At 68.2% G+C, this 431081-nt stretch carries 416 protein-coding genes, 6 tRNA genes and 2 riboswitches (1 of these 424 only partly in view); of the genes, 235 read left to right on the forward strand and 187 right to left on the reverse strand.

The window, feature by feature from the left end; translation table 11 throughout:
* Positions 1 to 749: the start of a hybrid non-ribosomal peptide synthetase/type I polyketide synthase gene (locus AC3A6R_RS10035; protein WP_487864388.1), read on the reverse strand. It extends 6607 nt beyond the left edge of the window; 749 of the gene's 7356 nt are visible here — the first part of the coding sequence; its start codon is at positions 747 to 749; the stop codon falls past the left edge of the window.
* A gap of 650 nt (positions 750 to 1399) precedes the next feature.
* On the opposite strand from AC3A6R_RS10035, the gene AC3A6R_RS10040 reads away from it, so the two are divergent.
* Both AC3A6R_RS10040 and AC3A6R_RS10045 read left to right on the forward strand, forming a co-directional pair.
* Complete coding sequence (locus AC3A6R_RS10040; protein ID WP_487861538.1) at positions 1400 to 2287, forward strand: class I SAM-dependent methyltransferase; 888 nt, start codon at positions 1400 to 1402, stop codon at positions 2285 to 2287.
* A 51-nt stretch (positions 2288 to 2338) separates the two neighbouring features.
* On the forward strand, positions 2339 to 3106 hold the full coding sequence (locus AC3A6R_RS10045) for a TIGR04325 family methyltransferase (RefSeq protein ID WP_487861537.1): 768 nt from the start codon (positions 2339 to 2341) through the stop codon (positions 3104 to 3106).
* A 27-nt stretch (positions 3107 to 3133) separates the two neighbouring features.
* Here AC3A6R_RS10045 and AC3A6R_RS10050 read toward each other — a convergent pair whose 3' ends face one another.
* Both AC3A6R_RS10050 and AC3A6R_RS10055 read right to left on the reverse strand, forming a co-directional pair.
* A complete protein-coding gene (locus AC3A6R_RS10050; protein ID WP_487861536.1) occupies positions 3134 to 3553 on the reverse strand; it encodes a GFA family protein in 420 nt (139 codons plus the stop codon).
* Between the two features lie 211 nt (positions 3554 to 3764).
* Positions 3765 to 3838: transfer RNA gene (locus AC3A6R_RS10055), tRNA-Gly, on the reverse strand.
* 172 nt (positions 3839 to 4010) lie between these two features.
* Between AC3A6R_RS10055 and AC3A6R_RS10060 the strand changes: the two genes are divergently transcribed.
* Entirely contained in the window at positions 4011 to 4250 is a 240-nt protein-coding gene (locus tag AC3A6R_RS10060) for a hypothetical protein (protein ID WP_487861535.1), read from the forward strand.
* 11 nt (positions 4251 to 4261) lie between these two features.
* On the opposite strand, the gene AC3A6R_RS10065 is transcribed toward AC3A6R_RS10060, so the two are convergent.
* From AC3A6R_RS10065 to AC3A6R_RS10075, 3 genes are all read right to left on the reverse strand, one after another.
* A complete protein-coding gene (locus AC3A6R_RS10065) occupies positions 4262 to 4660 on the reverse strand; it encodes a hypothetical protein (protein ID WP_487861534.1) in 399 nt (132 codons plus the stop codon).
* Positions 4661 to 4763: 103 nt separating this feature from the next.
* On the reverse strand, positions 4764 to 5039 hold the full coding sequence (locus AC3A6R_RS10070; protein ID WP_487861533.1) for a hypothetical protein: 276 nt from the start codon (positions 5037 to 5039) through the stop codon (positions 4764 to 4766).
* 238 nt (positions 5040 to 5277) lie between these two features.
* Positions 5278 to 6171, reverse strand: coding sequence for an arginase family protein (locus tag AC3A6R_RS10075; RefSeq protein ID WP_487861658.1), 894 nt, complete (start codon positions 6169 to 6171; stop codon positions 5278 to 5280).
* A gap of 245 nt (positions 6172 to 6416) precedes the next feature.
* Here AC3A6R_RS10075 and alaS point away from each other — a divergent pair, with 245 nt between their 5' ends.
* The 6 genes from alaS to AC3A6R_RS10105 all read left to right on the forward strand — a co-directional run bounded on the left by alaS (position 6417) and on the right by AC3A6R_RS10105 (position 15810).
* Positions 6417 to 9041 carry an alanine--tRNA ligase gene (gene alaS, locus AC3A6R_RS10080; RefSeq protein WP_487861532.1) on the forward strand — a complete coding sequence of 875 codons (2625 nt, stop codon included), beginning with the start codon at positions 6417 to 6419 and terminating at the stop codon, positions 9039 to 9041.
* A gap of 30 nt (positions 9042 to 9071) precedes the next feature.
* The gene (locus AC3A6R_RS10085) at positions 9072 to 10094 is read left to right on the forward strand and encodes a 2-dehydropantoate 2-reductase (RefSeq protein ID WP_487861531.1); all 1023 of its coding nucleotides are present in this window, start codon (positions 9072 to 9074) and stop codon (positions 10092 to 10094) included.
* Positions 10095 to 10200: 106 nt separating this feature from the next.
* A complete protein-coding gene (locus AC3A6R_RS10090; RefSeq protein WP_487861530.1) occupies positions 10201 to 10800 on the forward strand; it encodes a biliverdin-producing heme oxygenase in 600 nt (199 codons plus the stop codon).
* 103 nt (positions 10801 to 10903) lie between these two features.
* On the forward strand, positions 10904 to 13174 hold the full coding sequence (locus tag AC3A6R_RS10095) for an ATP-binding protein (protein WP_487861529.1): 2271 nt from the start codon (positions 10904 to 10906) through the stop codon (positions 13172 to 13174).
* The gene (locus tag AC3A6R_RS10100; protein ID WP_487861528.1) at positions 13167 to 13625 is read left to right on the forward strand and encodes a response regulator; all 459 of its coding nucleotides are present in this window, start codon (positions 13167 to 13169) and stop codon (positions 13623 to 13625) included. Before AC3A6R_RS10095 ends, AC3A6R_RS10100 begins: the two co-directional genes overlap by 8 nt.
* A complete protein-coding gene (locus AC3A6R_RS10105; RefSeq protein WP_487861527.1) occupies positions 13618 to 15810 on the forward strand; it encodes a response regulator in 2193 nt (730 codons plus the stop codon). The genes AC3A6R_RS10100 and AC3A6R_RS10105 overlap by 8 nt, the downstream gene beginning before the upstream one ends.
* A gap of 3 nt (positions 15811 to 15813) precedes the next feature.
* Here AC3A6R_RS10105 and AC3A6R_RS10110 read toward each other — a convergent pair whose 3' ends face one another.
* From AC3A6R_RS10110 to AC3A6R_RS10120, 3 genes are all read right to left on the reverse strand, one after another.
* On the reverse strand, positions 15814 to 16659 hold the full coding sequence (locus AC3A6R_RS10110; RefSeq protein ID WP_487861526.1) for a substrate-binding domain-containing protein: 846 nt from the start codon (positions 16657 to 16659) through the stop codon (positions 15814 to 15816).
* A 103-nt stretch (positions 16660 to 16762) separates the two neighbouring features.
* Complete coding sequence (locus AC3A6R_RS10115; RefSeq protein WP_487864389.1) at positions 16763 to 17665, reverse strand: response regulator; 903 nt, start codon at positions 17663 to 17665, stop codon at positions 16763 to 16765.
* A complete protein-coding gene (locus AC3A6R_RS10120) occupies positions 17640 to 21032 on the reverse strand; it encodes a hybrid sensor histidine kinase/response regulator (RefSeq protein ID WP_487861524.1) in 3393 nt (1130 codons plus the stop codon). Before AC3A6R_RS10120 ends, AC3A6R_RS10115 begins: the two co-directional genes overlap by 26 nt.
* A 245-nt stretch (positions 21033 to 21277) precedes the next feature.
* Here AC3A6R_RS10120 and urtA point away from each other — a divergent pair, with 245 nt between their 5' ends.
* From urtA to AC3A6R_RS10160, 8 genes are all read left to right on the forward strand, one after another.
* Positions 21278 to 22546: an urea ABC transporter substrate-binding protein gene (urtA, locus tag AC3A6R_RS10125; RefSeq protein WP_487861523.1), complete on the forward strand. Its 1269-nt coding sequence runs from the start codon at positions 21278 to 21280 to the stop codon at positions 22544 to 22546.
* Between the two features lie 144 nt (positions 22547 to 22690).
* Positions 22691 to 23605, forward strand: coding sequence for an urea ABC transporter permease subunit UrtB (gene urtB, locus AC3A6R_RS10130; protein ID WP_487861522.1), 915 nt, complete (start codon positions 22691 to 22693; stop codon positions 23603 to 23605).
* Between the two features lie 28 nt (positions 23606 to 23633).
* Positions 23634 to 24824, forward strand: coding sequence for an urea ABC transporter permease subunit UrtC (gene urtC / locus AC3A6R_RS10135; RefSeq protein WP_487861521.1), 1191 nt, complete (start codon positions 23634 to 23636; stop codon positions 24822 to 24824).
* 18 nt (positions 24825 to 24842) lie between these two features.
* Positions 24843 to 25586 carry an urea ABC transporter ATP-binding protein UrtD gene (urtD, locus tag AC3A6R_RS10140; protein WP_487861520.1) on the forward strand — a complete coding sequence of 248 codons (744 nt, stop codon included), beginning with the start codon at positions 24843 to 24845 and terminating at the stop codon, positions 25584 to 25586.
* A gap of 15 nt (positions 25587 to 25601) precedes the next feature.
* Positions 25602 to 26291, forward strand: a complete 690-nt coding sequence (gene urtE, locus AC3A6R_RS10145) for an urea ABC transporter ATP-binding subunit UrtE (RefSeq protein ID WP_487861657.1) — start codon at positions 25602 to 25604, stop codon at positions 26289 to 26291.
* A 26-nt stretch (positions 26292 to 26317) separates the two neighbouring features.
* A complete protein-coding gene (gene fmdA / locus AC3A6R_RS10150; protein ID WP_487861519.1) occupies positions 26318 to 27550 on the forward strand; it encodes a formamidase in 1233 nt (410 codons plus the stop codon).
* A gap of 13 nt (positions 27551 to 27563) precedes the next feature.
* Positions 27564 to 27908: a zinc ribbon domain-containing protein gene (locus AC3A6R_RS10155; RefSeq protein ID WP_487861518.1), complete on the forward strand. Its 345-nt coding sequence runs from the start codon at positions 27564 to 27566 to the stop codon at positions 27906 to 27908.
* A 137-nt stretch (positions 27909 to 28045) separates the two neighbouring features.
* Positions 28046 to 28396: an alpha/beta hydrolase gene (locus AC3A6R_RS10160; protein WP_487861517.1), complete on the forward strand. Its 351-nt coding sequence runs from the start codon at positions 28046 to 28048 to the stop codon at positions 28394 to 28396.
* Between the two features lie 63 nt (positions 28397 to 28459).
* On the opposite strand, the gene AC3A6R_RS10165 is transcribed toward AC3A6R_RS10160, so the two are convergent.
* The 5 genes from AC3A6R_RS10165 to AC3A6R_RS10185 form a co-directional block, all read right to left on the reverse strand.
* Positions 28460 to 29470, reverse strand: a complete 1011-nt coding sequence (locus tag AC3A6R_RS10165; protein WP_487861516.1) for a Bug family tripartite tricarboxylate transporter substrate binding protein — start codon at positions 29468 to 29470, stop codon at positions 28460 to 28462.
* Between the two features lie 63 nt (positions 29471 to 29533).
* On the reverse strand, positions 29534 to 30400 hold the full coding sequence (locus AC3A6R_RS10170; RefSeq protein WP_487861515.1) for an isocitrate lyase/PEP mutase family protein: 867 nt from the start codon (positions 30398 to 30400) through the stop codon (positions 29534 to 29536).
* Between the two features lie 8 nt (positions 30401 to 30408).
* Entirely contained in the window at positions 30409 to 31395 is a 987-nt protein-coding gene (locus AC3A6R_RS10175) for a tripartite tricarboxylate transporter substrate binding protein (protein ID WP_487861514.1), read from the reverse strand.
* A 28-nt stretch (positions 31396 to 31423) separates the two neighbouring features.
* Positions 31424 to 32335, reverse strand: coding sequence for a hydroxymethylglutaryl-CoA lyase (locus AC3A6R_RS10180; protein ID WP_487861513.1), 912 nt, complete (start codon positions 32333 to 32335; stop codon positions 31424 to 31426).
* Between the two features lie 18 nt (positions 32336 to 32353).
* Positions 32354 to 33550 (reverse strand): CaiB/BaiF CoA transferase family protein, encoded by a 1197-nt coding sequence (locus AC3A6R_RS10185; protein ID WP_487861512.1) that lies wholly within the window; start codon positions 33548 to 33550, stop codon positions 32354 to 32356.
* Between the two features lie 164 nt (positions 33551 to 33714).
* Here AC3A6R_RS10185 and prpR point away from each other — a divergent pair, with 164 nt between their 5' ends.
* A complete protein-coding gene (gene prpR, locus AC3A6R_RS10190; protein WP_487864390.1) occupies positions 33715 to 35655 on the forward strand; it encodes a propionate catabolism operon regulatory protein PrpR in 1941 nt (646 codons plus the stop codon).
* 40 nt (positions 35656 to 35695) lie between these two features.
* On the forward strand, positions 35696 to 36628 hold the full coding sequence (locus tag AC3A6R_RS10195; RefSeq protein WP_487861510.1) for a MurR/RpiR family transcriptional regulator: 933 nt from the start codon (positions 35696 to 35698) through the stop codon (positions 36626 to 36628).
* Here AC3A6R_RS10195 and AC3A6R_RS10200 read toward each other — a convergent pair.
* A complete protein-coding gene (locus tag AC3A6R_RS10200; protein ID WP_487861509.1) occupies positions 36565 to 37449 on the reverse strand; it encodes an HAD-IIA family hydrolase in 885 nt (294 codons plus the stop codon). The two genes, AC3A6R_RS10195 and AC3A6R_RS10200, sit on opposite strands and share 64 nt — an antisense overlap.
* Before the next feature lie 186 nt (positions 37450 to 37635).
* Here AC3A6R_RS10200 and AC3A6R_RS10205 point away from each other — a divergent pair, with 186 nt between their 5' ends.
* The 6 genes from AC3A6R_RS10205 to AC3A6R_RS10230 all read left to right on the forward strand — a co-directional run bounded on the left by AC3A6R_RS10205 (position 37636) and on the right by AC3A6R_RS10230 (position 44736).
* Positions 37636 to 38577, forward strand: a complete 942-nt coding sequence (locus AC3A6R_RS10205) for a phosphate/phosphite/phosphonate ABC transporter substrate-binding protein (protein ID WP_487861508.1) — start codon at positions 37636 to 37638, stop codon at positions 38575 to 38577.
* A gap of 11 nt (positions 38578 to 38588) precedes the next feature.
* Positions 38589 to 39389 (forward strand): phosphonate ABC transporter ATP-binding protein, encoded by an 801-nt coding sequence (phnC, locus tag AC3A6R_RS10210; protein WP_487861507.1) that lies wholly within the window; start codon positions 38589 to 38591, stop codon positions 39387 to 39389.
* Positions 39386 to 40384 (forward strand): phosphonate ABC transporter, permease protein PhnE, encoded by a 999-nt coding sequence (gene phnE / locus AC3A6R_RS10215; protein WP_487864391.1) that lies wholly within the window; start codon positions 39386 to 39388, stop codon positions 40382 to 40384. Before phnC ends, phnE begins: the two co-directional genes overlap by 4 nt.
* Positions 40385 to 40524: 140 nt before the next feature.
* The gene (locus AC3A6R_RS10220; RefSeq protein ID WP_487861505.1) at positions 40525 to 40722 is read left to right on the forward strand and encodes a hypothetical protein; all 198 of its coding nucleotides are present in this window, start codon (positions 40525 to 40527) and stop codon (positions 40720 to 40722) included.
* A 44-nt stretch (positions 40723 to 40766) separates the two neighbouring features.
* Entirely contained in the window at positions 40767 to 43016 is a 2250-nt protein-coding gene (locus tag AC3A6R_RS10225) for a phosphocholine-specific phospholipase C (RefSeq protein WP_487861504.1), read from the forward strand.
* 4 nt (positions 43017 to 43020) lie between these two features.
* On the forward strand, positions 43021 to 44736 hold the full coding sequence (locus AC3A6R_RS10230) for a YadA family autotransporter adhesin (RefSeq protein WP_487861503.1): 1716 nt from the start codon (positions 43021 to 43023) through the stop codon (positions 44734 to 44736).
* Positions 44737 to 44748: 12 nt separating this feature from the next.
* Here AC3A6R_RS10230 and AC3A6R_RS10235 read toward each other — a convergent pair whose 3' ends face one another.
* From AC3A6R_RS10235 to AC3A6R_RS10275, 9 genes are all read right to left on the reverse strand, one after another.
* Positions 44749 to 47010, reverse strand: coding sequence for a glycoside hydrolase family 3 N-terminal domain-containing protein (locus AC3A6R_RS10235; RefSeq protein ID WP_487864392.1), 2262 nt, complete (start codon positions 47008 to 47010; stop codon positions 44749 to 44751).
* A 126-nt stretch (positions 47011 to 47136) separates the two neighbouring features.
* A complete protein-coding gene (locus AC3A6R_RS10240; protein ID WP_487864419.1) occupies positions 47137 to 48093 on the reverse strand; it encodes a D-2-hydroxyacid dehydrogenase in 957 nt (318 codons plus the stop codon).
* Between the two features lie 20 nt (positions 48094 to 48113).
* Positions 48114 to 49121: a Bug family tripartite tricarboxylate transporter substrate binding protein gene (locus AC3A6R_RS10245; RefSeq protein WP_487861501.1), complete on the reverse strand. Its 1008-nt coding sequence runs from the start codon at positions 49119 to 49121 to the stop codon at positions 48114 to 48116.
* 54 nt (positions 49122 to 49175) lie between these two features.
* The gene (locus tag AC3A6R_RS10250) at positions 49176 to 49964 is read right to left on the reverse strand and encodes a class II aldolase/adducin family protein (protein ID WP_487861500.1); all 789 of its coding nucleotides are present in this window, start codon (positions 49962 to 49964) and stop codon (positions 49176 to 49178) included.
* 50 nt (positions 49965 to 50014) lie between these two features.
* Entirely contained in the window at positions 50015 to 51256 is a 1242-nt protein-coding gene (tcuB, locus tag AC3A6R_RS10255) for a tricarballylate utilization 4Fe-4S protein TcuB (RefSeq protein WP_487861499.1), read from the reverse strand.
* A complete protein-coding gene (gene tcuA / locus AC3A6R_RS10260) occupies positions 51240 to 52667 on the reverse strand; it encodes an FAD-dependent tricarballylate dehydrogenase TcuA (protein WP_487864393.1) in 1428 nt (475 codons plus the stop codon). The genes tcuB and tcuA overlap by 17 nt, the downstream gene beginning before the upstream one ends.
* A gap of 76 nt (positions 52668 to 52743) precedes the next feature.
* On the reverse strand, positions 52744 to 53670 hold the full coding sequence (locus AC3A6R_RS10265) for a LysR family transcriptional regulator (protein WP_487861497.1): 927 nt from the start codon (positions 53668 to 53670) through the stop codon (positions 52744 to 52746).
* Between the two features lie 41 nt (positions 53671 to 53711).
* A complete protein-coding gene (locus AC3A6R_RS10270) occupies positions 53712 to 54479 on the reverse strand; it encodes a class II aldolase/adducin family protein (protein WP_487861496.1) in 768 nt (255 codons plus the stop codon).
* 49 nt (positions 54480 to 54528) lie between these two features.
* Positions 54529 to 55119 carry an HD domain-containing protein gene (locus AC3A6R_RS10275; RefSeq protein WP_487864394.1) on the reverse strand — a complete coding sequence of 197 codons (591 nt, stop codon included), beginning with the start codon at positions 55117 to 55119 and terminating at the stop codon, positions 54529 to 54531.
* A 127-nt stretch (positions 55120 to 55246) separates the two neighbouring features.
* Between AC3A6R_RS10275 and AC3A6R_RS10280 the strand changes: the two genes are divergently transcribed.
* Complete coding sequence (locus AC3A6R_RS10280; protein WP_487861494.1) at positions 55247 to 55966, forward strand: Crp/Fnr family transcriptional regulator; 720 nt, start codon at positions 55247 to 55249, stop codon at positions 55964 to 55966.
* Between the two features lie 3 nt (positions 55967 to 55969).
* Here AC3A6R_RS10280 and AC3A6R_RS10285 read toward each other — a convergent pair whose 3' ends face one another.
* The 5 genes from AC3A6R_RS10285 to AC3A6R_RS10305 all read right to left on the reverse strand — a co-directional run bounded on the left by AC3A6R_RS10285 (position 55970) and on the right by AC3A6R_RS10305 (position 61067).
* Positions 55970 to 57130: an ABC transporter substrate-binding protein gene (locus AC3A6R_RS10285; RefSeq protein ID WP_487861493.1), complete on the reverse strand. Its 1161-nt coding sequence runs from the start codon at positions 57128 to 57130 to the stop codon at positions 55970 to 55972.
* 129 nt (positions 57131 to 57259) lie between these two features.
* Positions 57260 to 58027 (reverse strand): tRNA (guanosine(46)-N7)-methyltransferase TrmB, encoded by a 768-nt coding sequence (gene trmB / locus AC3A6R_RS10290; RefSeq protein WP_487861492.1) that lies wholly within the window; start codon positions 58025 to 58027, stop codon positions 57260 to 57262.
* On the reverse strand, positions 58024 to 58944 hold the full coding sequence (gene gluQRS, locus AC3A6R_RS10295; RefSeq protein ID WP_487861491.1) for a tRNA glutamyl-Q(34) synthetase GluQRS: 921 nt from the start codon (positions 58942 to 58944) through the stop codon (positions 58024 to 58026). The genes trmB and gluQRS overlap by 4 nt, the downstream gene beginning before the upstream one ends.
* 10 nt (positions 58945 to 58954) lie before the next feature.
* Positions 58955 to 60040, reverse strand: coding sequence for an NAD(P)/FAD-dependent oxidoreductase (locus AC3A6R_RS10300; RefSeq protein WP_487861490.1), 1086 nt, complete (start codon positions 60038 to 60040; stop codon positions 58955 to 58957).
* 73 nt (positions 60041 to 60113) lie between these two features.
* A complete protein-coding gene (locus tag AC3A6R_RS10305; RefSeq protein ID WP_487861489.1) occupies positions 60114 to 61067 on the reverse strand; it encodes a LysR family transcriptional regulator in 954 nt (317 codons plus the stop codon).
* A gap of 176 nt (positions 61068 to 61243) precedes the next feature.
* On the opposite strand from AC3A6R_RS10305, the gene AC3A6R_RS10310 reads away from it, so the two are divergent.
* From AC3A6R_RS10310 to AC3A6R_RS10325, 4 genes are all read left to right on the forward strand, one after another.
* On the forward strand, positions 61244 to 61945 hold the full coding sequence (locus AC3A6R_RS10310) for a pirin family protein (protein ID WP_487861488.1): 702 nt from the start codon (positions 61244 to 61246) through the stop codon (positions 61943 to 61945).
* Positions 61946 to 62028: 83 nt separating this feature from the next.
* Positions 62029 to 62466 (forward strand): DoxX family protein, encoded by a 438-nt coding sequence (locus tag AC3A6R_RS10315; RefSeq protein WP_487861487.1) that lies wholly within the window; start codon positions 62029 to 62031, stop codon positions 62464 to 62466.
* Positions 62467 to 62512: 46 nt separating this feature from the next.
* Entirely contained in the window at positions 62513 to 63064 is a 552-nt protein-coding gene (locus tag AC3A6R_RS10320) for a flavodoxin family protein (RefSeq protein ID WP_487861486.1), read from the forward strand.
* A 25-nt stretch (positions 63065 to 63089) separates the two neighbouring features.
* Positions 63090 to 64019: a pirin family protein gene (locus AC3A6R_RS10325; RefSeq protein ID WP_487861485.1), complete on the forward strand. Its 930-nt coding sequence runs from the start codon at positions 63090 to 63092 to the stop codon at positions 64017 to 64019.
* Between the two features lie 193 nt (positions 64020 to 64212).
* Here the strand turns inward: AC3A6R_RS10325 and AC3A6R_RS10330 are convergent, their stop codons facing one another.
* On the reverse strand, positions 64213 to 65001 hold the full coding sequence (locus AC3A6R_RS10330; RefSeq protein WP_487861484.1) for a sulfurtransferase: 789 nt from the start codon (positions 64999 to 65001) through the stop codon (positions 64213 to 64215).
* A gap of 91 nt (positions 65002 to 65092) precedes the next feature.
* Between AC3A6R_RS10330 and dnaE the strand changes: the two genes are divergently transcribed.
* Both dnaE and AC3A6R_RS10340 read left to right on the forward strand, forming a co-directional pair.
* Entirely contained in the window at positions 65093 to 68611 is a 3519-nt protein-coding gene (gene dnaE / locus AC3A6R_RS10335) for a DNA polymerase III subunit alpha (protein ID WP_487861483.1), read from the forward strand.
* A 36-nt stretch (positions 68612 to 68647) separates the two neighbouring features.
* Complete coding sequence (locus AC3A6R_RS10340) at positions 68648 to 69016, forward strand: YgiW/YdeI family stress tolerance OB fold protein (protein WP_487861482.1); 369 nt, start codon at positions 68648 to 68650, stop codon at positions 69014 to 69016.
* 33 nt (positions 69017 to 69049) lie between these two features.
* Here the strand turns inward: AC3A6R_RS10340 and tolA are convergent, their stop codons facing one another.
* Genes tolA through ribD form a run of 10 tightly spaced genes read right to left on the reverse strand, consistent with a single transcriptional unit; the run spans position 69050 to position 76880 of the window.
* Positions 69050 to 70054 (reverse strand): cell envelope integrity protein TolA, encoded by a 1005-nt coding sequence (tolA, locus tag AC3A6R_RS10345; RefSeq protein ID WP_487861481.1) that lies wholly within the window; start codon positions 70052 to 70054, stop codon positions 69050 to 69052.
* Between the two features lie 3 nt (positions 70055 to 70057).
* Positions 70058 to 70495, reverse strand: a complete 438-nt coding sequence (locus AC3A6R_RS10350) for an ExbD/TolR family protein (RefSeq protein ID WP_487861480.1) — start codon at positions 70493 to 70495, stop codon at positions 70058 to 70060.
* Between the two features lie 17 nt (positions 70496 to 70512).
* Positions 70513 to 71232: a protein TolQ gene (gene tolQ, locus AC3A6R_RS10355; RefSeq protein ID WP_487861479.1), complete on the reverse strand. Its 720-nt coding sequence runs from the start codon at positions 71230 to 71232 to the stop codon at positions 70513 to 70515.
* Positions 71233 to 71248: 16 nt separating this feature from the next.
* On the reverse strand, positions 71249 to 71686 hold the full coding sequence (gene ybgC, locus AC3A6R_RS10360) for a tol-pal system-associated acyl-CoA thioesterase (protein ID WP_487861478.1): 438 nt from the start codon (positions 71684 to 71686) through the stop codon (positions 71249 to 71251).
* A complete protein-coding gene (locus AC3A6R_RS10365) occupies positions 71683 to 72870 on the reverse strand; it encodes a pyridoxal phosphate-dependent aminotransferase (protein WP_487861477.1) in 1188 nt (395 codons plus the stop codon). The genes ybgC and AC3A6R_RS10365 overlap by 4 nt, the downstream gene beginning before the upstream one ends.
* A complete protein-coding gene (gene nusB, locus AC3A6R_RS10370) occupies positions 72867 to 73412 on the reverse strand; it encodes a transcription antitermination factor NusB (protein ID WP_487861476.1) in 546 nt (181 codons plus the stop codon). The genes AC3A6R_RS10365 and nusB overlap by 4 nt, the downstream gene beginning before the upstream one ends.
* Positions 73409 to 73876 (reverse strand): 6,7-dimethyl-8-ribityllumazine synthase, encoded by a 468-nt coding sequence (gene ribH / locus AC3A6R_RS10375; RefSeq protein ID WP_487861475.1) that lies wholly within the window; start codon positions 73874 to 73876, stop codon positions 73409 to 73411. Before ribH ends, nusB begins: the two co-directional genes overlap by 4 nt.
* A gap of 23 nt (positions 73877 to 73899) precedes the next feature.
* Complete coding sequence (gene ribBA, locus AC3A6R_RS10380) at positions 73900 to 75054, reverse strand: bifunctional 3,4-dihydroxy-2-butanone-4-phosphate synthase/GTP cyclohydrolase II (RefSeq protein ID WP_487861474.1); 1155 nt, start codon at positions 75052 to 75054, stop codon at positions 73900 to 73902.
* On the reverse strand, positions 75051 to 75728 hold the full coding sequence (locus AC3A6R_RS10385) for a riboflavin synthase (protein ID WP_487861473.1): 678 nt from the start codon (positions 75726 to 75728) through the stop codon (positions 75051 to 75053). The genes ribBA and AC3A6R_RS10385 overlap by 4 nt, the downstream gene beginning before the upstream one ends.
* Before the next feature lie 54 nt (positions 75729 to 75782).
* On the reverse strand, positions 75783 to 76880 hold the full coding sequence (gene ribD, locus AC3A6R_RS10390) for a bifunctional diaminohydroxyphosphoribosylaminopyrimidine deaminase/5-amino-6-(5-phosphoribosylamino)uracil reductase RibD (protein WP_487864395.1): 1098 nt from the start codon (positions 76878 to 76880) through the stop codon (positions 75783 to 75785).
* Between the two features lie 217 nt (positions 76881 to 77097).
* On the opposite strand from ribD, the gene AC3A6R_RS10395 reads away from it, so the two are divergent.
* Genes AC3A6R_RS10395 through AC3A6R_RS10420 form a run of 6 tightly spaced genes read left to right on the forward strand, consistent with a single transcriptional unit; the run spans position 77098 to position 83524 of the window.
* Positions 77098 to 77634, forward strand: a complete 537-nt coding sequence (locus AC3A6R_RS10395) for a GspH/FimT family pseudopilin (RefSeq protein ID WP_487864396.1) — start codon at positions 77098 to 77100, stop codon at positions 77632 to 77634.
* Positions 77619 to 78155 (forward strand): type IV pilus modification protein PilV, encoded by a 537-nt coding sequence (gene pilV, locus AC3A6R_RS10400; protein WP_487861470.1) that lies wholly within the window; start codon positions 77619 to 77621, stop codon positions 78153 to 78155. Before AC3A6R_RS10395 ends, pilV begins: the two co-directional genes overlap by 16 nt.
* Complete coding sequence (locus AC3A6R_RS10405; protein ID WP_487861469.1) at positions 78152 to 78955, forward strand: PilW family protein; 804 nt, start codon at positions 78152 to 78154, stop codon at positions 78953 to 78955. The genes pilV and AC3A6R_RS10405 overlap by 4 nt, the downstream gene beginning before the upstream one ends.
* The gene (locus AC3A6R_RS10410; protein ID WP_487861468.1) at positions 78952 to 79668 is read left to right on the forward strand and encodes a pilus assembly PilX family protein; all 717 of its coding nucleotides are present in this window, start codon (positions 78952 to 78954) and stop codon (positions 79666 to 79668) included. Before AC3A6R_RS10405 ends, AC3A6R_RS10410 begins: the two co-directional genes overlap by 4 nt.
* 20 nt (positions 79669 to 79688) lie before the next feature.
* Complete coding sequence (locus AC3A6R_RS10415) at positions 79689 to 83042, forward strand: pilus assembly protein (protein WP_487861467.1); 3354 nt, start codon at positions 79689 to 79691, stop codon at positions 83040 to 83042.
* A gap of 17 nt (positions 83043 to 83059) precedes the next feature.
* Complete coding sequence (locus AC3A6R_RS10420; RefSeq protein ID WP_487864397.1) at positions 83060 to 83524, forward strand: type IV pilin protein; 465 nt, start codon at positions 83060 to 83062, stop codon at positions 83522 to 83524.
* A 48-nt stretch (positions 83525 to 83572) separates the two neighbouring features.
* Here the strand turns inward: AC3A6R_RS10420 and nrdR are convergent, their stop codons facing one another.
* The 3 genes from nrdR to AC3A6R_RS10435 form a co-directional block, all read right to left on the reverse strand.
* A complete protein-coding gene (gene nrdR, locus AC3A6R_RS10425) occupies positions 83573 to 84016 on the reverse strand; it encodes a transcriptional regulator NrdR (RefSeq protein ID WP_106934830.1) in 444 nt (147 codons plus the stop codon).
* Between the two features lie 24 nt (positions 84017 to 84040).
* The gene (glyA, locus tag AC3A6R_RS10430; RefSeq protein WP_487861465.1) at positions 84041 to 85285 is read right to left on the reverse strand and encodes a serine hydroxymethyltransferase; all 1245 of its coding nucleotides are present in this window, start codon (positions 85283 to 85285) and stop codon (positions 84041 to 84043) included.
* Between the two features lie 41 nt (positions 85286 to 85326).
* A riboswitch (ZMP/ZTP riboswitch) is annotated at positions 85327 to 85454 on the reverse strand.
* Between the two features lie 40 nt (positions 85455 to 85494).
* Entirely contained in the window at positions 85495 to 86349 is an 855-nt protein-coding gene (locus AC3A6R_RS10435; RefSeq protein ID WP_487861464.1) for a transglycosylase SLT domain-containing protein, read from the reverse strand.
* Positions 86350 to 86919: 570 nt separating this feature from the next.
* Here AC3A6R_RS10435 and AC3A6R_RS10440 point away from each other — a divergent pair.
* Positions 86920 to 90747, forward strand: a complete 3828-nt coding sequence (locus tag AC3A6R_RS10440; RefSeq protein ID WP_487861463.1) for a DUF748 domain-containing protein — start codon at positions 86920 to 86922, stop codon at positions 90745 to 90747.
* A gap of 197 nt (positions 90748 to 90944) precedes the next feature.
* Entirely contained in the window at positions 90945 to 93827 is a 2883-nt protein-coding gene (locus AC3A6R_RS10445) for a DUF349 domain-containing protein (protein WP_487861462.1), read from the forward strand.
* A gap of 75 nt (positions 93828 to 93902) precedes the next feature.
* Here AC3A6R_RS10445 and AC3A6R_RS10450 read toward each other — a convergent pair whose 3' ends face one another.
* From AC3A6R_RS10450 to AC3A6R_RS10470, 5 genes are all read right to left on the reverse strand, one after another.
* Positions 93903 to 94694 (reverse strand): M90 family metallopeptidase, encoded by a 792-nt coding sequence (locus AC3A6R_RS10450; RefSeq protein WP_487861461.1) that lies wholly within the window; start codon positions 94692 to 94694, stop codon positions 93903 to 93905.
* Positions 94695 to 94697: 3 nt separating this feature from the next.
* Positions 94698 to 95468 carry a UDP-2,3-diacylglucosamine diphosphatase gene (locus AC3A6R_RS10455; RefSeq protein ID WP_487861460.1) on the reverse strand — a complete coding sequence of 257 codons (771 nt, stop codon included), beginning with the start codon at positions 95466 to 95468 and terminating at the stop codon, positions 94698 to 94700.
* A 29-nt stretch (positions 95469 to 95497) separates the two neighbouring features.
* The gene (locus AC3A6R_RS10460) at positions 95498 to 96010 is read right to left on the reverse strand and encodes a peptidylprolyl isomerase (protein WP_487861459.1); all 513 of its coding nucleotides are present in this window, start codon (positions 96008 to 96010) and stop codon (positions 95498 to 95500) included.
* A 32-nt stretch (positions 96011 to 96042) separates the two neighbouring features.
* Positions 96043 to 96657 (reverse strand): peptidylprolyl isomerase, encoded by a 615-nt coding sequence (locus tag AC3A6R_RS10465; RefSeq protein WP_487861458.1) that lies wholly within the window; start codon positions 96655 to 96657, stop codon positions 96043 to 96045.
* Between the two features lie 67 nt (positions 96658 to 96724).
* A complete protein-coding gene (locus AC3A6R_RS10470; RefSeq protein ID WP_487864398.1) occupies positions 96725 to 97318 on the reverse strand; it encodes a tetratricopeptide repeat protein in 594 nt (197 codons plus the stop codon).
* Between the two features lie 194 nt (positions 97319 to 97512).
* Between AC3A6R_RS10470 and cysS the strand changes: the two genes are divergently transcribed.
* The 8 genes from cysS (at position 97513) to pabB (ending at position 106160) form a co-directional block, all read left to right on the forward strand.
* Positions 97513 to 98889, forward strand: coding sequence for a cysteine--tRNA ligase (gene cysS / locus AC3A6R_RS10475; RefSeq protein ID WP_487861456.1), 1377 nt, complete (start codon positions 97513 to 97515; stop codon positions 98887 to 98889).
* Between the two features lie 17 nt (positions 98890 to 98906).
* A complete protein-coding gene (locus tag AC3A6R_RS10480) occupies positions 98907 to 99560 on the forward strand; it encodes a DNA-3-methyladenine glycosylase family protein (RefSeq protein WP_487861455.1) in 654 nt (217 codons plus the stop codon).
* A gap of 16 nt (positions 99561 to 99576) precedes the next feature.
* Positions 99577 to 100557 (forward strand): acetyl-CoA carboxylase carboxyltransferase subunit alpha, encoded by a 981-nt coding sequence (locus tag AC3A6R_RS10485; protein WP_487861454.1) that lies wholly within the window; start codon positions 99577 to 99579, stop codon positions 100555 to 100557.
* Positions 100558 to 100581: 24 nt separating this feature from the next.
* On the forward strand, positions 100582 to 101559 hold the full coding sequence (gene tilS / locus AC3A6R_RS10490; protein WP_487861453.1) for a tRNA lysidine(34) synthetase TilS: 978 nt from the start codon (positions 100582 to 100584) through the stop codon (positions 101557 to 101559).
* Positions 101560 to 101634: 75 nt separating this feature from the next.
* A complete protein-coding gene (locus tag AC3A6R_RS10495; RefSeq protein ID WP_487861452.1) occupies positions 101635 to 102903 on the forward strand; it encodes an aspartate kinase in 1269 nt (422 codons plus the stop codon).
* A 26-nt stretch (positions 102904 to 102929) separates the two neighbouring features.
* Positions 102930 to 103022: transfer RNA gene (locus AC3A6R_RS10500), tRNA-Ser, on the forward strand.
* 661 nt (positions 103023 to 103683) lie between these two features.
* Positions 103684 to 104151 (forward strand): winged helix-turn-helix domain-containing protein, encoded by a 468-nt coding sequence (locus AC3A6R_RS10505; RefSeq protein ID WP_487864399.1) that lies wholly within the window; start codon positions 103684 to 103686, stop codon positions 104149 to 104151.
* A gap of 98 nt (positions 104152 to 104249) precedes the next feature.
* On the forward strand, positions 104250 to 106160 hold the full coding sequence (pabB, locus tag AC3A6R_RS10510) for an aminodeoxychorismate synthase component I (protein WP_487863172.1): 1911 nt from the start codon (positions 104250 to 104252) through the stop codon (positions 106158 to 106160).
* Between the two features lie 24 nt (positions 106161 to 106184).
* On the opposite strand, the gene AC3A6R_RS10515 is transcribed toward pabB, so the two are convergent.
* From AC3A6R_RS10515 to AC3A6R_RS10530, 4 genes are read right to left on the reverse strand one after another with little or no spacing between them, the layout of a single operon-like run.
* Positions 106185 to 106835 (reverse strand): response regulator, encoded by a 651-nt coding sequence (locus AC3A6R_RS10515; RefSeq protein ID WP_487863173.1) that lies wholly within the window; start codon positions 106833 to 106835, stop codon positions 106185 to 106187.
* On the reverse strand, positions 106832 to 108211 hold the full coding sequence (locus tag AC3A6R_RS10520) for a histidine kinase (protein ID WP_487863174.1): 1380 nt from the start codon (positions 108209 to 108211) through the stop codon (positions 106832 to 106834). Before AC3A6R_RS10520 ends, AC3A6R_RS10515 begins: the two co-directional genes overlap by 4 nt.
* Entirely contained in the window at positions 108208 to 109200 is a 993-nt protein-coding gene (locus tag AC3A6R_RS10525; RefSeq protein ID WP_487863175.1) for an alpha/beta fold hydrolase, read from the reverse strand. The genes AC3A6R_RS10520 and AC3A6R_RS10525 overlap by 4 nt, the downstream gene beginning before the upstream one ends.
* 33 nt (positions 109201 to 109233) lie before the next feature.
* On the reverse strand, positions 109234 to 111048 hold the full coding sequence (locus AC3A6R_RS10530) for a cation:proton antiporter (protein WP_487863176.1): 1815 nt from the start codon (positions 111046 to 111048) through the stop codon (positions 109234 to 109236).
* 270 nt (positions 111049 to 111318) lie between these two features.
* On the opposite strand from AC3A6R_RS10530, the gene pqqA reads away from it, so the two are divergent.
* The 6 genes from pqqA to AC3A6R_RS10560 all read left to right on the forward strand — a co-directional run bounded on the left by pqqA (position 111319) and on the right by AC3A6R_RS10560 (position 115630).
* Positions 111319 to 111393: a pyrroloquinoline quinone precursor peptide PqqA gene (gene pqqA, locus AC3A6R_RS10535; protein ID WP_487863189.1), complete on the forward strand. Its 75-nt coding sequence runs from the start codon at positions 111319 to 111321 to the stop codon at positions 111391 to 111393.
* A gap of 189 nt (positions 111394 to 111582) precedes the next feature.
* A complete protein-coding gene (gene pqqB, locus AC3A6R_RS10540; protein WP_487863177.1) occupies positions 111583 to 112506 on the forward strand; it encodes a pyrroloquinoline quinone biosynthesis protein PqqB in 924 nt (307 codons plus the stop codon).
* A gap of 18 nt (positions 112507 to 112524) precedes the next feature.
* Positions 112525 to 113292 carry a pyrroloquinoline-quinone synthase PqqC gene (gene pqqC, locus AC3A6R_RS10545; protein WP_487863178.1) on the forward strand — a complete coding sequence of 256 codons (768 nt, stop codon included), beginning with the start codon at positions 112525 to 112527 and terminating at the stop codon, positions 113290 to 113292.
* Positions 113289 to 113612 carry a pyrroloquinoline quinone biosynthesis peptide chaperone PqqD gene (gene pqqD / locus AC3A6R_RS10550; RefSeq protein WP_487863179.1) on the forward strand — a complete coding sequence of 108 codons (324 nt, stop codon included), beginning with the start codon at positions 113289 to 113291 and terminating at the stop codon, positions 113610 to 113612. Before pqqC ends, pqqD begins: the two co-directional genes overlap by 4 nt.
* The gene (gene pqqE / locus AC3A6R_RS10555; protein ID WP_487863180.1) at positions 113609 to 114760 is read left to right on the forward strand and encodes a pyrroloquinoline quinone biosynthesis protein PqqE; all 1152 of its coding nucleotides are present in this window, start codon (positions 113609 to 113611) and stop codon (positions 114758 to 114760) included. Before pqqD ends, pqqE begins: the two co-directional genes overlap by 4 nt.
* Before the next feature lie 201 nt (positions 114761 to 114961).
* Positions 114962 to 115630, forward strand: a complete 669-nt coding sequence (locus AC3A6R_RS10560) for a hypothetical protein (protein WP_487863181.1) — start codon at positions 114962 to 114964, stop codon at positions 115628 to 115630.
* A gap of 21 nt (positions 115631 to 115651) precedes the next feature.
* Here AC3A6R_RS10560 and AC3A6R_RS10565 read toward each other — a convergent pair whose 3' ends face one another.
* The 4 genes from AC3A6R_RS10565 to AC3A6R_RS10580 form a co-directional block, all read right to left on the reverse strand.
* Complete coding sequence (locus AC3A6R_RS10565; protein WP_487863182.1) at positions 115652 to 116461, reverse strand: PPK2 family polyphosphate kinase; 810 nt, start codon at positions 116459 to 116461, stop codon at positions 115652 to 115654.
* Between the two features lie 80 nt (positions 116462 to 116541).
* Complete coding sequence (locus AC3A6R_RS10570) at positions 116542 to 116976, reverse strand: RNA-binding S4 domain-containing protein (RefSeq protein WP_487863183.1); 435 nt, start codon at positions 116974 to 116976, stop codon at positions 116542 to 116544.
* Between the two features lie 4 nt (positions 116977 to 116980).
* A complete protein-coding gene (locus AC3A6R_RS10575; RefSeq protein ID WP_487863184.1) occupies positions 116981 to 118405 on the reverse strand; it encodes a sensor histidine kinase in 1425 nt (474 codons plus the stop codon).
* Complete coding sequence (locus AC3A6R_RS10580; RefSeq protein WP_487863185.1) at positions 118402 to 119088, reverse strand: response regulator; 687 nt, start codon at positions 119086 to 119088, stop codon at positions 118402 to 118404. The genes AC3A6R_RS10575 and AC3A6R_RS10580 overlap by 4 nt, the downstream gene beginning before the upstream one ends.
* A 130-nt stretch (positions 119089 to 119218) precedes the next feature.
* On the opposite strand from AC3A6R_RS10580, the gene AC3A6R_RS10585 reads away from it, so the two are divergent.
* From AC3A6R_RS10585 to AC3A6R_RS10595, 3 genes are all read left to right on the forward strand, one after another.
* On the forward strand, positions 119219 to 120178 hold the full coding sequence (locus tag AC3A6R_RS10585; protein ID WP_487863186.1) for a Bug family tripartite tricarboxylate transporter substrate binding protein: 960 nt from the start codon (positions 119219 to 119221) through the stop codon (positions 120176 to 120178).
* A gap of 153 nt (positions 120179 to 120331) precedes the next feature.
* Positions 120332 to 120862 carry a tripartite tricarboxylate transporter TctB family protein gene (locus AC3A6R_RS10590; protein ID WP_487863187.1) on the forward strand — a complete coding sequence of 177 codons (531 nt, stop codon included), beginning with the start codon at positions 120332 to 120334 and terminating at the stop codon, positions 120860 to 120862.
* 1 nt (position 120863) lies between these two features.
* Entirely contained in the window at positions 120864 to 122375 is a 1512-nt protein-coding gene (locus AC3A6R_RS10595) for a tripartite tricarboxylate transporter permease (protein ID WP_487863188.1), read from the forward strand.
* A gap of 626 nt (positions 122376 to 123001) precedes the next feature.
* On the opposite strand, the gene AC3A6R_RS10600 is transcribed toward AC3A6R_RS10595, so the two are convergent.
* From AC3A6R_RS10600 to AC3A6R_RS10635, 8 genes are all read right to left on the reverse strand, one after another.
* Positions 123002 to 123829 (reverse strand): M55 family metallopeptidase, encoded by an 828-nt coding sequence (locus tag AC3A6R_RS10600; RefSeq protein ID WP_487862556.1) that lies wholly within the window; start codon positions 123827 to 123829, stop codon positions 123002 to 123004.
* A gap of 10 nt (positions 123830 to 123839) precedes the next feature.
* Positions 123840 to 124928, reverse strand: a complete 1089-nt coding sequence (locus AC3A6R_RS10605) for a DmpA family aminopeptidase (RefSeq protein ID WP_487862557.1) — start codon at positions 124926 to 124928, stop codon at positions 123840 to 123842.
* 11 nt (positions 124929 to 124939) lie between these two features.
* A complete protein-coding gene (gene gsiD / locus AC3A6R_RS10610; RefSeq protein ID WP_487862558.1) occupies positions 124940 to 125869 on the reverse strand; it encodes a glutathione ABC transporter permease GsiD in 930 nt (309 codons plus the stop codon).
* A 10-nt stretch (positions 125870 to 125879) separates the two neighbouring features.
* On the reverse strand, positions 125880 to 126800 hold the full coding sequence (gene gsiC / locus AC3A6R_RS10615; protein WP_487862559.1) for a glutathione ABC transporter permease GsiC: 921 nt from the start codon (positions 126798 to 126800) through the stop codon (positions 125880 to 125882).
* Between the two features lie 65 nt (positions 126801 to 126865).
* Entirely contained in the window at positions 126866 to 128416 is a 1551-nt protein-coding gene (gene gsiB, locus AC3A6R_RS10620; protein ID WP_487862560.1) for a glutathione ABC transporter substrate-binding protein GsiB, read from the reverse strand.
* Between the two features lie 70 nt (positions 128417 to 128486).
* Positions 128487 to 130370 (reverse strand): dipeptide ABC transporter ATP-binding protein, encoded by a 1884-nt coding sequence (locus AC3A6R_RS10625; protein WP_487862561.1) that lies wholly within the window; start codon positions 130368 to 130370, stop codon positions 128487 to 128489.
* A 32-nt stretch (positions 130371 to 130402) separates the two neighbouring features.
* Positions 130403 to 131365: an isoaspartyl peptidase/L-asparaginase family protein gene (locus AC3A6R_RS10630; protein ID WP_487862562.1), complete on the reverse strand. Its 963-nt coding sequence runs from the start codon at positions 131363 to 131365 to the stop codon at positions 130403 to 130405.
* Positions 131362 to 132348, reverse strand: coding sequence for a MurR/RpiR family transcriptional regulator (locus AC3A6R_RS10635; RefSeq protein ID WP_487862563.1), 987 nt, complete (start codon positions 132346 to 132348; stop codon positions 131362 to 131364). Before AC3A6R_RS10635 ends, AC3A6R_RS10630 begins: the two co-directional genes overlap by 4 nt.
* 166 nt (positions 132349 to 132514) lie before the next feature.
* On the opposite strand from AC3A6R_RS10635, the gene AC3A6R_RS10640 reads away from it, so the two are divergent.
* The 3 genes from AC3A6R_RS10640 (at position 132515) to AC3A6R_RS10650 (ending at position 134148) form a co-directional block, all read left to right on the forward strand.
* A complete protein-coding gene (locus AC3A6R_RS10640) occupies positions 132515 to 133333 on the forward strand; it encodes an AraC family transcriptional regulator (RefSeq protein ID WP_487864400.1) in 819 nt (272 codons plus the stop codon).
* A 67-nt stretch (positions 133334 to 133400) separates the two neighbouring features.
* The gene (locus AC3A6R_RS10645) at positions 133401 to 133724 is read left to right on the forward strand and encodes a DUF2834 domain-containing protein (protein WP_487864401.1); all 324 of its coding nucleotides are present in this window, start codon (positions 133401 to 133403) and stop codon (positions 133722 to 133724) included.
* 31 nt (positions 133725 to 133755) lie between these two features.
* The gene (locus AC3A6R_RS10650) at positions 133756 to 134148 is read left to right on the forward strand and encodes a nuclear transport factor 2 family protein (RefSeq protein ID WP_487862566.1); all 393 of its coding nucleotides are present in this window, start codon (positions 133756 to 133758) and stop codon (positions 134146 to 134148) included.
* 21 nt (positions 134149 to 134169) lie between these two features.
* Here the strand turns inward: AC3A6R_RS10650 and AC3A6R_RS10655 are convergent, their stop codons facing one another.
* From AC3A6R_RS10655 to AC3A6R_RS10685, 7 genes are all read right to left on the reverse strand, one after another.
* A complete protein-coding gene (locus AC3A6R_RS10655) occupies positions 134170 to 134541 on the reverse strand; it encodes a VOC family protein (protein WP_487862567.1) in 372 nt (123 codons plus the stop codon).
* A 104-nt stretch (positions 134542 to 134645) separates the two neighbouring features.
* Entirely contained in the window at positions 134646 to 135407 is a 762-nt protein-coding gene (locus AC3A6R_RS10660) for an extensin-like domain-containing protein (RefSeq protein ID WP_487864402.1), read from the reverse strand.
* Positions 135408 to 135423: 16 nt separating this feature from the next.
* Positions 135424 to 136323: a LysR substrate-binding domain-containing protein gene (locus AC3A6R_RS10665; protein ID WP_487862569.1), complete on the reverse strand. Its 900-nt coding sequence runs from the start codon at positions 136321 to 136323 to the stop codon at positions 135424 to 135426.
* 90 nt (positions 136324 to 136413) lie between these two features.
* Positions 136414 to 137916, reverse strand: coding sequence for an alpha/beta hydrolase family protein (locus AC3A6R_RS10670; protein ID WP_487862570.1), 1503 nt, complete (start codon positions 137914 to 137916; stop codon positions 136414 to 136416).
* Between the two features lie 192 nt (positions 137917 to 138108).
* Positions 138109 to 139008 (reverse strand): transglutaminase family protein, encoded by a 900-nt coding sequence (locus AC3A6R_RS10675; RefSeq protein WP_487862571.1) that lies wholly within the window; start codon positions 139006 to 139008, stop codon positions 138109 to 138111.
* Positions 139009 to 139057: 49 nt separating this feature from the next.
* Entirely contained in the window at positions 139058 to 140926 is a 1869-nt protein-coding gene (gene mnmC / locus AC3A6R_RS10680; protein WP_487862572.1) for a bifunctional tRNA (5-methylaminomethyl-2-thiouridine)(34)-methyltransferase MnmC2/FAD-dependent 5-carboxymethylaminomethyl-2-thiouridine(34) oxidoreductase MnmC1, read from the reverse strand.
* 7 nt (positions 140927 to 140933) lie between these two features.
* Positions 140934 to 141209, reverse strand: coding sequence for an oxidative damage protection protein (locus tag AC3A6R_RS10685; RefSeq protein WP_487862573.1), 276 nt, complete (start codon positions 141207 to 141209; stop codon positions 140934 to 140936).
* A 157-nt stretch (positions 141210 to 141366) separates the two neighbouring features.
* On the opposite strand from AC3A6R_RS10685, the gene AC3A6R_RS10690 reads away from it, so the two are divergent.
* Positions 141367 to 142413, forward strand: a complete 1047-nt coding sequence (locus AC3A6R_RS10690; protein ID WP_487862574.1) for a sulfate ABC transporter substrate-binding protein — start codon at positions 141367 to 141369, stop codon at positions 142411 to 142413.
* 60 nt (positions 142414 to 142473) lie between these two features.
* Here AC3A6R_RS10690 and AC3A6R_RS10695 read toward each other — a convergent pair whose 3' ends face one another.
* Both AC3A6R_RS10695 and AC3A6R_RS10700 read right to left on the reverse strand, forming a co-directional pair.
* Entirely contained in the window at positions 142474 to 143181 is a 708-nt protein-coding gene (locus AC3A6R_RS10695; RefSeq protein ID WP_487862575.1) for a hypothetical protein, read from the reverse strand.
* A 10-nt stretch (positions 143182 to 143191) separates the two neighbouring features.
* The gene (locus AC3A6R_RS10700; protein ID WP_487862576.1) at positions 143192 to 144148 is read right to left on the reverse strand and encodes a 5'/3'-nucleotidase SurE; all 957 of its coding nucleotides are present in this window, start codon (positions 144146 to 144148) and stop codon (positions 143192 to 143194) included.
* 200 nt (positions 144149 to 144348) lie between these two features.
* Here AC3A6R_RS10700 and epsC point away from each other — a divergent pair, with 200 nt between their 5' ends.
* Positions 144349 to 145263: a serine O-acetyltransferase EpsC gene (gene epsC, locus AC3A6R_RS10705; RefSeq protein WP_487862577.1), complete on the forward strand. Its 915-nt coding sequence runs from the start codon at positions 144349 to 144351 to the stop codon at positions 145261 to 145263.
* A gap of 6 nt (positions 145264 to 145269) precedes the next feature.
* Here epsC and AC3A6R_RS10710 read toward each other — a convergent pair whose 3' ends face one another.
* On the reverse strand, positions 145270 to 146289 hold the full coding sequence (locus tag AC3A6R_RS10710) for an alpha/beta hydrolase family protein (protein WP_487864403.1): 1020 nt from the start codon (positions 146287 to 146289) through the stop codon (positions 145270 to 145272).
* A gap of 37 nt (positions 146290 to 146326) precedes the next feature.
* Positions 146327 to 147175, reverse strand: coding sequence for an AraC family transcriptional regulator (locus tag AC3A6R_RS10715; RefSeq protein ID WP_487862579.1), 849 nt, complete (start codon positions 147173 to 147175; stop codon positions 146327 to 146329).
* 105 nt (positions 147176 to 147280) lie between these two features.
* Between AC3A6R_RS10715 and AC3A6R_RS10720 the strand changes: the two genes are divergently transcribed.
* A complete protein-coding gene (locus AC3A6R_RS10720) occupies positions 147281 to 148639 on the forward strand; it encodes an NAD(P)/FAD-dependent oxidoreductase (protein ID WP_487862580.1) in 1359 nt (452 codons plus the stop codon).
* On the opposite strand, the gene AC3A6R_RS10725 is transcribed toward AC3A6R_RS10720, so the two are convergent.
* Positions 148626 to 149336, reverse strand: a complete 711-nt coding sequence (locus tag AC3A6R_RS10725; protein WP_487862581.1) for an Asp/Glu/hydantoin racemase — start codon at positions 149334 to 149336, stop codon at positions 148626 to 148628. The genes AC3A6R_RS10720 and AC3A6R_RS10725 overlap by 14 nt on opposite strands.
* Positions 149337 to 149374: 38 nt before the next feature.
* Positions 149375 to 150310, reverse strand: a complete 936-nt coding sequence (gene panE, locus AC3A6R_RS10730; RefSeq protein WP_487862582.1) for a 2-dehydropantoate 2-reductase — start codon at positions 150308 to 150310, stop codon at positions 149375 to 149377.
* Positions 150311 to 150491: 181 nt separating this feature from the next.
* On the opposite strand from panE, the gene AC3A6R_RS10735 reads away from it, so the two are divergent.
* Complete coding sequence (locus tag AC3A6R_RS10735) at positions 150492 to 151049, forward strand: NADPH-dependent FMN reductase (RefSeq protein WP_487862583.1); 558 nt, start codon at positions 150492 to 150494, stop codon at positions 151047 to 151049.
* A gap of 19 nt (positions 151050 to 151068) precedes the next feature.
* Here AC3A6R_RS10735 and AC3A6R_RS10740 read toward each other — a convergent pair whose 3' ends face one another.
* Positions 151069 to 151716, reverse strand: a complete 648-nt coding sequence (locus AC3A6R_RS10740) for an FMN-dependent NADH-azoreductase (protein ID WP_487862584.1) — start codon at positions 151714 to 151716, stop codon at positions 151069 to 151071.
* A 134-nt stretch (positions 151717 to 151850) separates the two neighbouring features.
* Here AC3A6R_RS10740 and AC3A6R_RS10745 point away from each other — a divergent pair, with 134 nt between their 5' ends.
* The 6 genes from AC3A6R_RS10745 (at position 151851) to AC3A6R_RS10770 (ending at position 157384) form a co-directional block, all read left to right on the forward strand.
* The gene (locus AC3A6R_RS10745; protein ID WP_487862585.1) at positions 151851 to 152765 is read left to right on the forward strand and encodes a LysR family transcriptional regulator; all 915 of its coding nucleotides are present in this window, start codon (positions 151851 to 151853) and stop codon (positions 152763 to 152765) included.
* Positions 152766 to 152960: 195 nt separating this feature from the next.
* Complete coding sequence (locus AC3A6R_RS10750) at positions 152961 to 153977, forward strand: sulfate ABC transporter substrate-binding protein (RefSeq protein ID WP_487862586.1); 1017 nt, start codon at positions 152961 to 152963, stop codon at positions 153975 to 153977.
* Positions 153978 to 154865, forward strand: coding sequence for a sulfate ABC transporter permease subunit CysT (gene cysT / locus AC3A6R_RS10755; RefSeq protein ID WP_487862587.1), 888 nt, complete (start codon positions 153978 to 153980; stop codon positions 154863 to 154865).
* Between the two features lies 1 nt (position 154866).
* On the forward strand, positions 154867 to 155769 hold the full coding sequence (gene cysW / locus AC3A6R_RS10760; protein ID WP_487862588.1) for a sulfate ABC transporter permease subunit CysW: 903 nt from the start codon (positions 154867 to 154869) through the stop codon (positions 155767 to 155769).
* A 20-nt stretch (positions 155770 to 155789) separates the two neighbouring features.
* Positions 155790 to 156887, forward strand: coding sequence for a sulfate/molybdate ABC transporter ATP-binding protein (locus tag AC3A6R_RS10765; RefSeq protein WP_487862589.1), 1098 nt, complete (start codon positions 155790 to 155792; stop codon positions 156885 to 156887).
* Entirely contained in the window at positions 156884 to 157384 is a 501-nt protein-coding gene (locus tag AC3A6R_RS10770) for a disulfide bond formation protein B (protein WP_487862590.1), read from the forward strand. Before AC3A6R_RS10765 ends, AC3A6R_RS10770 begins: the two co-directional genes overlap by 4 nt.
* A gap of 3 nt (positions 157385 to 157387) precedes the next feature.
* On the opposite strand, the gene AC3A6R_RS10775 is transcribed toward AC3A6R_RS10770, so the two are convergent.
* The 5 genes from AC3A6R_RS10775 to AC3A6R_RS10795 all read right to left on the reverse strand — a co-directional run bounded on the left by AC3A6R_RS10775 (position 157388) and on the right by AC3A6R_RS10795 (position 160286).
* Positions 157388 to 158080, reverse strand: a complete 693-nt coding sequence (locus AC3A6R_RS10775; RefSeq protein ID WP_487862591.1) for a P-loop NTPase family protein — start codon at positions 158078 to 158080, stop codon at positions 157388 to 157390.
* Between the two features lie 52 nt (positions 158081 to 158132).
* Complete coding sequence (locus AC3A6R_RS10780) at positions 158133 to 158558, reverse strand: universal stress protein (RefSeq protein ID WP_487862592.1); 426 nt, start codon at positions 158556 to 158558, stop codon at positions 158133 to 158135.
* A 61-nt stretch (positions 158559 to 158619) separates the two neighbouring features.
* Positions 158620 to 159441, reverse strand: coding sequence for a sulfite exporter TauE/SafE family protein (locus tag AC3A6R_RS10785; protein WP_487862593.1), 822 nt, complete (start codon positions 159439 to 159441; stop codon positions 158620 to 158622).
* Between the two features lie 285 nt (positions 159442 to 159726).
* Complete coding sequence (locus tag AC3A6R_RS10790; protein WP_487862594.1) at positions 159727 to 160065, reverse strand: cell division protein ZapA; 339 nt, start codon at positions 160063 to 160065, stop codon at positions 159727 to 159729.
* Positions 160062 to 160286: a DUF904 domain-containing protein gene (locus AC3A6R_RS10795; RefSeq protein WP_487862595.1), complete on the reverse strand. Its 225-nt coding sequence runs from the start codon at positions 160284 to 160286 to the stop codon at positions 160062 to 160064. Before AC3A6R_RS10795 ends, AC3A6R_RS10790 begins: the two co-directional genes overlap by 4 nt.
* 37 nt (positions 160287 to 160323) lie before the next feature.
* Positions 160324 to 160576: riboswitch (cobalamin riboswitch) on the forward strand.
* Between the two features lie 100 nt (positions 160577 to 160676).
* Between AC3A6R_RS10795 and AC3A6R_RS10800 the strand changes: the two genes are divergently transcribed.
* From AC3A6R_RS10800 to AC3A6R_RS10845, 10 genes are all read left to right on the forward strand, one after another.
* Positions 160677 to 162623 (forward strand): TonB-dependent receptor domain-containing protein, encoded by a 1947-nt coding sequence (locus AC3A6R_RS10800; protein ID WP_487862596.1) that lies wholly within the window; start codon positions 160677 to 160679, stop codon positions 162621 to 162623.
* A 41-nt stretch (positions 162624 to 162664) separates the two neighbouring features.
* Positions 162665 to 163246, forward strand: a complete 582-nt coding sequence (locus tag AC3A6R_RS10805; RefSeq protein WP_487864404.1) for a bifunctional adenosylcobinamide kinase/adenosylcobinamide-phosphate guanylyltransferase — start codon at positions 162665 to 162667, stop codon at positions 163244 to 163246.
* An 11-nt stretch (positions 163247 to 163257) separates the two neighbouring features.
* Complete coding sequence (locus AC3A6R_RS10810) at positions 163258 to 164139, forward strand: ABC transporter substrate-binding protein (protein WP_487864405.1); 882 nt, start codon at positions 163258 to 163260, stop codon at positions 164137 to 164139.
* Between the two features lie 15 nt (positions 164140 to 164154).
* Positions 164155 to 165165, forward strand: coding sequence for a FecCD family ABC transporter permease (locus AC3A6R_RS10815; protein WP_487862661.1), 1011 nt, complete (start codon positions 164155 to 164157; stop codon positions 165163 to 165165).
* The gene (locus tag AC3A6R_RS10820) at positions 165162 to 165938 is read left to right on the forward strand and encodes an ABC transporter ATP-binding protein (RefSeq protein WP_487862599.1); all 777 of its coding nucleotides are present in this window, start codon (positions 165162 to 165164) and stop codon (positions 165936 to 165938) included. The genes AC3A6R_RS10815 and AC3A6R_RS10820 overlap by 4 nt, the downstream gene beginning before the upstream one ends.
* A gap of 25 nt (positions 165939 to 165963) precedes the next feature.
* Positions 165964 to 166533, forward strand: a complete 570-nt coding sequence (cobO, locus tag AC3A6R_RS10825; RefSeq protein WP_487862600.1) for a cob(I)yrinic acid a,c-diamide adenosyltransferase — start codon at positions 165964 to 165966, stop codon at positions 166531 to 166533.
* 127 nt (positions 166534 to 166660) lie between these two features.
* A complete protein-coding gene (cbiB, locus tag AC3A6R_RS10830) occupies positions 166661 to 167629 on the forward strand; it encodes an adenosylcobinamide-phosphate synthase CbiB (RefSeq protein WP_487862601.1) in 969 nt (322 codons plus the stop codon).
* Between the two features lie 3 nt (positions 167630 to 167632).
* Positions 167633 to 168664 (forward strand): aminotransferase class I/II-fold pyridoxal phosphate-dependent enzyme, encoded by a 1032-nt coding sequence (locus tag AC3A6R_RS10835; RefSeq protein ID WP_487862602.1) that lies wholly within the window; start codon positions 167633 to 167635, stop codon positions 168662 to 168664.
* Between the two features lie 29 nt (positions 168665 to 168693).
* A complete protein-coding gene (locus AC3A6R_RS10840) occupies positions 168694 to 169047 on the forward strand; it encodes a CidA/LrgA family protein (protein ID WP_487862603.1) in 354 nt (117 codons plus the stop codon).
* Positions 169044 to 169778 carry an LrgB family protein gene (locus tag AC3A6R_RS10845; RefSeq protein WP_487862604.1) on the forward strand — a complete coding sequence of 245 codons (735 nt, stop codon included), beginning with the start codon at positions 169044 to 169046 and terminating at the stop codon, positions 169776 to 169778. The genes AC3A6R_RS10840 and AC3A6R_RS10845 overlap by 4 nt, the downstream gene beginning before the upstream one ends.
* A 27-nt stretch (positions 169779 to 169805) precedes the next feature.
* Here the strand turns inward: AC3A6R_RS10845 and AC3A6R_RS10850 are convergent, their stop codons facing one another.
* Positions 169806 to 170720, reverse strand: a complete 915-nt coding sequence (locus AC3A6R_RS10850) for a LysR family transcriptional regulator (protein ID WP_487862605.1) — start codon at positions 170718 to 170720, stop codon at positions 169806 to 169808.
* A gap of 182 nt (positions 170721 to 170902) precedes the next feature.
* Here AC3A6R_RS10850 and AC3A6R_RS10855 point away from each other — a divergent pair, with 182 nt between their 5' ends.
* From AC3A6R_RS10855 to AC3A6R_RS10900, 10 genes are all read left to right on the forward strand, one after another.
* Positions 170903 to 171784 carry an alpha/beta hydrolase gene (locus tag AC3A6R_RS10855; RefSeq protein WP_487862606.1) on the forward strand — a complete coding sequence of 294 codons (882 nt, stop codon included), beginning with the start codon at positions 170903 to 170905 and terminating at the stop codon, positions 171782 to 171784.
* A gap of 151 nt (positions 171785 to 171935) precedes the next feature.
* Complete coding sequence (locus tag AC3A6R_RS10860) at positions 171936 to 173186, forward strand: efflux RND transporter periplasmic adaptor subunit (protein ID WP_487862607.1); 1251 nt, start codon at positions 171936 to 171938, stop codon at positions 173184 to 173186.
* Between the two features lie 40 nt (positions 173187 to 173226).
* Positions 173227 to 176499, forward strand: a complete 3273-nt coding sequence (locus AC3A6R_RS10865; protein WP_487862608.1) for an efflux RND transporter permease subunit — start codon at positions 173227 to 173229, stop codon at positions 176497 to 176499.
* Positions 176500 to 176540: 41 nt separating this feature from the next.
* Positions 176541 to 178028, forward strand: a complete 1488-nt coding sequence (locus AC3A6R_RS10870) for an efflux transporter outer membrane subunit (protein WP_487862609.1) — start codon at positions 176541 to 176543, stop codon at positions 178026 to 178028.
* 91 nt (positions 178029 to 178119) lie between these two features.
* Positions 178120 to 179559, forward strand: a complete 1440-nt coding sequence (locus AC3A6R_RS10875; RefSeq protein ID WP_487862610.1) for a cobyric acid synthase — start codon at positions 178120 to 178122, stop codon at positions 179557 to 179559.
* A gap of 11 nt (positions 179560 to 179570) precedes the next feature.
* The gene (gene cobT, locus AC3A6R_RS10880) at positions 179571 to 180617 is read left to right on the forward strand and encodes a nicotinate-nucleotide--dimethylbenzimidazole phosphoribosyltransferase (protein ID WP_487862611.1); all 1047 of its coding nucleotides are present in this window, start codon (positions 179571 to 179573) and stop codon (positions 180615 to 180617) included.
* A gap of 6 nt (positions 180618 to 180623) precedes the next feature.
* On the forward strand, positions 180624 to 181412 hold the full coding sequence (gene cobS / locus AC3A6R_RS10885) for an adenosylcobinamide-GDP ribazoletransferase (protein WP_487862612.1): 789 nt from the start codon (positions 180624 to 180626) through the stop codon (positions 181410 to 181412).
* Positions 181409 to 181966: a histidine phosphatase family protein gene (locus tag AC3A6R_RS10890; RefSeq protein WP_487862613.1), complete on the forward strand. Its 558-nt coding sequence runs from the start codon at positions 181409 to 181411 to the stop codon at positions 181964 to 181966. The genes cobS and AC3A6R_RS10890 overlap by 4 nt, the downstream gene beginning before the upstream one ends.
* Positions 181967 to 182004: 38 nt before the next feature.
* Positions 182005 to 182898 (forward strand): helix-turn-helix domain-containing protein, encoded by an 894-nt coding sequence (locus tag AC3A6R_RS10895; protein WP_487864406.1) that lies wholly within the window; start codon positions 182005 to 182007, stop codon positions 182896 to 182898.
* A gap of 49 nt (positions 182899 to 182947) precedes the next feature.
* A complete protein-coding gene (locus AC3A6R_RS10900) occupies positions 182948 to 183844 on the forward strand; it encodes an SDR family NAD(P)-dependent oxidoreductase (protein WP_487862615.1) in 897 nt (298 codons plus the stop codon).
* 22 nt (positions 183845 to 183866) lie between these two features.
* On the opposite strand, the gene nth is transcribed toward AC3A6R_RS10900, so the two are convergent.
* The 3 genes from nth to AC3A6R_RS10915 are packed head-to-tail and all read right to left on the reverse strand — an operon-like array spanning position 183867 to position 186119.
* On the reverse strand, positions 183867 to 184505 hold the full coding sequence (gene nth, locus AC3A6R_RS10905; RefSeq protein ID WP_487862616.1) for an endonuclease III: 639 nt from the start codon (positions 184503 to 184505) through the stop codon (positions 183867 to 183869).
* Entirely contained in the window at positions 184502 to 185848 is a 1347-nt protein-coding gene (locus tag AC3A6R_RS10910) for a type II toxin-antitoxin system HipA family toxin (protein ID WP_487862617.1), read from the reverse strand. Before AC3A6R_RS10910 ends, nth begins: the two co-directional genes overlap by 4 nt.
* Before the next feature lie 16 nt (positions 185849 to 185864).
* On the reverse strand, positions 185865 to 186119 hold the full coding sequence (locus AC3A6R_RS10915; RefSeq protein ID WP_487862618.1) for a helix-turn-helix domain-containing protein: 255 nt from the start codon (positions 186117 to 186119) through the stop codon (positions 185865 to 185867).
* A 138-nt stretch (positions 186120 to 186257) separates the two neighbouring features.
* Between AC3A6R_RS10915 and AC3A6R_RS10920 the strand changes: the two genes are divergently transcribed.
* On the forward strand, positions 186258 to 187445 hold the full coding sequence (locus AC3A6R_RS10920; RefSeq protein ID WP_487862619.1) for an aminotransferase-like domain-containing protein: 1188 nt from the start codon (positions 186258 to 186260) through the stop codon (positions 187443 to 187445).
* Positions 187446 to 187460: 15 nt separating this feature from the next.
* On the opposite strand, the gene AC3A6R_RS10925 is transcribed toward AC3A6R_RS10920, so the two are convergent.
* Positions 187461 to 187688 carry a hypothetical protein gene (locus tag AC3A6R_RS10925; protein ID WP_487862620.1) on the reverse strand — a complete coding sequence of 76 codons (228 nt, stop codon included), beginning with the start codon at positions 187686 to 187688 and terminating at the stop codon, positions 187461 to 187463.
* 56 nt (positions 187689 to 187744) lie between these two features.
* On the opposite strand from AC3A6R_RS10925, the gene AC3A6R_RS10930 reads away from it, so the two are divergent.
* Positions 187745 to 188071, forward strand: coding sequence for a DUF6172 family protein (locus tag AC3A6R_RS10930; protein ID WP_487862621.1), 327 nt, complete (start codon positions 187745 to 187747; stop codon positions 188069 to 188071).
* Between the two features lie 7 nt (positions 188072 to 188078).
* Here AC3A6R_RS10930 and AC3A6R_RS10935 read toward each other — a convergent pair whose 3' ends face one another.
* Genes AC3A6R_RS10935 through mfd form a run of 3 tightly spaced genes read right to left on the reverse strand, consistent with a single transcriptional unit; the run spans position 188079 to position 193359 of the window.
* Positions 188079 to 189173 carry an Ldh family oxidoreductase gene (locus tag AC3A6R_RS10935; protein WP_487862622.1) on the reverse strand — a complete coding sequence of 365 codons (1095 nt, stop codon included), beginning with the start codon at positions 189171 to 189173 and terminating at the stop codon, positions 188079 to 188081.
* Entirely contained in the window at positions 189170 to 189880 is a 711-nt protein-coding gene (gene serB / locus AC3A6R_RS10940) for a phosphoserine phosphatase SerB (protein ID WP_487862623.1), read from the reverse strand. Before serB ends, AC3A6R_RS10935 begins: the two co-directional genes overlap by 4 nt.
* On the reverse strand, positions 189877 to 193359 hold the full coding sequence (mfd, locus tag AC3A6R_RS10945; RefSeq protein ID WP_487862624.1) for a transcription-repair coupling factor: 3483 nt from the start codon (positions 193357 to 193359) through the stop codon (positions 189877 to 189879). Before mfd ends, serB begins: the two co-directional genes overlap by 4 nt.
* Positions 193360 to 193429: 70 nt before the next feature.
* Between mfd and ispD the strand changes: the two genes are divergently transcribed.
* Together ispD and ispF are read left to right on the forward strand one after the other, a co-directional pair.
* A complete protein-coding gene (gene ispD, locus AC3A6R_RS10950) occupies positions 193430 to 194194 on the forward strand; it encodes a 2-C-methyl-D-erythritol 4-phosphate cytidylyltransferase (protein WP_487864407.1) in 765 nt (254 codons plus the stop codon).
* Positions 194191 to 194685, forward strand: a complete 495-nt coding sequence (gene ispF / locus AC3A6R_RS10955) for a 2-C-methyl-D-erythritol 2,4-cyclodiphosphate synthase (protein ID WP_487862626.1) — start codon at positions 194191 to 194193, stop codon at positions 194683 to 194685. Before ispD ends, ispF begins: the two co-directional genes overlap by 4 nt.
* 19 nt (positions 194686 to 194704) lie before the next feature.
* On the opposite strand, the gene AC3A6R_RS10960 is transcribed toward ispF, so the two are convergent.
* Positions 194705 to 196084 (reverse strand): sensor histidine kinase, encoded by a 1380-nt coding sequence (locus AC3A6R_RS10960; protein ID WP_487862662.1) that lies wholly within the window; start codon positions 196082 to 196084, stop codon positions 194705 to 194707.
* A 76-nt stretch (positions 196085 to 196160) separates the two neighbouring features.
* Positions 196161 to 196892: an osmolarity response regulator transcription factor OmpR gene (ompR, locus tag AC3A6R_RS10965; RefSeq protein WP_487862627.1), complete on the reverse strand. Its 732-nt coding sequence runs from the start codon at positions 196890 to 196892 to the stop codon at positions 196161 to 196163.
* Between the two features lie 262 nt (positions 196893 to 197154).
* Here ompR and AC3A6R_RS10970 point away from each other — a divergent pair, with 262 nt between their 5' ends.
* Both AC3A6R_RS10970 and AC3A6R_RS10975 read left to right on the forward strand, forming a co-directional pair.
* Positions 197155 to 197430: a hypothetical protein gene (locus AC3A6R_RS10970; protein ID WP_487864408.1), complete on the forward strand. Its 276-nt coding sequence runs from the start codon at positions 197155 to 197157 to the stop codon at positions 197428 to 197430.
* 57 nt (positions 197431 to 197487) lie between these two features.
* On the forward strand, positions 197488 to 198192 hold the full coding sequence (locus AC3A6R_RS10975) for an SIMPL domain-containing protein (RefSeq protein WP_487862629.1): 705 nt from the start codon (positions 197488 to 197490) through the stop codon (positions 198190 to 198192).
* 29 nt (positions 198193 to 198221) lie between these two features.
* Here AC3A6R_RS10975 and AC3A6R_RS10980 read toward each other — a convergent pair whose 3' ends face one another.
* Positions 198222 to 198992 carry a 3-hydroxybutyrate dehydrogenase gene (locus AC3A6R_RS10980; RefSeq protein ID WP_487862630.1) on the reverse strand — a complete coding sequence of 257 codons (771 nt, stop codon included), beginning with the start codon at positions 198990 to 198992 and terminating at the stop codon, positions 198222 to 198224.
* Positions 198993 to 199060: 68 nt separating this feature from the next.
* On the opposite strand from AC3A6R_RS10980, the gene AC3A6R_RS10985 reads away from it, so the two are divergent.
* The 6 genes from AC3A6R_RS10985 (at position 199061) to rimO (ending at position 205010) form a co-directional block, all read left to right on the forward strand.
* Entirely contained in the window at positions 199061 to 200017 is a 957-nt protein-coding gene (locus AC3A6R_RS10985) for an alpha/beta fold hydrolase (RefSeq protein ID WP_487864409.1), read from the forward strand.
* 106 nt (positions 200018 to 200123) lie between these two features.
* Complete coding sequence (locus AC3A6R_RS10990; RefSeq protein WP_487862663.1) at positions 200124 to 202268, forward strand: RelA/SpoT family protein; 2145 nt, start codon at positions 200124 to 200126, stop codon at positions 202266 to 202268.
* 49 nt (positions 202269 to 202317) lie between these two features.
* Positions 202318 to 202394, forward strand: a tRNA-Val gene (locus AC3A6R_RS10995).
* Positions 202395 to 202567: 173 nt separating this feature from the next.
* A complete protein-coding gene (locus AC3A6R_RS11000) occupies positions 202568 to 202930 on the forward strand; it encodes a hypothetical protein (RefSeq protein ID WP_487859327.1) in 363 nt (120 codons plus the stop codon).
* Positions 202931 to 203003: 73 nt separating this feature from the next.
* Entirely contained in the window at positions 203004 to 203564 is a 561-nt protein-coding gene (gene phaR, locus AC3A6R_RS11005; RefSeq protein ID WP_487859326.1) for a polyhydroxyalkanoate synthesis repressor PhaR, read from the forward strand.
* A 39-nt stretch (positions 203565 to 203603) separates the two neighbouring features.
* Positions 203604 to 205010 (forward strand): 30S ribosomal protein S12 methylthiotransferase RimO, encoded by a 1407-nt coding sequence (gene rimO, locus AC3A6R_RS11010; protein WP_487859325.1) that lies wholly within the window; start codon positions 203604 to 203606, stop codon positions 205008 to 205010.
* Between the two features lie 861 nt (positions 205011 to 205871).
* On the opposite strand, the gene AC3A6R_RS11015 is transcribed toward rimO, so the two are convergent.
* Positions 205872 to 205956 (reverse strand) — tRNA-Leu (locus AC3A6R_RS11015).
* 80 nt (positions 205957 to 206036) lie between these two features.
* Here AC3A6R_RS11015 and rnr point away from each other — a divergent pair.
* Positions 206037 to 208310, forward strand: coding sequence for a ribonuclease R (gene rnr / locus AC3A6R_RS11020; protein ID WP_487859359.1), 2274 nt, complete (start codon positions 206037 to 206039; stop codon positions 208308 to 208310).
* A gap of 50 nt (positions 208311 to 208360) precedes the next feature.
* Positions 208361 to 209125 (forward strand): SDR family oxidoreductase, encoded by a 765-nt coding sequence (locus AC3A6R_RS11025; RefSeq protein ID WP_487859324.1) that lies wholly within the window; start codon positions 208361 to 208363, stop codon positions 209123 to 209125.
* Here the strand turns inward: AC3A6R_RS11025 and AC3A6R_RS11030 are convergent.
* From AC3A6R_RS11030 to AC3A6R_RS11040, 3 genes are read right to left on the reverse strand one after another with little or no spacing between them, the layout of a single operon-like run.
* Complete coding sequence (locus tag AC3A6R_RS11030) at positions 209122 to 210585, reverse strand: NAD(P)H-hydrate dehydratase (protein WP_487859323.1); 1464 nt, start codon at positions 210583 to 210585, stop codon at positions 209122 to 209124. The two genes, AC3A6R_RS11025 and AC3A6R_RS11030, sit on opposite strands and share 4 nt — an antisense overlap.
* A 36-nt stretch (positions 210586 to 210621) precedes the next feature.
* Positions 210622 to 211881, reverse strand: coding sequence for a D-amino acid dehydrogenase (locus AC3A6R_RS11035; protein WP_487859322.1), 1260 nt, complete (start codon positions 211879 to 211881; stop codon positions 210622 to 210624).
* Positions 211882 to 211936: 55 nt separating this feature from the next.
* On the reverse strand, positions 211937 to 213262 hold the full coding sequence (locus tag AC3A6R_RS11040; protein WP_487859321.1) for an amidase: 1326 nt from the start codon (positions 213260 to 213262) through the stop codon (positions 211937 to 211939).
* A gap of 212 nt (positions 213263 to 213474) precedes the next feature.
* On the opposite strand from AC3A6R_RS11040, the gene rpsB reads away from it, so the two are divergent.
* The 22 genes from rpsB to AC3A6R_RS11150 all read left to right on the forward strand — a co-directional run bounded on the left by rpsB (position 213475) and on the right by AC3A6R_RS11150 (position 235781).
* Positions 213475 to 214227: a 30S ribosomal protein S2 gene (gene rpsB / locus AC3A6R_RS11045; protein WP_487859320.1), complete on the forward strand. Its 753-nt coding sequence runs from the start codon at positions 213475 to 213477 to the stop codon at positions 214225 to 214227.
* An 80-nt stretch (positions 214228 to 214307) separates the two neighbouring features.
* Positions 214308 to 215231, forward strand: a complete 924-nt coding sequence (gene tsf, locus AC3A6R_RS11050) for a translation elongation factor Ts (RefSeq protein ID WP_487859319.1) — start codon at positions 214308 to 214310, stop codon at positions 215229 to 215231.
* Between the two features lie 101 nt (positions 215232 to 215332).
* Positions 215333 to 216055, forward strand: coding sequence for a UMP kinase (pyrH, locus tag AC3A6R_RS11055; RefSeq protein ID WP_487859318.1), 723 nt, complete (start codon positions 215333 to 215335; stop codon positions 216053 to 216055).
* 13 nt (positions 216056 to 216068) lie between these two features.
* Positions 216069 to 216638: a ribosome recycling factor gene (gene frr / locus AC3A6R_RS11060; RefSeq protein WP_487859317.1), complete on the forward strand. Its 570-nt coding sequence runs from the start codon at positions 216069 to 216071 to the stop codon at positions 216636 to 216638.
* A gap of 8 nt (positions 216639 to 216646) precedes the next feature.
* Positions 216647 to 217390, forward strand: a complete 744-nt coding sequence (gene uppS / locus AC3A6R_RS11065) for a polyprenyl diphosphate synthase (protein ID WP_487859316.1) — start codon at positions 216647 to 216649, stop codon at positions 217388 to 217390.
* Between the two features lie 30 nt (positions 217391 to 217420).
* Positions 217421 to 218266 carry a phosphatidate cytidylyltransferase gene (locus tag AC3A6R_RS11070; RefSeq protein WP_487859315.1) on the forward strand — a complete coding sequence of 282 codons (846 nt, stop codon included), beginning with the start codon at positions 217421 to 217423 and terminating at the stop codon, positions 218264 to 218266.
* Between the two features lie 2 nt (positions 218267 to 218268).
* Positions 218269 to 219450: a 1-deoxy-D-xylulose-5-phosphate reductoisomerase gene (gene ispC / locus AC3A6R_RS11075; RefSeq protein WP_487859314.1), complete on the forward strand. Its 1182-nt coding sequence runs from the start codon at positions 218269 to 218271 to the stop codon at positions 219448 to 219450.
* Positions 219451 to 219480: 30 nt separating this feature from the next.
* Positions 219481 to 220851, forward strand: coding sequence for an RIP metalloprotease RseP (rseP, locus tag AC3A6R_RS11080; RefSeq protein WP_487859313.1), 1371 nt, complete (start codon positions 219481 to 219483; stop codon positions 220849 to 220851).
* 38 nt (positions 220852 to 220889) lie between these two features.
* Positions 220890 to 223325, forward strand: coding sequence for an outer membrane protein assembly factor BamA (gene bamA, locus AC3A6R_RS11085; RefSeq protein WP_487859312.1), 2436 nt, complete (start codon positions 220890 to 220892; stop codon positions 223323 to 223325).
* Positions 223326 to 223871, forward strand: coding sequence for an OmpH/Skp family outer membrane protein (locus tag AC3A6R_RS11090; RefSeq protein ID WP_487859311.1), 546 nt, complete (start codon positions 223326 to 223328; stop codon positions 223869 to 223871). It abuts the gene before it with no gap.
* Positions 223872 to 223884: 13 nt separating this feature from the next.
* Entirely contained in the window at positions 223885 to 224862 is a 978-nt protein-coding gene (gene lpxD, locus AC3A6R_RS11095; protein ID WP_487859310.1) for a UDP-3-O-(3-hydroxymyristoyl)glucosamine N-acyltransferase, read from the forward strand.
* Positions 224863 to 224884: 22 nt separating this feature from the next.
* A complete protein-coding gene (gene fabZ / locus AC3A6R_RS11100; RefSeq protein ID WP_280816786.1) occupies positions 224885 to 225334 on the forward strand; it encodes a 3-hydroxyacyl-ACP dehydratase FabZ in 450 nt (149 codons plus the stop codon).
* A gap of 22 nt (positions 225335 to 225356) precedes the next feature.
* Positions 225357 to 226145 (forward strand): acyl-ACP--UDP-N-acetylglucosamine O-acyltransferase, encoded by a 789-nt coding sequence (gene lpxA / locus AC3A6R_RS11105; protein ID WP_487859309.1) that lies wholly within the window; start codon positions 225357 to 225359, stop codon positions 226143 to 226145.
* A 14-nt stretch (positions 226146 to 226159) separates the two neighbouring features.
* Positions 226160 to 227308 (forward strand): lipid-A-disaccharide synthase, encoded by a 1149-nt coding sequence (lpxB, locus tag AC3A6R_RS11110; protein WP_487859308.1) that lies wholly within the window; start codon positions 226160 to 226162, stop codon positions 227306 to 227308.
* Positions 227280 to 228008 (forward strand): ribonuclease HII, encoded by a 729-nt coding sequence (gene rnhB / locus AC3A6R_RS11115; RefSeq protein ID WP_487859307.1) that lies wholly within the window; start codon positions 227280 to 227282, stop codon positions 228006 to 228008. Before lpxB ends, rnhB begins: the two co-directional genes overlap by 29 nt.
* A gap of 7 nt (positions 228009 to 228015) precedes the next feature.
* Positions 228016 to 228798, forward strand: a complete 783-nt coding sequence (locus tag AC3A6R_RS11120; RefSeq protein ID WP_487859306.1) for a TrmH family RNA methyltransferase — start codon at positions 228016 to 228018, stop codon at positions 228796 to 228798.
* A gap of 142 nt (positions 228799 to 228940) precedes the next feature.
* Positions 228941 to 230128, forward strand: coding sequence for a glutamine-hydrolyzing carbamoyl-phosphate synthase small subunit (gene carA, locus AC3A6R_RS11125; RefSeq protein ID WP_487859305.1), 1188 nt, complete (start codon positions 228941 to 228943; stop codon positions 230126 to 230128).
* 25 nt (positions 230129 to 230153) lie between these two features.
* A complete protein-coding gene (locus AC3A6R_RS11130; RefSeq protein WP_487864410.1) occupies positions 230154 to 230681 on the forward strand; it encodes an ORF6N domain-containing protein in 528 nt (175 codons plus the stop codon).
* A 2-nt stretch (positions 230682 to 230683) separates the two neighbouring features.
* The gene (gene carB, locus AC3A6R_RS11135; protein WP_487859303.1) at positions 230684 to 233935 is read left to right on the forward strand and encodes a carbamoyl-phosphate synthase large subunit; all 3252 of its coding nucleotides are present in this window, start codon (positions 230684 to 230686) and stop codon (positions 233933 to 233935) included.
* Between the two features lie 8 nt (positions 233936 to 233943).
* Positions 233944 to 234813 (forward strand): Kdo hydroxylase KdoO, encoded by an 870-nt coding sequence (kdoO, locus tag AC3A6R_RS11140; protein WP_487864411.1) that lies wholly within the window; start codon positions 233944 to 233946, stop codon positions 234811 to 234813.
* A gap of 63 nt (positions 234814 to 234876) precedes the next feature.
* Complete coding sequence (greA, locus tag AC3A6R_RS11145; protein ID WP_487859301.1) at positions 234877 to 235353, forward strand: transcription elongation factor GreA; 477 nt, start codon at positions 234877 to 234879, stop codon at positions 235351 to 235353.
* 8 nt (positions 235354 to 235361) lie between these two features.
* Positions 235362 to 235781, forward strand: coding sequence for a DUF4149 domain-containing protein (locus tag AC3A6R_RS11150; protein WP_487859300.1), 420 nt, complete (start codon positions 235362 to 235364; stop codon positions 235779 to 235781).
* Between the two features lie 19 nt (positions 235782 to 235800).
* On the opposite strand, the gene AC3A6R_RS11155 is transcribed toward AC3A6R_RS11150, so the two are convergent.
* On the reverse strand, positions 235801 to 236559 hold the full coding sequence (locus AC3A6R_RS11155; RefSeq protein ID WP_487859299.1) for a glycosyltransferase: 759 nt from the start codon (positions 236557 to 236559) through the stop codon (positions 235801 to 235803).
* A 2-nt stretch (positions 236560 to 236561) separates the two neighbouring features.
* Positions 236562 to 237041 (reverse strand): YhbY family RNA-binding protein, encoded by a 480-nt coding sequence (locus tag AC3A6R_RS11160; RefSeq protein ID WP_487859298.1) that lies wholly within the window; start codon positions 237039 to 237041, stop codon positions 236562 to 236564.
* A gap of 87 nt (positions 237042 to 237128) precedes the next feature.
* On the opposite strand from AC3A6R_RS11160, the gene AC3A6R_RS11165 reads away from it, so the two are divergent.
* The 6 genes from AC3A6R_RS11165 to AC3A6R_RS11190 all read left to right on the forward strand — a co-directional run bounded on the left by AC3A6R_RS11165 (position 237129) and on the right by AC3A6R_RS11190 (position 243249).
* The gene (locus AC3A6R_RS11165) at positions 237129 to 237797 is read left to right on the forward strand and encodes an RlmE family RNA methyltransferase (protein WP_487859297.1); all 669 of its coding nucleotides are present in this window, start codon (positions 237129 to 237131) and stop codon (positions 237795 to 237797) included.
* Between the two features lie 189 nt (positions 237798 to 237986).
* Positions 237987 to 239903, forward strand: a complete 1917-nt coding sequence (gene ftsH, locus AC3A6R_RS11170; RefSeq protein WP_487859296.1) for an ATP-dependent zinc metalloprotease FtsH — start codon at positions 237987 to 237989, stop codon at positions 239901 to 239903.
* Between the two features lie 72 nt (positions 239904 to 239975).
* Complete coding sequence (gene folP / locus AC3A6R_RS11175) at positions 239976 to 240848, forward strand: dihydropteroate synthase (RefSeq protein ID WP_487859295.1); 873 nt, start codon at positions 239976 to 239978, stop codon at positions 240846 to 240848.
* A 36-nt stretch (positions 240849 to 240884) separates the two neighbouring features.
* Positions 240885 to 242222, forward strand: coding sequence for a phosphoglucosamine mutase (gene glmM / locus AC3A6R_RS11180; protein WP_487859294.1), 1338 nt, complete (start codon positions 240885 to 240887; stop codon positions 242220 to 242222).
* On the forward strand, positions 242219 to 242773 hold the full coding sequence (locus AC3A6R_RS11185) for an MOSC domain-containing protein (RefSeq protein ID WP_487859293.1): 555 nt from the start codon (positions 242219 to 242221) through the stop codon (positions 242771 to 242773). Before glmM ends, AC3A6R_RS11185 begins: the two co-directional genes overlap by 4 nt.
* Positions 242770 to 243249 carry a GNAT family N-acetyltransferase gene (locus tag AC3A6R_RS11190; RefSeq protein WP_487859292.1) on the forward strand — a complete coding sequence of 160 codons (480 nt, stop codon included), beginning with the start codon at positions 242770 to 242772 and terminating at the stop codon, positions 243247 to 243249. Before AC3A6R_RS11185 ends, AC3A6R_RS11190 begins: the two co-directional genes overlap by 4 nt.
* 88 nt (positions 243250 to 243337) lie before the next feature.
* Here AC3A6R_RS11190 and AC3A6R_RS11195 read toward each other — a convergent pair whose 3' ends face one another.
* The 9 genes from AC3A6R_RS11195 to lexA all read right to left on the reverse strand — a co-directional run bounded on the left by AC3A6R_RS11195 (position 243338) and on the right by lexA (position 252482).
* Positions 243338 to 244609, reverse strand: coding sequence for an acyl-CoA dehydrogenase family protein (locus AC3A6R_RS11195; protein ID WP_487859291.1), 1272 nt, complete (start codon positions 244607 to 244609; stop codon positions 243338 to 243340).
* A gap of 35 nt (positions 244610 to 244644) precedes the next feature.
* Complete coding sequence (locus tag AC3A6R_RS11200) at positions 244645 to 245751, reverse strand: phosphotransferase (RefSeq protein ID WP_487859290.1); 1107 nt, start codon at positions 245749 to 245751, stop codon at positions 244645 to 244647.
* A gap of 1 nt (position 245752) precedes the next feature.
* Positions 245753 to 246472, reverse strand: coding sequence for a Crp/Fnr family transcriptional regulator (locus tag AC3A6R_RS11205; protein ID WP_487859289.1), 720 nt, complete (start codon positions 246470 to 246472; stop codon positions 245753 to 245755).
* Between the two features lie 57 nt (positions 246473 to 246529).
* Positions 246530 to 247309: an oxepin-CoA hydrolase, alternative type gene (locus tag AC3A6R_RS11210; RefSeq protein ID WP_487859288.1), complete on the reverse strand. Its 780-nt coding sequence runs from the start codon at positions 247307 to 247309 to the stop codon at positions 246530 to 246532.
* Positions 247310 to 247357: 48 nt separating this feature from the next.
* A complete protein-coding gene (locus AC3A6R_RS11215) occupies positions 247358 to 248878 on the reverse strand; it encodes a 3-hydroxyacyl-CoA dehydrogenase (RefSeq protein WP_487859287.1) in 1521 nt (506 codons plus the stop codon).
* 130 nt (positions 248879 to 249008) lie between these two features.
* Positions 249009 to 250166, reverse strand: coding sequence for an MFS transporter (locus tag AC3A6R_RS11220; RefSeq protein ID WP_487859286.1), 1158 nt, complete (start codon positions 250164 to 250166; stop codon positions 249009 to 249011).
* Positions 250167 to 250182: 16 nt separating this feature from the next.
* On the reverse strand, positions 250183 to 251190 hold the full coding sequence (locus tag AC3A6R_RS11225; RefSeq protein ID WP_487859285.1) for a D-2-hydroxyacid dehydrogenase family protein: 1008 nt from the start codon (positions 251188 to 251190) through the stop codon (positions 250183 to 250185).
* Positions 251191 to 251282: 92 nt separating this feature from the next.
* Entirely contained in the window at positions 251283 to 251654 is a 372-nt protein-coding gene (locus tag AC3A6R_RS11230) for a hypothetical protein (protein ID WP_487859284.1), read from the reverse strand.
* Between the two features lie 144 nt (positions 251655 to 251798).
* On the reverse strand, positions 251799 to 252482 hold the full coding sequence (lexA, locus tag AC3A6R_RS11235) for a transcriptional repressor LexA (protein WP_487859283.1): 684 nt from the start codon (positions 252480 to 252482) through the stop codon (positions 251799 to 251801).
* Positions 252483 to 252553: 71 nt separating this feature from the next.
* Here lexA and AC3A6R_RS11240 point away from each other — a divergent pair, with 71 nt between their 5' ends.
* Positions 252554 to 253561 carry an asparaginase gene (locus AC3A6R_RS11240; protein WP_487859282.1) on the forward strand — a complete coding sequence of 336 codons (1008 nt, stop codon included), beginning with the start codon at positions 252554 to 252556 and terminating at the stop codon, positions 253559 to 253561.
* 21 nt (positions 253562 to 253582) lie between these two features.
* Here the strand turns inward: AC3A6R_RS11240 and adk are convergent, their stop codons facing one another.
* The 6 genes from adk to AC3A6R_RS11270 all read right to left on the reverse strand — a co-directional run bounded on the left by adk (position 253583) and on the right by AC3A6R_RS11270 (position 257388).
* Positions 253583 to 254239, reverse strand: a complete 657-nt coding sequence (gene adk / locus AC3A6R_RS11245) for an adenylate kinase (protein WP_487859281.1) — start codon at positions 254237 to 254239, stop codon at positions 253583 to 253585.
* A gap of 131 nt (positions 254240 to 254370) precedes the next feature.
* On the reverse strand, positions 254371 to 255138 hold the full coding sequence (gene kdsB, locus AC3A6R_RS11250) for a 3-deoxy-manno-octulosonate cytidylyltransferase (RefSeq protein ID WP_487859280.1): 768 nt from the start codon (positions 255136 to 255138) through the stop codon (positions 254371 to 254373).
* Positions 255135 to 255317 (reverse strand): Trm112 family protein, encoded by a 183-nt coding sequence (locus tag AC3A6R_RS11255; protein ID WP_487859279.1) that lies wholly within the window; start codon positions 255315 to 255317, stop codon positions 255135 to 255137. Before AC3A6R_RS11255 ends, kdsB begins: the two co-directional genes overlap by 4 nt.
* A complete protein-coding gene (lpxK, locus tag AC3A6R_RS11260; RefSeq protein ID WP_487859278.1) occupies positions 255298 to 256314 on the reverse strand; it encodes a tetraacyldisaccharide 4'-kinase in 1017 nt (338 codons plus the stop codon). The genes AC3A6R_RS11255 and lpxK overlap by 20 nt, the downstream gene beginning before the upstream one ends.
* Before the next feature lie 10 nt (positions 256315 to 256324).
* The gene (locus AC3A6R_RS11265) at positions 256325 to 256741 is read right to left on the reverse strand and encodes an ExbD/TolR family protein (RefSeq protein ID WP_487859358.1); all 417 of its coding nucleotides are present in this window, start codon (positions 256739 to 256741) and stop codon (positions 256325 to 256327) included.
* Between the two features lie 14 nt (positions 256742 to 256755).
* Positions 256756 to 257388, reverse strand: coding sequence for a MotA/TolQ/ExbB proton channel family protein (locus AC3A6R_RS11270; protein WP_487859277.1), 633 nt, complete (start codon positions 257386 to 257388; stop codon positions 256756 to 256758).
* 313 nt (positions 257389 to 257701) lie between these two features.
* On the opposite strand from AC3A6R_RS11270, the gene xseA reads away from it, so the two are divergent.
* Positions 257702 to 259012 (forward strand): exodeoxyribonuclease VII large subunit, encoded by a 1311-nt coding sequence (gene xseA / locus AC3A6R_RS11275; RefSeq protein ID WP_487859357.1) that lies wholly within the window; start codon positions 257702 to 257704, stop codon positions 259010 to 259012.
* A gap of 49 nt (positions 259013 to 259061) precedes the next feature.
* A complete protein-coding gene (locus tag AC3A6R_RS11280; RefSeq protein ID WP_487859276.1) occupies positions 259062 to 259643 on the forward strand; it encodes a superoxide dismutase in 582 nt (193 codons plus the stop codon).
* 82 nt (positions 259644 to 259725) lie between these two features.
* Here AC3A6R_RS11280 and AC3A6R_RS11285 read toward each other — a convergent pair whose 3' ends face one another.
* The gene (locus AC3A6R_RS11285; protein ID WP_487859275.1) at positions 259726 to 260187 is read right to left on the reverse strand and encodes a DUF192 domain-containing protein; all 462 of its coding nucleotides are present in this window, start codon (positions 260185 to 260187) and stop codon (positions 259726 to 259728) included.
* A gap of 150 nt (positions 260188 to 260337) precedes the next feature.
* Positions 260338 to 260661: a cell envelope biogenesis protein TolA gene (locus AC3A6R_RS11290; RefSeq protein WP_487859274.1), complete on the reverse strand. Its 324-nt coding sequence runs from the start codon at positions 260659 to 260661 to the stop codon at positions 260338 to 260340.
* A 219-nt stretch (positions 260662 to 260880) separates the two neighbouring features.
* Here AC3A6R_RS11290 and icd point away from each other — a divergent pair, with 219 nt between their 5' ends.
* The 6 genes from icd to AC3A6R_RS11320 all read left to right on the forward strand — a co-directional run bounded on the left by icd (position 260881) and on the right by AC3A6R_RS11320 (position 268909).
* On the forward strand, positions 260881 to 262140 hold the full coding sequence (gene icd / locus AC3A6R_RS11295; protein WP_487859273.1) for an NADP-dependent isocitrate dehydrogenase: 1260 nt from the start codon (positions 260881 to 260883) through the stop codon (positions 262138 to 262140).
* 154 nt (positions 262141 to 262294) lie between these two features.
* Positions 262295 to 262654 (forward strand): ATP-dependent Clp protease adapter ClpS, encoded by a 360-nt coding sequence (clpS, locus tag AC3A6R_RS11300; protein ID WP_487859272.1) that lies wholly within the window; start codon positions 262295 to 262297, stop codon positions 262652 to 262654.
* Positions 262655 to 262721: 67 nt separating this feature from the next.
* Positions 262722 to 265043, forward strand: a complete 2322-nt coding sequence (gene clpA, locus AC3A6R_RS11305; RefSeq protein ID WP_487859271.1) for an ATP-dependent Clp protease ATP-binding subunit ClpA — start codon at positions 262722 to 262724, stop codon at positions 265041 to 265043.
* A 123-nt stretch (positions 265044 to 265166) separates the two neighbouring features.
* The gene (cls, locus tag AC3A6R_RS11310) at positions 265167 to 266612 is read left to right on the forward strand and encodes a cardiolipin synthase (RefSeq protein WP_487859270.1); all 1446 of its coding nucleotides are present in this window, start codon (positions 265167 to 265169) and stop codon (positions 266610 to 266612) included.
* Complete coding sequence (sbcB, locus tag AC3A6R_RS11315; protein WP_487859269.1) at positions 266613 to 268055, forward strand: exodeoxyribonuclease I; 1443 nt, start codon at positions 266613 to 266615, stop codon at positions 268053 to 268055.
* A 14-nt stretch (positions 268056 to 268069) separates the two neighbouring features.
* Positions 268070 to 268909 carry an NAD-dependent protein deacetylase gene (locus AC3A6R_RS11320; protein WP_487859268.1) on the forward strand — a complete coding sequence of 280 codons (840 nt, stop codon included), beginning with the start codon at positions 268070 to 268072 and terminating at the stop codon, positions 268907 to 268909.
* Between the two features lie 52 nt (positions 268910 to 268961).
* Here the strand turns inward: AC3A6R_RS11320 and AC3A6R_RS11325 are convergent, their stop codons facing one another.
* The 12 genes from AC3A6R_RS11325 to AC3A6R_RS11380 all read right to left on the reverse strand — a co-directional run bounded on the left by AC3A6R_RS11325 (position 268962) and on the right by AC3A6R_RS11380 (position 282845).
* On the reverse strand, positions 268962 to 271199 hold the full coding sequence (locus AC3A6R_RS11325; protein ID WP_487859267.1) for an NADP-dependent isocitrate dehydrogenase: 2238 nt from the start codon (positions 271197 to 271199) through the stop codon (positions 268962 to 268964).
* 198 nt (positions 271200 to 271397) lie between these two features.
* Positions 271398 to 272690 carry an amidohydrolase family protein gene (locus AC3A6R_RS11330; protein WP_487859266.1) on the reverse strand — a complete coding sequence of 431 codons (1293 nt, stop codon included), beginning with the start codon at positions 272688 to 272690 and terminating at the stop codon, positions 271398 to 271400.
* Positions 272691 to 272722: 32 nt separating this feature from the next.
* Positions 272723 to 273646: an ABC transporter permease gene (locus AC3A6R_RS11335; RefSeq protein ID WP_487859265.1), complete on the reverse strand. Its 924-nt coding sequence runs from the start codon at positions 273644 to 273646 to the stop codon at positions 272723 to 272725.
* Positions 273643 to 274707, reverse strand: coding sequence for an ABC transporter permease (locus tag AC3A6R_RS11340; RefSeq protein WP_487859356.1), 1065 nt, complete (start codon positions 274705 to 274707; stop codon positions 273643 to 273645). Before AC3A6R_RS11340 ends, AC3A6R_RS11335 begins: the two co-directional genes overlap by 4 nt.
* Positions 274707 to 276302, reverse strand: a complete 1596-nt coding sequence (locus AC3A6R_RS11345; RefSeq protein ID WP_487859264.1) for an ABC transporter ATP-binding protein — start codon at positions 276300 to 276302, stop codon at positions 274707 to 274709. The genes AC3A6R_RS11340 and AC3A6R_RS11345 overlap by 1 nt, the downstream gene beginning before the upstream one ends.
* Positions 276293 to 277249, reverse strand: coding sequence for a 5'-methylthioadenosine/S-adenosylhomocysteine nucleosidase (locus AC3A6R_RS11350; protein WP_487859263.1), 957 nt, complete (start codon positions 277247 to 277249; stop codon positions 276293 to 276295). Before AC3A6R_RS11350 ends, AC3A6R_RS11345 begins: the two co-directional genes overlap by 10 nt.
* Positions 277246 to 278250 carry a BMP family protein gene (locus AC3A6R_RS11355; protein ID WP_487859262.1) on the reverse strand — a complete coding sequence of 335 codons (1005 nt, stop codon included), beginning with the start codon at positions 278248 to 278250 and terminating at the stop codon, positions 277246 to 277248. Before AC3A6R_RS11355 ends, AC3A6R_RS11350 begins: the two co-directional genes overlap by 4 nt.
* A 165-nt stretch (positions 278251 to 278415) precedes the next feature.
* Entirely contained in the window at positions 278416 to 279045 is a 630-nt protein-coding gene (gene upp / locus AC3A6R_RS11360) for a uracil phosphoribosyltransferase (RefSeq protein WP_487859261.1), read from the reverse strand.
* 37 nt (positions 279046 to 279082) lie between these two features.
* Positions 279083 to 280501, reverse strand: coding sequence for a URC4/urg3 family protein (locus AC3A6R_RS11365; protein ID WP_487859260.1), 1419 nt, complete (start codon positions 280499 to 280501; stop codon positions 279083 to 279085).
* Positions 280498 to 281841: a GTP cyclohydrolase II gene (locus AC3A6R_RS11370; RefSeq protein ID WP_487859259.1), complete on the reverse strand. Its 1344-nt coding sequence runs from the start codon at positions 281839 to 281841 to the stop codon at positions 280498 to 280500. Before AC3A6R_RS11370 ends, AC3A6R_RS11365 begins: the two co-directional genes overlap by 4 nt.
* A gap of 100 nt (positions 281842 to 281941) precedes the next feature.
* Positions 281942 to 282409 (reverse strand): DUF6152 family protein, encoded by a 468-nt coding sequence (locus tag AC3A6R_RS11375; protein WP_487859258.1) that lies wholly within the window; start codon positions 282407 to 282409, stop codon positions 281942 to 281944.
* Between the two features lie 16 nt (positions 282410 to 282425).
* Entirely contained in the window at positions 282426 to 282845 is a 420-nt protein-coding gene (locus AC3A6R_RS11380; RefSeq protein ID WP_487859355.1) for a hypothetical protein, read from the reverse strand.
* Positions 282846 to 283024: 179 nt separating this feature from the next.
* On the opposite strand from AC3A6R_RS11380, the gene AC3A6R_RS11385 reads away from it, so the two are divergent.
* Together AC3A6R_RS11385 and AC3A6R_RS11390 are read left to right on the forward strand one after the other, a co-directional pair.
* Entirely contained in the window at positions 283025 to 283606 is a 582-nt protein-coding gene (locus AC3A6R_RS11385) for a sigma-70 family RNA polymerase sigma factor (protein WP_487859257.1), read from the forward strand.
* The gene (locus AC3A6R_RS11390; RefSeq protein ID WP_487859256.1) at positions 283603 to 284244 is read left to right on the forward strand and encodes an NrsF family protein; all 642 of its coding nucleotides are present in this window, start codon (positions 283603 to 283605) and stop codon (positions 284242 to 284244) included. The genes AC3A6R_RS11385 and AC3A6R_RS11390 overlap by 4 nt, the downstream gene beginning before the upstream one ends.
* A gap of 36 nt (positions 284245 to 284280) precedes the next feature.
* On the opposite strand, the gene AC3A6R_RS11395 is transcribed toward AC3A6R_RS11390, so the two are convergent.
* Positions 284281 to 285786 carry a helicase HerA-like domain-containing protein gene (locus tag AC3A6R_RS11395; RefSeq protein WP_487859255.1) on the reverse strand — a complete coding sequence of 502 codons (1506 nt, stop codon included), beginning with the start codon at positions 285784 to 285786 and terminating at the stop codon, positions 284281 to 284283.
* Positions 285787 to 285903: 117 nt separating this feature from the next.
* On the opposite strand from AC3A6R_RS11395, the gene AC3A6R_RS11400 reads away from it, so the two are divergent.
* Genes AC3A6R_RS11400 through fabG form a run of 10 tightly spaced genes read left to right on the forward strand, consistent with a single transcriptional unit; the run spans position 285904 to position 295402 of the window.
* Positions 285904 to 286215, forward strand: coding sequence for a phosphopantetheine-binding protein (locus AC3A6R_RS11400; RefSeq protein ID WP_012747776.1), 312 nt, complete (start codon positions 285904 to 285906; stop codon positions 286213 to 286215).
* 3 nt (positions 286216 to 286218) lie between these two features.
* The gene (locus tag AC3A6R_RS11405) at positions 286219 to 286860 is read left to right on the forward strand and encodes a COG4648 family protein (RefSeq protein WP_487859254.1); all 642 of its coding nucleotides are present in this window, start codon (positions 286219 to 286221) and stop codon (positions 286858 to 286860) included.
* A gap of 15 nt (positions 286861 to 286875) precedes the next feature.
* A complete protein-coding gene (locus AC3A6R_RS11410; protein ID WP_487859253.1) occupies positions 286876 to 288585 on the forward strand; it encodes an ApeI family dehydratase in 1710 nt (569 codons plus the stop codon).
* Positions 288585 to 289583 carry a lysophospholipid acyltransferase family protein gene (locus AC3A6R_RS11415; protein ID WP_487859252.1) on the forward strand — a complete coding sequence of 333 codons (999 nt, stop codon included), beginning with the start codon at positions 288585 to 288587 and terminating at the stop codon, positions 289581 to 289583. The genes AC3A6R_RS11410 and AC3A6R_RS11415 overlap by 1 nt, the downstream gene beginning before the upstream one ends.
* The gene (locus AC3A6R_RS11420) at positions 289555 to 290193 is read left to right on the forward strand and encodes a LolA-related protein (protein ID WP_487859251.1); all 639 of its coding nucleotides are present in this window, start codon (positions 289555 to 289557) and stop codon (positions 290191 to 290193) included. Before AC3A6R_RS11415 ends, AC3A6R_RS11420 begins: the two co-directional genes overlap by 29 nt.
* A complete protein-coding gene (locus AC3A6R_RS11425; RefSeq protein WP_487859250.1) occupies positions 290190 to 292592 on the forward strand; it encodes an MMPL family transporter in 2403 nt (800 codons plus the stop codon). Before AC3A6R_RS11420 ends, AC3A6R_RS11425 begins: the two co-directional genes overlap by 4 nt.
* Positions 292592 to 293431 carry a polysaccharide deacetylase family protein gene (locus tag AC3A6R_RS11430; RefSeq protein ID WP_487859249.1) on the forward strand — a complete coding sequence of 280 codons (840 nt, stop codon included), beginning with the start codon at positions 292592 to 292594 and terminating at the stop codon, positions 293429 to 293431. Before AC3A6R_RS11425 ends, AC3A6R_RS11430 begins: the two co-directional genes overlap by 1 nt.
* Positions 293428 to 294204 carry a class I SAM-dependent methyltransferase gene (locus AC3A6R_RS11435; RefSeq protein WP_487859248.1) on the forward strand — a complete coding sequence of 259 codons (777 nt, stop codon included), beginning with the start codon at positions 293428 to 293430 and terminating at the stop codon, positions 294202 to 294204. Before AC3A6R_RS11430 ends, AC3A6R_RS11435 begins: the two co-directional genes overlap by 4 nt.
* Positions 294201 to 294674 (forward strand): hotdog family protein, encoded by a 474-nt coding sequence (locus AC3A6R_RS11440; protein ID WP_487859247.1) that lies wholly within the window; start codon positions 294201 to 294203, stop codon positions 294672 to 294674. The genes AC3A6R_RS11435 and AC3A6R_RS11440 overlap by 4 nt, the downstream gene beginning before the upstream one ends.
* A complete protein-coding gene (gene fabG / locus AC3A6R_RS11445) occupies positions 294671 to 295402 on the forward strand; it encodes a 3-oxoacyl-ACP reductase FabG (protein ID WP_487859246.1) in 732 nt (243 codons plus the stop codon). The genes AC3A6R_RS11440 and fabG overlap by 4 nt, the downstream gene beginning before the upstream one ends.
* 25 nt (positions 295403 to 295427) lie before the next feature.
* On the opposite strand, the gene AC3A6R_RS11450 is transcribed toward fabG, so the two are convergent.
* The 4 genes from AC3A6R_RS11450 to AC3A6R_RS11465 are packed head-to-tail and all read right to left on the reverse strand — an operon-like array spanning position 295428 to position 298837.
* On the reverse strand, positions 295428 to 296204 hold the full coding sequence (locus AC3A6R_RS11450; protein ID WP_487859245.1) for a glycosyltransferase family 2 protein: 777 nt from the start codon (positions 296202 to 296204) through the stop codon (positions 295428 to 295430).
* Complete coding sequence (locus tag AC3A6R_RS11455) at positions 296171 to 296974, reverse strand: lysophospholipid acyltransferase family protein (RefSeq protein WP_487859244.1); 804 nt, start codon at positions 296972 to 296974, stop codon at positions 296171 to 296173. Before AC3A6R_RS11455 ends, AC3A6R_RS11450 begins: the two co-directional genes overlap by 34 nt.
* 34 nt (positions 296975 to 297008) lie before the next feature.
* Positions 297009 to 298040, reverse strand: a complete 1032-nt coding sequence (locus tag AC3A6R_RS11460) for a chorismate transformation FkbO/Hyg5 family protein (RefSeq protein WP_487859243.1) — start codon at positions 298038 to 298040, stop codon at positions 297009 to 297011.
* A gap of 2 nt (positions 298041 to 298042) precedes the next feature.
* Positions 298043 to 298837 (reverse strand): class I SAM-dependent methyltransferase, encoded by a 795-nt coding sequence (locus AC3A6R_RS11465; RefSeq protein ID WP_487859242.1) that lies wholly within the window; start codon positions 298835 to 298837, stop codon positions 298043 to 298045.
* Between the two features lie 119 nt (positions 298838 to 298956).
* Here AC3A6R_RS11465 and AC3A6R_RS11470 point away from each other — a divergent pair, with 119 nt between their 5' ends.
* The 8 genes from AC3A6R_RS11470 to rng are packed head-to-tail and all read left to right on the forward strand — an operon-like array spanning position 298957 to position 305854.
* Positions 298957 to 299682: a YebC/PmpR family DNA-binding transcriptional regulator gene (locus tag AC3A6R_RS11470; protein WP_487859241.1), complete on the forward strand. Its 726-nt coding sequence runs from the start codon at positions 298957 to 298959 to the stop codon at positions 299680 to 299682.
* Between the two features lie 34 nt (positions 299683 to 299716).
* Positions 299717 to 301015 (forward strand): phosphoribosylamine--glycine ligase, encoded by a 1299-nt coding sequence (gene purD, locus AC3A6R_RS11475; RefSeq protein ID WP_487859240.1) that lies wholly within the window; start codon positions 299717 to 299719, stop codon positions 301013 to 301015.
* On the forward strand, positions 301015 to 301932 hold the full coding sequence (gene hemF, locus AC3A6R_RS11480; protein WP_487859239.1) for an oxygen-dependent coproporphyrinogen oxidase: 918 nt from the start codon (positions 301015 to 301017) through the stop codon (positions 301930 to 301932). Before purD ends, hemF begins: the two co-directional genes overlap by 1 nt.
* Positions 301929 to 302570 (forward strand): nicotinate (nicotinamide) nucleotide adenylyltransferase, encoded by a 642-nt coding sequence (nadD, locus tag AC3A6R_RS11485; RefSeq protein ID WP_487859238.1) that lies wholly within the window; start codon positions 301929 to 301931, stop codon positions 302568 to 302570. Before hemF ends, nadD begins: the two co-directional genes overlap by 4 nt.
* The gene (gene rsfS, locus AC3A6R_RS11490; protein ID WP_487859237.1) at positions 302570 to 303244 is read left to right on the forward strand and encodes a ribosome silencing factor; all 675 of its coding nucleotides are present in this window, start codon (positions 302570 to 302572) and stop codon (positions 303242 to 303244) included. Before nadD ends, rsfS begins: the two co-directional genes overlap by 1 nt.
* The gene (rlmH, locus tag AC3A6R_RS11495; protein ID WP_487859236.1) at positions 303241 to 303708 is read left to right on the forward strand and encodes a 23S rRNA (pseudouridine(1915)-N(3))-methyltransferase RlmH; all 468 of its coding nucleotides are present in this window, start codon (positions 303241 to 303243) and stop codon (positions 303706 to 303708) included. Before rsfS ends, rlmH begins: the two co-directional genes overlap by 4 nt.
* Positions 303709 to 303714: 6 nt before the next feature.
* The gene (locus AC3A6R_RS11500) at positions 303715 to 304320 is read left to right on the forward strand and encodes a Maf family protein (protein ID WP_487859235.1); all 606 of its coding nucleotides are present in this window, start codon (positions 303715 to 303717) and stop codon (positions 304318 to 304320) included.
* Positions 304321 to 304327: 7 nt separating this feature from the next.
* A complete protein-coding gene (gene rng, locus AC3A6R_RS11505) occupies positions 304328 to 305854 on the forward strand; it encodes a ribonuclease G (protein ID WP_487859234.1) in 1527 nt (508 codons plus the stop codon).
* A 45-nt stretch (positions 305855 to 305899) separates the two neighbouring features.
* Here rng and msbA read toward each other — a convergent pair whose 3' ends face one another.
* Positions 305900 to 307693: a lipid A export permease/ATP-binding protein MsbA gene (gene msbA, locus AC3A6R_RS11510; RefSeq protein ID WP_487859233.1), complete on the reverse strand. Its 1794-nt coding sequence runs from the start codon at positions 307691 to 307693 to the stop codon at positions 305900 to 305902.
* A 161-nt stretch (positions 307694 to 307854) separates the two neighbouring features.
* Here msbA and tolB point away from each other — a divergent pair, with 161 nt between their 5' ends.
* From tolB to AC3A6R_RS11535, 5 genes are all read left to right on the forward strand, one after another.
* Positions 307855 to 309171, forward strand: a complete 1317-nt coding sequence (gene tolB, locus AC3A6R_RS11515) for a Tol-Pal system beta propeller repeat protein TolB (protein ID WP_487859232.1) — start codon at positions 307855 to 307857, stop codon at positions 309169 to 309171.
* A gap of 25 nt (positions 309172 to 309196) precedes the next feature.
* Positions 309197 to 309721: a peptidoglycan-associated lipoprotein Pal gene (gene pal, locus AC3A6R_RS11520; protein WP_487859231.1), complete on the forward strand. Its 525-nt coding sequence runs from the start codon at positions 309197 to 309199 to the stop codon at positions 309719 to 309721.
* Positions 309721 to 310470, forward strand: a complete 750-nt coding sequence (gene ybgF / locus AC3A6R_RS11525; protein WP_487859230.1) for a tol-pal system protein YbgF — start codon at positions 309721 to 309723, stop codon at positions 310468 to 310470. The genes pal and ybgF overlap by 1 nt, the downstream gene beginning before the upstream one ends.
* 20 nt (positions 310471 to 310490) lie before the next feature.
* Positions 310491 to 311348 (forward strand): tRNA threonylcarbamoyladenosine dehydratase, encoded by an 858-nt coding sequence (locus AC3A6R_RS11530; protein ID WP_487859229.1) that lies wholly within the window; start codon positions 310491 to 310493, stop codon positions 311346 to 311348.
* An 84-nt stretch (positions 311349 to 311432) separates the two neighbouring features.
* Positions 311433 to 311508: transfer RNA gene (locus AC3A6R_RS11535), tRNA-Lys, on the forward strand.
* A gap of 108 nt (positions 311509 to 311616) precedes the next feature.
* On the opposite strand, the gene AC3A6R_RS11540 is transcribed toward AC3A6R_RS11535, so the two are convergent.
* The gene (locus tag AC3A6R_RS11540; RefSeq protein ID WP_487859228.1) at positions 311617 to 312336 is read right to left on the reverse strand and encodes a helix-turn-helix domain-containing protein; all 720 of its coding nucleotides are present in this window, start codon (positions 312334 to 312336) and stop codon (positions 311617 to 311619) included.
* A gap of 67 nt (positions 312337 to 312403) precedes the next feature.
* Between AC3A6R_RS11540 and AC3A6R_RS11545 the strand changes: the two genes are divergently transcribed.
* Positions 312404 to 312673: a hypothetical protein gene (locus tag AC3A6R_RS11545; RefSeq protein ID WP_487859227.1), complete on the forward strand. Its 270-nt coding sequence runs from the start codon at positions 312404 to 312406 to the stop codon at positions 312671 to 312673.
* On the opposite strand, the gene AC3A6R_RS11550 is transcribed toward AC3A6R_RS11545, so the two are convergent.
* From AC3A6R_RS11550 to argA, 9 genes are all read right to left on the reverse strand, one after another.
* The gene (locus tag AC3A6R_RS11550) at positions 312606 to 313109 is read right to left on the reverse strand and encodes a hypothetical protein (RefSeq protein ID WP_487859226.1); all 504 of its coding nucleotides are present in this window, start codon (positions 313107 to 313109) and stop codon (positions 312606 to 312608) included. The genes AC3A6R_RS11545 and AC3A6R_RS11550 overlap by 68 nt on opposite strands.
* Positions 313110 to 313147: 38 nt before the next feature.
* On the reverse strand, positions 313148 to 315172 hold the full coding sequence (locus AC3A6R_RS11555) for an ABC-F family ATP-binding cassette domain-containing protein (protein ID WP_487859225.1): 2025 nt from the start codon (positions 315170 to 315172) through the stop codon (positions 313148 to 313150).
* A gap of 153 nt (positions 315173 to 315325) precedes the next feature.
* Positions 315326 to 316201: a 50S ribosomal protein L3 N(5)-glutamine methyltransferase gene (prmB, locus tag AC3A6R_RS11560; RefSeq protein WP_487859354.1), complete on the reverse strand. Its 876-nt coding sequence runs from the start codon at positions 316199 to 316201 to the stop codon at positions 315326 to 315328.
* 163 nt (positions 316202 to 316364) lie between these two features.
* Positions 316365 to 317543, reverse strand: a complete 1179-nt coding sequence (dapE, locus tag AC3A6R_RS11565; RefSeq protein ID WP_487859224.1) for a succinyl-diaminopimelate desuccinylase — start codon at positions 317541 to 317543, stop codon at positions 316365 to 316367.
* A gap of 26 nt (positions 317544 to 317569) precedes the next feature.
* Positions 317570 to 318718 (reverse strand): PilT/PilU family type 4a pilus ATPase, encoded by a 1149-nt coding sequence (locus AC3A6R_RS11570; protein WP_487859223.1) that lies wholly within the window; start codon positions 318716 to 318718, stop codon positions 317570 to 317572.
* A gap of 47 nt (positions 318719 to 318765) precedes the next feature.
* Positions 318766 to 319590 carry a 2,3,4,5-tetrahydropyridine-2,6-dicarboxylate N-succinyltransferase gene (dapD, locus tag AC3A6R_RS11575; RefSeq protein ID WP_487859222.1) on the reverse strand — a complete coding sequence of 275 codons (825 nt, stop codon included), beginning with the start codon at positions 319588 to 319590 and terminating at the stop codon, positions 318766 to 318768.
* A 44-nt stretch (positions 319591 to 319634) separates the two neighbouring features.
* Positions 319635 to 320861 carry a succinyldiaminopimelate transaminase gene (gene dapC, locus AC3A6R_RS11580; protein ID WP_487859221.1) on the reverse strand — a complete coding sequence of 409 codons (1227 nt, stop codon included), beginning with the start codon at positions 320859 to 320861 and terminating at the stop codon, positions 319635 to 319637.
* Positions 320862 to 320913: 52 nt separating this feature from the next.
* On the reverse strand, positions 320914 to 321561 hold the full coding sequence (locus tag AC3A6R_RS11585) for a LysE family translocator (protein ID WP_487859220.1): 648 nt from the start codon (positions 321559 to 321561) through the stop codon (positions 320914 to 320916).
* Between the two features lie 25 nt (positions 321562 to 321586).
* Entirely contained in the window at positions 321587 to 322933 is a 1347-nt protein-coding gene (gene argA, locus AC3A6R_RS11590; protein ID WP_487859219.1) for an amino-acid N-acetyltransferase, read from the reverse strand.
* Between the two features lie 55 nt (positions 322934 to 322988).
* Between argA and hrpA the strand changes: the two genes are divergently transcribed.
* Positions 322989 to 326864, forward strand: coding sequence for an ATP-dependent RNA helicase HrpA (gene hrpA, locus AC3A6R_RS11595; RefSeq protein ID WP_487864412.1), 3876 nt, complete (start codon positions 322989 to 322991; stop codon positions 326862 to 326864).
* Positions 326865 to 326945: 81 nt separating this feature from the next.
* Here the strand turns inward: hrpA and AC3A6R_RS11600 are convergent, their stop codons facing one another.
* From AC3A6R_RS11600 to lptF, 6 genes are all read right to left on the reverse strand, one after another.
* Positions 326946 to 327104 carry a DUF3309 family protein gene (locus tag AC3A6R_RS11600; RefSeq protein WP_487859217.1) on the reverse strand — a complete coding sequence of 53 codons (159 nt, stop codon included), beginning with the start codon at positions 327102 to 327104 and terminating at the stop codon, positions 326946 to 326948.
* 123 nt (positions 327105 to 327227) lie between these two features.
* Complete coding sequence (locus AC3A6R_RS11605; protein ID WP_487859216.1) at positions 327228 to 328403, reverse strand: pyridoxal phosphate-dependent aminotransferase; 1176 nt, start codon at positions 328401 to 328403, stop codon at positions 327228 to 327230.
* Positions 328404 to 328543: 140 nt separating this feature from the next.
* Positions 328544 to 329485: a CysB family HTH-type transcriptional regulator gene (locus AC3A6R_RS11610; RefSeq protein ID WP_487859215.1), complete on the reverse strand. Its 942-nt coding sequence runs from the start codon at positions 329483 to 329485 to the stop codon at positions 328544 to 328546.
* Positions 329486 to 329548: 63 nt separating this feature from the next.
* Positions 329549 to 329926 carry a sirohydrochlorin chelatase gene (locus AC3A6R_RS11615; RefSeq protein WP_487859214.1) on the reverse strand — a complete coding sequence of 126 codons (378 nt, stop codon included), beginning with the start codon at positions 329924 to 329926 and terminating at the stop codon, positions 329549 to 329551.
* A 5-nt stretch (positions 329927 to 329931) separates the two neighbouring features.
* Positions 329932 to 331041, reverse strand: a complete 1110-nt coding sequence (gene lptG / locus AC3A6R_RS11620; RefSeq protein ID WP_487859213.1) for an LPS export ABC transporter permease LptG — start codon at positions 331039 to 331041, stop codon at positions 329932 to 329934.
* Positions 331038 to 332168 carry an LPS export ABC transporter permease LptF gene (lptF, locus tag AC3A6R_RS11625; RefSeq protein WP_487859212.1) on the reverse strand — a complete coding sequence of 377 codons (1131 nt, stop codon included), beginning with the start codon at positions 332166 to 332168 and terminating at the stop codon, positions 331038 to 331040. Before lptF ends, lptG begins: the two co-directional genes overlap by 4 nt.
* Before the next feature lie 21 nt (positions 332169 to 332189).
* On the opposite strand from lptF, the gene AC3A6R_RS11630 reads away from it, so the two are divergent.
* The 4 genes from AC3A6R_RS11630 (at position 332190) to AC3A6R_RS11645 (ending at position 335898) form a co-directional block, all read left to right on the forward strand.
* Entirely contained in the window at positions 332190 to 333716 is a 1527-nt protein-coding gene (locus AC3A6R_RS11630; protein ID WP_487859211.1) for a leucyl aminopeptidase, read from the forward strand.
* Complete coding sequence (locus AC3A6R_RS11635; RefSeq protein WP_487859210.1) at positions 333713 to 334156, forward strand: DNA polymerase III subunit chi; 444 nt, start codon at positions 333713 to 333715, stop codon at positions 334154 to 334156. Before AC3A6R_RS11630 ends, AC3A6R_RS11635 begins: the two co-directional genes overlap by 4 nt.
* Positions 334156 to 334545, forward strand: coding sequence for a hypothetical protein (locus tag AC3A6R_RS11640; RefSeq protein ID WP_487859209.1), 390 nt, complete (start codon positions 334156 to 334158; stop codon positions 334543 to 334545). Before AC3A6R_RS11635 ends, AC3A6R_RS11640 begins: the two co-directional genes overlap by 1 nt.
* A gap of 147 nt (positions 334546 to 334692) precedes the next feature.
* Positions 334693 to 335898, forward strand: coding sequence for a branched-chain amino acid ABC transporter substrate-binding protein (locus AC3A6R_RS11645; protein WP_487859208.1), 1206 nt, complete (start codon positions 334693 to 334695; stop codon positions 335896 to 335898).
* 92 nt (positions 335899 to 335990) lie between these two features.
* Here the strand turns inward: AC3A6R_RS11645 and AC3A6R_RS11650 are convergent, their stop codons facing one another.
* From AC3A6R_RS11650 to AC3A6R_RS11670, 5 genes are all read right to left on the reverse strand, one after another.
* Positions 335991 to 336383: a response regulator gene (locus tag AC3A6R_RS11650; protein WP_487859207.1), complete on the reverse strand. Its 393-nt coding sequence runs from the start codon at positions 336381 to 336383 to the stop codon at positions 335991 to 335993.
* A 112-nt stretch (positions 336384 to 336495) separates the two neighbouring features.
* Positions 336496 to 336852, reverse strand: a complete 357-nt coding sequence (locus AC3A6R_RS11655; RefSeq protein WP_487859206.1) for a hypothetical protein — start codon at positions 336850 to 336852, stop codon at positions 336496 to 336498.
* 179 nt (positions 336853 to 337031) lie between these two features.
* Positions 337032 to 337122 (reverse strand) — tRNA-Ser (locus AC3A6R_RS11660).
* Between the two features lie 35 nt (positions 337123 to 337157).
* Positions 337158 to 338087: an SPFH domain-containing protein gene (locus AC3A6R_RS11665; RefSeq protein WP_487859205.1), complete on the reverse strand. Its 930-nt coding sequence runs from the start codon at positions 338085 to 338087 to the stop codon at positions 337158 to 337160.
* Positions 338088 to 338114: 27 nt separating this feature from the next.
* Entirely contained in the window at positions 338115 to 338540 is a 426-nt protein-coding gene (locus AC3A6R_RS11670; RefSeq protein WP_487859204.1) for an NfeD family protein, read from the reverse strand.
* 116 nt (positions 338541 to 338656) lie between these two features.
* Between AC3A6R_RS11670 and AC3A6R_RS11675 the strand changes: the two genes are divergently transcribed.
* Positions 338657 to 340969, forward strand: a complete 2313-nt coding sequence (locus AC3A6R_RS11675) for an Orn/Lys/Arg family decarboxylase (RefSeq protein ID WP_487859203.1) — start codon at positions 338657 to 338659, stop codon at positions 340967 to 340969.
* Positions 340970 to 340996: 27 nt separating this feature from the next.
* Here the strand turns inward: AC3A6R_RS11675 and AC3A6R_RS11680 are convergent, their stop codons facing one another.
* Positions 340997 to 341866: a DNA ligase gene (locus AC3A6R_RS11680; RefSeq protein WP_487859202.1), complete on the reverse strand. Its 870-nt coding sequence runs from the start codon at positions 341864 to 341866 to the stop codon at positions 340997 to 340999.
* Between the two features lie 40 nt (positions 341867 to 341906).
* Positions 341907 to 342689: an enoyl-ACP reductase FabI gene (fabI, locus tag AC3A6R_RS11685; RefSeq protein WP_487859201.1), complete on the reverse strand. Its 783-nt coding sequence runs from the start codon at positions 342687 to 342689 to the stop codon at positions 341907 to 341909.
* 37 nt (positions 342690 to 342726) lie between these two features.
* Between fabI and AC3A6R_RS11690 the strand changes: the two genes are divergently transcribed.
* The 12 genes from AC3A6R_RS11690 to AC3A6R_RS11745 all read left to right on the forward strand — a co-directional run bounded on the left by AC3A6R_RS11690 (position 342727) and on the right by AC3A6R_RS11745 (position 358870).
* Positions 342727 to 344523: an extracellular solute-binding protein gene (locus AC3A6R_RS11690; RefSeq protein WP_487859200.1), complete on the forward strand. Its 1797-nt coding sequence runs from the start codon at positions 342727 to 342729 to the stop codon at positions 344521 to 344523.
* 17 nt (positions 344524 to 344540) lie between these two features.
* Positions 344541 to 345575: a microcin C ABC transporter permease YejB gene (locus tag AC3A6R_RS11695; RefSeq protein ID WP_487859199.1), complete on the forward strand. Its 1035-nt coding sequence runs from the start codon at positions 344541 to 344543 to the stop codon at positions 345573 to 345575.
* A 1-nt stretch (position 345576) separates the two neighbouring features.
* Entirely contained in the window at positions 345577 to 346611 is a 1035-nt protein-coding gene (locus AC3A6R_RS11700) for an ABC transporter permease (protein ID WP_487859198.1), read from the forward strand.
* 5 nt (positions 346612 to 346616) lie between these two features.
* The gene (locus AC3A6R_RS11705; protein WP_487859197.1) at positions 346617 to 348248 is read left to right on the forward strand and encodes an ABC transporter ATP-binding protein; all 1632 of its coding nucleotides are present in this window, start codon (positions 346617 to 346619) and stop codon (positions 348246 to 348248) included.
* Between the two features lie 18 nt (positions 348249 to 348266).
* Positions 348267 to 349466 (forward strand): YbfB/YjiJ family MFS transporter, encoded by a 1200-nt coding sequence (locus tag AC3A6R_RS11710; protein ID WP_487859196.1) that lies wholly within the window; start codon positions 348267 to 348269, stop codon positions 349464 to 349466.
* 171 nt (positions 349467 to 349637) lie between these two features.
* On the forward strand, positions 349638 to 350276 hold the full coding sequence (gene rimP, locus AC3A6R_RS11715; RefSeq protein WP_487859353.1) for a ribosome maturation factor RimP: 639 nt from the start codon (positions 349638 to 349640) through the stop codon (positions 350274 to 350276).
* Positions 350277 to 350294: 18 nt separating this feature from the next.
* Positions 350295 to 351779, forward strand: coding sequence for a transcription termination factor NusA (gene nusA / locus AC3A6R_RS11720; RefSeq protein ID WP_487859195.1), 1485 nt, complete (start codon positions 350295 to 350297; stop codon positions 351777 to 351779).
* A 24-nt stretch (positions 351780 to 351803) separates the two neighbouring features.
* The gene (infB, locus tag AC3A6R_RS11725) at positions 351804 to 354743 is read left to right on the forward strand and encodes a translation initiation factor IF-2 (protein ID WP_487859194.1); all 2940 of its coding nucleotides are present in this window, start codon (positions 351804 to 351806) and stop codon (positions 354741 to 354743) included.
* 21 nt (positions 354744 to 354764) lie between these two features.
* Positions 354765 to 355136, forward strand: a complete 372-nt coding sequence (gene rbfA, locus AC3A6R_RS11730; protein ID WP_198784014.1) for a 30S ribosome-binding factor RbfA — start codon at positions 354765 to 354767, stop codon at positions 355134 to 355136.
* A gap of 2 nt (positions 355137 to 355138) precedes the next feature.
* Positions 355139 to 356095: a tRNA pseudouridine(55) synthase TruB gene (gene truB / locus AC3A6R_RS11735; RefSeq protein WP_487859193.1), complete on the forward strand. Its 957-nt coding sequence runs from the start codon at positions 355139 to 355141 to the stop codon at positions 356093 to 356095.
* The gene (gene typA / locus AC3A6R_RS11740) at positions 356092 to 357930 is read left to right on the forward strand and encodes a translational GTPase TypA (protein WP_487859192.1); all 1839 of its coding nucleotides are present in this window, start codon (positions 356092 to 356094) and stop codon (positions 357928 to 357930) included. Before truB ends, typA begins: the two co-directional genes overlap by 4 nt.
* A gap of 22 nt (positions 357931 to 357952) precedes the next feature.
* Entirely contained in the window at positions 357953 to 358870 is a 918-nt protein-coding gene (locus AC3A6R_RS11745; protein WP_487859191.1) for a DMT family transporter, read from the forward strand.
* Between the two features lie 75 nt (positions 358871 to 358945).
* On the opposite strand, the gene AC3A6R_RS11750 is transcribed toward AC3A6R_RS11745, so the two are convergent.
* The 3 genes from AC3A6R_RS11750 to AC3A6R_RS11760 form a co-directional block, all read right to left on the reverse strand.
* Positions 358946 to 359341, reverse strand: coding sequence for a COG4315 family predicted lipoprotein (locus tag AC3A6R_RS11750; protein WP_487859190.1), 396 nt, complete (start codon positions 359339 to 359341; stop codon positions 358946 to 358948).
* A 111-nt stretch (positions 359342 to 359452) separates the two neighbouring features.
* Complete coding sequence (smpB, locus tag AC3A6R_RS11755) at positions 359453 to 359932, reverse strand: SsrA-binding protein SmpB (RefSeq protein WP_487859189.1); 480 nt, start codon at positions 359930 to 359932, stop codon at positions 359453 to 359455.
* An 82-nt stretch (positions 359933 to 360014) separates the two neighbouring features.
* Complete coding sequence (locus AC3A6R_RS11760) at positions 360015 to 361013, reverse strand: AraC family transcriptional regulator (RefSeq protein WP_487859188.1); 999 nt, start codon at positions 361011 to 361013, stop codon at positions 360015 to 360017.
* A 132-nt stretch (positions 361014 to 361145) separates the two neighbouring features.
* Between AC3A6R_RS11760 and AC3A6R_RS11765 the strand changes: the two genes are divergently transcribed.
* The 6 genes from AC3A6R_RS11765 to AC3A6R_RS11790 all read left to right on the forward strand — a co-directional run bounded on the left by AC3A6R_RS11765 (position 361146) and on the right by AC3A6R_RS11790 (position 365922).
* Positions 361146 to 361934 carry an SDR family oxidoreductase gene (locus AC3A6R_RS11765; RefSeq protein ID WP_487864413.1) on the forward strand — a complete coding sequence of 263 codons (789 nt, stop codon included), beginning with the start codon at positions 361146 to 361148 and terminating at the stop codon, positions 361932 to 361934.
* A 45-nt stretch (positions 361935 to 361979) separates the two neighbouring features.
* Positions 361980 to 363254, forward strand: coding sequence for a styrene monooxygenase/indole monooxygenase family protein (locus AC3A6R_RS11770; RefSeq protein WP_487859186.1), 1275 nt, complete (start codon positions 361980 to 361982; stop codon positions 363252 to 363254).
* Between the two features lie 2 nt (positions 363255 to 363256).
* Positions 363257 to 363799, forward strand: coding sequence for a flavin reductase family protein (locus AC3A6R_RS11775; RefSeq protein ID WP_487859185.1), 543 nt, complete (start codon positions 363257 to 363259; stop codon positions 363797 to 363799).
* A 28-nt stretch (positions 363800 to 363827) separates the two neighbouring features.
* Positions 363828 to 365066 carry a dienelactone hydrolase family protein gene (locus AC3A6R_RS11780; protein WP_487859184.1) on the forward strand — a complete coding sequence of 413 codons (1239 nt, stop codon included), beginning with the start codon at positions 363828 to 363830 and terminating at the stop codon, positions 365064 to 365066.
* A 74-nt stretch (positions 365067 to 365140) separates the two neighbouring features.
* A complete protein-coding gene (locus AC3A6R_RS11785) occupies positions 365141 to 365587 on the forward strand; it encodes a type II toxin-antitoxin system RatA family toxin (protein ID WP_487864414.1) in 447 nt (148 codons plus the stop codon).
* The gene (locus AC3A6R_RS11790; RefSeq protein ID WP_487859182.1) at positions 365587 to 365922 is read left to right on the forward strand and encodes an RnfH family protein; all 336 of its coding nucleotides are present in this window, start codon (positions 365587 to 365589) and stop codon (positions 365920 to 365922) included. Before AC3A6R_RS11785 ends, AC3A6R_RS11790 begins: the two co-directional genes overlap by 1 nt.
* Positions 365923 to 365938: 16 nt before the next feature.
* Here the strand turns inward: AC3A6R_RS11790 and AC3A6R_RS11795 are convergent, their stop codons facing one another.
* The gene (locus AC3A6R_RS11795) at positions 365939 to 366439 is read right to left on the reverse strand and encodes a DUF4124 domain-containing protein (protein WP_487859181.1); all 501 of its coding nucleotides are present in this window, start codon (positions 366437 to 366439) and stop codon (positions 365939 to 365941) included.
* A gap of 178 nt (positions 366440 to 366617) precedes the next feature.
* Between AC3A6R_RS11795 and guaB the strand changes: the two genes are divergently transcribed.
* The 4 genes from guaB (at position 366618) to guaA (ending at position 370491) form a co-directional block, all read left to right on the forward strand.
* A complete protein-coding gene (guaB, locus tag AC3A6R_RS11800; protein ID WP_487859180.1) occupies positions 366618 to 368087 on the forward strand; it encodes an IMP dehydrogenase in 1470 nt (489 codons plus the stop codon).
* Between the two features lie 89 nt (positions 368088 to 368176).
* Positions 368177 to 368443, forward strand: coding sequence for a type II toxin-antitoxin system Phd/YefM family antitoxin (locus tag AC3A6R_RS11805; RefSeq protein WP_487859179.1), 267 nt, complete (start codon positions 368177 to 368179; stop codon positions 368441 to 368443).
* Positions 368440 to 368862: a type II toxin-antitoxin system VapC family toxin gene (locus tag AC3A6R_RS11810; protein WP_487859178.1), complete on the forward strand. Its 423-nt coding sequence runs from the start codon at positions 368440 to 368442 to the stop codon at positions 368860 to 368862. Before AC3A6R_RS11805 ends, AC3A6R_RS11810 begins: the two co-directional genes overlap by 4 nt.
* Before the next feature lie 9 nt (positions 368863 to 368871).
* Positions 368872 to 370491 carry a glutamine-hydrolyzing GMP synthase gene (gene guaA, locus AC3A6R_RS11815; RefSeq protein WP_487859177.1) on the forward strand — a complete coding sequence of 540 codons (1620 nt, stop codon included), beginning with the start codon at positions 368872 to 368874 and terminating at the stop codon, positions 370489 to 370491.
* Positions 370492 to 370539: 48 nt separating this feature from the next.
* Here guaA and AC3A6R_RS11820 read toward each other — a convergent pair whose 3' ends face one another.
* Complete coding sequence (locus tag AC3A6R_RS11820; protein WP_487859176.1) at positions 370540 to 371514, reverse strand: Bug family tripartite tricarboxylate transporter substrate binding protein; 975 nt, start codon at positions 371512 to 371514, stop codon at positions 370540 to 370542.
* 156 nt (positions 371515 to 371670) lie between these two features.
* A complete protein-coding gene (locus AC3A6R_RS11825; RefSeq protein WP_487859175.1) occupies positions 371671 to 372579 on the reverse strand; it encodes a LysR family transcriptional regulator in 909 nt (302 codons plus the stop codon).
* 128 nt (positions 372580 to 372707) lie between these two features.
* Between AC3A6R_RS11825 and AC3A6R_RS11830 the strand changes: the two genes are divergently transcribed.
* The 3 genes from AC3A6R_RS11830 to AC3A6R_RS11840 are packed head-to-tail and all read left to right on the forward strand — an operon-like array spanning position 372708 to position 374915.
* Entirely contained in the window at positions 372708 to 373616 is a 909-nt protein-coding gene (locus tag AC3A6R_RS11830; protein ID WP_487859174.1) for a ferritin family protein, read from the forward strand.
* Positions 373617 to 373623: 7 nt separating this feature from the next.
* A complete protein-coding gene (locus AC3A6R_RS11835; RefSeq protein WP_487859173.1) occupies positions 373624 to 374013 on the forward strand; it encodes a RidA family protein in 390 nt (129 codons plus the stop codon).
* A 5-nt stretch (positions 374014 to 374018) separates the two neighbouring features.
* On the forward strand, positions 374019 to 374915 hold the full coding sequence (locus AC3A6R_RS11840) for an alpha/beta hydrolase (RefSeq protein WP_487859172.1): 897 nt from the start codon (positions 374019 to 374021) through the stop codon (positions 374913 to 374915).
* Here AC3A6R_RS11840 and AC3A6R_RS11845 read toward each other — a convergent pair.
* Entirely contained in the window at positions 374912 to 375553 is a 642-nt protein-coding gene (locus tag AC3A6R_RS11845; protein WP_487859171.1) for a dioxygenase family protein, read from the reverse strand. The two genes, AC3A6R_RS11840 and AC3A6R_RS11845, sit on opposite strands and share 4 nt — an antisense overlap.
* A gap of 6 nt (positions 375554 to 375559) precedes the next feature.
* Positions 375560 to 376192, reverse strand: a complete 633-nt coding sequence (locus AC3A6R_RS11850; protein WP_487859170.1) for a DNA-3-methyladenine glycosylase I — start codon at positions 376190 to 376192, stop codon at positions 375560 to 375562.
* Between the two features lie 99 nt (positions 376193 to 376291).
* Here AC3A6R_RS11850 and thpR point away from each other — a divergent pair, with 99 nt between their 5' ends.
* Positions 376292 to 376900, forward strand: a complete 609-nt coding sequence (thpR, locus tag AC3A6R_RS11855) for an RNA 2',3'-cyclic phosphodiesterase (protein ID WP_487859169.1) — start codon at positions 376292 to 376294, stop codon at positions 376898 to 376900.
* Between the two features lie 12 nt (positions 376901 to 376912).
* Here thpR and AC3A6R_RS11860 read toward each other — a convergent pair whose 3' ends face one another.
* Entirely contained in the window at positions 376913 to 377833 is a 921-nt protein-coding gene (locus AC3A6R_RS11860) for a LysR family transcriptional regulator (protein WP_487859168.1), read from the reverse strand.
* Positions 377834 to 377971: 138 nt separating this feature from the next.
* Between AC3A6R_RS11860 and AC3A6R_RS11865 the strand changes: the two genes are divergently transcribed.
* The 6 genes from AC3A6R_RS11865 to AC3A6R_RS11890 are packed head-to-tail and all read left to right on the forward strand — an operon-like array spanning position 377972 to position 382408.
* Complete coding sequence (locus AC3A6R_RS11865) at positions 377972 to 378961, forward strand: 2Fe-2S iron-sulfur cluster-binding protein (RefSeq protein ID WP_487859167.1); 990 nt, start codon at positions 377972 to 377974, stop codon at positions 378959 to 378961.
* Positions 378962 to 378988: 27 nt separating this feature from the next.
* Positions 378989 to 380248, forward strand: coding sequence for an aromatic ring-hydroxylating dioxygenase subunit alpha (locus AC3A6R_RS11870; RefSeq protein ID WP_487864415.1), 1260 nt, complete (start codon positions 378989 to 378991; stop codon positions 380246 to 380248).
* Entirely contained in the window at positions 380245 to 380730 is a 486-nt protein-coding gene (locus tag AC3A6R_RS11875; RefSeq protein WP_487859165.1) for an aromatic-ring-hydroxylating dioxygenase subunit beta, read from the forward strand. The genes AC3A6R_RS11870 and AC3A6R_RS11875 overlap by 4 nt, the downstream gene beginning before the upstream one ends.
* A gap of 5 nt (positions 380731 to 380735) precedes the next feature.
* Positions 380736 to 381107: a chorismate mutase gene (locus AC3A6R_RS11880; protein ID WP_487859164.1), complete on the forward strand. Its 372-nt coding sequence runs from the start codon at positions 380736 to 380738 to the stop codon at positions 381105 to 381107.
* On the forward strand, positions 381104 to 382072 hold the full coding sequence (locus AC3A6R_RS11885) for a Bug family tripartite tricarboxylate transporter substrate binding protein (RefSeq protein WP_487859163.1): 969 nt from the start codon (positions 381104 to 381106) through the stop codon (positions 382070 to 382072). Before AC3A6R_RS11880 ends, AC3A6R_RS11885 begins: the two co-directional genes overlap by 4 nt.
* 15 nt (positions 382073 to 382087) lie before the next feature.
* Positions 382088 to 382408 (forward strand): non-heme iron oxygenase ferredoxin subunit, encoded by a 321-nt coding sequence (locus AC3A6R_RS11890; RefSeq protein WP_487859162.1) that lies wholly within the window; start codon positions 382088 to 382090, stop codon positions 382406 to 382408.
* Between the two features lie 9 nt (positions 382409 to 382417).
* Here the strand turns inward: AC3A6R_RS11890 and AC3A6R_RS11895 are convergent, their stop codons facing one another.
* The gene (locus tag AC3A6R_RS11895) at positions 382418 to 383488 is read right to left on the reverse strand and encodes a DUF72 domain-containing protein (protein WP_487859161.1); all 1071 of its coding nucleotides are present in this window, start codon (positions 383486 to 383488) and stop codon (positions 382418 to 382420) included.
* Positions 383489 to 383550: 62 nt separating this feature from the next.
* Between AC3A6R_RS11895 and AC3A6R_RS11900 the strand changes: the two genes are divergently transcribed.
* From AC3A6R_RS11900 to AC3A6R_RS11930, 7 genes are all read left to right on the forward strand, one after another.
* Positions 383551 to 385032, forward strand: coding sequence for a sensor histidine kinase (locus AC3A6R_RS11900; protein ID WP_487859160.1), 1482 nt, complete (start codon positions 383551 to 383553; stop codon positions 385030 to 385032).
* The gene (locus tag AC3A6R_RS11905) at positions 385029 to 385670 is read left to right on the forward strand and encodes a response regulator transcription factor (RefSeq protein ID WP_487859159.1); all 642 of its coding nucleotides are present in this window, start codon (positions 385029 to 385031) and stop codon (positions 385668 to 385670) included. Before AC3A6R_RS11900 ends, AC3A6R_RS11905 begins: the two co-directional genes overlap by 4 nt.
* A gap of 151 nt (positions 385671 to 385821) precedes the next feature.
* A complete protein-coding gene (locus tag AC3A6R_RS11910; RefSeq protein WP_487859158.1) occupies positions 385822 to 386322 on the forward strand; it encodes a GlcG/HbpS family heme-binding protein in 501 nt (166 codons plus the stop codon).
* Positions 386322 to 387038 (forward strand): ankyrin repeat domain-containing protein, encoded by a 717-nt coding sequence (locus AC3A6R_RS11915; RefSeq protein WP_487859157.1) that lies wholly within the window; start codon positions 386322 to 386324, stop codon positions 387036 to 387038. The genes AC3A6R_RS11910 and AC3A6R_RS11915 overlap by 1 nt, the downstream gene beginning before the upstream one ends.
* A gap of 61 nt (positions 387039 to 387099) precedes the next feature.
* On the forward strand, positions 387100 to 387756 hold the full coding sequence (locus AC3A6R_RS11920; protein ID WP_487859156.1) for an FMN-binding negative transcriptional regulator: 657 nt from the start codon (positions 387100 to 387102) through the stop codon (positions 387754 to 387756).
* Positions 387756 to 388850 (forward strand): tRNA adenosine(34) deaminase TadA, encoded by a 1095-nt coding sequence (gene tadA, locus AC3A6R_RS11925; RefSeq protein WP_487859155.1) that lies wholly within the window; start codon positions 387756 to 387758, stop codon positions 388848 to 388850. Before AC3A6R_RS11920 ends, tadA begins: the two co-directional genes overlap by 1 nt.
* Positions 388847 to 389797, forward strand: coding sequence for an LD-carboxypeptidase (locus tag AC3A6R_RS11930; protein ID WP_487859154.1), 951 nt, complete (start codon positions 388847 to 388849; stop codon positions 389795 to 389797). Before tadA ends, AC3A6R_RS11930 begins: the two co-directional genes overlap by 4 nt.
* Before the next feature lie 28 nt (positions 389798 to 389825).
* Here the strand turns inward: AC3A6R_RS11930 and AC3A6R_RS11935 are convergent, their stop codons facing one another.
* Positions 389826 to 390077, reverse strand: a complete 252-nt coding sequence (locus AC3A6R_RS11935) for a hypothetical protein (protein WP_487859153.1) — start codon at positions 390075 to 390077, stop codon at positions 389826 to 389828.
* 295 nt (positions 390078 to 390372) lie between these two features.
* On the opposite strand from AC3A6R_RS11935, the gene AC3A6R_RS11940 reads away from it, so the two are divergent.
* Positions 390373 to 391317 carry an adenylate/guanylate cyclase domain-containing protein gene (locus tag AC3A6R_RS11940; protein WP_487859152.1) on the forward strand — a complete coding sequence of 315 codons (945 nt, stop codon included), beginning with the start codon at positions 390373 to 390375 and terminating at the stop codon, positions 391315 to 391317.
* A 15-nt stretch (positions 391318 to 391332) separates the two neighbouring features.
* On the opposite strand, the gene AC3A6R_RS11945 is transcribed toward AC3A6R_RS11940, so the two are convergent.
* The 5 genes from AC3A6R_RS11945 to AC3A6R_RS11965 form a co-directional block, all read right to left on the reverse strand.
* Complete coding sequence (locus AC3A6R_RS11945; protein ID WP_487859151.1) at positions 391333 to 391692, reverse strand: response regulator; 360 nt, start codon at positions 391690 to 391692, stop codon at positions 391333 to 391335.
* Positions 391693 to 391770: 78 nt separating this feature from the next.
* Entirely contained in the window at positions 391771 to 392997 is a 1227-nt protein-coding gene (locus AC3A6R_RS11950) for a hybrid sensor histidine kinase/response regulator (protein WP_487859150.1), read from the reverse strand.
* Entirely contained in the window at positions 392987 to 393592 is a 606-nt protein-coding gene (locus AC3A6R_RS11955) for a chemotaxis protein CheB (protein WP_487859149.1), read from the reverse strand. Before AC3A6R_RS11955 ends, AC3A6R_RS11950 begins: the two co-directional genes overlap by 11 nt.
* Positions 393589 to 394437, reverse strand: coding sequence for a CheR family methyltransferase (locus AC3A6R_RS11960; protein ID WP_487859148.1), 849 nt, complete (start codon positions 394435 to 394437; stop codon positions 393589 to 393591). The genes AC3A6R_RS11955 and AC3A6R_RS11960 overlap by 4 nt, the downstream gene beginning before the upstream one ends.
* Positions 394434 to 397943: a response regulator gene (locus AC3A6R_RS11965; RefSeq protein WP_487859147.1), complete on the reverse strand. Its 3510-nt coding sequence runs from the start codon at positions 397941 to 397943 to the stop codon at positions 394434 to 394436. Before AC3A6R_RS11965 ends, AC3A6R_RS11960 begins: the two co-directional genes overlap by 4 nt.
* A gap of 158 nt (positions 397944 to 398101) precedes the next feature.
* On the opposite strand from AC3A6R_RS11965, the gene AC3A6R_RS11970 reads away from it, so the two are divergent.
* From AC3A6R_RS11970 to AC3A6R_RS11980, 3 genes are all read left to right on the forward strand, one after another.
* Entirely contained in the window at positions 398102 to 400423 is a 2322-nt protein-coding gene (locus AC3A6R_RS11970; protein WP_487859146.1) for a helicase C-terminal domain-containing protein, read from the forward strand.
* Entirely contained in the window at positions 400410 to 401021 is a 612-nt protein-coding gene (locus AC3A6R_RS11975; RefSeq protein ID WP_487859145.1) for an alpha-ketoglutarate-dependent dioxygenase AlkB, read from the forward strand. The genes AC3A6R_RS11970 and AC3A6R_RS11975 overlap by 14 nt, the downstream gene beginning before the upstream one ends.
* A gap of 173 nt (positions 401022 to 401194) precedes the next feature.
* Positions 401195 to 402079 (forward strand): NmrA family NAD(P)-binding protein, encoded by an 885-nt coding sequence (locus AC3A6R_RS11980; protein ID WP_487859144.1) that lies wholly within the window; start codon positions 401195 to 401197, stop codon positions 402077 to 402079.
* Here AC3A6R_RS11980 and AC3A6R_RS11985 read toward each other — a convergent pair.
* The gene (locus tag AC3A6R_RS11985) at positions 402062 to 403120 is read right to left on the reverse strand and encodes an aldo/keto reductase (protein ID WP_487859143.1); all 1059 of its coding nucleotides are present in this window, start codon (positions 403118 to 403120) and stop codon (positions 402062 to 402064) included. The genes AC3A6R_RS11980 and AC3A6R_RS11985 overlap by 18 nt on opposite strands.
* A 220-nt stretch (positions 403121 to 403340) precedes the next feature.
* Between AC3A6R_RS11985 and AC3A6R_RS11990 the strand changes: the two genes are divergently transcribed.
* A complete protein-coding gene (locus AC3A6R_RS11990) occupies positions 403341 to 404336 on the forward strand; it encodes an AraC family transcriptional regulator (RefSeq protein WP_487859142.1) in 996 nt (331 codons plus the stop codon).
* Positions 404337 to 404341: 5 nt separating this feature from the next.
* On the opposite strand, the gene AC3A6R_RS11995 is transcribed toward AC3A6R_RS11990, so the two are convergent.
* Complete coding sequence (locus tag AC3A6R_RS11995) at positions 404342 to 404785, reverse strand: universal stress protein (protein WP_487859141.1); 444 nt, start codon at positions 404783 to 404785, stop codon at positions 404342 to 404344.
* 103 nt (positions 404786 to 404888) lie between these two features.
* On the opposite strand from AC3A6R_RS11995, the gene AC3A6R_RS12000 reads away from it, so the two are divergent.
* From AC3A6R_RS12000 to AC3A6R_RS12050, 11 genes are all read left to right on the forward strand, one after another.
* Complete coding sequence (locus AC3A6R_RS12000) at positions 404889 to 407213, forward strand: heavy metal translocating P-type ATPase (protein WP_487859140.1); 2325 nt, start codon at positions 404889 to 404891, stop codon at positions 407211 to 407213.
* A complete protein-coding gene (gene ccoS / locus AC3A6R_RS12005; RefSeq protein ID WP_487864416.1) occupies positions 407213 to 407350 on the forward strand; it encodes a cbb3-type cytochrome oxidase assembly protein CcoS in 138 nt (45 codons plus the stop codon). Before AC3A6R_RS12000 ends, ccoS begins: the two co-directional genes overlap by 1 nt.
* A 65-nt stretch (positions 407351 to 407415) precedes the next feature.
* Positions 407416 to 408855 (forward strand): cytochrome-c oxidase, cbb3-type subunit I, encoded by a 1440-nt coding sequence (gene ccoN, locus AC3A6R_RS12010; protein ID WP_487859138.1) that lies wholly within the window; start codon positions 407416 to 407418, stop codon positions 408853 to 408855.
* Positions 408856 to 408869: 14 nt separating this feature from the next.
* Positions 408870 to 409502 carry a cytochrome-c oxidase, cbb3-type subunit II gene (gene ccoO / locus AC3A6R_RS12015; RefSeq protein WP_487859137.1) on the forward strand — a complete coding sequence of 211 codons (633 nt, stop codon included), beginning with the start codon at positions 408870 to 408872 and terminating at the stop codon, positions 409500 to 409502.
* A gap of 13 nt (positions 409503 to 409515) precedes the next feature.
* Positions 409516 to 409656 carry a cbb3-type cytochrome oxidase subunit 3 gene (locus AC3A6R_RS12020; RefSeq protein WP_487859136.1) on the forward strand — a complete coding sequence of 47 codons (141 nt, stop codon included), beginning with the start codon at positions 409516 to 409518 and terminating at the stop codon, positions 409654 to 409656.
* A 27-nt stretch (positions 409657 to 409683) separates the two neighbouring features.
* Positions 409684 to 410598, forward strand: coding sequence for a cytochrome-c oxidase, cbb3-type subunit III (ccoP, locus tag AC3A6R_RS12025; RefSeq protein WP_487859135.1), 915 nt, complete (start codon positions 409684 to 409686; stop codon positions 410596 to 410598).
* Positions 410599 to 410615: 17 nt separating this feature from the next.
* Entirely contained in the window at positions 410616 to 412049 is a 1434-nt protein-coding gene (gene ccoG / locus AC3A6R_RS12030) for a cytochrome c oxidase accessory protein CcoG (RefSeq protein ID WP_487859134.1), read from the forward strand.
* 19 nt (positions 412050 to 412068) lie between these two features.
* Positions 412069 to 412374 (forward strand): FixH family protein, encoded by a 306-nt coding sequence (locus tag AC3A6R_RS12035; protein WP_487859133.1) that lies wholly within the window; start codon positions 412069 to 412071, stop codon positions 412372 to 412374.
* The gene (locus tag AC3A6R_RS12040; protein WP_487859132.1) at positions 412371 to 412622 is read left to right on the forward strand and encodes a hypothetical protein; all 252 of its coding nucleotides are present in this window, start codon (positions 412371 to 412373) and stop codon (positions 412620 to 412622) included. The genes AC3A6R_RS12035 and AC3A6R_RS12040 overlap by 4 nt, the downstream gene beginning before the upstream one ends.
* Entirely contained in the window at positions 412619 to 414040 is a 1422-nt protein-coding gene (gene hemN / locus AC3A6R_RS12045) for an oxygen-independent coproporphyrinogen III oxidase (RefSeq protein ID WP_487859131.1), read from the forward strand. Before AC3A6R_RS12040 ends, hemN begins: the two co-directional genes overlap by 4 nt.
* Before the next feature lie 2 nt (positions 414041 to 414042).
* Entirely contained in the window at positions 414043 to 414759 is a 717-nt protein-coding gene (locus AC3A6R_RS12050; RefSeq protein WP_487859130.1) for a sulfite exporter TauE/SafE family protein, read from the forward strand.
* A 14-nt stretch (positions 414760 to 414773) separates the two neighbouring features.
* On the opposite strand, the gene AC3A6R_RS12055 is transcribed toward AC3A6R_RS12050, so the two are convergent.
* Positions 414774 to 415283 carry an ornithine carbamoyltransferase gene (locus AC3A6R_RS12055; RefSeq protein ID WP_487859129.1) on the reverse strand — a complete coding sequence of 170 codons (510 nt, stop codon included), beginning with the start codon at positions 415281 to 415283 and terminating at the stop codon, positions 414774 to 414776.
* A 205-nt stretch (positions 415284 to 415488) separates the two neighbouring features.
* Here AC3A6R_RS12055 and AC3A6R_RS12060 point away from each other — a divergent pair, with 205 nt between their 5' ends.
* Positions 415489 to 416274, forward strand: coding sequence for a Crp/Fnr family transcriptional regulator (locus AC3A6R_RS12060; protein ID WP_487859128.1), 786 nt, complete (start codon positions 415489 to 415491; stop codon positions 416272 to 416274).
* Positions 416275 to 416278: 4 nt separating this feature from the next.
* Here the strand turns inward: AC3A6R_RS12060 and AC3A6R_RS12065 are convergent, their stop codons facing one another.
* From AC3A6R_RS12065 to AC3A6R_RS12110, 10 genes are all read right to left on the reverse strand, one after another.
* Positions 416279 to 418375, reverse strand: coding sequence for a PAS domain S-box protein (locus AC3A6R_RS12065; RefSeq protein ID WP_487859127.1), 2097 nt, complete (start codon positions 418373 to 418375; stop codon positions 416279 to 416281).
* Between the two features lie 4 nt (positions 418376 to 418379).
* Entirely contained in the window at positions 418380 to 419141 is a 762-nt protein-coding gene (locus tag AC3A6R_RS12070) for a winged helix-turn-helix domain-containing protein (protein WP_487859126.1), read from the reverse strand.
* A gap of 120 nt (positions 419142 to 419261) precedes the next feature.
* Positions 419262 to 420644, reverse strand: a complete 1383-nt coding sequence (locus tag AC3A6R_RS12075) for a DUF5666 domain-containing protein (RefSeq protein ID WP_487859125.1) — start codon at positions 420642 to 420644, stop codon at positions 419262 to 419264.
* The gene (locus AC3A6R_RS12080) at positions 420641 to 421489 is read right to left on the reverse strand and encodes a DUF6502 family protein (RefSeq protein WP_487859124.1); all 849 of its coding nucleotides are present in this window, start codon (positions 421487 to 421489) and stop codon (positions 420641 to 420643) included. Before AC3A6R_RS12080 ends, AC3A6R_RS12075 begins: the two co-directional genes overlap by 4 nt.
* Positions 421490 to 421595: 106 nt before the next feature.
* Entirely contained in the window at positions 421596 to 422093 is a 498-nt protein-coding gene (locus tag AC3A6R_RS12085) for a GspH/FimT family pseudopilin (RefSeq protein WP_487859123.1), read from the reverse strand.
* Between the two features lie 15 nt (positions 422094 to 422108).
* Positions 422109 to 425177 carry a pilus assembly protein gene (locus tag AC3A6R_RS12090; protein WP_487859122.1) on the reverse strand — a complete coding sequence of 1023 codons (3069 nt, stop codon included), beginning with the start codon at positions 425175 to 425177 and terminating at the stop codon, positions 422109 to 422111.
* A gap of 37 nt (positions 425178 to 425214) precedes the next feature.
* On the reverse strand, positions 425215 to 425775 hold the full coding sequence (locus tag AC3A6R_RS12095) for a pilus assembly PilX family protein (protein WP_487859121.1): 561 nt from the start codon (positions 425773 to 425775) through the stop codon (positions 425215 to 425217).
* On the reverse strand, positions 425772 to 426911 hold the full coding sequence (locus tag AC3A6R_RS12100) for a PilW family protein (RefSeq protein WP_487859120.1): 1140 nt from the start codon (positions 426909 to 426911) through the stop codon (positions 425772 to 425774). Before AC3A6R_RS12100 ends, AC3A6R_RS12095 begins: the two co-directional genes overlap by 4 nt.
* Positions 426908 to 427501, reverse strand: a complete 594-nt coding sequence (locus AC3A6R_RS12105) for a pilus assembly protein (RefSeq protein ID WP_487859119.1) — start codon at positions 427499 to 427501, stop codon at positions 426908 to 426910. Before AC3A6R_RS12105 ends, AC3A6R_RS12100 begins: the two co-directional genes overlap by 4 nt.
* Complete coding sequence (locus AC3A6R_RS12110; protein WP_487859118.1) at positions 427495 to 427896, reverse strand: type IV pilin protein; 402 nt, start codon at positions 427894 to 427896, stop codon at positions 427495 to 427497. Before AC3A6R_RS12110 ends, AC3A6R_RS12105 begins: the two co-directional genes overlap by 7 nt.
* A gap of 203 nt (positions 427897 to 428099) precedes the next feature.
* Between AC3A6R_RS12110 and AC3A6R_RS12115 the strand changes: the two genes are divergently transcribed.
* The 6 genes from AC3A6R_RS12115 to AC3A6R_RS12140 all read left to right on the forward strand — a co-directional run.
* Positions 428100 to 428375, forward strand: a complete 276-nt coding sequence (locus AC3A6R_RS12115; protein WP_487859117.1) for a hypothetical protein — start codon at positions 428100 to 428102, stop codon at positions 428373 to 428375.
* Complete coding sequence (locus AC3A6R_RS12120; RefSeq protein ID WP_487859116.1) at positions 428372 to 428623, forward strand: hypothetical protein; 252 nt, start codon at positions 428372 to 428374, stop codon at positions 428621 to 428623. The genes AC3A6R_RS12115 and AC3A6R_RS12120 overlap by 4 nt, the downstream gene beginning before the upstream one ends.
* 124 nt (positions 428624 to 428747) lie before the next feature.
* Positions 428748 to 429035 (forward strand): BufA1 family periplasmic bufferin-type metallophore, encoded by a 288-nt coding sequence (locus tag AC3A6R_RS12125; protein ID WP_487859115.1) that lies wholly within the window; start codon positions 428748 to 428750, stop codon positions 429033 to 429035.
* A gap of 15 nt (positions 429036 to 429050) precedes the next feature.
* On the forward strand, positions 429051 to 429899 hold the full coding sequence (bufB, locus tag AC3A6R_RS12130; protein ID WP_487864417.1) for an MNIO family bufferin maturase: 849 nt from the start codon (positions 429051 to 429053) through the stop codon (positions 429897 to 429899).
* The gene (locus AC3A6R_RS12135; protein WP_487864418.1) at positions 429896 to 430675 is read left to right on the forward strand and encodes an HvfC/BufC family peptide modification chaperone; all 780 of its coding nucleotides are present in this window, start codon (positions 429896 to 429898) and stop codon (positions 430673 to 430675) included. Before bufB ends, AC3A6R_RS12135 begins: the two co-directional genes overlap by 4 nt.
* A 35-nt stretch (positions 430676 to 430710) precedes the next feature.
* The coding region (locus AC3A6R_RS12140) for a DoxX family protein (RefSeq protein WP_487864420.1) at positions 430711 to 431081 on the forward strand (371 nt) is incomplete at its 3' end.

The following is a 431081-nucleotide window of genomic DNA, read 5'->3' on the forward strand; positions in this document are numbered from 1 at the left end:
TGCGCCAGCGCCACCGCGTCTGGCGTGGCCGCGGCCTGGCGCGCGAAACGGGTCGCCACGGTGAGGCGCGGATCGAGCGGCGCGGGGGCGGTGTTCCAGGTGCGCAACTGCTGCTCGCGGTCGGCGGGAGGCAGGGTATCGATGTCGCCAAGGGGCGCGTCGGGACGCGCGAGCAATTTGTCGGCGGTGTGTGCGATGGCGGCGAGCAATTGCGTGGCCGATGCCGCGTCGAGCAGGCCTGCGGCCGCATCGAGGCGAAGGCATGGCGGCTCGGCCTCGGCGTCGAGCCAGAGCGAGAGCGGTACCTGGGCACAGGATTGGTCGGGGCGGCCACGAACCCAGAGCGCGGTGGGCGGCGAGGCTGGCGCGCTTGCCACGCCCGGCTCGCGCCGCTGCCGATCGATTGCAGCGAGCCAGCTGCCCGCGGGCTGGGCTGGATCGAACGCCGCCTCGGCGGTGGCGAGGCCTGCGGCCGCTTCCGCGCCCGGGAGCATTTCGTGCAGCACCGGCCGCTCTGCGCCGAGCCAGCGTGCCTGCAGCAGCAGCCAGGCCGCGGCAAGGGGCGTATCGAGCGTGTGTCCGGCGGCTACACGCTGTTGCAATCCCGGATGTGCGCCATCTCCCGCGAGCGCCAATGCGCTTTCGACGCGGTCCTCTGAAAGCTTCCTATTGAGGGGGGAAACGAAGAGGTCACCCAATGAAAGCGGGTGGATTTCGATTTGAGCCCGGGAAGCATTCTGGAGTTTCATGAAGAAGGCCTGGATCGGAAAATGGGTACCAATAACGCGGTCAGGAAAGCGCTATTGATGAGCGGGAAGGGCGGGTAGTACGTTTGGTCATATTTGGGTTGGCGATCCTATGGGTTTTGCCCCGCGGGGTGGGTGCGCATGTTCGCCAAGTTACAGTGTCGAATCGAACGTTACAAAGGAGTACTACCGGATATCGCCTGAACGGGGTAGCCATCGCCAACCTCACGCACTGCGGTACCTGAAAAAAAAGGGGGTCCCAACGGATCGCCTGGGTCCAATGTAGAAATCACAGGCTGTTCCTGCATGGGCGCTGCGCCCCCTTTTGAGGGGAGACAAGCGTCCCGCCGATTGCGCTGGTACCCATGACAAAGAGCCTGCCTCGGCCACGCGGAACTGGCGTACAACGCGCGCGCGTCGGGGTGAGCCGTGGCGTGCTCCGGCGGGCTGCACGGCCTGGCTCCTGTGCGCAGTGGCTCTGGCGCGACACCGGCAAGGACGAGAACTTTGGGTCTAGGGGGTTCTGGGTAGGACGCCGCTGTTTTTAATTTGACGGGCTTGTAACCGGATCAAAAATCACCCGCTAAAACTTCGAAGGCATGTAATTCTTGCGAAATTGTTGCCATTGCCGTCCCTCTTTCGAAGGAATCAAAATGTTTGGCGAAATCCTATTGCCTGATGTGAGACTGAAGCACTTCGGAACGTACTTCGAATGGGGGTCAACCCGACAGAGCGAGGCGATACATGCCAATGCCACGTATTTTGGGAACCTGGAATGGGCCCAGGAGTACCTGGATTTCTGCCACCGCGACGCACATTTCAGGAGCCGATGGCTCGCAGCGGCGGGCGACTGGACCGACAAGGTCGTGATCGATCTCGGCTGTGGGCCGGGCAATATTTTTGCGACGCTGGGTGGAAAACCACGCCTGCTGGTCGGTGTCGACGTGGCGCCCGGCTCATTGGAATTGGCGTCCAAATTGGGCTATACCGCGGTGCTCGCCGATGCCGCGCACACGCCATTTCGCTCGCAAGTGGCCGATATCGTGGCCATCAATGCGTCGCTGCACCACTGCGACGACATGGCCGCCGTGCTGCGCGAAGCCGCGCGGCTCGTCAAGCCGAATGGCGTGCTCGTGACCGATCACGATCCGCAGCTCAGCGCATGGGATTACAAGGGTCTGGCGAAGCTGATGTGGGATGCGCGGCTGTGGGTTTACCGCGCCACGCGGCACGGCTTTCACAAGACCGGCAGCCAGCAGTCGTGGGGGCTGCGCACCGAGGTGCATCACCAGCCCGGCGACGGCGTCACGCACGAGTTCTTCCGCTCCACGCTCGAGCCGCTCGATTTCGACGTGCGCGTCTATGCACACAACCACCAGGTCGGCGCCGAGGCGCTGAGTGGCGTGGTTGGCCCGGCGCAATTGAAGTACCGCATCGGCAATGTGCTGTCGGGACGCCAGCCTTCAGCGGCGACCAGTGCGCTGTCGCTGATGTGCGTGGCCACGCGGCGCGGTGAGGCGCAGGCGCCATCGCCCGGGTGAACCGCAATGAGCCAATGAACGAATAAACAGACCGCCGAAGGAGAAAACAAGATGCTCGCCAACCTGCAGCCGATGACCCCCAGCGCCTACCGGCGCAAGTTCCTGGACAACCAGGACGAGAACCTCTTCATGGGCTCGTTCGATAGCTTTGCCGATGCCGAGGCCGGTGCGCCCGAGTCGAAGCCGGTGGGCTACGACAACGCCGAGGCCGCCTGGGAGGTGTACAGCCACCAGATCTACTTCTGGGACTATCCCGGCCTGTTCTGGCTCTCGCGTTCGGTCGATGCGGGCATGCGGCGCGTGTTTGATCTGGGCGGCCACGTCGGCATCAAGTACTACGCCTTCAAGCGCGTGCTGCCGTACCCCGGCGGCCTGCACTGGACCGTGTGCGACGTGCCAGGCGTGGTGCAGACCGGCCGCGAGCTCGCAGTGCGGCGCGAGGCCACCGCGCAACTGGACTTCACCACCGACTACCGCGAGGCGAGCGGCTGCGACGTGCTGTACGTGTCGGGCAGCCTGCAGTACCTGCCGATCGGCATCGGCGAGATCCTCGGCGCGCTCGAGAGCAAGCCGAAGCGCATCGTGATGAACACCACCGCGGTCCATCCCGAGCGCACGATCTACACGCTCAACAGCATCGGCTTCGCGGTGTGCCCGTACCGCATCCAGCACGACGAGGAACTCTGGGCCGAACTGCGCCAGGCGGGCTACAAGCGCCGCGACGCCTGGCGCAACGAGGGCAAGCCCATCGAGGTGCCTTTCGTCGAGGGTGGCGACAAGCCGTACTACGCGGGCTGTTGCTTCGACCTGGCGGGTTGAAGCCCGCCAGCGCCGTAGCGGGGCGGCTCAGGCAGTCGGCTGCGGCATGCGTTCGATCTTCGGCAGCGCCGGATCGAGAAAATCCCATGCGTGCCCGCGCACCGCGTAGGTGACCACCTGCGGCCGATAGCGCGAGGGATCGTCGAGGCTCGCCGCATGCACGGCGATGTTGCCCGGCATGGCCGCGAAGGTCACATACACGGGCGAGCCGCAGGTCGGGCAGAACGCGCGCGTCTTCACGTTGCCGCTGTCGGCCACCGCATCCCACAGCGTCGCTTCGCCGCTGAGGCTGGCGCTTGCGCGGTCGAACGAGAGGTACGAGTTGTGGCCGCTGCCGCTCATGTGCTGGCAGTCGAGGCACTGGCAGTCGTTCTGAAAGATCGGCTCGCCGGTGATCTCGTAGCGGATCGCGCCGCAGGCGCAGCCGCCGGTGTAGGGGGAGGGCATGGCTTGTTTCCTTTTCAGCTCGTTCATTGCGTCGATGTCCGGCGCGTTGATCGCCGGGCGGTAATGCGCAATCTAGTTGGAGCGAGGCGCAAAGGGGGAGTAACAAGACCGTCGCGAATGGGGCGACGTCAGGCGCGAGTGGATGCGGGCGGTGGAGGATCGAATGGCGCGCGGGCGCTGATCCGGTTCAGTCGCCAGCGGGCGGACTGAATGGAGCGGGTGAAGGGAATCGAACCCTCGTATGAAGCTTGGGAAGCTGCCGTTCTACCATTGAACTACACCCGCAGCAGGCGCGGATTCTAACGTGTCTCCTCGGACATACCGACCGCCCTCGCCGCATTCGGACCCCGCGGCCAAGGCTGCTTCTGTTCGAGAACTCGTGAAAAATTGCGCGGTACGGCCAAGACTGTTAACAAAGCGGCCCCGGCGCAGCGAGCAGATTGCGTATCGTCTGGCGATGCCGTCCGACTACCTGCAAAAAATCCAGCGCGCCGAATTTCCGCTGCGGATCCAGGACCCCGCAGATATCGCTTGCGTCGCCGAGTTGCTTTCTGCAGGCCTCATCGATGGTTCCCTCGAGCATTCGCCCGCCGCTGGCGGCATGCCTCCGAGGCTCGCCGTCGTGCGGCGGATCACGCCCCTGGGCTGGTTCGATCTGATGCGTGCGCCGTGCACACCAAGCGCTGAGCGTTGCTGAGCCGTCGGCCCTCAAACCGGCCCATGCACAGCCCGCCAATGCCGTCCCGCCGGCCCATGCGCCGTCTCCCCATAGGCGTCGCCCATCGTCGCGCACAACTCGGCCACGCCGTGCGCGAAGTCGATGTGCGCCTGGTCGAGCGGCTCGCCGGCGTGGATGATGCCGAGCTCGGCCGCCAGCGCGGTGAAGTCGGCCTCGAAGTTGCGTGCGAGCTGCTCGGGTTCGGGCGTGTTCTCGAAGTGCAGGCGGGCCACCTCGGCCGGCGAGCGGTCGCCCACCACGCGCACGAGCGTCAGGCCCTGGTCGATCAGGAACTCGTGGTCGGCGCGCCCGCCAGCCAGGCGCGTCCATTCGGCGGCGAACATCGACGCCCATTCCAGGCTGGCGTTGCGCGGGATGAAGTCAGGCATGGCAGTTCCCAATATATAGTCCAAAAGTATACGTAAATTGACCGGTGTCCGGTGGGTATTCCAGGGGAGAAAGCGCAGCAGAGAACGGCATGGCGGGTGCGCGTCAGCGAAGGAACACATGCGTCATGAGCTGCCTGATCGGGTACTGGACCACTGTCTGCACGCGGGCTGGAAGTTCGAGCGGGCGCATCAGCATCTTGAGCGTCGCGCCCGCGCTCAGGTGGGTGCGGATGCTGCGGTTCATGCGCCGGCTGAGCCGCTCGATGTAGGCGGCGTCGCCCGCACGCTCGGGCGCCCGCGCGCGCGCCGCATGGCGCACGGCACAGTCGGCGTCCTCGCTCTTGAGCTCGAGGGTGCGGCGGCCGATGGTGCGCAGCACGCGGAGCCGGCCGAGCCCTTCCTGCGCGCGGTAGCGGCGGAAGAAGCGGTCGAAATGCTTGTAGTGGCTGACCTCGTCGCCCGCGATCCGGTTCGCAAGATCGCGCAGCGGGAGAAGTCCAGGTCCTCGACCTGCCAGTGTGCCGCCTCATGACCCGCCATGCACGCTCCTTGATCGACTCGATGTCAGCCGGGAATGGATAGGACGAAGCCGGGCGCGTTTGGTTCCGCCGCTGTGTTCAGGGCGCTGCCGTGCCAAGCGCAGCGGCCAGCACGTCGGCGAGGCCGCGGCCGGCGCTGCCGTCCGCATCGAGGCGCGGGTTGTAGATGGTGATCTCGATGCCGGCGGCCTTGCCGCTCGCCAGGGCAACCCGAAGCGCGGTCTCCAGCTCCTTCCAGGACAACCCGCCCGGCACGCGGAAATCGACGGCCGGCATGATCGCGTCTTCGAGGCAATCGGCGTCGAGATGGATGAAGAAGCCGTCCAGTTCCTCTCGCGTCAGGTGCGCGACCGCTTCGCGTGCAGCAGCCTCGATGCCCATCGCACGCACGGCGGGAAGGTCTATCGCCTTGAGCGCCTCGGGGAGTGGCTGGCTTCCGTACGCTGCCTGGTCCTCGTGATCGCGGTACGCGAAGGCCACGGCGTCTTCGGGACGGACCAGAGGACCGCGGCCTTCGAGGCCGGTCAGTTGCGGCGGGCCGTGGCCGGTGACGAGCGCAAGGTCCATCGAGGCGCCTTCGCCATTCGGTTCCGCCTCGGGCTGGAAGAAGTCGGCGTTGCCGTCGATGAAGAAAAGCCCATATCGGCCGCGCCGCCGAAACGCGAGCATCGAGCCCAGCAGGATCGTGCAATCGCCGCCCAGCACGACCGGGAATTCGCCCGCGTCGAGCACCGCTTTCACCGCGTCGGCGAGCACGGGCGACCATGCCGCGATGGCTGGGGCATTGAGGATGCCGGTCTCTTGGTCGGGCACAGGGTGCTTCGGTGGCACCGCCAGCCGCCCGGCGCGGCGCGCACCGATGCGCCTTGCAAGGTCGTGCCCCAGGAGCCGGTCGGGCAGGCGTTCCACGCCGTTCGTCGCCAGCCCCAGCGTGGAAGGGGCTTCGAGAATCGCAAAGGAAAGGATCGGCATGAGCACCTCCGTTGGCGGCTGCCTTGCGGAACAAGTCACTGCAACCATTCTGTGACCATCCGGCCCAGGGCGAAACGCTTCGACCTGTCGTCCGCGAGGCTGCTCTGCGCGCGCCTGCCGGGGACAGTGGCCAAACCTATAATCGCCGGTCCAGCAAATCAAGCAGCCGGGCCGGTTCGCCGCAGTGGGTTCGACACGGGGTCGCCATCGCCGCGCCGCCCCGACGGAAGACGACGAACCCAAAGATGAGCCAGCCCACAATCACGGTCGCGGACATCCGCAAGACCTTTCTCGATTTCTTCGCCTCCAAGGGCCACACGGTGGTGCCTTCGAGCTCGCTGGTGCCGGGCAACGACCCGACGCTCATGTTCACGAACTCGGGCATGGTTCAGTTCAAGGACGTGTTCCTCGGCGAAGACAAGCGCCCCTACGTGCGCGCGGCCTCGGTCCAGGCCTGCCTGCGCGCCGGCGGCAAGCACAACGACCTCGAGAACGTGGGCTACACCGCGCGCCACCACACCTTCTTCGAGATGCTGGGCAACTGGAGCTTCGGCGACTACTTCAAGCGCGATTCGCTCAAGTGGGCGTTCGAGCTGCTGACGCAGGTCTACAAGCTGCCGGCCGAAAAGCTCTGGGCCACGGTCTACATCGAGGACGACGAGGCCTACGACATCTGGACCAAGGAAATCGGCCTGCCGCCCGAGCGCGTGGTGCGCATCGGCGACAACAAGGGCGGACGCTACATGTCCGACAACTTCTGGATGATGGCCGACACCGGCCCGTGCGGCCCGTGCTCCGAGATCTTCTACGACCACGGCCCCGAGATTCCCGGCGGCCCGCCCGGCAGCCCGGATGAAGACGGCGACCGCTACATCGAGATCTGGAACAACGTGTTCATGCAGTTCGACATGCAGCCCGACGGCTCCGTGAAGAAGCTGCCCGCGCCCTGCGTCGACACCGGCATGGGCCTTGAGCGCCTGGCCGCGATCCTGCAGCACGTGCACAGCAACTACGAGATCGACATCTTCGATGCGCTCATCAAGGCGGCCGCACGCGAGACCGGCGAGCAAGACCTCGCCAACAACTCGCTCAGGGTGATTGCCGACCACATCCGCGCCACATCGTTCCTGGTGGCCGACGGCGTGATCCCGTCGAACGAGGGCCGCGGCTACGTGCAGCGCCGCATCATCCGGCGCGCGATCCGCCACGGCTACAAGCTCGGGCAGAAGAAGCCGTTCTTCCACAAGCTGGTGGCCGACCTGGCCAGGCTCATGGGCGACGCGTACCCCAAGCTCGTGGCCGACGAGAAGCGCATCACCGACACGCTCAAGGCCGAGGAAGAGCGCTTCTTCGAGACGCTTGCCAACGGCATGGAGATCCTCGACGCGGCGCTCGCTGGCGATGCGAAGACGCTGCCGGGCGAGGTGGCCTTCAAGCTGCACGACACCTACGGCTTTCCGCTCGACCTGTCGGCCGACGTGTGCCGCGAGCGCGGCGTGAGCGTGGACGAGGCCGGCTTCAACGCGGCCATGGAAAAGCAGAAGGCCGCAGGCCGCGCCGCAGGCAAGTTCAAGATGGACCGCAACGTCGAATACGGCGGCGCCGGCAACGTCTTCACGGGCTACCAAAGCCTGGAAGAAAACGCCAAGGTCGTGGCGCTGTACTTCGAAGGCGCCCCGGTGCAGGAACTGAAAGAGGGCCAGGCCGGCATCGTGGTGCTCGACACCACGCCGTTCTATTCGGAAAGCGGCGGCCAGGTCGGCGACCAGGGCGTGCTCGTGGCCGAGGGCGTGCAGTTCGGCGTGGACGACACGCAGAAGATCAAGGCCGACGTGTTCGGCCACCACGGCACGCAGACGCAGGGCACGCTCAAGGTCGGCGACGCGGTGCGGGCCGCGGTCGACACCGCGCGCCGCGCCGCCACCATGCGCAACCACTCGGTCACGCACCTGATGCACAAGGCGCTGCGCGAGGTGCTGGGCACGCACGTGCAGCAGAAGGGCTCGCTGGTCGATGCCGACAAGACCCGGTTCGACTTCGCGCACAACGCGGCCGTCACGCACGCGCAGATCCTCGAGATCGAGCAGCGCGTCAACGCCGAGATCCTGGCCAACACCGAGACCCAGGCGCGCGTGATGGACATGGAAGCGGCGCAGAAGACCGGCGCGATGATGCTGTTCGGCGAGAAGTACGGCGAGACCGTGCGCGTGCTCGACATCGGCTCGAGCCGCGAGCTCTGCGGCGGCACGCACGTGGGCCGCACGGGCGACATCGGCCTGTTCAAGATCGTGAGCGAAGGCGGCGTGGCCGCCGGCGTGCGCCGCATCGAGGCGATCACCGGCGCCAACGCGCTCGCCTACACGCAGTCGCTCGAGGCCACGGTGCAGAGCGTGGCCGCCACGCTCAAGTCGCCGCCGGCCGAGCTGCAGGGCCGGCTCGCGCAGGTGCTCGAGCAGGTGAGGGCGCTCGAACGCGAAGTGGGCGCGCTCAAGGGCAAGCTCGCTTCGTCGAAGGGCGACGAGCTCGTGGCGCAGGCGGTCGACGTCAACGGCATCAAGGTGCTGGCCGCCAAGCTCGACGGCGCCGACGCCAAGACGCTGCGCGACACCATGGACAAGCTCAAGGACAAGCTCAAGACCGCCGCGATCGTGCTGGCCGCCGTCGACGGCGACAAGGTGCAGATCGCGGCCGGCGTCACGGCCGACAGCACCGGCAAGGTCAAGGCCGGCGAGCTGGTCAACTTCGTGGCCCAGCAGGTCGGCGGCAAGGGCGGCGGCAAGGCCGACATGGCCATGGCCGGCGGCACGAATGCAGCGGGGCTTGCAGCCGCGCTGCAATCGGTGCAGGCCTGGGTCGCCGAACGCACCTGAGGCCGCAGCAGCAGCAGCAACAAGCACTTCATGCAAGGCGGCCCCGTCCCAGGTGAAGTGCTCGTGATGGGCGCCGGCACGATCGGCTGCTTCATCGGCGGCAGCCTTGCGGCGGCGGGGGTGCCGGTCACCTTCGTCGGCCGTCCGCGCGTGCTCGACCAGCTTGCCGCGCATGGCCTCACGCTGACCGATGTCGATGGCGGCGCGCCGCGGCGGCTGCCGGCCGCATCGCTGCGGTTATGCGGGCAGGTGCCCGTGGGCGCACGGCCGGCGCTGGTGCTGCTGTGCGTGAAAAGCGGCGCCACGGCCGCGGCCGCCGGGGAGCTCGCGTTCTCGCTGCCCGCGGGAACCACCGTGGTCTCGCTGCAGAACGGCATCTCGAACTGCGCCGAGGCATCGCTGGTCGGCCCCTCGCTCAACGTGCGCGCCGGCATGGTGCCCTACAACGTGGCCGAGATCGGCCCCGGCGCGTTCCACCGCGGCACGCCAGGCCGGCTGGCGGCCGAGGACGACGCGACGCTGCGGCCCTGGCTGCCGGTGTTCGAGCGCGCCGGCGTGCCGCTCGATCTGGTGGCCGACCTGCTGCCGGTGCAGTGGGGCAAGCTCATGCTCAACCTCAACAACCCGGTCAATGCACTCTCGGGACTGCCGCTGCGCGAGGAGCTGATGCTGCGCGGCTACCGCCGCTGCTTCGCGTCGCTGATCGACGAGGCGCTCGGCGTGCTCGGCGCCGCGGGCATCGCGCCCGCGCAGGTGGCGGCCGTGCCGGCCGAGCGGCTGCCGATGTTGCTGCGCCTGCCCGACTGGGTGTTCCGCATCGTTGCGGCCCGCATGCTGCGCATCGACGCCAAGGCGCGCTCGAGCATGGCCGACGACCTCGCGCTGGGCCGCCGCACCGAGATCGATGCGCTCAGCGGCGAGGTGGTGCGGCTCGCACTGGCGCAGGGCCTGAGCGCGCCGCGCAATGCGCGCATGGTCGCGCTGCTCGAAGCCTGGCCGCAGCAGCCGAAACGCTGGAGCGCGCGCCAGTTGCAGGACGCACTGGGTTTGTAGGCTCTCCGCGTGTTGGCCAGATTTCCTACTAATGCAGAGGAAGCGTGCCCACTCTGCTCAACATTGATTCGCGTAGGCTCGGCACCACCTCCGTTGCCTTCGCCTCATGACGACCAACCCGCCCGCCCTTGCCGACGTGCTGCGCCCGCTGCGCGACGCCACCCACGAACTGCACGAGACGCTCGACAGCCAGCTGCCGATCGCACGCGAGGAGGCCACGCTCGCCGACTATGCGGCGCATCTGCGCGCGCTGCGTCCCTGGCTGCAGGCGGTGCGCGAGGCGCTCGCAGCGCCCGGCATCGCAGGCCTCGACCGCGTGGCCGCGCGCACCGACCAGCGGCTCGCGGTCCTGGCGCTCGATCTCGACGACATCGGCGGCACGTATGTTACGCACGGCGGGCCCGATGACCGCGCCGCGCTGGCGCAGGAGGCCGCACGCGAACCCGCCTTCGCCTGGGGCCTGGCCTATGTGCTCGAAGGCTCGCAGCTCGGCGGCGCGGCCATGCACAAGCGGCTCGCACCGCGGTTCGCGCCGCATCCGATGCGCTACTTCCAGCCGGTCGATGCAGCCTGCGGCCTGGCGGCGCAATGGAAGGACTTCGTGGCCCAGCTCGGTGCCGCGTTGGTCGATCAGTCCGCGGCCGATGCCGCGCGCCGTGGCGCCGTGGCCGGCTTCCGAAGCCTCATGCCGCGCTTCGGCCTGTAGGAAACGGCCGACGAGCCCGACGAGAACGCCAAGGCATGATCCCAGCGGCTCCCATTTCCCCTCAGACCTCGTGCGGCGCGGCTCGCGCCCATTGACACCCATCGTGCCCCAGCCTCTCGCATCCGCATCCGTTCCTTCCCATGCCTTGCGGCCTCCCGAGGTCGATCTCTCGTCCTGCGAGCTCGAGCCGATCCGGGTGCCCGGTTCGGTCCAGCCGCACGGCCGCATGCTGGTGCTGGCGCCCGGCGACTTGCGCCTGCTCGCCTGGAGCGACAACTGGCCCGAAGGCCAGGCCGAGGCAGCCTGCGACACCGTGCGCGCCCTCGCATTGCCCGCGCTGGAGCCGGGCGCCATGCCGGTGTCGCTCGGCGCGCTGACGCTGGCGGGCGGGCGTTTCGACGTGGCAGTGCACTGCAGCGAGCGCCATGTCTTCGTCGAGTTCGAAGCCGCGCGCCCCGCGGCCGGCAACGATGCGCCGATCTACACGCTCGGCCGCGTGTTCCTGCCGAAGCTGCAAGAGGCCGCGACGCTGGAGCAGCTCACGCAGCTGGCCGCGGCCGAGATGAAGCGGCTGACCAGCTTCGGACGCTGCCTGATCTACCGCTTCGATGCCGAGGGCCACGGCGAGGTGCTGGCCGAGGAGGCCGAGCCGGGCTACGACAGCTATGCCGGCCACCGCTTTCCGGCCACCGACATTCCGCAGCAGGCGCGCGCGCTCTATCTCGTCAACCGCTTCCGGCTGATCGCGGATGCGAACTACACACCGGTGCCGCTGCGCGCCGCCGACCCCACGCTCACCGCGGCCGACCTCGACATGTCGCAGGCGCAGCTGCGCAGCGTGTCGCCGATCCACCTCGAGTACATGCGCAACATGGGCACGCTGGCGTCCATGTCGGTGTCGATCGTGATCGACGGCCGGCTCTGGGGCCTGATCTCGTGCCACGACCACCAGCCGCGCTTTCTCGACACCGGGACGCGGCTGGCATGCGAACACCTGGGCCAGCTGCTATCGCTGCAGATCCAGTCGAAGGAAAGCAACATCGCAGTGGCGGAGCGGCTCGAACTGCGCCAGACCACGCTGCAGATCGTCTCGCACCTGGCCGACAGCGATGCCACGCTGCAGCGGCTGGTCGCCGAGTCGTCGCTCATGCTTCGCCTGGCGCGTGCCACTGGCGCGGCCGTGGTGCTGGACGACGAGGTCTGGAGCGTGGGCGACGTGCCGGCGCGCGCGCAGGTGCTGGCGCTGGCCGATTGGGTCGCGGGGCTCGGCGTGGAGGTCTACGACAACAGCGCGCTGTCGGCGCACTTTGCGCCGGCAGCCGAGTTCCGCGAGTTCGCGGCGGGCGTGCTCGCGATCTCGATCTCGCAGGTGCATCGGCACCTGATCCTGTGGTTCCGGCCCGAGCTGGTGCAGACGGTCCAGTGGGCCGGCGATCCGAAGAAGCCGCAGCAGCGCGCCGGCAGCGGCCGCATCCACCCCCGGCTGAGCTTCTCGAGCTGGATCGAGGAGGTGCGCGGCCGCTCGGCGCCCTGGTCGCCGGCCGAGGTGGGCGCCGCGGTCGAGCTGCGGCAGGCGCTGATCGGCGTGGTGCTGCGCCGGGCCGAGGAGCTGGCCGCCGTGGCCACCGAGCTGGGGCGCGTCAACAAGGAACTCGAGGCCTTCTCATACACCGTGTCGCACGACCTGCGTGCGCCCATGCGGCACATCGCGGGCTATGTCGACCTGGTTGCGCAGACCGAGGGCAAGCAGCTCAGCGAGCGCGCCCACCGCTATCTCGGGCACGTCAAGGACGCGGCCGCGTTCGCGGGGCAGATGGTCGATGCGCTGCTCGACTTCTCGCGCATGGGCCGCGCGGCGCTCAAGCGGCGAACGGTCGACACCGGCTCGCTGGTCGAGGGGCTGGTGCGCGAGCTGGCGCGCCTGGAGCCGGCACGGCGCATCGAATGGAATGTCGACCCCGCGCTGCCCGTGCTGCATGCCGACCCGCTGCTGCTGCAGGTGGCGGTGCGCAACTTGCTCGCCAATGCCGTCAAGTACTCGCGCACGCGCGATCCGCAGCGCATCGCGGTGCGCGCGATCCGCGGCGATCTGGGCAGCGGCCTCGAGGTCGAGGACAACGGCGTGGGCTTCCAGATGAAATACGTCGACAAGCTGTTCGGCGTGTTCCAGCGGCTGCACCAGGCCGAGGATTTCGAGGGCACGGGCATCGGCCTGGCCAATGTGAAGCGAATCGTCGAACGCCACGGGGGCAGGGTCTGGGCCAAGGGAACGTTGAACGAAGGCGCGACCTTCGGCTTCGTCCTGTCCGATGCGGAGCCAGGCAACGACAACGCGGCCGGCACGCCGCCTGACAACGGAGAAGGACATGCTTAAGCCGATCCTGCTCGTCGAGGACGACAAGCGAGACCTGGAACTCACCCTCATCGCGCTCGATCGCAGCCAGCTCGCGAACGACGTGGTGGTGCTGCGCGACGGCGCGCAGGCGCTCGACTACCTGCGCCGCGAAGGCGACCACGCCGAGCGCAGCGAGGGCAACCCGGCGGTGATCCTGCTCGACCTCAAGCTGCCCAAGGTGACCGGGCTCGAAGTGCTGCAGGCGGTGCGCGCCGACGCGGCGCTGCGCAGCATCCCGGTGGTGATGCTCACCTCCTCGCAAGAGGAGACCGACGTGCTGCGCAGCTACGAACTCGGCGTGAATGCCTATGTGGTCAAGCCCGTGGCCTTCGATCAGTTCGTCTCGGCGATCGCCGAACTCGGCATCTTCTGGGCCGTGCTCAACGAGCCGCCGCCCGGCTCGCTGAAGGCCGCGCGCCGACATGAATGAGCGCGAGGTCGCAAGCGGCGAGGGCGGGCCGATCGACGTGCTCATCGTCGAGGATTCGCGCTTCGACGTCGAGCTGCTGACCGAGGCGCTCGCCCAGGCGCTGCCCGCCGCGCGCACGCATGTCGTGCGCGACGAGCAGGGGCTGGCCGCGGCGCTGTCCGAGGGCCGCTACGCGCTCATCCTGTCCGACTACGAACTGCCGGGCTTCTCGGGCGAGGAGGCGCTGGACATCGCGCGCCGCCTGGCGCCCGAGACGCCGGTGATCTTCGTCTCGGGCGTGATCGGCGAGGACAACGCGGTCGAACTGCTGCGCCGCGGCGCGGTCGACTACGTAAGCAAGGGGCGGCTCGCGCGCCTGCCGCTGGTGCTCGACCGCGCACTGAAGGAAGCGGCCGACCGCCGTGCCAAGCGCCTGGCCGAGTTCCGGCTGCAGGTGGCGAACCAGGCCTTCCGCGAGGCCGAGTCGCGAAGGCTCGCGCTCATGGAGCTCGGCGACCGCATCCGCGACATCGACGACCCGGGCGAGATCGCCTACCTCGCATCGGCCATGCTGGGCCAGCGCCTGGGCGTGGACCGTGCCGGCTACGGCCTGGTCGACAAGGCGGCCGAGACGATCCAGATCGACCGCGACTGGACCGCCCCCGGCGTGGCCAGTCTCGCGGGACTGCTGCGCTTTCGCGACTACGGCTCCTACATCGAGGACCTGCTGCGCGGCGTGACGGTGGCCTTCGCCGACGCGCGCACCGACCCGCGCACGTGCGACAACGCCGACGCACTCGACGCGATCACCGCGCGCGCCGTGGTCAATATGCCGCTCACCGAGCGCGGCGGGCTGGTCGGGCTGCTGTACCTCAACCACGGCCAGGTGCGCGAATGGACGCCCGACGAGCTCGACTTCATGCGCGAGACCGGCGACCGCGTGCGTTCGGCCATCGCGCGGCGCGAGGCGCAGATGGAGCTGAAAGCCTTTGCCGAGTCGCTCGAGCGGCAGGTCGAGGAACGTGCAGCCGAGCTCGAGACCGCGCGCGAGCAGCTGCGCCAGAGCCAGAAGCTCGAGGCCGTGGGCCAGCTCACGGGCGGGCTCGCGCACGACTTCAACAACCTGCTCGCAGCCATCAGCGGCAGCCTCGAACTGATGCGCCGGCGCGGGCTCGACGGCCAGCGCGCCGAGATGGAGCGCTACATCGGGGTGGCGCAGGGCGCCGTCAAGCGCGCGGCCGCGCTCACGCACCGGCTGCTCGCGTTTTCGCGGCGCCAGACGCTGGAGCCGAAGCCGCTCAACGCCAACCGGCTGGTGTCCGACATGGAGGAGCTGCTGCGCCGCACGCTCGGCCCGCAGATCGCGCTCGAAGTGGTGGCGGCCGTGGGCCTGTGGAACGTGCATGCCGACCCGAGCCAGCTCGAGAACGCGCTGCTCAACCTGTGCATCAACGCGCGCGACGCCATGCCCGAGGGCGGCAAGCTCGTGATCGAGACGGCCAACCGCTGGGTCGACCTGCGCACGGCGCAGGAGCGCGACATGCCGATGGGGCAGTACGTGTCGCTCACCGTCAGCGACAACGGCGTGGGCATGGCGCCCGAAGTGGTGGCGCGGGCCTTCGACCCTTTCTTCACGACCAAGCCGATCGGCATGGGCACCGGGCTCGGGCTGTCGATGATCTATGGCTTCGCGAAGCAGTCGGGCGGCCAGGTGCGCATCTATTCCGAGGTCGGCAAGGGCACCTCGGTGAGCCTCTACCTGCCGCGCCACGATGCGCAGGAAGAAGCCGCCAGCGAACCGGCCGAGGCCACGCTCGCGCCGCGTGCCGACCAGGGCGACACCGTGCTCGTGGTCGACGACGAGCCCGCGCTGCGGATGATCATCGTCGAGGTGATGCGCGGCCTGGGCTACGCCACGCTCGAGGCCGGCGACGGCGCGGGCGCGCTGCGCATCCTGCAGACGCCGCGCCAGCGCATCGACCTGCTCGTGACCGACGTGGGCCTGCCCGGCGGCATGAACGGGCGGCAGGTGGCCGACGCGGCACGCAGCGCACGGCCCGGCCTCAAGGTGCTGTTCATCACCGGCTATGCCGAGAACGCGGTGCTGAGCCACGGCCACCTCGAACGCGGCATGCACGTGATGACCAAGCCCTTCGAGATGGACGTGCTCGCACGCCGCGTGAAGGCGCTGATCGAGGCGGGTTAGGGCTTATCGCTGCGCGGCGATCGGCTCGAGCCCGGTCTTCGCGATGACGGGCGCCGCCGCGGGCGCCTGCAGGTAGCGGATCAGCTGGCGCGCGGCCTCGGGTTGCGCCGCGGCCGTGGCGATGCCGGCCGAGAACACCGTGACGCGTTGCACTTCCGCGGGCAGCGGCCCGATGTAGTCGATGCCGGCGATCGGCAGCAGCTCGCTCACCTGCTGCAGCCCGAGCACCGCATCGCCGCGCGCCACCACCGTGCCCACGCGCTCGCTGAGGATGCGCTTGCTCTTGGGCTTGACCTCGGCCTCGATGCCGAGCTTCTTGAGCAGCTCGGTCTCGTAGTAGGTGCCGCTCGCGCTTGCCGAATAGGCGATCGACGGCGCGGCCAGCAGCGTGCGCTTGAGCGCCTCGACCGAGCCGATGTCGGGCTTGGGCGCACCCTTGCGCACCGCGAAGCCGATCGACGAGCGCACCAGGTCGACCTGGCTGCCGGGCACCACCTTGCCCGCCGCCACCAGCGCGTCGAGCGCGGGCCGCGCGAGGATCACCACGTCGGCGGGCTCGTTGCGCGCGAGCCGGCTCGGGATCGAATCGCTGGCATTGCCCATGGAGGCGCCGTAGGCCGTCTTCACCGTGCGGCCGCTTGCACGTTCGAAGCCCGGGCGCAGTTCGTTGTAGGCCGCCGTGAAGCCGCCCGAGGTCATCACGTGCAGGTCGGCGCCGGCCGTCGGCGGCGCGCTGCCGAAGCTGCCGCAGCCGGCCAGCACGGCGGCCGCGGCAAACAGGGCGGCGCGGCGGGTGAGGCGATTGATCCCGGTGACGGGGGCCGGGTCGGGGCGGGTGCGAAACGTCATGGCGTATGTCTCCAAGGTGTTGTGCTCGGCCCATCTTAGGAAGCGAGGCTGTCAATCACCCCTCACCGGCCTCGGGGTATTCACCGAGGTTGTTGCCAATCGGTCAGGCGAGGTGTCCGCTTGCAAGCGCCGCGGCGGCCGCGCGGGTTTCCACCCCGAGCTTCTCGAAGATGTGCTCGAGGTGCTTGTTGACCGTTCTCGGGCTGGTGCCGAGGATCTCGCCGATGTCGCGGTTGGTCTTGCCCTTGGCGAGCCACGACAGCACCTCGGTCTCGCGTGGCGTGAGGGCTGCTTCGGCCAGGCGCGTGGCCGGGCCTTCGCGCTGGATGGCGAACAGCAGCATGGTCTCGCCGAGCGCCGCCGCGCCCAGGTTGCGCACCGACAGGCGCATGGCCGTGGCGGTACCGATGGCGATCGAGGCTCCCGGCGCCAACGCGGGCTCGACCGACGCAGGCAGGCGGCCCGGCGCCACCGGGTCTTCGAGCGCATGCAGCCACAGCGCGGCCTGCGGCGAGCGCCAGGCGATGCGCCCGCGCGTGTCGACGAACACCACGCCCATGCCCGCCACGTCGACCGCGTCGCGCGCCATGCGCGTGATGCGGGCGTTGCGCGTGTGTGTGTGCAGGCGCGCCAGCACTTCCTGCGCGCGGATCGGCTTCACCACGTAGTCGACGCCGCCGCACTCGAAGCCTTCGACGACGTGCGCGGTTTCCGACAGCCCCGTCATGAACAGCACCGGAATGTGCGCGAGCGCCGCATTGGCCTTGATGCGCCGGCAGGTCTCGAAACCCGAGAGGCCGGGCATGAGGCCGTCGAGCAAGATCGCGTCGGGAACCACCAGCTCGAGCCGCTGCAGGGCGGACTCGCCGTCGGCGGCCACCAGCACGGTGTAGCCGCTGGCCTCGAGCGTGTCGCACAGCATGCCCAGGCTGCTGGGGGCGTCGTCGACCACCAGCACGACGGGGCGTTCGGACAAGGTGTCAGGAGGAGGCGAGGGTGTCTGCATCTTCTGCCAGTGCGTTGCGGAGCGTGTCGAGTTCAAAGCGCGTGACCATGCCGCGCAGCCAGGTGCAGGTGGCGGCCGCATCGGGCGAGGCCGCGGCCAGCCGATCGAGCGCGGTGTGCAGGCCGCGCACATGGCCCATCTGCACCAGGCGCATCAAATCGGCGCGGTCGTCTTCGCCGAACACGAGCAGGGGCGGGCGTGCCGGCGCCGTGTCGGGGTCGGCCGACGGCGGCATGGCATCGCCCGTCGCCAGCCATTCGAGGCCGAGGTGCCGCTCCAGCGTGGCGATGAGTTCCGACTCGATCACCGGCTTGCCCACGAAAGCCTGGCAGCCCGCGGCGCGCAGCCGGTCGGCCTGGTTCTCGAACATGTTCGCCGAGACGATGATGATCGGCAGCTCGGTGAAGCCCGAGGCTCGCACCGAGCGCGCGGTCTGCCAGCCGTCCATGTCGTCCATCGTCAGGTCGAGCAGGATGGCCGAGGGCAGCTCTTCGCGCAGGCTGTCGAGGCACTCGGTGCCGCTGGCCGCCTCGCGCACCGTGAAGCCCAGCGGCGCGAGCATGCCGGCGAGCATCTGGCGCTGCACCGGCTGGTCGTCCACCACCAGCAGCGTGCGGCGCTCGCCCAGGTAGCCCGACACCGGCAGGCGCGAGCCGGCCTGCGGGCCGGGGTCAGAAACCTCACGCAGGTACACGCGCACGCTGAAGGTGCTGCCCGCCGACGAGGTGGCCGCCAGCTTGAGCTCGCCGCCCATGAGCGAAGTGAGCAGCCCGGTGATCGTCAGGCCCAGCCCGGTACCCGGCTCGCCCCGCCGGCGCCCCGCGGCGCCGCGCTCGAAGGGCAGGAAGATGCGCTGGTGGTCTTGCGGCGCCACGCCGATGCCGGTGTCGACCACGTCGAAGCGCAGCACCTCGCGCCGCGCATCGACATGCAGCGTGACGGTGCCGCTGTCGGTGAAGCGAACGGCGTTGGTCAGCAGGTTGATGAGAATCTGCCTCAACCACTTCACGTCGGCATGCACCCACGGCGGCAGCCGCCCGGAATGCGTGTAGACGAACGCGAGGCCCTTGGCCTCGGCCTGCGGCCGCACCATCTGCACCACCTGGTCGAGAAAGGCCGGCAGCGCGAGCGCCGAGGGCTCCAGTTGCAGCCGCCCTGCCTCGATGCGTGCCAGATCGAGCAGGCCGTCGATGAGGCCCAGCATGTGCTCGCCGCTGCGGTGGATGGTCTGCACCGCCTCGCGCGGCGGCAAGGCCGCCTCGCCGCCCTTGAGCAGGATCTGCGAGTAACCCAGGATGCTGTTGAGCGGCGTGCGCAGCTCGTGCGTCATGCCCGCCACGTAGCGCGTCTTGGCCTGGTTGGCGGCCTCGGCGGCTTCCTTGGCGGTCTGCAGCGCCGCATCGGTGCGGCGGTGCGCTTCGATTTCGAGCGCGAGCAGGTTGTTGTGGCGGTTCGATTCCTCTTGCGCCATCTGCCGGCTCTCGCTGCCCAGCACCACCCACCACGCGGCCACGGCGGCGATCACCGAGAGCAGCGCGAAGACCTTGAGAAAGGCCGTCGCCATCGCCGGATCGACGGTGCCGGCGATGGCCTCCTGTGCGTAGACCACGCCCACCACCGTGGCGAGCAGCGCAACCAGCGAGGTGGCGACCAGCAGGTAGTGCGCGACGCGAAAGTTGAGCCGCGCCGACAGCGCCGGCGGCAGCAGCGCCTGCAGCCAGCCGCTCATCTGCTCGGCCGCGCGCGAGTCGGTCTTGCAGCGATCGTGGCAGCGCGACTCCAAGGTGCAGCACAGCGAGCAGATCGGCGCGCTGTAGGCCGGGCAATGGGCCATGTCTTCCGACTCGAAGCTGTTGTCGCACACCGAGCACTTCACGCTCTGGCCCGGCGTCCAGCGATCGATGTCGGTACGCGCCAGGTAGTAGCGCCCGCGTGTCTTCCAGGCCAGCAGCGGCGACACGGCCATCGCCGTGGCGAGTGCGATGAACGGCGAGAAGGCCCGCGCCCACTGGCCGAGCGCGCCCGAGTAGGCCAGCATCGCCAGCGCCGCAGCCACCAGCATCGCGACGAGGCCGACTGGGTTGATGTCGTACAGGTGCGCGCGCTTGAACTCGATGGTCTTCGGGCTCCAGCCCAGCGGCTTGTTGATGACCAGGTCGGCCACCAGTGCGCCGACCCAGGCGATGGCGATGTTGCTGTAGAAGCCCAGCACGTGCTCCAGCGCGGCGAACACGCCCAGCGCCATCAGCAGGATCGCGATGGCCACGTTGAACACCAGCCACACCACGCGCCCCGGATGGCTGTGCGTGAGGCGCGCGAAGAAGTTCGACCACGCCAGCGAGCCCGCATAGGCATTGGTGAGGTTGATCTTCATCTGCGAGACGACGACGAACAGCACCGTGATGCCCAGCACCCAGGCCGGGTCGCGCAGCACGTACGAAAAGCCCGTGAGGTACATCTGCGTCGGCTCGATCGCATGCTTGGCCGCAATCTCGTGCTGCAGCGCGAGGAACGCCAGGAACGCGCCGCCCATCATCTTCAGCATGCCCGGCACGATCCAGCCCGGCCCGGCGATCAGCACCGCGGCCCACCAGCGCCCGCGGTTGGCGGCGGTCTTCTCGGGCAGAAAGCGCAGGTAGTCGACCTGCTCGCCGATCTGCACCACGAGCGAGAAAGCCACCGTGGCCGCCGCGCCGAACATCAGCGGATCGAAGTCGCTGCTGTCGGAGGTGCGGCCTACGAGCCCGGTGAAGTCGGCATACAGCTCGGGCTTCTTCACCAACACCGCGATGAAGGGGCAGACGAACAGAACGATCCAGATCGGCTGCGTCCACAGCTGCAGTCCCGAGATGAGCGTGATGCCGCGCGCCACCAGCGGAATGATCACGATCGAGGAAACGAGGTACAGCAGCCACAGCGGCCAGTCGAGGTACATCTGCAGCGCCAGCGAGAGGATGGCGGCCTCGAGCGCGAAGAAGATGAAGGTGAAGCTCGCGTAGATCAGCGAGGTGAGCGTGGAGCCCAGGTAGCCGAAGCCCGCGCCGCGTGTGAGCAGGTCCATGTCGACGCCATGGCGTGCGGCGTAGTAGGAGATGGGCAGACCCGTGAGAAAGGTGATGAGCCCCACCACCAGGATCGCCCACAGTGCGTTCGAAAAACCGTAGCTCAACGCGATGGCGCCGCCGATGGCCTCCAGCGCCAGGAACGAGGTGGCGCCGAAGGCCGCATTGGCGACGCGGAACTCCGACCACTTGCGGAAGCTGCGCGGCGTGTAGCGCAGCGCGTAGTCCTCCAGCGTTTCGTTCGCGACCCAGGCGTTGTAGTCGCGGCGGATGCGGAAGATCTTCTGTCCGGAGACGGATGTCATGGCGGGTTCTCGCGGCGGCGGCAACGGTGGCATGCGGCAGGTACAGCAAGAAGCGCTCCCTGCGGTCTCCTGCGTTGTCTGGCTCGGGAGTCTGCGGGTGGGGCGGGGCACCGCCGCTACGTTGAATGACGTATTCGCGCAGAGGCAAGTGATTTCTAAAGTACCAGCCATGGTGCTAGCGGCACCGTCCGATGCACTTCGATGGTGCGCGGCTCTCCCTTCTTTCAACCTGCCTGGAGTTCCTGATGTCGCGTGATTCCGACCCTTCCTCTCTCGATGCCATGGCACTGCGCCGCCGTCGCTTGTTGCAGGGCGCCGCCGCGCTGCCCGTGATGGGCCTGAGCGGCCTGAGCTTCGGCCAGGGGCAGTTCCCCACGGCCAAGGTCAACACCACCAAGCTCGCGGTGACCGACACGGAAGTGACGGTGGGCCAGCTGCATTCGTCCACCGGCACGATGGCGATCTCCGAAACCGGATCGATCCAGGCCGAGCAGCTTGCGATCGACCAGATCAACGCGATGGGCGGCATCCTGGGCCGCAAGATCAAGGTCATCAAGGAAGACGGTGCCTCCGACTGGCCCACCTTCGCCGAGAAGTCGAAGAAGCTGCTGGTCAACGACAAGGTCGCGGCCGTGTTCGGCTGCTGGACCAGCGCCTCGCGCAAGGCGGTGCTGCCGGTGTTCGAGAAGGAGAACGGCCTCTTGTACTACCCGACCTTCTACGAGGGCCTGGAGCAGAGCAAGAACGTGATCTACACGGGCCAGGAAGCCACGCAGCAGATCATCTGGGGCCTGGACTGGGGCGCCAAGGAGAAGAAGGCCAAGACCTTCTTCCTGGTCGGCTCCGACTACATCTGGCCGCGCACCTCGATGAAGATCGCGCGCAAGCACATCGAGAACTTCCAGAAGGGCTCCGTCAAGGGCGAGGAGTACTACCCGCTGGGTCACACCAACTTCAACTCGCTGATCAACAAGATCAAGGTCGCCAAGCCCGACTGCATCTTCGCGGCGGTGGTGGGCGGCTCGAACGTCGCGTTCTACAAGCAGCTCAAGGCCGCGGGCATCACGGGCGACAAGCAGTTCCTGTTGACGCTGGCCGTGACCGAGGACGAAATGACCGGCGTGGGTGGCGAGAACTTCGCGGGCTTCTATTCGTCGATGAAGTACTTTCAGTCGCTCGACAACGAGAACAACAAGAAGTTCGTCGCGGCCTTCAAGGCCAAGTATGGAAAGGACGCGGTGATCGGCGACGTCACCCAGGCGGGCTACCTCGGCCCGTGGCTGTGGAAGGCGGCGGTCGAGAAGGCCGGCAGCTTCGACGTCGACAAGGTGGTCGCGGGTTCGCCGGGCATCGAGCTGAAATCCGCGCCCGAGGGCTACGTGAAGCTCGACGCGAACCACCACCTGTGGAGCAAGGCGCGCATCGGGCAAGGGCTGCCGGACGGCTCGTTCAAGGTGGTTGCCGAGTCGGCCGAGCTGATCAGGCCCGATCCGTTCCCGAAGGGCTACCAGTAAGTCTTTGCCTTTCTCCCTTCCCCTTGGGGGGAGGGCAGGGGTGGGGGCAAGCGGCGCCACCACTGGTCACGCTCTGTCTGCCCCCATCCCAACCTTCCCCCAGAGGGGGAAGGAGCCAATACCTCAACACCGGAACACCGTGCCATGACGCTGTCGGACATGTGGAACATCGGCCTGATGCAGGGCTTCGCGGGGCTGAGCCTCTTCGCGGTGCTGCTGCTCATGGGTCTCGGGCTCGCGATCATCTTCGGCCAGATGGGCGTCATCAACATGGCGCATGGCGAGTTCATGACCATCGGCGCCTATTCGGTCTTTTTGGCCGCGCAGCTGACCGAGCGGCTCTCGCCGGCCTTCATGCCGTACTACTTCCCGATCGCGATCGGGCTGGCCTTCGTGTTCGCCTTCATCGCCGGATGGCTGGTGGAGTGGGCGCTGATCCGGCACCTGTACAAGCGGCCGCTCGACACGCTGCTGGCCACCTGGGGCGTGAGCCTGGGGCTGCAGCAGATCTTCCGCACCTTCATCGGGCCGAAGGAGGTGAGCCCGACGCTGCCCGACTGGCTGATGGGTTCGTGGACGCCGCACGAGGGGCTCGACATTCCGATCAACGGCCTGTTCGTGCTGGCGCTCACCGGGCTGGTCACGGGCGGCGTGCTGCTCGCGCTGCACCGGAGCCGCTGGGGCCTGCGCGTGCGCGCGACGGTGGCCAACCGCACGATGGCCAACGCCACCGGCATCGACACCCGCCGGACCGACCGCCTGACCTTCGCGATCGGCTGCGGCGTGGCCGGCGTGGCCGGCGCGGCCTTCACCACCATCGGCTCGACCGGGCCGACCTCGGGGTCGCTCTACATCGTCGATGCCTTCCTGGTCGTCACCTTCGGCGGTGCCGCCAGCTTGCTGGGCACGGTCGTCTCGGCCTTCGGCATTGCGCAGACGCAGTCGATCTCGGAGTTCTTCATGACCGGCTCGATGGCCAAGGTGCTGACGCTGTCGCTGATCGTGCTCATCCTGATGATGCGGCCGCAAGGGCTCTTCGCCGTCAAGGTCCGTCGCTGATCCCCGCTTCTTCCCGGAGAACCTCTCGATGAATATCCTCAAGGCCTCGGTCCGGCGCTACCAGCTCGGCAGCCTCCTGCTGCTGGTGCTGCTGCTCGCGGTGGTGCTGCCGCTCACGCTCGACATCTTCCGGCTCAACCTCGTGGGCAAGTACCTGACCTACGCCTTCGTCGCGGTTGGCCTGGTGATGGTGTGGGGCTACGGCGGCGTGCTGAGCCTGGGGCAGGGCGTGTTCTTCGGCATCGGCGGCTATGCGATGGCGATGTTCCTCAAGCTCGAAGCCTCCGACCCCGTCACGACCAAGATCCAGTCGACGCCGGGCATTCCCGACTTCATGGACTGGAACCAGATCACCGAGCTGCCTTTGCTGTGGCTGCCATTCAAGAGTCTGCCGCTGAGCCTGGCGCTGGTGGTGCTGGCGCCGATGGCGCTGGCCTGGCTCGTGAGCTTCGCGATGTTCAAGCGGCGCGTGGGCGGCGTGTACTTCGCGATCATCACGCAGGCGGTGGCGCTGATCCTCACCGTGCTCATCATCGGCCAGCAGGGCTACACCGGCGGCGTGAACGGCATGACGGACCTGAAGACGCTGCTGGGGTGGGACACGCGCACCGACAGCGCGAAATACATCCTCTACTACGTCTGCGTCGGGCTGCTGGTGGCGAGCATCGTGCTGTGCCGCTGGATCCAGACCAGCAAGCTTGGCACGCTGCTGCTCGCGATGCGCGACAAGGAAGACCGCGTGCGTTTCTCGGGCTACGACGTGTCGAACTTCAAGGTCTTCACCTTCTGCCTGGCGGCGGGGTTGTCGGGCATCGGCGGCGCGCTGTTCGCGCTGCAGGTAGGCTTCATGTCGCCGAGTTTCGTGGGCATCGTGCCCTCGATCGAGATGGTGATCTTCTGCGCCGTGGGCGGCCGCATGAGCCTGGTGGGCGCGGTATACGGCGCGCTGCTGGTGAATGCCGGCAAGACGCTGTTCTCCGAAAGTTTCCCGGACCTTTGGCTCTTCCTGATGGCGGGGCTCTTCATCGGCGTGACCATGGCGTTCCCGATGGGGCTTGCGGGGCTGTGGGACGAGAAGATCCGGCCGTGGTGGAAGGAGCGCCGCCAGGCGCTGCGCGATGCTGCGGTGAAGCCGCCTGCCGCCGTGCCTGCCGCCACCACGCCGACCGCCACGCCCGACCCGCAGCTGCCCGACGGCGTCGGCAGCCAGCGCGCCTGAACCCCGGAGCACCGCACCATGAGCAATACCGACTTCGCCCTCGCGGTGGAAGACCTGAGCGTGTCCTTCGACGGCTTCAAGGCCATCGACGACCTGACGCTCTACATAGATCGCAACGAGCTGCGCGTGATCATCGGCCCGAACGGCGCCGGCAAGACGACGCTGCTCGACCTGATCTGTGGCAAGACGCGCGCGAGCGCGGGCAGCATCAAGTTCAAGAACACCGAGCTCACCAGGATGGCGGAGCACAAGCGAGTGCGGCTGGGCATCGGGCGCAAGTTCCAGACGCCTTCGATCTACGAGAACCTCAGCGTGTTCCAGAACCTGGAGGTGTCGTTTCCGAAAGGCCGCTCGGTGTTCGGCGCACTGGCTTTCAAGTGCGACGACGAGGTGAAGTCGAAGGTGCAGGCGGTGGCCGAAGACATCGGTCTGGCCGACAAGCTGCGCACCGAGGCGGGCCTCTTGAGCCATGGTCAGAAGCAGTGGCTCGAGATCGGCATGCTGCTGATGCAGGAGCCCGAACTGCTGATGCTCGACGAGCCGATCGCCGGCATGAGCGCGCGGGAGCGCGAGCTCACGGCCGACCTGCTCAAGCGCATCTGCCAGAACCGCGCCGTGATCGTCATCGAGCACGACATGGCCTTCGTGAAGCAGATCGCGCACAAGGTCACCGTCATGCACCAGGGAAAGATCCTCGCCGAAGGGCCGATGGAGAAGGTGCAGGCCGACCCGAAAGTCATCGACGTCTACCTGGGGCACTGAACCATGAGCACCATCATGCTGAAGGTCGAAGACCTGCACGTCGCCTACGGGCAGAGCGAGGCGCTGCACGGCCTCTCGTTCGAAGGCCATGCGAACGAAACCATCGCCATCATGGGCCGCAACGGAATGGGCAAGACCACGTTGTTCAAGAGCCTCATGGGCATCCTGCCGCTGAAGAGCGGGCGCATCGAAGTGGCGGGGCAGGACGTGTCGCGCGACGAGAGCTTCAGGCGCGTGGCCAAGGGCATCGCCTACGTGCCGCAGGGGCGGATGATCTTCCCGACGCTGACGGTCGAAGAGAACATCCAGACCGGTCTGGAGAACTCGAAGACCCGGCGCATCCCCGATGAAATCTACGCGCTGTTCCCCGTGCTGTGGGACATGAAGCGCCGCAAGGGTGGCAACCTTTCCGGCGGCCAGCAGCAGCAGCTTGCCATTGCGCGCGCGCTGGTCACCGATCCCAAGGTGCTGCTGCTCGACGAGCCCACCGAAGGCATCCAGCCTTCGATCATCAAGGACATCGCGAAGGCGCTCAACGAGATCCGCAAGCTGCGCGGCATCACGATCGTCGTCTCCGAGCAGGTGCTGAGCTTTGCCATGGACGTGGCCGACCGCCTGTTCGTCATCGAGGGCGGCCGCCTCGTGCACGAGACCGCGCGCGACAAGACCGACGTCGACCGCATCAAGGCCTATCTCTCCGTTTAACCACCACCAACCAGGAGCCACTGCACATGACGGACACGCTGATCAAGGTCGACCTGACCAAGCCGCCCACCGAAAACGAGATGATCCACAACCGCTGGCATCCCGACATCCCGATGGCATGCTGGGTGAATCCGGGCGATGACTTCATCCTGGAGACCTTCGACTGGACCGGCGGCTTCATCAAGAACAACGACAGCGCCGACGACGTGCGCGACATCGACCTGAGCACGGTGCACTACCTCTCGGGCCCGGTGGGCGTGAAGGGCGCCGAGCCCGGCGACCTGCTGGTGGTCGACCTGCTCGACATCGGCGCCAAGCCCGACAGCCTCTGGGGCTTCAACGGCTTCTTCTCGAAGAAGAACGGCGGCGGCTTCCTGACCGATCACTTTCCCGAAGCGCAGAAATCGATCTGGGATTTCAAGGGCATGTTCACGAGTTCGCGCCACATCCCGGGCGTGAACTTCGCGGGCCTGATCCACCCCGGCCTCATCGGCTGCCTGCCCGACAAGCCCATGCTCGACATGTGGAACGAGCGCGAGAACGCGCTCATCGCCACCGATCCGGACCGCGTGCCCGGCCTTGCGAACCCGCCGTTCGCGGGCACCGCGCACATGGGGAAGATGACCGGTGAAGCGCGCGCCAAGGCCGCGGCCGAAGGCGCGCGCACCGTGCCGCCGCGCGAGCATGGCGGCAACTGCGACATCAAGGACCTCTCGCGGGGCGCGAAGGTGTTCTTTCCCGTCTACGTTGACGGTGCAGGCCTCAGCGTGGGCGACCTTCACTTCAGCCAGGGCGACGGCGAGATAACTTTCTGCGGCGCGATCGAGATGGCGGGCTGGGTGCACATGAAGGTCACGCTCATCAAGGGCGGCATGGCGAAGTACGGCATCAAGAACCCGATCTTCAAGCCGAGCCCGATCACGCCGCAGTACAACGACTACCTGATCTTCGAGGGCATCTCGGTCGACGAGAGCGGCAAGCAGCACTACCTCGACGTGAACGTGGCCTACCGGCAGGCCTGCCTCAACGCCATCGAGTACCTGAAGAAGTTCGGCTACTCGGGCGCACAGGCCTACTCGATCCTCGGCACCGCGCCGGTGCAGGGCCACATCAGCGGCGTGGTCGACGTGCCCAACTCGTGCGCCACGCTCTGGCTGCCCACGGGCATCTTCGACTTCGACATCAACCCGAGCGCCGCCGGGCCAATGAAGGCGATCGACGGCAGCATCCAGATGCCGCTCTCGCACGACCTGCGCTGAGGACGACGCGACCATGCCGACCTACGACTACGCCTGCGCGCAGTGCGGTGGCTTCGAGGCGCTGCGCCCCTCGGCGCTGCGCGACGACCCGGCCTGCTGTCCCGCCTGCGGCGACGCCTCGCCGCGCGTGCTCTCCGCCGCGCCGCGGCTGGCGCTGATGGGGGCCGACGCGCGCCATGCAATGGCCACCAACGAGCGCGCGCGGCACGAGCCGGGCAGCTCGCGCGACTACGCGCGCTTCAAGCACCCGGCGGGCTGCGGCTGCTGTTCCGGGGCCTCCCGGCGCAGCGCGACGGTGGTCGCACCGAACGGCGCCAAGTCGGCGCCGGCCAAGCGGCCCTGGATGATTTCGCACTGAGCTGCTGCTGAAGCAGCAGCGGCCGCAGCGCGCGATTGTTTCGATCCCGTGAACGCCGCGATTCTTTTCGCCGAGGTTTTTTGGAGGCCTTCAGGTTCAAACTTCATTCCATCGACCAACCCATTGAAGGAGATTGAATGAATGCCTCGAAAGTCCTCGCCGCTGCTGCCCTCTCGCTCCTGGCTGCTGCCGGTGCACATGCAGAAACCTATGACGGCGTGCACACCGTGAACTCCACCCTGTCGCGTGCCGAAGTCGCATCGCAGGCCGTGGCCGCGGCGCGTGCCGGCAACGAATACGGTGAAGCCGCCAGCGCCGGTGCGCAGCGCTTCAACTCGACCGCCGACCGTTCGGTGGTCCAGGCCGAAGCCGTCGCCAAAGCGCACGACCCGCTCGCGAGCCTCGACCGCCGCGCGTTCTTCCGCGACGAAGTGCCGCAAGCGTACAAGAAGCCCAGCGTGTCGTTGACGCGCCAGGCCGGCCTGTAAGCCACTCGCGCGGTCGCCCGCGAACAACGCCCTCCAGCCCTCCGGCCGGAGGGCGTTTGTCGTTCAGTCGACCTTGACCTGGGCGTTCTTCACGATCTCGGCGTACTTCTTGAGGTCGGCCTGGATCTCTTGCGTGAACACAGCGGGCGTGTTGCCCGAGGCGGTGATGCCGAGCGACGCGAGCCGCTCCTTCACCTCGGGCGAATGGACCACCGCATGAAGTTCGCGCTGCAGCCGGTCGACGATGGCCTGGGGCGTCTTCTTCGGCGCGAGCACGCCGATCCACGAACTCGATTCGAAGCCCGGCACGCCCGACTCGGCCACCGTGGGCACATCGGGCAGGGAGGCGAGGCGTTCCTTGCTCGACACCGCGATCGCGCGGACCTGCCCGCGCTGCACGAACGGGTAGGCGCCGGCCACAGCCGTGTAGAGCATCGGCAGCGTGCCGCCCACCACGTCGGTCAGCGACTGGCCGCCGCCCTTGTAGGGCACGTGCACGAAGTTCGCGCCGGTGCGCAGCTTCAACAGTTCGCCCGCGAGGTGCGGCGTGCTGCCGGTGCCGGCGCTGCCGTACGAGACGCCGCCCGGATGGGTCTTCGAATAGGCCACGAGCTCGCCGAAGGTCTTGGGCGGCACCGACGGGTGCACGACGATGATCAGCACGGCGTCGCCGATCTTGCTGACCGGCGCGAAGTCGCGCACGGTGTCGAAGGGGATCTTCGAGAACACATGCGGATTGATGACCAGCGTGCCGTCGAAGCCGAGCAGCAGCGTGTAGCCGTCGGGCGCGGCCTCGGCGACCATCTGGGTGCCGATGTTGCCCGACGCGCCGGGGCGGTTGTCGACCACCACGGTCTGGCCCAGGCGCGCACCGAGCTTCTCGGCCACCACGCGCGCACCGGTGTCGGTCACGCCGCCGGGCGTGAAGGGCACGACGAGCCGGATCGGCTTGCTCGGATAGTCCTGTTGCGCGGCGGCGCCCGTGGCCGCGACCGCGGCGGTGAGCGCAACGGCGCAAAGCCGTGCCAGCGATCGGCGGCGGGTGGAGCCCGTGTGGTTCTGCGGGATGGTCATCTGTCTGTCTCCTTGTTTGTTGGTCTGTCCGCTTGCTTCTTTGTCTTCGCGCGATCGGCCGGCTCAGCGCGCCCACCGCCTGTCGAATTCCCACACGTCCTCGAAGCCGATGCGGCGGCAGAACTCGTCGAAGTCGAACAGCGCGGTGTCCGGCGCCTGGCTCGTGCCGTGGGCCTTCAGGTGCTGCAGCGCGCGCGCCATCGCGGCGGCGGCCGCCAGGCTGGTCATCGAAGGGTAGATCGCGAGCGCGAACCCGATCTGGCGCAGCGTTTCGGCGGGCAGCACGGGCGTCTTGCCGCCATCGGCCATGTTGGCGAGCATCGGCGTGTCGAAGGCCTCGCAGGCGCGGCGCATCTCGTCTTCCGACTGCGGCGCCTCGAAGAACAGGATGTCGGCGCCCGCGCGCGCATAGGCCTCGAGCCGGCGCAGCGCTTCGTCCACGCCGAGTTCGGCCCGCGCGTCGGTGCGCGCGACGATGAGGAAGTTCTTCTTGTCCTCACGCGCTTCGACCGCCACGCGGATCTTGTCGACCATCTCCTGCACCGGCACGCAGCGCTTGTTGGGCGTGTGACCGCACTTCTTTGGAAACACCTGGTCCTCGAGCTGGATTGCGGTGACGCCGGCGGCTTCGTAGCCGCGCACCGTGTGGTGCACGTTGAGCAGGCCGCCGTAGCCGGTGTCGGCGTCGGCGATGACCGCCGCGCCGCCGCTGCTGCGCACCAGCGTGGCCATGCGGTCGAGCATCTGCGTGTAGGTGGCGATGCCGGCGTCGGGCAGCCCGAGGTGCGAGGCCGTGAGCCAGAAGCCCGAGCCGTAGACCACGTCGAAGCCGACCTTGGTCGCCATGGTCGCGGCGATCATGTCCTGCAGCCCCGGGGCGACGACGAACTCGCCGCGATCGAGCTTCTCTCGGAGGAGGGGGTTGGCCATGCTGCCGGTCACTCCGCCGTGATGCCGCCGCGCTGCGCGACCGCGGTCCATTTGCGCGTCTCGGCGGCAAGGAAGCTGCGGAACTCGGCGGGCGGCGTCAGCGTCATGTGCGCGCCCTGGTCTTCCATCTGCTTCATCACGGCCGGATCGGCCGCGACCTTCTTCAGGTCGCGGTTGATCTGCGCCACGACCGGATCGGGCAGCCCGGCCGGACCGAAGAGGCCGTACCAGCTCAGCGATTCGACGCCCTCGAGGCCGGCTTCCTTGAAGGTCATCGCGTCGGGAAAGAGCGCCATGCGCTTGTTGTCGGCCACCGCCACCACGCGCAGCGCGCCCGAGCGCACGTGCGGCAAGGCGGTGAGCACGCTCGTCACGCCCATTGGCAGGTGGCCGCCGATGATGTCGACCATGATCGGCGCGCCGCCCTTGTACGGCACGCCCGTGGTCTGCAGCTTGCCGGCCTGGCGGATCAGCTCGCCGGTGAGCCGGGTCTGGCCTTCGGAGTAGCCCACGCCGAGCGGCTCTTTGCGTGCGGCGTCGAGCACGTCGCGCAGCGTCTTGTAGGGCCCGTTGGCACGCACCACAAGCACCGAGGGCGAACTCGCGATGTTGGTGATCGGCGTGAACGCGCGATCGGTGTCGTAGGGCAGGTTCTTCATCAGCACCGGGTTCACGGCATGCGAGCCGACCACCAGCAGCAGCGTGTGGCCGTCGGCGGGCGCCCGTGCGACGGTGGCCGAGCCGATCACGCCGTTGGCGCCGGTGCGGTTGTCGACCATCACCGACTGGCCCCAGAGCGCCGAGAGGCGCTGCGCCATGACCCGGCCGACGATGTCGGTGCCGCCGCCGGCCGAGTAGGGCACCACGAGCGTGACGGCCTTGGTGGGAAACGCGGGCGCCTGGGCCCAGGCGCCGGGGGCCGCGGCCATGGCGGCGAGCGCGGTCAGCGCGGCGCGCCGGGTGGTGCAGAAGGACTTGGATCGTTGGCTTGTCATGTCGTCGTGTGTCTCCGTGGTGTCTTCTTCAGGCATTCGCCTTGTCGCGCTGCCGGCGCAGCCAGGCGATCGAACGGCCACCGAGCGGGCGCTGCAAACGGGCCTCGGCGAAATCGATCGCATCGAGCAGGCCGTCGGGCGCAATGCCGGTGGCGAAGCCGCTGCGTTCGGCCATCAGCACCAGGTCCTCGGTCGCCACGTTGCCAGCCGCGCCGGGCGCGAACGGGCAGCCGCCGATGCCGCCCACGCTCGCATCGAAGCGTCGCACGCCGGCCTCGAGCGCGGCCCAGGCATTGGCCACGGCCATGCCGCGCGTGTCGTGCAGGTGCACCGCGAGGCGGTCGATCGGCAGCGTGTCGGCCAGCGCGGCGAAGCGCGCCTTCACCATGCCCGGCGAGGCCGAGCCGATGGTGTCGGCGATCACGATCTCGCCGGCACCGGCCGCGTGCATGCGCGCAGCCAGGCGCAGCAGTTCGGCGAGCGGCGTCTCGCCCTCGAACGGGCAATCGAAGGCCACCGCCACGTAGGCGCGCGTGCGCAGGCCGAGCGCCTGCGCGGCGGCGAGCGTCTGCTCGCTGATCTCGGTCGCCTGGCCCAGGCCCATGTTGATGTTCTTGCGGTTCATCGTCTCGGTGGCCGAGAGCACGACCGCGATCTCGGTCGCGCCGGCCGCATGCGCACGCTCGAGGCCCTTGAGGTTGGGCACCAGCACGGAGGTGCGCAGTGTCGGCAGCGCGTCGCGCAGCATCGGCAGTAGCGTGCCCGCGTCGGCCATCTGCGGCACGGCCTTGGGCGAGACGAAGCTCGTGGCCTCGACGCTCTGCACGCCGGCCGCGGCAAGCCGGCGCACCAGTTCGAGCTTGTCGGCCGCGGCCAGGTGCACCGGCTGGTTCTGCAGCCCGTCGCGCGGCGCGACGTCGGTGATGTGGATCTGTTCCATCGTGTGTCTCCGGTGCCGTCAGGCGATCGTGCCGGCGCGGCGCAGCGCTTCGAGCTTCTCGGCCGGGTAGCCCGCCAGCGCGCCGAGCACCTGCTGCGTGTGCTCGCCGAGCCGCGGCGGACTGCCGTAGGCCATCGGCGCGGCCGCCGAGAGCTTGATCGGGTTGCCCGGCATGCGCACGCGCTCGCCGTTGGCCAGAAGGACCTCGACCACCATGTCGCGCGCCACCACCTGCGCATCGCCGAGCGCCTGCGCAAAGTTGTTGACCGGCCCGCACGGAATGCGCGCCGCCTGCAGGCGCTCGAGCCAGTGGGCGGTGGGCTGCTTCTTCAGTTCGCCGGCGATCAGCGCGTCGATCTCGGCCTTGGCCGCGAAGCGCACTGGCTGCTGGCGGTAGGCCGGGTCGCGCAGCGCGGGCAGGTCGATGAACTCGACGAAGCGCTCGAAGAACGCATCGCCGATGCACGCGACGATGATGTGGCCGTCGGCGGTCGGGTAGCTGTTGTAGGGCACATGCACGAAGTGGCCGTTGCCGATGCCTGCCGGGACGTGGCCCGACATCAGGTGCATGGTCGCCATGTAGTTGAGCAGCGAGATCTGCGCGTCGAGCATCGAGATGTCGACATGCTGGCCGCGCCCGGTGCGCTCGCGCTCGGCGAGCGCCGCGAGCACGCCCATGGCGCCGAACATGCCGCCGCCAAGGTCGCCGATCGGGATGCCGCTGCGCGTCGGTCCGCTTTCGGGCGTGCCGGTGATCGACATGCCGCCGCCCATCGCCTGCACCACCTGGTCGAACGCGGGGCGCTGCGTCTCGGGGCCGGTCTGGCCGAAACCGGTGACCGAGCAGGTCACGATGCGCGGATTGATGCGCGCGAGCGCGGCATGGTCGATGCCGAGCCGTTCGGTGACGCCGACGCTGAAGTTGTCGAACACCACATCGGCGGTGCGCACCAGGTCGAGGAACACCGCCTTGCCGTCGGCGCTCTTGAGGTCGATGCAGACGCTCTGCTTGTTGCGGTTGAGCGTGAGGTAGTAGGCGCCCATGCCGCCGCGCGCGTAGTCGGGGTCGTGCTCCAGCAGCCGGCGCGTGCCTTCGCCGCTGCCCGGCGGCTCAACCTTGATGGTGCGCGCACCCAGGTCGGCCAGCAGCATGGTGCCGTACGGACCCGAGAGCATGTGCGTCAGGTCGAGCACGGTGATGTGTTCGAGTGCCAAGTCGTGTGTCTCCTGAAAGCAGCAGATGTCGCACGCAACGTGCCAGCACGGTCGGGGGGTGCGTAAGTCATTGATTCAAAACGAAAAGCGCTCGCGAATTGGGTAATTTCCCTGAGTTTCGCGAGACACGAAAGAGACGGTCGTGTGTTGCAATGCGACTGACCATGGAACATGCAACGACCTCCGTTTCCACCGCCCGCCGCGGCCTTCCGCGGCTGTGCTTCATGAGCTACCGGCAGATCCGCGAGTTCGCGCTGCCCGTGGTGGCGGAGTTCGTCGGCCGGGCCGACATCGAGGTGGTCGACGGCACCTTCGGCGATGCGCTCGCCACCGCGCGCGACCGCATCGAGCGCGGGCTCGTCGATGCCTTCGTGAGCGCCGGCTCGAATGCGAGCATCCTGCGCGCGGGGCTCGAGGCGCCGGTCGCGACGATTCAGCTCGGCGGCTTCGACCTGATGCAGGCGCTCATCAAGGCGCGGCGCATCTCGAGCCGCGTCGGCGTGGTGATGTACGGCCAGACCATCCCCGAACTCGACGAGGTGAAGGACCTGCTGAACATCGAGGTCAGCCAGTACGCCTACCAGACCCCCGACGATGCGCGCCAGCGCTTCGAGATGTTGCGGCGCGCCGGCTTCGACGTGATCGTGGGTTCGAGCCTCGTGGTCGAGCTTGCCGAGCAGGCCGGGCTGCACGGCCTGCTGGCCTATTCGCTCGCGAGCATCCGCAACGGCTTTGAGGATGCGCTCGAGCTCGCGCGCGTGGCGCGGCTCGAGGCCGGGCGCTACGAGCAGCTGAACGGCGTGCTGCACAACCTGCAGGAAGCCGTGCTCGCGGTGGATCGCGACAACCGCATCATCGCGGCCAACCCGCCGATGCAGCAGCTGCTCGGGCGCGGTTCGGCGCGGCTCCTGGGCCGCTCGCTCGACGCTGCGCAGCCCGAGCTCTCGTTGCAGGCCACGCTCGAAACCGGCCTCGAGGAGCGCGCGCTGGTGCAGCGCTTCGCGCAGCGCGACTGGGTCGTCAACCGCACGCCGATCCGCGAACATGGCGAGATCGTCGGTGCGGCGCTCACGCTGTACGACGCGCGCGCGATCCAGCAGGCCGACACCAGCCTGCGCATGCAGCACGGCCGGCGCCAGAGCGCGGCGCGCCACCGCTTCGACAGCCTGATCGGGCAGAGCCCTGCGTTCCTGCGCGCGGTGCGGACCGCGCAGCGCTTCGCGGGCAACGACCTCACGGTGCTGATCGCGGGCGAGAGCGGCGCCGGCAAGGAGCTGTTCGCGCAGGCGATCCACAACGGCAGCGCGCGGGCGGGGCGGCCGTTCGTCGCGATCAACTGCGCGGCCTTTCCCGAGGCGTTGCTCGAGAGCGAGCTGTTCGGCTACGAGGAGGGCGCCTTCACGGGCTCGCGCCGCGGCGGCAAGCGCGGGCTGTTCGAGACCGCGCACACGGGCACGCTGTTCCTCGACGAGATCGGCGATATGCCGCTGCACCTGCAGACGCGGCTGCTGCGCGTGCTGCAGGAGCGCGAGATCACGCGCCTGGGCGCCACCGCGCCGATTCCGGTCGACGTGCGCGTGATCGCCGCCACCCACCAGCCGCTGGACCAGATGATCCGCGACCGCAGCTTCCGGCAAGACCTGTACTACCGCATAAACACGCTGCGGCTCGCGCTGCCGGCGCTGCGCGAACGCCCCGAAGACGTGTCGCTGCTGGCCGAAGCGCTGCTCGGCGGCTGCCTGCGGCGCCTAGGCGTGGCCTTCGATGCGCGGCGCGCGCTCGCGCCGCTGCGGGCGCGGCTCGAAGCCCACCCCTGGCCCGGCAACGTGCGCGAGCTGGAGAACCTCTGCGAGCGCCTCGCGGTCTTCCTCTCGCAGTTCGAGCGCCTCGAGGTGGTGCGCTGGGACGAGCTGCCGCAAGAATGCCCCGAGATCTTCGCGGCCGACCCGCTGCCCGCGGCAGCAGCCGGGGCCGCGGACGTCTCGCCACGGGCACGGCTTGCCGAGGTGATGGCCGCGCACGGCGGCCATCGGCGCAATGCCGCACGCGAACTCGGCGTGAGCCGCTCCACGCTGTGGCGCTGGCTGCGCGAAGGCAGCGCGTAGGACGCACCCGCGCCACGAGGCCCAGTTAAGCTCGCGCCCCATGAAGCGCAACAGCAGCAGCCACAGCACGCCCCGATCCTCCGGCACCAAGGCGCCCGCGCCGCCGCCGCCCGCGGTGTCCGATGTGCCCGTCTCGGCGGTGCTCGCGCGCATCGAGACGCTGTGGTCCTCGCTCGGCCCGGTGGGCCAGCGCATCGCCGACTTCATCGTGAAGAACCCCCGCGAGGTCGTCCACATGTCGGTGAGCGAGGTGGCCGAGCGCACCGGCTCGAGCGAAGGCAGCATCGTGGGCCTGTGCAAGAACCTCGGCGCCACGGGCTTCCAGCAGATCAAGATCGCGCTCGCGCAGGAGATCGTGCGGCCGGTGCAGTTCATCCACGAAGACCTCGACCCGCAGGACAAGGCCGATGCGGTGATCCGCAAGATCTTCCAGAGCAACGTGCAGACGCTGCACGACACGGAGGCCACGCTCGACGCCCGGGCGATGGAGCGCGCCGTCAGGCTGATGCGCGAGGCTGAGCGCATCGAGATCTACGGCATCGGCAGTTCGGCCACCATCGCGGAGGATGCGCACTACCGCATGCTGCGCATCGGGCTCAACGCGAAGGTGGTGGTCGATTCGCACGTGCAGGCCATCAGCGCCTCGCTCACCGGACCCAAGGTGGCGGTGCTGACCATCTCGCATTCGGGCAGCACGCACGAGACGGTCACGGCCACGCGGCTCGCGAAGGAGGCGGGCGCCGGCACCGTGTGCATAACCAACTTCGGCAAGTCGCCGATCCAGGCCTTTGCCGACGTACTGCTCTTCACCATGGCGCGCGAGACCAGCTTTCGCACCGAGGCCATGACCAGCCGGCTTGCGCAGCTGGCGATCATCGACGTGCTGATCGCCTGCCTTGCGCTCTCGGACTACGACACCTCGGTGCGCACGCTGCGCCAGACCTTCGACGTGCTCTCGCTCAAGCGGTACTGAGGCGCGCCGGCTTCGGACGCCAGCAAACCCGCCACATTGGCCGCCACCGCCCCGGGCGCATGGCCCACCAGCAGGCAGCGCATGCCGAGCCGTTCGGCGCCCGCGGCATCGGTCAGCGGGTTGTCACCGACGACCACGGTGCGCTGCGGCTCCGCACCGAGGCGGCGCAGGCCTTCCTCGAACAGCAGCGGCGCGGGCTTGCCGATCACGCGCCAGGGCTGCACGCCGCTGGCCGCGACCACGGCCGCGAGCAGCGCGCCGGTCTCGGGCACCACGCGCCCCTGCGGACCGGGGTGCGTGGCATCGGCATTGGTCGCGACCAGCCTCGCGCCGCGCAGCAGTTCGTTGGCGACGGTGGCGAGCCTTGCATGGCTGAAGTGCATGTCGAGCGCGAGCAGTACGAAGTCGGCGTCGGTGCGCACCAGCGTGCAGCCCTCGGCCTGTGCGAAGCGCTGGAGCGCCGGGCTCGCGACCAGCAGCACGCGCGCGCCGGGGTGCTGCTGCACCATCTGCCGCACCGCAAGTTCGCCGGCCAGCACGATGCGCGCGGCCGGCACGCGCAGCCCCAGCCGGCGCAGCCGCTCGGCAAGGCCCTGGGCCGTGTGGGTGGAATTGTTCGAGACGATGGCGTAGCGGTCGTGGAAATGTGCGAGCAGCTCGGCCGCGCCCGCGATCGCTTCGTTCTGCCGCACCAGCGTGCCGTCGAGGTCGACCAGCAGGTGGCGGGCCTGCGCGAGCCAGCCGTCCGGCGGGGCGTTGCTGCCGTGGTCGTTGTCGTTTTCGCTGCTGCGATGCGCTGTCGTCGGGGGTTGGATGCTCATGGATCTCCGGTGATGCCGCCGGGTGGCGCGGCCATGGCGCCGGATTGTATTGAACATTGCTCAGTCAATATGCCAATTTAAAATGAGCTATTTTCATTTGCCTGTCATCTTCGGTTTTTAAGCTCAACGGCATCCAAGCGGGAAAGCCCGCTTTTGCCCACAGATCCGAACCCGAGGAAACCAATCATGAAAAAGCGCCTGGCCTTCGCCGCTGCCGCCGCACTCTCGCTGTCCGCAGCGCTCTTGTCGCTCCCGTCGCACGCACAAACGGTGGCCGACGGCTCGCGCGAGCGTCCGCTTCGCGTGCTGCTGATCCCCGCCGATGGCGGCACGGAGTCGGGCACCAAGGCCGACTATGCGCCGGTGTTCAACGCCATCACGCGCACCACCGGCCTGAACTTCGACCTGAAGGTCGGGCAGTCGTACGGCGCGGTGGTCGAGGGCATGTGCAACCAGCTTGCCGACATCGCCTTCTTCGGCCCCGTGTCGTACGTGCAGGCCCACAAGCGCGGCTGCGCACAGCTGCTGGCCGTGGGCGTGGAGAAGGGCGCCTCGGTGTACTACGCAGGCATGTTCGCCAAGGCCGCCGCGCCGATCGCCTCGGTCCAGGACCTGAAGGGCAAGCGCGTGGCCTTCGGCGACGTCAACTCGGCCTCGAGCTTCACGTTCCAGGTCGCGATGCTGCTGGACGCGGGCATGGACCCGGCGAAGGACCTCGGGGCCATCCGCATGACCGGCAGCCATGCCAGCAGCCTGGCCGCGCTGGTGCAGGACCAGGTCGACGTGGCCTCGCTCTCGTTCGACTCGTACGAGAAGGCCGTGAAGCAGGGCGTGGTCGATCCGAAGACGGTGAAGGTCATCGCCCGCAGCATGCCCATTCCGTACCCGCCGCTGGCGCTCAACTCGAAGCTGCCCGAGCCGCTGAAGGCGAAGCTGAAAGAGGCCTTCCAGACGGTGAACAAGGCGCCCGGCATCACCCCCGACATGATCCGCGGCTATGGCGGCAGCAAGATCGATGGCTACGACACCAAGTTCTCGGAAGACGAGTTCAACGTGGCAGCCGAGAAGCTCGGCCTGCTGACCGACGAGCTCAAGGGCCGCATCCTGGCCAAGGCCGCGCAGCGCTGAGCCCGCACGCCATGCTGAGTTTCGATTCGGTCGCGATGCGCTACGCCGACGGCACGCGCGCCGTCGATGGCGTCTCGCTGCAGGTGCCTGCGGGGCAGTTCTGCGTGGTGCTGGGCGCCTCGGGCGCGGGCAAGTCCACGTTGCTGCGCATGGCCAACGGGCTGGTCAAGCCCACGCAGGGCGCGGTGCGGGTCGAGGGCGTTGCCATCGCCGCCGCTTCGCTGGCCCGCATCCGGCCGCGCATCGGCATGATCCACCAGCAATTCAACCTCGTGCTGCGTTCGACCGTCGCCGAGAACGTGCTGTCGGGCGCGCTGCCCGCACTGCCGACCTGGCGCGCGCTGCTCGGCCTTTTCTCCGAGGCGCAACGTGCCAAGGCCTGCGCGCTGGTCGAATCGGTCGGCCTGCAGGAGCAGCATCTTCTGCGCCGCGTGAGCGAACTGTCGGGCGGCCAGCAACAGCGCGTGGGCATCGCGCGCGCCTTCATGCTGGACCCGCCGCTGGTGCTGGCCGACGAGCCGGTCGCGAGCCTCGACCCGCAGACCAGCCACGACGTGCTGTCGCTGCTGCGGCAGCAGGCGCGCGAGCGCGGCACCACGGTGCTGTGCAGCCTGCACCAGATCGAGCTGGCCTGCGAATTCGCCGACCGCATCGTCGCGCTGCGCCACGGCGCGGTGGTGTTCGACGGCGCGCCCGCGGGATTCGACCCGATGGTGTTCGATGCGGTCTACGGGCGCGAGCCGGCGCCGTTGCGGGCGGCACCCGAAGCTCGACCGCCGCTGCATACCGGTGCGTTGGAGCTCGCGCCATGAGTCGGCCCGCATCGGCCTGGGAACTTCCGCGCCCGTTCGGCGCCCGCAGCCTTGCCGTGCTGCTCATCGTGGTGGTGGCGGGCTTCTTCGCGGGCCAGCGCGTCGAGATGGGCCGCATGCTGTCGCTCTCAGGCGAAGCCGTGCTCGCGGCCGTGGGCTTGCGCGACCAGTCGCAGGTGCTGTCGGGCCTAGGCACCATCGCACGCTCGCTCTTTCCGCCGCAGGTGTCCGAACGCACCGAGGTCTCGCGCATCGAGGGCTTCGATGCGGATCGCCTGCCCTGGTTCTCCCACGTCGAGACCGAGACCTCGCGCCAGCCGAAGCTCAATCCCCAGACGCTGCAGATGGAAGAAGCGGTCGACCGGCGCGAGGTGCTGGTGGAGCCCTTCGGCTACCTCTGGCATGTGGCGGTGAAGATGCTCGAGACCTTCGAGATCGCCATCTGGGCCACGCTGCTGGCCATGGTGCTGAGCGCGCCGCTCGCCTGGTGCAGCGCGAAGAACTACACGCCGAACGCCGTTGTGTACACGCTCGCGCGCAGCGTGGTCGGCATGTTCCGCGCGGTGCCCGAACTGGTGAGCGCGCTGTTCCTGGTGATCGCCTACGGCTTCGGCCCGATCGCCGGCGTGCTGGCGCTTGCGCTGCACTCGGCGGGCTTTCTCGGCAAGTTCTACGCCGAAGACATCGAGACCGCCGACGACAGGCCGCAGGAAGCCCTTCGCGCCATCGGCGCCAACAAGCTCAAGGTGATGCGCTTCGCGGTGCTGCCGCAGGTGATGCCGCAGTTCATCGCCTACACGCTGTACATCCTCGACCGCAATGTGCGCATGGCCACCGTGGTGGGCCTGGTGGGCGCGGGCGGCATCGGCCAGGAGCTCAAGGGCCGCTACGACATGTACAACTACGCGCACGTCGGAACGATCCTGATCGCGATCTTCCTGACGGTGCTCTTGCTCGACAGGGTCGCAGCCAGGCTGCGCAGCCGCTATGCCTGAGCCCTGACGAACGCCCGCCCGGGCCACCCGACTCCCTTTGCTTTTCTCCGCCGCGGCGCAGGCCCTTCAAGGCCTGCGCGGCCCGGCTTCGCCCTGCATTTGCTTTTCACGCCCCTTCGACCACAGAAAAGGACAGCTTCATGACCCCACGTTCCTCCCGGTATGGCCTCGCTGCGGCGGGCTTTCTCCTGTGCCTGAGCCTTGCCGCCTGCGGCGGTGGTGGTGGCGGCGGCGGCGGTGGACTGCCGTTCCTGCCGCCCGGGCAGACGCCACCGCCCACCGACCAGCCGAACCCGCCCGAGACGCCGGCCGCGCCCGTTCTCAAGTGCGCGCCCTGAGCGCCACGCTTGCCTTGCAACTTCCCTGCGTTGAAAGAACACCCATGAACACCTCCAACCGCCGCGATTTCTTCCGCAAGTCGGCAACCGCCATCGGCGCCGCCTCGGCCATGACGATGCTGCCGCCGGCCATCCGCAAGGCGCTCGCGATCGAGGCCGCCGTCGAGACCGGCACCATCAACGACGTCAAGCACATCGTGATCCTGATGCAGGAGAACCGCAGCTTCGACCACTACTTCGGCACGCTGCGCGGTGTGCGCGGCTTCGGCGACCGCTTTCCGATCCCGCTGGCCAACGGCAAGCCGGTGTTCTTCCAGGCCGACCCCGCGGGCGGCCCGGAGATCCAGCCGTTCCGCCGCGACTCGCGCATCGCCAACGCGCTGATCGGCTCGGGCACGCCGCACAACTTTCCCGACCAGCAGGCCGCGTGGAACCAGGGAAAGATGGACACCTGGATCCAGTTCAAGAACCAGGCGACGATGGGCTACTTCGTGCGCGAAGACATTCCGTTCCAGTTCGCGCTGGCCGATGCCTTCACGATCTGCGACGGCTACCACTGCTCGATCCTCACGGGCACCGACCCGAACCGCATCGTGTTCATGTCGGGCTCGAACTTCAACCCCGAGCTGCGCAAGAAGGGCATCAATTGCACCGACACCGACTCCGAACCTGTCAACTCGCGCTGCTGGCCGAAGCCTGCCAACTGGGTCGCGGGCCGTGCGCAGCAGGCCGACGGCTCGGGCCAGATCGATCCGGCCACCGGTGTGCACAACTACAAGTACGTCAACAGCGCGTTCAAGTGGGACACGCTGCCCGACCTGCTGCAGCGCGCGGGCATCAGCTGGCACATCTACCAGAACATGAACAACAACTGGACCGGCGCCATGCACGGCGGCCTGGCCTTCGAAAGCTTCCGCACCGCGCAGCCGGGTTCGCCGATCTATGAGCATGGCCTGACGGGCGGCCCCAATACGGCGGACGGCGCGACCAACTTCCTCGCCCAACTCAAGCAGGACGTGATGAACGACACGCTGCCGCAGGTCTCGTGGGTGCTGCCGACGCAGGCGCTGGCCGAGCATCCGGGCAGCAGCGAAGGCGTGGCGGGTGCCGCCGACTTCATCGCCGACGTGCTGGCCGCGCTCACCTCCAACCCGGCGGTCTGGAGCAAGACGGCGCTGTTCGTGACCTTCGACGAGAACGACGGCTTCTTCGACCACCTGGCCATGCCCGCAGTGCCGTCGTACGACGCCAGCGGCAACCTGATGGGCAAGTCGACCGTGCCGCTCGACGGCGAGTACTTCGACGCCTCGGTGGGCAGCTACCTGAGCGCCGCAGACACCACCAGCGGCAAGATCCGCCCCTGGGGCCTGAGCTCGCGCGTGCCGATGTACGTGATCTCGCCGTGGAGCAAGGGCGGCTGGGTCAATTCGGAGGTGTTCGACCACACTTCGGTCGGCCGCTTCCTGGAGAAGCGCTTCGGCATCACGGTGGACGCGATCAGCCCGTGGCACCGCGCCGTCTGCGGCGACCTGACTTCGTGCTTCGACTTCGTGAGCCCTAACGATCCGGTCATGCCCGCGCTGCCCGACACCAGCAACTTTCCGGCTGTCAACGCGGCGCAGCGACTGTTGCCGACGGCGCCCGTACGGACCGCGCCCGCCACCCCGCAGCCGCTCTACCAGGAGACCGGCACCCGCTTCTCGCGCGCGCTGCCGTACGAGCTGCACACCAGCGCGCGCATCGAGCCGCGCGGCCTGGTGTCGCTGGTGTTCGCCAACACCGGCACGCAGGGCGCGGTGTTCCACGTCTACGACAAGCTGCACCTGGACCGCATTCCGCGCCGCTACACGGTCGAGGCCGGCAAGCAGCTGGCCGACCACTGGAACACCGGCGCCAGCGACAGCGGCAAGTACGACCTCTGGGTCTGCAGCAGCAACGGCTTCGTGCGCAGCTTCTCGGGCGATGCGCTCGCCACCGACACCGCGGCCTTCAAGCCCGAGGTGCAGGTCTGCTACGAGCCCGCGAACGGCCAGGTCTACGTGAAGGTGCACAACACCGGCAAGGCGGGTGGCACCGTGACGGTGACGGCCAACGCCTACCGCACTGACGGCCCCTGGACGCTCGACGTGGCCGCGGGCCAGACCGGCGTGCTGCACTGGAACCTCGACGGCAGCGGCCACTGGTACGACTTCACGGTGACCGCCGAACACTTCGAGCGCCGCTTCGCGGGCCGCGTCGAAACGGGCAAGCCCGGCGTGAGCGATCCCGCCATGGCGATGCACCTGGAGGGGTAAACAGATGACGCACCCCATTCACTTTCATCGCCACGCGCGTGCCGCGGCCGTGTTCGGTCTGGCCGTCGCGCTCGGTGCGGCCTGCAGCATGGCGTCGGCCCAGCCGGTCGCCTGGGATCCGGCCAAGAAGAACCTCGGCATCGGCGAGAACGCCGGCACCACCGGCGTCACCGGCAGCAACAACCAGGCCATCGGCGGCAATGCCGGCAACAATGTCTCGACCCAGTGGAACCTGGGCATCGGCGAGGCCGCCGGCACCAACGTGAGCGGCGGCAACGCCAACACGGCCATCGGCTTCAATGCGGGCCAGAACGTGGTGGGCGGATGGAACCAGTCCATCGGCCGCAGCGCGGGCCAGAACGTGACCGGCAACTACAACAACGCCACGGGCTTCTGGGCCGGCACCAACGTGACCGGGTCGCACAACAGCGCCTACGGCACCAATGCGGGCCGCACCGTCACCGGCAGCAACAACCAGGCCTTCGGCCAGGGCGCGGGCAACAACGTGGGCACCAACTGGAACCTGGCGATTGGCGAGGGCGCGGGCTCCAACGTGTCGGGCAAGAACGCCAACCAGGCGATCGGCTACTACGCGGGCACCAACGTGGTTGGCGGGTGGAACCAGTCGATGGGCCGCAGTGCGGGCCAGAACGTGACCGGCGACTACAACAACGCGACCGGCTTCTGGGCCGGCACCGACGTGACCGGCAGCGGCAACGAGGCCTACGGCAGCAACGCGGGGCGCAACGTGGTCGGCAACGGCAACCAGGCCTACGGCGCCGATGCGGGGCGCGGCGTGAACGGCAGCAACAACATCGCCACGGGCCAGGGTGCGGGCGCCGGCGTGAGCGGCACGGGCAACCAGGCGTCGGGGCAGATGGCCGGTGCGCAGGTTGCGGGCAACTACAACGTCGGCATCGGGCAGGCTGCGGGCGGTGGCGTCGAGGGCCACCGCAACGTAGCGGTCGGCGACGCGGCGGGGCAGGGCGTGGTCGGCAACCACAACATCGCGCAAGGCAGCGGCGCGGGCCAGAGCGTCGTGGGCAGCGGCAACATCGCGATCGGCACCGATGCCGGCGTGTACGTCAACGCGAGCCAGGCGATCTCGCTGGGTACCGCCGCGCGCGCGAGCGCCGACGACGCCATGGCCATCGGCAGCAACGCAACGGCTTCGCACGCCGGCAGCGTGGCACTGGGCGCGGGCAGCGCGACCACCCGCGGCGCGCAGTCGAACTACGTGGCCGCCGGCCTGGCGGCGCCGCAGTCGTCGGCGGGCGAAGTGGCGCTCGGCAACCGCCAGCTCACCGGCGTGGCGCCCGGCAGCGAACCGACCGACGCAACCAACGTGGGGCAGGTGCAGGGCATGGTGCAGGACGGCGTGGCCTCGGCCAACACCTACACCGACACCGTCGCCGCGCAGGGCCTGCCTTTCGGCAAGGCCTACACCGACCTCACGGCCGCATGGCTGCAGAACCGGATCGACGACAACGCGCGGCGTGCCTATGCAGGCATCGCGGGCGTCGCGGCGATGGAAGCTGCGCCGATCGTGCCCGGCAAGATCAGCTACGCGGTGGGGCTCGGCAACTTCCGCAGCGAGAGCGCCATGGGCGGATCGCTGCGCCGCACCTCGCAGGACGGGCGCTACAGCGTCACGCTCGGCGTGGGCGCGACCAGTTCGGGCGTGGTGAGCCGGGTGGCGTTCACCGGCGTCTTCGACTGAGGCGGTGCCGGATCATTTGCCCGCGAGCACGAAGCGCTTGCGGATGCCGCCCGCGGCCGAAGGCGCGACCCACAGGTCGAACTCGCCGGGCTCGACCACCGGCTTCATGTCGCGACCCATGAAGGCCAGGTCGGCGGCCGCGAGCCTGAACTCGACCGCCTTCGACTCACCCGCCGCGAGACGCACCTTGCGGAAGGCCTTGAGCTCGCGCACCGGGCGCGTCACGCTGGCCGCGCGCTTGGCGATGTAGAGCTGCACCACTTCCTCGGTCTCGCGCCGGCCGGTGTTGGTGACCGTGGCCCGCACGTCGAGCGCGCCGCCGGGCGCCAGGCGCTCGCTGCCGAGCGCCACGCCGTCGTAGCGCACCGGCGCATAGCCCATGCCCCAGCCGAAGGGAAAGAGCGCCCGGTTGGTGGTGTCGAGGTAGCGCGTGCGAAAGGCCATCTGCGCATCGTTGTCGGGCGGCGGCCGGCCGGTGCGCTTGTGGGCGTAGTAGAACGGCACCTGCCCGGCGGTCTGCGGAAAGCTCACGGGCAGCCGGCCCGAGGGGTTGAAGTCGCCGAACACCACGTCGGCGATCGCATGGCCGGTCTGCACGCCGAGGAACCACGTCACCAGGATCGCGCGCGCATTGCGTACCGCGCCCCTGAGCGCCATCGCGCGGCCGTTGCTCAGCAGCACGACCACCGGCTTGCCGGCGGCGGCCACGGCCTCGGCCAGGTCCTGCTGCGCCTGCGGCAGGCCGATGTCGGTGCGCGAGCGCGACTCGCCCGACATGCGCTCGCTCTCGCCCACGGCCAGCACCACCACGTCGGCGGCGCGCGCGGCGGCAACCGCGGCTTCGATGCCGCCCGCGAGCGCGGTGTCGACGTTCGAGCCGCGCACCACCGTGAGCGAGGCCGGATCGCCGAGCGCGGCCCGCAGGCCGTCGTCGATGCCCACGGGCGCCGCCTGGCCCGGGAACAGGCTCCAGGCGCCGAGCAGGTCCTGCGTGCCCGAGGCAAAGGGCCCGACCAGCGCGATCTTCTGGCCAGCCTTCTGCAGCGGCAGCAGCTCGCCTTCGTTCTTGAGCAGCACCACCGAGCGGCGCGCACTCTCGCGCGCGAGTGCTAGCGTGGCCGGATCCGACGGGCGCTCGGCGGCGGGCGGGCCTTCGAGCCCGCGGAACGGATGCTCGAACAGGCCGAGCTTCTGCTTGACGCGCAGCACGCGCCGCACCGCATCGTCGAGCCGCGCCATCGGCACCTCGCCCGAGGCGACGAGGCCCGGCAGTTCGCGCATGTACAGGCCGCTCTGCATGCTGACGTCGGTGCCGGCGAGAAAGGCCTGCTTCGCGGCCTCGCGGCCGTTGGCGGCGTAGCCGTGCGCGATCAGTTCCTCGTCGGCCGTGTAGTCCGACACCACGAAGCCCTGGAACTGCCATTCGCGGTGCAGCACGCCGGTGAGAAGGGCGGGGTTGGCAATCGACGGAATGCCCGAGATCTCGTTGAAGGCGCTCATCATCGACAGCGCCCCGGCATCCACCGCGGCCTTGAACGGCGGCAGGTAGACCTCGCGCAGCGTGCGCTCGGAGATGTCGGTGGTGTTGTAGTCGAGCCCGCCCTCGGCCGCGCCATAGGCCGCGAAGTGCTTGGGCGTGGCCAGCAGCGCGTCGCCGCGCGAGAGGTCGGGTCCCTGAAAGCCGCGCACGCGCGCGGCCGCGAACAGGCTGCCAAGGTACGGGTCTTCGCCGATGCCTTCGATGCCGCGGCCCCAGCGCGCATCGCGCGCGATGTCGAGCATCGGTGCAAAGGTCCAGCGGAAGCCGTCGGCGCTGGCCTCGACCGCCGCCGCGCGCGCCGTGCGCTCGGCCAGATCGGGCTCCCAGCTGGCGGTCTCGGCCAGCGGCATCGGGAAGATGGTGCGAAAGCCGTGGATCACGTCGGCGCCGTACAGGAGCGGAATGCCGAGCCGCGACTCGCGTACGGCCGCCTGCTGCAGCCGCAGCTTGCGCGCGAGCCCTTCGTTGTTGAACAGCCCCGTGACGCGGCCCGCGCGCACGTCGTCGATCTCGCGCTGCGCATTGCGCTGGTTCGCGGCCGGGTTGCCCGGGATGTTGGTGTCGGCCGGGCCGTAGAGGCTCAGCTGGCCGACCTTTTCCTCCACCGTCATGCGCGCGATCAGCGCTTCGGTGCGCGCATCGGCCTGGGCCTCGGGCGGCGGCGGCGCGCCCGTGGTGCAAGCGGTGAGAAGAAGGGAGGAGGAGAGGAGGAGGGCGTGGAGGCAGATGCGCATTGCCCCCATTTTTAAACGATTGCAAAGCAGGACCCGAACCGCCGGACGCTACGAAGTGTTTCTCCCTCCCCCTCCGGGGAAGGGTTGGGGTGGGGGCAGGCAGCGTGCGCGAAGTGGCGCTGCGTCTCAATCCACCCGGTTCACCAGCCCCCGTCCCTCGACCCAGCGCCCCAGGTTGTCGAGGAACATCGCCGCCACGCGCGCCTCGTTGCCGTCCGAATGGCCCGCCGTGTGCGGCGTGACGATCACGTTGGGCAGTGCCCACAGCGGCGACGCGGGCGGCAGCGGCTCTTCGGCGAACACGTCCAGGAAGGCGCCGCCCAGCGCGCCGCTCGCGAGTGCCTCGATCAGCGCGGGCTCGTCGACCACCTCGCCGCGCGCCACGTTCACCACGCAGGCGCCGCGCGGCAGCAGCGCGAGCGCCCGTGCATCGACGAGCCCGCGCGTGCGCTCGCTCAGCGGGCAGGCCAGCACCAGCCAGTCGGCACGGGGCAGCACGGCATGCAGTTGCTCGTAGCGCACGCTTTGCTCGGCGAGCGCGCCTGCGGCCACGTCGCTGCCGCGCACCGCTACCACGCGCAGGCCCAACGCGGCGAGCAGCGTGCCCAGGCCGCGGCCGATGGGGCCCCAGCCGACCAGCACCGCGGTCTGGCCCGCCAAGTCGCGCGGCAGCGCGTCGCCGGCCACGAGCGGGGCCCACGCATGCTGGCGCTGCGCTTCCATCAGCTGCGGAAAGCGCCGCGCGAGCATCAGGAGGCCGGCCAGCGCGCTTTGCACCACCACGCCCGCATTGGCGCCCGACGAAGTCGTCACCTCGACACCGCGCGCGCGCAGCTCGCCGTACACCGGCCGGTCGGCGCCGGCGGAATGCGCATGCACCCAGCGCAGCGACAGTGCATTGCGCAGTGCATCGTGGAAGACCTGTGTGTGCGGCTGCAGCCGGTGCTTGGTCGACAAGCCGGTGACGTCACGCGAGACGAAAGCCACGTCGGCGTCCTCGCCCGGGACGACGATCGCGTGCGGCCGCCCGGCGAGCGCGGCCGCGAGCCCGGCGGCGGTCTGCGCCGCACCGCCGGGCGACATCAGGATGCGCAGCGGCGGCGTCACTCGGCCACGGCGCCCGACTCGCGCACGATCGTCTTCCACTTCTCGTACTCGCTGCGCGTGAACTTGCCGAACTGCTCGGGCGATCCGCCGATCGGGTCGGCGCCTTCGCGGATCATCTGCGCCTCGAGCGGCGGCAGCACCTCGTTGACCGACTTGTTGAGCAGCGCAACCACCGCCTGCGGCGTGCCCTTTGGCGCGAAGAAGCCGAACCACGAACCGGCCGAGAAGTCGGGAAAGCCCTTCTCGGCCACCGTGGGCACGTCGGGCAGCGAGCGCGAGCGCTTCGGGCTGCTGACCGCGAGCGCGCGCAGCTTACCGGCCTTGATGTGCGAGATCACCGAGGGGATGGTCGCGAACATGAACTGCACGCGCCCGCCGAGCAGGTCGTTGAGCGCGGTCGCGCCCTTGTAGGGCACGTGCAGCGTCTCGGCGCCCGCGCGCTTGCTGAGCATGAAGCTCGACAGGTGCGACGAGGTGCCGATGCCCGTCGAGCCGTAGTTGAGCTTGCCCGGGTTGGCCTTGGCGTAGGCAAGGAATTCCTCGAGCGTCTTCGCGGGAACGTCGGGATGGACCACGAGCACGTTCGGCACGTCGGCGATCTGCACCACGGGCACGAGGTCGGTGAGCGGGTCGTAGGGCATGTTCTTGTAGAGCGTCTGGTTCACCGCCATCGGGCCGACCGAATTGACGATGAGCGTGTAGCCGTCGGCCGGTGCACGCACCACGAACTCGGTGCCGATGTTGCCGCCCCCGCCGGGTTTGTTGTCGATGACGAAAGGCTGCTTGAGCTTCTCGCTCAGCTTCTGCGCCACGGCGCGCGCGAGGATGTCGGTGGTGCCACCGGCGGTGAAGGCCACGACCACGCGCACGGGCTTGTTCGGGTAGTCGCTTGCCTGCGCGGCGGCAGGGCGTGGGGCGTAAAGGCCGGCGGCCAGCAGCAGCGCGGCCAGGCCGGCAGTGGCTGCGCGGCGGCGGCGCGGGAGGGCGGGGGTGAGTGCGGTCATTGTCTTTGTCTCCGTTGTGTTTTCGTGTGGTTGCGTTTGGGGTGCGTCTTGTGTTCAGTCGCGAAAGCCCGGGTCCATGCGGTCGAGCTTGCGCAGCAGCGCGGGCCATTCCATGAGGCCGTAGGGCCGTCGCGTGCCGGGCTGGTAGTTGTTCCAGGTTTCTTCGAGCACGTGCTGCGGCACCGACCGCAGCGGCGTGTTGCACGACATCGCGCCGATCTGCGCTCGGCAGGCCAGCTCGAGCCGGTGCATCCAGTTGAAGGCTTCGCCGACGCTGCGGCCCACCACGAGCGCGCCGTGGTTGCGGAAGATCACGGCCTCGCGGTCGCCGAGGTCGGCGAGCAGCGACGCCTGCTCCGCCTTGTCGAGCACCACGCCCTGGTAGTCGTGGTAGCCGATCTTCAGGAAGCGCATCGCTGTCTGCGTGAGTGGCAAGAGGCCGCATTCGAGCGAGGACACGGCCATCGAGGCCCAGCTGTGCGTGTGGATCACGCAGGCCACCTCGGGCCGCGCGGCGTGCACTGCGCTGTGGATCACGTAGCCGGCCTTGTTGATGCCGTAGTCGAGCGCGCCGAAGTCGGGCTTGGCGAGGATCTCGCCGTTCGCATCGACCTTGATGAGGCTCGAGGCGGTGATCTCCTCGTACATCATCCCGTACGGATTGATGAGGAAGGCGCCCGGCTCGCCGGGCACGTGCGACGAGATGTGGTTGGCCATCATGTCGGACATGCCGTAGAGATCGACCAGCCGGTAGCAGGCCGCGAGGTCGATGCGGGCCTGCCATTCGGCTTCGGAGCAGCGGCCTTTCATGGAAGGGATCTGGAGCACGCCGGGAGCGTTCATCGTGGGGTTCCTTGCGACGGGTTCATGAAAGAGAGAAAAAAGGAGGGCGGTCAGTCGGCGCCGAGCTGCAGGCGGTTCGGCAGCCGCTTCTCGATCGCGAACTTCAAAAGCGCCGCCGAGCGGAAGATGCCGTGCGCGAACTTGCCGTAGGGCAGCGTGAGGAACAGCGCCATCACCACGCCCAGATGCACCGCGAGCAGCAGCGCCATGAAGCCGGTGTCGCGCCAGGCGAGCAGCGCCAGGCCGGTGAGGCTGGTGAGCAGCAGCAGCGCGATGAAGCCGCGGTCCATCGGCCGCTGCGCCACGTCGCCATGCGCGGCGTCGCGCCGCAGGTTCATCCACAGCAGGCCGACCGGGCCGATCACCAGGCCGATGCCGCCCGCGGTGCCGAGCAGCACCGGCAGGCTCGTGAGCGCATAGGGTGCGGGCAGGCCGAGCAGGTAGTGGTAGAGCGTGGCCACGCTGGTGGAGGCGAAGCACAGCATGAAGCCGTAGAAGGTGAAATGGTGGAAGCGCCGGCGCCAGAGCGTGAAGCGGTCGTCCTCGTTGTTGCAGCCCTCGCCGTGGCCGCCGCCCAGGTACCTGAGGCGCAGCACGTCGTGTGCGGCCTCGGCCCCCGCGGCGGCGCGCACGCCCGCCACCGACGGCGCGTCGCGCACGTCGTTGGCGGGTGACACCTCGCGCCAGAAGCGCCGCGTGCCCATGGCCAGCGCAAACACCACGAACAGGAACACCGCGCCGAACAGGCCCGCCAGCAAGTTGTGCGGAAAGATCGCGTAGAAGTCGCCCGCGAGCGGTTCGTGCAGCAGCGAGCCCGACATGGCCACCGCCAGCACGAGGAACAGCGCCAGCCCGCCCGCGAGCGCCAGCGCCACCGTGAGGCCCGCGCGGCGGTAGAGCGCGCCCATGGCGGGCGGCCAGGCGTAGTCGTGGTAGGTCTGCAGGCGCACCTGCGCCATGGCCTGCGGCACGTTGACCGCAAATTCGTGCGGCGGCGCGTACTGGCAGGCATGCAGGCAGGCGCCGCAGTTGTGGCAGAGGTTGGCGAGGTAGTGCGTGTCGGCCTTGCCGAACTCGAGCCGTCGCGTCATGGCCGGGAACACGGCGCAGAACCCTTCGCAGTAGCGGCAGGCATTGCAGATCTGCAGGATGCGCGCGACCTCGGCCTCGCTCGCGGCCAGCGGCAGGGCGGGGCGGATCGGGATCACGCGCGGCGAGGCGCTGCCGATGCCGTCGGCATCTCCATCGGCATCCGCACGCGCACGCGCGACCAGGTCAGTGAGCTGCTGCAAGGCGGGCCTCCGGATTCTTGTTGGACAGTGCGGCTGCCGCTTTCGCCGCCTGCGTGCCGGCGATGCGGCCGAAGGCCGTGCCGATGCTCATGCCGACGCCGGCCGTGTAGCCCTGGCCGAGCACGTTGCCGGCCATCATCTCGCCGGCCACGAACAGGTTGGGGCTCGGCCGGCCGCCGAAGCGCACCGCCGCGGTCTCGTCGACCTTCAGGCCGAGGTAGGTGAACGTGATGCCGGGCCGCAGCGGGTAGGCATGGAACGGCGCGGTGTCGAGTGGGCGCGCCCAATGCGTCTTGGCGGGCGTGAGGCCTTCGGTGCGGCAGTCGTCGAGCGCGGTGTGGTCGAAGCGGCCGGGGCGGCAGGCGGCGTTGTAGTCCTGCACGGTGCGCACGAAGGCGGTTTCGTCCAGGCCGATCTTGCGCGCCAGTTCGCCGAGCGTGCCGGCCTGCGTGCCTTCGAACACCGGCGGCATGAAGCGGCCCACCGCCTTCTGGTCGATGACCGACCAGGCGATCTGGCCCGGCTGCTGCGCCACCAGGCGGCCCCAGATCGCATAGCGCTTGGGCCAGAAATCCTCGCCTTCGTCGTAGAAGCGCCGCGCCTCGCGGTTGACCACCACGCCGAGCGAGACGCAGTCGATGCGTGTGCAGATGCCGCCGTCGTAGAGCGGTGCGCGCGCATCGATCGCGACCATGTGGCCCTGCGACGGGTCACCGATGCTGTCGACGCCCGCATCGATCATGTGCCTGAGCAGCACGCCCTGGTTGAAGCGGGTGCCGCGGATCAGGAAGTTGTCGGCCGGCCATTCGCCAAGCGCGTTCTGGCCCCAGGCCTCGCGCAGCCATTCGCGGTTCGACTCGAAGCCGCCGGCCGCGAGCACGCAGCTCTTCGCCGCGATGCGTTCGCCGGCCTCGGTGCGCACCGCCACGAAGCGCTCGCCGTCGCGCTCGACCGAGGCCACGGGCGTGTCGTAGCGCACCTGCACGCCGAGCCGTTCGGCGCTGCGGTAGTAGGCGTTGACGAGCGCCTTGCCGCCGCCCATGAAGAAGGCATTGGTGCGCGCGACATGCAGTGCGCCCGACAGCGGCGGCTGGAAATGCACGCCGTGGCGGCGCATCCAGTCGCGGCAGTTCGACGAGGCGCGGATCACCAGCCGCGCGAGGTGCTCGTCGGTCAGGCCGCCGGTCACCTTCAGCAGGTCCTGCCAGTATTCCTCTTCGGGGTAGGCATCGACCAGCACGTCCTGCGGCGCATCGTGCATGCAGCGCAGGTTGCGCGTGTGCTGCGAATTGCCGCCGCGCCACGCCTTCGGCGAGGCTTCGAGCAGCAGCACCGAGGCGCCGGCCTCGCGCGCCATCAGCGCGGCGCAGAGCGCGGCATTGCCACCGCCTACCACCAGTACGTCGATCAATCGTGGGTCTCCTTGGAATGCGTGGACTCTAAGGAGAGCGGCCTTCACCCGAAAGGCCGCATCGGGCAACGGGTGTTCAGTTCTTGTGAAGGGTGGCGCCGGCCCAGTGCCCGGCGCGAACGAGGTCGCGCGCGGTTTCAGCCAGCACCACGCGCGCCGCCAGCGCCGCCGGCGACAGCTCGTCGTCGGACAGGCTCACCAGCAGGTTGTGGCGGCCCACGTGCGCATCGCTGATCTGCGTGCGCTGCAGGTCGCCCTGGTCGTGGCGCGCGGTGGCGGCACCGGGCTGGATGGTCGCGCCGTGGCCGGCGCGCACCGCGTCCATCAGCAGCGCCAGCCCGTCGACTTCGGCAACGATGTTCGGCGCGATGCGCGCACGTGCAAATGCCGCCATCAGCGTGGCGCGCAGGCCGTGGCTGCCGCTCGGCAGGATCAGCGGCAGACCGGCCAGTTGCGACAGCCGCACCTTCGCGCCGGTGGGGCGCTGCGCGAGATCGGACGCGGCGATCACGAAGAGCTTCTCTTCGAGCAGCGGCAGCACGCTCCAGCGCCGCGGCGTTTCGGTCTGGAACAGCACCGCCAGGTCGAGCTGGCGCGCATGCAGCATGGTCGTGAGGTGGCCCGAAAGCGCTTCCACCATGTGCAGCCGCACGTCGGGGTAGCGCTCGCGCATGGCGCGCATCAGCGGCACGCCGAGTACCGAAGCGGTGGTGGGGGCGAGGCCCACGCTCACGTGGCCCGAAAGGCGTGCCTGCTGCGCGGCGCGCACCGCATCGTCGGCATGCCGCAGCGTGAGCTGGGCCTGCTGCAGAAAGGCCAGGCCGGCGTCGGTCGGCACCACGCCGGTCGAGCTGCGCTGCAGCAGGCGGGTGGACAACTCGCTTTCGAGCCGGCTGATCTGCTGGCTCAGCGCGGAGGTGACCACGCCGAGCTCGACCGCGGCCCGGCCCATGCTGCGGAGTTCGCAGACCTTGACGAAATAGCGCAGTTGCCTCAGTTCCATGCGCGCATCATCGCGCAGGCGCGGCTAGCGCCTGAACAGGCCTACTGTTTGTAGCTGTCGTCGGTCCGGTCGAGCTTGCGGATCAGCGAGGGCCAGACGAATTGCCCGCCGATGCCGCCGGTCTGCACCTTCATGGCATGGCCCACGCCTTCGACGATGCGCGGGTTCACCTGCGTGAGCTCGCCGCCGCCGGCCTGCGCCGCGATCTGGATCTGGCAGGTGTTCTCGAAGGTGTACATCGACAGGAACGCGTCGGCGATGGTCTTGCCGCAGGTGAGCAGGCCGTGGTTGCGCAGCACGAGGAAATTGGCGTGGCCGAGGTCGGCCTGCAGGCGCGGCTTCTCGTCGTCGCGGAAGGCCACGCCCTCGTAGTCGTGGTAGGCGAGCGAGGCCAGCACGAAGGTCGATTGCTGGCTGATCGGCAGCACGCCGTTCTTCTGCGCGCTCACGGCGATGCCGGCGCGCGTGTGCGTGTGCAGCACGCACTGGATGTCCTCGCGCGCGGCATGCACCGCGCTGTGGATCACGAAGCCCGCCGGGTTCACGGGGTAGGGCGAATCGATGACCTTGTTGCACTGCTGGTCGACCTTGACCAGGCTCGACGCCGTGATCTCGTCGAACATGAGACCGTAGGGATTGATGAGGAAGTGGTGCTCGGGGCCGGGAACGCGTGCGCTGATGTGCGTGAACACGAGGTCGCTCCAGCCGTGCAGCGCCACGAGGCGGTAGCAGGCGGCGAGGTCGACGCGCAGCTGCCATTCCTCGGGGGAGACTTGCTGCTGGACTTGGGAGGGGGTAGTGGCATTCATGGGGGGTCTTGTTGGAGGTTGTTGAAATCGGGCTGCCGTTCTGCGTGCCTCAAACAGCCGCCGGTTCCTTCAGCGCCGATTTGTAGATGCTCTGCTTCGGCTGCGCCATCAGGCGTCGCAGCATGGGCTCGAACTCGCCGATGGGCAGCGTCTCGGCCTTGGGGTCGAATGCGGGGTTGTCGTAGAGCGCGCAGAACTCGGCCGTGCGTTCGTAGTGCGGATGGTCCTTGAAGCCGTCGCGCATGTCGCGGTCGAGCCCGATGTGGTGGAAGAAGTAGTGGCCCTGGAAGATGCCGTGGTGCTGCACCATCCAGAGGTTGGCTTCGCTCACGAAGGGCTTGAGGATCGCCGCGGCGATGTCGGGATGGTTGAAGCTGCCGAGCGTGTCGCCGATGTCGTGCAGCAGCGCGCAGACCACGTACTCCTCGTCGCGGCCGTCGCGTAAAGCGCGGGTCGCGGTCTGCAGCGAGTGGGTGTAGCGGTCGACCGGAAAGCCGCCGTAGTCGCCTTCGAGGATCTGCAGGTGGCGGACGATGCGCGCGGGCAGGTCGCCCGCGAACTGCCTGAACTCGCCGCCGATCCGTTGCCAGTCTTCGGCGGTGCTGTCCTGCATGCTCGTGAATGTTGCGCGTTCGCCCATGGTGTGGTCTCCATCGTGTCGTGAGGTGGCGGCCACTGTAGACCCGCACTTGACCATCAACTGTCAAGAATTTGACAATGCAAGGCCCTGGTAAACCCCCGCCCCCGAGGCTTTAGTCCGCGCTCACATGCCCGCATCCAAGCCGCGCCTTTCCGCCGCGCACCGCGCCGCGGTGGAGCGCAACCCGTGGTTCATGAGCCTGCCGCGCGGCCAGCGCGAGACGCTGCTCGCGGCAGGGGAACTCATCCACGTGCGACGCGGCGCGATGGTGTTCCGCCAGGGCGATCCGGTCCATGCCGCGGGCGGCGGCTTCTACGGGTTGCTGGCCGGCACGATCAAGATCTCGTCGCTGCGGCGCGACGGCCGTGAGGCGATCCTGGCCGTGCTCGAGCCCGGCAACTGGTTCGGCGAGATCACGCTGATCGACGGCTCGCCGCGCACGCACGATGCCACCGCCCTCGACGCGCTCGACCTGCTGGTGGTGCCGCCGGATGCCTTTGCCGAGCAGACGCGCGACGTGGTGTTCGCCGCCGCGATGGCGGCGCTGCTCGCCGCGCGCGTGCGCATGCTCTACGGCCTGACCGAGGATGCGACGCTGCGCAGCCTGCGCGCGCGCGTGGCGCACCGGCTGCTGGTGCTGGCGCGCGGCGATGCCACGCAGTCGGTGCAGCTGCGGCGCGAACTGAGGCTGTCGCAGGAGGCGCTGGCGATGATGCTCGGCGTGACGCGCCAGACGCTCTCGAAAGAGCTCAATGCGCTGGCCGCGACCGGTGCGATCGTGCTCGGTTACGGGCGGATCGCGCTCGCGTCGCCCGGGGCGCTGCAGGCGTTGGTGAACGCTGGATAGGCCTCAGCGCAGCACGCGCCCGTCGGCCGAGATGCTGATCAGGTCGATGCTGCGCGAGGGGTCGCGCAGGCCCGGGCGCAGATTGATGCGGAAGCCGCCCACGTCGTAGTCGGTCATGGCGGTCATGGTTTTCTGCAGGCTCATGCTCGTGAAGCCGCGGCCCGCGCGGCGCAGCGCCTCGCCCACGACCTTGACCGCGATGAAGCCCTCGAGGCCTTCGTACGAGGGCGCCTGGTCGGAGTTGTCGAGCACGGTGCGGTATTCCTTGACGATCGGAATGGCCGAGGGGCGCGGCGAGGGCACCACCTGCGAGATCACGATGCCGCCCATGTCCTTGCCGAGTTCCGCATAGAGCGGGTCGATGCCGACGATCGAGAAGGCCAGGAAGGTGCTGCTGTAGCCGCTTTTGCGCAGCTTGCGGATCGCGCTGGCCGTGGTGCCCGAAAGCGAGACCAGCACGATGGCCTGCGGCTTCTGTTCGAGCACTGCCTTCAGCGGGCCGTCGAGCGCGTCGCCGCCGCCCGGGGGCACCATCGCCGTCGCGACCAGCGGTTCCATCTTGCGCTCGGCCAGCGCCTGCTGCACGGCGGTCCGGCCGGCATGGCCCATGGCGTTGTCGTCGCCGACCAGCGCGATGCGCGTCTGCCCCACGGTGGCGCATTGGCGCACGATCTTCAGCGCCTCGTCGATCATGCCGGGGCGAACGTGGAACACGTGGGGATGGTCCGCACCGCGCAGCACGTCGGAGGCCGCGAACGGGGCGAACAGCAGGCTGCCGTGTTGCGTGGCGATCTTGGCGGCGGCGGTGCTGCCCGCGGTGCCCACGAAGCCGAACAGCATGTCGGCCTTTTCCTTGGCGAGCAGCGTCTGGGCATTGCGCGCGGCGCGGGTTTCGTCGTAGCCGTCGTCGAGCTGGATCAGCTTGAGCTGCAGGCCGGTTCCGGCGTGGCGCTCGTTGAAATCGTTCACGCCGAGCCGGCTGCCCGCCGCAAACGCGAGGCCGATTTCGCTCGCGTCGCCCGTGAGCGGTACCGACTGGCCCAGCACCACGACGCGGTCGCCTGCGGCGCGGGTCGATTGGCCGAAGGCCGGCAGTGCCGTGCCGCTGCCCAGCAGCAGTGCGCCGCATGCCTTGCCCAACCACTGTCTGCGCGTGTTCTGCATGAATTCCCCCTGATGGTGAGTTGTAAGTAAAAGTGTAGCAATTTGGATGCCTGCCGCGAAGGCGGCGACCGGCGGTGCTTACACCTACAACGAAGGGAATGGCGCGCGCCCGCTGCGCGCGGGGGTGCCTCAGGCGCGCTCGAACACCAGGTCCCAGACGCCGTGGCCGAGCTTGAGCCCGCGGTTCTCGAACTTGGTCAGCGGCCGGTACGACGGCTTGGGTGCGTAGCCGTCGGCGGCGGTGTTGCGCAGCAGCGGCTCGGCGGACAGCACCTCGAGCATCTGCTCGGCGTAGGGCTGCCAGTCGGTCGCGCAGTGGATGTAGCCGCCGGGGCGCAGGTGCTGGGCGAGCTTCTTCACGAACTCGGGCTGGATCAGCCGGCGCTTGTTGTGCCGCTTCTTGTGCCAGGGGTCGGGAAAGAACACATGCACGCCCGCGAGCGAGGCGGGCTGCAGCATGTGGTCGAGCACGTCGACCGCGTCGTGCGCGCAGATGCGGATGTTGGTGAGCGACTGTTCGCCGATGCGCTTGAGCAGTGCGCCCACGCCGGGCTCGTGCACCTCGCAGCACAGGAAATTGGTCTCGGGCAGCACCGTGGCGATGTGCGCCGTGGCCTCGCCCATGCCGAAGCCGATCTCGAGCACGGTCGGTGCGGCGCGGCTGCCGAAAGCGGCCGTCAGGTCGAGCGGCTCGGGCTTGTAGGGCAGCAGGAACAGGGGGCCCAGTTCGGCAAAGGCGCGTGCCTGGCCGTCGGTAGTGCGGCCGGCGCGCTTGACGAAGCTCTTGAGCCGGCGGTGCAGCGGATGCGGCAGATCGCTGGCCGGACTGCCGGCTGGATGGTCGGCCGGATCGTCTGCGGAAGGGGAATCGGGGGGCACGGTGTCGGAAGGGTTCATGTGGCCCGTGGATTGTAGAGATCGCGCCATTCGCCGACCCAGCCGGCCAGCGCCTCGGCGCAGCTGCCGCCCGTTGCCGCGCCCAGGCCGAGCGCGCGCGCGGCGGTGTCGAGCGCGGCAAGGGCGGCTGCGGGCGTGGCGGTGTCGATGGCGCGCGCGCCGTTCTGCTTGGAGAGCTTCTCGCCGTTGGCACCACGCACCAGCGGCGTGTGCAGGTACCCCGGCGTGGGCAGGGCGAGCGCGCGCTGCAGCAGGATCTGGCGCGCGGTGTTGTCGGCCAGGTCTTCGCCGCGCACCACGTCGGTGACGCCCTGGTCGGCATCGTCGACCACCACCGCGAGCTGGTAGGCCCAGGGGCCATCGGCGCGGCGCAGCACGAAGTCGCCGACCTCGCGTGCGACGTCCTGGCGCTGCGTCCCGAGGCGCCGGTCGGTCCAGTGGAGTTCGCCGGTCGCGAGCGATGCCTGCTCGAATTTCTCGGTGGCGAAGCGCCAGGCACGTGCGGGCTTGCCGTGCAGGCCGTTGCGGCAGGTGCCGGGGTACACGCGCTCGCCATGGCGCTCGTGGCGCTGCCCGAGGCGCGCGAGCGCGATGTCGATGTCCTTGCGCGAGCAGCCGCAGGGGTACGCCAGGCCAAGCGAGCGCAGCCTCGCCAGCGCCGCGTCGTACAGCGCGGTGCGCCGTGTCTGCCACACCGGCGGCGCGTCGGGCACGAGGGCGCAGTCGGCCAGCTGCCGCAGGATGTGCTCGCCCATGCCGGGCAGGCAGCGTTCGGTGTCGGCGTCCTCGATGCGGATCAGCCAGCGCGCCTGCGGTCCGCGCGCGCGCACGTCGAGCCAGCTTGCGAGCGCGGCCACCAGCGAACCGGCATGCAACGCACCGGTCGGCGAAGGCGCGAAGCGGCCGGTCGCATGCATCGCGCCCTCGTCAGATCACCGCCAGCGCGAGCGACAGGCCCGACAGGAAAGCGTCTTCGACGCGGTGCCCGATGCACCAGTCGCCCGCCACGCCGATGCGCGCCTTGGCGTCCCAGAGGTGGCTCTTGCCGACCGGCACCTGGGTCTGGGCTTCGGTCCAGCAGCGCGCCTGGGCATGGGTGGGCGCGGCATGGATGCCGGTGATCTCGGAGAAGGCGCGCAGCAGCTTGGCCTGCACGCGCGCGGCATCGTCGCGCAGGTGCTCCTGCGACCAGGTGGCGCTGGCCTGCAGCGTCCAGCGTTCGATGCGCTCGCGGCCGGGCTTGGACGATTCGCGCGCGAGCCATGCCACGCGGTGGTGGGTGCTGCGCGCGGCATTCCACTGCGGCCCGAGGTGCGACATGGTGGGCTGGTTGGCCTGCGGGAAGGCGATCATCAGCGTCCAGCACGGCGCGATGCGCACCGGCTCGATCTTCTGGCTGATGGCGGCCGAGAGCCTGCCGTCGCCGAGCAGCACGCGCGCGCGCTGCGGCGGCACCGCGAGCAGCACGGCATCGAAGCCCGAATACACATGCTGCGAATCGTCGGCGCCCGTGGTGCGCAACTGCCAGCGCTTGGCATCGAGCGCATCGGGCTCGATCTGCGTGACCTGGATGCCGGCGACCAGGCGGTCGCCGAGCGGTGCGGCCCAGTGGCCCACCAGCGCGTCCATGCCGGGCTGCGCGACCCAGTGCGGCTCATGGCCTGGCAGCGCGGCCTCGGCCACGCGGCCGTGCGCGTCGAGCACGCGCACGAGGTTGGCGCTCCAGGGCCGGCAGAGACCCGGCGTGGGTTCGAGTGCGAGCGCAAAGCGCGGATCGCGCACGGTGAAGTACTGCGCGCCGCTGTCGAAGCGGCCGTAGGCGGTGTCCACGCTGGCCATGCGCCCGCCCGGTGCGGCCTCGCGCTCGAACACCGTGACCCGGTGGCCCGCCTGCATCAGCGTGCGCGCGCAGGCAACGCCCGCCATGCCGGCGCCGATGACGGCGTAGTGGCGCGGCGCGGCGGGGGCTCGGCGGCGTTCGGCGGCGGGCTTGGGTTGGGCGCGAGTGGTCATGTGGACTCTTTTCTTTTGCAGGGAAGACGATGGACGTGGACGGACTCTACAACGGTCGAAGCGGCGTGCTTCTTCAGCGGCCACGGTGGCGTTCGAGCAGTGCGCGGCGCGTGGCCTCGTGCTCGAACTGCGCAAGCCACCATTCGAGCGCGCGGCCCGGGCCGCCCGCACTCGGCACGCGCCAGGCGCAGTGCATGGTGGCGAGCGGCGGCTGGCGCTCGGTGCGGCGCTCGACCAGGTGGCCGGCCTCGATGTAGGGCCGCGCCATCGGCTCGGGCAGAAAGCCGCCGCCCAGGCCGTGCAGCTGCGCGGCCAGCTTGGCCTGCAGCGTGGGCACGGTCAGCACGTCCTGACCGCCGACGAGGTTGACCGTCATGCTCGGGCCGGAGCGCACCGAGTCGGCCGCGGCCACCGCGCGGTACTGCCGCAGCACCGCATCGCTGAGCGGCTCGTCGAGCCGGGCCAGCGGATGGTGCGGCGCGACTGCGTAGACGAAGCGCAGTTCGCCGATCGGGCGGCTGCGGATGCCGGTGGCGGTGAAGGCAAGGCTCGCGGCGTCGAGCACGGCGCCGATGGCCAGGTCGGCCTCGCCGCTCGTGAGCGCCTCGATGGTGCCGAGCAGGGTCTCGTCGCGCAGCTTGAGCCGTGTCGGCGGATCGAGCGCGAAGAAGGCGGTTGCCAGGTCGAGCAGCGGATCGCGTGCGATCGCGCCGTCGACCGCGATTGTGAGCATCGGCTCCCAGCCCGTGGCAACGCGCTTCACGCGGTTGGCGACGGCATCGATCTCGCCGAGCAGCCGCGCGGCTTCACGCAGCAGCTCGACCCCGGCCTCAGTGAGCCGGGCCTGGCGCGCACTGCGGTCGAACAGCAGCACATCGAGGGCGTCTTCGATCTGGCGCACGCGGTAGCTCAGCGCGCTGGGCACGAGGTCGAGCGAGCGCGCCGCGGCCGCGAAGCTGCCGGTGCTCGCCACGGTCTGGAGCATGGCGAGCGCATCGGGGGTCAGTACGTCTCTGGCATTCGGCATGGTTTTCGAAGCGTTCGGATCATTCAAAAAATTTGAATGATGCCATCAAAACACAGCGCTTTTCACTTGTGAGTGAAGGCCTAAAGTTCATCTCATCCGCTGCGCATCCGGCGCGGCATGCAAGCAAGACGGCCCGGTGCCCACGACGGCGCGGTCGTCGAAAAAGGAGTTCGACGATGTTGAAGATTCGCAAATCCCAGGAACGCGGTTATGCCGACCATGGCTGGCTGCGCTCGTTCCACAGCTTTTCGTTTGCGGGTTATTACGACCCGGCCTACATGGGCTTCGGCAACCTGCGCGTGATCAACGAGGACCGCGTCGCCGCGGGCGCCGGCTTCGGCACCCATGGTCACAAGGACATGGAGATCATCAGCTACGTGCTGTCGGGCGAGCTGGCGCACAAGGACAGCCTCGGCAACGTGGAAACCATTCCGCCGGGCGACGTGCAGCGCATGAGCGCGGGCCGGGGCGTGATGCACAGCGAGTTCAACCACAAGGCCGACGAGACCACGCACTTCCTGCAGATCTGGATCGAGCCGAACGTGCGCGGCATTGCGCCGGGCTACGAGCAGAAGAAGTTCGCCGACGCCGAGAAGCGCGGCACGCTGCGCCTCGTGGCTTCGCCCGATGGTGCCGAGGGCTCGGTCACGGTGCATGCCGACGCGCGCCTGATGGCCGGCCTGTTCGACGGCGCCGAGACCGCCAGCCTGGCGCTCGACCCGGCGCGCAAGAGCTACGTGCACCTGGTGCGCGGCGAGCTCGAGGTCAACGGCCAGAAGCTCGCGGGCGGTGACGCCGCGATGCTCGAAGGCGAGTCGCAGCTGACGCTCGGCGCAGGCAAGGACGCCGAAGTGCTGGTGTTCGACCTGGCCGCCTGATGTTTCCCCTCGGCCGGGCGCGCGCCGCCCGGCTTTTTCTTTCGCTCGTCTTTTCACCTCAACCATTCCCGAGGAGTTTTCCCATGACCACCGCTTCCCTTCCGCTGAACACCGCCGCCAACCCCAACGCCGCACAGGACACGCTCGCGCTCGTGGGCCGCATCCTCATCGCGCTGCTGTTCGTGCCCGCGGGCTTTGCCAAGCTCACCGGCTTTGCCGGCACCGTGGGCTACATCGCATCGGTGGGCGCGCCGCTGCCGCAGGTGGGCGCGGTGATCGCGATCCTCGTGGAACTGGGCGTGGGCCTGGCGCTGCTCGTGGGCTACAGGACGCGCCTCGCGGCGATCGTGCTCGCGGTGTTCACGCTCGTCGCTACCGTGATGTTCCACAACTACTGGAGCATGCCGGTCGACAAGGCCTTCGTGAACCAGCTGATGTTCTTCAAGAACGTGGCCGTCGTGGGTGGCCTGCTCGCGATCGCCGCCTTCGGTGGCGGCCGCTTCGGCATCGACAGGAAGTAAGCTTCCTCACCGATCCGCAACCATCCAAGATTCAGGAGAAGCATCCATGGCCGACATCGTCGTTGTCTTCCATTCCGGCTACGGCCACACCCAGCGCGTGGCCCAGGCCGTGGCCGATGGCGCCGGCGCGCAACTGCTCGCGATCGACGCCGACGGCAACCTGCCCGAGGGCGGCTGGGAAATGCTGGCTGCGGCCGACGCGATCATCTTCGGCTCGCCCACCTACATGGGCAACGTGAGCTGGCAGTTCAAGAAATTCGCCGATGCGTCGTCGAAGGTCTGGTTCACGCAGGGCTGGAAGGACAAGCTCTTCGCGGGCTTCACCAACAGCGCGACGATGAACGGCGACAAGGTCACCACGATGGCCTACCTGTGGACGCTCGCGATGCAGCACAGCGGCATCTGGGTCAGCATGGGCATCATGCCGACCAACAACAAGGCCGCGACGCGCGACTCGACCAACTACGTCGGCGGTTACGGCGGCCTGCTCACGCAGTCGCCCTCGGACGCGAGCCCGGCCGAGATCCCGAAGGGCGATCTCGACACCGCGCGCGCCTTCGGCGAACGCATTGCCACGGTGGCAAGATCGCGCGCCTGAACCACGCCGACACAAGGAGAACACGATGACCGATGCCGCGCCCGCCACCCGATTGCTTCAACCGCACGACAAGGACCTGGGGGGCGGCTTCAACGTGCGGCGCCTGCTGCCCGCGGCGGTGCGCCGATCCGTAGGCCCCTTCGTGTTCTTCGACCATTTCGGTCCCGCCACCGAACAGCCCGGCAATGCGCACGATGTGCGCCCGCATCCGCACATCGGGCTGGCCACGGTCACTTACCTGTTCGAGGGCGCGATGATGCACCGCGACAGCATCGGCAGCGTGCAGGAGATCCTGCCGGGCGCCATCAACTGGATGACCGCGGGCCGCGGCATCGTGCATTCGGAGCGCAAGCCCGAGCGCCTGCTGGCCGAGCACTACGTCAACCACGGCCTGCAGCTCTGGGCTGCGCTGCCGCAGGCGCATGAAGAGGTCGAAGCGAGCTTCGAGCACACGGCGGCCGATGCGATTCCGGCCGTGGTCGAGCAGGGCGTGGGCGTGCGGGTGCTGGTGGGCGAGGCCTTTGGTGCGCGCTCGCCGGTGCGCACCTTCTCGCAGACGGTGTACCTCGACATCGCGCTGCCCGCGGGTGCAAGCTTCGAGCTGCCGGCGCTCGCACCCGAGCTCGCGGTGTACCCGATCGATGGCGACATCGGCGTCGACGGCAGCGCGGTGCCGGCGCACACCATGGCCGTGCTGGCCGAGGGGCAGGGCGCGCGCCTCACGGCGCCCGTGACGGCGCCGGTGCGGCTGGTGGTCATCGGCGGCGAGCCGCTCGACGGCCCGCGCTATATCACCTGGAATTTCGTCTCGAGCCGGCGCGAGCGCATCCTGCAGGCCGGCGAAGATTGGGCCGCGCAGCGCATGGGCCATGTGGCGGGGGAGACAGAGTTCATTCCGTTGCCGGGCAAGCCGTTTGGGGTGCGGGAGCCGGATGTGGGGACGACGCCGGTCTGATCTTCGCTGGGCGGTTGTTCGGGGCGCGTGCCCAGGCCACCGGGTACTCCCCTCCGCGAATGTCCCCCGCCTTCGGCTCCTCCTTATTTCGCTGCGGGGAGCACCCGGTACCCTGGGCACAGGGCACGCTCGCAGTGCATCGCTGATCAACGACCGCTCTGCGCAACGATCACGCCCCGAACAGCAGCGCGCGCTAAGTCTTGATCCCGAGGTCTGGGTCTTCCGACGCCCGCGCACTGGCCTTGTTGGAACGCGCGCTCAGGTCCGGCGCCAGTGCCTCGCGCCCATCGAACACGAAGCAGTCGCCGCTGTAGTGCGCGCCGCCCACGAGCTCGAAGTACTTGAGGATGCCGCCTTCGAGCTGCAGCACGTTCTCGACGCCTTCCTCGCGCATCAGGATGGCGGCCTTCTCGCAGCGGATGCCGCCGGTGCAGAAACTCACGATGGTCTTGCCGGCGAACTCCGCGCGGTGTTCGCGCAGTGCGGGCGGGAACTCGGTGAACTTTCCGATGCGCCAGTCGATCGCGCCTTCGAAGCTGCCGTGGTCGACCTCGAAGGCATTGCGGGTGTCGAGCAGCGCGATCTCTCGACCCTGGTCGTCGTGGCCCTGGTCGAGCCAGCGCTTGAGCGTGGGCGCATCGACACCGGGCGCGCGGCCGGCCGCGGGCTGGATCGCGGGGTGGTCCATGCGGATGATCTCGCGCTTCAGCTTGACGAGCATGCGGCGAAACGGCTGGGTGGCCGACCAGCTTTCCTTGGTTTCGAGATCCGAGAAGCGCGCATCGGCGCGCAGGTGGGCCACGAAGGCGCGCACCGCGTCGGCGGCGCCCGCCAGAAACAGGTTGATGCCCTCGGGCGCCAGCAGGATCGTGCCCATGAGGCCGAGCGCCCCGGTGCGTTCGCGCAGGTCCTCGCGCAGCGCGGGGGCGTCGTCGATGGCCACGAACTTGTAGGCCGCGATATTCAGAATCTCTTGTTGCACGGGGTCCGATTGTAGGTGTCGCGACCCGCGCGGCCGGCTTCGAGGGTATGCCAACCCACATCGTGGAGGCTGCGCTTTCTACAATGGGCGGATGTTCGTTCACCTGCGCCTGCACACCGAGTTTTCCGTCGTCGACGGGACCATCCGAATCGACGAAGTCGTCAAGGCCGCCGCCGGCGACAGCCAGCCGGCGCTCGCGATCACCGACCTCAACAACCTGTTCGGGGCCATCAAGTTCTACAAGCAGGGGCGCGGCAAGGGCGTCAAGCCGATCATCGGTGCCGAGGTCTTCGTCGAGGGCCTGGGCAAGGAGCCCGGGGCGCTGACCCGCATCGTGCTGCTGGTGCAGAACACCGAAGGCTACCTGCACCTGTGCGAACTGCTGGCGCGCGCCTGGACGCAGAACGTCGGCCGCGGCCAGTCGCAGGCGGCCTGCAAGCTCGAATGGCTGCAGGAACTGCAGGGCGGGCTGATCGCGCTCTCGGGCGCGCAGGCGGGCCCGCTGGGCCAGCCGCTGCTGCAGGGGCAGCACGAACGCGCGGCCGAACTGGCGCTGCAACTCGCGGGCATCTTCCCGCACCGCTTCTACATCGAGCTGCAGCGCGCCGGCCGCCCCGAGGACGAGCCGCACGTGATCGCGGCCGTGAAGCTCGCGGCCCGGCTGCGGCTGCCGGTGGTGGCCACGCACCCGGTGCAGTTCGCCGAGCGCGAGGACTACGAGGCGCACGAGGCGCGCGTGTGCATCTCGGAGGGCGAGATCCTCGGCAATCCGCGCCGCGTGCGCAAGTTCACCCCCGAGCAGTATTTCAAGTCGGCGGCCGAGATGGAGGCGCTCTTCGCCGACGTGCCGAGCGCGCTCGCCAACACGGTCGAGATCGCCAAGCGCTGCAACCTCACGCTGGTGCTCGGCAAGCCGCAGCTGCCCGACTTTCCGACGCCGTTCATCAGCGACGGCGTGCGCATGCCGATCGACGAGTTCTTCCGGCAGGAATCCTTCGTGGGGCTCGAGGAGCGCCTCGCGCACCTCTACCCCGATGCCGCGAAGCGCGAGGCCGAGCGCCCGCGCTACGTGGAACGGCTCGAGTTCGAGATCAACACCATCCTGAAGATGGGTTTCCCGGGCTACTTCCTGATCGTGGGCGACTTCATCAAGTGGGCCAAAAGCAACGGCTGCCCGGTCGGACCGGGCCGGGGCTCGGGCGCCGGTTCGCTGGTGGCCTATGCGCTCAAGATCACCGACCTCGATCCGCTCGAATACAAGCTGCTGTTCGAACGTTTCCTGAACCCGGAGCGCGTGTCGATGCCCGACTTCGACATCGACTTCTGCCAGGGCAACCGCGACCGCGTGATCGACTACGTGAAGGACAAGTACGGCCGCGACGCGGTGAGCCAGATCGCCACCTTCGGCACGATGGCCGCGCGTGCCGCGATCCGCGACGTGGGCCGCGTGATGGACATGAGCTACATGTTCTGCGACGGCATCAGCAAGCTCATTCCCAACAAGCCGGGCAAGCCCGTCACGCTGCAGTACCCGCCCGCCGACCTGTCCGAAGACGACAAGGAGAAGTACGCGATCGCGGCCGAGCCGCAGCTCGCGCAGCGCATCGAGCGCGAGGAAGAGGTCAAGTCGCTGGTCGAGATGGCGCAGAAGCTCGAGGGCATGACGCGCAACATCGGCATGCACGCGGGCGGCGTGCTGATCGCGCCGGGCAAGCTCACCGACTTCTGCCCGCTCTATCAGCAGCCCGGCAGCGACTCGGCCGTGAGCCAGTACGACAAGGACGACGTGGAGGCCATCGGCCTGGTGAAGTTCGACTTTCTGGGCCTCGCGACGCTCACGATCCTCGAGATCGCGAAGGATTTCATCGCGAGCCGCCACAAGGGCCAGGAGAACTTCGCCTACGAGAACATCCGGCTCGACGACCGCGAGACCTACAAGCTCTTCTCCGAAGGCAAGACCGAGGCGGTGTTCCAGTTCGAAAGCCGCGGCATGCAGGGCATGCTGAAGGATGCGCGGCCGACGCGGCTCGAGGACCTGATCGCGCTCAACGCGCTGTACCGCCCCGGCCCGATGGACCTGATCCCGAGCTTCGTGGCGCGCAAGCACGGCCGCGAAGAGGTCGAGTACCCGCACCCGGCCGTGGCCGAGATGCTCTCCGAGACCTACGGGATCATGGTCTACCAGGAGCAGGTGATGCAGACCGCGCAGATCCTGGGCGGCTACTCGCTCGGCGGCGCCGACCTGCTGCGCCGCGCCATGGGCAAAAAGAAGCTCGAGGAAATGGCCGAGCACCGCGAGAAGTTCCGCGCGGGCGCGCTCGCCACGCACGGCATCCCGCAGGACAAGGCCGACGAGATCTTCGACTTGATGGAGAAGTTCGCGGGCTACGGCTTCAACAAGTCGCATGCGGCCGCGTACTCGCTGCTGGCGTACCACACGGGTTGGCTCAAGGTTCATTACACGGCCGAGTTCTTCTGCGCCAACATGACCGTGGAAATGGACAACACCGACAAGCTCAAGGTGCTGTTCGAGGACGCGCAGAAGAACTTTGGCATCAGCTTCGAGCCGCCGGACGTGAACCGCGGCAACTACCGCTTCGAGCCGGTGACCGACAAGGTGATCCGCTACGGGCTCGGCGCTGTCAAGGGCACGGGCCAGCTCGCGGTCGAGGCGCTGGTGCGCGCGCGCGAGGAGGGCGGCCCGTTCAAGAGCCTCTATGACTTCTGCGTGCGCATCGACCGCCAGCGCATCAACAAGCGCACGGTCGAGGCGCTGATCAAGGCCGGCGCCTTCGACGCGATCCAGCAGAACCGCGCGTCGCTCGTCGCCTCGCTCGACCGCGCCTTCGAATTCTCGGCCGCCACCGAGGCGAATGCGGCGCAGGTCGACATCTTCGGCGACTGCGAGCACGGCTCGGCCACCGCCGAGCCCGAGCTCGTCGATGCCACGCCGTGGGGCGTGAAGGAGCGGCTGACCTTCGAGAAGACCGCCGTCGGCTTCTACCTGTCGGGCCACCTGTTCGACGAGGTGGCGCACGAGGTGCGGCGCTTCTGCAAGCGCGAGATCGGCGACCTGATGGACACGCGCGAGCAGCAGGTGATCGCGGGCATCGTGAGCGACCTGCGCGTCATCAACGGCCAGCGCGGCCGGCTCGCGATCTTCAAGCTCGACGACAAGTCCGATTCGATCGAGGCCACCGCCGACGAGGCGCTGATCAATGCCAACCGCAACACGCTGAAGGAGGACGAGCTCGTGATCGTGAGCGGCCGGCTGCAGCCGGGTCGCGGCGGCTTCGAGGCACGCTTCCAGGTGCAGCAGGTCTGGGACCTGGCCGCGGCGCGTTGCCGCTTCGGCAAGTTCCTGCGGGTGGCGGTGAACGGCAAGGCGCCCGACATCGCGCGCCTCGTGAAGGACTTTCCGCCGCGCACCGAGCAGAGCGAGCACGGCGACCTGGTGCAGGGCCTGCCGGTGCGCCTGTCGATGGCGCGCGGCGGCGCACAGGTCGAACTGCAGCTCGGCGAGCGGGCCAAGTTCTTTCCCACCGATGCCGCGCTCGCGAGTTGGACTGCGCAGGCCGAAGCCGGCAAGGCCTCGGTCGTCTACGAATGACACGAATGACATCGTTCAACAAGGAGTAACACCGCCATGACGCTTGCAGCCAAACTGAAGAAAACCACGTTCGCCCTCGGCCTGGCGGTCGCGCTGACGCCGGCCCTGGCCCAATACAGCGGCCCGAGCAGCGTGCAGGCCATGACGGTCAAGCAGTTGCTGGACACCGGCAAGGACGACCAGCATGCGACTCTGCGCGGCTTCATCGTCTCGCACGATGGCGGCGAGCACTACACCTTTGCCGACGACAGCGGCCGCATGAAGGTCGAGATCGACGCCAAGCACTTTCAGCCGGGCGTGAAGATCGACGACAAGGTGCGCGTCGAGATCTCGGGCGAGTTCGACAAGGACATGGTCGGCAACAAGGCCGAGCTCGACGTCAAGCGCCTGAGCGTGGCGCGCTGAGCGGCGCCCGCGCGGGCGCCGGCCCTCAGCGGCTCAGCGCTTGGGCTTGAGCGTGACGATCAGCCGCGACGGCACGGTGCCGTCGACGTCGCGCGGCAGCTTCTCGGTCTTCTGCAGCGCACGCAGCGCGGCTTCGTCCCAGTTCGCCACGCCGCTGCTCTTCACCAGCGAAGGCGTTCCGACGATCGTGCCATCGGGCGCGAGGCGCACGTCGAATTCGGCGCCGGGGTTGCCGTTGATCAGATCGGCCTCGGGGAACACCACGTTGGGCCGGACGGCCGCAGCCACCTTGCCGCCATAGCTGCCCGACGGGCCGGACGAGCGCGCGGCATTGCCCTCGCCGCCGCTGCCCGCCATGGCCTGCATGCGCTTGAGCGTGGCGGCGCGATCGGCGGCTGCCTGCGCGGTGGCCTTGGCCTCGGCTTCCTTCTTCTTGGCGGCCGCAGCGGCTTCGGCTTCCTTCTTCTTGGCCGCAGCAGCCTCGGCTTCCTTCTTCTTCGCTTCGGCCAGCTTCTTTTCCTGCTGCTCCTGCTGCGCTTCCTTCTTGCGCTCGGCCTCGAGCCGCTCGGCGCGCTCGCGCGCTTCCTGCTCTTTCTTTTCCTGCGCGGCCTTGCGCTCGGCTTCGAGCTTTTTCTGCCGCTGCTCGCGCGCCAGTTCTTCCTGGCGCTCGCGCTCCTTCTGCTCCTTGAGCTTCTTCTCGCGTTCGAGCGCGATGTCGGGCTCCTTGGGCGGCGGGGGCGCCGGTTCCGGCGGCCGCACGGCCTGGGGCGGCGGGGGCGGTGGGGGTTCGGGCGCGGGGGCCGGCGCCGGCGCGGGCGGCGGCGGTGTGGGCGCCACGGCACGCGGCGCGGCCTGCTGCACGGTCGAAGACCACAGCTCGGCGTCGACGGCGGCGTCTGCCGTTTCGCGCCGCCAGCTCACGCCCCAGGTCAGCGCGGCGATCAGGAGCGCATGCGCGACGAGCGCCAGCAGCACCGCGCGCGGCGTGCCGCGCTGCGGCGGGGGTGCGAATTCGGGGCGGTCCAGCGCGAGCGACATGCCTTATTTGCCGCCCGTGGTGGTGACCGACAGACCCACGCGCTCGATGCCGCTGCGCTTGAGCTGGTTCATCGCCTTCACGACGGTTTCGTACTTGACGGACTTGTCGGCGCTGATGACCACCGGGCGCTGGTCGTCGCCGCCCTGGGCCGTCTTGGCTGCATCGCCGATCTGGGTCATGGGGATGGACGTGCCGCCGCTGCCGGTGGACGGGTCCTTCTTGATCTGCACTTCGTCGTCGCTCTTGATGACGATCTCGATCGGCTTGTCGGGCTGCTTGTTGGCGCGGTCGACCGAAGGCAGGTTGATCACGCTCGGCGTGATGAGCGGTGCAGTGACCATGAAGATGATCAGCAGCACCAGCATCACGTCGATGAACGGGACCATGTTGATCTCGTTGATCGTCCGGCGGCCTCGGCCTCGGGATGAAACGGCGGGCATGGGTTTGTCTTCTCCGCTCAGCGGTTGGTGGCCGTCGCCGACGTGGCCGTTGCCGCACCCGGGTTGGCCGACAGGTTGCGCTGCAGGATGTTGGAGAACTCCTCGATGTAGGTCTCGAGGGCGATGGCGATCTTGTCGATCTCGCGCGCGAAGCGGTTGTAGCCGACCACCGCGGGAATCGCCGCGAACAGGCCGATGGCGGTCGCCACCAGCGCTTCGGCAATGCCGGGCGCCACGCTGGCGAGCGTGACCTGCGCGAGCGCGGCCAGACCGGTGAAGGCATGCATGATCCCCCAGACCGTGCCGAAGAGGCCGACGTAGGGCGAGACCGAACCGACGGTGGCCAGGAACGACAGGTTCTGTTCGGCCGCGTCGAGCTCGCGCTGGAAGCTCGCGCGCATGGCGCGGCGGGCACCGTCGAGCAGCGTGGGGGCGTCGCTCACGTGGCGTTCACGCAGTTTTTGGTACTCGCGCATGCCCGAGGCGAAGATGCGCTCCATGGGGCCGGAGAACTTGGCGTTCTGCGCGGCCGAGGCGAACAGCTCGTTGAGGCTGGTGCCCGACCAGAACTCGCGCTCGAACTCATCGTTGAGCGCGCGCATGCGGCGCAGCGCGAAGTACTTGCGGATGATCGCGGCCCAGCTGGCGATCGAGACGATCACGAGCAAGAGCACGACCAGTTGGACCACGATGCTCGCTTGGAGCAGGAGATTGACGATGGAGAGATCTTGGTTCATGGCTTGAAAGGTTGAGTCATGGAGCCGCGCGGCGCTCGAGGGTTCCCGCAATTTCGGCCGGGATGCGCGCGGGGCGCAGTGTGGAAGCGTCCACCCAGCCGATGCGGATGGTGCCCTCGCACAGCAGCACGGGGTCGGCCGCGTCGGTCCGCGTTTGCTCTGTTTTTGATAGCACTCGCTGTCCGATTATCAGCGATGCAGTGCCCGATTGTCGAAGTTCGGCTGTCACCAGCAGTTCGTCGTCGAGCCGCGAGGGGCGGTGGTATTTGAGTTGCGTCTCGCTCACCACGAACTGGCCGCCGGTTCGCTCGCGCAGCGCACGCTGTTCGATGCCCAGCGAGCGCAGCCATTCGGTGCGCGCGCGTTCCATGAACTTGAGGTAGTTGGCATAGAACACGATGCCGCCGGCGTCGGTGTCTTCCCAGTAGACGCGAATGGGGAACGCGAAGCTCATCTCGCAATCATGGCCCGCAGGCGCTCAATCGATTCCTGCAGGTGCGCCATCGAACTGGCTGTCGAAAAGCGCACGAAGCGCGAGGTTTCGGCGCTGCCGAAGTCGCGGCCGGGCGTCACGGCGACATGGGCCCGCTTCATGGTTTCGAAGGCGAAATCCCAACTGCCCGAAATGCCGAGCTGTTCGGCGATGCGGGTGCAGTCGGCCCAGGCGTAGAAGGCGCCGTCGGGCACGACCGGCACGTCGAGGCCGAGTGCGTTCAACTGCGGAATGAACCAGTCGCGCCGGGCCTTGAACTCGGCGCGGCGGCGTTCGTATTCGGCGATGCTGGCGTCCTCGAAGCAGGCGAGCGCTGCGTACTGCGACACCGTGCTCGCGCAGATGAAGAGGTTCTGCGCCAGGCGCTCGACCACCGGCACCAGCGCCTCGGGCACCACCAGCCAGCCGAGCCGCCAGCCGGTCATGTTGAAGTACTTGCTGAAGCTGTTGATGCTGATGACGTTGTCGTCGATCGCCAGCGCCGTCTGTCCGAATTGCGCGTCGTACGACAGCCCCAGGTAGATCTCGTCGATCAGCGTGATGCCGCCACGCTGCGAAACCACCTCGTGGATGCGGCGCAGTTCGTCGGGCGCGATGGAGGTGCCGGTGGGGTTGGAAGGCGACGCCAGCAGCACGCCGCGCGTGTTGGCGGTCCAGGCGGCCTCGACCTTGGCGGCCGTGAGCTGGAAGCGCTCGGCCGCCGTGGTCGGCACCAGCACGGCCTTGCCGTCCGCCGCGCTCACGAAATGCCGGTTGCACGGATAGCTCGGGTCGGGCATCAGGATCTCGTCGCCCGCATCGATCAGCGCCAGGCAGGCAAGCTGCAGCGCTGCCGAGGCGCCGGCCGTCACCACGATGCGCCGCGCCGGCACGTCGACGCCGAAGCGCTGCGCATACCAGCCGCTGATGCGCTCGCGCAGTGCGTCGAGGCCGGTGGCCTGGGTGTATTGCGTGGCGCCGGCGCGCACCGCGCGCGCTGCGGCTTCCTGCACCAGCGGCGGCGCGGTGAAGTCGGGCTCGCCGATGTTCAGGAAAATCATCGGCCGCTCGGTGTGTGCCACCTCGCGCGCGAGCACGCCGGCGGCCTTGGCGACCTCCATCACGTAGAAGGGTTCGATGCGCTGGGCGCGCGCCGAAATCCTCACGGCCTGGCCTTGCCCGAGGCGCGATCGGCCTCGACTTCGGCGGCGCGCAACTGCGGCGCCAGGCCGTTGAGCACGGCATTGACGTACTTGTGGCCGTCGGTGCCGCCAAACTCCTTGGCCAGTTCGACGCACTCGTTGAGCACCACGCGCCAGGGCACGTCGAGGCAATGCTGGAATTCGTACACACCGATCCACATCACCGCGTGTTCGACGGGCGATATCTCTTCGAACTTGCGGTCGAGCAGCGGCCGGATCAGCGCATCGAGCTGCTCGGCGTTCTCGATCGAACCGTGCAGCAGCGCGTCGTAGTGCGCGGCGTCGGCCTTGTGGAAGCCCGCGAGGTCGCGCGTGAAGTGGTCGATGTCGGAAGCGTCGTTGCGGCCCACCAGGTGCTGGTAGAGCGCCTGCAGCGCGAATTCGCGCGCGCGGCTGCGGTTCGACTTGGCCGAGGCCTTGCGCACGCCGCTGCTCGTGAGGCCGGTGCGCAGCTGCCGTGCGGGGCGCGGCTTGGCGCCGGTGGTCTTGGGGGTGTCGTCGGTCATTGGAGGGCGGCCAGCAGCTGCGCCATTTCGACCGCCACGCGGGCCGCGTCGCGGCCCTTGTCGGTCTGGCGCGCCACGGCCTGCTCGAGGTTCTCGGTGGTCAGGATCGCGTTGGCGATGGGAAGGCGATGGTCGAGTGCGACGCGGCTCACGCTCGCGCCCGATTCGTTGGCCACCAGTTCGAAGTGGTAGGTCTCGCCGCGGATGATGCAGCCCAGCGCCACCAGCGCGTGGTAGCCGCCGCGTCGAGCCATGGCCTGCAGCGCCACGGGCACTTCGAGGGCGCCGGGCACGTTCACGTGGTGGATGTCGTCCGCGGCCACGCCGAGCGCCTCGAGCTCCGCGAGGCAGGCGGCAGCGAGCGCGTCGGTGATGTCGGCGTTGAAACGCGCCTGCACGATGCCGATGCGCAGTCCTTTTCCGTCGAGCGGCTTCGCATCCGCTCCCTTGTTTGCACCTTGCATGTCGGGTTCGTCTTTTGTTGTCTTCAGTCTTTGGAAAGGTAGCCGGCAATCTCGAGGCCATAGCCCGCCGCCATGCTCGGCATGCGGCGCGGCGTGCCGAGCAGGTTCATTTTGTGCACGCCGCATTCGCGCAGGATCTGCGCGCCGATGCCGTAGCTGCGCAGGTCCATGCGGCCGCGTTCGGGCGCCTGCGCCGGGCGCGCGGTGCCGTCGAACTGCGCGAGCAGCTCGGCGCCGGTCTCGCCGCAGTTCAGGAGCACCGCCACGCCCTTGCCCTCGCCGGCGATGTGCGCGAGGCTGGCGTCGAGGCTCCAGGAGTGCAGCGAACGGTTGATCTCGAGCGCGTCGAGCACCGAGAGCGGCTCGTGCACGCGCACCGACACGGTCTCGTCGGGCGTCCACTGGCCGCGCACCAGCGCCAGGTGCACGCCGCGGCTCGGCTTGTCGGTGAAGGCGTGGGCGGTGAAGCTGCCCCAGGCGGTCTGGATCTCGCGGCAGCCGACCTTTTCGACCAGCGACTCGGTGCGGCTGCGGTGCTCGATCAGCGCGGCAATGGTGCCGATCTTGAGCCCGTGTTCGGCCGCGAAGACCTGCAGGTCGGGCAGCCGGGCCATGGTGCCGTCTTCGTTCATCACCTCGCAGATCACCGAGGCCGGCGAGCAGCCGGCCATGGCCGCGAGGTCGCAGCCGGCTTCGGTATGGCCCGCGCGCATCAGCACGCCGCCGTCGACCGCCTGCAGTGGAAAGATATGCCCGGGCTGCACCAGGTCGCTCGCCACCGCATCGCGGGCCACGGCAGCCTGCACGGTGCGCGCGCGGTCGGCCGCCGAGATGCCGGTGGTCACGCCTTCGGCCGCCTCGATCGACACGGTGAACGCCGTTGAATGCTTGGCGCCGTTGCGCGACACCATGGGCGGCAGCTGCAGTCGCTCGCACATCTCGCGCGACAGCGTGAGGCAGATCAGCCCGCGTGCATGGCGCGCCATGAAGTTGATGGCGTCGGGCGTGATGTGGTCGGCCGCGATGACGATGTCGCCTTCGTTCTCGCGGTCTTCCTCGTCGACGAGGATCACCATGCGGCCCGCGGCGAGCTCGGCGACGATCTCCTCGACCGGGGAGATCGGCGCGGGAGCCCGCGTATTGCGGGGGGCGCCGATCGGCGTGACGGAGGCGTTCATTCGGCGGTGTCCTTGGAATACGTGGGCGTGGACGCTGTGGAGGGCACCGCCAGCACGCCGGCCTGGAGCATGCGCTCCACGTAGCGCGCCACGGTGTCGATTTCGAGGTTGACCTTGGCGCCGGCCTGGAGGCTGCCGAGCGATGTGTTCTCGACGGTGTGCGGGATCAGGTTGATGCTGATCTCGGCGCCGTCGGCCATATCGGCCACGCTGTTGACCGTGAGGCTCACGCCATTGACGGTGATCGAGCCTTTGTAGGCCAGGAACCGTGCCAAGGCGGGCGGCGCGACCACGCGCAGTTCCCAACTCTCGCCGACGGGCGCGAAGCGGCTCACGGTGCCGATGCCGTCCACGTGGCCCGACACGATATGGCCGCCGAGGCGGTCGCTCGCGCGCAGGGCCTTCTCGAGGTTGAGGCGCGCGTCGGGTTCGGTGAGGCCCGCGGTCTTGTCGAGCGATTCGGCAGAGATGTCGATGGTGAACTGCCGCGCGGCCGCATCGAGGCTGGTCACGGTCATGCAGGCCCCGTTGAGGGCGATGCTGTCGCCCAGGCCGACGTCGTCGAGGTAGCCGTCGGGCGCCGCGATGGCGAGTCGTTTGCCGTGGGAGGAGGAGGGGCCGAGGTCGTGGATGGCGGCGATGCGCCCCACGCCGGTGATGATTCCGGTGAACATCCGCGCATTTTCGCAGACATCCTGGGCTTCCCGGGCGGCGGCGCCCATTCGGCGCTAGAAAGTATCCCGTCCCGCGACGCGGGCGACGATCCGCAGGTCGGGCCCGATCCGGTCGAACTGCCTGAAATCGAGCGGCAGCGCGCCCGACAGTTCGGCGAGCGGCCCGCCCGCATGCATGCCCGAGGCGATCTCCATGCCGTCGCCCAGGAGCTTGGGCGCCAGATAGAGGAGCAGCTCGTCGACCAGCCCTTCGCGCAGCAGCGATCCGTTGAGCTTGTGGCCGGCCTCGACGTGCAGTTCGTTGACCTCGCGCCGCGCGAGATCACGCAGCACCGCCGCCAGATCGACCTTGCCCTGCGGATTGGGCAGGCAGGTGACGGTGGCGCCGCGCGCTTCGAGGGCCGCCGCCCTGGTCTCGTCGCGTGCCGCGGCATAGATCCAGACGGCGCGGCCCGGCATGAAGAGGCGCGCGGCGGGCGGCGTCTGCAGATGGCTGTCGATCACCACCAGGTGCGGCTGGCGCGTGGTTGCCACCAGCCGCACGTCGAGCCGGGGGTCGTCCTCGAGCACCGTGCCGACGCCGGTCAGCACCGCGCTGGCGCGCGCCCGCCACGCGTGGCCGTCGGTGCGTGCCGGCTCGGCGGTGATCCATTGACTCACGCCATTGCGCAGGGCGGTCTTGCCGTCGAGCGAGGCCGCGGCCTTGAGCCGCACCCAGGGCGTCTTGCGGACCATGCGGCTGAAGAAGCCGATGTTGAGCTCGCGCGCCTCGTCCGCGCCCGGCCCGATCTCGACCGTCACGCCGGCGGCGCGCAGCCGGTCGAAGCCCTGGCCGGCGACCAGCGGGTTCGGGTCAGCCATCGACGCCACGACCCGACCGATGCCCGCGGCGATCAGCGCATCGCAGCAGGGTCCGGTGCGGCCGTGGTGGGCGCAGGGTTCGAGCGTGACGAAGGCGGTGGCGCCTGCGACCGAATGGCCTTTTGCCGCAGCGTCGCGCAGCGCCATGACTTCGGCGTGCGGGCCGCCGACCTGCTGGGTGTGGCCTTCGCCGATGACGGCGCCGGCGGCGCCGACGAGGACGCAGCCGACGCGGGGATTGGGGTCGGTTTCGGGGCCGGCTTGACAGGCGAGGGCCAGGGCCAGGGCCATGAAATCTTTTTCAGTTCCCATTGTTTTTCTTTTACGGAAGTATTTTGAACAAATTGGTGCAGTGAGTAGAAAAAGACCGTCGATCCATTTGCTTTGACCGCTTGTCGTTCACTAGATGTTCAAAAGAAATTCGACGAACTAGATTCGTGGCCATACAAGGAAATCAGGGAGAAGAGCGTCGCCACGCATGCATTTGCGGGGCGGCGCGAGCTACAAGATGGATCACCGATTCTGCGCGCTCGCCCGGCGGCCCAAGCGGCCCATCGGAACGGGACGGGGACTTACGTTGGTCGAGATGCTGGTCGTCATCGTACTGATGGCGATCCTCGCGGCCCTGGCCCTGCCGGGCTTTCGGGATCTGATTGAAAACTACCGGGTCGAACGCATGGCTTCGGCGTTGGCAGCGAGCATCAGCCATGCCCGTTCAGAGGCCGTGCGCCGCGGGCGGACGGTGAGCATCCGAAAGGGTGTGGCCTGCAGCGACAAGGACTGGAGCTGTGGCTGGGACACGCTCGTCATCGATGGAGCGACGACCGAGATCCTCCAGCAGCAAGGGTCTGACAGCGGTGTCGTGGTCGAACGGACCGCTGCTGGCGGCTTGTCTTTCGACGCCACTGGCCATGTCTCCGCTTCGGCGGGCTTCAGGTTCTTTCCGGTCGGTCGGCCGAGTTCGCCCCATGCGATCGTCGTCTGCGTGGCGAGCGGAGGTCGAGTTCTCCTTGTGAAGGGGGTTGAGAGATGCCCCGGATCCTGAGCCGCGTGCCCGCAAGGCAAGCCGGCTTTTCGCTGATCGAGGCCCTCGTCTCCATTCTCGTGCTCTCTTTCGGGTTACTCGCTCTGGCCGGCTTTCAGTTGCGGGTGCTTTCCGACAGTTCGGGCGCGAGCAATCAGAACATTGCGGCGCAACTGGCAAGTGAAATGGCCGAGCGCATCCGCGCGAATCCTGTGAAAGGCGCTACGGCCGGGAGTCCTTACAAGGTTGACTTTACGCCTGCGCCCGAGAGCGAGCCGAGCCCTTCCTGTGCAGATATCGACAGCGCCTGCAGCCAGGCGGAACTTGCGGCCTGGGACTTGTGGGCCTGGAAGCGCAGGGTGGCCGCCGCGCTGCCAGGCGGCCTCGGCGATGTGCAATCCAAGGACAACGCAGGCGGCCTGCTCTTCGTCCATGTCACCTGGAACGACGCTGCGGCCACCCATCCCATCGCGCCGGATACGAGTTGGGGATGTCCGGGCAAGTCCTGCCAGGAAGTCATCGTTGCGGTGCCCGAACCATGAGCAATATCACTCCCCATTGCACGCGATCAGCCGGCTTCACGCTGGTCGAATTCCTGGTCGCGCTGATCATCGGCATGCTCGTGATGCTTGCCGCCATCGCCAGCTTGTTCGGCACGCGCAGCACCGCTCTGACGGGCAGCGATGTCAGCACATTGAACCAATCGGCCGCGCTCGCCCTCAGGATGCTGGGACAGCAGATTCGGCAAGCCGGCTACATCCCGATCGACCCGACGGGGCCGCTCTACTACTTCAACGTCAATCTGGCGACCAACCTTCGAGGTGACCGCGATTTCTTCGCCCTCAATGGACAGGAGGCATCGAGCGGTTCTGTGAATGACACGCTGGCGGTTGGCTATGCGCCAGCCCCTGACTATTTCAGGGACTGCCTCAATCAGCGGGCGGAGAGCGATGCGAGAGCCGACTACGACCCTGCCAACCCCGCTGACCCATTCAACCCTCGCCTGATCACCAGCGAGTTCTCGGTAGTGAAGGGTACCTTGCGCTGCGCAGGCAGCGGCGGCAACGGCGCCCAGCCGATCATCGACGGCGTGGAGCGCTTCGACGTGATGTATGGCATCGCAGCGGAGGGCGGAGGTGAGCAGGCGGGGCGCTATGTGACGGCTGCCGGCGTGCCCGATTTCGGACGGGTCCGTACGGTACGTGTATGCCTGCAGCTCGTGGGAAGGTCGCGCAACAACCCGGACGGCAGCTACATGGATTGCGACGGAAAAGCGCAGGCCAGCACGGACGGGAGGCTGCGGCGCGTTCACACGGCCGTGTTCGCTCTGAGAAATCAATGAGCTCCCTCATCTGCATCTCTCCACGGCCGATGCGCGCTGCCGGCGTTCGCCGCGCCGGGTTCCGCCAGTGCGGGTTTTCCTTGTTCATCGTCGTGATCATGCTGCTGATTTCGGGGTTGCTGGTCATCGGAGGCGCTCGCATCGCCCAACTGCTCGAATCGATGGCGGGCAACGAGCGCGACCATCAACGAGCGTTCGAGGCGGCCGAGGCGGCGCTGCTCGATGCGGAGCACGACATTCGACAGAAGGTCTTCGACACCGCGACCAAGACCTACGTCCATTGTTCGGCCGTCATGGATGCGCCCTGTCGCACGCCAGAGCGCAACCGCGTCTTTCCCGACCGGGACACCGGCTGGGTGACAGCCTACGTGCTAACCGAGAGCAACAGCTGTACGGACGGCATCTGCTATTTCGCTGCGCCCGAATCCGGCATGGCTGCGAAGGACAGCGAGGCTTATCGCTTCTGGACCAAGAAGAACTACGCAGAAAAGTACGCCAAGTACGGGCAATTCACTGCTGCACCCACCGCTGACAGTCCGGCGCTGTCCAGCGCGCGGTATTGGATCGAGGTGATCGACCGTCCGAACAGCAAATACCCGTTGTACCGGATCACCGCGATGGCCGCGGGCGCCCGCGCCGCAAGCGCGGCCGGCGGCACCGAGGTGATGCTGCAGATCTCCCTGGATCCGGATCCCGTGAAGACCTTGAACTGAGCGCTGTGGAAACAAGCAATATGAATATCAACAGGTTTTCAGGTCGCGTCTTCGGATGCGTGCTGATCCAGGTGCTGGTACAGACACTCGGTCATGCAGCCGCTTTCTCGCTGGCCCAGGAGCCGCGCGATGCCAGCGTCGAGCAACCAGCGCCGAACGTGATCGTGTCAGTCGACAACTCGTACAGCATGCGGTGGTCGTCGCGTGCGTCGGACGGCAGCAGGTACCCTCCGAGCGGCGTACCCACTCGCCTGGCTGCGCTGAAAAAGGCATTGAAGTCCAATTTCTCGGAGAGCAAGATCCCTGATCGTCGCATTCGCCTCGCCTGGCAGGCGATGAATCACACGACGACCGAGAGCTGCGTGGGCTTTGCCCCCGATGAAAAAGCGGCCGCTGACTACCGAGCGAGCAGTTGTGTCGTCGATGGCACCGCAAACGCAAACCTGCTCCGCCCATTCAAGGGTGCCCATCGGAAGAACTTCATGACCTGGGTTGACGCGCTGCACGCCGACGGTGGCACCCCCATGCACGCGATGATGGTGCGTGCTGGCGAATACATGAAGACCACGGGAAGGCTGAGTCCCTATTCCGACGATCCGGGCGTGGAAGGCGCCAGCCAGTCGAGCTGCCGCAAGTCGTTCCACATTTTCATGACCGATGGCGAATACACGCTGTTCGGCTTTCAAAACGACCCCGAGACATTTGGCATACCCGACATCGGCAACGCAGATGGCACCCGGCGCGACTTGCCGGGCGGCATCAGATACGAGCCGCGCGCTCCTTATGCCGATTACGCAGGAGCCAAGATTGAGGCGCACCCCTGGACAAAGGGCGAGGATGGCGTGTGGAGGCCGACCGAAGAGTATCGGCCCACGCTCGCCGACCTGGCGTTCCACTATTGGGCCATCGATCTGCAGCCGCAGGTGCCTGACAACGTGAACAAGCTTGATGAGCCGAAGTACCTGGCCAGCAACTCCGAATATTGGAACCCGCGTAACGACCCTGCCAACTGGCAGCACCTGAGGACGCACACGATCGGCTTTGGCTCTGCGTCGTCGTGGACGGGAAGGCCCGCATTCGACAACAAGGCATCGCAACCCACGTACAGCAAAGATTTCGCGGCCTTGGCCGCGGGCACCCTCGCTTGGCCCAATCCGTTGGACGGGACAAGGCCGAAAAACGACGCGCGGCTGCGTTGGGACGAAGCCGGATTCAGCTTTGGTTTCGACTACGACGCGTTCAATCCCTCCATCGTGCGGATGGACCTCTGGCATGCCGCAATCAATGGTCGGGGTCGCTTTCTGCCGGCTGCCAATGCGGGTGCGCTCAATGACGCATTCGAATCGATCCTCGCCCCGCTCGGCTCTGAACCCAGCAAGTCGCGTACCTCTATCTCGGCCAATGCTTCCAAGATTTCGACCAGCACCACGGCCTATCGAGCAGGGTACGACACGGGAGACTGGTCAGGCATGCTTACGGCCACCAAGTTCGGCGAGAAAGCGCGACTCCATAACGAGACCATCTGGGATGCGCGCGTTTTGCTCGACGAACGCATGGCTGAGACGGGTGCGCACGCCACTCGGGAGGTGCTGAGTTTCTCGAGCACCGAAGCGGGCGGTTCCGGCATTCCATTCCTCTGGGACAGCCTTAGCGGTGCACAGCAGGATGCGCTTGCAGGCGTGGCAAATGCTGCGGCCGACGAGAAGAAGAAAACGCATGGACAAGGGGTGCTCGACTTTCTACGCGGCGACCGCAGCAAGGAGGGACCCGGCGGAGATGACTTCAGAGAGCGCGACCATGTGCTGGGCGATATCGTCGGCTCCAGCCTGTGGTATGCCGGGCAGCCGAGCAGCGGCTTCACTCGCGACGCGTATGCCTCCTTCGCTGCGAAGCCTCGCAAGGCGATGGTCTATGTCGGGGCGAATGACGGCATGATGCACGCCTTCAATGCAGAGGACGGCATCGAGGCATTCGCTTATGTGCCTGCAGGCCTCTACGGCACTGCGGACGCGCCTGTTCTCAAGCGGCTCAGCGAGCAAGCGTATTCGCATCAGTACTACGTCGACGGAAGCCCGTTCGTGGCAGATATCTACATGGGTTCCGACGACAGCAAGCTGAAAGAGAACTTCTGGAAGTCGGTGCTCGTCGGAACCCTCGGGGCGGGAGGCAGGGGCTACTTCGTGCTTGACGTCACCAATCCGGAGAATGTTCTGGAGCGCAATGCGACCGGCGTCGTTCTTGCCGATACAACGGTCCTCGCGGACGACGATTTGGGCTATCAGTTCCAGCAACCCGCGCTCGACTCCTTCTCGCGACGAGCAGTGCAGGTCGCATCATTGAACAATGGCCGCAGAGCTTTGATCCTGGGCAACGGCTACAACAGCAAGAACGAGAAAGCGATTCTCTGGATTCAGTACCTCGACGGAGACAAATCGATCCTCAAGATTCCAGCGCCGGCCAGTCAGGTAGCGGGCGCCGCCAACGGCCTGTCCGCTCCGCGGCCGATGGACCGCAATGGCGATGGCAAGATCGACCTTGTCTATGCAGGTGACCTGCTCGGCAATCTCTGGAAGTTCGATCTCAGCGGGGCCGAGAGCAGCAGCTGGAAAGCGATGGAGTCGAGTGCGACCGCCTCGGGCCCCAAAAAGTTGCCGCTGTTCGCAGCTGGCGTCACGCAACCGATCACAGCCGCACCAATGGTCGTCGACCATCCTATGGGCGGCTACATGGTGGTATTCGGCACGGGTCAACTGTTTGCCGAGGGCGATGAAAGCACGATCAGCGCTCAATATCTCTACGGCATATGGGATCGGGCGGGCGCGGCTTCAGATACTGTGGCGCTGACCGACCTTGTGCAACAGACCATCGACACCGAGACGGTCACGGATCTGAGCACTGAAGCGGGGGAGGCTAGGTTCGGCACCGAGTTCCGCACCGTTTCAAACAACAGCGTGCGCTATCGGGAAGAAAGCGGCAAGCGCGGCTGGTATCTCGAATTGCCAACCAGCAAGGAGCGGATCGTCTATCCGGGCGACGTGCTGAGCAACAGCGTTGGATTGTTCTCCACAACGATCCCAGGCACTGCTGCTGACCGCGTCGATTGCACGCCTGGCACCCCTGACGACGGCTGGACCTTACTGATCGACTTCTTCAGTGGCTCGGCGCCTGACGGCATCGTCTATGCCGATTCTGCTGCGGCTGGCCTCTATCTCGGGTACCGAAACTACTCGGGTCGGGACGATCTCAGCTTCATGCCGCCCGGCGACGGGAAGAACGCGGACGTGATCTGCAACGCAGCAGGAGATTGCACGGACGTGAAGCGGCCAGACGCAGTACGCCGCTTCGGCTGGCGCAGCCTGTTCTCGTCATATTGATGAGCGTGGATCTGCCCATGAACAAGAAGACCAGGCATTGGATCCTTGCGAACTCCTGCTCGCGGGGTTTCACCCTCATCGAACTCATGATCGTCGTGGCGGTGATCGCCATCCTCGCGGCCATCGCCTACCCGAGCTATTCACGCTACGTGCTGCGCGCCAAGCGCGCCGATGCGAAGCAGCAACTGCTGCAGGCGGCGCAATGGACCGAACGCTACATGTCGGCCAATGGCCGATATCCGCCCGTTGACGTGGACCTGCCTGCGGGCTTGGCACAGTCCCCTTCGTCGGGCACTGCGAGCTACAGCATCGGCTATGTCGACGGCAGAACCGCCACCACCTACACGCTGCGGGCCGTTCCGCAGGGCGTCTCGGCCAACGACGAATGCGGCACGCTCACCGTCAACCAACAAGGCGTGAAGCTGGCCAACGACAGCACCGATGCCTCGAGCGATGTGGTGCAGTCGTGCTGGAACCGCTGATGCGGCAACGCGGGCTGGCACCGCCCTCCGCGGGCCAGCCTCAGCCTCTCAGATATCCCGCAGCAGCTGCCTGAACTCGTCCACGTCCTCGAAGCTGCGGTACACCGATGCAAATCGCACGTAGGCGACCTTGTCGAGCTTCTTGAGTTCGCGCATCACGAGTTCGCCGACCTTGGTCGAGTCGATTTCCCGCAGGCCGCTCGCGAGCAGCTTCTGTTCGATGCGCAGGAGAGCGTTGTCGATCTGCTCGATGCTCACCGGCCGCTTGCGCAGCGCGAGCATCATCGAGGCCCGCACCTTGGACGAATCGAAATCGGCGCGGCTGCCGTCTTTCTTGACGACGACCGGAAAGTTGACGTCCGGTCGCTCGTAGGTGGTGAAGCGCTTGTCGCAGGCACTGCATTGGCGGCGCCTGCGGACGAAGTCGGCGTCTTCCGAGACGCGGGTCTCGACGACCTGCGTTTCCAGATGACCGCAAAAAGGGCATTTCATGCGGCCACCGCTTGCCGATGACGTTCAGCGGTAGACAGGGAAGCGGCTCGTTAGCGCGTGCACCTTGGCACGCACCGCGTCGATGTGGGCGGTGTCGCGGGGGTTCTCGAGCACGTCGGCCACCAGGTTCGCGGTGAGGCGGGCCTCCTCGTCCTTGAAGCCGCGCGTGGTCATGGCCGGGGTGCCGATGCGCACGCCGCTCGTCACCATCGGCTTCTCGGGGTCGTTGGGGATCGCGTTCTTGTTGATCGTCATGTGGGCGGCGCCCAGCACGGCTTCGGCTTCCTTGCCGGTGATGCCCTTGGCGCGCAGGTCGACGAGCATCACGTGGCTCTCGGTGCGGCCGCTCACGATGCGCAGGCCGCGCGCGGTGAGCGTTTCGGCCACGATGCGCGCGTTGGTGACCACCTGCTGCTGGTACGCCTTGAACTCCGGCGCCATCGCTTCCTTGAACGCCACCGCCTTGGCGGCGATCACGTGCATGAGCGGGCCGCCCTGCAGGCCGGGGAAGATGGCGCTGTTGATGGCCTTTTCGTGCTGCGCCTTCATCAAAATGATGCCGCCGCGCGGGCCGCGCAGGCTCTTGTGGGTGGTGGAGGTCACCACGTCGGCATGGGGCACCGGGTTGGGGTACACGCCCGCAGCCACGAGGCCTGCATAGTGGGCGATGTCGACCATGAAGATCGCGCCGACGTCCTTGGCCACCTTCGCGAAGCGCTCGAAGTCGATGCGCAGCGAATAGGCCGAGGCACCCGCGATGATGAGCTTGGGCATGTGCTCGTGCGCCTTGCGCTCCATCGCGTCGTAGTCGATTTCTTCCTTGTCGTTCAGGCCGTAGCTCACCACGTTGAACCACTTGCCGCTCATGTTCAGCGGCATGCCGTGGGTGAGGTGGCCGCCTTCGGCCAGGCTCATGCCCATGATGGTGTCGCCGGGCTTCAGGAAGGCGAGCATCACGGCCTCGTTGGCCGAGGCGCCGCAATGCGGCTGCACGTTGGCGGCGTCGGCACCGAAGATCTGCTTGATGCGGTCGATGGCCAGTTGCTCGGCCACGTCGACGTGCTCGCAGCCGCCGTAGTAGCGCTTGCCCGGGTAGCCTTCGGCGTATTTGTTGGTGAGCTGCGAGCCCTGGGCGGCCATGACGGCCGGCGAAGCGTAGTTCTCGCTTGCGATCAGCTCGATGTGGTGTTCTTGGCGCGCGGTCTCGGCCTGGATGGCGGCCCAGATCTCGGGATCGGTCTGTTCGACCAGAATGTTGCGTTGGTACATGGCAGTCCTTTGAAGACGAGGTCCTTGTTCTTCAACCAAACAAGGGCTGCCCAGGCGAACGGCTGAACGCCTGTATCGGATGCCAGGCGGCACGCTTCCCAGTGGTATTCCACGTCAGCGCGGGGCACCGGTGAGGATGCTGCGCCTATCGCCAGTCGCGTACGGCGCCAAGTGTAGCGCACCCGGCGTTTTTGCCGATGCCGAAGGACTCAGGAAACGCCGAAGAGCAGCGCGACCTTCTGGCCGTCCGCTGCCGCAGGATCGGCGGGCTGTTCGGTCTTGGGCGGCGCCGCAACCGGGATGGCCTGCGCCCGCACGACCGGCGGGACGACGATGGTCGGGAGGCCGCGGCCATTGGCCACCTGCAGCAGCCGGTCGCGCTCGGCGAGCACCTTGCTGGCATAGCCGCCGTCGTCGTCGAGGTTGGCGGCACCGACGTAATGGCGCAGGCCGCCTTCGACGGAACCGGCGCGCGCAATGCACTCCTGCAGCACCTTCACGCCCACGCGCATGTTGGTCACGGGGTCGAAGGCGGTGAGCGTGCCGCCCGCGCTCTCGTACTTTTCGCCGTGCACGCGTGTCATGACCTGCATCAGCCCCTGCGCGCCCACATGGCTCTGGGCAAAGGGATTGAAGCTCGATTCGATCGCCATGATGGCGAGGATCAGCGTCGGGTCGAGCTTGGTGCGGCTGCCGAGGTGATAGGCCTCGGCGACCAGCACGCTCAGCGGCTCCGGTGCGACGCGGTACTTCTTGCTGAGCCAGAAGGCTACCGCTGCCTGCTGCTTGGGCAGGTCATCCGGACTCGCCGCCGTGGTGCGCACGATCGCGGAGGCGTCGAGGTCGGTGGCTTCGGGCGGTGGCTTGCGTGACTGCAGCCAGCCCATGAGCTGCTCCTCGCCGGTCTGGCGCAGGTCGGGTCGTGCCGCGAGCGCGAGCACCGCGAACACGATGGCCAGCCCGACCAGTGCGAACCCGTTGTGGGTGATTTCAAAAAAGCCGTCTGCCACGTCGGACAGAAAAGTCCGTAGCCCGCGGGCTGTGGCATCAAACGCCTTGTTCATCGCTCTTCCTTTCTATGCGGCACCTGTTCTCAGCGCCGAGGCGATGGAAGGAGGCGGCGGCGCTTGATTGGTACGAACCAGGCTCCGCGCGAGGAGGGAAGATGTGGGTGGGAGCGCGGCGGCCTGATCAAGCCGGGGGAATTCGGCGGCGGATCCAGGGACCTCCTGCTGGATGGACAGCCAGGAGCAGGCGGGATTCTATCGTGGCTAAATACCCGGTCAAGCATATGAACTTGCATTCTTATGCCATTACAAGTTTAAACAATGCCTTGGGGAAAACCCTGATAAAGAGGCGTTGCATTGCCGGCGCGAGGCGCCTAATCTGGACCTGCCTGATTTGTCAGGCGGCTTTCCGAAGTCGAACGGCCCTGTGCAAGTTGGGCTCGAACGACGGAGGATCCAAGGCGGCAATCTCTTGCTGCCAGCTCGGCAGGAACCATTTGTCTTCCTGTTGCGCGAAAAGATGGCATGGGTCTTATGCCCGCCATCAAGCCCGGTAACAAGACATAACGTCGCGTTGCCGGGCTTTCTTGCTTCTGGTCCAGCGCTTCTTTGCGGCACACTCCCGCGATGGATGCAGCTTCGCTCAAACAAAACAAATGGTTGCGACGCGGGATCGTCGCCTTGCTGGTTGTGCTGGGGCTCTGGGCCGTTGCCTGGCTCGCGGTGCCGCCGATCGCCAAGAGCCAGTTGCAGAAGATCGCGAGCGAGGAGCTGGGGCGCCAGGTCACCGTCGGCAAGATCGACTTCAAGCCCTGGACGCTCGAAGTCACGCTGAACGACCTGCGCATCGCCACGGCGGACGGCAGCCGGCCGCAGGTGGCGATCAAGCGCATCTATGCCGACGCGGAGCTGCAATCGATCATCCGCCTGGCGCCGGTGATTGACGCCGTCACGGTCGAGGCCCCGGCCATCCTGCTCACGCATCTGGCGGATGGCCGGTATGACATCGACGACATCCTCCAGAAGCTCGCCGCCGGCCCGCAGCCGGACCCTGACGCGGAGCCCGCGCGCTTCGCGATCTACAACATCTCGATCACCGACGGTGCGGTGGACTTCGACGACCAGACGGTCAAGCGCAAGCATGAGTTGCGCGATTTCGTTCTCAAGGTGCCGTTCCTGAGCAACCTGGCCTCCCAGCGCGACGTCGACACCGAACCCAAGCTCGCTTTCTCGCTCAACGGCAGCCAGTTCGATTCGGCCGCACTCACCACGCCGTTCGCCGAAAGCCGCAAGACCGACGCGCACGTGCAGTTCAAGGGGCTCGACCTGGTGCCGTACCTGGGCTACATCCCGGCCGGCGTGCCGGTGCAACTGCAGGCGGGCACCCTCGACGCGGACCTGAAGATCGATTTCGCGCGCGCCGAGACGGCCGGACTCAAGATCACGGGCACGGTCGAAGCGCATGGCGCGAAGCTCGGCGATGCGCGGGGGCGCGACCTGCTGGCTTTCGATTCGCTCAAGCTCGCGCTGGCCGATGTGCGTCCGCTCGAATCGGTGTTCCACCTGAGCGAAGTCGCGCTGGCGGGGCCGCAGCTCGCGGTGGCCCGCGACGCACAGGGCCGGCTCAACCTGCTCGCGACCGATCCCGCGGGCGGTGCGCCCGAGAAGGTGGCGGCTGTGCCGGCCCCGGCGGCGAGCGCGCCGGACGGCAAGGCACCCCCGAAGCCGAAGCTCCGGGTCCAGGTCGACAAGGTGGCATTGAGCGGCGGCCGGATCGGCTGGCGCGACGAGACGGTGCAGCCTGCGGCGGCGATCCAGGCCACGGCGCTCGGCATCGAGCTTGCCGGCATCACATGGCCGATGGAAAAGCCGGCCCAGTTCAGCGGCAGCACGGCGGTGGCCGGCGCCACGCTCCGGTTCAAGGGCGATGCGACCGACAAGGCCGCGAATGTCCAGACCGAGGTCGAGGCCTTGCCGCTGTCGCTCGCGGCGCCGTACCTCGCGCAAAGCCTGGAGCCCACGCTCGACGGCAAGCTCAGTGGCCAGATCGACGTGGCATGGGCCGCGCCCGAACTCAAGTTCAAGGCGCGGCGCCTGGCGGCAGATGGCCTGGCGCTCACACAGCAGAAGACCGCGCTCGCGAGCGTCGGCCGCTTCGAGCTGGTCGACGCCGAGGTCGACATGACCCGGCACACGCTGAACATCGCCTCGTTCACGGCCACCAATCCCAAGGTTCGCGTCGAGCGCGACAGCGAAAGCCGCTGGATGTTCGAGCGCTGGCTCAAGGCGCCCGCGGGCGGCGCCGCTGGCGCGCCGGCCAAGGTGGCTGCGCCCAAGCCGGCCGGCAGCGGCCCCGGCGCGGCGCCGGCAGGCGCCAACACCAAGCCCTGGGCGCTGACCATCGGCACCCTGGCGGTCGACAACGGCACGCTCTCCTATGCCGACAAGGCCAGCGCCACGCCAGTTGCGGTCGAGATCACCGCCTTCAAGCTGCAGGCGCAGAAGCTCGCGCCCGAGACGGCCGTCAAGTCGCCGCTCCAGGTGTCGGGGCGCATCGGTTCGGGACGCCGGGCCGATCCGGGCCGCTTCGACTACAAGGGCCACGTCGTGCTCAAGCCGCTGGCCGCCGAAGGCCGGCTCGAAGTGGGTTCGTTCCCGGCGCATGCGTTCAAGGCGTACTACGCCGACGCGCTGAACGTCGATATCCGCCGGGCCTTCCTGAGCTACCGTGGCACTGTGAGCTATTCGAGCGCGCCTGCCGGCATGAGCCTCAAGCTGGCCGGCGACACGGCCCTCGACGATTTCCGCGCCAACAGCACCTCGCTCACACAGTCGCCGGGGTTCGACCGCAACAACAACCAGCTGCTGAGCTGGAAGACCTTGAGCTTGCGCGGCTTGCAGGTGGGCCTGGCGCCCAAGGCCGCACCCACGGTGGATGTGCGCGAGACCACGCTCACCGACTTCTTCGCCCGTGTGATCGTCGATCCGAACGGCCAGCTGAACCTGTTGAGCCTCACCAAGAAGGGCGAGGCCGAGGCGAACGCCGCGACCGCGGCCGCGGCCGAAACCCGTCGCAGCCTGGGCGGCACCACGACCACGACGCGCGGCCCCACGCAGCCCCAGCCGCAGCAGCCGCGTGCGGGCGGCGCGCCGCTGTCGGCCGAAGCCATGGTGGGCGGCAGCCCCACGCCCGCGCCGGCAGCGCCGCCCGCTGCCGTTGCGCAGGCCGAGGCCGACACCGGGCCCAAGCCGGTCATCAACTTCGGCCCGATGAGCCTGGTGAATGGCAAGATCGACTTCACCGACCTGTTCGTCAAGCCCAATTACTCGGCCGACCTGAGCGAGCTGACCGGCCGGCTCAGCGCCTTTTCGTCCGACCCGCCGAAGGGCGAGGGCGGACGCCCCGCGCTCGCCGCCCTCGAACTGCGCGGCAAGGCGCAGCAGACCGCCGCGCTCGAGATCACCGGCAAGCTCAACCCGCTCGCCAAGCCGCTCGAACTCGACATCACCGCCAAGATGCGCGATCTCGACCTGGCGCCGCTGTCACCGTACGCGGTGCGCTACGCCGGCCATGGGATCAATCGAGGCAAGATGAGCATGGACGTCAACTACAAGGTGGCGCCCGACGGGCAGCTCACGGCCAGCAACAAGCTGGTGCTCAATCAGCTGCAGTTCGGCGACGCCGTCGAAGGCGCGCCGAACAGCCTGCCGGTGCGGCTCGCGGTGGCCCTGCTGGCCGACCGCAACGGCGTGATCGACGTCGACTTGCCGCTCAGCGGCTCGCTCAACGATCCGCAGTTCAGCATCGGCCCGCTGATCTTCAAGGCAGTGGTCAACCTCATCGTCAAGGCGGTGACTTCGCCGTTCAGCCTGCTGACCGGCGGGCTCGGCGGCGGCAGCGGCGAATCGAGCACCATTGCCTTCGAGCCCGGCAGCGCGGTGCTCGGCGACAGCGCCAGACAGAGCCTCGACAAGGTCGCCAAGGCGCTGACCGAGCGTCCCACGCTGCAGATGACGGTGGTCGGCACCGCGAGCCTGGAGCGCGAACGCGATGCCTACCAGCGCCAGCGCCTGCGCCAGCTCGCGCAGGCCGAGAAGCGACGCATCGCGGTGCGCGGCGGGCAGGCGGGCACCGAAGTGCCGCCCGTCACCGACGCCGAATACCCCGAACTGCTGGCGGCCGTCTACAAGCGTGCCGACATCACCAAGCCGCGCAACATGGTCGGCCTGACCCGGGACCTGCCGGTCAAGGAGATGGAAGACCTGCTGCTCGCGAGCATCCCGGTCGACGAGGAGTCGATCCGGCAACTCGCCGTGGAGCGCGGCGCCGTCGTGCGCGACTACCTGCTGGCACAGAAGCTTGCGAGCGAGCGGCTGTTCCTGGGCGCCGTCAAGACCAAGGCGAGTGGCGCCGATTGGAAGCCCGGCGCTGAACTCGATCTGGCCATGAGGTAGAAACAGTGCAACGCTGGCCGGCCGAGGGTTTCGGTCGCAGCCAGCCCATATGCGGGCAGCGCGCCACGATTCCAGCGTCTTTTAGCTTCAGTTGCGCCGTGGAATTCAACGCCGCGCCCCCAAGTGGGTGAAAATGTCGCGTGCGCCGGCCTTTGCCGGCGCCTTCGCTTTCTCTCTTCAGACAACGACTCGCGCAAGTGACCTCTACTTCTTCCAAGCCCAACGACCTCCAAGCCCTCGACACGCTCACCGGCGGCGCCTTCACCGCGCCGACTTCCGGCGAGCGCGCTGCGCGCATCCGCGAATGGCTCGCGGGCAATCCCGCGCCCGAGCAGATGCAGGAGGTCTTCAAGGAGCTGAGCGGCCGCGACAAGGGCGCGGCCCGCCTGCTGCGCGAAAAGCTCGACGAGCTCAAGCGCGCCAAGGGCCAGGAGGCCATCGCGGCCGAATGGGCGCAAAAAGCAGAAGCGCTGCTGGCCCAGCCCAAGCTCAACATCGCCGATGCACTGGCCTGGCAGCGCGATGCCGCCAAGGCCGGCGCACCCCTGTCGCGCGAACCGCTCGCCGGGTTCAAGGTGCAACTGGCCGACCGTGTGAAGGGCATCGAAGACCTGCAGCATCGCGCGCAGGTGCATCGCGAGGCCGCAGTGCTGCTCGCCCAGCGCTTCGAGGTGCTGTCGACCAAGGGCTGGCAGGACGCCCAGGCCGCCGAGGAGTCGCTGCGCAACGACGTGGCCCATTGGCAGCAGCAGGCCGGCGAGATCACGGCCGACCCCAACTGGAACAGTCTCGACGCGCGCTTTGCGCCGCAGCTCGAATCGTCGAAGGCCCAGTTGCTCGTGGTGTCCGACGCGTTCCACGCGGCACTGGCGCAGGCGCAGGCCGCGGCCGGAGATGCAGCAGCGCCGCTGCCGCCGGTGCCCGTGTGGGCCGACGAACTTCGCGCCGCCCGCGGCGAGGTGGTGGCGCCGAAGGCGGCGCCTGCCAAGCCCGCGGCACCCAAGGTCGATCCGGCCGTGCGTGCCGCCGCCCAGGAGGCCGTGCAGGCTGCGCTCGTCAAGCTGGAGCAGGAAACGGCCGAAGGCCACGGCAAGGCCAGCGCCGGCGCTGCCGCCGCACTGCGTGCGGTGCTCAAGGAGCACGGCAAGCTGGTCGATGCGCCGCTCGAAGCGCGCGTGCATGCGGCGCTGGTGGCGGCCGGCGAACTCGAAGGCTGGCAGCGCTGGAGCGCCGACAAGGTGCGCGAAGACCTTGTCGCCAAGGCCGAAGGCCTGCTCAAGCGCCCCGAAGGCCAGGCGCTCGGCGGCCGCAAGATGCAGGAAACGCTGCGCTCGCTGCGCGACCAGTGGAAGCAGGCCGACCAAGGCGGCGTACCGAACCATGCGCTCTGGAAGCGCTTCGACGAAGCGTGCAACGAAGCCCACAAGGTGGTCGAAGCCTGGCTCGAAAAGGTGCGCGCCGATGCGGCCGAACATCGTGCCCACCGCGTTGCCCTGATCGAGGAGGTGCGTGCCTGGGCGGCAGCCAATGCCGAACCCACAGACCTGAAGGCGCACAACCGCGCGCTGCATCAGTTCGCCGACCGCTGGCGCGATGGCGGGCATGTCGGCGAGAAGGTCTTCGCCGAACTGCAGCCGCAGTGGAACGAGGCCTTCGGTGCGGCGCGTGCGCCGATCGAGGCGGCGCAGAAGGCCAGCATCGACCGGCGCCAGGCCATGATCGCCGAGGCCACCGAGCTCGGTGCCCAGCCCATGCTGCGCATCGATGCCGTCAAGGCGCTGCAGCAGCGCTGGCAGGCGGAAGCCCAAAGCGTGCCGCTCGACCGCCGCCACGAGCAGAAGCTCTGGGATGCGTTCCGCGCGCCGATCGACGACGCCTTCAACCGCAAGACCGCCGAGCGCGAAAAGGCCTCCGCCGCGATGAGCGAGCACGACCGCCACGTGCTCGAGGCTTCCAAGGCGCTCGACGCCGCCAATGCCGAGGGCGACGCCCAGAAGATCCGCGCGGCCATCGCGCGTCTCGAAGCCGCGCTGCGCGGTGAGGCGCCACCGCCGGCCCCCGCGCCGGCACCGGCTGCGAAGCCCGCGGCCGCAGCGTCCGCCGACGGTCCGTCGGTCGGCGCCACCGAACAGGTCGCGCCCGGCCAGGCCGCGGCCGAATTCGGCGAAAGCGCCGAGCAGGCGCCCGCACCCAGCGATGCCGAGGCCCAGCCGGGCACGCCGGCGGCAGCCGCGCCGACCGCCGGCGGCGATCTTGTTGCACCGGCCGAAGGTGCCGACAGTTCCGCGCGCGCCGACAGCGAAGCGCGCGAAGAAGGTGCCGAGCCCGCCGGTTCCGAAGAAGCCAAGGCGCCACCGAAGCCGGCGCCCAAGCCGGTCGTGGCGATGCGCGGCGACGACCGTCCCGGCAGCCGCAGGAACGAGGCGGCCGCGCCCGCGGGTCGCGGCGCCGGCGGCCGGTTTGGCGACCGTCGCGATGGCGGCCGGCCGGGTCCTGGTGGTCCAGGCCGCCCGGGCGACCGCGGCGCACCGCCGCGCGGCGATGCCCGCGGCGACCGCGGCGCGCCGGGCGGACGCTTCGGCGACCGTCCGCCCCGCTTCGAAGACCGAGGACCGCGGCTCGGCGATGCAGCGTTCCGCGCCCAGCGCGAAGCGCTAGAGCGCGCCGAACTGTCGCTGCGCAAGCTCGCGGCGCAGGCCCACGGCGAAGCGCTGACGCAAGTGCTCGGCGCCTGGGAGCAGCGCGACGCCTCGCGGCTGCCGAACGTCCAGGAACTCGGACGCGCGGTGTCGCCGGCGGTGCGCAGCGGCTGGTCGCAGGCCGTGGGCTCGCCGCCCAAGGCGGCAGCCGACGAAGCGTCTGAAGCGCTGTTGCGCCTCGAGATGGCGGCCGAAGTGCCGACGCCCGCCGAGCAGATCGACGCGCGCCGCGCGCTTCAGCTCAAGCTGCTGACCAAGCGCGGCGATCCCACGCCGGCACAGACCTGGGGCCAGGACGCCGGCAAGGTGCTGGCCGCGCCGCACGATCCGGCGACCGCGCGCCGGCTGCAGAATGCGCTCAAGGCACTGTTGCGGAAGTAGGCCGCGCCGAGCCTGAAGGCTGACGAGAAAAAGCGCCCGCGACGGGCGCTTTTTCTTTTGCGCGATGCAGGGCGATCAGGTGCTGCGGCGGCCGAAAAACGCGTCGAACAGCGCGAGCACCGTTGGAAAGTCGCGGCCGAAATTGGCGCGGTTCACGAAGTAGGCTTCGCACGCCACCGCGAAGAACTCGCTGATCGAGGTGGCCGCATAGTCGTCGAGCCACGGCGGCTCGGCGCCGAAGCGTTCGGCCAGGATGGTCTTCTCGCGAAAATCCTCGTAGGCCGGCTGCAGCACGGCGAGCCAGGCGGCGCGGGCCTCGCGCGCGTTGCGCTTGCCGCCGAAGCCGGGCGGCAGCGGCGGGCAGCCGTCGGCGTCGCCGCCGCGCATGTCGATCTTGTGCGCGAACTCGTGGATCACGACGTTGTAGCCGCCGTCGCGCGTGATGCCGCTGGCCAGCACGTCCTGCCAGCTCAGCATCACCGGCCCGCGGTCCATGGCCTCGCCGGCGACCACCTCGTCGTACTCGTGCACCACCTGCGCTTCGTCGACCACCTTGCGGCGCGCGACCACCTCCGACGGGTGAACCACGATGCCGACGAAATCGGCATACCAGTCGAGCCCCCCCTTGAGGTGAAGTACCGGCAGCACCGCCTGCGCGGCAATTGCGAGTGCCACCTCGTCGGTGATCACGAAACCTTGCGTGCCATGGAATTCCTTGTCGCGCAGGAACTCGGCCGTGAAGGCGCGCAGCCGCTCCTGGTCGGCCGCAGGCAGTTCGCGCAGAAACGCATAGCGCGCGAGCGTGGCCTGCCAAGCGGCATCGGGGATCGGGGGCAGGGCGCGCAGCCGGCGCAGCCACTTGAACATCGGCTAGCGCAGGTCGACGCGTTGTGCGCCCGCGGCCGAAAGGCAAAGCAGCTGCGCGCGCGGGGGATGCGCCGCGACGTCCCAGTCGCTGAGCACCATGCGTCGCAGGCCCTCGCCCAGATCATGATCGGCCGGCTGGTGCGTGTGACCATGCACCAGCGTGCGCGCGCGGGCCTGCTGCAGCCATTCGCGCGCAGCACCCGCGTCCACGTCGGCCCAGAGTGCCGCGGGATCGCGCTTGCGGTCCTCGCTTTGCGCGCGCATCGACCGTGCGAGCGCCCGCCGCTCGGCCAGTGGCCGCGCAAGGAACGCGGCCTGCCATTCGGGCGTGCGCACCTGGGCGCGAAAGCGCAGGTAGTCGGTGTCGTCGAGGCACAGCGCATCGCCATGGCTCAGCAGCCATCGCTCGCCGTGCAGCACCAGCACTGTCGGATCATCGAGCAGCGTGAAGCCGCACTGAGCGGCGAGCGCCGGACCGATGAGGAAGTCGCGATTGCCGTGCATCACATACACCGGCAGCCGCTCGGCCGTGCGGCGCAGCAGCTCGGCGCAATCGGCCTCGAAGCCGGGCAGGGCGGCGCAGTCGTCGCCGACCCACACCTCGAACAGGTCGCCGAGGATGATCAGCGCATCGGCCGGCGTGGTCTCGAGGTAGCCGCGCCAGGCTTCGAAGGTGGCGGGCTCGCCGGCCTGCAGGTGCAGGTCGGAGAGCAGGTCGACAGTGCGCCAGGCGGGCGGGGCGATGAGCTCCTTGAACGCCGGTTTCGCCGCCATGCCCATGCCGTGTGCCCGCTTGTTTTGCGTTATTCCGAAACGAGCACGGCCTTCTCGATCACCACGTCCTCGAGGGGCACGTCGTCGTGGAAGCCCTTGCGGCCCGTCTTCACGGCCTTGATCTTGTCGACCACGTCGGTACCGCCGGTGACCTTGCCGAACACCGCATAACCCCAGCCCTGGGCGGACGGTGCGGTGTGGTTCAGGAAACCGTTGTCGGCGATGTTGATGAAGAACTGGGCGGTGGCCGAGTGCGGCGCGCTCGTGCGGGCCATGGCCACCGTGTAGTTGTCGTTCTTGAGGCCGTTGTTGGCTTCGTTCTCGATCTCGGCGCCCGTGGGCTTTTGCTTCATGCCGGGCTCGAAGCCGCCGCCTTGCACCATGAAGCCGGGAATCACGCGGTGGAACACCGTGTTGTCGTAGTGGCCGTTCTTCACGTAGTTGACGAAGTTCTCGGCCGACTTCGGCGCCTTGGCGCTGTCGAGTTCGAGCGTGATCACGCCATGGTTCTTGATGTGCAGTTCGACTTTGGGATTGGTCATGGGGATTCCTTCTTTCTTCGGATGCTTGGAAATTACTTCGCCAGCAGCGTGGCCGACTTGATGATGATCGGTTCGAGCGGCACGTTCTGCATGCCGCCCTTGTTACCGGTTTGTACGGTGCGGATCTTGTCGACCACGTCGGTGCCGCTCACCACCTTGCCGAACACGGCGTAGCCATGGCCGTCGGGATTGGGAGCATTGAGCGAGTCGTTGTTCTTCACGTTGATGAAGAACTGCGAGGTGGCCGAATTGGGGTTGCCGGTGCGCGCCATCGCGATGGTGTAGCGGTCGTTCTTCAGGCCGTTGGAGGCCTCGAGCGGGATCGACGCGCGTGTTGGCTTTTGTTGCATATCGGGCGTAAAGCCGCCGCCCTGGATCATGAAGCCGTCGATCACGCGATGGAACACGGTGCCGTCGTAATGCTTGTCCTTGACGTACTGCAGGAAGTTCTCGACGGTCTTGGGCGACTTGGCCGGATCGATTTCGAGCACGATGTCGCCGGCCGTGGTGGCGAGCTTCACGCGCGGAGCAGCCTGCTGCGCGTGAGCGGCACCGGCGAAGGCCATCGCTGCGGCGAGCACAAGGGCGCCGCGGCGGCTGAAGCGAACGGACAGGGAAAAGGCTTGGACGTTCAAGGAAGGCTCCATGGACAAAAGATGGGGGCGCGAATCGGGATCAGCGACGCTGTCGCGGTGCAATCGGCACGGCTGCAGGCTACTTGCTCACGCGGCCAACCGGCTTGCGGGCTTCGGGCGGCGCAGCCGGCAGCGCTGCGGCCTCGGCTTCGGCCTTGGGCGTGAAGATCTGGCGGATCAGCGCCAGCTTCGGCGCGACGCTGGTGGTGGTGCTCGCGAACTGCTGCGCGCGGATGTACTCCTGCGCTGCAAGGCGCGCATAGACGTCGCCGAGGTTCTCGTGCGCCGTGGCGTAATTGGGGTTGAGCCTGAGCGCCTGCTCGAGTGCGGCGCGTGCCTGGTCGAACTTGCTCTGCGCGGCATAGAGCGCAGCGAGGTTGTTGTAGGGCTCGGGCAGTTCGGGGAAATCTTGCGTGAGCTGCGTGAACGCGGTGATCGCCTCGTTCTGCTTCTTCTGCTCGGTGAGGATCACGCCGCGCAAGAAGCGCATCTGCGGATCGCGCGGCTTGCCGGCAATGTAGGCGTCGGCCTTGGCCAGCGCCTCGCTCGACTTGCCCTGCCGCAGCAGCTGATTCACTTCGTCGTAGTCGTTGGCGTGCGCGGCAACGCTGCACAGCCCGATGAGCAATGCGAAGGCGATGGCGGTGAGTCTGGAGAACGCGACGTGCTTCATGAAGCCTCGGGGCAGGGTTGGGGAACGCGGGCCTCGAAAACACCCGGCATGCACACGGCAGGCAGCCGTTTATACTGCGATGATTGTAGCCGAGGGGCCATCTCCATCCCCTCGCAGCCACTGCCCCGCCACCCCTGAAATACCCCGTCGTTCGCCCGTGCCGTACGTGCGCGAAGCGACGCTTTTCGAACCTCATGAGTCTGCGCATCTACAACACGCTCTCGCGTGAACTGGAGGAGTTCTCCCCATTGCAACCGGGCCAGGTGCGCATGTACGTGTGCGGCATGACGGTCTATGACCTCTGCCACATCGGACACGCCCGCATGATGATGGCGTTCGACGTGGTGCAGCGCTGGCTGCGCGCGAGCGACTATGCCGTGACCTATGTGCGCAACATCACCGACATCGACGACAAGATCATTGCCCGTGCGGTCCAGCGTGGCATCTCCATCCGCGCGCTGACCGACGAGGTGGTCGCGGCCATGCACGAAGACATCGGCGCGCTTCGCATCGAACCGCCCACCATCGAGCCGCGCGCCACCGAATACGTGCCGCAGATGGTCGGCATCATCGAAACGTTGGAGCAGAAGGGCCTCGCCTACCGTTCCGACAACGGCGACGTGAACTACGCGGTGCGCAAGTTCCCGGGCTACGGCAAGCTCTCGGGCAAGTCGCTCGACGAACTGCACGCGGGCGAACGCGTGGCGGTGCTCGACGGCAAGCAGGATCCGCTCGATTTCGTGTTGTGGAAGTCCGCCAAGCCGAACGAGCCCGACGATGCCAAGTGGGAAAGCCCTTTTGGCATGGGCCGCCCGGGTTGGCACATCGAATGCTCGGCCATGAGCTGCGCCACGCTCGGCGAGACCTTCGACATCCACGGCGGCGGGGCAGACCTGCAGTTTCCGCACCACGAGAACGAAATCGCGCAGAGCGAAGGTGCCAACGGCAAGCCGCTTGCGCGCTTCTGGGTGCACAACGGCTTTGTTCGCGTAGACAACGAGAAGATGTCCAAGAGCCTGGGCAACTTCTTCACGATCCGCGAAGTGCTGCAGAAGTACGACGCGGAAAGCCTGCGCTTCTTCCTCGTGCGCACGCACTACCGCAGCGCGCTCAACTACAGCGATGCGCATCTGGACGATGCGCGCAACTCGCTCAAGCGGCTGTACACCGCCCTCGATCTGGTGGCGCCTGCCACCGTGTCCATCGACTGGGCGCAACCCCATGCAGCGCGCTTCAAGGCGGCGATGGACGAGGATTTCGGCACGCCCGAGGCCATCGCCGTGCTGTTCGAGCTGGCCGGCGAAGTCAACCGCACGAAGTCCGCCGAGTCCGCGGGCCTCCTCAAGGCGCTGGCCGGCACATTGGGGCTGCTGCAAGGCGATCCGAAGGCATTTCTCCAGGCAGGCACCACGCTCGACGAAGCCACCATCCAGTCGCTGATCGACGCACGCGCCGCCGCCAAGGCCGCGAAGAACTTCGCCGAGGCCGACCGCATCCGCAGCGACCTTCTCGCGCAGGGCATCGTGCTCAAGGATTCGCCGACCGGCACCACCTGGGCCGCCGCGCAGTGAACGGGACCACCAACCCCATGCCTGCGTCCAGGAAGTCGGCAGTGGTACAGATCTACACGCCCGACTACTGGGAAGAGGCCTGCAAGCACCTGGCCAAGAAGGACCGGGTGATGAAGCGCCTGATACCGAAGTTCGGCGACGCCTGCCTCGAGTCGCGCGGCGATGCGTTCACCACGCTCGCGCGCAGCATCGTCGGCCAGCAGATCTCGGTGAAGTCCGCGCAGTCGGTCTGGGATCGCTTTGCCGCATTGCCGCGCAAGCTGACCCCGGCCAACGTGCTCAAGGTCAAGGTCGACGACATGCGCGCGGCGGGGCTCTCGGCGCGCAAGATCGAATACCTGGTCGACCTCGCGATCCACTTCGATTCGGGCGCGGTGCACGTCGACGCGTGGAAGGACATGTCGGACGAGCTCATCGTCGACGAGCTCGTGGCGATCCGCGGCATCAGCCGCTGGACCGCCGAGATGTTCCTTATCTTCCACCTGATGCGCCCCAACGTGCTGCCGGTGGACGACCTGGGCCTGCTCAACGGCATCAGCGTGAACTACTTCTCGGGCGATCCCGTGAGCCGCAGCGACGCCCGCGACGTCGCCGTGGCCTGGGCGCCTTTTTGCAGCGTGGCGACTTGGTATATTTGGCGATCGCTGGATCCCGTGCCAGTCGCGTATTGAACAACAGGAGAAGACGTTGGCAAAACGAACCTTCCTCGACTTCGAGCAGCCCATCGCGGAGCTCGAAACCAAGATCGAAGAACTGCGCTATGTACAGACCGAATCCGCGGTCGATATCTCCGAAGAGATCGACCAGCTCGGCAAGAAGAGCCAGCAACTCACCAAGGACATCTACAGCGACCTGACGCCCTGGCAGATCACCAAGATCGCACGGCATCAGGAGCGGCCCTACACGCTCGACTACGTCAACGAGATCTTCACCGACTTCGTCGAACTGCACGGCGACAGGCACTTCTCCGACGACCTGTCGATCGTGGGCGGGCTCGCGCGCTTCAACGGCACGCCCTGCATGGTGCTCGGCCACCAGAAGGGCCGCGACACCAAGGAGCGCACGGCGCGCAACTTCGGCATGAGCAAGCCCGAGGGCTACCGCAAGGCGCTGCGCCTCATGAAGACGGCCGAGAAATTCAAGCTGCCGGTCTTCACCTTCGTCGACACGCCCGGCGCCTACCCCGGCATCGATGCCGAGGAGCGCGGCCAGTCCGAAGCGATCGGTCGCAACATCTACGAGATGGCGCAGCTCGAAGTGCCGATCATCGTCACCATCATCGGCGAAGGCGGCTCGGGCGGTGCGCTCGCCATCTCGGTGGGCGACCAGGTCCTGATGCTGCAGTACTCGGTCTATTCGGTGATCAGCCCCGAAGGCTGCGCATCGATCCTCTGGAAGACCAGCGACAAGGCCCAGGAAGCCGCCGATGCGCTCGGCATCACGGCGCACCGGCTCAAGGCCCTCGGCCTCGTCGACAAGATCGTGAACGAGCCAGTCGGCGGGGCGCACCGCGACCACCGCCAGATGGCCGCCTTCCTGAAGCGCGCGCTCAACGATGCGTTCCGCCAGGTCAGCGACCTGAAGCCCAAGGAACTGCTCGACCGCCGCTACGAGCGCCTGCAAAGCTACGGGCGCTACAACGACACCAAGGCCGACGCCGGCAGGTAAAAGCCCCCGGCCACCCTCCGCCCCATGAACGAAGCCTTCGAACGCGCCATGGCCGCGTTCGAGCCGGCGCACCTGCCGCTGGCGGTGGGCTTCAGCGGCGGCGCCGATTCGACGGCGCTGCTCGCGGCCTGTGCCTCCGCCTGGCCGGGCCAGGTGGTCGCCTTTCACGTGCACCACGGGCTGCAAGCCGCCGCCGATGAATTCGAGCGGCATTGCGCAGCCATTTGCGAACGCCTCGGCGTGCCGCTCGTGGTGCGCCGCGTCGATGCGCGGCATGCGAGCGGCGACAGCCCCGAAGACAGCGCACGCCGTGCCCGCTACGCGGCCTTCGCGGCCATCGCCCGCGAGGTGGCGGCACCGGGCCCGGTCCGCGCGCTGGCGCTTGGCCACCATGCCGACGACCAGGTCGAGACCCTGCTGCTCGCGCTGTCGCGAGGCGCGGGGCTTCCGGGCCTGGCAGCAATGCCTGCACGCGCGCAGCGCCACGGCCTCGAGATCTACCGGCCGCTGCTGTCCGTGCCCGGCACGGACATTCGAGCGTGGCTCCGGGGCGTCAATCTGCCCTGGATCGAGGACCCGACCAATGGCGACGAGCGCTACACGCGCAACCGCATCCGCGCCGTGCTGCTGCCGGCGCTCGAACGGGCCTTTCCGCAGTTCCGCAGCACCTTCGCGCGCAGCATCGGCCACGCAGCGCAGGCGCAACAGCTGCTCGGCGACCTGGCCGCGCAGGACCTGGCCGCGGCGGGAGACCCACCCCGCATCGCGGGCCTGCAGGCACTGCCGCGCGCGCGCCAGGCCAACCTGCTGCGGCACTGGCTGCTGCAGGCGCATGGCGCCACGCCGAGCGCCGCGCAGCTCGAGCAGTTGCTCGACCAGGTTCGCGCATGCACCACGCGCGGCCACCGGATCCATCTCAAGGTGGGCACGGGCTTCATCGAGCGGCGGGACGATCGGCTGCATTGGTACAATTTCCGGCCCTCGCCCGAGGCTTCGCGCTGACGGCTTGCAGGGCGCGCGCCCGCACACCGGCAAGGGTCGGGTGGGGCGGCTTCTTTCTTTTCTCTGAATTCACCCATGGCATTGATCGTTCACAAATACGGCGGTACGTCGATGGGCTCGACCGAGCGCATCAAGAATGTCGCCAAGCGCGTCGCCAAGTGGGCGCGCGCCGGCCACCAGATGATCGTGGTCCCGAGTGCCATGAGCGGCGAAACCAATCGCCTGCTCGGCCTGGCCAAGGAACTGGCCCCGAGCAAGCCGGGCGCGGCCCATGGCCGCGAGCTCGACATGCTCGCCGCCACCGGCGAGCAGGCCTCGTCCGCGCTGCTGGCCATCGCACTGCAGGCCGAGGGCGTCGAGGCCGTGAGCTATGCGGGCTGGCAGGTGTCGGTGCGCACCGACAACTCGTACACCAAGGCCCGCATCGAAAGCATCGACGACGCACGCGTGCGCGCCGACCTCGATGCCGGCAAGGTCGTCGTCATCACCGGCTTCCAGGGCGTGGACGACGCGGGCAACATCACCACGCTGGGCCGCGGCGGCAGCGACACCTCGGCCGTGGCCGTGGCCGCCGCCATGAAGGCACACGAGTGCCTGATCTACACCGACGTGGACGGCGTCTACACCACCGATCCGCGCGTCGAGCCCGATGCGCGCCGCCTCACGACCGTGAGCTTCGAGGAGATGCTCGAGATGGCGAGCCTGGGCTCCAAGGTTCTGCAGATCCGCTCGGTGGAGTTCGCCGGCAAGTACAAGGTCCCGCTGCGCGTGCTTTCGAGCTTCACGCCCTGGGACATCGACATCAATGAAGAAGCCAAGTCAGGCACGCTGATCACTTTCGAGGAAGACGAAAACATGGAACAAGCCGTTGTATCCGGCATCGCTTTCAACCGCGACGAAGCCAAGATCTCGGTGCTCGGCGTGCCCGACAAGCCGGGCATCGCGTACCACATCCTCGGGGCCGTGGCCGATGCCAACATCGAGGTCGACGTGATCATCCAGAACCTGAGCAAGGATGGCCGCACCGACTTCAGCTTCACCGTGCATCGCAACGACTACGCGAAGACCATCGACCTGCTGCAGGCCAAGGTCATGCCCTCGCTGGGTGCCACCGAGATCGTCGGCGACACCAAGATCTGCAAGGTCAGCATCGTGGGCATCGGCATGCGAAGCCACGTCGGCGTGGCCAGCAAGATGTTCCGCGTGCTGAGCGAAGAGGGCATCAACATCCAGATGATCTCGACCAGCGAGATCAAGACCTCGGTCGTGATCGACGAGAAATACATGGAACTTGCAGTCCGCGCGCTGCATAAAGCCTTCGATCTCGATCAACCGGCCGCCTGATGGTGGCATAATCTCGGCTTCTTTCAGGAACTGTGACCGAGTGGCCGAAGGTGCTCCCCTGCTAAGGGAGTATGGGGTGTAGAGCCTCATCGAGGGTTCGAATCCCTCCGGTTCCGCCAGCTAGCAAAAACGCCCCTCACGGGGCGTTTTTCATTTGTTCTTCCGTTCTTCCTGCCTCTGATCCCGCTGCGCCGAGATCGCCGGAGCGCCTCGGAAATTAAATTTCGAACGGTCGATCTATTTTGCCAAATCAACTTGGCAAGCGAATTGAAAATCGCCAATCGCTATTGAGCGGTACTAATTCTCGCTTTCGCACGATTTCGTAACCAGGTGCACGATTTCCACATGCGAGGTGCGCATTTTTTGCGGACTGCGGCGATGTGTTTCTTTAGATTCCCCCTCAAGGGCAAAATCCGTTAACGCTTGAATTCATGACAGGTGGCACGCGGCGGATTTGACCGAACCACGATCGCTCGAAGGAGCGACCGGTCCATTGATCAGTGTGAGGGGGTGGTCGTTTTGCAAATTGCCGTACTAGATCCGTTGCTTCGTTCCAGAGAAATTGCCCGCCGTGCCATTTGCAGGCTGGGGCACACGCCAATAATTTTTACCAGTGTGGAAGAGCTGCAAAAGCAAAGCGCGGTTGCGGCTCAATTCGAAGCCCTGCTATTGGCTTGTCCCAGAGACCCAGCCGTATTCCAGCCGCTCATTGCACAAGCCCGTGAAAGCCTGGGTCGGCATTTCCCGCTGGTTCTCAGTGCCTGCAAGAGCCAGTTCCGGGTGATTTCGGTACTTCATACCGATTCGGCGTCCACGGTGGTTCATGCGCCATCTTCGTTCGAGGACAGCTACCGCACGCTCGAGGCCTACCTGCAGCGCCGCAAGGTGCCGATCGCCGAGCGCGTCATGCAGTGGGGCGACTACCGCTTCGTCCTGCATCAGGACAAGGCGGAGCGGGCCGGCGATGTCATCAAGCTGCGCCCGCTCGAGTTCGACCTGGCCGTGGCCTTCTTCCGCAACATCAACCGCCCACTGTCGCGCGAATGGCTCTTCAGGCATGTATGGGGCCGAAACGACAACGATCATCCGGTCTCGCGATCGCTGGACGTCAGCGTGTCGGGTCTGCGCCGCAAGCTCGGGCTGCATGCCCGCTCCAAGGGCCCTTGCCTGCAGGCGATCTGGGGGCAGGGCTACCAGCTCAGCGAGATGGCCGAGCCCTACGAGGCACAGAGCCGGCACGGCTTCTGAGGCCGAGTGCGCACGCCCGCCCCGGGCTTGCGCGCGAGAGCCGCCAAGGATGAGCTCATCGTCTGCCGGTGAGAATCCAGGGTTCACTGGAGTTGACCGTGGATTCTTCCTTCGCACTGCTCGACGACTGCGGCTCGACGCCGGACCGCCCCACGAGCCGGCTGTACACCCGCTTCGTGCGCGCGCATCGCGCTGTCGACGCGGCCGACCTCGACGCCGCATGGGCGCGCGTGGATGCCGACCTGCGCCAGGGGCTGCATGCGGTGCTGCTGGCTGACTACGAATGGGGCGCCAGGCTGCTGCAGGCGGGCGAGCGGCGGCTTGCGCCCGGCGACAGCGCGGCGCTGCGCGTGCTGATGTTCCGCGACTGCGCGCGGCTTTCGGCCGGCGAGGCCGGCGCCTGGCTCGAACGATGCGAGCCCGACAGCGCCGCCGCCGCGCAGTCCGCGGGCGTGATGGACCTGCAGCCCGGTATCGGTGAAGCGGAATTCACCGCCGCCATCGCGCGCATCCATGCCGCCATTGCCGCCGGCGAAACCTACCAGGTCAACTTCACCTACCGGCTGAACGGCCAGGCCTACGGCTCGCCCGTGGCGCTGTACCGCCGCCTGCGCGAGCGGCAGCCGGTGGCCTACGGCGCGCTGATCGCGCTGCCCGAGGGCGGCGAGATCACGCACGTGCTCTCTTGCTCGCCCGAGCTGTTCCTGCGCCACGCGCGCGGCGTGCTCACCGCGCGCCCGATGAAGGGCACCGCCGCGCGCGCCGATGTCCCCGAGGCCGACAGCGAAACGGCGCGCCGGCTCGCGGCCGACGCCAAGAACCGCGCCGAGAACGTGATGATCGTCGACCTGCTGCGCAACGACATCGGCCGCGTGGCATGCATCGGCTCGGTGAAGGTGCCCACGCTGTTCGCGGTCGAGCCCTATGCCACGGTGTTCCAGATGACCTCCACCGTCGAGGCGCTGCTGCGCCCCGGCGTCGGCATGCCCGAGTTGCTGCGCGCCGCGTTTCCCTGCGGCTCGATCACCGGCGCGCCGAAGCACCGCACCATGGACTGGATCGCCGAGCTCGAAGGCACGCCGCGCGGCCTCTACTGCGGCGCCATCGGCTGGGTCGATGCGTCGGCCGAAGGCGAGGCGGTCGGCGATTTCTGCCTCTCGGTGGCGATCCGCACGCTCACGCTCGGCGCGTCCGAGCGGGGCCTGCGGCCGCTGCGGCTCGGTGTCGGCGCGGGCATCGTGCACGACAGCCGCGCGGCCGACGAGTTCGAGGAATGCCGCCTCAAGGCCCGCTTCCTCACCGCACTCGACCCCGGCTTCGAACTGTTCGAGACCATGCTGGCCACGCCGGGCGAGGGCATCCGCTACCTCGAGCGGCATCTCGCGCGGCTCGCGCGCAGCGCCCAGGCGCTCGGCTTCGCGTTTGACCGGGCGGCCGCGCTGCAGGCGCTGCGCGACGCACTGCCCGCGCTCGCGCCGGGCCAGCCGTCGCGGCTGCGCTTGGCGCTCGCGCACGGCGGGCGCATCGGCATCACGCATTCACCACTGCCGCCGCTGCCGCTGCCGCCCGGCGCGGTGAAGCTCGTGATCGCCGAAGCGCGGCTGCCCGATGCGAACCCGCTGGCCGCGCACAAAACCACCTGGCGCCAGCACTACGATGCCGGCGTGCGCGCCGCCGAGCGTGCCGGTGCCTTCGACAGCCTGTTCTTCACGGCCGACGGCCGGCTCGCCGAAGGCGGGCGCAGCACGCTGTTCGCGCGCATCGACGGACGCTGGTGCACGCCGCCCGTCGCCGACGGCGCCTTGCCGGGCGTGATGCGCGGCGTGCTGATGGACGACTCGATCTGGCTCGCCGAGGAACGCAGCCTCTCGCTCGACGACCTGCGCGCGGCGCAGAAGCTCGTGGTGTGCAACGCGTTGCGCGGCGTGCTGCCGGCGCAGCTGGTTCCGCCCGACGCCGCGCCGGCATCGGATGCCGGTGCGCGCTTTCGGGAACCTTCGGCAGCCTGAAGCCGCCGCGTCTCCCGCTGGCCCCTACACCTGGATCAACCCCCACCGCAGCGCCACCCACGTCAGCTCCGCCTGGTTGGCGGCGCCGAGCTTCTGCTTGATGCGGTAGAGGTGCGAGCCCACGGTGCTCAGCGACAGGTTCAGCGTGCCCGCGATCTGCGCCACCGTCATGCCGCGCGCGAGCTGGATGAAGACCGAGAACTCGCGCTCGCTCAGCAGGTCGGCCGGATTGGCTTCGCCCTCGATCTGCGCGGTGGCGAGTGCCTGCGCGGTGCTGGCGTCGATGTAGCGCTCGCCGCGCGCCACCGCCCGGACCGCGGCGATCAGCGCGTCGGGCGCGCTGCGCTTGGCGAGATAGCCGAGCGCGCCGGCGCGCAGCACGCGGCGCGGATGGATCGTGTCCTCGTGCGCCGACAGGGCCAGCACGCGCGCCTTCGGGTCGTGCGCCAGCAGGCGCCGCACGGCCTCGAGCCCGCCCATGCCGGGCATCGAGAGGTCCATCACGACGAGGTCGGGCTGCACCTGCGGATAGTCCTGGCAGGCCTGCTCGCCGGTATCGGCCTCGGCCGCCACCTCGATCTGCGCGTCGGCCAGCAGCATGCGAAAGCCCATGCGCACCAGCGCATGGTCGTCCACCAGCATCACGCGGATAAGAGGCTCGGTCGTCGATGTCATGGGTTCTCCGGGGCGGCGCCCGCCAGCGGCAGGCGCACCGTCAGTTGGGCGCCGCGCGGCACGGCGGGTTCGAGGCGCAGCTCGCCGCCGAGGCTGTCGATGCGCTCGGCGAGCCAGCGCAGGCCGTAGTGTCCGCCGCTGGTCTCCTGGGCCGCGTCGGCGGCACCGAGGCCGCGGCCGTCGTCGCTGAGCGTGAGCGTCACGGCGCTTTCGGTGCCTGCGAGTGCGAGCACGATCCGGCGTGCCTCGCCGTGCCGCAGTGCGTTGGTGATGCCTTCCTGCGCGGCGCGGTAGAGCACGAGCGCGGTGTCGGTGCCGAGCGGGGTGCGGCCGAGGTCGAGGCCGAGTTGCCATTCGACCTCCACTCCCGCGTGGCTGTTGCGCGTGCGCTCCACCAGGTCTTCGAGGGCGGCCACCAGGCCGAAGCGGTCGAGCACCAGCGGCGTGAGGCGCGGGATCATGCCGTGCATCGCGGTGTAGAGCCGCGCCGATTCGTCGGCGATGAGCCGTGCCGCCTGCTCGGCCTGCGGATCGAGCGACTGCATGCGCTGCGCGATCGACAGCGCCATGCTGCGCATCGCGGTGACCGACTGGCCGAGTTCGTCGTGCAGCTCGCGCGCGATCAGGCGGCGTTCTTCCTCGATCTTCTGGTCGACCCAGCGGCCCAGTTCGCGGCTTTCGAGCAGGCGGCTCTCGGCGCGCACCGCGCGGCGCTCGGTCTCGATGTGCTGCTGCAGCATGCCGACCATGCGGTTGAAGGCGGCGCCGATCGCCGCGGCCTCGGTGCCGGGCAGGGCGCGCAGTGCCACGTCGAAGCGCCCGCTCTCGAGCTGGTTGAGCGCATCGACGATGTCGGCGAACGGACGCGTCGCGCGCCCCACCACCCAGAACACGGCCGCATTGACCACCGCCAGCAGCCCGAGCGCGCTGAGCAGCAGCAGCACCGCATCGTCCCAGGCGTCGAGCACCGCGCGCGAGGCGTTGGAGCGCACCACCAGCTTGCCGTCGGGAAAGGCGATCGACATCTGCTTGGGCGAAGGCGACACCAGCCTGGCGAACCAGCTTGGCGCATCGCGGCCCGCCTTGTACGGCGAGTCAGGCGAGCTGTAGAGCACGCGCGCCTCGGCGTCGAGCAGCGTGATGTCGTTCGAGCGCACCCGGCCCACGCCCTGCAGAAAGGCCAGCATGGCGGGCGTGCCCTGCGCCGCATAGAGCCATGCGGTGCGGTTCAGCAACTGGGCGGCCACGCGGTTGGCGGCCACCACTTCTTCCTGGATCGACTCGCGCATGCTGCGCAGCTGCAGCGCGAGCATGGCCGCGAGCGAAAGCAGCGCCAGCAGGCTGACGATGAGGTTGATCTTCAGGCGCAGCGTCATGACGCACTCGCGTCGCCGAAGCGTCCGTGCCGTGCATAGCCGTCGAGTGCGGCGACCATCGCCTGCACCATGGCCGGGTGCGCGGGATCGTGACCGGCAGCCGCGTCGACCCACTGCAACCGGCTGTGCGCGATGCGTTCGTGCACCGCCCGTGCGTTTTGCGGCGGGCACACGCGGTCGCCCTGCGAGTGCAGCAACAGCGTGGGCACGTGGGGCAGCGCATGCAGGCGTTCGAGCAGCGGCGGCGCATCGTCGAGCCAGCAGCGGTGCAGCAGAAAATGGCTCTGCACGCGATAGCGGTCCACGAGCGCGTCGAGCACGGTGCGTTCGGGCGCCGGGTCGTCGGACGCGGCCTGCTGTTGATCGCCCGCGAGCGCACGCTCCCAGCGCCACCATGCGAGCGCGAGCCGGCGCGCCGTGTCGGCATCGCCATCGGCCGCGAGTCCGCGCGCCAGGAAGCCCAGCATGTCGCCGCGCTGGTCGGGCGGCGCCTCGGCGGCGAAGCGTTCCCATGGGTCGGGCGCGCGGCGCGCCGTGTCCTGGAAGAAGTTGTCGATGTCGCCGGCGCGCGGCAGGAACACCGCGCGCAGCAGCAGCGCGGCCACGGCCTCGGGCTCGGCCAGTGCATGGGCGAGCGCCAGCGTCGCGCCCCACGAGCCGCCCACCACGAGCCAGCGCGGCACGCCGAGCTGCGCGCGCACGCTGCGCAGGTCGTCGAGCAGGTCGGCCGTCCGGTTGTACGCGGTCGTGCCGCGCGGCCGGCTGCGGCCGGCGCCGCGCTGGTCGATGGTGATCACATGGAAGCGCGAGGGATCGAAGAAGCGCCGCAGCACCGGCGAGCTGCCCGAGCCCGGTCCGCCATGCAGCACCACGGCGCAAAGACCTGCCGGATCGCCGCTTTGCTCGACATGCAGCACATGGCCGTGCGACACCGGGAATGCGTGGGTGCGCCAGGGCGGAGTTTCGTTGTACAGGCCGGTGGGAAACACCGGGGCATGGTACGGGAAACGTCGCGTGCGTGGCTATGCGGACGGCGGTGCGGCCGTGTCCTGCCGGCCCGGCGGCGCGAAGCAGACGGCGGTCCAGCCTGCATCGACCTTGAAGGGCTGCTCGCTCGAATAGATCCGGAACGCGCCGGCTGGCGACACGCCGCCCACGAGCCACCAGTCCTTGCCGGGTTTGCCCATGCGCTCGCTGAACGCGGCCCAGCCGTAGGCCTTGGTGAGGTTCGTCGCCTGGATGGTCCAGCCCTCTTGCAGCCGCGCCTCGAGCGCCGCGTAGGTGGCGCCCTCATGAAAGGCGAGGTAGCCGCGCTGCTGCAGCGACAGCGCACCCGCGGCCTGTCCCTGTCCGCGGCCGACTGCGAGCTGGAAGGTGCGGTGGTGGCCCATCCGATGGCCCTGCGCCTTGCACACCAGCGCGTTATACGAGTCGTTCTCGGTGGCGCAAAGGAGGTAGCTCAGGTGCTGCACCTCGAGCGCCTCTTCGGCCTGCTCCGACAGGAATTCGCCATAGAACACCTCGATGCCGCGCATGCGCGCGAGCTTGAGGGCTTCGTAATGGCGGTCGACCACCAGCACCTCGATCTGCAGGCGCTGCAGCGTCTGCGCCAGCGCGCAGGTCCAGGGCGAGGCGCCGACGATCAGCAGGCCCGAGTCGCCGCGCGCGGCCAGCCCGAGGCGGCGCGCGATGCGCCCGAGGCTCAGGCCATGGCAGAGCACCGTCGCCATCACGATCAGAAAGGTGGTCGGCAGCAGCTTCGCGGCGTCGGCATAGCCGGCCTTGACGAGGGCGGGCCCGAAGATGCCTGCGGTGGCCACGGCCACGATGCCGCGCGGCGCGATCCAGGCCAGCAGCAGGCGGTCCTGCCTGCGCATCGGCGCACCCAGCGTCGAGAGGCCGATCGCGAGCGGGCGCACCACGAACAGCACGGCGAGCACGAAGGCCACCATGCGCCAGTCGATCAGTGCGAGCTGCCCCGGCTCGAGCTGGCTCGGGATCACGATGAACAGCACCGACAGCAGCACCACCGTGAGGTTTTCCTTGAAGTGCTGAAGCGACTCGCGCTCGACCAGTTCCATGTTGCCGATCACCAGGCCCATGACGGTCACGGTCAGCAGTCCCGCCTCGTGCTGCACGAGGTTGCTGGCCCAGTAGGCAGCCAGCACCAGCACCATGAGGATGGGCGCCTTCAGGTGCTCGGGCGCGCCGCCACGGCGGTACAGCCAGCCGATGAGCCAGCCGCCCAGTCCGCCCAGTACCAGGGCCACCGCCACCGCGGCACCGAGCGCCAGCAGCGTGGTCGACAGGCCGCCGCCCGACACCGTGAAGTACTGAAAAGCCAGCACCGCCATCAACACGCCGATCGGGTCGTTGACGATGCCCTCCCACTTGAGCAGCGCGGCCGATTCCTTGTTGAGACGCGCCTGGCGCAGCAGCGGCAGGATCACCGTGGGTCCGGTCACGACCAGGATCGCGGCCAGCACGATCGCCACCGGCCAGCTCAGGCCGCCGATGTAGTGCGCGGCCACGCCGCCGAACAGCCACGCCAGCGGCGGCGCAACGACCGTGAGCCGGCCGATGCCATGGCCCACGCGCTTGAACTCGCTGATCTTCAGGTCCATGCCGCCTTCGAACAGGATGATCGCGACGCCCAGGCCGATCAGTTCGCTCAGTTGCTCGCCTTCGATGCTGGGCCGGACCACGCCGGCGATCGGGCCGAGCACGAGGCCGACGGCGATGAGCACGACGATCGCGGGAAGGCGGATCTGGGCGGCCAGCCACTGGCTCGCGAGGCCGGCGCAGAGGATGGTGAGGAGCAGGGAGGCGGTGTGCACGTTCGGGGATTTCGAATTGTTCAAAGACGCTGCCGCGTGCCGCGCAGCAGGCGCGGAGCCTACAGGGGAAACCCTGGGTTTCCGGGCGCTGCGGCCATGCCGGCGGCGCCGGTATGTGCAATGTGCACGCTTTCATGAAAATCATGAACTGCGAATCATGATTTCACGGCTGGGTCCGGCGCGCTCATCGGTTCACTATGGGACGTGGAACCACGCGATTCCCGCAGCCGCCGTCCGGCGCTGCTGCGCCACTTCAGAAGGAGACACCGCATGAAATGGGAAACACCGACGGCCACCGATTTCCGCTTCGGCTTCGAGATCACGATGTACGTCAACGCTAGGTAAGGACGCCCCCCGAAGCGCCTGCGGCGCCTCCCCCCACTGGGGGGCGCACCCGGTGGCCCGGCGGAGCCGGTTCCACGGGTGCACTGGGTTGGGCCGTGGGGGTTTTTGGGGTGTGCCCTTTTTGTCGACCCGCCCTGTTTTTCAGGGTGGGTTGTTCGGGATTCGATTCCTCCTCTTTTCTTTCTACCGATGCGCATCACCGTCCTGGGTTCGGCCGCGGGTGGCGGCTTTCCGCAGTGGAACTGCAACTGCCCCAATTGCGCGGGTGTGCGTGCGGGCACGGTGCGGGCCAAGGCGCGCACGCAGTCGTCGATCTTCGTACGGCCCGATGGGGGCGCGGACGGGGTGCTGTTCAATGCATCGCCCGACATCCTCGAGCAGATCCGCAGCAGTCCGGTGCTGCAGCCGGCGCGTGCGCTGCGCGACACGGCGATCGCGGGCGTGGTGCTGATCGACGGGCAGGTCGACCATGCGACGGGGCTGTTCATGCTGCGCGAGCGCGGCACGCCGCTGCCGCTGTGGTGCACCGATCCGGTGGCCGAGGACCTGGGCCGGGGCAACCCGGTGCTGAACGTGCTGTCGCACTACTGCGGGGTGGAGCGCCATGCGGTGCCGCTCGACGGCAATGCGTTCGAAGTGCCCGGTGTGCCGGGGCTGTCGTTCCGCGCGATCGCGCTCACGGGAAAGGCCGCGCCGTATTCGCCGCACCGCGATCATCCGGTGGCCGGCGACAACATCGGCGTGACCATCCTCGACCGGCAGAGCGGGCGCAGCCTGTTCTATGCGCCGGGCCTGGGCGCGATCACGCCGCCGGTGTTCGATGCGATGTCGAACGCCGATGCGGTGATGGTGGATGGCACCTTCTGGACCGACGACGAGATGGTCCGCCTCGGCGTCAGCGGCAAGCGCGCGCGCGAGATCGGGCACCTGCCGCAGTCGGGCGAGGGCGGAATGATCGAATGGCTCTCGCGCCTGCCGGCCACCACCGCGCGGCGCATGCTGATCCACATCAACAACACCAATCCGATCCTCGACGAGGACTCGGCCGCGCATGCCGCGCTGCGGCGCGCAGGGATCGAAGCCTGCGAAGACGGCATGCAGATCCAGCTCTGAAACCGGAAGCCCACCTCCATGCACGCCGACAGGATCCAGGACCCGTCCCGCCCGACCACCCACCACGGCGCGGAAAGCGCACCCGCCTGGTCGCGCGAGGACTTCGAGGCCCGGCTGCGCGAGCGCGGCCGCAGCTACCACATCCACCATCCGTTCAACGTGATGCTCAACAGCGGGCGCGCTTCGCCCGAGCAGATCCGCGGCTGGGTGGCGAACCGCTTCTATTACCAGATCGCGATCCCGATCAAGGACGCCGCGGTGCTGTCGAACTGCCCCGACCAGGCGGTGCGGCGCGGCTGGGTGCAGCGCATCCTCGACCACGACGGCTTCGAGCTCGGCGGCATCCGCGATGAAGGCGGCATCGAGGCCTGGCTGCGCCTGGCCGAGGCCGTGGGCCTCTCGCGCGACGAGGTGCGCGACCTGCGGCATGTGGTGCCGGCGGTGCGCTTCGCGGTCGATGCGTATGTCAACTTCGCGCGCCGTGCGCCCTGGCAGGAGGCGGTGTGCTCCTCGCTGACCGAACTCTTCGCGCCCGAGATCCACAAGCAGCGCCTCGCGACCTGGCCCGAGCACTACGCGTGGATCGAACCCGAGGGGCTCGGCTACTTTCGCAACCGCGTGAGCCAGGCGCGCCGCGACGTGGAACAGGGCCTCGCGATCACGCTCGACCACTTCGACACGCGTGCGCTGCAGGAGCGCGCGCTCGAGGTGCTGCAGTTCAAGCTCGACATCCTCTGGGCCATGAACGACGCGATGGCGACGCGCTACGGGGTGGGTGCGCAATGAGCGCCGCGCCGGACATCAAGCAGCTCACGCTCGAGAGCCGGCCGCGCGTGGGTCCGGGCTTTCGCTTGCAATGGGAGCCGGCCCAGGACTGCCACGTGCTGCTCTATCCCGAGGGCATGGTCAAGCTCAATGGCAGCGCCGGCGAGATCATGAAGCGCTGCGACGGCGAGCGCAGCCTCGCGGCCATCGTGGCCGAGCTCGAAGGCGCCTTCGGCACCACCGGCCTCGAGCCGCAGGTGCGCGGATTCGTCGAGATGGCGGCGCAGCAGAACTGGCTGCGCTGGGATGCGTGCCGGGATACGTGCCGGGATACGCCATGACCGCGGGCGCAGGCACCTCGCAGCCGGCCCGGCCCGGCCCGCCGCTCTGGCTGCTGGCCGAGCTGACCTACCGCTGTCCGCTGCACTGCGTGTTCTGCTTCAATCCGGTCGACTTCGCCGCGCGCGCGGACGAACTGTCGACCGACGACTGGCTGCGCGTGCTGCGCCAGGGCCGCGAGCTCGGTGCGGTGCAGTGCGGCCTCTCGGGCGGCGAGCCGCTGCTGCGCGACGACCTGGAGCTCATCGTGGCCGAGGCGCACCGCCTGGGCTACTACACCAACCTGCTGACCTCGGGCGTGGGCCTGACGCCGCAGCGGGCCGCGGCGCTGAAGCAGGCGGGGCTCGACCATGTGCAGCTCTCGTTCCAGGATTCGACCCGCGAGATGAACGATTTCCTCTCGCACACCAAGACCTTCGAACTCAAGAACCGGGTCGCGAAGACCATCAAGGACCAGGGCTGGCCGATGGTGCTCAACGTGGTGATCCACCGCATGAACATCGACCACATCGACCGCATCATCGAGATGGCGCACGAGATGGGCGCCGAATACCTCGAGCTCGCCAACACGCAGTACTACTCGTGGGCTTTTCTCAACCGCGACCAGCTGCTGCCCACGCACGAACAGCTGCGCCATGCCGAGCAGGTGACCGACGCCTGGCGCGCACGGCTCGGCGAGCGCATGCGCATCTTCTTCGTCGCCCCCGACTACCACGAGGGCAAGCCCAAGAAATGCGTCAACGGCTGGGGCAGCATGTTCCTCACCGTGGCGCCCGACGGCACGGCGCTGCCGTGCCACACCGCGTCGATGCTGCCGGGCCTCGAGTTCCCGAACGTCAAGGCGCATGGCCTGCGCGAGATCTGGTTCGATTCGGAAGGCTTCAACCGCTACCGCGGCACCGGCTGGATGAAGGAGCCCTGCGCGAGCTGCGACCAGCGCGGGCAGGACCTTGGCGGCTGCCGCTGCCAGGCCTTCCTGCTGGCGCAGGACCCGGCGGCCGCCGACCCGGTGTGCGCCAAGAGTCCCGAGCACCACCGCGTGGCGGAGGCCGTGGAACGCGCGGCGGCGCGCGACCCGGCCGCGCCGGTCGAGCATCCGCTGGTGTTCCGCGACCCGACCAACTCGCGCCGACTGTCACGGCACGTGTGATCGGCGGTTCAGAGAGCGTGTGTGGCGAAGGCGCTCAGCGCGACGCGGCATGCCGCGCCTCGTCGTCCATGGGCTGGTAGCAAGTGTCATCAAATGGAACCTATCTCGCTACCGTCGCGACTTTGCGACAAAACATGGGTAAAGGTAACGAGGTGTATGGTTAAATTGCCCCCAACAATCGCGAAGAGGACGAGGGATTCCATGAAGCTGCTGTTGAGCATGGTGTGCGCCGTGGTCGCGTTGGCAGGGTGCGCCAGCGCGCCGCCGACGCCCACCGAACCCGGCACCGGGTCCGGCCTGTCGTATGTGCCCAAGGTGGCGATGGAAGGCGTCGACGGCGCCCGCTATGACAGCGACGTGGCCGACTGCCGCGGCGCCGCGACGCGGATCGCGGCACGCAGCGAATCGGGCGACGCCATGTGGCTCGCGCTGGGCCTGGGCCTGATCACGGTGCATGGCCAGGGCATCGTGGCCGCGGCCTCGTACACGGGCATCTCGGCCGCGGTGATCGACATGTCGTACCGCCCGAACGCTGCGGTGATCGCCGAGCACCAGCAGACGGCGATCGTGCACTGCATGGCCAAGCGCGGTTACCGCAACCTCGATCCGCACGTGCGCGACTCCTTCTACGGCCATGCCTTCACGCCTGAACTGGTGCTCGCCCCGCGCCGCACGGGCGTCGACACCTACAACGCTGAAGTGGTCGCGAAGGCCGGGCGCTGCAGCGTCCAGCCGCGCGCCGAGCTGACGGCCAAGGGCCCCGGCTACGAGGCCTACAGCGTGCCGTGCTCGAACGGCGCCACCTGGGCGGTGCGCTGCGAATTCGGCAACTGCCGCGTGCTCGGGCAGTCGCCGGTGCGGCGCTCCTGAGCCTGCGGCCCGGCATTCCGCTCACTGGATGACCAGGCCCTGCAGCGCGGGGTCGGCGGGCGGCGTTTCGAGCTTCATCTGCCGCAGTGTCTTCATCAGGAGCCGGGCGATCATCAGGTTGCGGTGCCGCTTGCTGTTGGCGGGCACCACGTACCAGGGCGCATGAGCCGTTGAAGTGGCGCGCAGTGCGCGTTCGTAGGCCTGCTGGTAGGCGTCCCACTTGGTGCGCACGTCGAGGTCGCCCATGCTGAACTTCCATTGCTTGCCGGGCGTGTCGATGCGCGCCTGCAGCCGCTCGCGCTGCTCGTCCTTGCCGATGTGCAGCATGCACTTGACGACCACGGTGCCGGTTTCGACGAGCAGGCGCTCGAAGTCGTTGATCTGGGCATAGCGCCGGCGGGCCTCGGCCTTGTCGATCCAGCCCTCGACCACGGGCACGAGCACGTCTTCGTAGTGGCTGCGGTTCCAGACCGCGATCTCGCCGTTGCGCGGCACCACCGCATGGCAGCGCCAAAGGTAGTCGCGTGCGCGCTCGTCCTCGCTGGGCGCCTTGAAGGCGCAGACGCGCACGCCGAGCGGCGAGGTGCGCGAGAACACCCAGCGCACGGTGCCGTCCTTGCCGCTGGTGTCCATGCCCTGCAGCACCAGCAGCAGCTTGCGGCGGCCTTCGGCATGCAGCAGGTTCTGCATCTCGTCGAGCTCGACGGCCAACGCGTCGATCTCCGCGCGCTGGGCCGCCTCGTCGCCTTCGAGGAACGGCGCGTCGCCGGGGTCTACGCTCGAAAGTCGGAAGTTGCCGTCGTCGACGCGGAATTTCTTCAGGCTGGGCATGGGGCCGGCTCCGTGTGGGAAAAGGAAAGGAGCGTAAGCGATCGGGTGGTCGGCCGGCCGCCGGCCGCGCGGGCACCCGTTCAGCGCCCGCCGTCGTCCGGGTCGATCGAGGCGCTCCAGCGGCTGTCCCACTCGGCATGCCGAGCGGCGCCGTCGAGATCGCGCCGGTCGCGCTTGGTCGGCCGGCCCTGCGCAATGGCCAGCGCCGGTTCGCTGCCCATGCGGCGCTGCTCGCGCATCTGCGCCAGGGCGGCGATGCTTTCCGGGGTTTCTTCGTACAACTGCTGAGCGACCGGGGCCGGCCCGCGCTGGCCGCTCAGCCCGCGCACCACCACGCTGCGCGTGAGCGGCCCCATGCGCAGGGCCACGGTGTCGCCCACCTTGACCTCGCGCGAGGCCTTGGCGACGTCGCCGTTCACCTGCACCCGGTTCTTGCCGATTTCGTCCGCGGCCAGCGAGCGCGTCTTGAAGAAGCGGGCGGCCCAGAGCCATTTGTCGATGCGCAGGCGATCCATAGCGTCAGGAATTGTGGGGGTGCAAAGGCAGGCGCACGACAGCGTCCAGCCCGACCCCTTGTGCGGCATTGTCCTGCGGGCGGCGGTTGTCCAGGTCGATGCGCCCGCCGAGCGCCAGCACGATCTCGCGGCAGATCGCGAGGCCGAGGCCCGAGCCGGTGGCGCTGTCGCCGGTGGAGAAGGGCGCGAACAGCCGCTGGCGCAGTTCGGGTGAAATGCCCGGTCCTTCGTCGCGCACGGCCAGCACCGCCTCGGCGCCCTCCGCACGCACGCTGACCGACAGCGCACCGCCGGGCGGGCTCTGCTTGATGGCGTTGTGCAGCAGGTTGCGCGTGAGCTCCTGCAGCATCCAGCGGTGCGCGCGCACCACGACCGGCCGCGCATCGATCGCCAGCTCGAAGTCGAGCGTCTTGTCCGCGATCAGCGGCGAGAGGTCGAGCGCGATCTGCCGCGCCACCTCGCCGAGCTCGAGCGGCACCGATTCGGGCTGCTGGCGCAACTGCTCGACCTTGGCGAGCGACAGCATCTGGTTGGCGAGCGTGGTGGCGCGCTCGACGGTCTGGCTGATCTCGCCGAGAGCCTGCTCGGGCGGCACGTCGCCGCGGCGCGCGGACTGCACCTGGGCCTTGAGCACCGCGAGCGGCGTGCGAAGCTGGTGGGCGCTGTCGCGCACGAAGCGCTTCTGGTGATCGAGCAGGCGCTGCAGCCGTCCCATCACCTCGGTGGTGGCGTCGATGAGCGGGCGCAGCTCGCGTGGCGCATCGGGCGCGTCGATCGGTGAGAGGTCGTCGGCGGCGCGCTTCTCGATGGCCTCGCCGAGCTGCCGCACGGGCCGCGTGGCGCGCTGCACCACGAGCACCGTCACGAAGGCGATCACGCCCAGCAGCAGCAACTGGCGCCAGAGCATGTCGACGAGCAGCTTGCGCACCAGTGTCTCGCGCAGCTCCAGGGTCTCGGCCACCTGCACCACGGCCATGCCGCGTCCGCGTGCGCTCGCCACGGGCTGCAGCAGCACTGCCACGCGCACCGGCTGGTCGCGAAAGCGCGCGTCGTAGAAGTCGACCAGCGCCGCATAGGCGCCGCGGTCGGGAATGCGGCCGCGCCAGAACGGCAGCTCGGCGAAGCCGGAGACCATCTCTCCGTCGAGCGCCGAGACGCGGTAGAAGAGCCGGCTCTGGTTGTCGGCCTCGAAGGCCTCGAGCGCCGAGTAGGGCACGATCGCGCGCAACCGCGCGCCCTCGTCGTAGCCCTCGACGTCGAGCTGCTCGCCGATGGTCTTGGCCGATGCGAGCAGCGTGCGGTCGTAGGCCGTGGTGGCCGCCGCCAGGCTCTGGCGATACAGGCTCACGCTGTTGATCACGATGAACAGCGCCACCGGCGCGAGGATGCCGAAGAGCAGCCGCGCGCGCAGCGACAGCGCCTTCTTCATGCCGTGGTTTCCGCCCGCAGCAGGTAGCCGAGCCCGCGCAACGTCATCAGCGCGGTGCCGGTGCCCGCGAGCTTCTTGCGCAGCCGATACACCACCACTTCGATCGCCTCGTAGTGCACGTCGGCCTCGCCGGGGAACACGAGTTCGAAGAGCCGCTCCTTGGTGACGGCATGGCCGGGTTTCATCATCAGCGCCTTGAGCAGCGACAGCTCGCGCGGCGTGAGCTCGAGCACGTCGCCGCGGTGGTAGATGGCGCCGCTATCGGGCTCGTAGCGCAGGCCGCCGACCTCCTGCGGATTCAGGGCCGGGTCGGGGTCGGCGTTCTGATGGCGCCGGCGCAGCGCACGGATGCGCGCCTCCAACTCGTCGAGGTCGAAGGGCTTGGGCAGGTAGTCGTCGGCGCCTGCATTCAGGCCGAGGATGCGATCGCCGACGGTGCCGCGCGCGGTGAGCAGCAGCACGGGTGTGCGCAGCCCGCTTGCGCGCGCCTGGGCCAGCACCTGGAGGCCGTCGAGGTTGGGCAGGCTCAGGTCGAGCGCCACCACGTCGGGCTCGAGCGCGCGCCACTGTTCGAGCGCCAGCGCGCCGTCGCCGCAGATGCGCACGTCGATCCGGCTGCGCGCAAGGGCACGTTGCAGCGTGACCTGCATCGAGGGATCGTCTTCGATCAGCAACAGCTTCATGGGGGAGCGGGGCGCGCAGGCGGTTCGGTGTTTTCCCCAGTTTGTTGGACAGCCAACTGACAGCGGGGCGGCGCATGATAGCGGCTCGGACCCGAGCCAGGGTTTCTTTCGTTCCCAGGAGACAACAACGATGCGTCGCGATACCTTTCTGAAGTCATTGGCCGCGCTGGCCGCCGTCGGTGCACTGCCGCTGTCGGCACGCGCCGCCGCCAACGTCAAGATGATGATTCCGGCCAACCCGGGCGGTGGCTGGGACACCACCGGCCGCGCGCTGGGCAAGGCCCTGACCGACGCCAAGCTGGCCGACACCGTCACCTACGACAACAAGGGCGGCGCCGCGGGCGCGCTGGGCCTGGCCCAGTTCGTGAACGGCTCCAAGGGCGATCCGAACGCGCTCATGGTCATGGGCTCGGTGATGCTCGGCGGCATCATCACCGGCAAGCCGCCGGTGAACCTTTCGCAGGCCACGCCCATCGCCCGCATGACCACCGAATACAACGTGTTCGTGCTGCCCGCCAACTCGCCCTTCAAGACCATGAAGGACGTGGTCGACCAGCTCAAGAAGGACCCCGGCAGCGTCAAGTGGGGCGGCGGTTCGCGCGGCTCTACCGAGCACATCGCCGCAGCCATGATCGCGCAGAAGGTCGGCGCCGATCCCTCCAAGATCAACTACGTGGCCTTCCGCGGCGGCGGCGAGGCCACCGCGGCCATCCTGGGCGGCAACGTCACGATCGGCGGCAGCGGCTACAGCGAATTTGCCGAGTACATCGCCGCGGGCAAGATGAAGGCGATCGCCGTCACCTCCGCCGAGCGCCTGCCGGGCATCAACGTGCCCACGCTCAAGGAGCAGGGCATCGACGTGGAAATCGGCAACTGGCGCGGCGTGTACGGCGCGCCCGGCATCAGCGCCGAGCAGCGCAAGGCACTGACCGACATGGTGCTGGCCGTGCTCAAGAGCCCGTCGTGGAACGAGGCACTCAAGAAGAACGACTGGACCCCGGCCGTGATCTCGGGCGAGGCTTTCGCCAAGTTCGTCGACGACGACTTCGCGAGCCTGCGCGCGATCATGACCAAGTCGGGAATGATCTAGCCTCGGCTCGCCCCCCGGCTACGCGCACTTCGTGTCGCTTCTCCCTCCCCCTACCGGGGGCAACACCAGCGGCCCGGCAAAGCCGGTTCCGCGGTGTTTCTGGAAGGGGGCAGGAGGCGACCTGCCCTTTCCTGACTGCGGGAGCAAGAAAAAATGACAACTCGGGATTCCTCGCCGCAGCCCGCGGCCCCCTGGCCGCAAACTGTGGTCGGTATCGGCGTGCTGCTGACCGGCCTGGCGCTGGGTTTCGGCGCCATCGGCATTTCTTCCGAAGCCGGATACGGCGGCGTCGGCCCCAACTTCCTGCCCTGGCTGGTGTCGGTCGCGCTCACGCTCTGCGGTGCGTGGATCCTCTGGGAAGCGCGCACCGGCGGCTTCCGCGAACTCGATGCGCCCTCGGGCGCCGAACATGCCTACTGGCCCGGCTTCGTGTGGGTGTCGGCAGGGCTGCTGCTGAATGCGGCGCTGATCACCACGCTCGGCTTCATCGTGAGCTGCACCTTGTGCTACCTGCTGGCCGTGCAGGGCCTGCGCCGTGCGGGCGGCCAGCCGGCGGCGAACCGGCCGCGCACCTGGGCGGTCGACGTCCTGACCGGCCTTCTGATCTCGGCGCCGGTGTTCTGGACGTTCACCAAGTTCCTGGCGATCAACCTGCCGGGCCTGACGGCCACCGGGTGGCTCTGACATGGAAATCTTCGACGCACTCATGGCGGGCTTCGGCGCCGCAATCACCCCCGCCAACCTCCTCTGGTGCCTCGTGGGCTGCGCCCTGGGCACCGCCGTGGGCGTGCTGCCGGGCATCGGCCCCGCGGTGGCCGTGGCGATGCTGCTGCCGATCACCGGCAAGGTCGACATCACGGCCTCGATGATCTTCTTCTCGGGCATCTACTACGGCGCGATGTACGGCGGCTCGACCACGTCGATCCTGCTCAACACGCCCGGCGAGACCGCGAGCATGGTCACCGCGATGGAAGGCAACAAGATGGCCAAGAGCGGGCGCGCGGGCGCCGCGCTCGCCACCGCCGCCATCGGTTCGTTCGTGGCGGGCACCATCGCCACCGTGCTCGTCACGCTGTTCGCGCCCTTCGTGGCCGAGTTCGCGGTCAAGCTGGGTCCGCCCGAGTACTTCCTGCTGATGATGCTGGCCTTCACCACCGTGAGCGCGGTGCTCGGCAAGAGCACGCTGCGCGGCATGACGGCGCTGTTCGTCGGCTTGGCGGCCGGCTGCATCGGGCTCGACCAGATCTCGGGCCAGGGCCGCTATATCGGCGGCATTCCCGAACTGCTCGACGGCATCGAGATCGTGCTGGTGGCGGTCGGCCTGTTCGCTGTGGCCGAGGTGCTGTACGCGGTGCTTTATGAAGGCCGCGTGGTCGAAGGCCAGAACAAGCTCAGCCGCGTGCACATGACCGCGCGCGACTGGAAGCGCTCGATCCCCGCATGGCTGCGCGGCACGGCCATCGGTGCGCCTTTCGGCTGCATCCCGGCCGGGGGCACCGAGATTCCGACCTTCCTGAGCTACGCCACGGAAAAGAAGCTCGCAAAGGACGCGGAGGCCAAGGCCGAGTTCGGCACCAAGGGCGCGATCGAAGGCGTGGCCGGCCCCGAAGCCGCGAACAACGCCACCGTGACGGCTGCGCTGATCCCGCTGCTCACGCTCGGCATTCCCACGTCGAACACCACCGCCATTTTGCTCGGCGCGTTCCAGAACTACGGCATCCAGCCCGGCCCGCAGCTGTTCACCACCTCGGCCGCGCTGGTGTGGGCGCTGATCGCCTCGCTCTACATCGGCAACGTGATGCTGCTGGTGCTGAACCTGCCGATGGTCGGGCTCTGGGTGAAGCTGCTCAAGATCCCGAAGCCGCAGCTCTATGCGGGCATCCTGATCTTCGCCACGGTCGGCGCCTACGGCATGCGCCAGAGCGCGTTCGACCTGTTCCTGCTGTACGGCATCGGCCTGCTGGGCGTGGTGATGCGGCGTTTCGACTTTCCGACCGCGCCGGTCGTGGTGGGCATGATCCTCGGGCCGCTCGCCGAGGCGCAGATGCGCAATGCGCTGTCGATCGGGGAGGGGAGCGCTGCGGTGTTCCTCCAGCGGCCGATGTCCATCGCGCTGGTGGTCATCATCGTGGCGGTGCTGGTGTTGCCGCGGGTGGCCAAGCGGATGAGTGATCGGAAGAAGCTCGCGCTTGGTTGATTTTTTTGGGGTTGTTTACTTTTCGGGGCCGGGTCTCGCCCCGGCGGGCGACCCACTTTCTTTTGCTTCGCCAAAAGAAAGTAAGCAAAGAAAAGGCGACCCTGCTGTCTGTGTCCCTCCGCTTCGCTACGGGCAACCTGCGGTGCTCGGCTGCGGCGGGGGTCCGCAGAACTCGCTTCGCTCAAACAGCTGCGGCCCTGATCCCGCCTCCGCCTGCGCTCCTCGGCACAGCCAGAAGGGGGTGGGAGCCCCGCGGGCCATCGCTTCGCTCGGCTGTATTGCTCCCTCTCCCTCCGGGAGAGGGCGGGGGTGAGGGCTGCGGCGGTGGATATGGCGCGCTTCTCCCAAGGCCGTCGGCCCTCACCCTGACCCTCTCCCGGAGGGAGAGGGAAAAAGAGGGCCGAGCGCAGCGATGGCCTGCATGGTTCCCAAATCCCCTCTGGCTGCGCCGAGGAGCGGAGTGTTTCGCGGATCAGGGCTCGCAGCTGTTTGAGCGAAGCGAGTTCTGCGAGACCCCGCGAAACGCGAGCACCGCAGGTTGCCCCGTAGCGCAGCGAAGGGGTCGCAGACAGTAGCTCGCCCGCCGGGGCGAGACCCGGCCTCCGCCCTTGAAAAGAAGCCAGAGCTCAGCGCAGCATCGACGACATCGCCGAACAGCAGTTCAGCATCCGCACCGCCGCTTCGACCGAGGCTGCCGTGAAGCGCAGCGTCACCCCGTCAAGGCGCTCGAACGCCGGCCACTGGCAGAACAGATCCGCAAGCGCCGGCGACTGGGCCCGCAGCGTGACGACCTGCGGACCCGCGAACACCAGCGGCCGCACCGCTTCGCGCGAAGCCGCTTCGAGCGCCTGCTTCACCCCCGCGCGGATCGCGAGCCGCGCGCGCTCGGGCGAGAGCGACACGCCGCTGGTGTTGCCCGTCGCCTTCTTGGTCTCGACGAACACCGCCTGCGGGAACAGCGTGCGGTTCTCGTCGATGAACACGTCGTCGCCGCTCGCCATCACCACCGGCACGCCGTATTCGCCGGCCAGCGCGCCATAGAGCCCGGCCTCGCCGAGTTCCTGCTCGCCGAGCGACACGCTGGCGAAGGCGAAGCTGTTGATCGTGTGCGCGAGGATGCCGCGCCCCTGCGCCCGCGAGTGATAGCCCACCATGCAGAGCGCGTCCACGCCGCCGTGCTCCACGCCCGCCACCATGCTCAGGTAGCGCGGCTTGCCCTGCACCACCTGGGCGCGGGCGTCGAGCAAGTCGGGCGGCATGTTGCGGAAGCCGCCGTGCGAATCGTTCACCAGCACCTCGGTCGCGCCCGCATCGAAGGCGCCGGAGATGGCGGCGTTGGCCTCCTGCGCCATCAGCAGGCGTGCGCGCTCGAACTCGGGGTTGCCCGGCCGAACCTGCTCCGGGTGGTAGACGCCGGCGACGCCTTCGATGTCGGTGGAGATCAGGACTTTCATGTCAATCGACCTATCTATTTGAAAGAAGGGCGGCGGCGGGCAGCAGGTCGGCCAGCGCATCGCGGCGGTGGCCGTCGCGGCCGGTCACGGCGGTGGCGCGCCACAGCGCATGCACGATCGCCTGCTCGGTGCTGTCGGCCGCGGCCTGGAACAGTGGATCGAGGCATGCGTCGTGCAGCATCGCCACGGCCGGCATCGGACGGTCGGGCTGGCCTGGCACGGTGTAGGCGGTGGAAAACGCCAGCACGATGTCGCCGCTGCCATGGCCGAAGACCGAGCCGGTGCGTGCGAGGCCCGCGCCCGCGCGCAGCGCGAGGCGGCGCAGCTGGCGCGCGTCGAGCGGCGCATCGGTGGCGATGACGATGATGATCGAGCCCTTCTCGGGCTCGTCGGAAGGCGATGCCGCCGCATCGCGTGCGGCCTGCAGCGCGGCGAGCCGGTCGCCCACCGCCTGGCCCGCAAGCAGAAGTTGCGGCTGGCGGCCGTAGTTCGCAAGCACCAGCGTGCCCACCGTGTGGGAAGAAACACCATCCTGCGCGGGCACGCAGCGCGAGGCACTGCCGATGCCGCCCTTGAGCCCGAAGCTCGACATGCCGCGCCCCGCGCCCACCGAGCCCTGTTCAAAGTCGGCAGTGGCGCCTTGCAGCGCCTGCAGGTAGTCGGCCTCGGTCACGGCCATGCGCTGCACGTCGTTGAGGAAACCGTCGTTGCATTCGAACACCAGCGGATTCACCGTCGGCAGCGCGCGGCCGGTCTCGGGGTTGTTCGCGATGCAGTGGCGGATCTGCGCGGTGGCGACGGTGCCGACCGAAAAAGTGTTGGTCAGCGCGATCGGTGTCTCGAGCAGGCCGAGCTCCTCGACCTGCACCAGGCCGACGCTCTTGCCGAAGCCGTTGAGCACCACGGCCGCGGCCGGTACCTTGTCGCGGAACGGATCGCCCGCGTGCGGCCGGATGACCGTCACGCCGGTCTGCACCGGGCCGTCGTCCAGCGTGCGGTGGCCGACCGTGACGCCCGGCACGTCGCTGATCGCGTCGCGCGGGCCGGCTGGCAAGCGGCCGATGAAGGGCAGGGCGCCTGGTGTTGTGTTCGAAGCCATCCCGGTGGTGGTTACTGGCGGTCGATTTTCGGGTCGAGCGCGTCGCGCAGCGCATCGCCCAGCAGGTTGAACGCCAGCACCGTGAAGAAGATCGCCAGGCTCGGGAAGAGCGCCACGTGGGGCGAGGTGACCATGTCGGCGCGCGCCTCGTTGAGCATCGCGCCCCATTCGGGCGTGGGCGGCTGCGCGCCCATGCCGAGGAACGACAGGCTCGCGGCCGTGATGATCGAGGTGCCCACGCGCATCGAGAAATACACCACGATCGACGAGATCGTGCCCGGCAGGATGTGCCGCACGATGATGGTCCAGTCGGACGCGCCGATGCTGCGCTCGGCCTCGATGTAGGTCTGCTGCTTGAGCACCAGCGTGTTGCCGCGCACCAGCCGCGCGAACGCCGGCACGCTGAACACCGACACGGCCACCACCACGTTGGTCATGCTGCTGCCGAGGATCGCGACCACGCCGAGCGCGAGCAGGATGCCCGGAAACGCGAACAGCACGTCGGAGATGCGCATCACGATGCGGTCCCACCAGCCTTCGTAGTAGCCCGCAAGCAGGCCGAAGGCGGTGCCGATGAACCCGCCGACCAGCACCGACAGGAAGCCCGCCATCAGCGAGATGCGCGTGCCCGCGAGGATGCGGCTGAAGATGTCGCGCCCGAGCGGGTCGACGCCGAACCAGTGCGCGGCCGAGGGGCCGGTGTTCAGCATGTCGTAGTCGAAGAAATTCTCGGCGTCGTAGGGCGAGATCCACGGCGCGAACACCGCGACGAGCACCAGCAGCAGCACGAAGGCCGCTGCCACCAGGCCGACCGGCTGGTTCTTGAAGCGCCGCCAGCATTCGCCCCAGGGCGTGCGGACCTTGCCCGCGGCCTGGAGGGGCGCCACGGGTTCGGTGGCGGGGACGATGGTTTCGGCAGGAGCGCCGGTCGCTTGCGTCATGGCTCGGGGCTCACTTGTAGCGGATGGTCGGGTTGATGAAGCCGTACAGCACATCGACCACGAGGTTGATCAGGATGAATTCGAGCGAGAACAGCAACACCAGCGTCTGGATGACGGGATAGTCGCGCATCTGCACCGCGTCGACCAGCAGGCGGCCGAGGCCGGGCCAGTTGAACACCGCCTCGACGAGGATCGAGCCGCCCAGCAGAAAGCCGAACTGCAGGCCCATCATCGTCACGACCGGGATCAGCGCATTGCGCAGGCAGTGCTTGATGATGACCGTGCGCTCGCGCACGCCCTTGGCGCGCGCCGTGCGCACGAAGTCTTCCTGGATGACCTCGACGAACGATGCGCGCGTGAAGCGTGCCATCACCGCGGCCACCGCGGCGCCGAGCGTGATCGAGGGCAGGATGTAGTGCTGCCAAGTGCTGGCGCCCACCGTGGGCAGCCAGCCGAGCTGGACCGAGAAGATCTGCATCAGCAGCATGCCGAGTGCAAATGCAGGAAAGGAGATGCCCGACACCGCCAGCGTCATGCCGAGGCGGTCGGGCCATTGGTTGCGGAACACCGCAGAGACGATGCCGATGCCCATGCCGAAGATCACCGCCCACACCATGCTGGTGATCGTGAGCATCACCGTCGGGAAGAAGCGCTCGGCGATCTCGGTGGACACCGGCCGCCGCGTGCGGATCGAGGTGCCGAAGTCGCCCTGCAACATCTGGGTGAAGAAGCTCGCGAACTGCTGCGGCAATGGCTTGTCGAGCCCGAGCTCGGCGCGGACCATGGCCACCGTCTGGTCGTCGGCGTCCTGTCCGGCGGCGAGACGCGCCGGGTCGCCGGGCAGCATGTGCACGAACAGGAACACCAGCACCGCCACGATGAGCAGTGTGGGGATCAGGCCCAGCAGTCGTTTGAGAAAGTAGTTCAGCATGGCATACAGGCAAAGAGCCCCTTGCGGGGGAGGCGGCTACACGAGTTGAGCCGCCTCGGGGATGATCAACGGACTTCGATGGCGTCGATGTTGATGTTGCCGTCAGGCATCACATGCACGCCCGAGAGGCGCTTGGCATGCGCCGACAGGTTCTGCTCGGTGACCAGCGGCACGCGCGGCAGGTCCTTGCGGATCTGTTCCTGCGCTGTCTTGTAGAGCGCGGCCTTCTCGGCGTCGTCCACCGTCACCAGCGCCTTGGCGATGGCGTTGTCGACCACCTCGTTCTTGTAGAACGACATGTTGTTGAGCTTCGGGGCCCAGGCTTCCGAGGCGAACAGCGGACGCAGCGCCCAGTCGGCTTCGCCGGTCGACGACGACCAGCCCGTGTAGTACATGCGGACCTTGGCCGTCTTGGGATCAGGCCACGAGTCGACCATTTCCGCGCGCTGGCCCACTTCGAGGGCCTGCACCTGCAGCTTGATGCCGATCTGCGCGAGTTGCTGCTGCACGAACTGGATCGTCTTCTGGCTCGTCGTGTTGTTGTAGGCGCTCCACAGCACCGACTCGAAGCCGTTCGGGTAGCCGGCTTCCTTCATCAGTTCCTTGGCCTTCTTCAGGTCGTAGGGAATCGGGTCCATCTTCACGGCGTACTTCACGCCTTGCGGCACCACGCCCTGCGCCGGGAAGGCATAGCCGCCGAACGCGACCTTGGCCAGTGCTTCCTTGTTGATCGCGTAGCCGATGGCTTCGCGCACCTTCGGGTTGTCATACGGCTTGTGCTGCATGTTGAAGGCCAGGAAGCGCACGATGATCGACGGCGTCGCCACCACTTCGAGCTTGTCGCTCTTCTTCAGCAGCTCGGCCTGCTCGTAGGGAATGGGAAAGGCGAAGTCGGCTTCGCCGGTCTGCAGCATGGCAGCGCGCGTGTTGTTCTCGAGCACCGGCTTCCACTGCACCGTGTCGACCTTCGGGTAGCCCTTCTTCCAGTAGCCATCGAACTTCTTGGCCTTGACCGCGTCGGTCTGCTTCCACTCGACGAACTCGAACGGGCCGGTGCCCACGGGGTGGAAGGCGATGTCCTTGTTGCCCCACTTCTTGAGCGCGGTGGGCGAGATCATCGCGGCCGATGCGTGAGCCAGCGAGTTGATGAAGGGGCCGAAGGGCTCCTTCAGCGTGATGCGCACCGTGGTCGGGTTGACCGCCTCGACCTTGCCCACGCGGTTGAACTGGTTGTAGCGCAGCAGCTTGTTGTCCTGGTTCAGCACGCGGTCTAGCGTGAACTTCACGGCTTCGGCGTTGAAGTCGGTGCCGTCGTGGAACTTGACGCCCGAGCGCAGCTTGATCGTGTAGACCAGGCCGTCCTTCGACACCTCGTAGCCCTCGGCGAGCACGTTCTGCACCTTCAGGTCCTTGTCGAACTGGAACAGGCCTTCGTAGAAGGTCTTGGTCACCGCGGTGGTGATGGTGGTGTTGGTGTTGTAGGGGTCGAGCGTTTCCGGCTGGTAGCCGATCGACAGCACCACGTCTTTCGCGGCCAGTGCGGAGCCCGAGGCGGCCAGCGCGGCCAGGCCCAGCAGTGCGGAAGCCCATCGCAGGGAGGAGGAAGATTGCGTCATGGAAGAACTCCAGTCGGGGTGGAAAAAAGCAGGATGTCTCCCGCGGGTTGAGAAAAGGAAAGGCGCGTACTCAGAACGCGCCGCCGATGGCGTGGCGTGCGACGAAGTGCCCCGGCGCCACCTGCACCAGCGGCGGCACCTCGGGCTCGTCGCCCACGGCGCGGATCGGGCTCGGGATCTCGCCTTCGAGCAGCGCGTGCGGCTTGTGCCGGCGCGCCGGGTCGGCCACCGGCACCGCCGCCATCAGCTTGCGGGTGTAGGCGTGCTGCGGTGCCTCGAAGACCGCGCGGCGCGGACCGATCTCGACGATCTGGCCGAGGTACATCACGGCCACGCGGTGGCTGACGCGCTCGACCACGGCCATGTCGTGCGAGATGAAGAGAAACGCCACGCCCAGCTCGCGCTGCAGGTCGAGCATGAGGTTCACGATCTGCGCCTGGATCGACACGTCGAGCGCCGAGACCGACTCGTCGGCCACCACCACCTTCGGGTTCAGTGCCAGTGCGCGCGCAATGGCGATGCGCTGGCGCTGGCCGCCCGAGAACTCGTGCGGATAGCGCTGCGCCACTTCGGGCGGCAGGCCCACCTTCTGCAGCAGCCAGTCGACGCGCTGCTGCGCCTCGGCACCCTTGGCGATGCCGTGGATCAGCAGCGGCTCCATGATCGAGAAGCCCACCGTCACGCGCGGATCGAGCGAGGCGAACGGGTCCTGGAAGATGAATTGGATGTTGCGGCGCAGCGCCTGCAGCTCGCGCGTGGGCAGCTCGCGGATGTTCTGACCGCCGAACTCGATCGCGCCGCTCTGGCTTTCGACTAGGCGCAGCAGCGAGCGGCCCGTGGTCGACTTGCCGCAGCCCGATTCGCCCACCAGCGCGAGCGTCTCGCCGGGATAGAGGTCGAAGCTGATCTTCTCGACCGCATGCACGCGGCGCTTCACGCGGCCGAAGATGCCGCTGCGCACGTCGAAGCGCGTGACCAGGTCGCGCACGCGCAGGATCGGGCCGGTGTTCTGGCGCACGGTGTCGTGCGGTACTGCCGCGTCAGCCGGCGGCACCGCCTGCGCGCCGGTCTCGGTGTTGCGCAGCAGCTCGAACTTGGCCGGCAGGTCGGTGCCCTGCATGGCGCCGAGCTTCGGAACGGCCGAGAGCAGGGCGCGCGTGTAGGGATGCTGCGGTGCTGCGAACACCGCGTCGGCAGTGCCGGCCTCGACCTTGTCGCCGCGGTACATCACCAGCACGCGATCGGCGATCTCGGCCACCACGCCCATGTCGTGCGTGATGAAGAGCACGCCCATGCGCATCTCCTTCTGCAGTTCGCGGATCAGCTGCAGGATCTGCGCCTGGATCGTCACGTCGAGCGCCGTGGTGGGCTCGTCGGCGATCAGCAACTGCGGCTTGCACGACAGCGCCATCGCGATCATCACGCGCTGGCGCATGCCGCCCGAGAGCTGGTGCGGAAAGCGGTCGAGCACGTTGCGCGCCTCGGGAATGCGCACCAGCTCCAGCATGCGCAGCGCCTCGGCGCGCGCCGCCGCATTCGACTTGCCCTGGTGAATGCGGATGGCCTCGGCGATCTGGTCGCCCGCGGTGAACACCGGGTTCAGCGAGGTCATCGGCTCCTGGAAGATCATCGCGATGTCGGCACCGCGGATGTTGCGCATCTCGGTGTCGCGCGCCTGGGCCAGGTCGAGCACTTCGCCGTTGCGGCGCCGGAACGCCATGCGCCCGTCGAGGATGCGGCCGCCGCCATGCTCCACCAGGCGCATCAGCGCCAGCGAGGTGACCGACTTGCCCGAGCCCGATTCGCCCACTACCGCGAGCGTTTCGCCGTGGTCGACGTGGAACGAGAGCTTCTTGACCGCATCGACCGTGCGTTCCGACGTGGAGAAGCGCACGGTGAGGTCGTCGACGGCGAGAACGCGGCCGTCCGGCAGATTGAGGGCAGGTGAAGACATGGGCGAAGCGGAATGAAAGTGGGGCGTGGGGGTCAGGCGAAGATGGCGGTGACCGGCGTTTCGCCGCCGCGCGCATGGCCGCGGTACATGCCCTCGGTGTTGAAGGCGAGGCTCAGGTTGCCGTGGCGGTCGAGCGCGATCAGCCCGCCCGTGCCGCCGATGGCCGGCAGCGATTGCTGCACCACCGCGTGCGTTGCCGCCGCCAGGGTTGCACCGCCGTAGGCCATGCGCGCGCACACGTCGTAGGCGGCCGCCACGCGGATGAACATTTCGCCGCTGCCGGTGCACGACACGGCCGCGGTGCGGTCGTCGGCATAGGTGCCCGCGCCGATCAGCGGCGAATCGCCGATGCGGCCCACGCGCTTGTTGGTCATGCCGCCGGTCGAGGTGGCCGCGGCGAGGTGGCCGTGCACGTCGAGCGCCACTGCGCCCACGGTGCCGAACTTGCGGTCTTCGTCGAGCGGCGTGGCCGCGGCCATCGCGGCACCTTCGTGGTCGACCACCACGCGGCCCGTGTCGCGCACGCGATGCAGCTGCTGGCGGCGCGCCTCGGTCGAGAAGAACGAGGGTTCCACCATCTCGAGCCCGTGCTGCCGCGCAAAGGCTTCGGCGCCCGCGCCGGCCAGCAGCACGTGCGCGCCGTCGTTGAGCACCGCGCGCGCGGCGCGCACCGGCCGACGGATGTGGCACACACCGGCCACCGCGCCCGCGGCGAGCGTCGCGCCGTCCATCACGGCCGCGTCGAGCTCGTGCGTTTCGTCGTGCGTGAACACCGCGCCGTGGCCCGCGTTGAAGAGCGGGCATTCCTCGAGCAGCTCCACCGCGAGGCAGGCCGCATCGAGTGCCGGGGCACCCTTCAACAGCAAGGCTTGCGCGGCACGCACGATGCCGTCCAGCGCGTCGAGATACGCCTGTGCCTGGCCCGGGCCGGTCGTGGCTGCGCTGATGGTGCCCGCACCGCCGTGGATGGCGATGACGGGCGTTCGATTCGTCATGGTTTGGCTTTCTTTTTCTGCTTCGTGCTGCTGCGGCGCTTCGGTGCGGAGGGCGCGGCAGCTTCGGCGGGTTGCCGGGGCGCCACCGCGCCCCGGGCCAGCCCCTGCCCGCCGTGCAGCCACGGCCGCACCGCCTGCAAGATTCGGCTCGCCGACTGCACCGCGCCGGGCGCGCGCAGTGCCACCGCGCTGGTCAGCGCCTCGATCAGCGCCAGCACGCTGGTCTCGCAGTTCGGGCGGTAGCTGGTTTCGGTCTGGCAATAGAGCACCACGTCGGCCAGCGGCGCGAGCGGCGAGCTGGGGCGGTCGGTCAGCGCCAGCACCGCGCAGCCCTGGCGCTGCGCGATCTGCGCCAGCGCCACCGTGTCGGTCAGGTAGCGCGGAAAGGTCAGGGCGATGAACAGGTCCTGCGGGCCCGCATGCATCAGCGTGCGCGCGGCGTGCGTGACGCCGCTCACGCTCGAGAGCAGCCGCACGTCGTTGCAACTGCCGTCGAGCCCGTGCTGCAGCAGCCCGGCGAGCCACGCACTGGCGCCGAAGCCCGCGATGTAGATCGAGCGGGCCTGGCCGATGCGCGCCACCGCGGCCTCGCACGCCGCGTGGTCCAGCGACTGCCGCGTGGCCTCGATGTTGCGGCGGCTCTCGTCGAGCGCCGTGGCGAACACTTCGGCCACCGTGGTGGGCCGCTCGAGGTTGCCGCGCAAGCGCTCCACCGGCGCCACCAGCGATTCGAACCCCCGCACCAGCTCGGCACGAAAGCTGGCGTAGCCGTCGAAATCCAGCGCGCGCGCAAAGCGGTTGGCCGTGGCAATCGACACGCCCACGGCCGCAGCCAGCTCGTCGATAGGCAACGTGGCCACCTGCAGCGGATGCTCGAGCACGTAGTCGGCCACCTGCCGGTGCGAGCGCGTCAGGCGCGGCAGCGCTTGCGCGATGCGCTGGGCCACGGTGGTGCCGTTGGAGTCGACGTTGGTGCCGTTCATGCGTGGATGGTGAACCCGTACCGGGTGTTCGTGAAAACTTCTTTTCAAATATAAGACAAAAAAGAAAACTTTTTGTCATTTTGGGTCGAAAGAGTGCAAACGGATGGACGGCAGAGGGTTCAACCGATGCACTTCCCCGAGGGCGCGCGAGTCCGATAATTCGCCGATGGAACTCCATGTCGCGCGGCCGTATCCCGAGGTGAGCGCCTGGGTTTCGATGGCGGTGCACCTTTGCTTCAACACCCCGGGCACGCAACCGGTACCCTGCCACTTTCCCGCGCTGGTCGAGGGGGGGCTGGTTCTGGTTCTCGAGGGCCAGTTCTTCGTCCAGGCGCCGTCGGGTGCGTTTGTTCCGCTTCCTGCCGGGTTCGTGGGCACCGCTCGCGCAGTGCCGCTCACGCTCTATCGCACGCCTCGGCTGTGCTATGCCGGGCTGCGGTTGCAGCCGCCGGGGACGCTGGGGCTGCTGCAAGCGAGCCCGCTGTCCCTTCCGCACCAGTTTGCCGATGCGGCTGACGTTTTCGGCTACGCCTGGCCGCGGCTGGTCGAATGCATCAGGGCAGAAACAATCCCACAGAGGCGCTTGGCATCGTTGTTGGCGTTCGCACGCCAGCGCCTCCGCGAGGAAGTGCATTGCCAGCGGGCGCGTCGAGCGGCGCGACTGCAGCAGGCGGCCCTGCGGGGAGGGTCTCCTCACGATGCCGTGGGCCTCTCCGCGAGGCAGTTCGAGCGAGTGTTCGCCGGGACCTTCGGCCTGACGCCGAAGCTGTTCCAGCGCGTAGCCCGCGCGGAAGGATTGCTGCGCGACGCCCTTGCCACAGGCGCGACAGGCGCAGGGCTCGCATTGCAGCATGGCTACTATGACCAATCGCACATGGCACGCGACCTGCGCATGTTGGCCGGCGCTTCGCTGCGCTCACTGGTTGAAAGCGCTCGCCAGCGTGACTCGGAAAATTGGGCGCTTGCGGTAGGTACGGCGCAGTGACAGTAGCGTACAGGCCGATGTCGGATTTTTCCTATCGGCCGCAGCGCAGGGTTCATAGGATGCCTGGATGTCGCTGACGAACCGAAACCTTGCCTTCTTCATCCTTGCACTCTTCGGCTTGGTGGTTCCCTGGTATTTCAATATCGGGTTCCTCCTGAGCGGCGGCAGCTTCGCGCCGGCGTCTTTCATCGCCGCCGTGTCGGCCAACAAGCTGGTCGCAGGCATCACCTGGGACGTCTACCTGGCGGCTGCGGCGTTCTCGGTATGGGTGCTGCAAGATGCACCCGCCGCGGGTGTTCGTCGGCCGTGGGTCTATGTCGTGCTGACATTCGGAATCGGCCTCGCCTTCACATTGCCGCTGTACATCGCGCTGCGGCGGGTGGTGCGATGAAGGGTGAAATGCTGACCGGAAAAGTCTGTTCATGATCAACATCTTGACCAATGGCAACGATCTGTACGCGGCGCTGAACAGCGGAGATGCCGATGCGCTGCAACGATTGCTTAGCGACGACTTCAGGGGCCGTTTATCTCCCGGCCTGCCACGAGGCCTGGGGAAGAGCTACAGCGGTCTGCACGCAATGATGGGCGAGGCATGGGCGCTGGTCGACCAGCTGTTCCAGCTCGATGTGAAGGTCGACCAGTTCTTCGATGCAGGCGAAATGCTGATCGTCCGAGGCACCTACAGCGGCACTGCCAGGGAAACCGGCAAAGTACTGAACGCTCCGTTTGCGCATTTCTGGGAATACGACGGGACGCGGTTTTCAGGGCTGCAGCAGATCACCGATACGGGCTTGTGGCGCGACGCGATTGACTGAGGCGCCCGCGTGCCGTGCTCGCTATCGCGCGGGCTGCTGCACCAGCTGCAGTTCGTTTCCGGCAGGATCGCGCAGCGTCGCAAGGATGCCGCCCCAGTCCTGGCGCTCCGGGAGTCCCGAGAACGCGACGCCGCGCGAGGACAGCGACTGGTAGGTCGACTGCACGTCAGCCACGTCGAAAGACAAGCCGGTGAAACGCCCGACGAGAACCTGGTCCTCCGCGGGGGCATCCGCGTCCACGTGCTCGACGACCAGGCTCAAGGGGCCGGCGTCGAACACGCAATAGCCTTGCTGCGCTTGCCCGGCCCTGAGCGGCAGGCCGAGCACCTCTTCGTAGAAGCGCGATGCGCCCGGCAGGTCTCGAACAAAAATGCGCGCGGTGCGTAGCTGCATGACGGCTTTCTCCTGGCAGGCACGGGTTGGGGATGCACGCTTGCATGCTAGGCACAAGCGGCGGCTGCGGCAACCCACTCGGTCGCCACCAGTGCCGCACGCCACTAGCGGCACATCGAGAACCCACCCGTTTCAAAGTGAAGATGGTCGCGGTGCGCCGCGTTGTACTCAGGCCCGAGCACGCCATCGAAGAAGCGGCAGCCGCCCTGGTGCGCATCGCGCAGCAGCAGCGCGGCAGGCGTGCCCGCATTGCTCGAACCGGCCGTCGTCCAGTCGCGCTGAACGCTGATGCGTCGGCCGTTCGCAAGCGTGAGCCCGGCAACGTCGAGCGCATCGGCCGTCGCATGGCGGCTGCGCGAAGCGCCCGGCACGGCGCCTTCGCCGCGGTTGATGTTGCGGCAGGCATAGCTGCCGAGGTGGTCGATGGCCACCACCGATTGCCCGAAGTGCTGGCGGGCGGCCGGCTGCAGCGCATGCTTCTCCCACATGAAGAAGGAGAGCGCCATCGGGCAGCTCAACGAGGGCACGGTGCCCAGGCGCACGCCCGCGCCGCGCAGCCGCACAGCGTTCTCGAAGCCGCAGCCGGGGCCGGTGACGCGGTCGGGCAGTTGGTCGTATTGCATGCCGGTCTGGGCCAGAGCCGCGAGGCAGCGCGCGGGGTCGCGCCGGGCGCGGGCGAGCTTGAAGTCGGTGAGCCAGTCGGGCGCGGCCGCGACATCGAGCGGCGCCCAGGGGTTGAAGCGCTCGGGAATTTCGACCTTGCCGCTCGCGACGGCCCACACGCCTGCGGCGAGCGCGGCGCACAGGGCCAGTCCGAGCCACCGGCCACGGCGAGAAGGAGACGAGGGCGCGCGAGGCGGCTCCATGAAATGCCTGTCCGGATCAGCTGGCGCTGTCGCGCCGCGCGAGCACCCAGTGCTTGAAGTGCGCGAGCGCCTCCGATGGTGGGCCGTCTTCGGGATGCGCGAAGTAGTAGCCCTGGCGCACGTCGAGGTGCCGGTCGATCGGAACCACGAGTTCGCCGGTGCGCAGCTCGCGCTCGACCAGGATGCGCGGCGCGAGGCCGATGCCCATGCCCGCTGCGGCCGCGGCGGTGACCATGGTGAAGAGCTCGTAGCGCGGCCCGCGCGAGGCCTGCACGGTGTAGTCCCACCCTTGCTGCGCATACCAGTCGCGCCAGGCCTGCGCGCGCGTGCCCAGGTGCACGTGGCGGCAGCGCGCGAAGGTGGCTTCGTCCCAAGGGGCGTTGGCGTCGCGGAAGGCGGGGCTGCACACCGGCACCATCTCGCCCTCCGTAAAGATCAGCCCGCCCTGCGTGCCGGGCCAGGACTGCTCGCCGAAGTAGATGGCGGCGTCGTAGGCGTTGTCCTCGAACGAGAAGGGCTGCGTGCGCACCGACAGGTTCACGGTGATGTTCGGGTGCTCGTGGCCGAAGTCGGGCAGCCGCGGGATCAGCCACTGGGTCGCGAAGGTGGGCACTACCGCGATCTCGAGCACGTAGCCCATGTCGTGGCCGGCACTGATCTCGAGCGTGTCGCGCCGGATCTGGTCGAGGTGGCGGCGGATGCGCGCCGCGTATTCGCGCCCGGTGTCGGTCAGCGTGAGGCGCTGCCGCACGCGCGAGAACAGCGCAACGCCCAGCCGCTGCTCGAGCATGGCCACCTGCCGGCCGACGGCGCTTTGCGTGAGCGCCAGCTCGGCCGCCGCGCGCGTGAAGCTCCCGAGCCGCGCCGAGGCTTCGAAGGCCTGCAGCGCGCCCAGGTTCGGAATGTCTTTTCTCATTGCCGCCATTTTGCGTGCGCGGCGCAAGCTGAGCAGCGATCGATGGGGCGCGGACGGCGGCGATGCCGCCCGCGCCGGGTCACGCGCCGATCAGCAGGGGCGCGCCGCGGCCGCGTTCGGGCGCGTGGCCTTGCTGGTGCCGCTTTCGTCCACCGCGCCAAGCGGCCGGGTGAAGGTGCAGCCGTAGGTCGGCGCGGCCACCGTGGCGGCGGTCATCACGTCGTCGCCGGCCGGCTTCTGGGCCGGGTCGGCTTCCCAGTTCACCATCGCGTCGAAAGCCTCGACCTGTTCGGCGATGGTGAAGTCGCAGTGGGAGATGCCGCGGATGGCGCGCTGCACCAGCCAGCCGCTATTGCCCTTGGCGGCCGCGCGCTGGTGGTAGATCTGCTGCATGCTGAAGGGCACGTAGAGGTCGCCGAGCGTGTGCAACGAGACCACCGGCACGCTGAACTCACCGTTCGCCTTCGGAATCCAGCGCAGGCCATCCGTGCGCAGGCGGTTGGCGTCGGGCGCCGCGGTGAGCTTGAGCACCGCATTGTTCAGCGCGAGGGTACCGGGCTCGTCGCCGTCGATGGCGTACGTGAAGCGATTCGTGTCGAGCGTGCTCTTGTTGAGGATGCCGTTGACCGTGCCGTCGCTGCCGAACGTGCCCCACACCGCACCGAACGAGCCGCCCGCGGTGAAGCCCAGGTCGAACATCGGGCGTTCACCGCCGGTCAGGTTCTTCACCACGGAACCGAACTTGAACCCCGTGGGCGTGGGCGCGCTCGGAAAGGTGGTGTAGAGCGCTTGCGTGACCTGCGGCGCGATGTCCGACCAGTTGACGGTGGGGTACCTGGGCAGCCCGGCCAGTGCCTGCGCTGCAACCTGCGCACCCGCGAAATAGTCGAACAGCTCCGTGTCGCCCATCACGCCGCACATAGGCACCGCGCCGTGGTACTTCATCTTGTGGTTGGCGGTGGCGTAGGTCTCGTCCTCGATGGCGGCGGCCGTGATGTGGCCGCCCATCGAGTGGCCGGTGATGAAGACCTTCGAAGGGGCTGCCAGCTCGCGGCCGTTGGTCTTGGCGATGTCGTTGAAGGCCAGCGCCAGCGCGTTGGTGTCTTCGACGCCGACGCGCACGTCGTAGAAGTTCTTGCTGTAGCTCGATGCCGCCCAGGCATAGCCGTTCTGGATCAGGTGGCGGCGGATCGAGGGATTGCTCACCGACAGCACATTGACTTCGCCGGCGTAGCCGTGCGCGTACATCACGAGCTTGCCGTTCCAGTTGGCGGGCACCTCGACGCGGTACTGCGCGCCGCCGATCATCCCGGCCCAGCGGCTGGTGGTGCTGTTGTCCACCGTATCGCTCGCATCGGCGGCGAGCGCCGCGAAAGTCGTGGCCGACGGGTCGGCAGGGGCGAAGGCGTTGCGGCTGTCCTGCAGGCGCGTCTCTTCGGGCAGCGGCGGAGGCGGTGCCGGCGGTTCGGGCGCCGGCGCGGGCGGTGGCACGGGCAGGAAGGCAAAGCCGTTGCCGCCTCCGCCGCCCCCGCCGCAAGATGCGACGGCAAGGCTGGCTGCAAGGGCAAGAAGTGTCAGGCGCGCGGAATGCATGGGGTGTCTGTCTCCGTTCTTGGGTGCTGAGAAGAAGATGCCCGGCGCAGCGCAGCCTGGCGTTCCGTCGAGAACGACCGTGCTATTTCGCTGGACCGGCGGGGCAGCGTAGAGGCGTCGGCCCGCTGCCCGGCCCGGGCTTTCCCGTACCTGCTATCTCCTGTGCGACAGCCGGCGCAAACCGGCGCGCGCTCAGGCGTCGCGCTTGGTCACGACCACCGTGGCCTCGAGGCTCTCGAACGCATCGGGCTCGCCATACCAGCTGCCCGAGATCGGCGCGGCCTGCGCCGGGTCGCGCGAGACCGCGACGCGGATCAGCTGGCCGCTGCCCATCAGGTTGTTGGTGGGATCGAAGGCGAGCCAGCCGGCGCCCGGCAGGTAGGCATGCAGCCAGGCATGCGTGGTGCCGGCGCCGGTCATCGATTCGCCGTGCGCGCGTGCGGCGGTGTCGAGCGCGGCGTCGTAGATGTAGCCCGAGACGAAGCGTGTCGCAATGCCCAGCCGGCGCGCGGCTTCCATCATCAGCAGCGCGTAGTCGCGGCAGCTGCCGCTGCCGAGCGCCAGCGTCTGCAGCGGCGTCTGGGTGCCTTCGGCGTCGCGCGCCATGTACTTGAAGCTGCCGCCGATGTGCGCATTCATGCGCGTGAGCACTTCGCGCGTGCTGTTGGGCTGGTCGGTATGCAGGAACTGGTGGGCCCACCGGATCAGCGTGCCGGCATCGTCGTCGTCGTGGTGCGGGCGCAGGTAATGCTCGAGGTCGAGCCGCTCCTGCACCGAGTACGCGAACGGCAGGTATTCGGCCGACGGATCGAGCGCGAGATGGTCCTGCTGCGCGGGCACATGCTCGATCGTGAAGGCGCAGACGATGCGCAGCTCGGTCGCATCGCCGAGCGGCTGCACCATGGCCACCGAATTGGAATGCGGGTCCTGGATGAGCCGTGTGATCGCATCGGGGCTCACTTGCAGGTCGGTGGCCAGCACGCGCAGGTCGTGGCTGTCGCGCGGGCGGAACATCACGCGGTGCAACCCGAAGCTCACGGGCTTCTTGTAGCGGTAGACGGTGGTGTGGATGATGTCGTAGTGGATGGCCATGCGACGCATTCTGCGGCCTTGTCGGTGCGCGGGACCCGTGTGGCCGGACTTATGTTGCGGAATCGATGGCGGGCCCCTGCGTGCGCGAAGTGCACAGCGCCTCGGCCATCCTGGCGGGCAGCGGCAGCGGCTCGCCGTGCCAGCGCGCCGCGATCAATTCGGCGCACAGCGCCGCAAAGCTCAGGCCGCGCGAGCCCAGGGCGGTGCAGGTCCAGAGACCGGGCTCGCCGAGCGGACCGGCCAGCGGCCGGCGGTCGCCCGAGGCGCAACGAATGCCGACCCAGGCCCTGGCCTCATTGCCTTCGAAGGCCGGCGCCAGCGCGGCCGCGGCGGCGGGCGCAAGGCGTTCGAGCCGCGCCCGGTTGGCCGCAGCATCGGCCGGGTCGGGCGCCAGGTCGGTGCGGTCGCGGTCGTAGGTGGCGCCCGCGAGCCAGAGCTGGGCACCGTCGGGCTCGGGCACGCTGGCGATCAGGTGGCCGTCGCCATTGAGCGGCACGGCGGGCAGGGCGCCTGCCACGGGCGCACCGGAAACAAGGCCCCAGGCGACTTGGCCACGCACCGGCTGCAGCGGCAGCGCCGGGGCGAACAGATGCGATCCATGCCCGGCCGCAATCACCACGCGATCGGCTTCGGCCAGCAGCGTGCCCGCCGCGTCCAGCAATTGCCAGCCGGTGCCACCGCGGACCAACTGCGCCACGGCCGACCGGCCGCAAAAAGCAACGCCCGGTGTGCGCAGCCAGGCCTCGACCAATCGGCCCGGGCGCACCCAGCCCGCGCGCGCATGCCGTAGCGCGGGCGCGTCGGCCGGCAGCGCCGCTTCGGCGCATCGCGCGGCGCTCGCGCGCCACGACTCGTTCAGGCCGTCCTCGCGCCAGCCGGGCGGCAGGCGAAGGTCGCCGTCGGGCCGGCGCTCGAGCACGCCGCTGGCGCGCCAGTCACTTCCCTCGGGCAGCAGGCGTTCGAGTTCGGCCCAGGTGGCGCGAATGCCCGCGCGCGTGAGCCGCGAGAGCAGCGCGTCGTCGGGCGACACATGTGGCGCCATCAAACCCACTGGAAGAGCGGAAGCGCCCGCCGCGGGCCGGTCGGCCGCATCGAGCACCGTGACCTGCCAGCCGCGCCGCGCCAGGCTCGCGGCCACGGCGGCCCCCGCCAGGCCAGCGCCCACCACGGCGCAGCGGCCCGGTTCGGCCTGCGCCGGCGGCGGGTCGCGGCGCCGCACGGTCCAGGCGGGTGCGAACTCGGCGGCAAGGCCGTCGCGTTCGGAGCAAAGGCCCGGGCGTGTTTCGATCTGGAAGCCGTTCTGCGCGAGCGCATCGCGCACTGCGCGCGAAGAGGTCGAGGTGGCGAGGCCGGTGCCCTGGCGGGCAAAGCGCGACACGGCCTTCAGCGTCTCGGGCGACCACATCGCCGGGTTCTTCTGCGGGCTGAAGCCGTCGAGGAAGATGCTGTCGGCCTCGAAGCGCTGGACGCGCAGCATCGGCTGCACGTCGCCGATGCAGAGCGTGAGCAGCACGCGGCCGTCGTCGAATGCCAGCCGATGAAAGCCCGGCAGCAGGCCATGCCACTGGCCGGCCAATGTGGCGGCCAGGGGCGCGAGTTCGGGGTAGGCCCGGGCGGCGCGACGCAGGTCGTCGGCAGCGACGGGATGGGCCTCGACCGAGACGAAGTGCAGCATCCCGGGCCTGCCGGCGTCCGCACGCCAGGCCTGCCAGGTTGTCAGGAAATTGAGGCCCAGCCCGAAGCCGGTTTCGAGAACCCGCCATTGCGGTCGCCCCGTCCACGCCTGTGGCAGGCGGCAGCCGTCGAGGAACACATGGCGCGCGTGCGCCAGTGCCCCGGTTTCGGTGTGATAGAGGTTGCCGAAGCGTTCGCTGAACGGCAGGCCGTCGGCGCGCCAGGCGACGGGCTCGGCGGCCAAGGCAGGCTCAGTTCGACGGCGGCGGCACGTAGCCCTGTGCCACGTCGGCGCCTTCGCCGAAGAAATGCTTCTCCATCTGCCGGGCCAGGTATTGGCGTGCGCGGAGGTCGGCAAGGTTCAGCCGGTTCTCGTTGACGAGCATCGTCTGCTGCTTGAGCCAGGCAGCCCAGGCTTCCTTGCTGACGTTTTCCCACAGGCGCTTGCCCAGTTCTCCGGGATAGGGCGGGAAGTCGAGCCCTTCGGCTTCCTTGCCGAGCTTGATGCACTGAACCATGCGTGCCATTTTTGAATTGCCTTTGGTGGGGAAAGTGGTTGCCAAGGCCTGCTGACAGGCCTTAGTTGATTTGGCTATTTAGAACTGAGAACTCGGTCGTTCCCGTTTCCATATGCCTTATTGAGAATACGTGGCTTCATCGATATGCCTTTTTGAGCAAGACACCATGCGCCTCCGCCGCGACTTTATCAAGCTTTCCCTCGGTGCCGGCCTGGCCGGCGCCATGGCCCTGACGGCGTTGCCGTCGTTCGCGCAGAAGCAGCAGGGCGCCGGCCCGGTGACGCTGCTCAACGTGTCGTACGACCCGACGCGCGAGCTCTATGTCGACTACAACCGTGCGTTCGCCAAATACTGGAAGGCCAAGACCGGCCAGGACGTGACGGTCAAGCAGTCGCACGGCGGCTCGGGCAAGCAGGCGCGCTCGATCATCGACGGCATCGACGCCGACGTGGCGACGCTCGCGCTCGGCGGCGACATCGATGCGCTCGTCACCCATGGCGGCGTGGTCAAGTCCGACTGGCAGAAGCGCCTGCCGCACAACTCGGCGCCCTACACCTCGACCATCGTGTTCCTCGTGAAGAAGGGCAACCCCAAGGGCCTGAAGGACTGGGACGACCTGGCCAAGCCCGGCGTGCAGGTGATCACGCCGAACCCCAAGACCTCAGGCGGCGCGCGCTGGAACTACCTGGCCGCCTGGGAGTTCGCGCGGCGCAAGTACGGCAGCGACGACAAGGCCAGGGAATACGTCGGCAACCTGTTCCGCAACGTGCCCGTGCTCGACGCCGGCGCGCGCGGCTCGACCATCACCTTCGTGCAGCGCGGCGTGGGCGACGTGCTGCTGGCCTGGGAGAACGAGGCCTTCCTGGCGCTGAAGGAGTTCGGCACCGAGAAGTTCGAGATCGTGGTGCCTCCGCTCTCGATCCTGGCCGAGCCCACGGTGGCGGTGGTCGACAAGGTGGTCGACAAGAAGGGCACCCGCGCGGTGGCCGAGGAATACCTCAACTATCTCTATTCGGACGAAGGCCAGGACATCGCGGGCCGCAACTTCTACCGGCCCACGTCGGAGAAGGCCAGGGCCAAATACGACAAGCAGTTTCCGACGCTCACGCTGGTCAGCATCGACCAGGCGTTCGGCGGCTGGGCCAAGGCCGACAAGGCGCACTTCGCCGACGGTGGCTCGTTCGACCAGATCTATACCGCGAAGCAGAAGTAGGCAAGCAGGACAGGAGGCGCCTCGACGAGCCCGGTGTGGTGTGCACGAGGCGCCGTTCTCCTACTCGGCGTAGGCCCAGATGTCGATCAGCCGCTCGCCGTTGTCCGCCAGGAGTCGGAAGCGCGCCGGCGCGTAGTCGGCGTCGGCCACCAGCACGCCCTTGGCCGAGGCCGGCAGCGCGGCGCAGCCGTGCGTGTGCAGGTCGAGCAGGAGCGTGCCCGGCAGCACGCCTGCCGCGAGGCTCCCGCTGAGCTTGCAGTCGGAACCCGGTTCCGCCGACAGCCGGCCGTCGGCCGCGATGCTGAAGGCCGTGGCTTCCCCGGCTGCGACCTGCGACACATAGCGCCCGGCCAGTGTCGCCGCGGCAAGTTCGGCCGTGTTCAGCGTGTGGTGCTGGAGCAGCGTGACGGCCACGTCCTGGTCCGGCGCCGGCACGGCGATCCAGCGTGCCGCGGGTTCGGCCGCGCGGCGGTAGGACTGGTTGGCGATGTCGTCATGGCCACCGAGCACCAGCAGCCGCGTCCCGTCGGCCGCAGCGTAGTACTTGCCGACGGTCGGCGCATCGGCGTCGCCGATGCTCACGGCATACGTGCCGCTGCCCAGTTCGTCTACCGACACCCGAGGCCCTTCGGCAGCACCGGGTGCTTCCGGCTGCGTGGGCAGCGCGACCGGCGGGAACACCGCGGATGCACCGCCGCCGCCGCCTCCACATGCGCAGAGGACGAGGAGGGCCGCCGTGGCCGCGCCACAGAGTGAGAGTCGCTTCATGCGGCGGACCTCATTCGGCAAACAGGTCGCGCAGGCGCAGGCGCAGCCACTGCTGTCCGGCCGGCCGGTGCTCAAAGCCGAACTGCATCGCCGAGACCGCGATCTTCGACTGGATGACAAGCGACTCGTCCTCTGCCTGCTCGGGCGTCGGCGTGCCGCTGCCGGCCAGCCCGCCCAGGCCGTACGGCGGGCTGTTGCGGAAGGCCAGGTTGTACAGGTTGTAGGTGCCGATGCGCGAGAACGCCCAGGTCATCGCGGGGGTGGGGGCGTTCGGGAAGTTCACGTTGAGCGCCACACCGCCGGCCAGCAGCGGGCCATTGCCGGCCTTGGCCTGCAGCGTCTTCACCAGCTTGACCGTGTGCGCGGCAACCACCTGGGAGTAGGCGTTGGCCAGCCCGGCGTTGTCGGTGGTGTCGGCGCCGGCGCTCAGGGCGATGGCCGGAATGCCGCGGCCGAGCGCGAACTGCACATTGCTGACCGTGCCCGAGCTGTTGATGATGCCCCCGACGTTCTGGCCTTCGTTGGGGCCCGACAGCACGAGGTCGGGTGCCTTCGACCAGCGCGCCTTGGCAGGCACGTCGAGGCCGTACATGGTGGCCATCACCGGCGTCCCGTGCGCGTAGAAGTAGTCGCCGTTCGTGTAGCCGGCCTTGGTAAAGGGGCCGACCGCCGGCTCGCCCGTCTTGGCCGCGCCGTTGTGGCAGCCGCCTTCCTTGTTGACCTGGGTTGCATCATCGTCCGGCACGATGGTGACGGTGCTGTACATGACGATGCCGGCGCCGCGGCCGCTCTGGCCGGTGCAGGGGACCGAGACGATGACATCGTGGCCGTCGGCCTTCAGCGCTTCGTAGAGCGCCTTGAGGTTGCTGGTCAGGCCGTCGTCGTTGACGACCAAGATGTTGAGTGCGAAGGCCGGGCTGGCCAGCAGGCCCGCCACTGCACCGAGGGCGGCGATTCGAAGCTTCATGAATGCATGGGGGAAAGTGGATCGTCGCCCCATCGTCCGGTGCGGCAGTGAAACCCGAATGACACACTGCCGGCCGTAGACGCCTTGGCGACGATGCACGGTCGCCGCGACCCTCCTATAGTGGTGGTGGCCAGGTCCATCCAGTCGCCTGCGCGGGACCGGACCGGACGCAACTCGAAACACACGGGAGCAAGGAACACATGGCTCAATTCGAACTGAGCGGCATCGTCCACGCGCTGCATGACGCACGCAACGAATGGCGCGATTCGCAGCGTCGCTCGCGCGAGCCCGGCGCGCGCGAGTTTCCGTCGCGCGATGCGCTGGCGCAGGTCGTCGAATCGCTCAAGGGCGCGCTGTTCCCGATGCGGCTCGGACCGCCCGAGCTACGCCACGAGAGCGAGGACTTCTACGTCGGCCACACGCTGAACACTGCGCTGCAGACACTTTTGGTACAGGCGCGGCTCGAACTCAACTTCAACGCGCGCCACGAACCGCGCTCGGCGGTCGAGATCGACGAGGTTGCTGCTGCGGCCGTGCTGCAGTTCGCGCGCGAACTGCCGAGGCTGCGCCGCCTGCTCGACAGCGACGTGCTCGCGGCCTACAACGGCGACCCGGCCGCGCGCAGCGTGGACGAGGTCCTGCTGTGCTATCCGGGCGTGCTCGCGATGATCCACCACCGGCTCGCGCACGAGCTCTACAAGCTCGGCCTGCCGCTGCTCGCGCGCATCGTGGCCGAACTCGCGCATGCGCAGACCGGAATCGACATCCACCCCGGCGCGCAGATCGATGCCGGCTTCTTCATGGACCATGGCACGGGTATCGTCATCGGCGAGACCGCCGTCATCGGTAAGGGCGTGCGGCTCTACCAGGCGGTGACGCTCGGCGCCAAGCGCTTTCCGACAGATGCCCAAGGCAACCTGCAGAAGGGCTTGCCGCGGCACCCGGTGGTGGAGGACGATGTGGTGGTCTATGCCGGCGCCACGATCCTCGGACGCGTGACGCTCGGCAAGGGCGCGGTGATCGGCGGCAACGTCTGGGTTACCGAGGACGTGCCGGCGGGGGCGAGCGTGACGCAGGCGACGCTGCAGAACGCGCCCAGAGGTGCCGCCGCCTGATGAGCGCTACGGGGGCGAACTCGTGCGCTCCGCGGCGAGGTGGCGCCGAAAGAAGGCGGCGACTTCGGCGTTGAAGCCGGCGTGGAAAGCCGCGCGGTCGAAACCTGGTCCGTCACGGCAGATCTCGGGCGCCGAGGCGAGCAGCGCTGGCGTGCACGGTGCGAGAAAGCCGAAATGCCCGGCCTTGTCCGCTCGGTGCCAATCGGGCATAACGGGCAGGTTGTGTCGGACAGCCATCGCGCTTTCGGGCGTTACGCCGTCGCCGCCGTACTCGGAGGCCCAGAGCTGCACGGGGGTCTTGACGTTCTTCAAGCCCGCGGCATCGAACACCATGCTGAGCGGATCGGCGATGACGGCGGCCTTGATGCGGGCGTCGCGCACCAGCGGTGTGGCAAGCAGTTCGTTGTAGCGTTGCTGCATCGACGTGCAAGCTGGAGCCTTCGAGGCCGACGCGCAGAGGGATGGAGCAAGCGACAACAGCCGAGAGAAATCCGGTTGTGCGCCGATCAGCACGAGGCCTGTGTAGCCGCCCCTGGAAAAGCCGAAGAAGCCGACTCGTTGCTCGTCGAGCACGGCATGCCCGGGCCACTGCCGGAGCATGTGGTCGATGAGGCGCCGGATGTCTGTCGTGCGGGTCGCGAGCGCTGCAATGCTGTCGGCCGGTCCGCCGCGCACCTGGTAGTTGTCGCCGGAGTGGTTGATGGCAGCGACGACGAATCCTGCATTCGCCAGCGCTTCGGCCGTGTCGTGGTGGCCGAGGAAAGAGCCGCCGTAGCCGTGCGACAGCACGACCAGCGGCAACGCCCGTGACTCGGTCGCAACCGGGCAGTTGCGCACGCCTCGAAGGGCGTAGGGGCCAAGCTGGAACTCAGCAGCCGGTTTGGCGCACGGCGTCCAGACCGCCGAGCGAAGTGCCGGGCCTTCCGCGCTGGCCGGTATCTCGAACGTGTCGAAGCCCGCGGCCTGTGCCATGGGCGCGGCGAGGCAGACGAATGTCAGCAAGGAGCGCAGAAAAAAGAGCGGCATGAAATGTTCCGTGTTCTGGATAAGGCTTGATTACGTGTCAGCGAGCGGGCCGTATGGGAATCAGCAGTTCGGTGCGCAGCGCGGCCGGTGCGACCTCGTGCGGTGAGTTCAGGTAGCGTTCCAGCGTCGGGCGGTCGTCCGGCTCGTAGCCGCTGCCCGGCAGCCAGCGCGCGTAGAGCGCGTAGACAGCGGAATTGATGCGGGTGTAGGGGCCCGCAAGGGTATGCACCGCGTAGAGGCCGCCGGGAACGTCGAGCGATTCGAGCGCGGTGTCGCCGAGTGGCCACGGATCTGCCGAGGCCGCTGCCACGTAGTAGAGAAACTCGGGCTGCGCTTCCGGATCGCCGCTCGAGATGCCGAACCAGTCCGACACCCTGCGCGTTCCGACATGTGCATGCAGCTGGCGGTGCGTGTGGGGAATGGTGGAGAACGGGCCCTGATGGCGCAGCGCACGCACCGGCTGCGCGCGGCGCTCGACGATTCGCACCTCCGGCACCGGCCCGACCTCGGAGGCGGTTAGGGCGGGGCTGAGGACCACGGCGTGCATCTGCTGCTGGAATGCGCGCGGCGATTGCCCGGCGAACTGGCCGAAGGCGCGCGTGAAGGCCTGCGGGCTTTCATAGCCCACGCTCAGCGCCACGTCCGTGATGCTATGGCCGCCGCGCGTCAGCAGCTGGGTGGCGAGCGCCAGGCGGACCCGCCGCACGGTCGCCGCCACGGTTTCGCCTGCCACCGACCGGTAGACGCGGTGAAAGTGAAAAGGCGAGAAGTGCGCGAGGCGCGCTAGATCCTCGAGATGGTGCTCGGCCATCGGATCGGCGACGATGGCGGCGACGACGCGTGCCACGCGTTCGCGGTATTCATGTTCGGCTCGGGGCGCTGTCATTGGCGGAGTGTGCCGCCTCGGTGCGCCGGCCGCTTAGCCGACTTTGCGGAGTGCCGGCGGTGCAGGCTATGCTTTGCGGTCCTTGACCACCTAGCCTGTCCTCGCATGTCCCAACCTCCAGCTTCCGCCCAGCTGCCCTCCGACCCTGCTGATTCCTGCGACGTTCTCGTCGTCGGCGGCGGCCCCGCCGGGTCCACGATTGCGGCGCTGCTTGCCCAGCAGGGCCGCCAGGTGGTGCTGATCGAAAAGGAGCATCACCCGCGCTTCCACATCGGCGAATCGCTGTTGCCCGCGAACGTCGAGCTGTTCGACAAGCTCGGCGTGCGCGACCAGGTCGAGAAGATCGGCATGCCGAAGTTCGGGATCGAGTTCGTGTCGCCCGACCACGAGCACCGCAGCTATGTGGACTTTGCCGAGGGCTGGGACAGGTCGCTCGACTCGGCCTGGCAGGTGCGGCGCTCGGAGCTGGACGAACTGCTGTTCCGCCATGCCGCGACGCGTGGCGCTGAAACCATCGAAGGCTGCAAAGTGCGCGACGTGGCTTTCGACGCCGAGGGCGCCACGGTCCAGGCCGTGATGGACGACGGCGCCAAGCGCAGCTGGCGTGCGCGCTTCGTGGTCGACGCGACGGGCCGCGACACGCTGCTGGCCAACAAATTCCGCTGCAAGGAAAAGAACCCCGACCACAACAGCACCGCGCTGTTCGGCCATTTCACCAACGCCGAGCGGCTCGAAGGCAAGAAGGAAGGCAACATCAGCATCTGCTGGTTCGCGCACGGATGGTTCTGGTTCATTCCGCTCGCCGACGGCACCACGAGTGTGGGCGCGGTCTGCTGGCCGTACTACCTGAAGACGCGCGACAAGCCGCTGAAGGATTTCTTCTACGACACCATCGCGCTGTGCCCGGTGCTCGCGGACCGGCTCAAGAACGCGAGGCTGGTGGACGACGCGGTGCACGCCACGGGGAACTTTTCGTATTCGAGCACGCACGCCACGGGCGATCGCTATCTGCTGCTCGGCGATGCCTTCACCTTCATCGACCCGATGTTCTCGTCGGGCGTGTACCTGGCGATGCACAGCGCCTTCGACGGCGCCGAACTGGTGGCGACGGCGCTCGACCGTCCCGCCGCGCTGGCCGCCGCGCGACGCGACTTCGAGACCATGATGCGCAAGGGCCCGCGCGAATACTCGTGGTTCATCTACCGCGTGACGAACCCCACGATCCGCGACATGTTCATGCATCCGGGCAACCCGTTCCGCGTGAAGGAGGCGCTGATGTCGCTGCTGGCCGGCGACATCTACCGCGGCACGCCGATCTGGCGCGCGCTCGGCATGTTCAAGGTCCTCTACTACTTCATCTCGATCACGCACATGCGCCGCACCTGGGACGGCTGGAAGCGGCACCGCCTCAACATCCGCGACATGGGCGCGCTCAGGGGCGAGACGATCCTCAAGGCAGATTGAGGGCGCCGCCGACCGGGTCGGCATCCCACGCCCGGTGCGCGGCGCGCAGCGTGGCCAGCGCATGCGCCACGCCGAGCCGCGGGCTGCTGAGCACCTCGATGCCGAGGTCGGCAAGTTCGTCGGCGACGGGCGCCATCGAGGCCTGGGCCAGCACCACGACGTCGGCTGCCGTGGCGGCGTCGCGGATCGCGTCGACCAGCACCTCGATGTAGCGCGCGGTGTCGCCGGCCTCGAAATGGGCCCATGCACCCGCGACCAGCAACGGGCTCGGCCGCACGCCCACGCCGGCCTGTGCGGCTGCCGACAGCACCAGCGCGCGGGTCGGTTCGAGCGTGCTCTCGAGCGCGGCGGCGACCAACACGCGCGGGCCCGCGCGCACCGCGCGGTCGGCCATCGCGCGGTCGATGCGCTGGGCCGCAAAGGCGCCGCCGGTGGCGGTTCTTTCGGCGATGTCGCCGAGGGTGGAACAGGTGCACACGACCACCGCCGCACCATCGGCAGCGGCGGCCTCGCGCATGGCGTCCTGCACCTTGGCGGGCAGGGCGGGGTGGTCGGTGCCGGCGGTACGGGCCTCGTGCAGCAGGTCTTCGCGCACCAGGTGCCCGGCCTCCACCTCGGGCGCGAGTTCGCGCACCAGGCGCTCGAAGCTCGGCACATGCACCTGCGCGGTGTGAAGGAATGCGATGCGGCCGGTCATCGGCGCTTGCGGTTGCGTTCGCGTGGGCGTTTCAGGCTTCAGGCGGACGCGTTCGCGCGGCGCGCTTCGTAGGCCTTGAGGTGGACGTAGGCGGTGCGCAGCACCGAGGGCGCAGACGAGGCGCCGGCAGGCGCCGCCCGGCCGAGCAGGTCGCCGACGATGTGGTCGGCTTCCACCGGCGCCCCGCGCACGATGTCCTTGTACATCGAGGCGGTCATCGGCGAACCGGCGGTGGTCAGCATGGCGCGGCCGCGCTCGATGGCGGCGGGGCGCGGCGCAAAGCCGTTGTGCGCCGCGATGGCGCAGCATTCATCGAAGATCGCGAGCGCCACGTCGCGGCCGCCCGCGGCCACGACGTCGCCGATGCTGGCGCGCATCAGACTCGTGAGGCCCGCGGCCGAGGCGATGAAGACCCACTTCTCCCACATGTCCTGCGAAATGTCCTCGCTCAGGCTGGCGTCGAAGCCGGCGCCGGCGAACTGGGCGGCGATCGCGTCGACCCGCGCCGAGCGCCCGCCCGCGCGCTCGCCGAAGCGCAGGCCGTGCAGGTCGTTCAGGTGCAGCACGCGGCCTTCGTCGTCGAGCGTGGCCGAGATCATGCAGAGGCCGCCAAGCACGCGCTCGCCGCCGAAGCGCTCGGCCAGCCGATCGACATGGCCCATCCCGTTCAGCAGCGGAAGGATCACGGTCTCGGTCCCGACCGCGGGCGCGAAGGAATCCATCGTCGCGTCGAGGTCGTAGGCCTTGCTGCCGACCACGATCACGTCGTAGGGCGCCTCGATGTCCTCGGCGAGTACATGCCGCGGCGAGGGGAGGTTCAGGTTGCCGAACGGGCTCTGCACCACCAGCCCGGTGCGGGCGATCTGCGCAGCGCGGCGGGGCCGCAGCAGGAAGGTGACGTCGCGGCCGGCCTCGAGCAGCCGTCCACCGAAATAGCCGCCGAGCGCGCCGGCGCCCACCATCAGAAATCTCATGCGATTCGCTCCAGCATCAAGGAATAGACCCGGGCCATGATGCCTTCGATCGCGCGTGCCTGCTGGGCGTGGCACAAAGCCAGCCCGGGCGAAGCGCTTTCATCGAAAAGGTCTTGGGGCTTCGCATAATCTTGCGGACCGGCCCTTTTCTTTTTATCCCCCCTTTCTAGGAGACTCATCCATGAGCCAGACCCGGATCGCTGTCGTCGTCGGCAGCCTGCGCAAGGATTCGTTCAACCAGAAGCTGGCGCTCGCGCTGGCACACCTGGCGCCCTCGGACTTCACCTTCGAGCATGTGCGCATCGACGACCTGCCGCTGTACAACCAGGACGACGACGGCAACCAGGCGCCTTCGGTGAGGCGGCTCAAGAGCGAGATCGCGGCGGCGCAGGGCCTGCTGTTCGTGACGCCCGAGTACAACCGCTCGTTCCCGGGGGTGCTGAAGAACGCGATCGACCACGCCTCGCGGCCCTACGGACAGAGCGCGTGGGGCGGCAAGCCGGCCGGCGTGCTCGGCGTGTCGGTGGGCGCCACCGGCACCGCGCTGGCGCAGCAGCACCTGCGCAACGTGTTGGCCTACCTCGACGCGCCCACGCTCGGTGCGCCCGAGGTGTTTCTGCAGGCCAAGGACGACCTGTTCGACGACCGCGGACACATCGGCAACGAAGGAACAAAGAAATTCCTGCAGGGCTGGATGGACAAGTACGTGGCCTGGGTCAAGGCCCACTCGGCGGCCTGAAGCCGCCGGGTGTCGTGGTTCAGGCCGCCTGGGCGACGTTCTTCTGGTTCGCGGCCTCGGCCGTGGCCGCGAGGATGTCGCTGCGCGCCGCGGCCAGCGCCGCAGCCTTGGGCGCATCGCCCATCGCCACGCCTTCGGCGCGCACGAAGCGCACGTCGGTGATGCCGAAGAAGCCGAAGATCACCTTGAGGTAGCTTTCCTGGTGCTCCGTGGCCTGGCCGCCCTCGGTGGTCGAGTAGACGCCGCCGCGGCTCGAGGCCACGATGACCGTCTTGCCGCCGGCCAGGCCTACGGGGCCGGTCTCGGTGTACTTGAAGGTGCGGCCGGGCTGGGCCAGGCGATCGATCCAGGCCTTGAGCTGGGTCGGGATCGAGAAGTTGTAGAGCGGCGCACCGATCACCACCACATCGGCGGCGAGAAACTGGCTCACCAGCTTTTCGGACAGGGCGTTCTCGCGCAGCTGGGCTTCGGTGGGCTGGGCCTGCATGCCGATCTTCGCGCCCAGCGCATCGGCGCCGAAGTGCGGCGGTGCGTCGGCGGCGAGATCGAGGTACTCGACCGTGGTATCAGGATGCGCGGCCTTCCAGGCGGCCACGGTCTCGGCCGTGAGCAAGCGCGAAACCGAACCGGCGGCCAGAACGCTGGCGTCGACGTGGAGCAACTTCATGATCAATCTTTCTTGTGTGTGAGGGGCCGGTGCTCGAAACGTGACCGGCGATGAGTAATTCTATTTTTGGTGCGAGTGGGTGATAAGTAGCCATTTTTTGACTACATCGTTCCAATTGCAGGACAATTCGACCCATGCAGGATCTCAACGACATGGTTTTCTTCGCCGAGGTGGCCGAGCGCGGCGGCTTTGCCGCGGCCAGCCGGGCGCTCGGCATTCCCAAATCGCGCCTGTCGCGCCGCGTGGCCGAGCTCGAAGCGCGGCTCGGCGTGCAGTTGATGCAGCGCAGTACGCGCCGGCTGTCGCTCACGCCGGCCGGCGAAATCTTTCTGCGCCATGCAGCCGCGGTGCGTGACGCGGCGCAGGCCGCGACCGAAGCGGTGGCGCAGGTGCACACCGAACCGTGCGGCACGGTCCGCCTGGCGTGCCCGATCACCATCGCCCACAGCGGGCTCGCGCAATTGCTGCCGCGCTTCATGGCGCTTTACCCAGCGGTGCGCGTCGACATGCGCGTGATGAACCGGCCAGTCGACCTGATCGAGGAGGGCATCGACATCGCGCTTCGCGTGCGCCCCGAGATCGAAGACAGCACCACGTTGGTCGCCAAGGTGCTGGGCACCAGCCGAGGCGTGCTGGTGGCCCGCCCCGACCTGCTGCAGCGGCTGGGGCCGGTCGCCTCGCCGGCCGACCTTGCGCGACTGCCGACCGCCGCCATGTCCGCCAACGGCGAAGGCCGCAGCGAATGGCGGCTCGAGGGCCCGAACGGCGAGAGCCACGTGCACCTGCACACGCCGCGCTACGTGGCGGACGACCTCGCCACGCTCCAGGCCGCGGCGCTCGAGGGCGTGGGTGCGGCGCTGCTGCCCGACTACATGTGCCGCGCCGACCTCGAGGCCGGCCGCCTCGCGCGGGTGCTGCCCGACTGGGGGCCGGCGCCCGTCATTGCGCACATCGTGTTCCCGGCGCGGCGGGCGATGGTGCCGGCGGTGCGCCGGCTGATCGACTTTCTGGTCGAGCACCTGAGCGGCGGGGCGACCACGATGTACTAGCCTTATGTTGAAAACGCCATAACCAAACAAGCAGATATTCGTTTGGGATCGACGCCGCCGTTCGCACAATCGCAGGCGCCACCAGGCACAAGGACACACAGACCAGATTGATTGCCGCACCCGTGCAAGCCGGGTCGCGGCGGGACTGCAGGCAGAATGCGGACCGCGACATTTCCAGAAGACCTTCGCAACACCATGAAATCCAGATTCAAGACCTTCACCGCCGTGCTCGTGCTGGCATCTTCCGCTCTCGGGGGGGGCAGCGCCCTGGCGCAGTCCAGTACGCTGCTCAACGCGTCGTACGACGTGGCGCGCGAGTTCTACAAGGACTACAACGCCGCCTTCGTGGCCCATTACAAGAAGACCACCGGCAAGGACGTGAAGATCGACCAGTCGCATGGCGGCTCGAGCGCACAGGCCCGCTCCGTGGCCGACGGCCTCGATGCCGACGTGGTCACCATGAACACCACCACCGACATCGACTTCCTCGCCAGCACGGGCGTGGTTGCGAAAGACTGGAACAAGAAGTTCCCCGAGAACGCCGCACCGACCACCTCGACCATGCTGCTGCTCGTGCGCAAGGGCAATCCCAAGGGCATCAAGGACTGGGACGACCTGGTCAAGCCGGGCGTCCAGGTGGTGGTCGTCAACCCGAAGACCGGCGGCAACGGCCGCTATGCGTACCTTGCGGCCTGGGGCTACATCAAGAAGAAGGGCGGCACCGACGCGCAGGCGGCGGAGTTCGTCGGCAAGCTGTTCAAGAACGTGCCGGTGCTGGCACGCGGCGGGCGCGACGCGACCACCGCCTTCCTGCAGCGCAACATCGGCGACGCGCTGATCACCTTCGAGTCGGAAGTGGTCTCCATCGACCGCGACTTCGGCACGGGCAAGGTCGACTCCGTCTATCCGTCGATCAGCATCGTGGCCGAGAACCCGGTTGCCATCGTCGAGCGCACGGTCAAGAAGAAGGGCACCGGCGAACTGGCCAAGGCCTACCTCGACTGGCTCTATTCCGAAGAGGCGCAGGAAATCGCGGCCAAGCATGCGCTGCGCCCGCGCTCGCAGGCGGTACTCAAGAAGCACGCCGCCACTTTCAAGCCGCTGCAGCTCTTCACGGTGCAGGAACTCTTCGGCAGCCTCGGCGAGGCGCAGAAGGTGCACTTCAACGACGGCGGCCAGTTCGACAAGCTCTACACCCCCGGCGGAAAGTAAATGAGCGGCGCTGTCTCTTCGGCGCTCCCGTCCGCGGGAGCGCCGCTTTCGCGTGGGAACAGGGCAGGGGCCAGCAAGCGCGTGCTGCCGGGCTTCCACATCACGCTCGGCTTCTCGATCTTCTATCTCTGCCTGATCGTGCTGATCCCGCTGTCGGCGCTGGTGTTCAAGACCTTCGCGCTGACCTGGGAGCAGTTCTGGGAGGCCGTGACCGCCCCGCGCGTGATGGCCTCGTACCGGCTGACCTTCGGCGCCTCGCTGCTCGCGGCCATGGTGAATGCCGTGTTCGGGCTGCTCGTGGCCTGGGTGCTGGTGCGCTACAAGTTTCCGGGCAAGCGCATCGTCGATGCGCTGGTCGACCTGCCTTTCGCGCTGCCGACGGCGGTGGCGGGCATTTCGCTCACCGCGCTGCTCGCGGGTAACGGCTGGATCGGGCAATGGCTCGAGCCGCACGGCATCAAGCTCGCCTTCACGCCGGCCGGCGTGGTGGTGGCACTGATCTTCATCGGGCTGCCGTTCGTGGTGCGCACGGTGCAGCCGGTGCTCGAAGACGCCGAGAAAGAGCTCGAAGAGGCCGCCACCTCGCTCGGCGCCACACGCCTGCAGACCTTCACCAAGGTGATCTTCCCCTCGATCGCGCCGGCGCTGCTCACCGGCTTTGCCATGGCCTTCGCGCGTGCGATCGGCGAATACGGCTCGGTGATCTTCATCGCGGGCAACATGCCGATGATCTCGGAGATCACGCCGCTGATCATCATCGGCAAGCTCGAGCAGTACGACTTCGCGGGCGCCACGGCGGTCGCGCTGGTGATGCTGGTCATTTCGTTCCTGCTGCTGCTCGTCATCAACGGCCTGCAAGCGTGGCAGCGCCACAGGGCGGGAGCCTGACATGGGAGCACCCTCCAAAGTCATCCGCCGCACGCAGGCCGGCACCACCGAATCCGCATGGGTGCGCTGGCTCTTGATCGGCATCGCGCTGGCGTTCATGTTCCTGTTCCTGGTGCTGCCGCTCGCCGCGGTGGCGACCGAGGCGCTGCGCAAGGGCGTCGACGCCTACGTCGAGGCGCTGAAGGAGCCCGACGCCTGGAGCGCGATCCGCCTGACGCTGATCGTCGCCGCCATCTCGGTGCCGATGAACCTCGTGTTCGGCGTGGCCGCCGCCTGGGCCATCGCCAAGTTCGAGTTCCGCGGCAAGGCCTTCCTGACCACGCTGGTCGACCTGCCTTTCGCGGTGTCGCCGGTGGTCGCGGGCCTGATCTACGTGCTGGTGTTCGGCGCGCAGGGCTGGTTCGGGCCCTGGCTGGCCGAGCACGACATCAAGATCATCTTCGCGGTGCCCGGCATCGTGCTGGCGACCGTGTTCGTGACCTTTCCTTTCATCGCGCGCGAACTCATCCCGTTGATGCAGGCGCAGGGCACCGACGAGGAGCAGGCGGCCATCGTGCTCGGCGCGACCGGCTGGCAGACCTTCTGGCGTGTGACGCTGCCCAACATCAAGTGGGGCCTGCTGTACGGCGTGATCCTGTGCAACGCGCGCGCCATGGGCGAGTTCGGCGCGGTGTCGGTGGTGTCGGGTCACATTCGCGGCCAGACCAACACCATGCCGCTGCACGTCGAAGTGCTCTACAACGAATACCAGTCGGTCGCGGCCTTTGCCGTCGCTTCGCTGCTGGCGATCCTCGCGCTGGTCACGCTCGTGATCAAGACCGTGATCGAGTGGCGCCACGAGCGCGAGATGAAGGCCATCGCCGAGCTGCCGCCCGAGCGGCCTGCCGGCGCCACGGCGGCCTGAGTGAGAAGGAACAACAAGACATGAGCATCGAAATCCGCAACATCAGCAAGCAGTTCGGCGACTTCCGCGCGCTGGCCGACGTCAACCTCGACGTGGGCTCGGGCGAACTGGTCGCACTGCTCGGCCCCTCGGGCTGCGGCAAGACCACGCTGCTGCGCATCATCGCGGGGCTGGAGACGGCCGACACCGGCAGCATCCTGTTCGCGGGCGAGGACACCACCGACGTGCACGTGCGCGAGCGGCAGGTGGGCTTCGTGTTCCAGCACTACGCGCTGTTCCGCCACATGACAGTGTTCGAGAACGTGGCCTTCGGCCTGCGCGTGAAGCCGCGCCGCGAGCGCCCGAGCGAGGCGCAGATCAAGGCCAAGGTGACCGACCTGCTCAAGCTGGTGCAGCTCGACTGGCTGGCCGACCGCTACCCGTCGCAACTCTCGGGCGGGCAGCGCCAGCGCATCGCCCTGGCGCGCGCGCTGGCGGTCGAGCCCAAGGTGCTGCTGCTCGACGAGCCCTTCGGCGCGCTCGACGCCAAGGTGCGCAAGGAACTGCGCCGCTGGCTGCGTCGGCTGCACGACGAGCTGCACGTGACCTCGATCTTCGTCACGCACGACCAGGAAGAGGCGCTCGAGGTGGCCGACCGCGTGGTCGTCATCAACAAGGGCCGCATCGAGCAGGTCGGCTCGCCGCAGGAGGTGTGGGACCAGCCCGCGAGCCCGTTCGTCTACGGCTTCCTCGGCGACGTGAACCTGTTCCATGGCCGGGCCGATGCCGGCACGGTGCAGCTCGACGGCATGCGCCTCGATTCGCCCGAACACAGCGGCGCGCGCGGCGCCAAAGCCATGGCCTATGTGCGGCCGCACGACCTGAGCGTGGAGCGCTACACCGCCGGCGCGACCGGCATCGTGGCCACGCTGTCGCGCGCCATCGTGGTCGGGCCGATCGCACGGCTGGAACTTGAGCCCACCGAAACGAATCCAGATAATCCGGGCTCCGGAACCATCATCGAGGCGCAAATCCCTGCGCAACAGTTCCGCGACCTGGGCTTGAACGAGGGCGACACCGTGGTCGCCACGCCGCGCAAGGCCAGGGTGTTCGTCGAAGAAGATTGGGTTTCCCCTTGATCGCTTGGTATTTCGGCGCGCCGCGCCGCGCGCTTGCCCTGATCTGCCTCGCCTGCGTGCTGATGCTCGCATTCGGGCTCTACCTGCAGCATGTCGTGGGGCTCGAGCCCTGTCCCATGTGCATCGTGCAGCGCTATGCGCTGATGCTGGTGGCGATCTTCTCGGGTCTGGCGGCGCTGTTCCGCCAGCGCGGCCTGCAGCGCGCGGGTACGGCGCTGGCGCTGGTCTCGGCCATCGGCGGGGCCTACACCGCGGCCGCGCAGAGCTGGCTGCAGTGGTATCCGCCCGAGGTCGTTTCCTGCGGTCGCGACCTGTACGGAATGATCGAGACCTTCCCGCTCAAGCGCGCGCTGCCGATGATCTTCCGCGGTGGCGGCGACTGCTCGAAGATCGACTGGTCGCTGTTCGGCCTGACGCTCGCGAACTGGTCGTTCGTGGCCTTCGCGGTGCTCTCGGTGCTGCTGCTGGTGCTGCTGTTTCGCCGCCCGAGGGGCTGATTGCTAGAGAGGCAGCGTGTCGAAGGCTGCGTAAGCGGTCGCGAGCCACGACTTGACGCGCTGGCGCTCCAGCAGGCCGAGTGCCTGCGGGCTTTCGCGGTCGTTCACCGCCTTCCAGAAGCTGGTGCTCTGCGCATCGATCTTGCGCATGCTGGCCTCGTGCAGGCGCGGCAGTGCGATCACGCGCGCGCCGGCGGCCGTGGCTTTCGAGAGCGACTGCGACGCGAGCAGCATGCCGAAGTCGCTGCCGCGGCCGTAGTTCTGCACCACGATGTAGTTGGGCCGCTTGCCGAAGGTGTCGATCAGCGTGCCGAGCAGGTCGCTCGAATCCTTGCCATCGTCGAGCACGTGCCAGAAGTTGACGGCCACGCCGAGCTCGTCGAACACGTCGAACAGGTCCGACTCCTTGATCCACCGCGCGAGCGGCGCAAGCGTCTGCGCCGCGAGGTCGACGATCACGCTTTGCTGCGGGTTGGTCTCGAAGCCGTTGACCACGGTGTCGAGCCCTTCGAAGCTGTCGACCACGACGGGCGAGGCAAAGCCTTCGTAGAAGCGCGTGAACGAGCTGTGCGAGCGGTCGGTGTCGAAGCCGGTGAAGGGCCGGCTGTGGTCGATGAAGTACTGCGCCAGCACGCGCGCGGTGACCGACTTGCCGACCCCGCCTTTCTCGCCGCCAATGAAGTTGATGGAAGCCATGGTTGATCCGGTCGTTGGGGAAGCCTCCCCACTGTAACCGGGCAGCCTGCTGCTACTGCACCAGCAGCACCGAGGTGTCGGTTTCCGAGATCACCTTGGTGGCGACCGAGCCCATCAGCGCGCGGCCGAGGATGCCGTGGCCATGGGTGCCGAGCACGATGAGCTGTGCCTTCGACGCGGTGGCGGCCTTGAGGATCTCCTCGGCAGCATGGCCGTGGCGCTTGTCGACCGTATAGCTGCTCACGCCTTCCTTGGCGAGCAGGGCGACGACCGGATCGAGCACCTTGGTGCTCTCCTCGGTGTAGTACTCGTCGAGCACTTCCTTGCTGAGGTGGCGCGTGACATGGCCCGAGATGCCGGTGACCACGTGGACCACGACGAGCTCGTGGCCGTCCACGAACATCGACCGGTTGGCCAGCAGGTAGTTGAGGGCCTTCTGGGTGTACGGGCTGCCGTCGACTGCGATAAGGATTTTCATCCGGCCGTTATACGGCCCGGCCCCGCGCACCGCAACCGATCAACCCGGCATCGGAAGGGCTTTAGCCCGTCAGCCCCTTCCAGAGCATGTAGGCAGCGAGCACGTACAGGATGCTCGCGAACACGCGTTTGAGCTTCTTGACCGGTAGGCTGTGCGCCGCCTTGGCGCCGAGCGGCGCCGTGAGCACGCTGGCCAGTGCGATCACCGCGAGCGCCGGCAGCCAGATGTAGCCGAACGAGCCGGCCGGCAGCCCCTGGACCGATTGCCCACTGATGACGTAGCCCGCCACGTTGGCCACCGCGATCGGAAAGCCGAGCGCGGCGCTGGTGGCCACGGCGTTGTGGATCGAGATGTTGCACCAGGTCATGAACGGCACGCTGACGAAGCCGCCGCCCGCGCCGACCAGGCCCGAGATGAAGCCGATCGCGCCGCCCGCCGACAGCTGCCCTGCGGTGCCGGGCATCTGGCGCGTGGGCTTGGGCTTGCGGTCGAGGAACATCTGCGTGGCCGAGAAGCCCACGAACAGCGCGAACACGATCGCGAGCACCGTGCCCTTGAGCAGCGCGAACACGCCCATGCTGCCGATCAGGCTGCCGATGATGATGCCGGGCGCGAGGCGCCGCACGATGTCCCAGCGCACCGCGCCGCGCTTGTGGTGCGCGCGCACGCTCGAGATCGAGGTGAAGATGATCGTGGCCATCGAGGTGGCGATCGCCATCTTCACGGCCAGATCACCCGGTACGCCGCGGTGCCCCACGATGATCGTGATGAACGGCACCATGAGCATCCCGCCGCCGATGCCGAGCAGGCCTGCAAGGAAACCGGTGCCAAGGCCGAGTGCGGCCAGTTCGGCGATCAGGATGGGGTCGAGCAGGGAATTCACGCGCAGCAGAGCCTCGAGAAAAAGCAACGGCCCCGTGCAGTGAATGCAGGGGCCGCAAGAACGAAAAAAAGGTGTCTGCGAGTGGGCGCCGAACCCGCATCCTGAACCAGGGTTCAGGTGGGCGAGGGCAGCAAGACTTCGGGTTCATCTGACGCGAGATGATCACACCCGTCGAGCGATGTACCAAGCCCGGCTCCGGAGAGCATTGGAACAAGGAAATATTAAGCCCGACGCGCACCGCAGACAGTGCCGATTTTACGCCCGGCTGGCGCCGGGTGCCTGCACTCAGAGTAAATGGTCATCGCCCGCGAGGGCTTGATCGAGTTTCTGAATGATCTGGGCGGCCTTGGCATCGGTTTCGACGTCGCTCGAAACAGCTGCGGACGGTTCGTCCATGGCGGCAGGCGCGGCCGCCGCAGCGACCTGCTGCGAGGCCAGGTCGAAAGCCAGGTTCAGCGAGGCCAGCACCGCGATGCGGTCGCGCGCCTTGACCTTGCCTGCATCGCGGATCTTGCACATGGCCGCATCGACGCGCTCGACGGCGTCGCGCAGCTGCGCCTCGCCGTCTTCGGGACAGCCGAGCAGATAGCTCTGGCCCATGATCTGAACTTCGATCTGCTTCATGCGGAGGAATCTTCGGGGGGTGGTTCGACGGGCAGCCGCTCGAGCAGGGCGTCGAGCCGCGTGCGGGCCGCGGCGAGCCGCGACTTCAGGGCGTCACGCTCGCGCGTGAGTGCCTCGAGCTGCTCCTGCAGCAGCGCATTGGTGCGCTGCACCTCTTCATGACGCACGAGCAGGCGGTCCACACGCTCGGCGATCTGGTCGATGGGGCTGGAGGCGGGCATGGTTGGCGATGATAGCGTTAACCAAGCTGGAGCCTGCCCTAGAATCCCGCTTGTTGGTGCCTGCGGCTTGGTTCACGCGCCGCGGTTCAACGGGAAGCAGGAGTGGAGGCCCTTTTTCGGAAACGAAGACCGGGCCGAAGCCGCCTGCGCTGCCCCCGCAACGGTCAAGCAGTCGACGCCTCGCGCGTCAACCCCATCCATCCAGCCACTGGGCGCCCTGAAACAGGTGCCTGGGAAGGCGGTGGGGTCGCACTGCCAGCCCGGATACCGGCCAACGAGGCGGCTGCCGCATGGACCCGACGATCTTCGAAGGGTGCGTGCAGCAGCCATTGCGCCCAACCGCCGGCGGGGAAGCCGGCGACGGGCATCAGACGTTCGTTCGTTTCATCCATGACTTCCTGCCTTCCAGTATCCATTGGCCGTGCGCCTGCGCGCCGCCTTCGCCTTGCCTGCCTTCCGCTCGCACTCGTATCCACTTTCGGCGGCACCGCGCTGCTGCAGCTGCCTCTTGCCGCGCATGCCCAGCCGGAGCTTGTCGCCTCGCTCGGCGAGACGGTGGTCACGGCCAACCGCACGCCGCAGCGGCTTTCCGATCTTGTGGGCGACGTGTCGGTCGTCGACCGCGAGACCATCGAACGCAGCGGCGCCACCGGTGTGGCCGACGTGCTCGCACGCCTGCCCGGCATCGAGATTTCGCGCAGCGGCGGCGTGGCCAACACCACGAGTCTGTTCATCCGCGGCGCCGAGACGCGCTTCACGGCGGTGTACATCGACGGCGTGCGCGTCGATTCGCAATCGACCGGTGGCGCCGCCTGGGAAAGCATTCCGCTGGCGCAGATCGATCGCATCGAGGTGCTGCGCGGGCCTGCCGCTGCGGTGTACGGTTCGGACGCAGTGGGCGGCGTGATCCAGCTCTTCACGCGGCGCGGCGAAGAGGGCGTGGCGCCCTACGCGGGCATCGGCTTCGGCAGCCACGGCCTGCGCCGGGCCGAGGCAGGCGTGAGCGGCAAGTCGGGAGCCTTCGACTACTCGCTCGGCGTGTCGCACGAAGAAAGCAAGGGCTTCAACGTGCTCCCGATGGACAAGCGCACACCCTCGCGCGACGGCTTCACCAGCCCCGACCGCGACGGCTACCGCACCAGTGCCGGCAACCTGCGCCTGGGCTATGAATTGGCGCCCGGCCAGCGGCTCGAGGCCACGCTGCTCTACAGCGACAGCGACGCCGGCTACGACGCGCCCGTCAGCTTCAGGACCCGGCCACCGATCCGCTTCAAAGACGACGTGTCGAGCAGCACGCTGCAGACCGCGGGCCTTTCGTGGTCGGCCCGCTGGAACGACATCTACAGCACGCGCGTGCAGGTGACCGATTCGCAGTCGGTCTACCGCACGCAGCCATCGTTCTACGGCACCGACACCCGGCTGCGCGGCTACCTGTTCCAGAACGAGTTCCGCTTCGGCGCGCACCTCGTGACCGCGACGCTCGAACGCCGCGAGGATGTGCTCGAGAACGCGCCCACCACCAGCAGCGGCCTGTTCTCGCGCGACCGCTCGCAGGATGCGGTGTCGCTCGGCTACGGTTTCGTGCAGGGCCCGCATTCGCTGCAGCTGCACGTGCGGCACGACAACGACAGCGAGTTCGGCGGCAAGACCACCGGCAGCGCGGCCTACGGCTATGCCATCACGCCGAAGCTGCGCGCCACGGTGTCGGCCGGCACGGCGTTCCGCGCGCCGACGCTGTACCAGCGCTTCAGCGAGTACGGCAACGCGGCGCTCAAGCCCGAGTCGGCCCGCAACGTCGAACTGGGCCTGCAGTACACCGACGGCGACACGCACGCGGGCATCGTGGTCTACCAGAACCGGGTCAGCAACCTGATCGTCTTCGACGGCACGGCAACCGGCTGCAGTTCGGACTTCGGCTGCTATGCGAGCACTGCGCGCGCGCGCTACCGCGGCGTGACGCTCTCGGGCGGCCACCGCATCGGCGACGTCACGCTGCGCGCCTCGGCCGACTTCCAGGACCCGCGCGACCTCGACACCGACAACCTGCTCGCACGCCGCGCGCGCCGCCACGCCACCCTGGGCGCCGACTGGCGCGTCGGCGGCTGGACACTGGGCGCCGAGGTACAGGCGTCGAGCAAGCGCTTCGACGACGCGGCCAACACCCGCGAGCTCCGCGGCTACGCCGTGCTGAACCTCGTGGCCAGCACGCAGCTCACGCGCGACATCGGTCTGGTCGCACGCATCGACAATGCGGGCGACAAGGACTACATGCTCGCGCGCGGCTATGCCACGGGCGGGCGCAACGCCTACCTCGGCCTCAAGTGGACGCCGCGGTAGGCGCGCCAAAGCCAAGCACGCCAAGCACGCCACACCGCGACATGCCCATGACCTTTCGGCACGAATTCATCCTGGGCGGCCAGAAGAGCGGCAAGTCGCGGCGCGCCGAGCAGCGCGCCATCGACTGGCTGGCCGAGGCCCCCGCGGTGCGGCACGCCGTGCTGATCGCGACCGCGCAGGCCCACGACGACGAGATGCGCGTGCGCATCGCGCGCCACCAGGCCGACCGCGCCGCACGCGTGCCGGCCATGGCCGCGGTGGAGGAGCCGGTCGAGCTGGCCCGTGCGATCGTCAGCCACAGTACGGCCGACACGCTGGTGGTGGTCGACTGCCTTACGCTCTGGCTCACCAACCTGCTGATGCCGCTGCGCTCGGCACAGGCGCGGCCCGTCACGCGCACGCCCGCACTGCATGCCGGCATGCTGCTCGCGGCGCTGCGCGACGCGCGCGGGCCGGTGGTGCTGGTCGGCAACGAGATCGGCCTGGGCGTGATCCCGCTCGGCGGCGAGACCCGGGCCTTCGTCGATGCGCTCGGCCGACTCAACCAGGACGTGGCCGCCGCCTGCGGGCGCGTCACGCTGATGGCCGCGGGCCTGCCGCTGACACTGAAGGCCCCTGCATGAAGACAAAGAAGATGAACACGAAACCGAGGCCGCGGCGGTGGCGCGCATTCCCGCTCGCGGCCGTGCTCGGCCTGGCCGCGCTGTGCGCGCAGGCGCTCGAAGTGACCGACGAGCGCGGCGTGAAGGTGAACCTGCCGCAGCCGCCGCAGCGCATCGTCTCGCTGCTGCCCTCGTTGACCGAAGGCGTCTGCGCACTGGGCGCATGTTCGCGCCTGGTTGGCGTCGACAACTACTCCAACTCGCCGGCCGCGGTGCGTGGCCTGCCGCAACTCGGCGGCGGGCTCGACCCGAACGTCGAGGCGATCGTCGCCCTGCGCCCCGATGCCGTGCTGCTCGCGAAATCGTCGCGCGTGACGCAACGGCTCGAGGCCCTGGGCCTCAAGGTGCTGGTGCTCGAACCCCAGCGCCATGCCGACGTGCAGCGCGTGCTCGGCACGCTCGACCAGGTGCTCGGCACGCGCGAAGCGCCGGCGGTCTGGCGCGCGATCGACGCCAGCGTGTCGGCCGCGGCGCAATCGGTGCCGGCGGCGGCGCGAGGCCTGCGCGTGTATTTCGAAGTCAACAACGCGCCCTATGCGGCCGGCGAATCCTCGTTCATCGGCGAAACCCTGTCGCGGCTCGGCGCGCGCAACATCGTGCCCGCCGCGCTCGGGCCCTTTCCCAAGCTCAACCCCGAATACGTGGTGCGCGCCGATCCCGACCTGATCATGGTCAGCATGCGCAGCGCCCAGGGCCTCGAGCAACGCCCGGGCTGGAGCGGCATCCGCGCGGTGCGCGAAGGCCGCATCTGCCGCTTCGACCCCGCGCAGTCCGACATCCTCGTGCGCCCGGGGCCGCGCATGGACGAGGCCGCGCGGCTGATGGCGCGTTGCCTCGCCGAGAAGGGCAGCTGAATGGGCGAGGGCGCCATGCACCTGCGGCACCAGCGCCGCGTCCGGTGGATCGGCATCGTGCTGGTCGGCCTCGGTGGCCTGTTCGCGGTGCTGGGCCTCGGCATCGGCAGCACCGGGTTCGAGAGCCTGCTGGCGGCCGGGCGCGATCCGGTGGCGCTGCAGATCATCTGGGACATCCGGCTGCCGCGCACGCTCGGCGCCTGGCTCGCTGGCGCGCTGCTCGGGCTGGCGGGCGCGGTGGCGCAGGGGCTGTTTCGCAACCCGCTGGCCGATCCCTACCTGCTCGGCAGTGCGTCGGGCGCGTCGTTCGGCGTGGCGGTGGCGCTGATGCTCTTCGGCGGCTCGGCCGCGAGCGCGCAATGGGCGCTGCGCCTCGGGCTCACCGGCGCGGCCTTCCTCGGCGCGGTCTGCGCCGTGATGCTCACGCTCACGCTGGCGCGCGGCGTGCAGCAGACGCTCAGGTTGCTGCTGGCCGGCGTGATCGTCGGCGTGGTGCTCGGCGCGGCCAAAGACCTGATCACCATTGCCTCGGCCGACGTGCTGCAGGCGCTGCAGGGCTTCGTGCTCGGCAGTACCGGCCTGGTCGGCTGGAGCGCGTGCGCGGTGATGGCGGTCGTCGGCGCCGCATGCCTGCTGCTGGCCTGGGCGCTCGCGCCGGTGCTCGACGGGCTCGCGCTCGGCGAAGCCACGGCACGCAGCCTGGGCCTTCCGCTCGGCGGCATGCGCGCCGCGCTGGTGGTGGTGCTCGCGCTGGCCACCGGCGCGGCCGTGGCGCAGACCGGCCTGATCGCGTTCGTGGGGCTGGCCTCGCCGCACCTCGTGCGCTCGGTCGTCAAGACCACGCATGCGCGGCTGATCGTGCTCTCCGCGCTGATGGGCGGGCTGCTGCTGATGGCGGCCGACCTGCTGGCGCGCTGGCTGATCGCACCGCAGGAGCTTCCCGTGGGCGTGCTCACCGCGGTGCTCGGCGGCAGCTACCTGCTGTGGCTCATGCACCGGCGCGGCCTGCGCGGAGGCATGGCGTGAACGCGCCGGTGCTCGAGGCACGCGGCGTGCGCGCCCGGCTCGGCAACGCCGAAGTGCTGCATGGCATCGACCTGGCGATCGGCCGCGCACGCTGGACCAGCGTGGTCGGCCCGAACGGCGCCGGCAAGTCGACGCTGCTGCGGGTGCTTGCGGGCCTGCTCGCGCATGGCGGCGAGGTGCTGCTCTTCGGCGAACTGGCGGCCAAGCTGCCGCACCGCCTGCGTGCGCAGCGGGTCTCCTGGCTCGGCCAGAGCGGTGCCGCGGGCGAGGGCAGCGCCGACGACCTGATGGTCTACGACATCGCGATGCTCGGCCGCCTGCCGCACCAACGCTGGCTGGCCGCACCGAGCGACGCCGACCGCCAGGCCGTGGAGCGCGCGCTGCGCAGCACCCAGGCCTGGGACTGGCGCGACCGCCCGCTCGGCCAGCTGTCGGGCGGCGAGCGCCAGCGCGTGCTGCTCGCGCGCGCGCTCGCTGTCGAGGCCGAGCTGCTGCTGATGGACGAGCCGCTCGCCAACCTCGATCCGCCGCACCAGGCCGACTGGATGCAGGCCGTGCGCGCGCTGGTCGCCGAGGGCCGAACGGTCGTCAGCGTGCTGCACGAACTGCCCATGGCGCTGGCGGCTGACGCGCTCGTCGTCATGGACCAGGGCCGCGTGGTGCACCACGGCGCCAGCGGCGACCCGGCGACGCGCGCCGCGCTCGAACAGGTGTTCGACCACCGCATCCGCGTCCACCGCGTGGCGGACCAGTGGATCGCGCTGCCCAACTGACCCCCCAACCAACACAAGCCGCACCATGCAAATCGAAACGCCTCCCACCGACAAGCCCTACGACAAGCCCGAAGGCGAGCGCCGCGGCATCGTCATCGTCAACACCGGCGACGGCAAGGGCAAGAGCACCGCGGCCTTCGGGCTGGCGCTGCGTGCCCACGGCCGTGGCAAGGCGGTGAAGATCTACCAGTTCATGAAGGTGCCCTCGGCGCGCTTCGGCGAGCACCGCATGTTCGAGCAGATCGGCATCCCGATCGAAGGCCTCGGCGACGGCTTCAGCTGGAAGAGCCAGGACCTCGAGCGCTCGGCGCAGCTCGCGCGCGACGGCTGGGAGAAGGCGAGGGCGGCGATCCTCTCGGGCGAGCACTTCATGGTCGTGCTCGACGAGATCACCTATCCGCTGATCTACGGCTGGCTGCCGCTCGAGGGCGTGCTCGACACGCTGCGCACACGGCCCACGCATGTGCACGTGGTGCTCACCGGCCGGCGCTGCCCGCCGGAGATCGTCGAGCTGGCCGACACCGTGACCGACATGACGATGGTGAAGCATGCGTTCAAGGCCGGCATTCCGGCGCAGCGCGGCATCGAAGACTAGTCATGACGACGCCCCCCGAAGCGCCTGCGGCGCCTCCCCCCACTGGGGGGCGCACCCAGCGGCCCGGCAAAGCCGGTTCCGCGGGTGCTCGCGGTTCTGCCGCGCCACAATTCTGAGCGGCTGACGAATGTCGGAGCCGCTTGTGCCCGAGTTGGTCCTTGTCGTCGCGCTGTGGCTCGCGCTCGCCATCGACCGCTGGCTCGGCGAGCCGGCCGCGCGCTGGCATCCGGTGGTGTGGATGGGGCGGTACCTGGGTTGGATCGGTGCGCGCCTCGCGCCGCGCGCTGAAGCAGCGTGCACCTCGGCTCGTGCCACGCTCTTTGCGTGGGGCGCACTCGCCTGGCTCGCGGGCGCGATCGGCGTCTGTACGGTGGCGATGGCTTTGCAGCAAGCCAGCTTTCGATGGCTGCCCGCCTGGGCCACCGCGCTGGTGCTCGCCGTGGCGCTCAAGCCGCTTTTCGCGTGGTGCATGCTGCGCGGCGAAGTGCTGGCGGTCGAGGCGGCGCTCGGCCTGTCGCTCGCGGCGGGGCGCGCGCAGCTCGCGCAGCTCGTGAGCCGCGACGTCAACACGCTCGACGAGCACGAAGTGCGCGAGAGCGCGATCGAATCGCTGGCCGAGAACCTCAACGATTCGCTCGTGGCGCCGCTGTTCTGGTTCGTGCTGCTGGGGCTGCCGGGCGCGGCGGTCTATCGCTTCGCCAACACGGCCGATGCGATGTGGGGCTACCGCGGCGAGCGCCAGGGACGCGACTGGACCTGGTTCGGCAAGTGGGCGGCACGCGCCGACGATGTGCTGTCATGGGTGCCCGCGCGGCTCACCATGCTGTTGCTCGCGCTGGTGGCGAGGCGGTGGCCGCGGGGCGTGGCCCGCGAGGCGCGCCGCACGCCGTCGCCCAACAGCGGCTGGCCGATGGCGGCGATGGCCTTGCTGCTGGGCGTTCGGCTTGCGAAGCCGGGCGTCTATGCGCTGAATGCCGAAGGGCTGCCTGCCGACACGGCAGACACGCACCGGGCTGCGCAGTGGGGTGGCCGGGCCGTGCTGGCGATGGCGGCTTGCGCATCGCTGGGGCTCTTTCTTTTTCCGACAATGGTCTAGGCGATGGCAGGCGAACCCGCTGCTTTTCAAACTCCGCAACACGGCGGCCCCGACGCAGGCGGTGCGGCCGCGCACGATTTCTCGACCAACGGCAATGCCGCCGGCCCGTGTCCCGCGGCCGTGTCCGCGCTGCGCGATGCCGACGCGCGCCACTATCCCGATCCGGCCTACACCGCGCTGCGCAGCGACCTGGCGCGCTTTCATGGCGTGCCGGCCGAGCGCATCGTGATCGCGGCGAGCGCGAGCGAGTTCATCCACCGAATCAGCGCGGCCTTCGCGCAGATCGGCGGCCGGCAGGTGCTGCTGCCCGCGCACGGCTATGGCGACTACGCGCGCGCGGCATCGGCCTGGGGCCTGCAGGTGCGGCCGGCCGCCGCCGCCGAGGCGCCCGACGGCATGGCGCTGCGCTGGTGCTGCGAGCCTTCGAGCCCGCTTGGCCAGTCGGAGCCCACCCTCGGACGGCATGCCGCGGCAGCGGGCCTCTGCGTGGTCGACATGGCCTATGCGCCGTTGCGCCTCGAAGGCGCGCCGTCGCTCGACGCGCCGGCGCGGCACGGCGCCTGGGAAATGTGGACGCCGAACAAGGCCATGGGCCTGACGGGCGTGCGCGCCGCCTACGCCATTGCGCCCGAAGGTGATGCCGCGCGCGCGATGGTGCGGCACCTGGCGCGGCTCGCGCCTTCGTGGCCGGTCGGCGCCCACGGCGTGGCGCTGCTCGCCTGCTGGACCGGCGAAGACGCACAGGCCTGGCTCGCCGGCAGCCTGCACACCTTGCGCAGCTGGAAGGCGCAGCAGCGCGCGGTGTGCGAATCGCTGGGCTGGCAGTGTTGGCCGAGCGACGCCAATTTCTTCTGCGCGCGCCCCGATGTGCCTTACCCGCCGTTCGCCGTCGCGTTGCGCGCCAAAGGCATCAAACTGCGCGACTGCGCGTCTTTCGGGCTGCCGGGCCTGGTGCGGCTCGGCGTGCTGCCGCCCGCGAGCCAGCAGGCGCTGAAGGAAGCCTGGACCCGTGCGACCATCCGCATTCCGCACTGACCGAACCGACCGAACCGAAGACCGATGCCATGCTGATCGCCATCACCACGCTCTTTCTCTGCCAGCTCGCGGGCGAACTGCTCGTGCAGTGGCTGGCCCTGCCGATCCCCGGTCCGCTGATCGGCATGCTGCTGCTGTTCGTCGGGCTGCTCGTGCGCGGCCACGTGCCCGAAGCGCTCGAGGCCACGTCGGGCCATCTGCTGCGCAACCTGATGCTGTTGTTCATTCCGGCGGTGGCGGGCGTCATGCTGCACTTCGAGCGCGTGGGACGCGAGTGGCTGCCGTTCCTTGCAGCGGGCATAGTCGGCGCCGCATTCACCATGACCGTGACCGCGCTCACGCTGCGCTGGATGATCCGCATCACCGGAAAGGACGCGGAATGAACCCGCCCGCCAAGCTGTTCGAGGTCTGGACCTTCCTGGCCCAGTCGCCGCTGCTGTGGCTGTCGCTGACGCTCCTGGCCTACCTCGGTGCGCTGTGGCTGCATGCCAAGAGCGGGCGCAACCCAGTGGTCAACCCGGTGCTGGTGTCGGTGGTCGTCATCGTCGCGGTGCTGCTCGCCACGCGCACGCCGTACGACACGTATTTCGAGGGCGCTCAGTTCGTGCACTTCCTCATCGGCCCCGCCACCGTCGCGCTGGCCGTGCCGCTCTACGGACAGATTGCGCGGTTGCGGCGGCTCTGGCTGCCGATCGGCGTGGCGCTCATCGTGGGTTCGGTCGCCGCGATCGTCTCGGCCGTCGGCATCGCCTGGGCGCTCGGCGGTTCGCACGAACTGCTGATGTCGCTCGCCCCCAAGTCGGCCACCATGCCGATCGCCATGGGCGTGGCCGAAAAGATCGGCGGCCTCGCATCGCTGGCCGCCGTGGCGGCGGCCGTGGCGGGCATCTCGGGCGCCATCATGGCGACCGGCCTTTTGAACCTGTTGCGCATCGAGGAGCCCGCGGTGCGCGGCTTCGCGGTCGGCATGGCGGCGCACGGCATCGGCACCGCGCGTGCGATCCAGGTGAACGAGACGGCGGGGGCGTTTTCGGCGCTGGCGCTGGGGCTGAACGGGATTGCGACGGCATTGCTGGTGCCGTTGTTGATCAAGCTGTCGGGCGGGTTCTTTTGAGCTGAGGCGCTTGCAGCCCCTGTCCCCTCAGCGTCGCTGCAACCGCGGATTCTTCGCAAACAACTCCGCCGCCCAGTCCACGAACGCGCGCACTTTCGCGCTCAGGTGGCGGTTGGGCGGGTAGACCACGTGGATCGGCAGCGGGTCGCGGTGCCAGTCGGGCAGGAGCTCGACCAGCTCGCCGCTCTCCAGCAGCGGTTCGGCCTGGAAGCTGATCACCTGCGAGATGCCGAAGCCGCCGAGCACGGCGGCGAGATGGGCGTTGCTCTCGTTGACCGACACGCGGTACGGCCCGTTGAGTTCGACGTACTCGTCGCCCTTCTTGAACTCGTGCGGGTAGATGCGCCGCGTGCTGCCCGAGAAATAGCTCACCACGTGGTGGCGCTTTTCGATGTCGTTCGGATGCTGCGGCTGGCCGTAGCGCTTGACGTAGGCGGGCGAGGCCACGGTCACGAAGTGCAGCGTGCCGATGCGCCGCGCCACCAGCGACTGGTCGCTGAGCTCTCCGGCGCGGATCACGCAATCGACGTTGTCGCTGATGAGGTCGACGGCGCGGTCGCTCACGCCGAGGTCGACCTGGATCTCGGGGTAGCGGTCGCAGAAGCTCGCGAGCTCGGGCAGGATGATCAGGCGGGCCACAGAGGTGCCGACGTCGATCCGCAATCGCCCGGTGGGGTTGGCCTGCGCATTGGTCATGCTGGCCTCGATGTCGTCGAAGTCGTTCAAAAGCCGGGCCGCACGCTCGTAGTAGGCGGCGCCGTCGGGGGTGACGGTCACGCGCCGCGTGGTGCGGTTGAGCAGTTTCACGCGCAGGCGCGATTCGAGCGCCTGAATCTGCTTGGTGACCGTTCCCTTGGGCAGGGCGAGCGAATCCGCTGCGCGCGTGAAGGTGCCGGCTTCCACCACGCGGACGAATATCCGCATTGCCTGGATTTGATCCATGGATGAACTTGTTCCTGGGACTCGGCCCCTGCCGAGGGAGGCGGATTCTCACACAAGCAAGCAAATCCCCAGTGCAATACGGATTGTTCGCCGTTTGGAAACAGAGTAGGGGCGGCTTGCCTGTTTAACGCCACGCCGGCCGCCTTATATTTCACCTATCGCCAATCCCCCTGAGGCTGCCCATGTCACCCCGTCCATCGTCCCGCTCCGCCGACGCCGCTGCGCTTGCAGCAGCCGATGGCGTGGAAGCCGATCTCTCGATCGAGCTGCCCGGCCGCGACCCCGTGGGCGCGCGGGTCTACGGCCAGCGCCTCCGCGGTGAAACCGTGCCGCTGGTGCTGCATTTCCATGGCGGCACCTTCGTGTGCGGCACGCTGGACAACGGCCGCAACGTGGCGCGCCTGCTGGCTGGTGCCGGCGCGGTGGTGGTGTCTCTGGCCTATCCGCTGGCGCCCGAATCGCCGTTCCCGGAGCCCATCGAGGTGGGCTACGCCGCCCTCGAATGGCTCTACAAGCAGCGTACCAAGCTCGGCGGCAAGGGCGCCCAGGTGTACCTGGCGGGCGAAGAGGCGGGCGGCAACCTCGCGGCCGCGGTGGCGCTGATCGCCCGCGACCGCGCGCATCCGCCGATCGCGGGGCAGATCCTGCTGTCGCCGATGCTCGACCCCTGCGCTGGCACGGCCTCGCTGCGCCAGGCCACGAACGACGCGGCCGAATGCCGCTGGGCCAAGGGCTGGGAGAAATACCTGAGCTGCCCCTCGAACGCGATGCACCCGTATGCCGTGCCGAGCGGGTCGCTGCGCCTGTCGGCACTGGCACCTGCGCTGGTGCTGGTGGGCGAGGACGACGCGATGCGCGACGAGGCGATGACCTTCGCGGGCCGCCTGCGCGCAGCGGGCATCGAGGTGACGAGCAGCGTGCTGCCCAGCGCCGCGGACTGGCCCAAGGCGCTGTACGACCCCGAGCCCTCGGGCTGCAAGGCCTGCGAGGCCAGCGTGCAGCAGCACTTCCGCGAGTTCTTCAGCGCCACCACGCCGCCGCCCGCGGCGCCTGAGCCCAGCTAGGCGCGCGAGCGCCGCCCACCGCCAGAGAAGCCGCCGCCTCGTCCGAGGCGCGCGACGTGGGCCTCTTTTTTCCTGAAATCCGCCTCTTGGTGCCAAAAGCGCCGGGATGGCCTGTCGCATCCCAAAAAGTCATCGAGAAGGACGAAACATCATGTCGAACAACAAGCCAAGTCTGTCTTCCGCCGCCCGCAAGGGGCTCTGGCCCGCCGTGACAGGGCTGACCGCTGTGCTCGCAGTCGCCGCCGCAGTGCTGGGCATGCACAGCTTCAAGGCCGAGGCCACCGCGCCGGCGGCCGCGCCGCAGGGCACGCCGGTGTCGGTGGCGACCGTGAAGTCGAGCGAGGTCAATGCCTGGGACGAGTTCTCGGGTCGGCTCGAAGCGGTGGAGCGCGTGGACGTGCGTTCCCGCGTGGCCGGCGCCGTGCAGGCGGTGCACTTTCGCGAAGGTGCGCTGGTGAAGAAGGGCGACCTGCTGATCACCATCGACCCCGCACCCTATGCCTCCGAAGTGGAGCGCGCCGCAGCGCAGGTCGCATCGGCACAGGCCCGCCAGGCCTTTGCCCGCAGCGAGCAGGAACGCGCCAAGCGCCTGTGGGACGAGCAGGCCATTGCCCAGCGCGAATATGACGAGCGCGTGAACGCCAGCCGAGAGGCCGACGCCAACCTGCGCGCGGCGCAGGCCTCGCTGCAGTCGGCGCGGCTGAACCTGGGCTACACCCAGGTGCGCGCGCCGGTGGCGGGTCGCATCGGCCGGCTCGAAGTCACCGTCGGCAACCTGGTGGCCGCGGGCCCCGGCGCCCCGGTGCTGACCACGCTGGTGTCGGTGAGCCCGATCTACGCGAGCTTCGATGCCGACGAGCAGGTGATCACGCGGGCGCTGAAGGACCTGCCGAGCGGCGCCGGCGCACGCGGCCAGATCGATTCGATCCCGGTGCAGATGGGCACCGCCGGCCTCGAGGGCACGCCCTTCACCGGCAAGCTGCAGCTGATCGACAACCAGGTCGATGCCCGCAGCGGCACGGTGCGCGTGCGCGCCGCCTTCGACAACAAGGACGGCACGCTCATCCCCGGCCAGTTCGCCCGCATCCGCATGGGCCAGGCGCGCAACGACACCGCGCTGCTCGTGAGTGAGCGTGCGATCGGTACCGACCAGAACAAGAAGTTCGTGATGGTCGTGGGCGACGACAACAAGGCGGCCTACCGCGAAGTGACGCTCGGCGCCTCGATCAACGGGCTGCGTGTCGTGAGCAACGGCCTGAAAGCCGGCGACCGCGTGGTGGTCAATGGCCTGCAGCACATCCGCCCCGGTGCGCTGGTGGTGCCGCAGAGCGTGACCATGGACGCCAAGGCCGACACCAAGCAACAGCAAGCGGAACGCGTCGCGGAAGCCGCGAAGTCCTGAACTCGGAGGGGAGCGCTTTTGCGCTCGCCGGAGAAACAACATGAATCTCTCTAAATTCTTCATCGACCGGCCGATCTTTGCCGGCGTGCTGTCGCTATTGATACTGATAGCCGGCCTTATCGCGCTGCGCGGGCTGCCGATCTCGGAGTACCCCGAAGTCGCGCCGCCCTCGGTGGTGGTGCGTGCCCAGTACCCGGGCGCCAACCCGAAGGTGATCGCCGAAACCGTGGCCACGCCGCTCGAAGAGCAGATCAACGGCGTCGAAGGCATGCTCTACATGGGCAGCCAGGCCACCACCGACGGCGTGATGACGCTCACGGTTACCTTCCGCCTCGGCACCGATCCCGACAAGGCCCAGCAGCTGGTGCAGAACCGCGTCTCGCAAGCCGAGCCGCGCCTGCCGGAAGAAGTGCGCCGCCTCGGCATCACGACCGTCAAGAGCGCGCCCGACCTGACGATGGTGGTCCACCTCGTCTCGCCGAACGACCGCTACGACATCAACTACCTGCGCAACTACGCGGTGCTGAATGTGAAGGACCCGCTCGCGCGCATCGAAGGCGTGGGCCAGGTGCAGATCTTCGGCGGCGGCGACTACTCGATGCGCGTCTGGCTCGACCCGCAGAAGGTCGCGCAGCGCGGCCTGTCGGCGAGCGACGTGGTGGCTGCGATCCGCGGCCAGAACGTGCAGGCCGCAGCCGGTGTGGTCGGCGCATCGCCGGGCCTGTCGGGCGTGGACATGCAGCTCTCGATCAATGCGCAAGGGCGCCTGCAGAGCGAGGAAGAGTTCGGCGACATCATCGTCAAGAGCGGCACCGACGGCGCCGTGACCCGCCTGCGCGACATCGGCCGCCTCGAGATGGGCGCCGCCGACTACTCGCTGCGTTCGCTGCTCAACAACGACCCGGCCGTCGGCATGGGCGTGTTCCAGGCGCCGGGCTCCAACGCGCTCGACATCTCGTCCAACGTGCGCAAGACGATGGCCGAGCTCAACAAGAACATGCCCGAAGGGCTGGAATACCGCATCGCCTACGACCCGACGCAGTTCGTGCGCGCATCGATCGAATCGGTGATCCACACGCTGCTCGAAGCCATCCTGCTGGTGGTGCTGGTCGTGATCCTGTTCCTGCAGACCTGGCGCGCTTCCATCATTCCGCTGCTGGCCGTACCGGTGTCGGTGATCGGCACCTTCGCGGTGCTGCACGTCCTTGGCTTCTCGATCAATGCGCTGAGCCTGTTCGGGCTGGTGCTGGCGATCGGCATCGTGGTGGACGACGCCATCGTGGTGGTGGAGAACGTCGAGCGCAACATCGAGGCCGGACTCTCGCCGCGCGACGCGACCTACCGTGCCATGCGCGAGGTGTCGGGCCCGATCATCGCGATCGCGCTCGTGCTGGTGGCCGTGTTCGTGCCGCTGGCCTTCATCAGCGGCCTCACGGGCCAGTTCTACAAGCAGTTCGCGGTGACCATCGCGATCTCGACGGTGATTTCCGCGATCAACTCGCTCACGCTGTCGCCCGCGCTCGCCGCCTTGCTGCTGCGCGGCCATGACCAGCCGAAGGACGCACTGACGCGCGGCATGGACCGGGCCTTCGGCTGGCTGTTCCGCGGCTTCAACAAGCTCTTCAGCCGCGGCGCGGAAGCCTACAGCGGCGGCGTCAAGAGCGTGATCTCGCGCAAGACGCTGATGCTGGTGATCTACCTCGCGCTCGTGGCGGTGACCTTCGGCCTGTTCAAGGCCGTGCCGAGCGGCTTCGTGCCGGCGCAGGACAAGCAGTACCTGATCGGCTTTGCCCAGTTGCCCGACGGCGCCACGCTGGACCGCACCGACGAAGTGATCCAGCGCATGGGCGAGATCATGAAGAAGAACCCGAACGTCGAAGACGCCATCGCCTTCCCGGGCCTGTCGATCAACGGCTTCACCAACAGCTCGAACTCGGGCATCGTGTTCGCCACGCTGAAGCCCTTCGACCAGCGCAAGCGTGCCGACCAGAGCGGCGGTGCGGTGGCCGGGCAGCTCAACGGCGCCTTCTCCAGCATCCAGGACGCGTTCATCGTGATGTTCCCGCCGCCGCCGGTGGCGGGCCTGGGAACCACGGGCGGCTTCAAGCTGCAGATCGAAGACCGCGCCTCGCTCGGCTACGACCAGATGGACGCGGCGGTGAAGGCCTTCATGGCCAAGGCCTATGCCACGCCGGAGCTCACGGGCATGTTCACGAGCTGGCAGGTCAACGTGCCGCAGCTGTATGCCGACATCGACCGCACCAAGGCGCGCCAACTCGGCGTGCCGGTGACGGACATCTTCGACACGATGCAGATCTACCTCGGCAGCCTGTATGCGAACGACTTCAACAAGTTCGGCCGCACCTACAGCGTGCGCGTGCAGGCCGATGCGCCGTACCGCGCCCGCGCCGAAGACGTGGGCATGCTGAAGGTGCGCTCGACCACGGGCGAGATGGTGCCGCTGTCCGCGCTGATGAAGGTCAACTCGACCTTCGGGCCGGAACGCGCCATGCGCTACAACGGCTACCTGGCAGCGGACATCAACGGCGGCCCGGCCCCGGGCTATTCGTCGGGCCAGGCGCAGGACGCGATCACCAAGATCGCGGCCGAGACGCTGCCCAAGGGCGTGAGCTTCGAGTGGACCGAGCTGACCTACCAGGAAATCCTGGCCGGCAACTCCGCCTTCCTGGTGTTCCCGCTGGCCATCCTGCTGGTGTTCCTGGTGCTGGCCGCGCAGTACGAGAGCCTGACGTTGCCGATCGCGATCATCTTGATCGTGCCGATGGGCATCATGGCCGCGATGGCGGGCGTGTGGATATCGGGAGGTGACAACAACGTCTTCACGCAGATCGGGCTGATCGTGCTGGTGGGGCTGAGTGCGAAGAACGCGATCCTGATCGTGGAGTTCGCGCGCGAGCTCGAGTTTGCCGGCAGAACGCCCATACAAGCTGCGATCGAAGCCAGCCGCCTGCGCCTGCGCCCGATCCTGATGACCTCGCTGGCCTTCGTGATGGGTGTGCTGCCCCTCGTGCTGTCGACCGGCGCGGGCTCGGAGATGCGCAAGGCCATGGGCGTGGCGGTGTTCGCCGGGATGATCGGCGTGACGGCCTTCGGCCTGTTCCTGACGCCGGTGTTCTATGTGCTGCTGCGCCGCCTGGCGGGCAACCGCGCGCTCAAGCTGCATGGCGAAGTGCCGCATGGCGAGGACTTCGTCTCGGCGACGCATCCTGCCGGACCGGCGCCGCATGGCGGCGCGGGCGGTGGCGGCGGGCTGCACCCGGTGCCCGCTTCGCCACGGCCCTCGCACGACTGAACAAGAAGAACAGAACAAACGAACAAAGAAGGAAGCTCATCATGAACTTCAAGCTCTCATCCCGTCTCGCCACGCCGCTGCGTGCGGCCGTGCTGCCGCTGGTGGCTGCGCTGGCCTTGGCCGGCTGCGCGAGCGTGCCTTCGGGCGTGCCCGAAGTCCCGACCACCGCCCAGTTCAAGGAGCAGGGCGCCACGCCACCCGCGGGCTGGACGCACGCCCTGCCGTCCGAGGCCGCGGCGCGCGGCGCCTGGTGGCTGGCCTTCAACGATCCGGTGCTCAATGCGCTGGTCGAGAAGGCCGACGTGAACAACAACAACATCCAGGCCGCCGCGGCGCGGCTCGCCGAAGCCCGTGCGCTCGCGCGCAGCGCCCAGGCCGACCGGCTGCCGCAGATCGGACTCGGTGCCGGCGCCAGCCGCGGCGCAGGGCTCGACAGGGCCATGGCCAGCACGCGGCCGGCCACGATGACCAACATCGGCGCCACCTTCTCGTACGAGCTCGACCTGTTCGGCCGGCTCTCGGGCGCGCGCGACGCGGCGCGGCTCGATGCGCAGAGCCGCGAGGCGCTGCTGCAGAGCACGCGGCTCGCGGTGCAGGCCGAGGTGGCGCAGGCCTACCTGCAGCTTCGCGCGCTCGACGCCGAACGTGCGCTGGTGCGCGAGCAGGTCGAGGCCTACCGCGACACGCTGCGCCTGTCGCAGCGCCGCCAGGCGGCCGGCGACATCGCCGAGCTCGACGTGGCGCGCGTGCAGACCGAGGTGTCGTCGACCGAGTCGGAGGCGCTCGCGCTCGACCGCCAGCGCGCCCAGGTCGAGCATGCGCTCGCGGTGCTGGTCGGCGATTCGGCTTCAAGCTTCGGGCTCGGCATGGCCGAGTGGAACACCGCGCTGCCCTCGGTGCCGCCCGGCGTGCCGGCCACGGTGCTGACGCGCCGCCCGGACGTCTCGGCGGCGCAGCAGGCGGTGCTTGCGGCCCAGGCGCGCGTGGGCGTGGCCCAGGCCGCGTGGTTCCCCGACATCTCGCTGACCGGTGCGGCGGGCTACGCATCGCCCGAGATCGGCGACCTGTTCAAGTGGTCGGCGCGGTCGTGGGGCGTGGGTGCGCTGCTCTCGCTGCCGATCTTCGACGGCGGCCGCCGCGAGGCCGGCGTCCAGGGCGCGAACGCGCAACTCGACGGCGCACTCGCCAACTACCGCAGCCAGGTGCTCGTGGCCTTCCAGGAGGTCGAGGACCAGCTCGCCGCGATCCGCATCCTGCAGGAGCAGTCGGTGGTGCAGGCGCAGGCCGTCACGTCGGCGCAGCGCGCGACCAGCCTGTCGGACACGCGCTACCGCAATGGCTACGTGAGCCAGCTCGATCTGCTCGACGCACGCCGCAGCGAATTGCGCAACCGGCGCCAGGCGCTGCAGGTGAAGGCCGCGCAATACCAGGCGGCGGTCGGGCTGATCCGCGCGATCGGCGGCGGATGGGAGGTGCCGCCCGCGCTGGCGAAGGCGCCTGCCGCGGCGGTGCAGACCGCGGCGCGCTGATTCGCAGGCAGACACACGGAGGCAAGGGGGCGCAAGCCCCTTTTTCCTTGGTGGTGCCCGGGCGGGCACGCGGGCAACGGACAATCGCCGCATGAGATCTCGATGCGTGATGGTTCTGGGCACGACCAGCGGTGCCGGCAAGAGCTGGCTGGCGACGGCGCTGTGCCGCTGGTATGCGCGCCAGGGGCTCAAGGTCGCGCCGTTCAAGGCGCAGAACATGAGTAACAACGCGCGCGTGGTCGACGGCGGCGAGATCGGCAGCGCGCAGTACTTCCAGGCGCTGGCCGCGCGCGCCGTGCCCGAGGTGCGCATGAACCCGCTGCTGCTCAAGCCCGAGCGCGACACGCACAGCCAGGTGGTGCTGCTGGGCCAGGTGAGCGAAGCGCTCACGGCCTTGCCCTGGCGCGGGCGCAGCGAGCGCGTCTGGCCGCAGATCGCCGAGGCGCTCGACGCGCTGCGGGCCGAGAACGACGTGGTCGTGATCGAGGGCGCCGGCTCGCCGGCCGAGATCAACCTGATGGCCAACGACATCGTCAACCTGCGCGTGGCGCGCCATGCCGATGCGCGCTGCCTGCTCGTGACCGACATCGACCGCGGCGGCGCCTTCGCGCACCTCTACGGCACCTGGGCGCTGCTGCCCGAGGCCGACCGCGCGCTGGTCCGCGGCTTCGTGCTCAACAAGTTCCGCGGCGATGCGGCGCTGCTCGCCCCCGCGCCCGAGCAGTTGCGGGCGTTGACCGGCATTCCCACCGTCGCGACGCTGCCGATGTGGTGGCAGCACGGCCTGCCCGAGGAAGACGGCGTGTTCGACGGCAGCAGCCACTCGACCGGCGTGGTCACCCGCACCGTCGCCGTCATCGCCTGTCCGCGCATCAGCAACCTCGACGAGTTCCAGCCGCTCAAGAACGTGCCAGGCGTTCGCCTGGTCTGGGCGCGCACGCCGGCGGAGGTGGCCGGCGCCGACTGGATCGTGCTGCCCGGCTCCAAGCACACGAGCAGCGACCTGGCCTGGCTGCGTTCGCAGGGCCTCGACCGCGCGGTGGCGGCGCATGCCGCGGCCGGTGGCGCGGTGCTGGGCATCTGCGGCGGCCTGCAGATGCTCGGCGAGGCGCTGATCGATCCGCACGGCATCGACGGCAATGCGCCCGGCCTGGGCCTGCTGCCGCTCGCGACTGTGTTCGAGCGCGAGAAGACAGTGCGCCACCGCAGCGCCACCTTCGGCGCGCTGGCTGGGCCATGGGCCGCACTGTCGAACGTGCGCATCGCGGGCTACGAGATCCACCACGGCCGCACCGCCATCCATCCGCAGCTGGCCCACGACGGCCGCGAGGCGATGGCCGGGGGCCTGGCCTGGCAGAACACGCGCGGCAACGTGCTGGGGCTGTACCTGCATGGCCTGTTCGAGGACCCCGCCGCGCTGCAGGCGCTGTTCGGCGCCGCCGCGCCGACGCTCGACACCACCTTCGACGGCCTGGCCGACTTCATCGACAACCACTTCGAGGCCGGCATGCTGCTGGGCCTCATCGCATGACTCTCGATCGCATGACTTCCGACGACATCATTCCGACCCTTCCCGACCTGCATGACCCCGCGCTCGCGGCGCGGCTGCAGGCGCTGCTCGACAACAAGACCAAGCCGCTCGGCGCGCTCGGCCGGCTCGAAAGCCTGGCGCTGCGGCTCGGGCTCATCCTCGGCAGCGAAGCGCCGGCGCTCGAAGCGCCGCAGATGCTCGTGTGCGCGGCCGACCACGGTCTCGCTGCGCGCGGCGTCTCGGCGTTTCCGAGTGACGTGACCTGGCAGATGGTCGAGAACTTTCTCTCGGGCGGCGCGGCCGTGAGCGTGCTCGCACGCCAGCACGGGCTCACGCTCACCGTCGTCGACTGCGGCGTGCGGCGCGACTTCCAGCCGCGGCCGGGCCTGGTGCAGCGGCGCATTGCGGCGGGCACGGCCGACGCCTCGACCGGGCCCGCGATGACGCCCGCGCAATGCCGCGAGGCCATCGCCAACGGACGCGAGGTGGTGCACGCCTTGCCGGGCAACGTGCTGCTGCTTGGCGAGATGGGCATCGGCAACAGCTCGGCCGCGGCGCTGCTGCTCGCGCGGCTTGCCAACCTCGACATCGATGGCTGCACCGGTGCGGGCACCGGCCTCGATGCCGCGGGCCTGGCGCGCAAGCGCTCGGTGCTGCGCGAGGTGCTGGCGCTGCATGCCTCGGCCGTCGCGCCGCTCGACGCATTGGCGGCTTTCGGCGGCTTCGAGATCGCGACGCTGGTGGGTGCCGTGCTGCAGGCCGCGCACGAGCGGCGCGTGATCGTGGTCGACGGTTTCATCGCGAGCGCTGCGGTGCTCGTGGCGCAGGCGCTCGCGCCGCATGTCGCGCAGCGCTGCGTGGCGGCGCACAGCTCGGCCGAGCCGGGCCACGCGGCGATGCTGCGGCAACTGGGCCTCGAGCCGCTGCTCGACCTGGGCCTGCGCCTGGGCGAAGGCTCGGGCGCGGCGCTGGCGTGGCCACTGCTCGAATCGGCTTGCCGCATCCTCCGCGAGATGGCGAGCTTCGCGTCGGCCGGTGTGTCGCAGAAAGAGGCCTGAGAACCCGTGAACGGCGTTCGTCACTTTCTACTGGCCCTGCAGTTCTTCACGCGCGTGCCCGTGACCGGGCGCCTGGCCCAGTGGGTCGGATTCAGCCCGCAGATGCTGCGGGCGAGCGCGGCGCATTTTCCGGGCGTGGGCTGGCTCGTTGGCGCCGCGGCTGCGGGCGTGTTCGTGCTGGCGCTGCAGGGCCTGCCTGCGCTCGCGGCGGCACTCCTGAGCATGGTGGCGACGGTGCTGCTCACCGGCGCCTTCCATGAAGACGGCCTCGCCGACGTGGCCGACGGGCTCGGCGGCTCGGCCGACCGGGCGCGCGCGCTCGAGATCATGAAGGACTCGCGCATCGGTGCCTTCGGTGCCATCGCGCTGGTGCTCGCGCTCGGGCTCAAGGCCGCGCTGCTCGCCGCGCTGGCCGCACCGGGCGCCTCGCTGGTCGCCATCGCGGTGGCCGTGGCCGCAGCGCATGTGCTGTCGCGGCTCGCGCCGCTGTTCCTGATCCGGTGGCTGCCCTACGTGGGTGAGGCCGGCGCGAGCAAGGCCAAGCCGCTCGCCGATGCGATCGGCGGCGGCGCCTTGTTGGTCGGCGTGCTCTGGTCGCTGCCCGCCATCGCGCTGCTGCTGTGGGCGCAAGGCCCCGCGCGCACGCTGGCCGTGGCGCTGGCCTGCGCGCTCGCGGCGCTGGCGATGGCGCGGCTGTTCAAGCGCCGGCTGCAGGGCTTCACCGGCGACGGGCTCGGCGCGACCCAGCAGGTGTGCGAACTCGCGATCTACCTCGCGCTGGCGTGGCAGGCATGAAGCTCTGGCTCGTGCGGCATGCGCAGACCGAGGCCTCCCCCGGCCAATGCTATGGCGCGACCGATGTGTGCGTGCCGCGCGAGGCCACGCTGACGGTGGCGCAGGCGGTGGCGGCGCGCCTGCCCGACGGCGTGGTGTTACTGGACCACTCGCCGCTGCGGCGCTGCGCCGAACTGGCAGAAGCGATCGCCGCGCTGCGCCCCGGGCTCGCGGTGCGGGCCGATGCGCGTTTGGCCGAGATGGACTTCGGCGCCTGGGAAGGCCGGCCGTGGTCGTCCATCGCACGCGCCGAGTTCGAGGCCTGGACCGGCAACTTTGCCGCAGGGTTGCCTGGCGGGCATGGCGAAAGCACCGATCGGTTCATGCGGCGGGTCGGCGCGGCTTTCGACGAATGGCGCGCGTCGGGGCAGGAGGAGACGGTGTGGATCACGCATGCCGGCGTGATGCGCGCGGTGCAGCTGCTGCAGCAGGGCGTGCGGCGCGTGGACGATGCCGCGCAATGGCCGTCGGCGCCGATTGACTACGGGGCCTGCCTGCTGATCGAATGCGGTTGAGGCGCGGCCCCGTCCGCGCCGACATCACCGACCGCGCCATGTCCCCATCGCCCGCGCCCGAGCGCCTCTATGTCCGCCTCGACGAGGACCCCTTGCACGGGCCCGAAGCCGCGATGCCCGCGGGTTCGCTGCAGGCCTTTGCAGTCCCGGCGCCGCTGAGCCTGCATGTGGCGCACATCCTGCGCTACCGCGAGACGGTGCCCGAGGGCCGCGAACTGCGCGAGCGCGTTCTGCCCGACGGCGCGGTGCGGCTGGTCTTCAACCTCGGCGATGCGCCTTCGGCGGGCGAAGGCGCGGGCCTGCCCGTCGAGGCGGTGGGAGCCTCGGCCGCGCCGGCGCTGGTGCGCCTGCGCGGCCGGGTCGAAGGGCTGTCAGTCACGCTGCGCCCCGGTGCGGCCGCGGCGCTGCTCGGCGTGCCGGCCAGCGAGATCGCGGGCACGGCCGTCGACCTCGACCTGCTCTGGCGCGGCCAAGGTGCCGAATTGCGCGAGCGCATGGCCAGCCAGCCCGATGATGCTGCGCGCGTCGCGCTGCTCTGCGAGGTGCTGCGAGAGCGGCTGGGCGAAAGCCGGGATGCGGCGCATCCGGCCGCAATGCGTGCCGCGCAGCTGATCGCGGCATCGGGCGGCCGGCGCTCGCTGCGCGACGTGGCGGCGGCGGTCGGTGTCGGAGAACGGCGCCTGCAACAGCTGTTCCGGCAGCAGGTGGGCCTGTCGCCGCGGGCCTGGGCTCGCCTGGCACGGCTGCATGCGTGTCTGCGCGCGCTGCGGCAGCCTGCGCTGCTGCCCATGCCGGCCTGGGCGGAACTGGCGCTCGACGCCGGCTTCTACGACCAGTCGCATCTCGTCAACGAGTTCAAGGCGCTCTGCGGCCTCACGCCGACGGAATTCGTCGGCCGCGCGGTTTCGGGTTCTTCCAAGACGGCGGCTTGAGGCGGCGATACCTTCGTCGCTTTGACCGAGCGAACAAAGGAAAGCATCGATGCAAGACGAACAGACAAAGAAGCCACTGGCGGGCAGGGTGGCGGTGGTGACCGGCGCGAGCCGCGGCGCGGGGCGCGGCATTGCGGTGGAACTCGGTGCCGCGGGCGCCACCGTGTACGTGACCGGCCGCAGCACGCGGGCCCAGCCGGCCGAAAGCTATGGCGGCATTCTGGCGATGTCTCAACTCAAGGCGCTGCCGGGCAGCATCGACGACACGGCCGACGAGGTCACGCGCATGGGCGGGCAGGGCATCGCGGTGCGCTGCGACCACGCCGACGAAGCCGAGGTGGCCAGGCTCTTCGCGCAGGTGCATCGCGAGCAGGGCCGCATGGATGTGCTGGTTAACAACGCCTGGGGCGGGCACGAGAGCTTCGACGGCATTTTCGAGGCACCGTTCTGGGAGCACCCGCTTTCGCACTGGGACTCGATGTTCGACCGCGGCGTGCGCAACCACCTGCTCGCCAGCCGCTTCGCAGCGCCCGTGATGGTGGCGCAGAAGCGCGGCCTGATCGTGACCACGACCTTCTGGGACCAAGGCAAGTACCTGCGCGGCAACCTGTTCTACGACCTTGCCAAGTCCGCGATGAACCGGCTCGCATTCGGCATGGCCGAGGAACTGCGCCCGCACGGCGTCGCTTCGCTCGCGGTGTCGCCGGGCTGGATGCGCACCGAGTTCGTGCTCGCCGGCCACCAGACCGACGAGGCGCACTGGCAGGAGCGCCCGGCGCTTGCGCGGACCGAATCGCCGCGCTACCTGGGGCGCGCGGTCGCGGCGCTGGCGGGCGATGCGCAGGTGATCGAAAAGAGCGGCGGCGTGCACCGCGTGGCCGACCTGGCGCGGGAATACGGCTTTGTCGATGTCGACGGGCGGCAGGTCGAGGCGTTTGAACTCTAGGCCCGGCGCGGATTCAGGCGGACTACTGCGGGGCCGCCGTCTTCGGCTTGTAGTCGCAATACTGCGTCACCGCGCATTCCCAGCAGCGCGGCTTGCGCGCCACGCAGATGTAGCGTCCGTGCAGGATCAGCCAATGGTGTGCATGCAGCCGGAACTCGAAGGGCACGCGCTTCTCGAGCTTGAGCTCCACTTCGAGCGGCGTCTTGCCCGGCGCGAGACCGGTGCGGTTGCTGACGCGGAAGATGTGCGTGTCGACCGCGATCGTCGCCTCGCCGAAGGCCACGTTGAGCACCACGTTGGCGGTCTTGCGGCCCACGCCCGGTAGAGCTTCTAGCTCGGCGCGCGTGCGCGGCACCTCGCCGCCGTGCTCGACCAGCATGCGGCAGGTCTCGATCAGGTGCTTCGCCTTGCTGCGGTAGAGGCCGATGGTCTTGATGTACTCCTCGAGGCCCTCGACGCCGAGCCGCAGCATCGCCTGCGGCGTGTTCGCGACCGGGAAGAGCTTGCGCGTGGCCTTGTTCACGCCCACGTCGGTCGCCTGGGCCGACAGCAGCACGGCGGCCAGCAGCTCGAACGGCGTGGCGTATTCGAGCTCGGTTTCCGGCGTGGGGTTGGCGGCCTGGAGCGTGGCGAAGAAGGGGGCGATGTGGTCTTTTTTCATGGGGCTGTGTTGTTCTCTTGAGCAAGGCCGGCTTCAAAACGCTCGCATTGGGCGAGCACGCCGGTCCTGACGGCGCGCCATAGCGGCTCGGGGAAATCCACCGGCAGTTCCCGCTCGACACGCTGCAACGCGGCCGGCGCCCCGCCGACGAGTGCCAGCATGCCGTCGAACGCGTCGGCGACGCCCGTCTGCAGCGCCAGCGCACGCCAGTGGCGTGTCTGGATGGTGGAGAGCTGGTAGTGCGGGTTCTTCCCGCGCAAGGCGAGGGCGAGGCGCGCTTTGAAAGGCGACACCAGATTGGGCCCGTTGCCAATGATGGGCCACATCGACAGCATGTCGTAAAGCGGTGTCATCCGGTATTCACCGCCCCGGCGCAGAAAGATCGAATAGTTCTTCGCATGTCCGTCGGTCGCAGCCAGCAGCCAGAAGGCAAGCTGCGCGCGTGCGAAACCGGCCTTGTCGACCTGCGCGTTGCTGCTGCCGGAGAGCAGGGAGAGGATGCCTCGAACGCCAGGTCCACCATCGCTCTCGTACTTGAGGGCGGCAGGCGTGCCGGTGGCCTGGCAGAAGTCCTCCTGGGGCAGGCGGGCGATCCATCCACCGCCGTCCATCCAGCGCCGGTCGAAACGCTCGACGACGAGCACCTTTTGGTCGCCGAAGCGCCCGATGGTCGCGGGCGCTACCTCGAAGCCGAAAGCCGCCATCAGCCGGGCGCACAGCCATTCGTTCTCGACGGACTCGTTCATGTTCGCCCGCATGTTGCCGACCAGGCCGAGCGGCAGCTTGAGGATATGGGTCGTGGGTGTCGCGCCATGGGGGCGGTGCCATTGCGCGCCGATCCGCAGCAACGCGGTCTTTTCCTGCGCGCCGGCAATCGATATGCGCAGATCGTCGTCTGCGCCTTCCGCCTGGCCAGGCAACGGATCGCTTGTGACGTTGCGCAGCACCTGGGCGATCTTTTCCTCCGACAGCGCCTCGCTGTCGATGCGGTCGAAGGCGGGCGGCGCCTGCCCCTCGGGAAGCAGCTGGACGGCGCCCACACAATCGCGGCCGATCGCCGCCAGAAGATCGGCCGCGCCGGTGCCGGCGGCGCGGAAGCGCCGACGCAGCCGTTCGCGAATGCGATCGCTGTCCGGCAGCAGGTTGTCGAAGTAGTTTTCGACTGCGGGACCGCGCACTTCCTTCTCGCCGAGAGGTATCGGAAGCGACAGCGAGAGCGCGCGCACATTCCGCGAGCGCAACCATCCTTCGTCGTATTGCAGGGCCGGCACGCCGGTGCGCGTCCAGTACCAGACGCCGACGTATTCACCGTTCATCCAGATATCGAGCGCGCGTCGGGCCATGTCTTGGCTGCTCCGGTTACCAGTCCGCGGCGTCTTCGGGCCCCGGGAATGCGGCCTCGGCCGAGGCCAGGATCAGCCGCATGTCGAGCGCATGCAGCACCTGCATCAATTGCGCGACGTTGATGGCGCCAGGGTTCTTTTCGATGTCGGCCATCCGCGTCTGCTTGACGCCGATCAGCGCACCCAACTGGGCCTGCGTCAATCCGCGGGACTTCCGTAGCGACTTGAGATGCGTCGAGAGTTGTGCGGGCGAATGGATGATGGAGTGCATATTTACCGCCTAGGGGTGGTAAATGCAATTTATCGGCTTCAGACGATATTGTCAATATATCGCTGAAGGGCGATAAAACTTCGCAGGATTGTTGCGCCAGGCATTGGTGACAATAGCGCCCAGAAAGTGAGACCTCCCATGCAATTCGCTTCCCGCCTCGACAACGTCGAAACCTCCGCCATCCGCGAACTATTCAAGCTGCTCGGCAAGCCCGGCATCATCAGCTTTGCGGGGGGCTTTCCCGACAGCGCGATGTTCGACGTGGAGGGCCTGAAGGAGGCGAGCCAGAAGGCGCTGGCGGAGGAACCCGGCGGCGCGCTGCAGTACGGCGCCACCGAAGGCTACGAACCGCTGCGCACGCAGCTCTCCGCGTTCATGGGCACCAAGGGTGTCGAGGTCGATCCGAGCGGCCTGATCGTCACCACCGGCAGCCAGCAGGCGCTCGACCTGCTCGGCAAGACCATGATCTCGCCCGGCGACAAGGTGATTGTCGAGGGGCCGACTTTCCTGGCCACCATCCAGTGCTTTCGCCTCTATGGCGCGCAGCTCGTCAGCGCACCGATCGACGCCAACGGCGTGGACACCGATGCGCTCGAGAAACTCATCGCCGAGCACAAGCCGAAGTTCGTCTACCTGATCCCGACCTTCGGCAATCCGAGCGGCGCGACGCTGAGCCTCGAACGCCGCAAGAAGGTGCTCGAACTGGCCGTGAAGTACCAGACGCTGATGGTCGAAGACGATCCGTATGGCGACCTCTACTTCGGCGAAGCGCCGCCGCCGTCGATCATGGCGCTCGCCAAGGACGTGCCCGGCAGCCGCGAACTGATGGCGCACTGCGGCAGCCTCAGCAAGGTGCTGAGCCCGGGCCTGCGCGTGGGCTGGATGATCGCGCCGGCCGAACTGCTGGCCAAGGCGACGATGTGCAAGCAGTTCAGCGACGCCCACACCAGCACCTTCGCCCAGGCCACGGCCGCGCAGTACCTGAAGAGCGGCCGCATGCCGGCCACGCTGGCCCATGTGCGCGAGGTGTACGGCCAGCGCGCGCAGGCCATGGGCCAGGCGCTGAAACGCGAGCTCGGCGAGGCGGTGAGCTTCACGCAGCCGAACGGCGGCCTGTTCTTCTGGGCCCGCCTTACCGGCGCCAACGGCAAGCTGGCCGACGCGAACGAACTGGCCAAGCGCGCGATCGAGAAGCTGGTGGCCTTCGTGCCCGGCGCGCCGTTCTTTGCCGAGAAGCCCGACGTGGCGACGCTGCGGCTGAGCTTCGCGACGGCCGACTTGGCGAAGATCGAAGAGGGCGTGAAGCGCCTGGGCCAGGCCCTGTAGGAAGGCCCTCGTCCGTCAGGGCGAGCGGTGGAGGCGGGGCGCGGCCAGCAGCGCGAGGTTGTCGGCAATGGCCGCATCCACGTTCGGATAGCGGCCTTTCATTTTCGATAGCGTCATGATGGTCTGCAGCGCCTTCAGGTCCTTGACCGAGGGCGCGACCTTGATCTGCGCGATGGCCGCAGGTGCGTTGCCGCCGTTCACCAATGCCATCACCTTGCTTGCCCAGTCGTTCGCGCGCGCCATGTCTTCACCTGCTTTCCGTTGAATCGCCGACTGTACACAGCGGGTTAGGATCGACCATGAGAAAAACCTTTCAGCTTCAGGTCGAGGGCAAGCACCCCGACCGGCTCCTCGAAGCCATCAAACACGAGATCCGCAAGTACATCAAGCGCGAGCGCCGGCGCGACTTGCCCGAAGGCTCGGACTTCTGGGACTTCGACTGCCGGTTCGGCGCGGCGCAGGAATCCGCGGAACCCGTCCATCTGTCGGCCATCACGGGGCTCATCGACGGCATCGTGAAGGAGGGCGGCACGCAGTTCTACGTCGAGATCCTGGCCAAGGCGGGGAAGCGGCAGCCGCGCGCGGCGGGGGACGATGCGGCCGAGCCGCCGGCCGAAGAGGACTGATACCCGCTCAGAGCAGCGCCTGTGCCAGCTGCAGCCCGTGCCGCTGCTCGGCCTCCTGCAGCGAACGCGCGATCGACGGATGCAGCCGCACACCGTTTTCGGCTTGCGCCTCGCGCCGCTTCAGCCCGCCTTCACCCGGCAGCCGCACGGGCTTCGCGGGATCAATCGGCACATTGCCGCGGCACTGCGCCGCCACGTGGTCCATCTGGCGCAGGAACGCTTCCTTGCCGCCGAAGGCCTGCAGATCGTGCAGCGTGATGTGGACTGTCGCACCCCAGCCCTCGGGCGGATCGGCGCGACCATGGCCTGCGAGACCGGCCGTCAGCGTCTCGACCAGCAGTGCCATGCCGTAGCCCTTGTGGCCGTGGCTCAGGCCGCCGACCGGCAGCAGCGTGCCGGGTGGCTGGTCGAACAGCACCTGCGGATCGTTCGTCGGCCGGCCCGTGGCGTCGATCAGCCAGTCTTCCGCGAAGGTCTCGCCGGCCGCGCGCTTGCGGTTGCTCATGCCGTTGGTGGTGATCGAAGCCGAGATGTCGACCATCACGCCACCTTGCGAGAGCGGGAATCCCATCGCCAGCGGATTCGGCGTGAACACCGCCTGCGTGCCGCCGAAGGGCGCGACGCTGGCGGTGTTGGGGTCGGAGCAGGCGAGCAGCATCAGCATGTCTTCCTGCAGCGCGCGCAGCATGTACACCGCGAGGCAGGCGATGTGATGGCTGCGGCGGATCACGAGCGAGGCGGTGCCGAGCTCGCGCGCGCGCGGAATCAACAGGTCCATGCCCTGGTCCATGAGCCAGGGGCCGGGCAGGCGCTTGCCGTCCCAGAGCACAGCGGCGGGTCGATCGGACAACACCTCGGGGGCGCCGTCGGGCGTCATGCCGCCCGATTCGACCTCCTTCACATAGCCCGCCAGCAGCGCGAGGCCGTGTGTGTCGTGGCCCAGCAGGTCGCCTTCGACCAGCGTGCGCGCGATGCTGTCGGCCATCGACGCGGCGAGGCCGGCCTTTTGCAGCAGGGCGCTGGCGTAGTCGCGCAGCGCATCGGCGCGGTAGAGCGGGGCGGGCGGGGTGGGCGGGGTGGTTGGGTTGGCGGTGCCGCTCATTGCAGGATCTCCAGCAGGCGGTCGAGGCCGCCCTCGTTGATGGCCACCATGGCCTGTTCGCGGACCTTGGGCTTTGCGCGGTACGCCACCGACAGCCCGGCTTCGCCCATCATCGGCAGGTCGTTCGCGCCGTCGCCGACGGCAATGGTCTCTTGCGGCGAAATGCCCAGGAGCGATGCCACTTCGAGCAGCGTGCGGCGCTTCTCGGCGCCGTCGCAGATGTCGCCCCAGCTCTGCTGCACCACGCGGCCGGTGAGCTTGCCATCGGCTTCGTCGAGCAGGTTCGAGCGCGCGAAGTCGATGCCGAGACGGTCTTTCACGCGGTTGGCAAAAAAGGTGAAACCGCCCGACACCAGCAGCACCTTGAGCCCGGCCTTCTTGCAGGCCGCGACCAGCTCGGCCGCGCCGGGGTTGAGTTGGAGCCGCTCGTCGTAGACCTGCTGCAGCGCCGCGACCGGCACGCCCTCGAGCAGTGCCACGCGCCGGCGCAAGCTCTCCTTGAAGTCCTTGATCTCGCCGCGCATGGTGGCCTCGGTGATGGCCGCGACCTCGGCCTTCTTGCCCACGGCGTCGGCGATCTCGTCGATGCACTCGATGTTGATCAGCGTCGAATCCATGTCGAAGGCGATCAGCTTGAAATCGGCGAGAGCCAGCGGCGGCTTCACGCGCTGGAGGACGAGGCCGGGCGAAATTTCTGTAGCGCTCATGCGGGGGCGGTTTCCTTGACGAGGGGTTGTCCGAGGCTGCGCAGCACATCGCGCACCATCTGCGCACGGTCCTTCGGCTCTTTCAGTTCGCGCTCGATGCGCAGCTTCTCGTTGCCGGCGAGCTTGATGTGCTTGTTCTTCTGGATCAGCTGGATGATCGCCATCGAGTCGACCGGCGGATCCTTCTTGAACGTGATGTGGATGATGCCCGGCGCCGCATCGACCTTGACCACGCCATAGGGTCGGGCCAGCACGCGCAGCCGGTGCGTGTCGATCAGCGTCTGCGCCTGCGGCGGCAGCTTGCCGAAGCGGTCGACGATCTCCTCGAGCAGCGTGTCGATCTGGTCGGGCGTCTTGGCGGTGGCGAGCTTCTTGTAGAACGACAGCCGCAGGTGCACGTCGCCGCAGTAGTCGTCGGGCAGCAGGGCGGGGGCGTGCAGGTTGATCTCGGTCGTGACCGACAGCGGCGAGAGCAGGTCGGGCTCCTGGCCGGCCTTGAGCGAGCGAACCGCTTCGCTGAGCATCTCGTTGTAGAGCTGGAAGCCGATCTCCATCATGTTGCCGCTCTGGTTCTCGCCCAGCACCTCGCCGGTGCCGCGGATCTCGAGGTCGTGCATCGCGAGGTAGAAGCCCGAGCCCAGCTCCTCCATCTGCTGGATCGCATCGAGCCGCTGCGCCGCCTGCTTGGTAAGGCCCTCGGTGTCGGGCACCATCAGGTAGGCATAGGCCTGATGGTGCGAACGCCCGACGCGGCCGCGCAGCTGGTGCAGCTGCGCCAGGCCGAACTTGTCGGCGCGGCTCATCACGATGGTGTTGGCCGTGGGCACGTCGATGCCGGTTTCGATAATGGTCGAGCACAGCAGCAGGTTGTAGCGCTGCGCCACGAAGTCGCGCATCACGCGCTCGAGCTCGCGTTCGGGCATCTGGCCATGGGCCACGGCGATGCGCGCTTCGGGAAGAATCTCTTCGAGCTTCTGGCGCCGGTTCTGAATGGTCTCGACCTCGTTGTGCAGGAAATAGACCTGTCCGCCGCGCTTGAGTTCGCGCAGCACCGCCTCGCGGATCACGCCCGTGCCCTCGTTGCGCACGAAGGTCTTGATGGCCAGCCGGCGCTGCGGCGCGGTGGCGATCACGCTGAGGTCGCGCAGGCCTTCGAGCGCCATGCCCAGGGTGCGCGGGATCGGCGTGGCCGTGAGCGTGAGCACGTCGACCTCGGCGCGCATCGCCTTCATGGCCTCCTTGTGGCGCACGCCGAAGCGGTGTTCCTCGTCGATGATGAGCAGCCCCAGGTTCTTGAACTTGACCGACTGCGAGAGCAGCTTGTGCGTGCCGACCACGATGTCGACCGTGCCTTCGGCCAGGCCCTTGGCGGCAGTGGTGATCTCCTTGGCCGAGCGGAAGCGGCTCATCTCGGCCACCTTGACCGGCCACTTGGCGAAGCGGTCGACCAGGGTCTGGTAGTGCTGCTCGGCCAGCAGCGTGGTGGGCGCCAGGAATGCAACCTGCTTGCCGCCGGTGACCGCGATGAAGGCGGCACGCAGTGCCACCTCGGTCTTGCCGAAGCCGACGTCGCCGCAGACCAGCCGGTCCATCGGCTGGGGCGAAATCATGTCCTGCACCACGGCGTGGATGGCGGCCTTCTGGTCGGCGGTTTCCTGGAAGCCGAAGTCGTTGGAGAACACCTCGTAGTCGGCGGCCGAAAAGCGGAACGCATGGCCCTCGCGCGCCGCACGGCGTGCGTAGATGTTGAGCAGCTCGGCGGCGGAGTCGCGCACCTGCTCGGCGGCCTTGCGCTTGGCCTTGTCCCACTGGCCGGAACCCAGCTTGTGCAGCGGCGCCTCGTCGGCGCTGACGCCGGTATAGCGGCTCACCAGGTGCAGCTGTGACACGGGCACGTAGAGCGTGGCCTTGTCGGCATATTCGAGGTGCAGCATTTCCTGCAGCAGCGGCTTGCCCTGGGCATCGACGCCCTGGCCGAGGTCCATGTGGATCAGCCCGCGGTAGCGGCCGATGCCGTGCGCCGAGTGGACCACCGGGTCGCCGACGTTGAGTTCGGACAGGTCCTTGATCAGCGCCTCGACGTCGCTGACCTGCTCCTGCTTCTTGTTGCGCCGGCGCGTGGTCGGCGCGGTGGCGAAGAGCTCGGTCTCGGTGACGAAGTCGATGCCCTGTTCGCGCCAGGCAAAGCCGGCGGCCACCGCGGCGGTCGCGATGCCGATCTTCTCGTCGCCCGAGGCCTCGAACTCGGCCAGCGTGTCGAAGGCCGGTGGGCTCACGCCGCTCGCGCGCAGGAAGTCGAGCAGGCTCTCGCGCCGCCCGTCGCTCTCGGCGATCACCAGCACGCGGTGCGCCGTGGCCGCGATGTGGGCCTTCAGCCCGACCAGCGGATCCTCGGCGCCGCGGACCACCGCGAAAGGCGGGAGCCGGTCGAACTCGGCATAGGGCGTCTCGGTGGGCACGTCGCCGCGGATGGCGAGTTGCGCATGCGGCTTGGCGCGCTGGTAGAACTGCTCGGCGCTCAGGAACAGCGCCTCGGGCGGCAGGGCCGGGCGTTCGGGGTCGCCCTGCACGAGCCGGTAGCGCTCGTTCGTGTCCTGCCAGAAATGCTGGAACGCGGGTTCGAGCTCGCCATGCAGCACCACGGTGGCGTCGGGCCCGAGGTAGTCGAACACCGTGGCCGTCTCGTCGAAAAAGAGCGGCAGGTAGTACTCGATGCCCGCGGTCGCCACGCCGTTGCCCATGTCCTTGTAGATGCGGCTCTTGGTCGGGTCGCCTTCGAGCAGCTCGCGCCAGCGGCTGCGAAAGCGCGCGCGGGCATCGTCGTCCATCGGGAACTCGCGGCCCGGCAGCAGGCGCACCTCGGGCACGGGGTAGAGGCTGCGCTGGGTGTCGGGGTCGAAGGTGCGGATCGAGTCGATCTCGTCGTCGAACAGGTCGACGCGGAACGGCACCAGCGAGCCCATCGGGAACAGGTCGATCAGGCCGCCGCGCACCGCGTACTCGCCCGGGCTCACCACCTGTGTCACATGGCTGTAGCCGGCCAGCGTGAGCTGGGCCTTGAGCTTCGATTCCTCGAGCTTCTGCCGCGCCTTGAAATGGAAGGTGTAGCCGGCCAGAAAGGCGGGCGGCGCCAGCCGGTATAGGGCGGTGGTGGCGGGCACCAGCACCACGTCGGCTTCCTTCTGGCTGATGCGCCAGAGCGTGGCGAGCCGCTCGCTGATCAGGTCCTGGTGCGGCGAGAAGCTGTCGTACGGCAGCGTTTCCCAGTCGGGAAAGAGCGCGCAGCGCAGATCGGGCGCGAAGAAGGCGATCTCGTCGATGAGCCGCTGCGCGTCGTTGGCGTCGGCGGTGAACATCGCGGTGGCGCGACCGGCGGCCTTCTCGCGCATGCCGAGCTGCGCGAGCAGCAGCGCATCGGCCGACATCGGGGGACGCGGCAGCGTGAAACGCTTGCCCGCCGTGAGGTGGGGGAGGTCCATGGATGGCTTACTGGAATGCACAACACCCCGCGCCGGGTGGCGAGGGGTGTGTGAAGCCGCCAATTCTAGAATGGCGGCCCCTTGTCCGCTTGCCGGCACCCGCTGGCGTTCCGCCCCCATGTCTTCGTCGTCCCGATTTTTCGTGTTGATTCCCTGCGCCGGCACCGGCCACCGCGCGGGCGGCGCCGAGCCCAAGCAATACCAGCGGATTGCGGGGGCATCGATGGTGGCCCATACCGTGGCGGCCTTTCGCGCGCTCGCGGGCCGCTTCGCGGGACTGGCGGTGGTCGTGTCGCCGGACGACCGCGACCTGCAGGCAGCGCTGCCGCGCTTTCCGGCCGAAGGCGAATACCTGTTGCAGGTCGGGGGCGTGACGCGCGCGGCCACGGTGCGCAACGGCCTGGTGGCGTTGCGGCAGAAGGGCGCCGGCGCGCACGACTGGGTGCTGGTGCATGACGCGGCGCGCTGCCTCGTCACGTCGAGCCAGGTCGAGGCGCTGATCGCCGCCTGCGAGCACGACGCGGTGGGCGGGCTGCTGGCGCAGCGGCTGGCCGACACGCTGAAGGTGTCGTCGCCCGACAGCCGGGTGTCGCAGACCCTGCCGCGGGCCGACAAATGGCTGGCCCAGACGCCGCAGATGTTTCGCATCGGCATGCTGCTCGATGCGCTCGAGCGTGCCGGCGACGCGGTGACCGACGAAGCCGGCGCGATCGAGGCGCTCGGGCTCGCGCCGCTGCTGGTGCCGGGCAGCGCGCAGAACTTCAAGGTCACCTTTCCGGAAGACTTCGCGCTCGCCGAAGCGGTGCTGCTCGGGCGCAAGAAGGGCGTGGCATGACGGCACCGTTCGACATCCGCGTGGGCGAGGGCTGGGACGTGCACCAGCTCGTGTCCGGGCGCAAGCTGATCCTGGGCGGCATCGAGGTGCCGCACACCACCGGGCTCCTGGGCCATTCGGACGCCGACGTGCTGCTGCACGCGATCACCGATGCGCTGCTCGGCGCGGCGGGCCTGGGCGACATCGGGCGGCATTTTCCCGACACCGACGCGCAGTTCCGCGGCGCGGATTCGGCCGTGCTGCTCGCCGAGGCGGCGCGCCGGGTGCGGGCCGAGGGCTGGGAGATCGGCAACGTCGACAGTACCGTGATCGCGCAGGCCCCCAAGCTCGCGCCGCATATCGGCGCCATGTGCCAGCGCATTGCCCAGGTGCTGGGGCTCGTGCCCGGCCAGGTCAACGTGAAGGCCAAGACGGCCGAGAAGCTGGGGCCCGTCGGCGAGGGCCGCGCGATGGAGGCGCGCGCGGTGGTGCTGTTGCACCGCGCCCGCTGAGCATCGGGGCCGCCGACGCCTACGCGTCCGGCATCGCGCGCGGCATGCGGATGTGCGCCGCCAGGCCGCGGCCCGGCGTGCTAGTGAGCGCGAAGGTGCCGCCCATGCGCTCGATGTTCTTTGCCACGATGGACAGCCCGAGACCGGCGCCCGCGGCCGATGTGCGTGCCACATCGCCACGGAAGAAGGGCTTGGTCAGTTGGGTCAGCAGCACCGGATCGACGCCGGCCCCATGGTCGCGCACCTTGATCAGCACCGCATCGTTGTTGGCCTGCGCCTGGATGACCACGTCGGCCACGCCGGTGGAGGGCGTCTTGCCGTAGCGCCGCGCGTTCTCCACCAGGTTGGAGATCACCCGCGTGAGCTCGACCTCGTCGCCGAGCACGCGCAGATCGGGCGCCACGTCGACGCGGATGTTCATCTCCTCGTAGTCCTGCACGGCGTAGGTGCAGGCGTCGACCACGTCGCGCAGCAGCACCGGTCGCGGCACCACGTGGTCGGGGCGCGCGTAGTCGAGGAACTTGTCGATGATCGCGTCGAGCTGCGCGATGTCGGCGGCCATGTGGTCGCGCGCGTCCTCGTCCTGCACGCTCATCTCGGTCTCGAGACGCAGCCGCGCGAGCGGCGTGCGCAGGTCGTGCGAGATGCCGGCCAGCATGATGGCGCGGTCCTGCTCGATCTTGGCGAGCTGGTCGGCCATGCGGTTGAAGCCGATGTTGACCGCGCGGATCTCGTTGGTGCGCGCGCTCTCGTCGAGGCGATGGGCTTCGTATTCGCCCTCGCGCACCTGCAGGGTGGCGCGCGACAGCTGCTTGAGCGGCAGGTTGATCAGGCGCGTGATCAGCGCCGCGCCGGCCAGCGACAGCGCCATGGCCGTGCTGAGCCACACCAGCCAGGTGCGGCCGCCCACGCGGCTGAAGCGCGTCGGGTCGAGCAGCAGCCAATAGGCATCGCTCTCGATCGTGAAGCCGATCCACAGGCCGGCCTCGTCGTTGACGCGGCTCGCCACGGTGGTGCCGTCGCCGAGCCGCTCCATGAGCTCTTCGGTCACGCGCTGGTCGAGCGCGCCGCTGGTGTAGGGCTGGAAGCGGTCGTTGGGTTCGCGCGGCAGGATGCGCACGCCTTCCTGGTCGGCCAGCGTCTTGATCAGCGACACGCGCGTGATCGCGTCCGAGTACACCAGCGCCGCGCGCGTGAGGTTCACGAGCGAAGCGATCTGGTGCGCGGTCTGGATGGCGCGCGGTTCGTATTCGAGGGAACGGAAAGTCTGCAGCCAGGCCACGGTGCAGCCGATCAGCAGCAGCGCGAGCAGGAAGAAGGTGCGCCAGAAAAGGCTGAAGCCGAGCTTCAGCCCCCGGCGGCGCCCACGCTGCCCGCTGCCCTCGAGCGGGCTCGGCATCGTGACCTGGGCGCCGTCTTCCTGGGCTGGGTCGTGTCTTTCCGATTGCAGGCCGATGGCCACCACCTCGTTTTGGTCAGGCGGTGCCGTCCGGCACGAACACGTAGCCCACGCCCCACACGGTCTGGATGTAGCGCGGTGCCGCGGCATCGGCCTCGACCAGCTTGCGCAGGCGCGAGATCTGCACGTCGAGGCTGCGGTCGAAGGGCTCGAACTCGCGGCCGCGCGCGAGCTGGGCCAGCTTCTCGCGCGACAGCGGCTGGCGCGGATGGCGCACCAGTGCCTTCAGCATCGCAAACTCGCCGGTGGTCAGCGAGAGTTCCTCGCCGTCCTTCTTGAGCGTGCGCGAGCCGAGGTCGAAGGTGAAGGGCCCGAAGGTCACGGTCTCGTTCTCGGTCGACGGGGCTCCGGGCGCCTCGAGCGGCGGACGGCGGCGCAGCACCGCATGCACGCGCGCCAGCAGCTCGCGCGGGTTGAACGGCTTGCCCAGGTAGTCGTCGGCGCCGACCTCGAGGCCGACGATGCGGTCGACGTCTTCGCCCTTGGCGGTGAGCATGATGATCGGCGTGCGATCGTTGGCGGCGCGCAGGCGGCGGCAGACGGACAGGCCGTCCTCGCCGGGCATCATCAGGTCAAGCACGATCAGGTCGACCGTGTCGCGCAACAGGATGCGGTTGAGCGCCTTGCCGTCCTCGGCCACGATCACTTCGAAGCCTTCCTGGGTCAGGTAGCGGCGGAGCAGATCACGGATGCGGGCGTCGTCGTCGACGATCACGATCTTGTCGGTGCGAGCGGGAACTTGAGTCATTTCTACAACGATGAATTTGTAACAGCGCCGATTCTGAAGGCGTTGGGGACCGGTTGAGCCGGTTTTACTTATGGTTTGACACTAAGTTACAAAACTTGCGGACGCTCGCTGTCTAGTCATCCGACGTTAGCTCAGCAGTGGCAAAGTCGGTCTGTCTGCTGATCTTTGCTCAATGAGAACCTTTATTCCCGCGCTGCCGATCGTCGTTGCATGTACTTGCTGTCCTGCCTGGGCCGTTGCCGGCGGGGGTGAGTTTCTCCGGGTGGGCGATTCGCGTCGCAGCGAGGTGCGCGAGGCAGTGGCCGCCCACCGCGCCGCGCAGCGCGACGAGATCCGGCGTGAGGAAGCCGCGGCCGGCAGGCGGCTGACGGCGGCCGAGCTCCAGGAGTTGCGCCAGCAGGTGCGGGCACAATGGATCCCGCCGGGCACCCCGGCGCCCATGCATTCGGCCGAATCGCAGGCGGCCGAGCGGCTCGCACCGGAACCGCCGATGTCCGCCGCCCGCGCCTTGACCTTGCCCCGCAGCCAGCGCCGCTGAAGCGGCGCGGCCGCCGGTGATCTTCATCCAACAACCTATCGCAGGGAGCATCTTGCCTTGAACAAACTCACATCCGTCGTGGCCGTCATTGCACTGGTCGCAGCCGCCGGAAGCGCCACGGCACAGAACCTGGCCGCGCCGCCGCAGAACGTGCTGCAGCTCACGGCCACGGGTACCGTCGAAGTGCAGCAGGATCTGCTGAGCATGACGCTCACCACCACGCGAGACGCCGCCGATGCCGCAACGGTCCAGTCGCAGCTCAAGACGGCCGTCGATGCCGCGCTGGCGGAAGCGAAGAAGAACGTCCAGCCCGGCCAGCTCGACGTGCGCACCGGCAACTTCAGCCTCTCGCCGCGCTACACGCGCGAGGGCAAGATCAATGGCTGGCAGGGCACGGCCGAAATGGTGCTCGAGGGCCGCGATTTCCCGCGCATCACGCAGACGGCGGGCCGAATCACGACGCTCAACGTCGGCAATGTGGGCTTCGCGCTGAGCCGGGAGCAGCGCGCCAAGAGCGAGACCGAGGCCCAGACGATCGCGATCGACAACTTCAAGCAGAAGGCGACCGAGCTCGCCAAGGGTTTTGGCTTCAGTGGCTATACGCTGCGCGAGGTATCGGTGAACGCGAACGACAGCGGCCCGATTCGCCCGCGCATGATGGCCGCCGCCGCTGCCAAGTCCTACGCCGATGCGCCGGTGCCGGTCGAAGCGGGCAAGACCAGCGTGATCGTGAACGTCTCGGGCTCGGTGCAACTCAAGTAGCCTGCGACCGGTCGCCCGTTGGTCGCCCGCTATTGGGCGGTCCAGCCGCCGTCCATCTGCCAGGCGACGCCGCGCACCTGGTCGGCCGCCGGCGAGCACAGGAACGCCGCGAGGCCGCCGAGCTGCTCGACGGTGGTGAACTGCAGCGAAGGTTGCTTCTCGCCGAGCAGTTCGTTCTTGGCCTGTTCCACCGTCATGCCTTCGCGTTCCGCGCGATCGTCGATCTGCTTTTGCACCAACGCGGTCAGCACCCAGCCGGGACAGATGGCATTGCAGGTGATGCCGGTGGTGGCGGTCTCGAGCGCCACCGACTTGGTGAGCCCCACGATGCCGTGCTTGGCCGCGACGTAGGCCGACTTCTGGGCCGAGGCGACGAGCCCATGGGCCGACGCGACATTGATGATGCGTCCCCAATTGGCTTCACGCATCGCAGGCACCGCGAGCCGCGTCGTGTGGAACGCGCTGGTGAGATTGATCGCGATGATCGCGTCCCAGCGCTCGGGCGGGAAGTCTTCCACTTTCGCGACATGCTGGATGCCGGCGTTGTTGACGAGGATGTCGATACGCCCGAATGCCGAGGCGGCGAACTTCATCATGTCCTCGATCTCGGCGGGCTTGCTCATGTCGGCGCCGTGGTATTCGGCGCGCACGCCGAGCGCTTCGACCTGGGCCTTCGGCGCCAGGAAATCGCCGAAGCCGTTGAGCACGATCTGGGCGCCTTGCTGGGCCAGCGTCTTCGCGATGGCGAGGCCGATCCCGCTGGTGGACCCCGTGACAAGCGCGGTTTTGCCTTTAAGCATAAAGATGGATCTCCGGATGAATTAGGATGCGACGAGACCATTATCCGCACCAGAACGATTTCGTTTTCATGACCGACCCGACGCTTCGTGACGTGGCGTGCGATGACGCCCAGGGCGGCCATCGCATGGCTTATTGGCAGTGGGGCGACGCGCGCAGTCCGCGCGTGGTGGTCTGCGTGCATGGCCTGACGCGGCAGGGGCGCGACTTCGACGTGCTGGCCCGGGCCATCGTGGCGCAGGCCGGCGGCGATGTGCGCGTGGTCTGCCCCGACGTTGCTGGCCGCGGCCGCAGCGACTGGCTGCGCGATCCCGCGCTCTACCAGGTGCCGGTGTATGCGGCCGACATGCTCGCGCTGGTCGCGCAGCTGCACCGCGAACAGCCGGTCGAGACGCTCGACTACGTCGGCACCAGCATGGGTGGGCTGATCGGCTTCGTGCTCGCAGGCCATCGCGAGCTGCCGCTCGTGCGGCCGATACGCCGCTTCGTGGTGAACGACGTCGGCCCGACGATCGAAGCCGCCGCACTCCAGCGCATCGCGGCCTACGTGGGGCAGGGCGGCCGTTATGACAGCCTCGAGGCCGCCGCCGATGCGATGTGGGCAATCTCTACCAGCTTCGGTCCGCACACGCGTGAAGAGTGGCTGGCGCTCTCGCGGCACATGGTGGTGCCGGCGTCCCGGCGTACGGCCGATGGCAAGGCGAAGCTCGATGGTGCGGGCGACGACGGCGAGGCCGGCCCCCGCGTGCTTCACTACGACCCGGCCATCGCCATCGCACTGCGTGCCATCACGCCGGAGGCTGCGGCGCATGGTGGCGCCGTGATGTGGAGCCTCTACGACGCCATCGAGGCACGCACGCTCGTGACGCGCGGCGCCGACTCCGATCTGCTGTCGCGCGCCACGGCGCAGGCCATGACGCAGCGCGGACCGCGCGCGGCGCTGGTCGAGTTCGAGGGCGTGGGCCATGCGCCCACCTTTGTCGATGCCGCGCAGGTGTCCGCCGTTATTTCCTTTCTGTTCGAGTGAGTCCCAGGTGAAGCGAGAGTCCTCGAGCCTCCAAACGGCCACCACGCCCGAGCTGGCCGTGGTCGACTATCCGTTGTCCGCCGCCACGGCCGACCGCACGCCGGTGATGGCGAACATGCTGGCGCGCGCGCGCGCATTTGCCGAGCCGCTGATCGCCGACGAAACCCTCGACACCGGCGAGAACACGCTCTCCCATGCCGACGCGGTGGCGGCGATCGTCGCGAAGATGGGCGGCTCCGAGGCCATGCAGGCAGCGAGCTACCTGGTGTATGCCTGCCCGCACCTCAACCGCCCGCAGGAAGTGATCGCCAAGGTGTTCGGCGAAAACTTCGCGGCGCTGGCCGTCGAGACCACCAAGCTGGTGCGGGTGCAGGAGCAGGCGCGCTCGGCTTCGCAGGGGCAGCACCTGGGCGAAGGCGCCGGTGCCGCGCAGACCGAGAACGTGCGCAAGATGCTGCTGGCGTTCTCGCGCGACCTGCGGGTGGTGATGCTGCGCCTGGCGTCGCGGCTGCAGACGCTGCGGCATGCGGCGGCCAGCAAGCGGCCGGCGCCCGAGAGCGTGGCGCGCGAGTCGCTGCAGGTGTTCGCGCCGCTCGCCAACCGCCTCGGCATCTGGCAGGTCAAGTGGGAGCTCGAAGACCTCTCGTTCCGCTTTCTCGAGCCCGAGACCTACAAGCTGATCGCGCGCCTGCTCGACGAGAAGCGCGTCGAGCGCGAGGGCCACGTCGAGCAGCTGCGCTCGCAGCTCGAAAACGAACTGCAGGCCGAAGGTGTGCGCGCCGCCGTGCAGGGCCGGCCGAAGAACATCTACAGCATCGTCAAGAAGATGCGCGGCAAGTCGCTCGACTTTGGGCAGGTGTTCGACATCCTCGCGCTGCGCGTGGTGGTGCCCGACGTCAAGGACTGCTACGCCGCGCTGGCCTGGGTGCATTCGCATTTCGAGCCGATCGACGAGGAGTTCGACGACTACATCGCGCGGCCCAAGCCCAACGGCTACCAGTCGCTGCACACCGTGGTGCGCGAACTCGTCGACGGCAAGCCCGGCAAGCCGATCGAGATCCAGATCCGCACCGAGGAAATGCACGACCATGCCGAGCACGGCGTCGCCGCGCACTGGGCCTACAAGGAAGCGGGCCACAAGGGCTATGCGGGCGTGTGGGCCAGCGGCGAGTACGACGCGAAGATCGCCGTGCTGCGGCAGTTGCTGGCCTGGGAGCGCGATCTCTCGGGCGGGCTGCAGGGGCAGGGGCTTTTCGACGACCGGATCTACGTGCTCACGCCCGATGCGGCCATCGTCGAGTTGCCGCAGGGCGCTACGGCGGTCGACTTTGCCTACACCGTGCACACCTCGCTCGGGCACCGGTGCCGCGGTGCGCGCGTGGACGGCGCGATGGTGCCGCTCAACACGCCGCTGTCGAACGGCCAGACGGTCGAGATCATCGCGGCCAAGGAAGGCGGCCCTTCGCGCGACTGGCTGAATGCCGAATTGGGCTATCTCGCCAGCCACCGAGCGCGCGCCAAGGTGCGCGCCTGGTTCAATGCGCAGATCACGCACGAGACCGTGGCGCGCGGACGCGAGGCGGTCGAGAAGCTGCTGCAGCGCGAAGGCAAGACCGCGACGCGGCTCGAAGACCTCGCGTCGCAGCTCGGATTCAAGTCGGCGGACCAGCTGTTCGAAGTGGTGGGCAAGGACGAGTTCTCGCTGCGCAACATCGAGATGCTGCTGCGTCCGCCCGAGCCTGCGCCCAACCCCGACGACGGCGTGCACTTCAAGAAGCCGCGCGCCAGCGAAAAGTCGGGCAAGGGCGGTGTGCTGGTGGTCGGTGTTTCGTCGCTGATGACGCAGCTTGCAAAGTGCTGCAAGCCGGCACCCCCCGATGCCATCAGCGGCTTCGTGACGCGTGGCCACGGCGTGAGCGTGCACCGCAGCGACTGCAGCAACTTTCGCATGATGGCCTCGCGCGACATCGGGCGCGTGATCGACGTCGAGTGGGGCGCCACGAAGGGCGGCGAGTCCCCGATGTATGCCGTCGACGTGGCGGTGGAAGCGTCGGACCGGCAGGGCCTGCTGCGCGACATCTCCGATGTGTTCGCGCGCGAGAAGATGAATGTGATCGGCGTGCAGACGCAATCGGTCAAGGGCACGGCATGGATGACGTTCACCGTCGAGATCACCGACGCGGCCCGGCTTGCACAGGTGCTCGGGGCAGTGACGGCAGTGGCCGGCGTGCGATCTGCACGCCGCCGCTGAAAAACAGTGTTTTCTCCTGCTACAATAGCGGCTTCTCGGACACATCCTTAGGCGCGTAGCTCAGCTGGTTAGAGCACCACCTTGACATGGTGGGGGTCGTTGGTTCGAGTCCAATCGCGCCTACCAAGTTTCCCCTCTGAAGAAGACCAGTCTTCAGGCTCTCGGGGAAATTCAGGGAAGAATTCCTTCCCTCCAGCATTCCACCCGCTGAAGCAGACAAAGACCATGGCCATGTTGTTGTGCTACCTTGGCCGTTCTGCCATTTCTTTTCGATTTTCTTGACAAGCGATCTGATGAAAATGCGATCGACATACGTCGATCGGGCCGCTGACGAGCGACGTCTGGCCGCATTGCTCAAACAGGCCCCGGTGGAATTTGCGCGTGCGGTCTACGGTATCAACGACCATGCGAGCGGCCGCACCGAGACCATGGCCGCACGCGAGATCGCAAGGGCACTTCGCCAGGGCGTGCCGGTGACGCAGGAGCGTGCCGAACAGCGCGCTCGCGCCTACCTGCCGACGGCCGGCCACGAGCACTGCCCGCGTTGCTGGGTGGTCTACGGCCACAAGAATCCACTGCGGTTCCGGCAAGCCAGCGATGAACGTCCCGAGACCGCCGCCTGCAACGCATGCGGCGCCGAGTACGCGACCACCGTCGATTGAGCCACTCCGCGCGCGGTCAGGGTAAACCTTGTCGCGATGCAGCAAAACCGCTACCTAGAATCGTTCGCATGACATGGACTTCCATGTAGAGGAGTGCGCAGTGCAGAGCAAGAAGTCCGGGGTCAAGCCGGTGCAACGTGTCATCAAGAAGTACCCCAACCGAAGGCTCTACGACACCGAGACGTCCACCTACATCACGCTCACCGAGGTGAAACAGTTGGTGGTACAGAATGCACAGTTCGTGGTGCGCGACGCCAAGTCCGGCGACGACCTCACGCGCAGCATCCTGCTGCAGATCATTCTCGAAGAGGAAGCGGGGGGCGCGCCGATGTTCACCGAGCAGGTGCTGGCCAACATCATCCGGTTCTATGGGCAGGCGATGCAGGGCTACATGGGCCCTTATCTCGAGAAGAACATCCAGGCCATGACCGAAGTCCAGGCGCAACTCGCCGAGAAGGCCGAAGGCCTGACGCCGGAGATGTGGTCGCGCTTCATGAGCATGCAGTCGCCAATGCTGCAGGGGCTCATGGGCAACTACGTCGAGCAGTCCAAGAACGTCTTCCTGCAGATGCAGGAGCAGATGCAGAAGAACACCGAGCAGGTGCTGGGCGCCTTCGGCATCAAACGCCCCTGAATCCCCGCCCCGGCCGATAGCTGGGACAATACGGGCAATATGAGCGAAGTTGCCTCCCACGAACGAACTGCCACGAAAGCCGCCCCCAAGGTCGGCTTCGTGAGCCTTGGCTGCCCCAAAGCCCTTACCGACTCCGAACTGATCCTGACCCGGCTGAGCGCCGAGGGCTACCAGACCGCCAAGAGCTTCGAGGGCGCCGATCTGGTGATCGTCAACACCTGCGGCTTCATCGACGACGCGGTCCGGGAGAGCCTCGACACGATCGGCGAGGCCCTGGCCGAGAACGGCCGCGTGATCGTCACCGGCTGCCTCGGCGCCAAGACGGGCGACCAAGGCGGCAACCTGGTGCGGCAGATGCATCCCAGCGTGCTCGCCGTGACCGGCCCGCATGCCACGCAGGAAGTGATGGACGCCGTCCACGCCAACCTGCCGAAGCCCCACGATCCGTTCATCGACCTGGTGCCCAACAGCTTCGGCGTGGCGGGCCTCAAGCTCACGCCGCGGCACTACGCCTACCTGAAGATCAGCGAGGGCTGCAATCACCGCTGCACCTTCTGCATCATTCCTTCGATGCGCGGCGACCTGGTGTCGCGGCCCGTCGGCGACGTGCTCAGCGAAGCGAAGGCGCTGTTCGAGGGCGGCGTGAAGGAGCTGCTGGTGATCAGTCAGGACACCTCGGCCTACGGTGTCGACGTCAAGTACCGCACCGGCTTCTGGGACGGCAAACCGGTCAAGACACGCATGCTCGAACTGGTGCGCACGCTCGGCGAAATTGCCGAGCCGTACGGCGCCTGGGTGCGGCTGCACTACGTCTATCCGTACCCGAGCGTCGACGAGATCATTCCGCTGATGGCCAGCGGACAGGTGTTGCCGTACCTCGACGTGCCGCTGCAGCACAGCCATCCCGATGTGCTCAGGCGCATGAAGCGGCCGGCAAGCGGCGAAAAGAACCTCGAGCGCATCGCGCGCTGGCGGGAGGTCTGCCCCCAGCTGGTGATCCGCAGTACCTTCATCGCGGGATTTCCCGGCGAAACCGAACAGGAGTTCGAACACCTGCTCGATTTCATTCGCGAGGCACAGATCGACCGGGCGGGCTGCTTTGCCTACAGCCCGGTCCAGGGTGCCACCGCCAACGACATTCCGGGCATGTTGCCGACCGAGGAGCGCGAGGCGCGCCGCGCGCGCTTCATGGAAGTGGCCGAGGCAGTCTCGATCGCCAAGCTGCGCCAGCGCGTGGGCGCCACCATGCAGGTGCTCGTGGACTCGGCACCGGCCATGGGCCGCAAGGGCGGGGTTGGCCGCAGCTACGCCGACGCGCCGGAGATCGACGGCACGGTGCGGCTGCTGCCGCCGGAGAAGATCAGCAAGACGCTCAAGGTCGGTGAATTCACCCGGGCACGCATCGTCGGTGTCGAAGGGCACGACCTGGTCGCGCTGCCGATCTGACGCGTGCGGGGCCCTCAAAGAGAAAAGCCCGCGCGAGCGGGCTTTTCAATTGGCGGGGTGCAGGCTGCCAGGGCCGGGCAAGTGCTCAGTCATCCGAGCGCGAGATGACCAGAAGGCTCATGAACAACGCGCCGAGGAACATGCCGATCAACAAGGTGAATGCTGCGATCACGATAGTTTCCGTTTGGTTTGATGGCTAGATTTTCGAACCAAACGTAACCTTATGTGTAGTTTTGACGTTACTTTTTGACGCATTTTTAGCCGAAAGTGTGACTTTCGCCACACCTTGGGCCATGCGCCGTCACCGCACGGCAGCGAATCAGAGCCGCAACCCGGCGCAAAGGGCGGCCCAGGCCGCCACCAACAGCACCGCGCCGACGACGCTTCGCGGTCTCGCACCGCGTTCTTTCATCCACCACGACGAAAGCGGCAATCAGCTTTGCGAACCAGGGGGTGCCAGGGTGGCGGCAAGCGAACCAGAGCGTGACGGCGTCGCGCTTGATCGTCACGCCCATTGGCGGATGCTTTGGACGATGGACATAGTTGACAGTCGTCTACGCGTGGTAAGGTGCGTCTCGGCTTCAAGGCCAACACGCAGATCCGTCCGTGATCCCTGCCGCGGGTTGAACGCCGCACTCTTACCAGCCCATTTGTTCGAATCCGTGTCGTCGACAAGCGTTTCGCAGGATGGCCCTTTCGAAGGGCGCGATGGGCTGCGCGAGTGCACAAGCCTGACGTCGTTCGGCCCGGCATCGGCGCTGATCGGCATTCGTGAGGGAAACCATCCCTCGATCATGTTCCCAGGGCAAAGAAAAAACCCCTGCGAATCTACGATTCACAGGGGTTTCAGCTTGGTAGGGGTGGTGCCCAGAAGAGGACTCGAACCTCCACGATGTTACTCGCTAGTACCTGAAACTAGTGCGTCTACCAATTCCGCCATCTGGGCCCACATAACTGCCGAAGCAGTTATGTTTTGAATTTCAGGAAAGAGAGAATCATATCAAAAATAATGGCCACTCCAGCGGTCTGCTGGACGAATTTGAAGGAACCGTTCAAGGGCATCGCGACGGTCACGGTTTCGTGCAGCGCGACGACGGCGAAGCCGATATCTATCTACCCCCCAACGAGATGCGCGCGGTGCTGCACAAGGACCGCGTCAAGGCGCGCGTGGTGCGCCAGGACCGCCGCGGCCGCCCCGAGGGGCGCGTGGTTGAGATCGTCGAGCGTCCCGAGCAGCCGATCATCGGCCGCCTGCTGCATGAAGGCGGCGTCTGGCTCGTCGCGCCCGAAGACAAGCGCTATGGCCAGGACGTCCTGATCCCCAAGGGAGCGACCGGGCCTGCCAAGGTCGGGCAGGTGGTGGTGGTGCAGCTCACCGAGCCGCCCGCCCTGTTCGGGCAGCCCGTGGGCCGCGTGAAGGAGGTGCTCGGCGAGATCGACGATCCCGGCATGGAGATCGAGATCGCGGTGCGCAAGTACGGCGTGCCGCACGAGTTCTCCGAAGCCTGTCTGGCCGACGCCAAGGCGCTGCCCGAGAAAGTGCGGCCTGCGGACAAGAAGGGCCGCGTCGACCTGACCGACGTGCCGCTCGTCACCATCGACGGCGAAGACGCACGCGACTTCGACGATGCGGTGTACTGCGAGCCCGCCAAGGTCGGTCGCGGCAAGGGCTGGCGGCTGCTGGTCGCCATCGCCGATGTCAGTGCGTATGTGCAAACCGGCTCGGCGATCGACATCGACGCCTACGACCGCGCGACCAGCGTGTACTTTCCGCGCCGCGTCATTCCGATGCTGCCCGAGAAGCTCTCGAACGGCCTCTGCTCGCTGAACCCCGAAGTCGAGCGCCTGTGCATGGTGTGCGACATGCTCGTGGCGGCGGATGGCGAGATCTACGCCTACCAGTTCTATCCGGCGGTGATGTTCAGCCACGCGCGCTTCACATACACGGAGGTGGCGGCGATCCTCGGCAATACGCGCGGCCCCGAGGCGGCCAAGCGCAAGGACCGCGTGAAGGACCTGCTGAACCTGGCCGACGTCTACAAGGCCCTGCTGAAGCAGCGCAGCAAGCGCGGTGCGGTCGACTTCGAGACCACCGAGACGCAGATCATCTGCGACGACGCAGGCCGCATCGAGAAGATCGTGCCACGCACACGCAACGAGGCACACCGCCTGATCGAAGAGGCCATGCTCGCTGCCAATGTGTGCAGCGCCGACTTCATCGCCCAGGGCAAGCACCCGGGCCTGTACCGCGTGCACGAAGGGCCGACGACCGAGAAGAAGGAGATCCTGCGCGGCTACCTGAAGGCCATGGGCGTCGGCCTCAGCATCACCGACGACCCGAGACCGGGCGAATTCCAGGCGATCGCCCAGGCCACGAAGGACCGGCCCGACGCGCAGCAGATCCACACCATGCTGCTGCGCTCGATGCAGCAGGCCATCTACACACCGTTCAACAGCGGCCACTTCGGGTTGGCCTACGAGGCCTACACGCACTTCACCAGCCCGATCCGGCGCTATCCCGACCTGCTCGTGCACCGCGTGATCAAGGCCATCCTCGGCAACGCGCGCTACCAGTTGCCGATGCTGCCGACACCCGGCGAAGCGCACGCCAAGCTGGCCAAGCGCCTCGCGTCACGCGTCAAGGCGCCCACGACCAAGCCGCAGAAGGCCACGATCGCACCGACCAAGGAAGTGCTCGCGTGGGAAGCCGCGGGCCTGCATTGCAGCGCCAACGAGCGCCGCGCCGACGAAGCGAGCCGCGACGTCGAAGCCTGGCTCAAGTGCAAGTACATGCGCGAGCACCTGGGCGAGGAGTACGGCGGCGTGGTCACGTCGGCCACGACCTTCGGCATCTTCGTGACGCTCGATGCGATGTATGTCGAGGGGCTGGTGCACATCACCGAGCTCGGCGGCGAGTACTTCAAGTTCGACGAGATGCGCCAGGAACTGCGCGGCGAGCGCACCGGCATCCGCTACGCCATCGGCACCCGCGTGCGCGTGCAGGTGAGCCGTGTCGATCTCGATGGACGCAAGATCGACTTCCGCCTCGTGCGCGAGGGCGAGGACCTCACGGCGCGCGCGATGAAGGACAAGGGTGTGGGTTCAGCGGGCGTGCCGGTCAAGGCATCGTCCAAGCGCAGTTCGCGCCACAAGGCCGAAGCCGCCGCGGTCGAGCCGCGCGCCGAGCGGGTCGCCGTCTCTGCGGCGGCGGTGGAGCCGCAGTCGGCCATGCAGGCGTTCAAGTCCGCGGTCAAGAAGGCCGCGAACAAGATGAAAGGGCGCAAGCCGCGCCGCCCCTGACGATATCAACGAGCTACCGAACAGACAAAGCTGAAAAGGAGACACAGAGCATGAGCGTCGAGAACAACAAGGGCCGCATCGCGATCGTCACGGGTGCCGGCACGGGCATCGGCCGCGCGGCGGCGCTGGCACTGCTGGGCGACGGCTGGAGCGTGGCGCTCGCGGGGCGCCGCCTTGAGCCGCTCGAGCAGGTGGCCGAGGAATCGGGTGCGGGCGCGCGCGCCTTCGCGGTGCCGACCGACGTGGCCAACGCCGATTCGGTGCAGGCGCTGTTCGCCGCGACGGTGGAGCGCTTCGGCCGCGTGGACCTGCTCTTCAACAATGCGGGCGTGGGCAACCCGCCCGGCGCCTTCGAGGACTGGACGCCCGAGCAGTGGCGTGGCGTGGTCGACATCAACCTGAGCGGCATGTTCTTCTGCATCCAGCAGGCGTTCCGCACCATGAAGGCGCAGACGCCGCGCGGTGGCCGCGTCATCAACAACGGGTCGATCTCGGCCACCGCGCCCCGCCCGAACTCGGCCGCCTACACGGCGACCAAGCATGGCGTCGAGGGCCTCACCAAGACGGCCTCGCTCGACGGGCGGAAGTACGACATCGCGGTCGGCCAGATCGATGTGGGTAACGCGATGACGGAGCTGGCCGCGCGCATGGCCAAGGGCGTGCCGCAGGCCAACGGCGAACTCGCGGTCGAGCCGCTGATGGACGTGAAGATCGTGGGGCAGTCGGTGCTCTACATGGCGAACCTGCCGCTGGAAGCCAACGTGCTGTTCCACACCGTCATGGCGACAAAGATGCCCTTTGTCGGACGCGGCTAGACGCTTTGGCGCGCCAGTGTGCCCGCCGTCAAGGCGGGTGCGCCGGCGGGCCAGGTGTCGGCCGCATGGCCGTGGTGCCATACCGACGCGCAGGCCGCCTCGAACGCAGGCCGGCCCGAGGCCAGCGCTGCACCGATCATTCCCGCGAGCACGTCGCCGGTACCGGCAGTGGCCAGGCGCGCATTGCCGGTCGGATTGACGACCGGCGCTGGGCCGTCTTCGGCAATGATCGTGCCGGAGCCCTTGAGTACCAGCACAACGCCGAATCGCGCAGCGAGTTCACGCGCCGCCGCGAGTCGGTCGCGCTGGACTTCGCCCGCCGTGCATCCGAGCAGCCGCGCTGCCTCGAGCGGATGGGGCGTCAGCACCGTGGGGCGGCCACGGTGGCGCCGCCTCGACAGTTGCACCTGCAGGTTGCGGTCGGTCGCCAGCGCATTGAGCGCGTCCGCGTCGAGCACCAGCGTGGCCGCGGTGGCCAGCACGCGCGGCAGCAGGGCGCGCACCGCGGTGCCGCCGCCGCAGCCACAGACGACCGCCATGGCTGAAAGATCGAGCGAGGCGGCGTCGCGCAGCATCAGTTCGGGCTGCAGCGCGGCGACGGGCGCGGCATCCGGGTCGAGCAAGCCGGCGTAGACGCGGCCGGCCCCGGCATGCAAGGCGGCGGTGGCGGCCAGCAGTGCCGCGCCCGCCATGCCGGGCGCGCCGCCGACCACGGCGACGTCGCCCTGGCTGCCCTTGTGCGAGGCATGCAGGCGCGGAGGGATCCGGGGCGCACCCGCGAGCCGGGCTGCCGGCGGCTCGTCGACGCTGTCGCAGCCCAGGTCATCGAACCAGATGCTGCCGCAGGCGTCGCGGCCCTGCGCTGTGAAGAGGCCGGGCTTGAGCGTCAAGAGGCTCAGGCAGTGGCGCGGCGAGGCAGCGCTGTCCGGCGCCTGTCGGGCCGCGCGATGCAGCACGCCGGTGTCCGCGTCCAGGCCGGACGGCACATCGATGCTCAAGGTAGGCGCCGCCGCTCGATGCATGCGCTGCAGCCACTCGGCCACGTGGCCTTCGGGCGGGCGCGTCGAGCCGATGCCGAGCAGGGCGTCGATCGCGAGATCGTGCGCAGGCGGCGGTGCCGGGGTGATCTCGACGCCGGCCTCGCGCGCACGTCGAAGCGAGACCCTGGCGTCCGACGGTAGGCGGGTCTCGTCGCCCTCGAAGGTGACGACCGGCGAGAAGCCGCGCTCGCGCAGCCGCATCGCGGCTTCGAAGCCGTCGCCACCGTTGTTGCCCGGACCGCAGGCGATCCAGATGGTCCGCGCATGCGGCGCGATCGCCATGGCCAGCCGGGCCGCGGCCAGTCCGGCGCGCTGCATCAGCGTGTGGGCGGGTAGCGCCTTGGCCCAGCGCTGTTCGATCCGGCGTGTCGACGCGCGGTCGAAGAGGTCTGCGACAGTGTCTGGCGTGATGCGCTGCATGGGCCGATTCTGCGCGACCGCCGCGCGTCCAGTCGTTCAGGCGTGCAGATGCAGCCGCTCGATCCCGAGGCCTTCGAGATCGACGCCGGCATCGCGCCCGCCGATCAGGTCGGCCACCACGCGGGCGCTGCCGCACGAAAGTGCCCAGCCGCTCGAACCGTGTCCCAGGTTGAGCCAAACGCCCGGGATGCCGCTCGCGCCGAGCACCGGCGGACCGTCGGGCAGCATCGGGCGGGCGCCTTTCCATTGCTGCACGCCCGACTGCAGTGTGGCCGCGCCGGGGAACCAGTCGTGCAGCACCTTGTAGAGCGTCTGCACCGCTGCGGGGTTGATGCGGCTCAGCGAGCCGCCGATCTCGGCGCTGCCGGCCACGCGCACCCGCTGCCCGAGGCGCGAGATTGCGACCTTGTAGCGTTCGTCCATCACCGCGCTGCGCGGCGCGTTGAGTGATTCGCGGATCGGCGCGCTGATGGAGTGGCCGTACACCGGCGCCAGCGGAATGCGCAGGCCGAGCGGGCGCAGCAGCGTGGCCGAGGCGAGGCCGGCGCAGACCACCACGGCATCGAAGTGCAGCGGCGGCGAGCCGCTCGCGAGTGCGACGGCGGTGGGCGCGGCGCGGCTCAACGGTGCGATGTCGCAGTTGAAGTGGAACTGGGCGCCGAGCGCCTCGGCCTCCCACTTGAGCAGCAGCGCGAACTGCCGGCAGTTGGCCACCTCGTCGTCGGGCAGGTGGATGGCGCCGGCCAGCGCGGTGTCGGCGTTGAGCGCGGGCTCGATGCGGCGGGCTTCGTCGGCGTCGACTTCGCGAAACACGCTGCCGGCCGAGCGCAGCACCTCGAGGCCTGGCTGGATGAGTTTCTTCTCGCGCTTGGAGCGCAGCAGCACCAGGTAGCCGTCGCTGCGTTCGTAGCTCAGTTCGCGCGCCTCGGTCACCTCGTGCAGCCGGGTCCGGCTGTAGAACGCCAGGCGCTGCATGCGGGCGCGGTTGGCGAGATAGGTCTCGAGCTTGCACGCCCTCTGCCAGCGCGACATCCAGCCGAGGTCTTGCGTGCCGAGCGGCCAGCGCAGCTTGATGGCGCCATGCGACGAAAGCAGCGAGCGCAGCACCTTGGCGCGCATGCCCGGCGCAGCCCAGGGTGTGACGTACCCTGGCGCGACCACGCCGGCATTCGCGAAGCTGCCTTCTTCGGCGGCGGCGCCGCGGCGTTCGAACACGGCCACTTCGTGGCCGTCCGAGGCCAGTTCCCAGGCGCTGGTGACGCCGATGATGCCGGCGCCCACGATCGCGATTTTCATTGAGTGATGGAGTAAGAAAAGATGGCGCGCCGGGTGTCGGCCCGACTGGGCGAGCCTACCGTGCCTGCAGCGCCTTTTCCGCCTGAAGGGCAATCGCCAGCACGGCGTCGTCGTGCATCGCCGCATGCCAGAGCATCAGCCCGGCCGGCAGTTCGCCCGCGGCCTGGCAGGGCAGCGAGATCGCGCATCCGTCGAGCATGTTGACGATCGACGGATTGCGCAGCAGCAGCGCATTGACGCGGAAGAACGCATCGTCGCGCTCGGCGCCAGGCGCCACGCTTGCGATGCTCGGCGCGGTGATCGGTACCGTGGGCGACAGCAAGGCGTCGAAGCCCGAAAGCGACGCTTCGACGCGCGCGATCCAGGTCCGCCGCGCATTCAGCAGGTCGATGTACTCGTGCGCCTTCATGCCGGCGCCCCTGAGGATGCGCTGGGCGACCCGCGGATCGTAGCCGGCGCCGCTGCGCTCGAGCAGCAAGCGGTGCCAGGCATACGATTCGGCGGCCGAGAAACCGCCGGTGGCATTGATTCCCTGCAGGTCGGCGAGTTCGGGCAGCGTGATTTCCTCGATGCGGGCGCCGGCGCCGCGCAACACGTGCAACGCACGGTCGAAGGCGCGGGCGACCGACGGTTCGATGTCGTCGAAGAACACGTTCTTCACGACCGCAAGCCGGTACGCACCCACGGGCGCGGCACCGCGCGTCACGCGCCGTGCCGAAAGGATTTCGTGCGCGAGGATCGCGTCACGCACAGAGCGCGTCATGGCGCAGACGGTGTCGAGGGTGGTCGACAGCGGGAGCGCGCCATCGGCCGGAACAAGGCGCGCGGTGCTCTTGAAGCCCACGATGCCATTGAGTGCAGCGGGGATGCGGATCGAGCCGCCGGTGTCCGAGCCCAGGCCGATGAAGGCGGCGCCCGCGGCCACCGAGACCGCCGCGCCCGAAGATGAACCGCCGGGAATGCGCGGCATGGCCGCTTCCGCCGCATTGGCGGGCGTGCCGTGGTGAGGATTGACCCCGACCCCCGAGAACGCAAACTCCGTCATGTTGGTGCGGCCCGTGAGCACCCCGCCGGCGGCCCGCAGGCGCGCCACCGCGACCGCGTCGGTCTGGGCCGCCGGCGCGTGCGCAAGCACCATCGAACCGGCCGGTGTGGGCTGTCCCTCGACGTCGAACAGGTCCTTTGCGGTGAAGGCGAGGCCGGCAAGGCGGCTCGCCGGCGCTGCGCCGGCGATTTCCCGGCGGGCTTCGTCGAACATGGTGCGGGTGAAGACGTGGCGGCAGGCCGGCGATTCGGAGATGCCGATGGCACGCTCCAATTCGGTGCGTGCATCGGTGCCGCCGGCCAGGAGTTCCAGGCGGGTGGCGTGAAGGTCGTTCATGGGGGCTGGAGGGGGGTGGGTCGGCGTTGCGGGGAAGGCGGCAAGGGGCGCGTGCTATACTCTTTGGGTTTCGCTGATCGCGTGGCGGACTTTCGCTACAGCAGCCAGACGCATTCGCAAACCGGCCCATTCAAGGTGTTGCGGCTCCGCCCAAAGAGGGCTGGAGAAGCAAAGCGGGCTGGATTTTAGACCCAACCTTTGGAGTAATTTCAATGTCGACCACCATGCGCGAAATGCTGGAAGCCGGTGTCCACTTCGGCCACCAGACCCGCTTCTGGAACCCCAAGATGGCACCGTTCATCTTCGGCCATCGCAACAAGATCCACATCATCAACCTGGAAAAGTCGCTCCCGATGTTCCAGGACGCGATGAAGTACGCCAAGCAGCTCACCGCCAACCGCGGCACTATCCTGATGGTCGGCACCAAGCGCCAGGCCCGTGAGATCGTGGCGGCCGAAGCCCGCCGTGCCGGCGTGCCCTTCGTCGACACCCGCTGGCTCGGCGGCATGCTGACCAACTTCAAGACGGTCAAGACCTCGATCAAGCGCCTGAAGGACATGAAGGCCCAGCAGGAAGCCGGTCTGGACAGTCTGAGCAAGAAAGAGCAGCTCACCTTCTCGCGTGAAATCGAGAAGCTCGAGAAGGACATCGGCGGCATCCAGGACATGACCGCGCTGCCCGACGCCATCTTCGTGATCGACGTGGGCTTCCACAAGATCGCCGTGGCCGAAGCCAAGAAGCTCGGCATCCCGCTGATCGGCGTGGTCGACTCGAACCACTCGCCCGAAGGCATCGACTACGTGATTCCCGGCAACGACGACTCGTCCAAGGCCGTGGTGCTTTACGCCCGCGGCATTGCCGACGCGATCATCGAAGGCCGCAACAGCGCTACCGGCGACGTGGTCAAGGCCATCGCCGAGGGCAGCGACGAATTCGTTGAAGTCGAAGAGGGCGCCTCGGCCTGATCGAGGCCCTCGCGCGCCTGAAGAAGGGGCTTTGGTGCCCCTTTTTTTTAATCTGATTTTTTGGACACGGAGATAGAACAATGGCTGCAATCACCGCAAGCATGGTCGGCGAACTTCGCGCAAAGACCGATGCGCCCATGATGGAATGCAAGAAGGCCCTGACGGAGGCCGACGGCAACATGGAAAAGGCCGAGGAACTGCTGCGCATCAAGCTCGGCAACAAGGCCGGCAAGGCGTCGGGCCGCATCACGGCCGAAGGCGTGGTCACCGCATTCGTCGAGGGCGACAAGGGCGGCATGATCGAGATCAACTGCGAGACCGATTTCGTCACCAAGAACGACAGCTTCCTGGCCATGGCCAATGCCGCTGCGATGCTGGTCGCGAAGAACAATCCGGCAGATCTCGCGGCGCTCGGCGCGCTCCCCTATGAGCAGGACGGCTTCGGCCCGACGCTCGAAGACGTGCGCAAGGGCCTGATCGGCAAGATTGGCGAGAACATGAGCTTCCGCCGCTTCAAGCACTTCTCGGGCAACGGCAAGCTGGCTTCGTACCTGCACGGCACGCGCATCGGCGTGATGGTCGAGTTCGAAGGCGACGACGCCTCGGCCAAGGACGTGGCCATGCACATCGCTGCCATGAAGCCGGTCGCCATCTCGGCCGCAGACGTGCCCGCCGAGCTGATCGAGAAAGAGCGCGCAGTGGCTGCAGGCAAGGCCGAGGAAGACCGCAAGACGGCCGAAGCCGAAGGCAAGAAGCCGCAGCCTGCCGACATCGTCGCGAAGCGCGTCGAAGGCGGCGTGCAGAAGTACCTCAAGGAAGTCTCGCTGCATAACCAGGCTTTCGTGAAGAACGACAAGCAGACCGTCGAACAGATGCTCAAGGCCGCCAACACCTCGATCAAGGGCTTCACGCTCTACGTGGTCGGCGAAGGCATCGAAAAGAAGGTCGACGACTTCGCGGCCGAAGTGGCTGCGCAGGTCGCTGCCGCCAAAGCTGGCGCGTAAAACTGTTACGCCCCGAAGCGACGGCCTGCGCCTGTGCGCCGTCGCTTTTTCACCGCCTCGTTCTACACTCGTCCCGCCAAATCAACCCAAGGAAAATGCCCATGTCCGATGCCCGCCCAGCCCACAAGCGAATCTTGTTGAAGCTGTCGGGAGAGGCATTGATGGGAGATGATGCCTTTGGTATTAACCGTGCCACCATCGTGCGCATGGTCGAGGAGGTGGCCGAGGTCGTGAACATGGGCGTCGAGGTCGCGGTCGTGATCGGCGGCGGCAACATCTTCCGCGGCGTCGCGGGAGGCTCCGTGGGCATGGACCGCGCCACGGCCGATTACATGGGCATGCTGGCCACGGTGATGAACTCGCTGGCGCTGGCCGATGCCATGAACAAGCAGGGCCTGGTGGCGCGCGTGATGTCGGCCATCGCCATCGAGCAGGTGGTCGAGCCGTATGTCCGGCCCAAGGCGCTGCAGTACCTCGAAGAGGGCAAGGTCGTGATCTTTGCCGCCGGCACGGGCAATCCGTTCTTCACCACCGACACGGCCGCTGCGCTGCGCGGCGCCGAGATCGGTGCCGAACTGGTGCTCAAGGCGACCAAGGTCGACGGCGTCTACAGCGCCGACCCCAAGACCCACCCGGACGCGACGCGCTATTCGACGCTGACTTTCGACCAGGCGATCGCGCAAAATCTGGGCATCATGGACGCCACGGCCTTTGCGCTGTGCCGCGACCAGAAACTGCCAATCAAGGTGTTCTCGATCTTCAAGAACGGCGCGCTCAAGCGTGTCGTCATGGGCGAGGACGAGGGCACGCTGGTGCATGCCTGAGGAGTAAATTGAGATGACCACCCCGACCATTGCTGAAATCCGCAGTGCGACCGACGCCAAGATGAATCAGTCGCTCGCAGCGTTCCAGAACAACCTCACGAAGATCCGCACCGGCCGCGCGAATTCGGCGCTGCTCGACTCGATCCAGGTCGAGTACTACGGTTCCCAGGTGCCCCTGAGCCAGGTGGCCAACGTCTCGGTGCTCGATTCGCGCACGATCAGCGTCCAGCCCTGGGAAAAGGGCATGGGCGCCAAGATCGAGAAGGCCATCCGCGAAAGCGACCTGGGGCTGAACCCCGCCTCGATGGGTGACCTGATCCGTGTGCCGCTGCCCGCAATGAGCGAGGAGCGCCGCCGCGAGATGACCAAACTGGTCCGCAACGAAGGCGAGAGCGCCAAGGTCGCGACGCGCAACCTGCGCCGCGACGCGAACGAGTCGGTCAAGAAGCTGGTGAAGGAAAAGCTCGCCTCCGAGGACGAGCAGAAGCGCGCCGAAGCCGAGATCCAGAAGGTCACCGACCGCCACATCGCGGAAATCGACCGCCTGATCGCGGCCAAGGAAGCGGAGATCATGGCCGTTTGAGGCTGCGCATGGCTTCCCCCTCGCTGCAGATTCCTCACCATATTGCCATCGTCATGGATGGCAACGGTCGGTGGGCCACGCGGCGATTTCTGCCCCGCGTGGCAGGCCACAAGCAGGGCGTTGAATCGCTGCGCCGCTGCGTGAGGGCGTGCGTCGACCGCGGCGTGGGCATTCTCACTGTGTTCGCGTTCTCGTCGGAGAACTGGAACCGGCCGCCCGAGGAGGTCTCGGGGCTGATGGAAATCATGGTCGGTGCGCTCGCGCGCGAGGTGCCCAAGCTCGGGCGCGATGGCGTGCGCCTGCATTTCGTCGGCGAACGCGCGGGTCTCTCGAAGAAGATGGTGCAGGGCCTGGTCGACGCGGAGGCCAACACCGCGCAGAACGCCAAGCTGATCCTCAACATCTGCTTCAACTATGGCGGCCGCTGGGACATTGCCCGCGCCGCTGCGCGCCTGGCCGAGCAGGGCGAGGCGCTCACCGAGGCCAACCTCGACCGTGCCATGGCCCTCGCGCACGTGCCCGACCCGGATCTGCTGATCCGCACCGGCGGCGAGCAGCGGCTGTCGAACTTTTTGCTGTGGCAGAGCGCCTACGCCGAGTTGTTCTTCAGCAGCAAGCTCTGGCCTGAATTCGACGAGGCCGAGCTCGATGCAGGCATTGCTGCGTACCAGGTGCGCGAGCGCCGCTTCGGCAAGACTTCGGCGCAGGTCACGGCCGGCAGCCAGTCCCCGCAAGATCGCCAACTGGCCTGAGGCTGCGGCCGGCCTCCACCTTTCAGCCGAATGCTCAAACAACGCATCATCACGGCGGTCGTCCTGTTGGCGATCCTGCTGCCGGCGCTCTTCTATCCGTCGCACATCCCCTTTGCCGGCGTGATGCTGGTGCTGATCGGCGCGGCCGGCTGGGAATGGGGCCGCTTGAACGGCCACGGCCAGCGGCTGTCGGTGTTCCTCGGCCTGGAAGTCGTGGCGCTGTGCGCGCTGTCGTGGTGGCTCGGCCTGCTCGAACGTTCCCTGCTGCCGATCTGGCTGGTGGCCAGTGCGGCCTGGGTGCTGGGCGGCGCCGCCTTGCTGCGCGTCGCGGTGCCGGGTTGGCCGCGCATTCCGCGCGGCCTGCGTCTGGTCGGCGGATTGCTCGCACTCTGGGTGGCCTGGCTGGCGGCTGTGCAGGCGCGCATGGTCGGCATCAATTTCCTGCTGTCGATCTTCGTGCTGGTCTGGGTGGCGGACGTTTTTGCCTACTTCGCCGGCCGGGCGTTCGGCCTAAAGTTCACGCGCAGCAAGCTCGCGCCGGCGATCAGCCCCGGCAAGAGCTGGGAGGGCGTCTGGGGCGGCATGGTCGGTGTGGCCGTGCTGGCCTTCGCCTGGGTCTGGGCCGACCGCGCCGTGGGCGCGACGGTGGCCAGCCTGTACTCCCGGCTGCACGAGCGCGGCTGGTGGCTGCTGCTTCTTGGCGTGGTCTTTCTCGCGGCGATGAGCGTCGTCGGCGACCTCGTCGAATCGCTCATCAAGCGCAGCGCCGGTGCCAAGGACAGCAGCAGCCTGCTGCCAGGGCACGGCGGCGTGCTCGACCGCGTGGATGCCCTCTTGCCGGCGCTTCCCATTGCCATGATGCTGGCTTCCTTGTGAACATGTCCAAACAACGGGTCACGGTGCTCGGCTCGACCGGCTCGGTCGGTGTCAGCACGCTCGACGTGATTGCACGCCATCCAGACCGTTTCGAGGTCTTCGCGCTCTCCGCCTCGACCAAGGTCGACGAGATGCTGGCGCAGTGCGCACGCTTTTTGCCTCGCTTCGCCGTCATGGCGAGTGCGCCGCATGCCGCGCTGCTGGCCGAAAAGATCGACCAGAACGGCCTGCCGACGCAGGTGCTGAGCGGCGCGCGCGCGATCGAGGAGATCGCGTCCCACGAAGAAGTCGATGCCGTGATGGCTGCGATCGTCGGTGCCGCCGGGCTGGGGCCGTGCCTCGCTGCGGCGCGAGCCGGCAAGCGGCTGCTGCTGGCCAACAAGGAAGCGCTGGTGGTCGGGGGCGAGCTGTTCATGCGCACCGTGCGCGAAGGCGGCGCCACGCTGCTGCCGATCGACAGCGAGCATTCGGCGATCTTCCAGTCGCTGCCTGAAGATCCATCGACCTGGGCGCGGCGGATCGACAAGATCATTCTCACGGCCTCGGGCGGCCCTTTCCGCACCCGCGCGCCCGCGACGCTGGGCTCGGTCACGCCGGAGCAGGCGTGCGCGCATCCGAACTGGGTCATGGGCCGCAAGATCTCGGTCGATTCGGCCACCATGATGAACAAGGCGCTCGAGGTCATCGAGGCGCGTCACTTGTTCGGCGTCGAACCCGAGCAGATCGAGGTGGTCATCCATCCGCAGAGCGTGGTCCATTCGATGGTGCAGTTCACCGACGCATCCGTCATTGCCCAGCTTGGAACCCCCGACATGCGGGTGCCGATCGCGGTCGGCCTGGCCTGGCCCGAACGCATCGAGAGCGGGGCAGGGCGCCTCGACTTCCGGCAGATGGCCGCGCTGAGCTTCGACGCGCCCGACGCGGCGCTGTTTCCAGGACTGGGCCTCGCCTGGCATGCGCTGCGCGCCGCGCCCGGAACCACGGCGGTGCTCAATGCCGCCAACGAGGTCGCCGTCGAGGCCTTTCTCGACCGGCGCCTGCGGTTCGACCGGATTCATGCGGTGAACATGGAAACTTTGGAGGCCGTCATCCCCTCCAAGCCCGGATCGCTGACCGACCTGCTGGCGCTCGATGCCAGCGCCCGGGCGGCGGCCAATGCGGCGGCGCTTCGCTTCGCCGCCTGATCGCGCCCCTGCCGACCGACAAGGATCAGGATGCTCACTGTCATTGCTTTTGTGGTTGCGCTCGGCCTCTTGATTGCCGTGCACGAATACGGCCACTACCGCGTCGCCGTGGCCTGCGGCGTGAAGGTGCAGCGCTTCTCGGTCGGCTTCGGCAAGACCCTTTTCCGCTGGCGGCCGAAGCGCCAACACCCGGGGCAGGAAACCGAATTCGTCATCGGCGCCTTCCCGTTGGGCGGCTACGTCAAGATGCTCGACGAGCGCGAAGGCCCGGTGCCGCCCGAAGAGCGCCATCGCGCCTTCAACACGCAGCCGCTGCGCTCCCGCGCGGCTATCGTGGCCGCCGGGCCGATCGCCAACCTGCTGCTCGCGGTGGTGCTCTACACGGCCGTCAACTGGATCGGCGTGGACGAGCCGGTCGCCAGGCTCGCGCCCCCCGTGGCCGCTTCGCTCGCCGAGGCGGCGGGGCTGCGTGGCGGCGAGCATGTCACGCGCGCCGGCTTCGAAGGCGAACTGGAGCCGGTGGACTCTTTCGAGGACCTGCGCTGGCGCATGACGCGCGGCGCGCTCGACAGCCGCGACCTCACGCTCGAGATCGCGGGCGAAGCCGGCCGGCCCGCGCGCGAAATCGTGCTGCCCCTGAGCCAATTGGAGGCCAAGGACGCCGATCCGCAGATGTTCCGCAAGATCGGCCTGCTGGCGCCCCTGACCGTTCCCGAGATCGGGCAGGTCATGGAAGACAGTGCTGCCGAGCGCGCCGGCCTGCGCAGCGGCGACGTGGTGCGTGTCGTCGGGGACACGCCCATCGTCGACGGCCAGCAGTTGCGCGAGGTGATCCGCAGTTCGATCGACGGCGACCAGCCGCGTGCACAGACCTGGCAGTTGATCCGCGCCGGACAGGCGCTCCGGCTCGAAGTGGCACCCGAAGTGCGCGACGAAGGCGGCACGAAGGTGGGACGGATCGGTGCCTATGTGGGTGCCCCGCCCGAGATGATCATGGTGCGGCAGGGTCCGGTCGAGGGCTTCTGGCGCGGCATCGTCCGCACCTGGGAGGTGTCGGCCCTCACGGTGCGCATGATGGGCAAGATGGTGATCGGCGAGGCGTCGCTCAAGAATCTCAGCGGGCCGCTCACGATTGCCGACTATGCCGGCAAGTCCGCAAGCCTCGGACTCACGCAGTACCTCGTGTTCCTGGCCCTGATCAGCGTGAGCCTGGGCGTGCTCAATCTCATGCCGCTGCCGGTCCTCGATGGAGGACACCTGATGTATTATCTTTGGGAGGGCCTGACCGGCAAGGGTGTCTCCGACGCCTGGATGGAACGGCTTCAGCGCGGCGGTGTCGCTTTGCTGCTGGTCATGATGTCGGTCGCACTCTTCAACGACGTCACGCGGCTCTTTGGTTAACTTTCTGCCGGCCCTTTGCGCGCCGGCCCAATTCTCAGATGAACAAAAACTTCAGTCGCTTTCGCCTGCGTAGCGTCGCCGCGGTGGTGGCCAGCGCCCTGGCGGCCACGGCAGCCTGGGCCGTCGAGCCCTTCACGGTGCGCGACATCCGTGTCGAAGGCCTGCAGCGCGTCGAGCCCGGCACGATCTTCGCATCCCTGCCGCTGCGCGTGGGCGATACCTACAGCGACGAACGTGGATCGGCCGCGATCCGCGCGCTGTTCGACCTGGGATTGTTCAAGGACGTGCGCATCGACGTCAACGGCAATGTGCTGGTGGTGATCGTCGAGGAGCGGCCCACGATCGCCGACGTCGACTTCGTCGGCACCAAGGAGTTCGACAAGGCCGCGCTCCAGAAGGCGCTGCGCGAAGTCGGCCTGGCCGACGGACGCCCGTACGACAAGGCGCTGGCCGACCGCGCCGAGCAGGAGCTCAAGCGCCAGTACGTGAGCCGCAGCCTCTACAACGCGCAGGTCGTGACCACCGTCACGCCGATCGAGCGCAACCGCGTCAACCTGACCTTCACCGTCACCGAAGGCGATTCGGCGCGCATCCGCGAAGTGCGTGTCATCGGCAACAAGGCATTCAGCGAATCGACGCTGCTGAGCCTGTTCGACCAGGACAGCGGCGGCTTCATGAGCTGGTACACCAAGTCGAACCACTATTCGCGCACCAAGCTCAACGCCGACCTCGAAACGCTGCGCTCCTACTACATCACGCGCGGCTACCTCGAGTTCCGCATCGATTCGACGCAGGTCGCGATCTCGCCCGATCGCCAGGACCTGACGGTCACGGTCAACGTCACCGAAGGCGAGAAGTTCGTCGTGGCGGGGGTCAAGCTCGACGGCAACTACCTCGGCCGCGACGAAGAATTCAAGTCACTCGTCACGATCAGGCCGGGCGAGCCCTACAACGGCGAGGAGGTCACCGAGACCACCAAGGCGTTCACCGACTATTTCGGCACCTTCGGCTATGCGTTCGCACGGGTGCAGGCGCGCCCCGAGATCGACCGCGTCAACAACCGGGTGACGCTCACGCTGCAGTCCGAGCCGTCGCGGCGCGTCTATGTGCGGCGCGTGATCGTCGGCGGCAACACCAAGACCCGCGACGAGGTCATCCGCCGCGAGTTCCGCCAGTTCGAGGCCTCTTGGTACGACGGCGACAAGATCAAGCTGTCGCGCGACCGCGTGGACCGCCTCGGCTTCTTCACCGAAGTCAACGTCGAGACGCAGGAAATCCCCGGCACGCCCGACCAGGTCGACCTGACGATCAACGTGGCCGAAAAGCCCACCGGCAGCCTGCAGCTGGGCGCCGGCTACTCGAGCGCAGAAAAGGTCGCGCTGACCTTCGGCATCTCGCAGGAGAACGTGTTCGGCTCGGGCAACTTCCTGGGCGTGCAGGTCAATACCAGCAAGTACAACCGCACCCTGTCGGTGACCACCACGGACCCGTACTTCACGAAGGACGGCATCTCGCGCACGGTCAGCCTCTATCACACCACGACGCGTCCGTACTCGACGACCATCGACGGCGACTACAAGCTCGTGAACCAGGGCGGCTCCATCCGCTTCGGCGTGCCGTTCAGCGAGGTCGACACGGTCTTCTTCGGCATCGGCCTCGAGCGCTATGCCTTCGACCCGAACTCGACGACCTCGTTCTCGGGCCTGTTCACCCCTTCGTCGTACCTGCGCTACTTTCAGTGTTCCAAGGATGCCACCGGCTTCTTCGTGACCAACTGCGACCAGAAGAGTGTCTGGGGTGTGCCGCTGACCATCGGCTGGGGCCGTGACAGCCGCGACAGTGCATTGGTCCCGACCACCGGACGTCTGCAGCGCGCCAACCTCGAGCTCGGGGTGGCGGGCGACATGAAGTACTTCAAGACGAACTACCAGTACCAGCAGTTCTTCGCAATCAACAAGCAGTACACCTTCGCGATCAACGCCGACCTCGGCTATGCCAAGCCGTTGGGCGGCGCGGTCTACCCGATCTTCAAGAACTTCTATGCCGGCGGCCTGGGCTCGGTGCGCGGCTTCGAGCAGAACTCGCTCGGTCCGCGCGACGTGCCGCTGGTCTTCCAGACCGAAGGCGCCGCGCTCGGCGGCACCAAGAAGGCCGTGTTCAATGCCGAACTCAGCACCCCGTTCCCCGGCGCCGGCAATGACCGCACGCTGCGCCTGTACGGCTTCTTCGACGTCGGCAACGTTTTCGGGTCGCGCGCTCCCGGCCTGTCTGAAGAGCAGTACAAGGCGCAGAAGAAGCTGCGCGCCTCGGTGGGTCTGGGCATCAGCTGGATCTCGCCGCTGGGCCCGCTGCGCCTCGCCTACGCCTTCCCCGTCAAATCCCAGAAGGAAGTGCTGGATCCGGCCACCGGCTTCGTTGTGATCCCGAAGGATAGAATCCAGCGCTTGCAATTCCAGATCGGAACGTCTTTCTAAATGAAGCATTTGATTCGCGCCGCCGCTGGCGCGTTGTTGATCCCCGCTTTTGCGCTGGTTGCCGCGCCTGCCCAGGCGCAGGAGACCTTTCGCATCGGCTTCGTGAACCCGGACCGCGTGCTGCGCGAGGCCCAGCCGTCGAAGAATGCGCAAGCCAAGCTCGAGGCCGAGTTCCTCAAGCGCGAAAAGGATCTCGCAGCATTGGGCGAGGCACTGAAGAGCGCTTCCGAACGGTTCGAGCGCGAGGCGCCCACGCTGTCCGAAAGCCAGCGCACGTCGCGCCAGCGCGCGCTCGTCGATCAAGACCGCGACTTCCAGCGCCGCCGCCGCGAATTCCAGGAAGACCTCAACGCACGCAAGAACGAAGAGCTGCAGCAGGTCTACGAGCGCGCCAACCGCGTGGTCAAGCAGGTGGCCGAGGCCGAGAAGTACGACGCGATCCTGCAGGAAGCGATCTACATCAATCCGAAGCACGACATCACGGACAAGGTGATCAAGGCGCTGAACGCCACGACCGCTTCTTCCGCGCCAGCGGGCGGCAAGTAACGCCGCAGACGGCGTGTCGTTGCAGCTCGGAGCCATCGTCAGCGCCCTTGGGGGTGAGCTTCACGGCGACCCGGCGCTCTCGATCGAGCGGCTTGCGCCGCTTCAGAACGCTCAGCCGGACGCGCTCAGTTTCCTGAGCCATCCCAAGTACCAGCAGGAACTCGCGGTCTCCAAGGCCGCCTGCGTCATCGTGGCGCCCGCCATGCGCGAGGCCGCTGCGGCGCGCGGCGCGTACATCGTCGCGGCCGATCCCTACCTGTATTTCGCACGGCTCACCCAGTTGTGGAAGGCCCGTCATGCGCGGCCCGAAGCCGAGCGCATCCACCCGTCGGCGGTGGTCCATCCTGAAGCCGTGGTCGACGCCACGGCGCGCATCGGCGCGCTGTGCGTGGTGGAGCGGGGTGCGCGCATCGGCGCGGGCACGGTGCTCAAGTCGCGCGTCACGGTCAGCGAGGATTGCGTGATCGGCGAACGCTGCCTGCTGCATCCGGGCGTGGTGATCGGTGCCGACGGCTTCGGCCTCGCGCCGCACGAAGGTGCATGGGTCAAGATCGAGCAACTGGGCGCGGTGCGCATCGGCAACGACGTCGAGATCGGCGCCAACACCTGCATCGACCGCGGTGCGCTCGACGACACTGTCATCGAGGACGGCGTCAAGCTCGACAACCTGATCCAGATCGGTCACAACGTGCACGTGGGCAGGCACACGGCCATGGCCGGTTGCGTCGGCGTGGCGGGCAGCGCGACCATTGGCGCGCATTGCACCTTTGGCGGCGGCGCAATTGTGCTGGGCCATCTCACGGTGACGGACGGGGTGCATGTGTCGGCCGCGACCGTGGTCACGCGCTCGATCCGCAAGCCCGGCCAGTACACCGGCATGTTCCCCATCGACGACAATGCCAGCTGGGAAAAGAATGCTGCAACGCTGAAGCAGTTGCACGGCCTGCGCGAACGACTCAAGGCGCTGGAGAAGGCTCCCGAGAAAAAGTGAAGAGATGCAGGAACAGACAATCATGACGACGACGCTCGATATCCATCAAATCCTCAAGCTGCTGCCCCACCGCTACCCGTTCCTGCTGGTGGATCGCGTGCTGGACATGGAAAAGGGCAAGCGCATCACGGCGCTCAAGAACGTGACGATGAACGAGCCGTTCTTCAACGGCCATTTCCCCCATCGCCCCGTCATGCCTGGCGTGCTGATGCTCGAGGCCATGGCGCAGGCGGCCGCGCTGCTGTCGTTCCGTTCGCTCGACATCGTGCCCGACGACAACACGGTCTACTACTTCGCGGCCATCGACGGCGCGCGCTTCAAGCGTCCGGTGGAACCCGGCGACCAGCTCACGCTCGAGGTCGAGATCGAACGCATGAAGGCCGGCATTTCGAAGTTCAAGGGCCGTGCGCTGGTCGGCAGCGAACTGGCTTGCGAGGCTTCGCTGATGTGCGCGATGCGCCAGATCAACTGAGCCTGCGCAGCAACGAAAAGGCATGACGCAGGTTCATCCCACAGCGCTCGTCGACCCGAAGGCAGAACTCGACGCCTCCGTTTCCGTCGGGCCCTACACCGTCATCGGTCCGCACGTGCGCGTGGGTGCGGGCACGACCATCGGCGCGCATTGCGTGATCGAAGGCCGCACCAACATCGGCCGCGACAACCGGATCTTTCAGTTCTCGTCGCTCGGAGCGATACCGCAGGACAAGAAATACGCCGGCGAGCCGACCGAACTGGTGATCGGTAACCGCAACGTGATCCGCGAGTTCTGCACCTTCAACCTCGGCGTGCCGGGGGCGGGAGGCGTCACGCGCGTGGGCAGCGACAACTGGATCATGGCCTACACGCACATCGCGCACGATTGCCAGGTCGACGACCACACCACGCTCGCCAACAACACCACACTCGCCGGGCATGTGCACCTGGCCGACTGGGTCACGATCGGCGGGCTCACGGGCATCCACCAGTTCGTCTCGGTCGGCGCGCACGCGATGGTTGGTTTCGCCAGTGCGGTGTCGCAGGACGTGCCGCCCTTCATGCTGGTCGACGGCAATCCGCTCGCGGTGCGCGGCTTCAATGTGGTGGGCCTGCGGCGGCGCGACTTCTCCGCGGCGCGCATTGCAGCCGTCAAGCAGATGCACCGCCTGCTGTACCGCCAGGGCAAGACGCTCGAAGAGGCGCGCGCCGGCATTGCCGCGCTGGCTGCCGAGTCGCCCGAGGCGGGCGAGGACGTGGCGCTGATGGAGCGCTTCCTGGCCAGCTCGACGCGCGGCATCGCGCGTTGAGGCCGGCGGCACCCATGGTCAAGGACGCGCAGCGGCGGTTCGCGCTGGTCGCAGGCGAAGCCTCCGGCGACCTGCTGGCCGGCCTGTTGCTCGACGGCCTGCAGGCGCGCTGGCCTTCGCTCGAGACGGTGGGCATCGGGGGTCCGCGCATGCTCGCGCATGGCCTCCAGAGCTGGTGGCCGCAAGAAAAGCTCGCGGTCCGCGGCTACATCGAGGTGCTGCGCCACTATGCCGAGATCGCCGGCATCCGGCGCCAGCTCAAGGCGCGGCTGCTGCGCGAATGGCCCGAGCTCTTCATCGGTGTCGATGCGCCGGATTTCAATCTCGACCTCGAGGCCGGCCTGCGCAGCCGCGGCATGAAGACCGTGCATTTCGTCTGTCCCTCGATCTGGGCCTGGCGGGCCGACCGCATCGAGAAGATCCGTGCCGCGGCCGACCATGTGCTGTGCATCTTCCCGTTCGAGCCGGCGCTGCTGGAAGCGCAGGGTGTCGAGGGCAGCTATGTCGGGCATCCGCTCGCCAACGTGATTCCCATGGTGCCCGACCGCGGCGCGGCTCGCGCGGCGCTCGGCCTGCCGCCTGATGCGCAGGTCGTGGCCCTGTTACCAGGCAGCCGCCGCTCGGAGGTGCGCTACCTTGCCACACGCTTCTTCGCTGCCGCCGCGCTGATGCTGAAGGCCAGGCCCGGGCTGCGCTTCGTCGCGCCGATCCTGCCGGGGCTGCGCGTCGAGGTCGAGGCGCTGCTGCAGGCCAGCGGTGCGGCGGGGCGGGTGACGCTGCTCGACGGCCAGTCGCATGCCGCGCTGGCTGCCTGCGACGCGACCCTGATCGCGAGCGGCACCGCCACGCTCGAGGCGGCGCTGTTCAAGCGGCCGATGGTCATCGCGTACAACATGAATTCGCTGTCCTGGCGGCTGATGCAGCGCAAGCAGCTCCAGCCCTGGGTCGGCCTGCCCAACATCCTGTCGGGGGAGTTCGTGGTGCCCGAACTGCTGCAGGAGGCCGCGACGCCCGAAGCGCTGGCGCAGGCCACGCTCGAATGGCTCGATGCGCCCGAGAAGACCGAGGCGCTGCAACAAAGATTTTCAGCGCTGCACGTGCAACTGCAGCGCGATACGCCGACACTTTGCGCCGATGCGATCCAGAAAGTTCTTGAAGGCTGAGCAGGCGCCGCTCGTATGGGACGCGCCGGGCCTGGTGGCCGGCGTCGACGAGGCGGGCCGCGGTCCTCTGGCGGGGCCGGTGGTGGCCGCGGCCGTCATCCTCGACGACCTTCGGCCGATCCGGGGCCTGGCCGACTCCAAGACGCTCACGGCGCTGCAGCGCGAGCGCCTGCACGACCAGATCCTCGCGAAGGCGCTGTGCTGCTCGGTAGCGCAGGCCAGCGTCGAGGAGATAGACACCCACAACATCCTGCAGGCCACGATGCTCGCGATGCGCCGCGCGGTCGAGGGGCTGCGGCTCAAGCCCGCCAAGGTGCTGGTCGACGGCAACCGCCTGCCGACGCTCGATGTGCTTGCCGAGGCCATCATCAAGGGTGATGCGCGCGTCAAGGCGATCTCGGCCGCGTCGATCCTCGCCAAGGTGCACCGCGACCGGCTGTGCGAACAACTGGACCTGGAATTTCCGCATTACGGTTTCGCGGGCCACAAGGGCTACGGCACGCCCGAGCACCTCGAGGCGCTGCTGCGCCACGGCGCCTGCGTGCATCACCGCCGCACGTTCAGTCCGGTGGCTGCGGCGCTGGCGCGCACCGCGACCACGGCGGGTTCGACCATGGCGTTCGAGATTGCGGTGGGACCGGCTGCAGTGCCGATCGGCGCCGCCGAGACCGCGCACCCCGAACTGCGCACTGCGCCGTGATCTGCCCATGACCGAACCCGCTGGCCCGACCCACATCAGCTCGCGAGACAACCCGCTGCTCAAGGACCTGCGCAAGCTGGCGCAGGACCCGGGCGCCTACCGCAAGCTCGGGCGCGTGTGGCTCGAAGGCGACCACCTGTGCCGGGCAGCGCTGGCGCGCGGGGTGCAGCCAGCCCTGGCGGTGTTTTCCGAATCGTTCTGGGCGGCAGCGCCGGCCGAATGGCGCAGCAGTGCCATCAAGACGGTGGTCGTCGGCGACGACCTGCTGCGCGGCGTGAGCGGGCTCGAATCGCCCGCGCCGATGGGCTTCGTGCTGGATCTGCCGGTGCGCCCCGAATTGGTGCCCGGTGCGCCGAGCGTGGTGCTCGACCGGCTCCAGGATGCCGGCAATGCCGGCTCGATCCTGCGCAGCGCGGCCGCCTTCGGGTTCACCCAGGTGATCGCGCTCAGGGGCACCGCAGCCTTGTGGGCGCCGAAGGTGCTGCGCGCCGGCATGGGCGCGCATTTCGGCCTGCGATTGATCGAAGGGGTAGAGCCTGAAGCGCTCGAGGCCTTGACGATTCCGATGGTGGCCACCAGCTCGCACCGCGGCGAATGGCTTCACCAGGCCCGGCTGCCGCATCCGTGTGCGTGGCTCATGGGGCACGAAGGGCAGGGCGTCTCGCTCGCGCTCGAGGCCCGCGCGGCCCGGCACATTCGCATCGCCCAGCCGGGCGGCGAGGAATCGCTGAACGTGGCCGCCGCCGCCGCCATCTGCCTGCACGCCAGCAGTGCCCTTCAGGCGGGCTAGAAGCGCAGTCCGGGCTACAATCGGGGGCTTACTCGCAAATCAGCGTCGCCCGGCCGCCTTCAACGCCATCTTCCCCTTAAGCAGCAGTCCGCAGGCAACGCGCCTGGGGCTTCCGGGCGACCGTAACCATCCGGAGAACCCAGTGCTTTTGTCTCTCAAGGGAAGTTTCCCGCCCGCCATCCTGGCGCTCGCAGACGGCACGGTCTTTCAAGGCAATTCGATCGGAGCCACGGGCTCTACGACCGGTGAAGTGGTGTTCAACACCGCGATGACCGGTTACCAGGAAATCCTCACCGACCCGAGCTACTGCCAGCAGATCGTGACGCTCACGTATCCGCACATCGGCAACTACGGCGTCAACGAGGAAGACATCGAAGCCGACAAGATCCATGCCGCGGGCCTGATCATCAAGGACCTGCCCCTCGTCGCCTCCAACTTCCGCAAGACGGCCACGCTGAACGAGTACCTGGTGGCCGGCAAGACGGTCGCCATTGCCAACATCGACACCCGCAAGCTGACGCGCCACCTGCGCACCCACGGCGCCCAGAACGGCTGCATCCTGGGCCTGGCTGAAGGCGAGGCGGTCACGCAGGCGCTGATCGACAAGGCCATCGCGGCCGCCAAGGCCGCGCCGAGCATGGCCGGCCTCGACCTGGCCAAGGTGGTGTCGGTCCAGCAGACCTACGAATGGACCGAAACCGAGTGGAAGCTCGCGAACGCGAACGGCAAGCCGGGCTATGGGGTGCAGATCACGCCGCGTTTCCACGTGGTGGCCTTCGACTACGGCGTCAAGAAGAACATCCTGCGCATGATCGCCCAGCGCGGCGCACGCATCACGGTGGTGCCGGCGCAGACGCCCGCGGCCGACGTGCTCAAGCTCAAGCCCGACGGCATCTTCCTGGCCAACGGCCCCGGCGACCCGGAGCCCTGCGACTACGCCATCGAGGCCACCCGCGAGCTGATCGAGACCGGCATCCCCACCTTCGGCATCTGCCTGGGCCACCAGATCATGGCGCTGGCCTCGGGCGCGAAGACCTTCAAGATGAAGTTCGGCCACCACGGCGCGAACCATCCGGTGAAGGACCTCGACAACGGGCGCGTGAGCATCACGAGCCAGAACCACGGTTTCGCGGTCGACGAGAAGTCGCTGCCGGCCAACCTGCGCGCCACCCACATCAGCCTGTTCGACAATACGCTGCAGGGCCTTGCGCGCACCGACAAGCCGGCGTTCTGCTTCCAGGGCCACCCCGAGGCCTCGCCCGGCCCGCACGACATCGGCTACCTGTTCGACCGCTTCACCGCGCTCATGGAGGAGCAGGCACGTGGCTGATGCGTCCGCGGTGCTCGACGTCTCGGTGCTCGCGGCATTGCGCGAAGCCGAGAACAAGATCTATGTGCTGCGTGGCCTGAAGGTCATGCTCGCGCAGGATCTGGCCGAGCTCTACGGCGTCGAGACCCGGGTGCTGTTGCAGGCGATGCGCCGCAACCTCGACCGCTTTCCCGCGGATTTTGCTTTTTCCCTTGAGAATCAAGACCTTGCGAGTTTGAGATCACAAATCGTGATCTCAAACAAGGCCGACAGGCCGGGTTCGGGTGGTGCGCGCTACCGCAGCGTCGCCTTCACCGAGCAGGGCGTGGCGATGCTCTCGAGCGTGCTGCGCAGCCAACGCGCCGTGGCGGTCAACATCGAGATCATGCGCACCTTCGTCAAGCTGCGCAGCATGCTGTCGGAGCATGCCGACCTGAAGCGCAGGCTGACAGCGCTGGAACAGAAATACGACCAGAACTTTCGCGATGTCTTCACCGCGATCCACCAACTGATGGATGAGCCGAAGCCCGGCGCCTACGGCGGCCGCGGCATCGGATTCACCAAGGACAATTAAAGATGCCCAAGCGCTCAGACCTCCAATCCATTCTCATCATCGGCGCCGGCCCGATCATCATCGGCCAGGCGTGCGAGTTCGACTATTCCGGCGTCCAGGCCTGCAAGGCGCTGCGCGAGGAGGGCTACAAGGTCATCCTGATCAACAGCAACCCCGCGACGATCATGACCGACCCGGCCACGGCCGACGTCACCTACATCGAGCCGATCACCTGGCAGACGGTCGAGAAGATCATCGCCAAGGAGCGTCCCGACGCGATCCTGCCGACCATGGGCGGCCAGACCGCGCTCAACTGTGCGCTCGACCTCTGGCGCCACGGCGTGCTCGACAAGTACACCGGGGCGGCCACCAACAAGCCCGTCGAACTGATCGGCGCGACCCCCGAGGCCATCGACAAGGCCGAGGACCGCCTGAAGTTCAAGGACGCGATGACCAAGATCGGTCTCGGTTCGGCGCGCTCGGGCATTGCGCACACGATGGAAGAGGCCTGGGCGGTGCAGAAGACGCTCGGCTTCCCGACCGTGATTCGTCCCAGCTTCACGCTCGGCGGCACCGGCGGCGGCATCGCCTACAACCCCGACGAGTTCGAGACCATCTGCAAGCGCGGCATCGAAGCCTCGCCCACCAACGAGCTGCTGATCGAGGAGTCGTTGCTCGGCTGGAAGGAGTACGAGATGGAGGTCGTGCGGGACAAGGCCGACAACTGCATCATCGTCTGTTCGATCGAGAACCTCGACCCGATGGGCGTGCACACCGGCGACTCGATCACGGTGGCACCCGCGCAAACGCTGTCCGACAAGGAATACCAGATCCTGCGCAACGCCTCGCTGGCAGTGCTGCGCGAGATCGGCGTCGACACTGGCGGCTCCAACGTGCAGTTCTCCATCAACCCGAAGGACGGCCGCATGGTCGTCATCGAGATGAACCCCCGCGTGTCGCGCTCCTCGGCGCTGGCCTCCAAGGCCACAGGTTTCCCGATTGCCAAGGTCGCGGCCAAGCTGGCTGTGGGCTACACGCTCGACGAGCTGCGCAACGAGATCACCGGCGGCGCCACGCCGGCGTCGTTCGAACCGTCGATCGACTACGTGGTCACCAAGATCCCGCGCTTCGCCTTCGAGAAGTTCCCGCAGGCCGATTCGCGGCTCACCACGCAGATGAAGTCGGTCGGCGAGGTGATGGCCATGGGCCGCACCTTCCAGGAGTCGTTCCAGAAGGCGCTGCGCGGCCTCGAAGTGGGCGTCGACGGCCTGAACGAGAAGACGCAGGACCGCGAAGTGCTCGAGAAGGAACTCGGCGAGCCGGGCCCCGAGCGCATCTGGTACGTGGGCGACGCCTTCGCCATGGGCCTGTCGGTCGACGAAGTGTTCGCGCTGACCAAGATCGATCCGTGGTTCCTGGTGCAGATCGAGGAGATCGTGAAGATCGAACTCGAGCTCGAGACCAAGTCGCTCGACGACATCGACCGCGACACGCTGCTCGCGCTCAAGAAGAAGGGCTTCTCCGACCGCCGCCTCGCCAGGCAGCTCAAGACCACCGACACGGCCGTGCGCGAGAAGCGCCGCGCCCTGGGCGTGCGCCCGGTCTACAAGCGCGTGGACACCTGCGCGGCCGAGTTCGCAACCAACACGGCCTACATGTACTCGACCTACGAGGACGAGTGCGAGGCCGAGCCGACCGACCGGAAGAAGATCATGGTGCTCGGCGGCGGCCCGAACCGCATCGGCCAGGGCATCGAGTTCGACTACTGCTGCGTGCATGCCGCGCTCGCGATGCGCGAGGACGGCTACGAGACCATCATGGTCAACTGCAATCCCGAGACCGTGTCGACCGACTACGACACGAGCGACCGCCTGTACTTCGAGCCGCTCACCCTCGAAGATGTGCTCGAGATCGTCGACAAGGAGAAGCCGCTCGGCGTGATCGTGCAGTACGGCGGCCAGACGCCGCTCAAGCTCGCGCTCGACCTCGAAGCGAATGGCGTGCCGATCATCGGCACCTCGCCCGACATGATCGACGCGGCCGAGGACCGCGAGCGCTTCCAGAAGCTGCTGCACGAGCTCAAGCTGCTGCAGCCGCCGAACGCCACCGCCCGCACCGAGGCCGAAGCCCTCGAGAAGGCGGCCGAACTGGGCTACCCGCTGGTGGTGCGTCCGAGCTACGTGCTTGGCGGCCGCGCAATGGAGATCGTGCACGAACAGCGCGACCTCGAGCGCTACATGCGCGAGGCGGTCAAGGTCAGCAACGATTCGCCCGTGTTGCTCGACCGCTTCCTCAACGATGCCGTCGAATGCGACGTCGACTGCCTGCGCGATGCCGAGGGCCAGACCCTCATCGGCGGCGTGATGGAGCACATCGAGCAGGCCGGCGTGCATTCGGGCGACTCGGCCTGTTCGCTGCCGCCCTACAGCCTGAGCGCCGAGACCATCGCCGAACTGAAACGCCAGAGCGCTGCCATGGCGGCCGCGCTCAACGTGGTCGGGCTGATGAACGTGCAGTTCGCGATCCAGCAGAAGGACGGCAAGGACGTCATCTACGTGCTCGAAGTGAACCCGCGCGCGTCGCGCACGGTGCCCTACGTGAGCAAGGCCACGGGCATCCAGCTTGCCAAGGTCGCGGCGCGCTGCATGGCCGGGCAATCGCTCAAGTCGCAGGGGGTCACGAAGGAAGTGACGCCGCCGTACTTCAGCGTCAAGGAAGCCGTGTTCCCGTTCGTCAAATTCCCGGGCGTGGACACGATCCTCGGACCCGAGATGAAGTCGACCGGCGAGGTGATGGGCGTGGGCAAGACCTTCGGCGAAGCCTTCGTGAAATCGCAGATCGGCGCCGGCACGCACCTGCCGAAGTCGGGCAAGGTCTTCATCTCGGTGAAGAACAACGACAAGGCGCGCGCGGTCGAAGTGGCACGCGGCCTTGCCAAGCTCGGCTTCGAGCTGATCGCCACCAAGGGCACGGCCGCGGCGATCGCCGCCGCGGGCATCGCCTGCGACACGGTGAACAAGGTGACCGAAGGCCGTCCGCACATCGTGGACATGATCAAGAACAACGAGATCGCGCTGGTCATCAACACGGTCGAGGAGCGCCGCAATGCGATAACCGACTCGCGCCAGATCCGCACCTCGGCACTGCTCGCGCGCGTGACCACGTTCACCACGATCTTCGGCGCCGAAGCGGCCGTCGAGGGAATGGGCTTCATGGACGAACTCGGCGTGATTTCGGTGCAGGAGATGCACGCGCAGCTCGCCGCGGCCGCCTGAGCCTGGCCATGCAGACGCAGCTCGTCGAACTCGACCTCGCGCTCTGGGATGCGGCCACGCCCAACGAGGCGTGGATCGCGGAACTGGAGGCGGGCAAGGTCCTGTACTTTCCGCGGCTGGGCTTCGAGCTGCTGCCCGAAGAGCGGGCGTTGCTGACGCCGGGGCTGCTCGCGCCCGGCGTGCGCAACATCAGCCTCGATGCCGAGGGCCAGCTCAAGGGCGCCGTCGGCGACGCGCCGGTACAGCGCGCCACCGCGACGATGGTGGGGCGGTTCCGCGCACAGGCCACGCAACTCATCCATGGGCTGCTGCCGCACTACACACCGGCGCTGCGCCTCGCGCCCACGAGCTACCGGCCCGCGCAGGTCGAGACGCGCGTGCAATCGTGGCGCGCCGACGACCGGCGGCTGCATGTAGACGCGTTTCCCTCGCGGCCCAACTACGGCGAGCGCATCCTGCGCGTGTTCACCAACGTCAATCCCGAAGGCGCGCCGCGCGTGTGGCGCGTCGGCGAGCCGTTCGAGGATGTCGCGAAGCGCTTCCTGCCGCGCGCCAAGCCCTACGCGCGCTGGCAAGCCAGGCTGCTGCAGGCGCTGCATGTGACCAAGTCCTTTCGCAGCGAATACGACCATTTGATGCTGCAGCTGCACGACGGCATGAAGTCGGACATGGCCTACCAGGCGGATTCGCCGCAGGAAACCGCGAAGTTTCCGCCCGGTTCGGTCTGGGTCTGCTTTTCGGACCAGACCTCGCACGCGGTCATGACGGGGCAGTACATGCTCGAGCAGACCCTTCATCTGCCCGCGTCAAAGCAATACAATCCCGATTCGAGCCCGCTCGCCATCCTGAGCCGGCTGACCGGACGTCCGCTCGTTTGAGAGACGTCCCCATCGACCGCCGAACGGCAGCGTTCGGCGGTTTCGCTTTATGGAGAACTAGATATGGCGACCATCCCCATCACCAAGCGCGGCGCGGAGAAGCTGCGTGAAGAGCTGCGCAGGCTCAAGTCGCAGGACCGTCCCGCGATCATCGGCGCCATCGCCGAGGCGCGGGCCCAGGGCGACATCAGCGAGAACGCCGAGTACGAAGCCGCCAAGGACCGCCAGGGCTTTATCGAGGGCCGCATCATCGAGATCGAAGGCAAGCTCTCGGCCGCGCAGGTCATCGATCCGTCCGAACTCGATGCCGGCGGCAAGGTCGTGTTCGGCTCGACCGTCGACCTCGAGGAAGAGGACAGCGGCGACGCCGTCCAGTACCAGATCGTCGGCGAGGACGAGGCCGACCTGAAGCAGGGCCTGATCAATGTGTCGAGCCCGATCGCCCGCGCGCTGATCGGCAAGGAAGAGGGCGACACGGCCGAGGTGCAGACGCCCGGCGGCCTCAAGCGCTACGAGATCGTGGCGGTGCGCTACCTCTGATCGCACGCATGAAGGCGCGTCTTGCCCTGCTGCTGGCCGCTTTCTGGTGGGGCAGCCTCACGACCATCGGCTTTCTCGTGGTGCCGATGCTCTTTGCGAAGCTCGGCAACCCGGCCGTGGCCGGCAACTTCGCAGGCCAGCTGTTCGAGGCCCAGAGCTGGATCGCGATCGGCTGCGGGCTGTTGCTGCTGGTTCATTTCAGGACCCAGATGGACGACCGCATCGATGCGGCCTCGATGGGCGCGATCTTCCTGATCCTTGCGGCGCTCCTGCTTGCGCTGCTGCAGCAGTACGCCGTGGCGCCGCGGATCCTGGCGCGCGACAACCTGAAGCTGTGGCATGCCGTGGGAAGCGGCATGTACCTCGTGCAGTGGCTGTGCGCGGGAGCGCTGCTGTGGCGCATGAGCGCCCGTCCGGCCGCGGCCTGAGCCGCCGCCGACCCGTCAGTCACTCTTTCCAGAACTTCGCGACCCAGGTCGCGGGCCGGATGTAGCGGAAGGCCCGGTTGCGCCGGCCGGCAAGCGCATCGGGAGGATTGCATTCGCCGTGGAACACCATGATCCGTGCGCCTTCGGGCACGAAGGGCGCTTCCCAGTAATTGGTCGGCCAGGTCGGGATGCCGTGGTACTTGAAGCTCGGGCACCAGGCCGCGGGCCAGTAGGCCAACTTGCCCCGCTTGTGCATCATGGCCGAAAGATAGGTCTGCTCGTTGCGGTACTCGGCCTGAACCTGGTCCATGTTGTCGCGAAAATGCGCCAGCACGTCGGCATGGGCACCGAGCTCGAAGCGGTAGACCGACGAATTGCCGGTGATGCGCTGGCGCCGCCAGGGCCGAGCGTAGTCGTGGATGATGAGGAATTCGCCCGGCTGCTCGAAGAAGGCGTCGAGGCTGCCCACGACGACCACGTCGAGGTCGAGGAAGAGGGCGGTGCCGCGCAGCCCGTGCAGATCGCGCTCGAAGGTCGTGAGCTTCTTCCAGGCGCCGTCGCGCTGGCCGGGCGCCAGGTGCAGGTTGAGCGGCGGGATCGGCAGGCAGGCGACCTCGGGCCGGACGCCGGCGCCATCGTCGGTCAGGCACACGAACTTGAAATCGCCGCTGAGGTGGCGGCGCACCATCGCGTAGAGCCGGTTGACGTACTCGGGGCCGTACTTCGTGCCCCACTTCATGCAGAGGATATGGCGCTCGGCGCCTTTCGCCGGCGCCAAGCTCAGTCTGCCTGGTTGCGCTTCTTGGCCGACAACGGGCGCTTCGCCTTGGCACGCTTGATGGTGCCGCCGGGGGTGAGACGCTGGTTGCCGAGCACCCGCAGGGTCTTGATCTCGGGACGCTGGCCGGCGCGCTTGCTGTACTTGACGATCTTCACATCACGCGGGCCGGGCATGCGGTCTTCGTCGACCACGCGCTCTTTCTCGGGCTTCGGGCGCCACAGCACCAGCAGCTTGCCGATGTGCTGGATCGGCGCGGCGTTGAGCTCTTCGGCCAGCTCTTGCAGCATCGCATCGCGCGCGAGGCGGTCGTCGGAGAACACGCGGATCTTGATCAGGCCGTGCGCCTTGAGCGCCGCGTCGGCCTCTTTCTTCACGGCAGGGGTCAGCCCGTCTCCACCGACCATGACGATCGGATCCAGGTGGTGAGCTTCGGCGCGGTGCACCTTGCGCTCGGCAGGGGTAAGTTGAATGGCGGGCATCCCCGTATTATCGGACGTTCTCGAATGCATTCATGAGCCGCCGGGCCGCCCCAAGGCGAATACCGCAGCGAATGCGAAGGCTATCCAATGAGCACCAAGCCCAAAAGCAAAAAAGTCAACAAGGCGTGGCTGCACGACCATATCAACGACCCCTACGTGAAGCTCGCCACGCGGGAGGGCTACCGAGCGCGCGCCGCCTACAAGCTCAAGGAGATCGACGAGGCGTTCGGCCTCGTGAAGCCGGGGCACTTGGTGGTCGACCTCGGCTCCACGCCCGGCGCCTGGAGCCAGTACCTGCGCCGCCGCATGTCGCCCGGGGGCGCCGCCGCGGGCGAGCTCAACGGCACCATCATCTCGTTGGACATGCTGCCGATGGATCCGATCGAGGGTGTGACCTTCCTGCAGGGCGACTTCCGCGAGGCCGACCTGCTGGCGCAGGTGCAGACGGTGCTGGCGGGCCGCAAGGCCGATCTGGTGGTCTCGGACATGGCGCCCAACCTCTCGGGCATCCACTCGGCGGACGCGGCGCGCGTGGCGCACCTGATCGAGCTGGCCATCGACTTCGCCCAGCACCACCTGAGGCCCGAGGGAGCCCTGGTCGCCAAGCTGTTCCACGGCAGCGGCTACGACGAACTCGTGAAGCTGTTCAAGGCCAATTTCCGGACTGTGAAGCCGTTCAAGCCGAAGGCCTCGCGCGACAAATCTGCCGAAACCTTTCTGGTCGGCATGGGTCTCAAGGGGCAGGAAACGCTTTGATACCTTGAGGCTGCGGGCCCGATTTCGGTGCAATACGGGCAATTCCTACCGGTCAACCCTTGCGGGGCTATGGCTGCTTTAGGGAAATGCCGCTTTTTCGCAGCTTGAAAAGCCTAAAATGGAGCGCAATTGCGTATCCGTAGCGCGTCCTTTCACAATCTTGTCACGCGCTTTTGACTGGAGCTTCGTTTGAACAATCAGTGGTTTTCCAAAGTTGCCGTCTGGCTCGTCATTGCCATGGTGTTGTTCACTGTGTTCAAGCAGTTCGACACCCGTGGCGGCGTCGGCTCGGGAATGGTGAGCTATTCGGAGTTCCTGGACCAGGTCCGGAACAATCAGATCAAGAGCGCCGTTATCCCTGAGGGCGCGAGCGGCGGCGAAATCGTCGCCGTCACCAACGACGACCGCAAGATCCGCACCGTCGCTACGGTCCTCGACCGCGGCCTGGTCGGCGACCTGATCGACCACAACGTCAAGTTCGACGTCAAGCCGCGCGAAGAAGGGTCGCTGCTCATGACGCTGCTCGTGAGCTGGGGCCCGATGCTGCTCTTGATCGGCGTCTGGATCTACTTCATGCGGCAGATGCAGGGCGGCGGCAAGGGCGGGGCATTCAGCTTCGGCAAGAGCAAGGCCCGCATGATGGACGAGAACAACAACACGGTCACCTTCGCCGATGTCGCAGGCTGCGACGAGGCCAAGGAAGAGGTCCGTGAGGTCGTCGACTTCCTGAAGGACCCGCAGCGCTTCCAGAAGCTCGGCGGTCGCATTCCGCGTGGCTTGCTGCTGGTCGGCCCCCCGGGCACCGGCAAGACCCTGCTGGCCAAGTCGATCGCTGGCGAAGCCAAGGTGCCGTTCTTCTCGATCTCGGGTTCCGACTTCGTCGAGATGTTCGTCGGCGTCGGCGCGGCCCGCGTGCGCGACATGTTCGAGAACGCCAAGAAGAACGCACCCTGCATCATCTTCATCGACGAAATCGATGCAGTGGGCCGCCAGCGCGGCGCCGGCCTCGGTGGCGGCAACGACGAGCGCGAGCAGACGCTGAACCAGATGCTGGTCGAGATGGACGGTTTCGAGACCAACCTCGGCGTGATCGTGGTCGCGGCCACCAACCGCCCCGACATCCTGGACGCCGCACTGCTGCGCCCCGGCCGCTTCGACCGCCAGGTGTACGTTACGCTGCCCGACATCCGCGGCCGCGAGCAGATCCTCGGCGTGCACATGCGCAAGGTGCCGCTGGGTCAGGACGTGAACCCGAGCGTGATCGCGCGCGGCACGCCGGGCATGTCGGGCGCCGACCTGGCCAACCTCTGCAACGAAGCGGCGCTCATGGCTGCGCGCCGCAATGCGCGCGTCGTCGAGATGCAGGACTTCGAGAAGGCCAAGGACAAGATCTTCATGGGCCCCGAGCGCAAGAGCATGGTCATGCCCGAGGAAGAGCGCCGCAATACGGCCTACCACGAGTCGGGCCACGCGCTCATCGGCAAGCTGCTGCCCAAGTGCGATCCGGTGCACAAGGTCACCATCATTCCGCGCGGCCGGGCGCTCGGCGTGACCATGAGCCTGCCGGCGCAAGACCGCTACAGCTACGACCGCGAATACATGCTGAACCAGATCAGCATGCTGTTCGGCGGCCGCATCGCCGAAGAAGTGTTCATGCACCAGATGACCACGGGCGCCAGCAACGACTTCGAGCGCGCGACCTCCATCGCCCGCGACATGGTCACGCGCTACGGCATGTCCGACGCGTTGGGCCCGATGGTCTACGCCGAGAACGAAGGCGAAGTGTTCCTCGGCCGCTCGGTGACCAAGACCACCAACATGAGCGAGCAGACCATGGAAAAGGTCGACGGCGAAGTGCGTCGCATCATCGACGAGCAGTACGCCCTGGCGCGCGGCCTCATCGAAGAGAACAGCGACAAGATGCACGCCATGGCCAAGGCGCTGCTCGAGTGGGAAACCATCGACACCGAGCAGCTCGACGACATCATGGCCGGCCGCGCACCGCGCCCGCCCAAGGACTGGACGCCACGCGTTCCGCCCTCGGGCAGCGACGGCAGCGGCGGAACGCCAGCGGTCAACCCGGATCCCGCGCCGAGCGCCGCCTGAGGTGCCTCCGGAATCCGACAGCAACGGGGCCGTGGGCCCCGTTTTCGATGATCCGGATGAAGAAGGCGCCGCATGACAACCCCGATGGCGCCGACGGCCTGGCAGACCAGCCGCTTCTCGATCGATCTCGCGCAGCCGCGCGTGATGGGCATCGTCAACGTCACGCCTGATTCCTTTTCCGACGGTGGCGCCCACGCCTCCACCGAAGCCGCGCTGCGGCATTGCGAGCAGCTGCTGAAGGAAGGGGCCGACATCCTCGACATCGGCGGCGAATCCACCCGTCCCGGCAGCCCGGCCGTGCCGCTCGAGGCCGAACTGGCGCGGGTGCTGCCAGTCGTGCGCGAGGCCGTGCGGCTCCAGGTGCCGCTTTCCGTCGACACCTACAAGCCCGAGGTCATGCGCGCCGTGCTCGACCTGGGCGCCGACATCGTCAACGACGTGTGGGCGCTGCGGCAGCCCGGTGCGCGCGAAGCGGTCGCTGCGCATCCTTCGTGCGGCATCTGCCTGATGCACATGCACCGCGATCCGCAGACGATGCAGGCCGCGCCCATGCAGGGCGACGTCGTTCCCGAGGTGCTGTCGTTCTGGCGGGCGCAGCTGGCGTTGCTGCGGGTGCTCGGTATCGCGCCTGCGCGCATCACGCTCGACCCGGGCATCGGCTTCGGCAAGACCGTGGCCCAGAACTTCTCGTTGCTGGCGCGGCAGCGCGAACTCCAGGCAGCGGGGCATCCGCTGCTGCTAGGCTGGTCGCGCAAGTCGTCGATCGGCTCCGTCAGCGGCATTCCTGTCGCGGCCGAGCGCCTTGTGCCGAGCGTGGCGGCGGCCGTGCTCGCGGTCGACCGCGGTGCCGCCGTCGTGCGCGTGCACGACGTGCGCGATACCGTGACGGCGCTCGCCGTGTGGCGCGCCATGAAGGCCGAAACACCGGCCCCGCTAGTTAGGTAGTCTTCGATCAACAAATTCCACAACAAGAAGCGTTCCATGACCCGCAAATATTTCGGCACCGACGGCATCCGCGGCACGGTCGGCCAATCGCCCATCACGCCCGATTTCGTGCTGCGCCTCGCACATGCCGTGGGCCGCGTGCTCAAGAAGACCGAGGCGCGCCCCACGGTGCTGATCGGCAAGGACACGCGCATCTCGGGCTACATGCTCGAATCCGCGCTCGAATCGGGCTTCAACTCGGCGGGCGTCGACGTGGTGCTGCTCGGGCCGCTTCCCACGCCCGGCGTCGCCTACCTCACGCGTACGCAGCGCGCGAGCCTCGGCGTGGTGATCAGCGCGAGCCACAACGCGTTTCCCGACAACGGCATCAAGTTCTTCAGCGCGCAGGGCACCAAGCTCGACGACGCGTGGGAACTGGCCGTGGAAGCGGCGCTCGAGGAAGCACCGACATGGGTCACTTCCGCCGATCTCGGCAAGGCGCGCCGCCTCGACGATGCGGCCGGGCGCTACATCGAGTTCTGCAAGAGCACCTTCGCGAGCGACCTCACGCTGCGCGGCATGAAGCTCGTGGTCGATGCCGCGCATGGCGCGGCCTACCAGGTGGCGCCGAACGTGTTCCACGAACTCGGCGCCGAGGTCGCGAGCATCGGCTGCGCGCCCGATGGCCTCAACATCAACGAAGGTGTGGGTGCGACGCATCCCGCCGCGCTCGTGGCGGCGGTGACGGCGCAGCAGGCCGACTACGGCATCGCGCTCGACGGCGACGCCGACCGGCTGCAACTCGTCGATGCAAGCGGGCGCCTGTTCAACGGCGACGAACTGCTCTACCTCATGGTTGCCGAGCGCATTGCACGCGGCGACAAGCCGGTGGGCGTGGTGGGCACCCTCATGACCAACAAGGCCGTTGAAGTCGCGCTGCGCGGGCAGGGCGTCGAGTTCGTGCGTGCCAAGGTGGGCGACCGCTATGTGCTCGAGGAACTCGAGCAGCGCGGCTGGCTGCTCGGTGGCGAGGGCTCGGGCCATCTGCTGGCGCTCGACCGCCACACCACGGGCGACGGCATCGTGAGCGCGCTGCAGGTATTGCAGGCCTGCGTGCGCAGCGGCAAAACGGTGGCCCAGTTGCTTGAGGGCGTCACGCTGTTCCCGCAGACGCTGATCAACGTCCGCTTGGCGCCGGGGCAGGACTGGACGAACAACGCGGCCTTGCGCAGCGAGACCGTGCGCATCGAAGCCGAGCTCGGCGACAGCGGCCGTGTGCTGATCCGCGCGAGCGGCACTGAACCGCTGGTGCGTGTGATGGTCGAGGCGCGCGATGCGAAGCAGGCCGAATCGTGCGCGAAACAGCTCGCCGCCACGCTGGAGCCGGCGGCTTGAGTGCGCCAGCGACGCCACAGGTGCTGGCGGTGCACGCCAGCGACGTGCACGGCTTCTCGAAATTCGCCGAACCGTCGGTGCGGCTGCTCGCCGGCCTCGGCGTGGGGGGCGACACCCACGCGGGCCGCACCGTGCAGCATCGCTCGCGCGTCGCGCGCGACGCCAGTGCGCCCAACCTTCGCCAGGTGCATTTGCTGCATGCCGAACTCTTCGACGAGTTGGTCGACGCGGGCTTCGCGGTGTTCCCCGGCGACCTGGGCGAGAACATCACGACACGTGGCATCGATCTGCTGGCACTGCCCACGGGCACGCGCTTGCGCCTCGGCGCCGAAGCGATCGTCGAACTCACCGGCCTGCGCAATCCCTGCAGCCAGATCGACCGCTTTCAGAAAGGTCTGATGGCGGCCACGCTGGCGCGCGACGCAGACGGCACGCTGGTGCGCAAGGCCGGCGTGATGTCCATCGTCGTCTCGGGCGGAGAGGTACGAGCCGCAGACGCCATCCGCATCGAACTGCCGGCGGGCGAACCGCGGCGGCTGGAGCCCGTGTGATCGAGATTCTTCTGGCGGACTACCGCACGAGCGCGCACGCCAGCGCGCTGGTCGACTTGCTGGATGCCTATGCACGCGATGCGGCAGGTGGCGGCACGCCGCTGACAGAAGAGGTGAAGCAGGGCTTGCCGGCCGCCCTGGCTGCGCGCCCACAGGCTTTCAGCGTGCTGGCCTTCGACGGCGCCACGCCGGTCGGGCTCGTCAACTGCATCGAAGGTTTCTCGACCTTCGCGTGCCGGCCGCTGGTCAATGTGCATGACGTGGTCGTGCTGGCGAGCCACCGCGGCCGGCGCGTCGCGCAGCAGATGTTCGCGAGGGTCGAGGATGAGGCGCGCAAGCGCGGCGCCTGCAAGCTCACGCTCGAAGTGCTGTCGGGCAATGCGCCGGCTCTGCGCGCGTACGCGCGCGAGGAGTTCGCCGGCTATCAGCTCGACCCGGCGTTCGGCCAAGCGGTCTTCCTGCAGAAGAAACTCTGAACAAAGAAAAGGGCCGGGGCGAATGGATCGCCGTCGGCCCTCGGCCACCCGCTCCCGGAAGGAGCGGGTGGCATGCAGAAGCAGAAGATCAGAAGCGCGTGACGGGCGCCTCGGCTTCGGTCTTGGCTGCCGAGTACTTGCCCAGTTCCCACTTCGCGATCGCATTGCGGTGCACTTCGTCGGGACCGTCGGCAAAGCGCAGCGTGCGTGCGCCGGCATAGGCGTAGGCGAGCGGGAAGTCGTCGCACATGCCGCCGCCGCCGTGCACCTGCATGGCCCAGTCGATCACCTGGCAGGCCATGCTCGGCGCCACCACCTTGATCATCGCGATCTCGTTCTTCGCGACCTTGTTGCCGGCCACGTCCATGAGCCAGGCGGCCTTCAGCGTCAGCAGGCGAGCCATGTCGATCTTGCAGCGTGCTTCGGCGATGCGCTCCTGCGTCACGGTCTGCGAGGCGACGGTCTTGCCGAAGGCCACGCGTGAGGAGGCGCGCTTGCACATCAGCTCGAGCGCGCGTTCGGCCAGGCCGATCAGGCGCATGCAGTGGTGGATGCGTCCGGGGCCGAGGCGTCCCTGTGCGATCTCGAAGCCGCGGCCTTCGCCCAGCAGGATGTTGTCGACGGGCACTCGCACGTTCTCGAAGTACATCTCGACGTGGCCGTGCGGTGCGTCGTCATAGCCCATCACGTTGAGCGGACGCACGATGCGGATGCCCTTCGTGTCGGCCGGCACGATGACCATGCTCTGCTGCGAATGCCGCGGCGCGTCGGGATCGCTCTTGCCCATGGTGATGAAGACCGCGCAGCGCGGATCGGCCGCGCCCGAGATCCACCACTTGTGGCCGTTGATCACGTACTCGTTGCCCTGTCGCTCGATGCGCGTCGAGATGTTGGTGGCGTCGCTGGAAGCGACTTCGGGCTCGGTCATCGCGAAGGCCGAGCGGATCTGGCCCTCGAGCAGCGGCTTGAGCCAACGCGCCTTGATGGCGTCGGAGCCGTAGCGGGCGATCGTCTCCATGTTGCCGGTGTCGGGCGCCGAGCAGTTGAAGACTTCCGATGCCCATTGCACGCGGCCCATCAGCTCGGCCAGCGGCGCGTATTCCTGGTTCGTGAGCCCCGCGCCTTCGTAGCCCGAGGCTGCGGCGCTGTCGACCGGCAGGAAGAGGTTCCACAGGCCCTGGGCCTTGGCCTTGTCCTTGAGCTTCTCAACGGTGTTGAGTGCCGTCCAGCGCTTGCCGGCCGCCGTGTTCGCGGCCAGCTCGGCCGCGTACTCGGCTTCGGCCGGAAAGATGTAGTCGTCCATGAACGCGCTGACGCGTTTCTGCAGTTCTTTGGTTTTGGCCGAGTATTCGAAGTCCATCTCTGTCTCCTTGGGTGATGGGTGATGTGGGACAGCTAGGCCTTTTGGGCAAACTGCCAGGCCATTTCGGCCATGGGACGAGCGCCGCGGGCCGATGCCACGGCTTGCTCGCTCGATGCGGTGCCGGCCTCGACCCGTTTGGCAATGCCTTGCAGGATCGCAGCCATGCGGAACAGGTTGTAGGCCAGGTAGAAGTTCCAGTCGGGCGCCAGCGCTTCGGGCGTGCCGATGCGCGTGCGCTCGCAGTAGCGGCGGATGTATTCGCTCTCGGTGGGAATGCCGAGCGCGGCCACGTCCACGCCGCCGATGCCGCGGCCGGTGGTGGGCGGCATGTGCCACGACATGCAGTGGTAGCTGAAGTCGGCCAGCGGATGGCCCAGCGTCGAGAGCTCCCAGTCGAGCACCGCGATGATCCGCGGCTCGGTGGGGTGGAACATCACGTTGTCGAGGCGGTAGTCGCCATGGACGATCGAGATCTTGCTTTCGTCGCGCGCGCTCGCCGGCATGTGCGCAGGCAGCCAGTCGATGAGCCGCTCCATGGCCTCGATGGGCCGCGAGAGTTCGCCGGCACCGTCTGCCGAAGCCTTGTACTGCTTGCTCCAGCGGCCGATCTGGCGTTCGAAGTAGTTGCCGGGCTTGCCGTAGTCGGCGAGTCCGCGCTCGGCGAACTTCACCGTGTGCAGCGCCGCGATCACGCGGTTCATCTCGTCGTAGATCGCCGCGCGTCCGGCGTTGTCCATGCCGGGAAGCGACTGGTCCCAGAGCACGCGGCCCTGCATGAATTCCATCACGTAGAAGGCGCGGCCGATGATGGCTTCGTCTTCGCACAGGCAGTGCATGCGCGGCACGGGCACGTCGGTGCCGGCCAGGCCGCTCATGACCTTGAATTCGCGCTCCACCGCATGCGCCGAAGGCAGCAGCTTGGCGACGGGACCGGGCTTGGCGCGCATGACGTAGCTGCGCTTCGGCGTGACGAGCTTGTAGGTCGGGTTGGATTGCCCACCCTTGAACATCTCGACCGTGAGCGGCCCCTCGAAGCCCTCGAGGTGCACTGCGAGCCAGGCCGCAAGGACCTCGACGTCGAAGGCATGCTGCGCCGAGACCGCGCGGGTGCCGATGAAACTGGAGAAATCCTGGCTCATGTCAATGATCTGCTTCCGAGATGCGCATCAAGGCTGCGCGGTCCAGCACCACGAGGCCGCCTGGCTCGATCCGGATCGTGCCCTCGCGCTCCATGGTCTTGAGTTCCTGGTTGACGCGCTGGCGCGAGGCGCCGAGCAGCTGCGCGAGCTCTTCCTGTGCCAGGTGCAGGCCAATGCGCGTCTGGCTGCCGTCGTCGAGGTTCGGCACGCCGTAGCTGCGCACCAGATGGATCAGCTGCTTCGCGAGCCGCGCGCGCAAGGGCAGGGTGTTGAGGTCTTCCACCAGCCCGAACAGCGTGCGGATGCGGCGCGCCTGCAGCCGCATCAGCGCCTCGTACAGCTCGACGTGGGTCGCGAGGATCTTCTGGAAATCGGCGCGCGCCACGCACAGCACCGTGCTGTCGCCATGCGCATAGGCGTCGTGCGTGCGCCGGTCCCCATCGAACATCGCCACGTCGCCGAACCAGATGCCCGGCTCGACGTAGGTCAGCGTCACCTGCTTGCCCGAGACCGCCGTCGAGCTGACGCGCACGGCACCCTTGGCACAGGCGATCCAGTGATCGGGCGGGTCGCCGCGGGCAGCGATCAGGTCGCCGTCCTTGAAGCGTTTGACGAAAGCGCATCGAAGAATGTCGTGCCGTAGCGATGGTGAGAGAGAAGAAAACCAGCGACCACTGTTGATCGCTTCACGTTCTTCGATGGTAAGAATGGGGTCGTCCATTGGTCTGTCCTGTCGGCGACTGAAAGGCTGGAAGGTGTCACGGGAGCGACGGCGCGCTTATCCGTACTGCGGAGGCTTCTTCTCGAGGAAGGCGGCAATGCCGATGCCGGCATTCGGATGATGGAGGTTGCGCACGAAGTGGTCGCGCTCCTGCGAGAGCTGCGACGCGAAGCTGGCGCCCCGCGCCTCGCTGAGCAGTTCCTTGATGCTCGCCAGCGCATTCGGTGCGTGCGCGTTGAGCCGCGCCGCCAGCGCCAGCGCGCCGGCAAGCGCCTGGCCGTTCTCGCTCAGTTCGTTGACGAGGCCGAGCGCATGCAGCCGCGGCGCGGCGATGCGTTCGCCGCACATCAGCCATTCGCTGGCAAGCTGGCGCGGCAGGGCTTGCGCCAGCTCCCAGCTCAGGCCCGCCACGGGAGACAGCGCCAGGTTGCTGTACGACGATGCGAAGACCGCATCGCGCGCGGCCACGATGAAATCGCAGGCCAGCGCCAGCGAGAAGCCTGCACCTGCCGCCGCACCTTCGACGGCCGCAATGATCGGCTTGGGAAAGGCGCGGATCGAGTCGATCCAGTTGTGCAGGCCCTCGACGCTTTCGGCCTGCACCAAGGGATCGCGCTGGCGGTTGTCGGCCAGGCGCTGCAGCGAGCCGCCGGCGCAAAACCAAGCGCCCTGGCCCACGAGCACCACGCTGCGGACCTCGTCGCTGCTCTCCGCGCCGTTGAGCGCCTCGACGCCGGCGGCGTAGATCTCGGGGGCCAGTGCATTGCGCTGGGTCGGGTTGGCGATGGTCAGCACCATGGTGCGTCCCTCGCTGGTGCTTTTCAGTTCGGCGGGCATGGCGGCGGTGCTTTCGTGGAGGATGGTCGGTTCGGCGGCTGACTACTCTTACTCTTCTTCGTGCAGCAGGCTCAGGCCGAGTGCACCACGGCGGCGCAGCCACGGGCTCGGGCGGTAGCGCGGGTCGCCATAGACGGTCTGCAGGTTGAACAACACTTCGAGCATGTTGGTCGGCCCGTGCAGGTTGCCCATGGCGAGCGGTCCGCGCGGGTAGCCGAGGCCGAGCTGGACCGCGGTTTCGAGATCGGCCGGCGAACACACGCGCTGCTGGCACATGTCGGCGGCGATGTTCACGATGGTGCCGACCACCCGTTGGGTGACGAAGCCGCCGCTGTCGCGGATCACGCTGACGGCCTTGCCGTCGCGCGCGAAGAGCGCATGCGCTGCATCGCGCATGTCGCGCCGCGTGGCCGGGTTGGTGGCCAGCACGCGGCGTCGCGTGGCGGCGTCGTCGACCAGCATGTCGATGCCGACGGTGCGCGTGGCGTCCAGGCGCTCGACGGCGGCGATCGTGGTCACGTCGAAGCCGAGCGGCGCCACGAGGATCAGCGAGCCCGGTGCCGCCGTGGCGCCGCTGTCGATCTGCGCGCCCAGCGTGTTGATCAGGCGCAGCAGTTCGGCACGGCGTGCGGCACGCGGCGAGACCCAGACCGAAGGCAAGGTGCCCACGCTCGGCGGCAGTGGTTCGGCGTCCTGCTGCTGGGCCCCGTCGGCGTAGCGATAGAAGCCCTCGCCGGTCTTGCGCCCGAGCACGCCGGCCGCGAGGCGCTGCGCGGTGATCACGCTGGGCCGGAAGCGCGGCTCCTCGTAGTACTGGTGGTAGATCGACTCCATCACCGGGTGCGACACGTCGAGCGCGGTCAAGTCCATCAGCTCAAAGGGGCCGAGGCGGAAGCCCGCCTGGTCCTTGAGGATGCGGTCGACCGTGGCGAAGTCGGCCACGCCTTCGCCGACGATGCGCAGCGCCTCGGTGCCGTAGCCGCGGCCGGCGTGGTTGACGATGAAGCCGGGCGTGTCCTGTGCCTGCACGGCGCTGTGGCCCATCTGTGCGGCGTAGCCCGCCAGCCGCTTGCAGGTGTCGGGTGATGTGCGGAAGCCGGCCACGACCTCGACCACCTTCATCAGCGGCACGGGGTTGAAGAAATGGAAGCCCGCCATCCGCTCGGGATGCGCGAGCCCGGCGGCGATCGCCGTGACCGAGAGCGACGAGGTATTGGTGGCGAGCGTGGCCGCAGGCGTGACGATCGCCTCGAGTTCGCGGAACAGCTTGCGCTTGACTTCGAGGTCTTCGACCACCGCTTCGATCACGAGGTCGCAGCCGGCCAGGGCGGCGATCGAATCGACCGCCTTGACGCGCGCAAGCTGCGCGTCGCGCGTCGGCACGTCGATCCTGCCTTTCTCGTGCAGCTTGTTCCATTGGGCCGCAAGGGCTTCGCGCCCGCGCTCCGCGGCGCCCGCGAAACTGTCGAGCAGCAGTACCTCGCTGCCGGCCTGGGCGGCGATCTGGGCGATGCCCCGCCCCATTGCGCCGGCGCCGACGACGCCGATCCGGGTGTAGTTGACTGTCATTGGAGAAGGATTTTCACTGGTTGAGAAATTCGGGCCGGCGGGCGGCTGCCCCGACCGCGGTGTTTCGAGCAGACTGCGATTTTGCCGCCATGGCCGGAACGGGCGCTGCGGGTTTCTCGCAGCAGGCGCGTCAGGCCGCCCGGCCGCTGCGGTCGATGGCCACGCTCGCGCCGATGGCGACCAGCAGCAGCGCAAGGCCGACCCAGTTCATCCATGCCGATGCGTCGTTGGCCAGCAGCCATCCGCCGAGCGCGGCACCGACGGCCTGGCCCGTGTAGATGCCCGAGCTGTTCAGCGCCACCGAGCCGGGCGCGAGCGCTGGCGCCAGGCTCACCAGCCGAGCCTGCTGCGCCGAATTGGTGGCGAAGCATCCGAGCCCCCAGGGCACGATCACCGCGGCCAGCCAGGGCAGGGTGGGCGCCCAGGGCCAGAGGAACAGACTCAGCGCGATCAGCGAACTCGTCAACAGCACCATGCGGCCTGCACCGACGCGGTCGATGAAGCGGCTCACGACCATGTTGCCCAGCACGCCGAAAACGCCGAACAGGCCCCACACCAGGCTCAACGTGGTGGGGTCTGCGCCGAAGTCCTGCTTAAGGACCGGGCCGAAGTAGCTGGACAGGACGAACTGGCCGGCACCCTGCAGCGCCGTGACCGCGACGATGCCCATCAGCACCGGGCTGCGCAGCACGCGCGACCATGCGGCCTTGGACAGTGCTGCGGGATGGATCCCCTGCGGCAGCGTCAGCCAGACCCAGGCTGCGCTCGCGACGCTCAGCACCGCGATGGCCACGAAAGCCATGCGCCATCCAAAGTGCCCCCCGATCAGCGCACCGATCGGGAGGCCCAGCACCGAGGCCAGCGACCAACCGAGAAAGACGAAGGTCACCGCACGCCCGCGCTGTTCCGGTGCCACCAGCAAGCCGGCACAGGCGGCGGCTTGCGGCGTGAAGACCGCTGGCGCGATCACCGTGAGCATGCGCACCGGCAGCAGGGCGCCGAAGCTGGGCATCGCGGCCGCAATGGCGTGCCATGCCGCGTACCAGAGGAGCGAAAGCGCGAGCAGCTGGCGGCGGTCCCAGCCCGCGACCGCGGCCGCCAGCAGCGGCGCGCCGATGCACATCACGATGGCCGCGACCGTGATGAGCTGCCCTGCCGTCGCGACGGAGACCGCGAGCGATGCGCTGATCTCGTTGAGCGTGCCGGGCACCACCATCACGCCCGTGCCAATCACGAAGTTGCCGGCCAGCAGCGCCCAGAGCGCACCCCGGGACGCCGACCGGCTCACGGAGCCGTCTCCGGACTCACCGGCGGACCTGCAGGGCGCCGGGATTCACGATGTTGGTGGGGTTGCCCTTGATGAAGCTCACGACGTTGTCGAAGGCCTGCCCGAAATAGCTCTCGTAGCTTTCCTGCTCGACATAGCCGATGTGCGGTGTGCAGATGCAGTTTTCGAGGCGCAGCAGTGCGTGGCCCTGCAACGGCGGTTCGCTCTCGAACACGTCGATCGCCGCGAGGCCCGGCCGGCCGCGGTTCAAGGCGGCGAGCAGCGCATCGGCCTCGACCAGTTCGGCCCGCGAGGTGTTGACGAAGAGCGCTGTCGGCTTCATGCGCGAGAGGTCCTCGAGCGTGACGAGGCCCACGGTCTCTTCGTTGAGCCGCAGGTGCACCGACAGCACGTCGGCCGCGGCAAAGAACTCCTGGCGGTTCTGCGCCACCTGGAAGCCGTCGGAACGCGCCTTGGCGCAGCTCGCCTCGCGGCCCCAGATCACGACCTGCATGCCGAACGCCTGGCCGTAGCGCGCCACCAGTTGGCCGATGCGACCATAGCCCCAGATGCAGAGCGTCTTGCCCTTGAGCACCGAGCCGAGCCCGAAGTTGGGCGGCATCGACGCCGACTTGAGACCCGACTGCTGCCACGCGCCGTGCTTGAGGTTGCTGATGTACTGCGGCAGCCGGCGCATGGCCGCCATGATCAGCGCCCAGGTGAGTTCGGCGGGCGCCTGCGGCGAGCCGCTGCCCTCGGCCACAGCCACGCCGCGCTCGGTGCAGGCCGCGACGTCGATGTGGCCGCCGACGCGGCCGGTCTGGGAAATGAGTTTGAGCCGGGGCAGCTTCTCGATCAGCTGCCGCGAGATGTGGGTGCGCTCCCGGATCAGCACGATCACGTCGGCGTCTTTCAGGCGCACCGAGAGCTGGCCGATGCCTTTCACGGTGTTGGTGTAGACCTTGGCGGCGTAGGCGTCGAGCTTGGCGGCGCAGCGCAGCTTGCGCACGGCGTCCTGGTAATCGTCGAGGATCACAATATTCATGGCGTGCAATTGTGCCTCGCAGCACTGGCACGGCGCGCGCCTGAACGTTTGGATACCCGGCCCCGGGGAAAGTCACCGGGGCGTGCACGGGCTCAGTGCAGGTGCGCGGACCGCGGTGCGGCACTCACGGCTTCCATGGCCTCGAGCGCGGCGAGCCGGTCGAGCTCGGCGCAGACATCGGCCATACGCCCCGAAATCACCATCCGGTTGGTGCTGCGTTTTTCGCCCTGGTGATCGACCACGCGGATCACGCGCAGCGGCCGTGCAGGCGCGGCAGCGGCCTTGGGTGCCGCCTGGGCATGGGGCCGGGCCGCGCAGGCAGGGCGAACGACGAGGCCGCCATGCAAGCCTGCGGACGCAGCACGGCCATCGCGGTGGCGGGCACTGCGCGCGGGCAGCAACCGGCTGGCCAGCGACTGCAGCGGCATCCAAAGGTCAACGATAGCGAGAAGGGCGATTCCCATGTGAACTCCAAGAAGGTTTGAGGTTGAACACAGGCAGGATTGCTTTCGCCGGACGCAACAGGGTGATGGCGCCAGTTGCGCCATACGCCCGCCACCTGTTGCGGCTGGATGGATGGTTTCGGTTGTCAGCAGCCGGTTTGGCGGCTACATCAGCATGGTGTTGCGGATCAGGCCCACGGCAAGGCCCTCGATCTCGAACGGCTCGCCGGGCTGGACCACGATGGTCGGATAGTCGGGGTTTTCAGCGTGCAGCTCGATCACCTGCTTGTTGCGCTTGAGGCGCTTGACAGTGACTTCGTCGCCGAGGCGGGCCACCACGATCTGGCCGTTGCGGGCTTCCTTGGTGGCTTGCACCGCGAGCAGGTCGCCGTCCATGATGCCGGCGTCGCGCATCGACATGCCGCGCACCTTGAGCAGGTAGTCGGGCTGCTGCTGGAACAGGGTGTTTTCGACGTAGTAGGTCTGGTCGACGTGCTCCTGCGCGAGGATCGGCGAGCCCGCGGCCACGCGGCCGATGAGCGGCAGCGCGAGCTGCGCCATGCCGGGCAGCGAGAGCGAGAACTGCCCGCCTTCGCGGTGCCGGGTCTCGTTGAGCGAGCGCAGCGCGTCGCCCTTGAGCCGGATGCCGCGCGAGGTGCCGCTGACGAGTTCGATCACGCCCTTGCGGGCCAGCGCCTGCAGATGCTCCTCGGCCGCGTTCGCGGATTTGAAGCCGAGTTCGTTGGCGATCTCGGCGCGCGTGGGTGGCGCGCCAGTGCGTGCGATGGCGCTCTGGATCAAGTCCAGGATCTGTTGCTGGCGGGCGGTAAGCTTCACGGCAAACTGCATAGTGGTTCCTTGCGGCACTGGCTAGATATCCAGTAACTGTATTTTTAACCAGTTTTTAAAAGTTGGCAAGCATGGTGAATTCATCAGGTCCTGGTGTGCGGCGTATCGTGGTGTTGGGCACGGGCGGCACCATCGCAGGCCGCGCCGCCGATGACGGCGACAACATCGGTTACACCGCGGGCGAGGTCGTGGTGGCCGATCTGCTTGGCGGCATCGGTGCCCCCGCGGGCTTTGCGCTCGTGGCCGAGCAGGTTGCCCAGCTCGACAGCAAGGACATGGGCTTTGACGTCTGGCTGCAACTCGCCGAGCGCTGCGCTGTGTGGCTCGCCGAGCCTGACGTGGCGGGCGTGGTGGTCACCCATGGCACCGACACCATCGAGGAGACGGCCTTCTTCCTCCACTCGGTGCTCGCGCCGGCCAAGCCGATCGTGTTGACCTGCGCCATGCGCCCGGCAAGCTCCCTCTCGCCCGATGGCCCGCAGAACCTGCGCGATGCCGTCGCGGTCGCCGGCGCGACGGGCGCGAAAGGGACGACTGTGGTCTGTGCCGGCACGGTGCATGGTGCGCTCGACGTCCAGAAGGTGCACACGTACCGTCCTGATGCGTTTGCATCGGGCGACGCCGGCCCGGTCGCCTACGTGGAAGAGGGTGTGGTTCGGCGCCTGCGGGACTGGCCCGGCGCCGTGCCGGGCGGCGCTGGCGTAGGGCTGCGCGCGGTCGCGGGAGCGGTCGCGGCGGCAGGGTGGCCGCGGGTCGAGATCGTCATGAGCCATGCCGGCGCCAGCGGCGCGCTGATCGACCTGCTGTGCCAGGAGCGCGCCGGCGGCGTCGCCGAGCCGGTCCGCGGACTGGTCGTGGCGGCCACCGGCAATGGCACACTGCACCAGACGCTCGAGGCTGCTGCCGTGCGCGCGGAACAGGCTGGTATCCCGGTGTTGCGCGCCACGCGTTGCGCGAGCGGCCGCATTCTGCCGCGGCCCGACGACCGGCTGCGCGATGCGGGCGCGCTGACGCCGGTCAAGGCGCGCGTTGCGTTGATGCTCGAACTGCTGGGAAGGGGAAAAGAAGACGCCGCCTGAACCGCAGCGCCGGCGCGGCGCTCAGCTGCTCAGGGCCGCCAATGCGCGCTGCGTGATCTCGTCGACCGTACCGACGCCCTTGATGGCGCGGTACTTGGGCGCATTGGCCGGGTCGGCCTTGGCCCATGCGGAGTAGTAGTCGACCAGCGGACGGGTCTGCTCGCTGTAGACCTCGAGGCGCTTGCGAACGGTTTCTTCCTCGTCGTCCTTGCGCTGGATCAGGTCTTCGCCCGTGACGTCGTCCTTGCCTTCGACCTTCGGCGGATTGAACTTGACGTGGTAGGTGCGGCCCGACGCAGGATGCGAGCGTCGGCCGCTCATGCGTTCGATGATGTCGCTGAACGGCACGTCGATCTCGAGCACGTAGTCGAGCTTGACGCCGGCCGCCTTCATGGCGTCCGCCTGGGGGATCGTGCGTGGGAAACCGTCGAACAGGAACCCGTCGGCGCAGTCGGGTTGCCCGATGCGTTCCTTCACGAGATTGATGATCAGGTCGTCGCTCACGAGGCCACCCGATTCCATGATCGACTTGGCTTGTTGTCCGAGCGGGGTGCCCGCCTTGACCGCCGCGCGCAGCATGTCGCCGGTGGAAATCTGGGGAATGCCGTACTTCTGGCAGATGAAAGTGGCTTGCGTGCCTTTGCCCGCCCCGGGCGCGCCCAGCAAAATTAGTCTCATGATGTCCTCGGACGGTTCTTAGATTTTGTGTCGCACCCCATGCGGCCCGAGGGCCGCCCAAGGCGGAATTGCTTCGAGGATAGCATGCGAGGACGGGCGAAATTCCCGCTGCCGCCCTCTGTGCGGGGGCTTCAGCGCACGCTCGCGAAGACCGCGCGGACGCGCGCGAGGTCTTCGGGTGTGTCGACGCCGGGGCCCGGCGCAGTCTGGCTCACATGCACCGCGATGCGGTGACCGTGCCAGAGCGCACGCAACTGTTCGAGCGCCTCGGTGGCCTCGATCGGCGCCGGCGGCAGCGACGGAAAACGCCGCACGAAACCGGCACGGTAGCCATAGATGCCGATGTGGCGCAGCGGCGCGGGCGAGGGCAGCACACCGGGTGCCGCGCCGCCGGCCGAGCCATCGCGCCACCAGGGGATTGGCGCCCGGCTGAAATAGAGCGCGTGGCCTTCGGCGTTGAGCACGGCCTTGACCACGTTTGGATTCACGAAGTCGGCCACCGACTCGATGGCGTGCACTGCGGTGCTCATCGCGGCGCCGGGGTGGGCCGACAGCGTGGCGGCCACGGCATCGATCAGCGCCGGATCGATCAGCGGTTCGTCGCCCTGGACATTGACCACGATGTCGTCGCCGTCGAGCCCAAGCTGTTCGCAAGCCTCGGCCAGGCGGTCGCTGCCGCTCGCATGGTCCTGCCGCGTGAGCACGGCCTCGACCCCATGTTCCCGGCAGGCATCGACGATGGACCCATGGTCCGCTGCGACCACCACGCGCGCCGCGCCCGACGCGGCGGCGCGCAGGGCCACGCGAACGACCATGGGCAGGCCGGCGATGTCGGCCAGCGGTTTGTCGGGCAGCCGCGTCGACGCCAGGCGCGCCGGCACCAGGACGGTGAAGCTCACCGCCCCAGCTCTTCGTCGGACAGGGTGCGCGCCTCGTTCTCGAGCAGCACGGGAATGCCGTCGCGCACCGGGTAGGCGAGGCGGGCGCTGCGCGAGCAGAGCTCCTGCTTCTCGGCGTTCCAGGTCAGCGGGCCCTTGGTGACGGGGCAGACGAGCAGTTCAAGCAGCTTGGTGTCCATCGAGCGATGATAGCTTTGCGTCGAGCGCAGCGAAGAACGCGGCCGACGGCGCGAAGTCGAGCGGCACCGCGAGCGCTTCCGGGGCCTTGCGCCACAGCTTGACCGCGTCCTTCTCGGTGCAGAGCAGCCGCTGCCCGGCGAGCGCGGGCGTTTCCCAATCGGCAAAATCGTGGTGGTCGGGCAGTGCGATGGTCCGGGACAGCGTGAGCCCGCGTGCGCGCAGCATCTCGAAGAAGGCTTCGGGCCGCGCAATGGCTGCAAGCGCGATCACGGGATGGCCTGCGAGCGCAGCCAGCGGAATGCGTGTGCCGTCGCGCGCCACCGTGTCGGGCGCGAGCGCACGGGTCGCGGTGTAGCCGCCCGCGAAGGCAGGCTTCGCGCCGCTGTGGAGCACCAGGTCGCAGGCGCGCGGCCAGCGCTCGCGCAGCGGTCCGGCAGGAAGCCGCCAGCCGTTGCCGACGCCGCGGTCGTCGAACACGCAGATCTCGATGTCGCGGGCGAGCGCGAGGTGCTGCAGCCCGTCGTCGCTCACGATGACCTGCGTGGCCGGGTAGCGGGCGAGCAGGGCCCGCGCGGCCTCGATGCGGCGCCGCGCCACGAATACCGGCGCCCCGGTGGCGCGATGGATCAGTGCCGGCTCGTCACCCACTTCTGCAGGTGCGCTCTCGGCGAGCACCTCGCGGCAATCGGTGGTGCGGCGGCCATGGCCGCGCGAGATCACGCCCACGCGCAGGCCACGCGCCTGAAGATGCCGCACGATGGCCATCACCACCGGCGTCTTGCCGGCACCGCCCGCGATCACGTTGCCCACCACGATGACCGGCACGCCGGCGCGCTCGGATCGGAGCCATCCCAGCCGGTAGAGCGAACCGCGCAGCGCGAAGAGCGCTGCATACAGCAGCGACAGCGGCCACAGCAGGCAGGCCGGCAGGCCGCGTCGCAGCCAGGCCCGCTGCAGCCGGGAGGCCGATGCGTTGCGCGCCTCGGGCTGCTGCACTTGGCGGCCCTCAGTGCGTCGTCGACTGCGCGGCGAAGGTGATCTGCACCAGGCCCGCGCGGCGTGCGGCTTCCATCACCGTGATCACCGACTGGTGCGGGCTGCTCGCGTCCGCGCTGATGATGACGACGCTGTCCTTGCCGCCGGTCGCGGCTGCGGCCAGGGCGGCGGCCACGGCATCCACGCCGCGATCCGCCAGCGCGGTCTTGTTGATCGAATACCGGCCGTCGGCCGACACCGCAACGATCACTTCCTTCGGATAGTCGCGCTGGGCATCGACATCGGCCGTCGGCAGCCGCAGCTGCATCTCGGTGAATTTGCTGTAGGTGGTCGACAGCATCAGGAAGATCAGCACCACCAGCAGCACGTCGATGAACGGGATCAGGTTGATCTCCGGCTCGTCGCGCGCGCCGTGGCGAAACTGCATGCGGCCGGGGCGGCTCATCTGCGCAGGGCGCTCAGATGGCGCGCGAAGCGTTCGCCCGACAGTTCGAGGTGCAGCAGGTATTCGTCGACCCGGGTGCGGAAGTAGCGCCAGAAGATCAGCGTCGGAATGGCCACGATCAGGCCGAACGCCGTGTTGTAGAGCGCGATCGAGATGCCGTGGGCGAGCTGTGCGGGATTGCCCGAACCCACCGCGCCGCTGCCGGGCGACTGCGAGCCGAAGATCTCGATCATGCCGATGACCGTGCCGAGCAGGCCGAGCAGCGGCGCCGCCGACGCAATGGTGGCCAGCGCCGGCAGGTAGCGTTCGAGCCGGTGCGCCACGGTGCGGCCCGACGCCTCCATGGCGGCGCGCAGGTCTTCCTCGGTGCACAGCGGGTTGGCATTGAGCGCCCGCAGGCCGGCGGCCAGCACCTGGCCGAGCATCGAATTCTGTTCGAGCCGGGTGACCACGTCGGGCCCCGGCACGGCGCCGTGCGAGACGGTGATGGCCTCGTCGAGCAGCTTGGGCGGCAGGACCTTCACGGTCTTGAGGTTCACGAAACGTTCGATCACCAGCGCGAGCGCAATGACGGAGCAGGCGAGCAATGGCCAGATCGGCCAGCCCGCGGCAACAATGATGGAAAACAAGAAAATCCTCCGGCCCGTAGACTGCAAATGCGCGGCGATTATCCCCCGAGCGCAGCCCGCTAAACGCGGCACGCTTCCTGTAAGCGAAGACGCACAGATTCTGTGGATAACTTTGTGACTAACCCATTGCGCAATGCGTCCGAACCCGCATGGGGCGGGCTTCTCATTAGATCGACTGAATTTTGAGCACTCCTTTTTTCAATGAAATCAAGGGCTTGCACGACAAACCGTGCTTTTGTTCCATGCCTGGTGCCGCCTGCCGGGGCCCGGCGGGCGACTGTGGAAGAGTGGCGACACGCCGCTCGTGCGCTTCGTGAGCTGGCGTGAGCCGGCTGCGGCGCCCGGGCCGCGCATCTGGGCCGTCGGTGCGCTCTGCCGTGCGGTGGCCGACGCGCTCGACGCGCGCTTCAATCCGGTCGCGGTTCGTGGCGAGATCTCGGGCTTCTCGCGCGCGTCGAGCGGCCACTGCTATTTCTCGTTGAAGGACGAATCGGGCCAACTGCGCTGCGCCATGTTCCGGCGTGCCGCAAGCCTGCTCGACTTCTCGCCGCGCGACGGCGATCAGGTCGAGGTGCGGGGCCGGCTCGCCGTCTACGAGCCGCGCGGCGACCTGCAACTTGTCGTCGAGAGCCTGCAGCGGGCGGGGCAGGGTGCGCTTTTCGAGCAGTTCCTGCAGCGCAAGGCCCGGCTCGAGGCCGAGGGGCTCTTCGACACGGCCCGCAAGCGGGCGCTGCCGCTGATGCCGCGTTCGGTCGGCCTCGTGACCTCGCTCGGCGCTGCGGCTTTGCACGACGTGGTCACGGCGCTGCGTCGCCGCGCGCCGCACATTCAGGTGGTCCTCGCGCCGGCGGCCGTGCAGGGTGCCGGCGCGCCGGCCGAACTGGTGCGCGCGCTGCAGTCGCTCTATGCGTTCACGCCCGCTGTCGACGTGATCCTGCTGGTGCGCGGCGGCGGATCGATCGAGGACCTCTGGGCTTTCAACGACGAGTCGCTGGCGCGTGCCATCGTCCAGAGCCCGGTGCCCCTGGTCTGCGGCGTGGGCCACGAAACCGACTTCACCATCGCCGATTTCTGCGCCGACCTGCGCGCGCCCACGCCCACGGCGGCCGCGGAACTCGTGAGCGCCCCGCAGGCCGTGTGGCTCGGCGCGCTCGACCTGCTCGACGAGCGCCTCGGCGATGCCCTCGGCACGCGGCTCGACGCACTCGGGCAACGGCTGGACCAGGCCGCGGCACGCCTGGGGCGGCCGTCGGGCATGGTGGCACGCCACCAGTTGCGGTTGGCTCACCATTCGCAGCGGCTGCGCTATGCGGCCATGTCCCGCATCGAGCGGCTCGGGCAAACGCCGCGCGCGATGGCGGCCGACTTTCCGCTGAAGCTCGTGCGCGTCATGGCCGAGCGCCGCGAACGGCTCGAAAGGGTTGCGGCGCGCCTTCGGCTGCTCGACCCGGCGCTCGTGCTGCAGCGCGGCTATGCCCTGCTCAGCGACGCCAGCGGCCGCACGGTCGTCAGCGCGAAGAATCTCCACGCCGGCGACGCGGTGTCGGCACGGCTCGCCGACGGTACGGTCGACCTGACCGTCGCACCCGACGAGACGGGAACGCGTCCGACGCCAGGCCGGTGATTACTTCCTAGAATCGTCGATTCCCACAACCAACCACGAGAAAAAAACCATGGAACATGTGCTCCCACCCCTGCCTTACGCCCTCGACGCGCTGGCACCCGAGTACTCGAAGGAAACGCTCGAGTACCACTACGGCAAGCACCACAACGCCTACGTGGTGAACCTCAACAACCTGCAGAAGGGCACCGAGTTCGAGTCGATGCCGCTCGAGGAGATCGTCAAGAAGTCGAGCGGCGGCATCTACAACAATGCCGCGCAGATCTGGAATCACACCTTCTTCTGGAACTGCATGAAGCCCCAGGGCGGCGGCACGCCCACGGGCGCGCTGGCCAAGGCGATCGACGCCAAGTGGGGCAGCTACGACGCGTTCAAGGAAGCCTTCGTCAAGTCGGCCGTGGGCAATTTCGGCTCTGGCTGGACCTGGCTGGTGAAGAAGGGCGACGGCTCGCTCGACATCGTGAACATGGGCGCCGCAGGCACGCCGCTGACCACGGGCGACACGCCGGTGCTCACGGTCGACGTCTGGGAGCACGCCTACTACATCGACTACCGCAACCTGCGCCCGAAGTTCGTCGAGACCTTCCTGGCGAAGCTGGTCAACTGGGACTTCGCAGCCAAGAACTTCGGCTGAGCAAACACGTACAGCTGAACGCAGAAAAAGCCCGGGCGGTCGCCTGGGCTTTTTTCTGCCTGCGTCCGGTTGATCGTTCCCGTCAGCGCCGGGCCGCAGCGAACAGCTCGCCGCCGAGCTTGGCGCCTTTCTTGATGTTCTTCTTGGCGAACCAGCCCTGGTTCATTTCGAGCACGTAGCGCACGGGCTCTTCGGAGCAATGCGATTGTTCTGTCATCGGCTGCATGTCGACCAGATTGACGATGCGGCCATCGTCGGCCACGAACGCCGCGGTCAACGGCAGCAGCGTGTTGCGCATCCAGAAGCACTGGGTGGCTGGCTGGTCGAAGACGAAGATCATCCCTTCGGACTGCGGCATCTCCTTGCGGAACATCAGGCCGATCTCGCGTTGGCGAGGGGTCTGCGCCACTTGCGCGTCAATCTTGTAGAGCCCCACCGAGAGCTGCGTGCGCTGGAGGTCGGTCTGGGGTTGTTGCTGGGCATGCGCGGCGCCGGCAAGGAACATGGCGGCAAGCAGGAGCAGGGCGGCGAAACGCTGAAACATCGAGAGCCTCTCTGGCGGGGACGGGGTTCGGGGCAGGGCAACAAAAATGCCAGCCGATGCGGGCGATGCCGGTGCGCTAGAAAGCTTACACCTTCTTCGAAGGCAAAAAAAAGCGCCCCGTCGGAGCGCTTCTTCTGCAGGGACGGGCCCTTACTTGGGCGTGCTGCCCTGGTTCGACTTGCGCTTCACGCTGCCGTCTTTATTGCGGCGGCGGTCGTCGCGCGTTGCAGCGCGCTTCTCGCCAGCCACTGCGGCCTTGTCGGCACCAAAGGTGCCGCCTTCGGGCGTCTTGGCGATGTCGCCGGCGGGAGCTGCCACTTGACCGGCGGGGCGGCTTTCCTTGGTGGCTTCGGCACGGGCTTGCGGCTTGCTGCCGGTGGCGTTCCCTTGCTCGGGCGTGGCGCCGGTGGGGTTCTGGGCGTAAGCGCCAGCGGCGAACAGGCCTGCAATCATGACTGCGAGAATTTTGCTCATTGATGATTCCTCTATTCGAGAATTGGTTGGAAACGCCCCCCGGCTGGCAGAAGGTCAGTCCCTAACGAGGCCGCGGTCTCATCGGTTGACAAATGTCAGCGTACGGGTTGCGTCTAAAATGTACCGTGATTTGTTCGCTAGCTGTACAGCGATTCCTTTCGCTGTCTGAATTCGCAGACGGTCGTCCGAACTACGTCACTCCCGGAGTCATTTCCCCTCATGTCCAGCTACCAGCACATCAAAGTCCCGGCCGAAGGCCAGAAGATCACGGTCAACGCCGACAACTCGCTCAATGTGCCTGACCAGCCGATCATTCCCTTCATCGAAGGCGACGGCACGGGCATGGACATCACCCCGGTGATGCTCAAGGTGGTGGACGCTGCCGTGGCCAAGGCCTACGGCGGCAAGAAGAAGATCCACTGGATGGAGGTCTTCGCCGGCGAGAAGTCGACCAAGGTCTACGGTCCCGACGTCTGGCTGCCCGAAGAAACGCTGCACGCCGTGCGCGACTACGTCGTCTCGATCAAGGGCCCGCTGACCACGCCCGTGGGCGGCGGCATCCGCTCGCTGAACGTTGCACTGCGCCAGGAACTCGACCTGTACGTCTGCCTGCGCCCGATCCAGTACTTCGAGGGCGTGCCCAGCCCGGTGCGCGAGCCGCACAAGACCAACATGGTCATCTTCCGCGAGAACTCGGAAGACATCTACGCCGGCATCGAGTTCGAAGCCGAGAGCGACAAGGCCAAGAAGCTCATCAAGTTCCTGCAGGACGAGATGGGCGTCAAGAAGATCCGTTTCCCCAATACCTCCGGCATCGGCGTCAAGCCGGTCTCGCGCGAAGGCACCGAGCGCCTGGTGCGCAAGGCCCTGCAATACGCCGTCGACAACGACAAGCCCAGCGTGACCCTGGTGCACAAGGGCAACATCATGAAGTTCACCGAAGGTGGCTTCCGTGACTGGGGCTACAACCTCGCGGCCAAGGAGTTCGGCGCCGAGCTGATCGACGGCGGCCCGTGGATGAAGTTCAAGAACCCCAAGACGGGCAAGGAAATCACCGTCAAGGACAGCATCGCCGACGCGTTCCTGCAGCAGATCCTGCTGCGCCCCGCCGAATACAGCGTGATCGCCACGCTGAACCTCAACGGCGACTACGTGTCCGACGCGCTCGCCGCACAGGTGGGCGGCATCGGCATCGCCCCGGGCGCGAACCTCAGCGACACCGTCGCGATGTTCGAGGCCACCCACGGCACGGCGCCCAAATACGCCGGCAAAGACTACGTGAACCCCGGTTCCGAGATCCTCTCGGCCGAGATGATGCTGCGCCACATGGGCTGGACGGAAGCCGCCGACCTGACCATCAGCTCGATGAAAAAGTCGATCGCCAGCAAGAAGGTCACCTACGACTTCGCGCGTCTGATGGACGGCGCCACGCAGGTGAGCTGCTCCGGTTTCGGCCAGGTGATGATCGATAACATGTAATCTCGCCCAGCAATTTCACGGTGCCTTCGGGCTCTCGAAAAAAGAACCCTCAAGATCGCCCGGTCTTGGGGGTTTTGTACTTGATTTGTCGAATACTCGCCACCACATCTTCCTGCGTCGGCACGGTGCTTGCACGCTCTATAGAATCTTTTTTATGGCAACGAGAATTCCCAAGACGCCGACCAAGCCGCCGGCGCAGAAACCGGCCGGAGACGACGGAGATTCGGTCGTCCTGGAGCGTCGGCCGCAAAAAACAGCGCCACCCCAGATGTACCAGGTGGTCATGCTGAACGACGACTTCACACCGATGGAGTTCGTGATCGTCGTGCTGCAGGAATACTTCAACAAGGATCGCGAGACCGCGACCCAGATCATGCTCAAGATCCATCTCGATGGCCGCGGTGTTTGTGGGGTCTATTCCCGCGACATGGCTGCCACGAAGGTCAATCAGGTGATGGAAGCGGCGCATCAGGCCGGGCATCCGCTCCAATGCGTGAGCGAACCCGTTGCATGAGCCTGTTGAATTGCGCAAGCTCCAACCCATCTGAGAACTTATTTACAGCAAGGCAAAAGGAAATCACATGATTGCCCAGGAACTGGAAGTCAGCTTGCACATGGCCTTTGTCGAGGCCAGGCAGCAGCGCCACGAGTTCATCACCGTGGAGCATCTGTTGCTCGCTTTGCTGGACAACCCGAGCGCCGCAGAGGTCCTGCGCGCCTGCTCGGCGAACGTCGACGACCTGCGCGCGTCGCTCACCAACTTCATCAAGGACAACACGCCCCAGGTGGCGGGTACCGACGATGTCGACACCCAACCCACGCTGGGTTTCCAGCGCGTGATCCAGCGTGCCATCATGCATGTGCAGTCCACCGGCAACGGCAAGAAGGAAGTCACCGGCGCGAACGTGCTGGTCGCGATCTTCGGCGAGAAAGACTCGCACGCGGTGTACTACCTCCACCAGCAGGGCGTGACGCGCCTCGACGTGGTGAACTTCATCGCCCACGGCATCAAGAAGAGCGATCCGCCGGAGGCCGTCAAGGGCAGCGGCGATGCACCTTCGAGCGAAGGCGAGGAGGGCGGCGGCGAGAAGAACGAGAAGGCTTCGCCGCTCGAACAGTTCACGCAGAACCTCAACCAGATGGCCAAGGACGGCAAGATCGATCCGCTGATCGGCCGCGAGTACGAGGTCGAGCGCGTGATCCAGATCCTGTGCCGCCGGCGCAAGAACAACCCGCTGCTCGTGGGCGAGGCCGGCGTGGGCAAGACCGCGATCGCCGAAGGCCTAGCGTGGCGCATCACCCAGGGTGACGTGCCCGAGATCCTCGCCGAGTCGAACGTATTCTCGCTCGACATGGGCGCACTGCTCGCGGGCACCAAGTACCGCGGTGACTTCGAGCAGCGCCTGAAGGGCGTGATCAAGTCGCTGAAGGACAAGCCCAACGCGATCCTGTTCATCGACGAGATCCACACGCTGATCGGCGCGGGCGCGGCCTCGGGCGGCACGCTCGATGCATCGAACCTGCTGAAGCCGGCGCTCTCGAGCGGCCAGCTCAAGTGCATCGGTGCCACCACCTTCACCGAATACCGCGGCATCTTCGAAAAGGACGCGGCCCTGTCGCGCCGGTTCCAGAAGGTCGACGTGGTCGAGCCGACGGTGCAGGAAACCGTCGACATTCTGAAGGGGCTGAAGTCGCGCTTCGAAGAGCACCATGGCGTGCGTTACGCTGTCGCGGCCCTGCAGGCCGCAGCTGAACTGAGCGCCAAGTACATCAACGACCGCCACTTGCCCGACAAGGCCATCGACGTGATCGACGAGGCCGGTGCCGCGCAGCGCATCCTGCCCCCGAGCAAGCGCAAGAAGACCATCAGCAAGACCGAGGTCGAGGACATCGTCGCGAAGATCGCGCGCATTCCCCCGGCCAATGTCAGCAACGATGACCGCAGCAAGCTGCAGACCATCGAGCGCGACCTCAAGAGCGTGGTGTTCGGCCAGGACAAAGCGCTCGAAGTGCTCGCTTCGGCGGTCAAGATGGCGCGTTCGGGCCTGGGCAAGGGCGACAAGCCGATCGGCTCGTTCCTGTTCTCCGGCCCCACCGGCGTCGGCAAGACCGAAGCTGCCAAGCAGCTCGCCTACATCATGGGCATCGAGCTGATCCGCTTCGACATGTCGGAGTACATGGAGCGCCATGCCGTGAGCCGCCTGATCGGCGCGCCCCCGGGCTACGTCGGCTTCGACCAGGGCGGGCTGCTGACCGAGGCTGTCACGAAGAAGCCGCATGCGGTGCTGCTGCTCGACGAAATCGAGAAGGCGCATCCCGACATCTTCAACGTGCTGCTGCAGGTCATGGACCACGGCACGCTGACGGACAACAACGGGCGCAAGGCCGACTTCCGCAACGTCATCATCGTCATGACGACGAACGCGGGTGCCGAGGCCATGAACAAGGCGAGCATCGGCTTCACGAACGCGCGGCAGGCCGGCGACGAAATGGGCGACATCAAGCGCCTGTTCACGCCCGAATTCCGCAACCGTCTCGACGCCATTGTCAACTTCAAGGCGCTCGACGAGCAGATCATCCTGCGCGTGGTCGACAAGTTCCTGCTGCAGCTCGAGACGCAGCTGGCCGAGAAGAAGGTCGAGGTCACCTTCTCCGACAAGCTGCGCAAGCATCTTGCGAAGAAGGGCTTCGATCCGCTGATGGGCGCACGCCCGATGCAGCGCCTGATCCAGGACACGATCCGTCGTGCGCTGGCCGACGAGCTGCTGTTCGGCCGCCTGACCGAAGGCGGGCGCCTCGAAGTCGATCTCGACGAGAAGGACGACGTGCTGCTCGATATCCAGCCGCTGCCGAAGAAAGAAGGCAAGTCGAAGCCCGAGCCCGAGGAAGCCGCCGCAGGCTGACCCTCCGGTCGATGCCGTGGGCCGGCAAAAGCTGGTTCCGAGGCCAACCTGGAACGAAGTCAAAGGCCGGTAGCATTCGCTGCCGGCCTTTTTTGCGGCCACCCGAAACCGAACACATCCACCTTGACCCTCCCCGAGCTCAGCCAGGAATGGAAAACCGGCCTCTCCCTGGCCTGGAGCGGCTACATCGCCGTGCTCTCGGTCTGGATCGTGATGCAGAAGCGCGCGCCGGTCTCCACGATGAGCTGGATCCTGTCGCTAGCGCTGGTGCCGTTCGCGGGGTTCCTGGTCTACTACTTTCTCGGGCCGCAGCGCCTGCGCAAGCAGCGTCAGAAGCGCCTGCACAGCCGTGCCAGCGCGCACATCCAGGCCGATCTCGCGCGCGTGCGCGATGCGGCCCAGAAGGCGCCGCCGGCGCTGCAGCAGATGGCGCGGCTCGGCACCGCGGCCTGCGGCCTGCCGGTCTCCAGCGCGACCGCCGTCGAGCTGCTTTCGGGCGGCGCGCGCACCTTCGACGCGATCTTCGATGCCGTGCGCGCGGCACGCCATCACATCCACCTCGAGTACTACATCTTCGAGCCCGACCGGATCGGCACCGCTCTGCGCGACCTGCTGGTCGAACGCGCGCGTGAGGGCGTAGCGGTTCGGCTGCTGCTCGATGCGCTCGGCTCCAAGCGCATCGGGCGCAAATTCATGGCACCGATGGTCGCTGCGGGGGTCCAGATCGCGCTCTTCCACGACACGCGTATTGGCCGCCGCCTGCGGCCGGTGACCAACTACCGCACCCACCGCAAGATCGTGGTGTGCGACGGGCGCGTGGGCTTCACGGGCGGCGTCAACATCACCGATGAGGAAGACAAGCGCACCCGGCCCGATGCGTACCACGACGTGCACCTGCGCATCGAGGGCAGCGCGGTGCGCTGGCTCCAGACCACCTTCCTCGAGGACTGGGCCTATGCCACCGGCGAGAGCCTGCGCCACCTCGACGACCAGATGGACGCCATGCTGCCGCAGGTGAAGGCGGGCGACATCCCGGTGCAGATCGTGACGAGCGGCCCCGACAATGCGCTCGAGGCCATTCACCGCATGCACGTGGCGGCGATCCATTCGGCGTGCGAGCGCGCCTGGCTCACCACGCCGTACTTCGTGCCCGGCGAGCCCGCGATGATGGCGCTCACCAGCGCGGCGCTGCGCGGCGTCGACGTGCGCCTGCTGGTGCCGCGGCGCAGCGATTCGGCGATCGTGAGCGCTGCCGCCCGCTCGTACTTCGACGAACTGATCGCCGCCGGCGTGAAGGTCTGGGAGTACGAGGCGCGCATGCTCCATTCCAAGACCCTGGTGGTCGACGATGATTGCGCGATGATCGGCACCGCGAATTTCGACAACCGCAGCTTCCGGCTCAACTTCGAGGTTCTGGCCGTGGTCTACGGCCCCGCGCTGACCCGGCCGCTGGCGGCACAGTTCGAGACCGACCTGCACAGTTCCGGCGCGGTGCGCGCCAACCGGCCGCAGACATTCTGGCGCCGGCTCGTCGATTCCGTGGCACGCCTGTTTTCACCATTGCTCTGAATGAACCACACTTTTCTCTGGCACGACTACGAAACCTTCGGCGCCGTCCCGCGGCGCGACCGCCCGTCGCAGTTCGCCGCCATCCGCACCGACGCAGAACTCAACGAGATCGGCGAGCCGCTCATGGTCTATTGCAAGCCGGCGCCCGACTACCTGCCGAGCCCCGAGGCCTGCCTGATCACCGGCATCACGCCCCAGCTCTGCGTCGAGCGCGGCATTCCCGAGCATGCCTTCGCGGCGCAGATCGAGCAGGTGTTCTCGCAGCCCGGCACCATCGGTGTGGGCTACAACACCATCCGCTTCGACGACGAGGTCACACGCTTCCTGTTCTGGCGCAACCTGATCGATCCCTATGCGCGCGAATGGCAGAACGATTGCGGACGCTGGGACCTGCTCGATGTCGTGCGCCTGACCTACGCGCTCCGGCCCGACGGCATCGAATGGCCCCTGAAGGAAGACGGCAAGCCGAGCTTCAAGCTCGAGGACCTTGCGCGCGCCAACGGGCTGCTGCATGAATCGGCGCACGATGCGCTGTCCGACGTGCGCGCCACCATTGCGCTGGCGCGACTGATCCGCGAGCGCCAGCCGCGGCTGTTCGACTTCGCGCTCGGCCTGCGCAAGAAGGAGCGCGTGGGCGCCGAGCTCGGCCTGCCGGCCATGCGCGAGACGGCCAAGCCCTTTCTCCACGTTTCGGGCATGTTCCCGGTCGAGCGCGGCTGCCTCGGCGTGCTGTGGCCGCTCGCGAGCCATCCGACCAACAAGAACGAGCTGATCGCCTGGGACCTTGCCCACGATCCGAGCGAACTGCGCGACCTCGACGTCGAGACCCTGCGCCTGCGCCTGTTCACGCGCTCCGCCGACCTGCCCGAAGGCGTGGTGCGCCTGCCGGTGAAGGGCATCCACCTGAACAAGTCGCCGATGGTGGTCGGCAACCTGCGCACGCTGGTGCCCGCCATGGCCGAGCGCTGGAGCATCGACCTCGACACCGCGATGCGCCATGCGGCGATCGCGCGCGACCTGCCCGACATGAGCGCCATCTGGTCGCAGGTGTATGCCCGGCCGCCGCAGGAGGTCGCGCCCGACGTCGACGAGGACCTCTACGGCGGCTTTGTCGGCAACGCAGACCGCCGCCGGCTGAACCAGCTGCGCGCGCTCTCGCCCGAGGAACTCGCCAAGGACCGCACCGGTTTCGACGATGGGCGGCTCGATGAGGTCCTGTTCCGCTACCGCGCGCGCAACTGGCCCGAGCTGCTGAGCGAAGCCGAAGCCGAGCGCTGGGAGGCGCTGCGTGCGGCACGGCTTTTCAAGGGCGAGGGCGGCGCGCGCACGATCGAGGCGTTGTTCGCCGAGGTCGATGCGCTGTCCGAAACCGCGGACGAGCGCGGCGAGGAGATCCTCGGCGCGCTCTACGAATACGCCGAGGCGATCGCGCCCGAGGTCTGAGCGAAGGTCGCCCCATGCCAGCAGACGCTGCCGCGCTCGCCGACTTCGTCGGCCGCCACCGCTCGCTCTTCGTGCTCACCGGCGCGGGCTGCAGCACCGAGTCGGGCATTCCCGACTACCGGGATGCCCGGGGCGAATGGAAGCGCCCGGCGCCGGTCACGTACCAGGCCTTCATGGGCGACGAGGCCACGCGCCGCCGCTACTGGGCGCGCAGCCTGGTCGGCTGGCCGACGATGGCGGGTGCGCGTCCGGGCGCGGCCCATCGCGCACTGGCGCGGCTCGAGGCGGCCGGCCAGGTCGGGCTGCTGCTCACACAGAACGTGGACGGGCTGCATGCGGCGGCGGGAAGCAGAGGCGCGATCGACCTGCATGGCCGCATCGACACCGTGCGCTGCATGGGTTGCGAGCGGCGATCGCCGCGCGCCGAACTGCAGGTGGCGCTGCGCGAGCGCAACCCGCGCTTTGCCGCGCTCGAGGCGCGCGCAGCGCCCGACGGCGATGCTGACCTCGAGGGCCAGGACTTCGGCACCTTCGACGTGCCGGTCTGCGTCCATTGCGGCGGGCTGATCAAGCCCGACGTGGTGTTTTTTGGCGAAAGCGTGCCGCGCGACCGCGTGGCCGCCGCCTTTGCGGCGCTCGGCGAGGCCGACGCCGTGCTGGTGGCCGGCTCGTCGTTGATGGTCTATTCCGGGTTTCGCTTCGTACAGGCCGCGGCTGCTGCTGGTAAGCCCATCGCGGCCGTCAATCTGGGGCGCACGCGCGCCGACCACTTGCTGACCTTGAAAGTCGAACAGCCCGTAGGTGAAACGCTGGCGCTGCTGGCCGCGCGGTGGGAGCCGGCAAGTCCCGGGTGAGCGGCGCGGCGCGGCGCAGGGCGATGCGCCCCGCGCCGGACCTGTCAGAGACTCAACTGGCGACCGCTGCGAGTGCCGCGTTGAAGGTGGCGCTGGGGCGCATGACCGCTTCGGTCTTGGCCGTGTCGGGCTTGTAGTAACCACCGATGTCGGCCGGCTTGCCTTGCACCGCCGCCAACTCGGCGACGATCTTCTGCTCGTTGGCCGCGAGTGACTTGGCCAACGGTGCGAAGTGTGCCTGCAGCTCGGCATCTTCCGTCTGTGCCGCCAATTCCTGTGCCCAGTACAGCGCGAGATAGAAGTGGCTGCCGCGGTTGTCGAGCTGGCCGGTTTTGGCCGACGGCCCCTTGTTGTTGTCGAGCAGCTTGCCGGTGGCTGCGTCGAGCGTTTTGGACAAGAGCTTGGCCTTCGCATTGTTGTTCTTGAGGCCCAGGTCTTCCAGGCTCACCGCCAGCGCGAGGAATTCGCCCAGCGAGTCCCAGCGCAAATGGTTTTCTTCCACCAGCTGTTGCACGTGCTTGGGCGCGGAGCCCCCGGCACCCGTTTCGTACATGCCGCCGCCCGCCATCAGCGGCACGATCGACAGCATCTTGGCCGAGGTGCCCAGTTCCATGATGGGGAACAGGTCGGTCAGGTAGTCGCGCAGGATGTTGCCGGTCGCGCTGATGGTGTCCAGCCCGCGCACCACGCGTTCGAGCGTGTAGCGCATCGCACGCACCTGGCTCATGATCTGGATGTCCAGGCCCGAGGTGTTGTGCTCGTGCAGGTACATCTTGACCTTGGTGATCATCTGCGCTTCGTGCGGGCGGTACTGGTCGAGCCAGAACACCACCGGCATGCCCGAGTTGCGCGCGCGCGTGACCGCCAGCTTGACCCAGTCGCGGATCGCTGCGTCCTTGACCTGGCACATGCGCCAGATGTCGCCGGCTTCCACTTCCTGGCTCAGCAGGACTTCGCCCGTGTTCAGGTCGGTGATGTTGGCGACGCCGGCTTCTGCGATCTCGAAGGTCTTGTCGTGCGAGCCGTATTCCTCTGCCTGCTGCGCCATCAGGCCCACGTTGGGCACCGTGCCCATGGTCCTCGGGTCGAATGCGCCGTGCCACTTGCAGAAGTTGATGATCTCCTGGTAAATGCGCGCGAAGGTCGATTCGGGCATCACGGCCTTCACGTCCTTCAGGCGGCCGTCGGCGCCCCACATCTTGCCGCCGTTGCGGATCATCGCGGGCATCGAAGCGTCCACGATGATGTCGTTGGGCGAATGGAAGTTGGTGATGCCCTTGGCCGAGTCGACCATGGCCAGTTCGGGTCGGCCTTCATGGCAGGCGTGCAGGTCGCGCTTGATCTCGTCCTGCTTGCTTTGCGGCAGCGTGCTGATCTTGTCGTACAGATCGAGCATGCCGTTGTTGACGTTGACGCCCAGCTCTTCGAACAGCTTGGCGTGCTTCTCGAACGCTTCCTTGTAGAAAATCTTCACGCAGTGGCCGAACACGATGGGGTGCGAGACCTTCATCATCGTGGCCTTCACGTGCAGCGAGAACATCACGCCAGTCTTGAACGCGTCGTCGATCTCCTTTTCGTAGAAGGACACGAGCTCCTTCTTGCTCATGAACATCGAGTCGATGATCTCGCGGTCGAGCAGCGCGACCTTGGGCTTGAGCACGATGGTCTTGCCGCTCTTCGTGATGAGCTCCATCTTGACCTCGCGTGCGCGGTCCAGCGTCATGGACTTTTCGCCGTGATAGAAATCGCCGCCGTGCATGTGCGAGACGTGCGAGCGCGAGGCCTGGCTCCACTCCGCCATGCTGTGTGGGTTCTTGCGCGCGTAGTTCTTGACGGCGGCAGGCGCGCGACGGTCGGAGTTGCCCTCGCGCAGCACCGGGTTCACGGCCGAGCCGATGCACTTGTTGTAGCGCGCGCGGATGTCCTTTTCTTCGTCGGTCTTCGTGCTCTCGGGGTAGTCGGGGATCTTGTAACCCTTGTCCTGCAGTTCCTTGATCGCCGCCTTGAGCTGGCCAACCGAAGCACTGATGTTGGGCAGCTTGATGATGTTGGCCTCGGGCTTGAGCGTCAGCGTGCCCAGAGCAGCCAGGTTGTCCGGTGCGCGTTGGTCTTCGGCCAGAGCTTCAGGGAATTGGCCAAGGATGCGGCCGGCCACGGAGATGTCGCTGGTCTCGACTTCGACGCCCGCGGCTTCCGCGAACGTGCGCACGATGGGCAGAAGCGACGCCGTCGCCAGCAGCGGCGCCTCGTCGGTCAGGGTGTAGATGATCTTGGATTTTTCGGCTGCCATGGGGGGACCTCTTCAGCACAAAGGAATGAACGATGCCGCTCACGAAGCCTTCGAATTTATCATCCCGCAAGGGCATCGGCCCTCCTTGAATGCCGGCATGGTGGTCTGGCCGCTCGGAAGCCCGTCCACATCGCCAGTCCGCCGGTCCGACAGCGCCCGCAGGTTGGCCTGCCTGGGTTTAAGCGGCGACCATGATGTCTAGCCGCCACGGTTCGGCCGACCGCTCATCCATTCGGTCTGCCCATCCCGCCCCGGCAGGTGCAGCGCTGCCCGCGCGGCAGGCGTCTCGGCCAGCAGGCGCCCGCGGCGAAACACCTTGAGCCGCGCGGCACGCAGCCGGATTGCCTCGATCGGATCGCGCGCCTGCAGCAGCACGAAGCTCGCGTCGCAGCCGGCCTCCAGGCCGTAGCCCTCGAGGTGCATCACGCGCGCGGCATTCGTGGTCACGGCCTCGAAGCACTGGCGGATGCCGGCCTGGCTGGTCATCTGCGCCACATGCAGGCCCATGTGCGCCACCTCGAGCATGTCGCCCGAGCCCATGCCGTACCACGGGTCCATCACGCAGTCGTGGCCGAAGGCGACGTTCACGCCCGCGGCCATGAGCTCGGGCACGCGCGTCATGCCGCGGCGCTTTGGATAGCTGTCGTGGCGGCCCTGCAGCGTGATGTTGATGAGCGGGTTCGACACCACGGCCACGCCGCTCTCGGCGATGAGCGGCATCAGCTTGCTCGCGTAGTAGTTGTCCATCGAATGCATCGAGGTGCAGTGCGAGCCCGTGACGCGGCCCTGCATGCCGAGGCGGAACGTCTCCGCGGCCAGCGTTTCGATGTGGCGCGAGAGCGGGTCGTCCGACTCGTCGCAGTGCATGTCGACCAGCTTGCCGCGCTCGGCCGCGATCTCGCACAGCAGCTTCACGCTGACTGCGCCGTCGGCCATGGTGCGCTCGAAATGCGGAATGCCGCCGACCACGTCCACGCCCTTGTCGAGGGCGCGCCGCAGGTTGTCGAGTCCGCCGGGCGAGCGCAGCACGCCGTCCTGCGGAAAGGCCACGAGCTGCAGGTCGAGGTATGGCGCCACCCGGCGCTGCACTTCGAGCAGTGCGTCCACGGCCAGCAGGCTCGGGTCGCTGGTGTCGACATGGGACCGGATCGCGAGCAGCCCCTTGGCCACCGCCCAATCGCAGTAGGCGAGTGCGCGCTCGATCAGCGCCTCGGCCGTGAGCAGCGGCTTGAGCTCGCCCCAGAGCGCGATGCCCTCGAGCAGCGTGCCGCTCTGGTTGACGCGCGGCAGGCCGTAGCTCAGCGTCGCGTCCATGTGGAAATGCGGATCGACGAAGTGCGGCGCGAGCAGCAGCCCCTCCGCATCGAGCTTTTCATGGGCCGGGGCGTCGAGGCCTTCGCTCACCTCGGTGATGCGGCCGGCCTGTACCGCCACCGACATGTGGGTGCGGCCGTCGGTGAGGGTGGCGTTGGTGACGAGGAGATCGAGCATCGTGGAACGGTTTTTGGGGGCGCCGCGCAGGCTCAGCGCTCGCCCTTGCGGTACGGCTTCATGAGTGCCTGCGGATAGCTGGCCTTGCGCGCGACCAGCACCAGCGCCAGGATCGACAGCAGGTACGGCAGCATCAGGTAGACCTGGTAGGGCAGCACGGCATCGCCCGATTGTTGCAGCCGCAGCTGCAGCGCGTCGAAGAACGCGAACAGCAGCGCCCCGAGCAGGGCCTTGCCGGGCCGCCATGAGGCGAACACCACGAGCGCGACGCAGATCCATCCGCGCCCGTTCACCATGTTGAAGAAGAAGGCGTTGAAGGCCGACAGCGTGAGGAACGAGCCCGCCACGCCCATAAGCGCCGAGCCCGCCACGATGGCGCCCGTTCGGGTGGCAGCGACCGACACGCCCTGGCTTTCGGCGGCCTGCGGGTTCTCGCCCACCATGCGCAGGGCGAGGCCGAGCGGCGTGCGGTACAGCAGCCAGCCCACCGCCGGCACCAGCAACAGCGCGAACAGCGTCAGCGCGGTCTGCGCGTTCAGTACCGGCACCGGCAGCCAGTCCATCGGCGCGAACGGCGTGATCGTCGGCGGCGTGTCGACCTTCGGAAAGCTCACGCGGTAGCCAAAGTAGCTCAGCGCCGTCGCCAGCAGCGTGATGCCGAGGCCCGAGACATGCTGCGACAGCGCCAGGCCCACGGTGAGGAACGCATGCAGCAGCCCGAACACCGCGCCGGTGACCGCCGCCACGCCCACGCCCGCCCAGAGCGGCGCACCCGCATACACCGCGAGCCATCCGCTGAAGGCGCCCGCGACCATGATTCCCTCGATGCCGAGGTTGAGCACGCCCGCGCGTTCGCACAGCAGCACGCCGAGCGTGCCGAGGATGAGCGGCGTGGCGATGCGCAGCACCGCAACCCAGAACGAGGCATTGGCGAGGATGTCGAGGAGGTCCGTCATTTCGCGATCCGCACCCGGTATTGCGTGAGCAGCGTCGCCACCAGCACCGCGATCAGCGAGGCCGCGACGATCACGTCGGCGATGTAGGTCGGCACGCCGACCGCGCGGCTCATGGTGTCGGCCCCCACCAGCACGCCCGCGACGAACACGCCCGCCGCCACCACGCCGAGCGGGTGCAGCCCCGCGAGCATCGCGATCACGATGCCGGTGTAGCCGTAGCCTGGGGACATGTCGAGCGTGACGTAGCTCGTGCGCCCCGCCACCTCGATGGCGCCCGCCAGGCCGGCCAGCGCCCCCGAGAGCAGCGCCACCATCACCACCGTGCGCGTGACCGGTACGCCGGCGAAGGCAGCCGCGCGCGCGTTGGCGCCCACAGCGCGGATGTCGAAACCTAGCACCGTGTGCTTGAAGATGGCCCACACGATGACTGCGAGCGACACGGCCCAGACCAGGCCGGTGTGCACGCGCGTCTGCACGATCAGCTTGCCGAGCTCGAGGTCAGGATTCAGCGAGACGCTTTGCGGCCAGCCCATCGCGGCCGGGTCCTTCATCGGCCCGTCGAGCAGCGCCGAAACGCCGAGCAGCACGATGAAGTTGATCAGCAGCGTGGTCACAACCTCGTCGACGCCGAGCCTGTTCTTCATCAGCGCGGGGCCGAGCAGCAGCAGGGCGCCGGCCGCCGCGGCGGCCAGCATCATGAGCGGGAACAGCAGCCATGGCGGCAGCGCGAGGCCCGTTCCGCCGTGCATGCCGCCCACCGCGACGGCGGCCAGGGCGCCCGCGAACAGCTGGCCTTCGGCGCCGATGTTGAAGAGCCTGGCCTTGAACGCCACCGTGGCCGCCAGGCCCGTGAGGATCAGCGGGATCGCGCGCGTCAGCGTTTCGCTCCAGGCGAACACCGAGCCGAAGCCGCCTTCGAGCAGCAGGGCATAGGTGCGGCCCACCGGCGCGCCGGCCCAGCGCACGAGCAGGGCGCTCACTGCCATCGTGAAAAGGACGGCACCGATGGGCGCCAGCACCAGCGCGGCGCGCGAGCTCTGGTGGCGTCGTTCGAGCCGCATCATGCTGCAACTCCTGGGGGATGCGCCGCTGCCGCACCGGCCATCGCGAGTCCGATGGCCTCGCGCGTCCATGCCGCTGCGGGGCGGGCCTCGCCGAGCCGGCCGCCGTGCATCACTGCCACGCGGTCGCCGAGCGCCAGCACTTCGTCGAGGTCGTCCGAGATCACCAGCACCGCCGCGCCGGCGTCGCGCGCGGCAATGAGCTGCTGCTGCACGTAGGCCACGGCGCCGATGTCGAGGCCCCAGGTCGGCTGGTGCGCGACGATCAGGCGCGGCGGCTGAAGCGGCTGCTTTCCGGTGCCGGTGCCTTCCGCCGAACCGGGCGGCAGCAGCGCGCGGCCGAGGATCAGCTTCTGCATGTTGCCGCCGGAAAGCGAGCGGGCTGGCGACATCAGCCCCGCACCGCGCACGTCGAACGCCTTCTCGATGCGCCGCGCATGCAGCCGCGCGGCCGCACGCCGCACGAACATCGCGCCGCGTGAAAAGGCGGGGCTGCGCAGCCGCTCGGACACGGCGTTCTCCCACACCGGCAGGTCGCCGACCACGCCGACGGCGTGCCGGTCCTCGGGGATGCGCGCCACGCCGCGCTGCACCAGCCGGGCGGGCGAGGGCGGCAGCGCGCGGCCCATCAGCTGCACCGTGCCGCTGGCCGCGCGCCGGGTGCCGCAGAGCAGCTCGGCCAGCGCCACCTGGCCATTGCCCGAGACGCCCGCGATCGCGGTGATCTCGCCCGCGCGAAGCGTCAGCGAGACCTCGCGCAGCCGGTCGTAGGCGCCGTGCTTCTCGGCCGCGGTGCTCACATGGTCGAGCACGCAGACCGCGTCGCCCACCGAGCGCGGCGGCCGGCGCTCGGGCGCCTCGACCGCATGCCCGACCATCCACAGCGCAAGTTGCGACTGTGTGGCGTCGGCCGTGCGGGCCTCGGCCACGAGCTTTCCGCCGCGCAGAACCGCCACGCGGTGCGACACACGCAGCACCTCGCCGAGCTTGTGGCTGATGAAGATCACCGACAGGCCCTGCGCCACCATCTGCGCGAGCGTGGCAAAGAGCGCCTCGCTCTCCTGCGGCGTGAGCACCGCCGTCGGCTCGTCGAGGATCAGGATGCGCGCGCCGCGGTACAGCGCCTTGAGGATCTCCACGCGCTGCCGCTCGCCGACCGACAGGCTGCCGATCCGCGCATCGGGCTGCACCGGCAGGCCGAAACGCTCGGCCACCTGCAGCAGCCGCTCGCGCGCGGCCGCGCGGCGTGACACCGGACGCCACAGCGGCTCGGTCCCCATCATCACGTTGTCGAGCACGCTGAGGTTGTCGGCCAGCGTGAAGTGCTGGTGCACCATGCCCACGCCGGCGGCCAGCGCGGCCTTCGGGTTGCCCGGCGGAAGCGGCGTGCCGAACACCTCGATGCGGCCCGCGTCCGCGACGTAGTGGCCGAACAAAATCGACATCAGCGTCGACTTGCCCGCGCCGTTCTCGCCGAGCAGCGCCAGCACTTCGCCGGCGCGCAGTTCGAGGGAGATGCCGTCGTTGGCGACGAGGGCGCCGAAGCGCTTCGTGATGTCCTGCAGCCGCAGGACCGTCGCGCTGGTCACTTCCATGCCGCCAGGAACGCCAGCATGACCTTGGCCGAATTGTCGGCAGCGATGTTCATGAAGGTGCCCATTTCGTTCTCGCCGTCGCCGCCGCCCGCGAGGTCGCTGAGCGAGCGGAACGCGATGTAGGGCACACCGTTGCTGTAGGCCACCATGCCGACGGCGGCGGTTTCCATGTCGAGCACGTTGGCCTGGAAGGTGCGATGCGTGTATTCGCGGAAGGCCTTGTTGTCCATGAAGGCCTGGCCCGACACGCCGTTGCCGCCCACCACCAGCTGCGGCTTGCGCGACAGGCACCGGCCGGCGCTGCTGCAATGCGCGAGGTCGACACTGCGGATGCCGCGTGCCACCTCGAGCATCTTCGGATCGGCCTCGAACCAGAACTTGCGGTGGACCTGCGGCATGGCCGCCGAGCGCACCTCGACCGGCCGCGGATGCAGCATGCCGAAGTTCGGCAGCGTGGCATCGGTGATGAAGGGCGGGGCGGTGAACTTGCCCGGTGCGGTCTCGCGTGCCATCAGCACCTCGAGGTACTGGCCCCACTGGGCCGGCACCGTGACGTCGCCCACGTGCAGCTGCGGGTTCACGCCCCCCGCGATGCCGCTGAACACGATGCCGGTGACCCGGAAGCGGTCGAGCGCGAGTTGGGTGTTCATGGTCGCGTTCGTCATGCTGATGCCCGAGAGGAACAGCACCACCGGCTTGCCCTCGAGCGTGCCGGTGGTGAACTGCACCCCGTTCACGCTGTGCCGGGCCGCGCCCTGCACGCGCGGCAGCAGCAGCGTGAGCTCGGGTTCGAAGGCCGAGATCACCGCGAGGCGCGGCGTGTCGTCGAGCCGCGTTCCGCCGGCCGCACCGCCCTTGTTGATGCCGGCGCAGCCGCCGAGGCCCAGCGCCAGCACGCCGGCGGCGAGAAGAACGCGCCAGCGTCGGGTCGTTGTCGCCGTGCTCATTTCGCGGTCGACTTGGGCTGGCTGTCGTCCACCTTCACGGTGAACTTGCCGGCCAGGATGTCGGCCTGCTTCGCCTTGACCTTGGCGACGATGTCGGCCGGCACCTTCTTCTCGAAGGTGCCGAGCGGCGCGAGCTCGGAGCCCTTGTGCTTCATGTGCGAATAGACGCCGTAGTCCTCGGCCGCGAACTTGCCTTCCTTCACGAGCTTGATGGCGCGGTCGGCCGAAGGCTCGAAGTTCCACAGCGCCGAAGCCACCACCGTGTCGGGGTACTGCGCTTGCGTGTCGATCACGTTGCCGATCGCGAGCTTGCCCTTTTCCTTGGCCGCGTCCGAGACGCCGAAGCGCTCGGCGTACATGATGTCGGCGCCCTTGTCGATCATCGCGAAGGCGGCTTCCTTGGCCTTGGGCGGGTCGAACCAGCTGTTGATGAAGCTCACGCTGAACTCGACCTTCGGGTTCGTTTCCTTCGCGCCGGCCATGAAGGCGTTCATGAGCCGGTTCACCTCGGGGATCGGAAAGCCGCCGACCATGCCGATGCGGTTCGTCTTGGTCATGCCGCCTGCCACCATGCCGCTCAGGTAGGCCGGCTCCTGGATGTAGTTGTCGAACACGCTGAAGTTCGGCGCCTGCGGCTTCAGCGACGAGCCCATGAGGAAGGCGACCTTCGGGAAGTCTCTCGCGACCTTGCGCGCCGCGGCCTCCACGCCGAAGACCTCGCCGAGGATCAGTTGGTTGCCCGCGGTGGCGTATTCGCGCATCACGCGCTCGTAGTCGGCGTTGCTGACGTTCTCGGTGGCCTTGTACTCGATCTCGCCGCGCGCCTCGGCGGCCTTGAGCGCCTTGTGGATGCGGCCCACCCATTGCTGCTCGAACGGAACGGTGTACACCGCCGCCACCTTGAGCTTGGCTTGCGCGAGCGCAAGGCCAGGGAGGCCGACCGCCAGAGCGGCGGCGGCAAGGGCGGCGGAACGGATGATGATCTGGCGGCGTGCTGTCACGGGTCTTCTCCTCGATCGTAAAAAAACTGGCGCTGCAATCCCCGTGCCATGGTCCCAGCCTGGCCCCTACCAGGAACACCGCGGAACCGGCTTTGCCGGGCCGCCGGTGTTGCCCTCTCGAGAGGGAGTCGAGCTACACGCAGTGAGCGAGGGACGGGGGTGGTTTTACTTCGTGCCGAAGATGCGATCGCCGGCGTCGCCCAGGCCGGGCAGGATGTAGCCGTGGCTGTCGAGTTCGCGATCGATCGCAGCGGTGTAGATCGGCACGTCCGGGTGCGCCTTCTGCATGGTCGCGACGCCTTCGGGGCAGGTCAGCAGGCAGACGAACTTGATCGACTTCGGGTTGAGCTCTTTCAGTCGCTCGACCGCCGCCACGGCCGAGTTGCCCGTCGCGAGCATCGGGTCGACCACGATCACGTCGCGGTTCTCCATCTCGCCGGGCATCTTGAAGTAGTACTCGACCGCGGTCAGCGTCTTCGGGTCGCGGTACAGGCCGATGTGCCCGACGCGGGCGCCCGGCACCACCGTGAGCATGCCGTCGAGGATGCCGGTGCCTGCGCGCAGGATCGACACCAGCACCAGCTTCTTGCCGTCGATGACCTTGGCCTGCATCGTTTCGAGCGGCGTCTCGACCTCGATGTCCTGCATCGGCATGTCGCGCGTGACCTCGTAGGCCATGAGCATGCTGATTTCGTTGAGGAGCCGGCGAAAGCTGTTGGTGGAAGCGTCCTTGCGGCGCATCAGCGTGAGCTTGTGCTGGACGAGGGGGTGGTCGAGGAGGTGGACGTTGCTCATTGGTATTTTTCGCCGTTGCGGGAGTGAACCCTCGAGTCTAAAAGACGGTGCCGTCGCTTTCGATCAGGAGCGGCGGGGCGCCGTCGCGCAGGCGCTGCGCCAGCGCACGCCCCGCGGCCCAGGTGCCGCCCTCGAGCACGCAGGCGAGTGGCAGTTCTTCTTCGGTGCGGTCGAGCACCTTGCGCACGCGCGGCGCCACTTCGTCGAGCAGCGCCACGGTCAGCGCGCGCCATTCGACGATGAATTCGTCGCTGGCCTTCCAGCGCCGCGCGAGGAAAGCGGGGTCCTTCGGCACGATCACGCCGCTGTCGATCAGCAGGCCGCCGTTGCGGTACTCGGGCAGGGCGGTCAGCGCGCCGACCTGGCGCACCTTCACGCCCGCCCACTCGAAAGGTTCGAGCAGCGAATAGGTGAGCCACTGCGACAGCTTGTGGAACGGCATCCATCCGTTGGTGAGGCCCGGCCCGGTCACCGCACTGTGGCGCCAGCAGTCGCCGAGCGCGAGCGCCGGGTCGTTGGCGCCGATGCCGCCCAGCACGTCGCTGCCGTCGGCGGCGATGCTGTCGACGGCATTGGCCGCAGGCCAGATGCGCGAGAGTGCGTCGAGCAGCAGCGTGAGCATCTGGTGCGCCGTCACCTCGGCGGTCGGTGGCGCGGCCGGACCGAAGGGGCCGACCAGCGCATCGAACAGGTTGCCGGGACGGCCTTCGTCGCCGAAGTACTCGGGTTGATCGGCCAACGCCTCGCCGAGCCGGCGCAGCAGCGTGGCCCGACCGGCAAGCCCGACCAGCGGGTTGACCTCGCTGACCTGGAAAGCCGCGCCGAGCCGGTCGGTCACCAGGGCGCGCAGGCCCGCGGCATCGACCTGCAGCGGATGGCCGTCGCGCGACGAGAACATGCCGCTCGTGAAGGCATGGAAGCTGGCGATCCCGAGGCCCTCGGAGCGCGTGAAGCGCTCGCCGCTGGCCGGCTCGGTGTAGTGCCAGTCGGGTCCGGCGCCGGCGTCGAGCAGCACGCTCACGAGCACCAGGTCGATGTGGGCGCGGGCGCGCTGGCGCGCGTCGGCATCGCCGAGCATCTCGTTCAGGCGGGCCAGGCGATCGACGCCGCCGGCCTCGAAATGGCGCCAGCGGCTGTGGTACGGAATGCTGTCCCACGGATAGCGCTCGCGCGTGACCTCGGCCACGCTGCGGGCCGCGTCTTCGAGCGCATCGTCGGCGCCGATGCGGAACCATGCCGATTCGCCGCGGCGCGCTCGCGCCAGCAGGCCGGACGCGCGGCGGCGGATCTCGTCGGTGCTGCGCAGCAGGCGTGCGGCGCCGGCCGGGTTGCTGGTGTCGACCGCGAATTCGATGGCCGGGTCGACCTCGCCCGCGGCGCCCGGCGCCAGGCTGCCCGAACCGTCGACGGGAAGATGATCGTTGGGGTTGTCGTCGTCGTGTCGGCTGTCGTTCATTCGCTCAGTCCCCGGCCCTTGGCCTTCTTGAGTTCGTCCGCGTCGGGCACGGGGCCCGGCGTGAAATAACCGGCCGCCATCTTGGCGTCCATCTCGACGCGCGCGTCGGCCGGGATCAGTGCGTCGGGAATGTTCACCCGCTCGCCGATCTCGATGCCCGAGCCGGTGATGGCGTCGAACTTCATGTTGCTCATCGACACGAGCCGGTGGATCTTCCGGATGCCGAGCCAGTGGAAGACGTCGGGCATCAGCTCCTGGAAGCGCATGTCCTGCACACCGGCCACGCATTCGGTGCGCGCGAAATACTGGTCGGCCGTGTCGCCGCCCACTTGCCGCTTGCGCGCGTTGTAGACCAGGAACTTGGTCACTTCGCCGAGGGCGCGGCCTTCCTTGCGCGAATAGGCGATCAGCCCGACGCCGCCGCGTTGCGCGCCCTGGATGCATTCCTCGATGGCGTGCGTGAGGTAGGGACGGCAGGTGCAGATGTCGGAGCCGAAGACGTCGGAGCCGTTGCATTCGTCGTGGATGCGCGCAGTGAGCTCGACCTCGGGGTTGGCCAGGTCGCGCGGGTTGCCGAAGATGTAGAGCGTCTGCCCGCCGATGGGCGGCAGGAACACCTCGAGGTCGGAGCGCGTGACGAGTTCGGGGTACATGCCGCCCGTTTCCTCGAACAGCGTGCGGCGCAGGTCGGTCTCGGAGCAGCCGAAGCGCCGCGCCACTTCGGGCAGGTACCACACGGGCTCGATGGCGGCCTTGGTCACCAGCGCGGCGCCGCCCGCGGTGAGGAACTTGCCGTCGGCCTGGAGCCGGCCCGATTGCAGCGCCTCGATCACCTCGGGCAGGATCACGTGCGCCTTGGTGATCGCGATGGTCGGGCGGATGTCGTAGCCCGCCGCCAACTCGGTGGAGAAGACATCGGCCACGAGCGCGCCCCACGGGTCGAGCGAGACGATGCGCCCCGGCTCGCTCCACTGCGGATAGGGGCCGATCACGTCGGTCGGCGAGGTGTTGGTCAGGTCGGCCTTGTGCTCGCGCTTGAGGGCGCCGGCCGCCACGGCCAGCGCGCGGTAGACGCTGTAGGAGCCGCTGTGCGTGCCGATCACGTTGCGGTGCGCTCGCTTGGTCGTGGTACCGACCACCGGACCGCGCTCGGTGGGGGTGGCCGCGGCCCAGCGGATCGGCAGCGCGCCGAAGCCGCCCGCATGCGAGGTCAGCCGGATGTGGCCGGCCGGTGGCAGGGACGGGATCGGGGCAAGGGGGGAAACGGGAGGAAGGGGCGAAACGGGAAGCGCCGGCGTCGCGGGGACTGCGGCAGAGGTCGCTGTGCTGTCTGCTGGCATTGGAGGCCCTCAAAAAATGCAATGTACCGATCCGTCGCGCGGCTGGCAAGCCGGCCGCGCGCGTCATCGGTCAATGCCCTTTCGGGCCGCAGCCCCGGAGTCAGGCCGGCGAGGAGCGCAGGCCGTAGGCCTTGCCGCCGACGAACAGGTATTCGGCGCGCAGCACCGGATCGCCTTTCTCGCCCGTGAACGTGAAGCCGATCACCTCCACGGGCGTGCCGGGCTTGATCTCCTCGACGCGCCAGGCCGAGAGTCGCGTGAGCGGCGCGAGCTCGACCAGCCACTTGCGGTCGCGCCGGGTTGGCAACTGCGCCTTGGCGAGCAGCGCCGGGCCATCGACCGCGGCGCTTTGCGGCGGCAGCGTGCGCTGCTTCAGGTCGGCTGGCAGGCTCGGGCTCTCGGGCCGCTCGAGCTCGAGCTCGCCGTGCGGGTTGCGCCACACGACCTTGGTCGCGCGCCCCGCGAGGTAGAGCGGCCGGTCCTGGTCGAAGCTGCTCCAGCCGTGATGGGCCCAGGCCGGCAGTGCGAGCGCCAGCGAACCGGCGGTGAACATGCGTCTCGGAATCATTTCTCGGTCTCCTTGCTCAGACATAGGCAATCCAGCGCCCGCAGATGATGACAGCGAGCCAAAACCCCAGCGACAGCAGGCATTGCGTCCGGCCCCGGGTGCCGTCCGCGGCCAGCCCGCCGCGCAGGTGGAACCAGAGCGCATTGGCGCCCGCCAGGCCGATCAGCAGGAGCTTGATGCGAAACGCGGCATTCGACAGCAATTCGTCCGGCTGGGTGGCAAACATCGTGAGGCCGGTAGCCGCGCAGAGCAGAAAGCCCGCCAAGGCCGGAACGAGGGTGATGCGCGCAAGCTGCGGCACCGGCAGGCCGCGGCCCAGTCCGAGCACCCGCAGCTCGAACACCACGAGCCCGCCGAACAGCAGCGCGATGCCCACGATGTGTACCGCCTCGAGCGCGGGATACGCCCAGGGGTGGGATGCCAGTCCGGCGAACATCGGCATCAGGCCCGGGCCAGCGGCGAAAAGCGGTCAGGCGGGCGGGAATCGGGCGGTGGCATGAAGCGCTCCTTCCACGGGTTGGCGGCGAGCTTAGCCGACGGCCGACCGGGGGCGCCGGTCGGGCAGGGCACAATCCGCAACATCTTTTTTCGACAAGGCTGTAACTGGCCGGTCCGATGGCACGAAACACAATGGACAGCGGAATGCGAATGAGGGAGGCGGAGATGGCGCTGCGAAGCCTGTTTCTGCGCGGGCTCGACGGTGACGCCGCAGCCTATCGCGAATTCCTGCAGAAGCTGAGCGCGCATTTGCGCGCGTTTCTGGCCAGACGGCTCTTCGGTTGGCCCGATGAAGTGGAAGACCTCGTCCAGGAATGCCTGCTCGCCATGCACAACCAGCGCCATACCTACCAGAGCGACCAGCCGCTGACGGCCTGGGTACACGCCATTGCGCGCTACAAGATGATCGACCTGCTGCGCTCCAAGTCGGTGCGCGAGGCGCTGCATGACCCGCTCGACGACGAACTCGAGGTGTTCGCGGCCTCGGCCACCGACGCCAGCGACGCCCGCCGCGACCTCCACGGGCTGCTGCAGACGCTGCCCGAGCGCCAGCGCCTGCCGATCGTGCACGTGAAGATCGAAGGCCTGTCGGTGGCCGAGACGGCCGGGCTGACCGGCATGTCCGAATCGGCGGTGAAAGTGGGCATTCATCGCGGGCTGAAGGCGCTCGCCGCCAGGATCAGGAGCAAGACAGAATGAAGACCGACGATCTCGTCGCCATGCTGGCCTCAGGGCCCACCGCCGTGCCGCGCCGCGCTGCTGCGCGGCGCATGGAATTCGCGCTGCTTGCGGGCCTCCCGGTGTCGGCCGCCATCGTGCTGATTGGTTATGGCGTGCGGCCCGACCTGGTGCAGGCGATGTTCTGGCCCATGTTCTGGATGAAGCTGCTGTTCCCGCTGTGCATCGCGGTGGGGGCCTTCGTCGTGGCACAGCGCGTCGCCCGCCCTGGCGTGCGGGTGCGCGGCGCATGGCTCGGCATCGCGCTGCCGGTGCTCGCGCTGTGGGTGATGGCGGCCATGAGCTGGTTCGCCGCGCCCTCCGGGGAACGCATGCCGCTGCTGATGGGCGAGACATGGCGCATGTGCCTGGTCAGCATCGGGGTGATCGCGCTGCCGGTCTTCATCGCCACTCTGGCGGCCATGAAGAGCCTGGCGCCCACGCGGCCCGCGCTGGCCGGCGCTGCGGCCGGGGGGCTCGCCGGCGGCGCCGGCGCCGCGCTCTATGCGCTGCACTGCGTCGAGTTGACCGCGCCGTTCCTGGCGGTCTGGTATGTCGCCGGCATGGCACTGCCGGTGGTGGTCGGCGCGCTGATCGGGCCGCGGCTGCTGCGCTGGTGACACGAGGGCCGGCGCCGCCGGCCCTGCAACGCCTGGCTACCGTCGCTTCTTGGCGCCGAAAATCCCGCCCAGCACGCCGCGCAGAATCTCCCTGCCGACCGTGGTGCCCATGGTCCGGACTGCGGACTTGGCCATCGTCTGCACCAGGCCGTCGCGCTTGCCGCCGCGCGGTCCGGTGCTGCCGAACAGCAGGTCGTTGAGCATGCCGCCCGAGCCCGAAGCCGATTCCTCCGCGGCCTTGCCGGCAGCGGCGGCATCCGGTGCGCTTTCGGCGCGCCCCTTGAGCTTTTCATAAGCCGACTCGCGGTCCACCGTCTTCTCGTAGGTGCCGGCCACGAGCGAATTGGCGATCACCGCCTGGCGCTCGGCCGGCGTGATCGGGCCGATCTGGCTGCCCGGCGGCACCACGTACACGCGCTCCGTCACGCTCGGGCGCCCCTTGGCGTCGAGAAAGCTCACCAGCGCCTCGCCCACGGCGAGTTCGGTGATGGCGGTCTCGATGTCGAGACCCGGCTTCTGCCGCATGGTGGAAGCGGTCGCCTTCACCGCCTTCTGGTCGCGCGGGGTGAAGGCGCGCAGCGCATGCTGCACCCGGTTGCCGAGCTGGGCCAGCACCGAATCGGGAATGTCGAGCGGGTTCTGGGTCACGAAATAGACGCCCACGCCCTTCGAGCGCACCAGCCGCACCACGAGCTCGATGCGCTCGACCAGCGCCTTGGGCGCCTCGTTGAAGAGCAGGTGCGCCTCGTCGAAGAAGAAAGCCAGCTTGGGCTTCTCGGGGTCGCCGATCTCGGGCAACTGCTCGAACAGCTCCGACAGCATCCAGAGCAGGAAGGTCGCATAGAGCCGCGGCGAGTTCATGAGCTTGTCGGCCGCCAGGATGTTGACCACCCCCTTGCCGTCCACCGTCTGCATGAAGTCGGCGATGTTGAGCATCGGTTCGCCGAAGAATTTGTCGCCGCCCTGGGTTTCGATCTGCAGCAGCCCGCGCTGGATCGCACCCACGCTCGCGGCGCTGATGTTGCCGTATTCGGTGGTGAACTGGCTCGCGTTCTCGCCCACATGCTGCAGCATGGCGCGCAGATCCTTCAGGTCGAGCAGCAGCAGGCCGTTGTCGTCGGCGATCTTGAAGACCAGATTCAGCACGCCGGCCTGGGTCTCGTTCAGGTCGAGCATGCGGCCGAGCAGCAGCGGGCCCATGTCGGAGACGGTGGCGCGCACCGGATGGCCCTGTTCGCCGAACACGTCCCACAGCGCCACGGGGCAGGCGCCGGGCGCGGGCAGTTCGATGCCGCGCTCCTTCAGCGTGGCCGCCATCTTCTCGCCGATGCTGCCCTTCTGGCTCATGCCGGTCAGGTCGCCCTTGACGTCGGCCATGAACACCGGCACGCCGATGCCCGACAGCTTCTCGGCGATGGTCTGCAGCGTAACCGTCTTGCCGGTGCCGGTGGCGCCGGTGATCAGTCCGTGGCGGTTGGCAAGGCTGGGCAGCAGGGCGCACTCGATGGCGTCGTGGCGTGCGATCAGGAGAGGGTCGGCCATGAAAAGGGGCTCCGGAACTTGTGGAAGCGGGCAGTTTAGGGCCGCGGGCCCTTGGGCCGCGCTCCTATAATCCACGGCCCCCAAGGCAGTAACCCAAAAAGTTTCAGGAGGTTCTCTTTGTCATCGACTGCTCAGCCCCCCATCCCCGCCGCCGGCGATTCACCTGAACAGTCGCCGATCGAGAAAGAGCTGGCCGTCCTGCTCGTGAACGCGCTCAACCTCGAGGTCGCGCCCGAAGACATCGTGCCGACCGACCCGCTGTACGGCGAAGGCCTGGGCCTCGACTCGATCGACATCCTCGAGGTCGCACTCGAGGTGTCCCGCCGCTACGGATTCCAGTTGCGCTCGGACGACGAACGCAACCAGCAGATCTTCCAGTCGCTGCGAACGCTCGCGACCCACGTCGCCCAGCACCGCAGCGCTTCCTGATCCATGTCTCGATGGCGACTGGCGCTCCTGTTGCTCGCGGGGGTGGCGTATGCCGGCCTCTCGCACTGGATGATGCTGTTCCACGCCACCGAGCCGTGGGCCGTGCTGGTGCTGCTCGGCCCGCTCTGGCTCGCCGCCATGGGCTTCGCCGCCAGCAAGCTCGGCCGCTGGGGCTTTGCCGCCGCGCTGCTGCTCGGCGCGGTGGGCTTCGCGCTGGTGTTCATGGGTGAGGCGGGCGATCCCAATCGGCTCTACGTGTTCCAGCATGTCGCCATCAATGGCCTGTTGGGTGGCTGGTTCGGCGCTTCGCTGCGCGGGCCCGGGCTGCCGTTGATCTCGCAGTTCGCGCAGCGCGTGCATCCGCTCAAGGGCCACATGCTGGCCTACACCACGCAGCTCACGCGCATCTGGACGGTGTATTTCGCGCTGGTGGTCACCTCCTCGGTCGTGGTCTACCTGACGCTGCCTTTCTCGGCCTGGTCGCTGCTCGCGAACGTGCTCACGCCGCTGTCGGTGACGCTGCTCTTCGTCGGCGAACACCTGTTGCGCTATCGGCTGCACCCCGAATTCGAGCGCACGCGGCTGATCGATGCGGTGCGCGCCTTTCAGGGCAGTTCGATCGGCGAGGGCAGCGGGCATCGCTGAACGCGGAGGCGCTTCTTGACTGCCGACAACCGATTGCTGCCCCTCGTGGCCGACCGCGACCTCGACGCCCCGCTGGCGTGGCGTGCGGGCGTGCCCGTGAGCACGCGCCAGTTCCTGGCCGACGTCGCGCGCTTTGCGCCGGTGCTGCCGGCGCAGGGCCCCGCCGTCAATCTCTGCGTCGACCGCTATGCCTTCGCCGTCAGCCTCGCGGCCGCACTCGTGCGCGGCCATGCGAGCCTGCTGCCGCCCGATGCGCGGGCCGACACGCTCGAGCGCCTGCGCGGATCGGCCGCACCCGGCCTGTTTGCACTGACCGACGATGCCGACCAGGCCACGCCCGGCATGCCGCGCGTGCTGATCGAAGACCGCTCCAGCCTCGACGGCGGCGAGCGCCTGGCGATCCCCTCCATCGACGCGAAGCTGCATGCGGTGAGCCTGCTGACCTCCGGCTCCACCGGTGCGCCGCAGCCGCATGCCAAGCGCTGGGAGACCCTGGTCGGCGATGTGGCGGTCGCGGTCGAGCGGCTCGCGAGCCTGCTCGGCAGGCCGTCGCTTGCTGGTCTCACGCTGGTCGCGACCGTGCCGGTGCAGCACAGCTACGGCCTCGAGTCATCGGTGCTGCTGGCGTTGCTGGGCGGCGCCGCGTTCGACAGTGGGCGGCCGTTCTTCCCGGCCGACGTGGCGCGCACGCTGGCCTCGGTGCCGCGGCCGCGCGCACTCGTCACCACGCCGTTCCACCTGAAGACGCTGCTACTCTCGGGCATCGAACTGCCGCCGGTAGACCTGATCCTCTCGGCCACCGCGCCGCTCTCGCCGCAGCTCGCTGCCCAGGCCGAGCAGATGCTCGGCGGCGTGCTGATCGAGATCTACGGCAGCACCGAGTCGGGCCAAGTCGCCACGCGGCGCACCACGCAGAGCGAGGTCTGGGAGAACCTCGGCCAGATCCGCGTGCATGCCGAGCCGGGGGAGGGTGACGGTCCCGAGCGCTTCATCTTCAGCGGCGACTTCCTGCCCGAGCCGACGCCGATGGCCGACGTGCTCGAACTGCTCGACGCGCGCCGCTACCGCCTGCTGGGCCGTGCCAACGACCTGATCCACGTGGCAGGGCGGCGCAGTTCGCTCGCCCACCTCAACTACCACCTCAACAGCATCCCGGGCGTCGAGGACGGCGCCTTCTGGCTGCCCGACGAGGTGGCCGACGGCGTGGTCCGCCCCGTGGCCTTCGTGGTGGCGCCGACGCTGTCGGCCGGCGAGATCATTGCCGCGCTGCGGCAGCGGCTCGAGGCGGTGTTCGTGCCGCGCCGGGTGGTGCAGGTCAAGGCCTTCCCGCGCGAAGGCACCGGCAAGCTCACGGCACGCGCGCTGCGCGAGTTCGCCCTTGCACAGGTGGCCGGCGACGACACGCCGGTGCAGCTCGCGCATCAGGTGCCGGCCGATCATCCCGCCTTTGCCGGCCATTTCCCCGGCCAGCCGCTGCTGCCGGGTGCCCTGATCCTGGCCGAGGTCATGGAGGCCGTGCAGCGGGTGCCGGCCCTGGCCGCGCGGCTCGGCAGCCATCCCATGCTGGCGGCCGCCAAGTTTCTCGCGCCGGTGCGCCCGGGCAGCCTGCTGTCGATCGACCTGCAACCCGAAGCCGGTGCCGCGCGCGGTGTGCGCTTCGACGTGCGCTGCAACGGCGTGGTGGCCGTCACGGGCCGCTGGACCGCCGCGCCAGGATCGGTGTGATGAAGCACACCGGTGAAGAAACGCGCGCCGTGGACGAGGCCGCGCAGGCCGGCCAGCGCGGCAACTGGGCGCATGCGCCCGAGCGCAGCAACATGCTGGCGCTGCGCTTCATCTGCTTCATGGCGGTGGTGTTCGGGCGCCGCATCACGCGCTTGCTGCTGGCGCCGATCAGCCTCTATTTCCTGCTGTTCGCGCCGACGCCGCGCCGGCACATCAAGCGCTACCTGTTCAGGGCCATCGGTCCGCGTGCGGGATGGGTCGACGGCTACCGACTGCTGCACGCTTTCGCGTCCACGGTGCTCGACCGCGTGTATTTCCTGCGCGGGCGCATGGACCTGTTCGACGTGCGGGTCGAAGGCAGCGTCCCGCTCGAGGCCGAGGTGCTCTCGGGCCGCGGCGCCTTCCTGCTCGGGGCCCATTTCGGCAGCTTCGAGGCGATGGGTGCCTGCAAGCAGCACAGCGCGCACCGGCACAAGCTCGGGCTGGCGATGCTGATGTACCCCGACAACGCGCAGCGCATCACGGCCATCCTCAACGCCATCAGCCTGCCCGAGCTTCGGCCGCACGTGATCGCGCTCGGGCGGCCGCATTCGATGCTGGCGCTGCGCGACTGGCTCGACGGCGGCGGCCTGGGCGGCATGCTGGCCGACCGTACGCTGCCGGGCAGCGACGAACAGCCCGCGCAGCAGCGCGGCAAGCAGATCGTGCTGCCGTTCCTCGGCCATCCCGCGCGCTTCGACGACGGACCGTTCCGCCTGGCGGCGCTGCTGCGGCGCAAGGTGTTCTTCATGGCCGGCATCTACGGCGGCGGCGCGCGCTACGATGTCCGCTTCGATCCGCTGGCCGACTTCAGCGAGCGGATCGCCGATCCCGCCGAGCGGGAACGCCGCATCCACGCGGCCGTCGAAGCCTATGCGGCGCGCCTCGAGGCGCTGTGCCGCGCCCATCCGTACAACTGGTTCAACTTTCATGATTTCTGGCTCGAAGACTCGCATTGACCGGCTTGGCAGGAGCCTGCTGCTCGCACTGGCCTGCTGCGCCGCGCCGGCGTGGGCTTTCGACCTGCCTGAACTGATGGGGCTGCTGTCGAAGCAGAAGAGCGGCGAGGCGCGCTTCACCGAGCAGCGCTTCGTACACGGCCTCGAAGGACCGCTCGATGCGCGCGGCACGCTGAGCTTCGAGGCGCCCGATAAGCTGGTGCGCCGAACGCTGTCGCCGCGCGTGGAGACCATGGCGGTCGAAGGCAACACGCTGACGCTCTCGCGCGGCGGCCGCAACCGCGTGCTCACGCTCGACAGCATGCCCGAGCTGCTCGGCCTGGTGGAGGCCATGCGCGGCACGCTCACGGGCGACGGCGCCACGCTGCAGCGCTACTTCCGCAGCACGGTTGGCGGTTCGGCCGCCAACTGGACGCTCGACCTCACGCCGCTCGACAGCCGGCTCGCGTCGCAGATGCGCAGCATCCGCATGACTGGGCGCGCGAGCGAGGTGCTCGGCCTCGAGATGGAGTTCGTCGGCGGCGATCGCTCGGTGATGAACATTTCGCCCGAGCGCGCGGGCGCCGCACCCTCCGCGCCGGCCGGCGCTGCCGGGCGCACCACGCCGTGATCGCGGGCGGCTCGCCTGCGGGGCCGCCCAGCCGCCAGCGCCGCGCGCTGGTGCTGCTGGTGTGGCTGCTGGTCGTGCTTGCGGGCGCGCTGCAGATCGCCCGCACCACGTTCAGTGCCGACCTCTCGGCCTTCCTGCCCCAAAGCCCCGACGCGCGGCAGCAGGTGCTCATCGAGCAGCTGCAGAGTGGCGTCGCCTCGCGCACGCTGATGCTCGGCATCGAGGGCGGCGCCAGTGCCGAGCAGCGTGCCGACGTGTCGCGCGCAGTGGCCCGCACCATGCGCGAGAGCCGGCTCTTCGACCTGGTGCAGAACGGCGACACCGGCGACTGGAGCGAAGCCGGCACCTGGGTCTTCACGCACCGCTACCAGCTGTCGCCGGCCGTGCGCCCCCAGCACTTCACGGTCGAGGGCTTGCGCGATGCGATCAACGAAACCCTTTCGGCGCTTGGCACACCGGCCGGCAACGCGATCAAGCCCTTGCTCGACCGCGACCCGACCGGCGAAACACAGCGCATCGCCATGGAACTGGTGCCGGCCAGCGCGCCGCGCAGCGAGGGCGGCGTCTGGATGTCGCGCACCGCGCCGCGCGCGCTGCTGATCGCCACCACGCATGCCGCCGGCAGCGACCTCGACGCCCAGGCCGTGGCCATCGGCCGGGTGCAGACAGCGTTCGATGCGGCCACGCGAGACATGGGCGAAGCGAAGCCGACGCTGCTCCTGAGCGGACCGCCTGTGTTCTCGGTGCTGAGCCGCGACAAGATCAAGACCGAGGCGGTGAACCTTGCGATCGTCGGCGGCATCGTCATGGGCATCCTGCTGCTGCTGGCTTTCGCATCGCCGCGCGCGCTGGTCATCGCCTTCCTGCCCGTGGCCACGGGCGTGGTGGTGGGCACGGCCGCCGTGAGCCTGGTGTTCGGCTCGGTGCACGGCATGACGCTGGGCTTCGGCAGCACGCTGATCGGGGAGACGGTCGACTACGCCATCTACTACCTGATCCAGGCGCGCGGCGCGGCCGTCGCGGGCACCGGCTGGACGCGCTGGCGCGCAGTGCACTGGCCCACCGTTCGGCTCGGCCTGCTGACCTCGGTGTGCGGCTTCGCCGCGCTGGTGTTCTCGGGCTTTCCGGGGCTCGCGCAGCTCGGCGTGTTCTCGATCGCAGGGCTCGTGGCGGCGGCGCTCGCCACCCGCTATGCGCTTCCGATGCTCGCGCCCGACGGCGCGAGCGGCATGGGCATGCGCAAGTACATGGCGCTGGCCGCCGGCAAGCTCGTTCGCGGCCTGCCGCGCCTGCGCTGGGCCCTGGTCGGGCTCGGCGCGGCGGCGTTCGCGCTCGTCGTCTGGCAGGGCGGCCATCTCTGGCGCGCCGATCTTGGCGCCATGAGCCCGGTGCCCAAGTCGGCCCAGCAGCTCGACGAGATGCTGCGTGCCGATATAGGCACGGGCGACGGCGGCACGCTGGTCGTGGTCCATGGCGCCGACGAGGAAACCGCGCTGCGCAACACCGAGGCCGCGGCCTTACGGCTCGAGGCGCTGGTCGACAAGGGCGAGCTCGGCGGCTTCGAGTCGGTGACGCGCGTGTTGCCGAGCGTGGCGACGCAGGCGGCACGCCTGGCCAGCATTCCCGATGCCAAAACCCTGCGCACGCGGCTCGCCGAAGCCGCAGAGGGTTCGCCGCTGCCGGCGTCGCGCCTCGGGCCGTTCCTGGCCGAGGCCGAGGCGGCGCGCCAGCTCGCGCCGCTACGGCGCGCCGACCTGGCCGGTGGTCCGCTGGGCTCGGTCGTCAACACGCTCATGTACGAACGCCCCGGCGGCGGATGGTCGACGTTGTTGGTGCTGCACCCGGGCCCCCGTTTCGACGCCACGAGGCTCGAGCAGGCCCTGGCCGACGCGCCGCAGGTGCAGGTGGTCGACGTCGGCCGCGAACTGGCCGGGCTCTACAAGCGCTACCTGCACGAAGCCTTCGTGCAGGTGCTGCTCGGTGCGCTGGCGGTGGTGGTGCTGCTCGGCCTCTACCTGCGCTCGGCGTCGCGCCTGATCGCCGTCTGCCAGCCGCTGGTGTTCGCCGTGGTGCTCGTGCTGGGCGGCATGGCCGTGCTGCAGGTGCCGCTCGGCATCCTGCACCTGGTCGGCCTGCTGCTGATCGTGGCGGTCGGTTCGAACTACGCGCTGTTCTTCGACCAGCTGCGCGTGGCCGGACGCGCCGACGAGGACACGCTGGCCTCACTGATGCTCGCCAACCTGACAACCGTGGTGTCGTTTGGGTTGATCGCGATCTCGGACATCCCGGCACTGTCGTCGATCGGCCGCGTGGTGGCGCCGGGCGCCTTGCTCGCGCTGCTGCTGTCGGCCGCGTTCGCGCGTCGGCTCGCGCCGTCGCCGTCATCCGTGCAAGTCTGATGGGAGAATCGCGTCCCATGCCCGCCGCCGCCGTCGCTCGCGAATCCTGGCCCCTGCCGCTGTCCATTCGTGCCAGCGTCGCGCTGCACGTGGCAGCCTTCGGCGCGGGCGCGCTGGTGCCCGGCGCCATGCCCTGGGCCGTCGGCGCCGTTGTGTTGAACCATGCGCTGATCACCGGCGCCGGGCTCACACCGCGCAGCAGCCTGCTCGGCCCGAACGTGACGCGCCTGCCCGAAGCTGCCGGCGTCCGGCGCGAAATGGCGATCACGATCGACGACGGGCCCGACCCCGAGGTCACGCCGAAGGTGCTCGACCTGCTCGACGCGCACGGGCAACGCGCCACGTTCTTCTGCATCGCCGAGCGCGTGCGCGCGCATCCGGCGCTCGCGCGCGAGATCGTGGCCCGCGGCCACAGCATGCAGAACCACACCGCGCGGCACCGTCACAATTTTTCGTTCCTCGGTCCGCGCGGCTTCGCGAGCGAGATCGCGCGGGCGCAAGACATTCTTTTCGAGACCACCGGCGAGCGCCCGACCTGCTTTCGCGCGCCGGCTGGCTTGCGCAATCCGTTTCTCGCGCCCGTGCTGCACCGCCTCGGCCTGTCGCTCGTGAGCTGGACGCGGCGCGGCTTCGACACGCGCGAGGGTGATCCGGTCAAGGTGACGGCGCGCCTGGCCCGCAACCTGCAAGCGCGCGACATCCTGCTTCTGCACGACGGCAACGCCGCGCGCACCGCTTCGGGAAATCCTGTGTTGTTGGAGGTACTGCCCTTGTTGTTCGAACGCCTGCGCGCCGATGGACTGCGCGCCGTGACCCTGCCGGAAGGGCTTCAGTCATGAGCGCAGTGCTGCCTTCGTCGCCCTCGACGACGACCGACGCCGCCTGGCGCGAATTGCACGAGGCCGCCACCGTTCCCTACAAGAAGGGCGGCAGCTTCGCCTGGCACTTCGCACGCGGCAAGCTCGGGCGCGACCCGGTGTTCCGCGGCCTGCTCGAGCGCGGTCTCATCGGCGAGGCGCACCGCCGCGTGGTCGACATCGGCTGCGGCCAGGGCCTGTTCGCGAGCCTGCTGTCGTCGATGAGCCGCATGCAGGCGGCTGGGCGCTGGCCTGCGGCGTGGAAGCCCACCCCGGCGGCGGCCGAGTACACCGGCATCGAACTCATGCCCAAGGACGTGGCGCGCGCCGAAGCATCGATAGGCCACCTGCAGCCTGCACCCCGGCTGGTGTGCGTCGACATGTGCTCGGCAGCGCTGCCGGCCTGCGACCTGGTGGTGATCCTCGACGTGCTGCACTACGTGAACATCGAAGCACAGAACGACGTGCTGCAGCGCGTGCGCGATGCGCTGCGCCACGGCGGCAGCCCCGAAGCCCGGCTGCTGCTGCGCGTGGGCGATGCATCGAGCAAGCGCGGCTTCGCGATCAGCCAGTGGGTCGATCGCACCGTCACGCGCATCCGCGGCCACAAGGTCTCGCCCACCTGGGGCCGGCCGCTGGCCGACTGGGTGGCGGTGCTGCAGCGGCTCGGCTTCCGCGTGCAGAGCATTCCGATGAGCGAAGGCACGCCCTTTGCCAACGTGCTGCTGGTGGCCGACCTGGAGCCCGCGGCATGACGCAGGCACCGGCGACGCTCGACCGCGCCGGCGTCGCGGCGCGCATTCCGCACAGCGGCAGCATGTGCCTGCTCGACCGGCTCGAGCGCTGGGACGCCGAGTCGATCCACTGCAGCACCCGTTCGCACACGCTGGCCGACAACCCGCTGCGCACCGCGGGTGGACTGCTTTCGCCCAATGCGATCGAATATGCGGCGCAGGCCATGGCGCTGCACGGCGGGCTGCTTGCGGCCGAGGGCAGCACGCCATCGGCCGGCTTTCTCGCGAGCGCGCGCCAGGTGCGCCTCGCAGTGGCGCGGCTCGACGACGTGGCCGGGGCGCTGCAGGTACGGGCGCGGCGGCTGTCGGGCGATGCGAACCAGGTGCTTTACGAATTCGCGGTCACGAACAGCGACGACCACGTGCTCGCCGAAGGCCGCGCAGTGGTGGTGCTGAACACGCCGCTCGCAACCGGAGCCAATGCCTCATGAGCCTCGAAGGAAAACGCGCACTGATCACCGGCGCCAGCGGCGCGCTGGGCGCTGCGATGGCCGAGCGCTTGGCGCGCGACGGCGCCACGGTGCTGCTGCACGCGAACTCGCGCCCCGAAGCGGTCGAGCAGCTAGCCGCATCGATCACGGCGGCTGGCGGCAAGGCCGAGTGCCATGTGTTCGACCTGCGCAGCGACGAGGCGTCAGCGGCCGCGTGCGCGCGCATCCTCGAGGCCGGCCCGGTCCAGGTGCTGGTCAACAACGCGGGCGTCCATGACGACGCGGTGCTGCCCGGCATGCGCGCCGAACAGTGGCACAAGGTCATCGATGTCTCGCTCAACGGCTTCTTCCGGGTGACGCAACCCTTGCTGCTGCCTATGATGCGCACGCGCTGGGGCCGCATCCTGAACATCTCTTCGGTGGCCGCGCTCACGGGCAACCGCGGCCAGGTCAACTACGCGGCCGCCAAGGGGGCGCTCAACAGCGCGACCAAGGCGCTGTCGCTCGAAGTGGCGTCGCGCGGCGTGACGGTCAACGCCATCGCGCCGGGCATCATCGCCTCGCCGATGGCCGATTCGGTGTTCGATCCCGAGATGGTGAAACAGATGGTGCCGATGAAGCGCGCCGGCACGCCGCAGGAGGTGGCGGCACTCGCGGCCTTCCTCGCGAGCGACGAGGCGGCCTACATCACGGGGCAGGTGATCTCGATTAACGGCGGGATGATCTGAGCACCGCCGGGCCGTCCTGGAAAAACTAGGGCTGAAAGGGCGCCTTGCCCCGCATCTTGCGAAGCAGCAGCGCCGGCAGCCGCAGCACGAACTCGACCATCAGCCGCGTGTGCATCCACGTCAGCAACAGGTTGTCGCGCCCGTAGCGGAAGTGCGAAACCCCGCCTTCCTCGGCGGTCAGGTACTTGACCGGGGCGTCGATGTTCACCGGCTTGACGCCGCGCCAGGCCAGGCGCACCACGGCCTCGGTATCGAAGTCGAAGCGCCGCATCCATGGCTGGCGCACCATCACGGCGATCAGGTCGGCCACCGGATACACGCGAAAGCCGTAGAGCGAATCGCCGACGCCCGCGAACAGCGTCTCGAGCTGCGTCCAGCCATTGGACACACGCCGCCCGCGCACGCGCAAGAGCGGTGCAGAAGCGTCGAACACCGGCCGCCCGAGCACCATGGTCTCAGGCCGGGCCTGAGAGGCGGTCATGAAGGCTGGAATCAGGTCGGCCGGGTGCTGGCCGTCGGAATCCATGGTGAGGGCATGCGTGAAGCCGGCCTCGCGCGCGGCCTGCAGCCCGTGCAGCACAGCCGCGCCCTTGCCCTGGTTCTCGGGCAGCAGCGACACGCGCAGGCCCGGATCGTGCGCGGCCATCTGCTGCAGGCGCTCGCCGGTGCCGTCGGTGCTGCCGTCGACCACCACCCAGACCGGATTCCACTGCGCGCGGGCCGCTTCAACGGTCGAGAAAAGGCGTTCGCCCGTGTTGTAGCTGGGAATCAGGACAAGGTGTGTGCGCGAGGCGTCTGGCATGCGGGGGACGCGTCGGAGGCGCGCTGTTCCATATGTTGGCGAAAGTACTGCTCGAGTTCCGCTTGCAGCGCGTCGCTGTTCTGCGTGGGTGCAAAGCGCTGCCCGAGGCGCAGCGTGAAGACGATCGGGAAAGGCGGCAGCCGCCAGAGGGGCCAGCCCTTGCTCAGGTACGGCGAATCGGTGTCGATGAACACGGTCTGGATCGGCGCCTGCGCGAGCTTGGCGATCAGCGTCACGCCGGAGCGGAACGGATTGAGCGGCGGCGTGACCGTGCGCGTGCCCTCGGGAAAGATCACCAGCTGGCCACCGTTGCGCAGGTCGGCCACCGCGAGCCGCACCATCGTGCGCGCCGACTCGTTGCTGATGTAGCGCGCGAGCCGTGCGCCCGCCCCGAGGAAGATGTTGCGCAGTAAATCGGCTTTCATGATGCAGGCGCTGCGCGGCAGCCGCGCCACTAGCAGCAGGGCGTCGAGCATGGTCGGGTGATTGGCCACGAAGATCACGCCGGGCTCGTCGCGCATCGAATCGAGGCAGCTTGCGTCGATGCGCATCATGCCGGTCGCCGAGGCCACGCCCCAGAACATGCGGTAGGCCCGGGCGATGGTCGCGCGGCCCAGCGTGCGCGCCGGCGCCTCCGGCAGCACCGGATAGAGCAGCATCGCGATCACGTTCCAGGTCAGCGAGACCAGCCCCAGGAAGAACAGCTGCACATACAGCATCAACGCGAGCGGAATGGCCGTGAGAATGCGCAGCACGCGGTTCATCGACATGGTGGAGGTCGCTGGTCCCGTCGGTCGCGCGGACTCAGGCCCGCAGCCGACCTGGGGCCACCGCATGCGCCTCGATCTCGACCAGCAGGTCGCTGCGGCAGATGTCCGCCTCCAGGTAGACCGCGTGGCGAACCATCGGTGCGTCAGGGCCGAGAGCCTGCTCGATCACGCCGCGCACCTTGTCTGCATCAGCCGGATGGCGCACGTAGACGACGCAGTCGAGCATCGCGAGCGAGAACCCGGCGTTCGCCTGCCCGTTGGCGGCCGCGATCACGGCCTCGAGGTTGCGCAGCGTCTCGCGCGTCTGCTCGAACACGTCGCCCGGGTGCACGGTTTCGTGGCCCACGATGCTGGCGGTGCCTGAAATGAAGAGGGCCACGTCGCCGTTGCCGATCTCGGCCAGTGCGGCCCGCGAGAAGGTGGGCGAACGCGGGCCGTAGGTGTCGGGGTAGCGGTAGGCCGAGACCTGGCGCGGGTTCTCGACCGGCAGCGGCGCGGTCTGGCCGGCCAGGAAGCGGATCGACAGCGCGCCCTGGTGGATGCCGAGCGCGCAGGCCGCCGGGGCGCCCTCGAAGGCGGCGCGGCCGGCCTCGAGGAAAGCCTCCTGGCGCCCCAGGTTGAACTGCCGGTAGCGCTCGAGCCCGCCGCCGTCGGCGTTGATCTGGGGCAGGTAGTTCCAGATGCGCAGCAGGTGCGGCGCGCCGGCCTGCGCGAGGGTCTTGAACAGGTCGCGGTAGGCCCGGTGCGCGAGCTCGGCCAGGCCTTGTTTCTCGGTCGCCTCGTCGAGGTCGATGGCGCCGAGCAGCCATTCGCCGTCGCTGCGCCAGCGCGCAATGCCGGTGGTGCCCGATTCGACCGGGCGCGCGCCGCCCACATGCCAGACGTCGGCCATCGCGCCGCGCTCGGAGAGCACGCGGGCGTTCACGGTCGGCATCCAGGCGACGCCGTGCGGCGTGCCGTAGCCGAGCGCGGCGAAGGGGGCGCTGCCGCTGGCGGCCAGCGCGAGGCTGTCGGGCAGCGAAAGGCGCTCGACGCGCAGCGGGGAAAGAGGGCTTTCTTTCTGCATGCTCAACCGGCCTTTTCGACAGCGTCGCCGTCGGGTTTGCGTGCCATGTACTCGGAGAAGACGCCCAGGCTCGCATGGCGGCGCACGTCGGTGAAGCCGGCGGCGCACAGAGCCTCGAGCACGCGCTCCGGCGGAATGCAGGCCTCGATCGTGTCCCAGTAGTAGCGCCACAACTCCGAGGTGTTGCTGCGGCGGCCGACCACGCGCGCGATCAGCGGCACCACCGCACGCATGTAGCCCTTGAGCAGAGCGGTCGCGATGCGGCCGCGCGGCTTCGTGATCTCGAGCACCACGACGCGGCCGCCGGGACGCAGCACGCGGTGGAATTCGCCGAACGCGGCTGCCACGTCGCTGATGTGGCGCATGGCATAGCCCATGCTCACGAAGTCGCAACTCGCATCGGGCCGGGGCAGGGCTTCCGCCACGCCCGGTACCAGTTCCACGCCCGGCAGGTCGATCTGCGCCATCATGCCCACGCTCGGGTCGACGCCGACCAGCCGCCCGGTGGGGCCGATGATCCGCAGCGCCTCGCGGGCGACCAGTCCGGTGCCGATGCCGACGTCGAGCACCTCGGCGCCCGGCACCAGGCCGGCCTGCGACAGGGCGGCGCGCCGGTACGACGGACCGGTGCCGAAGGCGAGCACGCTTTCGATGCGGTCGTAGTCGGCGGCGGTGCTGTCGAAGATGCGCCGCAGGAACGCCTGATGCTCTGCCTCGTTCTTGTAGTAAAGCGGCAACGGGGTGTGCGGCGGCAGGATGGTCGGATTCCCGGGCCCGACAGAAGGCGATGGCGTCATCGAGGGATTATCACCAAAAGACATGGCCGCTTTTTGGCACGGTCGTGCGGGCCGTTGTGTTCGGCGGACAGTAAACTCGCAACCTGCTTTGAAAACACAAGATTGCGAGATAGGAAGTCATGGCCGGACACAGCAAATGGGCGAACATTCAGCACCGCAAGGGCCGCCAGGACGAGAAGCGCGGCAAGCTCTGGACCCGCGCCATTCGCGAGATCATGGTCGCCGCGCGCGCTGGTGGCGGTGACCTCAGCGCCAACCCGCGGCTGCGGCTCGCGGTCGAGAAGGCCAAGGCCGTCAACCTGCCCGCCGACACCGTCAAGCGCAACATCGACAAGGCCACCGGCAACCTCGAAGGCGTGAACTACGAGGAAATCCGTTACGAGGGCTACGGCATCGGCGGCGCCGCGATCATCGTCGACACCATGACCGACAACCGCGTGCGCACCGTGGCCGAGGTGCGCCACGCGTTCGCCAAGCACGGCGGCAACATGGGCACCGAAGGCTCTGTGGCCTTCCAGTTCAAGCACTGCGGCCAGATCATCTTCGCGCCGGGCACCGACGAGGACAAGGTCATGGAAGTGGCGCTCGAGGCCGGCGCGGAAGACGTCGTCACCGACGACGACGGCGCCATCGAGGTGCTCACCGCAGTGGGCGACTTCGAGGCCGTCAAGGCGGCGCTCGAGGCCGCGGGCCTGGCGCCCGGGGTGGCCGAGGTCACCATGCGCGCCGAGAACACCGTCGAAGTCGCCGGCGAGGACGCCGCCCGCATGCAGAAGCTGCTCGACGTGCTCGAGGACCTGGACGACGTCCAGGAGGTCTATCACAACGCGGCGCTTTCCGAATGACAGACAGGCAACAGCAACGAACGAAGGCGCGCGCATGAAGGTACTGGTCATCGGGGGAGGGGGCCGCGAGCACGCGCTCGCATGGCGGCTCGCGCAGTCCACCCGCGTGAGCCGCATCTACGTGGCGCCCGGCAACGGCGGCACCGCGAGCGACACGCGCTACGACTGCATCGACATCATCGAGCCTGCCGCGCTGCGCGAGTGGGCCATCAAGGAAAAGATCGCACTCACCGTGGTCGGCCCCGAGGCGCCGCTCGCGGCTGGCGTGGTCGATGAATTCCGCGCGCACGGCTTGCGGATCTTCGGCCCCACGCAGGCGGCCGCGCAGCTCGAGAGCTCGAAGGCCTTTTCCAAGGCCTTCATGAAGCGCCACAAGATCCCCACGGCCGAGTACGAAGCCTTCACCGATGCCGCCGCGGCGCATGCCTACATCGACGCCAAGGGCGCGCCGATCGTCGTCAAGGCCGACGGACTCGCGGCCGGCAAGGGCGTGGTCGTGGCCATGACCGCCGAGGAAGCGCACGAGGCGGTCGACTTCATGCTGGTCGACAACAAGTTCGGCGTGTCGCACAACGAAGGCGGCGCGCGCGTCGTCATCGAAGAATTCCTGCAGGGCGAAGAAGCCAGCTTCATCGTCCTGTGCGACGGCAAGAACGTCACTGCGCTGGCCACCAGCCAGGACCACAAGCGCCTGCTCGACGGCGACGAAGGCCCGAACACGGGCGGAATGGGCGCGTACTCGCCCGCGCCGGTGGTCACCGCCGAAATCCATGCGCGCGCCATGCGCGAGATCATCCTGCCGACCATCCGCGGCATGGAAAAAGACGGCATTCCGTACACGGGGTTCCTGTACGCCGGCCTGATGATCGACGCCAATGGCCAGCCCAAGACGCTCGAATTCAACTGCCGCATGGGCGACCCCGAGACGCAGCCGATCATGATGCGGCTCAAGTCCGACCTGTTCGAGGTGTTCTGGCATGCCACCGACGGCACGCTCGACCAGGTCGAGCTGCAGTGGGACCGGCGCGTGGCGCTCGGCGTGGTGATGGCCGCGCACGGCTACCCGCTCTCGCCGCGCAAGGGCGACCGCATCACCGGCATCCCGGCCGAGGCGCCCGATGCCGTGGTGTTCCACGCCGGCACGGCGCTGAACGACGGCGAGCTCAAGACCAGCGGCGGCCGCGTGCTCTGCGTGACCGTGCTGGCCGACAGCGTCAAGCAGGCGCAGCAGCGGGTCTACGAGGTCGCTGCGCGCATCAACTTCGACGGTGCGCAATACCGCAGAGACATCGGCCACCGCGCGGTGCAGCCGCGCAACCCGCCGCAGGCCTGATGCAGCAGACAGACCCGGCAGCAGTCGGCGACTACCTGCGCAAGCTCCAGCAGGAGATCGTCGCGGCGGTCGAGGCCGCCGATGGCGGCACCTGCACGCGTGACGCCTGGCAGAAGGCGCCCGGCGAAGCGCTGCAGGGCAGCGGCCTGACCTGCATCCTCGAAGGCGGCGATCTGTTCGAGCGCGCCGGCTGTGGCTTCTCGCAGGTGCGCGGGCCGAAGCTGCCGCCATCGGCCACGCAGAACCGGCCCGAACTCGCGGGCGCGCCCTTCGAGGCCATGGGGGTCTCGCTGGTGTTCCATCCGCGCAATCCGTACGTGCCGATCGTGCACATGAACGTGCGCATGCTGGCCGCGCTGCCCGAAGGCAACGACCCCGTGTGCTGGTTCGGCGGCGGCATGGACCTGACGCCCTGCTACGGCTTCGAGGACGATGCGGTGCATTTCCACACCGCCTGCCGCGATGCGCTTGCGGCCTTCGGCGACGACAAGTACCCGCGCTTCAAGACCTGGTGCGACGAGTATTTCTTTCTCAAGCACCGCAACGAGCAGCGCGGCGTGGGCGGCATCTTCTTCGACGATTTCGCCGAAGGCGGATTCGAGAACGGCTTCGCGCTGCTGCGCGCCGTTGGCAACGCCTTTGTGCCGGCCTACCTGCCGATCGTCGAGCGCCGCCGCGCAATGCCCTGGGGCGAGCGCGAGCGCGCGTTCCAGCTGTACCGGCGTGGCCGCTATGTCGAATTCAACCTCGTGTGGGACCGCGGCACGCACTTCGGCCTGCAGTCGGGCGGGCGCACCGAGTCGATCCTGCTGTCGATGCCGCCGCTGGCGAGCTGGGCCTATCGCCAAGAGCCCGAGCCCGGCAGCCCCGAAGCGGCGCTGTACAGCGACTTCATCGTGCGGCGCGACTGGCTGTGAGCACGAGCGCACCGGCCGAAGGCAGGGCGCCGCGCATCGGCGTCTTCGGCGGCGCCTTCGATCCGCCGCACAACGCCCACGTGGCGCTGGCCGGGGCCGCGCTGTCGCAGCTCGGCCTGGCCGAACTGCACGTCGTCCCGACGGGGCAGGCCTGGCACAAGACGCGCGCGTTGACGCCGGCCCAAGACCGCCTTGCGATGGCGCAACTGGCGTTCTCGGGATTGGAGGGCACCGTGGTGGTCGACAGCCGTGAAGTGTTGCGCGACGGCCCCACCTACACGCTCGACACCTTGCATGAGCTGCAGCAGGAGCAGCCCGGCGCCCAGCTGGTGCTGATCATGGGCGCCGACCAGGCGCATGCGCTGCCGACCTGGCATGGCTGGCAGGCTATACTCGGCATTGCTATTGTTTCTGTAGCGTATCGCGCATTGTCGACGGGCAGCACCGCCCGTTTCGACCCGAAGATGCTGCCAGGCCTGCCGGCCGGCGCGCGTTTCGAGGCGCTCGAATTGCCCGCCATGGACACCAGCGCCACCGACATCCGGCGGCGAGCCGCGCTCGGCGAGGACATTTCCTCGCTGGTTCCGCCCGCCGTTGCACGCTATATTGACCAACACCACCTCTACCGCTCTGCCTGATGACCACTGAAGCCGCCGCCAAGAAAGACACCCAGAAACTCCAACGGGCCATCATCGATGGGCTCGAAGACGTCAAGGCGCAGGACATCCAGGTTTTCGACACCGAGCATCTCTCGCCGCTGTTCGAGCGCGTGATCGTGGCGTCGGGTTCCTCGAACCGCCAGACCAAGGCGCTCGCCTCGAGCGTTCGCGATGCGGTGCGCGAGGCCGGCTTCCCCAAGCCGCGCATCGAGGGCGAGGACAACGGCGAGTGGATCATCGTGGACTGCGGCGCCGCGGTCGCGCACATCATGCAGCCCGCCATCCGCCAGTACTACCACCTGGAAGAGATCTGGGGCGACAAGCCGGTGCGCGCCAAGCTGGGCGGCAGCAAGCCCGTGGTCGCGAAGGCTTCGGCACCGAGCGAAGACGAGACGAAGAAGCCCGCCGCCAAGCAGCCGAGCCTGCGCCGCGCGAGCGCGGCCAAGACCGCGGTCCGCGCCGCCGAGCAGGAAGCCAAGGCCGAGAAGGCCGCCCGCGCCCCCGCGAAGAAGATGGCCGCAAGGAAGTCGCCCGCGAGGAAGACTGGCACCGCCAGCGCGCGCGTGCCGGTCAAGGTGGTCGGCAAGCCGGCCGCCAAGAAGACCGCGGCCAAGAAGGCGCCTGCCAAGAAGGCGCCAGCCCGCCGCGCATGAAGCTGCTGGTGGTCGCCGTCGGGCAGCGCATGCCCGACTGGGCGCAGACTGCCTGGGACGACTACGCGAAGCGCTTCCCACCAGAACTCAAGCTCGAACTGCGGGCTGTCAAGACCGAACCTCGTGGCTCCAAGTCGCTCGAGACGCTGTATGCGGCCGAGCGCGAGCGCATCGAGGGGGCGATCGCCCGCGGCATGCGCATCGTCGTCCTCGATGAGCGCGGCACCGCACTCACCACCAAGGCGATGGCCGCGCGGCTCTCGGCCTGGCAGGGCGAGGGCGACGACGTGGCGCTCGTCATCGGCGGCCCCGACGGGCTCGATCCGGCTTTCAAGGCTGCGGCGCACGAACGCATCCGCCTGTCCGACCTGACGCTGCCGCACGCGATGGCGCGCGTGCTGCTCGTCGAGCAGCTCTACCGCGCCTGGTCGGTCAACGCGGGGCACCCCTACCACCGGGAATGACCGACGTTGTCTGCTGAATTCATCTATCTCGCATCGCAAAGCCCGCGCCGGGCGCAGCTGCTCGGACAGTTCGGCGTGCGCCACGAACTGCTGTTGCCCGGACCCGACGAAGACGCGGAATCGCTCGAGGCGGTGCTGCCCGGCGAATCGCCGACGGCCTATGTGCAGCGCGTGACCGCGTTGAAGCTCGATGCCGCCGTCGCGCGACAGAAGCGACTTGCACTCGCCGACGCGCCCGTGCTCTGCGCCGACACCACGGTGGCACTCGGGCGCCGCATCCTCGGCAAGCCCGAGGGCGTGCGCGATGCCGAGCGCATGCTCGCGCTGCTGTCCGGCACCACCCACCGCGTGCTCACCGCGGTGGCGCTGCAGCAAGGCCGCCGGCGCCATGCGGCGCTCAGCGTGTCGCGCGTGCGCTTCGCTCCCATGACGAAGGCGCAGATCGCACGCTATGCCGCGAGCGGCGAGCCGCTCGGCAAGGCCGGTGCGTATGCGATCCAGGGGGCGGCGACCGCCTTCGTCGAGCACATCAGCGGGTCCTATTCGGGCATCATGGGACTCCCCATGTTCGAGACGGCGCAGCTGTTGCGGCGCGCCGGCTTCATCGTTTAAAGGTCTCATGCAAGACATCCTGATCAACTGGTCCCCGCAGGAGACCCGCGTGGCGCTGGTCGAGCACGGCGCGGTGCAGGAGCTGCACGTCGAGCGCACGCTCGAGCGCGGCCTCGTCGGCAACGTCTACCTGGGCAAGGTCTCGCGCGTGCTGCCGGGCATGCAGTCGGCCTTCATCGACGTGGGCCTCGAGCGCACGGCCTTCCTGCACGTCGCCGACATCGTGGCGCCGTTCACGCCCGGCTCGCGCCCGAGCGCGCCCGCGCCCGAGCGCGACCACCGCAACGGCGCTCCGATGGTGCCGATCGAGAAGCAGGTGTTCGAAGGCCAGTCGCTATTGGTGCAGGTCATCAAGGACCCGATCGGCACCAAGGGTGCGCGGCTGTCGACGCAGATCAGCATCGCCGGGCGGCTCTTGGTCTTCCTGCCGCAGGACAACCACATCGGCGTGTCGCAGAAGATCCCCGCCGACCAGCGCGAGTCGCTGCGCACGCGCATGCTCGCGCTGATCGAGGCCGCCGCGGCGGCCGACAGCGGCGGCGTGGTGCCGGCCAACACCGGCGGCTTCATCCTGCGCACCAATGGCGAGGACGCGTCGGACGCCGAGCTGGCCGAAGACATCGCGTACCTGCGAAAGACCTGGTCGCGCATCCGCGAAGCCTCGAGCAAGACGCCGCCGATGTCGCTGCTGCACCAGGACCTGAGCCTGCTGCAGCGCGTGCTGCGCGACATGACCAGCGAGGACACGCAGACCATCCGCATCGATTCGCGCGAGCAGTTCGAAGTGCTGCTCAAGTTCGGCCTCGAATACATGCCGCAGGCTGCCGGCAAGCTGCAGCACTACAAGGGCGAGCGGCCGATCTTCGACCTGTATTCGGTGGACGAGGAAATCGCCAAGGCGCTGGGCCGCCGCGTCGATCTCAAGTCGGGCGGCTACCTCGTGGTGGACCAGACCGAGGCGCTCACCACGGTCGACGTGAACACCGGCGGCTTCGTCGGCGCGCGCAATTTCGACGACACGATCTTCAAGACCAACCTCGAGGCCGCGCAGGCCATTGCGCGTCAGCTGCGGCTGCGCAACCTGGGCGGCATCGTCATCGTCGACTTCATCGACATGGCGCGCGACGACCATCGCGAGCAGGTGCTGGCCGAGTTCCGCAAGCAACTCGCGCGTGATCGCGTCAAGACCACGGCCGGCGGTTTCTCGCAGCTCGGCCTGGTCGAGATGACGCGCAAGCGCACCCGCGAATCGCTGGCGCACATGCTCTGCGAGCCGTGCGCGGCCTGCGGCGGCCAGGGCATCGTGAAGACCGCGCGCAGCGTCGCCTACGACGCGATGCGCGAGATCCTGCGCGAGGCGCGGCAGTTCACGCCGCGCGAGTTCCGCATCGTGGCCGCGCCGCAGGTGATCGAACTGTTCCTCGACGAAGAGAGCCAGCACCTGGCCGGGCTCAGCGACTTCATCGGCAAGCCGATCTCGCTGCAGTCGGAGCAGGCGATCGGGCAGGGGCAGTACGACATCGTGCTGCTTTGAGGCGTTGAGCGAAAGGCGGCGCGTGCCGCCGCGCCACCAGAGCGGTCAGAGCGTCGGGGCCTGGCCCGCCGGCGTCGTGCGCATCGCCGTGGTCTGCAGGCGGGCGTAGAGCCCGTCGAGCGCCATGAGCTGCGCATGGCTGCCTTGTTCGACCACGCGGCCATGTTCCATCACGACGATGCGGTCCGCATGCTGGACCGTCGAGAGGCGGTGCGCGACGATCAGCGTGGTGCGGTTCTGCATCAGGCGCTGCAGAGCGTCCTGCACCAGCCGCTCCGATTCGGTGTCGAGCGCCGAGGTGGCCTCGTCGAGCAGCAGGATCGGGGCGTTCTTGTAGAGAGCGCGCGCGATCGCCAGGCGTTGGCGCTGGCCGCCAGAGAGCTGGGTCGCGTTGTGGCCGAGCACGGTGTCGATGCCCTGCGGCAACCCCTCGACATGGCTCGCCAGGTTGGCGGCGTCCACGCACGCCTGAACGCGCGCGCGGTCGATCTCCGCATCGGCGCCGAGCGCCACGTTGGCCGCCAATGTGTCGTTGAGCATCACTACGTCCTGGCTCACCATGGCGAACTGCGAGCGCAGGCTTCCGAGCGACCAGTCGGCGATGTCGTGGCCGTCGAGCAGCACCTGCCCGCCGCTCGGCAGCACGAAGCGCGGCAGCAGGTTCATCAGCGTGGTCTTGCCCGAGCCAGACGGCCCGACGAAGGCCACGCTCTGGCCCGGCTCGATTGCCAGGATCACACCGTCGAGCGCCGGGCGCTCGTCGTCGCCGCGGTAGTTCACGCGTGCGTCCTTGAACTCGATGCGGCCCTGGGCGCGGTCCACGGCGAAACGGCCCTGCGGCTCGGTTGGCACCTCGTCGACCAGTGCGAGGCCGCGCTCAAGCGCCGCCAGGCCCCGCGTGATCGGACCGGCTACTTCGGCCAGCCTCCGGATCGGTGCGATCAGCATCAGCATGGCCGTGATGTAGGCGACGAAGCCGCCGACCGTGAAGCCCTGCTCGCCGCTCTGCCAGAGCGCGATCATCACCACCACCGACAGCGCAAGCGCGGCCATCATCTGCGTGAGCGGCGTGGTCGCGGCCTGGGCAATGGTCGACTTGACCGCGAGCCGGTTGAGCCGCTGGCTCAGCTGTTCGAAGCGCCGGGCCTGCGCCGCCTCGGCGCCATGCAGGCGCACCATGCGGTGCGCGAGCACGTTCTCCTCGACCACATAGGCCAGCTCGTCGGTGGCCTGCTGGCCCTGCTGCGTGAGCTTGTAGAGCCGCTTCGAGAACACCTTCATGATCCAGGAGATGCTCGGCACGAGGAAGGCCACGATGAGCGTGAGCTTCCAGTTGAGATAGACAAGGTAGCCCAGCAGCGCCACCAGCGTGAAGCCGTCGCGCGACAGCCCGAGCAGCGCCTGCACCAGCAGCAGCGCGCCGGTCTGCACCTCGTAGACCACCGTGTTCGACAGCGTGCTGGCCGACTGGCGCGCGAACAGCGCGAGCTCGGCGCCGAGCAGCCGCTCGAACAGCACGCGACGCAGGCGCTGCATGCCTTCGTTCGCGATGCGCGAGAGCGCGTACTGCGAGATGAATTGCGCGACGCCGCGCACCGCGAACAGCAGCAGCACCGCCGCGGGTATGAACCACAGCGGCATCTGGCCCTTGGTGAAGCCGCGGTCGAGCAGCGGCTTGAGCAGCGCGGCCATCAAGGGCTCGGTGAGCGCCGCGAGCATCGCACCGATCAGGCCCAGCGCCCACCATTGGCGCGAGCCGCCGAACCAGGTCATGAGACGCGCCAGCCGTCGGATCAGGGGAGGGCGTGCGGGGGTCTCGCTGCCGGGGGATGCTTGCATGGCCGGGAATTCTACGGGGCGCCTGTCGGCGCCCAGGATGGCCGCCGTGTAGGACCGCTTCGCCCGATACACGTTTTGTGACGGCAACGTCGAGCCAGTGTGTAACATGTGGGTCGTTGCACCGGGGAGAACTTTCTTACCCCGAAACATCTCCGAACCGCATGAACAAGCCGTTGTCAGTTTCCATTCCAACTCCTTCTTCATCGCTTTTTGCGCGCCGCTCGCTGATCGCGGCATTGGCTGCGACGCCCGTGCTGCCCGCGCTCGCCCAGTTCCGGGTCGAGGTCTCGGGCGTCGGGCTCACGCAGCTCCCGATTGCGCTGGTTCCCTTCAAGGGCCAGGACGCCTCGCCGCAGAAGATTTCCGAAATCGTCCAGGCCGACCTCGAACGCAGCGGCCAGTTCCGTGGCGTCGATGCTTCGGGCCAGGCGCTCGACGAGGCCTCGCGCCCGGATCTGTCGCTGTGGCGCCAGCGCACCGCGGATTCGCTCGTCGTCGGCAGCGTGGCGCGGCTTGGCGACGGCCGCTACGACGTTCGCTTCCGTCTCTGGGACGTGGTGCGCGGACAGGACCTCGGTGGCCAGAGCTACACCGTGCCGCAGGGCGACCTGCGGCTCGCGTCGCACCGCATCGCCGACTACGTCTACGAGAAGCTCACGGGCGACAAGGGCATCTTCTCCACCCGCATCGCATACGTCACCAAGGGCGGCAGCCGCTACTCACTCTGGGTGGCCGATGCCGACGGCGAGAACGCGCAGGCCGCGCTCGCGAGCCCCGAGCCGATCATCTCGCCGGTCTGGTCGTCCAACGGACAGCAGCTCGCGTACGTTTCGTTCGAATCCCGCAAGCCCGTGGTGTACGTCCACAACGTGGCCAATGGCCAGCGCCGTCTGCTCGCGAACTTCCGCGGCTCCAACAGCGCGCCGGCCTGGGCGCCCAACGGAAGCTCGCTGGCCGTCACGCTCAGCCGCGACGGTGGCTCGCAGCTCTATACGATTCCCGCGGGCGGCGGCGAGCCGCGCCGGCTCACGCAGAGCGCCAGCATCGACACCGAGCCGGTCTACTCAGCCGACGGCAGCACGATCTACTTCGTCAGCGACCGCGGCGGTGCGCCGCAGATATACCGGATGGGCGCCAGCGGCGGTGCCCCCACCCGGGTCACCTTCAGCGGAACCTACAACATTTCTCCTTCTGTCAGCGGCGATGGCCGGTGGTTGGCCTACATCTCACGCGTAGGCGGTGCCTTCAAACTCCACGTGATGGAATTGGCGACCGGCAATGTCACGGCCATCACCGACACGTCCGCAGACGAAAGCCCGAGTTTTGCGCCCAACAGCAAGCTCATCGTCTACGCAACGAACCTGCAAGGTCGCGAAGCGCTCATGACGACGACGCTGGACGGAAAGATCAAGGCACGGTTGGCGGGACGGGCGGGAGACATAAGAGAACCGGACTGGGGTCCGTTTCAAAAGCAATGACCAAGAGTTTTTTTGAGGAGTTCCAATGTTGAAACGTACGATTTATTCGCTGGCGATCGTGGCCCTGATTGCCGGTTGCTCGTCGGGCACCAAGCTCAACGACACGCCCGTCACTGACAGCTCCGGCATGGCCGGCGGCGCCGGCCAGCAGGGCAGCGCGAGCGCAGTGGCACCCGTCACCATCGACCCCAATGCCAGCACCGCGCAAGGTCCGATGGGCGTCGAACGGATCGTGTATTTCGATTACGACAGCTACACCGTCAAGCCCGAATTCCAGTCGGTGGTCGACGGCCATGCCCGCTTCCTGCGCGCCAACAACCAGCGCCGCATCTCGATCGAAGGCCACACCGACGATCGCGGCGGCCGCGAGTACAACCTCGCGCTCGGCCAGAAGCGTTCTGAAGCCGTTCGCCGCGCGCTCACGCTGCTGGGCGTGAACGATGCGCAGATCGAAGCTGTGAGCTTTGGCAAGGAAAAGCCGGCGGTGCAGGGTTCGGGTGAAGACGCCTGGGCGCAGAACCGTCGCGCTGAAATCCGCTACACCCGGTGATGCAGCCATCCTTGTGGCGTGGTGCGGCCCTGGCGGCCGCCTTGCTCTGCGCATCGGCAGGGTCGCAGGCTGCCTTGTTCGAGGATGACGAGGCGCGCCGCGCCATCCTCGACCTGCGCCAGCGTGTCGAGGCCATGCGCCAGCAGACCGACCAGCGCCTTGCCGACGAGAACGGTCAGCTGCGGCGCAGCTTGCTCGACCTGCAGACCCAGATCGAGCAGATGCGCGGCGACCTCGCACGCATGACTGGCCAGAACGAGCAGCTCCAGCGCACCGTCAGCGAACTCCAGTCGCGCCAGACCACCATCGACGACCGGCTCAAGCAGACCGAACCGACCAAGGTCTCGGTCGACGGCCGCGAGTTCAATGCCGATCCGAGCGAGAAGGCGGATTTCGACGCCGCACTCGGCATCTTCCGCGCCGGCCAGTTCGCGCAGGCGCAGACCGCCTTCGCCGAATTCGTCAAACGCTATCCGCAAAGCGGCTACAACGCCTCGGCGCTGTTCTGGCTCGGCAACGCGCAGTACGCCACTCGCAACTACAACGAGGCCATCGCGAACTTCCGTTCCATGCTCTCGCTCGCGCCCGACCACGCCAAAGCCCCTGAGGCCGTGCTGTCGATCGCCAACTGCCAGATCGAACTCAAGGACACGCGCGCCGCCCGGCGCACGCTGGAAGACCTGACCAAGGCCTATCCGCAGTCCGAAGCCGCACAGGCCGGCCGCGAGCGTCTCTCGCGCCTGCGCTGATCCACGGCGGAGCCCTCCGCTTGAGCGCAGCAGCAGCAAGCCTTCCCGAAGAAACCTCGCGCGCCGCCGCGGCTGTCGTCACCCACGACACCGCAGCGGCGCCTGATTTCGCGCGACGCTTCGGCGGGCTCGAGCGGCTTTACGGCGTGGCGGGCGCCGCGCGCATCCGCGGTGCGCACGTGCTCGTCGCGGGCATCGGCGGCGTTGGCTCGTGGGCCGTCGAGGCGCTGGCGCGCAGTGGCGTAGGGCGCCTGACGCTGATCGATCTCGACCATGTGTCGGAGTCGAACATCAACCGCCAGATCCATGCGCTTGAGTCCACCGTCGGCCAGGCCAAGGTCGAGGCCATGCGCGAGCGCATTGCGCAGATCAACCCCGAATGCCAGGTGCTTGCGCTCGACGAATTCGTCGAGCCGGACAACTGGCAGGCGCTGCTCGAGGCATCGCAAGCGGCCAACGGGCCCGTCACCGCTGTCGTCGACGCTTGCGACCAGGTGAAGGCCAAGCTTGCGATGGCCGCATGGGCGCGCGCCGCGCGCACGGCCACGTTCGTCACTGTCGGCGCGGCGGGCGGCAAGCGGCAGGCGCACAAGGTCGACGTCGACGATCTCTCGCTCGTCACACACGACCCGCTGCTGGCACAGCTGCGGCAGCGCCTTCGCAAGCAGCACGGCGCCCCGCGCGAGGGCCGCAAGATCGGCGTGACCTGTGTCTTCAGCCGCGAGAGCGTCGCGCCGCCCGATGCCTCTTGCGCCATCGAGGGCGACGGCTCGCTCAACTGCCGCGGCTACGGTTCGGTGGTCAGCGTGACCGCGACCTTCGGCCAATGCGCGGCAGGTTGGGTGCTCGACAAAATAGCGAGCCACGCCGCGCTATAATCTTTGGCTTTGCCGGATCGGATCCGGCAAGAGCGAAAAAAGAAGAAGTGAAAAAGAAGAAGTGAAGAGTGAGTGAATGGTTTCGGGACGTTAGCTCAGTTGGTAGAGCAGCGGACTTTTAATCCGTTGGTCACAAGTTCGAATCTTGTACGTCCTACCAGACCCACTCCAAGGTCGCCAATTGCAGCATGCAGTTGGCGATTTTTTTTGGCTTGCGTGGTGAGGCAACTTGCTGGCCCTCGATGCGTCGGCAGTTCGACACCGGCCCTCAATCCTCGTCTTCCCACTTCCCCACCACGGTGCCAAGCACCGAGAACGCCACCCGGATCGGCTCGTGCTTGGGGTTCAGCGGTAGGAGCCAGCGGCGGCCGTCTTCGTTCTTGAAGGACTTGAAGGTGATGTCGCCGGTTTCGTCGAGCCTGGCGATGATGCGGTCGCCGTCCTCGGGCGTGGTCAGTCGGGTGTCGACGAAGACGATCGACCCCGCGGGGTAGCTTTTCAGGTGCCCGCTCGGCGCGGTCATGCTGTCGCCTCGCACGCGCAGCGCGTAGGTGTGGCCGGGGCTGTGGTAGGCGATGCAGGGCATCCAGCGCTCGACAGGCACGTTGATGGGTAGGGTGCCGTTCCACGACGCAATGTCAGTCCAAGCGATGAGCGGCACGGTTCCCGGTGTGCCCGGCTCGAAGGCGGGGCCGGCGGGCGGTGTGCGTGCAATTCTGTAGGGGGCTGGCGGCTCGTTAGCGTGGTCGCGCGCGCGGCGTGACTGCTGCACTTCGTCCCACGGCGCAGGGCCGTCGCCTGTGTCGAGCCAGTGGGGGTCGACGCGGTAGGCGCGCGCCAATGCCAGCAGGCCCATCGAGCGGCCGGTGTCACCGCGCTCGATCTTGGAGATATTGGACTGTTTGACGCCTGACGCCGCTTCGGCCTGCTTTTGCGTCATCTTCGCGAACTTGCGTGCGGCCTTCGCGCGAGCGGCAATAGTCTCCATTTGGAGGATTTAATCCCACGCGAATATTCAAGTTGGCCTCTAGAATAGTTTCAGGGGAGTAAAAGCCATGAAACCACGTCAGTTGGTGCGGGCGCGCGGGACCCGCGCGCTCTGGCTGGACCGCACGTTGTGCGCGCTCGTGGCATTGCTGGCCGCTGCTGCGCTGGGCTATGGGCTGCGCAGCGGCCTGGACGGGCTGGCAGGCATGGCGCTGTCGGCGCTGGTGGCGGTCGGATGGGCCGCGAAAGTGCTGTTCGGCACGACGGCGCTCACGCGGGCGCGAGCGGTGCGGGCGGCGATAGTGCGAGCGTCGTGCGTACACGAACGCAATCCTTGATGTGCTGCTCGCCGAGCGCGCGCAGGGCGGCGTAGCCCAAAGCCGCCGAGACCAGTTGCCCGGCAATCGGTACGTACTTGGTGGCCTGCTTGGTCGTTAGCCTGATGCCGGCATGCCGCGCGAGCCGGATCAGCAGGTCGCGCGTGACGAGCCGCCCGACAAGCAGCGCGCCCACGGTGGTGGCTGCCTTCTGAATGCGCTCGCGCTGGTGCGGCGCGAGCTTTTCGACCTGCGTGGCCGAAAGCCCGAATTCGGCGCTGATCTGCGGCACGAGCCGCGAGAGCAGGGCAGCGTCGGCGGCCCAGTCGACGCCGGGGAGCGGAACGGCGCTGGCTGCTGCGGACATCAGCGCCTTGCGCCCGATGAGGCGGCGGCTGCGCTGGATGGCGGCAATCAGCGCCTCGTCACCCTGGGCCAGTTCGATCGCAGAAGGCATGCGGCAAATCTCTCCTTGGCGCGATTCTCACCCAGCCGTCAGGCAGCTGCCAGCGCCTCGAGCTGGTCCGACAGCGCCAGCCAGCGCTCTTCGAGCCGGCCGATCTCGTCGTTGAGGGCCTTGAGCCGCTTGCCGGCTTCGGCGATCTCTGCCGCCGGCAGCGGCTCGGCGAGCCGCGCCTCGAGCGCGCTGCGCTCGGTGCCGGCGGCCGCGAGGCGTTCGTCGACCTGCGCCAGCTCGCGCTTGAGCGGCCGGGCCTGATCGGTGCGCTGCTGGCGCTCCTGCGCGTCCTGCTTTCGCTGCTGCGAACTCGCCGGTGGTGCGGCGGCCGGAACTGCTGCTGCTGCTGCGGGCGGCGGCGCTGCTTCGGCTGCAGCGCTGCTGGCGGCCGCCTCCCGCACCGCCAGCCTGGCTTCTTCGCGCAGGCGCTTGGCCTCGTCGAGCAGGTAGCGCTGGTAGTCGTCGAGGTCGCCGTCGAAATCGCCGATGACGCCGCGCCCCACGAGCCAGAATTCGTCGCAAACCGAGCGCAGCAGCGCGCGATCGTGGCTCACGAGCATGAGCGTGCCCTCGAACTCATTGAGGGCCACGGCGAGCGCCTCGCGCGTGGCGAGGTCGAGGTGGTTGGTGGGCTCGTCGAGCAACAGCAGGTTGGGGCGCTGCCACACCATCATGGCGAGCACGAGGCGTGCCTTCTCGCCGCCGCTCATGGTGCCCACGGGCTGCCTGACCATGTCGCCGCTGAAATTGAAGCTGCCGAGAAAACCGCGCAGCGCCTGCTCGCCGGTCGCTTCCTTGACGCTGCTGCCGAGGTCGCGCGCCAGCCGCACCATGTGTTCGAGCGGGTTGCTCTCGGGGTGCAGCACGTCGAGCTCCTGCTGCGCGAAGTAGCCGATGTTCAGGCCCTTGCCCTCGGTGACCTGGCCCGCGAGCGCGCCCATTTCGCGCGCGATGGTCTTCACCAGCGTCGACTTGCCCTGGCCGTTGGCACCCAGGATGCCGATGCGCTGGCCTGCGAGCACGGAGCGGCTGACGCCGCGCAGGATGGTCTTGGGTTCGGCGCCCTCGATGCGGTAGCCGAAGCTCGCATTGCTGATCGAGAGCATCGGGTTCGGAATGTTGCCCGGCTCCTTGAACTCGAAGGTGAAGTCGGCCTCGGCCAGGAGCGGCGCAACCTTTTCCATGCGCTCGAGCGCTTTGACCCGGCTCTGCGCCTGCTTGGCCTTGCTGGCCTTGGCCTTGAACCGGTCGATGAACTTCTGCAGGTGCGCGATCTTGTCCTGCTGCTTGGAGAAGGCGACCTGCTGCTGCTCCATCTGCAGCGCGCGCATATCCTCGAACTTGCTGTAGTTGCCGCCGTAGCGCGTGAGCTGCGCGTTGGCGATGTGCAGGGTCACGTCGGTCACGGCATCGAGGAACTCGCGGTCGTGGCTGATGACGATCATGGTGCCGGCGTACTTCTGCAGCCAGGCTTCGAGCCAGACCAGGGCATCAAGGTCCAGGTGGTTGGTCGGCTCGTCGAGCAGCAGCAGGTCGCTTGGGCACATCAGCGCGCGTGCGAGCTGCAGGCGCATGCGCCAGCCGCCCGAGAAGCTGTTCACGGGCTGGTCGAGCTCGTGCGTCTTGAAGCCCAGGCCGAGGATCAACGCCTGCGCGCGCGGCACCGCGTCGTGCTCGCCGGCGTCGGCCAGGTGGGTGTAGGCGTGGGCCAGTTCCATGCCGAGGTCGCCATCGTCGGGGTTGGCCTCGTAGGCGGCCTCGGTGGCGGCAAGGGCCTGGCGCAGCTCGACCAACTGGGTGTCGCCGCCGACGACGAAATCGGTGGCCGACTCGTCGGTTTCGGGCATGTTCTGCGCCACCTGGGCCAGGCGCCAGTGCCGGGGCACCGAGAAGTCGCCGCCGTCCTCGTGCAGCGTGCCGTTGAGCAGCGCGAACAGGGTCGACTTGCCGGCGCCGTTGCGGCCGACCAGGCCGACCTTTTCGCCGGGATTGAGGGTGACGGTTGCGCCGTCGAGCAGAACCTTGGCGCTGCGGCGAAGAATGACGTTCTTGAGAGTGATCATGAAATAGGGGGGCCTGAACCGGGGATTATCCCGGGTGGGCGAAATGGGGCCGCCCCATGCGGGTACAGAACGCAGGGGGCGCGGAAGGTTCGCGAAAGCCGCAGAAAAAAGGCCAGGAACGGGCGCTTCTGCGGTTTCTGCGTCGTTTTTGTCTTATTTCTGCGTTCGGCTGTCCGATGCCAGCAGCGCCTCTCGCGTGAGGAGCAGCACCTGGTCTTCGCCGGCAGAGGTTTCGAGCCAGACCACTTCGAGCCGCGGGAAGGCGGCTTCGAAGTGGTCACGCTCGTTGCCGATCTCGAGCACCAGCACGCCGCGCGCGTTCAGCCGCGAAGGCGCCTCTGACAGCAACCGGCGCACGAAGTCCATGCCGTCGGTGCCGCCGGCCAGCGCCAGACCGGGCTCGGCGCGGTATTCGGCAGGCAGGGCGGCCATGCTCGCGCTGTTCACATAGGGCGGGTTGCACAGCACCAGGTCGTAGGGGTCGGGCAGGTTCTCGAGGCCGTCGGATTCGACCAGCCGGACGCGATCGTCGAGCTGGTGGCGGGTGAGGTTGATCGCCGCCACCTCGAGCGCCTCACGCGAGAGGTCGGCGGCGTCCACCGCGATGTCGGGGTAGGTCAGGGCCGCGATCACCGCGAGGCTGCCGTTGCCCGTGCACAGGTCGAGCACGCGCCGGGTGTGTTCGCCCAGCCAGTAGTCGATGCTGCCGTCGACGATCAGTTCGGCAATGAAGCTGCGCGGCACGATGGCGCGCTCGTCGACGTAGAACGGGACGCCCTGCAGCCAGGCTTCCTTCGTGAGGTAGGCGGCGGGCTTGCGCGTGGCGATGCGCTCGTCGAGCAGGGCGGCCACCTTCGCGGCGTCGGCCGGCGAAACGGTGCGTTCGGCCGCCGCGTCGATGTCGTCGAGCGGCAGCTTCAGGCGCCAAAGCACGAGCCAGGCTGCTTCGTCGAAAGCGTTGGCCGTGCCGTGGCCGAAGGCGACGCCGGCCTCTTCGAGCCGCCTGGCGCCGGCCTCGATGAGCGCGATGACCGTGCGAACTGGTGCACCCTTGGCGCTGCGCGCCTTCCCGCCAGGCGGGAGCGAGCTTGCTTGGCGGCGGTCCGGCGCGGCGCTCACTGGTGCACCCTTGGCGCTGCGCGCCTTCCCGCCAGGCGGGAGCGAGCTTGCTTGGGGCGGCCCGGCGCGGCGCTCATGGTGCCTGCGACTCGTCGAGCCGCTCCAGGGTGCGCTTGTAGATGTTCTTGAGCGTCTCGATCGCGGCGACCTCGATGTGCTCGTCGATCTTGTGGATGCTCGCGTTCACGGGGCCGAGCTCGACCACCTGCTTGCAGATCTTGGCGATGAAGCGTGCGTCGCTCGTGCCGCCGCTGGTCGACAGCTCGGTGGCGATGCCGGTCTCGTCGGCGATCGCGGCCTGCACGGCGCTGACGAGTTCGCCCGGCGGCGTGAGAAAGGGCAAGCCGCCGACGGTCCAGGCCAGCGTGCAGTCGACGCCGTGCGCATCGAGCACCGCGCGCACCCGCTGCTGAAGCGATTCGGGCGTCGATTCGGTCGAGAAGCGAAAGTTGAAGTCGATCACGGCACTGCCCGGGATGACGTTGCTTGCACCAGTTCCCGCGTGGAAGTTGCTGATCTGCCAGCTCGTGGGCTGAAACCATTGGTTGCCGGCGTCCCAGCCGCCGGCCGCATTGATGGCCACCAGTTCGGCCAGTGCGGGCGCCACGGCATGCACCGGGTTCTTCGCAAGGTGCGGATAGGCGATGTGGCCCTGCACGCCTTTCACCGTGAGCCTGCCGCTCATGGTGCCGCGGCGGCCGTTCTTGATCATGTCGCCGCAGCGCTCGACGGCCGTGGGCTCGCCGACGATGCAGTAGTCGATGGTCTCGCCGCGCGCGGTCAGCGCATTGCAGACGACCACGGTGCCGTCGACCGCCGGGCCTTCCTCGTCGCTCGTGAGCAGCAGCGCGAGCGCGAGCTTCGGCTCGGGCGTGACCTGCAGGAATTCCTCGATGGCCACGACGAATGCGGCGACCGAGGTCTTCATGTCGCAGGCGCCGCGGCCGTAGAGCTGGCCGCCGCGGTGCGTGGGCGTGAACGGATGGCTGGTCCATTGCTCGAGCGGACCGGTCGGCACCACGTCGGTGTGGCCGGCAAAGACGAGCGTCCGGGTGGCAGCCGACGCATGGCCGGGGCGGCGCACCGCCCACAGGTTGGTCACGCGGAAGTCGGCCGGCCCGCTCTCGATGGTCTCGAGCGTGAAGCCCAGCGCGGCCAGCCGCTCGCCGACGATCCGTTGGCAGCCCGCATCGTCGGGCGTGACGGAAGGGCGCGAGATGAGTTGTTCGGCAAGCTGTAGGGTGCGGGACATCGGGGCGGTTCTTCTTCTCTATCGGTTCAGAATTTCACGTCGAGCGTGATGTCGGTGAAAGTGGGTTCCTCGACCTGGTCCATGAGGCTGCGCTCGTCGGCCTGCGCCTTGGGCGCGGCGCGGTTCTGCAGGCGCCACATCAGGTTGGTGGGGGAGTCGGCATGGGCGAGGCCTTCCTCCCGCGTGATGCGGTTCTCGGTGACGAGGCGGGCGATGTCCTCCTCGAAGGTCTGCGAGCCCTCGGCCATCGACTGCTCCATGGCCTCCTTGACGCCCGAGAAGTCGCCCTTCTCGATGAGCTCGGCCACGAGCGCGGTGTTCAGCATCACCTCGAGCGCCGGCACGCGGCCGCCCGCGGGCGTGCGCAGCAGGCGCTGCGACACGATGGCGCGCAGCGCGCCGCCCAGGTCGCCGAGCAGCGTGGGGCGTACCTCGACCGGGTAGAAGCTCAGGATGCGGTTGAGCGCGCGGTAGCTGTTGTTGGCATGCAGCGTGGCCACGCACAGGTGGCCCGACTGCGCATAGGCGATGGCGGCCGTCATGGTGTCGCGATCGCGGATCTCGCCGATCTGGATCACGTCGGGCGCCTGGCGCAGCGCGTTCTTGAGCGCGACCTGCAGCGACTCTGTGTCGCTGCCCACGTCGCGCTGGTTCACCATCGACTTCTTGTTGGTGTAGGTGAATTCGATCGGTTCCTCGACCGTGAGGATGTGACCGGAGGCGTGCTCGTTGCGGTAGTCGAGCATCGAGGCCAGCGTGGTGGTCTTGCCCGCGCCGGTGGCGCCCACCATCAGGATCAGCCCGCGCTTTTCCATGATGAGCGTCTTGAGCACGTCGGGCAGGTTCAGGTCGGCAAAGCTCGGGATCGTCGACGCGATGTGCCGCACAACCACCGCATAGCTGCCGCGCTGGCGCATGGCGCTGATGCGGTAGTTGCCGGCGCCCTCGAGCATCACCGCCATGTTGAGCTCGCCGGTGCGTTCGAGCTCCTGGATCCGGGCCTCGGGCACCACTTCGGCCAAAAGCGCGAGCGGCGCGCTGGCCGGCAGCACCTGCGCGTTGATCGGCACGCAGGTGCCGTTGATGCGGATCAGGACTGGGGAGTGCGCCGAAAGATAGATGTCGGAAGCCTTGCGCTCGGCCATCAGACGAAGGATCCGTTCCATCATGTTCATCGGGCGCTCTCCTCGGGGTACTGATTGTTCTGGCGAAAAAAGAAGGATCAGTCGCGCAGCAGGTCGTTGAGCGAGGTGGTCGAGCGCGTCTTGGCGTCGACCTTCTTCATGATGATCGCCGCGTAGGTGTTGTACTTGCCGCCGGGCTTCGGCAGGCTGCCGGCCACCACGACCGAGCCGGCGGGCACGCGGCCGTAGATCACGGTGTCGGTCGCGCGGTCGTAGATCGGCGTGCTCTGGCCGATGAAGACGCCCATCGAGAGCACCGAGTTCTCTTCGACCACCACGCCTTCGACCACTTCGGAGCGCGCGCCGATGAAGCAGTTGTCCTCGATGATGGTGGGGCCGGCCTGCAGCGGCTCGAGCACGCCGCCGATGCCGACGCCGCCCGACAGGTGCACGTTGGCACCGATCTGCGCGCACGAACCGACGGTGGCCCAGGTGTCGACCATCGTGCCTTCGCCCACGTAGGCGCCGATGTTCACGTACGAGGGCATCAGGATCGCGCCCTTGGCGATGTAGCTGCCGCGGCGCGCCACGGCCGGCGGCACCACGCGCACGCCCGATTCCTTGAGTTCGGCGGCCGACAGGTGCGAGAACTTGGTCGGCACCTTGTCGTAGAAGCCCAGCGAGCCGGCCTGGATCTGCTCGTTGTCCTTGAGGCGGAACGACAGCAGAACGGCCTTCTTGATCCACTGGTGCACGGTCCACTGGCCGACCGCTTCGCGCGTGGCGACGCGCAGCTTGCCGTTGTTGAGTTCGGAGATCACGTGCTCGACGGCCTCGCGCACTTCGGCCGGCGCGGCGCTGGGCGAAAGGTTGGCGCGGTCTTCCCACGCGGCGTCGATGGTTTGTTGCAGTTGCTGGGTCATGAGAAGGTCTCGTTTGAAAAAGAGGAAATGCCGGAAGAAGGCGCTCAGCGCGCCTGCGGGCCGGCCTGCACGAAGCGCACGATGCGCTCGGCGGCTTCCACGCATTCGGCCGTTTCGGCCACCAGGGCCATGCGGATGCGGCCGCGGCCGGGGTTGGCGCCGCGGGGCCCGTGCGTCGCCTCGCGGGCCAGATAGCTCCCCGGCAAAACGGTCACATTGTATTGAGCGTAGAGCGCGCGGGCGAAGGCTTCGTCGTCGCCGCCCCACGCCTCGGGCACGCCCGCCCAGAGGTAGAAGCTGGCGTCGGGCAGGCGCACGTCGAGCACCTGCGCGAGCAGCGGCGTGACGGCCTCGAACTTGGCCCGGTACTTGGCGCGGTTCTCGACCACATGGCCCTCGTCGCCCCAGGCCGCGATGCTGGCGGCGGCCACTGCGCCGCTCATGGCGCTGCCGTGGTAGGTGCGGTAGAGCTGGAAGGCCTGGATGATCGCCGCGTCGCCGGCCACGAAGCCGCTGCGCAGCCCGGGCACGTTGCTGCGCTTGGACAGCGAGGTGAGCGCAATCAGGTTCCTGAAGTCGCTGCGGCCGAGCTTCGCGGCGGCTTCGAGGCCGCCGAGCGGCGGCGCGTCGCGGAAGTAGATCTCGCTGTAGCACTCGTCGGCCGCGATCACGAAGCCGTGGCGATCTGACAGTGCGAACAGCTTCTGCCACTCGTCCAGCGGCATCACCGCGCCGGTCGGGTTGCCGGGCGAGCAGACGAAGACGAGCTGGGTGCGCGCCCAGATGTCCTCGGGCACGCTGTCCCAGTCGACCGCGAAGTTGCGCGCGGGCACGCTCGGCACGTAGTAGGGCTCGGCCCCCGAGAGCAGCGCCGCGCCTTCGTAGATTTGATAGAACGGATTGGGCGACACCACCACCGGGGCTGTCGTGCGGCTGCCGTCGACCACCGTCTGCGCGAGCGAGAACAGCGCCTCGCGCGAGCCGTTGACCGGCAGCACCTGGGTGGCCGGATCGAGCTTCAATCCGTAGCGGCGCTCGAGCCAGCCGGTGAAGGCCGTGCGCAGCTTCGGGCTGCCGGCCGTGGCGGGATAGGCCGCGAGGGCGTCCATGCCGGCGGCCAGGGCCTCCTTGATGAAAGGCGGCGTGGCGTGCTTCGGTTCGCCGATGCCCAGGCTGATGGGCGCGAAGGCGGCATCGGGCGTGACGCCCTCGAACAGGCGCCGCAGCCGCTCGAACGGGTAGGGCTGGAGCTTGGAGAGCAGGGGATTCATGGGGTGCGATTATCGGCGACGGGTGGCCGCCGCCGGGCGGCCGGCGCGCCGGTCAGGTGCCGCTGCGGCGGTAGAACGCGAGCGACCCGGCCAGCGCCAGCAGCATCGCGCCGCAGGTGCGGTCGATCCAGCGCGCGGCGGCGGCCGTCAACAGCCGCATGGCGCGCGCGCCGACGAAGGCGTAGACCAGCATCACGGCCGCGTCGAGCGAAGCGAACAGCACCGCGATGAGGGCGTACTGCACGCCCTGCGCGGCCGCGGGATCGATGAACTGCGGCAATAGCGCCGAGCAGAACAGGTAGCCCTTCGGGTTGGTGACCGCCACCAGGAACGACTTGAAGAACACCTTGCGGCCTTCGCCGGGCATCCCGGCCGGCAGCGCGCCGGCCGATCCACGGGGCGCATCGAAACTGCCGCCCCTGGAGCGCAGCATGCGCACCCCGAGCCATGCGAGGTAGGCGGCGCCGACCCACTTGAGCATCGAGAACCAGAACTCCGACGCCGCGAGCAGTGCACCGAGGCCCAGCGCCACCGCGCCGACCAGCACGAAGTCGGACAGCACCGCACCCGCGATGCCGGGCAGCGCGCCGCGCACGCCGCGTCGCGAGCCGTTGCTGAGCGCCAGCAGCACCGTCGGGCCGGGCGTGGCGATCGCGGCCAGTGCGACGATGGAGAACAGCAGGGCGGTGGCGAGCGTCATGGCGGTGGCCTTCCTACGGGTGGGTTCAGATCTTCTTGACCAGCACCTGGCTCTTGCGGTCCCAGTTGTACTTGCGCTTGCGCGCCTCGGGCAGCCAGTCGGGGTTGACCTGCTGGAAACCGCGCTTGAGGAACCAGTGCATGGTGCGCGTAGTGAGCACGAAGATGCTGTCCAGGCCCATGGCCTTGGCGCGGTGCTCGATGCGCTTGAGGATGCGCTCGCCGTCGCCCTGCGACTGCGACTGCGGCGACACCGTGAGCGCCGCCATCTCGGCGGTGCGCGCTTCGGGGTAGGGGTACAGCGCGGCGCAACCGAAGATCACGCCGTCGTGCTCGATGACCGTGTAGTGGCCGACGTCGCGCTCGATCTCGGTGCGGTCGCGCTTGACCAACGTGCCGTCGCGCTCGAACGGCTCGATCAGCTGCAGGATGCCGCCGATGTCGTCCACCGTGGCCTCGCGCAGGCTTTCGAGCTTCTCGTCGATCACCATGGTGCCGACGCCGTCGTGCACGTAGATCTCGAGCAGCAGCGAGCCGTCGAGCGCAAAGGGCAGGATGTGGTTGCGCTCCACGCCGGCCTTGCAGGCCTTCACGCAATGCTGCAGGTAGAAGGCCGTGTCGGTGGGCTTCTGCGGCGGCGGCAGCGAGGCGAGCAGCCGCTCGGCGGCGGCCAGCGGCAGCTCGGTGTCGATCGGGTTGTCTTCGCTTTCGGGCAGTTCGCTGTCGATGCGGATGCCCGGGACCTCGGTCAGGAAGATCAGCTTGTCGGCCTGGATGGAGATGGCCACGCTGGTGGCGACGTCTTCCATCGTGAGGTTGAAGGCCTCGCCCGTGGGCGAGAAGCCGAACGGCGAGATCAGCACCATGGCGCCGAAATCGAGCGTGCGGCGGATGCCCGCGGCATCGACCTTGCGCACCAGGCCCGAATGCTTGAAGTCCACGCCGTCGACCACGCCGATCGGCCGCGCGGTGATGAAGTTGCCCGAGATCACGCGCACCGTCGAGCCCGCCATGGGCGTGTTCGGCAGGCCCTGGCTGAACGCGGCCTCGATCTCGTAGCGCAGCTGGCCCGCAGCTTCCTGCGCCGAATCGAGCGCCACCTCGTCGGTGATGCGGATGCCGTGCGAATAGCGCGCCTCGTGCCCCTTGGCCGCGAGCTGCTCGTTGACCTGCGGCCGAAAGCCGTGCACCAGCACGACCTTGACGCCCATGCTCTGGATCAGCGCCAGGTCCTGGGCGATGTTCTGCAGCTTGCCCGCCGCGATCGCCTCGCCCGCCAGCGCGACCACGAAAGTCTTACCGCGGTGCGTGTGGATGTAGGGCGCGACCGAGCGGAACCAGGGCACGAAGGTGAAGTTGAAGACGGTGGACATGGGGCGTGATTGTGCAGCCACCGATAATCGCCGGTTCCCCGATTTTCGATATCCCTTGACGACCACTACGCCTTCGCCCTCGCTTCGCATCGACTTTCCCGAATCGCTGCCGGTTTCGGCCCGGCGCGAGGAGATCATGGCCGCCATCCAGGCGCACCAGGTGGTGATCGTCTGCGGCGAAACCGGTTCGGGCAAGACCACCCAGCTGCCGAAGATCGCGCTGGCGCTGGGTCGCGGCAAGCTCAACGCGCCGCCCGGCAAGGGGCGCCTGATCGGCCACACGCAGCCGCGGCGGATTGCCGCGAGCTCGGTCGCCAAGCGCATTGCCGAAGAGCTGAAGACGCCGCTCGGCGACGTGGTCGGCTTCAAGGTGCGCTTCCAGGACCGGCTCTCGCGCGATGCCTCGGTCAAGCTCATGACCGACGGCATCCTGCTGGCCGAGACGCAGACCGATCCGCTGCTCAAGGCCTACGACACGCTGATCATCGACGAGGCCCACGAGCGCTCGCTGAACATCGACTTTTTGCTTGGCTACCTGCGTGAGATCCTGCCGCGCAGGCCCGACCTGAAGGTGATCGTGACCTCGGCGACCATCGACGCCGAGCGCTTCGCCAATCACTTCGCCTCCGCCAAGGGGCCGGCGCCGACGGTGTTCGTCTCGGGGCGCACGTTCCCGGTCGAGCAGCGCTACCGCCCGTTCGAGGAATCGCGCGAGCACGACCTGAACGACGCGATCGCCGACGGCGTCGACGAGCTCTGGCGCGACCCGCACAACGCGGGCGACATCCTGGTCTTCCTGCCGGGCGAGCGCGAGATCCGCGAGGCGGCCGACCACCTGCGCCGTCATCTCGCGCACCAGCCGCTGTTTCGCAACGCCGAGGTGCTGCCGCTGTTCGCGCGGCTGTCGGGCCCCGAGCAGGACCGAATCTTCGACGGCCACACCGGCCGCCGCATCGTGCTGGCCACCAACGTGGCCGAAACCTCGCTCACCGTGCCGGGCATCCGCTACGTGATCGACACCGGCACCGCGCGCGTCAAGCGCTACAGCTTCCGCAGCAAGGTCGAGCAGCTGCTGGTCGAGCCGATCAGCCAGGCCGCGGCGAACCAGCGCGCGGGCCGTTGCGGCCGCGTGGCGGACGGCATCTGCATCCGGCTCTACGACCAGAAGGATTTCGACGGCCGGCCGCGCTTTACCGATCCCGAGATCCTGCGCTCGTCGTTGGCGGGCGTGATCCTGCGCATGAAGTCGCTGCGCCTGGGCGACGTGGCGCGCTTTCCGTTCCTGGAGGCGCCGTCGCCGCGCGCCATCGCCGACGGCTACCAGCTGCTCAACGAACTCGGCGCGGTGGACGACGCGAACGAACTCACCGCCACCGGCGTCGAACTGGCCCGGCTGCCGCTCGACCCGCGCGTGGGCCGCATGATCCTCGAGGCGCGCACGCGCGGTGCGCTCGAGGAGGTGCTGGTGATCGCCTCGGCGCTCAGCGTGCAGGACGTGCGCGACCGGCCGATGGACGCGCAGCAACAAGCCGACCAGGCACATTCGAAGTTCGACGACGAGAAGAGCGAATTCAGCGGCTACCTGCGGCTGTGGAAATGGATCGCCGACGCGCGCGGGGGGCATGGCGACACGCATAAACTCAGCAACCGGCAGTACGAGCAACTGCTGCGCCAGAACTTCATCAACATCCGGCGCGTGCGCGAATGGCGCGACATCCATTCGCAGCTGCTCACGGTCGTGACCGAGCACAAGTGGCGCATCAACCAGGAACCGGCAGGCTACGAAGCGCTGCACCTGTCGATGCTCGCGGGCCTGCTCGGCAACGTCGGCTGGAAGCTCGAGGACGACGAGGCCTACCTGGGCGCGCGCGGCATCAAGTTCTACAAGCACCCGGGCGCGCACCTGAAGAAGAAGCCCGGCCGCTGGATCGTCGCGGCCGAGCTGGTCGAGACCACGCGGCTCTTCGGCCGCGGCATCGCCAACATCGAGCCGCAGTGGCTCGAAGAGGTGGCGGGCCACCTGCTGAAGAAGCAACTGCTCGATCCGCATTGGGAGAAGAAGGGCGCGCAAGTCGCGGCGCTCGAGCGCGCGACGCTGTACGGCCTGGTGGTGTACAGCGGGCGCCGCATCGACTTCACGCGCGTCGATCCGGTCGCGGCGCGCGAGATCTTCATCCGCGAAGCGCTGGTCGGTGGGCAATGGGACACCAAGTTCCCGTTTCTCGCGGCCAACCGCAAGCTGGTTCGCGAGGTCGAGGGCCTGGAGCACAAGTCGCGCCGGCAGGACGTGCTGGTGGACGACGAGCTGATCTTCGCTTTCTACGATGCGCAGCTGCCCGCCGACGTGGCGAGCGGCATCACCTTCGAGAACTGGTACCGGCAGGCGTCGAGGGAACAGCCGCGTCTGCTGTTCCTGAGCCGCGAAGAGCTGATGCGCCACCAGGCGGCGGGCATCACCACGCAGTCGTTCCCCTCCACGCTGCGGCTCGGCGGCGTGGATTGCGCAGCCACCTACCTGCACGAGCCCGGCGACCCGAAGGACGGCCTCACGGTCAGCGTGCCGCTGTTCGTGCTCAACCAGGTGAGCGAGGAGCGTTGCGAATGGCTGGTCACGGGCATGCTCAAGGACAAGATCCAGGCGCTGCTCAAGAGCCTGCCGCAACGCCCGCGCTCGCGGCTGGTGCCGCTGCCCGACACCGCGACAAGGCTGGCCGCCGAGCTGTCGGCGCCCGAGGTCTTCGGCACCGGCTCGCTCACCGACGCGCTGCTCAAGCGCGTGCGCGATGCCACGAGCCTCGACGTGAAACGCGCCGACTTCAAGCTCGACATGCTGGCGCCGCACCTGTTCATGAACCTGCGCATCGTCGACGAGCACGGCCGCCAGCTCGGCATGGGCCGCAACCTCGGTGCGCTCAAGGCCGAACTCGGCGCGCAGGCCCGCGGCGCCTTCCAGGCGCTCGCGGGCCTCAACGTGAAGGCCTCTTCGCCATCGACGGCGCGCGGGCCTGCGGCCGACGCCGAAGCGGGCGCGCAGTCAGCGGGCAAGGCTGCGGCGGCGCCCGCCGCGCCCAGCCTGCCAGCGGGCCAGCGCTACACGAGCTGGAGCTTCGGCGAACTGCCCGAGCTCATGGAGGTGCGCCGCGGCGCGCAGTCGCTGATCGGTTTTCCGGCGCTGCGCGACGAAGGCGATGCGGTCACGATCGAGGTCTTCGACGAGCCCGCAGTGGCTGCGGCCAAACACCGCGCGGGCCTGCGCCGGCTGTTCGCGCTGCAGCTGAAGGACGCGCTCAAGTACCTCGAGAAGAACATCCCCGACCTGCAGAAGATGTCGGTGGCCTACATGCCACTCGGCACCTCCGAAGAGCTGCGCACGCAGATCATCGACGTGGCGATCGACCGCGCCTTCCTGCAGGAACCGCTGCCCACCGACGAGCCCGCCTTCAAGCGCCGGCTCGAGGAAGGGCGAGGCCGGCTCACGCTGATCGCGAACGAGGTGGCGCGCCTGGCCGGCGGCATCCTGGCCGAATACGCGGCGGCCGCGCGCAAGATCAAGGACACGAAGCTGCAGCCCGAGTCGGTGCAGGACGCTGCGCAGCAATTGCAGCGCCTGGTCGGCAAGCGTTTCATCGCCGACGCGCCATGGAGCCAGTTGCAGCACTTTCCACGCTACCTGAAGGCGATTGTGCTGCGGCTCGACAAGCTGCGCGGTGACCCCGCGCGCGACGCCGCAAAATTGGCCGAGCTGCGGCCGCAGGAACAGCGTTACTTGCGGCTGGTCGCCGAGCGCAAGGGCGTAGTCGACGAGCGCATGCTCGAATTCCGCTGGCTGCTCGAGGAGCTTCGCGTGAGCTTCTTCGCGCAGGAGCTGCGCACGCCGCAGCCCGTGAGCGTCAAGCGGCTCGACAAGGCCTGGGGCCAGTTGCAGGCCTGAGGCGCGCCAACGAAGAAGCAGCGCCAAAAAAAAAGCCCGCGGGTGCCGCGGGCTCTTCGGTGGGTGCGATACCCAGGGCGCCTATATGCGTCCCATGAGCACCAGGATGACGACGATCAGCACGACAAGGCCCAGACCGCCGCTGGGCCAATAGCCCCAGCTCCGGCTGTAGCCCCAGCTCGGCAGCGCGCCGACCAGAAGCAATATCAGGATGATCAGCAGAATGAACGAGAGGGACATGCGTTTCTCCTGGCGTTGTTGTGATGCCCTCGATGCTGGGTGCCGAGCCACAGGAAAAACGCCGGATAGCCGCTTCTTCGGCGGTCAGGACTGTCCTACCGCTGCCCTCGGGCAGCGGGCGGGTCAGAGCTTCGCGAGCCGGTCGAGTGCCGCGCGCAGGGTTTCGTCCTTCTTGGCGAAACAGAAGCGCACCACGCGCTGGTCGAAGCCGTTGCCATAGAACGCCGACAGCGGGATCGCCGCCACACCGATCTCGCGCGTGAGCCAGAGGCAGAACTCGGCTTCCGACAGGTCACTCACCGCCGAGATGTCGACGCACTGGAAATAGCTACCTTCGCTGCGCAGCAATTTGAAGCGTGTCTTCTCGGCCAGGCCCGCCGCGAACAGGTCGCGCTTGCGCTGGTAGAACGCGGGCAGCTCGAGGTAGGGCGCCGGTGCGCCCATGTACTGCGCAAGCGCGTGCTGCATCGGCGTGTTGACCGTGAACACATTGAACTGGTGCACCTTGCGGAATTCGGCCATGAGCGGCGCCGGCGCGGCCACGTAGCCGACCTTCCAGCCGGTGACGTGGTAGGTCTTGCCGAAGCTGCTCACGATGAAGCTGCGCGCCGCCAGGCCGGGAAAGCGCGCCACGCTCTCGTGCTGCGCACCGTCGAACACCATGTGCTCGTAGACCTCGTCGGCAATCACCAGCACCTCGGTGGGCGCGAGCAGTTCCTCGAGCCGGCGCATCTCGGCCGCGGTCCAGACCGTGGCGCTCGGGTTGTGCGGCGTGTTGACGATGATGGCGCGCGTGCGCGGCGTCAGCGCGGCCGCGATGCGGTCGAAGTCGGGGCGGAAGGTGCCGGGCGTGAGCGGCACGCGCACCACGCGCCCGCCGGCCAGCTCGATGTTCGGCACGTAGCTGTCGTAGCACGGCTCGAGCACGATCACCTCGTCGTCGGCGCGCACCACGGCGAGGATGGCGGTGATGATGGCCTGGGTCGCGCCGGCGGTGACCGTGATCTCGTCGGCGGCGCTGTAGCTGCGTCCATAGACCGCCGAGATCTTGTCGGCAATGGCCTGCCGCAGCGCCGGGATGCCCGGCATCGGTGGGTACTGATTGTGGCCCGCGGCCATCGCGGCCGTGACGTCGTCGAGCAGCTTCGGGTCGCAGTGGAAATCGGGAAAGCCCTGCCCGAGGTTGACCGCGTTCTTCTCGGCCGCGAGCGCGGACATCACGGTGAAGATGGTGGTGCCCACGACGGGCAGCTTGGTGCCGATCTCCGGCGTGCGGGGGGACGAATGAAGAGTACTCATGGTGATCGTGGGGTCGGAAGTTCTGCTGCTTCGGCGTTCCTTCGTGAAACACCGCGGAACCGGTTTTGCCGGGCCGCTGGTGTTGCCCCCGGAAGGGGGTTGGCGAAGCGACACGAAGTGCGCGAAGACTGGGGGTGATCCTATAACTCGTAGTCCTGCTGGTGGCCGCTCAGGGCCTTTGCGATCAGGTTGCGGTCGAGGCGGTCGGACAGCAGCTCGGCGAACTTGAACACGAAGTTGCGCAGGTAGGCGCTGCGCTTGAAGGCTACCCGCGCGATGTTCTGGCCGAACACGTGTCCCATCGGGCGCACGACGAGGTCGGCGTTCGACTCGTCGCGCACCGCCATCTCGGCCACGATGCCCACGCCGAGGCCCAGGCGCACGTAGGTCTTGATCACGTCGGAGTCGATCGCCTCGAGCGCGATGCGCGGCGAGAGCTTCTTTTGTGCAAAGGCATGGTCGATGCGCGTGCGCCCGGTGAAAGACGGGTGGTAAGTGATGATCGGCTCGAGCGCCAGGTCCTCCAGCGAGATGCGCTCCCTGGCCGCAAGCGGATGGTCCTTCGGCAGCACCAGCACGTGCTGCCATTCGTAGCAGGGCAGGGTCACGAGATCGGCATAGTCGGCGAGCGACTCGGTCGCGATGCCGACCTCGGCGATCTCGTCGATCACCATGCGCGCCACCTGGTCGGGCGAGCCCTGGTGCAGGCTCACGTTGACCTTCGGGTACGCCTCGCGCAGCTTCGCCACCGGCACCGGGAGCACGTAGCGCGCCTGCGTGTGCGTGGTCGCGATAGACAGCGTGCCGCTGTCCTGGGCGCTGAACTGCTCGCCGATGCGCCGCAGATTGCCGACCTCGCGCATGATCAGCTCGATGCTCGCAATGACATGCTGGCCCGGCTCGGTGATGCGCTTCAGGCGCTTGCCATGGCGCGCGAAGATCTCGACGCCAAGTTCTTCCTCGAGCTCGATGATGGCCTTGGACACGCCGGGCTGCGAGGTGTGGAGCGCTTTCGCTGCCTCCGTCAGGTTCAGGTTGCGCCGCACGGCTTCCTGAACAAACTTGAACTGGTGCAGATTCATATCAAATTCCGTCTTATTGCGGAATTCATTATGCCTTTGAAGTCTATTGAAATTTCAAGGACATCAAGTTTTGCTTGCAATTCTGGCGAGCAGGTCGATCAGTTCGGGTTCTTCCCCGACGGTGCGGGCCAGGTCGAAGCGCACAGCGGGCCAAGCCTGGCGCAGCGCGTCCATCTGCAGCGGCAGGTCTTCGCGCGCATGCTTGCCCATGCCGAGGAACAGCGGAACGATCCGCAGCGCTGTGGCGCCGCTCGCGATCAGCGCGGCCGCGGCTGTGTGCACGTCGGGCGTGGCGAGTTCCATGTAGGCGCAGGCCACGCGCGCCTGCGGATCGAGCGCGGTCAGGCGGGCCGCCACCGCTTCGATCGGCTCGCGCCAGCGCGCGTCGCGCGAGCCGTGGGCCAGCAGCACGATGCCTCTTGCGTTTTCCGCGCCGGCCATCGTCGCTACCTTCGAAGCACCAGCCAGCTGAAGGCCGCCAGCGACATCACCGAGTAGATGAGCCCCGGCGCCGCCGCCGTGAGCATGGGCGACCAATTGCTCAGGTTCCCGAGATAGCCGAACACGTTGTTGAGCAGGAAGAAGCTGATGCCGATCATCACGCCGCCGAACACGTACGTGGTGATGCCGGCCTGGCGAAAGTGCAGGTAGGCGAACGGCAGCGCGAGCACCACCATCACGAGGCACGACAGCGGATAGAAGACCTTGCGCCAGAACTGGATCTCGTAGCGCTGTGCGGTCTGGCCGTTGGCGTCGAGGTGGCGGATGTAGTCGAACAGGTCGATCGTGCCCATGCGGTCGGGCCGCAGCAGCGCCACCGAAACCATCTCGGCCGTCAGCGTGGTCGGCCAGTCGAGCTGCGGCTCCTTGGTGGTCACGATGCGCGCCTTGTCGGCCGTGCTCCGGGTGTCGTAGTCCTGGGTTTCGACGTCGGTCAGCGTCCAGTGCTCGTCGTGGATGCGTGCCGAGGCGGCGACGATCTGCTTGCGCACATAGCCGTTCTCGTCGAACTCGAAGATGCGAGCGTTCTTGAGCGAGCCGTCACGCGCGATCGAGAGCACGTTCACCGCATAGGAGACGTTCTCGCGCTTCTCCTTGAGCCAGGCGCCGGTGTTGCCGACGAAAGAATAGGTGCCCTGGTAGCGTGACTTGAGCAACTGGCCGGTGCGCTCGGAGGCCGGTGCGATGTAGTCGCCGATGGCGAAGGTCAGCACGACGAAGCCCAGGCCCAGCAGCAGCAGCGTGCGCAGCGCGCGCCACGGACCGAGCCCGCTGGTGCGCAGGATGGTGTATTCCGAACTCTGCGCGAGCCGCGCCATCACGAAGATGCAGCCGATGAGCACCGTGATCGGGAGCAGCTCGTAGAGATGGCTCGGGATCAGCAAGGTCACGTAGATCAGCGCCTGCGCGGGGCCATAGGCCAGGCTCTCGGGCCGGCCGAGCGACTGCAGCTCGTCGACGAAGTCGAAGAAGAAAAAGAGGCTCAGGAAGCCGAGGGTCACGAAAGCCACGGCTTTCAGGACCTCGACGTAGATCAGGCGGCGGATGGTTTTCACGGGGACGGATCGGTTTTGGAGGACGGCAGGCCGCCGGCCATCACGCGCTCGGCCCTGCGGCGCCGGCCCCAGTTGTTGTTGCGCAGCGTCAGCCACGCGAGCGCCACGACCATGACGCCGCCGTGCAGCAGCAGCATGAACGAGCCCATGCCGAAGCGGCCGGTGCTGATCCAGCTCTGGCCGAGGTTGAGCATGTTGTAATAGACGACGAAGGCGAACAGCGCGAACAGCAGGTTGCCGCTGCGCCCCACGCGCGGATTGACGCTCGAGACGGTGAGCGCGAGCAGCACGAAATTGACCGCCGCGAGCAGCATGCCAAGGCGCCAGGCCAGCTCGCCCTGGCTCACGTCGCCGGGCTCGCGCAGCAGCTGCAGCGTGGGCTTGGCGCGCACCGGCGTGCCGTCGGTCGCGAAATCGCTGCTGCCGCCGGCGCGCGTTCCGTAGGTTTCGAACTCGCTGATCTTCAGGCCCGAGGTGGGCAGCAGCGGCCGCTCGAGCCGCTGGCCGTTGCTCAGCATCAGGTAGCGGTTGTTGCCGATGTCCTCGATGCGGCCGCTGCGAGCCGAAGTGGTGATCTGCAGGCCGCGCTCGATGGACCAGATGAACACGTTCGTCGCCGTGGCATTGTCGGGCGTGTCCTTGTCGATGAAGAACACGCGCATGCGGCCCGACGACTCACGGAATTCGCCCGGCGAGACCCGCTCGATGTCGCTGCGGCGCTCGTACTGGGCGCGCATGCCGATGGTCTGCGAATTGGCCCAGGGCCAACCGACCAGCGCCATGACGGCGATCAGCAGCAGCACGGGCCACGCGAAGCGGAACAGCGGCTTGACGAAATCGACCAGGCCGCGGCCGCTGGAAAACCAGATCACCATCTCGCTGTCGCGGTACATGCGCGAGAGAGTGCCGACGATGGCGACGAACAGGCTCAGGCTCAGGATGGTCGGCATGTAGCCGAGCACCGTGTAGGCCATCACGAGGAAGACTTCGGAGGGATTCACGCTGCCCTTAGAGGCGAGGCCGAGCGTGCGGATCAGCATCATGGTCATCACGATGGTGACCAGGACCACGAGGGTCGCTCCGAAGCTGCGCGACAGCTCCTTGCGTAAGGAAGAATGGAATAACATCGTTCGAGGAAAAAAAGGATTATGGACTTTCAGCTCAAGACCCTCACCGTCGCGCGCGCCGCGGCCGAAAAATCCGACGTCCTGATCGTGCTGGTCGGCAGTGCGCCGCTCACCACCCGGGACCCGCTCTCCGCCCTGATCGCCAGCGCCCGCAAGGCCGGCGACCTGCCCGACAAGGCCGGCAAGCTGCTCGCGCTCTACCACCCGGACGAGGTGGCGGCCTCGCGCGTGGTGCTCGCGGCCATCGGCGACGGCCAGCCCGCGTCGGTGCGCAGCGCCGTGATCGCGGCGGTCAAAGCGGCCAAGGCCCAGGCGCCCAAGCGGGTGGTGATGGTGTTCGCCCAGCAGGCCGATGGCGCCGCGGTGGCGAGTGCCGTGGCGGCCGCGGCCGATGCCAGCTACGTCTACACCACCACCAAGTCGAAAGCCTCGAACGGCGAGGGCGGGCGCAGCGTCCGCACCCTGGTGCTCGGCGTGGCCGACGCTGCTGCGGTGACCCAGGCCTTCGACGAGGCCCGCGCCACGGTGTCCGGCATCGAACTCGCCAAGGAATGGGGCAACCGGCCCGGCAATCACTGCACGCCCACGCTGCTGGGCGAGGCCGCCAAGGAACTCGGCCGGCTGCCGCGCATGAAGATCGAAGTGCTCGGCCCCAAGGAAGTACAGAAGCTCGGCATGGGCTCGTTCGCTGCGGTGGCGCAGGGCTCGGCCGAGCCGCTACGCTTCATCGTGCTGCGCTACCAGGGCGGCCCGAAAGACCAGGCGCCCGTGGTGCTGGTCGGCAAAGGCATCACTTTCGATACGGGCGGGGTCTCGCTCAAGCCGGCCGCCGAGATGGACGAGATGAAGTTCGACATGTGCGGCGCGGCCAGCGTGCTCGGCACCTTCCGGGCGCTCGGCGAGATCCAGCCGGCGATCAATGTGGTGGGCCTGGTGCCGGCGTGCGAGAACATGAACGACGGCCGCGCGCTCAAGCCCGGCGACGTGATCACGAGCATGAGCGGGCAGACCATCGAGGTGCTCAACACCGACGCCGAAGGGCGCCTGGTGTTGTGCGACGCGCTCACATACGCCAAGCGCTTCGCGCCGGCGGCCGTGATCGACATTGCCACGCTCACGGGCGCGTGCGTGGTCGCGCTCGGCGGCGTACGCAGCGGCTTGTTCACCAGCGACGACGCGCTCGCAACCGCGCTGCAGGCGGCCGGGGACGCGTCCCAAGACCGCTGCTGGCGCATGCCGCTCGACGACGACTATGCCGAAGGCCTGAAGACCAACTTCGCCGACGTGGCCAACGTGGCGGGCCGCGCCGGCGGCGCCATCACCGCTGCCAAGTTCTTGCAGCGCTTCGCCGGCGATTTCGCCTGGGCGCACCTCGACATCGCGGGCACCGCCTGGAAGAGCGGAGCGGCCAAGGGTGCCACCGGCCGGCCCGTGGGCCTGCTGGTTTCGTATCTGATGGAACGTGTGCGCAGCAGTGCCGCAGCGGCGCCCAAGGCCGCGGGCAAGAAAGGCGCCGCCGCCCCACGCAAGGCCCGGTCCGCGCAGTGACTGAGATCGGCTTCCACTTCAACACGCCGGACAAGGCCAACTACGCCTGTCGGCTGGTCCGCAAGGCCGTCAATGCGCGCGGGCTGCGCGTGGTGGTCGTGGGCGAGCCGCCGATGCTCGACGCGATCGATACCGCGCTGTGGCAGCTTTCGCCTTCGGACTTCATTGCGCACTGCCGTGCCGATGCGCCGGCGCACCTGCTGAGCCGCTCACCGGTGGTTCTCTGCGCCGAGGGCGCGGACGCCGCGTCGCTGCCGCACCGCGAGATGCTGGTGAACCTCGGGCCGGCGGTGCCGTCGGGCTTCGAGCGCTTCGAGCGGCTCATCGACATCGTGAGCAGCGAGCCCGATGACCGGCAGATCGGCCGCGCGCGGTGGCGCCACTATGCCGACCGCGGCTATCCGATCCAGCCGCACGATTTTGCAAGGAGCGCTTCCTGATGGCCAGCACGCTGCGCACGCCGCCCCGGTTCGTTCCGACCCTGACCACCGTGCTCGACCTCCCGCCCGAGCCTGTTGCCACGGCGGCCAAGCCGGCCGAGGCTGTGCCGCAGATCGACCCGGCCGAGGCGGTGGCATTGCCGCCCGCAGCCCAGCGTTCCGAGGCCGACATCGTGCGCCTCGAAGAGCAGCTTCTGCACCGCGTGCTGCAGCGCGTCGACCTCTCGCTCGAGGAGCGGCTGAGCGACACCGTGGCGGCCGCGGTGCAGCAGCAGCTCGATGCCATGGTGCCTCGCCTGCGAGAAGAAATCGAGGCCGTGCTGCGCGCTTTGGTGATCGAAGCCATGGCCGCCGAACTCTCCGAAAACCCAGGGTCTACGCCAACTTAATGCTTGTAAGGGTTCGGCTAAACTGCGCGCCAGGTCGGAGGGCGTGAGGGTGCCACTGGTCTGCGGCGCGAAACTTGCAAGGTCTGCGCGCCCGGATCACACGACCGGTTTCTTGGTTTTATATCTATCCATGTTCTGGAGGTTCTCATGCAATTGAAATGGACTGCGGTCGCATTGGCTGCAATCACGCTCGTGGCTTGCGGCAAGAAGGAAGAAGCTGCTGCACCGGCCGCTTCGGCGCCCACGGCTGCGGCCCCGGCACCTGCAGCACCTCCGGCCGATGCGCTTGTCGTGAAGATCGGCCATGTGGCGCCGACCAGCGGCCCGATCGCTCACCTCGGCAAGGACAACGAGTTCGGCGCCCGGATGGCCATCGAGGACCTGAACGCGAAGAACCTCAAGATCGGCGACAAGACTGTCAAGTTCGAACTCGTCGCCGAAGACGATGCCGGCGATCCGAAGCAGGGCACCGCCGTCGCCCAGAAGCTGGTCGACAGCAAGGTCAACGGCATCGTGGGCCACCTCAACTCCGGCACCACGATTCCGGCCTCCAAGCTCTACAGCGACGCGGGCATTCCCCAGATCTCGCCGTCGGCAACGAACCCCAAGTACACCCGCCAGGGCTTCAAGACCACATTCCGCGTGGTGGCCGACGACACGCAGCTCGGCGGCACGCTGGGCAAGTACGCCGTCGAGACGCTCAAGGGCAAGAACATCGCCGTGATCGACGACCGCACCGCCTACGGCCAGGGCGTTGCCGAAGAATTCGAGAAGGCCGCCAAGGCCGCCGGCGCCACCATCGTCGGCCACGAATTCACCACCGACAAGTCGACCGACTTCAACGCTATCCTGACCAAGCTCAAGGCCACCAAGCCCGACGTGCTGTTCTTCGGCGGCATGGACGCCGTGGGCGGCCCGATGCTCAAGCAGGTCAAGCAGCTCGGCCTGAACGTCAAGTTCATGGGCGGCGACGGCCTGTGCACCGGTGAACTGCCGAAGCTGGCGGGCGACGCCATTGGCGAAGACATGGTGGTGTGCGCCGAGGCTGGCGGTGTCGACGGCGACTTCAAGCAGCCGCTCGACGACTTCAAGGCCAGGTTCAAGACCAAGAACGGCGTCGACGTGCAGATCTATGCACCGTACGTCTACGACGCGGTCAACGTGTTGGCCGAAGCCATGGTCAAGGCCGGCTCGGCCGACCCCGAAAAGTACCTGCCCGAAGTGGGCAAGGTCGAGTACAAGGGCGTGACCGGCCCGATCGCCTTCGACGAGAAGGGCGACATCAAGAACGGCGCGCTGACGCTGTTCACGTACAAGGGCGGCGTGCGCACGCAGATCGCCGTGGTGCGCTGATTTCTGTGCCGACCGCGCGCAGCAATGCGCGCTTCGAACAAAAGGGCCTCTCGGGGCCCTTTTGTTATTTCGGAGCGCCTGCCGCGGCGCGCTCAGGCCAGCGTGGCCAGGCCCGAAGGGCGGTCGGTGTTGCAGTAGTCGATGAAGGCGTCGAGGTCGCGCGACTTGTCGAAGACGGCGTCGGCGCCCAGGGCCTCGCAGCGCGCGCGAATATCAGCTGTCACGTAGTTGCTGAGCACCACGACGCGCTGGCCCGGGCCACGGGCCGTGCAGCCCGCGAGCACGCCGAGGCCGGAGCCTTCCTTCAGGAAAAGGTCGACGATGAGCAGTTGCCAGTCTCTGGGATGTGCGGCGAGCCAAGCAAGCGCATCGGACTCGGTTTCGGCGAAGCCGACGACCTGGCCGTCGACCAGATCTTCGAGGGCCGGGACCAGGTTGTCCCTGATGGTCTTGTTGTCCTCTACGAGGAACGTGATGAGGGCCATGCCGTGGTTTCGCCTTGAGAACCAATAGCGTAACGCGCCAGATGAGTTGACAGCGTAGGAGAAGGGAGACGGAGAGTTCCGTTCGGCCGAGAAGAAAGCCCGCCGCGCGCGGTCAGTCCGCAGCCCCGGATCGGATCTGGGCCTTGAGTTCCTCGGCCTCGGCCTGGCTTTCGTCGCGCTGGGCCGTGATCTCGAGGCGCTTCTCTATTTCTTCGCCCAGCGCCGCATTCACCTCTGCCAATGTTTCGGCCGACCGGGCCAGCTTTTCTTCGAGCTGGCTGGTGTGCTCGATGGCCTGTGCCACTTCGCCGACCTGGACTTCTTCGGGTAGCTCCTGCCCGAGCACCGTGTTCACGACCGCCAGGTTGTCGGATGCCCGCTGGACATCGGCCGCAACCGCTTCCGTCTTCTCCAGTGTCCGTTCGAGCGACGCGTCGTCACGCGACGAATTTGTTTTTTGTCCGGCCATCCGGGCTCCTTTGCAGACGTGAAAGTAAGACCTTTGGATCGTACCGCCAGACGGCTGCGCCGGGCAGGGGCATCCCTGTTGCCGGAATGCAGCGGCTCGCTTGCTCGAATTCAGATGGCCGATGCGGAGGCTGGCAGAAAAGAAAAACGGGGCGCAAGGCCCCGTATTCATGACTTCTCTGGCGGAGCAGGCGGGATTCGAACCCGCGGAGGGCTATTAACCCTCACACGCTTTCCAGGCGTGCGACTTAAACCGCTCATCCACCGCTCCTGAGCCTTCGATTGTAGCAGTCGCCAAAGGGCCAATCAGGCCGGATTCGAGGGCTTGACGGTCTGGATCATGCGCATGGCGGAGGCAATGAGGGCAGAGGTTTCGCCCATGTTGCTCGGCACGATCAGGGTTGTCTGGGAATCGGCCGCGACCTTGCTGTAGGCGTCGACCGCGCGCTCGGCGACCTTGAGCTGCACCGCCTGTTCGCCGCCGGGTTGGCGGATGGCGGCGGCCACGCGTTCGATGGCGTCGGCCGTGGCGGCGGCCACGGCGGTGATGGCCGCGGCCTCGCCCTGCGCGTTGTTGATCTGGGCCTGCTTTTCGCCTTCGGAGCGGGCGATGAAGGCCTCGCGCTCGCCAGTGGCGATATTGATCTGCTCCTGGCGCCGGCCTTCCGAGGCCGCGATCAGCGCACGCTTCTCGCGCTCGGCCGTGATCTGGCGCTGCATCGCGTGCAGGATCTCCTTGGGTGGCGTCAGGTCCTTGATCTCGTAGCGCAGCACCTTCACGCCCCAGTTGAGCGCCGCCTCGTCGATGGCCGCTACCACTTGGGCGTTGATCACGTCGCGCTCCTCGAAGGTCTTGTCGAGCTCGAGCTTGCCGATCACGCTGCGCAGCGAGGTCTGGGCCAGTTGCGTGACAGCCACGATGTAGTTCGACGAGCCGTAGCTCGCACGCATCGGATCGGTGACCTGAAAGTAGAGGATGCCGTCGACCTGCAATTGCGTGTTGTCGCGCGTGATGCAGATCTGGCTCGGCACGTCGAGCGGGATTTCCTTCAGGCTGTGCTTGTAGGCAACCCGGTCGATGAACGGGATCAGGAAATTGGGGCCGGGCGTCATGGTGCCGTTGTACTTGCCGAGGCGCTCGCGCACCCAGGCGTTCTGCTGCGGCACGAACTTGACTGACTGGCTGATGAAGATGATCGCGATGACCAGGATGATGATGGGGACCGAAAATTCCATGCTGCTTTTCTCCTCGAGGGGGTTGTGTCAGATCTTGTCGACGACAAGACGGCTGCCGATGACTTCGACCACGCGGTGCTCGCCGGTGGTGGGCGCGCGACCGGCGCGCTGGACCACGGTCCACTGGGCCCCGCGGTAGCGCACGGTCGCCGTGCCGTCGGGGTTCCAGGTGTCGACGTGAAGGGTCTCGCCGATGTCCAGGTTGATGTCGCGGTTAGCCTCGGTGGGCGGCTCGGCGGGCCGCCGGCGCCGCACGGCATACCAGACGAGCACGGCGCCCACGCCGACCACGGCCGCAACGATGAGCTGGGCCATGAGCCCGGCGCCCAGGTGCGCCGCAATGGCCGCCGCCGCAAAGCCGGCCGCGAGCAGCAGCAGGTAGACGGTGCCCGAAATCAGCTCGAGGACGATCGCGGTTCCCGCTATCAGCCACCAGATGGTGGAGTTCGCCATAACTTTTCCTTCTCTCCTCAGTGTTGGATGCACGCTATTCTGGGTCATAAGCCGACGGAACCCGTCATCCGAATTCCGTACACTTCGCGGCTCATTGCCTGTCCGGAGCCCTGCTCATGAAATTCCGCTTCCCCATCGTCATCATCGACGAGGACTTCCGCTCCGAAAACACATCGGGCCTTGGCATCCGCGCGCTCGCGCAGGCCATCGAGACCGAGGGCTTCGAGGTGCTCGGCGTCACCAGCTACGGCGACCTGAGCCAGTTCGCCCAGCAGCAAAGCCGTGCCAGCGCCTTCATCCTGTCGATCGACGACGAGGAGTTCACCGTCGGGCCCGACCTGGATCCGGCCGTGCTGAGCCTGCGCAGCTTCATCGGCGAGGTGCGGCGCAAGAACGCCGACGTGCCGATCTACATTTACGGCGAAACCAAGACCTCGCGCCATATCCCGAACGACATCTTGCGCGAGCTGCACGGCTTCATCCACATGTTCGAGGACACGCCGGAGTTCGTGGCGCGCCACATCATCCGCGAGGCCAAGAGCTACCTCGAAGGCGTGCAGCCGCCGTTCTTCAAGGCGCTGATCGACTACGCGGAAGACGGCTCGTACTCGTGGCACTGCCCCGGCCACTCGGGCGGCGTGGCTTTCCTCAAGAGCCCGGTCGGCCAGATGTTCCACCAGTTCTTCGGCGAGAACATGCTGCGCGCGGACGTCTGCAACGCGGTGGAAGAACTCGGGCAACTGCTCGACCACACCGGCCCGGTCGCGGCCAGCGAGCGCAATGCAGCGCGCATCTTCAATGCCGACCATTGCTTCTTCGTGACCAACGGCACCAGCACCAGCAACAAGATGGTGTGGCACCACACGGTGGCACCCGACGACGTGGTGGTGGTCGACCGCAACTGCCATAAGTCGATCCTGCACGCGATCATCATGACGGGCGCCATTCCGGTGTTCATGAAGCCCACGCGCAACCACTTCGGCATCATCGGCCCGATTCCCAAGAGCGAATTCGAGCAGAGCGCCATCAAGGCCAAGATCAAGGCCAATCCGCTGTTGGCCGACGTCGACCACGACAAGGTCAAGCCGCGCGTGATGACGCTCACGCAGTCGACCTACGACGGGGTGATCTACAACACCGAGACCATCAAGAACATGCTCGACGGCTACGTCGACACGCTGCACTTCGACGAAGCCTGGCTGCCGCATGCGGCCTTCCATCCGTTCTACGGCGCCTACCACGCAATGGGCAAGCGGCGCGTGCGGCCGAAGGAGTCGCTGGTGTTCGCCACCCAGTCCACGCACAAGCTGCTCGCCGGCATCAGCCAGGCCAGCCATGTGCTGGTGCAGGACTCGCAGAACCGCGCACTCGACCGCGACCTGTTCAACGAGGCCTACCTGATGCACTCGTCCACGAGCCCGCAGTACGCGATCATCGCGAGCTGCGACGTGGCCGCGGCAATGATGGAGCCGCCCGGCGGCACTGCGCTGGTGGAAGAGAGCATCCTCGAGGCGCTCGACTTTCGCCGCGCGATGCGCAAGGTGGAAGCCGAGTTCGGCAAGGACGAATGGTGGTTCAAGGTCTGGGGCCCCGAGAAGCTGGTCGATGAGGGCATCGGCCGCGCCGAAGACTGGATCATGCAGGGCGAGAAGAACGGCAAGCCGACGAAGAAGAAGTCGCCACGCAACTGGCACGGCTTCGGCGAACTGGCCGACGGCTTCAACATGCTCGACCCGATCAAGTCGACCATCGTGACGCCCGGCCTCGACCTCGAAGGCAGCTTCGCGGAGACCGGCATTCCCGCGAGCGTGGTGACCAAGTTCCTGGCCGAGCACGGCGTGATCGTGGAGAAGACCGGCCTCTACAGCTTCTTCATCATGTTCACCATCGGCATCACCAAGGGCCGCTGGAACACGCTGCTCACGGCGCTGCAGCAGTTCAAGGACGACTACGCGCGCAACCAGCCGATGTGGCGGATCCTGCCCGAATTCTGCCAGCAGCATCCGGGCTACGAGCGCCTGGGGCTGCGCGACCTGTGCCAGCACATCCACCAGCTCTATGCGCGCTACGACGTGGCACGGCTCACCACCGAGATGTACCTGAGCGACCTGACGCCGGCGATGAAGCCCAGCGATGCCTTCGCGCACATCGCGCACCGCAAGACCGAGCGCGTGGAGATCGACGAGCTCGAAGGCCGCATCACCACGAGCCTGATCACGCCGTACCCGCCGGGCATCCCGCTGCTGATTCCGGGCGAGGTGTTCAACAAGAAGATCGTCGACTACCTGAAGTTCTCGCGCGAATTCAACCTGCAGTGCCCGGGCTTCGAGACCGACATCCACGGCCTGGTGGCGCGCATCGACGAGACCGGCAAGAAGCGCTATTACGCGGACTGCGTGGCGCTGCCGAAGCAAGAAGCTAAGAAGTAAGAAGCGGCGAGCGAGTGCCGGCGCGCCTCAAGAGGGCGCGTCGGTTCGGACGCGCATGAAGCGCGCGAAGCGCGGCAGCCCGCTCGCATGGGTGCCGTTGTAGCGGTAGGTGACCCAGGTTCCGACGGCCGGGGGATGGTCGCGCTGGGCATCGCTCAGGCCGCTGCCGAGCTTGAAGCGCCGGCCGTCGCGCGTTTCGACCAGCAGCGCGCCGAGCCGGCCGGCATGCCGGCCCTTGCCGCCCACATGCCCGACCACGCGCGCCTCGGCGTCCTCGTAGCTCTTGACCTTCAGCAGGTCGTTGTTCCGCTCGGCGCGGTAGAGCGAACTCCCCCGGTGCAGCATGAGCCCTTCGCCGCCCATCTTTTCGGTCTTGGCGAGCAGTGCCTGGAGCGCGGCATGGGTGGTGGCGCGTTCCTGGGGCACGGGCACCACCCAGGGCGCATCGGTGATCGGCAGCAGCTGGCGCAGGGCGGCCAGGCGCGCGGTGAAGTCGCCGCCATGGGCCGGCAGGTCGAACACCATGAAGCGCATCTCGCGCCAGGCCGCGTCATTGGGCGTCTGGCTGCGAACGGTGGACGCGGCGCGCTCGAATTGTCCGCGGCCCGCCCAGAGTTCGCCGTCGAGCGGCTGCTTGGGCAGCGGCGCGGTGAACCAGGCCGGCGCGATGACGGCTTCGCCGCCGCGGGTCCAGAGCCGCTGGCCATCCCAGAAGCCGCGCAGGCCGTCGTATTTCTCGCTGACCCAATAGTCGTCGAGCGACATGCCCGGCCGGTAGACCCCGGCGAGCATCAGCCGCGGCGGGCCGTCGGTCGCAGCGGCGGCGGTGCGCGCCACCAGCGCGCCGAGGCCGGCGAGCAGCAGCGTGCGTCGCGTCAGGGGGAGGGCGCAGCGCATGAAGATCCGGCCTGGCAGTAAGAGGAAGGGAGGGCGGGGCTTATTCCGCCATGCCCGGCACCACCCGGCTGAAGCCGCCGTCGACGTAGGTGATCTCGGCGGTCACGCCGCTGGCCAGGTCGCTCAGCAGAAAGGCGGCCACGTTGCCGACTTCCTCGATCGTCACGTTGCGGCGGATCGGCGAGGCCTCGGCGACCGCCGAGAGGATCTTGCCGAAATCCTTGATGCCGCTCGCGGCCAGCGTCTTGATCGGGCCGGCGCTGATGCCGTTGGCGCGCATGCCCTTGGGGCCGATCGCGGCGGCGGTGTAGCGCACCGAGGCCTCGAGCGAGGCCTTGGCCAGGCCCATGGTGTTGTAGTTGGGCAGCGCGCGCTCGGCGCCCAGGTAGGTCAACGTGAGGAGCGCCGCCTTCGGATTGAGATAGGGCAGCGCCGCCTTGGCCATGGCCGGGAAGCTGTAGGCGCTGATGTCGTGCGCGATCCGGAAGCCCTCGCGCGACAGGCCGCCGAGAAAGTCGCCCGCGATCGCCTCGCGCGGCGCAAAGCCGATGCTGTGCACGAAGCCGTCGAAGGTGGGCCAGGTCTGCGCCAGGTCCGCGAACAGCTTGTCGATCTGCGCGTCGTCGCCCACGTCGCAGTCGAAGATCAGCTTCGAGCCGAAATCGGCCGCAAACTCGGTGATGCGGTCCTTGAAACGTTCGCCCACGTAGCTGAACGCCAGTTCGGCGCCCTGCGCGTGGCACGCCTTGGCGATGCCGTAGGCGATGGAGCGGTTGCTCAGCACGCCGGTGATCAACAGTTTTTTGCCGGAAAGAAAGCCCATGGATCTGCCTCTTGAAAATCTTGTGCAGAATTCTCGCATGCGAGGTTGGCTGCTTCTTTTCTTGGCGCTCTCGGCGGCTCCCTCATGGGCCGCCCATGCCTACGCGCAATTCGGCGACATCAAGTACCCGCCCGGGTTCACCCATTTCGCCTATGTGAACCCCGATGCGCCCAAGGGTGGTGAGTTCAGGCTGGTGCCGCCGACGCGGCCGACCAACTTCGACAAGTTCAACCCGTTCACGCTCAAGGGCACGGGACCCGCGGGGATCGGACCGTTGATGTTCGAAAGCCTGATGACCGGCAATTCCGAGGAGCCGACCACGGCCTACGGCCTGCTGGCCGAGGACGTGGAGGTGGCGCCCGACCGGCTCTCGGCCACCTTCAGGCTCAACCCGAAGGCCCGCTTCAACGACGGCTCGCCGGTGCTGGCGGCCGACGTGGTCCATTCGTTCGTGACGCTCACGGGGCCGCTCGCCTCGCCGCAGTTCAAGACCATCTACGCCGAGGTCCGGAAGGTGACGGCGCTCGGCGAGCGCAGCGTGCGCTTCGACTTCGCGAGCCCGAACCGCGAACTGCCGCTGGTGGTCGGCGGCATGCCGGTGTTCAGCCGGCAGTGGGGCGGCGGCAAGCCCTTCGACCAGATCGTCAGCGAGGTGCCGATCGCGTCGGGCCCCTACCGCCCGGCGAGCGACCGCCTGGGCCGCGACATCACCTACGTGCGCCGCGCCGACTACTGGGGCGCCGAGTTGCCGGTGCGAAAGGGGTTCTTCAACTTCGACCGCATCGCCTACAAGGTGTACCTCGACGAGACGGCGCGCTTCGAGGGGCTCAAGGCCGGCGAGTTCGACTTCATGCGCGAGTTCACCTCTCGCAACTGGGCGCGCCAGTACAAGGGCAAGCAGTTCGACAGCGGCGAGATCGTCAAGCGCGCCTTCGAGAACCAGAACCCGGGCGACTTCCAGGGCTACATCTTCAACACCCGCAGGGACAAGTTCAAGGACGTGCGCGTGCGCGAGGCCATCGGTCTCGCGATGGACTTCGAATGGCTCAACCGGCAGCTGTTCTACGGCCTCTACAAACGCGTGCACGGCTACTTCCCGAACAGCGAGTTCCATGCCGAGGGCCTGCCCAAGCCCGACGAACTGGCGCTGATGGAGCCGCTGCGCGCCAAGCTCCGGCCCGAAGTGTTCGGGCCTGCCGCCGTGCCGGCGAGCACCGAGCCACCCGGCAGCCTGCGCGACAACCTGCGACGGGCGAGGGCGCTGCTGGCCGAAGCGGGCTGGACCTACCGTGACGGCGCACTGCGCAACGAGAAGAACGAGGCCTTCACGATCGAGTTCCTCAACGACCAGCCCTCGCTGATCCGCGTCGCCACGCCGCTGCAGGCGTCGCTGAGAAAGCTCGGCATCGCGCTGAGCTTTCGCACCGTCGACTTCTCGCTCGCGCAGCAGCGCATGGACAACCACGACTTCGACATGACGACGCGGCGGCTGCCGGGCAGCAGCGCGCCGGGCGGGGAACTGTTCGAGCTGTTCGGCGCCAAGGCCGCGGAAACCAACGGCTCGGCCAACGCATGGGGCATTGCCGATCCGGCGGTGGACGCGATCATCGGCAAGGTGGTGGCGGCAACCACGCGCCCCGAGCTCGCCACGGCCATGCGCGTGCTCGACCGCGTGCTCTCGCACGGCCATTACTCGATCCCGATGTACTACGGCAGCGACTTCCTGATCGGCTACCGGCCGGCCGGCGTGGTGCTGCCGCCGACCATCCCGCCGTACTACGATGCGGGCGACTGGGCCCTCTCGACGTGGTGGGCCTCGCCCGCCAACAAGTGAACGAGGCATCCCCCGGAATGGCCAGCTACATCCTCAAACGCCTCCTGCTGATGATCCCGACGCTGCTGGGCGTGCTGCTCATCACCTTCATGGTGATCCAGTTCGTGCCGGGCGGCCCGGTCGAGCAGATGGTGGCGCAGCTGCAGGGCCGCGACTCGGGGGGCGAACGCGCGGCCGCCGCCGGCGCGGGCTATCGCGGCCGACAGGGGCTCGACCCGCAGCGCATCGAGGAGATCAAGAAGCTCTACGGCTTCGACAAGCCCCCGCACGAGCGCTTCTGGCAGATGCTCAAGTCCTTCGCGCGGCTCGACCTCGGCCAGAGCTTCTACCAGCGCAAGGCGGTCTGGGAACTGGTCAAGGAAAAGCTGCCGGTGTCGATCAGCCTGGGCCTGTGGACCTTTTTCATCAGCTACCTGATCGCGGTGCCGCTGGGTGTGGCGAAGGCGGTGCGTGCGGGCTCGCGCTTCGACTTCGTCACCACGCTGATCGTGCTGATCGGCTATGCGATCCCTGGCTTCGTGCTCGGGGTGGCGCTGCTCGTCATCTTCGGCGGGCAACTGCAGTGGTTTCCGCTTCGCGGGCTGACTTCGCCCAACTGGGAAACGCTGAGCTGGGGCGCGAAGATCGTCGACTATCTCTGGCACATCACGCTGCCGGTGACGGCGATGGTGCTCGGCAGCTTCGCGGTCACGGCCATGCTCACGAAGAACTCCTTCCTCGAGGAAATCCGCAAGCAATACGTGCTGACCGCGCGCGCCAAGGGGCTGGCCGAACGGCAGGTGCTCTGGAAGCACATCTTCCGCAACGCGCTGATCCCGATCATCACGGGCTTCCCAGCCGCCTTCATCGGCGCGTTCTTCACCGGCTCGCTGCTGATCGAAACGCTGTTCTCGCTCGATGGCCTCGGCCTGCTGAGCTACGAGAGCGTGATCCGCCGCGACTATCCGGTGGTGCTCGGCACGCTGTTCCTGTTCACGCTCATCGGACTCGCGACCAAGCTCATTTCGGACTTGTGCTACGTCTGGGTCGACCCGAGGGTGAAGTTTGACTGACGTGCCGATCGCCTCCGTGAGCCCCGGACGCCGCGCCTGGCGCCGCTTCCGCCGCAATCCGCTGGGCTTCTGGAGCCTGGTGGTGTTCACGATCCTCGTCGTCCTGAGCCTGTTCGCAGAGCTGCTGTCGACCGACAAGCCGCTCGTCGTGCGCTACGAGGGCCAGACCTACTTTCCGGTGTTGCGCGACTACCCCGAGAAGACCTTCGGCGGCGACTTCGAGACGCCGGCCGACTACCTCGACCCGTTCATCCGCGAGCGCATCACCTCGGGCCGCAACTGGGCCGTGTACGCGCCCAACCCCTATGGACCGCAGACGCTCAACTACTTCGCCAAGTTGCCGAATCCTGCGGCGCCGTCGCGCGAGAACCTGTTCGGCACCGATGACCGCGGCCGCGACCTGCTGGCGCAGCTGATCTACGGCTTTCGGGTCAGCGTGCTGTTCGCGCTGGCGCTCACCGCCATCGGTGTGGTGCTGGGCATCGTGACGGGGGCGATCCAGGGCTTTTTCGGCGGCAAGACCGACTTGGCGTTCCAGCGCTTCATCGAGATCTGGGGTTCGATGCCCGAGCTGTACCTGCTGATCATCTTCAGCGCGATCTTCTCGCCGAGCGTGGCGCTGCTCTTGATCCTGCTGAGCCTGTTCGGCTGGATGGGGCTCTCGGACTACGTGCGCGCGGAGTTCCTGCGCAACCGCCAGATGGACTACGTGCGCGCGGCGCGGGCGCTCGGCGTGGGCAATCTGCAGATCATGTGGCGCCACATCCTGCCCAACAGCATGGTGCCGGTGGTCACGTTCCTGCCGTTCCGAATGAGTGCGGCGATCCTCGCGTTGACCTCGCTCGACTTCCTCGGCCTCGGCGTGCCGCCGGGCACCCCGTCGCTCGGCGAACTGCTGAGCCAGGGTAAGGCCAACATCGATGCCTGGTGGATCTCGCTGTCCACCTTCGGCGTGCTCGTGATCACGCTGATGCTGCTCACCTTCATGGGCGACGCGCTGCGCGATGCCCTGGACCCGCGCAAGGCAGACAAGTGAGCGACATGTCCCGACCCCAGCCACCCCTCGTCGACGTGAAGGGCCTGCGCGTTGCCTTCGGCGGCAAGGAGGTCGTGCACGGCATCGACTTCCACATCGCTGCGGGTGAAAAGCTCGCGCTGGTCGGCGAGTCGGGCTCGGGCAAGACGGTCACTGCGCTGTCGCTGCTGCGGCTGGTGCAGAACGCCGATCTGGCCGGAACCGCCACGCTGTTCAATGCGCCGCCTTCTTCGCCGAACGGGCGCGACCTGCTGTCGATCCCCGAACGCGAACTGCGCGGCATCCGCGGCAAGGAGATCGCGATGATCTTCCAGGAGCCGATGACCGCGCTCAACGCGCTCTACACCGTGGGCGACCAGATCGCCGAGGTGCTCGAACTGCACGAAGGGCTTCCCGCGCGCGCCGCACAGGAGGCGGCCGTCCGGCTTCTTTCCGACACTGGCATCCCCGAGCCCGAGCGGCGGGCGAGGGCGTTTCCGCACCAGCTCTCGGGCGGTCAGCGGCAGCGCGCCATGATCGCGATGGCGCTGGCCTGCAAACCGCGGCTGCTTTTGGCCGACGAGCCCACCACGGCGCTCGACGTCACGGTGCGCGCGCAGATCCTCGAGCTGCTCGCCGACCTGCAGCGCCGCCACGGCATGGCCGTGCTGCTGATCACGCACGACCTGAACCTCGTGCGCCGCTTCGCCGACCGGGTGGCGGTGATGGAGAGTGGCCACATCGTCGAGCACGGCGCGGTCGCCACCGTCTTCGAGGCGCCGCGGCATGCCTACACCCGCAAGCTGATCGACAGCCACCCCGAGCGCAACGTGTCGCCCGTGCCCGGCGATGCCGACGCGCGGCCGGTGCTTGAGGCCAGGGGCCTGCGCGTGGCCTATCCGATCGCGCGGCCGGGCTTCGCGGGCTGGTTCCGCAAGGGCGAGTTCGTCGCCGTGCAGGGGGCGGATTTCCGCATTGCGCCCGGCGAGACGCTCGGCGTGGTCGGCGAATCGGGCTCGGGGAAGTCGACGCTGGCGCTGGCGGCGCTCGGGCTCCTGAAGCACCGCGGCACGCTCGCGGTCGACGCCAAGGCCTGGGCTGGCGGCCGGGCCTCCGACCTGGCCCTGCGCCGCCTGATGCAGGTCGTCTTCCAGGACCCGTTCTCCTCGCTCTCGCCGCGCATGACCGTGGAGCAGATCGTGGGCGAGGGGCTGCGCGTGCATGCGCCCGAGCTCGACCGCGCGCAGCGCCGCGAACGCGCGCTGGCGGCGCTGGCCGACGTCGGGCTCGACGAAGCCCAGTTTCCGGCGCTGCTCGATCGCTATCCCCACGAATTCTCGGGCGGCCAGCGCCAGCGGCTCGCGATCGCGCGTGCGCTGATCGTCGAACCGCGCCTTCTGGTGCTTGACGAACCCACCAGCGCGCTCGACGTGACGATCCAGAAGCAGGTGCTCGGACTGCTCCAGCGGCTGCAGCGCGAGCGCGGGCTGAGCTACCTGCTTATCACGCACGACGTCGAGGTGATCAGGGCCATGGCGCACCAGGTCATCGTGATGAAGGACGGCGCGATCCTCGAAGCCGGCCCGGTCGAGCGCGTGCTCGATGCGCCGGAACACCCCTACACGCAGCGGCTCGTGGCCGCTGCCTTGCTCGAATAGAAAAAGAAGAACCCAAAGATGTCGCAGATCGGACAAGGACGGCGCGACGCCTGGCGCGCGGCGCTGGCCTGCATGGTGACGCTGGCGGTGGCGATGGGCCTGGGGCGCTTCGCTTTCACGCCCATGCTGCCGATCATGCTGCACGAGGGAAAGCTCTCGCTGCAGGGCGGAGGGGTGCTAGCTTCTCTCAATTACCTTGGTTACTTCCTCGGTGCAGTCAGTTGCGCAGCGATCGCCATTCCGGCCCGGCGCATGGTGCGCGGCGGTCTGGTCGCGACGGCGCTGCTGCTGGTCGGCATGGGGGTGCTGCACAGCTTCATCGGCTGGGGCGTGCTGCGCACGGCGGCCGGCGTGATGAGCGCCTGGGTCTTCGTGTTCGCGTCGGGCTGGGGGCTGCGCCGGCTGGCCGAAACGAATTTGCCGACGCTGGCCGGTGTGATCTACACCGGTCCGGGCATCGGCATCGCGGTGACTGGCTTGCTCGGTGGGGCGCTCGGGCGTTGGGGTTCTGAGGCAGGATGGATTGGGCTTGGCCTCCTTGCGGCGGCGCTGGTGGCACTGATCTGGCGGGTCTTCGACGACGGCGAGGCGCCCGCTGCCGGCGGCGCGGCGGCAGGAGTACCAGTCGCGCCCGGCTTTGCCGCGCCAGCGTCGGCGCGCGGCGATGCGGCCTGGCTCGTGGCGCTCTACGGGCTGGCGGGTTTCGGCTACATCATCACCGCGACCTTCCTGCCGGTGATTGCCCGCCAGGCATTGCCCGGCTCGACCTGGCCCGACCTGTTCTGGCCGCTGTTCGGGCTTGCGATCATTCCGGGCGCCCTGATCGGCGCGCGGGCGCCCCAGCATTGGGACAACCGGCTGCTGCTCGCAGTCGCGTACGCGCTGCAGGCGCTCGGCGTGGTGCTGTCGGTGGCCTGGCCAACCATCGTCGGTTTTGCGCTTGGCAGCCTGCTGCTCGGCATGCCATTCACCGCCATCACCCTTTTCGCCATGCGCGAAGCGCGCCGCCTGCGCGGCAATGCGGCGGCCGGATTGATCGGCTATGCCACGGCTTCGTACGGTGTCGGCCAGATCGTCGGCCCATTGTTTGCCGCGCCGCTGGCACAGCGAACCGGCACTTTCGAGCTGCCGCTGCTGGTTGCGGCAGCGGCGCTGGCGCTCGGCGCGGCGCTGTTTGCGCGGGTCTGGGCCAAATCCCGGTGCCGGGTAGCGTTTTGAAGCGCGCCAGCCCCTTCATTTGTCATTGGAATAGCATATAATCCGAGGCTCACGACCAAACGGGCGGGTACCAACCGCCCGTTTTTTTTGGTCTGTCCGAATTCAATGCGTGGCACCCGTGGCGGGCGGGTGGCGCGCATATACGTTTTTATTCAAGGCATTTTCAAACACGTGGCATTGCAGCAGACAGTGGAACAAACCGTTGCCGGACTCGGCTACGACCTGGTCGAGATCGAGCGCTCGGCCGGGGGATTGCTGCGCGTGACAATTGATTTGCCCTGGACCGCCCCCACTTCCGAAGCCTTGGCTGCTGGTATGCCCGAGCCCTTCGTGACGGTGGAAGACTGCGAAAAAGTCACACGCCAATTGCAGTTTGCGCTCGAAGTCGACGGCGCCGAATACAAGCGGCTCGAGGTTTCCTCGCCGGGTATTGACCGCCCGCTGCGCAATGCGCAGGATTTCGAGCGCTTCGTGGGTGAAGTGATCGACATCACGCTGAAGGCGCCGATGGGTGCGGCGGCTGCCGGGCAGGTGTCTGCCAACCGCAAGAAATTCCGCGGCACGCTGGAGCGTGTCGAGACGGCCGAAGGCGCCGCGGGCTGGCAGATCGTCTGGAGCGATGCGCCCGAGCCCAAGCCTGGACAAAAAGTGAGCAAGAAGCGCGCGCCTGCACCGCTGCGCGCGCTGGGCTTCTCGCTGGACGAGCTGCGCGAGGCGCGGCTCGCACCCATTGTGGATTTCAAGGGCCGCAGGGCCAAGACCCAGCAGGGTTCGACGGATATTGACGACGGAACGAATGTTCCGGACTGACTGAAGGAGAGTGGTGGCATGAATCGCGAAATGTTGATGTTGGTGGATGCGATCTCGCGCGAGAAGAACGTCGAACGCGACGTGGTCTTCGGCGCGGTCGAATCCGCGCTGGCGCAAGCCACCAAGAAGCTCCACCAGGGCGACGTGGACATCCGCGTCTCGGTCGACCGCGAAAGCGGCGACTATGAAACCTTCCGCCGCTGGCACGTCGTCCCGGACGAGGCCGGCCTGCAGCTGCCCGACCAGGAGATCCTCCTGTTCGAAGCCCGCGAGGAAATGCCCGACATCGAGGTCGACGAGTACATCGAGGAAGCGGTCGACTCCGTGCCGATCGGCCGCATCGGTGCGATGGCCGCCAAGCAGGTCATCCTGCAGAAGATCCGCGACGCCGAGCGCGAGATGCTGCTCAATGACTTCATGTCGCGCGGCGACAAGATCTTCGTGGGTACCGTCAAGCGCCTCGACAAGGGCGACATCATCGTGGAGGCCGGCCGCGTCGAAGGGCGCCTGCGCCGCAGCGAGATGATCGCCAAGGAGAACCTGCGCAACGGCGACCGCGTGCGCGCCATGATCATGGAGGTCGACCTCACGCTTCGTGGCGCGCCCATCATCCTCTCGCGCTCGGCACCCGAGTTCATGATCGAGCTGTTCCGCCAGGAAGTGCCCGAGATCGAGCAGGGCCTGCTCGAGATCAAGAGCTGTGCCCGCGATCCCGGCTCGCGCGCCAAGATCGCCGTGCTCTCGCACGACAAGCGTGTCGACCCGATCGGCACCTGCGTCGGCGTGCGCGGCACCCGCGTCAATGCCGTGACCAACGAGCTCGCCGGCGAGCGCGTGGACATCGTGCTGTGGAGCGAGGACCCGGCCCAGTTCGTCATCGGCGCGCTGGCCCCGGCCAACGTGTCGTCGATCGTGGTCGACGAGGAAAAGCACGCCATGGACGTGGTGGTCGACGAGGAAAACCTCGCGATCGCCATCGGCCGCGGCGGCCAGAACGTGCGCCTCGCTTCCGACCTCACGGGCTGGAAGATCAACATCATGGACGCCAACGAGTCGGCCCAGAAGCAGGCGAGCGAAACCGATGCGAGCCGCAAGCTCTTCATGGAAAAGCTCGACGTCGACGAGGAAATCGCTGACATCCTGATTTCCGAGGGCTTCACCAGCCTCGAGGAAGTGGCCTATGTGCCGATCTCCGAACTACTGGAGATCGAGTCGTTCGATGAAGATACGATCAACGAACTCCGTTCGCGCGCCAAGGATGCGCTGCTGACGATGGAAATCGCCAAGGAAGAGGGCGTCGAGACCGTCTCGCAGAATCTGCGCGACCTCGAAGGCCTGGACCCCGAGCTGATTCCCAAGCTGGCCGAGGCGGGTGTTCACACCCGTGACGACCTGGCCGACCTCGCGGTCGATGAACTCACCGAGATCACCGGCCACAGCGCCGATGACGCCAAAGCCCTCATCTTGAAAGCCCGCGAACACTGGTTCGCCGGCCAAGAGTGACGGTCATGGAGGCACGAAACCAATATGTCCAGTACCACTGTCGCCGAGTTCGCGCACGAACTCAAGAAGACTCCCGAAACCCTGCTTGACCAGCTCAAGAGTGCGGGCGTGCCCAAAGCGGCCGCCACCGACGCGCTCACCGAGGCTGACAAGCAGCGCCTGCTCGGCCACCTGAAGGCCGCGCACGGCACTGTCGAGCCCGAGCGCAAGAAAATCACGCTGACCAAGAAGTCGACCAGCGAGATCAAGCAGGCCGATGCCATGGGCCGCGCCCGCACGATCCAGGTCGAGGTGCGCAAGAAGCGCACCTTCATCCAGCGCGACGATGGCCCCGCGGTCGCGCCCGAAGCGCCGCCGGCTGCCGAGGCGCCCGCCGAGGCCCCCGCCGCACCCCGCATCGACGAGACCGAACTGGCCCGCCGCGAGGAAGAGGCGCGCCGCCAGGCCGAGCTGATCCGCCGTCAGGAAGAAGAGCTCGTCGAAAAGCGCCGCCTGCGCGAGGAAACCGAAGCCCGTGCACGCGAACAGGCCGAGAAGGCCGAGCGCGCCGAACAGGCCGAACAGGAAGCCGCACGCGCCGCCGCCGAGAAGAAGAAGGCCGCCGATGCCGCCGCTTCGCCTGCGAAGGAAACGGCCGCGCCGGCGCCTGCGCCCGCCGCAGCCGCTGCCGAGCAGCAGGCCGCCGACGACAAGGCGGCAGCGCAGGCAGCCGCGGCCCAGGCCAAGGAAGACGCGAAGGCCAAGGCCGCCGCCGAATCCCAGGCCCGTGCCGACGAAGAAGCCGCCCGCGCCCGCGATCTCGACGAACGCCGCCGCAAGGCCCTCGCCGAGGCCGAAGCCATCCGCGCGATGATGAATGCGCCGGCCCGTGTGCTGGTGCCGCACAAGGCGCCCGAAAAGCCGCAGCCCGAAAAGGCGGCGGTCAAGGGCACGCTGCACAAGCCGGCTGCGCCCGCGGCCCGCCCTGGTGCGCCCGCCGCGCCGGGTGCTGCAGCACCCGCTGGCGCAGGCAAGGAAGTCAAGTCGGCCAAGCTCTCGTCGAGCTGGGCCGGCGATCCTGCCGCCAAGAAGAAGGAAATCAAGACCCGCGGCGATGCGAGCGGCGGCGTTGGCCGCGGCAACTGGCGCGGAGGCCCGCGTGGGCGCCGCGGCGGCAACGACCGCGGAGGCCATGAAGACCATGTGCAGGCCGCACCGGTCGAGGCGCGCATTATCGAAGTGCACGTGCCCGAGACCATCACGGTGGCCGAGCTCGCGCACAAGATGGCCGTCAAGGCCCAGGAAGTCATCAAGCAGCTCATGAAGCTGGGCCAGATGGCGACCATCAACCAGTCGCTCGACCAGGACACCGCCATGATTCTGGTGGAGGAAATGGGCCACAACGCGGTGGTTGCCGCGCTGGACGACCCCGAAGCCTTCACCGACGAGGACGTGTCGGCGCAGCAGGCAGAAGCCCTGCCGCGCGCACCGGTCGTGACCGTCATGGGCCACGTCGACCACGGCAAGACCTCGCTGCTGGACTACATCCGGCGCGCCAAGGTCGCCTCGGGCGAAGCCGGCGGCATCACGCAGCACATTGGTGCGTACCACGTCGAAACCGAACGCGGCATGGTGTCGTTCCTTGACACCCCGGGTCACGAGGCGTTCACCGCCATGCGTGCCCGCGGTGCGCAGGCCACCGACATCGTCATCCTCGTGGTGGCGGCCGACGACGGCGTCATGCCCCAGACCAAGGAAGCCATCAAGCACGCGAAGGCGGCTGGCGTGCCGATCGTGGTCGCTATCAACAAGGTGGACAAACCCGACGCCAACCTGGACCGCGTGAAGCAGGAACTGGTGGCCGAAGAGGTCGTGCCTGAAGAGTACGGCGGCGACGTGCCGTTCGTGCCGGTGTCGGCCAAGACCGGCCAGGGCATCGACAACCTGCTCGAGCAGGTGCTGCTGCAGGCCGAAGTGCTGGAACTCAAGGCGCCGGTCGATGCCGCCGCCAAGGGCTTGGTCATCGAAGCCCAACTCGACAAGGGCCGCGGCCCGGTCGCAACCGTGCTGGTGCAATCCGGCACGCTCAAGACCGGCGACGTGGTGCTGGCGGGCTCGACCTATGGCCGCGTGCGCGCCATGCTCGACGAAGACGGCAAGACCATCAAGACCGCGGGTCCTTCGATTCCGGTCGAGATTCAGGGCCTGACCGAAGTGCCGCAAGCGGGCGACGAGTTCATGGTGATGAGCGACGAGCGCCGTGCGCGCGAGATCGCCACCTACCGTGCCGGCAAGTTCCGCAACACCAAGCTGGCAAGGGCCCAGGCCGCGAACTTGCAGAACATGTTCACCGACCTCTCGGCCGGCGAAGTGCAGACGCTGCGCATCATCATCAAGGCCGACGTGCAGGGCTCGCAGGAAGCGCTGGCCCAGTCGCTGCTCAAGCTGGCGACCGAAGAGGTCAAGGTGCAGATCGTGTACGCCGGCGTGGGCGGCATCAGCGAAAGCGACATCAACCTCGCGATCGCGTCGAAGGCCGTCGTGATCGGCTTCAATGTGCGCGCCGACTCCGGTGCGCGCAAGCTGGCCGAAGGCAACGGCGTGCAGCTGAACTACTACAGCATCATTTACGACGCCGTGGACGAGATCAAGGTCGCGATGTCGGGCATGCTGGCGCCGGAGCGCCGCGAGGAAATCATCGGCTCGGCCGAGATCCGTACGGTGTTCGTGGCTTCGAAGATCGGCACGGTCGCGGGTTCGTACGTCACCTCAGGTTCGGTCAACCGCAGCGCGCATTTCCGCCTGCTGCGCGACAACGTGGTGATCTACACGGGCGAGGTCGACTCGATCAAGCGCATGAAGGACGACGTGCGCGAAGTCCGCGAAGGCTTCGAGTGCGGTATCAAACTCAAGAACTACAACGACATCAAAGAGGGCGATCAGCTCGAGTTCTTCGAGATCAAGGAAATCGCCCGGACGCTCTAAGCGCTCGATGCGAGGAACGCCATGCCCAAGAGAAAAGCTGCCGCCCCCAACCGCGCCTTCAAGGTGGCCGACCAGATCCAGCGCGATCTGACGGAGCTGATCGCGCGCGAGTTGAAGGACCCGCGCGTGGGCATGGTCACGATCCAGGCGGTCGAGGTCACGCCCGACTATGCGCACGCGAAGATCTACTTCAGCATGCTCACGGGCGACGTGACCGAGACCACCGACGCGCTCAACCAGGCCGCGGGCTTCCTGCGCAACGGCCTGTTCAAGCGCCTCCACATCCACACCGTGCCCACGCTGCACTTCCTGTTCGACCGCACCACCGAGCGTGCGGCCGACATGAATGCGCTGATTGCGCAGGCCGTCGCTTCGCGTTCGAAAGACGACTGACGATGAACGCGCCACGCACACGGGTGCAGCGGCGCCCTGTGCATGGGGTGTTGTTGCTCGACAAACCGCTGGGGCTCTCCAGCAACCAGGCCTTGCAGAAGGCCAAGTGGTTGTTGCGCGCCGAAAAGGCGGGCCATACCGGCACGCTCGATCCACTGGCCACCGGCGTGCTGCCGCTGTGCTTTGGCGCGGCCACCAAGTTCAGCCAACTGCACCTCGATGCAGACAAGACCTACGTGGCCACGGCCCGGCTTGGCGTCAAGACGACGACCGGCGATGCCGAGGGCGAGGTGATCGCCGAACGGCCGGTGCAGGTCTCGCCCGAAGACCTCGTGCGCGTCGAAGCGCAGTTCGCCGGCTCGATCAGCCAGGTGCCGCCGATGCACAGCGCGCTCAAGAAGGACGGCAAGGCGCTCTATGAATATGCCCGCGAGGGCGTGGAGGTCGAGCGCGCGCCGCGCGACGTCGTCATCCACATGCTCGCGCTCGAACGCACGGGCGATGCCGAACTGCGCATCGCCGCCCGCGTGAGCAAGGGCACCTACATCCGCACGCTCGGCGAAGACATCGGCGAGGCGCTCGGCTGCGGCGCCCACCTGACCTCGCTGCGCCGCATCGCCACGGGCAACTTCGTCGAGGCGCAATGCGTCACGCTCGAGGCGCTCGAGGCCATGGACGAGGACGAGCGCCTCGCGCAACTGCGGCCGGCCGAGGCCCTGGTGGACGGCCACAGCCGCGTCACGCTCGGCGCCGAAGATGCGGCACGTTTCCTGTCGGGGTTGCGGCGCCGCGGCGACTGGGGCGACGCCGATGCGGTGGCGGTGTTCGGCACCGACCCACCGGCCTTCCTGGGCACCGCCCATGTCAAGGCCAGCGAACTGATCCCGGGGCGCTTGCTGAACCCCATCGAAATCCAGCAAATTCTTTTGAACGCACAACAGACCGAAGCGACACCATGAGTACCAACAAGCAAATCCGCAATATCGCCATCATTGCCCACGTGGACCATGGCAAGACCACGATGGTTGACCAGTTGCTGCGCCAGTCGGGCACCTTCGCCGAGCACGAGAAGGTTGTCGACACCGTGATGGACAACAACGCGATCGAGAAGGAACGCGGCATCACGATCCTGGCGAAGAACTGCGCCGTGACTTGGCAGGGCACGCACATCAACATCGTCGACACCCCGGGCCACGCGGACTTCGGCGGCGAAGTGGAGCGCGCGCTCAGCATGGTCGACGGCGTGGTGCTGCTGATCGATGCCCAGGAAGGCCCGATGCCGCAGACCCGCTTCGTGACCAAAAAGGCGCTGGCGCTCGGCCTGAAGCCGATCCTGGTCGTCAACAAGGTCGACAAGCCCGGCGCCAATCCTGACAAGGTGGTCAACGCCGCCTTCGACCTGTTCGACAAGCTCGGCGCGACCGACGAACAGCTCGACTTCCCGGTGGTGTACGCCTCGGGCATCAACGGCTGGTCGTCGCTCGAGGAGGGTGCGCCCGGCGAGCAGTGGGGCCCCGACATGTCGGCCCTGTTCAACACCATCCTCGAGCACGTGCCGGCCCAGACGGGCGACCCCGAGGCGCCGCTGCAGCTGCAGATCTCGGCACTCGACTTCTCGACCTTCGTCGGGCGCATCGGCGTGGGCCGCATCAGCCAGGGCACCCTGAAGCCGATGACGGACGTGCTGGTGATGGAAGGCCCGGACGGCAAGTCGATTAAAGGCCGCGTCAACCAGGTGCTGACCTTCCAGGGCCTCGACCGCGTGCAGTCGACCGAGGCCGGCCCCGGGGAGATCGTGCTGATCAACGGCATCACCGACATCGGCATTGGCGTGACCGTGACCGACCCCACCAATCCGGCGCCGCTGCCGATGCTAAAGGTCGACGAGCCCACGCTGACGATGAACTTCTGCGTCAACACCAGCCCGCTGGCCGGCCGTGAAGGCAAGTTCGTCACCAGCCGCCAGATCTGGGACCGCCTGCAGAAGGAACTGCAGCACAACGTGGCCCTGCGCGTGAACGAAACCGGCGAAGAAGGCATCTTCGAGGTGATGGGCCGTGGTGAACTGCACCTGACCATCCTGCTGGAGAACATGCGCCGCGAAGGCTACGAGATGGCCGTGTCGAAGCCGCGCGTGGTGTTCCGCACCGTCGACGGCGAGAAGCACGAGCCGATCGAGCTGGTCACGGCCGACATCGAGGAACAGCACCAGGGCGGCGTGATGCAGGCACTGGGCGAGCGCAAGGGCGAGCTCGTCAACATGGAACCGGACGGCCGCGGCCGCGTGCGCCTCGAGTACCGCATTCCGGCGCGGGGCCTGATCGGCTTCACCAACGAGTTCCTGAACCTGACGCGCGGCTCGGGCCTCATCAGCAACATCTTCGACAGCTACGAGCCGCACAAGGGCGACATCGGTGGTCGCAAGAACGGCGTGCTGATCTCGATGGACGACGGCGAGATCTTCACCTACGCGCTCGGCAAGCTCGACGACCGCGGCCGCATGTTCGTGAAGGCCAACGATCCGGTGTACGAAGGCATGATCGTGGGCATCCACAGCCGCGACAACGACCTCGTGGTCAACGCGACGCGCACCAAGCAGCTGACCAACTTCCGTGTCTCGGGCAAGGAAGACGCGATCAAGATCACGCCGCCGATCGACCTCACGCTCGAATACGGCGTGGAGTTCATCGAGGACGACGAACTGGTCGAGATCACGCCCAAGAGCGTGCGCCTGCGCAAGCGCTTCCTGAAGGAGCACGAGCGCAAGCGGGCCGGCCGCGACACGACGAGCTGAGCACGCGGCGGCTGGCCCGGCGATGCGCCTGACTCACGGCAGGGCGGTGTGGCTGATGGTCGCCGTGACCCTGATGTGGGGCACGGCGGGCGTCGTCACGCGCCACCTTGAACAGGCACAGAGTTTCGAGGTCACGTTCTGGCGCAGCTTCTTCACGATGCTGGCGCTGCTCGTGATCCTGCCGCTCTGGCGCGGCCGGGCGGTTTTCTCGCAGATCCGCCATGGCGGACGGGCGCTCTGGATCTCGGGCGCCTGCTGGACCGTGATGTTCACCGCATTCATGGTGGCACTCACGCTCACATCGACTGCACGGGTGCTGGTCACGCTGTCGCTCGGGCCCCTGCTCACGGCGCTGGCGGCACGCATCTTCATCGGCCATCGGCTGCCGCTTCGGACCTGGGTGGCGATCGTCGTCGGCGGTCTCGGCATCGCCTGGATGTACGGCGCTCAAATGACGGGTGGGGGCGGGGGCGCGCTGCCCGGCATGCTGGTGGCGCTCTGCGTGCCGCTCGCGGGCGCGACGAACTGGACCGTGGTGCAGCATGCCAATGCCAGGGGCCAGAACATCGACCTTGTGCCCGCGGTGCTGATCGGCGCGGCCTTGAGCACGCTGCTCACGCTGCCGCTGTCGCTGCCGTTCCAGGCGAACGCGCACGACCTGGGCCTGCTGGCCTTCCTGGGGGTATTCCAGCTCGCGATCCCGTGCGTGCTGTCGGTGCTGTGCGCACGCGTGCTCAAGGCACCCGAAGTCGCGCTGCTGGCCTTGCTCGAAGTGATCTTCGGCATCGCGCTGGCTTGGCTCGGGGCGGGCGAACAGCCCGCGGCGAGCGTGCTGACGGGCGGCGTGCTGGTGATCGGCGCACTGGTATTCAATGAATTGCTGGCGCTGCGCGCTCGCCGCACGCCCTTGCCGGACAAGGTGCTGCCGGGCGCGCACTGATCAGCAGCTGACGCGGACGAAAAAAAACCCCGGCAGCACCGGGGCCCTTGCGGCCAGCGGACCGACAGCGGTCGCTCAGGGACGCGCAACCTTCCAGGCGCCGTTCATCACGCCGTCGCCCGTCTTGTCGCCGGGCTTGCTGTCCTTCACCCAGTAGTAGAGCGGCCAGCCCTTGTAGGCCCACTGCTTCTTGCCGTCCTGGCGAGCGATGATGGTGTAGCCGCCCATGGGCTTGGCGGTTTCGGCCACCGGCAGCGGTGGCCAGTTGGCGGCGCACTGGGCGTTGCATGCGGAGGTGCCCGCGCCGGCCGTGTCGCGTGCGAAGGTGTAGAGCGTCATGCCGTTTGGCCCCACCAGCACGCCGTCGGCCGTGCGGGTCGGCGTGTCGGGTGCGCTGGCGGTCTGGTTCGACATGCTGCCGCAGCCGGCGAGCAATGCCGCCGCGAGGATCGAGGCGCTGAGCAATTTCATGCAATTTCTCCTTCAGTTGAAAAATCGCGCCGACAGCAGGGCAGGTCGGGCGACCGGGCAGTGTATGCCGGGCGCGAGGCAACTCCGGTAGGCCGGAGTCGCGAGTTTCTTTCAGCGGCTGCGGCTCTTCATTGCGCGCTCGACCTCGCGCTTGCCTTCGCGGTCCTTGATGGTGTCGCGCTTGTCGTGCTCGGCCTTGCCCTTGGCCAGCGCGATCTCGCACTTGACCTTGCCGGCCTTCCAGTGGAGGTTGAGCGGCACCAGCGTGTAGCCCTTCTGCTCGACCTTGCCGACCAGGCGCTTGATCTCTTCCTTGTGCAGCAGCAATTTCTTGGTGCGGACCGAATCGGGGCTGATATGGGTCGATGCGCTCTTGAGCGGATTGATCTGCAGGCCGACGACGAACAACTCGCCGTCGCGGATCACCACGTAGCCGTCGGTCAGCTGGACCTTGCCTTCGCGCAGCGACTTGACTTCCCAGCCCTCGAGCACCATGCCGGCCTCGAAGCGCTCTTCGAAGAAATAGTTGTACGCGGCCTTCTTGTTGTCGGCGATGCGGGAGGAGGTGGTGTCTTTTTTCTTGGTGGCCATCGTTGTCAGTTGGGGGCGCATGGCGCCCGGACAACCGCCCGGCATGCACAGGGCATCGATTCTATGAAAACCGGCACCGGCCTCAGCGATGGCGCTGCAGCGTGCGGTGCGGCGACTCGCCGAAGCGGCGCGCGTAGTCCTGTGCGAATCGCCCCAGGTGGCCGAAGCCGCATGCCAGCGCGGCCGAGGTCACGGTGGTGTCGTGCGCCGGCGCCGCGAGGCAACGGTGCACCGCGAGCAGGCGCCTCTCTCGCAGGTAGGCCATGGGTGTCAGGCCTGCGTGCTCGCGAAATGCCAACTGCAGGCTGCGTACGCACAGCCCGCTGGCCGAGGCGATCTCGTCGACGGTGAGGGCGTCCGCCAGATGGGCCTCGATGTAGTCGCGCGCACGGCGCAGCGCGCGCGGCGAGACGTCGCCGCGCGGGGTGCACAGCCGCCCGCTCTGGTTGTGCGGCAACTGGCCGAGCAGCGTGTGGATCAGGCCCGATTCGGCCTGGGCCAGGAAGGGCGTGGTCAGCGTCGTGCGGCCGCAGGAGAGCTCTTGCGCCAGGAAATCGACCAGGTGCTTCACGCTCGCGCCTGCGCCCTCGTCGAGCGCGACCGCAGGCTCGAACTCGAGCGGCCGGTCGCCGGCGGGTTCGCCGCACAGCGACGCCCAGTGGCGCTGCACCACCGCGGTGGCGATCTTCACGATCAGGTGCGGCGTGTCGTCGCCCCAGCGCATGCGCAGCGGCTTGCTCGGGGAGGCGAGCGAGGCCCGGTGCGCGTCGGACGTGAAGGACCGGCCTGCCCAGTCGATCTGGGCGCTGCCCCGCAACGGTATCTGCAGCAGGTAGAAGTCGCCGAGGCAGCCGGGATCGATCTCGACTTCGGCGCCGTATTGCACGTAGTTCAGCGAGATGTCGCCCAGCGGCGCCACGTGGTGCCGCGCATCGAAGCGCGCGCTGCCGTGCCCCAGGTGCAGCCGGTGCGGACAGAAGATGCGCGCCACTTCGTCGCGGGCCTGGTCGAGGTCGGGCGTGGCGATGACGGCGTAGCGCGCCAGGGGGAGCGTGGCCGGTTGCGCGACAGCGTGTGGCATGCGGAGCAGCGTCGAAAAGCGAATAAATGCGTTTTGCGGACAGCGCGCTGCGCAATCCGGATTGGGCAGCGAATCCTTCAAATCTAAAGTACCTGCAGCCGATTGACAACGGGACCAACCAGGAGAAAGTGCATGAGCGACAAGGACTTGCAGGACAGGACGGTGCTCGTCACCGGTGGCGCGACCCTGATCGGTGCGGGCGTTGGCCGCTGCATGCGCGATGCCGGCGCACGCGTGGTGCTGGCCGACATCGACGTGGCGCGCAGCGAAGCGGTGGCGCGCGAGATCGGTGCGACGTTCATCGCCACGGACATCACGGACGACAGCGCGGTGCAGGCCTGCGTGGCGCAGGCGGCGGACGCCGAGGGCCGCATCCACGGGCTCGTGAACCTCGCCTGCAGCTACCTCGACAACGGCCTCGCCTCGCCGCGCGCCGAATGGCAGGCCGCGCTCGACGTGAACGTGGTCTCGGCAGCGATGATGGCGCGCGCCGTGCTGCCTTTCATGCAGGCGGCGGGCGGCGGCGCCATCGTCAACTTCACCTCGATCTCCTCGGGTGTGGCGCAGACCGGGCGATGGCTCTATCCGGTAAGCAAGGCCGCGCTGGTGCAGCTCACGCGCAACATGGCGCTGGACCTGGCGCCGATGAACGTGCGCGTCAATTCCGTGTCGCCGGGCTGGACCTGGTCGGCCGTGATGGACCAGCTCAGCGGTGGCAACCGCGCCAGGACCGATGCGGTGGCGAAGCCCTTCCACATGCTCGGCCGCGTGGGCGACCCGGTCGAGGTCGGCCATGTCGTGGCCTTCCTGTGTTCGGCCAAGGCTTCGTTCGTCACCGGCGCCGACTGGTCGGTGGACGGCGGCTACTCGGCCATGGGCCCGGAGCAGGGCGAGCCGGCCATTCCCAAGCTCGCGGCCTGAAGAGCGCCGCCGACCCCTTTTCTTCCCCACCCACGAGGCTTTCCCATGAGCAACATCGCATCGCAGGGCGCCAAGCCGCGCCGTTTCATGATCGTCGGCGCCGGGCAATCGGGCCTGCAGCTGGCGTTGGGCCTCCAGCGCGAGGGGCACGAGGTGACCGTGGTCTCGAACCGCAGCGCCGAGGACATCGCTGCGGGCCGCGTGATGTCGAGCCAGTGCATGTTCGACAGCAGCCTGCAGATCGAGCGCGACCTCGGCCTCGACCAGTGGGGCGAGCGCTGCCCGCCCGTCGAGGGCATCGGCTTCACGGTTCCGCATCCCGAGAAGCCCGGCGAGAAGCTGCTCGGGTGGTCGCATCGCCTGGATGCGCCCGCGCGCTCGGTCGACCAGCGGGTGAAGGTACCGGCCTGGATGCAGACCTTCGCCGAGCGCGGCGGGGAGCTGCTGTTCCAGGACGCCGGCGTCGAGGACCTCGAGCGCTGGACCCGCTCGCACGACCTGGTGATCGTGGCTGCCGGCAAGGGCGAGATCGCGCAGATGTTCGAGCGCGATGCCGAGCGCTCGCCCTACGACAAGCCGCAGCGCGCACTGGCCCTGACCTATGTGCATGGCATGACGCCGCGCGCCGACTACTCGGCCGTCAACTTCAACCTGATCCCCGGCGTTGGCGAGTACTTCGTGTTCCCCGCGCTCACGCTCTCGGGGCCTTGCGAGATCATGGTGTTCGAGGGCGTGCCCGGCGGTCCGATGGACTGCTGGGCCGATGTGAAGACGCCCGAGCAGCATCTCGCGCGTTCGCTGTGGATCCTCGACACGTTCACCCCCTGGGAGGCCGAGCGCTGCCGCGACGTGCGCCTGACCGACGACAACGGCATCCTGGCCGGGCGCTTCACGCCCACGGTGCGCAAGCCGGTCGGGCTGCTGCCCTCGGGGCGCGCCGTGCTCGGCATGGGCGACGTGGTCTGCCTCAACGATCCGATCACCGGCCAGGGCTCGAACAACGCCGCCAAGTGCGCCGACGCCTACCTGCGCGCCATCCTCGCCCATGGCGAGGGCGCCTACGACGCCGCGTTCATGCAGTCGGCCTTCGACCGCTACTGGCACTACGCGCGCCACGTGGTCGAATGGACCAACGCGATGCTGCAGCCGCCGCCTCCGCACGTGCTAGAGGTGCTGGGCGCAGCCCAGGGCCACGCCGCCGTGGCACGGCGCTTCGTCAACGGCTTCGACGATCCGCGCGACTACGCCGAGTTCTTCATGACGCCCGACGCCAGCAGCGCCTACCTGCGCTCGCTGGCGCCGCAGCCGGAGGCGGCCTGACCATGCGCGGCGAATTCCGGGCCATCGAGACGCTGCGCTGCGAACCCAGCGTGGGCGCAGGTGATTTCCGCCGCGCCATGCGCTGCCTGGTCGGTGCGGTGACAGTGGTCACGAGCACCGACGGGCAGACGCCGGTCGGCCTCACGGCCACGGCCGTGACCTCGTTCTCGGCCGAGCCCGCGCGCATCCTGGCTTGCGTCAACCTGCAGGGCAGCAGTTTCCGCACCATCGCGCAAAGCCGCCGCATGGCCGTCAACCTGCTGTCGCTCGATCAGTCGGCGCTGGCGCTGGCGTTCTCGCGGCGCGGCGACGAGCCCGGCGACCGCTTTGCTTCGGCGTGTTGGGAAACGTTGGTGACCGGTGCGCCGGTGCTGCGCGGCGCGCTCGCGGTGTTCGATTGCGTGGTCGACGAGATGATGGTCGCGCACAGCCACGCCATGCTGATCGGCGAGGTCAAGGCGGCGCGCATCACCGATGCCCAGGAGTTGCCGCTGCTCTACGCCTGCGGGCAATTCACTACCTTGCGCGACGGCGTGCCGGCCTGAACGCACAGCCAAAGAGGAAAACCACGACATGACAGCTCGACAAGGCCGATGGCTGCAGGTGCCCGCCATCGACGGCAGCGGCAGCTTCCGCGCGTACCTCGCCGTTCCGGACGCAGGGCATGGCCCCGGCATCGTGCTGGCGCAGGAGATCTTCGGCGTCAACGCCACCATGCGGGAGGTCGCAGATCTTTACGCCGAGGAGGGCTACACCGTGCTCGCGCCCGACCTGTTCTGGCGACAGCAGCCCGAGGTCGAGCTCGGCGACACACCCGACGACTGGCAGAAAGCCTTCGCGCTCTACCAGGGCTTCGACGAGGACAAGGGCGTCGAGGACATCGCCGCCACGCTGGCGCTCCTGCGCTCTTTGCCCGAGCAGCAAGGCAAGGCCGGCGTGCTGGGCTTCTGCCTGGGCGGCAAGCTCGCCTACCTCGCGGCCTGCCGCACCGATGCCGAGGTCTGCGTGGGCTACTACGGCGTGGGCATCGAACAGCGGCTCGAGGAGGCCGGTCGCATCCGCGGCCGGCTCGTGCTGCACATTCCCGAGCTCGATGGCTTCTGCCCGCCCGAGGCGCGCACGCGCATCGTCGAAGCGCTGGGCGCGCGGCCGGGTTGCGCGCTCCATGTCTACCCGGGCGTCGACCATGCGTTCGCGCGGCTCGGCGGCGCCCACTACCACAAGCCTTCCGCGCTGATGGCGCACGAGCGCAGCGTGGCCGCCTTCCGGCGCGAGATGGGCCCGCACTACGACTTCTCGGCGCTGTGGGACAAGCATTGCGAATACGAGTTCGCCACGCGCAACGTGGCCGACACGATGGCGACGATGGTTGCCGAGCCCTACGTCAATCACATTCCGACCATGACCGGCGGGGTGGGGCATGCGATGCTGAGCCGCTTCTACCAGCACCATTTCGTCGACAGCAATCCGCCGGACACGCGGCTCGTGCCGATCTCGCGCACCGTGGGCGCGACGCAGATCGTGGACGAGGTCCTGTTCAGCTTCACCCACACCTGCGAGATCGACTGGATGCTGCCCGGCGTCGCGCCAACGGGCCGGCCGGTGGAGATCCCGCTGGTGGCGATCGTCAAGTTTCGCGGCGACAAGCTCTGCCACGAGCACATCTACTGGGACCAGGCCAGCGTGCTGGTGCAGGTCGGGATGCTCGATCCCGCGGGCCTGCCGGTGGCCGGTGTCGACACCGCGCGCAAGCTGCTCGACGAGACGCAGCCATCCAACACACTGATGGCGGCCTGGTCGCGTTCTGGTTGAGGCAAGGGCCTCCCGCGCGGAGGTGGGGGCCGGGCGGAGGCTCCCTACAATGAATCGCTCTCCCGATCCGATTCATGAAAACAGTCAACAAGTCCGTTCTCATCTGGTACAGCGCCGAAGAGATGTACGCGCTCGTCACCGATGTGGCGAAATACCCGCAGTTCCTGCCCTGGTGCGACAAGGCCCGGGTCATCGAGGAAGACGAAGCCGGCATGACCGCCGAAGTGGGCCTGGCGTTTGCCGGCCTGCACCAGAGTTTCACCACCCGCAACACCCACGTGCCGGGCCGCGAGGTGCAGCTCAAGCTCGTGGACGGGCCGTTCTCCAACCTCGACGGCACCTGGAAATTCGCGCCCGTCGGGGAACCCGGCGAACGCGCCTGCCGGGTCGAACTGCACATGAGCTACGGCTTCAGCAACTTCGCGCTGCAGGCGCTCGTGGGACCGGTGTTCGACACCATCCCATCGAGCCTCGTCGAGGCCTTCGTGAAGCGCGCGGAGCAGGTCTACGGCAGCGCCTGATGATCGAAGTCACGCTGAGCTGCTCGCCCGCGCCGCGTGAGGTGTTCGAGCAGGCCCTGCGGCTTGCGCCCGGTGCCACGCTCGCCGATGCGGTGGGTGCGAGCGCGCTGGCCGAGCGCTTTCCGCAACTGGACTGGCGCAGCACGATGACGCCCGGCGTCTGGGGCAGGGAAGCGGCCTGGGACCAGCCGCTGCAGGACGGCGACCGCGTGGAGCTTTGCCGGCCGCTCGCGGTCGACCCGAAGGTGGCGCGGCGCGAACGCTTCCAGCGCCAGGGCGCCCGGGGCACCGGGCTCTTTGCCAAGCAGCGCAAGGGCGGCAAGGCCGGTTACTGACCGAACGCGCTGACGGCTACTTGCAGTCGCTCTGGATGATCGACTGCAGCCGCTTCTGTTCCGCGGCGCGTGCCGTGTCGTCGAGGATCTCGCGCTCGCCGCTGGCGTTGACCCGCGCGACGCGCATGCCGCTGTCGTAGGTGGCCTTGGCCTGGCGCGCGCGGTCGCAGTTCTCGGCCTTGGCCTTCGCGACCTTCGCGGCCTCGGCGTCCTGCCGGGCCTTTTCCTCGTCCTCGGCCTTCTTCTTCTTCGCCTCGAGCTCCTTGTCGACGCCCGCGGGCTTGGGCGGCGCGGCCTCGGCCGCCGGTGCCGCTTCGACCGGTGCGGTGGCGGCGGCACCGCGCGAAGGCGGCACGCCCGCGCGGCGCAGGATGTTCTTCTCGGGCACGTTCGAAGGCGGAGGTTGGTCGCTGAAGACCTTCTTGCCCTGGTTGTCGACCCATTGCCACTGCGCGCCGGCCGCAAGCGGCAGCAGGCAGCAAATCCATCCCAGTACGAGCCGATGCGCAAACTTCATGAGCGGGAGTTTAGCCGCGCCTTACGTTTTGCAACATCGCGGCGGCGGGCGCCGGAGCGGGCGAGTTGGGAATTGGCGACGTTTTGCCAGCTGCCGTGCAGGTCGGCGGCCGCGCAAACCCTGCAGGCTTCGGGTAAGTACCGGGCGTCGTTACAATCCGTCTTTTGGAGCTTCACCCATGCGCCTTCTCGGCAAAGCGCTCACCTTCGACGACGTGTTGTTGGTGCCAGCGTTCTCCCAGGTCCTGCCCAAGGACACCTCCCTCGCGACCAAACTCTCCCGCAACATCACGCTGAACCTGCCGCTCGTCTCGGCGGCCATGGACACCGTGACCGAAGCCCGCCTCGCGATCGCGATCGCGCAGGAAGGCGGCATCGGCATCGTGCACAAGAACCTCACCGCGCAGCAGCAGGCCGCCGAAGTGGCCAGAGTCAAGCGCTACGAGTCCGGCGTGCTGCGCGATCCGGTGGTCATCACCCCCACGCACACCGTGCTGCAGGTCATGCAGCTGTCCGACGAGCTCGGCATCTCGGGCTTCCCGGTGGTCGATGGCGGCAAGGTGGTGGGCATCGTCACCAGCCGCGACCTGCGCTTCGAGACCCGCTACGACGTGCCGGTCAGCGAGATCATGACGCCGCGCGAGAAGCTGGTGACCGTGAAGGAGGGCGCCACGCCCGCCGAGGGCAAGGCGCTGCTCAACAAGTACAAGCTCGAGCGCCTGCTCGTCATCGACGACGACTTCGTGCTCAAGGGCCTGATCACCGTCAAGGACATCACCAAGCAGACCAGCTTTCCCAACGCCGCGCGCGACCCTTCGGGCCGCCTGCGCGTGGGTGCGGCGGTCGGCGTGGGCGAGGGCACCGAGGAGCGCGTCGAGGCGCTGGTCAAGGCCGGTGTCGATGCCATCGTGGTCGACACCGCGCACGGCCATAGCAAGGGCGTGATCGAGCGCGTGCGCTGGGTCAAGCAGAACTATCCGCAGGTCGACGTGATCGGCGGCAACATCGCCACGGGCGACGCGGCGCGCGCGCTGGTCGAGGCGGGCGCCGACGGGGTCAAGGTCGGCATCGGCCCCGGCTCGATCTGCACCACCCGCATCGTCGCGGGCGTGGGCGTGCCGCAGATCATGGCGGTCGACAGCGTCGCCACCGCGCTGCAGGGCACCGGCGTTCCGTTGATCGCCGATGGCGGCATCCGCTATTCGGGCGACATCGCCAAGGCCATCGCCGCCGGCGCGAGCACCGTGATGATGGGCGGCATGTTCGCGGGCACCGAAGAGGCGCCCGGCGAGATCGTGCTGTTCCAGGGCCGCAGCTACAAGAGCTACCGCGGCATGGGCTCCATCGGCGCCATGCAGCAAGGCAGCGCCGACCGCTACTTCCAGGAATCGAGCACGGGCAACCCGAACGCCGACAAGCTGGTGCCCGAAGGCATCGAAGGCCGGGTCCCCTACAAGGGCACGATGGTCTCGATCGTCTACCAGATGGCCGGCGGCCTACGCGCCAGCATGGGCTACTGCGGCTGCGCCACCATCGACGAGATGAAGAACAAGGCCGAATTCGTCGAGATCACCACGGCCGGCATCCGCGAGAGCCATGTGCACGACGTGCAGATCACCAAGGAAGCGCCGAACTACCGGGCCGACTGATTCGCGCCAGATACGAAAGTTGGGCCAGATACGAAAGTTGGGCCAGATTGTTATAATCTGGCCCAATTTCTTTTTCAGGCCAGACTTTTATGCAAACCGTCTCGGTGCATCAAGCCAAGGACCGCTTCTCTGCGCTGCTTCAAGCGGTGGAGGCGGGCGAGGAAGTGGTGATCACGCGCCACGGCAAGAAGATCGCGCGCATCGTGCATGAAGCCGACGCGCAGCCTTCGGAGACCGAGCGCGAGCGAATTCGCCAGCAGGCCCTGGCGCAATTGCGCGAATACCAGGCGGGCGTGAAACCTGCCGTCCCGGGCTATTCCGACTGGAAGAGCCTTCGGGACGCGGACCGCCGATGAAGCCCATCGTCATCGACGCCTCGGCCGCCGCCGCGTGGGTGCTGCCCGACGAGTGCAGCGATGCGGCGCAGGCGCTCTACCTGCAGGCCATCGAACCCAACGACGTGTTCCACGTCCCGCTGCTGTGGTCATGGGAAATGGGCAACATGCTCGTCATGGGCGTGCGCCGCGAACGCCTCGACGCGCAGCAGCTCGAACAGGGCCTGGCGCTGCTCGCCAGGGTGCAGGCGCAGGTCGACGTGCCGCTGTCGGCGCATCGGCAGGCGCAGGTCGGCCGGATGGCGCTGGCCCATGACCTGACTTTCTACGACGCCACGTACCTCGAACTCGTGCTTCGCCTCAACGGGCAACTCGCCTCGCTCGACCACAAACTCGTCGCTGCAGCCAAGTCCTGCGGCATCGTCTGCCTTCATTTCTGAGCCCTCACCATGCAACACGACAAGATCCTCATTCTCGACTTCGGCTCGCAGGTCACCCAGCTCATCGCGCGCCGCGTGCGCGAGGCGCATGTGCTCAGCGAAGTGCATCCCTGCGACGTCAGCGACGAATGGGTGCGCGAATACGCCGCCGACGGGCACCTGAAGGGCGTGATCCTTTCGGGCAGCCACGCCAGCGTGTACGAGGAAACCACCGACAAGGCGCCGCAGGCCGTGTTCGACCTCGGCGTGCCGGTGCTCGGCATCTGCTACGGCATGCAGACCATGGCGCACCAACTCGGCGGCAAGGTCGAGGGCGGGCACAAGCGCGAGTTCGGCTTCGCCGCCGTGCGCGCGCATGGCCACACCGCGCTGCTGAAAGAGATCGCCGACTTCACCACGCCCGAAGGCCACGGCATGCTCAACGTGTGGATGAGCCACGGCGACAAGGTCACCGAGCTACCGCCCGGCTTCAAGCTCATGGCCAGCACCGAGAGCTGCCCGATCGCCGGCATGGCCGACGAGGCGCGCCGCTACTACGCGCTGCAGTTCCACCCCGAGGTCACGCACACGGTGCAGGGCAAGGCCATTCTCGAGCGCTTCGTGCTCGGCATCTGCGAAGCCAGGCCCGACTGGGTCATGCGCGACCACGTCGCCGAGGCCGTCGAGAAGATCCGTGCGCAGGTGGGCGATGAAGAAGTCATCCTCGGCCTCTCGGGTGGTGTCGATTCGAGCGTGGCCGCCGCGCTCATCCACCGCGCCATCGGCGACCAGTTGACCTGCGTCTTCGTCGACCACGGGCTGCTGCGCCTCGACGAGGGCGACAAGGTGATGGAGATGTTCGCAGGCAAGCTGCACGCCAAGGTGATCCGCGTCGACGCGAGCGACCTGTTCCTCGGCAAGCTCGCGGGCGTGAGCGACCCCGAAGCCAAGCGCAAGATCATCGGCGGCGAGTTCGTCACCGTGTTCAAGCAGGAGGCCGCGAAGCTCAAGGCCGGCGACCAGGGCCACAAGGGCGCGACCTTCCTGGCGCAGGGCACCATCTACCCCGACGTCATCGAGTCGGGCGGCGCCAAGAGCAAGAAGGCCGTCACCATCAAGAGCCACCACAACGTCGGCGGCCTGCCCGAGCAGCTCGGCCTCAAGCTGCTCGAGCCGCTGCGCGACCTGTTCAAGGACGAGGTGCGCGAGCTCGGCGTGGCGCTCGGCCTGCCGCCCGAGATGGTGTACCGCCATCCGTTCCCCGGCCCCGGCCTGGGCGTGCGCATCCTCGGCGAAGTGAAGAAGGAATACGCCGACCTCCTGCGCCGCGCCGATGCGATCTTCATCGAGGAGCTGCGCAACTTCACCGACGAAGCCACCGGCAAGAGCTGGTACGACCTCACGAGCCAGGCCTTCACCGTGTTCCTGCCCGTGAAGAGCGTGGGCGTGATGGGCGACGGCCGCACCTACGACTACGTCGTCGCGCTGCGCGCCGTGCAGACCAGTGATTTCATGACCGCCGACTGGGCCGAGCTGCCGTATGCGCTGCTCAAGAAGGTGTCGGGACGGATCATCAACGAGGTGCGCGGGATCAACCGGGTGACGTACGACGTGTCGAGCAAGCCGCCGGCGACGATCGAGTGGGAGTGAGGTCACCCCGGCCCGGCGGCCGCAGCGCCGGTGCTGCACGATCGTCCCTCAAGGCGCAAGCCCGGCCGACTTGACGATCAACGCGTACTTGCCAACTTCCGATTCCGTATAGCGCGCAAACTGCGCCGCATTGCGCGCATCCGGCTCGGTGCCGATGTCGCGCAGCCGCTGCACCATGGCGGGCGCCTGCATCACCTCGGCCAATGCATCGGACAACTGCTTCAGCACCGGTTGCGGCACCTTGGCCGGCGCGAACACGCCGAACCAGGCGCTGACCTCGAAATCGGGCAGGCCGCTTTCCGCCACCGTTGGTACATCGGGCAGCAGGGGGCTGCGCTTGAGGCCGGTCACGGCGAGCGCCTTGACCTTGCCGGCCTTCAGGTTGGGAATGGCCGTGGTCTGCAGGTCGAACATCAGCGGCACGTGCCCGGCCAGCACGTCCGCGAGCGCGGGTGCGCTGCCGCGATAGGGCACGTGCATCAGCTGGATGCGCGCCGCGTTCGCTAGCATTTCGCCGGCCAGGTGGTTGGAGGTTCCCGGCCCGGCCGAGGCATAGCTGATCGTGCCCGGGCTCTTCTTGCCCGCGGCGATCAATTCCGAGACGTTGCCGTAGGGCGCAGCGGGATGGGCGACCAGCACGAACGGAATCGAGGCCAGCGGGCCAACCACGGCGAAGCCCTTGACCGGGTCGTAGCCCACCTTGCTCATGGCCGGGTTGATCGCCTGCGAGCTCACCGTCCCCATGAGCAGGGTGTGGCCGTCCGGCTTGGCATCGGCCACGAAGCGAGCGCCGATGGCGGTGCCGGCGCCGGCCTTGTTCTCCACGATGACGGGTTGCCCGAGGCGCGTGGCGAGCTGCTCGCCCACAGTGCGTGCGAGGATGTCGGCCGACCCGCCGGGCGGATAGGGCACCACGAGGGTGACCGGACGGGCCGGAAAGGTCTGGGCGAGCGAGGGCCCGGCGACCACGGCCGCAGCCATCAGGACCGGAACGGCGAACAGCTTCTTCATCATTGATTTCATCGTGGACTCCAGTGGGCGGGCAGGGCGGCACGGAGCGCTTCATCGCGCTTCCTCGCCGCATGATGCAAACCGCGCCTCATAACGTCCAATACGGACTGCGTACCGAATCCATACATGAATCGAATCACCAGCGCCTGCCGGGCAGAGCTGATCCGGTCAGCTGCCGCGGGCCTGCGCGACGACCTTGGCCGCCACCGAGAGGAAGGAATGGATCACGGGGTTGTCGTTGCTGCGGCTGTAGGCGAACGCCAATTGGTAGGTCGGCGGGACGCGCGTCGCGGCTACGTCGAGGAAGGCCACCTCTTTCATCGCCAGCATGCGCATCGAGGCCGGCACCAGCGCGATGCCCAACCCACCGGCCACCAAGGTCAGCACGGCCTGCATCTGCGAGGCCTCGTGCACCACCCGGGGCGAGAAGCCCGCGGCCTTGCATGCACTCAGCAGCGCCCCCACGAAGCCCGCGCCCTCGGCGGCCGGAAAGGTGATGAAGGGTTCCGCGGCCAGCGCCTTGATCTTGACGCTGCGCTGCGACGCGAGCGCATGGCTGCGCGGCACCGCGATCACGAAGGGCTGGGCCTTGAGGTCGACGAACGCAAGGTCGGGCACGTCCTGCAGCGGCCCGACGACCAATGCCAGGTCGACCTCGGCTCGCCGCAGTGCCTCGACTTGGCGCGTGGTGGTGTCGGCGGTCACCTGCAGGTGCACCGTCGGGTAGTCGCGTTGAAAGCGTTTGAAGACTTCCGGCAGCAGGTCGAGCGCGGCGCTCGGCACGAACGACAGGCTGAGTGCGCCCTCGGCGCCCTGGGCCGCGCGCCGGGCTCGCTCGGTGGCGGCATGGGCCTGGGTCAGCAGCCGCTGCGCGTCCTTCAGGAACACCTTGCCCGCGGGCGTGAGGCGCACGTGGTGCCGGCTGCGGTCGATCAGCAGCGTGCCCACCTGCGCCTCGAGGTTGCGGATGGCCACGCTCAAGGGCGGCTGCGACATGTGCAGCTTCTCCGCCGCACGGCCGAAGTTGAGTTCTTCCGCCACGACCACGAACTGACGCAGTTGCCTGAATTCGATCATCTGGGGTGCCTTGCTCGCCGAATGGATATACACGGATTGGATCACCGCACCATCCAAACGGTATTGGATGTATCACTGTGGCGAACCTAGCATGCGTGGCATTCCCCCACTGCCGAAGGAAGCGCGCCATGCAACCGTCTTTGCTCGAAGAGATCCCCGCCGTTCCGAATCCGTACCCGGTCGTCTCGAAGATCGAATACCCCGAGGTCTGGCGCCTGTGCACGCAGGCGCGCGAGCTGGCCTGGAACCCCGTCACCGACATCGACTATTCGGACCTGCAGAAAGCCGAGCTTCCGCCCGAGGTCCGCCGGGCCGGTGCCGAATGGTGGAGCCTGCGCGCATGGATGGAGCACGGCGCCACGCCCTATGGCGCCGAACGCCTGCGCGATGCGATCTTCCAGCACCAGCCCTTCGAGGTGAAGCAGCACATCACCAACTTCATCGCCGAGGAGTTCCGGCACCACGAAGCCAGCTTCCGGATCGCCGACGCGCTGGCCGCGTACGAGCCGATGCCGCGCTCGGACTACTTCAAGGACATCATTCCGCGCTTCCACGACGAGACGGACGAGAAGGCGATGAGCTTCTTCGCGGGCCTCTCGGTCAACACGCTGTTCGAGCAGCTGTCGGGCGACCTGCTGCAGGCGCGCTACGAGAACGCGCGCTTCGACTCCATCCGCGAGGCCTGCCGGCTGATCCTGCGCGACGAGGCGCGCCACATCCAGTTCGGCCGCATCATCATGCGGCGCTTCTTCAGCGAGCTGCCCGCCGAGGAGAAGCGCCTTATCGGGCTCAAGGTCGCGAAGAAGCTGCGCGGCAGCCTGCTCAACGGGGTCTATGCCGTCGTCAACCTGCCGGAGGCAGAGCGCGAGCGGTCCGGGCGCAACCGCGCGCTGGCCGCCGACCACGGCCTCGGCGCAACGCACCCCGACGAAGAGATCGGCATCATCAAGCGGGGCGTCGACAAGATCCGCGAGGACATCGGCGTCTACGGTGTCGAGATCCCGGCGATCCCCGAAATCGACAGCGTCGTGCACTGAGGCGGCCATGCATCGACGCATCGCTCCCGACACCGTCGCAGCGCCTGCGGGCGCCTACAGCCATGGCATTGCTGTCCAGGGCCCCGGCACATGGCTGCATGTCGCAGGCCAGATCGGCACGGACCGCGACGGCCTTCTGCTGCAAGGCTTCGACGCACAGGCCGACCAGGCCTGGAAGAACCTGATGGCGGTGCTCGCAACGGCCGGCATGGACGCGTCGCACCTGACCAAGGTCTCGACCTATCTCACCCGTGCCGCGGACCTGCCGCGGCTCAATGCGATCCGCAGCGTCTACCTCGGGTCGGCGCGCCCCGCCTCGACGCTGGTGGTGGTCGCGGCGCTGGCGCATCCGGACTGGTGTTTCGAGGTCGAGGCTTTCGCCTTCCGGCCCGACTGACCGCCATGCGCATCGCCGGCCGGTCTGCGGAACTGGACGCGCTGCTGCGCGAGGTCGGCCCCGTGTGGCAGAAGGACATCCGCACGGCGGGCGACAGGGTCAAGGCCGCCTACCTGCCCGTGCTGATGGCGGCGACGCGCAGCGGCATCGCGGTCACGCGCGAGCTGGCCTACGGAACGCATCCGCGCCAGGTGCTGGACGTCTATCGCCCGGCCACGGCGCGCGAAGCACCCGTGGTGGTCTTCGTGCATGGCGGCGCGTTCGTGCGTGGCGCCAAGGACATCAACGAAGCCATGTACGCCAACGTGCTGACCTGGTTCGCGCGCCAAGGCTGCGTGGGGGTCAACGTGGAGTACCGGCTCGCACCCGAGGCGTCGCATCCGCAGGGCGCCCTCGACGTGGCAGCCGCATGCGCCTGGGTGGCCGAGCACATCGGCGGCTTCGGCGGCGATCCGCGCCGCGTCTGCCTGATCGGCCATTCGGCCGGCGGCACCCACGCAGCGAGCTTTGCCTGCGATCCGTCGCTGGCCCACCTGCGGCGCGGCCTGCGCTGCCTGGTGCTGGTGTCGGCCCGGCTGCGCGCCGATACCTTGCCGGAGAACCCCAACGCGGCGGGCGTGCGGGCCTATTACGGCGACGACGAAGGCTGCTACCAGGATCTGGCCCCCATGGCGCACGCGGCGCACCTCGCGCTGCCGCTGTTCGTCGTCAATGCGCAGTACGAGAACCCGCTGCTCGACGTCTATGCGGCGGAATTCGTCCATCGGGTTGCCGTGGCCCGTGGCGTCGCGCCGCGCCACATGACGATGGCGCAACACAACCATGTGTCGATCGTTGCGCACTTCGACAGCGGCGAACAGCTGCTCGGCGAGCAGATACTCGATTTCTTTGCAGCTTGCTAGACCGCAACCACGATCGGAAACCGCGCCCGCAGTCCGTCCGCACCGCGCTCGAACGGCACGGTCACGGCGTCGCGCGCGGCCTCCGGCAGACGGCGCCAGAGCCCGTCGCGCGCATTGCCCGGGTCGCCGGCCACATAGAGCTGCGTCGTCAACAGCTCGCGCGCACCGAGCTTCACCTTGACGTGGATGTGCGGTGTGCGGCCGCTGTAGGGCACCGGCCGGATGGTGCGAAAACGGTAGCGGCCGTCGTCGCCCACGGCGACGCGGCCGAAGCCCTGGAACGCGGCGTCCGCGCGGTCGCCGTCACCCGGGTGGTGGTAGTGGCCGTTCTCGTCGCATTGCCAGATCTCGACCTGCGCGCCGCGCACGGGCTTGCCTTCCAGGTCGGTCACGGTGCCGTCGACCCAGGCCGGCTGGCCGCGGCCGTAGCGCAGCGTGCCGTTCTGCAGCAGGTCGTGGTCGGCATCCTGCGGCAGGCGCACGGGGTAGAACGGGCCTTCGGTCTGGGCTGGCGTGGCGATGCGCGCGGGCGCGGGTTGGGCGCGGGCACCGAGCCAGAGCGCGGGTGCGCCGACGATGGCCGCGGCGAGCAGAATGCGACGGGCGCTGTCAGGGGTGGGTTGGGCCGGTGCGCGCATGACGGGTCAGACCCGCGCCGCCGGTGCCGAGTTCCGCGGGCGCTTGAACGCGCCGCGTGCGCGGTCCACCTTCGAGCGGACCACGCAGCCTTCGGCGTGATCGTTGATGAGTCCCATCGCCTGCATGAACGCATACACGGTCGTGGGCCCGACGAACTTCCAGCCGAGCTTCTTGAGCGCCTTCGAGATCGCCACCGATGCCTCGGAGGTCGAGGCCGTCTGCGGCGTGTCGAGCGCTGCGGGTTCGTAGGCCCAGAAGAAGGCCGCGAGCGAGCCTTCGCGCGCGACCATCTCCTGCGCGCGTGCGGCGTTGTGGATCACCGCCTCGATCTTGCCGCGGTGGCGCACGATGCCCGCGTCCTGCAGCAGGCGCGCGACGTCGTCCTGCGTGAAGCGGGCGACCTTGTCGAAATCGAAACCCTCGAAGGCCGCGCGAAAGTTCTCGCGCTTCGCAAGAATGGTGCGCCAGCTGAGCCCCGACTGGAAACCCTCGAGGCTGATCTTCTCGAACAGGCGCCGGTCGTCGGCGACCGGATAGCCCCATTCGTTGTCGTGGTAAGCCGTGTATTCGGGCGTGGCCGCGCACCAGTGGCAGCGGGGGTGGCCGTCGGGGCCGTCGATCAGGGGAGGGGCTGTCATGCGGGATCGATCAGGGGTGTGGTGCGGCGCATTGTGCCAATATTGCGCGTTTGGCCGGAGGCGCTGCGCACGCTGCCTCCGGCGCATCGACAGAGTCCCATGACCGAACAGCTTCTTCTCCCCGGCATCGATCCGCCACCGCCGCCGTTGCGGCGCAAGCGCGGCACCGCCAAGCCCCGGGTGCGCCTGGCCCGCTCGCTGTTCTTCGCGATCTTTCCGCCGCCCGAGCTTGCCGGTTCGGTGGCCGCGCTGGCGGCGCAGCTCGACGATCGGCATGCGCTCAATGGCAAGCGGGTCGAGCCGCACCGCCTGCACGTCACGCTGCACCATCTCGGCGATTTCGCAGCCGTGCCAGCCAAGCAGTTGCAGGCCGCGCGCGATGCCGCAGCGGCGGTGCCGCCACCCGTGTTCGAGATCGTGTTCGACGAAGCCATGCGCTTCGACAAGAGCCAGGCCTTCGTTCTGTGCGCCGACGACAGCCGCAACGCAGCGTTGACGGCTTTCCGGCAGCGCCTGGGCGAAGCACTGGCCGACGTGGGCTTCAAGCCCGAGCACGGCTTCACGCCGCACATGACGCTGGCGCGGACCCCGCGCACGATCGCGCGGCAGGCCGTCGCGCCGGTGCGCTGGCATGCCGACGCCTTCGCGCTGGTCGAAAGCCATGTCGGCAAGGGTGTGTACGACGTGCTCGCGCGCTGGCCCGCCTGACGAGCGCCACATTCAGGCGCCGTCGGCAAAGTGGTCGAACAGCAGCCCGCGCAGCCACTGGTTGCCCGGCTCGCGGTGCACCTTCGCATGCCAGAACAGGTTGATCGCGATCTGCGGCAGCGCCACCGGATGGGGCCGCCACACCAGCCCGAACGGTTCGGCAATGCTCTGTGCGAGGCGCTCGGGCACGGTCGCGATCATTCCGCTCGCGCGCAGGATGTGGCCGATCGCCACGAAGTGCGGCACCTTGAGCCGGATGCGACGCTGGATGCCTTGCGCGGCCATCACGTCGTCGGCCTTGCCGTGACCGGTGCCGGCCGCCTGCACCAGCACATGGTCGGCCGCGCCGAAGTCCTTCAATGACACGCTGCGCTTGCGCGCGAGCGGATGTGCGGCAGAGAACAGGCACACGTAGCGCTGCAGAAACAGCCGGCGCTGGAACACGCCAGCCTTGAGCTGCGGCAGCAGCCCGATGGCGATGTCGACGTGGCCGGCCTCGAGCTCGTCGCGCAGGCTCGCGGGCGCACTGCTGTTGTTGCGCACCGTACTGATCGTCACGCCCGGCGCCGCGTGCGACAGCGCCTCCATGAGCCGGGGCGTGAAGTAGATCTCGCCGATGTCCGTCATCGCGAGCGTGAAGCTGCGCGTGCTGGTGGCCGGATCGAACACCACCTGCTGGTTGAGCGCGCCGTGCAGCGCGCCCATCGCATAGGCGACCGGCTCGGCCAGCTGCAGCGCGAACGGCGTCGGCTCCATGCCGCGCGCGGTGCGCAGGAACAGCTCGTCGCCGAGCAGCTTGCGCAGCCGCGCGAGCGCGTTGCTGATGGCCGGCTGCGAGAGGCCGAGCGATTCGGCCACCGCAGAGACGCGCTTCTCGGCCAGCATGCGGTCGAACACCAGCAGCAGGTTGAGGTCGATGTCCTTGAGTTGCATGCCGGACCTTTATTCATGAGCGTGATGTCATCGATTCACCAAATTCTATTGGTCAATTCGACACGGCCGCGCATCATCGCGGCACAGAGACAAGCCGGCCATGGCGCCCGACGCCGCCGGCCCAAGAAAGAGCCCCCGATGGACCTGCACATTCACCCGCTTGCCCGCACCCTCGAGGTTCGCCCCGGCGCGAACCTGCTCGAAGTGCTGCGCGCGCACGACGTACCCGTGTCGTACAGCTGCCTGTCGGGGCGTTGCGGCACCTGCCGCTGCAAGGTGGTGGGGGGCCAGGTGCTCGACGGCGGCCAGGACGCGATCCGCCCGGACGGGCAGGGCGAACGCTACGTGCTGGCCTGCCAGGCCACGCTGACCGAAAGCTGCGCGATCGAGATTCCCGAGCCCGACGAGGTGGTGGTGCATCCGGCACGCATCCTCAAGGCCACGGTCACGGCCATCGATGCGCTCACCCATGACATCCGCCGCCTGCGGCTCAAGCCGAACAAGCCGCTTGCGTTCTCGCCCGGCCAGTATGCGCAGCTGCAGTTCGCGCCCGACCTCGTGCGGCCGTATTCGATGGCCGGACTTTGCGACGACGCGGAACTCGAATTCCACGTGCGCCGGGTGCCGGGCGGGCGCGTCACCGACCACGTCTTCGACCGGCTGCAGCTCGGCGATGCGGTGCGCGTGAGCGGTCCGCTGGGCACGGCCTACCTGCGCACCAAGCACCGCGGGCCCATGCTCTGCGCGGCGGGCGGCACCGGGCTCGCGCCGATCCTGTCGATCGTGCGCGGCGCCGTCGCCGCCGACCTGATGCAGCCGATCCACCTGTACCTGGGCGTGCGTTCCGACGCGGACGTGTACGGCCTGGACGAACTGCGCGCACTCCAGGCGCAGCATCCGGGGCTGAACGTGCACGTGGTGGTCGTCACCGGCCCCGCGCGCGAAGGGCAGCGCCAGGGCCTCATCACCGATGCGATCCGCGCCGACTGGCCCGGTGGCTTCGAAGGCTGGCGCGCCTACCTCTGCGGCTCGCCGCCGATGGTCGAGGCCGTCACGCAGCTCGTGCGCAGCCGCGGCTTGGCGCCCGAGCAGATCCACGCCGACGCCTTCTACCTGCAAGGCACCTGAAGAATTCGAACGAAAGGAGACCCCACGATGAAGACGCAGACCGTGTTCCCCATCGAACTCGCATGGGAGAACGACAAGACCAGCCGCATTCCCTTCATGGCCTACACCGACGAGGCGCTGCACAAGAAGGAACTTCAGCGCTTCTTCTACGAGAAGCACTGGTGCTACGTGGGACTCGAAGCCGAGATACCGAACCCGGGCGACTTCAAGCGCACCGCGATCGGCGAGCGCTCGGTCGTCATGGCGCGCGACGAGGCCGGTGAGATCCATGTGTTCGAGAACGTCTGTGCCCACCGCGGCATGCAGTTCTGCCGCGAGCGCCATGGCAACCGCAAGGAGTTCGTCTGCCCCTATCACCAGTGGAACTACACGCTCAAGGGCGACCTGCAGGGCGTCCCGTTCCGGCGCGGCGTGAAGCAGGATGGCAAGGTCCATGGCGGCATGCCGCCCGACTTCAAGACCGAGGACCACGGCCTGACGAAGCTCAAGGTCGCCTCGCGCGGCGGCGTGGTGTTTGCATCGTTCGACCACGGCATCGAATCGTTCGAGGATTTTCTCGGCCCCGACATCCTGCATTACTTCGACCGCCTGTTCGACGGCCGCAAGCTCACGATCCTGGGCTACAGCCGCCAGCGCATCCCGGGCAACTGGAAGCTGATGCAGGAGAACATCAAGGACCCGTACCACCCGGGCCTGCTGCACACCTGGTTCGTCACCTTCGGGCTCTGGCGCGCCGACAACAAGTCCGAGCTCAAGATGGATGCGCGCGGCCGCCACGCCGCGATGATCTCCACGCGCGGCAGCGCGGGCAAGGCGGCGCAGGTCACGCAGGTGTCGAGCTTCAAGGAGAGCATGCAGCTGAAGGACCCGCGCTTTCTCGACATCGTGCCCGAGCCCTGGTGGGGTGGGCCGACCGCGGTGATGATGACGCTGTTCCCGAGCCTGATCCTGCAGCAGCAGGTCAACAGCGTCTCGACGCGCCACATCCAGCCCGTGGGCCACGATGCCTTCAATTTCGTCTGGACGCATTTCGGCTTCGAGGACGACACCGCCGAGATGACGCAGCGCCGCTTGCGCCAAGCCAACCTGTTCGGCCCGGCGGGCTTCGTGTCGGCCGACGATGGCGAGGTGATCGAGTTCTCGCAGCAAGGCTTCGAGCAGAAGCCGTTCCACCGCACGCTCGCCGAGCTCGGTGGGCGCGAAGTAGCGAACACCGACCACATGGTGACCGAGACGCTGATCCGCGGCATGTACCGCTACTGGCGCGACGTGATGGAGGCGGCATGACGAAAAAGCTCGACCCCGGCGCCTACCTCGAACTCGCGGGGCTCTATGCGGCCTATGCACATGCGGTCGATTCGGGCCAGTGGGACCTGTGGCCCGGCTTCTTCATCGAACAGTGCAGCTATCGGCTGCAGCCGCGCGAGAACCACGCGCGCGGCCTGCCGCTCGCCACGCTATCGTTCGAGAGCCGCGGCATGCTCGAAGACCGCGTCTACGGCATCCAGGAGACGCTGTTCCACGATCCGTACTACCAGCGCCATGTGGTCGGCCTGCCGGTGGTGCACCGGGTCGACGACGACGGCGCGATCCACAGCGAGGCCAACTATGCGGTCTTTCGCACCAAGCTCGACGGGCCCTCCACCGTGTTCAACGTGGGGCGCTACATCGACCGGGTCGTGCCGACGCCCGACGGCCTGAAGTTTGCCGAGCGCCTGTGCGTATTCGACAGCGAAATGATCCCGAATTCCATCATCTATCCGATCTGAACCCCATGACCGAAAAAAAAGAACCCGACACCCACGGTGCGCCGCTCAGGCGCTTTGTCGACCCGGACTACCGGCCGCTGTGCGCCACGCTGGCCGAGGTGCGCCAGAACATCGATGCGCTCGACCGCAAGATCGTCGCGCTGCTGGCCGAACGCGGCCGCTACGTGAAGGACGCCGCGCGCTTCAAGCGCGATGCCTTCCAGGTGTCTGCGCCGCAGCGCCAGCAGGAAGTGATCGACAAGGTGCGCGCGCTGGCCGAAGCGGAGGGCGCCTACCCCGAGGTGGTCGAGGCCGCCTACCGCGCGCTGATCGCGGGTTTTATCGCGCGAGAACAACAGGACCATCAAGGCATGGTCGACCTGGAGGCAACATCATGAAATCGCTTCGTCTTTGGTTGAGCATTGCCGCAACCGCGCTGGCCGCGAGCGCCCATGCGCAGGAATGGCCGCAGCGCCCGGTGCGCATCGTGGTGCCCTACGGCGCCGGCTCGTCGCCCGACATCCTCGCGCGCATCGTCAACGACAAGCTCGCGGCACGCATCGGCCAGCCGCTGATCGTGGAGAACAAGCCCGGCGCGGGCGGCAATACGGGCACGGATTCGGTCAGCAAGGCGCAGCCCGACGGCTACACCTTTTTGCTGTCGGTGAACGCGCCGCTGGTCTACAACACCGTACTCTTCAAGAACCTGCCGTACGACCCCTTCAAGGACCTGGTGCCGGTCTCGCTCGCGGCCACCACGCCCAACGTGTGTGCGGTGTCCAACGCGATGAACGTCGATTCGGTCAAGGGCTGGCTCGCCGCCATGAAGGCGAACCCCGGCAAGTTCAACTTCGCCTCGACCGGCAACGGATCGATCTCGCACCTGGGCGTGGAGCTCATCAAGGCGAAGACCCAGTCGTTCGCGGTGCACATTCCGTACGCATCGTCGGGGCAGGCCGTCACCGCGATCATCCAGGGCGACGTGCACTACGCCTGCCTGCCGCCGGTCGCCGTGATGCCGCAGGCCAAGGCCGGCCGCCTCAAGGCGCTGGCCGTCACCTCGGCCGAGCGTTCGGCGCTGCTGCCCGAGCTGCCGACGCTGCGTGAATCGGGCATTCCCGACATCCAGGCCGTGCCGTGGTTCGCCTACATGGCGCCCAAGGGCACGTCGAGCGACGTGGTGCAGCGCATGAGCCGCGAGATCGCCGCGGTGCTGAAAGACCCCGAGACCCAGAAGCGGCTGCAGACCGCGTACTTCGACCCGGTCGGCAGCACGCCCGAGGCGCTCGCCAAGTTCATGGCCGACGAGCTCGCGCGCTGGAAGCCGGTGATCGAGCGTGCCGGCCTCAAGCCCGACAACTGAGCCAGGAACGAACACATGAGCACCACCACCTGGGTCGACGCCGCGGCGGTCGACGACGTTCCCGCCGACGACGTGATCGGCATCGAGGTGCAGGGGCGCGACATCGCGCTCTACGGCACCGAAGACGGCATCCATGCCACCGACAACATCTGCACCCACGGCCATGCGCGGCTGTGTGACGGTTTTCTCGAAGGCCACGAGATCGAATGCCCGCTGCACCAGGGCCGCTTCGACGTGCGCAGCGGCAAGGCGATGTGCGCGCCGCTCACCGAGGACCTGCGCAGCTATCCGGTGAAGATCGAGGGCGGACGCGTGTACCTGGCGCTGGACGCCTGAGCCGCGCCCTCAGCGCTGTGCGGCTTCGACCACGTCGCGCGCGAGCGAGGCGATGGTCAGCGGCGCGCAGCCCTCGGCGTTGTTGCTGACCGTGACGTAGGCGCGCTGGCCGGCGCCGGTGGTGCCGGCGATCACCTTCGCGAGCGCCGCGCGCGTCTCCGGGTCGGGGTCGACGATCCTGTCGAAGGGGCCGTAGAGCTTCTCGGCATCTTCGTAGCCGAAGCGGCCGTGCCGGCGGTGCAGGTTCCAGCGGCACACCAGTGGCCCCGGCCAGAGCGCGCGCAGCATCGGCAGTTGCGCCTCGATCGGCGGCATCTTGGCATGCAGGCCCATGCAGAAGGTGGCGCCCACGCTGCGCAGCATGGCCGCGAAGGCGGGTGAGAGCAGTTGCGGGTCGCGCACCTCGACGGCGATCACCGCGTCGGGCGCCGTTGGCTTCAAGTTGGGCAGCGCTTCGAGCATGACGCCGATGCGCGCGAGCAGCGCCGGCGTGTCGGCCAGCAGCTGCGAAGGAATCGGGCTCAACTGGAACACCAGCGCGCCGATGCGGTGGCCCAGGCCCTCGAGCGCGGGCTGCACGAACTCCTGGACCGCGAGCTCGCGGTTCAGGAACACCGGGTTGGCCTGCGTGCCGCGGCCGCTTTCGTCGCGCACCGTGGCATCGGTCACGAGGCTCGGCGCCTTCACCACGAAACGGAAGTCGTCGGGCACCATGGCCGCATAGCGCGCGTACTGGCTCGCGGTGAGCGCGCGATAGAAGTTGCGGTCCAGGCTCACGGTGCGAAAGAGCGGATGCTGCGCCAGCGCCGCGAGCCCGTTCTTCGACAGCGCCGACTCGGCGTACTCGCCGTCCCAGACGAGGTGGGCCCAGCCCGGATAGCTCCATGACGAGGTGCCGAGCCGCAAGGCCGGCGGCAGCGCGGAAGCCAGCGCGACGAGCGCCGGATCGATGGGCGCGGGAGCCACCGTGCCGCCGCGCGATTTCTTCTTCGCAAGCGGCTCGGCTTCTTGCGGGCCTGCGGCGGGCGCCTCGGGAGGGCGCGCGAGATCGGGAAAGAGGGGGTCCTGCAGTTCGGTCATTTCTGGGCCCGCATTCTCGGCCACGCGGGGCCGCCCCCGCCGCGCCGGGCACAATCCGCGCCATGAAACAGTGGTTGCGCACGCGGGGTGGCTGGTGGCTGGCATGGCTGGCGCTCACGGCCGTGGGCGCGGTGTGGCTGGCGCGCGCCGAACTCGCGCAACTGCAGCAGGACTTCGAGACCGATGCCCGCATTGCGCACCGGCTCATGAGCCAGCAGATGGTGCAGTACGACGCCGTGCTCGCGACGCTCGCGCTGCTGGAGCCCGGCGCCGAGGCGGGCCAGCCCGAGCAGCGCCTGCCGTCGGTGTATTCGTCGATCCTGCGGGTGCAGCGCCGTGCGCGCGACGAGCCCTGGCCCGACGCCCGCCAGGCCGACGCGCTTGCAGCGGCCGAGGCTCGATCGCGCAGCACGCGTCACGCCGAACTGGCGTCGCTGGCCTTCGCCGAGGCCCGCTACCAGCTCGTGATGGGTGCCACGCCGTTCAGCTATGCGCTCGAGATCGACCTGGCCGGCTCGGTGCCCTGGCGCGACTGGCCGATGAAACCGCAGGACAGTCCGGTGCGCCTGAGCCTGCAGCACGATGGCCAGCAACTGGTGCTGCAGCCCGGCAGGCCGGCGCCCAACGGCTGGCGCTTCGGCCTCTCGAAGGCGCTCGCCTCGCCGAGCCAGCCGTTCCTCATGGTGGCCGAGCGCGAGGTCGGCTGGGCCGAGCTGCCGTGGCGCAGCATGGCCGGTTGGGCCGCCGTGGTGGCGCTGCTGCTCGCGGGCCTGTGGGCCGCACAGCGCCAGCGCATTGCGCGTCGCCGGGCCGAAGAGCTGCTGCGGCTCGGCCAAGTGGCGCGGCTCAATGCGCTCGGCGAACTCTCGGCCGGGCTGGCGCACGAACTCAACCAGCCGCTCACCGCCGTGCTGGCCAATGCCCAGGCTGCGCGCCGCCTGCTCGACGACGATCCGCCCGACCTCGCGACCGCCCGCGACGCGATGGGCCAGGCGGTCGAGCAGGCCCGCCGCGCGGCCGGCGTGGTCGGCCGGCTGCGCCGCGTGATCGAGCGCCCGGAGGCCGGCGGCGACGTGCGGCCGCTCGTGCTGCAGGAGGTGGTGCGCAGCGCGCTGCACCTGCTGGCGCCCGAAATCGCGAAACGTGGCGTGGCCGCGCAGTTCGATGCCGGTGCCCAGGCGCCGGTGCGCGTGCAGGCCGAAGCGGTGGCGCTGGAGCAGATCGTGCACAACCTGCTGATGAACGCGCTGCAGGCGCTCGACCTCGTGCCGGCCGGCGATCGGCGCCTTTCCGTGGCCGTCGGGCGCAACGGCCAAGAGGGCGTGCTGACCGTCACCGACAACGGACGCGGTATCGCGCCCGAGGCCATGCCGCGTCTTTTCGAGCCTTTCTTCAGCACGCGGGAGGGCGGCCTCGGCCTGGGGCTGAGCCTCAGCGAGACGCTCGCGAGCGGCATGGGCGGCAGCCTGAGCGCCGCCCATGCGTCGCCGCGCGGCGCGCGGTTCACCTTGCTGCTGCCGCTGGTGGCGCCCCCTACGCCATGAATGCACCTGCCGCCGGCCCTCAGCCGCAGTCCCCGCTGGTCCACCTGATCGACGACGACCAGGCCGTGCGCGAGGGCCTTGCGCTCTTGATCGGCACCGTCGGCCTGCGCGTGCAGGGCTGGGCCGATCCGCAGGCCTTCATCGACGGCTTCGACCGCGCAGGCGTCGGCGCCATCGTGCTCGACGTGCGCATGCCCGGCATCAGCGGCCTCACGGTGCTCGACCGGCTGGTGGCGCAGGGCGTCGACCAGCCCGTGATCATGCTGACCGGCCACGGCACGGTGGAGATGTGCCGCCGCGCATTCAAGGCCGGCGCGGCCGAGTTCCTCGAGAAGCCGGTCGACGACGAGCAGCTGCTCGAGGCGCTGCAGCAGGCGGTGCGCCAGCATGTGCGCTCGCGCGAGCGCTCGCAGGCCGACCAGGCCGCGCGCGAGCGGGTGGCGCAGCTCTCCGAGCGCGAGCGCGAGGTGCTGGCCTTCATCGTCCAGGGGCTCACCAACAAGGAGATCGCGCGCACGCTCGCGCTGTCGCCGCGCACGGTCGAGACGCACCGCGCCAACCTGTTCGCCAAACTCGAAAGCGATTCGCTCGCGCAGCTGATCCGGCGCTATGCGCTGGTGGTGGCGCCGCAGGACTGACCGGCGCAGACACGCTCCGTCGTCTCCGTATTTTTACGGAGCGCCGGGCGTAGCCGTACGAATGGCCCGCAAGCGCCGCGGCTTCTACAGTTCGTGCAGCCGTCGACACACCGTCGGCGCAGCCCCTGCACCCCTGGAGAAACAACACACCATGCGTTCCATCCTTCGCTTCAGCACCGCCGCCGTCCTGCTCGCCGCTTCGGCCGTTCAAGCCCAGACGCCGGCACCCGCCGTGCGCACCGAAAAGAACATCTCGCTGGCGCTCGCGAACCAGATCGCGGCCGAAACCGTGGCCGCGTGCAGCGCCCTCGGCTACAACGTGGCCGCCACCGTGGTCGACCGCGCCGGCACCGTGCGCGCCGTACAGCGCGCCGACAACGCCGGCCCGCACACGCTGGCCTCGAGCGAGCGCAAGGCCTGGACCTCGGCCTCGGCCAAGGCCCCCACGCAGGCCATGATGGAAGGCGCCCAGAAGAACCCCGGCGCCGCCAACCTGGTCTACCTGCCGGGCTTTCTGCTGCTCGGCGGCGGCGTGCCGGTGAAATCGGGCAACGAAGTGATCGGCGCCGTCGGCGTGGGCGGCGCGCCGGGCGGCCACCTCGACGAGCAGTGCGCAAACGCCGCGCTCGAGAAGGTCAAGGGCCTGCTCTGATGACGATCCAGCGCCGCGCATTGCTCTCGGGCCTCGCCGCCGCTGCGCTCGGCGCCGTGGTGCCGGCCCGCGCGCTGGCGCAGGTGGCGCCGCAGCCCGCCGAGGCCGAGGCCTACCAGGGCCTGCACCGCGCCGCCTGGCGTGGCGACCTCGCGAAGATGAAGGCGCTGATCGCGGCCGGCGCGATGCTCGAGGCGCGCGACGCGCACGGCCGCACGCCGCTGCATGTGGCCGCCCATGCACGCCAGCACGACGCGATCCGGCTGCTTGCCAAGGCCGGCGCCGATCTCGACGCGCTCGAGGCCGACCGCTACGACGCCGTCACCATCGCCGCGGTGGCCGACGACGTGCCGACGCTCGCGCTGCTGCTCGCGCTGGGCGCCAAGCCCGGCCAGATCACGAGCCGCTACGACGGCAACGCCCTGATCGCGGCCGCGCACCTCGGCCACGACGAGGTGGTGCGCCGGCTGATCGCGGCGGGCGCACCGCTCGACCATGTCAACAACCTGCACTGGACCGCAGTGATCGAGTCGATCGTGCTCGGCGACGGCGGCCCGCGCCACCAGCGCACGCTCGCCGCGCTCGTCGAGGCCGGTGCCAGCCTGAAGCTCACCGATCGCCAGGGCAACACGCCGCTGCAGCTCGCGAAGGCGCGCGGCTACGCGGCAATGGTCGCGCTGCTCGAGGCAGCGGGCACGGGCCTACAGCGAAAGTAGCGCGCAGCACGGCTGCTGCCGCTCGGGGACAATCGGGGCCTCGCCACGAGGAATCCGCCCCATGTACATGCCCCCGCAGTTCAATGCCAAGGACCCGGCCATCGCGCTGGAACTGATGCGCGCGCACCCGTTCGCCACGCTGATCTCGAACGACGACGACGGCCTGCCGTTCGTCACGCACCTGCCGCTCGTGGCCGAGCAGGATGCCGACGGCGAACTGGTGCTGTTCGGGCATTGCGCCAAGCCCAATCCGCACTGGCGCTTCCTGCAGGCCCGGCCGCAGGCGGTTGCCAGCTTTCTCGGCCCGCATGCGTACCTTTCGCCATCGGTGTATCCCGACCTCGCGCGCGTGCCGACCTGGAACTACCTGGCGGTGCACTGCACGGTCGAGGCCCGGCTGATCGAAACACCCGAGGCCAAGGACGCGCTGCTCAAGAAGCTCATCGGCGAGCACGAGCCCGCCTATGCGCAGCAGTGGCGCGACCTCGGGGAAGCGTTCCAGCACAAGATGCTGGCCGGCATCATGGGCTTCTCGCTGCACGTGCGCGCGCTGCAATCCAAGGTCAAGCTCAACCAGCACCGGCGCGAATCGCATGCCGCGATGCATGCGATGTATGGCGCAGGCACGCCCGACGAGAGAGCACTCGCCGTGTGGATGGAACGCCTCGGGCTCATGGCCGACATTCCGCAGACCGCCGCTGGTACGCAGAGCGCGTGATGATGGCCGCCGACGACGCGCACTGGATGGCGCTCGCGCTGGCCGAGGCGCGGCTGGCGGCCGAGGCCGGCGAGGTGCCGGTGGGCGCGGTGCTCGTCAAGCAGGGGCAGCTCGTCGCGTCGGGACGCAACCGGCCCGTGGCGCAGCACGACCCGAGCGCGCATGCCGAGATCAACGCGCTGCGCGCCGCCGCCGCTGCGCTCGGCAACTACCGCCTCGACGGCTGCGAGCTGTTCGTCACGCTGGAGCCCTGCGCGATGTGCGCCGGCGCCATGCTGCATGCGCGGCTCGCGCGCGTGGTGTTCGGCGCACCCGATCCCAAGACCGGCGCGGCCGGCTCGGTGCTCGACCTCTTCGCGGAACCGCGGCTCAACCATCGCACGCAGGTGCAGGGCGGGGTGCTCGCCGACGAGTGCAGCGCGGTGCTGCAAGCGTTCTTCCGCCTGCGCCGGGAGGCGGCGCGCGAGCAGGCCGAGCCGCTGCGCGACGACGCGCTGCGCACCCCGGCCGAACGCTTCGAGGCGCTCGAAGGCTATGACTTTTCGCCGCACCATGTGCAGGACCTGCCCACGCTGCAGGGCTGGCGCATGCACTACCTCGACGAAGGCCCGGCCGATGCGCCGCTGGCCCTGTGCCTGCACGGGCCTGGCGAATGGAGCTACTTCTTCCGCCACCTCACAGGCGCGCCGGGACTGCGCACGCTGGTGCCCGACCTGATCGGCTTCGGCCAGAGCGACAAGCCCAAGCGCGAGAGCGTGCATCGGCTCGCGTGGCACTGCGAGGTGCTCTGCGAATGGCTCGACCGCATCGCGCCCGGGGCGCCGGTGGCGCTGGTGCACAGCGCCGCGGGCGGGGCGCTCGCCGCGCTGCTGCAGGCGGCGCGACCCGGGCGATTCACTGCCGTGCTGGCTGCGCCTGACGAGGGCACCGCGGCCGGCGCTGCATGGCGCGCGCCATTCCCGGACCGCGGCCACGAGGCGGCACTGCGCGCGCTCGGCCCGGTCGCCCCGGCCTCGGCATCGGGGCCAAGCCCTGCACAGGCCGCCGCGCTCGGGCGGCAGGTGCGCGAGGCAATGGGATACTCGTCGCCGTGAGCACCAAAAAACACATCTACATCTATTCCCCTTCGAGCGCGGTCCGCGACAAGGCCGCATTCCGCCGCGGCGTCGTGAGGCTCGAGAAGCTCGGCCACGAGGTCGAGATCGACGAAGCCGCGTTGTCGGTGCACCAGCGCTTCGCGGGCGACGACGCCACGCGGCTCGCATCGATCACACGCGCCGCGGCAAGCGGCGCCGACATTGCGCTGATCGCGCGCGGCGGCTACGGGCTCACGCGCATCCTCGATGCGGTTCCCTACAAGGCCGTGGCCAAGGCGATCGACCGCGGCACCGAGTTCGTCGGCCTCAGCGACTTCACCGCGCTGCAGAACGCGCTCTTCGCCAAGACCGGCGCCGTCACCTGGGCCGGACCCGCGGTCGGCGAAGACTTCGGTGCCGAGGGCGGCCCCGACGACATCATGGAAGCCTGCTTCGACGACCTGGTGAGCGGGCAGGGCGAGGGCACCGGCTGGCGCATGCCGGTGCGCGATGCAGAGATCCGGTTCAAGCCGGTGCACGGCGCCACGCTCTGGGGTGGCAACCTTTGCGTGCTCGCGAGCCTGCTCGGCACCCCGTATTTCCCGCAGGTCGACAAGGGCGTGCTGTTCCTCGAGGACGTCAACGAGCATCCCTACCGCATCGAGCGCATGCTCGAGCAGTTGCGCATGGCCGGCGTGCTCGCACGGCAGCGCGCGATCGTGCTGGGCCAGTTCACCGGCATGCGCAAGGTGCCCGGCTACGACCGCGGCTTCGGCTTCGAGGCGGTGGTCGACCGGCTGCGCACGCAGCTCAAGGTGCCGGTGCTCACGGGGCTGCCTTTCGGGCATGTGCCGACCAAGGTGCTGCTGCCCGTGGGCGCCAAGGTCGAACTCGCGGCCGACGGGCGCGACGTGTTCATGGTCTGGGGCCATCGGCATGCGCACGGTCATGGCGACCATGCCTGAAGCCTGACGGCCGGCGGCCGGCGGCCGGTCAGCAGACTCTGTGGTGGCGGCGCGGCCCCATGGAACCGGGCAGGCCGCCCTTGAACATGCCGTTGATGGATTTCATCTGGCGGCGCGCGGCGGTTTCGCCGTCGATCGCGCTCAAGGCCAGCATCACGTCCTGGCGCAGGTACCAGAGAGATTCCACATCGACCGCGAAGCGCACGCGCTGCGCCACCCGCTGAACCGAATGTCCGCCGTGCACCTGAAGCACCTTCAGCATGGCCGCGCGGATGCGCACCAGCTGGTGTTCTGCCATGAGAGCGGTCGACCCAGGACCGGGAATTCCTAGAAGTCGGAGGAGGCGACGGACAAGCAGCATGAGACGAAGCAAAACGTATTGCGGCGACGGTGATGGATACCTTAAGCCTCACACAATCAATTCACAAGCTGGGGAATACCGTCCCTTGTTTACAAACAACAAACTTTACGTTGCAGTTGATCAAATAGGGTAGGAATTGCCTGCCTTTGCAGCGATCGCCCCGGGGGCCACGCGGCAGAAGGGAGAATGGCGAGATCCCATCTTTCAACTTGCCATGGACGTTCAAGCCACCGTCGTTTTCGCGGACCTGACGGAAAGCTCCAGGGTCTTCGAGGCCATGGGCAACGCGCGGGCGACCGAAACGGTGACGCGGCTCACCCAGTGGATCGGCAGCATCTGCCAGGCCCACGGCGGGCGGGTCGTGAAGTCGCTGGGCGACGGCGTGTTCGCCGTCTTCGCGCATGCGGCGCCGGCCACGCAGGCGGTCATCGAACTGCAGCGCTACCACCAGAAGCGGCTCATGGCATGGCCGGCGCCGCTGCGCATGGCGCTGCAGATCGGCGTGGCGAGCGGGGACGTGGTCGAAGTCGAAGGCGACTGCTTCGGCGATGCCGTCAACCTGGCGTCGCGGCTGAGCGACCTGGCGGGGCCGGGCCAGATCTGGGCCACCGACGCGGTCATCGCGCAACTGGGCGAAGGCAGCGTGCGGCACCGCGACCTGGGCCTGCTCACGATCCGCGGCCGCAGCGAGATGTCGGCCGTGCACCGCATCGACTGGCAGGAGGAACTGACGGCCTTCCTCACGGTGCCGGCTGCGCTCGCGCCGCTGCGGCTGCCCGATTCGTCCTTCGGCCAGATCGTGCTCGAATGGCTCGACGTGCGCTCGGAGTTCCGCATCGACGAGCTGCCGATCCACCTGGGGCGCGTCGACGAGGCGCAGTTCGTGGTCGACGATCCGCGGGTTTCCCGGCTGCATGCGCGCATCGAAATGCGCCACGGCAGCTGCGTGCTGATCGACCTGAGCACCTACGGCACCTGGGTGCGCTTCCACGGCAATGGCGGCCCGAGCCACGAGATCGCCTTGCGGCGCGAGGAGTGCGTGCTGCACGGCAGCGGCGAGATCGGCCTCGGCGCGCCACTTGGCGACTTCAGCGCACCGACGATCGCCTTCAACACCTCGGGCGGCGGGGTGCACCTGTCGCGCGGGTTCGCGCGCTGAGCCGCACCGTCGGGGTCAGTGTCCGGCGGCCAGGATGTCCGAGAGTTGGCCGATGTCGATCGGCTTCTGCAGGTGGTGGTCGAACAGGTCGCGCGCGGCAGCGCCTGCGGCGTCGTCGGCCGAAAAGCCCGAAATCGCCACCAGCAGTCGCGGGCTGTGGCCGCTGGTGTCGGCGCGCAGGCGCCTGGCGACCTCGCTGCCCGGAAAATCGGGCAGCGTCAGATCGATGAGCGCCGCATCGAAGCGCTCCGCGGCCGCGGCGTCCATGGCCTGTTGCGCGGTGTAGGTGCAGCGCGCCGTATGGTCCTGCAGGGTCAGCAGCTCCCGCAGCAGGTCTGCGGCAGCTTCGTTGTCATCGACGATCAGCACGTTCACGGAGGCGCTTTCTTAATAAATTCAAAGGTCGATCATGCAGTATCCCGGCGCACCAGCGCGCCGGTCGTAGGAGGACGCCTATGCCTGCGCCGGGGTCGGCAGGGCGGCGGGGGTTTCGGCCTGCAAGGGCAGCGTCACCCGGAACAGCGCGCCCTCGCCGGGGTGGCTCTCCACTTCGATGCGCCCGCCGTGCAGGCACACGATGCGCCGCGTGATGAAGAGGCCCAGCCCGAGGCCCGGCGCGTGCTTGCGGCTGTCGTCGGTGCGCTCGAACTGCTCGAAGATGCGCTCCTGGTCCTCGGGCGCGATGCCGATGCCCTGGTCGCGCACCGCGACGTTCGCCATGCCGTCGATTTCGCGCAGCTGCATCTCGACGGGCTTGCCGCGGCCGTAGCGCAGCGCGTTGGTCAGCAGGTTGGTCAGCACCTGCTCGATGCGGAACTCGTCCCACACACCGTGAAGCTGCTGCGGCGCGTCGAGCGCGATCACGGAACCCGCGGCCTCGGCCTGCTGCCGCAGGCCCTCGACCACCGCCCGGGCCAGCGCTGCCAAGTCGACCGACTTGGGCTGGATCGACAGCGCGTCGCGGCGCAGCCGCGTCACGTCGAGCATGTCGTCGATCAGCCGCACCATGTTGCGAATCTGCCGCTGGTCGCGCTCGATCATCGCCGGCAGCCGGTCGGCGGCGAAGGACTCGAGGTTGCCCTTGGCCACATGCAGCTGCCGCAGCTGTGTTTCGAGGTAGAGCGTGTTCAGGGGCGTGCGCAGCTCGTGCGAGACCATCGACATGAAATCGTCGCGCATGCGCACCGCATGCTCCAGCTCGACCTGCGTATGGCGCAGCTGGCGCACGAGCTCTTCCTGCTTGTGGTTGGCGGCCGCGAGCGCGTCGCGCTCGTGCCGCAGCGCCTTGCGGTGGCGGTGGAGGTCGACGAAGACGCTGACCTTGCTCGCGACCACATGCGGATCGAGCGGCTTGTGCAGGAAATCGACCGCGCCGCTTTCGTAGCCCTGGAACGCGTAGTTGAGCTCGCGGCCCGCGGCGCTCACGAAGATGATCGGGATGTGGCGCGTGCGCTCGGTGCCGCGCATCAGCTCGGCCAGCTCGAAGCCGTTCATGCCCGGCATCTGCACGTCGAGGATGGCGAGCGCGAACTCGTGGTCGAGCAACAGCGCCAGCGCCTCCTCGGCAGAGGCCGCGCGGTGCACGGCGCGGCCGGGGCCGCGGATCAGGGCCTCGAGCGCCAGCAGGTTCTCGGGCAGGTCATCGACGATCAGCAGCTTGCTCTCGACGTCAATGGGCATGGGTGGACTCCAGTTGCAGCAGCAGTGCGCGAAGTTCGCGCAGGGGAAGCACGTGATCGGGACGGTGCAGCGCGATGGCCGCTTCGGGCATGGTGGACACCTGGGCTTCCCCGGGGTCCTGCACGGCGGTGAGCCCGCCGGCCAGGTGGATGCGGTACAGGCCCTCGGCGCCGTCTTCGTTGGCGCCGGTAAGTAGCAGCCCGGCCAGCCCGGCGCCATACGCGTCGGCGGCCGAGGCCATGAGCACGTCGATCGAGGGCCGCGAAAACCGCACCGGCGGCTCGCAACTCAGCGAGAACGAGCGGTCGCGCTCGATCGACAGATGGTAGCCCGGCGGCGCGAAATACACCGAGCCGGCAGCGACCGGCATCTTGTCGGCGGCTTCGTGCACCGGTACCTGCAGGCGCTCGGCGAAGATCTCCGCCAGGTGGCTCTCGTGCGCTTCGGGCAGGTGCAGCACGATCACCACCGGCAGGCGCCAGGGCGGCGCAAGACCGTCGAGCAGCGCGATGAGCGCCTCGATGCCGCCGGCCGAGGCGCCGAGCGCCACGGCCTCCACGCGCCGCTCCGGATGGGGCCTTGCGTTCGTCTTCATGAGGCCTTGCGGTAGATGCGCTCGGGCCGCGAATGGGCGTCGAAGCGGCTGGCGTAGCTAGAGAAATCGATGCTTTCCTTGGCGCCCAGGCCGAGGAAGCCGCGGTGGCAGAGTGACTCGTGGAACAGGCCGAGCGCGCGGTCCTGCAGCTCGCGGTTGAAGTAGATCAGCACGTTGCGACACGACACGAGCTGCGTCTCGGCGAACACGCTGTCGGTCGCCAGGCTGTGGTCGGCAAAGATCACGCCGGCGCAGAGCGAGGGGTCGAAGCGCGCCGCGTCGTAGGCCGCGGTGTAGTAGTCGGAAAATTCGCCACGCCCGCCCGCGCGCTGGTAGTTGGCGGTGTAGCCGCGGATCGCCTCGATCGGAAAGATGCCCTGGCGTGCCTTCTCGAGCGAAGCGGGATTGATGTCGGTCGCGTAGATCTGCGTGCGCGCGAGCAGGCCTTCTTCCCGCAACAGGATCGCGAGCGAGAACACCTCCTCGCCAGTACTGCAGCCCGCCACCCACACCTTGACCGACGGGTAGGTGTGCAGGATCGGCACCACCTGCTGGCGCAGCGCAAGAAAGTACGCCGGGTCGCGGAACATCTCGCTGACCGGAATCGTCAGGTACTGCAGCAGCCGCCCGAACAGCGCCGGGTCGCGCAGCACCTTCTCCTGCAGCGCCGAGATGCTCGGCAGGCCCAACTGCTCGAGCGCATGCAGCACGCGGCGCTTCTGCGAGGCCAGCGTGTAGTTGCGGAAGTCGTAGCTGTACTTGAGGTAGATCGCCTCCATCAGCAGCCGCAGCTCGATCTCCGTGTTGCTCAGCACGGCGGGCGGCGGTGGGGCGGCGGGCTTCACAGCCGCTCCATCTTGGGCATCCACACGCGCAGCAGCGAGAACAGCCGCTCCAGGTCGACCGGCTTGGCGAGGTAGTCGCTCGCGCCGGCCGCGAGGCACTGCTCGCGGTCGTCCTTCATGGCCTTGGCGGTGATGGCGATCACCGGCAGCTTGTCGAAGCGCGGGTCGGTGCGCAGCCGGCGCGTGGCCTCGAGGCCGTCCATCTCCGGCATCATCACGTCCATCAGCACGAGGTCGATGTCACGCACCTGGTCGAGCTTCTCGAGCGCCTCTCGCCCGTTGCGGCCGATCTCGACAGTCGCGCCGCGCTGCTCGAGCGCGCTCGTGAGCGCGAACAGGTTGCGCACGTCGTCGTCCACCAGCAGGATGGTGCGGCCCTCGAAGATGCGGTCGCGCCCGCGAGCCGCCTTCAGCATGCCCTGGCGCTCGCTCGAGAGCTCGGCCTCGACCTTGTGCAGGAACAGCGTCACCTCGTCGAGCAGCCGCTCGGGCGAGCGCGCGCCCTTGATGATGATCGAGCGCGAATAGCGCTGCAGCTCGGCTTCCTCGTCGCGCGTGAGGTTGCGCCCGGTATAGACGATGACCGGCGGGAACGAGACGATCTCCTCGGCCGCCATCTGCTTGAGCAGCTCGCTGCCCTGCATGTCGGGCAGGTGCAGGTCGGTGATCATGCAGTCGAACACGCGCTGGCGCAGCAGCACGAGCGCCTCTTCGCCCGAGCCCACGGCGACGATCTCGATGTCGTCGTCGCCGATCAGCCGGATCACGCTTTCGCGCTGCAGCGCGTCGTCCTCGACCAGCAGCACGCTCTTGACCTTCTGCGTGAGCTTCTCTTCCAGCCGCCCGAACACCTTCATCAACTCGGCGCGCGTGGCCGGCTTCTGCGCGTAGCCGATGGCGCCCATGTGCAGTGCGGCCGCCTGCGCGTTCTCGGCCGCCGAGACCACGTGGATCGGGATGTGACGCGTCTTCGGCGAATCCTTCAGCCGCTGCAGCAGGTCGAGCCCGGTGCTGTCGGGCAGCCGCATGTCGAGCAGGATGGCATCGGGCACGAACTGCTGCGCCAGATCGAAGCCGTCGGCCGCGCCGTGCGCGACCAGGCAGCGGTAGCCGAGCTCGTGCGCAAGGTCATAGAGGATGTGTGCGAACTGCGGCTCGTCCTCGATCACGAGCACGCGCCGAACCTGGTCGATCGGCAGCGCCCGGTCGTCGTCGAAGAGCGGCGCCGGCACCGGCGCGGGCGGTGCCGGGCTCGCGTGGCCGAAAGAAGAAGAAGAGAGAGCGGAAGAGGGCGCACGCGTGGGCGACGGGGCGCGCTGCGGCAGTGCCGAGCGTGCGGGCGCGGGCGCCTGCTGCGATGCCTGTGGCGCCGCCGCCGGCAACTGCAAGGTGAAGGTGCTGCCGCGGCCCGGTTCGCTCTGCACGGTGATCGTGCCGCCCAGCAGATGCGTGAGGTCGCGCGAGATCGACAGGCCCAGGCCGGTGCCGCCATAGCGGCGGCTCGTGGTGCCGTCGGCCTGGTGGAAGGCCTCGAAGATCAGCGCCTGCTGCTCGGGCGCGATGCCGATGCCTGAATCGGACACGGCGAAGGCCGCACCGCCGTCGGGCGTGCCCGAGACCACCACCGACACCTCGCCGCTGTCGGTGAACTTGAGGGCGTTCGACAGCAGGTTCTTAAGGATCTGCTCGACGCGGTGCCGGTCGGTGACGAGCGTCGGCGGTATGTCGGGCTGCAGCGCCATGCGGAACGAGAGCTGCTTGTCGGTGGCCAGTGGCCTGAACATGTCCTCCAGGCCTTGCACGAGCTTCGGCAGCGCCAGCTCCTCGACCACCACCTCGAGCTTGCCGGCCTCGACCTTGGCAATGTCGAGGATGTCATTGATCAGCACCAGCAGGTCGTTGCCGGAGGCATAGATCGATTCGGCGAACTTCACCTGCTCGGCGCTCAGGTTGCCCTGCGGGTTGTCGCCGAGCAGCTTGGCGAGGATCAGTGCACTGTTGAGCGGCGTGCGCAGCTCGTGCGACATGTTCGCGAGGAATTCCGACTTGTAGCGGCTGGCGCGCTGAAGCTCGTCGGCACGGTCTTCGAGGTCGCGCTGCACACGGCGCAGCGCGGCATTGCGCTGATCGAGCGCCTCGGTGCGTTCCGACAGCTGGCTGTTGGTCTGCTCGAGCTCGGCCTGCTGGTTCTCGAGCATGGCCTGCGAGGCGCGCAGCGCCCGCGACTGCTCCTCGAGCTCCTCGTTGGCGGTGCGCAGTTCTTCCTGCTGAACCTGCAGTTCCTCGTTGAGCTGCTGTGTCTCGGTGAGCGCGTCCTGCAGCTGCTCGCGGTAGCGCGCGGCCGCAAGCGAGGCGCCGATGTCCTCGGCGACCAGGTCGAGCAGGTCGTTGGTGCGCGCATCGGGGGCGCGCGGCAGGCCGAGCTCGAGCACGCCGTTGACCAGCCCGTCGCTCGACACCGGCACCAGCAGCACGGCCGAGGGCGACATCTCGCCAAGGCCCGAATTGACCTTCAGGTAGTCGGCCTGGATCGGCTCCACCAGCATACGCCGGCGCTCGGCGGCGGCTTGGCCGACGAGGCTCTGGGTCGGCGAGAAGACCTGCGGCGACGACTCGGCCTCCATCGAGAAGCCATAGCTCGCGGCCCGCCGCAGCGAGCCGTGGCGCTCGCGCACGTAGAGCGCCCCCACGGCGCTGCCGAGGTGGCGCGAAAAGAAGGCCAGCACCTTGCGGCCCATGTCGTTGGCGCTGAGTTCGCCGACCAGTTCGCCTACCAGCTCCGTCTGCAGGTTGCGCAGCCATGCCTGCTGGGCCAGCCGCTCTGCATGCGTGGCCTGTTCCTGGAGCACCGCGTCGTAGCTGTCGGACAGCAGCATCAGCTGGCGCCGTCCGAAGTAGGCCACCAGGCCCGTGAAGAGCACCGTGAAGAACAGGAACACGCTCACCACGAGCCAGCTCGTGCGGTTGGCGTCGCCGTTGCGCTGGTGGCGCAAGGTCTGCTCGGTGTTCATGAAGGCATCGAACTCGGCACGCATGCCATCGCTGAGCTGCTTGCCCCGGCCGTCGCGCACGGGCCGAAGGTAGTCGGCGCCGGCGCGGCGCAGGTCGATGAGTTCCTGGGCATACCGGTTCCAGTCGTCCTGCACCGCTGCGATGCGGTCGAGCCGCTCGGTTTGCTGTCGGTTGTCGGACACCAGCTTGCGCAGCGCCTGGAAGTCGCCCTTGATGCGCGGCAGCGCACTCTGGTAGGGCTGGAGAAAGCTCTCGTCGCCCGTCAGCAGAAAACCGCGCAGGCCGGTTTCCATGTCGATGCTCCGGCGCTGCAGCTCGCTGACGCTGCGGGTCACGGTGTCGGAGTGCTCGACCCACCGGATCGTCGACAGCAAGAACAGGATCAGCCCGACGAACACCAGGGCGCCGATCAGCCCGCCGAGCAGCGGGAGTTTCAGGTTGCGGCTGAGCAGGCGGTCGAAGTCATCGGGGTCGATCGCGGTCGGGGTTTTCATTCGTGAGAAGCGTATTTGTAAGCAAAACCTTTGAAGTCTGACCGATTCGAGCGATTTTCCGTGTCAGAGAAGGCGCCGACAGGATTTGGAGCGCCGTCGGCAGGCTTAGTTATACTGTTGTTTTGTACAGTTCTCCCGTGGCCACGGATCCTTCCTCCATGCTCCCCGATATGGCAGCCGATGCGCGCACGGTGTCGGTGCGGGCGCTGTGCGCGTTCGCGGCCAAGGCGGGCGATCTCGACCTGCGTTTCGTGCCTGCGCCGAGCGCCCAGGAGGGCATGGCCGGCCACGCCCTGGTGCAGGACCGGCGCGGCGAGGGCTACGACAGCGAGGTCGCGCTGGTCTCGCACTGCGGGGCGCTGCGCGTGCGCGGCCGGGCGGATGGCCACGTGCCGCAAGCGCCGCGGGTGGAGGAGATCAAGACCTTCCGCGGCGACTTCGACGCCATCCGCGGCAACCATCACGCGCTGCATTGGGCGCAGGCCCGCACTTATGCCTGGATGCTCTGCGAGAAGCACGGCTACGAACGCATCACCGTCGCGCTGGTGTACCTCGACCTCGGCAGCGGCGAAGAAACCGTGCTCGAGGAGCCGCACACCCGCGAAGCGCTGCAGGCGCATTTCGAAGACCTGTGCGCGCGCTACAGCGCCTGGGCCGACAGCGAGGCCGCGCACCATGCGGCACTCGGCGCGGCGCTGGCGGGGCTGGCGTTTCCGCACGGGGCGTTCCGCGCCGGCCAGCGCGAACTGGCCGAGGCCGTCTATCGGGCCGCTGCGAACGGCCGCTGCCTGATGGTGCAGGCGCCCACGGGCATCGGCAAGACGCTGGCCACGATCTTTCCGCTGCTCAAGGCCCGGGCCGCGCAGAAGATCGACAAGATCTTCTTTCTCACGGCCAAGACCTCGGGCCGCGCCGTGGCGCTCGACGCGCTGCGCCTGCTCGGGCCCGGTGGCGGCAAGGCGCGGGTGCTGGAACTCACCGCGCGCGAGAAGGCCTGCGAATACCCCGAGCGCGCCTGCCACGGCGACGCCTGTCCGCTGGCCAAGGGCTTCTACGACCGCCTGCCCGCCGCGCGCGAGGAGGCTGCGCAGGCGGTCAGGCTCGACCGGCCGGCGCTGCGGCGCATCGGGCTCGCGCATGGCGTGTGCCCGTATTTCCTGGCGCAGGAGATGGCGCACTGGTGCGACGTGATCGTCGGCGACTACAACTACTACTTCGACGGCAGCGCCTTCCTGTTCGCCACCATGAAAGATGCCGAATGGCGCGTGGCCGTGCTGGTCGACGAAGCGCACAACCTGCTCGAACGTGCGCGCGGCATGTACAGCGCCGAACTCGACGGCCCGGCCCTCGAGGAAGCCCATCGCGCGGCGCCCGCGGCCGTGCGCGGCGCGCTGGCGCGGCTGTACCGCGAGTGGGACGCCGTGCAGCAGGCGCAATCCGAGCCCTACGACACCTGCGACGAGATCCCCGATCGCTTCGCGCGCACGCTGCAGGCCGCCAACATGGCGATGGGCGAGCATTTTGCCGCCACCCCCGACGCGGCGCAGGGGCCGCTGCAACGCTTCTTCTTCGACGCGCTGCATTTCGCGCGGCTGGTCGAAGCTTTCGGCGACCATTCGGTGTTCGAACGCCGGCTCGGCCCGACGGGCGGTCCGGGCCAGCCGCGCAGCCTTTCCATTCGCAACCTTGTGCCCGCACCGTTCCTGGAGGCGCGCTTTGCCGATGCGGCTTCGGTCGCGTGTTTCTCGGGCACGCTGTCGCCGTTCGCGTTCTACCGCGACGCGCTCGGGCTGCCACCCGAGACGGCGCTGCTCGACGTCGCGTCACCTTTCGGCAGCGACCAGCTGCAGGTCGAGGTGGCGACCCACGTCTCGACCCGCTTCCGTGACCGCGCGGGGTCGCTGCGCCGCGTCACCGACATCATGGGCGCGCAGTTCGAGCGCCGGCCCGGCAACTACCTCGCGTTCTTCAGCAGCTTCGACTACCTCGAACAGGCTTTCGCGGCCTTTCTCGCGCGGCATCCCGGCGTGCCCGCCTGGGCCCAGACGCGGGGCATGGCCGAATCCGAGCGCAGCGGCTTCGTGGCGCGCTTCGAGGAAGGCGGCCACGGCATCGGCTTTGCCGTGCTCGGCGGCGCCTTCGGGGAGGGCATCGACCTGCCGGGCAGCCGGCTCATCGGCGCCTTCATCGCGAGCCTGGGCCTGCCGCAATACAACGCGCTCAACGAGATCACGCGCGAACGCATGCAGGCGCGCTTCGGCAAGGGCTACGAATACACCTACCTCTATCCGGGCCTGCAGAAGGTGGTGCAGGCGGCCGGCCGCGTGATCCGCACCGAGCGGGACACCGGCGTGCTGCACTTGTTGGACGACCGCTTCGCACGCGCCGAGATCCGCGCGCTGCTGCCGCGCTGGTGGGCGCTGCGCATCGGTGGTGCGGCCGGGGCGACGCACGAAGGAGCGGCCGATGCGATCGGCTAGCCGCATCGTCCAGTTGCCCGACGAGGCCGACCTGTTCGGCGAATCGCCCGCCGCCGCGATCGAGGGGCTGAAGTACGAGCGCGAGTTCATCACCCGTGCCGAGGAAGAGGAACTGCTGCGCACCGTGCGCGGCTTCGAACTGCGCGAGATGCGCTACAAGGCCTACATCGCGCGGCGCCACGGCATCGGCTTTGGCGGCAGCTACGACTTCGAGGACCACAGGCTGCGCCCCGGCCCGCCGATGCCCGAATCGCTGCACCCGCTGCGGGCACGGGTGGCCGCATGGATGGGCATGGCGCCCGAGAATTTCGCGCATGCGCTGCTTGCCGAATACCGGCCCGGCACGCCGCTCGGCTGGCACCGCGACGTGCCGGATTTCGAGGACATCGTGGGCGTTTCGCTGCTCGGCGACGCCGTGCTGCAGCTGCGGCCCTATCCGCCGGCCAGTGCCAGCGCACCCGCGAGCCTGCAGCTGCGAATCGCGCCGCGCTCCATCTACATGCTGCGCGGCCCTGCGCGCTGGGCCTGGCAGCACGCGATCGCGCCGACCGAAGGGCTGCGCTATTCCATCACCATGCGCACGCGCCGGCAGGGGTGAGCGGCGGTGTGCGGCGGCCAGGGTGGCGCCGTGCGGCTGTGGGAATAGGCTCACGGCGGCCGTCGCCCCTGCCGCGCGCGCGACATGCCGGCGGCTGGGTAGCTTCATGCCATGACATACCCGTCCGTTCTCATTTCGTTCAGCGTTGCTCATGCGGCCGCGGAGGCCTCGCGATGAAGCACGCGGTCATCGGTGCCACCGGGCACGTCGGCTCGGCGCTTGTATCGGCATTGCTTGCGCGTGGCGAAGCTGTGACGGCCATCACACGCGATGCGCGCCATGCCGAGGGCTTTCAAAAGCAGGGCGCGGCCATAGCGCAAGCAGACGTCTTCGACGTGCCCGCGCTGCGCCGAGCGATCGAGGGGGCGGAGCGCCTGTTCGTGCTCAATCCGCCCGCGCCGCCCGACACCGATACGGCGGCCGAGGAGCGCCGCAGCCTGCGCTGCATTCTCGATGCGATCCAAGGGCTGCCGCTGCAGAAGATCGTGGCCGAGTCCACCTACGGCGCGCAGCCCGGCGAGGGCCTGGGCGACCTCGGCGTGCTCTATGACATGGAGCAGGCGCTCGCAGCGCAGCCGGTGCCGGTGCCGGTGCCGGTGAGTGTGATCCGGGCGGCCTACTACATGAGCAACTGGGATGCGGCCCTGGCAGGCGCGCGCGACGCGGGTGTCGTCGAGAGCCTGTTCCCGCGCGATTTCCGCTTGCCGATGGTGGCGCCCGCGGATCTCGGGCGCTACGCCGCGCGGCTCATGTTCGGAGCCGCCGAGTCTTCGGGTCCGCATTACGTGGAAGGGCCGACGCGCTACTGCGCGGCCGACGTGGCCGCTGCGTTCGAGGCGGCACTCGGTCGACCGGTGCGGGTCGTCGAGGTGCCGCCCGCGCAGTGGGAGGCGTGGTTCCGGCGTGCCGGTTTCTCCGAGGCCGGCGCCGCGTCCTATGCGGCCATGACGCGCGACACGCTCGACAACCTCGTGCTGCCCGATGCGCCCGAGCGCGGGACAGTTTCGCTCGAGGACTACATCGGAGCGCGCGTGCGCGCCTCAGCCGCGCAGGCCTGATTCGGCCAGCCGCCTGGCCCGGTTTCCGCCCTGGCGCTCGAGCATCCAGCCCGGGTATTCCGAGGGCAGGGCGCTCGCCTTGCCGAGCGCCGCGAGTTCGGCGGCGTCGAGGAGGATCGCGGTGGCAGCGATGTTGTCGTCGAGCTGCGCCAAGCGCTTGGCACCGACGATCACGCTGGTCACCACCGGCTGGTGCAGCAGCCAGGCGAGCGCGATCTGCGCCACCGAGACCTTGCGCGCCTCGGCCAGCGTGCGCATTGCGTCGATGCAGTCGTAGGCACGCTCGAGGTTGACCGGCGGAAAGTCGAAGGTGGTGCGGCGGCTGCCCTGTTCGGCCGCGCCCGCATCGACGTCGCGCCCGTACTTGCCGCTCAGCAGGCCGCCGGCGAGCGGGCTCCAGACCATCAACCCCAGGCGTTCGCTCTGCAGCATCGGCACGAGTTCCCGCTCGAGGTCGCGCCCGGCGACGGTGTAGTAGGCCTGCAGCGACTCGAAGCGCGCGAGGCCCTGGCGCTCGGCGATGCCCAGCGCCTTCATGATCTGCCAGGCGGCCCAGTTCGAGACGCCCACGTAGCGCACATGGCCCTGGCGCACCAGATCGTCGAGCGCGCGCACCGTCTCCTCGATTGGCGTGACCGGATCGAAGCCGTGGATCTGGTAGAGGTCGATGTGGTCGAGCTGCAGTCGCCGGAGGCTCGCCTTCACGCCGTCCATGATGTGGTAGCGCGAAGCGCCGGCCGAATTGGGAGCCTGGCCGGTCTCGCCGAACACCTTGGTGGCGACGACGACGTTCTCGCGCGGCACCTTGAGGTTGCGCAGCGCCTGGCCGGTCATGGTTTCGGACAGCCCTTCGGAATACACATCGGCCGTGTCGATGAAGTTGATGCCGGCATCGAGCGCGCGGCCGACCAGCGCCTCGGCCTCGGACTGCTGGAGGTTGCCGATCTGGCCCCAGATGCCGCTGGCGCCGCCGAAGGTCATGGTGCCGAGGCAGAGCTCGGAGACGAACAGGCCGGTGCGGCCGAATTGGCGGTATTGCATGGAAGTGCGTCCTTTGCGTCGGGTGTGTGGTGTGGCGTCGTGGCCAAAAGTATCCGTCCACGGCGTGCCGTCCGGCGAGCGCGATTCTGCAAAGTCCTTGCCTGATCCTCCAGAACGCTGGCGGCCGTGGTGCAAGGCGGCTGGTGGCGCGCTAAGCTCCGGGCACCCGATCCTCCACGGCGCCCGCCCGCCGTGGCTTCATCCGTCACAAGGTTGAAACATGCCCGACAAAACACCCGAATTCGCAACCGCCGTGGCTGCGCCGGTGCCGCTGGAGCCCGAACTCGAGGCGGCCCGCAAGGAACTGGTCGCACTGATCAACCGCATCACACGCGGGCAGGACGGCAGCATCGAAACCCCGGTGCCCGGCCTGTTCGTGTACTGCATCAACAAGCCCGACGGCCCCAAGCATGCGCTGCAGACGCCGGCCTTCGGCCTTATCGCGCAGGGCTCCAAGCGCGTGATGGTGGGCGACGAGATCTACGTCTACGACCCGATGCACTACCTCGTGAGTTCGGTCGACCTTCCGGTCTGCGGGCAGGTGCGCCTGACCAGCGAGAACGAGCCTTACCTGGGCCTGCGCCTGGACCTCTCGCTCGACGAGATCGGCGACCTGATCCGCGACGAAAAGCTGCCCGCCAAGGCCAATGCGCCCGCATCGCGCGGCGTCTACGTCAGCCGCATCGCGATGCCGGTGCTCGAACCCGTGCTGCGGCTGCTGCGGCTGCTGGATACGCCCGAAGACATCCCGATCATGGCGCCGATGGTCAAGCGCGAGATCTTCTATCGCCTGCTCGTGAACGGCGAGGGCGCGCGGCTGCGCCAGATCGCGCTGCAGGACAGCCACACCCAGCGCATCGCCAAGGCGATCAGCGCGCTGCGCATCAACTATGCGCAGTCGCTGCGCATCGAGGACATGGCGCGCGCGGTGCACATGAGCGTGTCGTCGTTCCACCACCACTTCAAGGCCGTGACGGCGATGAGCCCGCTGCAGTACCAGAAGCAGTTGCGCCTGCAGGAGGCGCGCCGGCAAATGCTGATGGCGGGAGCCGACGTGGCGAGCGCGGCGCACAGCGTGGGCTACGAGAGCCCGTCGCAGTTCGCGCGCGAATACGGCCGCATGTTCGGTGTGCCGCCGCTGCGCGACAAGCGGCGCTGGCTGGCCGAGGCCGAGGCGCAGAACGACGCGCTCGGCGCCGCATCGCAGGCGGCCTGAGCGGCTCAGCGCAGCACGAGCACCGGCAGCGTCGAGTGCGTCAGTACGTGCTGCGTCTCGCTGCCGAGCAGCAGCCGCTGCAGTCCCTTGCGGCCGTGCGAGGCCATGACGATCAGGTCGCAGCGGTGCTTGCGCGCCGCGGCGATGATCGATTCGGCGACCCGGTCCGAGTTCGCGACCACCGGCTTCACATGCACCCCAGCCGCCGCCGCACGCGCCGCGACGCTGTCGAGCATGGCTTGCGCCTTGTCGGCCCACTGCTTTTCCACGTGCGCGATCTCCTCGGGCGAAAAAGCCATGGCACCCTCGAAGTAGCCCTTGGGGTAGCGTGGCACCACGGTGAGCGCCACAAGGGAGGCCGCGTGCGCGGCTGCGAGGTCGATGGCGCTGGCGACGGCCTTCTTCGACAGCGTGGAGCCGTCCGTGGCGACGAGGATGCGCTTGAACATGGGAATTCTCTCCAGTGAAGTTGCCGTCAGCTTAGGCGGTGACCGGGCGCGCCACTTGATGCATATCAAAGGGGAGGGCGCCGGCCCCGCTTAGCCTTGCGCGATGCAAGCTGCGCTCGCCCCCTTTTCATCGCCCGATGCGGCGCCGCCCACGCCATTGCACGAGGCCTGGCGGGTGCTCGACGATCCCGCCGAATGGTCCGCGTTCGGGCGCGCGCTCGATGAAGGCGCGCCGGCGGCCGCACGCTGGGAATCTCAGGTTGCCGTCGAAGGCATGCATTGCGCCACCTGCGGCTTCACGCTCGAGTCGGCGCTGCTGCGCGTGCCCGGCGTTCAGGAGGTGCAGGTCAATGCCGCGAGCCGGCGCGCGCGGATCGTGTGGTCTGCCGTGCTGGTGCGGCCCTCGCAATGGTTGGAAGCCGCCGAGGCGGCAGGCTACCGGCTGGTGCCCGCAACCGACAGCGCCGCGCGCGAGCGCCGTTCGCGCGAGGTGCGGCTCGCGCTCTGGCGCTGGCTGGTGGCGGGTTTCTGCATGATGCAGGTGATGATGTACGCCTACCCGGCCTACATCGCGCAGCCCGGCGAGATGGCGGACGACGCCGCGCAGTTGCTGCGCTGGGCTTCCTGGGTGCTCACGCTGCCGGTGCTTTTCTTTTCCTGCGGCCCGTTCTTCCGCAGCGCGTGGCGCGACATCCGCCACGGCCGCATCGGCATGGACCTGCCGGTGGCCTTCGGTATCGCCATCGCCTTTGCCGTCAGCACGGCGGCCACCTTCGACAGCGCCGGCGTGCTGGGCAGCGAGGTGTATTTCGACTCGCTCACCATGTTCGTGTTCTTCCTGCTGACCGGTCGCTGGCTCGAGGCGCGGCTGCGCGATCGCACCGCGGGCGCGCTCGAGACGGTGCTGAACCGCCTGCCGGACAGCATCGAGCGGCTCGCTGCGGATGGCAACTGGGAGCGCGTGGCGGTGCGCCGACTTGTGGCCGGCGACGTGGTGCGGGTGCGCGCGGGCGAAGCCTTTCCGGCCGACGGCGTGCTGCTGGACGGCGGCACCAGCACCGACGAGGCGCTGCTCACCGGCGAGTCGCGTCCCGTGCCCCGTGCCCGCGGCGAGCGCGTGCTGGCGGGCAGCCACAACCTCTCTGCCACGGTGCAGGTGCGCATCGACGCGGCGGGCGAGGGCACGCGCTTCGCGCAGATCGTCCGACTGATGGAAAGCGCCGCCTCTGGCAAGCCGCGCTGGGCACTGCTGGCAGACCGTATCGCTCGGCCGTTCCTTGCCGTGGTGCTGGCCTCGGCCGCTGCCGCAGCGGCGTTCTGGTGGCATGTCGAACCGGGCAAGGCGTTGATGGTGGCGGTGGCGGTGCTCATTGCGACCTGCCCCTGTGCGCTGTCGCTCGCCACACCCGCGGCCATGCTCGCAAGCGCGGGTGCGCTGGCGCGTGGCGGTGTGCTGACCGCGAACCTCCAGGCGCTCGAGGCGCTCGCCGCGGTGGACACCGTGGTCTTCGACAAGACCGGCACGCTCACCGGCGACACGCCGCGCCTGGACCGCGTGTTCTGCCGGCAGGGTTTGCGCCACGGCGAGGCGCTGGAGATGGGGGCCGCGCTGGGCGCGCACTCGCTGCACCCCGGCGCGCGAGCGCTGGTGGCTGCATGGCAGGCGCAGCTCGACATGCCGCCCGCCTGGGAGGTGATGCAGCCGGCGGAGCGCGCGGGCTTCGGGCTCGAAGGGCTCATGCGGCGCGCCGGCGGTCCGGATGGCGCGGTGCGCCGCGTCCGGCTCGGGGCAGCCGCGCATTGCGGGGTCGCGTCGGTTGCCGTCGAGGCGCCGCAGGTGCACCTGAGCGACGACGACGGCTGGCTCGCGAGCTTCGTGCTCGCAGAAGACCTGCGCCCCGACGCCGTCGCCGCAGTGGCGGCGCTGCAGGCCGAGGGCATCACGGTGCGGCTGCTGTCGGGCGACCGCGACGGCGCCGCGCGGGAGGTTGCCGCGCGTGCCGGCATCGAATTCGCGCAGGGCGGCTGCACACCCGAGGAAAAGCTCCAGGTGCTGTGGCGGCTGCAGGCCGAAGGCCGGCAGGTCGCCATGGTGGGCGACGGACTCAACGACGGGCCTTCGCTCGCCCGCGCGAACGCCTCGTTCGCCTTCGGCAAGGCGGTGCCGCTGTCGCGCGCGCGCGCCGACTTCGTGGTGCTCGGCGAGACGCTCTCGGCCATCCCGCGCACCATCTCGCAGGCGCGTCGCACCGCCCGCGTGGTGCGGCAGAACCTGGCATGGGCAGCCGGCTACAACGCGCTGTGCGTGCCGCTCGCCATCGCTGGCTGGCTGCCCGCGTGGCTCGCGGGGCTGGGCATGGCGGCGAGTTCGCTCGTGGTGGTCGCCAACGCGGCGCGGCTCGCGACCGTGGCGCAGAGGGGCCGCTGATGGACGTCCTCTTTCTTCTGATTCCGCTGTCGGTCGCGCTGGTGCTCGCGATCCTCGCAGGCCTTTGGTGGGCCATCGAGCGTGGGCAGTTCGACGACATCGACGGCGAAGGCGACCGCATCCTGCGCAACGATTGATCTGCATCAAACCCCGGGCCCTGTCGGCCGCGGACACTGCCTTCAGAACATCCAAAGGCAGCACGATGCAAGTTTCGAACCCCCCGGCGGCGATCTACGACGACACCGCCGTCCGCCAGTTGAGCCTCATGTCCGTGGTCTGGGGCGTGGTCGGCATGCTCGTCGGCGTGATCATCGCCGCCGAACTCGCATGGCCCGACCTCAGCCTCGGCATTCCCTGGCTCAGCTACGGCCGGCTTCGGCCGCTGCACACCAACGCGGTGATCTTCGCGTTCGGCGGCTGCGCGCTCATGGCCACCAGCTTCCACGTGGTGCAGCGCACCTGCCAGGTGCGGCTGTTCGCGCCCCGGCTCGCATCGTTCGTGTTCTGGGGCTGGCAGGCCGTGATCGTGGCGGCCGCCATCAGCCTGCCGATGGGCTACACCTCGGGCAAGGAATACGCCGAACTCGAGTGGCCGATCGACATCCTGATCGCCGTGGTGTGGGTGGCCTACGCCATCGTGTTCTTCGGTACCGTCGGCACGCGGCGCGTGCGCCACATCTACGTGGCCAACTGGTTCTACGGGGCCTTCATCATCGCGGTGGCACTGCTGCACATCGTCAACAGCGCCGCGATCCCGGCCGGCTGGATGAAGAGCTACTCGGCCTATGCCGGCGTGCAGGATGCAATGGTGCAGTGGTGGTACGGCCACAACGCAGTCGGCTTCTTCCTCACCGCCGGCTTCCTCGGGATGATGTACTACTACATCCCCAAGCAGGCCGAGCGGCCGGTCTATTCGTACCGGCTCTCCATCGTCCACTTCTGGGCGCTGATCTTCACCTACATGTGGGCCGGCCCACACCACCTGCACTACACCGCGCTGCCGGACTGGACCCAGTCGATCGGCATGGTGTTCTCGCTGATCCTGCTCGCGCCGAGCTGGGGCGGAATGATCAACGGCGTGATGACGCTCTCGGGCGCCTGGCACAAGCTGCGCACCGACCCGATCCTGCGCTTCCTGATCGTGGCGCTGTCCTTCTACGGCATGGCCACCTTCGAGGGGCCGATGATGTCCATCAAGACGATCAACGCACTGAGCCACTACACCGACTGGACCGTGGGCCACGTGCATGCCGGCGCGCTCGGCTGGGTCGGCTTCATCACGATGGGTTCGCTGTACTACCTGGTGCCGCGCATGTACGGGCGCACCACCATGTTCAGCATCAAGGCCATCGAGGCGCACTTCTGGATGGCCACGATCGGCATCGTGCTCTACATCGCCGCGATGTGGATCGCCGGCGTGATGCAGGGCCTGATGTGGCGCGCGATCAACCCCGACGGCACGCTCACCTACACCTTCGTCGAGAGCGTGAAGGCGACCTTCCCGTTCTACGTCGTGCGGCTGATCGGCGGCCTGCTGTACCTCGCCGGCATGCTGGTGATGGCGTGGAACGTGTGGATGACCGTGATCTCCGGACGCTCCGTACAGGCCGCGATCCCGCCCATCGCCCTGGCCCACGCCTGAGAAAGCAAAGCACCATGCCTTCCACACCCGACAACAAAAACCGCGGCTTCACCCACGAGAAGGTGGAGACCAACAACCTGCTGATGATCGTGCTGATCCTCGTAGTGATCGCCATCGGCGGCCTGGTCGAGATCGTGCCGCTGTTCTTCCAGAAGTCGACCACCGAGCCGATCCAGGGCCTGAAGCCGCCGACGGCGCTGCAGCTGGCCGGTCGCGACGTGTACCTGCGCGAGGGTTGCTACAACTGCCATTCGCAGATGATCCGCCCGTTCCGTTCGGAGACGCTGCGCTACGGCCACTACTCGGTGGCGGGCGAGTTCGTCTACGACCGGCCGTTCCAGTGGGGCAGCAAGCGCACCGGTCCGGACCTGCACCGCGTGGGCGGCAAGTACAGCGACGAGTGGCACCGCATCCACCTGAACAACCCGCGCGACCTGGTGCCCGAATCGAACATGCCGGCCTATGCCTGGCTCGAGAAGAAAACCGTCGATGCCGAGGCGATCCCGCGCCACATGCGCGCGCTGCGCCGGGTCGGGGTGCCCTACACCGAAGAGGAGATCGCCCGCGCCGGCGCGGACGTCCGCGGCAAGACCGAGATGGACGCGACCGTGGCGTACCTGCAATCGCTCGGCCTGACGCTCAAGTAAGGAGCACCGCACCATGATCGACCTGACCTTCCTGCGCGTCGGCGCCACGCTGGCCTGCTTCGCGCTGTTCCTCGGCATCGTGGCCTGGGCCTATGCCAGCCGCAACGCCGCCCGCTTCGACGAGGCCGCGCAGCTGCCGCTCGAGCAGGACTGAGCGCGAAGAGAAAACAAGAGAGCCCCCATGAGCGATTTCGTCAACAACTTCTGGTCCAACTACGTGGCGGCGGGCACGCTGCTGAGCATCCTCGGATGCCTGCTGCTGCTGTGGCTCACGGCGCGCAAGCGCGTGCCCTCGGACGCGGACAACACCACTGGCCACGTCTGGGACGAGGACCTGCGCGAAGCCAACAATCCATTGCCGCTGTGGTGGGTCGGCCTGTTCGTGCTCACGATCCTTTTCTCGGTCGGCTACCTCGTGGTGTACCCGGGCCTCGGCAGCTTCGACGGCCAGGCGGAATGGAGCGCCAAGGCCGAATACGAGGCTGAACTCACCAAGGCCACCGCCGCGCTCGCGCCGGTCTATGCGAGCTACGACGGCATGGCCCCGGAAGACATTGCCCGCGAGCCGAAGGCCATGGCGATCGGCGAGCGGCTCTTCATGAACAACTGCGCGCAGTGCCACGGCTCCGATGCGCGCGGCAGCAAGGGCTTTCCGAACCTCACCGACAAGGAATGGCTGCACGGCGGCACGCCCGAAAAGATCGTCGAGTCGATCACCCACGGCCGCACCGGCACGATGCCGCCGATGGCGGCCGCGGTCGGCACGCAGGATGACGTGAAGAACCTCGCCAATTACGTGCTGAGCCTTTCGGGCGCGCCGAATGACTCGCTGCGCGCAGGGCTCGGTAAGTCGAAGTTCACGGCCTGCGCCGCCTGCCACGGCATCGGCGGGGTCGGCAACCAGGCGGTGGGCGCGCCCAGCCTCGCCGACAAGGTCTGGCTGCACGGCTGGGGCGAGGCGGCGATCGTCCAGATCGTCAACGAAGGCAAGAAGAGCGAGATGCCGGCGCAGCAAGGACGGCTGACCGAGGCGCAGATCAAGCTGCTCGCGTCCTACGTCTGGGGCTTCTCGAACGCACCGGTCGCCGGGCCCTGAATGCGCGGAGGTTGATCATGGAATCATCCGCAGGCCGCAAGTCGATTCCGATCGTTCCCGTCGCGGCCGAAGCCGAAGCGGTCGGCCTTTACCAGGCATCCAAGAAGATCCATCCGCGTGCGATCCAGGGCGTTTTCGCGCGCTGGCGCTGGGCGATGGTGTTCCTGACCCAGCTGGTGTTCTATGGCATGCCCTGGATCCAGTGGGGCGAACGGCAACTGGTGCTGTTCGATCTGGCCGCCCGCCGCTTCTATGTCTTCGGGCTCGTGCTGTACCCGCAGGACCTGATCTACCTGTCTGGGCTGCTGGTCGTCAGCGCACTGGCGCTGTTCCTGTTCACCGCCGTGGCAGGGCGGCTGTGGTGCGGCTATGCCTGCCCGCAGACCGTCTACACCGAGATCTTCCTCTGGGTGGAGCACAAGATCGAGGGCAACCGCTCGGCCCGCATCCGACTCGACGGCGAGGCCATGTCGCTCGAGAAGCTGGTGAAGAAGTGGTTCAAGCACCTGGTCTGGATCGGCATCGCGATGTGGACCGGCTTCACCTTCGTGGGCTACTTCACGCCGATCCGCGAACTGGGCCTGGCCTTCCTGCAGACGGGCATGGGCTCGTGGGAGGTGTTCTGGGTCTTCTTCTACGGTTTCGCGACCTACGGCAACGCGGGCTTCATGCGCGAGCAGGTCTGCAAGTACATGTGCCCCTACGCGCGCTTCCAGAGCGCCATGTTCGACCGCGACACGCTGATCGTCAGCTACGACCCGCAGCGCGGCGAGCCGCGCGCCCCGCGGCGCAAGGACATCGACCCGCGCAGCAAGGCGCTCGGCGATTGCATCGACTGCGGCCTGTGCGTGCAGGTCTGCCCGACCGGTATCGACATCCGCCAGGGGCTGCAGTACGAGTGCATCGGCTGCGGCCTGTGCGTGGACGCCTGCAACACGGTGATGCGCAAGATGGGCTATGCGCCGCGGCTGATCCGCTACGACACCCAGAACGGCATGGAGGCCGGATGGTCGCGCCAGCAGCTGCTGCGGCGGGTGCTGCGCCCGCGCGTGCTGGCCTATGCGGCGATCCTCGCGCTGCTCGTGGCCGGGTTGCTCGCGAGCCTGGTGGTGCGCACGCCTCTCAAGGTCGATGTGGTGCGCGACCGCGCATCGCTCGCGCGCATCGTCGAGGGGGGCCGGCTCGAGAACGTCTACCGGCTGCAGATCATGAATGCCACCGAGGCGCCGCGCAGCTATCGCATCACAGCGCACGGCATCGACGGGCTGAGCGTCTCGCCGGACACCCCCGTCACCGTGGACGCGGCCCAGTCGCGCTGGGTGGCGGTTCGGCTGCAGGTGCCCTATGGCGCTGTGGCGGCGGGTTCGCACACCGTGCACTTCGACATCCGGGAAGAGGGCGCAGGCGGGGTGCAGGTCTCGGAACCGGCGGCCTTCCTGGTGCCGCGCTGAATCGACAAGGAACAACGACATGACCGCAACGACATCGATCGGCAACGACGCGCCGGCAACGCAAGGCGACGATCGGTGGTGGCGGCATCCGCTGCTGTGGATGGTGATCGCCGGACCGGCGCTGGTGGTGGTCGCGAGTTTCGTGACGCTCTGGTATGCGCTCGCCACGCCCGATCCGGTGGTCTCGGCCGACTACTACCGGCGCGGGATCGAGATCAACCGCATGCTGGCCGACAAGAAGCTGATGCCCGCCATGGCCGGGCGCAACCATGCGACCACGCCGGTCGAGGCCGTGCCGCTGCCGCCGCCGGAGGTACTGCGATGAGTTCGTCGCGCCAGGTCATCGGCATCTTGTGGCCGGCCTTCCTGCTCGCCTGCGGGCTCGAGGTGCTGGTCTTCTCCCTGGTCGATCCTTCCGACCTGCACTGGGGCGGTGACGCGCTGCGGCTCTCGCGCCAGGGCGTCTACAGCATCGCCTTCTTCGTTTTCTGGGCGATGGCGGCCGCGTCGAGCGCCTTCACCGCGCTGCTCGCCATGCCGCCGGCGCGCGATCTTCCGGAGCATCCGCAATGAGCCTGTCTTTTCCCGTGGCCCCCGGGACCGCCGAGCGTCCCTCTGCGCAGCCGTTGCCGCCCGACCTGCTGCGACAGTTCGACGTGGCCGGACCCCGCTACACCTCCTACCCCACGGCCGACCGCTTCGTCGAGGCGTTCGGCGCCGAGGCTCATGCGCTGGCGCTGCGCGAGCGGCGCAGTGCGGGCACCCATGCGCCCGCGCTCTCGCTCTACGTGCACATTCCGTTTTGCGAATCTCTGTGCTACTACTGCGCCTGCAACAAGGTGGTGACGCGGCACCGCGAACGCGCGACGCGCTACCTCGGCTACCTGGCGCGCGAGGCGCGGCTGCAGGCGGCGGCGCTCGGCGCGCGCGCGGCCGTGAGCCAGTTGCACCTCGGCGGCGGCACACCGACCTTCCTTGCCGATGCGGAGCTGAGCGAGCTGATGGCGATGCTCGGCACGGTCTTCGACCTGGTCCCGGGCGGCGAACGCTCGATCGAGATCGATCCGCGCACCGTCGATGCGGTGCGGCTCGCGCACCTCGCGGCGCTGGGCTTCAATCGCCTGAGCTTCGGCGTGCAGGACTTCGATCCCGAGGTGCAGAAGGCGGTGCACCGCATCCAGCCGGCGCAGCAGGTCTTCGGGCTGATGGCCGAGGCGCGCGCGCTGGGCTTCGGCTCGATCAACGTGGATCTGATCTACGGGCTGCCGCGCCAGAACGACGCCTCTTTCGCCTGCACCATGTCCCAGGTGTGCGACCTGCGGCCCGACCGCATCGCCCTGTATGCCTACGCCCACCTGCCCGAGCGATTCAAGCCGCAGCGGCGCATCGCCGCGGACCAGTTGCCCGATGCAGCGGCGCGGGTGCGGATGCTGTCGCATGCAATCACCACACTGACCGCAGCAGGCTACGTCTACATCGGCATGGACCACTTCGCGCTTCCGGACGATCCGCTCGCGGTGGCCCGGCGTGAAGGGCGGCTGCAGCGCGGCTTCCAGGGGTACGGGACCGAGCCCGAGGGCGACCTGCTGGCATTGGGCGTGTCGGGCATCGGCCGCATGGGCGCCACATACAGCCAGAACGCCAAGACCATTGAGGCCTACTGCGACCTGCTCGACCAGGGCCGCCTGCCGGTGGAGCGCGGTCTGGCGCTCACGCGCGACGACCTGCTTCGGCGCAACGTGATCATGGCGCTCATGTGCCAGGGCCACGTCGATTTCGATGCCGTGGGCGAGGCGCACCGGATCGACGCGCGGCGCCATTTCGCGGCCGAGTTCGCTGCGCTCGGTCCGCTCGCGGCTGAGGGCCTGGTGCGCATCACCGACCACGACATCCGCGTCACGCCGCAGGGCTGGTTCGTCGTGCGCGCCATCGCGATGGTGTTCGACCGCTATAGCCGCGCGAGCCAGGGCCGTTTCTCGCGGATGGTGTGAGCATGACGCAGACAGCACTCGCCGGCGCCGCGCTGGTCATGGGCCTGGCCAGCGGGCCGCACTGCATCGCCATGTGCGGCGCCGCATCGGCCGCCGTGATCCGCATCGTTCCCGTTCGGGCGCACGCAGGGTCCGGCGGCACGGGCGCACCCGCCTGGGTCGGTGCGCAGGCCGCCTTCCACCTGGGCCGCGCTGCGAGCTATGCAGTCGCGGGCGCCGCCGCAGCCGCGAGCGTGGGCAGCCTGGCGCTTGCCAGCGACCAGGTGGCGGCGCTGCGGCCGCTCTGGACGCTGCTGCACGTGTTCGTCTTTGCCTGGGGCGCGATGCTGGCGATCGCCGGGCGACAGCCGGTGTGGACGCAGCGCATCGGGCGCCGGCTCGAAGCACGGCTGCGCCCGCTCGGCGCGGCCACGCCGCTGGGGGTGCTCGCGACCGGCGCGCTGTGGGTCGCGATGCCGTGCGGACTGCTCCATTCGGCGCTGTTGCTGGCGAGTCTCGGCAACCGGCCGTGGGACGGCGGCCTCGCCATGCTGGCCTTCGCGCTCGGCAGCGGCCTGTCGCTGGCGCTCGGGCCCTGGCTCTGGCGGCGCCTGCACCGGCAGGGCGAAGGCAGCCTCCAGGCCTGGGGGGCGCGGCTGTCGGGCGTGCTGCTCGCCGCGGTGGCGGTGCAGGCGCTCTGGTCCGACCTGGGTCCGCGCATCGACGCCTGGTGCCGCTGAGCGCCGCGCAGGGTTCAGTTCACGCTACCGAGCAGCAAGGCCTGCAGCACGAAACACCGGTTGGCCGCGGGCGGGGTGCGCTCGTCGAGCCAGGCGGCCAGGCGCGCGGTCGGATGGGACGCACAGGCCGCGCCGTCGTAGACCGGGATGCCGGCATGCCGGCCGATCTCGCGCACCACCTCCGGCGGGAGCCCCTGGCATTCCACCGCGTCGTAGAAGCGCCCGAGGATCCGCGCCGCATGCTGGACCTCGCCGGGCATGCCCAGGTTGGAAGGGCCGGGGCGCACGGTGGCGACGAGCGCGCCGAGCGCTTTCGCCGCGCCTTCGAACAACGCGCGGCTCTCGCGGTGGGCTTCGTCGTCGCTGCAGAGCATGCCCAGGTTCTTTCCCTTGAGCTGCGGAGCGGGGGCGCCGCGCAGCGAGGCCGCCTGGAGCAGGCGCGCAGCGCTCAAGAGTGCCGCCTCGTCTTGCGGCGACAGCGCCCGGAAGGCCGCGGCATTGTGGATTTCAAAGGGATAGGACATGGGCGCCAGGATGAAGCCCGCAAGACTAGCGGCGCAGACGCCGGCCAGGATTGATGCGGATCAAACCTGGCGCGCGGCGTGCCGTTACAGATCGGACACGGAGGGTTCACCGAGCGTTACCCAACGATGCGAACCATTGGCATGCCATTGCCTCGTGTTTTTTAACATTTGTCTACTAAATAACGAGATGCACAGGAGTTACCAGATGCTCGACCTCACCCGCACCGCCACCGCCTTTCCGGCACTGCAGGGCTTCGCCGCGGCCGGCGCGAGGCCCGCCACGGGCGTGGCGGTCTATGAAAGGGCGAGCCGCACGATGGCCGAGACGCTGAAGCTGCTGCAGGAGCGCCTCGCACCGCAGCGCCGCGTGGTGCATGCGGGCGACCGGGTCTACCAGGCCGGCGAGCGTTTCGGCAATCTCTACATCCTGAACTCGGGCTTCTTCAAGATCGTGAACCTTTCGGCGGACGGCCGCGAGCAGGTGGTCGGGCTCAAGTTTCGCGGCGACTGGCTGGGTTTCGACGGCATGGCGCGCAACCAGTATTCCTGTGACGCGGTGGCCATGGACACGGGCGAGGTCTGGGTCGTCTCGTACGAATCGCTCGTGTCGGCCTGTCTGGCCGAACCGACGCTGCTGCAGGTGTTCCACACGGCGATGAGCCGCGAGATCGCGCATGACCGCGATTCGCTGATGTCGGTCTGCACGCTGCCGACCGACGCGCGCGTGGCCGACTTCCTGCGCTACTGGGCCGAGTCGCTCGCCGAGCGCGGCATGCGCGCCGACCAGATCACCCTGCGCATCACGCGCGCCGAGATCGGCAACTACCTCGGCATGACGCTCGAGAGCGTGAGCCGGGCGCTGTCGAGGCTGGCGCGCGACAAGGTCATTGCGATGGAGAAGGGCCGTCGCGAGGTGCAGATCCCCGACGTGGGCGCGCTGTCGGCATTCGTGCAGCGCTGCCTGGCCCCGGCACCGGCGATGCTGCAATAGCCGATCAGTGCCGGCCCGCGAGCGCCCGGGTCAGCGCGCCCGCGAGTTCGGCGCGCGTGTAGGGCTTGCGCAGCAGCTCCCAGCCCTGCAGCACGTCGCGGTCAGCCTCTAGTAACTCCGACGAGAACCCCGACATCAGCAGGATCGCGACCTGCGGAAAGCGCCGCTGCACCTCGGCGGCGAGCCGGGTGCCGCGCATGCCGGGACCGAGCGCGATGTCGCTCAGCAACACGTCGAACGAACCCGCGCCGGCATCGAGCGCGAGCAGGGCCTCCTCGGCGTTGGCGGCTGTCGAGACGGTGCAGCCGAGCGCCGCGAGGAATGCCTGCACCACTTTGCGCACTTCGGCGTCGTCCTCGACCAGCATCACGCGCAGGCCCGCGGGAATGGCATGGCCGACCGCATCCTCGCGCGGCGCGGCAGGCGCCGCGTCGTCGAGCTCTGGCAGATAGAGCGTCACGGTGGTGCCCGACCCGGGCCGGCTCGCGATGGCCACTGCGCCCTTGGACTGCTTCGCGAATCCGTAGACGGTGCTGAGCCCCAGCCCGGTGCCGCGGCCCGCTTCCTTGGTGGTGAAGAAGGGCTCGAAGGCGTGTTCCTTCACCTCGTCGGTCATCCCGGTGCCGCTGTCTGCAATCGAGATCGCGACGAAGCGGCCATGCGCGTCGTGTTCGCTGAGTTCGTTGCGCACCTCGGGCGGCAGCGCGCCGCAAGCTTCGGTGCTGAAATGCAGCGCGCCGCCCTTGGGCATTGCGTCGCGCGCATTGATGGCGATGTTCAACAGCGCCGATTCGAGCTGCCCCGGGTCGGCCAACACGGACGGACAACCAGGTGCGGCATCGATGCTGATCGTGATGCGTTGGTCCAGCGTGCGCCGCAGCATGTCGGCGAGCGACTGCAGCAGCGCGTGCGTGTCGACCGCATTGGGCTGGAGCATCTGCCGGCGTGAAAAGGCCAGCAGCTTGCCGGTGAGCTCCGCACCGCGCCGCGATGCCCGCGTGGCGGCGCCGACGAGCTGCTGCGCGTGGCTGTCCTGCGCCAGGCCCGGCAGCTCTTCGAGCACCTGCAGGTTGCCCTGGATGATGGTGAGCAGGTTGTTGAAGTCGTGCGCGATGCCGCCAGTGAGCTGGCCGACGCTCTCGAGCCGCTGCGCATGGTTGAGCGCCTCCTCGGTCTGCACCCGCTGCAGGCTGGTCGCGAGCAGGTTCGAGAGCGATTCGAGGAAGCGCAGCTCCTCGTCGCCGAAGCGCCTGGCCTCGCGCGACCGGACGGCGAGCACGCCGGTGAAGCGGCCGCGGTCGTAGAAGGGCACGGCCACGCCGCTCACCATGCCCGCGTCGAGGTACGCCTGCGGCACGGCGAAGCGGCGCTCCACGCTGTAGTCGGACACGACCACCGGCGCGCCCTCGGCGAACACGAAGCCTGGCGGGGTGCTGGCGTGGCTCTGCAGCCTTGCACCGACCTCCTCGCCGGGCACCAGCCCCACGCCGCTGGCGACGCGAAACTCGAGCCGGCTGCTTTCGAGCAGCAGCACCATCGCCACGTCGACCTCCAGCGCCTCGGCGGCGATTGCCGGCACGTGGTCGAGCACGACCTGCAGATCGCGCGTGTCCACAGCCAGCCGGCCGAGCTGCGCCACATGGTCGCTGTAGCGCGCGCGCTGCAGCGCCTGCTTCACGCGCGGGTAGGCGCCGATGTCGCGGATCGCGGCCACCACGAACGGCAGCCCCTGGTTCTGAAGCGGGCTCAGCGCGATCTCGACCATCACCTCGCTGCCGTCCTTGCGCTTGGCGACCAGTTCCATCTGCGTGCCCATGGGCCGCGGACGCGGCGCCCGGCCGTAGGCCTCGCGATAGGAAGCATGGCGCGGCCGGATGCTGTCGGGCACCAGCGCATCGACGCTCAGGTCGACGAGCTCGTCGACCGTGTAGCCGAGCAGGATGGCAGCCGACGGATTGGCCAGCACGATGGCGCCCGCCTGGTCGACGAGCAGCAGCGCATCGGGGTAGGCGAAGAAGAGCGAGCGGAAGACGCTGGATTCCTCGATGCCCGAAGGCAGGCCGGGCAGGGCGCCGGCGGTGGGCGGCGTAGAGGCGTGCATGACCTCAGCCCGGGATGACCGGCGCAACGAAGAGATAGCCGGCGCCGCGCACCGACTTGATGATCTGCGGATCGTCGGCGTCGGACTCGATCTTGCGGCGCAGCCGGCCGACCTGCACGTCGATCGTGCGGTCGAACGGGGCCGCCTCGCGCCCGCGCGTGTGCTCAAGCAGGAAGTCGCGCGAGAGCACGCGGCCCGGATGACGCACGAAGGCACAGAGCAGGTCGAACTCGCCGCCCGTGAGCGCCACATTGACGCCCTGCGGGTCCGAGAGGCTGCGCGCCGCGGTGTCGAGCCGCCACCCGGCAAACGAAAGCCGGCCGCCGGGTGCCGCCGGCGCAGGGGCCGCTGCCGGTGGCAGCGGGGCGGGCGCCCGGGCGAGCGGCGCGCCCTCGGGCGCCAGCCGCCGCAGCACGGCCTTGATGCGTGCCACGAGTTCGCGCAGGTCGAAGGGCTTGGTCACGTAGTCGTCCGCGCCGACCTCGAGGCCCACGATCTTGTCCACCGCGTCGCCGCGGCCCGTGACGATCACGAGCCCGCAGCGCCAAGTCTCGCGCATGCGCCGCGCGATCGCGAATCCGTCCTCGCCGGGCAGGCCCAGGTCGAGCAGCACCAGGTCGGCCGGATCGGTGCTCATCAGCGCGGTCAGTGACCGGCCGTCGTGCAGCTGGGTCACACGGAAGCCATGGCCCTGAAGGTAGTTGGCCAGCAGCAGCGTGATGTCGACCTCATCGTCGAGGACCGCGATGTGGAAGGCGGATGTCATTCGGCAGGCAGGGGATGTGGGCGCGGGTTCGGCGGCATCGCCGAAACTGCCTGTAAGCGTATCACGCACACATCGAGAAACTTAACCTCGGGCGGCCGTGCCGCTCGAGACGGTGGCGGTTCAGGGTGTGGCGAAGGTCACGCGGGTGGCGATCAGCACGCCCTGCGCGACGCTGTCGCCGACCACGGTGACGCGGCGGCCGTTGCCGAGGTCGGCGACGGTGCCGTTCTCGAACACGGTCGACGGGCCGCTGGCATCCACGGCCCGCCCCTGCACCCGGAAATCCGAGGCCGACTGGTAGCTGCCGATGGCGCCGATCAGCGAGAAGTCGACCGGGCCGCCGACGCCTGGCACGTTGCGCACGCGCAGCTTCTTTGCCACCAGCACGCCATTCGCCGACATGATGCCGTCGACCTCGACCTTGACGCCGTTGCCCACCGAATCCTGCTGGCCGCCCGGGATCTGCGCACCGGAAGCATCGACGGTCGTGCCGAGCAGCTTGAAGTTGGCCAGCCCGTTGAAGCCGCTCACCACGCCCGCGAGCTGCACCGCCGCGCCCGCCTGCCGGGGCACCGCATACCAGCCCTGGACTTGGCTGGCCGTGAAGTTGCCGAAGCTGGGCGCCGTGCCGCCGCGCACGCGCACGATCGCGTCTTCGGCGAGCGAGGCCGCGTCGATTCCGCCCGAGAACGCGGCTTGCTCGAAGCTCACAGTGAGCTGGCCGAGCGTGAAGGTCTTGGCGCCGCGGTCGAGGTTCTTTACGGCACCGGTCACCAACGCTGCGGTGTTGCTGGGCCGCAGTTCGACGCGCGTGGCGCGCAGCGCGCCCGGGGCGACGGGCAGCCCCCACACCTGCACGACCTGGCCGGCGACCGCCTGGGCGAGGCCGGTCGAATCGCCCCAGACCGTGGCGTTGTCGGTGCTGACCGTGGTGCCCATGACCGTGAAGCTGCCGCCGGCGAGGTCGATCGCCGACACCGCGCCGCGCAGCTCGGCCGCCGAGACCACGCTCTGGGCCGTGGCGGTGGTGAACTCGCTGTCGATCTTGCCGGCGATGCGCACGCTCATGCCGATCTGCAGCTCGGCGGTGTCCTCGAGGCTGAAGCTCGCGGTGTCGGTGTTGTAGCGCACACCGTTGAGGATCACGCTGCCGATGCCGCCGACCGAGCCGATGCCCGCGTCGGCACTCACGCCGGTGCCGCCCGAGCCCACGCCCGAACCGTCATCCGTGCCGTTGCCCGCGGTGGAGGTGCCATCGCCGCCGTCACCGCCGCCGCTGCCGCCCGCGGTGCCCGTGCCGCCCGTTCCGGGGCCGCCCGGCCCATCGCCGCCGCCACCACCGCCATCGTTGTTGGTTCCCGTGCCGGTACCGGTGCCATAGCCGCCGCTCAGACCGAGCCCGCTCACGGAGCCCCCACCACCGCCGCCGCCTCCGCAGGACAGCAGCACCGCCATCGCCGCGGCCATGAAGATGCCGCGCACCAAGGTTGTTGGGATGTTCATCGTTTTACTTCCTTGCGCCCCGAGGGAAGGGCGGCCGGCCGCGTCTGCGGCGCCGGCTCATCTTCGTAATAGGTGTAGATGCCGACCCGGATCCGGCCCTTGGCGCCATCTGGCGCGCGCTTGACCGCGCGGGTCATCTCGCCCGTGAGTTCCAGATGCAGTGCCGACCAGCGCTCGCGCACCAGCTGGTGGATTTTTTCGCAGTCTTCCGCGCTCAGGCCGCGTGCGAACACCGCGCGCTCAAGCATGCGCGGCTGCTCGCCGAGGGTGTTCGAGACGGCGGCCAGCAGGTGGTCGCGGCCGTTGTCGCCGAGGAAGGCGAGCATCGACTGCAGGTCGTCCACCGGCACGAAGCCGTCGACCTTCAGCTCGGCGCATCCGTCCTGCTCGGCGACCATGTTCAGGCGCACCAGCTCGTCGAGGATGGTGCGGTGGTGCACGTTGCCGCGGCTGCCGAGCCGGGCCACGGTCTCGAAGGAGGGCACGTCGTCGCCTTCGGCGGTGATCGGCAGGCGCTGGAAGGCCAGGTTCTCGGACACCATCTGCAGCCACAGCGTGAAGGTCTTGGCCGCGGCCGAGAGTTCGGTGTGGGGCAGGGCGTCCGCGGTCTCGCGGACCTTCGCGGTCACGGCCTTGCGGTTCAGCCCCGTCGTGACCGACAGCTGGCTGATGTTGGGCCGGGCCACGCCCTGGCGGCGCCAGGAACGCGCGGCCTCCTCGAGCAGCACGTCGCGCAGCAGCACCTCGAGATGCGGATGCTTCACGCCCATCGCCAGGGCGAGCCTGACCACGGGCCGCAGGATGCGGGCGCAGGCGGCAAGTGCCCAGTCGAGCTGGTGTTCCATGAAATGAAGCGTGTGAAACCGATGGGGTGACGGTTTTCGGCCTGCGGGCGGCGGCCGCCGTCAGTGCGCTATTGTCGTCGCCGCGGAGGATCGCACAAAAAACCGCTCATCCGCCGGCGCTGCAGCTGCCGGCCGCTGAACGGGTGATCGACGAGCGCCCGGTGGCGCTGATTTTCACCACGCGCTCTTGCGAGCCGGCCGGGCTGGCGCGGCAGATGGTAAGGGTGGCGGCGGTAGCGCCCACGCCTGTGCCCTCGAAGCGCAGCGCGCTCTGGCTGGCGCCGTCGCGGATGCGATAGCCATTGGCGGCCGCGCCCTGCTTCTGGACCACCTGGCCGCCGCTGAGGACGATCCAGCCTGCCTCCCACTGGCCATTGCTGGCGCAGCTGCTGCCGTTCGACGAGGCGCACAGCGTCACTTGCGCATTGCGCTTGATCGCCTCGCTGCGGGCGAGCTGGCTGGCCGCGACCAGGTCGGTCGCGTAGGCGCCGAGCCGGTTCGACAGCAGCACGTTGTCGTAGGAGGGCACAGCGATCATGGCGAGCACCACCATCACCGCGACAGTGACCATCAACTCGACCAGCGTGAAGCCGCGCATTCGCATGGGTGGTGCCTTGCCTTACTTCTGGATGAACCAGTAGACGCGCCCCTTGGGCTGCGTGAACGCGGTCTTGACGGCGGTGCCCTTCGGGCTCAGGAACGAATCGGGGTTGGCGCCGATCACCACGTCGCGGTAGCCGTTGCCGATCTTCACGCGGCCGACGACGGGCGAGGGCGCCAGGCCGCCGCCCACCACGGTCTGGAACCGCGGCCCGGCGTTCTGGCCGGCCGCATTGAGGTAGGAGACGTTGTAGACCCTGGCCGTGCCGAGGTCGGCGCGGCAGGACTGGCGCACAGCCGGATTGGTCGGCGTGTGGGTGTTGAAGGTGGTGGTGCCGTAAGCCGTGACCGAGGAGGTCACGACCTGCTCGCCGGCCTCGAGCGCGAGCCACCAGCCCTTGCGGGCGGCCAGGTCGGCGGTCGAGGGCGAGCCGGTGCCGGTGATGCCGAGCAGCGAGGCGTGGCACAGCAGCGCGTTGTCGTTGCAGCGGGTCGCTTCGTTGGCGAGCCAGCTGTCGTCGTTCGGCTTGTCGACCATCATGTAGAAGCGGTTCGTGACGCTGAGCGCCGCGCCGTAGGAGCGCAGCGGCTTCTCGCGGTCGCCCGAGCCGATCAGCAGCACGACCACGCCGTTGTCCACCACGGCGTCGGGGCCGAACATGAACTTGCGGTTGGGCGTGCAGGTGGCCACGGTGTCGCAGCCCAGCGCCGCGATCCGCGTCATCGTCCAGCTGCCGGGCGCGGTGCTGCCGATCTTGATGCGGTACACGTTGCCGCCCAGATCGGCGGCATAGGCCACCACGGCGAGGCCAGCGCTGTCGTTCACCACCGTCACTTCGCCGCTGACGCTGCGTGAGGTGGTGAAGGTGTTGAGGATTTCGCCGCTGTTCGCGTCGAGCACGTAGATCCGGTTGCCCTTGGCACCTGTGCCGCAGGCGGTGGCAGCGGTGGCGGCATCCACGTCCTCGCACTTGTCGTAGCCGCCGCCGAAGATCAACACCGGCGTGCTGCCATCGCCGTGGCCGCTGGCCTTCACGACCTTGGGCGCCGACCAGGTCTGGCCGATGCCGGCCATGCCGGTGTCGCAGCCCGTGTCGTTGTCCTGGTTCGGGCAGCCGCGGCGCCACTTGAGGCTCGGTGCCGCGGGGTTCGAGACGTCGAAGGCATAGATCAGCCGGCCGCCGCGGCGCATGCTGGCGTAGAGCCAGGCCGTGCTGCCGTCGCGGTAGGCTGCCATCGGGCCGTCCATGCCGTAGGGTTTGGGCGCGCCGGGGCCCAGCGTCGTGGGCAGGCCCGGGAAGTTGATGCGCTGGCTGTTGTCGTGGATGCGCTTGATGCTGCCGTAGAACTCCGGCGGCACGAAGGACCACAGCTCGCCGCCGGGGGGCGCCCCGCCGACGGTGCCGGACTGGTTGCCGTTGACGGCGCGCAGTGCGCCGTCGTTGGCGCCGTAGAACACCACCACCTGCGCATCAGTGTCGGTGCCGTAGTTGATCGCCACCGGGCGCGAGTGCACCACGTCGCCGTGCACCGAGGGGCGCATGGCGCTCGAGGTGAGGGGATTGCCGGCGGTGTCCTCGCGTTCGTCGCCCTTGTTGTCCAGGCCGCGCAGCCAGTTGATCAGCGCGGCGCGCTCGGTGGTCGTCTCGACGCCGAGCGCGGTCGTGGTGATGTTGGTGTTGCCGTCGCTGAAGCTCGTCAGCGCCGTGCAGTTGCCCGGCGTGCAGGTCTTCATGTTGCGATCGGCCACGGCGAGCTGCCGCAGCATGTAGCCCTGCGCACCCTTTTCGACGACGTTGCCGTCGGGGCTTTCGGCTTCGGCCTTGTCGACGCAGTCGCCCGCAGGCCGGAAGCGCCAGTAGGTGTCGTTGTCGCTCGGCAGCGGTGTCCAGAAGCTGCGCGCGCACGGCGCGATGAAGCCGGTCTGGTTGTTGATGGCGTTGGCGCCGGCCGCGTCCTGCAGGATCAGCTGGTTGTTGCGGTCGAGGCCGAGCTGGTACTGCTTGAGATTGCCGTTCCAGCGCGGATAGGCCGATTCGTCGGGGCGGAACATGCCGACGAACACCTGGTTGAGGTACGTGCCCTGGGTGTTCACGCTCACGGGCAGGCTCACCGACGAGAACACGCTGTTGACCGACTGGATCTTGCTGAAGATGTCGTCGAGCGTTTCCTTGAGCGCCAGGCCCAGGTCGACCTCCGCGGAGAGGTCGAAATACTCGCCCTTGCTCACCGTCGCCATGCTCTGCAGCAGCGCGCTCCACCCCGGCCCCTGGCCGCCGCTCGCCTTGGCGGCCTCGACCGTGAACACGCTCACCCCCATGCTGGACTGCAGGAAGCGGGCCCATTCGTCGGCCACGTTCTCCTGCGAGCCGCTGGTGCCGAGACGGATGGTGGCGGTGTCGCCGCCGGCGGCGCGCAGCGCGGCGGTCGAGGTGACGGTGTCGGCGTTGTTGTCCTGCGCGGCACCGTTGCTGATGTAGATGACGAAGGTGCCGATGCAGTTGGCGGTGTCCGGGCCGGTGTAGCGCGTGCTGTTGACCGCCGCGAGCGGGTTGCCCCCCAGCGCATAGACCGCCTTCGAGGCGGCGCTGCCGAAGACGTTGCCCGCGTAGTCGGCCTTGGCCTTGTTGTTGCCCGCCATCGGCGCGCCGGAGCTCAGGTAGCGGTAGACCTCGGCCATCATCTTGCCGGCCTTGCCGCCGTTGGACTTGTCGTCGATCTTGTCGAGGCTGCCGATCAGCGCGGCGTACCTGGCCTGCGTGGCCTTGTCCATCAGGCGCACGCCGGCGCGCAGGTAGGCGCCGTCTTCGTTCGAGTTGCCGCCGCCGGTCTCGGTGAACATCATCACGCCGACCTTGAACTTGCCCTCCGGCAGGCTGTTGAAGGCATTCGCCAGCGCCTCGATCTCGGCGACGAAGGGCTGGTTCCAGTTGGCCGTGTTGTCGAGCACGAACAGCACGTTGGGCGCCTCGGCCGCGCTCTGGTTGTAGCCGACGAACAGGTCGATGTCCTCCGCCCGGGACGCCGCGGACAGGCCGAGCGCGAGCATCGCGGCGGCGCAGAAGGTGCGGATGATGTTCTTTTTCATAGGGCCGATCCGTTCTTCTTCGTCGTCGTCGCGATCTTCAGGAGGCGCACAGCGCCTGGAACTGTTCCTTGCTCAGCAGCACCCGCACGCCCTGGCGCACAGCAGTGGTGGTGCCGCTGGCCGCGTGCGCCACCGAGGTGCTGATGTCCCAGACCGTGTTGTATTGCTCGGGCAAGGCGTCGAGCCCGGCGCCGGCGGTCGATCCGCCGCCGCCGATGCCGCCGATGCCGAGCCCGCCGCCACCGGTCTCGGTCGATCGGGTTGCGCGCACGCAGGTGGGTGCCGCCACCTGCACCGTGTAGTCGACCGTGCCGTCGTTGTCGATGTCGACGCGGCTCACCGTTTCCTGCGGGGTCGCGAGCGAGGGCGACCCGTCGGCGCCCGGCAGCAGCAGCGAACTCGCGACCTCCTCGATCGCGCGATTTGCAGCCGCGACCGCTTCATTGCGGTTCTGCATGTTGCCCACCGACTTGAGGTTGGTGTTGCTGAGCGTGAAGCCGGCCGTGACCGCCAGCGTGATCAGCACCAGCATGATCAGCCCGACGATGAGCGCGGCGCCGCGCTGACCGGCGAGAGAGGAGGGCGGCACTGGCGTCACGGCGTTTCCCTGCGGCCGGTGACGTTGACCAGGCGCACTGCCGTGGTGAACGCGTGGCGCTTGTAGCGGTCGTTGAACGGCCCGAGCGTGGCTGCTCCAAGGTTGTAGGTGCGCGTGTCGGTATGGCCGGGCGAGGTCTCGAGGCTGCGCGCCACCACGTAGAGCTTGAGCGACACCACGTTGATCAACTGGTCGGCGGTGCAGGGCGCGGCCGTGCTGCAGTGGATGAAATTGCCGTCGGGGCTACCGTCGCCGCGGTTGGTCGGCATGGAATGGTTGGCCGGGTCGGCCCAGGCGATGGCCGTGGTGTAGTCGACGACCGCACCGGTCTTGCCGAGCGTGTCCAGGCCCAGTTCGACGCGAAAGCCCTCGATGCCCTCGATCAGCGGCACCGGCGCCTGCTGCGCGAGGCCGGTCGGCGTCAAGTCGAAGCGCGAGCGCGCCAGCGTCGGGATGCCGTCGCCCACCGTTTCGGCGTGATCGCGCACGTAGTAGATGTCGGCCACGAACCGGCGCTTGGGCGCTGGCGTCGTGCAGTCCTTCAATGCCATGGTGGCGAAGCCGGCCGTCGCGAGATCGAAGTCCGACGGCTTCTGCGTGCCGCAGAAAGACGACTGGAAATACAGCTTGCCGTCCGTATCCGCCTCGCAGCCGGCCGTGCCCGCGACGCACGGCTCGGCATGGCGCACCACCAACACGTCGGTGCCCGCCTTCTTGTTCGTCAGCAGCCCGGCACAGCCGGCCGGCACTGCGTCGTAGGCTTGCACCGGGATGTCGAGCAGGCTGCGCTTGAAATCGTCGGTCCAGTTCGCGGCCGTGTAGGGCAGGCAGGGGTCGGGCGCCGTCCCGGTCGGCACCTTCTGGGGCACGCCGCTGACCGTCAGGTCGTCGAACTGGGGCATGTAGTTTTCCCAGAAGCCCGCATGCGCGACCTCGTTCTCGAGCACGAACACGCTGAGCCGCCCGCCTTCGATCTGCCGGTTGACCTTGACCATCTCGCGCTGCGTGCTGCTCACGTTGAGGAACAGCGCGATCAGCGCGGCCAGCACCACCAGCATGATGGCGAGCGCCACCATCAGCTCGACCAGCGTCAGGCCGTGTTGGTGCCAGCGCCGGGCGCCGCGCGCCTGCGTCATGACAGCGCTCCGATGCGCACCAGCGTCGTCACCGTGCGCCGGCACCGGTCGGCCGAGCAGGCGGGCGAGGGCATGGCGGTGGTGGGCGCCACGTCGTACTGGTCCTTGCCGCAGGCCACGCCCTCGGGCGGTGCAGAAATGGGCACCAGACCCTGCCAGGCGACGGTGACCAGGTATTCGTTGTTGCCCAGGTCCTCGACGCAGCCGCGTCCGCCGATCATCGCGCCAAGCCGCGTGTCGCCCGAGGTCTCGGCCGCGCCCTGCAGCGCGTTGCACCATTCCATGGCATCGACCTGCTGGCGCGTGCCGGTGGCGGTCGGGCAGGCATCGCCCGCGCCGAGCGGCTCGCCCGTGACATAGCTCGCGGCCATGCGGCGGTTGATGGCGATGCGGCTGGCCATGTCGTTGAGCAGGATCAGCGCCTGCGAGCGCTGGTACGACTCCATCTCGGTCGACTGCAGCCGCGCCTGCAGCCCGACAAGGCCGAACAGGCCGAAGGCGACGATCAGGAGCGTGACAAGCACCTCGATCAGCGAGGTGCCGCGCTGCGCCCGTGCGGGCGCCGCCGACGACGAATGCCGAGTCACCATTTGTCGGCCGGCGTCTTCACGCCCTGGTTGTCGAGGGTGAGGTCGCCGTCGGGTTCCTGGGTGCCGGTGGGTGTGAAGGTCAGTACGTAGCCCGGAACCAGGCCGCTCGGCAGCGTGATCGTGTAGCCGTAGTTGGCCGCGACCTCCGGTGGCAGGGTGTAGCCGCTGGCCGCGAGGGTGACCTTGTTCGCATAGCTGCGGTTGGCCATCAGGAACTGCTGCTGTCGGTTGGCGATGTCCATCATCTCCGCCTGCGCAGCCGTCCGTTTGGCGCGCATCACATAGCGGGTGTAGCTGGGCAGCGCGACCGCGGCCAGGATCGCCACGATGACGACCGTGATCATCACTTCGATGAGCGTGAAGCCGCGATGCTGCACAAATGAATTCTTTGTCATTACGTTCAGCGTGCCATTGTGTTTCATATTGTTAGCAATGTGAATTTATCACATTACAACCGTTTGCAGGCCGAGTGTTGCAGGGCGGGGATGCTTCCGACCGATGGACGCTGGCGCCGTCCTACGTCGGGTCGCTGGGGCGTCACCAGAATCGATTCATTCATCTACGACCGACGCTCTTCGATGAGCAGGAGCCAGACGACATGAACAGAACACCCGGCAGCATGGGTTCAGGCGACGGAACCCGTCCCACCACCAGCGGTGGCGTGGACAACATCGGCGCAGGCGAGAAGTTCGCGAGCAGTTCCTCGGCCGCGGGCGAAGAGGACACGGCACCGACGCCGCCGGAGCGCATGCAGCAGAAGCGCCGAAACGCGGAGGCCGCCCGCCACGAAGGCTCCGCAGCCTACGGATTGCGCGAGAACTTCAGATCCGAAACCAATCGGGAGCCGCCAAACCCTGAGCAGGAGCGCACATGACATCGAAAAAGACATCGGGCAACGCCTTTCCTTTCCCCACCTCCGAAAATCACGGCAAGCCGCCGCCCCAGCCATCCACGCCGGTGCAGGAGGAGCCGAGCGAAGACGCGCTCGACAGCGGGGTCGAGGAATCCTTCCCCGCCAGCGACCCGGTTTCGGTGACAGTCACCAAGGTCAAGCTGCCGAAGGCGCCGCAGGACGACAAGGCAAAGAGCGACGCCGAGGGCAATGCTGGAAACAATCGTTAAATTAGTCATGCAGATGGGGTCGACAGGGGTGTAACCCGCTCCAGCTGGGTCGAGAACTAACTGGCGACCGCGCAATTCGCGTGGTTTGCTTGTTCAGTTCAACACCCTTCCTCGGAGTACACCCATGATCCACCGTCCCCTCGCCATCACCGCCCTCGCGCTGGGCGCGCTCACCGCCAGCTCCGCCATGGCGCAAGACAAACCCATGGCCGACAAGATGGCCAAGATGGAAAAGTGCTACGGCGTCTCGCTGGCCGGCAAGAACGACTGTGCCGCCGGCCCCGGCACCACCTGCGCAGGCACCTCCAAGGTCGACTACCAGGGCAATGCGTGGAAGAACGTGCCCACCGGCACTTGCACCACGATCAAGACCCCGAAGGGCATGGGCTCGCTCGCACCGATCAAGTCCTGATCGGCGGCCGCCGCCATGTCGAACGTTCTCACGGCCGGAGTCGGCCTGAAACCGGAGCATTTCGAGCCAGCGCTCGGCGCACGCGCCCAAGGCCTGTGGTTCGAGGTGCATCCCGAGAACTACATGGTGGCCGGCGGGCCCCGGCTCGGATGGCTCGAAGCGATCCGGGCCCACCATCCGGTGTCGCTGCACGGGGTTTCGCTCTCGCTTGCGGGCGATGCCGAGCCTGATGCCGCCCACCTGCAGCGCCTGGTCGAACTGGCCCGTCGCATCGAGCCCGCGCTGATCTCCGAACACCTCGCCTGGTCGTCACGGGACGGCCGCTACTTTCCGGACCTGCTGCCATTTCCGCGCAGCACGGCCGCATTGAAGCGCATCGCCGCGAACATCGCGCGCACGCAGGATGCGCTCGGCACCGCCATCGCAGTGGAGAACCCGTCGCACTATCTGCGCATCGACGGGCATGAATGGGACGAGATCGATTTCCTGCGCGAGCTGGCACGGCGCACCGGCTGCTCGCTGCTGCTCGACATCAACAACGTCTACGTCTCTGCGCGCAATCTCGGCTTCTCCGCCGACGAGTGGATCGACCGCTTTCCGCACGCGCTGGTCAGCGAGGTCCATCTGGCGGGCCACAGCACCGATCCGGCGTTGGGTGAAACCTTGCTGATCGATTCGCACGATGCGCCGGTCGCGGCCGAGGTCTGGCAGCTCTACCGCCGCTTCATCGAGCGCGCAGGTGCGCGGCCCACGCTGGTCGAGCGCGACGGCAACCTGCCGGGCTTCGGCGAGTTGATGGCCGAACGCGGGCAGGCGGCAGAAGAACTCACACGCGAGACAGTCCTACAGGAGTCCATCGCATGAACACGACCCTTGGCGACTTCCAGCAAGCCTTTGCGCAGGCCCTGTTTGCCGCGCCCGGCGCCGTTGCGCCCGAGATGCAGGCGCTGGCGGGGCAACCCGCTTTCGCGGTGTACCGCAACACCGTCATGAAGGGCTGCATCGACACGCTGCAAGCCAACTTTCCCGCGGTGGTTCGGCTCGTCGGCGAGGAATGGTTCCGCGCCGCGGCCGCCATCCACGCGGCCGTCGAAGCGCCGCAGGATGGCCGGCTGCTGCACTACGGCCATGGTTTTGCCGATTTCCTGCGCCAGTTCGAGCCGGCTGGCGAACTCGTCTACTTGCCCGGCGTGGCGCAGCTCGATGCCTTCTGGCGCGAAGCCCACGTCGCGACGGACGCGCCGGTGGCCGATGCCGGCTGGGTGGCCGGCCGCGATCTGGCCACGCTGGTGCTCGAGCCGCATCCGGCGGCCCGCTGGGCCTGGTTCCCGGACCAGCCGATCTTCAGCATCTGGGAACGCAATCGCCGGCACGATCCAGTCGACGAGGAACTGGATTGGCAAGGGGAGGGCGCCTTGCTCACGCGGCCGCACGACACCGTCCAGTGGCAGGAGATCCCGCGCGCCGGCTGCGTGTTCCTCGACGCCTGCGCCGAAGGCGCGAGGCTGGCCGACGCTGCCGAGGAAGCGCTGCTGGCCGACCCTGGCGCCGACCTGGCCGCCACCTTCGGCATCCTGCTGCGCGCCGGCGCCTTCGTTGGTGCGCAGGCCTCCATCGTTTCAACGGGAAGACCTTCATGAACAACAACAACAGCAGCCGCCTTCGCACCCACGCCATGCCGAACGTGGAGCGCGGCCCCCGCGCCGGCCTGCTCGCACGCTGGAACGCGGCCGCCGATCTGCTCACGCGCATGGTGCCGCACGACCTGCTCGCGCTTGCCGCGCGCGTGGCTGTCGCCGCGATCTTCTTCCTGTCGGGCCGCACCAAGGTCGAGGGCTTCCTCACGCTGACCGACAGCGCCTATTACCTCTTCAGCACCGAATACAAGCTGCCGCTGATTCCGCCCGAGATCGCCGCGCACCTTGCGGCCTATGCGGAGCACCTGTTTCCGTTGCTGCTGGTGCTCGGGTGTTGGCGCCGAGGTAAAACTGAGCCACCGCGCCGACTGAATCGTGAGCCAGGGGTGGAAGCCGACGCAGCAATGGT

The sequence above is a fragment of the Variovorax sp. Soil_C_19 genome, from assembly GCF_057657255.1.

Excerpts from the sequence above, each read along its gene's own strand:
- AC3A6R_RS10040 (WP_487861538.1), top strand. The coding sequence starts at position 1,400 with ATGTTTGGCGAAATCCTATTGCCTGATGTGAGACTGAAGCACTTCGGA.
- AC3A6R_RS10045 (WP_487861537.1), top strand. The coding sequence starts at position 2,339 with ATGCTCGCCAACCTGCAGCCGATGACCCCCAGCGCCTACCGGCGCAAG.
- AC3A6R_RS10050 (WP_487861536.1), bottom strand. The coding sequence starts at position 3,553 with ATGCCCTCCCCCTACACCGGCGGCTGCGCCTGCGGCGCGATCCGCTAC.
- AC3A6R_RS10060 (WP_487861535.1), top strand. The coding sequence starts at position 4,011 with ATGCCGTCCGACTACCTGCAAAAAATCCAGCGCGCCGAATTTCCGCTG.
- AC3A6R_RS10065 (WP_487861534.1), bottom strand. The coding sequence starts at position 4,660 with ATGCCTGACTTCATCCCGCGCAACGCCAGCCTGGAATGGGCGTCGATG.
- AC3A6R_RS10075 (WP_487861658.1), bottom strand. The coding sequence starts at position 6,171 with ATGCCGATCCTTTCCTTTGCGATTCTCGAAGCCCCTTCCACGCTGGGG.
- alaS (WP_487861532.1), top strand. The coding sequence starts at position 6,417 with ATGAGCCAGCCCACAATCACGGTCGCGGACATCCGCAAGACCTTTCTC.
- AC3A6R_RS10085 (WP_487861531.1), top strand. The coding sequence starts at position 9,072 with ATGCAAGGCGGCCCCGTCCCAGGTGAAGTGCTCGTGATGGGCGCCGGC.
- AC3A6R_RS10090 (WP_487861530.1), top strand. The coding sequence starts at position 10,201 with ATGACGACCAACCCGCCCGCCCTTGCCGACGTGCTGCGCCCGCTGCGC.
- AC3A6R_RS10100 (WP_487861528.1), top strand. The coding sequence starts at position 13,167 with ATGCTTAAGCCGATCCTGCTCGTCGAGGACGACAAGCGAGACCTGGAA.
- AC3A6R_RS10105 (WP_487861527.1), top strand. The coding sequence starts at position 13,618 with ATGAATGAGCGCGAGGTCGCAAGCGGCGAGGGCGGGCCGATCGACGTG.
- AC3A6R_RS10110 (WP_487861526.1), bottom strand. The coding sequence starts at position 16,659 with ATGACGTTTCGCACCCGCCCCGACCCGGCCCCCGTCACCGGGATCAAT.
- AC3A6R_RS10115 (WP_487864389.1), bottom strand. The coding sequence starts at position 17,665 with ATGCAGACACCCTCGCCTCCTCCTGACACCTTGTCCGAACGCCCCGTC.
- AC3A6R_RS10120 (WP_487861524.1), bottom strand. The coding sequence starts at position 21,032 with ATGACATCCGTCTCCGGACAGAAGATCTTCCGCATCCGCCGCGACTAC.
- urtA (WP_487861523.1), top strand. The coding sequence starts at position 21,278 with ATGTCGCGTGATTCCGACCCTTCCTCTCTCGATGCCATGGCACTGCGC.
- urtB (WP_487861522.1), top strand. The coding sequence starts at position 22,691 with ATGACGCTGTCGGACATGTGGAACATCGGCCTGATGCAGGGCTTCGCG.
- urtC (WP_487861521.1), top strand. The coding sequence starts at position 23,634 with ATGAATATCCTCAAGGCCTCGGTCCGGCGCTACCAGCTCGGCAGCCTC.
- urtD (WP_487861520.1), top strand. The coding sequence starts at position 24,843 with ATGAGCAATACCGACTTCGCCCTCGCGGTGGAAGACCTGAGCGTGTCC.
- urtE (WP_487861657.1), top strand. The coding sequence starts at position 25,602 with ATGCTGAAGGTCGAAGACCTGCACGTCGCCTACGGGCAGAGCGAGGCG.
- fmdA (WP_487861519.1), top strand. The coding sequence starts at position 26,318 with ATGACGGACACGCTGATCAAGGTCGACCTGACCAAGCCGCCCACCGAA.
- AC3A6R_RS10155 (WP_487861518.1), top strand. The coding sequence starts at position 27,564 with ATGCCGACCTACGACTACGCCTGCGCGCAGTGCGGTGGCTTCGAGGCG.
- AC3A6R_RS10160 (WP_487861517.1), top strand. The coding sequence starts at position 28,046 with ATGAATGCCTCGAAAGTCCTCGCCGCTGCTGCCCTCTCGCTCCTGGCT.
- AC3A6R_RS10165 (WP_487861516.1), bottom strand. The coding sequence starts at position 29,470 with ATGACCATCCCGCAGAACCACACGGGCTCCACCCGCCGCCGATCGCTG.
- AC3A6R_RS10170 (WP_487861515.1), bottom strand. The coding sequence starts at position 30,400 with ATGGCCAACCCCCTCCTCCGAGAGAAGCTCGATCGCGGCGAGTTCGTC.
- AC3A6R_RS10175 (WP_487861514.1), bottom strand. The coding sequence starts at position 31,395 with ATGACAAGCCAACGATCCAAGTCCTTCTGCACCACCCGGCGCGCCGCG.
- AC3A6R_RS10180 (WP_487861513.1), bottom strand. The coding sequence starts at position 32,335 with ATGGAACAGATCCACATCACCGACGTCGCGCCGCGCGACGGGCTGCAG.
- prpR (WP_487864390.1), top strand. The coding sequence starts at position 33,715 with ATGGAACATGCAACGACCTCCGTTTCCACCGCCCGCCGCGGCCTTCCG.
- AC3A6R_RS10195 (WP_487861510.1), top strand. The coding sequence starts at position 35,696 with ATGAAGCGCAACAGCAGCAGCCACAGCACGCCCCGATCCTCCGGCACC.
- AC3A6R_RS10200 (WP_487861509.1), bottom strand. The coding sequence starts at position 37,449 with ATGAGCATCCAACCCCCGACGACAGCGCATCGCAGCAGCGAAAACGAC.
- AC3A6R_RS10205 (WP_487861508.1), top strand. The coding sequence starts at position 37,636 with ATGAAAAAGCGCCTGGCCTTCGCCGCTGCCGCCGCACTCTCGCTGTCC.
- phnC (WP_487861507.1), top strand. The coding sequence starts at position 38,589 with ATGCTGAGTTTCGATTCGGTCGCGATGCGCTACGCCGACGGCACGCGC.
- phnE (WP_487864391.1), top strand. The coding sequence starts at position 39,386 with ATGAGTCGGCCCGCATCGGCCTGGGAACTTCCGCGCCCGTTCGGCGCC.
- AC3A6R_RS10220 (WP_487861505.1), top strand. The coding sequence starts at position 40,525 with ATGACCCCACGTTCCTCCCGGTATGGCCTCGCTGCGGCGGGCTTTCTC.
- AC3A6R_RS10225 (WP_487861504.1), top strand. The coding sequence starts at position 40,767 with ATGAACACCTCCAACCGCCGCGATTTCTTCCGCAAGTCGGCAACCGCC.
- AC3A6R_RS10230 (WP_487861503.1), top strand. The coding sequence starts at position 43,021 with ATGACGCACCCCATTCACTTTCATCGCCACGCGCGTGCCGCGGCCGTG.
- AC3A6R_RS10235 (WP_487864392.1), bottom strand. The coding sequence starts at position 47,010 with ATGCGCATCTGCCTCCACGCCCTCCTCCTCTCCTCCTCCCTTCTTCTC.
- AC3A6R_RS10240 (WP_487864419.1), bottom strand. The coding sequence starts at position 48,093 with ATGTCGCCCGGCGGTGCGGCGCAGACCGCCGCCGGGCTCGCGGCCGCG.
- AC3A6R_RS10245 (WP_487861501.1), bottom strand. The coding sequence starts at position 49,121 with ATGACCGCACTCACCCCCGCCCTCCCGCGCCGCCGCCGCGCAGCCACT.
- AC3A6R_RS10250 (WP_487861500.1), bottom strand. The coding sequence starts at position 49,964 with ATGAACGCTCCCGGCGTGCTCCAGATCCCTTCCATGAAAGGCCGCTGC.
- AC3A6R_RS10265 (WP_487861497.1), bottom strand. The coding sequence starts at position 53,670 with ATGGAACTGAGGCAACTGCGCTATTTCGTCAAGGTCTGCGAACTCCGC.
- AC3A6R_RS10270 (WP_487861496.1), bottom strand. The coding sequence starts at position 54,479 with ATGAATGCCACTACCCCCTCCCAAGTCCAGCAGCAAGTCTCCCCCGAG.
- AC3A6R_RS10275 (WP_487864394.1), bottom strand. The coding sequence starts at position 55,119 with ATGGGCGAACGCGCAACATTCACGAGCATGCAGGACAGCACCGCCGAA.
- AC3A6R_RS10280 (WP_487861494.1), top strand. The coding sequence starts at position 55,247 with ATGCCCGCATCCAAGCCGCGCCTTTCCGCCGCGCACCGCGCCGCGGTG.
- AC3A6R_RS10285 (WP_487861493.1), bottom strand. The coding sequence starts at position 57,130 with ATGCAGAACACGCGCAGACAGTGGTTGGGCAAGGCATGCGGCGCACTG.
- trmB (WP_487861492.1), bottom strand. The coding sequence starts at position 58,027 with ATGAACCCTTCCGACACCGTGCCCCCCGATTCCCCTTCCGCAGACGAT.
- gluQRS (WP_487861491.1), bottom strand. The coding sequence starts at position 58,944 with ATGCATGCGACCGGCCGCTTCGCGCCTTCGCCGACCGGTGCGTTGCAT.
- AC3A6R_RS10300 (WP_487861490.1), bottom strand. The coding sequence starts at position 60,040 with ATGACCACTCGCGCCCAACCCAAGCCCGCCGCCGAACGCCGCCGAGCC.
- AC3A6R_RS10305 (WP_487861489.1), bottom strand. The coding sequence starts at position 61,067 with ATGCCGAATGCCAGAGACGTACTGACCCCCGATGCGCTCGCCATGCTC.
- AC3A6R_RS10310 (WP_487861488.1), top strand. The coding sequence starts at position 61,244 with ATGTTGAAGATTCGCAAATCCCAGGAACGCGGTTATGCCGACCATGGC.
- AC3A6R_RS10315 (WP_487861487.1), top strand. The coding sequence starts at position 62,029 with ATGACCACCGCTTCCCTTCCGCTGAACACCGCCGCCAACCCCAACGCC.
- AC3A6R_RS10320 (WP_487861486.1), top strand. The coding sequence starts at position 62,513 with ATGGCCGACATCGTCGTTGTCTTCCATTCCGGCTACGGCCACACCCAG.
- AC3A6R_RS10325 (WP_487861485.1), top strand. The coding sequence starts at position 63,090 with ATGACCGATGCCGCGCCCGCCACCCGATTGCTTCAACCGCACGACAAG.
- dnaE (WP_487861483.1), top strand. The coding sequence starts at position 65,093 with ATGTTCGTTCACCTGCGCCTGCACACCGAGTTTTCCGTCGTCGACGGG.
- AC3A6R_RS10340 (WP_487861482.1), top strand. The coding sequence starts at position 68,648 with ATGACGCTTGCAGCCAAACTGAAGAAAACCACGTTCGCCCTCGGCCTG.
- tolA (WP_487861481.1), bottom strand. The coding sequence starts at position 70,054 with ATGTCGCTCGCGCTGGACCGCCCCGAATTCGCACCCCCGCCGCAGCGC.
- AC3A6R_RS10350 (WP_487861480.1), bottom strand. The coding sequence starts at position 70,495 with ATGCCCGCCGTTTCATCCCGAGGCCGAGGCCGCCGGACGATCAACGAG.
- tolQ (WP_487861479.1), bottom strand. The coding sequence starts at position 71,232 with ATGAACCAAGATCTCTCCATCGTCAATCTCCTGCTCCAAGCGAGCATC.
- ybgC (WP_487861478.1), bottom strand. The coding sequence starts at position 71,686 with ATGAGCTTCGCGTTCCCCATTCGCGTCTACTGGGAAGACACCGACGCC.
- nusB (WP_487861476.1), bottom strand. The coding sequence starts at position 73,412 with ATGACCGACGACACCCCCAAGACCACCGGCGCCAAGCCGCGCCCCGCA.
- ribH (WP_487861475.1), bottom strand. The coding sequence starts at position 73,876 with ATGCAAGGTGCAAACAAGGGAGCGGATGCGAAGCCGCTCGACGGAAAA.
- ribBA (WP_487861474.1), bottom strand. The coding sequence starts at position 75,054 with ATGAACGCCTCCGTCACGCCGATCGGCGCCCCCCGCAATACGCGGGCT.
- AC3A6R_RS10385 (WP_487861473.1), bottom strand. The coding sequence starts at position 75,728 with ATGTTCACCGGAATCATCACCGGCGTGGGGCGCATCGCCGCCATCCAC.
- ribD (WP_487864395.1), bottom strand. The coding sequence starts at position 76,880 with ATGGCCCTGGCCCTGGCCCTCGCCTGTCAAGCCGGCCCCGAAACCGAC.
- AC3A6R_RS10395 (WP_487864396.1), top strand. The coding sequence starts at position 77,098 with ATGGATCACCGATTCTGCGCGCTCGCCCGGCGGCCCAAGCGGCCCATC.
- pilV (WP_487861470.1), top strand. The coding sequence starts at position 77,619 with ATGCCCCGGATCCTGAGCCGCGTGCCCGCAAGGCAAGCCGGCTTTTCG.
- AC3A6R_RS10405 (WP_487861469.1), top strand. The coding sequence starts at position 78,152 with ATGAGCAATATCACTCCCCATTGCACGCGATCAGCCGGCTTCACGCTG.
- AC3A6R_RS10410 (WP_487861468.1), top strand. The coding sequence starts at position 78,952 with ATGAGCTCCCTCATCTGCATCTCTCCACGGCCGATGCGCGCTGCCGGC.
- AC3A6R_RS10415 (WP_487861467.1), top strand. The coding sequence starts at position 79,689 with ATGAATATCAACAGGTTTTCAGGTCGCGTCTTCGGATGCGTGCTGATC.
- AC3A6R_RS10420 (WP_487864397.1), top strand. The coding sequence starts at position 83,060 with ATGAACAAGAAGACCAGGCATTGGATCCTTGCGAACTCCTGCTCGCGG.
- nrdR (WP_106934830.1), bottom strand. The coding sequence starts at position 84,016 with ATGAAATGCCCTTTTTGCGGTCATCTGGAAACGCAGGTCGTCGAGACC.
- glyA (WP_487861465.1), bottom strand. The coding sequence starts at position 85,285 with ATGTACCAACGCAACATTCTGGTCGAACAGACCGATCCCGAGATCTGG.
- AC3A6R_RS10435 (WP_487861464.1), bottom strand. The coding sequence starts at position 86,349 with ATGAACAAGGCGTTTGATGCCACAGCCCGCGGGCTACGGACTTTTCTG.
- AC3A6R_RS10440 (WP_487861463.1), top strand. The coding sequence starts at position 86,920 with ATGGATGCAGCTTCGCTCAAACAAAACAAATGGTTGCGACGCGGGATC.
- AC3A6R_RS10450 (WP_487861461.1), bottom strand. The coding sequence starts at position 94,694 with ATGTTCAAGTGGCTGCGCCGGCTGCGCGCCCTGCCCCCGATCCCCGAT.
- AC3A6R_RS10455 (WP_487861460.1), bottom strand. The coding sequence starts at position 95,468 with ATGGCGGCGAAACCGGCGTTCAAGGAGCTCATCGCCCCGCCCGCCTGG.
- AC3A6R_RS10460 (WP_487861459.1), bottom strand. The coding sequence starts at position 96,010 with ATGACCAATCCCAAAGTCGAACTGCACATCAAGAACCATGGCGTGATC.
- AC3A6R_RS10465 (WP_487861458.1), bottom strand. The coding sequence starts at position 96,657 with ATGGAGCCTTCCTTGAACGTCCAAGCCTTTTCCCTGTCCGTTCGCTTC.
- AC3A6R_RS10470 (WP_487864398.1), bottom strand. The coding sequence starts at position 97,318 with ATGAAGCACGTCGCGTTCTCCAGACTCACCGCCATCGCCTTCGCATTG.
- cysS (WP_487861456.1), top strand. The coding sequence starts at position 97,513 with ATGAGTCTGCGCATCTACAACACGCTCTCGCGTGAACTGGAGGAGTTC.
- AC3A6R_RS10480 (WP_487861455.1), top strand. The coding sequence starts at position 98,907 with ATGCCTGCGTCCAGGAAGTCGGCAGTGGTACAGATCTACACGCCCGAC.
- tilS (WP_487861453.1), top strand. The coding sequence starts at position 100,582 with ATGAACGAAGCCTTCGAACGCGCCATGGCCGCGTTCGAGCCGGCGCAC.
- AC3A6R_RS10495 (WP_487861452.1), top strand. The coding sequence starts at position 101,635 with ATGGCATTGATCGTTCACAAATACGGCGGTACGTCGATGGGCTCGACC.
- AC3A6R_RS10515 (WP_487863173.1), bottom strand. The coding sequence starts at position 106,835 with ATGACATCGACGACCGAGCCTCTTATCCGCGTGATGCTGGTGGACGAC.
- AC3A6R_RS10520 (WP_487863174.1), bottom strand. The coding sequence starts at position 108,211 with ATGACGCTGCGCCTGAAGATCAACCTCATCGTCAGCCTGCTGGCGCTG.
- pqqB (WP_487863177.1), top strand. The coding sequence starts at position 111,583 with ATGCGCATCACCGTCCTGGGTTCGGCCGCGGGTGGCGGCTTTCCGCAG.
- pqqC (WP_487863178.1), top strand. The coding sequence starts at position 112,525 with ATGCACGCCGACAGGATCCAGGACCCGTCCCGCCCGACCACCCACCAC.
- pqqD (WP_487863179.1), top strand. The coding sequence starts at position 113,289 with ATGAGCGCCGCGCCGGACATCAAGCAGCTCACGCTCGAGAGCCGGCCG.
- pqqE (WP_487863180.1), top strand. The coding sequence starts at position 113,609 with ATGACCGCGGGCGCAGGCACCTCGCAGCCGGCCCGGCCCGGCCCGCCG.
- AC3A6R_RS10560 (WP_487863181.1), top strand. The coding sequence starts at position 114,962 with ATGAAGCTGCTGTTGAGCATGGTGTGCGCCGTGGTCGCGTTGGCAGGG.
- AC3A6R_RS10565 (WP_487863182.1), bottom strand. The coding sequence starts at position 116,461 with ATGCCCAGCCTGAAGAAATTCCGCGTCGACGACGGCAACTTCCGACTT.
- AC3A6R_RS10570 (WP_487863183.1), bottom strand. The coding sequence starts at position 116,976 with ATGGATCGCCTGCGCATCGACAAATGGCTCTGGGCCGCCCGCTTCTTC.
- AC3A6R_RS10575 (WP_487863184.1), bottom strand. The coding sequence starts at position 118,405 with ATGAAGAAGGCGCTGTCGCTGCGCGCGCGGCTGCTCTTCGGCATCCTC.
- AC3A6R_RS10580 (WP_487863185.1), bottom strand. The coding sequence starts at position 119,088 with ATGAAGCTGTTGCTGATCGAAGACGATCCCTCGATGCAGGTCACGCTG.
- AC3A6R_RS10585 (WP_487863186.1), top strand. The coding sequence starts at position 119,219 with ATGCGTCGCGATACCTTTCTGAAGTCATTGGCCGCGCTGGCCGCCGTC.
- AC3A6R_RS10590 (WP_487863187.1), top strand. The coding sequence starts at position 120,332 with ATGACAACTCGGGATTCCTCGCCGCAGCCCGCGGCCCCCTGGCCGCAA.
- AC3A6R_RS10595 (WP_487863188.1), top strand. The coding sequence starts at position 120,864 with ATGGAAATCTTCGACGCACTCATGGCGGGCTTCGGCGCCGCAATCACC.
- AC3A6R_RS10600 (WP_487862556.1), bottom strand. The coding sequence starts at position 123,829 with ATGAAAGTCCTGATCTCCACCGACATCGAAGGCGTCGCCGGCGTCTAC.
- AC3A6R_RS10605 (WP_487862557.1), bottom strand. The coding sequence starts at position 124,928 with ATGGCTTCGAACACAACACCAGGCGCCCTGCCCTTCATCGGCCGCTTG.
- gsiD (WP_487862558.1), bottom strand. The coding sequence starts at position 125,869 with ATGACGCAAGCGACCGGCGCTCCTGCCGAAACCATCGTCCCCGCCACC.
- gsiC (WP_487862559.1), bottom strand. The coding sequence starts at position 126,800 with ATGCTGAACTACTTTCTCAAACGACTGCTGGGCCTGATCCCCACACTG.
- gsiB (WP_487862560.1), bottom strand. The coding sequence starts at position 128,416 with ATGACGCAATCTTCCTCCTCCCTGCGATGGGCTTCCGCACTGCTGGGC.
- AC3A6R_RS10625 (WP_487862561.1), bottom strand. The coding sequence starts at position 130,370 with ATGTCTTCACCTGCCCTCAATCTGCCGGACGGCCGCGTTCTCGCCGTC.
- AC3A6R_RS10630 (WP_487862562.1), bottom strand. The coding sequence starts at position 131,365 with ATGACGAATCGAACGCCCGTCATCGCCATCCACGGCGGTGCGGGCACC.
- AC3A6R_RS10635 (WP_487862563.1), bottom strand. The coding sequence starts at position 132,348 with ATGAACGGCACCAACGTCGACTCCAACGGCACCACCGTGGCCCAGCGC.
- AC3A6R_RS10640 (WP_487864400.1), top strand. The coding sequence starts at position 132,515 with ATGGAACTCCATGTCGCGCGGCCGTATCCCGAGGTGAGCGCCTGGGTT.
- AC3A6R_RS10645 (WP_487864401.1), top strand. The coding sequence starts at position 133,401 with ATGTCGCTGACGAACCGAAACCTTGCCTTCTTCATCCTTGCACTCTTC.
- AC3A6R_RS10650 (WP_487862566.1), top strand. The coding sequence starts at position 133,756 with ATGATCAACATCTTGACCAATGGCAACGATCTGTACGCGGCGCTGAAC.
- AC3A6R_RS10655 (WP_487862567.1), bottom strand. The coding sequence starts at position 134,541 with ATGCAGCTACGCACCGCGCGCATTTTTGTTCGAGACCTGCCGGGCGCA.
- AC3A6R_RS10660 (WP_487864402.1), bottom strand. The coding sequence starts at position 135,407 with ATGGAGCCGCCTCGCGCGCCCTCGTCTCCTTCTCGCCGTGGCCGGTGG.
- AC3A6R_RS10665 (WP_487862569.1), bottom strand. The coding sequence starts at position 136,323 with ATGAGAAAAGACATTCCGAACCTGGGCGCGCTGCAGGCCTTCGAAGCC.
- AC3A6R_RS10670 (WP_487862570.1), bottom strand. The coding sequence starts at position 137,916 with ATGCATTCCGCGCGCCTGACACTTCTTGCCCTTGCAGCCAGCCTTGCC.
- AC3A6R_RS10675 (WP_487862571.1), bottom strand. The coding sequence starts at position 139,008 with ATGGCCATCCACTACGACATCATCCACACCACCGTCTACCGCTACAAG.
- AC3A6R_RS10685 (WP_487862573.1), bottom strand. The coding sequence starts at position 141,209 with ATGGCACGCATGGTTCAGTGCATCAAGCTCGGCAAGGAAGCCGAAGGG.
- AC3A6R_RS10690 (WP_487862574.1), top strand. The coding sequence starts at position 141,367 with ATGCGCCTCCGCCGCGACTTTATCAAGCTTTCCCTCGGTGCCGGCCTG.
- AC3A6R_RS10695 (WP_487862575.1), bottom strand. The coding sequence starts at position 143,181 with ATGAAGCGACTCTCACTCTGTGGCGCGGCCACGGCGGCCCTCCTCGTC.
- AC3A6R_RS10700 (WP_487862576.1), bottom strand. The coding sequence starts at position 144,148 with ATGAAGCTTCGAATCGCCGCCCTCGGTGCAGTGGCGGGCCTGCTGGCC.
- epsC (WP_487862577.1), top strand. The coding sequence starts at position 144,349 with ATGGCTCAATTCGAACTGAGCGGCATCGTCCACGCGCTGCATGACGCA.
- AC3A6R_RS10710 (WP_487864403.1), bottom strand. The coding sequence starts at position 146,289 with ATGCCGCTCTTTTTTCTGCGCTCCTTGCTGACATTCGTCTGCCTCGCC.
- AC3A6R_RS10715 (WP_487862579.1), bottom strand. The coding sequence starts at position 147,175 with ATGACAGCGCCCCGAGCCGAACATGAATACCGCGAACGCGTGGCACGC.
- AC3A6R_RS10720 (WP_487862580.1), top strand. The coding sequence starts at position 147,281 with ATGTCCCAACCTCCAGCTTCCGCCCAGCTGCCCTCCGACCCTGCTGAT.
- AC3A6R_RS10725 (WP_487862581.1), bottom strand. The coding sequence starts at position 149,336 with ATGACCGGCCGCATCGCATTCCTTCACACCGCGCAGGTGCATGTGCCG.
- panE (WP_487862582.1), bottom strand. The coding sequence starts at position 150,310 with ATGAGATTTCTGATGGTGGGCGCCGGCGCGCTCGGCGGCTATTTCGGT.
- AC3A6R_RS10735 (WP_487862583.1), top strand. The coding sequence starts at position 150,492 with ATGAGCCAGACCCGGATCGCTGTCGTCGTCGGCAGCCTGCGCAAGGAT.
- AC3A6R_RS10740 (WP_487862584.1), bottom strand. The coding sequence starts at position 151,716 with ATGAAGTTGCTCCACGTCGACGCCAGCGTTCTGGCCGCCGGTTCGGTT.
- AC3A6R_RS10745 (WP_487862585.1), top strand. The coding sequence starts at position 151,851 with ATGCAGGATCTCAACGACATGGTTTTCTTCGCCGAGGTGGCCGAGCGC.
- AC3A6R_RS10750 (WP_487862586.1), top strand. The coding sequence starts at position 152,961 with ATGAAATCCAGATTCAAGACCTTCACCGCCGTGCTCGTGCTGGCATCT.
- cysT (WP_487862587.1), top strand. The coding sequence starts at position 153,978 with ATGAGCGGCGCTGTCTCTTCGGCGCTCCCGTCCGCGGGAGCGCCGCTT.
- cysW (WP_487862588.1), top strand. The coding sequence starts at position 154,867 with ATGGGAGCACCCTCCAAAGTCATCCGCCGCACGCAGGCCGGCACCACC.
- AC3A6R_RS10765 (WP_487862589.1), top strand. The coding sequence starts at position 155,790 with ATGAGCATCGAAATCCGCAACATCAGCAAGCAGTTCGGCGACTTCCGC.
- AC3A6R_RS10775 (WP_487862591.1), bottom strand. The coding sequence starts at position 158,080 with ATGGCTTCCATCAACTTCATTGGCGGCGAGAAAGGCGGGGTCGGCAAG.
- AC3A6R_RS10780 (WP_487862592.1), bottom strand. The coding sequence starts at position 158,558 with ATGAAAATCCTTATCGCAGTCGACGGCAGCCCGTACACCCAGAAGGCC.
- AC3A6R_RS10790 (WP_487862594.1), bottom strand. The coding sequence starts at position 160,065 with ATGAAGCAGATCGAAGTTCAGATCATGGGCCAGAGCTATCTGCTCGGC.
- AC3A6R_RS10795 (WP_487862595.1), bottom strand. The coding sequence starts at position 160,286 with ATGCCCGCCTCCAGCCCCATCGACCAGATCGCCGAGCGTGTGGACCGC.
- AC3A6R_RS10800 (WP_487862596.1), top strand. The coding sequence starts at position 160,677 with ATGACTTCCTGCCTTCCAGTATCCATTGGCCGTGCGCCTGCGCGCCGC.
- AC3A6R_RS10805 (WP_487864404.1), top strand. The coding sequence starts at position 162,665 with ATGCCCATGACCTTTCGGCACGAATTCATCCTGGGCGGCCAGAAGAGC.
- AC3A6R_RS10810 (WP_487864405.1), top strand. The coding sequence starts at position 163,258 with ATGAACACGAAACCGAGGCCGCGGCGGTGGCGCGCATTCCCGCTCGCG.
- AC3A6R_RS10815 (WP_487862661.1), top strand. The coding sequence starts at position 164,155 with ATGCACCTGCGGCACCAGCGCCGCGTCCGGTGGATCGGCATCGTGCTG.
- cobO (WP_487862600.1), top strand. The coding sequence starts at position 165,964 with ATGCAAATCGAAACGCCTCCCACCGACAAGCCCTACGACAAGCCCGAA.
- cbiB (WP_487862601.1), top strand. The coding sequence starts at position 166,661 with ATGTCGGAGCCGCTTGTGCCCGAGTTGGTCCTTGTCGTCGCGCTGTGG.
- AC3A6R_RS10835 (WP_487862602.1), top strand. The coding sequence starts at position 167,633 with ATGGCAGGCGAACCCGCTGCTTTTCAAACTCCGCAACACGGCGGCCCC.
- AC3A6R_RS10840 (WP_487862603.1), top strand. The coding sequence starts at position 168,694 with ATGCTGATCGCCATCACCACGCTCTTTCTCTGCCAGCTCGCGGGCGAA.
- AC3A6R_RS10845 (WP_487862604.1), top strand. The coding sequence starts at position 169,044 with ATGAACCCGCCCGCCAAGCTGTTCGAGGTCTGGACCTTCCTGGCCCAG.
- AC3A6R_RS10850 (WP_487862605.1), bottom strand. The coding sequence starts at position 170,720 with ATGGATCAAATCCAGGCAATGCGGATATTCGTCCGCGTGGTGGAAGCC.
- AC3A6R_RS10855 (WP_487862606.1), top strand. The coding sequence starts at position 170,903 with ATGTCACCCCGTCCATCGTCCCGCTCCGCCGACGCCGCTGCGCTTGCA.
- AC3A6R_RS10860 (WP_487862607.1), top strand. The coding sequence starts at position 171,936 with ATGTCGAACAACAAGCCAAGTCTGTCTTCCGCCGCCCGCAAGGGGCTC.
- AC3A6R_RS10865 (WP_487862608.1), top strand. The coding sequence starts at position 173,227 with ATGAATCTCTCTAAATTCTTCATCGACCGGCCGATCTTTGCCGGCGTG.
- AC3A6R_RS10870 (WP_487862609.1), top strand. The coding sequence starts at position 176,541 with ATGAACTTCAAGCTCTCATCCCGTCTCGCCACGCCGCTGCGTGCGGCC.
- AC3A6R_RS10875 (WP_487862610.1), top strand. The coding sequence starts at position 178,120 with ATGAGATCTCGATGCGTGATGGTTCTGGGCACGACCAGCGGTGCCGGC.
- cobT (WP_487862611.1), top strand. The coding sequence starts at position 179,571 with ATGACTTCCGACGACATCATTCCGACCCTTCCCGACCTGCATGACCCC.
- AC3A6R_RS10890 (WP_487862613.1), top strand. The coding sequence starts at position 181,409 with ATGAAGCTCTGGCTCGTGCGGCATGCGCAGACCGAGGCCTCCCCCGGC.
- AC3A6R_RS10895 (WP_487864406.1), top strand. The coding sequence starts at position 182,005 with ATGTCCCCATCGCCCGCGCCCGAGCGCCTCTATGTCCGCCTCGACGAG.
- AC3A6R_RS10900 (WP_487862615.1), top strand. The coding sequence starts at position 182,948 with ATGCAAGACGAACAGACAAAGAAGCCACTGGCGGGCAGGGTGGCGGTG.
- nth (WP_487862616.1), bottom strand. The coding sequence starts at position 184,505 with ATGAAAAAAGACCACATCGCCCCCTTCTTCGCCACGCTCCAGGCCGCC.
- AC3A6R_RS10910 (WP_487862617.1), bottom strand. The coding sequence starts at position 185,848 with ATGGCCCGACGCGCGCTCGATATCTGGATGAACGGTGAATACGTCGGC.
- AC3A6R_RS10915 (WP_487862618.1), bottom strand. The coding sequence starts at position 186,119 with ATGCACTCCATCATCCATTCGCCCGCACAACTCTCGACGCATCTCAAG.
- AC3A6R_RS10920 (WP_487862619.1), top strand. The coding sequence starts at position 186,258 with ATGCAATTCGCTTCCCGCCTCGACAACGTCGAAACCTCCGCCATCCGC.
- AC3A6R_RS10925 (WP_487862620.1), bottom strand. The coding sequence starts at position 187,688 with ATGGCGCGCGCGAACGACTGGGCAAGCAAGGTGATGGCATTGGTGAAC.
- AC3A6R_RS10930 (WP_487862621.1), top strand. The coding sequence starts at position 187,745 with ATGAGAAAAACCTTTCAGCTTCAGGTCGAGGGCAAGCACCCCGACCGG.
- AC3A6R_RS10935 (WP_487862622.1), bottom strand. The coding sequence starts at position 189,173 with ATGAGCGGCACCGCCAACCCAACCACCCCGCCCACCCCGCCCGCCCCG.
- serB (WP_487862623.1), bottom strand. The coding sequence starts at position 189,880 with ATGAGCGCTACAGAAATTTCGCCCGGCCTCGTCCTCCAGCGCGTGAAG.
- mfd (WP_487862624.1), bottom strand. The coding sequence starts at position 193,359 with ATGGACCTCCCCCACCTCACGGCGGGCAAGCGTTTCACGCTGCCGCGT.
- ispD (WP_487864407.1), top strand. The coding sequence starts at position 193,430 with ATGGCGGCCCCTTGTCCGCTTGCCGGCACCCGCTGGCGTTCCGCCCCC.
- ispF (WP_487862626.1), top strand. The coding sequence starts at position 194,191 with ATGACGGCACCGTTCGACATCCGCGTGGGCGAGGGCTGGGACGTGCAC.
- AC3A6R_RS10960 (WP_487862662.1), bottom strand. The coding sequence starts at position 196,084 with ATGCCGAGCCCGCTCGAGGGCAGCGGGCAGCGTGGGCGCCGCCGGGGG.
- ompR (WP_487862627.1), bottom strand. The coding sequence starts at position 196,892 with ATGACTCAAGTTCCCGCTCGCACCGACAAGATCGTGATCGTCGACGAC.
- AC3A6R_RS10980 (WP_487862630.1), bottom strand. The coding sequence starts at position 198,992 with ATGCTTAAAGGCAAAACCGCGCTTGTCACGGGGTCCACCAGCGGGATC.
- AC3A6R_RS10985 (WP_487864409.1), top strand. The coding sequence starts at position 199,061 with ATGACCGACCCGACGCTTCGTGACGTGGCGTGCGATGACGCCCAGGGC.
- AC3A6R_RS10990 (WP_487862663.1), top strand. The coding sequence starts at position 200,124 with ATGGCGAACATGCTGGCGCGCGCGCGCGCATTTGCCGAGCCGCTGATC.
- AC3A6R_RS11000 (WP_487859327.1), top strand. The coding sequence starts at position 202,568 with ATGCGATCGACATACGTCGATCGGGCCGCTGACGAGCGACGTCTGGCC.
- phaR (WP_487859326.1), top strand. The coding sequence starts at position 203,004 with ATGGACTTCCATGTAGAGGAGTGCGCAGTGCAGAGCAAGAAGTCCGGG.
- rimO (WP_487859325.1), top strand. The coding sequence starts at position 203,604 with ATGAGCGAAGTTGCCTCCCACGAACGAACTGCCACGAAAGCCGCCCCC.
- AC3A6R_RS11025 (WP_487859324.1), top strand. The coding sequence starts at position 208,361 with ATGAGCGTCGAGAACAACAAGGGCCGCATCGCGATCGTCACGGGTGCC.
- AC3A6R_RS11030 (WP_487859323.1), bottom strand. The coding sequence starts at position 210,585 with ATGCAGCGCATCACGCCAGACACTGTCGCAGACCTCTTCGACCGCGCG.
- AC3A6R_RS11035 (WP_487859322.1), bottom strand. The coding sequence starts at position 211,881 with ATGAAAATCGCGATCGTGGGCGCCGGCATCATCGGCGTCACCAGCGCC.
- AC3A6R_RS11040 (WP_487859321.1), bottom strand. The coding sequence starts at position 213,262 with ATGAACGACCTTCACGCCACCCGCCTGGAACTCCTGGCCGGCGGCACC.
- rpsB (WP_487859320.1), top strand. The coding sequence starts at position 213,475 with ATGTCGACCACCATGCGCGAAATGCTGGAAGCCGGTGTCCACTTCGGC.
- tsf (WP_487859319.1), top strand. The coding sequence starts at position 214,308 with ATGGCTGCAATCACCGCAAGCATGGTCGGCGAACTTCGCGCAAAGACC.
- pyrH (WP_487859318.1), top strand. The coding sequence starts at position 215,333 with ATGTCCGATGCCCGCCCAGCCCACAAGCGAATCTTGTTGAAGCTGTCG.
- frr (WP_487859317.1), top strand. The coding sequence starts at position 216,069 with ATGACCACCCCGACCATTGCTGAAATCCGCAGTGCGACCGACGCCAAG.
- uppS (WP_487859316.1), top strand. The coding sequence starts at position 216,647 with ATGGCTTCCCCCTCGCTGCAGATTCCTCACCATATTGCCATCGTCATG.
- AC3A6R_RS11070 (WP_487859315.1), top strand. The coding sequence starts at position 217,421 with ATGCTCAAACAACGCATCATCACGGCGGTCGTCCTGTTGGCGATCCTG.
- ispC (WP_487859314.1), top strand. The coding sequence starts at position 218,269 with ATGTCCAAACAACGGGTCACGGTGCTCGGCTCGACCGGCTCGGTCGGT.
- rseP (WP_487859313.1), top strand. The coding sequence starts at position 219,481 with ATGCTCACTGTCATTGCTTTTGTGGTTGCGCTCGGCCTCTTGATTGCC.
- bamA (WP_487859312.1), top strand. The coding sequence starts at position 220,890 with ATGAACAAAAACTTCAGTCGCTTTCGCCTGCGTAGCGTCGCCGCGGTG.
- AC3A6R_RS11090 (WP_487859311.1), top strand. The coding sequence starts at position 223,326 with ATGAAGCATTTGATTCGCGCCGCCGCTGGCGCGTTGTTGATCCCCGCT.
- fabZ (WP_280816786.1), top strand. The coding sequence starts at position 224,885 with ATGACGACGACGCTCGATATCCATCAAATCCTCAAGCTGCTGCCCCAC.
- lpxA (WP_487859309.1), top strand. The coding sequence starts at position 225,357 with ATGACGCAGGTTCATCCCACAGCGCTCGTCGACCCGAAGGCAGAACTC.
- lpxB (WP_487859308.1), top strand. The coding sequence starts at position 226,160 with ATGGTCAAGGACGCGCAGCGGCGGTTCGCGCTGGTCGCAGGCGAAGCC.
- rnhB (WP_487859307.1), top strand. The coding sequence starts at position 227,280 with ATGCGATCCAGAAAGTTCTTGAAGGCTGAGCAGGCGCCGCTCGTATGG.
- AC3A6R_RS11120 (WP_487859306.1), top strand. The coding sequence starts at position 228,016 with ATGACCGAACCCGCTGGCCCGACCCACATCAGCTCGCGAGACAACCCG.
- carB (WP_487859303.1), top strand. The coding sequence starts at position 230,684 with ATGCCCAAGCGCTCAGACCTCCAATCCATTCTCATCATCGGCGCCGGC.
- kdoO (WP_487864411.1), top strand. The coding sequence starts at position 233,944 with ATGCAGACGCAGCTCGTCGAACTCGACCTCGCGCTCTGGGATGCGGCC.
- greA (WP_487859301.1), top strand. The coding sequence starts at position 234,877 with ATGGCGACCATCCCCATCACCAAGCGCGGCGCGGAGAAGCTGCGTGAA.
- AC3A6R_RS11150 (WP_487859300.1), top strand. The coding sequence starts at position 235,362 with ATGAAGGCGCGTCTTGCCCTGCTGCTGGCCGCTTTCTGGTGGGGCAGC.
- AC3A6R_RS11160 (WP_487859298.1), bottom strand. The coding sequence starts at position 237,041 with ATGCCCGCCATTCAACTTACCCCTGCCGAGCGCAAGGTGCACCGCGCC.
- AC3A6R_RS11165 (WP_487859297.1), top strand. The coding sequence starts at position 237,129 with ATGAGCACCAAGCCCAAAAGCAAAAAAGTCAACAAGGCGTGGCTGCAC.
- folP (WP_487859295.1), top strand. The coding sequence starts at position 239,976 with ATGACAACCCCGATGGCGCCGACGGCCTGGCAGACCAGCCGCTTCTCG.
- glmM (WP_487859294.1), top strand. The coding sequence starts at position 240,885 with ATGACCCGCAAATATTTCGGCACCGACGGCATCCGCGGCACGGTCGGC.
- AC3A6R_RS11195 (WP_487859291.1), bottom strand. The coding sequence starts at position 244,609 with ATGGACTTCGAATACTCGGCCAAAACCAAAGAACTGCAGAAACGCGTC.
- AC3A6R_RS11200 (WP_487859290.1), bottom strand. The coding sequence starts at position 245,751 with ATGAGCCAGGATTTCTCCAGTTTCATCGGCACCCGCGCGGTCTCGGCG.
- AC3A6R_RS11205 (WP_487859289.1), bottom strand. The coding sequence starts at position 246,472 with ATGGACGACCCCATTCTTACCATCGAAGAACGTGAAGCGATCAACAGT.
- AC3A6R_RS11210 (WP_487859288.1), bottom strand. The coding sequence starts at position 247,309 with ATGCCCGCCGAACTGAAAAGCACCAGCGAGGGACGCACCATGGTGCTG.
- AC3A6R_RS11215 (WP_487859287.1), bottom strand. The coding sequence starts at position 248,878 with ATGACAGTCAACTACACCCGGATCGGCGTCGTCGGCGCCGGCGCAATG.
- AC3A6R_RS11225 (WP_487859285.1), bottom strand. The coding sequence starts at position 251,190 with ATGAATATTGTGATCCTCGACGATTACCAGGACGCCGTGCGCAAGCTG.
- AC3A6R_RS11230 (WP_487859284.1), bottom strand. The coding sequence starts at position 251,654 with ATGGGAATCGCCCTTCTCGCTATCGTTGACCTTTGGATGCCGCTGCAG.
- lexA (WP_487859283.1), bottom strand. The coding sequence starts at position 252,482 with ATGCAGTTTGCCGTGAAGCTTACCGCCCGCCAGCAACAGATCCTGGAC.
- AC3A6R_RS11240 (WP_487859282.1), top strand. The coding sequence starts at position 252,554 with ATGGTGAATTCATCAGGTCCTGGTGTGCGGCGTATCGTGGTGTTGGGC.
- adk (WP_487859281.1), bottom strand. The coding sequence starts at position 254,239 with ATGAGACTAATTTTGCTGGGCGCGCCCGGGGCGGGCAAAGGCACGCAA.
- AC3A6R_RS11255 (WP_487859279.1), bottom strand. The coding sequence starts at position 255,317 with ATGGACACCAAGCTGCTTGAACTGCTCGTCTGCCCCGTCACCAAGGGC.
- AC3A6R_RS11265 (WP_487859358.1), bottom strand. The coding sequence starts at position 256,741 with ATGCAGTTTCGCCACGGCGCGCGCGACGAGCCGGAGATCAACCTGATC.
- AC3A6R_RS11280 (WP_487859276.1), top strand. The coding sequence starts at position 259,062 with ATGGAACATGTGCTCCCACCCCTGCCTTACGCCCTCGACGCGCTGGCA.
- AC3A6R_RS11285 (WP_487859275.1), bottom strand. The coding sequence starts at position 260,187 with ATGTTTCAGCGTTTCGCCGCCCTGCTCCTGCTTGCCGCCATGTTCCTT.
- AC3A6R_RS11290 (WP_487859274.1), bottom strand. The coding sequence starts at position 260,661 with ATGAGCAAAATTCTCGCAGTCATGATTGCAGGCCTGTTCGCCGCTGGC.
- icd (WP_487859273.1), top strand. The coding sequence starts at position 260,881 with ATGTCCAGCTACCAGCACATCAAAGTCCCGGCCGAAGGCCAGAAGATC.
- clpS (WP_487859272.1), top strand. The coding sequence starts at position 262,295 with ATGGCAACGAGAATTCCCAAGACGCCGACCAAGCCGCCGGCGCAGAAA.
- clpA (WP_487859271.1), top strand. The coding sequence starts at position 262,722 with ATGATTGCCCAGGAACTGGAAGTCAGCTTGCACATGGCCTTTGTCGAG.
- sbcB (WP_487859269.1), top strand. The coding sequence starts at position 266,613 with ATGAACCACACTTTTCTCTGGCACGACTACGAAACCTTCGGCGCCGTC.
- AC3A6R_RS11320 (WP_487859268.1), top strand. The coding sequence starts at position 268,070 with ATGCCAGCAGACGCTGCCGCGCTCGCCGACTTCGTCGGCCGCCACCGC.
- AC3A6R_RS11325 (WP_487859267.1), bottom strand. The coding sequence starts at position 271,199 with ATGGCAGCCGAAAAATCCAAGATCATCTACACCCTGACCGACGAGGCG.
- AC3A6R_RS11330 (WP_487859266.1), bottom strand. The coding sequence starts at position 272,690 with ATGCTCGATCTCCTCGTCACCAACGCCACCCTCACCGACGGCCGCACC.
- AC3A6R_RS11335 (WP_487859265.1), bottom strand. The coding sequence starts at position 273,646 with ATGACGGACCTCCTCGACATCCTCGCCAATGCCTCGTTCTGGGTTGCG.
- AC3A6R_RS11340 (WP_487859356.1), bottom strand. The coding sequence starts at position 274,707 with ATGCGGCTCGAACGACGCCACCAGAGCTCGCGCGCCGCGCTGGTGCTG.
- AC3A6R_RS11345 (WP_487859264.1), bottom strand. The coding sequence starts at position 276,302 with ATGGAAGTGACCAGCGCGACGGTCCTGCGGCTGCAGGACATCACGAAG.
- AC3A6R_RS11350 (WP_487859263.1), bottom strand. The coding sequence starts at position 277,249 with ATGAGCACGGCGACAACGACCCGACGCTGGCGCGTTCTTCTCGCCGCC.
- upp (WP_487859261.1), bottom strand. The coding sequence starts at position 279,045 with ATGAGCAACGTCCACCTCCTCGACCACCCCCTCGTCCAGCACAAGCTC.
- AC3A6R_RS11365 (WP_487859260.1), bottom strand. The coding sequence starts at position 280,501 with ATGAACGACAGCCGACACGACGACGACAACCCCAACGATCATCTTCCC.
- AC3A6R_RS11370 (WP_487859259.1), bottom strand. The coding sequence starts at position 281,841 with ATGCCAGCAGACAGCACAGCGACCTCTGCCGCAGTCCCCGCGACGCCG.
- AC3A6R_RS11375 (WP_487859258.1), bottom strand. The coding sequence starts at position 282,409 with ATGATTCCGAGACGCATGTTCACCGCCGGTTCGCTGGCGCTCGCACTG.
- AC3A6R_RS11380 (WP_487859355.1), bottom strand. The coding sequence starts at position 282,845 with ATGTTCGCCGGACTGGCATCCCACCCCTGGGCGTATCCCGCGCTCGAG.
- AC3A6R_RS11385 (WP_487859257.1), top strand. The coding sequence starts at position 283,025 with ATGGCACGAAACACAATGGACAGCGGAATGCGAATGAGGGAGGCGGAG.
- AC3A6R_RS11390 (WP_487859256.1), top strand. The coding sequence starts at position 283,603 with ATGAAGACCGACGATCTCGTCGCCATGCTGGCCTCAGGGCCCACCGCC.
- AC3A6R_RS11395 (WP_487859255.1), bottom strand. The coding sequence starts at position 285,786 with ATGGCCGACCCTCTCCTGATCGCACGCCACGACGCCATCGAGTGCGCC.
- AC3A6R_RS11405 (WP_487859254.1), top strand. The coding sequence starts at position 286,219 with ATGTCTCGATGGCGACTGGCGCTCCTGTTGCTCGCGGGGGTGGCGTAT.
- AC3A6R_RS11415 (WP_487859252.1), top strand. The coding sequence starts at position 288,585 with ATGAAGCACACCGGTGAAGAAACGCGCGCCGTGGACGAGGCCGCGCAG.
- AC3A6R_RS11420 (WP_487859251.1), top strand. The coding sequence starts at position 289,555 with ATGATTTCTGGCTCGAAGACTCGCATTGACCGGCTTGGCAGGAGCCTG.
- AC3A6R_RS11430 (WP_487859249.1), top strand. The coding sequence starts at position 292,592 with ATGGGAGAATCGCGTCCCATGCCCGCCGCCGCCGTCGCTCGCGAATCC.
- AC3A6R_RS11435 (WP_487859248.1), top strand. The coding sequence starts at position 293,428 with ATGAGCGCAGTGCTGCCTTCGTCGCCCTCGACGACGACCGACGCCGCC.
- AC3A6R_RS11440 (WP_487859247.1), top strand. The coding sequence starts at position 294,201 with ATGACGCAGGCACCGGCGACGCTCGACCGCGCCGGCGTCGCGGCGCGC.
- fabG (WP_487859246.1), top strand. The coding sequence starts at position 294,671 with ATGAGCCTCGAAGGAAAACGCGCACTGATCACCGGCGCCAGCGGCGCG.
- AC3A6R_RS11450 (WP_487859245.1), bottom strand. The coding sequence starts at position 296,204 with ATGCCAGACGCCTCGCGCACACACCTTGTCCTGATTCCCAGCTACAAC.
- AC3A6R_RS11455 (WP_487859244.1), bottom strand. The coding sequence starts at position 296,974 with ATGTCGATGAACCGCGTGCTGCGCATTCTCACGGCCATTCCGCTCGCG.
- AC3A6R_RS11460 (WP_487859243.1), bottom strand. The coding sequence starts at position 298,040 with ATGCAGAAAGAAAGCCCTCTTTCCCCGCTGCGCGTCGAGCGCCTTTCG.
- AC3A6R_RS11465 (WP_487859242.1), bottom strand. The coding sequence starts at position 298,837 with ATGACGCCATCGCCTTCTGTCGGGCCCGGGAATCCGACCATCCTGCCG.
- AC3A6R_RS11470 (WP_487859241.1), top strand. The coding sequence starts at position 298,957 with ATGGCCGGACACAGCAAATGGGCGAACATTCAGCACCGCAAGGGCCGC.
- purD (WP_487859240.1), top strand. The coding sequence starts at position 299,717 with ATGAAGGTACTGGTCATCGGGGGAGGGGGCCGCGAGCACGCGCTCGCA.
- hemF (WP_487859239.1), top strand. The coding sequence starts at position 301,015 with ATGCAGCAGACAGACCCGGCAGCAGTCGGCGACTACCTGCGCAAGCTC.
- rsfS (WP_487859237.1), top strand. The coding sequence starts at position 302,570 with ATGACCACTGAAGCCGCCGCCAAGAAAGACACCCAGAAACTCCAACGG.
- rlmH (WP_487859236.1), top strand. The coding sequence starts at position 303,241 with ATGAAGCTGCTGGTGGTCGCCGTCGGGCAGCGCATGCCCGACTGGGCG.
- rng (WP_487859234.1), top strand. The coding sequence starts at position 304,328 with ATGCAAGACATCCTGATCAACTGGTCCCCGCAGGAGACCCGCGTGGCG.
- msbA (WP_487859233.1), bottom strand. The coding sequence starts at position 307,693 with ATGCAAGCATCCCCCGGCAGCGAGACCCCCGCACGCCCTCCCCTGATC.
- tolB (WP_487859232.1), top strand. The coding sequence starts at position 307,855 with ATGAACAAGCCGTTGTCAGTTTCCATTCCAACTCCTTCTTCATCGCTT.
- pal (WP_487859231.1), top strand. The coding sequence starts at position 309,197 with ATGTTGAAACGTACGATTTATTCGCTGGCGATCGTGGCCCTGATTGCC.
- ybgF (WP_487859230.1), top strand. The coding sequence starts at position 309,721 with ATGCAGCCATCCTTGTGGCGTGGTGCGGCCCTGGCGGCCGCCTTGCTC.
- AC3A6R_RS11540 (WP_487859228.1), bottom strand. The coding sequence starts at position 312,336 with ATGGAGACTATTGCCGCTCGCGCGAAGGCCGCACGCAAGTTCGCGAAG.
- AC3A6R_RS11545 (WP_487859227.1), top strand. The coding sequence starts at position 312,404 with ATGAAACCACGTCAGTTGGTGCGGGCGCGCGGGACCCGCGCGCTCTGG.
- AC3A6R_RS11550 (WP_487859226.1), bottom strand. The coding sequence starts at position 313,109 with ATGCCTTCTGCGATCGAACTGGCCCAGGGTGACGAGGCGCTGATTGCC.
- AC3A6R_RS11555 (WP_487859225.1), bottom strand. The coding sequence starts at position 315,172 with ATGATCACTCTCAAGAACGTCATTCTTCGCCGCAGCGCCAAGGTTCTG.
- dapE (WP_487859224.1), bottom strand. The coding sequence starts at position 317,543 with ATGTCCCGCACCCTACAGCTTGCCGAACAACTCATCTCGCGCCCTTCC.
- AC3A6R_RS11570 (WP_487859223.1), bottom strand. The coding sequence starts at position 318,718 with ATGAACATGATGGAACGGATCCTTCGTCTGATGGCCGAGCGCAAGGCT.
- dapD (WP_487859222.1), bottom strand. The coding sequence starts at position 319,590 with ATGACCCAGCAACTGCAACAAACCATCGACGCCGCGTGGGAAGACCGC.
- dapC (WP_487859221.1), bottom strand. The coding sequence starts at position 320,861 with ATGAATCCCCTGCTCTCCAAGCTCCAGCCCTACCCGTTCGAGCGGCTG.
- AC3A6R_RS11585 (WP_487859220.1), bottom strand. The coding sequence starts at position 321,561 with ATGACGCTCGCCACCGCCCTGCTGTTCTCCATCGTCGCACTGGCCGCG.
- argA (WP_487859219.1), bottom strand. The coding sequence starts at position 322,933 with ATGTCCACCGTCTTCAACTTCACCTTCGTGCCCTGGTTCCGCTCGGTC.
- AC3A6R_RS11600 (WP_487859217.1), bottom strand. The coding sequence starts at position 327,104 with ATGTCCCTCTCGTTCATTCTGCTGATCATCCTGATATTGCTTCTGGTC.
- AC3A6R_RS11605 (WP_487859216.1), bottom strand. The coding sequence starts at position 328,403 with ATGAGTACTCTTCATTCGTCCCCCCGCACGCCGGAGATCGGCACCAAG.
- AC3A6R_RS11610 (WP_487859215.1), bottom strand. The coding sequence starts at position 329,485 with ATGAATCTGCACCAGTTCAAGTTTGTTCAGGAAGCCGTGCGGCGCAAC.
- AC3A6R_RS11615 (WP_487859214.1), bottom strand. The coding sequence starts at position 329,926 with ATGGCCGGCGCGGAAAACGCAAGAGGCATCGTGCTGCTGGCCCACGGC.
- lptF (WP_487859212.1), bottom strand. The coding sequence starts at position 332,168 with ATGTTATTCCATTCTTCCTTACGCAAGGAGCTGTCGCGCAGCTTCGGA.
- AC3A6R_RS11630 (WP_487859211.1), top strand. The coding sequence starts at position 332,190 with ATGGACTTTCAGCTCAAGACCCTCACCGTCGCGCGCGCCGCGGCCGAA.
- AC3A6R_RS11640 (WP_487859209.1), top strand. The coding sequence starts at position 334,156 with ATGGCCAGCACGCTGCGCACGCCGCCCCGGTTCGTTCCGACCCTGACC.
- AC3A6R_RS11645 (WP_487859208.1), top strand. The coding sequence starts at position 334,693 with ATGCAATTGAAATGGACTGCGGTCGCATTGGCTGCAATCACGCTCGTG.
- AC3A6R_RS11650 (WP_487859207.1), bottom strand. The coding sequence starts at position 336,383 with ATGGCCCTCATCACGTTCCTCGTAGAGGACAACAAGACCATCAGGGAC.
- AC3A6R_RS11655 (WP_487859206.1), bottom strand. The coding sequence starts at position 336,852 with ATGGCCGGACAAAAAACAAATTCGTCGCGTGACGACGCGTCGCTCGAA.
- AC3A6R_RS11665 (WP_487859205.1), bottom strand. The coding sequence starts at position 338,087 with ATGGAATTTTCGGTCCCCATCATCATCCTGGTCATCGCGATCATCTTC.
- AC3A6R_RS11670 (WP_487859204.1), bottom strand. The coding sequence starts at position 338,540 with ATGGCGAACTCCACCATCTGGTGGCTGATAGCGGGAACCGCGATCGTC.
- AC3A6R_RS11675 (WP_487859203.1), top strand. The coding sequence starts at position 338,657 with ATGAAATTCCGCTTCCCCATCGTCATCATCGACGAGGACTTCCGCTCC.
- AC3A6R_RS11680 (WP_487859202.1), bottom strand. The coding sequence starts at position 341,866 with ATGCGCTGCGCCCTCCCCCTGACGCGACGCACGCTGCTGCTCGCCGGC.
- fabI (WP_487859201.1), bottom strand. The coding sequence starts at position 342,689 with ATGGGCTTTCTTTCCGGCAAAAAACTGTTGATCACCGGCGTGCTGAGC.
- AC3A6R_RS11690 (WP_487859200.1), top strand. The coding sequence starts at position 342,727 with ATGCGAGGTTGGCTGCTTCTTTTCTTGGCGCTCTCGGCGGCTCCCTCA.
- AC3A6R_RS11695 (WP_487859199.1), top strand. The coding sequence starts at position 344,541 with ATGGCCAGCTACATCCTCAAACGCCTCCTGCTGATGATCCCGACGCTG.
- AC3A6R_RS11705 (WP_487859197.1), top strand. The coding sequence starts at position 346,617 with ATGTCCCGACCCCAGCCACCCCTCGTCGACGTGAAGGGCCTGCGCGTT.
- AC3A6R_RS11710 (WP_487859196.1), top strand. The coding sequence starts at position 348,267 with ATGTCGCAGATCGGACAAGGACGGCGCGACGCCTGGCGCGCGGCGCTG.
- nusA (WP_487859195.1), top strand. The coding sequence starts at position 350,295 with ATGAATCGCGAAATGTTGATGTTGGTGGATGCGATCTCGCGCGAGAAG.
- infB (WP_487859194.1), top strand. The coding sequence starts at position 351,804 with ATGTCCAGTACCACTGTCGCCGAGTTCGCGCACGAACTCAAGAAGACT.
- rbfA (WP_198784014.1), top strand. The coding sequence starts at position 354,765 with ATGCCCAAGAGAAAAGCTGCCGCCCCCAACCGCGCCTTCAAGGTGGCC.
- truB (WP_487859193.1), top strand. The coding sequence starts at position 355,139 with ATGAACGCGCCACGCACACGGGTGCAGCGGCGCCCTGTGCATGGGGTG.
- typA (WP_487859192.1), top strand. The coding sequence starts at position 356,092 with ATGAGTACCAACAAGCAAATCCGCAATATCGCCATCATTGCCCACGTG.
- AC3A6R_RS11745 (WP_487859191.1), top strand. The coding sequence starts at position 357,953 with ATGCGCCTGACTCACGGCAGGGCGGTGTGGCTGATGGTCGCCGTGACC.
- AC3A6R_RS11750 (WP_487859190.1), bottom strand. The coding sequence starts at position 359,341 with ATGAAATTGCTCAGCGCCTCGATCCTCGCGGCGGCATTGCTCGCCGGC.
- smpB (WP_487859189.1), bottom strand. The coding sequence starts at position 359,932 with ATGGCCACCAAGAAAAAAGACACCACCTCCTCCCGCATCGCCGACAAC.
- AC3A6R_RS11760 (WP_487859188.1), bottom strand. The coding sequence starts at position 361,013 with ATGCCACACGCTGTCGCGCAACCGGCCACGCTCCCCCTGGCGCGCTAC.
- AC3A6R_RS11765 (WP_487864413.1), top strand. The coding sequence starts at position 361,146 with ATGAGCGACAAGGACTTGCAGGACAGGACGGTGCTCGTCACCGGTGGC.
- AC3A6R_RS11770 (WP_487859186.1), top strand. The coding sequence starts at position 361,980 with ATGAGCAACATCGCATCGCAGGGCGCCAAGCCGCGCCGTTTCATGATC.
- AC3A6R_RS11775 (WP_487859185.1), top strand. The coding sequence starts at position 363,257 with ATGCGCGGCGAATTCCGGGCCATCGAGACGCTGCGCTGCGAACCCAGC.
- AC3A6R_RS11780 (WP_487859184.1), top strand. The coding sequence starts at position 363,828 with ATGACAGCTCGACAAGGCCGATGGCTGCAGGTGCCCGCCATCGACGGC.
- AC3A6R_RS11785 (WP_487864414.1), top strand. The coding sequence starts at position 365,141 with ATGAAAACAGTCAACAAGTCCGTTCTCATCTGGTACAGCGCCGAAGAG.
- AC3A6R_RS11790 (WP_487859182.1), top strand. The coding sequence starts at position 365,587 with ATGATCGAAGTCACGCTGAGCTGCTCGCCCGCGCCGCGTGAGGTGTTC.
- AC3A6R_RS11795 (WP_487859181.1), bottom strand. The coding sequence starts at position 366,439 with ATGAAGTTTGCGCATCGGCTCGTACTGGGATGGATTTGCTGCCTGCTG.
- guaB (WP_487859180.1), top strand. The coding sequence starts at position 366,618 with ATGCGCCTTCTCGGCAAAGCGCTCACCTTCGACGACGTGTTGTTGGTG.
- AC3A6R_RS11805 (WP_487859179.1), top strand. The coding sequence starts at position 368,177 with ATGCAAACCGTCTCGGTGCATCAAGCCAAGGACCGCTTCTCTGCGCTG.
- AC3A6R_RS11810 (WP_487859178.1), top strand. The coding sequence starts at position 368,440 with ATGAAGCCCATCGTCATCGACGCCTCGGCCGCCGCCGCGTGGGTGCTG.
- guaA (WP_487859177.1), top strand. The coding sequence starts at position 368,872 with ATGCAACACGACAAGATCCTCATTCTCGACTTCGGCTCGCAGGTCACC.
- AC3A6R_RS11820 (WP_487859176.1), bottom strand. The coding sequence starts at position 371,514 with ATGAAATCAATGATGAAGAAGCTGTTCGCCGTTCCGGTCCTGATGGCT.
- AC3A6R_RS11825 (WP_487859175.1), bottom strand. The coding sequence starts at position 372,579 with ATGATCGAATTCAGGCAACTGCGTCAGTTCGTGGTCGTGGCGGAAGAA.
- AC3A6R_RS11830 (WP_487859174.1), top strand. The coding sequence starts at position 372,708 with ATGCAACCGTCTTTGCTCGAAGAGATCCCCGCCGTTCCGAATCCGTAC.
- AC3A6R_RS11835 (WP_487859173.1), top strand. The coding sequence starts at position 373,624 with ATGCATCGACGCATCGCTCCCGACACCGTCGCAGCGCCTGCGGGCGCC.
- AC3A6R_RS11840 (WP_487859172.1), top strand. The coding sequence starts at position 374,019 with ATGCGCATCGCCGGCCGGTCTGCGGAACTGGACGCGCTGCTGCGCGAG.
- AC3A6R_RS11845 (WP_487859171.1), bottom strand. The coding sequence starts at position 375,553 with ATGCGCGCACCGGCCCAACCCACCCCTGACAGCGCCCGTCGCATTCTG.
- AC3A6R_RS11850 (WP_487859170.1), bottom strand. The coding sequence starts at position 376,192 with ATGACAGCCCCTCCCCTGATCGACGGCCCCGACGGCCACCCCCGCTGC.
- thpR (WP_487859169.1), top strand. The coding sequence starts at position 376,292 with ATGACCGAACAGCTTCTTCTCCCCGGCATCGATCCGCCACCGCCGCCG.
- AC3A6R_RS11860 (WP_487859168.1), bottom strand. The coding sequence starts at position 377,833 with ATGCAACTCAAGGACATCGACCTCAACCTGCTGCTGGTGTTCGACCGC.
- AC3A6R_RS11865 (WP_487859167.1), top strand. The coding sequence starts at position 377,972 with ATGGACCTGCACATTCACCCGCTTGCCCGCACCCTCGAGGTTCGCCCC.
- AC3A6R_RS11870 (WP_487864415.1), top strand. The coding sequence starts at position 378,989 with ATGAAGACGCAGACCGTGTTCCCCATCGAACTCGCATGGGAGAACGAC.
- AC3A6R_RS11875 (WP_487859165.1), top strand. The coding sequence starts at position 380,245 with ATGACGAAAAAGCTCGACCCCGGCGCCTACCTCGAACTCGCGGGGCTC.
- AC3A6R_RS11880 (WP_487859164.1), top strand. The coding sequence starts at position 380,736 with ATGACCGAAAAAAAAGAACCCGACACCCACGGTGCGCCGCTCAGGCGC.
- AC3A6R_RS11885 (WP_487859163.1), top strand. The coding sequence starts at position 381,104 with ATGAAATCGCTTCGTCTTTGGTTGAGCATTGCCGCAACCGCGCTGGCC.
- AC3A6R_RS11890 (WP_487859162.1), top strand. The coding sequence starts at position 382,088 with ATGAGCACCACCACCTGGGTCGACGCCGCGGCGGTCGACGACGTTCCC.
- AC3A6R_RS11895 (WP_487859161.1), bottom strand. The coding sequence starts at position 383,488 with ATGACCGAACTGCAGGACCCCCTCTTTCCCGATCTCGCGCGCCCTCCC.
- AC3A6R_RS11900 (WP_487859160.1), top strand. The coding sequence starts at position 383,551 with ATGAAACAGTGGTTGCGCACGCGGGGTGGCTGGTGGCTGGCATGGCTG.
- AC3A6R_RS11905 (WP_487859159.1), top strand. The coding sequence starts at position 385,029 with ATGAATGCACCTGCCGCCGGCCCTCAGCCGCAGTCCCCGCTGGTCCAC.
- AC3A6R_RS11910 (WP_487859158.1), top strand. The coding sequence starts at position 385,822 with ATGCGTTCCATCCTTCGCTTCAGCACCGCCGCCGTCCTGCTCGCCGCT.
- AC3A6R_RS11915 (WP_487859157.1), top strand. The coding sequence starts at position 386,322 with ATGACGATCCAGCGCCGCGCATTGCTCTCGGGCCTCGCCGCCGCTGCG.
- AC3A6R_RS11920 (WP_487859156.1), top strand. The coding sequence starts at position 387,100 with ATGTACATGCCCCCGCAGTTCAATGCCAAGGACCCGGCCATCGCGCTG.
- tadA (WP_487859155.1), top strand. The coding sequence starts at position 387,756 with ATGATGGCCGCCGACGACGCGCACTGGATGGCGCTCGCGCTGGCCGAG.
- AC3A6R_RS11940 (WP_487859152.1), top strand. The coding sequence starts at position 390,373 with ATGGACGTTCAAGCCACCGTCGTTTTCGCGGACCTGACGGAAAGCTCC.
- AC3A6R_RS11950 (WP_487859150.1), bottom strand. The coding sequence starts at position 392,997 with ATGCCCATTGACGTCGAGAGCAAGCTGCTGATCGTCGATGACCTGCCC.
- AC3A6R_RS11955 (WP_487859149.1), bottom strand. The coding sequence starts at position 393,592 with ATGAAGACGAACGCAAGGCCCCATCCGGAGCGGCGCGTGGAGGCCGTG.
- AC3A6R_RS11965 (WP_487859147.1), bottom strand. The coding sequence starts at position 397,943 with ATGAAAACCCCGACCGCGATCGACCCCGATGACTTCGACCGCCTGCTC.
- AC3A6R_RS11970 (WP_487859146.1), top strand. The coding sequence starts at position 398,102 with ATGCTCCCCGATATGGCAGCCGATGCGCGCACGGTGTCGGTGCGGGCG.
- AC3A6R_RS11975 (WP_487859145.1), top strand. The coding sequence starts at position 400,410 with ATGCGATCGGCTAGCCGCATCGTCCAGTTGCCCGACGAGGCCGACCTG.
- AC3A6R_RS11980 (WP_487859144.1), top strand. The coding sequence starts at position 401,195 with ATGAAGCACGCGGTCATCGGTGCCACCGGGCACGTCGGCTCGGCGCTT.
- AC3A6R_RS11985 (WP_487859143.1), bottom strand. The coding sequence starts at position 403,120 with ATGCAATACCGCCAATTCGGCCGCACCGGCCTGTTCGTCTCCGAGCTC.
- AC3A6R_RS11990 (WP_487859142.1), top strand. The coding sequence starts at position 403,341 with ATGCCCGACAAAACACCCGAATTCGCAACCGCCGTGGCTGCGCCGGTG.
- AC3A6R_RS11995 (WP_487859141.1), bottom strand. The coding sequence starts at position 404,785 with ATGTTCAAGCGCATCCTCGTCGCCACGGACGGCTCCACGCTGTCGAAG.
- AC3A6R_RS12000 (WP_487859140.1), top strand. The coding sequence starts at position 404,889 with ATGCAAGCTGCGCTCGCCCCCTTTTCATCGCCCGATGCGGCGCCGCCC.
- ccoS (WP_487864416.1), top strand. The coding sequence starts at position 407,213 with ATGGACGTCCTCTTTCTTCTGATTCCGCTGTCGGTCGCGCTGGTGCTC.
- ccoN (WP_487859138.1), top strand. The coding sequence starts at position 407,416 with ATGCAAGTTTCGAACCCCCCGGCGGCGATCTACGACGACACCGCCGTC.
- ccoO (WP_487859137.1), top strand. The coding sequence starts at position 408,870 with ATGCCTTCCACACCCGACAACAAAAACCGCGGCTTCACCCACGAGAAG.
- AC3A6R_RS12020 (WP_487859136.1), top strand. The coding sequence starts at position 409,516 with ATGATCGACCTGACCTTCCTGCGCGTCGGCGCCACGCTGGCCTGCTTC.
- ccoP (WP_487859135.1), top strand. The coding sequence starts at position 409,684 with ATGAGCGATTTCGTCAACAACTTCTGGTCCAACTACGTGGCGGCGGGC.
- ccoG (WP_487859134.1), top strand. The coding sequence starts at position 410,616 with ATGGAATCATCCGCAGGCCGCAAGTCGATTCCGATCGTTCCCGTCGCG.
- AC3A6R_RS12035 (WP_487859133.1), top strand. The coding sequence starts at position 412,069 with ATGACCGCAACGACATCGATCGGCAACGACGCGCCGGCAACGCAAGGC.
- AC3A6R_RS12040 (WP_487859132.1), top strand. The coding sequence starts at position 412,371 with ATGAGTTCGTCGCGCCAGGTCATCGGCATCTTGTGGCCGGCCTTCCTG.
- hemN (WP_487859131.1), top strand. The coding sequence starts at position 412,619 with ATGAGCCTGTCTTTTCCCGTGGCCCCCGGGACCGCCGAGCGTCCCTCT.
- AC3A6R_RS12050 (WP_487859130.1), top strand. The coding sequence starts at position 414,043 with ATGACGCAGACAGCACTCGCCGGCGCCGCGCTGGTCATGGGCCTGGCC.
- AC3A6R_RS12055 (WP_487859129.1), bottom strand. The coding sequence starts at position 415,283 with ATGTCCTATCCCTTTGAAATCCACAATGCCGCGGCCTTCCGGGCGCTG.
- AC3A6R_RS12060 (WP_487859128.1), top strand. The coding sequence starts at position 415,489 with ATGCTCGACCTCACCCGCACCGCCACCGCCTTTCCGGCACTGCAGGGC.
- AC3A6R_RS12065 (WP_487859127.1), bottom strand. The coding sequence starts at position 418,375 with ATGCACGCCTCTACGCCGCCCACCGCCGGCGCCCTGCCCGGCCTGCCT.
- AC3A6R_RS12070 (WP_487859126.1), bottom strand. The coding sequence starts at position 419,141 with ATGACATCCGCCTTCCACATCGCGGTCCTCGACGATGAGGTCGACATC.
- AC3A6R_RS12075 (WP_487859125.1), bottom strand. The coding sequence starts at position 420,644 with ATGAACATCCCAACAACCTTGGTGCGCGGCATCTTCATGGCCGCGGCG.
- AC3A6R_RS12080 (WP_487859124.1), bottom strand. The coding sequence starts at position 421,489 with ATGGAACACCAGCTCGACTGGGCACTTGCCGCCTGCGCCCGCATCCTG.
- AC3A6R_RS12085 (WP_487859123.1), bottom strand. The coding sequence starts at position 422,093 with ATGCGAATGCGCGGCTTCACGCTGGTCGAGTTGATGGTCACTGTCGCG.
- AC3A6R_RS12090 (WP_487859122.1), bottom strand. The coding sequence starts at position 425,177 with ATGAAAAAGAACATCATCCGCACCTTCTGCGCCGCCGCGATGCTCGCG.
- AC3A6R_RS12100 (WP_487859120.1), bottom strand. The coding sequence starts at position 426,911 with ATGACGCAGGCGCGCGGCGCCCGGCGCTGGCACCAACACGGCCTGACG.
- AC3A6R_RS12105 (WP_487859119.1), bottom strand. The coding sequence starts at position 427,501 with ATGGTGACTCGGCATTCGTCGTCGGCGGCGCCCGCACGGGCGCAGCGC.
- AC3A6R_RS12110 (WP_487859118.1), bottom strand. The coding sequence starts at position 427,896 with ATGACAAAGAATTCATTTGTGCAGCATCGCGGCTTCACGCTCATCGAA.
- AC3A6R_RS12115 (WP_487859117.1), top strand. The coding sequence starts at position 428,100 with ATGAACAGAACACCCGGCAGCATGGGTTCAGGCGACGGAACCCGTCCC.
- AC3A6R_RS12120 (WP_487859116.1), top strand. The coding sequence starts at position 428,372 with ATGACATCGAAAAAGACATCGGGCAACGCCTTTCCTTTCCCCACCTCC.
- AC3A6R_RS12125 (WP_487859115.1), top strand. The coding sequence starts at position 428,748 with ATGATCCACCGTCCCCTCGCCATCACCGCCCTCGCGCTGGGCGCGCTC.
- bufB (WP_487864417.1), top strand. The coding sequence starts at position 429,051 with ATGTCGAACGTTCTCACGGCCGGAGTCGGCCTGAAACCGGAGCATTTC.
- AC3A6R_RS12135 (WP_487864418.1), top strand. The coding sequence starts at position 429,896 with ATGAACACGACCCTTGGCGACTTCCAGCAAGCCTTTGCGCAGGCCCTG.